424 protein-coding genes, 4 tRNA genes, 3 pseudogenes and 1 other annotated feature (1 of these 432 only partly in view) are annotated in these 451571 nt (G+C 61.7%); of the genes and pseudogenes, 211 read left to right on the top strand and 220 right to left on the bottom strand.

The window, feature by feature from the left end; all coding sequences use genetic code 11:
• Positions 1-49: 49 nt before the first annotated feature.
• The gene (locus CKW09_RS12355; RefSeq protein ID WP_061795310.1) at positions 50-829 is read right to left on the bottom strand and encodes a TIM barrel protein; all 780 of its coding nucleotides are present in this window, start codon (positions 827-829) and stop codon (positions 50-52) included.
• Positions 829-1848 (bottom strand): Gfo/Idh/MocA family oxidoreductase, encoded by a 1020-nt coding sequence (locus CKW09_RS12350; protein ID WP_061795311.1) that lies wholly within the window; start codon positions 1846-1848, stop codon positions 829-831. Before CKW09_RS12350 ends, CKW09_RS12355 begins: the two co-directional genes overlap by 1 nt.
• A gap of 190 nt (positions 1849-2038) precedes the next feature.
• On the opposite strand from CKW09_RS12350, the gene CKW09_RS12345 reads away from it, so the two are divergent.
• Positions 2039-3994: a sigma-54-dependent Fis family transcriptional regulator gene (locus CKW09_RS12345; protein WP_061795312.1), complete on the top strand. Its 1956-nt coding sequence runs from the start codon at positions 2039-2041 to the stop codon at positions 3992-3994.
• Positions 3995-4009: 15 nt separating this feature from the next.
• Here CKW09_RS12345 and rhaM read toward each other — a convergent pair whose 3' ends face one another.
• Genes rhaM through rhaB form a run of 4 tightly spaced genes read right to left on the bottom strand, consistent with a single transcriptional unit; the run spans position 4010 to position 7886 of the window.
• The gene (gene rhaM, locus CKW09_RS12340; RefSeq protein WP_061795313.1) at positions 4010-4324 is read right to left on the bottom strand and encodes an L-rhamnose mutarotase; all 315 of its coding nucleotides are present in this window, start codon (positions 4322-4324) and stop codon (positions 4010-4012) included.
• On the bottom strand, positions 4321-5157 hold the full coding sequence (gene rhaD, locus CKW09_RS12335; RefSeq protein WP_061795314.1) for a rhamnulose-1-phosphate aldolase: 837 nt from the start codon (positions 5155-5157) through the stop codon (positions 4321-4323). The genes rhaM and rhaD overlap by 4 nt, the downstream gene beginning before the upstream one ends.
• A gap of 9 nt (positions 5158-5166) precedes the next feature.
• Positions 5167-6417: an L-rhamnose isomerase gene (locus CKW09_RS12330; protein WP_095097517.1), complete on the bottom strand. Its 1251-nt coding sequence runs from the start codon at positions 6415-6417 to the stop codon at positions 5167-5169.
• Positions 6414-7886, bottom strand: coding sequence for a rhamnulokinase (rhaB, locus tag CKW09_RS12325; RefSeq protein WP_061795316.1), 1473 nt, complete (start codon positions 7884-7886; stop codon positions 6414-6416). The genes CKW09_RS12330 and rhaB overlap by 4 nt, the downstream gene beginning before the upstream one ends.
• Here rhaB and CKW09_RS12320 point away from each other — a divergent pair.
• The 3 genes from CKW09_RS12320 to rhaR all read left to right on the top strand — a co-directional run bounded on the left by CKW09_RS12320 (position 7885) and on the right by rhaR (position 9873).
• Complete coding sequence (locus CKW09_RS12320; RefSeq protein WP_061795317.1) at positions 7885-8082, top strand: hypothetical protein; 198 nt, start codon at positions 7885-7887, stop codon at positions 8080-8082. The genes rhaB and CKW09_RS12320 overlap by 2 nt on opposite strands.
• A 93-nt stretch (positions 8083-8175) precedes the next feature.
• Entirely contained in the window at positions 8176-8988 is an 813-nt protein-coding gene (gene rhaS, locus CKW09_RS12315; protein ID WP_061795318.1) for an HTH-type transcriptional activator RhaS, read from the top strand.
• A 66-nt stretch (positions 8989-9054) separates the two neighbouring features.
• Positions 9055-9873, top strand: a complete 819-nt coding sequence (rhaR, locus tag CKW09_RS12310) for an HTH-type transcriptional activator RhaR (RefSeq protein WP_231922162.1) — start codon at positions 9055-9057, stop codon at positions 9871-9873.
• Here rhaR and rhaT read toward each other — a convergent pair whose 3' ends face one another.
• Complete coding sequence (gene rhaT, locus CKW09_RS12305) at positions 9874-10908, bottom strand: L-rhamnose/proton symporter RhaT (RefSeq protein ID WP_095097512.1); 1035 nt, start codon at positions 10906-10908, stop codon at positions 9874-9876.
• A gap of 315 nt (positions 10909-11223) precedes the next feature.
• Between rhaT and aldA the strand changes: the two genes are divergently transcribed.
• Positions 11224-12663 carry an aldehyde dehydrogenase gene (gene aldA / locus CKW09_RS12300; RefSeq protein WP_095097509.1) on the top strand — a complete coding sequence of 480 codons (1440 nt, stop codon included), beginning with the start codon at positions 11224-11226 and terminating at the stop codon, positions 12661-12663.
• 34 nt (positions 12664-12697) lie between these two features.
• Here the strand turns inward: aldA and CKW09_RS12295 are convergent, their stop codons facing one another.
• The gene (locus tag CKW09_RS12295) at positions 12698-14488 is read right to left on the bottom strand and encodes a sigma-54-dependent Fis family transcriptional regulator (RefSeq protein ID WP_095097505.1); all 1791 of its coding nucleotides are present in this window, start codon (positions 14486-14488) and stop codon (positions 12698-12700) included.
• A 288-nt stretch (positions 14489-14776) separates the two neighbouring features.
• Between CKW09_RS12295 and exaC the strand changes: the two genes are divergently transcribed.
• Positions 14777-16297, top strand: coding sequence for an acetaldehyde dehydrogenase ExaC (exaC, locus tag CKW09_RS12290; protein WP_061795322.1), 1521 nt, complete (start codon positions 14777-14779; stop codon positions 16295-16297).
• Between the two features lie 50 nt (positions 16298-16347).
• Here the strand turns inward: exaC and adhP are convergent, their stop codons facing one another.
• A complete protein-coding gene (adhP, locus tag CKW09_RS12285) occupies positions 16348-17358 on the bottom strand; it encodes an alcohol dehydrogenase AdhP (RefSeq protein WP_061795323.1) in 1011 nt (336 codons plus the stop codon).
• A 211-nt stretch (positions 17359-17569) separates the two neighbouring features.
• Here adhP and CKW09_RS12280 point away from each other — a divergent pair, with 211 nt between their 5' ends.
• Positions 17570-17863: a SelT/SelW/SelH family protein gene (locus CKW09_RS12280; protein WP_061795324.1), complete on the top strand. Its 294-nt coding sequence runs from the start codon at positions 17570-17572 to the stop codon at positions 17861-17863.
• 56 nt (positions 17864-17919) lie between these two features.
• On the opposite strand, the gene oxlT is transcribed toward CKW09_RS12280, so the two are convergent.
• The gene (gene oxlT, locus CKW09_RS12275) at positions 17920-19182 is read right to left on the bottom strand and encodes an oxalate/formate MFS antiporter (RefSeq protein WP_095097502.1); all 1263 of its coding nucleotides are present in this window, start codon (positions 19180-19182) and stop codon (positions 17920-17922) included.
• 475 nt (positions 19183-19657) lie between these two features.
• Here oxlT and CKW09_RS12270 point away from each other — a divergent pair, with 475 nt between their 5' ends.
• The 4 genes from CKW09_RS12270 (at position 19658) to CKW09_RS12255 (ending at position 21855) form a co-directional block, all read left to right on the top strand.
• Complete coding sequence (locus tag CKW09_RS12270; RefSeq protein WP_061795326.1) at positions 19658-20152, top strand: TIGR00645 family protein; 495 nt, start codon at positions 19658-19660, stop codon at positions 20150-20152.
• A 171-nt stretch (positions 20153-20323) separates the two neighbouring features.
• On the top strand, positions 20324-20770 hold the full coding sequence (fabZ, locus tag CKW09_RS12265) for a 3-hydroxyacyl-ACP dehydratase FabZ (protein WP_095097499.1): 447 nt from the start codon (positions 20324-20326) through the stop codon (positions 20768-20770).
• Positions 20771-20794: 24 nt separating this feature from the next.
• Positions 20795-21583 (top strand): spermidine synthase, encoded by a 789-nt coding sequence (locus CKW09_RS12260; RefSeq protein ID WP_095097496.1) that lies wholly within the window; start codon positions 20795-20797, stop codon positions 21581-21583.
• A gap of 77 nt (positions 21584-21660) precedes the next feature.
• Positions 21661-21855, top strand: coding sequence for a ribbon-helix-helix protein, CopG family (locus tag CKW09_RS12255; RefSeq protein WP_061795329.1), 195 nt, complete (start codon positions 21661-21663; stop codon positions 21853-21855).
• Between the two features lie 4 nt (positions 21856-21859).
• Here the strand turns inward: CKW09_RS12255 and CKW09_RS12250 are convergent, their stop codons facing one another.
• Positions 21860-23077 (bottom strand): MFS transporter, encoded by a 1218-nt coding sequence (locus tag CKW09_RS12250; RefSeq protein WP_095097493.1) that lies wholly within the window; start codon positions 23075-23077, stop codon positions 21860-21862.
• A gap of 187 nt (positions 23078-23264) precedes the next feature.
• Here CKW09_RS12250 and CKW09_RS12245 point away from each other — a divergent pair, with 187 nt between their 5' ends.
• Together CKW09_RS12245 and CKW09_RS12240 are read left to right on the top strand one after the other, a co-directional pair.
• Complete coding sequence (locus CKW09_RS12245; protein ID WP_061795331.1) at positions 23265-23879, top strand: TetR/AcrR family transcriptional regulator; 615 nt, start codon at positions 23265-23267, stop codon at positions 23877-23879.
• A gap of 64 nt (positions 23880-23943) precedes the next feature.
• A complete protein-coding gene (locus CKW09_RS12240; protein WP_061795332.1) occupies positions 23944-24351 on the top strand; it encodes a VOC family protein in 408 nt (135 codons plus the stop codon).
• Here the strand turns inward: CKW09_RS12240 and CKW09_RS12235 are convergent.
• From CKW09_RS12235 to CKW09_RS12225, 3 genes are all read right to left on the bottom strand, one after another.
• Positions 24324-25739 (bottom strand): MFS transporter, encoded by a 1416-nt coding sequence (locus tag CKW09_RS12235; RefSeq protein ID WP_095097490.1) that lies wholly within the window; start codon positions 25737-25739, stop codon positions 24324-24326. The two genes, CKW09_RS12240 and CKW09_RS12235, sit on opposite strands and share 28 nt — an antisense overlap.
• A gap of 116 nt (positions 25740-25855) precedes the next feature.
• The gene (locus CKW09_RS12230) at positions 25856-26923 is read right to left on the bottom strand and encodes an oxidoreductase (protein WP_061795334.1); all 1068 of its coding nucleotides are present in this window, start codon (positions 26921-26923) and stop codon (positions 25856-25858) included.
• A gap of 12 nt (positions 26924-26935) precedes the next feature.
• On the bottom strand, positions 26936-27685 hold the full coding sequence (locus tag CKW09_RS12225) for a DeoR/GlpR family DNA-binding transcription regulator (protein WP_095097487.1): 750 nt from the start codon (positions 27683-27685) through the stop codon (positions 26936-26938).
• Positions 27686-27828: 143 nt separating this feature from the next.
• On the opposite strand from CKW09_RS12225, the gene CKW09_RS12220 reads away from it, so the two are divergent.
• A complete protein-coding gene (locus tag CKW09_RS12220) occupies positions 27829-28704 on the top strand; it encodes an alpha/beta hydrolase (protein WP_061795336.1) in 876 nt (291 codons plus the stop codon).
• On the opposite strand, the gene CKW09_RS12215 is transcribed toward CKW09_RS12220, so the two are convergent.
• Together CKW09_RS12215 and CKW09_RS12210 are read right to left on the bottom strand one after the other, a co-directional pair.
• Positions 28673-29845, bottom strand: a complete 1173-nt coding sequence (locus tag CKW09_RS12215; RefSeq protein WP_095097484.1) for an MFS transporter — start codon at positions 29843-29845, stop codon at positions 28673-28675. The genes CKW09_RS12220 and CKW09_RS12215 overlap by 32 nt on opposite strands.
• Positions 29842-31002, bottom strand: coding sequence for a serine hydrolase domain-containing protein (locus tag CKW09_RS12210; protein WP_095097481.1), 1161 nt, complete (start codon positions 31000-31002; stop codon positions 29842-29844). The genes CKW09_RS12215 and CKW09_RS12210 overlap by 4 nt, the downstream gene beginning before the upstream one ends.
• Positions 31003-31123: 121 nt before the next feature.
• Here CKW09_RS12210 and CKW09_RS12205 point away from each other — a divergent pair, with 121 nt between their 5' ends.
• The 6 genes and pseudogenes from CKW09_RS12205 to CKW09_RS12180 all read left to right on the top strand — a co-directional run bounded on the left by CKW09_RS12205 (position 31124) and on the right by CKW09_RS12180 (position 37479).
• A complete protein-coding gene (locus tag CKW09_RS12205; protein ID WP_095097478.1) occupies positions 31124-32020 on the top strand; it encodes a LysR family transcriptional regulator in 897 nt (298 codons plus the stop codon).
• A gap of 220 nt (positions 32021-32240) precedes the next feature.
• Positions 32241-33529: pseudogene (locus CKW09_RS12200) on the top strand (MmgE/PrpD family protein).
• A 19-nt stretch (positions 33530-33548) separates the two neighbouring features.
• The gene (locus CKW09_RS12195; RefSeq protein ID WP_061795341.1) at positions 33549-34886 is read left to right on the top strand and encodes an LLM class flavin-dependent oxidoreductase; all 1338 of its coding nucleotides are present in this window, start codon (positions 33549-33551) and stop codon (positions 34884-34886) included.
• Between the two features lie 18 nt (positions 34887-34904).
• A complete protein-coding gene (locus tag CKW09_RS12190; RefSeq protein WP_061795342.1) occupies positions 34905-35819 on the top strand; it encodes an ABC transporter substrate-binding protein in 915 nt (304 codons plus the stop codon).
• A complete protein-coding gene (locus tag CKW09_RS12185; protein ID WP_061795343.1) occupies positions 35816-36721 on the top strand; it encodes an amino acid ABC transporter permease in 906 nt (301 codons plus the stop codon). Before CKW09_RS12190 ends, CKW09_RS12185 begins: the two co-directional genes overlap by 4 nt.
• Complete coding sequence (locus CKW09_RS12180; protein WP_061795344.1) at positions 36718-37479, top strand: amino acid ABC transporter ATP-binding protein; 762 nt, start codon at positions 36718-36720, stop codon at positions 37477-37479. Before CKW09_RS12185 ends, CKW09_RS12180 begins: the two co-directional genes overlap by 4 nt.
• Positions 37480-37518: 39 nt before the next feature.
• On the opposite strand, the gene CKW09_RS12175 is transcribed toward CKW09_RS12180, so the two are convergent.
• On the bottom strand, positions 37519-37656 hold the full coding sequence (locus tag CKW09_RS12175) for an AcrZ family multidrug efflux pump-associated protein (protein WP_073970234.1): 138 nt from the start codon (positions 37654-37656) through the stop codon (positions 37519-37521).
• 312 nt (positions 37657-37968) lie between these two features.
• Complete coding sequence (locus tag CKW09_RS12170) at positions 37969-38364, bottom strand: DUF427 domain-containing protein (protein WP_061795345.1); 396 nt, start codon at positions 38362-38364, stop codon at positions 37969-37971.
• Positions 38365-38688: 324 nt separating this feature from the next.
• On the opposite strand from CKW09_RS12170, the gene osmB reads away from it, so the two are divergent.
• Positions 38689-38901 carry an osmotically-inducible lipoprotein OsmB gene (gene osmB, locus CKW09_RS12165; RefSeq protein WP_004940700.1) on the top strand — a complete coding sequence of 71 codons (213 nt, stop codon included), beginning with the start codon at positions 38689-38691 and terminating at the stop codon, positions 38899-38901.
• 637 nt (positions 38902-39538) lie between these two features.
• A complete protein-coding gene (locus CKW09_RS12160; protein ID WP_061795346.1) occupies positions 39539-40777 on the top strand; it encodes a hypothetical protein in 1239 nt (412 codons plus the stop codon).
• 40 nt (positions 40778-40817) lie between these two features.
• Here CKW09_RS12160 and CKW09_RS12155 read toward each other — a convergent pair whose 3' ends face one another.
• Both CKW09_RS12155 and mrdA read right to left on the bottom strand, forming a co-directional pair.
• Positions 40818-42536 (bottom strand): penicillin-binding transpeptidase domain-containing protein, encoded by a 1719-nt coding sequence (locus tag CKW09_RS12155; protein ID WP_095097475.1) that lies wholly within the window; start codon positions 42534-42536, stop codon positions 40818-40820.
• A 107-nt stretch (positions 42537-42643) separates the two neighbouring features.
• Positions 42644-44569 (bottom strand): penicillin-binding protein 2, encoded by a 1926-nt coding sequence (gene mrdA, locus CKW09_RS12150; RefSeq protein ID WP_095097472.1) that lies wholly within the window; start codon positions 44567-44569, stop codon positions 42644-42646.
• Positions 44570-44867: 298 nt separating this feature from the next.
• Here mrdA and CKW09_RS12145 point away from each other — a divergent pair, with 298 nt between their 5' ends.
• The gene (locus tag CKW09_RS12145; RefSeq protein ID WP_061795349.1) at positions 44868-45149 is read left to right on the top strand and encodes a YjcB family protein; all 282 of its coding nucleotides are present in this window, start codon (positions 44868-44870) and stop codon (positions 45147-45149) included.
• Positions 45150-45432: 283 nt separating this feature from the next.
• The gene (gene lpxA, locus CKW09_RS12140) at positions 45433-46224 is read left to right on the top strand and encodes an acyl-ACP--UDP-N-acetylglucosamine O-acyltransferase (protein WP_061795350.1); all 792 of its coding nucleotides are present in this window, start codon (positions 45433-45435) and stop codon (positions 46222-46224) included.
• Positions 46225-46234: 10 nt separating this feature from the next.
• Here lpxA and CKW09_RS12135 read toward each other — a convergent pair whose 3' ends face one another.
• The 8 genes from CKW09_RS12135 to CKW09_RS12100 all read right to left on the bottom strand — a co-directional run bounded on the left by CKW09_RS12135 (position 46235) and on the right by CKW09_RS12100 (position 54248).
• Positions 46235-47167, bottom strand: coding sequence for an oligopeptide/dipeptide ABC transporter ATP-binding protein (locus CKW09_RS12135; RefSeq protein ID WP_061795351.1), 933 nt, complete (start codon positions 47165-47167; stop codon positions 46235-46237).
• Positions 47157-48161 carry an ABC transporter ATP-binding protein gene (locus CKW09_RS12130; RefSeq protein WP_095097469.1) on the bottom strand — a complete coding sequence of 335 codons (1005 nt, stop codon included), beginning with the start codon at positions 48159-48161 and terminating at the stop codon, positions 47157-47159. The genes CKW09_RS12135 and CKW09_RS12130 overlap by 11 nt, the downstream gene beginning before the upstream one ends.
• Positions 48161-49048 (bottom strand): D,D-dipeptide ABC transporter permease, encoded by an 888-nt coding sequence (ddpC, locus tag CKW09_RS12125; protein ID WP_061795381.1) that lies wholly within the window; start codon positions 49046-49048, stop codon positions 48161-48163. Before ddpC ends, CKW09_RS12130 begins: the two co-directional genes overlap by 1 nt.
• Before the next feature lie 5 nt (positions 49049-49053).
• The gene (locus CKW09_RS12120) at positions 49054-50070 is read right to left on the bottom strand and encodes an ABC transporter permease (protein WP_061795353.1); all 1017 of its coding nucleotides are present in this window, start codon (positions 50068-50070) and stop codon (positions 49054-49056) included.
• A gap of 49 nt (positions 50071-50119) precedes the next feature.
• Complete coding sequence (locus tag CKW09_RS12115) at positions 50120-51670, bottom strand: ABC transporter substrate-binding protein (protein ID WP_095097463.1); 1551 nt, start codon at positions 51668-51670, stop codon at positions 50120-50122.
• A gap of 34 nt (positions 51671-51704) precedes the next feature.
• Positions 51705-52268 carry a D-alanyl-D-alanine dipeptidase gene (gene ddpX / locus CKW09_RS12110; RefSeq protein WP_061795355.1) on the bottom strand — a complete coding sequence of 188 codons (564 nt, stop codon included), beginning with the start codon at positions 52266-52268 and terminating at the stop codon, positions 51705-51707.
• Between the two features lie 18 nt (positions 52269-52286).
• A complete protein-coding gene (locus CKW09_RS12105; RefSeq protein WP_061795356.1) occupies positions 52287-53159 on the bottom strand; it encodes a MurR/RpiR family transcriptional regulator in 873 nt (290 codons plus the stop codon).
• 246 nt (positions 53160-53405) lie between these two features.
• On the bottom strand, positions 53406-54248 hold the full coding sequence (locus CKW09_RS12100) for a GNAT family N-acetyltransferase (protein WP_231922142.1): 843 nt from the start codon (positions 54246-54248) through the stop codon (positions 53406-53408).
• 227 nt (positions 54249-54475) lie between these two features.
• Here CKW09_RS12100 and CKW09_RS12095 point away from each other — a divergent pair, with 227 nt between their 5' ends.
• The 3 genes from CKW09_RS12095 to CKW09_RS12085 all read left to right on the top strand — a co-directional run bounded on the left by CKW09_RS12095 (position 54476) and on the right by CKW09_RS12085 (position 57838).
• Positions 54476-55294 carry a mannosyl-3-phosphoglycerate phosphatase-related protein gene (locus CKW09_RS12095; RefSeq protein ID WP_061795358.1) on the top strand — a complete coding sequence of 273 codons (819 nt, stop codon included), beginning with the start codon at positions 54476-54478 and terminating at the stop codon, positions 55292-55294.
• Positions 55287-56501 (top strand): glycosyltransferase family protein, encoded by a 1215-nt coding sequence (locus CKW09_RS12090; RefSeq protein WP_095097457.1) that lies wholly within the window; start codon positions 55287-55289, stop codon positions 56499-56501. The genes CKW09_RS12095 and CKW09_RS12090 overlap by 8 nt, the downstream gene beginning before the upstream one ends.
• A gap of 125 nt (positions 56502-56626) precedes the next feature.
• Positions 56627-57838 (top strand): multidrug efflux MFS transporter, encoded by a 1212-nt coding sequence (locus tag CKW09_RS12085; protein ID WP_095097450.1) that lies wholly within the window; start codon positions 56627-56629, stop codon positions 57836-57838.
• 248 nt (positions 57839-58086) lie between these two features.
• On the opposite strand, the gene CKW09_RS12080 is transcribed toward CKW09_RS12085, so the two are convergent.
• Positions 58087-58956, bottom strand: a complete 870-nt coding sequence (locus CKW09_RS12080) for a helix-turn-helix domain-containing protein (RefSeq protein WP_095097447.1) — start codon at positions 58954-58956, stop codon at positions 58087-58089.
• Between the two features lie 178 nt (positions 58957-59134).
• Here CKW09_RS12080 and CKW09_RS12075 point away from each other — a divergent pair, with 178 nt between their 5' ends.
• Both CKW09_RS12075 and CKW09_RS12070 read left to right on the top strand, forming a co-directional pair.
• Positions 59135-60031 carry a DMT family transporter gene (locus CKW09_RS12075; RefSeq protein WP_095097444.1) on the top strand — a complete coding sequence of 299 codons (897 nt, stop codon included), beginning with the start codon at positions 59135-59137 and terminating at the stop codon, positions 60029-60031.
• Between the two features lie 147 nt (positions 60032-60178).
• The gene (locus CKW09_RS12070) at positions 60179-61348 is read left to right on the top strand and encodes a pyridoxal phosphate-dependent aminotransferase (RefSeq protein ID WP_095097441.1); all 1170 of its coding nucleotides are present in this window, start codon (positions 60179-60181) and stop codon (positions 61346-61348) included.
• A gap of 111 nt (positions 61349-61459) precedes the next feature.
• Here the strand turns inward: CKW09_RS12070 and CKW09_RS12065 are convergent, their stop codons facing one another.
• The 11 genes and pseudogenes from CKW09_RS12065 to CKW09_RS12020 form a co-directional block, all read right to left on the bottom strand.
• Positions 61460-61840: a hypothetical protein gene (locus CKW09_RS12065; protein ID WP_061795382.1), complete on the bottom strand. Its 381-nt coding sequence runs from the start codon at positions 61838-61840 to the stop codon at positions 61460-61462.
• Positions 61841-61868: 28 nt separating this feature from the next.
• Positions 61869-61982: a hypothetical protein gene (locus tag CKW09_RS24945; RefSeq protein ID WP_261151421.1), complete on the bottom strand. Its 114-nt coding sequence runs from the start codon at positions 61980-61982 to the stop codon at positions 61869-61871.
• Between the two features lie 16 nt (positions 61983-61998).
• The gene (locus tag CKW09_RS12060; RefSeq protein WP_255211540.1) at positions 61999-62325 is read right to left on the bottom strand and encodes a hypothetical protein; all 327 of its coding nucleotides are present in this window, start codon (positions 62323-62325) and stop codon (positions 61999-62001) included.
• A gap of 205 nt (positions 62326-62530) precedes the next feature.
• Complete coding sequence (locus CKW09_RS12055; protein ID WP_061795364.1) at positions 62531-62848, bottom strand: hypothetical protein; 318 nt, start codon at positions 62846-62848, stop codon at positions 62531-62533.
• A 1-nt stretch (position 62849) separates the two neighbouring features.
• Positions 62850-63596: pseudogene (locus CKW09_RS12050) on the bottom strand (RHS repeat-associated core domain-containing protein); the annotation flags it as partial.
• A gap of 158 nt (positions 63597-63754) precedes the next feature.
• The gene (locus CKW09_RS12045; RefSeq protein ID WP_061800794.1) at positions 63755-64108 is read right to left on the bottom strand and encodes a hypothetical protein; all 354 of its coding nucleotides are present in this window, start codon (positions 64106-64108) and stop codon (positions 63755-63757) included.
• Between the two features lie 3 nt (positions 64109-64111).
• Positions 64112-65233: pseudogene (locus CKW09_RS12040) on the bottom strand (RHS repeat domain-containing protein); the annotation flags it as partial.
• An 81-nt stretch (positions 65234-65314) separates the two neighbouring features.
• Positions 65315-65863: an SMI1/KNR4 family protein gene (locus CKW09_RS12035; RefSeq protein WP_095097438.1), complete on the bottom strand. Its 549-nt coding sequence runs from the start codon at positions 65861-65863 to the stop codon at positions 65315-65317.
• Entirely contained in the window at positions 65857-70119 is a 4263-nt protein-coding gene (locus CKW09_RS12030) for an RHS repeat-associated core domain-containing protein (RefSeq protein ID WP_167387244.1), read from the bottom strand. Before CKW09_RS12030 ends, CKW09_RS12035 begins: the two co-directional genes overlap by 7 nt.
• 32 nt (positions 70120-70151) lie before the next feature.
• Positions 70152-70583, bottom strand: coding sequence for a DcrB-related protein (locus CKW09_RS12025; protein WP_095097435.1), 432 nt, complete (start codon positions 70581-70583; stop codon positions 70152-70154).
• 63 nt (positions 70584-70646) lie between these two features.
• Entirely contained in the window at positions 70647-71666 is a 1020-nt protein-coding gene (locus CKW09_RS12020) for a LacI family DNA-binding transcriptional regulator (RefSeq protein ID WP_095097432.1), read from the bottom strand.
• Between the two features lie 140 nt (positions 71667-71806).
• On the opposite strand from CKW09_RS12020, the gene CKW09_RS12015 reads away from it, so the two are divergent.
• From CKW09_RS12015 to CKW09_RS12000, 4 genes are all read left to right on the top strand, one after another.
• Positions 71807-72637, top strand: a complete 831-nt coding sequence (locus CKW09_RS12015) for an SDR family oxidoreductase (RefSeq protein ID WP_061795675.1) — start codon at positions 71807-71809, stop codon at positions 72635-72637.
• A 13-nt stretch (positions 72638-72650) separates the two neighbouring features.
• Positions 72651-73808: a phytanoyl-CoA dioxygenase family protein gene (locus tag CKW09_RS12010; RefSeq protein ID WP_095097429.1), complete on the top strand. Its 1158-nt coding sequence runs from the start codon at positions 72651-72653 to the stop codon at positions 73806-73808.
• A gap of 81 nt (positions 73809-73889) precedes the next feature.
• Positions 73890-74897 carry an alpha/beta fold hydrolase gene (locus CKW09_RS12005; protein ID WP_061795673.1) on the top strand — a complete coding sequence of 336 codons (1008 nt, stop codon included), beginning with the start codon at positions 73890-73892 and terminating at the stop codon, positions 74895-74897.
• Positions 74898-74966: 69 nt separating this feature from the next.
• Positions 74967-75629: a dihydrofolate reductase family protein gene (locus CKW09_RS12000; protein WP_095097426.1), complete on the top strand. Its 663-nt coding sequence runs from the start codon at positions 74967-74969 to the stop codon at positions 75627-75629.
• Positions 75630-75676: 47 nt separating this feature from the next.
• On the opposite strand, the gene CKW09_RS11995 is transcribed toward CKW09_RS12000, so the two are convergent.
• On the bottom strand, positions 75677-77293 hold the full coding sequence (locus CKW09_RS11995; protein WP_095097423.1) for a serralysin family metalloprotease: 1617 nt from the start codon (positions 77291-77293) through the stop codon (positions 75677-75679).
• Positions 77294-77698: 405 nt separating this feature from the next.
• Here CKW09_RS11995 and CKW09_RS11990 point away from each other — a divergent pair, with 405 nt between their 5' ends.
• The gene (locus CKW09_RS11990; RefSeq protein WP_061795671.1) at positions 77699-78052 is read left to right on the top strand and encodes a protease inhibitor Inh/omp19 family protein; all 354 of its coding nucleotides are present in this window, start codon (positions 77699-77701) and stop codon (positions 78050-78052) included.
• 6 nt (positions 78053-78058) lie between these two features.
• On the opposite strand, the gene CKW09_RS11985 is transcribed toward CKW09_RS11990, so the two are convergent.
• Positions 78059-78580, bottom strand: a complete 522-nt coding sequence (locus tag CKW09_RS11985; protein ID WP_095097420.1) for a chromate transporter — start codon at positions 78578-78580, stop codon at positions 78059-78061.
• Positions 78577-79143 (bottom strand): chromate transporter, encoded by a 567-nt coding sequence (locus CKW09_RS11980; protein WP_095097417.1) that lies wholly within the window; start codon positions 79141-79143, stop codon positions 78577-78579. The genes CKW09_RS11985 and CKW09_RS11980 overlap by 4 nt, the downstream gene beginning before the upstream one ends.
• Before the next feature lie 99 nt (positions 79144-79242).
• Between CKW09_RS11980 and CKW09_RS11975 the strand changes: the two genes are divergently transcribed.
• Positions 79243-80163: a LysR family transcriptional regulator gene (locus CKW09_RS11975; protein WP_095097414.1), complete on the top strand. Its 921-nt coding sequence runs from the start codon at positions 79243-79245 to the stop codon at positions 80161-80163.
• On the opposite strand, the gene licT is transcribed toward CKW09_RS11975, so the two are convergent.
• The 3 genes from licT to CKW09_RS11960 are packed head-to-tail and all read right to left on the bottom strand — an operon-like array spanning position 80151 to position 84282.
• The gene (gene licT / locus CKW09_RS11970) at positions 80151-80990 is read right to left on the bottom strand and encodes a BglG family transcription antiterminator LicT (protein WP_095097411.1); all 840 of its coding nucleotides are present in this window, start codon (positions 80988-80990) and stop codon (positions 80151-80153) included. The two genes, CKW09_RS11975 and licT, sit on opposite strands and share 13 nt — an antisense overlap.
• Positions 80991-81013: 23 nt before the next feature.
• Complete coding sequence (locus tag CKW09_RS11965) at positions 81014-82429, bottom strand: glycoside hydrolase family 1 protein (protein WP_061795666.1); 1416 nt, start codon at positions 82427-82429, stop codon at positions 81014-81016.
• On the bottom strand, positions 82426-84282 hold the full coding sequence (locus tag CKW09_RS11960; RefSeq protein ID WP_095097408.1) for a beta-glucoside-specific PTS transporter subunit IIABC: 1857 nt from the start codon (positions 84280-84282) through the stop codon (positions 82426-82428). The genes CKW09_RS11965 and CKW09_RS11960 overlap by 4 nt, the downstream gene beginning before the upstream one ends.
• 585 nt (positions 84283-84867) lie before the next feature.
• On the opposite strand from CKW09_RS11960, the gene CKW09_RS11955 reads away from it, so the two are divergent.
• Positions 84868-86037 carry a cupin domain-containing protein gene (locus tag CKW09_RS11955; protein WP_061795664.1) on the top strand — a complete coding sequence of 390 codons (1170 nt, stop codon included), beginning with the start codon at positions 84868-84870 and terminating at the stop codon, positions 86035-86037.
• 40 nt (positions 86038-86077) lie between these two features.
• Here CKW09_RS11955 and CKW09_RS11950 read toward each other — a convergent pair whose 3' ends face one another.
• The 4 genes from CKW09_RS11950 to CKW09_RS11935 all read right to left on the bottom strand — a co-directional run bounded on the left by CKW09_RS11950 (position 86078) and on the right by CKW09_RS11935 (position 91349).
• A complete protein-coding gene (locus tag CKW09_RS11950) occupies positions 86078-87382 on the bottom strand; it encodes a cytochrome c (RefSeq protein WP_095097405.1) in 1305 nt (434 codons plus the stop codon).
• 11 nt (positions 87383-87393) lie between these two features.
• Entirely contained in the window at positions 87394-87852 is a 459-nt protein-coding gene (locus CKW09_RS11945; protein WP_061795662.1) for a (2Fe-2S)-binding protein, read from the bottom strand.
• Between the two features lie 15 nt (positions 87853-87867).
• Positions 87868-90075, bottom strand: a complete 2208-nt coding sequence (locus CKW09_RS11940) for a xanthine dehydrogenase family protein molybdopterin-binding subunit (RefSeq protein ID WP_095097402.1) — start codon at positions 90073-90075, stop codon at positions 87868-87870.
• 209 nt (positions 90076-90284) lie between these two features.
• A complete protein-coding gene (locus CKW09_RS11935; protein ID WP_095097399.1) occupies positions 90285-91349 on the bottom strand; it encodes a P1 family peptidase in 1065 nt (354 codons plus the stop codon).
• 224 nt (positions 91350-91573) lie between these two features.
• Here CKW09_RS11935 and hpxO point away from each other — a divergent pair, with 224 nt between their 5' ends.
• On the top strand, positions 91574-92731 hold the full coding sequence (gene hpxO / locus CKW09_RS11930) for an FAD-dependent urate hydroxylase HpxO (protein WP_095097396.1): 1158 nt from the start codon (positions 91574-91576) through the stop codon (positions 92729-92731).
• Between the two features lie 13 nt (positions 92732-92744).
• Here hpxO and CKW09_RS11925 read toward each other — a convergent pair whose 3' ends face one another.
• The 4 genes from CKW09_RS11925 to CKW09_RS11910 all read right to left on the bottom strand — a co-directional run bounded on the left by CKW09_RS11925 (position 92745) and on the right by CKW09_RS11910 (position 97778).
• Positions 92745-94853: a peptidase domain-containing ABC transporter gene (locus CKW09_RS11925; RefSeq protein WP_095097393.1), complete on the bottom strand. Its 2109-nt coding sequence runs from the start codon at positions 94851-94853 to the stop codon at positions 92745-92747.
• On the bottom strand, positions 94853-96121 hold the full coding sequence (locus tag CKW09_RS11920) for an HlyD family secretion protein (RefSeq protein WP_095097390.1): 1269 nt from the start codon (positions 96119-96121) through the stop codon (positions 94853-94855). Before CKW09_RS11920 ends, CKW09_RS11925 begins: the two co-directional genes overlap by 1 nt.
• 349 nt (positions 96122-96470) lie before the next feature.
• Positions 96471-96737 carry a hypothetical protein gene (locus CKW09_RS11915; RefSeq protein WP_095100137.1) on the bottom strand — a complete coding sequence of 89 codons (267 nt, stop codon included), beginning with the start codon at positions 96735-96737 and terminating at the stop codon, positions 96471-96473.
• A gap of 297 nt (positions 96738-97034) precedes the next feature.
• A complete protein-coding gene (locus tag CKW09_RS11910) occupies positions 97035-97778 on the bottom strand; it encodes a sulfite exporter TauE/SafE family protein (RefSeq protein WP_095097387.1) in 744 nt (247 codons plus the stop codon).
• Positions 97779-97889: 111 nt separating this feature from the next.
• On the opposite strand from CKW09_RS11910, the gene CKW09_RS11905 reads away from it, so the two are divergent.
• Positions 97890-98771, top strand: coding sequence for a LysR family transcriptional regulator (locus CKW09_RS11905; protein WP_061795655.1), 882 nt, complete (start codon positions 97890-97892; stop codon positions 98769-98771).
• A 5-nt stretch (positions 98772-98776) separates the two neighbouring features.
• Here CKW09_RS11905 and CKW09_RS11900 read toward each other — a convergent pair whose 3' ends face one another.
• The 4 genes from CKW09_RS11900 to CKW09_RS11885 all read right to left on the bottom strand — a co-directional run bounded on the left by CKW09_RS11900 (position 98777) and on the right by CKW09_RS11885 (position 104571).
• On the bottom strand, positions 98777-102349 hold the full coding sequence (locus CKW09_RS11900) for a molybdopterin cofactor-binding domain-containing protein (protein ID WP_095097384.1): 3573 nt from the start codon (positions 102347-102349) through the stop codon (positions 98777-98779).
• Complete coding sequence (locus CKW09_RS11895; protein WP_061795653.1) at positions 102342-102884, bottom strand: (2Fe-2S)-binding protein; 543 nt, start codon at positions 102882-102884, stop codon at positions 102342-102344. Before CKW09_RS11895 ends, CKW09_RS11900 begins: the two co-directional genes overlap by 8 nt.
• An 87-nt stretch (positions 102885-102971) precedes the next feature.
• Positions 102972-103445, bottom strand: coding sequence for a MarR family winged helix-turn-helix transcriptional regulator (locus CKW09_RS11890; RefSeq protein ID WP_061795652.1), 474 nt, complete (start codon positions 103443-103445; stop codon positions 102972-102974).
• A gap of 67 nt (positions 103446-103512) precedes the next feature.
• On the bottom strand, positions 103513-104571 hold the full coding sequence (locus tag CKW09_RS11885) for a 2,5-dihydroxypyridine 5,6-dioxygenase (RefSeq protein ID WP_061795651.1): 1059 nt from the start codon (positions 104569-104571) through the stop codon (positions 103513-103515).
• 329 nt (positions 104572-104900) lie between these two features.
• Between CKW09_RS11885 and CKW09_RS11880 the strand changes: the two genes are divergently transcribed.
• The 5 genes from CKW09_RS11880 to CKW09_RS11860 all read left to right on the top strand — a co-directional run bounded on the left by CKW09_RS11880 (position 104901) and on the right by CKW09_RS11860 (position 109697).
• A complete protein-coding gene (locus CKW09_RS11880) occupies positions 104901-106052 on the top strand; it encodes an FAD-dependent monooxygenase (RefSeq protein WP_061795650.1) in 1152 nt (383 codons plus the stop codon).
• Positions 106049-106843: an alpha/beta fold hydrolase gene (locus tag CKW09_RS11875; protein WP_095097381.1), complete on the top strand. Its 795-nt coding sequence runs from the start codon at positions 106049-106051 to the stop codon at positions 106841-106843. The genes CKW09_RS11880 and CKW09_RS11875 overlap by 4 nt, the downstream gene beginning before the upstream one ends.
• A gap of 16 nt (positions 106844-106859) precedes the next feature.
• Complete coding sequence (locus CKW09_RS11870; RefSeq protein ID WP_061795648.1) at positions 106860-107612, top strand: maleate cis-trans isomerase family protein; 753 nt, start codon at positions 106860-106862, stop codon at positions 107610-107612.
• Between the two features lie 9 nt (positions 107613-107621).
• Positions 107622-108251 carry an N-carbamoylsarcosine amidohydrolase gene (locus CKW09_RS11865; protein WP_061795647.1) on the top strand — a complete coding sequence of 210 codons (630 nt, stop codon included), beginning with the start codon at positions 107622-107624 and terminating at the stop codon, positions 108249-108251.
• 135 nt (positions 108252-108386) lie between these two features.
• Positions 108387-109697 (top strand): MFS transporter, encoded by a 1311-nt coding sequence (locus tag CKW09_RS11860; protein WP_061795646.1) that lies wholly within the window; start codon positions 108387-108389, stop codon positions 109695-109697.
• Positions 109698-109873: 176 nt separating this feature from the next.
• On the opposite strand, the gene dcp is transcribed toward CKW09_RS11860, so the two are convergent.
• From dcp to CKW09_RS11830, 6 genes are all read right to left on the bottom strand, one after another.
• Complete coding sequence (gene dcp, locus CKW09_RS11855; RefSeq protein WP_095097378.1) at positions 109874-112075, bottom strand: peptidyl-dipeptidase Dcp; 2202 nt, start codon at positions 112073-112075, stop codon at positions 109874-109876.
• Positions 112076-112191: 116 nt separating this feature from the next.
• On the bottom strand, positions 112192-112980 hold the full coding sequence (gene xdhC, locus CKW09_RS11850; RefSeq protein WP_061795644.1) for a xanthine dehydrogenase accessory protein XdhC: 789 nt from the start codon (positions 112978-112980) through the stop codon (positions 112192-112194).
• On the bottom strand, positions 112973-115348 hold the full coding sequence (gene xdhB, locus CKW09_RS11845) for a xanthine dehydrogenase molybdopterin binding subunit (RefSeq protein ID WP_095097375.1): 2376 nt from the start codon (positions 115346-115348) through the stop codon (positions 112973-112975). Before xdhB ends, xdhC begins: the two co-directional genes overlap by 8 nt.
• Entirely contained in the window at positions 115335-116771 is a 1437-nt protein-coding gene (gene xdhA, locus CKW09_RS11840) for a xanthine dehydrogenase small subunit (protein ID WP_061795642.1), read from the bottom strand. The genes xdhB and xdhA overlap by 14 nt, the downstream gene beginning before the upstream one ends.
• Positions 116768-118099: a guanine deaminase gene (gene guaD, locus CKW09_RS11835; RefSeq protein WP_095097372.1), complete on the bottom strand. Its 1332-nt coding sequence runs from the start codon at positions 118097-118099 to the stop codon at positions 116768-116770. Before guaD ends, xdhA begins: the two co-directional genes overlap by 4 nt.
• 313 nt (positions 118100-118412) lie before the next feature.
• On the bottom strand, positions 118413-119585 hold the full coding sequence (locus CKW09_RS11830; RefSeq protein WP_061795640.1) for an ROK family transcriptional regulator: 1173 nt from the start codon (positions 119583-119585) through the stop codon (positions 118413-118415).
• 137 nt (positions 119586-119722) lie between these two features.
• On the opposite strand from CKW09_RS11830, the gene CKW09_RS11825 reads away from it, so the two are divergent.
• The 11 genes from CKW09_RS11825 (at position 119723) to ydfG (ending at position 131898) form a co-directional block, all read left to right on the top strand.
• The gene (locus CKW09_RS11825; RefSeq protein WP_095097369.1) at positions 119723-120973 is read left to right on the top strand and encodes an extracellular solute-binding protein; all 1251 of its coding nucleotides are present in this window, start codon (positions 119723-119725) and stop codon (positions 120971-120973) included.
• A gap of 9 nt (positions 120974-120982) precedes the next feature.
• Positions 120983-121891, top strand: a complete 909-nt coding sequence (locus tag CKW09_RS11820) for a carbohydrate ABC transporter permease (RefSeq protein ID WP_061795688.1) — start codon at positions 120983-120985, stop codon at positions 121889-121891.
• Entirely contained in the window at positions 121881-122720 is an 840-nt protein-coding gene (locus tag CKW09_RS11815; RefSeq protein WP_061795638.1) for a carbohydrate ABC transporter permease, read from the top strand. The genes CKW09_RS11820 and CKW09_RS11815 overlap by 11 nt, the downstream gene beginning before the upstream one ends.
• 21 nt (positions 122721-122741) lie before the next feature.
• Positions 122742-123695, top strand: a complete 954-nt coding sequence (locus tag CKW09_RS11810) for a carbohydrate kinase family protein (RefSeq protein ID WP_083950346.1) — start codon at positions 122742-122744, stop codon at positions 123693-123695.
• Positions 123695-124774 (top strand): ABC transporter ATP-binding protein, encoded by a 1080-nt coding sequence (locus CKW09_RS11805; RefSeq protein WP_061795637.1) that lies wholly within the window; start codon positions 123695-123697, stop codon positions 124772-124774. Before CKW09_RS11810 ends, CKW09_RS11805 begins: the two co-directional genes overlap by 1 nt.
• Positions 124775-124866: 92 nt before the next feature.
• Positions 124867-125388, top strand: a complete 522-nt coding sequence (fecI, locus tag CKW09_RS11800; protein WP_061795636.1) for a ferric citrate uptake sigma factor FecI — start codon at positions 124867-124869, stop codon at positions 125386-125388.
• Complete coding sequence (gene fecR, locus CKW09_RS11795; protein WP_095097366.1) at positions 125388-126344, top strand: ferric citrate uptake sigma factor regulator FecR; 957 nt, start codon at positions 125388-125390, stop codon at positions 126342-126344. The genes fecI and fecR overlap by 1 nt, the downstream gene beginning before the upstream one ends.
• 110 nt (positions 126345-126454) lie before the next feature.
• The gene (gene fecA, locus CKW09_RS11790) at positions 126455-128776 is read left to right on the top strand and encodes a TonB-dependent Fe(3+) dicitrate receptor FecA (protein ID WP_095097363.1); all 2322 of its coding nucleotides are present in this window, start codon (positions 126455-126457) and stop codon (positions 128774-128776) included.
• Positions 128777-128944: 168 nt separating this feature from the next.
• Complete coding sequence (locus tag CKW09_RS11785) at positions 128945-130393, top strand: MFS transporter (RefSeq protein WP_061795633.1); 1449 nt, start codon at positions 128945-128947, stop codon at positions 130391-130393.
• Positions 130394-130491: 98 nt separating this feature from the next.
• Complete coding sequence (locus CKW09_RS11780; protein ID WP_061795632.1) at positions 130492-131013, top strand: GNAT family N-acetyltransferase; 522 nt, start codon at positions 130492-130494, stop codon at positions 131011-131013.
• Positions 131014-131148: 135 nt separating this feature from the next.
• Positions 131149-131898 carry a bifunctional NADP-dependent 3-hydroxy acid dehydrogenase/3-hydroxypropionate dehydrogenase YdfG gene (gene ydfG / locus CKW09_RS11775; RefSeq protein ID WP_061795631.1) on the top strand — a complete coding sequence of 250 codons (750 nt, stop codon included), beginning with the start codon at positions 131149-131151 and terminating at the stop codon, positions 131896-131898.
• Positions 131899-131932: 34 nt separating this feature from the next.
• Here the strand turns inward: ydfG and CKW09_RS11770 are convergent, their stop codons facing one another.
• Positions 131933-132259, bottom strand: a complete 327-nt coding sequence (locus tag CKW09_RS11770; RefSeq protein WP_061795630.1) for a YnfA family protein — start codon at positions 132257-132259, stop codon at positions 131933-131935.
• Positions 132260-132408: 149 nt separating this feature from the next.
• Here CKW09_RS11770 and CKW09_RS11765 point away from each other — a divergent pair, with 149 nt between their 5' ends.
• A complete protein-coding gene (locus CKW09_RS11765; protein ID WP_061795629.1) occupies positions 132409-132774 on the top strand; it encodes a DUF1283 family protein in 366 nt (121 codons plus the stop codon).
• A gap of 89 nt (positions 132775-132863) precedes the next feature.
• On the top strand, positions 132864-133163 hold the full coding sequence (locus CKW09_RS11760) for a DUF1161 domain-containing protein (RefSeq protein WP_095100135.1): 300 nt from the start codon (positions 132864-132866) through the stop codon (positions 133161-133163).
• A gap of 40 nt (positions 133164-133203) precedes the next feature.
• Here the strand turns inward: CKW09_RS11760 and CKW09_RS11755 are convergent, their stop codons facing one another.
• Positions 133204-134694: an MDR family MFS transporter gene (locus tag CKW09_RS11755; protein WP_061795628.1), complete on the bottom strand. Its 1491-nt coding sequence runs from the start codon at positions 134692-134694 to the stop codon at positions 133204-133206.
• 509 nt (positions 134695-135203) lie between these two features.
• Between CKW09_RS11755 and CKW09_RS11750 the strand changes: the two genes are divergently transcribed.
• The 5 genes from CKW09_RS11750 to clcB all read left to right on the top strand — a co-directional run bounded on the left by CKW09_RS11750 (position 135204) and on the right by clcB (position 140066).
• Positions 135204-135920: an ABC transporter permease gene (locus tag CKW09_RS11750; RefSeq protein ID WP_095097361.1), complete on the top strand. Its 717-nt coding sequence runs from the start codon at positions 135204-135206 to the stop codon at positions 135918-135920.
• A gap of 14 nt (positions 135921-135934) precedes the next feature.
• Positions 135935-136843: a glycine betaine ABC transporter substrate-binding protein gene (locus CKW09_RS11745; protein WP_061795626.1), complete on the top strand. Its 909-nt coding sequence runs from the start codon at positions 135935-135937 to the stop codon at positions 136841-136843.
• An 8-nt stretch (positions 136844-136851) separates the two neighbouring features.
• Positions 136852-137499, top strand: a complete 648-nt coding sequence (osmW, locus tag CKW09_RS11740) for an osmoprotectant ABC transporter permease OsmW (protein ID WP_061795625.1) — start codon at positions 136852-136854, stop codon at positions 137497-137499.
• Positions 137499-138638 (top strand): osmoprotectant ABC transporter ATP-binding protein OsmV, encoded by a 1140-nt coding sequence (gene osmV, locus CKW09_RS11735; protein ID WP_061795624.1) that lies wholly within the window; start codon positions 137499-137501, stop codon positions 138636-138638. Before osmW ends, osmV begins: the two co-directional genes overlap by 1 nt.
• A 126-nt stretch (positions 138639-138764) precedes the next feature.
• On the top strand, positions 138765-140066 hold the full coding sequence (gene clcB, locus CKW09_RS11730; protein ID WP_095097358.1) for a voltage-gated ClC-type chloride channel ClcB: 1302 nt from the start codon (positions 138765-138767) through the stop codon (positions 140064-140066).
• On the opposite strand, the gene CKW09_RS11725 is transcribed toward clcB, so the two are convergent.
• The gene (locus CKW09_RS11725) at positions 140063-140455 is read right to left on the bottom strand and encodes a helix-turn-helix domain-containing protein (RefSeq protein WP_049241177.1); all 393 of its coding nucleotides are present in this window, start codon (positions 140453-140455) and stop codon (positions 140063-140065) included. The genes clcB and CKW09_RS11725 overlap by 4 nt on opposite strands.
• Before the next feature lie 70 nt (positions 140456-140525).
• Here CKW09_RS11725 and CKW09_RS11720 point away from each other — a divergent pair, with 70 nt between their 5' ends.
• On the top strand, positions 140526-141020 hold the full coding sequence (locus tag CKW09_RS11720; RefSeq protein WP_061795622.1) for a DUF2938 family protein: 495 nt from the start codon (positions 140526-140528) through the stop codon (positions 141018-141020).
• Positions 141021-141025: 5 nt separating this feature from the next.
• Here CKW09_RS11720 and bioD read toward each other — a convergent pair whose 3' ends face one another.
• The 3 genes from bioD to CKW09_RS11705 all read right to left on the bottom strand — a co-directional run bounded on the left by bioD (position 141026) and on the right by CKW09_RS11705 (position 144108).
• Positions 141026-141694 carry a dethiobiotin synthase gene (bioD, locus tag CKW09_RS11715; RefSeq protein WP_061795621.1) on the bottom strand — a complete coding sequence of 223 codons (669 nt, stop codon included), beginning with the start codon at positions 141692-141694 and terminating at the stop codon, positions 141026-141028.
• A 147-nt stretch (positions 141695-141841) separates the two neighbouring features.
• On the bottom strand, positions 141842-143059 hold the full coding sequence (mlc, locus tag CKW09_RS11710; protein ID WP_095097355.1) for a sugar metabolism global transcriptional regulator Mlc: 1218 nt from the start codon (positions 143057-143059) through the stop codon (positions 141842-141844).
• Between the two features lie 158 nt (positions 143060-143217).
• Positions 143218-144108 carry a LysR family transcriptional regulator gene (locus CKW09_RS11705; RefSeq protein ID WP_095097352.1) on the bottom strand — a complete coding sequence of 297 codons (891 nt, stop codon included), beginning with the start codon at positions 144106-144108 and terminating at the stop codon, positions 143218-143220.
• 147 nt (positions 144109-144255) lie between these two features.
• Between CKW09_RS11705 and CKW09_RS11700 the strand changes: the two genes are divergently transcribed.
• Together CKW09_RS11700 and tus are read left to right on the top strand one after the other, a co-directional pair.
• Positions 144256-145524 (top strand): MFS transporter, encoded by a 1269-nt coding sequence (locus CKW09_RS11700; RefSeq protein WP_174524338.1) that lies wholly within the window; start codon positions 144256-144258, stop codon positions 145522-145524.
• A gap of 154 nt (positions 145525-145678) precedes the next feature.
• Positions 145679-146617, top strand: coding sequence for a DNA replication terminus site-binding protein (gene tus / locus CKW09_RS11695; RefSeq protein ID WP_095097349.1), 939 nt, complete (start codon positions 145679-145681; stop codon positions 146615-146617).
• On the opposite strand, the gene CKW09_RS11690 is transcribed toward tus, so the two are convergent.
• The 3 genes from CKW09_RS11690 to fumC all read right to left on the bottom strand — a co-directional run bounded on the left by CKW09_RS11690 (position 146607) and on the right by fumC (position 149209).
• Positions 146607-146975, bottom strand: coding sequence for a VOC family protein (locus tag CKW09_RS11690; protein ID WP_061795616.1), 369 nt, complete (start codon positions 146973-146975; stop codon positions 146607-146609). The genes tus and CKW09_RS11690 overlap by 11 nt on opposite strands.
• A gap of 87 nt (positions 146976-147062) precedes the next feature.
• Positions 147063-147752: a helix-turn-helix transcriptional regulator gene (locus CKW09_RS11685; protein WP_061795615.1), complete on the bottom strand. Its 690-nt coding sequence runs from the start codon at positions 147750-147752 to the stop codon at positions 147063-147065.
• 59 nt (positions 147753-147811) lie between these two features.
• Complete coding sequence (gene fumC / locus CKW09_RS11680; protein WP_095097346.1) at positions 147812-149209, bottom strand: class II fumarate hydratase; 1398 nt, start codon at positions 149207-149209, stop codon at positions 147812-147814.
• 315 nt (positions 149210-149524) lie between these two features.
• On the opposite strand from fumC, the gene manA reads away from it, so the two are divergent.
• Positions 149525-150703, top strand: coding sequence for a mannose-6-phosphate isomerase (manA, locus tag CKW09_RS11675; protein WP_095100132.1), 1179 nt, complete (start codon positions 149525-149527; stop codon positions 150701-150703).
• A 142-nt stretch (positions 150704-150845) separates the two neighbouring features.
• Positions 150846-152369 carry a YdgA family protein gene (locus CKW09_RS11670; protein WP_061795613.1) on the top strand — a complete coding sequence of 508 codons (1524 nt, stop codon included), beginning with the start codon at positions 150846-150848 and terminating at the stop codon, positions 152367-152369.
• Between the two features lie 33 nt (positions 152370-152402).
• On the opposite strand, the gene CKW09_RS11665 is transcribed toward CKW09_RS11670, so the two are convergent.
• Entirely contained in the window at positions 152403-153557 is a 1155-nt protein-coding gene (locus tag CKW09_RS11665) for a serine hydrolase domain-containing protein (RefSeq protein WP_095097343.1), read from the bottom strand.
• Positions 153558-153659: 102 nt separating this feature from the next.
• On the opposite strand from CKW09_RS11665, the gene CKW09_RS11660 reads away from it, so the two are divergent.
• Positions 153660-154559 carry a LysR family transcriptional regulator gene (locus CKW09_RS11660; RefSeq protein WP_095097340.1) on the top strand — a complete coding sequence of 300 codons (900 nt, stop codon included), beginning with the start codon at positions 153660-153662 and terminating at the stop codon, positions 154557-154559.
• Between the two features lie 36 nt (positions 154560-154595).
• On the opposite strand, the gene ampC is transcribed toward CKW09_RS11660, so the two are convergent.
• Positions 154596-155732 carry a class C beta-lactamase gene (gene ampC, locus CKW09_RS11655; protein WP_061795610.1) on the bottom strand — a complete coding sequence of 379 codons (1137 nt, stop codon included), beginning with the start codon at positions 155730-155732 and terminating at the stop codon, positions 154596-154598.
• Between the two features lie 192 nt (positions 155733-155924).
• On the opposite strand from ampC, the gene CKW09_RS11650 reads away from it, so the two are divergent.
• Positions 155925-156818 (top strand): LysR family transcriptional regulator, encoded by an 894-nt coding sequence (locus tag CKW09_RS11650; RefSeq protein WP_181907835.1) that lies wholly within the window; start codon positions 155925-155927, stop codon positions 156816-156818.
• On the opposite strand, the gene CKW09_RS11645 is transcribed toward CKW09_RS11650, so the two are convergent.
• Positions 156815-157846, bottom strand: coding sequence for a Mal regulon transcriptional regulator MalI (locus CKW09_RS11645; protein WP_061795609.1), 1032 nt, complete (start codon positions 157844-157846; stop codon positions 156815-156817). The two genes, CKW09_RS11650 and CKW09_RS11645, sit on opposite strands and share 4 nt — an antisense overlap.
• Positions 157847-158071: 225 nt before the next feature.
• Between CKW09_RS11645 and malX the strand changes: the two genes are divergently transcribed.
• Together malX and CKW09_RS11635 are read left to right on the top strand one after the other, a co-directional pair.
• Positions 158072-159691 carry a maltose/glucose-specific PTS transporter subunit IIBC gene (malX, locus tag CKW09_RS11640; protein ID WP_061795608.1) on the top strand — a complete coding sequence of 540 codons (1620 nt, stop codon included), beginning with the start codon at positions 158072-158074 and terminating at the stop codon, positions 159689-159691.
• Positions 159684-160865: a MalY/PatB family protein gene (locus CKW09_RS11635; protein ID WP_061795607.1), complete on the top strand. Its 1182-nt coding sequence runs from the start codon at positions 159684-159686 to the stop codon at positions 160863-160865. The genes malX and CKW09_RS11635 overlap by 8 nt, the downstream gene beginning before the upstream one ends.
• Positions 160866-160876: 11 nt before the next feature.
• Here the strand turns inward: CKW09_RS11635 and CKW09_RS11630 are convergent, their stop codons facing one another.
• Both CKW09_RS11630 and CKW09_RS11625 read right to left on the bottom strand, forming a co-directional pair.
• On the bottom strand, positions 160877-161245 hold the full coding sequence (locus CKW09_RS11630) for an NUDIX hydrolase (RefSeq protein ID WP_095097337.1): 369 nt from the start codon (positions 161243-161245) through the stop codon (positions 160877-160879).
• On the bottom strand, positions 161242-161838 hold the full coding sequence (locus CKW09_RS11625) for an NUDIX domain-containing protein (protein WP_061795605.1): 597 nt from the start codon (positions 161836-161838) through the stop codon (positions 161242-161244). Before CKW09_RS11625 ends, CKW09_RS11630 begins: the two co-directional genes overlap by 4 nt.
• Positions 161839-161935: 97 nt before the next feature.
• On the opposite strand from CKW09_RS11625, the gene CKW09_RS11620 reads away from it, so the two are divergent.
• The 9 genes from CKW09_RS11620 to add all read left to right on the top strand — a co-directional run bounded on the left by CKW09_RS11620 (position 161936) and on the right by add (position 169072).
• Positions 161936-162691, top strand: a complete 756-nt coding sequence (locus CKW09_RS11620; RefSeq protein WP_061795604.1) for a DeoR/GlpR family DNA-binding transcription regulator — start codon at positions 161936-161938, stop codon at positions 162689-162691.
• A gap of 372 nt (positions 162692-163063) precedes the next feature.
• Entirely contained in the window at positions 163064-164044 is a 981-nt protein-coding gene (locus tag CKW09_RS11615) for a 6-phosphofructokinase (protein WP_061795603.1), read from the top strand.
• 11 nt (positions 164045-164055) lie between these two features.
• Entirely contained in the window at positions 164056-164370 is a 315-nt protein-coding gene (locus tag CKW09_RS11610; protein ID WP_061795602.1) for a PTS sugar transporter subunit IIB, read from the top strand.
• The gene (locus CKW09_RS11605) at positions 164363-165730 is read left to right on the top strand and encodes a PTS sugar transporter subunit IIC (RefSeq protein ID WP_061795601.1); all 1368 of its coding nucleotides are present in this window, start codon (positions 164363-164365) and stop codon (positions 165728-165730) included. Before CKW09_RS11610 ends, CKW09_RS11605 begins: the two co-directional genes overlap by 8 nt.
• Positions 165717-166559, top strand: a complete 843-nt coding sequence (locus tag CKW09_RS11600; protein WP_061795600.1) for a class II fructose-bisphosphate aldolase — start codon at positions 165717-165719, stop codon at positions 166557-166559. Before CKW09_RS11605 ends, CKW09_RS11600 begins: the two co-directional genes overlap by 14 nt.
• Positions 166560-166635: 76 nt before the next feature.
• Positions 166636-166905 carry a hypothetical protein gene (locus CKW09_RS11595; protein ID WP_061795599.1) on the top strand — a complete coding sequence of 90 codons (270 nt, stop codon included), beginning with the start codon at positions 166636-166638 and terminating at the stop codon, positions 166903-166905.
• A gap of 9 nt (positions 166906-166914) precedes the next feature.
• Positions 166915-167352, top strand: coding sequence for a PTS sugar transporter subunit IIA (locus CKW09_RS11590; protein WP_061795683.1), 438 nt, complete (start codon positions 166915-166917; stop codon positions 167350-167352).
• Entirely contained in the window at positions 167349-167939 is a 591-nt protein-coding gene (locus tag CKW09_RS11585; protein ID WP_061795598.1) for an AAA family ATPase, read from the top strand. Before CKW09_RS11590 ends, CKW09_RS11585 begins: the two co-directional genes overlap by 4 nt.
• 134 nt (positions 167940-168073) lie before the next feature.
• Positions 168074-169072, top strand: coding sequence for an adenosine deaminase (gene add, locus CKW09_RS11580; RefSeq protein WP_061795597.1), 999 nt, complete (start codon positions 168074-168076; stop codon positions 169070-169072).
• A gap of 31 nt (positions 169073-169103) precedes the next feature.
• Here the strand turns inward: add and CKW09_RS11575 are convergent, their stop codons facing one another.
• From CKW09_RS11575 to CKW09_RS11550, 6 genes are all read right to left on the bottom strand, one after another.
• Positions 169104-170108 carry a bile acid:sodium symporter family protein gene (locus CKW09_RS11575; RefSeq protein WP_061795596.1) on the bottom strand — a complete coding sequence of 335 codons (1005 nt, stop codon included), beginning with the start codon at positions 170106-170108 and terminating at the stop codon, positions 169104-169106.
• Between the two features lie 71 nt (positions 170109-170179).
• Positions 170180-171220 (bottom strand): oxidoreductase, encoded by a 1041-nt coding sequence (locus tag CKW09_RS11570; protein WP_095097334.1) that lies wholly within the window; start codon positions 171218-171220, stop codon positions 170180-170182.
• 87 nt (positions 171221-171307) lie between these two features.
• Positions 171308-172222, bottom strand: a complete 915-nt coding sequence (araC, locus tag CKW09_RS11565; RefSeq protein WP_061795594.1) for an arabinose operon transcriptional regulator AraC — start codon at positions 172220-172222, stop codon at positions 171308-171310.
• A gap of 156 nt (positions 172223-172378) precedes the next feature.
• Entirely contained in the window at positions 172379-173353 is a 975-nt protein-coding gene (gene araH, locus CKW09_RS11560) for an L-arabinose ABC transporter permease AraH (RefSeq protein WP_370671110.1), read from the bottom strand.
• A 20-nt stretch (positions 173354-173373) separates the two neighbouring features.
• Positions 173374-174915: an L-arabinose ABC transporter ATP-binding protein AraG gene (gene araG / locus CKW09_RS11555; protein WP_061795592.1), complete on the bottom strand. Its 1542-nt coding sequence runs from the start codon at positions 174913-174915 to the stop codon at positions 173374-173376.
• A gap of 58 nt (positions 174916-174973) precedes the next feature.
• Positions 174974-175957 (bottom strand): arabinose ABC transporter substrate-binding protein, encoded by a 984-nt coding sequence (locus CKW09_RS11550; protein WP_061795591.1) that lies wholly within the window; start codon positions 175955-175957, stop codon positions 174974-174976.
• A gap of 363 nt (positions 175958-176320) precedes the next feature.
• Here CKW09_RS11550 and CKW09_RS11545 point away from each other — a divergent pair, with 363 nt between their 5' ends.
• From CKW09_RS11545 to rsxC, 6 genes are all read left to right on the top strand, one after another.
• The gene (locus CKW09_RS11545; protein ID WP_061795590.1) at positions 176321-178000 is read left to right on the top strand and encodes a ribulokinase; all 1680 of its coding nucleotides are present in this window, start codon (positions 176321-176323) and stop codon (positions 177998-178000) included.
• A gap of 23 nt (positions 178001-178023) precedes the next feature.
• A complete protein-coding gene (gene araA, locus CKW09_RS11540; protein ID WP_061795589.1) occupies positions 178024-179529 on the top strand; it encodes an L-arabinose isomerase in 1506 nt (501 codons plus the stop codon).
• Positions 179530-179684: 155 nt separating this feature from the next.
• Positions 179685-180125: a DUF2569 domain-containing protein gene (locus tag CKW09_RS11535; RefSeq protein ID WP_095097331.1), complete on the top strand. Its 441-nt coding sequence runs from the start codon at positions 179685-179687 to the stop codon at positions 180123-180125.
• A 144-nt stretch (positions 180126-180269) separates the two neighbouring features.
• The gene (gene rsxA / locus CKW09_RS11530) at positions 180270-180851 is read left to right on the top strand and encodes an electron transport complex subunit RsxA (protein WP_061795587.1); all 582 of its coding nucleotides are present in this window, start codon (positions 180270-180272) and stop codon (positions 180849-180851) included.
• Positions 180851-181423 (top strand): electron transport complex subunit RsxB, encoded by a 573-nt coding sequence (gene rsxB, locus CKW09_RS11525; RefSeq protein ID WP_095097328.1) that lies wholly within the window; start codon positions 180851-180853, stop codon positions 181421-181423. Before rsxA ends, rsxB begins: the two co-directional genes overlap by 1 nt.
• Positions 181416-183605 carry an electron transport complex subunit RsxC gene (rsxC, locus tag CKW09_RS11520; protein WP_095097325.1) on the top strand — a complete coding sequence of 730 codons (2190 nt, stop codon included), beginning with the start codon at positions 181416-181418 and terminating at the stop codon, positions 183603-183605. The genes rsxB and rsxC overlap by 8 nt, the downstream gene beginning before the upstream one ends.
• A 33-nt stretch (positions 183606-183638) precedes the next feature.
• Here rsxC and CKW09_RS11515 read toward each other — a convergent pair whose 3' ends face one another.
• Positions 183639-184532, bottom strand: a complete 894-nt coding sequence (locus CKW09_RS11515; RefSeq protein WP_095097322.1) for a helix-turn-helix domain-containing protein — start codon at positions 184530-184532, stop codon at positions 183639-183641.
• A gap of 383 nt (positions 184533-184915) precedes the next feature.
• Here CKW09_RS11515 and rsxD point away from each other — a divergent pair, with 383 nt between their 5' ends.
• From rsxD to CKW09_RS11470, 9 genes are all read left to right on the top strand, one after another.
• On the top strand, positions 184916-186001 hold the full coding sequence (gene rsxD, locus CKW09_RS11510; protein WP_061795583.1) for an electron transport complex subunit RsxD: 1086 nt from the start codon (positions 184916-184918) through the stop codon (positions 185999-186001).
• A 9-nt stretch (positions 186002-186010) separates the two neighbouring features.
• Positions 186011-186640 carry an electron transport complex subunit RsxG gene (rsxG, locus tag CKW09_RS11505; RefSeq protein WP_061795682.1) on the top strand — a complete coding sequence of 210 codons (630 nt, stop codon included), beginning with the start codon at positions 186011-186013 and terminating at the stop codon, positions 186638-186640.
• Entirely contained in the window at positions 186637-187335 is a 699-nt protein-coding gene (locus tag CKW09_RS11500) for an electron transport complex subunit E (protein ID WP_061795582.1), read from the top strand. The genes rsxG and CKW09_RS11500 overlap by 4 nt, the downstream gene beginning before the upstream one ends.
• Positions 187335-187976: an endonuclease III gene (gene nth / locus CKW09_RS11495; RefSeq protein WP_061795581.1), complete on the top strand. Its 642-nt coding sequence runs from the start codon at positions 187335-187337 to the stop codon at positions 187974-187976. Before CKW09_RS11500 ends, nth begins: the two co-directional genes overlap by 1 nt.
• Before the next feature lie 601 nt (positions 187977-188577).
• A complete protein-coding gene (gene dtpA / locus CKW09_RS11490; RefSeq protein WP_061795580.1) occupies positions 188578-190098 on the top strand; it encodes a dipeptide/tripeptide permease DtpA in 1521 nt (506 codons plus the stop codon).
• A 398-nt stretch (positions 190099-190496) separates the two neighbouring features.
• On the top strand, positions 190497-191198 hold the full coding sequence (locus CKW09_RS11485; protein ID WP_095097319.1) for an RraA family protein: 702 nt from the start codon (positions 190497-190499) through the stop codon (positions 191196-191198).
• A 26-nt stretch (positions 191199-191224) separates the two neighbouring features.
• Entirely contained in the window at positions 191225-191755 is a 531-nt protein-coding gene (locus CKW09_RS11480) for a prephenate dehydratase domain-containing protein (protein WP_061795578.1), read from the top strand.
• 48 nt (positions 191756-191803) lie between these two features.
• The gene (locus CKW09_RS11475; RefSeq protein ID WP_095097316.1) at positions 191804-192202 is read left to right on the top strand and encodes a cupin domain-containing protein; all 399 of its coding nucleotides are present in this window, start codon (positions 191804-191806) and stop codon (positions 192200-192202) included.
• 73 nt (positions 192203-192275) lie between these two features.
• Positions 192276-193679: a 3-deoxy-7-phosphoheptulonate synthase class II gene (locus CKW09_RS11470; RefSeq protein WP_061795576.1), complete on the top strand. Its 1404-nt coding sequence runs from the start codon at positions 192276-192278 to the stop codon at positions 193677-193679.
• A gap of 35 nt (positions 193680-193714) precedes the next feature.
• On the opposite strand, the gene CKW09_RS11465 is transcribed toward CKW09_RS11470, so the two are convergent.
• Together CKW09_RS11465 and CKW09_RS11460 are read right to left on the bottom strand one after the other, a co-directional pair.
• Positions 193715-195802 (bottom strand): prolyl oligopeptidase family serine peptidase, encoded by a 2088-nt coding sequence (locus CKW09_RS11465; RefSeq protein WP_095097313.1) that lies wholly within the window; start codon positions 195800-195802, stop codon positions 193715-193717.
• A gap of 159 nt (positions 195803-195961) precedes the next feature.
• Entirely contained in the window at positions 195962-196525 is a 564-nt protein-coding gene (locus CKW09_RS11460) for a helix-turn-helix domain-containing protein (protein WP_061795574.1), read from the bottom strand.
• 116 nt (positions 196526-196641) lie between these two features.
• Between CKW09_RS11460 and CKW09_RS11455 the strand changes: the two genes are divergently transcribed.
• Positions 196642-197829 (top strand): benzoate/H(+) symporter BenE family transporter, encoded by a 1188-nt coding sequence (locus CKW09_RS11455; RefSeq protein WP_095097310.1) that lies wholly within the window; start codon positions 196642-196644, stop codon positions 197827-197829.
• 137 nt (positions 197830-197966) lie between these two features.
• Positions 197967-198470, top strand: a complete 504-nt coding sequence (locus CKW09_RS11450; protein WP_061795572.1) for a cupin domain-containing protein — start codon at positions 197967-197969, stop codon at positions 198468-198470.
• Here CKW09_RS11450 and CKW09_RS11445 read toward each other — a convergent pair.
• On the bottom strand, positions 198435-199289 hold the full coding sequence (locus tag CKW09_RS11445) for an aminoglycoside phosphotransferase family protein (RefSeq protein ID WP_095097307.1): 855 nt from the start codon (positions 199287-199289) through the stop codon (positions 198435-198437). The two genes, CKW09_RS11450 and CKW09_RS11445, sit on opposite strands and share 36 nt — an antisense overlap.
• Positions 199290-199461: 172 nt before the next feature.
• Here CKW09_RS11445 and CKW09_RS11440 point away from each other — a divergent pair, with 172 nt between their 5' ends.
• Positions 199462-199839 carry a RidA family protein gene (locus tag CKW09_RS11440; protein ID WP_061795570.1) on the top strand — a complete coding sequence of 126 codons (378 nt, stop codon included), beginning with the start codon at positions 199462-199464 and terminating at the stop codon, positions 199837-199839.
• A 95-nt stretch (positions 199840-199934) separates the two neighbouring features.
• Positions 199935-200204, top strand: coding sequence for a hypothetical protein (locus tag CKW09_RS11435; protein ID WP_061795569.1), 270 nt, complete (start codon positions 199935-199937; stop codon positions 200202-200204).
• On the opposite strand, the gene CKW09_RS11430 is transcribed toward CKW09_RS11435, so the two are convergent.
• On the bottom strand, positions 200201-200593 hold the full coding sequence (locus tag CKW09_RS11430; RefSeq protein ID WP_061795568.1) for a nuclear transport factor 2 family protein: 393 nt from the start codon (positions 200591-200593) through the stop codon (positions 200201-200203). The two genes, CKW09_RS11435 and CKW09_RS11430, sit on opposite strands and share 4 nt — an antisense overlap.
• Positions 200594-200829: 236 nt before the next feature.
• Between CKW09_RS11430 and CKW09_RS11425 the strand changes: the two genes are divergently transcribed.
• Together CKW09_RS11425 and CKW09_RS11420 are read left to right on the top strand one after the other, a co-directional pair.
• Positions 200830-201495, top strand: coding sequence for an HD domain-containing protein (locus CKW09_RS11425; protein WP_061795681.1), 666 nt, complete (start codon positions 200830-200832; stop codon positions 201493-201495).
• Between the two features lie 102 nt (positions 201496-201597).
• Complete coding sequence (locus CKW09_RS11420; protein ID WP_061795567.1) at positions 201598-201861, top strand: DUF3811 domain-containing protein; 264 nt, start codon at positions 201598-201600, stop codon at positions 201859-201861.
• 37 nt (positions 201862-201898) lie between these two features.
• On the opposite strand, the gene CKW09_RS24545 is transcribed toward CKW09_RS11420, so the two are convergent.
• On the bottom strand, positions 201899-202117 hold the full coding sequence (locus tag CKW09_RS24545) for a hypothetical protein (RefSeq protein ID WP_129544174.1): 219 nt from the start codon (positions 202115-202117) through the stop codon (positions 201899-201901).
• Between the two features lie 58 nt (positions 202118-202175).
• Between CKW09_RS24545 and dapA the strand changes: the two genes are divergently transcribed.
• Together dapA and gstA are read left to right on the top strand one after the other, a co-directional pair.
• Positions 202176-203060, top strand: coding sequence for a 4-hydroxy-tetrahydrodipicolinate synthase (gene dapA, locus CKW09_RS11415; protein WP_095097304.1), 885 nt, complete (start codon positions 202176-202178; stop codon positions 203058-203060).
• A gap of 92 nt (positions 203061-203152) precedes the next feature.
• A complete protein-coding gene (gene gstA, locus CKW09_RS11410; protein WP_095097301.1) occupies positions 203153-203758 on the top strand; it encodes a glutathione transferase GstA in 606 nt (201 codons plus the stop codon).
• A 40-nt stretch (positions 203759-203798) separates the two neighbouring features.
• Here the strand turns inward: gstA and pdxY are convergent, their stop codons facing one another.
• The 5 genes from pdxY to anmK form a co-directional block, all read right to left on the bottom strand.
• The gene (pdxY, locus tag CKW09_RS11405; RefSeq protein WP_061795680.1) at positions 203799-204659 is read right to left on the bottom strand and encodes a pyridoxal kinase PdxY; all 861 of its coding nucleotides are present in this window, start codon (positions 204657-204659) and stop codon (positions 203799-203801) included.
• 60 nt (positions 204660-204719) lie between these two features.
• The gene (gene tyrS, locus CKW09_RS11400) at positions 204720-205994 is read right to left on the bottom strand and encodes a tyrosine--tRNA ligase (RefSeq protein ID WP_061795564.1); all 1275 of its coding nucleotides are present in this window, start codon (positions 205992-205994) and stop codon (positions 204720-204722) included.
• A gap of 140 nt (positions 205995-206134) precedes the next feature.
• Positions 206135-206788 carry a pyridoxamine 5'-phosphate oxidase gene (pdxH, locus tag CKW09_RS11395; RefSeq protein WP_061795563.1) on the bottom strand — a complete coding sequence of 218 codons (654 nt, stop codon included), beginning with the start codon at positions 206786-206788 and terminating at the stop codon, positions 206135-206137.
• 88 nt (positions 206789-206876) lie between these two features.
• Positions 206877-207179, bottom strand: a complete 303-nt coding sequence (locus CKW09_RS11390) for an MliC family protein (protein ID WP_061795562.1) — start codon at positions 207177-207179, stop codon at positions 206877-206879.
• Positions 207180-207215: 36 nt separating this feature from the next.
• Positions 207216-208346, bottom strand: coding sequence for an anhydro-N-acetylmuramic acid kinase (anmK, locus tag CKW09_RS11385; protein ID WP_061795561.1), 1131 nt, complete (start codon positions 208344-208346; stop codon positions 207216-207218).
• Between the two features lie 374 nt (positions 208347-208720).
• On the opposite strand from anmK, the gene CKW09_RS11380 reads away from it, so the two are divergent.
• A complete protein-coding gene (locus CKW09_RS11380) occupies positions 208721-209185 on the top strand; it encodes an outer membrane lipoprotein (RefSeq protein ID WP_061795679.1) in 465 nt (154 codons plus the stop codon).
• 88 nt (positions 209186-209273) lie between these two features.
• Here the strand turns inward: CKW09_RS11380 and slyA are convergent, their stop codons facing one another.
• Positions 209274-209708 (bottom strand): transcriptional regulator SlyA, encoded by a 435-nt coding sequence (gene slyA / locus CKW09_RS11375; RefSeq protein ID WP_061795560.1) that lies wholly within the window; start codon positions 209706-209708, stop codon positions 209274-209276.
• Positions 209709-209888: 180 nt separating this feature from the next.
• On the opposite strand from slyA, the gene CKW09_RS11370 reads away from it, so the two are divergent.
• Genes CKW09_RS11370 through CKW09_RS11360 form a run of 3 tightly spaced genes read left to right on the top strand, consistent with a single transcriptional unit; the run spans position 209889 to position 213020 of the window.
• Positions 209889-210125: a DUF1656 domain-containing protein gene (locus CKW09_RS11370; RefSeq protein ID WP_174524336.1), complete on the top strand. Its 237-nt coding sequence runs from the start codon at positions 209889-209891 to the stop codon at positions 210123-210125.
• A gap of 3 nt (positions 210126-210128) precedes the next feature.
• The gene (locus CKW09_RS11365; RefSeq protein ID WP_061795559.1) at positions 210129-210992 is read left to right on the top strand and encodes an efflux RND transporter periplasmic adaptor subunit; all 864 of its coding nucleotides are present in this window, start codon (positions 210129-210131) and stop codon (positions 210990-210992) included.
• Between the two features lie 3 nt (positions 210993-210995).
• A complete protein-coding gene (locus CKW09_RS11360) occupies positions 210996-213020 on the top strand; it encodes an FUSC family protein (protein WP_095097298.1) in 2025 nt (674 codons plus the stop codon).
• Here the strand turns inward: CKW09_RS11360 and sodC are convergent, their stop codons facing one another.
• Complete coding sequence (sodC, locus tag CKW09_RS11355; RefSeq protein ID WP_061795557.1) at positions 213021-213542, bottom strand: superoxide dismutase family protein; 522 nt, start codon at positions 213540-213542, stop codon at positions 213021-213023.
• A gap of 239 nt (positions 213543-213781) precedes the next feature.
• On the opposite strand from sodC, the gene CKW09_RS11350 reads away from it, so the two are divergent.
• The gene (locus CKW09_RS11350; RefSeq protein WP_095097295.1) at positions 213782-215626 is read left to right on the top strand and encodes a polyurethane esterase; all 1845 of its coding nucleotides are present in this window, start codon (positions 213782-213784) and stop codon (positions 215624-215626) included.
• A gap of 56 nt (positions 215627-215682) precedes the next feature.
• Here the strand turns inward: CKW09_RS11350 and CKW09_RS11345 are convergent, their stop codons facing one another.
• The 3 genes from CKW09_RS11345 to CKW09_RS11335 form a co-directional block, all read right to left on the bottom strand.
• Positions 215683-216579 (bottom strand): aldo/keto reductase, encoded by an 897-nt coding sequence (locus CKW09_RS11345; protein ID WP_095097292.1) that lies wholly within the window; start codon positions 216577-216579, stop codon positions 215683-215685.
• 99 nt (positions 216580-216678) lie between these two features.
• Positions 216679-216918, bottom strand: a complete 240-nt coding sequence (locus tag CKW09_RS11340) for a DUF1289 domain-containing protein (protein ID WP_061795678.1) — start codon at positions 216916-216918, stop codon at positions 216679-216681.
• Between the two features lie 22 nt (positions 216919-216940).
• Positions 216941-217870: a LysR substrate-binding domain-containing protein gene (locus tag CKW09_RS11335; RefSeq protein ID WP_061795554.1), complete on the bottom strand. Its 930-nt coding sequence runs from the start codon at positions 217868-217870 to the stop codon at positions 216941-216943.
• Between the two features lie 137 nt (positions 217871-218007).
• Here CKW09_RS11335 and CKW09_RS11330 point away from each other — a divergent pair, with 137 nt between their 5' ends.
• The 6 genes from CKW09_RS11330 to rnt all read left to right on the top strand — a co-directional run bounded on the left by CKW09_RS11330 (position 218008) and on the right by rnt (position 223680).
• Positions 218008-218649, top strand: a complete 642-nt coding sequence (locus CKW09_RS11330) for an NAD(P)-dependent oxidoreductase (protein ID WP_061795553.1) — start codon at positions 218008-218010, stop codon at positions 218647-218649.
• Positions 218650-218777: 128 nt separating this feature from the next.
• A complete protein-coding gene (gene eptA / locus CKW09_RS11325; protein ID WP_095097289.1) occupies positions 218778-220415 on the top strand; it encodes a phosphoethanolamine transferase EptA in 1638 nt (545 codons plus the stop codon).
• Positions 220416-220517: 102 nt separating this feature from the next.
• Entirely contained in the window at positions 220518-221138 is a 621-nt protein-coding gene (locus tag CKW09_RS11320) for a TetR/AcrR family transcriptional regulator (RefSeq protein ID WP_061795551.1), read from the top strand.
• 91 nt (positions 221139-221229) lie between these two features.
• On the top strand, positions 221230-222333 hold the full coding sequence (nemA, locus tag CKW09_RS11315; protein WP_061795550.1) for an alkene reductase: 1104 nt from the start codon (positions 221230-221232) through the stop codon (positions 222331-222333).
• 177 nt (positions 222334-222510) lie between these two features.
• Entirely contained in the window at positions 222511-222918 is a 408-nt protein-coding gene (gene gloA, locus CKW09_RS11310; RefSeq protein WP_061795549.1) for a lactoylglutathione lyase, read from the top strand.
• Positions 222919-222996: 78 nt separating this feature from the next.
• Positions 222997-223680, top strand: coding sequence for a ribonuclease T (gene rnt, locus CKW09_RS11305; RefSeq protein WP_061795548.1), 684 nt, complete (start codon positions 222997-222999; stop codon positions 223678-223680).
• Positions 223681-223747: 67 nt separating this feature from the next.
• Here the strand turns inward: rnt and CKW09_RS11300 are convergent, their stop codons facing one another.
• The gene (locus tag CKW09_RS11300) at positions 223748-224095 is read right to left on the bottom strand and encodes a Grx4 family monothiol glutaredoxin (RefSeq protein WP_061795547.1); all 348 of its coding nucleotides are present in this window, start codon (positions 224093-224095) and stop codon (positions 223748-223750) included.
• Between the two features lie 416 nt (positions 224096-224511).
• On the opposite strand from CKW09_RS11300, the gene CKW09_RS11295 reads away from it, so the two are divergent.
• Positions 224512-225330, top strand: coding sequence for a C40 family peptidase (locus tag CKW09_RS11295; RefSeq protein ID WP_061795546.1), 819 nt, complete (start codon positions 224512-224514; stop codon positions 225328-225330).
• A 130-nt stretch (positions 225331-225460) separates the two neighbouring features.
• On the opposite strand, the gene cydH is transcribed toward CKW09_RS11295, so the two are convergent.
• The gene (gene cydH, locus CKW09_RS11290) at positions 225461-225550 is read right to left on the bottom strand and encodes a cytochrome bd-I oxidase subunit CydH (RefSeq protein ID WP_095097282.1); all 90 of its coding nucleotides are present in this window, start codon (positions 225548-225550) and stop codon (positions 225461-225463) included.
• A 323-nt stretch (positions 225551-225873) separates the two neighbouring features.
• On the opposite strand from cydH, the gene purR reads away from it, so the two are divergent.
• Positions 225874-226899, top strand: coding sequence for an HTH-type transcriptional repressor PurR (gene purR / locus CKW09_RS11285; RefSeq protein WP_061795545.1), 1026 nt, complete (start codon positions 225874-225876; stop codon positions 226897-226899).
• On the opposite strand, the gene punR is transcribed toward purR, so the two are convergent.
• Positions 226896-227840 (bottom strand): DNA-binding transcriptional activator PunR, encoded by a 945-nt coding sequence (punR, locus tag CKW09_RS11280; protein ID WP_095097279.1) that lies wholly within the window; start codon positions 227838-227840, stop codon positions 226896-226898. The two genes, purR and punR, sit on opposite strands and share 4 nt — an antisense overlap.
• Before the next feature lie 123 nt (positions 227841-227963).
• On the opposite strand from punR, the gene punC reads away from it, so the two are divergent.
• Together punC and cfa are read left to right on the top strand one after the other, a co-directional pair.
• Entirely contained in the window at positions 227964-229175 is a 1212-nt protein-coding gene (gene punC, locus CKW09_RS11275) for a purine nucleoside transporter PunC (RefSeq protein ID WP_095097276.1), read from the top strand.
• A gap of 341 nt (positions 229176-229516) precedes the next feature.
• Entirely contained in the window at positions 229517-230668 is a 1152-nt protein-coding gene (cfa, locus tag CKW09_RS11270) for a cyclopropane fatty acyl phospholipid synthase (RefSeq protein ID WP_061795542.1), read from the top strand.
• A gap of 76 nt (positions 230669-230744) precedes the next feature.
• On the opposite strand, the gene CKW09_RS11265 is transcribed toward cfa, so the two are convergent.
• Entirely contained in the window at positions 230745-231038 is a 294-nt protein-coding gene (locus CKW09_RS11265) for an I78 family peptidase inhibitor (RefSeq protein ID WP_174524335.1), read from the bottom strand.
• Positions 231039-231092: 54 nt separating this feature from the next.
• Positions 231093-231743 carry a riboflavin synthase gene (locus CKW09_RS11260; RefSeq protein ID WP_061795540.1) on the bottom strand — a complete coding sequence of 217 codons (651 nt, stop codon included), beginning with the start codon at positions 231741-231743 and terminating at the stop codon, positions 231093-231095.
• 240 nt (positions 231744-231983) lie between these two features.
• Here CKW09_RS11260 and CKW09_RS11255 point away from each other — a divergent pair, with 240 nt between their 5' ends.
• The 7 genes from CKW09_RS11255 (at position 231984) to CKW09_RS11225 (ending at position 236597) form a co-directional block, all read left to right on the top strand.
• Positions 231984-233360 (top strand): MATE family efflux transporter, encoded by a 1377-nt coding sequence (locus CKW09_RS11255; RefSeq protein WP_061795539.1) that lies wholly within the window; start codon positions 231984-231986, stop codon positions 233358-233360.
• Between the two features lie 190 nt (positions 233361-233550).
• Positions 233551-233627, top strand: a tRNA-Val gene (locus tag CKW09_RS11250).
• A 20-nt stretch (positions 233628-233647) separates the two neighbouring features.
• Positions 233648-233724, top strand: a tRNA-Val gene (locus tag CKW09_RS11245).
• 19 nt (positions 233725-233743) lie between these two features.
• Positions 233744-233820, top strand: a tRNA-Val gene (locus tag CKW09_RS11240).
• Positions 233821-233938: 118 nt separating this feature from the next.
• Positions 233939-234244 (top strand): cupin domain-containing protein, encoded by a 306-nt coding sequence (locus tag CKW09_RS11235; RefSeq protein ID WP_095097273.1) that lies wholly within the window; start codon positions 233939-233941, stop codon positions 234242-234244.
• Positions 234245-234639: 395 nt separating this feature from the next.
• Positions 234640-236052: a pyruvate kinase PykF gene (gene pykF, locus CKW09_RS11230; RefSeq protein WP_061795519.1), complete on the top strand. Its 1413-nt coding sequence runs from the start codon at positions 234640-234642 to the stop codon at positions 236050-236052.
• 308 nt (positions 236053-236360) lie between these two features.
• Positions 236361-236597 (top strand): major outer membrane lipoprotein, encoded by a 237-nt coding sequence (locus CKW09_RS11225; RefSeq protein WP_061795518.1) that lies wholly within the window; start codon positions 236361-236363, stop codon positions 236595-236597.
• 124 nt (positions 236598-236721) lie between these two features.
• On the opposite strand, the gene CKW09_RS11220 is transcribed toward CKW09_RS11225, so the two are convergent.
• The 7 genes from CKW09_RS11220 to sufA form a co-directional block, all read right to left on the bottom strand.
• Positions 236722-237738: a L,D-transpeptidase family protein gene (locus tag CKW09_RS11220; protein ID WP_061795517.1), complete on the bottom strand. Its 1017-nt coding sequence runs from the start codon at positions 237736-237738 to the stop codon at positions 236722-236724.
• A 297-nt stretch (positions 237739-238035) separates the two neighbouring features.
• On the bottom strand, positions 238036-238452 hold the full coding sequence (sufE, locus tag CKW09_RS11215) for a cysteine desulfuration protein SufE (RefSeq protein WP_061795516.1): 417 nt from the start codon (positions 238450-238452) through the stop codon (positions 238036-238038).
• 36 nt (positions 238453-238488) lie between these two features.
• Positions 238489-239715: a cysteine desulfurase SufS gene (gene sufS, locus CKW09_RS11210; protein WP_095097270.1), complete on the bottom strand. Its 1227-nt coding sequence runs from the start codon at positions 239713-239715 to the stop codon at positions 238489-238491.
• Positions 239712-240998, bottom strand: coding sequence for a Fe-S cluster assembly protein SufD (gene sufD / locus CKW09_RS11205; RefSeq protein WP_095097267.1), 1287 nt, complete (start codon positions 240996-240998; stop codon positions 239712-239714). The genes sufS and sufD overlap by 4 nt, the downstream gene beginning before the upstream one ends.
• Positions 240973-241719 carry a Fe-S cluster assembly ATPase SufC gene (gene sufC / locus CKW09_RS11200; RefSeq protein ID WP_061795513.1) on the bottom strand — a complete coding sequence of 249 codons (747 nt, stop codon included), beginning with the start codon at positions 241717-241719 and terminating at the stop codon, positions 240973-240975. The genes sufD and sufC overlap by 26 nt, the downstream gene beginning before the upstream one ends.
• Positions 241720-241761: 42 nt before the next feature.
• Positions 241762-243258 (bottom strand): Fe-S cluster assembly protein SufB, encoded by a 1497-nt coding sequence (gene sufB, locus CKW09_RS11195; RefSeq protein ID WP_061795538.1) that lies wholly within the window; start codon positions 243256-243258, stop codon positions 241762-241764.
• 14 nt (positions 243259-243272) lie between these two features.
• The gene (gene sufA / locus CKW09_RS11190) at positions 243273-243644 is read right to left on the bottom strand and encodes a Fe-S cluster assembly scaffold SufA (RefSeq protein ID WP_061795512.1); all 372 of its coding nucleotides are present in this window, start codon (positions 243642-243644) and stop codon (positions 243273-243275) included.
• 554 nt (positions 243645-244198) lie between these two features.
• On the opposite strand from sufA, the gene CKW09_RS11185 reads away from it, so the two are divergent.
• Positions 244199-244603, top strand: coding sequence for a hypothetical protein (locus CKW09_RS11185; protein WP_061795537.1), 405 nt, complete (start codon positions 244199-244201; stop codon positions 244601-244603).
• 70 nt (positions 244604-244673) lie between these two features.
• Here the strand turns inward: CKW09_RS11185 and CKW09_RS11180 are convergent, their stop codons facing one another.
• On the bottom strand, positions 244674-246170 hold the full coding sequence (locus CKW09_RS11180; protein ID WP_095097264.1) for an alanine/glycine:cation symporter family protein: 1497 nt from the start codon (positions 246168-246170) through the stop codon (positions 244674-244676).
• A gap of 543 nt (positions 246171-246713) precedes the next feature.
• On the opposite strand from CKW09_RS11180, the gene CKW09_RS11175 reads away from it, so the two are divergent.
• Positions 246714-248711, top strand: a complete 1998-nt coding sequence (locus tag CKW09_RS11175; RefSeq protein ID WP_095097261.1) for a BCCT family transporter — start codon at positions 246714-246716, stop codon at positions 248709-248711.
• A gap of 597 nt (positions 248712-249308) precedes the next feature.
• Here CKW09_RS11175 and arsC read toward each other — a convergent pair.
• The 5 genes from arsC to ydiJ form a co-directional block, all read right to left on the bottom strand.
• Entirely contained in the window at positions 249309-249737 is a 429-nt protein-coding gene (gene arsC, locus CKW09_RS11170; protein ID WP_095097258.1) for a glutaredoxin-dependent arsenate reductase, read from the bottom strand.
• A gap of 68 nt (positions 249738-249805) precedes the next feature.
• Positions 249806-251089 (bottom strand): arsenic transporter, encoded by a 1284-nt coding sequence (locus CKW09_RS11165; protein ID WP_061795509.1) that lies wholly within the window; start codon positions 251087-251089, stop codon positions 249806-249808.
• A gap of 108 nt (positions 251090-251197) precedes the next feature.
• A complete protein-coding gene (locus tag CKW09_RS11160; protein ID WP_061795536.1) occupies positions 251198-251548 on the bottom strand; it encodes a metalloregulator ArsR/SmtB family transcription factor in 351 nt (116 codons plus the stop codon).
• A gap of 159 nt (positions 251549-251707) precedes the next feature.
• Positions 251708-252124: a 1,4-dihydroxy-2-naphthoyl-CoA hydrolase gene (menI, locus tag CKW09_RS11155; protein ID WP_073970241.1), complete on the bottom strand. Its 417-nt coding sequence runs from the start codon at positions 252122-252124 to the stop codon at positions 251708-251710.
• A complete protein-coding gene (ydiJ, locus tag CKW09_RS11150; RefSeq protein WP_061795508.1) occupies positions 252121-255177 on the bottom strand; it encodes a D-2-hydroxyglutarate dehydrogenase YdiJ in 3057 nt (1018 codons plus the stop codon). Before ydiJ ends, menI begins: the two co-directional genes overlap by 4 nt.
• Positions 255178-255430: 253 nt before the next feature.
• Between ydiJ and ydiK the strand changes: the two genes are divergently transcribed.
• Positions 255431-256531, top strand: coding sequence for an AI-2E family transporter YdiK (gene ydiK / locus CKW09_RS11145; RefSeq protein WP_061795507.1), 1101 nt, complete (start codon positions 255431-255433; stop codon positions 256529-256531).
• A gap of 486 nt (positions 256532-257017) precedes the next feature.
• Here the strand turns inward: ydiK and ppsA are convergent, their stop codons facing one another.
• Positions 257018-259396 (bottom strand): phosphoenolpyruvate synthase, encoded by a 2379-nt coding sequence (gene ppsA, locus CKW09_RS11140; RefSeq protein WP_061795506.1) that lies wholly within the window; start codon positions 259394-259396, stop codon positions 257018-257020.
• 459 nt (positions 259397-259855) lie between these two features.
• Here ppsA and ppsR point away from each other — a divergent pair, with 459 nt between their 5' ends.
• The 9 genes from ppsR to CKW09_RS11090 all read left to right on the top strand — a co-directional run bounded on the left by ppsR (position 259856) and on the right by CKW09_RS11090 (position 268799).
• Positions 259856-260728, top strand: coding sequence for a posphoenolpyruvate synthetase regulatory kinase/phosphorylase PpsR (gene ppsR / locus CKW09_RS11130; protein ID WP_161990697.1), 873 nt, complete (start codon positions 259856-259858; stop codon positions 260726-260728).
• 190 nt (positions 260729-260918) lie between these two features.
• Positions 260919-261965 carry a 3-deoxy-7-phosphoheptulonate synthase gene (locus tag CKW09_RS11125; RefSeq protein WP_061795504.1) on the top strand — a complete coding sequence of 349 codons (1047 nt, stop codon included), beginning with the start codon at positions 260919-260921 and terminating at the stop codon, positions 261963-261965.
• A gap of 102 nt (positions 261966-262067) precedes the next feature.
• Positions 262068-262553 (top strand): glutathione peroxidase, encoded by a 486-nt coding sequence (locus tag CKW09_RS11120; RefSeq protein WP_061795503.1) that lies wholly within the window; start codon positions 262068-262070, stop codon positions 262551-262553.
• A 169-nt stretch (positions 262554-262722) separates the two neighbouring features.
• Positions 262723-262905: a hemin uptake protein HemP gene (gene hemP / locus CKW09_RS11115; RefSeq protein WP_371415233.1), complete on the top strand. Its 183-nt coding sequence runs from the start codon at positions 262723-262725 to the stop codon at positions 262903-262905.
• 93 nt (positions 262906-262998) lie between these two features.
• On the top strand, positions 262999-265086 hold the full coding sequence (locus CKW09_RS11110; RefSeq protein ID WP_095097253.1) for a TonB-dependent hemoglobin/transferrin/lactoferrin family receptor: 2088 nt from the start codon (positions 262999-263001) through the stop codon (positions 265084-265086).
• Between the two features lie 66 nt (positions 265087-265152).
• Entirely contained in the window at positions 265153-266190 is a 1038-nt protein-coding gene (locus CKW09_RS11105) for a hemin-degrading factor (protein WP_061795501.1), read from the top strand.
• Entirely contained in the window at positions 266187-267017 is an 831-nt protein-coding gene (locus tag CKW09_RS11100; RefSeq protein WP_095097250.1) for a heme/hemin ABC transporter substrate-binding protein, read from the top strand. The genes CKW09_RS11105 and CKW09_RS11100 overlap by 4 nt, the downstream gene beginning before the upstream one ends.
• Entirely contained in the window at positions 267017-268021 is a 1005-nt protein-coding gene (locus CKW09_RS11095) for a FecCD family ABC transporter permease (RefSeq protein ID WP_061795499.1), read from the top strand. The genes CKW09_RS11100 and CKW09_RS11095 overlap by 1 nt, the downstream gene beginning before the upstream one ends.
• Positions 268014-268799 carry a heme ABC transporter ATP-binding protein gene (locus CKW09_RS11090; RefSeq protein ID WP_061795498.1) on the top strand — a complete coding sequence of 262 codons (786 nt, stop codon included), beginning with the start codon at positions 268014-268016 and terminating at the stop codon, positions 268797-268799. Before CKW09_RS11095 ends, CKW09_RS11090 begins: the two co-directional genes overlap by 8 nt.
• Before the next feature lie 35 nt (positions 268800-268834).
• Here CKW09_RS11090 and CKW09_RS11085 read toward each other — a convergent pair whose 3' ends face one another.
• From CKW09_RS11085 to CKW09_RS11015, 15 genes are all read right to left on the bottom strand, one after another.
• Complete coding sequence (locus CKW09_RS11085; RefSeq protein WP_095097247.1) at positions 268835-270277, bottom strand: protein adenylyltransferase SelO; 1443 nt, start codon at positions 270275-270277, stop codon at positions 268835-268837.
• 241 nt (positions 270278-270518) lie between these two features.
• A complete protein-coding gene (locus tag CKW09_RS11080; RefSeq protein ID WP_061795496.1) occupies positions 270519-271259 on the bottom strand; it encodes an EAL domain-containing protein in 741 nt (246 codons plus the stop codon).
• Between the two features lie 537 nt (positions 271260-271796).
• The gene (locus CKW09_RS11075; RefSeq protein ID WP_095100129.1) at positions 271797-272810 is read right to left on the bottom strand and encodes a lipoate--protein ligase A; all 1014 of its coding nucleotides are present in this window, start codon (positions 272808-272810) and stop codon (positions 271797-271799) included.
• 57 nt (positions 272811-272867) lie between these two features.
• Positions 272868-273332, bottom strand: a complete 465-nt coding sequence (locus tag CKW09_RS11070) for a C40 family peptidase (protein ID WP_061795495.1) — start codon at positions 273330-273332, stop codon at positions 272868-272870.
• Positions 273333-273504: 172 nt separating this feature from the next.
• Complete coding sequence (arnF, locus tag CKW09_RS11065) at positions 273505-273897, bottom strand: 4-amino-4-deoxy-L-arabinose-phosphoundecaprenol flippase subunit ArnF (RefSeq protein ID WP_061795494.1); 393 nt, start codon at positions 273895-273897, stop codon at positions 273505-273507.
• Positions 273894-274238: a 4-amino-4-deoxy-L-arabinose-phosphoundecaprenol flippase subunit ArnE gene (arnE, locus tag CKW09_RS11060; protein WP_095097244.1), complete on the bottom strand. Its 345-nt coding sequence runs from the start codon at positions 274236-274238 to the stop codon at positions 273894-273896. The genes arnF and arnE overlap by 4 nt, the downstream gene beginning before the upstream one ends.
• Positions 274235-275899, bottom strand: a complete 1665-nt coding sequence (arnT, locus tag CKW09_RS11055) for a lipid IV(A) 4-amino-4-deoxy-L-arabinosyltransferase (RefSeq protein WP_095097241.1) — start codon at positions 275897-275899, stop codon at positions 274235-274237. The genes arnE and arnT overlap by 4 nt, the downstream gene beginning before the upstream one ends.
• Positions 275896-276801, bottom strand: coding sequence for a 4-deoxy-4-formamido-L-arabinose-phosphoundecaprenol deformylase (gene arnD / locus CKW09_RS11050; protein ID WP_061795491.1), 906 nt, complete (start codon positions 276799-276801; stop codon positions 275896-275898). Before arnD ends, arnT begins: the two co-directional genes overlap by 4 nt.
• Positions 276798-278780, bottom strand: a complete 1983-nt coding sequence (gene arnA, locus CKW09_RS11045; protein WP_061795532.1) for a bifunctional UDP-4-amino-4-deoxy-L-arabinose formyltransferase/UDP-glucuronic acid oxidase ArnA — start codon at positions 278778-278780, stop codon at positions 276798-276800. Before arnA ends, arnD begins: the two co-directional genes overlap by 4 nt.
• Complete coding sequence (gene arnC / locus CKW09_RS11040; RefSeq protein WP_370671108.1) at positions 278780-279790, bottom strand: undecaprenyl-phosphate 4-deoxy-4-formamido-L-arabinose transferase; 1011 nt, start codon at positions 279788-279790, stop codon at positions 278780-278782. Before arnC ends, arnA begins: the two co-directional genes overlap by 1 nt.
• On the bottom strand, positions 279747-280901 hold the full coding sequence (gene arnB, locus CKW09_RS11035; RefSeq protein ID WP_061795489.1) for a UDP-4-amino-4-deoxy-L-arabinose aminotransferase: 1155 nt from the start codon (positions 280899-280901) through the stop codon (positions 279747-279749). Before arnB ends, arnC begins: the two co-directional genes overlap by 44 nt.
• 399 nt (positions 280902-281300) lie before the next feature.
• The gene (gene btuD, locus CKW09_RS11030; RefSeq protein WP_061795488.1) at positions 281301-282056 is read right to left on the bottom strand and encodes a vitamin B12 ABC transporter ATP-binding protein BtuD; all 756 of its coding nucleotides are present in this window, start codon (positions 282054-282056) and stop codon (positions 281301-281303) included.
• A gap of 6 nt (positions 282057-282062) precedes the next feature.
• Positions 282063-282614 carry a glutathione peroxidase gene (locus CKW09_RS11025; RefSeq protein ID WP_061795487.1) on the bottom strand — a complete coding sequence of 184 codons (552 nt, stop codon included), beginning with the start codon at positions 282612-282614 and terminating at the stop codon, positions 282063-282065.
• A gap of 42 nt (positions 282615-282656) precedes the next feature.
• Complete coding sequence (gene btuC / locus CKW09_RS11020; protein ID WP_061795486.1) at positions 282657-283664, bottom strand: vitamin B12 ABC transporter permease BtuC; 1008 nt, start codon at positions 283662-283664, stop codon at positions 282657-282659.
• Positions 283665-283839: 175 nt separating this feature from the next.
• Entirely contained in the window at positions 283840-284283 is a 444-nt protein-coding gene (locus tag CKW09_RS11015) for a DUF2502 domain-containing protein (RefSeq protein WP_061795485.1), read from the bottom strand.
• 229 nt (positions 284284-284512) lie between these two features.
• On the opposite strand from CKW09_RS11015, the gene CKW09_RS24720 reads away from it, so the two are divergent.
• On the top strand, positions 284513-284662 hold the full coding sequence (locus CKW09_RS24720; protein WP_165283070.1) for a hypothetical protein: 150 nt from the start codon (positions 284513-284515) through the stop codon (positions 284660-284662).
• 165 nt (positions 284663-284827) lie between these two features.
• Here CKW09_RS24720 and ihfA read toward each other — a convergent pair whose 3' ends face one another.
• From ihfA to CKW09_RS10970, 9 genes are all read right to left on the bottom strand, one after another.
• Positions 284828-285124 (bottom strand): integration host factor subunit alpha, encoded by a 297-nt coding sequence (gene ihfA, locus CKW09_RS11010; protein WP_004943604.1) that lies wholly within the window; start codon positions 285122-285124, stop codon positions 284828-284830.
• A gap of 4 nt (positions 285125-285128) precedes the next feature.
• A complete protein-coding gene (gene pheT / locus CKW09_RS11005) occupies positions 285129-287516 on the bottom strand; it encodes a phenylalanine--tRNA ligase subunit beta (RefSeq protein ID WP_095097238.1) in 2388 nt (795 codons plus the stop codon).
• A 14-nt stretch (positions 287517-287530) separates the two neighbouring features.
• Positions 287531-288514, bottom strand: coding sequence for a phenylalanine--tRNA ligase subunit alpha (pheS, locus tag CKW09_RS11000; RefSeq protein ID WP_095097235.1), 984 nt, complete (start codon positions 288512-288514; stop codon positions 287531-287533).
• A gap of 202 nt (positions 288515-288716) precedes the next feature.
• Positions 288717-288841, bottom strand: a sequence feature (Phe leader region).
• The gene (gene pheM / locus CKW09_RS24790; RefSeq protein WP_152562850.1) at positions 288791-288835 is read right to left on the bottom strand and encodes a pheST operon leader peptide PheM; all 45 of its coding nucleotides are present in this window, start codon (positions 288833-288835) and stop codon (positions 288791-288793) included. It overlaps the preceding feature by 45 nt.
• Positions 288842-288952: 111 nt before the next feature.
• A complete protein-coding gene (rplT, locus tag CKW09_RS10990; protein WP_004931417.1) occupies positions 288953-289309 on the bottom strand; it encodes a 50S ribosomal protein L20 in 357 nt (118 codons plus the stop codon).
• A 43-nt stretch (positions 289310-289352) separates the two neighbouring features.
• Positions 289353-289550 (bottom strand): 50S ribosomal protein L35, encoded by a 198-nt coding sequence (rpmI, locus tag CKW09_RS10985; protein WP_004931418.1) that lies wholly within the window; start codon positions 289548-289550, stop codon positions 289353-289355.
• 98 nt (positions 289551-289648) lie between these two features.
• Positions 289649-290200 (bottom strand): translation initiation factor IF-3, encoded by a 552-nt coding sequence (infC, locus tag CKW09_RS10980; protein ID WP_071586675.1) that lies wholly within the window; start codon positions 290198-290200, stop codon positions 289649-289651.
• A gap of 3 nt (positions 290201-290203) precedes the next feature.
• The gene (thrS, locus tag CKW09_RS10975; RefSeq protein WP_061795482.1) at positions 290204-292132 is read right to left on the bottom strand and encodes a threonine--tRNA ligase; all 1929 of its coding nucleotides are present in this window, start codon (positions 292130-292132) and stop codon (positions 290204-290206) included.
• 224 nt (positions 292133-292356) lie between these two features.
• The gene (locus CKW09_RS10970; RefSeq protein ID WP_061795481.1) at positions 292357-292980 is read right to left on the bottom strand and encodes a hypothetical protein; all 624 of its coding nucleotides are present in this window, start codon (positions 292978-292980) and stop codon (positions 292357-292359) included.
• Between the two features lie 221 nt (positions 292981-293201).
• Between CKW09_RS10970 and CKW09_RS10965 the strand changes: the two genes are divergently transcribed.
• Entirely contained in the window at positions 293202-293891 is a 690-nt protein-coding gene (locus tag CKW09_RS10965) for a MarC family NAAT transporter (protein WP_095097232.1), read from the top strand.
• Between the two features lie 122 nt (positions 293892-294013).
• On the opposite strand, the gene CKW09_RS10960 is transcribed toward CKW09_RS10965, so the two are convergent.
• The 6 genes from CKW09_RS10960 to CKW09_RS10935 form a co-directional block, all read right to left on the bottom strand.
• Positions 294014-295621: a hypothetical protein gene (locus CKW09_RS10960; RefSeq protein WP_115939799.1), complete on the bottom strand. Its 1608-nt coding sequence runs from the start codon at positions 295619-295621 to the stop codon at positions 294014-294016.
• Positions 295622-295958: 337 nt separating this feature from the next.
• A complete protein-coding gene (locus CKW09_RS10955; RefSeq protein ID WP_061795531.1) occupies positions 295959-297245 on the bottom strand; it encodes an SLC5/6 family protein in 1287 nt (428 codons plus the stop codon).
• A 260-nt stretch (positions 297246-297505) separates the two neighbouring features.
• Positions 297506-298843 carry a c-type cytochrome gene (locus CKW09_RS10950; protein ID WP_095097227.1) on the bottom strand — a complete coding sequence of 446 codons (1338 nt, stop codon included), beginning with the start codon at positions 298841-298843 and terminating at the stop codon, positions 297506-297508.
• A gap of 12 nt (positions 298844-298855) precedes the next feature.
• Positions 298856-300637, bottom strand: a complete 1782-nt coding sequence (locus tag CKW09_RS10945; RefSeq protein WP_095097224.1) for a GMC family oxidoreductase — start codon at positions 300635-300637, stop codon at positions 298856-298858.
• Positions 300638-300639: 2 nt separating this feature from the next.
• Positions 300640-301365, bottom strand: coding sequence for a gluconate 2-dehydrogenase subunit 3 family protein (locus CKW09_RS10940; RefSeq protein ID WP_061795477.1), 726 nt, complete (start codon positions 301363-301365; stop codon positions 300640-300642).
• Between the two features lie 308 nt (positions 301366-301673).
• Complete coding sequence (locus CKW09_RS10935; protein WP_061795476.1) at positions 301674-302342, bottom strand: transglycosylase SLT domain-containing protein; 669 nt, start codon at positions 302340-302342, stop codon at positions 301674-301676.
• A gap of 109 nt (positions 302343-302451) precedes the next feature.
• On the opposite strand from CKW09_RS10935, the gene ghoS reads away from it, so the two are divergent.
• From ghoS to CKW09_RS10905, 6 genes are all read left to right on the top strand, one after another.
• Positions 302452-302751: a type V toxin-antitoxin system endoribonuclease antitoxin GhoS gene (ghoS, locus tag CKW09_RS10930; RefSeq protein ID WP_061795475.1), complete on the top strand. Its 300-nt coding sequence runs from the start codon at positions 302452-302454 to the stop codon at positions 302749-302751.
• A 132-nt stretch (positions 302752-302883) separates the two neighbouring features.
• Positions 302884-303828, top strand: a complete 945-nt coding sequence (locus tag CKW09_RS10925) for a metal ABC transporter substrate-binding protein (RefSeq protein ID WP_095097221.1) — start codon at positions 302884-302886, stop codon at positions 303826-303828.
• The gene (locus tag CKW09_RS10920; RefSeq protein ID WP_061795473.1) at positions 303825-304715 is read left to right on the top strand and encodes a manganese/iron ABC transporter ATP-binding protein; all 891 of its coding nucleotides are present in this window, start codon (positions 303825-303827) and stop codon (positions 304713-304715) included. The genes CKW09_RS10925 and CKW09_RS10920 overlap by 4 nt, the downstream gene beginning before the upstream one ends.
• Complete coding sequence (locus tag CKW09_RS10915; protein ID WP_095097218.1) at positions 304715-305575, top strand: metal ABC transporter permease; 861 nt, start codon at positions 304715-304717, stop codon at positions 305573-305575. The genes CKW09_RS10920 and CKW09_RS10915 overlap by 1 nt, the downstream gene beginning before the upstream one ends.
• Positions 305575-306435 (top strand): metal ABC transporter permease, encoded by an 861-nt coding sequence (locus CKW09_RS10910; protein ID WP_095097215.1) that lies wholly within the window; start codon positions 305575-305577, stop codon positions 306433-306435. The genes CKW09_RS10915 and CKW09_RS10910 overlap by 1 nt, the downstream gene beginning before the upstream one ends.
• 215 nt (positions 306436-306650) lie before the next feature.
• On the top strand, positions 306651-307520 hold the full coding sequence (locus CKW09_RS10905) for a fructosamine kinase family protein (RefSeq protein WP_061795470.1): 870 nt from the start codon (positions 306651-306653) through the stop codon (positions 307518-307520).
• A gap of 38 nt (positions 307521-307558) precedes the next feature.
• On the opposite strand, the gene CKW09_RS10900 is transcribed toward CKW09_RS10905, so the two are convergent.
• A complete protein-coding gene (locus CKW09_RS10900) occupies positions 307559-308119 on the bottom strand; it encodes a YniB family protein (protein WP_061795469.1) in 561 nt (186 codons plus the stop codon).
• Positions 308120-308353: 234 nt separating this feature from the next.
• Between CKW09_RS10900 and hxpB the strand changes: the two genes are divergently transcribed.
• The 5 genes from hxpB to CKW09_RS10875 all read left to right on the top strand — a co-directional run bounded on the left by hxpB (position 308354) and on the right by CKW09_RS10875 (position 313256).
• Positions 308354-309019 carry a hexitol phosphatase HxpB gene (gene hxpB, locus CKW09_RS10895; protein WP_061795468.1) on the top strand — a complete coding sequence of 222 codons (666 nt, stop codon included), beginning with the start codon at positions 308354-308356 and terminating at the stop codon, positions 309017-309019.
• Positions 309020-309260: 241 nt separating this feature from the next.
• A complete protein-coding gene (kduI, locus tag CKW09_RS10890; protein ID WP_061795467.1) occupies positions 309261-310097 on the top strand; it encodes a 5-dehydro-4-deoxy-D-glucuronate isomerase in 837 nt (278 codons plus the stop codon).
• 60 nt (positions 310098-310157) lie between these two features.
• On the top strand, positions 310158-310919 hold the full coding sequence (gene kduD / locus CKW09_RS10885; protein WP_061795530.1) for a 2-dehydro-3-deoxy-D-gluconate 5-dehydrogenase KduD: 762 nt from the start codon (positions 310158-310160) through the stop codon (positions 310917-310919).
• 214 nt (positions 310920-311133) lie between these two features.
• Positions 311134-311682 (top strand): metal-dependent hydrolase, encoded by a 549-nt coding sequence (locus CKW09_RS10880; RefSeq protein WP_061795466.1) that lies wholly within the window; start codon positions 311134-311136, stop codon positions 311680-311682.
• A gap of 182 nt (positions 311683-311864) precedes the next feature.
• Positions 311865-313256, top strand: a complete 1392-nt coding sequence (locus tag CKW09_RS10875; protein ID WP_061795465.1) for an L-cystine transporter — start codon at positions 311865-311867, stop codon at positions 313254-313256.
• 63 nt (positions 313257-313319) lie between these two features.
• Here the strand turns inward: CKW09_RS10875 and phnX are convergent, their stop codons facing one another.
• Positions 313320-314129: a phosphonoacetaldehyde hydrolase gene (phnX, locus tag CKW09_RS10870; RefSeq protein WP_095100126.1), complete on the bottom strand. Its 810-nt coding sequence runs from the start codon at positions 314127-314129 to the stop codon at positions 313320-313322.
• 8 nt (positions 314130-314137) lie between these two features.
• Positions 314138-315241, bottom strand: coding sequence for a 2-aminoethylphosphonate--pyruvate transaminase (gene phnW, locus CKW09_RS10865; protein WP_095100122.1), 1104 nt, complete (start codon positions 315239-315241; stop codon positions 314138-314140).
• Positions 315242-315384: 143 nt separating this feature from the next.
• On the opposite strand from phnW, the gene phnR reads away from it, so the two are divergent.
• Positions 315385-316104, top strand: coding sequence for a phosphonate utilization transcriptional regulator PhnR (gene phnR, locus CKW09_RS10860; protein WP_061795463.1), 720 nt, complete (start codon positions 315385-315387; stop codon positions 316102-316104).
• An 87-nt stretch (positions 316105-316191) separates the two neighbouring features.
• Here phnR and kdgR read toward each other — a convergent pair whose 3' ends face one another.
• Positions 316192-316983: a DNA-binding transcriptional regulator KdgR gene (kdgR, locus tag CKW09_RS10855; RefSeq protein WP_061795462.1), complete on the bottom strand. Its 792-nt coding sequence runs from the start codon at positions 316981-316983 to the stop codon at positions 316192-316194.
• Positions 316984-317215: 232 nt separating this feature from the next.
• Between kdgR and CKW09_RS10850 the strand changes: the two genes are divergently transcribed.
• Complete coding sequence (locus tag CKW09_RS10850) at positions 317216-318610, top strand: MFS transporter (protein WP_061795528.1); 1395 nt, start codon at positions 317216-317218, stop codon at positions 318608-318610.
• 49 nt (positions 318611-318659) lie between these two features.
• On the opposite strand, the gene htpX is transcribed toward CKW09_RS10850, so the two are convergent.
• The 4 genes from htpX to CKW09_RS10830 form a co-directional block, all read right to left on the bottom strand.
• Entirely contained in the window at positions 318660-319538 is an 879-nt protein-coding gene (gene htpX / locus CKW09_RS10845; RefSeq protein ID WP_033638291.1) for a protease HtpX, read from the bottom strand.
• A gap of 303 nt (positions 319539-319841) precedes the next feature.
• Entirely contained in the window at positions 319842-321890 is a 2049-nt protein-coding gene (prc, locus tag CKW09_RS10840; protein ID WP_061795461.1) for a carboxy terminal-processing peptidase, read from the bottom strand.
• Positions 321891-321909: 19 nt separating this feature from the next.
• Positions 321910-322620: an RNA chaperone ProQ gene (proQ, locus tag CKW09_RS10835; protein ID WP_061795460.1), complete on the bottom strand. Its 711-nt coding sequence runs from the start codon at positions 322618-322620 to the stop codon at positions 321910-321912.
• A gap of 95 nt (positions 322621-322715) precedes the next feature.
• On the bottom strand, positions 322716-323213 hold the full coding sequence (locus CKW09_RS10830; protein WP_095097209.1) for a GAF domain-containing protein: 498 nt from the start codon (positions 323211-323213) through the stop codon (positions 322716-322718).
• Positions 323214-323467: 254 nt separating this feature from the next.
• On the opposite strand from CKW09_RS10830, the gene yebS reads away from it, so the two are divergent.
• The 4 genes from yebS (at position 323468) to CKW09_RS10810 (ending at position 329426) form a co-directional block, all read left to right on the top strand.
• Positions 323468-324715 carry a membrane integrity lipid transport subunit YebS gene (yebS, locus tag CKW09_RS10825; protein ID WP_061795527.1) on the top strand — a complete coding sequence of 416 codons (1248 nt, stop codon included), beginning with the start codon at positions 323468-323470 and terminating at the stop codon, positions 324713-324715.
• Complete coding sequence (locus CKW09_RS10820; protein WP_095097206.1) at positions 324684-327314, top strand: PqiB family protein; 2631 nt, start codon at positions 324684-324686, stop codon at positions 327312-327314. Before yebS ends, CKW09_RS10820 begins: the two co-directional genes overlap by 32 nt.
• Before the next feature lie 100 nt (positions 327315-327414).
• Positions 327415-328851, top strand: a complete 1437-nt coding sequence (gene rsmF, locus CKW09_RS10815; protein WP_095097203.1) for a 16S rRNA (cytosine(1407)-C(5))-methyltransferase RsmF — start codon at positions 327415-327417, stop codon at positions 328849-328851.
• A gap of 335 nt (positions 328852-329186) precedes the next feature.
• Entirely contained in the window at positions 329187-329426 is a 240-nt protein-coding gene (locus CKW09_RS10810) for a DUF1480 family protein (protein WP_061795452.1), read from the top strand.
• Between the two features lie 56 nt (positions 329427-329482).
• Here the strand turns inward: CKW09_RS10810 and CKW09_RS10805 are convergent, their stop codons facing one another.
• Entirely contained in the window at positions 329483-330082 is a 600-nt protein-coding gene (locus CKW09_RS10805) for a hypothetical protein (protein WP_061795451.1), read from the bottom strand.
• A gap of 3 nt (positions 330083-330085) precedes the next feature.
• A complete protein-coding gene (locus tag CKW09_RS10800; protein WP_061795450.1) occupies positions 330086-330478 on the bottom strand; it encodes an ASCH domain-containing protein in 393 nt (130 codons plus the stop codon).
• A 321-nt stretch (positions 330479-330799) separates the two neighbouring features.
• Here CKW09_RS10800 and yniD point away from each other — a divergent pair, with 321 nt between their 5' ends.
• Positions 330800-330907: a small membrane protein YniD gene (gene yniD, locus CKW09_RS24870; protein ID WP_231922139.1), complete on the top strand. Its 108-nt coding sequence runs from the start codon at positions 330800-330802 to the stop codon at positions 330905-330907.
• Here yniD and CKW09_RS24715 read toward each other — a convergent pair.
• Positions 330904-331065 carry a hypothetical protein gene (locus CKW09_RS24715; RefSeq protein WP_157079209.1) on the bottom strand — a complete coding sequence of 54 codons (162 nt, stop codon included), beginning with the start codon at positions 331063-331065 and terminating at the stop codon, positions 330904-330906. The genes yniD and CKW09_RS24715 overlap by 4 nt on opposite strands.
• A 164-nt stretch (positions 331066-331229) precedes the next feature.
• Here CKW09_RS24715 and CKW09_RS10795 point away from each other — a divergent pair, with 164 nt between their 5' ends.
• Positions 331230-331439 carry a hypothetical protein gene (locus CKW09_RS10795; RefSeq protein WP_061795449.1) on the top strand — a complete coding sequence of 70 codons (210 nt, stop codon included), beginning with the start codon at positions 331230-331232 and terminating at the stop codon, positions 331437-331439.
• A 227-nt stretch (positions 331440-331666) separates the two neighbouring features.
• Here the strand turns inward: CKW09_RS10795 and CKW09_RS10790 are convergent, their stop codons facing one another.
• Positions 331667-333010: a 2-hydroxycarboxylate transporter family protein gene (locus tag CKW09_RS10790; protein ID WP_095097197.1), complete on the bottom strand. Its 1344-nt coding sequence runs from the start codon at positions 333008-333010 to the stop codon at positions 331667-331669.
• Between the two features lie 432 nt (positions 333011-333442).
• Here CKW09_RS10790 and pckA point away from each other — a divergent pair, with 432 nt between their 5' ends.
• From pckA to aroQ, 5 genes are all read left to right on the top strand, one after another.
• Entirely contained in the window at positions 333443-335062 is a 1620-nt protein-coding gene (gene pckA, locus CKW09_RS10780; protein WP_095097191.1) for a phosphoenolpyruvate carboxykinase (ATP), read from the top strand.
• A 292-nt stretch (positions 335063-335354) separates the two neighbouring features.
• Positions 335355-336734, top strand: coding sequence for an MFS transporter (locus CKW09_RS10775; RefSeq protein ID WP_061795446.1), 1380 nt, complete (start codon positions 335355-335357; stop codon positions 336732-336734).
• 23 nt (positions 336735-336757) lie between these two features.
• Entirely contained in the window at positions 336758-338020 is a 1263-nt protein-coding gene (locus CKW09_RS10770) for a gallate dioxygenase (protein ID WP_095097188.1), read from the top strand.
• Complete coding sequence (locus CKW09_RS10765) at positions 338017-338847, top strand: amidohydrolase family protein (RefSeq protein WP_095097185.1); 831 nt, start codon at positions 338017-338019, stop codon at positions 338845-338847. Before CKW09_RS10770 ends, CKW09_RS10765 begins: the two co-directional genes overlap by 4 nt.
• A gap of 14 nt (positions 338848-338861) precedes the next feature.
• Positions 338862-339290, top strand: a complete 429-nt coding sequence (aroQ, locus tag CKW09_RS10760; RefSeq protein WP_061795443.1) for a type II 3-dehydroquinate dehydratase — start codon at positions 338862-338864, stop codon at positions 339288-339290.
• Here the strand turns inward: aroQ and CKW09_RS10755 are convergent.
• Complete coding sequence (locus CKW09_RS10755; protein ID WP_061795442.1) at positions 339287-340504, bottom strand: LysR family transcriptional regulator; 1218 nt, start codon at positions 340502-340504, stop codon at positions 339287-339289. The two genes, aroQ and CKW09_RS10755, sit on opposite strands and share 4 nt — an antisense overlap.
• Positions 340505-340633: 129 nt before the next feature.
• Here CKW09_RS10755 and galB point away from each other — a divergent pair, with 129 nt between their 5' ends.
• From galB to CKW09_RS10700, 11 genes are all read left to right on the top strand, one after another.
• Positions 340634-341374, top strand: coding sequence for a 4-oxalmesaconate hydratase (gene galB / locus CKW09_RS10750; protein ID WP_061795441.1), 741 nt, complete (start codon positions 340634-340636; stop codon positions 341372-341374).
• Complete coding sequence (locus CKW09_RS10745; RefSeq protein ID WP_061795440.1) at positions 341371-342084, top strand: 4-carboxy-4-hydroxy-2-oxoadipate aldolase/oxaloacetate decarboxylase; 714 nt, start codon at positions 341371-341373, stop codon at positions 342082-342084. Before galB ends, CKW09_RS10745 begins: the two co-directional genes overlap by 4 nt.
• Position 342085: 1 nt before the next feature.
• Positions 342086-343177 carry a 4-oxalomesaconate tautomerase gene (locus tag CKW09_RS10740; protein WP_061795439.1) on the top strand — a complete coding sequence of 364 codons (1092 nt, stop codon included), beginning with the start codon at positions 342086-342088 and terminating at the stop codon, positions 343175-343177.
• A gap of 13 nt (positions 343178-343190) precedes the next feature.
• Positions 343191-344078: a DUF1932 domain-containing protein gene (locus tag CKW09_RS10735; protein ID WP_061795438.1), complete on the top strand. Its 888-nt coding sequence runs from the start codon at positions 343191-343193 to the stop codon at positions 344076-344078.
• A gap of 144 nt (positions 344079-344222) precedes the next feature.
• On the top strand, positions 344223-344687 hold the full coding sequence (locus tag CKW09_RS10730; RefSeq protein WP_095097182.1) for a GlcG/HbpS family heme-binding protein: 465 nt from the start codon (positions 344223-344225) through the stop codon (positions 344685-344687).
• 37 nt (positions 344688-344724) lie between these two features.
• A complete protein-coding gene (locus CKW09_RS10725; protein ID WP_061795436.1) occupies positions 344725-345246 on the top strand; it encodes a sugar dehydrogenase complex small subunit in 522 nt (173 codons plus the stop codon).
• Complete coding sequence (locus CKW09_RS10720) at positions 345239-346855, top strand: GMC family oxidoreductase (protein WP_061795435.1); 1617 nt, start codon at positions 345239-345241, stop codon at positions 346853-346855. Before CKW09_RS10725 ends, CKW09_RS10720 begins: the two co-directional genes overlap by 8 nt.
• Positions 346852-348147, top strand: a complete 1296-nt coding sequence (locus CKW09_RS10715) for a c-type cytochrome (RefSeq protein WP_083950342.1) — start codon at positions 346852-346854, stop codon at positions 348145-348147. The genes CKW09_RS10720 and CKW09_RS10715 overlap by 4 nt, the downstream gene beginning before the upstream one ends.
• Before the next feature lie 135 nt (positions 348148-348282).
• Entirely contained in the window at positions 348283-349590 is a 1308-nt protein-coding gene (locus CKW09_RS10710) for an MFS transporter (protein ID WP_061795434.1), read from the top strand.
• Between the two features lie 171 nt (positions 349591-349761).
• The gene (locus CKW09_RS10705) at positions 349762-351021 is read left to right on the top strand and encodes an MFS transporter (protein ID WP_095097179.1); all 1260 of its coding nucleotides are present in this window, start codon (positions 349762-349764) and stop codon (positions 351019-351021) included.
• The gene (locus CKW09_RS10700) at positions 351018-352460 is read left to right on the top strand and encodes a glycoside hydrolase family 32 protein (RefSeq protein ID WP_095097176.1); all 1443 of its coding nucleotides are present in this window, start codon (positions 351018-351020) and stop codon (positions 352458-352460) included. The genes CKW09_RS10705 and CKW09_RS10700 overlap by 4 nt, the downstream gene beginning before the upstream one ends.
• A 44-nt stretch (positions 352461-352504) precedes the next feature.
• Here the strand turns inward: CKW09_RS10700 and CKW09_RS10695 are convergent, their stop codons facing one another.
• From CKW09_RS10695 to CKW09_RS10685, 3 genes are all read right to left on the bottom strand, one after another.
• Entirely contained in the window at positions 352505-353506 is a 1002-nt protein-coding gene (locus CKW09_RS10695; protein WP_095097173.1) for a LacI family DNA-binding transcriptional regulator, read from the bottom strand.
• A 70-nt stretch (positions 353507-353576) separates the two neighbouring features.
• Positions 353577-354140, bottom strand: a complete 564-nt coding sequence (locus tag CKW09_RS10690) for a HutD/Ves family protein (protein WP_061795430.1) — start codon at positions 354138-354140, stop codon at positions 353577-353579.
• The gene (locus CKW09_RS10685) at positions 354140-355510 is read right to left on the bottom strand and encodes a formimidoylglutamate deiminase (protein ID WP_061795523.1); all 1371 of its coding nucleotides are present in this window, start codon (positions 355508-355510) and stop codon (positions 354140-354142) included. Before CKW09_RS10685 ends, CKW09_RS10690 begins: the two co-directional genes overlap by 1 nt.
• Before the next feature lie 218 nt (positions 355511-355728).
• On the opposite strand from CKW09_RS10685, the gene hutC reads away from it, so the two are divergent.
• The 4 genes from hutC (at position 355729) to CKW09_RS10665 (ending at position 360458) form a co-directional block, all read left to right on the top strand.
• Positions 355729-356445, top strand: coding sequence for a histidine utilization repressor (gene hutC, locus CKW09_RS10680; protein WP_374188962.1), 717 nt, complete (start codon positions 355729-355731; stop codon positions 356443-356445).
• A gap of 161 nt (positions 356446-356606) precedes the next feature.
• Positions 356607-357827 carry an imidazolonepropionase gene (hutI, locus tag CKW09_RS10675; protein WP_061795428.1) on the top strand — a complete coding sequence of 407 codons (1221 nt, stop codon included), beginning with the start codon at positions 356607-356609 and terminating at the stop codon, positions 357825-357827.
• The gene (hutG, locus tag CKW09_RS10670) at positions 357827-358630 is read left to right on the top strand and encodes an N-formylglutamate deformylase (RefSeq protein WP_095097167.1); all 804 of its coding nucleotides are present in this window, start codon (positions 357827-357829) and stop codon (positions 358628-358630) included. The genes hutI and hutG overlap by 1 nt, the downstream gene beginning before the upstream one ends.
• Before the next feature lie 292 nt (positions 358631-358922).
• Positions 358923-360458, top strand: a complete 1536-nt coding sequence (locus CKW09_RS10665; protein ID WP_095097164.1) for a serine hydrolase domain-containing protein — start codon at positions 358923-358925, stop codon at positions 360456-360458.
• Positions 360459-360460: 2 nt separating this feature from the next.
• Here CKW09_RS10665 and CKW09_RS10660 read toward each other — a convergent pair whose 3' ends face one another.
• Entirely contained in the window at positions 360461-360991 is a 531-nt protein-coding gene (locus CKW09_RS10660; RefSeq protein WP_061795425.1) for a chorismate mutase, read from the bottom strand.
• 116 nt (positions 360992-361107) lie between these two features.
• Positions 361108-361605, bottom strand: coding sequence for an anti-virulence regulator CigR family protein (locus CKW09_RS10655; protein ID WP_095097163.1), 498 nt, complete (start codon positions 361603-361605; stop codon positions 361108-361110).
• Between the two features lie 459 nt (positions 361606-362064).
• Between CKW09_RS10655 and CKW09_RS10645 the strand changes: the two genes are divergently transcribed.
• On the top strand, positions 362065-362244 hold the full coding sequence (locus CKW09_RS10645; protein WP_061795423.1) for a hypothetical protein: 180 nt from the start codon (positions 362065-362067) through the stop codon (positions 362242-362244).
• Between the two features lie 54 nt (positions 362245-362298).
• Here CKW09_RS10645 and CKW09_RS10640 read toward each other — a convergent pair whose 3' ends face one another.
• The 6 genes from CKW09_RS10640 to CKW09_RS10610 all read right to left on the bottom strand — a co-directional run bounded on the left by CKW09_RS10640 (position 362299) and on the right by CKW09_RS10610 (position 369113).
• A complete protein-coding gene (locus tag CKW09_RS10640; protein ID WP_061795422.1) occupies positions 362299-363180 on the bottom strand; it encodes a nucleoside-specific channel-forming protein Tsx in 882 nt (293 codons plus the stop codon).
• Positions 363181-363609: 429 nt separating this feature from the next.
• A complete protein-coding gene (locus CKW09_RS10635; RefSeq protein WP_061795421.1) occupies positions 363610-364482 on the bottom strand; it encodes a hypothetical protein in 873 nt (290 codons plus the stop codon).
• Between the two features lie 203 nt (positions 364483-364685).
• Complete coding sequence (locus CKW09_RS10630; RefSeq protein ID WP_061795420.1) at positions 364686-364958, bottom strand: hypothetical protein; 273 nt, start codon at positions 364956-364958, stop codon at positions 364686-364688.
• Positions 364959-365031: 73 nt separating this feature from the next.
• Positions 365032-365925 (bottom strand): aromatic amino acid DMT transporter YddG, encoded by an 894-nt coding sequence (gene yddG, locus CKW09_RS10625; protein WP_061795419.1) that lies wholly within the window; start codon positions 365923-365925, stop codon positions 365032-365034.
• 91 nt (positions 365926-366016) lie between these two features.
• Complete coding sequence (locus tag CKW09_RS10620) at positions 366017-367387, bottom strand: APC family permease (RefSeq protein WP_061795418.1); 1371 nt, start codon at positions 367385-367387, stop codon at positions 366017-366019.
• A gap of 307 nt (positions 367388-367694) precedes the next feature.
• Positions 367695-369113 (bottom strand): glutamine synthetase family protein, encoded by a 1419-nt coding sequence (locus tag CKW09_RS10610; protein ID WP_061795417.1) that lies wholly within the window; start codon positions 369111-369113, stop codon positions 367695-367697.
• A gap of 219 nt (positions 369114-369332) precedes the next feature.
• Here CKW09_RS10610 and puuD point away from each other — a divergent pair, with 219 nt between their 5' ends.
• Genes puuD through CKW09_RS10590 form a run of 4 tightly spaced genes read left to right on the top strand, consistent with a single transcriptional unit; the run spans position 369333 to position 373452 of the window.
• On the top strand, positions 369333-370094 hold the full coding sequence (gene puuD / locus CKW09_RS10605; protein WP_095097160.1) for a gamma-glutamyl-gamma-aminobutyrate hydrolase: 762 nt from the start codon (positions 369333-369335) through the stop codon (positions 370092-370094).
• Positions 370091-370648 (top strand): HTH-type transcriptional regulator PuuR, encoded by a 558-nt coding sequence (puuR, locus tag CKW09_RS10600; protein WP_061795415.1) that lies wholly within the window; start codon positions 370091-370093, stop codon positions 370646-370648. The genes puuD and puuR overlap by 4 nt, the downstream gene beginning before the upstream one ends.
• Positions 370649-370663: 15 nt before the next feature.
• Positions 370664-372160 (top strand): aldehyde dehydrogenase PuuC, encoded by a 1497-nt coding sequence (puuC, locus tag CKW09_RS10595; RefSeq protein ID WP_095097157.1) that lies wholly within the window; start codon positions 370664-370666, stop codon positions 372158-372160.
• 11 nt (positions 372161-372171) lie between these two features.
• Positions 372172-373452: an NAD(P)/FAD-dependent oxidoreductase gene (locus tag CKW09_RS10590; protein ID WP_061795413.1), complete on the top strand. Its 1281-nt coding sequence runs from the start codon at positions 372172-372174 to the stop codon at positions 373450-373452.
• 40 nt (positions 373453-373492) lie between these two features.
• On the opposite strand, the gene CKW09_RS10585 is transcribed toward CKW09_RS10590, so the two are convergent.
• Both CKW09_RS10585 and CKW09_RS10580 read right to left on the bottom strand, forming a co-directional pair.
• Positions 373493-374248 carry an SDR family NAD(P)-dependent oxidoreductase gene (locus tag CKW09_RS10585; RefSeq protein ID WP_095097154.1) on the bottom strand — a complete coding sequence of 252 codons (756 nt, stop codon included), beginning with the start codon at positions 374246-374248 and terminating at the stop codon, positions 373493-373495.
• 258 nt (positions 374249-374506) lie between these two features.
• Positions 374507-374935, bottom strand: a complete 429-nt coding sequence (locus CKW09_RS10580; protein ID WP_061795411.1) for a universal stress protein — start codon at positions 374933-374935, stop codon at positions 374507-374509.
• A gap of 264 nt (positions 374936-375199) precedes the next feature.
• Here CKW09_RS10580 and CKW09_RS10575 point away from each other — a divergent pair, with 264 nt between their 5' ends.
• The gene (locus CKW09_RS10575; RefSeq protein WP_095097152.1) at positions 375200-375877 is read left to right on the top strand and encodes a hydrolase; all 678 of its coding nucleotides are present in this window, start codon (positions 375200-375202) and stop codon (positions 375875-375877) included.
• 211 nt (positions 375878-376088) lie between these two features.
• On the opposite strand, the gene CKW09_RS10570 is transcribed toward CKW09_RS10575, so the two are convergent.
• From CKW09_RS10570 to CKW09_RS10535, 8 genes are all read right to left on the bottom strand, one after another.
• Positions 376089-376167, bottom strand: a tRNA-OTHER gene (locus CKW09_RS10570).
• A 114-nt stretch (positions 376168-376281) separates the two neighbouring features.
• Positions 376282-376494 (bottom strand): transcription antiterminator/RNA stability regulator CspE, encoded by a 213-nt coding sequence (gene cspE, locus CKW09_RS10565; protein ID WP_061795409.1) that lies wholly within the window; start codon positions 376492-376494, stop codon positions 376282-376284.
• Between the two features lie 351 nt (positions 376495-376845).
• Positions 376846-377490, bottom strand: a complete 645-nt coding sequence (locus CKW09_RS10560) for a Qnr family pentapeptide repeat protein (RefSeq protein WP_061795408.1) — start codon at positions 377488-377490, stop codon at positions 376846-376848.
• 110 nt (positions 377491-377600) lie between these two features.
• Positions 377601-378344, bottom strand: a complete 744-nt coding sequence (locus CKW09_RS10555; RefSeq protein WP_061795407.1) for a DUF3658 domain-containing protein — start codon at positions 378342-378344, stop codon at positions 377601-377603.
• Positions 378345-378489: 145 nt separating this feature from the next.
• Positions 378490-378699 (bottom strand): hypothetical protein, encoded by a 210-nt coding sequence (locus CKW09_RS10550; RefSeq protein ID WP_061795406.1) that lies wholly within the window; start codon positions 378697-378699, stop codon positions 378490-378492.
• A gap of 87 nt (positions 378700-378786) precedes the next feature.
• Positions 378787-379959 carry a Gfo/Idh/MocA family protein gene (locus CKW09_RS10545; protein ID WP_095097149.1) on the bottom strand — a complete coding sequence of 391 codons (1173 nt, stop codon included), beginning with the start codon at positions 379957-379959 and terminating at the stop codon, positions 378787-378789.
• A gap of 14 nt (positions 379960-379973) precedes the next feature.
• Positions 379974-380894: a TIM barrel protein gene (locus CKW09_RS10540; RefSeq protein WP_095097146.1), complete on the bottom strand. Its 921-nt coding sequence runs from the start codon at positions 380892-380894 to the stop codon at positions 379974-379976.
• Positions 380895-381071: 177 nt separating this feature from the next.
• The gene (locus tag CKW09_RS10535; protein WP_095097143.1) at positions 381072-382112 is read right to left on the bottom strand and encodes a LacI family DNA-binding transcriptional regulator; all 1041 of its coding nucleotides are present in this window, start codon (positions 382110-382112) and stop codon (positions 381072-381074) included.
• 293 nt (positions 382113-382405) lie between these two features.
• Here CKW09_RS10535 and CKW09_RS10530 point away from each other — a divergent pair, with 293 nt between their 5' ends.
• The gene (locus CKW09_RS10530) at positions 382406-383611 is read left to right on the top strand and encodes an MFS transporter (protein ID WP_095097139.1); all 1206 of its coding nucleotides are present in this window, start codon (positions 382406-382408) and stop codon (positions 383609-383611) included.
• 89 nt (positions 383612-383700) lie between these two features.
• On the opposite strand, the gene CKW09_RS24710 is transcribed toward CKW09_RS10530, so the two are convergent.
• Positions 383701-383844, bottom strand: a complete 144-nt coding sequence (locus tag CKW09_RS24710; RefSeq protein WP_157079208.1) for a hypothetical protein — start codon at positions 383842-383844, stop codon at positions 383701-383703.
• A gap of 310 nt (positions 383845-384154) precedes the next feature.
• Between CKW09_RS24710 and CKW09_RS10525 the strand changes: the two genes are divergently transcribed.
• Positions 384155-385267, top strand: coding sequence for an AI-2E family transporter (locus tag CKW09_RS10525; RefSeq protein ID WP_095100118.1), 1113 nt, complete (start codon positions 384155-384157; stop codon positions 385265-385267).
• Between the two features lie 55 nt (positions 385268-385322).
• Here the strand turns inward: CKW09_RS10525 and CKW09_RS10520 are convergent, their stop codons facing one another.
• The 4 genes from CKW09_RS10520 to icd all read right to left on the bottom strand — a co-directional run bounded on the left by CKW09_RS10520 (position 385323) and on the right by icd (position 388087).
• Positions 385323-385661: a TonB family protein gene (locus CKW09_RS10520; RefSeq protein ID WP_061795401.1), complete on the bottom strand. Its 339-nt coding sequence runs from the start codon at positions 385659-385661 to the stop codon at positions 385323-385325.
• Positions 385662-385797: 136 nt separating this feature from the next.
• Complete coding sequence (locus tag CKW09_RS10515) at positions 385798-386232, bottom strand: GNAT family N-acetyltransferase (protein ID WP_061795400.1); 435 nt, start codon at positions 386230-386232, stop codon at positions 385798-385800.
• 29 nt (positions 386233-386261) lie between these two features.
• The gene (tolA, locus tag CKW09_RS10510) at positions 386262-386714 is read right to left on the bottom strand and encodes a cell envelope integrity protein TolA (RefSeq protein ID WP_095097136.1); all 453 of its coding nucleotides are present in this window, start codon (positions 386712-386714) and stop codon (positions 386262-386264) included.
• Between the two features lie 119 nt (positions 386715-386833).
• The gene (icd, locus tag CKW09_RS10505) at positions 386834-388087 is read right to left on the bottom strand and encodes an NADP-dependent isocitrate dehydrogenase (RefSeq protein WP_061795398.1); all 1254 of its coding nucleotides are present in this window, start codon (positions 388085-388087) and stop codon (positions 386834-386836) included.
• Between the two features lie 132 nt (positions 388088-388219).
• Between icd and rluE the strand changes: the two genes are divergently transcribed.
• The 4 genes from rluE (at position 388220) to mnmA (ending at position 390859) form a co-directional block, all read left to right on the top strand.
• Positions 388220-388846 carry a 23S rRNA pseudouridine(2457) synthase RluE gene (gene rluE, locus CKW09_RS10500; protein WP_095097133.1) on the top strand — a complete coding sequence of 209 codons (627 nt, stop codon included), beginning with the start codon at positions 388220-388222 and terminating at the stop codon, positions 388844-388846.
• A 17-nt stretch (positions 388847-388863) separates the two neighbouring features.
• Positions 388864-389202, top strand: a complete 339-nt coding sequence (locus tag CKW09_RS10495) for a lysozyme inhibitor LprI family protein (protein WP_061795396.1) — start codon at positions 388864-388866, stop codon at positions 389200-389202.
• A gap of 9 nt (positions 389203-389211) precedes the next feature.
• A complete protein-coding gene (locus CKW09_RS10490; RefSeq protein WP_061795395.1) occupies positions 389212-389664 on the top strand; it encodes an NUDIX hydrolase in 453 nt (150 codons plus the stop codon).
• A 94-nt stretch (positions 389665-389758) separates the two neighbouring features.
• On the top strand, positions 389759-390859 hold the full coding sequence (mnmA, locus tag CKW09_RS10485) for a tRNA 2-thiouridine(34) synthase MnmA (RefSeq protein ID WP_061795394.1): 1101 nt from the start codon (positions 389759-389761) through the stop codon (positions 390857-390859).
• Between the two features lie 55 nt (positions 390860-390914).
• Here mnmA and kup read toward each other — a convergent pair whose 3' ends face one another.
• Positions 390915-392783 (bottom strand): low affinity potassium transporter Kup, encoded by a 1869-nt coding sequence (gene kup, locus CKW09_RS10480; protein WP_061795393.1) that lies wholly within the window; start codon positions 392781-392783, stop codon positions 390915-390917.
• Between the two features lie 330 nt (positions 392784-393113).
• Between kup and hflD the strand changes: the two genes are divergently transcribed.
• Together hflD and purB are read left to right on the top strand one after the other, a co-directional pair.
• Positions 393114-393740 carry a high frequency lysogenization protein HflD gene (gene hflD, locus CKW09_RS10475; protein WP_061795392.1) on the top strand — a complete coding sequence of 209 codons (627 nt, stop codon included), beginning with the start codon at positions 393114-393116 and terminating at the stop codon, positions 393738-393740.
• Between the two features lie 22 nt (positions 393741-393762).
• Positions 393763-395133, top strand: a complete 1371-nt coding sequence (gene purB / locus CKW09_RS10470) for an adenylosuccinate lyase (protein ID WP_061795391.1) — start codon at positions 393763-393765, stop codon at positions 395131-395133.
• Between the two features lie 46 nt (positions 395134-395179).
• Here purB and CKW09_RS10465 read toward each other — a convergent pair whose 3' ends face one another.
• The 3 genes from CKW09_RS10465 to pdxR form a co-directional block, all read right to left on the bottom strand.
• Positions 395180-395884, bottom strand: coding sequence for a GNAT family N-acetyltransferase (locus CKW09_RS10465; RefSeq protein ID WP_061795390.1), 705 nt, complete (start codon positions 395882-395884; stop codon positions 395180-395182).
• A gap of 21 nt (positions 395885-395905) precedes the next feature.
• Positions 395906-396358 carry a GNAT family N-acetyltransferase gene (locus CKW09_RS10460; RefSeq protein WP_061795389.1) on the bottom strand — a complete coding sequence of 151 codons (453 nt, stop codon included), beginning with the start codon at positions 396356-396358 and terminating at the stop codon, positions 395906-395908.
• A 117-nt stretch (positions 396359-396475) separates the two neighbouring features.
• Positions 396476-397993, bottom strand: a complete 1518-nt coding sequence (gene pdxR, locus CKW09_RS10455; RefSeq protein ID WP_095097131.1) for a MocR-like pyridoxine biosynthesis transcription factor PdxR — start codon at positions 397991-397993, stop codon at positions 396476-396478.
• 138 nt (positions 397994-398131) lie between these two features.
• Here pdxR and CKW09_RS10450 point away from each other — a divergent pair, with 138 nt between their 5' ends.
• Positions 398132-398896, top strand: a complete 765-nt coding sequence (locus CKW09_RS10450) for a GntR family transcriptional regulator (RefSeq protein WP_095097128.1) — start codon at positions 398132-398134, stop codon at positions 398894-398896.
• Here the strand turns inward: CKW09_RS10450 and CKW09_RS10445 are convergent.
• From CKW09_RS10445 to CKW09_RS10435, 3 genes are read right to left on the bottom strand one after another with little or no spacing between them, the layout of a single operon-like run.
• On the bottom strand, positions 398893-399858 hold the full coding sequence (locus tag CKW09_RS10445; RefSeq protein WP_061795386.1) for a PfkB family carbohydrate kinase: 966 nt from the start codon (positions 399856-399858) through the stop codon (positions 398893-398895). The genes CKW09_RS10450 and CKW09_RS10445 overlap by 4 nt on opposite strands.
• Positions 399855-400874: an ADP-ribosylglycohydrolase family protein gene (locus CKW09_RS10440; protein ID WP_095097124.1), complete on the bottom strand. Its 1020-nt coding sequence runs from the start codon at positions 400872-400874 to the stop codon at positions 399855-399857. The genes CKW09_RS10445 and CKW09_RS10440 overlap by 4 nt, the downstream gene beginning before the upstream one ends.
• Before the next feature lie 50 nt (positions 400875-400924).
• Entirely contained in the window at positions 400925-402175 is a 1251-nt protein-coding gene (locus CKW09_RS10435; RefSeq protein ID WP_061795384.1) for a nucleoside permease, read from the bottom strand.
• 422 nt (positions 402176-402597) lie between these two features.
• Between CKW09_RS10435 and phoP the strand changes: the two genes are divergently transcribed.
• From phoP to CKW09_RS10420, 3 genes are all read left to right on the top strand, one after another.
• A complete protein-coding gene (gene phoP, locus CKW09_RS10430) occupies positions 402598-403269 on the top strand; it encodes a two-component system response regulator PhoP (protein WP_020826469.1) in 672 nt (223 codons plus the stop codon).
• A 5-nt stretch (positions 403270-403274) separates the two neighbouring features.
• On the top strand, positions 403275-404732 hold the full coding sequence (gene phoQ / locus CKW09_RS10425) for a two-component system sensor histidine kinase PhoQ (protein ID WP_061795521.1): 1458 nt from the start codon (positions 403275-403277) through the stop codon (positions 404730-404732).
• Between the two features lie 207 nt (positions 404733-404939).
• The gene (locus CKW09_RS10420) at positions 404940-406061 is read left to right on the top strand and encodes a ribosomal protein uL16 3-hydroxylase (protein ID WP_095097121.1); all 1122 of its coding nucleotides are present in this window, start codon (positions 404940-404942) and stop codon (positions 406059-406061) included.
• 349 nt (positions 406062-406410) lie between these two features.
• Here CKW09_RS10420 and CKW09_RS10415 read toward each other — a convergent pair whose 3' ends face one another.
• A complete protein-coding gene (locus CKW09_RS10415; RefSeq protein ID WP_095097118.1) occupies positions 406411-407499 on the bottom strand; it encodes a malate/lactate/ureidoglycolate dehydrogenase in 1089 nt (362 codons plus the stop codon).
• Between the two features lie 89 nt (positions 407500-407588).
• A complete protein-coding gene (pepT, locus tag CKW09_RS10410; RefSeq protein WP_095100116.1) occupies positions 407589-408818 on the bottom strand; it encodes a peptidase T in 1230 nt (409 codons plus the stop codon).
• 356 nt (positions 408819-409174) lie between these two features.
• Between pepT and potA the strand changes: the two genes are divergently transcribed.
• The 5 genes from potA (at position 409175) to CKW09_RS10385 (ending at position 415098) form a co-directional block, all read left to right on the top strand.
• Positions 409175-410290 carry a spermidine/putrescine ABC transporter ATP-binding protein PotA gene (gene potA / locus CKW09_RS10405; protein ID WP_095097115.1) on the top strand — a complete coding sequence of 372 codons (1116 nt, stop codon included), beginning with the start codon at positions 409175-409177 and terminating at the stop codon, positions 410288-410290.
• Entirely contained in the window at positions 410274-411134 is an 861-nt protein-coding gene (gene potB / locus CKW09_RS10400; protein ID WP_095097112.1) for a spermidine/putrescine ABC transporter permease PotB, read from the top strand. The genes potA and potB overlap by 17 nt, the downstream gene beginning before the upstream one ends.
• On the top strand, positions 411131-411913 hold the full coding sequence (potC, locus tag CKW09_RS10395; RefSeq protein ID WP_095097108.1) for a spermidine/putrescine ABC transporter permease PotC: 783 nt from the start codon (positions 411131-411133) through the stop codon (positions 411911-411913). The genes potB and potC overlap by 4 nt, the downstream gene beginning before the upstream one ends.
• Before the next feature lie 217 nt (positions 411914-412130).
• Positions 412131-413690: a PTS transporter subunit EIIC gene (locus CKW09_RS10390; RefSeq protein WP_095097105.1), complete on the top strand. Its 1560-nt coding sequence runs from the start codon at positions 412131-412133 to the stop codon at positions 413688-413690.
• A gap of 22 nt (positions 413691-413712) precedes the next feature.
• Positions 413713-415098 (top strand): family 4 glycosyl hydrolase, encoded by a 1386-nt coding sequence (locus CKW09_RS10385; RefSeq protein WP_061800538.1) that lies wholly within the window; start codon positions 413713-413715, stop codon positions 415096-415098.
• A gap of 17 nt (positions 415099-415115) precedes the next feature.
• On the opposite strand, the gene CKW09_RS10380 is transcribed toward CKW09_RS10385, so the two are convergent.
• Positions 415116-415829 carry a MurR/RpiR family transcriptional regulator gene (locus CKW09_RS10380; protein ID WP_061800562.1) on the bottom strand — a complete coding sequence of 238 codons (714 nt, stop codon included), beginning with the start codon at positions 415827-415829 and terminating at the stop codon, positions 415116-415118.
• Between the two features lie 238 nt (positions 415830-416067).
• Here CKW09_RS10380 and potD point away from each other — a divergent pair, with 238 nt between their 5' ends.
• A complete protein-coding gene (gene potD, locus CKW09_RS10375; protein WP_061800540.1) occupies positions 416068-417111 on the top strand; it encodes a spermidine/putrescine ABC transporter substrate-binding protein PotD in 1044 nt (347 codons plus the stop codon).
• Positions 417112-417160: 49 nt separating this feature from the next.
• Here potD and cobB read toward each other — a convergent pair whose 3' ends face one another.
• The 6 genes from cobB to CKW09_RS10345 all read right to left on the bottom strand — a co-directional run bounded on the left by cobB (position 417161) and on the right by CKW09_RS10345 (position 422938).
• Entirely contained in the window at positions 417161-417997 is an 837-nt protein-coding gene (gene cobB / locus CKW09_RS10370; RefSeq protein ID WP_061800542.1) for a Sir2 family NAD+-dependent deacetylase, read from the bottom strand.
• A gap of 79 nt (positions 417998-418076) precedes the next feature.
• Positions 418077-418994 carry an N-acetylglucosamine kinase gene (gene nagK, locus CKW09_RS10365; RefSeq protein ID WP_061800544.1) on the bottom strand — a complete coding sequence of 306 codons (918 nt, stop codon included), beginning with the start codon at positions 418992-418994 and terminating at the stop codon, positions 418077-418079.
• A gap of 53 nt (positions 418995-419047) precedes the next feature.
• A complete protein-coding gene (lolE, locus tag CKW09_RS10360; protein ID WP_061800546.1) occupies positions 419048-420295 on the bottom strand; it encodes a lipoprotein-releasing ABC transporter permease subunit LolE in 1248 nt (415 codons plus the stop codon).
• Positions 420295-420999, bottom strand: coding sequence for a lipoprotein-releasing ABC transporter ATP-binding protein LolD (lolD, locus tag CKW09_RS10355; protein WP_095097102.1), 705 nt, complete (start codon positions 420997-420999; stop codon positions 420295-420297). Before lolD ends, lolE begins: the two co-directional genes overlap by 1 nt.
• Positions 420992-422194: a lipoprotein-releasing ABC transporter permease subunit LolC gene (gene lolC / locus CKW09_RS10350; RefSeq protein ID WP_095097099.1), complete on the bottom strand. Its 1203-nt coding sequence runs from the start codon at positions 422192-422194 to the stop codon at positions 420992-420994. Before lolC ends, lolD begins: the two co-directional genes overlap by 8 nt.
• A gap of 105 nt (positions 422195-422299) precedes the next feature.
• On the bottom strand, positions 422300-422938 hold the full coding sequence (locus CKW09_RS10345; protein WP_061800552.1) for a helix-turn-helix transcriptional regulator: 639 nt from the start codon (positions 422936-422938) through the stop codon (positions 422300-422302).
• A gap of 87 nt (positions 422939-423025) precedes the next feature.
• On the opposite strand from CKW09_RS10345, the gene CKW09_RS10340 reads away from it, so the two are divergent.
• From CKW09_RS10340 to dauA, 4 genes are all read left to right on the top strand, one after another.
• Entirely contained in the window at positions 423026-424009 is a 984-nt protein-coding gene (locus tag CKW09_RS10340) for a threo-3-hydroxy-L-aspartate ammonia-lyase (protein ID WP_095097096.1), read from the top strand.
• A gap of 142 nt (positions 424010-424151) precedes the next feature.
• Positions 424152-427625, top strand: a complete 3474-nt coding sequence (mfd, locus tag CKW09_RS10335; RefSeq protein WP_095097093.1) for a transcription-repair coupling factor — start codon at positions 424152-424154, stop codon at positions 427623-427625.
• 153 nt (positions 427626-427778) lie between these two features.
• Complete coding sequence (locus tag CKW09_RS10330) at positions 427779-428264, top strand: heme-degrading domain-containing protein (protein ID WP_095097091.1); 486 nt, start codon at positions 427779-427781, stop codon at positions 428262-428264.
• Between the two features lie 230 nt (positions 428265-428494).
• Positions 428495-430183, top strand: a complete 1689-nt coding sequence (dauA, locus tag CKW09_RS10325) for a C4-dicarboxylic acid transporter DauA (protein WP_095097087.1) — start codon at positions 428495-428497, stop codon at positions 430181-430183.
• A gap of 760 nt (positions 430184-430943) precedes the next feature.
• Here dauA and kdsA read toward each other — a convergent pair.
• The 6 genes from kdsA to hemA are packed head-to-tail and all read right to left on the bottom strand — an operon-like array spanning position 430944 to position 436296.
• The gene (kdsA, locus tag CKW09_RS10320) at positions 430944-431798 is read right to left on the bottom strand and encodes a 3-deoxy-8-phosphooctulonate synthase (RefSeq protein ID WP_061799135.1); all 855 of its coding nucleotides are present in this window, start codon (positions 431796-431798) and stop codon (positions 430944-430946) included.
• 33 nt (positions 431799-431831) lie between these two features.
• Positions 431832-432641: an invasion regulator SirB1 gene (gene sirB1, locus CKW09_RS10315; protein ID WP_061799134.1), complete on the bottom strand. Its 810-nt coding sequence runs from the start codon at positions 432639-432641 to the stop codon at positions 431832-431834.
• Complete coding sequence (locus CKW09_RS10310) at positions 432638-433036, bottom strand: SirB2 family protein (protein ID WP_061799133.1); 399 nt, start codon at positions 433034-433036, stop codon at positions 432638-432640. Before CKW09_RS10310 ends, sirB1 begins: the two co-directional genes overlap by 4 nt.
• Positions 433037-433082: 46 nt before the next feature.
• Positions 433083-433916 (bottom strand): peptide chain release factor N(5)-glutamine methyltransferase, encoded by an 834-nt coding sequence (gene prmC / locus CKW09_RS10305; RefSeq protein WP_061799132.1) that lies wholly within the window; start codon positions 433914-433916, stop codon positions 433083-433085.
• Positions 433916-435001: a peptide chain release factor 1 gene (gene prfA / locus CKW09_RS10300; protein WP_061799130.1), complete on the bottom strand. Its 1086-nt coding sequence runs from the start codon at positions 434999-435001 to the stop codon at positions 433916-433918. The genes prmC and prfA overlap by 1 nt, the downstream gene beginning before the upstream one ends.
• Positions 435002-435033: 32 nt before the next feature.
• The gene (gene hemA, locus CKW09_RS10295; protein WP_061799129.1) at positions 435034-436296 is read right to left on the bottom strand and encodes a glutamyl-tRNA reductase; all 1263 of its coding nucleotides are present in this window, start codon (positions 436294-436296) and stop codon (positions 435034-435036) included.
• Between the two features lie 456 nt (positions 436297-436752).
• On the opposite strand from hemA, the gene lolB reads away from it, so the two are divergent.
• The 3 genes from lolB to prs all read left to right on the top strand — a co-directional run bounded on the left by lolB (position 436753) and on the right by prs (position 439360).
• The gene (gene lolB, locus CKW09_RS10290) at positions 436753-437376 is read left to right on the top strand and encodes a lipoprotein insertase outer membrane protein LolB (protein ID WP_061799128.1); all 624 of its coding nucleotides are present in this window, start codon (positions 436753-436755) and stop codon (positions 437374-437376) included.
• Positions 437373-438239, top strand: a complete 867-nt coding sequence (gene ispE / locus CKW09_RS10285) for a 4-(cytidine 5'-diphospho)-2-C-methyl-D-erythritol kinase (RefSeq protein ID WP_095097084.1) — start codon at positions 437373-437375, stop codon at positions 438237-438239. The genes lolB and ispE overlap by 4 nt, the downstream gene beginning before the upstream one ends.
• Positions 438240-438412: 173 nt before the next feature.
• The gene (gene prs, locus CKW09_RS10280) at positions 438413-439360 is read left to right on the top strand and encodes a ribose-phosphate diphosphokinase (protein ID WP_039992027.1); all 948 of its coding nucleotides are present in this window, start codon (positions 438413-438415) and stop codon (positions 439358-439360) included.
• Between the two features lie 185 nt (positions 439361-439545).
• Here prs and ychH read toward each other — a convergent pair whose 3' ends face one another.
• Complete coding sequence (gene ychH / locus CKW09_RS10275; protein ID WP_061799125.1) at positions 439546-439824, bottom strand: stress-induced protein YchH; 279 nt, start codon at positions 439822-439824, stop codon at positions 439546-439548.
• A 300-nt stretch (positions 439825-440124) separates the two neighbouring features.
• Between ychH and pth the strand changes: the two genes are divergently transcribed.
• A complete protein-coding gene (gene pth / locus CKW09_RS10270; protein WP_061799124.1) occupies positions 440125-440715 on the top strand; it encodes an aminoacyl-tRNA hydrolase in 591 nt (196 codons plus the stop codon).
• Between the two features lie 37 nt (positions 440716-440752).
• Here pth and CKW09_RS10265 read toward each other — a convergent pair whose 3' ends face one another.
• Complete coding sequence (locus CKW09_RS10265; protein WP_061799123.1) at positions 440753-442282, bottom strand: SulP family inorganic anion transporter; 1530 nt, start codon at positions 442280-442282, stop codon at positions 440753-440755.
• A 377-nt stretch (positions 442283-442659) separates the two neighbouring features.
• On the opposite strand from CKW09_RS10265, the gene ychF reads away from it, so the two are divergent.
• On the top strand, positions 442660-443751 hold the full coding sequence (gene ychF, locus CKW09_RS10260; RefSeq protein WP_061799121.1) for a redox-regulated ATPase YchF: 1092 nt from the start codon (positions 442660-442662) through the stop codon (positions 443749-443751).
• A gap of 169 nt (positions 443752-443920) precedes the next feature.
• On the opposite strand, the gene CKW09_RS10255 is transcribed toward ychF, so the two are convergent.
• The 6 genes from CKW09_RS10255 to nac all read right to left on the bottom strand — a co-directional run bounded on the left by CKW09_RS10255 (position 443921) and on the right by nac (position 448500).
• The gene (locus tag CKW09_RS10255) at positions 443921-444658 is read right to left on the bottom strand and encodes an amino acid ABC transporter ATP-binding protein (RefSeq protein WP_061799120.1); all 738 of its coding nucleotides are present in this window, start codon (positions 444656-444658) and stop codon (positions 443921-443923) included.
• Positions 444659-444667: 9 nt separating this feature from the next.
• A complete protein-coding gene (locus tag CKW09_RS10250; protein ID WP_061799118.1) occupies positions 444668-445429 on the bottom strand; it encodes an amino acid ABC transporter permease in 762 nt (253 codons plus the stop codon).
• 5 nt (positions 445430-445434) lie between these two features.
• Positions 445435-446130: an amino acid ABC transporter permease gene (locus CKW09_RS10245; RefSeq protein WP_095097080.1), complete on the bottom strand. Its 696-nt coding sequence runs from the start codon at positions 446128-446130 to the stop codon at positions 445435-445437.
• Positions 446131-446153: 23 nt separating this feature from the next.
• Positions 446154-446906, bottom strand: coding sequence for an SDR family oxidoreductase (locus CKW09_RS10240; RefSeq protein WP_061799116.1), 753 nt, complete (start codon positions 446904-446906; stop codon positions 446154-446156).
• Between the two features lie 112 nt (positions 446907-447018).
• A complete protein-coding gene (locus CKW09_RS10235) occupies positions 447019-447459 on the bottom strand; it encodes an acetyl-CoA carboxylase biotin carboxyl carrier protein (RefSeq protein ID WP_231922138.1) in 441 nt (146 codons plus the stop codon).
• Positions 447460-447576: 117 nt separating this feature from the next.
• Positions 447577-448500 carry a nitrogen assimilation transcriptional regulator NAC gene (nac, locus tag CKW09_RS10230; RefSeq protein WP_061799113.1) on the bottom strand — a complete coding sequence of 308 codons (924 nt, stop codon included), beginning with the start codon at positions 448498-448500 and terminating at the stop codon, positions 447577-447579.
• A gap of 362 nt (positions 448501-448862) precedes the next feature.
• Here nac and CKW09_RS10225 point away from each other — a divergent pair, with 362 nt between their 5' ends.
• The gene (locus CKW09_RS10225; protein ID WP_095097077.1) at positions 448863-450065 is read left to right on the top strand and encodes a pyridoxal phosphate-dependent aminotransferase; all 1203 of its coding nucleotides are present in this window, start codon (positions 448863-448865) and stop codon (positions 450063-450065) included.
• 215 nt (positions 450066-450280) lie between these two features.
• Here CKW09_RS10225 and CKW09_RS10220 read toward each other — a convergent pair whose 3' ends face one another.
• Both CKW09_RS10220 and CKW09_RS10215 read right to left on the bottom strand, forming a co-directional pair.
• The gene (locus CKW09_RS10220; RefSeq protein WP_095097074.1) at positions 450281-451051 is read right to left on the bottom strand and encodes a 5-oxoprolinase subunit PxpA; all 771 of its coding nucleotides are present in this window, start codon (positions 451049-451051) and stop codon (positions 450281-450283) included.
• Between the two features lie 13 nt (positions 451052-451064).
• Positions 451065-451571, bottom strand: the 3' portion of a protein-coding gene (locus tag CKW09_RS10215; RefSeq protein ID WP_095097070.1) for a 5-oxoprolinase subunit C family protein. 477 nt of this gene lie beyond the right edge of the window; the window shows 507 of its 984 coding nt (coding positions 478-984); its start codon lies beyond the right edge, outside the window; the stop codon is at positions 451065-451067.

The following is a 451571-nucleotide window of genomic DNA, read 5'->3' as shown; positions in this document are numbered from 1 at the left end:
GTTGTTATTGTTATGCCGGGCACAGGCGCATGCCCGGCGTCACGCTGGCTTACAGGGTGAAATGCTCGCGGAACTGCCGCAGCGCTTCGGTGCTGTCGCCGGCGGCCCAGCCCTCCAGCGCCACCACGCCCCGGTAGTCCATCTCCGCCAGCGCGCGGGCGATGGCGCGGTAGTTGATTTCCCCGGTGCCGGGTTGGCGGCGCCCCGGCACGTCGGCCACCTGGATCTCGCCGATCGCCGGGCCGCAGCGCCGCATCAGCGCGATCAGGTTGCCTTCGCCAATTTGCGCATGGTACAGGTCGAGATTCATCTTCAGCCCCGGGCTGCCGACCGCTTCAACCAACGCCAGCGTATCGCTGGCCCGGGCGAACGGCGTGCCCGGATGGTCGACCTCGAGGTTGAGGTTTTCCAGCGTAAACACCCGCCCGCTGCGTTCACCCCACTGCGCCAGCCGCCGCAGGGTGTCTGCCGCCTGCAGCCACATTGCGCCGCTCACCCGTTCGACCGGCCGCACCGGCACCCCCTTCCCGTCCAGCCCGGTGCCGTGCAGGTTGAGGTTGGGGCAGTTCAGCCGCTGCGCCACCGCCAGCGAGGCTTCCGCGCTCTGCAGCAGTTCGGCGATCCGATCGTCATCGGTCAGGTTGCCGCCGAGATAGCCGGTCATCGAGGTGAAGCGCGCTCCGGTAGCCGCCAGGGCATCGATGTCCTTATCGGCCCAGCCCCAGATTTCAACGCCAAATCCCAATTCGGCGATGCGCTGTACCCGTTCGACGAACGGCAGCTCGAGAAACACCATCTCGGCGCACACCGAGAGCTGATAACCGGCCATCAGCGCCCCCCCAGCCGCACCGGGCTGCCCTGTTGAACCGACTCGATGCAGGCCAGCGCAATTTCCAGCGCGTTGCGCGCATCCTGCCCGGTGGCGCGCGGCCGCTCGCCCTGCCTAATGCAACGGGCGAACGCCGCCAGCTCGGCCGCGTAGGCCTCGCGCAACAGGTCGGTGTCCTGCCGCGAGGTGTCGATGGCGATGCCGCCGGCGTGATAGCGCACGCAGTTGTTGAGGTTGATGTTGCCGGCCTGCAGCATTCCCTTGCTGCCGAACACCTCGCCGCGCACGTCGTAACCGTATACCGCCTGGAAGCTGGCTTCGGCGGTGGCGATGGCGCCGTTATCGAAACGGATCGTCACCACCGCGGTATCGAGCAGCCCGCGCGCCTTGAAGTCCGGCCGCACCAGCGCATCCGCCAGCGCGTAGACCTCCACCGGGCGGCTGCCGGGGTTGAAATGCAGCAGCGTATCGAAATCGTGGATCAGCGTTTCGAGGAAAATGGTCCACGGCGGGATCGGCGTGGGGTCGCGCAGCTGCGGATCGCGCGTTACCGAGCGGGATAACTGCGTCACGCCGTTCTCGCCGCTCTCGATCGCGGCGATCGCGGCGGCGAAGCCGCCGACAAACCGACGGTTAAAACCGACCTGCAACACCACGCCCGCCCGTTCGGCGGCGGCGATGGCCCGATCGGCCTCCTCCAGCGTGATGGCCATCGGCTTTTCACAGAACACGTGTTTGCCGGCCTGCGCGGCGGCGATCACCCATTCCGCATGGGTGCGCGCCGGGGCGGCGATGACCACCGCGTCAATCTCAGGATCATCCAGCAGGTTCTGCAGGTCGCCGTAGGCTTTGGCCACGCCCAGCCGCGCCGCCAGATCCGGCGCGGCGCCGGGCATCGGGTCGGCCACCGCGGCCAGCACGGCGCCCGGTACCCGCCAGGCCAGCGACTCGGCGTGAAAACTGCCCATGCGGCCGGCGCCGATCAGCCCGACGCGTACATTGTTGCTTAGCTCACTCATAAGATCTCCCGTTGGTGGTTATGGCGTTGATAGGTGTTCGCCCTGGAGCTATTGCAAGGCGGATGCCAACGGCACTGGCCGGGATTCTGTGAGACGTTGCACAAATAGCGGCGACAAAATGGAAACAAAATGGACATGTCAACTTTGCATGTCCATAAAATGAACATTCCAATTCGTACCGGAGAACCAGATGGACGCCGCGGGACTCAAACCCATCAAAGACGAAAGCGACCCGATCTTCAGCCTGCCCGAGGGCGCGGAGGCCGCTGAGTGGGACAACCTGCTCTGGCAAGGCTGGCGCGCCTTTAACGCCGGGGAGCGGCCGGGTTGGATACGCGCCTCCATCCTGAGTTCCTGGCAGCGTTCGCGCCAACGGGGCATCGATCCCGACGACTTCGTCTATTGCGCCCCGCCCGCCGACGCGCTGGCGGCGATCCTGGCGGCCAACGCCGACCTGATCGCCGTGGCGCGCAGCGTGATGGAAAACCTGCTGGCCTATAACCCGGACGGCCACATCAACCTCACCGACGCCGACGGCGTCACCCTGCATTACTGCGGCGCCGACATCACGCCGGTCGGCAGCATCCTGCGCGAAGAGGTTCAGGGCACCAACTGCACCGCTCGCTGCCTGCTGGAACAACGGCTGGTCTACGTGTTGAGCGGCGAAAACTGGAAGATTGGCCTGCGTCAGCGCCACCGCCAGTGCGCCGCGGCGCCGGTGCGCAATACCGAGGGAGCGATGATCGGCGTGCTGACGTTGACCGCCACGCCGGACAACTTCAACGCCCATACGCTCGGCACCGTGCAGGCGGCGGCGGAGGCCATCGGCCAACAGCTGCAGCTGCGGCGGCTATTGGCCGAGCAACAGTCGATTTTGGAAACCCTGAATGAAGGGGTGATCGTCTGCGACGCCGCCGGGCGGCTGACCATCGTCAACCGCTATGCGCGCCAGATTTTCGGCGATCTGGAGCCCGGCGGCGGGCATATCGATGCGCTGTTGCGGCCGCAGTCCGCTTCGCTGCTGACCATGCCGTTCTGCAACGATCGCGAGATGACGTTCTGCCCCGACGGCAAACGCCCCCTTTCCTGCCTGATTTCGCTGATGCCGGCACCGGACAACGGCCGGGTGCTGTCGCTGCGCGAAGACCGACGCATCCGCGCCATCACCCGCCGCGTGATGGGCGTCAGCGCCAGCTACACCTTCGAAATGATCCGCGGCCATTCCCCCGCCATTCAGCAGGCGATCGCCCAGGCGCGCACCAGCAGCCGCAGCCACAGCACGGTGCTGCTGCGCGGCGAAAGCGGTACCGGCAAAGAGCTGTTCGCGCAGGCGATCCACAACGCCAGCGCGCGCAGCGGCGAGCCTTTTGTCGCGGTCAACTGCGGCGCGCTGCCGCGCGATTTGGTGCAGAGCGAGCTGTTCGGCTATGTCGACGGCGCCTTCACCGGCTCCCGTCGCGGCGGCTCGGCCGGCAAGTTCGAACTGGCGGACGGCGGCACGCTGCTGCTGGACGAGATCGGCGAAATGCCGCTGGAGGCGCAAACCAGCCTGCTGCGCGTGCTGCAGGAAAACGAAGTGCTGCGCATCGGCGCCGCGCAGCCGGTGAAGGTGGACGTGCGCATCGTGGCGGCCACCCACTGCGATCTGGCGCTGGCGGTGGAGAGCGGCGCGTTTCGCCGCGATCTGTATTACCGGCTGAACGTGATCTCCATCGCCATCCCGCCGCTGCGCGAGCGCCAGGACGACATCGCCGGGCTGATCACCGGCTTTATTCGGCAGCTGTGCGCGCGCATGAAGAAAATCCCGCCGCAGGTATCGCCGGCGGCGATGGCGCGCCTGCAGGCCTGGCGCTGGCCCGGCAACGTGCGCGAGCTGGAAAATCTGGTGGAGCGGATGGTCAATCTGTGCGAGGGACTGCTCATTGACGTCGAGGATTTGCCGGCCGAGATGATCGCCGCTACGCCGCCGCTGCCGGCCGCGCCCGCGCTGCGGTTGGAAGACAGCGAGCGGGCGCATATTCTGCAGGCCATCGAGGCGCACGCCGGCAATCTGCGCCGCGCCGCCGATCAGCTCGGGCTGTCGCGCACCACGCTGTACAACAAAATTAACCGCTGGCGCATCGATGTGCGCCAGTTCCGGCAGTAACCCCGCTCGGCGGGGTTATTCCAGATAAAACACCGGCTCCAGCGTTTCGCTCAGCGGGCTGTTGTCGGGGTTGCCGGGCATCAGCTCGCGCATCGAGAGCCACCAGCGCCGGCAAACGTCGGTGTCGGCCACCGCCTGCCAGCGCGCCTCGGACTCGATCTCCACCACCGCGAACAGCAAATGACGCCGCGCATCGAGAAAAATACTGTAGCGATGCGCGCCGTGCTGCTTCAGGGTTTGCGCCAGCTCCGGCCAGATGGCGGCGTGGCGCTGCCGATACGCCGCGTGCGCGTGCGGGTACACCGGCATCACGAAGGCCTTGCGGATCATAACGCTCGTTCCGCGTCCAGCGCCGCCTGCCACGGCGTCACTTCAAACCGTTTCCCCAGCGCAATCAGCTGCGGCGTGCTGATGGTCTGCCGCATGCCGCCCATCGACAGCACCTTGACCAGCACCTGCGCCGACTTCTCGGCGGTGTCGATCAGGCCGAAGGCGTCGTCCAGCGACGGGCCGCTGGCGAAAATGCCGTGGAACGGCCACAGCACCAGCGTGTGGCTGCGCATCTGTCGCGCGGTCTGCTCGCCGATGCCGTCGGTGCCGGGCACCATCCAGGGCACGATGCCGACGCCGTGCGGGAACACCACCAGGCATTCGGTGCTGCCCTCCCACAGCAGGCGGGTAAAGCTGGCGGCGTCCAACTCCAGCACGTAGCTGAGGGCGATCAAATGGGTGGCGTGGCAGTGCATGATCACCCGATCGGCGCCGTCGGTCAGCGTTTTGCGCACGCAGTGCGACTGGAAGTGCGACGCCAGCTCGGAGGTCGGCAAACCGCCGTGGCTCAAGCCCCAGTGAATGCTGTAGGCGTGGCCGTCTTCGCTGACCCGCAGCAGCGCCAGGCTGTCGGCGGGATCGAGCTGCACGTTGCGGAAAAACTTGCCCGAGCCGGTGACCAGAAACCAGCAGTTGGCCAGTTCGACGGCCGGCTGGCTCAGCTCGACCCGGCGCGGCTGCGGGGTGAAATCGCCCTGATACGGCCGCACTTCTTCGTCCAGCAAGCGCAGGCTGATATTGCCGCCGTTGCGTTCATCCCAGCCCTTCAGCCACATGTCGGCGGTGGCTTTCACCATGCCCTGCACAAACCATGAAGAAAGAATACCTTGCATGCTGCCCCCTTAGCGTTGATTGAGTTGTTCGTAACGGCGGACGTCTTCCAGCCAGCCGGCCCCGACGGGCACGTCGTGACGCAGGCAGTAACCTTCCCAGATAGCCTGCCACGGCAGCGACTTCTGCTCTTCCAGCAGCGCCAGCCGCGCGGTGTAATCCCCCGCCGCCTCCCGCTGCCGCAGCAGCTCGACCGGCTCCAGCAGCGCCCGCAGCAGCGCCTTGCGCACGTTGCGGGTGCCGATCACCCAGGCGGCGATGCGGTTGATCGACGCGTCGAAGAAGTCCAGGCCGATGTGAACCTTGTCGAACAGCTGATGGCGCACGATCTCCTGGGCGATCGCCTGGGTTTCGTCGTCCAGCAGCACCACATGGTCGCTGTCCCAGCGCACCGGGCGGCTGACGTGCAGCAACAGCCGCGGCACATACAGCATCGCGGTGGAAATCTTGTCGGAGATCACCTCGGTCGGATGGAAATGGCCGGCGTCGAGCGTCAGCGCGATCTGGCGGCTGGCGGCATAGCCCAGACAGAATTCGTTGGAGCCGACGGTGTAGCTCTCGGCGCCGATGCCGAACAGCTTGCTTTCCACCGCGTCGATGTGGTGGCGCGCATCCAGCGGCTCCGCGAGCACCTCATCCAGCGCGGTCATCAGCCGGCGCCGCGGCGCCAGGCGATCGACGGTCAGATCCTTCATGCCGTCCGGCACCCAGATGTTCATTACCGACGGCGTGCCGAGCTGCTCGCCAAAGTGGGCCGAGATGCGCCGGCTGGCCTGGCAATGCTCAATCCAGAAGCGGCGGATGGCCGGATCGGCGTGCGCCAGCGTGAAGCCGTCGCTGCTGAGCGGGTGCGAGAAGCAGCTCGGGTTGAAATCCAGTCCCAGGCCCTGGCTTTTGGCCCATTCCACCCAGTGGCTGAAGTGTCTGGGCTCAATGGCGTTGCGCTCGACCGGGCGCTCGCTTTCCAGATAGATCGCATGCAGGTTCAGCCGTTTCGGGCCGGGGATCAGTGAAAACGCCCGCTCCAGATCGGCGCGCAGCTGCGCGGCGTTGGTGGCGCGGCCGGGATAGCCGCCGGTGGCCTGGATGCCGCCGGTCAGCGCGCCCTGCGGGTTTTCGAAGCCGCGCACGTCGTCGCCCTGCCAGCAGTGGACGGAAATGGGCAGGCGATCGAGCAGGTCCAGCGCGCGCGCAACGTCGATGCCAAGATCGCTGAAGCGCTGTTTCGCCAGGTCAAACGCCTGTTCAATGGATCGGGTCATAAGCAAGGTTCCTTTGTCGACAGGCTGATAGCCTGGAATCGGTTGCGGTTGGCGACGAGTTCGCTGTCGGGATTGGGCGAAAACACCGCCGGCGTAAAGTTGCGGGCGACGATGCGGCGGAAAGCGGCGACGTCCGCCACCTCCCCCAGCGCGATCAGCTGGCAGCCCATATTGCCGAGGATCGAGGCTTCGACCGGGCCGGCATGCAGTTCGATGCCGCAGGCGTCGGCGCACAGCTGGTTGAGCAGCCGGTTCTGGCTGCCGCCGCCGACGATATGCAGGCGGCTGAAGGCGCCGCCGCGCAGCGTCTGCAGCTCCTCCAGCACCTGCCAATACAGCAGCGCCAGGCTGTCGAAGATGCAGCGCGCCAGCGCCGCGGCGCTTTGCGGCGCCGGCATGCCGTGGCTGAGGCAGGCGTCCTGGATCTCGCGCACCATGCTGGCCGGATTGATAAAACGCGGGTCGTTGGGGTCGATCAGCGCGCGGCAGCCCGGCAAGCGCGCCGCCTGGTCGATCAACGGCGGCAGTTCGGCTATCTCCAGCTCTTCGCACACCCGCTGCAGCAGCCACAGCCCCATGATGTTCTTCAGCACCCGAAAACGCCCCTCCGCGCCGCCTTCGTTGGTGACGTTGGCCGCCAGCGCCGCCGCGTCGGTATAGGGCCGGGCGCTTTCAAAGCCCATCAGCGACCAGGTGCCGGAGCTGAGGTAGGCGGCTTGCGCGTCCTGCAGCGGCGCGGCCAGCACCGCGCTGGCGGTGTCGTGGCTGGCGACGGCGATCACCGGGATCCGTCTGCCGGCGGCGCTGCGCCAATGCCCCAGCTGATTGCCCGGCGGCGTCGGTTTGCCGAACCACGCCGGCCGCGCGCCGGCCCATTCCAACAGCGCCGCATCCCACTCGCCGCTGCGGATGTTCAACAGCTGACTGGTGGTGGCGTTGGTGTATTCCCAGTTCAGCTGGCCGGTCAGCCGATAGTGCAAATAATCCGGCATCATCAGCAAGTGAGCGACGCGCGCCGCCTGCTGCGGATGGCGCTGCGTGAAAGCCCGCAGCTGATACAGGGTGTTGAACGGCAGAAACTGAATACCGGTGCGCCGGTAGATCTGCGCCGCGCCCAGCGCCCGGCTGGCCTGCTGCATCAGGCCGTGGGTGCGATCGTCGCGGTAGGCCACCGGCAGCCCGACCCGCTGCCCGTCGGCGTCCAGCAGCACATAGTCCACGCCCCAGGTGTCGACGCCGATGCTGTCCACGCCGATGTTCTCGGCGTCGAGCCGCTGCAGCCCCTGCAGGATCGCCCGCTCCAGCGCATCCACATCCCAGCAGTCATGGCCCTCGATGCGCCGCAGGCCGTTGCCGAAGCGCACCACTTCCCGCAGGGTGATTTCCTGTTGCTCCGGCCGGTAGCGGCAAAGCATCACCCGGCCGCTGGAGGCGCCGAGATCTATGGAGACAATATGGCGAAGTGTCATGGGCTTGCTCCTGATGAATCGATGGCGACAGTTTAAAACCCTGGGGAAACGGCACCTTATCGCCACTGCCAGTCTGGCGCCCGCGGCTGGCAATCAGGCAAAGATGAACGTGATGCGCTTCACGCTTTGCGCTTTTGGCCGCGGTGTGACCCGGCGCGCAATTTTGTCTTTTTCCGGCGCATTCTTGAAAAAATGACCGCCGGAGCGGCGCTGACGCGTCGTAATTTCAAGGCGGCCCGCCGACGCCTCCTCTAGTATTTGTTGCAAAATGGTTAACGGAGATGAAGAGATGGCAATGTTGCGCGGCAGTGACTTTTTCGCTTCAAGCCCTTACCCGGTGACGATCGAGCCGCGGGTCCCGCAGTCCGGCTTTCCCGAGCATCACCATGATTTTTACGAAATCGTGATCGTCGAGAGCGGCGCAGGCACCCACGTGCTCAACGGCCAGCCTCAGCCGCTGTACGGCGGCTGCATCTGTTTTGTCCGCGACAGCGATCGTCACCTCTATGAACAGACCGACAACCTGCATCTGACCAACGTGCTGTATCGCGGCCCCAACGCCTTTCGCTTTCTCTCCGGGCTGGATCAGCTGCTGCCGCAGGCGCAAAGCGCCCACTGGTGCATCAGCAGCAAGCTGCTGGAGCAGGTGCGCGCGGTGGTCACCCGGCTGGCGCAGACGCCCGCCGCCTTCGGCCTCGAACATCTGGCGCAGCAAGAGCTGTTGTTCATGCAGCTGCTGGTGTTGCTGCGTCAGGGATCCGTCGCCGCGGCCGCCGACGATCCCGAGGGCCGGCTGCGCCTGCTGCTGGACTGGTTGGCGGAGCACTACAGCGACGAAGTGGACTGGGATTGGCTGGCCGATCGCTTCTCGCTTTCGCTGCGCACCCTGCACCGCCAGCTCAAGAAGCACACCGGCAGCACGCCGCAGCGCTACCTTAATCGGCTGCGGCTGCTGCAGGCGCGCCAAATGCTGCGCCATGAGGATACGCGCATCACGGATATCGCCTACCGCTGCGGATTTGGTGACAGCAATCACTTTTCCACGCTTTTCAAGCGCGAGTTTGGCTGTTCACCCCGTACTATGCGACAAAACGACTTCTGACCCCGAGGTGTCCCGGTGAACTCCCCGCTGCTGCTGGCCAAAACAGATTATCTGCCCTCTGAGCTGATGCCGGTGGCGGTCGCCGATCGGGCGCCTCAGCCCTCGTTTCCGCCGCACACCCACGAATTCAGCGAGATAGTCATCGTCTGGCGCGGCAACGGCCTGCACGTGCTCAACGACCGGCCCTGGCGGGTCACCTGCGGCGACATCTTTTATATCCGCGATCGCGATTGCCACAGCTACGATTCGGTCCACGATCTGGTGTTGGACAATATTCTGTATTGTCCGGAGCGTTTCCGGTTGGCTATCGACTGGGCGGAGCTGCTGCCGCCCGACGTTCGGCAGCACCAGTCCCACTGGCGGCTGACCACCCGCGGCATGGCGCTGACGCGCGGCGTGATCCAGCAGCTGGCGCAGGAAAGCCGCAAGACCGACCAGCTGTCGATCCAGCTGACCGAAGCGCTGTTCCTGCAGCTGGCGCTGATCCTGCGTCGCCACCGTTACGCCCCCGAACAGCACGGCCAACTGCCCGAGGGGGAACAGCTGGATCTGCTGATGGCGGCGATCCAGGGCGATAACGGCGGGCGCTTCGAGCTGGGGGCGTTCTGCTTGCAGCATCGGCTGGCGGAGCGCGGGCTGAAGCAGCTGTTCCGCCAGCAGACCGGCATGACCATCGGCCACTATCAGCGCCAGCTGCAGCTGTGCCGGGCCAAATATTTGCTGCGCCGCAGCGACTGCCTGATCGGCGAGGTCGCCGCCCGCTGCGGCTTTGACGACAGCAACTACTTTTCGGTGGTGTTCACCCGGGAAACCGGCGTCACCCCCAGCGCCTGGCGCCAACGTTTTGAACGAGGCCGGCGCCCGACGGCGGAGGTGAAGCTGTGATCAGCCCGCCATGCCGAGGCCGACGATGTTGGCCGCCAGGATGATCACCAGGCAGCCGACGCTCAGCACCGCCACCGGACGTCGGCCGGCGTTGTTCCACTCCTTCAGCAGCAGGCCGACCAGGCCGCCGCACAGCACGTAGAAACTCATGTGCAGCATCCAGCTGATAAAATCATACTGCGCCGGAATGCGCGCGTGCCCCCAGGCGTAGAAGAAGAACTGCAGGTACCACATGGCGCCGCCCAGCAGCGAAAACAGCAGGTTGGCCAACAGCAGCGGTTTGGCGCGCGAGAAATCGACCCGCACCGACAGCTCCGGCTTGATAGCCAGACGTGCCAGGCAGTAACCCAGATTGATCAGCGCCCCGCCGCCCATGATCACCACGTAGCTGGGCAAGGCGACATACAGAGGATCGATGCCCAGCTGCGCCGCCGCCTGATGCATCGGCTTGGCCGCATCCATGGCGAACGACATGCCGGCGGAAAAAATCCCGCACAGCACCGCCAGCACCAGCCCCTTGCGCAGGTTGAACTCTTCGGCGCAGATGCCCATCGCCCGCTCCTTCAGCACCCCGGCCCAGCTGACGATCGCCACGCCGACCAGCGCCACCAGAACGCCCAGCAGCGTCATCAGCCCGCCGGCGGAGCCGAACAGCGCAACGAAGCGGCCCTGCAGCAGCGGCGTCATCAGCGTGCCGACCACCAGGGTGATGCCGATGGCGATGCCGATGCCCATCGACATGCCCAGATAGCGCATGGTCAGGCCGTAGTTCACGTTGCCGATGCCCCACATGGCGCCAAATAAAAACACCGGCAGCAGCGTGCTCGGGCTGAAAGAGCGGTAGTACTGCCAAAAATCCGGCAGCAGCAGCCAGCTGACGGCCCACGGCAGGATCAGCCAGGACATCAGCCCGCCGATCGACCACATGGTTTCCCATGACCATTGCCGCACCTGCTTGAACGGCGCATAAAAACAGGCGGCGCTGGCGGCGCCGACCAGATGCCACAGTATTCCCAACAGAATGACGTTATTCATTGTCATGCCTTCCTTCGTAGCGTGTAAGAGGACAAAAAAACGACACGAAGGAGTCTATCGGGCTTGCCTGCCCGCCAACCTTAGCCTGACTGCCAGCTCTGACGTAAGTTGGCAAAATACAAGGGGTGACGCCGGGCGGGATCACAGTTCCCCGCACTGACGCGCGGGCAATGCGAAAAATGGCGGCGGCGATCGGCGCGATCCGCGCAGGGCTGCCAGCCGCGCGCCTTCGGTGGCACTGGCGCAAAGGTTATTAACATCAGGAATTCATTAATCTGACAATTCGTTAATCACCATCCCCTGTGGAGCCCTGCCATGAATAATCCTCAAAAACGCATGTATATCGACGGCGAGTTCACCGTCGCCCGCAACGACCGCTGGATCGAGGTGATCAATCCCGCGACCGAACAGACCATCCTGCACATTCCGCAGGGCGACGCCGCCGACGTCGAGCGGGCGATCGACGCCGCCGCCCGCGCCCAGCCGGATTGGGAGGCGCTGCCGGCGGTGCGGCGCGGCCAGTGGCTGCGCGATATCGCCGCCGGCATTCGCCAGCGTGAGGCGGCGCTGAGCGCGATGATCGTCGCCGAAGGCGGCAAGACGGCGGCGCTGGCGAAAATCGAAGTGCTGTTCACCGCCGACTACCTGGACTACATGGCCGAGTGGGCGCGGCGCTATGAGGGCGAAATCATCCAGAGCGACCGCCCTGACGAAAACATCTTTATTTTCAAGAAGCCGATTGGCGTCACCGTCGGCATCTTGCCGTGGAACTTCCCGTTCTTCCTGATCGCCCGCAAGGCGGCGCCGGCGCTGCTGACCGGCAACACCATCGTCATCAAGCCCAGCGAGCTGACGCCGGGCAACGCGGTGATGTTTGCCGAGATCGTTCACCAAATCGGCCTGCCGAAAGGCGTGTTCAATCTGGTGACCGGCTACGGGCCGGAAGTGGGCCAGGCGCTGGCGGCCAGCCCGAAGGTCGGCATGGTCAGCCTGACCGGCAGCATCGGCGCCGGGGTCGCCACCCTGCGCGCCGCCGCCGACAACGTCACCAAGGTGTCGCTGGAGCTGGGCGGCAAAGCGCCGGCGATCGTGATGGCCGACGCCGATCTGGAGCTGGCGGTACGGGCCATCGTCAGTTCGCGGGTAATCAACAGCGGCCAGGTGTGCAACTGCGTGGAGCGCGTTTACGTGCAGCAGGCGATTTACCCGCAGTTTATCGCCCGGCTGACCGAGGCGCTGCGGCAGGTGACCTTCGGCGATCCGCAGCAGCGGAGCGGGCTGGACATGGGGCCGCTGATCAGCGCCGCCGCCTTGCAGCGGGTGGAGGACAAGGTGGCGCACGCCGTCAGCCAGGGCGCCGAGCTGGTGTTGGGCGGCAAGCGCGAGCCGGGAACCGGCTATTTCTTCCCGCCGACCCTGCTGACCCGGGTGCGGCAGGATATGGCGATCATGCATGAGGAAGTGTTCGGCCCGGTATTGCCGGTGGCCACCTTCGACACGCTGGACCAGGCGATCGCCATGGCCAACGACAGCGAGTACGGCCTGACGTCTTCGATCTTCACCCGTGACCTGAACGTGGCGATGACCGCGCTGAAGCGGCTTAAGTTCGGGGAGACCTATATCAACCGGGAGAACTTCGAGGCGATGCAGGGTTTCCACGCCGGCTGGCGCAAATCCGGCATCGGCGGCGCCGACGGCCGCCACGGGCTGGAGGAGTATCTGCAGACTCAGGTGGCCTACCTGCAATATCGATAGTCCCGCCCAGGCTAAAACCGCCCGGGCGGCGGTTTTAGCCGTTCGGGGCCGCCAGGCGTCGTTTATCCATCCTGCGGTACAGCGTGCTGCGCGAAATGCCGAGCGCCTTCGCCGCCAAACTCAGGTTGCCGTCGGCCTTCCTGATCGCCTCCTGCAGGTCCGGCGCGCCCGGCGCCGGTTTCGGCGGCGCGGTTATCGCCGGCGGCAGATCGTCGGGGGTGATGACGCCGCGGTCATCGGCCAGCGCCAGCAGCACCTTCAGGGTGCTCAGCAGCTGGCGCACGTTGCCCGGCCACGGGTAGCGCGCCATCAGGGCCAACGCCTCGGGCGACAAACGAATGCCGCGCCGCTCGCCGCCCAGCTCTCGCCACAGCTGCAGAATGAAGCGCTGCGGTTCCGCCCGCTCCCGGAGCGGCGCGACGTTCAGGCTGTATTCCTGAATGCGGTACAGCAGATCCTCACGAAACGCCCCCGCCTGCACCCGCTGGGCAAGATCGTGGTGGGTGGCGCAGATCAGCGAGAAATCGACGGCATAGGCGCTGCGGCTACCCAGCGGCGTCACCGTTTTTTCCTGCAGCACCCGCAGCAGCCGGGTTTGCAACGTCAACGGCATATCGCCAATTTCATCGAGGAACAGTACGCCGCCGTCGGCCTCCCTGATTTTGCCGAGATAGCCTTTGGGGTTGGCGCCGGTAAATGCGCCCGGCGCATAGCCGAACAGTTCGGATTCGATCAGCTGTTCCGGCAGCGCCGCGCAGTTGATCGCCACGAAGTTGCCGCGGCTCCAGCGGCTTTCCCGGTACAGCCGACGGCTAAAGTGCTCTTTGCCGCAGCCGGTCTCGCCGGTGATGCACAGCGCCAGCCCGGCGTTGAGGATGCGCAGCGCTTTCTGATGCTGTTGATCCTGTTTTTCCGCCGGCTGCGCGCGCGCGCCGACGGCGACTGAACCGCGCGGCGGCGCTTCCAGCAGCGAGTAGTAATGGCGGTCGTTGCAGGCCTGAGCCCGGCGCGGCGCACCGGACGGCTGCCGGGGCAGCAGCGGAAACAGGCTGGCGAAGCCGGTGGCGCCGAACGACGCCGGCGACAGGTTGAATTCCCGCATGGCGAGCCGGTTGGCGGCGATCAGCACCTCATCGCGGAACACCAGCAACAATTCCTGCGCGCTGCCGAGGCTGCGGGCGTCGGCATGCAGGCTGAGCGTCCAGTCGCGCGCGGAGACCAGGCTTTTCACCCAGCGGTGCTCGATATGCCTGACCGCCTGCAGGACCAGCGCTCGCGCATCGCGATAAGGATTTTGCGCCGGCGCCGAAATATCCAGCACGCCGGCAATCAGGCCGTCGGGGCGGTAAATCGGCGCCGCGGTGCAGTAAAGCCCGGCATTCTGCTTGAGAAAGTGCTGGTCGCCGTTCACCTCGCAAAACTCGCCGAGCGCCAGCGCGGTGCCGATGGCGTTGGTGCCCCGCGCCTGCTCGCCCCACAGGTTGCCGGGCGCCAGAGCGAAACGCGACGCCCGATGCAAAAAGTCCGTATTGCCGCAGGTTTCCAGCACCAGCCCGGCGGCGTCGGAGATCACGACGATCGACGGCTGGCGGTTGATTTCCGATCCCAGTTGCTCGATGAACGGCCGCGCCAGCTGCGGCACCCAGGCGTTTTCACCGCGCAGCTCGCTGAGCAAGGCCGGCTTGATAAAGGGGATGTGGTCGTCGGCGCGCGTCAGGCCGTAACGCCGGCTGCGCTGCCAGGATTCGTTCAGCGGGCTCGGGAGAAGCCGGTTATCACCGGCCGAAGCCTGGCCCGGGCGGGCCGCTCGCTCTTTCTGCAACATGCGCTTCTCCACCGAATAAGAATGTTGCAAGTTTGTATCACGACCGTGTATCAGGTGTTGCGACACGGGACACAAAAAATAACCGCCGGGCCTGGCGGATCGGAACGGCGAGGTAACGAAACTATTTTAACGACAAATCAATCGATTGATATTAAAGCATTTACTGAAATGAAGAGATAGGTGAAATCAATCTGGCATAGGGAATGCTTATGACTCACTGCGGCGACATGTCGCATTCGCAGGCGCAGCCCAATAGCGTCGGTTATCTTCTGCAGAGAGGTGCACAACATGAAATATGTCCATCCCGGTTTGCCTGGCTCGCTGGTTTCCTTCAAAAAGCGTTATGGCAATTACATTGGCGGCAAATTTGTCGAACCGGTTGCCGGCAACTACTTCACCAACACCTCCCCGGTGACCGGCCAACCGATCGCCGAGTTCCCGCGTTCGGACGCCAAAGATATCGAGCTGGCGCTGGATGCGGCGCATGCGGCGGCCGACGCCTGGGGCAAAACCAGCGTGCAGGAACGCGCCAACCTGCTGCTGGCCATCGCCGATCGCATCGAGTCGCGGCTGGAAATGCTGGCGCTGACGGAAACCTGGGACAACGGCAAACCGATCCGCGAAACCCTGAATGCCGATCTGCCGCTGGCGGTCGATCACTTCCGCTACTTCGCCGGCTGCCTGCGCGCGCAGGAAGGCAGCGCGGCCGAGATTGATCAGAACACCGTGGCCTACCATATCTATGAACCGCTGGGCGTGGTCGGCCAGATCATCCCCTGGAACTTCCCGCTGCTGATGGCCGCCTGGAAGCTGGCGCCGGCGCTGGCGGGCGGCAACTGCGTGGTGTTGAAACCGGCGGAGCAAACCCCGCTCGGCATCAGCGTGCTGATGGAGGAAATCGGCGATCTGCTGCCGCCGGGCGTGCTCAACGTGGTGCAGGGGTTCGGCGCCGAAGCCGGCGAGGCCCTGGCACGCAGCAAACGCATCGCGAAAATCGCCTTTACCGGTTCCACCCCGATAGGCCGGCGCATCCTCGCCTGTGCGGCGGAGAACATCATTCCCAGCACCGTCGAACTGGGCGGCAAATCGCCCAACATCTACTTTGAAGACATCATGCAGGCCGAACCGGAGTTTATCGACAAAGCGGTTGAAGGGCTGGTGCTGGGCTTCTTCAACCAGGGCGAAGTCTGCACCTGCCCTTCGCGCGCGCTGATCCAGGAATCCATTTACCCGCAGTTTATCGAGAAAGTGCTGGCGCGCATCGCCACCATTCGCCAGGGCGACCCCTTTGACACCGACACCATGATCGGCGCTCAGGCCTCGAAACAGCAGTACGACAAGATCCTGTCCTACATCGACATCGCCAAAAACGAAGGCGGCAAGATCGTCGCCGGCGGCGAACGCGTGACCCAGGGCGATGAACTGCAAAACGGTTTCTACCTGCAGCCGACGCTGATTACCGGCAACAACAGCATGCGTTTCTTCCGTGAAGAGATTTTCGGACCGGTGATCGGCGTGGCCAGCTTCAAGGACGAGGCCGAAGCGCTGGCGTTGGCCAACGACACCGAGTTTGGGCTGGGAGCCGGGCTGTGGACCCGCGACATCAACCGCGCCTATCGCATGGGCCGCGCCATCAAGGCCGGCCGCGTCTGGACCAACTGCTACCACCTGTACCCGGCGCACGCCGCGTTCGGCGGATACAAAAACTCCGGCATCGGGCGCGAGACCCACAAGGCGGCGCTGTCGCATTATCAACAGGTGAAAAACCTGCTGGTGAGTTACGACGCCAAGCCGCTGGGGCTGTTCTGATCGACGAAGGGCCACCGCTGGCGGTGGCCCTTCGTTGGCGGCGGCCGCAGTTACGCGGACAGGTCGATCACCATGCGGCCGCGGATTTTCCCCGACTTCATTTCTTCGAAGATGTCGTTGATGTCGCCCAACGGACGCTTGGTGACCTTCGGCGTCACCTTGCCTTCGGCGGCGAACTGGAACGCCTCTTTCAGATCTTCGCGGGTGCCCACCAGCGAGCCGACCACCTGAATGCCGTCCAGCACCAAACGCGGAATGCTCAGATCCATGTTCTCCGGCGGCAGCCCCACGGCCACCACTTTACCGCCGGCGCGCACCGCATTCACCGCCGAGTTGAAGGCCGATTTGGCCACCGCGGTAACGACCGCGGCATGGGCGCCGCCCACCTGCCGCTGGATAATTTCTTCGGCGTTTTGGTGCTGCGGATTGATGGTCAGGTCCGCGCCGATTTCTTTGGCGAAGTCCAACTGGCCGTCGTTGACGTCAATGGCGATCACCTTGGCGTTGAACACGTTCCTGGCGTACTGCAGCGCCAGGTTGCCCAAGCCGCCGAGGCCGTAGATGGCGATCCACTGGCCTGGCTGGATGCCGGAAATCTTCACCGCCTTGTAGGTGGTCACCCCGGCGCAGGTGATGCTGCTGGCGGCGAACGAGTCCAGGCCGTCCGGCACTTTTACCGCGTAGTCCGCCACCACGATGCACTCTTCCGCCATGCCGCCGTCTACGCTGTAGCCGGCGTTTTTGACCGCGCGGCACAGCGTCTCGTTGCCGCTGACGCAGTATTCGCAGTGGCCGCAGCCCTGATAGAACCAGGCGACGCTGGCTCTGTCGCCAACCTTCAACGAGGTGACGCCGTCACCGACCGCGCTGACCACCCCAATGCCTTCATGGCCGAGCGTAATGCCGGGAACTTCGCCAAAATCGCCATTTTTAACGTGCAGATCGGTATGGCACACCCCGCAGCACTCCATCCTCAGCGCCGCTTCGCCGTGCTTCAGCGGGCGAAGCTGTTTGTCCTGAATGTCCACGGTATGGTTTTTGGTCACTACGGCAGCTTTCATGGTGGTTTCCTCAGCTGAAATGAAAAGGTCACCTGTAACTGTAGTGACTGAGTCACCAGAGGGCAAATCGGGTATTTTTATGTAAAAACAAATAATTAAATATGAAAGATTTTGTCGTTTCCTTGAGGGGCAACCCACAGAGCGGCCAATTGACAAAGACGGGTGCGGCATCCGATGATAGCGGCAACGTTAATTTGCCGGCGACCCTACGATGAAAACCGCCCCTGCCGTTACCATTCATTACTGTTCACAATGCAACTGGCTGCTGCGCGCCGGCTGGATGGCGCAAGAGCTGCTCAGCACCTTCGGCGACGATCTCGCCTCCGTCACGCTGATGCCCGGCACCGGCGGGGTGTACCAAATCAGCGTCGGCGGCGTGATGATCTGGGATCGAAAAATAGACGGCGGCTTTCCCGATGCGGCGCAGCTGAAACAGCGCCTGCGCGACCACTGCTTTCCCGATCGCTCGCTCGGCCATAACGACGGCAAAAGCGCCAAGCATTGAGCCCGCTTAGCGGCCGGGGGCCTGAACCTCTCCCCGGCGCGGCGCCGGGGAGGATTTCAATTCGGCTGCTGAGCGCGCATGAAGCGGGAGCGCCAGGGTTTCAGCACCCACAGCGCCAATCCGGCGGTGATAAAGTCCAGCGCAATCGCGCAGCCGAAGACCACATGCCAACCCTGAGTGTGCTGATACAGCAGCGCCGCCAGAGGGCCGCCGAAAATCGAACCTATGCCCTGCGACATATACAGCCAGCCGTAGTTGGCGGTCGCATTTTGGCTGCCGAAGGTGTCGGTCAGCGTCGAGGGGAACAGCGAGAAGATTTCCCCCCAGCCGAAGAACACCACGCCGGACAACAGCACAAACAGCAGCGGATCCTCACGGCACATCAGCCACAGCGTCATTGCGCAGCCTTCCAGCGCGAAGGCGATGAACATGGTCTTTTCCCGCCCATAGCGGTCGGAGATAAAGCCAAACAGCGGCCGCGTCAGCCCGTTGGTAAATCTGTCGATGGTCAGCGCCAGCGGCAGCGCCGCCATGCCGAACACCACCGCGCCGCTGATGCCGAAGTCATGGGCGAACACCGCCATTTGCGAGGTCACCATCAGCCCGGACGTGGACATCATCGCCATCATCAGGAACATCAGCCAGAATAGCGGCTGCCGCAGCATTTCCCGCGAGGCGAACTGTCGCTTGCCCTGTTCGAGCCTGACGCTGCCGGGCAGCGAAGCGGCATTGGCCGGCACCCTCAGCCCCTGGCTCGCCAGCAACCCGACCAACGCAAACGCGCCGCCGAAGACCATCATCGTCTGCTCCACGCCGTAGCTGCCCAATGAGAGGGAAATGGGGAATGTGGTCAGGATCGCCCCCATGCCGTAGCCCGCCGCGACCGCCCCGGCGGCGAAACCGCGATTGTCGGGGAACCATTTCACCATCAGCCCGACGATGCCGACGTACACGATGCCGGTGCCCAGGCCGCCCAAACAGCCGTAGACCACATACAGCGCCAGCAAACCGTTGACCTGCGATGACAGCACCCAGCTGAGCCCGGCCAGCAGCGTGCCGAGGGAAATCAGCCGGCGCGGGCCGAAGCGATCGATCAGTTTGCCCTGGAACGGCGAAAAAAAGGTTTGCAGAATAATCAGCAACGAGAACGTCACCTGCAGTTCAGGCAACCCCACGCCCAATTTCGCCGTCAGCGGCCCGGTCAGCAGCGTCCAGACATATTGCGGGCTCGATATTGAAGCCATGCAAATCAACCCGAGCAACAGCTGGGTCCATTTGCCGTATTTGCTCGCCTGCAGCGATTCGGTCAGTACCGTCATTATTTATTTCTCCCCGAGTGCGAATGTCATTACCGCGCCGCAGCGGCGGAGCCGATGCGATTGGCGCTTTATCGTATTTTTGACGTCGTGCGGCGATAGCCGCAGAAACTCAGGAAGCAGCAATCATGCCACCCCGACGACAGGGAAAATAAACAAGCCAGATATCAATTGGTTATATTAATATTCAATTATAATTAAATGGCCATTAATAAATTCGTTAAATATTCCCAGCCATAATGCACCGCCGTAGTGCCGAAATAGTCAATTGACGCACCAGTATATTCGTTAATTCGGGCCATTAATGAATTAAATAAATAGCTTTATTATTCCGCTCGCTTTATTTAACCCTTAATTGCCGTATCCCTGTGCGCAACGCCGCCCTCCCTCGGCGCGCCCTTTCCCCTTCATGCCGGTTGATTTCTCCCGGCCCATCTGAGCTATACTGTGGGCCCTTTGGTAACAAACTCAGATAACTATGGAACGTTTGATAGAAAACGCGATGTACGCCTCACGCTGGCTGCTCGCCCCGGTCTATTTCGGCCTGTCGCTGGCGTTGATCGCCCTGTCGATCAAATTCTTTCAGGAAATTCTCCACGTCCTGCCCAATATCTTCGCGGTGGCCGAAGCGGATCTGATCCTGACCCTGCTGTCGCTGGTCGACATGGCGTTGGTTGGCGGCCTGCTGGTGATGGTGATGTTCTCGGGTTACGAGAACTTCGTCTCGCAACTGGATATCAACGAAGGGAAAGAGAAGCTGAGCTGGCTGGGGAAAATGGACGCCACCTCGCTGAAAAACAAAGTGGCGGCCTCCATCGTCGCCATCTCCTCCATTCACCTGCTGCGGGTGTTTATGGACGCCAAAAACGTGCCGGACAACAAGCTGATGTGGTACGTGATCATCCACCTCACCTTCGTGCTTTCCGCCTTCGTCATGGGCTACCTGGACAAGGTCACCCGTTCCAAACCCTGACCCCTTCCCGCACCCGGCCGTCGCCGGGTGACTTTCACCTCGCCTTCTCGCCGCATCGCTTTTTCATCTGGCACATTCAATGATAATTTTATTATAATGTTATTACACTCCACTTAGACTGATGCCGGCAGCCTGGCCGGCGTCGCTCCGCTGACAGGACCGGAATCACCCATGCCGCTGAATGGTAACCCACTGCAATTTCAGGATATTCAATCTATCCTGCCTCATCGGTACCCCTGTCTGTTGGTCGACCGCGTGCTGGCCGCAGGCACCTGCGTCGCAGAAGGACGCCTGAGCGCCATCAAAAACGTCACCGCCAACGATCCGGCGCTTTGGCCTGCCGGCGGCGCCTTTCCGGGGGTATTGATGGTCGAAGCGCTGGCGCAGAGCACCGGCCTGCTGGCGCATTATTTCCTCGGCGCGCTGCAGGAAGGAGAGCACTATTACTTTGCCGCCATTCAGCGGGCGCGGTTTTATCGGGCCGCGCACCCCGGCGATCGGGTCCATCTGGCGGTGACCTTCGTGCGCAAGCGCGGCGCGATCGCGCGCTTCCGCGGGCTGGCCACCGTTGATGGCCGCCGGATCTGCTGCGCAGATTTTATGTGCGCCCGCAAATAGACCCACAGGAGCCACAGCAAAACCATGTCTCTGGTTGACAGCTTACTCAGCACCCTCGATTTCTCGCCGCGCGGCCAGGTGATCGCCCGCCTGGAAGACGCCTGCGGCGAGATTATCGTCTCTGACCACAAAGACTACCGCACGCTGCGTTTCGACGGCATCTGCGAGCAGAGCAAAATGAGCCTCAGCAATCCGGCGCTGCCGATCCACAACTACATCAAGGCGATGCTGATGGCGGTCGCCTGGCAGCCGCCGGCGTCGGCGCTGATCCTCGGCCTGGGCGGCGGCAGCCTGGTGCGCGCGCTGCACGCCAGCGATGCGCATATGCGGCTGGAGGTGGTCGAGCTGCGCGCCGCGGTGGTGTCGGTCGCCGAACGTTACTTTACCCTGCCCGGCGCCGATGCCGTCGCGCTGCACACCGCCGATGCGGTGGAGTTTGTGCGCACCGCGCATGGGCGGCGCTATGACCTGATTTTTTCCGATCTCTACTCGGCCTTCGCCATGGATCCTCAGCAGGGCAGCCAGAGTTTTCTGGAGAACTGCGCCGCCCGACTGAACGACGGCGGCTGGCTGGTGTTGAACTATCATGAAGTGCCCCATGCCGATACCCTGCTGTATCACAGTCTGCATCGGGTTTTTGACAGCGTGCTGTTCTGCGTCGCACCGAGCGGCAACGTGATCATTTACGCGTCGCCGGCGCGCGTCACCTTGCCGCTGAGCCAACTGCGCGAGCTGGCGCGCGCCAGCGGGGAAATCTTCGGCTGCGATCTGGGCTACCTGTCGCGCAAAATAGAACGGCTGCATTTCAACTGAGCACCGGCAATGCAGCGCGGTTGGCCGATTCGGTCACGTGGTATTATCATTTAATTATCATTCTCTGGAGGACCCTGATGGAAAAGAAAACGGCGCGGCTGACCATACTGATCGACCCGGACAAGAAAAAAGCCCTGGAAGAACTGTGCCTGCAGCAGGATGTCACGCCCTCCCAGGTGGTCCGCCAGCTGATCCGCGATTACCTGCAAAAACATCAGGTGGATTACCCCAGCCAGCCGACGCGCGCCAATCCGCGCGTCGACAACGCCTGACTGTTTACCCGGCCGGCGAGCGCTTCCCCTGCGGGAAACCGTGGCGGCTGGCCGAATAAGCGATCCCCAACCCGATCAGCGCCATCGCCAGCGCCGCCCAGGGGAACGACAGCACGCCGAAATGCCCCAGCAGCAGGCCGCCCAGCATGCCACCCGCGGCTATCGCGCCATTCCAGATAACCACGTTCATCGACAGCGCCGCGTCTGCGCCTTCGCCGGCGCTGTCCGCCAGCGCGGTCTGCAACAGCGTGGCCGCGCCGCCGAAGCTCAGGCCCCAGAAGGCGACCGCTCCCCATACCAGCTGCGGCGAGCGCAGGGATAACCCCAGCAGCAGCGTGGCGGCGGCGAAAACGCCGAGGCTCAGCAACACCGACCGGCGCAGATGACCGTCGACGGTGCGCCCGGTCAGCCAGATGCCGCCCAGCGCCGCCAGGCCAAACACCAGCAGCACCGCGTCGACATCGGCGCTCAACCCGGCCGGGGCCACCAGGGGCGCGACATAGGTATACAGCAGGTTATGCGCCAGCATCCAGCACATCACCACCGCCAGCACCGGCCGCACGCCGGGCGTGCGCCAGACGCGGCGCAGCGGCAGGCGCCTGGCGCCGGCTTGCCCCGGGTAGTCCGGCACCTTCAGCACCACCCACGCCATTAATATCACCGACAGCAGCGACATGGCGCCGAACGCCGCGCGCCAGCCGATGGCCGCCCCCAACCAGGTGCCGAGCGGCACGCCAAGGGAAAGCGCTACCGGCGTGCCGACCATCGCCACCGCCATCGCTTTGCCCTGCTGCGGCGGCGCTACCATGCGGCGGGCGTAACCGGCCAACAGGCTCCAGGCCAGCCCCGCCGATGCGCCGGCCAAAAAACGCGCCAGCAGCGTCAGGGCAAAGCTGGAAGACCAGGCGGTAATCGAGTTGAAAATCAGAAAGCCGGCGATGGTCAGCAACAGCACGTTGCGGCGCCGCCAGCCCTGGGTGGCGAGCGTCAACGGGATCGCCGCCAGCAAGGATCCCAACGCATAGGCCGTCACCATCTGGCCGGCCAGCGCCGGCGATACCTGCAGACCCGGCGCAATTTGCGGCAGCAAGCCGGCGGGCAGCGTCTCGGTCGCGATGCAGATGAAACCGGTCATGGCCAACGCCAACAGCGCCGCCAGCGGGAAATGCGCGTCTTCACGCGGCGGCGATAACGGGTCACAACAAGGGGAAGTCTGGCTCATGGCGCCTCTTTATATACTGATCGGTATAAATATGGGTAAATTTAAGCCGCGTCGGATAAATCCACCCCCTGACGCGGCCGTTACGGGCCAATTGATTTATATATCGATTGGTATAATAATGCTAAGCAGACGGCATCAGGCTGTCAATCACATTTATAGCGATCGGTATAAATATTGGGAGGCCGCTATGGCACAAATGGGACGCCCACGCCGGTTCGACCGCGATGAAGCGGTACGACAGGCGCTGCACCTTTTCTGGCAGCATGGCTACGAATCCACCTCGCTGGCTCAGCTTAAGGCGCATATCGGCGGCGGCATCACCGCACCCAGTTTCTACGCGGCCTTTGGTTCCAAAGAAGCGCTGTTCCGCGAAGCGGTAGCCTGCTACCTCGACAGCCACGGCCGGGTCAACGACGCGCTGTGGGATGAATCGCTGCCGCCGCGCCGGGCGATTGAAATTTCGCTGCGGCGGTCGGTCAACATGCAGTGCGGAGCGGATCATCCCAAGGGCTGCATGGTGGCGCTGGGGGTGATGGCCGGCGGCGCAGAGGACGCCGCGGTGCTGCAGCCGCTGGCGGACTCGCGCCGGCGCACGCTGAACGGTTTTATATTCTGCGTCGAACGCGGCATCGCCGCCGGCGAACTGGCGGCCGACGTTCAGCCCGCCGTGCTGGCGACCGTTTTCGACAGTTTCCTGCTCGGCGTTTCCACCCTGGCCCGCGACGGCGTCAGCCACCAGGCGCTGGACGATGCGGTAACCCGCCTGCTGTCGGTATGGGATGCGCATCGCCCGAACGACTAGCCGGCGACATATCAGGAATGCTGCTAATGTTGTCATCACTACACCATGACCGAGAGGGATCAGGATGTTCAGCCACATTACCGTTGGCGTCAGCGATTTGGACGCTGCAGCCGCATTTTACGACGCCATCTTGCTGCCGCTGGGGCTGCGGCAGCGCGAAGTGACGCCGGATGACGGGCCCGCGGCCCGCTGCTGGATTATTCCCGGCCAGACCTTGCCCCGTTTCTATGCCTATCAGCCGTTTGATCGCCGGCCGGCCAGCGCGGGCAACGGCAGCATGGTGGCGTTTCTCGCGGCCGATGAGCAGCAGGTGCGGCAAGCCTACGCCGCCGGAATGCAGGCGGGCGGCGGCAGCGAAGGCGAGCCCGGCGAACGCCCGCACTACGGCAAAGGCTATTTTGGCGCCTACCTGCGCGATCCCGACGGCAACAAGGTTCACCTGGTTTATCGCGGCGATCTGGCCGCCGAATAACGCGTCATCAGCGCCCGGCCGCCGAGGGTAATGCCCAACGCGGCCAGCGCCAGCAGCGCCGCCGCGCCGTAGGTAACGCGCATGCCGCCGGCAACCGCCGCCGCTTCGGCGGCGTTGATGTCACTGCCGCCGCACGCCAGCACAAACAGCGCGCCCATCGCCGAGGCGCCGGTAATGCCCCCCAGATTGCGCGCCAGATTGAGCATCCCGGCGATCGCCCCGCGCCGCTGCGGAAACAGTTCTTTCATCAGCGCCGTATTGTTGGCCACCTGAAACAGCGCGTAGCCGGTGGTGAGCAGACACAGCGGCGCGATATAGCCCCAAATCCCCTGCCTGGCGGCGGTCATCGACAGCATGCCGACGCCGCAGGTCAGCGCCGCCAGACCGATAACCGCGATGCGCTGCGCGCCCCAGCGGTCCACCAGATAACCGGCGGGCACGCCGGTCAGAATGGCCATCGCCGGGCCCGCCGCCATCGCCAGCCCGACCTGCATCGCGCTCAACCCGATACCCCGCGACAGGTAGAAAGGACCGACAACCAGCGTGGTGGTCATCACCGTCATCACCAGCGCGCTGCTCGCCAGCCCCGCCGCCAGCGCCGGGTGGCGTAACATCGCCGGCGCGATCAGGGGAGACGCCGCCCGCCGCTCCACGCCGACCAACAATGCCCCCGCCAGCGCGGCGGCCGCCAACAGCGCCAGGTTGAGCGGGCCAAAATGACCGCGCCCGAGCGTCATCGCCAGCGAGTAACAGAGCAAGGCGACCCCCAGCAGCGCGGCGCCGGCGCCGTCGAAATCCGCCGGTTTTTCCGCCCGCCGCAGGTTGGGCAAAAAGCGCCGGCTTAACAGCCAGGCCAGCAACCCCAGCGGAACGTTGAGCAGGAATATCGCCCGCCAGCCGAAAACGCCGATTAACGCCCCGCCGAGCGACGGCCCCAGCGCGGTGCCCACCGCCGACATGGTGCCGAGCAGCCCCATCGCCCGGCCGGTTTTTTCCGTTCCCAGCGTCTCGCCCGCCAGTGTCATGGCGATCGACATCATCGCCGCCGCGCCCAACCCCTGCGCCACCCGCGCCGCCAGCAGCAGCCAAAGACTCGGCGCCAGCGCGCCCAGCAGCGAAGCGCAGGTGAACAAGGCGATGCCGGCCAGCAACAGCCGCCGGCGGTTCATCCGGTCCCCCAGATAACCGACGCCGATCACCGCGGTAGTGACGGTCAACAGGTAGCTGAGGATCACCCACTGCACCGCCTGAAACGAGGCGTCGAACGCCAGCGCCAGCGCGGGCAGCGCGACGTTGGCGATGCTGATGCCGAGCGAAGACAGCAGCATGCTGAGGGAAAGGCTGGCGAGAATGCCGCGGATCGCCCGCGGAGAAGAGTTTAACGACATGATGGTGCCTCCTGAAATACGCTGTCTGCAGCCTATGTCAGGAGGCGGTATGGCGGAAGACGCACGGGATGCAGTTAATCAATGCATGCGGCGCCATGCCAAACGCGCGCGGCGTATTACCAGGCGGCGATTTCCGCGGCGGTGAGCGGCAAGGTTTCGGTCGCGCCGGTGCGCGCCGCCGTTTCGGCCGCCTCCAGCACCGCCATGACCGCCAACGCCTGCAAAGCGGTGACCGGGTTGGCCCCGTCGCCGCGCAGCGCGTCGCGCAGCCGAATATAATATTGGCGCTGGTCGCCGTCCGGCGTCGGCAGCGTGCGTACCGGCTCGGTGCCGACGAACAGGCTCAGCGCGTCGTCGTCTTTGCCCCAGCCGGCCGATCCCGGGATCACCCCGGCCAGCAGCTGGCTTTCCTGGCCGTCGGCCCGTGCCTTGACCACGCTGCCCTGATCGCCATGCACCGTAAAGCGCGATACGCCGCCGGCGACCAGCATGCTGCCGTGCAGGATCACCTTATGCGACGGATAATTCAGGATCACGTGCGCCCAGTCGTTGACTTCGGCGTTGGCGCGCAGCGTGGCGATATTGGCCTGAACGCTGAGCGGCAACCCGAACAGCTGCAGCGCCTGATCGACCATGTGCGGGCCCAGATCGAACCACAGCCCGCTGCCCGGCAGATTCTGCTCGCGCCAGCGCACCCGCACTTGCGGGCGATAGCGGTCGATATGGGACTCGAAATGCGATACCTGGCCAATCAGCCCCTGCTCGATCACCTGCTTGACGCCGAGATAATCGCTGTCCCAGCGGCGGTTCTGGAATACCGACAACAGCCGGCCGTGTTTTTCCGCCAGGGCGATCAGCTCGCGCGCTTCGGCCAGATCCAGGGTAAACGGCTTATCCACCACCACGTCTTTGCCCGCCGCCAATGCCGCTTTGGCCAGCGGCGCATGGGTGGCGTTCGGCGAGGCGATAACCACCAGATCCACCTGCGGATGGCGGATCGCCTCCAGCGGATCGGCGATCACCTGCACCTGCGGCAGGTCGGCGTGCACCTTGTCGGCGTCGCGCGACGACACCACGCTCAGTTCCAGCCCCGGCACCGAGTTGATCAGCGGCGCATGAAAAGCCTTGCCGACAAAGCCGTAACCTATCAGCGCCACCTGCAGCGGCGCGGCGTTATCATTCATCATGGTTCTCCTCTAGCGGTCGTCGGCGACGACACAAAGTTCAATCGGCAATTGGTCGTCCAGGCTGTCCCATGGACGATCGGTAAAGATGCGTTGGATCTGCGACAGTTCGGCTACCCGGTGCGGCTCGCAGCGATCCAGCTTCATATGGTCGGTCACCAGCCAGTGCTGACCGCTGGCGGCCAGCATGGCGCGTTTTACCGCGGCATCGGCCTCTTCGCTGGCGCTGAGCCCCAGCTGAGCGTGCACCGCACAGACCCCCAGCAAGGCGATATCCGCGCGGTAGCGTTCCAACAGCGACAGCGTGGCGCTGCCGGCGAACAAACGCTGGCGCGCGTCCCACTGCCCGCCCAGCAGGATAAGCTGAATCTCTGGCCGGTCGCTCAGGCACTGGGCGATGTCCAGCGAAGCGGTGATCACCGTCGCCGGGCCGCGCAGTTCACGCGCCACCGCCAGCAGCGTACTGCCGGCGTCCAGCATCAGCGTGCTGCCCGGCGGGATCTGCGCCGCCACCGCGCGGCCAAGGCGGCGCTTGGTTTCCGGCAGCAGCGCCTCGCGCGCCTGCCGCTTCATCTCCGGCGGATCCAGCGCTATCGCCCCGCCGTGATTCTTTTGCGCCAGCCCCTGGCGCGCCAGATCGGCCAGGTCGCGGCGCACGGTATCGACGGAAACCCCGATGGCGCCGGCCAGATCGGCCACCGCCGCCTGCCCGCGCTCGCTGAGCAGATCCAACAAATAACGCTGTCGCGCCGCTTTGTGCATGCTTCGACTCCGCAATAACAGGCTTAAAAATGCAATATACAGCAGAAAACAGCAAAAAAGAAATCGCCGCCGCAGCGCATTTAACATCAAGCAGCGAAAAAACGCCGGGAAGATAATCGATTCGACACCAACAAGGAGATGTTATGAAAATCGATCTGATGTTCGATAACGCAGCCACCAGAGCTGTGCAGTACAACGCCCGCGCCTCGGTGGAAGACTTTGACGCCTGCATGACGGAATACGCGGCGCTGGCGCGACAGGCCAGGGAGCAAACGCCGGGGATTTACGACCTGCATTACGGCATGGGGGCCGCCGAGCGCCTCGATCTGTTCCCGGCCATCGGCCAACCGGCGCCGCTGCTGGTGTTTGTCCACGGCGGATATTGGCACTCGCAGCGCAAGGAAGAAGCCTGCTCGATGGCCGCCGCCTTCGCCCGCCGCGGCGTCGCGGTCGCCACCCTGGAATACACCCTGGCGCCGGAGGCCACGCTGGCCGAGATCGTGCGCGAAGTGCGCAGCGCCATCGCCTGGCTGTATCACCACGGCGGCCAGTACGGCATCGACCCCGAACGCATTTACGTCAGCGGCAGTTCGGCCGGCGGCCACCTGAGCGGCATGCTGATCGCCGACGACTGGCAGCAACGCTACCGGGTGCCGGTGAACGTGATTAAAGGCGCGCTGGCGCTGAGCGGCCTGTACGACCTGCGCCCGCTGTGCGATACCTATATCAACGGCTGGCTGCACCTGACGCCCGAACAGGCGCAGAGCCTCAGCCCGCTGTTCATGCTGCCGCAAAAGCAGCATGCGCCGCAGATCCTGCTCGACGTCGGCGCCAAAGAGACCCAGGGTTTCAAAAACCAGACCCAGGCCTATTACGCCGCCTGCGTCGAACAGGGGTTGAACGTGCAACTGTTGAACGACCGCCACAGCAACCATTTCAGCCTGGTGAACGAGCTGGCCAATCCGGACAGCGCGATGTTCCGGCAGGTTATGGCGATGATCCGCTCAACGCAGCGGTAACCTGGCGGTAAAACCGCAGCCTGGCGGTGACGGTCATCACCGCCAGCGCGGCGAACAGCGCGCCGCAGAGCAGACAGCCCCGCAGGCCGAGCGCATCGATAAACCAACCGCTGACCACCGCTCCCAACGCCACCCCCAAATTGATGAAGGCGATATACAGCCCGGTGACGAACTCCGGCGCCTGTGGCGCCTGCGACGTCAGCCAGACTTGCGTCACGATCAGCCCGCTGGTATGCGCGGCCCCCCAATACAGACAGATGACGATCATCGGACCCATCTGCGCATCGGCGTAGCGATACAGCAGCAGGTAGGCCGCGGCCAGCGCCAACGGATGCAGCAAGGCGGTCGCCGTTTTATGGCGCTGCAGCAGCCTGCCGGCCAGCAGATTGCCGGCGACGCCCCCCAGACCGAAAATCACCAGCAGCAGCCCGATAGCCGCCTCGCTGACGCCGGTTTCACGACTGAGATACTCGGCGGCATAGGCGTAGACGGCGAACATGGCGGCAAAAATCAGCACGCAGGTGCCGATGCTCAGCCACAATGCGCCGCTGCGCAGAATAGCCAGCTGCTTGCGGTAGCTGAGCCGCTGCGCGGCCACGTCCGGCAAACGCAGCAACAGCCCCGCCGCCGCCAGCAGGTTAATCAGCGCGCAAAAGCGAAATGAGGCTTCGTAGCTGATTTGCCCGGCGATCCAGTGGGTCAGCGGAATGCCGAGCACCATCCCCATGCTGGTGCCGACAAACGCGTAGGCGGTCGCCCGGGTTCGCTGTTCCGGCGGGTAGAGCGAAGCCGCCGCCACCATCGCCAGCGAAAAATAAATGGGGTGAAACAGCGCCGGCGCAATGCGCAGCAGCATCAGGGCGGCGAAACTGTCCACCTCGGCGGACCACGCGGCGGCGATCGCGAAAACGCACAGGGAAAGCAGCATTCGCTTGCGGTTATAGCCTGAGGCCAGCAGCACCAGCGCCGGCCCCAGCAATGCGATGGTCAGTGCGAACACCCCGACCAGCCAGCCGGCCTGGGCGGTTGAAATGCCATAGCGTTCGATAATCATCGGCAGAATGCCGACCACGCCGAACTCGATGCAGTAAACGCCGAACAGACCCAGCGCGAGGAAGAAAATCGGCGGCAACAGTTTCATCGCCGCCCCCCGATAGCCGTATAAACCGCTTGGCATAGCTCCCCGACGAAGGCGCCCGACATGCCCTCCAGAGCGGTATTGGTGAAGGCGACCACGCTCAATTGCCGCCGCGGATCGACGAACCAGGAGTGGCCGTAGGTTCCCCCCATGCGCCAACTGCCGGCCGACTCCGGCGTTTGCGCCGCCCGTGGATCCTTCAGGATGGTGATGCCCAGGCCAAAGCCGCGCCCCGGCCAGAACGGCATCGACAGGTCGCCGATCTGATTGCGGGTCATCGCCCTGACCCATTCGGCCGGCAGCACCGGAGCGCCGCCCTGGCGCAGGGCTTCCAGCAAACGCAGGAAATCTTCGGCCGACCCCACCATGCCGGCGCCGCCGGAGGCGTAGGCGTCAGCATCCAGCGCCCGCGCCGGAGACAGCCTGAAACCGGCCGTATGCTCGAGAAACGGCAGGCGATCGGGCTGTTGCAGCGGCCGGGGCGCGGGATGATGGTTAGCGTAAGCCACCGTCAGCCGCCGCGCATCCGTGGCGATAAACCCGGTGTCCCGCATCGCCAGCGGCCCGGTCACCAACTGCGCCACCGCCGCCGCCAACGGCACGCCGCTGGCCTGTTCCATCACCGCGCCCAGCACATCGGTGGCTATCGAATAACGCCACTCGGTTCCCGGCGCCGACAGCAGCGGCGCCGAGGCAATGCGCTGCAGATTCTCCGCCAGGCTGAGCCGATCGTCATCCATGCCGTCCGACACCCCGGCCTGCGCGTAGGCGCCCTGTTCCGGTTGGAAAAAACGGTAACTCAGCCCGGCGGTGTGGGTCATCAGGTGGCGCACCGTCATGGGCGGCTCGCGGCCGTCCGCCGTTCGCGGCCGGAAAGCCGGCAGCCAGCGCGTGACCGGATCGTCCAGCCCCAAACGCCCCTGCGCCATCAGCGCCAACGCGGCGGTGGAGACGATCGGTTTGGAAACCGACGCTAGCCGGAACAGCGCGTTGGCGCGCATCGGCAGGCCCGCTTCCCGATCCGCCATGCCCGCCGCGCGGCGGTAGAGTATCTCGCCGCCCCGGGCCACCAGGACCACCGCCCCGACCAGCCGCCGCTGCTCCAATGCCCGCTCCACCGCCCGGTCAATAATCTCGGCGTCCAATGGGTATTCACTCATGATTCACACTCCAGGTAGACAGTCATTCTGCCGCTACCGAGAATAGAGTTTGGCGATTAGCGGAAAAACAGGCTAGATTTCCCTTCATAACGGACTATGGTGTCCGCAATGAGGAAAACCGATGGATAATCTGGCCGGCGTCTCCGCCTTTGTGCAGGCCGCCGAGACGCTCAGTTTTGTGGAGGCCGGCCGCCTGCTGGGCGTTTCCGCTTCGGCTATCGGCAAAAGCATTGCCCGGCTGGAGACGCGTCTGGGCACACGGCTGCTTCACCGCAGCACCCGCAGCATGACGCTGACGGCGGAAGGCACGCTTTTCTTGCAGCGTTGCCAGCGCATTCTGGGAGAAATGGCGGCGGCGGAACAGGAGCTCAGCGATGTGCGCAGTGCGCCGCGCGGCAGGCTGCGCGTCAGTTTGCCGCTGGTCGGCGGTTTGCTGAACCCGGTGCTGGCGGAGTTCACCCGGCAGTATCCGCAGGTTGAGTTGGAGGCCGATTTTTCCGATCGGCGGGTCGAGGTGATCGAGGAAGGCTTCGACGCGGTGATCCGCGTCGGCGACACCGAGGATTCCCGCCTGATGAGCCGCCAACTGGGGGTTTTCCATCTGCAATTGGTGGCGTCGCCGGACTACCTGCGGCGGGCGGGGGTCCCACGGCGGCCAGCAGACCTGTGCGGCCACGCCTGCCTGCTGTACAAGTTCCCCACCACCGGCAAGGTCGAAAGCTGGCCGGTGGAAGGCTGGGATAAACTGCTCGGCGCAGGCCTGGGCTCGCGCATGGTATGCAACACCGTCGATACGCTGATTTATCTGGCGGAACAGGGCCAGGGCATCGCCTGCCTGCCCGATTTCGCGGTGCGGCGGGCGCTGGAGCGGCAGCGGCTGCAGCCGGTGCTGGGCGACCACTGCCGACACAGCAGCAGCTTCAAAATTCTTTGGCCCTCCAGCAAACACCTGACGCCGCGCCTGCGGGCGTTTATCGACATCATGAGCGCCCGCCTTTTCCCCGCCGGATCCGGCTGAACGCGCTAGAGCAATTTCAGCATTGCTTTGCACAAAATTAGCTAAAGCGCAGGCCGCCACGCCGGCGACCGGCTTTGGCGGCGACGCGGAGCGGTGGTGATATTCCATTTTGGAATATGAAAGTCCCGTTCGTTCTTTCGGGGCGACGAAAATCGCCACACAATGCCTTTCAACCCGCAACCCTCGTGCATAACCGCATATAAAATCAGGTTTTAAGCCCTTGTCATCGCCGATAACCGCCCGATTCGCTCATCAGATATTGTACAGCCGGCCGGATGAAGCCGCCCTGTCAGCCGCCCGCCGCGGCGTGAAAGACTATTTCGCCTGCGCACTGCCGATTGCCCGCTGCGCGTTGAGCGATGCCGGCCTGGCGGCGGTCGCAGCGGTGTTTCCGCCGAACGGCAGCGAGAACCGCGCGCTGCGCTATGGCTATGTCAGCCACTCGCTGGACTTCGATGATTATCATCCCGCGCTGCGCGGCCATCCGACCACCGTGGTGCTGTCCGCGCTGCTGGCGTTGAACGACAACAGTGACGATGTCACCGAATTGTTGTCCGCCTATGCCATCGGCGTGGAAGCCGCTGGCCGACTGGGGTTAGCCGCCGGCACCCAGCATTACACGCTGGGTTTTCACAGCACCGCCACGCTCGGCGCGGTAGCCGCCTGCGCCGCGGCGGCGCGTTATCTGCAGCTCGGCCAACGGCAAACGCAGATTGCGCTGGGCCTGGCGGCGACTCAGGCGGCGGGCCTGCGCAGCCAGTTCGGTTCGGCGGCCAAGCCGCGGCACGCAGCGCGGTCAACGCCGCCCTGCTGGCTCAGGCCGGTTTTATCGGCCAGCCGGAGGGGGTGCTGGACAGCTTGCTGAGTTCTCACGGCGACGGCCGGCAGCAGCCGGAGCTGCTGACCGCCGATTGGGGCGCGCCCTGGCGCATTCTGCAGCCGGGGCTGGAGTTCAAGCGTTATCCGACCTGCGGCGGCACCCACAGCGCGGCCGAGGCGGCGTTCGCCCTGCGCGCCCGCCTGCAGGACATGGGGCTGTCTGCCGCGGCTATCGCGCATATTCAGGTCAGCTTCCCGCCCGGCGCCGACACCGCGCCCTACATTCGCCGACCGGCCACCGGCGTGGAAGCGCGCTTCAGCCTGGAATACGTAATAGCCGACGCGCTATACCACGGCGAGGTCCCGCTGACGCACTACGGCGAACGGGCGGTTGATGAGGCCGTCGCCGCCCTGGCCGCTAACGTCGAGCGCCACGCCGATCCCGCAGCGCCGCCGGACGCGCTGGATCCGGAGCTGCGCTTCCATCGCCTGACCCTGACGCTGCAGGACGGGCGACAGTTAAGTGACGTCGTCACAAGAAAGCAAACCGCCGCCCGCCCGACGGACCTCGACGCTAAGCTGCGCGCCATTCTGCAGCTGCTGCCGGGCCTCGACGGCGAAAGCGTTATCCGCGACTGCGCCCTGGCGTCCCCCGGCGCGCTGCCGCGACTGATTGCCTTGTTAAATTAATAATAAAATAGGAATAATTATGAGTACTTCACCTTCAACACCATCGCGTCAACTTCGTCTCGGTCTGTTTGTACAGGCGCTGGGGCACCACGTCGGCGGCTGGCGCGCGGCAGGCGCCAACGGTTCGCCGACCGATATCGACTGGTTCACCTGGATCGCCCAAAAAGCCGAAGAAGGCACCTTCGACATGTTCTTCGTCGGCGACGCGCTGGCGACCAGCGTGCACCGCCTGCCCTCGACGATGTCGCGGCTGGAGCCGCTGACGCTGCTGGCGGCGCTGGCGGTCAACACCCGCCATATCGGGCTGGCGGCCACCGCCTCCACCACCTTCGATCAACCCTTCCACCTGGCGCGCGCCATGGCGTCCATCGACCATATCAGCCACGGTCGCGCCGCCTGGAACGTGGTGACCTCGTTCTCCAGCGATGCGGCGCGCAACTTCAGCCGCGACGATCTGCCTTCGCACGCCGAGCGCTACGAAGTGGCGCGGGAGTTCCTCGAAGCCAGCTGCAAGCTGTGGGACGGCTGGGAAAAAGACGCCATCGTGCGCGACAAGCAAAATGGCGTGTACGCCCTCGACGAGAAAATCCACGCCGCCAACCATAAGGGCAAGCATTTCTCGGTGCAGGGCCCGCTGAACATTTCCCGTTCGCCGCAGGGGCGCCCGGTGATCATCGAGGCCGGCTCTTCCCCGGCCGGGCAGCAGCTGGCGGCGGAAACCGCCGAGGTGGTGTTCACCGCCGCCGCCACGCTGGAAGAAGGACAGGCCTTCTACCGCAGCCAGAAACAATACGTCGCCGCCGCCGGCCGCAACCCGGATCACCTGCTGATCCTGCCGGGCGTGATGCCGATCATCGGCCGCACCAAAGCGGAAGCGCAAGAAACCTGGTATCAGCTGAATCAACTGGTGGATATCGATAACGGCATCGAGCAGCTGTCGGCGCGCTTTGGCTTCGATCTCGGCGATTACCCGCTGGACGGCCCGGTGCCGGACGTCGGCGCCACCGAAGGCGGCCAAAGCCGGGTGAAACTGCTGACCGATCTGGCGGCGCGGGAAAACCTGACGCTGCGCGAACTGGCGGCCGTCGCGGCCGGCTCTCGCGGCCACCGGGTGGTGGTGGGCACCGCCGAAGAGATCGCCGACGATTTCCAGCTGTGGCTGGAACAGCAAGGCGCGGACGGCTTCAACATCATGCCGGCGGTGTTGCCGAATCAGCTGGAGCTGTTCGTCGAGCTGGTGATCCCGGAGCTGCGCCGCCGCGGCCTGTTCCGTGAGGAATATCAGCATGCCACCCTGCGTGAAAACCTGGGCCTGCCGGAACCGGCAATCAACTTCGCCAACGTAAAATCGGCTTAAGCCGCAGGGGAAACCATGATGAAAAACACCTTCAAACGCACCGCATTGTCCCTGCTGTTGGCTTCCGCCACCCTGGCGCCGTTGGCCGCCGGCCATGCCGCCGAAGGCGATGTGCCCTTCAAGGCGGCGGTGAAAGCCAGCGCCGATCCGGCGCTGCACGACAGCCTGCCCGAGGCGATCAAAAAGGCCGGCTACATCGTCGCCGGCACCAACCCGAACACCCCGCCGACCACCTTTTACCAGGCGGACAACAAAACGCTGGCCGGGCGCGAGATCGACGTGATGAGCGCGATCGCCGATCGCCTGGGCGTGGCGATCCACTGGAAGGACACCGGCGGTTTCGACAACATCATCCCGGGCCTGAAGTCCGGCCGTTACGACGTCGCGCTGGCCAACATCGACGCCAACAAGAAGCGCTTCCAGCAGGTGGACTTCGTCGGCTATTACAACGCCTCCAAGCTGGCGCTGATCGCCCGCAAAGACGCCGCGCTCGGCCCTTACACCGAGCTGGCCCAGCTGTGCGGCCAGACCGTCGGCGCCGGCGCAGGCACCTCGCAGATCACCCGCCTGCAGCAGGCCAGCGATCAATGCGTCGCCGCCGGCAAGCCGGCGATCGCCATTCCGATCTTCCCGGACCGCCCGGCCGGGGTGCAGGCGGTGATCAGCGGCCGCGTGCCGATGTTCTTCGGCCCGTATGAAGGGCTGCGCTATCAGGCCACCCACGTCAAGCCGCTGGCGCTGGCCGGCGACATCAACATCGACGGCACCACGGTGGCCATCGCCCTGCCGAAAGGCTCCGAACTGGTGAAACCGGTGCAGGCGGCGCTGAACTCGCTGATCGCCGACGGCAGCTACCAGAAAATCCTCGACGGCTGGGATATCGGCTTCGGCGCGGTGAAAACCGCCGGCATCAATGAAGAGATCGCAAAATGAGTGGGCAACACCCTGACGACGACGCGGCGCTGAGCATCGTCGGCCAGCGGCATTACGGGCGCTGGTTCAGCGCCCTGATCGTGCTGTTGATCGTCGGCCTGATCGCCAATTCAATGCTGCACAATCCGCGCTTCGAATGGTCGGTAGTGGCGGAAAACCTCACCGAGGCGTCGATTCTCAACGGCGTGGTCATGACGCTGAAGCTGACGGCGATCTCGGTGGTGTTCGGCTTCGCCGGCGGCGTGCTGCTGGCGCTGATGCGCCTGTCGGCCAATCCGGTGCTGGTGGCGGTAAGCTGGTTCTACACCTGGTTCTTCCGCGCGGTGCCGATGCTGGTGCAGCTGTTCCTGTGGTACAACATCGCCGCGCTTTATCCGCGCATCAGCCTGTGGCTGCCGTTTCTGGGCGAAGTCGCCAGCGCGCCGACCAATACCATCATCAGCACCTTCAGCGCGGCGGTGATCGCGCTGGTGATGCATCAGTCGGCCTACGCCGCAGAGATCGTGCGCGCCGGCATCCAAAGCGTCGGCAGCGGCCAGCTGGAAGCCGCCAAAGCGCTGGGCTACCGCCGCGGGCAAATCCTGTGGCGCGTGGTCCTGCCGCAGGCGATGCGCACCATTTTGCCGCCGGCGGGCAACGAGGTGATCGGGCAGCTGAAAACCACCGCGGTGGTGTCGGTGATCGCCCTGCAGGACGTGTTGTATTCGGCGCAGATCATTTATCAGCGCACCTACGAGGTGATCCCGCTGCTGCTGGTCGCCACCCTGTGGTACCTGGTGATGACCTCGATTCTGTCGATTGGCCAGTACTACGTGGAGCGCTATTTTGGCCGCGGCACGCAGGCAACGCGCAGCGGCGGGTGGTTCCGCAGCCGCAAAGCCCCTCAGGGAGGTGAACAATGAGCGCATCGATCCACATCAATCAGGTGCGGAAATCCTTTTCCGGCACCGAGGTGTTGAAAAACATCAGCCTCTCCATCCCGGCCGGTTCGGTCACGGTGATCCTCGGCCCTTCCGGCTCGGGAAAATCCACCCTGCTGCGCTGCATCAACCATCTGGAGAAGCTGGACGCCGGCACCATTCGCGTCGGGGAGCAGCTGATCGGCTACCGGCAGAAAGGCCGGCATCTGTACGAGCTGAAAGAATCCGAGGTCGCCGAGCAGCGCAAAAGCATCGGCATGGTGTTTCAGCAGTTTAATTTGTTTCCGCATCGTACCGTGCTGCAAAACGTCAGCGACGCGCCGCAGCTGGTGAAGAAGGAAAAAAAGGCGGTGGTGCAGGAGCGCGCCAAACAGCTGCTGACGCGAGTCGGGCTGGCGCACCGCATCCACGCCTGGCCGCGCGAGCTGTCCGGTGGCCAACAGCAACGCGTCGCCATCGCCCGCGCGCTGGCGATGAATCCGCAGGTGCTGCTGTTCGATGAGCCGACTTCCGCGTTGGATCCCGAACTGGTGGGCGAAGTGCTGCAGGTGATGAAGGATCTGGCGCATTCCGGCATCACCATGGTGGTGGTCACGCATGAAATCGGCTTCGCCCGCGAAGTGGCCGACCAGATTATCTTTATGGATCAGGGAAAGGTGGTTGAAACGGGCAGCGTGCAACAGGTGCTGGATGCGCCGGAGCATGAAAGGACGCGCAACTTCCTGGCGACGGTATTGTAACGGGGCGCCGGGGGGGATAGCGCCCCCCGGCGTGCAAATTCAGCCGTTGTTCTTGCGGCCAATGGCGGAAAACAGGTTGAACAGTTCACCCAGGCCGTAAATCGTGCCGAGCAAAACGGCCACCATTACCGGCACCAGGATCACCACGGTCGCCAAACTCTCAATCATCTCTAACATCTTGTCTCCTGGTTTATAGGCAAAGCAAACCTGCGCCGGCAGAAAACCCGCCGACAGTCAGTGCAAATGTTGTGGGGAACACTACAGAAACGTGAGCTACATCACACTTGATGCGAGCTAATGTAACTTACACAATTACATTAAAGCAATGCAAAAAATGCTCTGCGCAACAGGCTGATTTGAGAGGGGATTTACGTCGTAACCGCCTGTGATGCTGCTGTACAGGGGGTAGCATCGCTCTACCCCGGCGGCCATATCGGCGATGCGGGTTTCCGCCAGGCCGAGCAGATTGTCAACCCGGACGGTGGCGCTTCAATTTTCGATGCGAATTTCGTCTACCCGGTCAGGATAAAACGCCAGACGGTCTTTGATCGCCACCACCGCGTTGTAGGGCATTTCATAGCTCCAGACCGCGTTTACCGAACGCTGCCCGCCCGCCGCAATGGAAAAATAGCTGCACTCTCCCTTATACGGGCAATAGGTGGCGTATTCGGTTTTTTGCAGCAACGCCATGTTCACGTCGCCGCGCGGAATATACAGCACCGGCGGGTAGTTGGCCTCCTGCAGCGCCAGCGCGTCGCGGCTGTCGGCCAGGGTCTGGCCGGCCACGCTGACGATCACCCGCCCGGGCTGCGGAGCTATGTCGATGGGATGGTCCGGGCCGGGAATTTTCACCGGTTTGCCGGATGCCGGGGTCAGTTCAGACATCGTCGCCTCCAGGTTGGCGCCCTGCGCCTGCAGGGCATCCCCCCAGTATAGTCAACGACGCTCAGCGCGTTCGTTCACCGCTGCGCCGGCGTTAAAACAGCAATTGGCTGGCTCCTCCCAATCTTTGTCCGCGGTTTAACGGTTCATCGGCGGCTGTGCTTTTTTTGCCCATTACGCCAATGGCTAAAAATAAGGCATCACAAAATTAAGAATTTTTACCTGTTCTATTTTCTTGCGGAGGAATACATTCATCTCAACTTCTACCGACAGATTAATTGAAAGGTTTTTTTAACCGTTAATCGGTCAATTTATCAGGAAAACTCTATGAACATTAAACGTGCCGCCGGCGTGTTGGTTGTCGTAATGGCAACGCTTTCCGTAACCGCATGTGGACATATGTCCAACCGCGATCGCAATACCGCCATCGGCGCCGGCGTGGGCGCAGTGGGCGGCGCCGTTCTGACCGACGGCAGCACCCTGGGTACCCTGGGTGGCGCGGCGTTGGGCGGCATCATCGGCCACCAGACCAGCCGTTAATTCCACCGTTAAAATAAAGCCGCAGGCCGGTTCTTCTTTGCTTGAAAAAGAATCGGCCTGCGGTTTATTTAGTCGACCGTACCCTATTCCCCACCCGCTATTAACGCGTATACCGCTTATTTTATTTTCACTTTTAATATACGCATAAAAAAGCATCAGGCGTTTTCGAAGCCTGAAGGTTGTCTCGTGCAAGGTCAGTCTTTTTTTAGCACCGCCGCCAGCAACGACGTGAAAACGGCCCCTGCCCGCGTGCTGCTCTTCCCGTTTAATGTCCTTAAAGCGCGCCAACGCGGCGGCTGCGCTACTGGCCTGTTCCCGATGCCCACTAGCTCAAATTCGGTTGCGGCACCTACTTTTTATCATTTTTAATCCGCCGCCGAGAGGCCGCGCAATGCCGTAATCTCGCCACGCATTTCTTATCTTTATTTCTTGACTTGCATTATGTCGGGATTATAGTTTTTATATTAAAAAGAAACAATGTTTCATATTTGAAACCGGCGGTGATTAAGATAATAAACACTTAAGACAAACTTGTCTCACAGATAAAACAAAGCTGACTTCGCCCCTATTATCATTAGGGTGGGATCGGTACGTCACAAAGAAACCATTAAATAGTCAAATTATTCAGGGGAAAGCCATGCGCAAAATAGCTCTCGCAATTTGTCTAGCTTCACCAATAAGTTACGCCGGCAGCGCCGTTTCGCCGCCGGAACGGGAAAATACCTCCGCTCCCGCCGTTAAAAACAAATCGCCCTTCCCCCATCTGCATTGGCAAAGCGCCGACAATAAGAAAAACCTGGATATCGGCGGCGCATTGCGCGCCAATTATCGTTATGAAGACTGGGGCAGCAGTAATTATCGCCACCCGCCGCATTTGCGCTTTGACGCCTTTCGCATCGATACCAGCGCCAATTATAACGACGCCTTTTTCGATTCCGGGTTCTGGTTCCAGGACCGGAGAAAATACGCCATCGACCGCGCCTATGTCGGCTATCGCCTGACCGGCAATTCGGCTATCCAGCTCGGCGCGCCGTTCAAGCCTTTCGGCCTGATGCCCTATCCGCAGTTCGGCTGGTCCTACGGCATTCCGTTTTATCTCGGCTTCGGCGTCAATACCGGGCTGGGTGCCAGCTATCAATATCACGACCGTAATTGGACGCTCGACGCGGCCTATTTTCCGCGCATGATGCCGGCGGACGTGCGCTATGCGCCGGAGGTGGGCAATTACGACGATCTTAAAAACACCCAATACGGCTCGCAGCATCTGCAAGCCAACGAGAAGCGCGATCAGGTCAACCTGCGCCTGACGCGCGCCTTCCAATCGGGCGACTGGCGCAACGAAGTCGGCGGTTCGCTGGCGGCTTCCCGTCTTTACAATCATGCCACCGATGATAACGGCAGCTTTTGGGCGGCGGGCCTGCACGCGCTGGTGAACAACGATCCCTGGCATCTGTCCAGCCAGCTCATTCGCTATTCCTACCGCGCCAAAGGCCCCGCCGGGGCAGACAACGCGACGATCCTGATGGGCGGCAACGGCCTGACCCCGGCCTATTTGATCCCGGCGCAGGCCACCACCGCGTCGATAAACCTGGCGCGCGACGTCGAGGTGCCCTGGGGAGCGGTTAAAAAGCTGCGCTTTTATAATGACTACAGCGTGCTGTGGAAAGATAAAGACGGCGGGTCGGACTCGAAAATGAACACCCTCGGGGTGCAGATATTCGCCATGCCGGTGATGATCTGGGTGGATTTGACCTGGGCGCAAAACGCCAACCCCTGGGGCGGCGCGGAAAACGCTACCGGCTGGACCCGCGCCCAATCGCCGGGCAGCGATAAATGGTATTTCCGTTCCAACGTGAATATCGGCTATTACTTCTGATGTGGCCGCCGGAAGCCCCTCCGCCGAGGGGCTTCCAGGGTTACCCCTTGACCTGCGACACCACGTTCAACGGTTGGGCGTCCGGCAGGATGTTCATGTGCTCCAGCACCTGCGCCATGATCTTGCCGAACACCGGGCCGGCCACCGAGCCGCCGAAGTGCTTGCCGGCTTTCGGGTTGTTGACCATCACCACCAGCGCCACCTGCGGATCGCTGGCCGGCGCCACGCCGGCGGTGTAGTTGATGTAGCCGCCGTCATATTTGCCGTTGGCGCCCATTTTCTCGGCGGTGCCGGTTTTGATCGCCAGCCGGTAACCCGGCACCGCCGCGCTCACCCCGCTGCCGCCCGGCAAGGCGTCGCTCTCCATCATGTGCACGACGGTTTTGACCGTGTCGGCCGGCAGAATGCGCTGCCCCATCACCGGCGGCGTCACCTTGGTGATCGACAGCGGGCGGTAAACGCCATAAGAACCGATGGCGGCGTATTCGCGCGCCATCTGCAGCGGCGTTACGCGCAGCCCGTAGCCGAAGGAAAAGGTCGCGCGTTCGATATCGGCCCAGCGTTCGCGGTGCTGCGGCAAATAGCCGCTGCTCTCGTTGCCGATGCCCAGTTCGGTCGGCCGGCCCAGGCCGAAGCTCTTGTACACCGTCGGCAGCACCGTGGCCGGCAGCGCCAGCGCGATATGCGACACCGCGATGTCACTGGATTTTTGCAGTACGCCGGTAATGGTCAGCTTCGACCAATGGCCCACGTCCTTGATCAGGTGGCCATTCACCCGGTACGGCGTGGTGTCCAGCACGGTGTCGGGCTTGATCAGCTTGTGCTCCAGGCCGACCATCACCACCACCGGTTTCACCGTTGAGCCGGGTTCAAAACTGTCGCTGCTGCAGACGTTGCGGATGTCCTTCGCCGGCGTATTGGCGTAGTTGTTGGGATTAAACGACGGATAGCTGGCCATGCCGAGGACCTCGCCGGTATTGACCTTCACCAGCACCGCACAGCCGGAGTCCGCCTGGTTGGCGATCACCCCGTCGCGGATCTGCGCAAACAGCACGTACTGAATAAACTTGTCGATGCTCAGCGTCACGTTCGGCGGCGGCACCGGATCCACGTTCTTCAGCACCCCGATCACCGCGCCGCTGCCGTCTTTCTGATAGACCCGCAGGCCGTTCTTGCCCTGCAGCAGATGGTTAAAGCCCAGCTCGATGCCTTCCAGCCCCTGGTTGTCCTGGCCGACGATGCCGATCAGCCCGGCGGCGTCCTGGCCCATCGGGTAAAAGCGGCTGAAGTCCTGTTCGGTGCTGACGCCGGTCAGATGCAGCTTGCTGATGTAGGCGGCGTTGTCGTCCTCCACCTTGCGCGCCAGATAGACGAAGCGTTTGCGGGCATTGTTCTGAATGATCTTCTGCACGTCCGCCAGCGGCATCTTCAGCACGTTGGCCAGGCTCTGCCAGCGTTCGTCGCCGGTGTCGGTGCGGGTGTCGATAATGTGCTTCGGATCCAGCACGATGTCGCGGGAAGAAACGCTGACCGCCAGCGCCTCATCGTTGCGATCGGTGATCATGCCGCGGTTGGTCGGCAGCACTTGGGTGCGGATCGAGCGCTGGTCCGCCTGGTCGGCCAGCTGTTGGTGCTCCAGCAGCTGCAAATAGCCGACCCTGAACGCCAGCAAAAAGAAGCAGACCAGCATGCCGGCGCAAATCCAGCCGAAACGTAATGTGGAGTAGTTTTTACCGCTCTTTTTAGTCGATGGCGCCACTGTTGTGTTAACCCTGCGTTTTTATTCGGTTTATGGTGTTATTTCAGTCTACCCTGACGGAAATATTCAGAAGATTGCAGTTTGTAAGAAAGTAAAACCAATGCCGTTTAGCCCTGCACGTCCGCACTGTCGTTTAACTGCGGTTTAACTTGCGCCGGGTCACCGGGCTGCGGCGCATTGGCCGGGTCGAAAATATGGTCGAGGATCGCCCGCGCGGTCGGCCCCGCCACCACGCCCTCGCCGCCGCCGTTTTCCAGAATCAGCGCCATCGCCACCCGCGGCTGGTCATACGGCGCGAACAGCGTATAGAAAATATGGTCGCGCAGGCGCACCGGGATCATTTTGGCGTTGTAGGTCTGGTTCTCCTTCAGACTGAAGACCTGCGAAGTGCCGGACTTGGCGGCGATGTGATACGGCGCGGTATGGAACAGCTTATAGCCGGTGCCGTTCGGCAGGTTGGCCATGCCGTACATGCCGTTGCGCACGATGCCCCAGTACGGCGATTTGGCGTCGCCGATCTGCGCCTCTCGCGCCGGCGGCTGATAGCGGCTGACCAGATTGCCCCGCTGCATGGAATACAGCAGGTGCGGCGTTTTGACCCGCCCGTCGTTGATCAGCGTGGTCAGCGCCTTGACCATCTGGATCGGCGTAGCGACCCAGTAGCCCTGCCCAATGCCCACCGACACGGTGTCGCCCTGATACCAGGGTTTTTTATGCACTTTCTGCTTCCAGTCGCGGCTGGGCAGCACGCCGCGGTACTCTTCATGCAGATCGATGCCGGTCAGTTGGCCGTAGCCGAACCGGCTCAGCCAGCTGTGGATGCGGTCGATGCCCATTTCGAACGCCACCTGGTAAAAGAAGGTGTCGGCCGATTCTTCGATGGCCTTGGTCACGTTCAACATGCCGTGGCCGGTCTTCAGCCAGTCGCGATAGCGCCGCTGGGTGCCGGGCAGCGTCCAGGTCGGCGCGCCGAAGAAGGTGGTGTTGGGGGTGATCACGCCGGCGAACAGCGCCGATGTGGCCATGTAAGGCTTCACCGTCGAAGCCGGCGGGTACAGCCCCTGGGTGACGCGGTTGATCAATGGCAGGTTCGGGTTGCTCAGCAGCGATTTGTAGGCCTTATAGCTGATGCCCTTAACGAAAGGATTGGGGTCATAGCTGGGGCTGGACACCATCGCCAGAATGCCGCCGTCGCGCGGGTCTTCCACCACTACCGCCGCGCGCTGGCCCTTCAGCACCGATTCGATGTACTGCTGCAAATGCAGATCCAGCGTCAGGTAAATGTTTTTGCCGGCCTGCGGCGGCTGCTCCTTCAGCAGGCGGATCACCCGCCCGTGGTTATCCACCTCCACCTCCTGATAACCGGTGGTGCCGTGCAGCTCGGACTCGTAATAACCTTCGATGCCCTGCTTGCCGATATTGTGATCGGCGGCGTAGTTTTCGCTCAGCCCCGCCTTATCCAGCCGCTTCAGGTCGCCGTCGTTGATTTTGGAAACATAGCCCACCACGTGCGCCAGCTGCGCGCCGTATGGATATTCGCGCTGCTGATAGGTATCGATGGCGACCCCGTCAAAACGGTACTGATTGACGGCGAAACGCGCCACTTCGGTGTCGTTCAGTCCGGCTTTCAGCGTCACCGGCTTATAGCGGCTGTTGTGGTGCATCTCGTCGCGAAAGGCGCTGATGTCCTCCGGCGTCAGATCGACGATCGGGGTTAATGCCTGCAGCAATGCGGCCATGTCGTCGATTTTGCTCGGGGTCACTTCGATCTGGTACAGGGTGATGTTGCGCACCAGCGGAATGCCGTTGCGATCGAAAATCAGCCCGCGGCTGGGGGCGATCGGCAGCATTTTGATGTCGTTCTGGTTAGAGCGCGTTTGGTAGAAGGCATGCTGCTTAACCTGAAGCCGATACAGGTTAACGATCAGCGCGCCGAAGCAGAAAATCACCAACGCCAGCGCGATGCCGGCCCGGCGGATAAACAGCATTTCTTCGGCGGAATGGTCGCGAATTTTTTCTTTTAATAGGGCCATGCGGTGCCGGATACCTTCTTGCGTCACATTTTCCCTGCTAAATCAGGGAAGTGAAAAGCCGGCAAGCATAGCGTTATTGGTTCGGCCCCCCCATTAAAAGGTTGCTAATGAAATGGCATAAATGTTTCAGCATGTTGGAATGTTACCGATGGCCGATTTTTAGCCGGTTCAGGCATTGAGCGGGCCTTTATTCCGGTGCTACAATGTGACGCAGATCACACCAAACCCACTTATTGCTCCGCATTCACCTACCGGCGCCCTGCCGGAATGCGGCTTTTGTTACCAAGGATCGAGTTCGATGAGTACCATTGCCACCGGTTTTATCATGATGCGCTGGGAGTTGCTGAGCGCCGTCATGATGTTCATTGCCAGCCAGTTAAACGTCGTTTGCCGCAAAGCCAGCCGCAACGGCATGGCGTTCATGTTCAGCAGCCTCGGGCTGTTCACCACCTTCTGGTTCGTGATGGGGCTGATGGGCATCAGCTTCAGCCTGGAAGCCTTTACCCAGTTCTGGTCCAACGCCTGGGACATGTACGTGGAAGTGGTCAGCAATACCCCGACCGACTGGCCGATGCCTTAACGAACGCTCAGACCGGCGGCCGGCTTTCATGCCTGGCCTGTCGCCGGACATTGTCTGTCGCTCATCACATCCCATTATTCCCGAATGGTTCAGTAAATAAATAAAATATAACCTGATGGTCTGAGCGCTGTCGGGGAGTATGCTGACGCCATGTAACGGCATAAGGCCAATCGGCCTGCTCCGCTCTTTCCGTTTTTATCCTCATTAATCCAGGATCCGGCTTAATAACCCACCGATGACAGTCTGGCTGATGGATACGCCCAGCGCCCCATCAGGAAATATCATGATTTCTCCTTCTGCCCGCATCGCCGCCAACAGCGTGATCGAACCGGGCGTGATTATCGGCCCCGGCGTCAGCATCGGCCCCTTTTGCGTGATTTCCGCCGGCGTGGAGATTGGCGCAGGTACGGCGATAGCCTCCCATGTGGTGATCAATGGGCGAACGCGCATCGGCCGCGACAACGTCATTGGGCAATTCTCCTCGATCGGTGAAATGAATCAGGATCTGAAACCGACCGATGACGATGTTTCGCTGATCCTCGGCGACCGCAATCGCATCGGCAGCCGCGCCACGCTGCATCGCGGCAGCCCGCAGGGCGCCCGATGCACCGCCCTCGGCAATGACAATTTGTTGCTGGATAATGTGCACATCGCCCATGATTGCCGGGTCGGCGACCGCACCCGCATCGGCAACAACAGCGGCCTGGCCGGGCACGTAACGCTGGGCGATGCGGCCTGGATCGGCGCACTGTGCGGGGTGCATCAGTTTTGCGTTATCGGCCCGCACGCGCGGTTGGCCGACGGCGCCTTTCTGGTGCAGGACCTGCCGCCGTTTATCGATGGAGGCGGCGGCGGCCACGCCAGGCCGCAGGGAGTACATCAGCTGGCGCCGGCATTTCAAACCGCCGACGCGCAACAGCAACGGGTGATCCTCAGCCTGTACGATATGCTCTACCAGCGCTCGATGGCGCTGGAAGACGTCAGGGAGCAGGTCGCCAGGCTCAGCGTGGAATACCCGTTGCTGCGCCTGTTCGCCGCGTTCTTTTCCCAATCGACTCGCGGCGTGATCCGTTGAAAACGGCGCATTACGCCTTATGGCAGCGCACCGCCGCCCCGCTCGGGCTGGCCCGCAGCGCCTGCGGCCGTTCGCAGCCTTCGCCGGCATAGGGGCAGCGCTCGCGGAAATAGCAGCCGGTCGGCAGTTGACGATTGCCCGGCAACTCTCCCTTGCGGTCTTCGATGGCGCTGTCGCTCAACGCCCGCCCGGCGCGCGGCACCGAATCCAGCAGCAGCCGGGTATAGGGATGCTGCGGCCGGCGCAGCACCTGCTCGCTGCGCCCCAACTCCACGATTTGCCCCAGGTACATCACCGCCACCCGGTCGCTCATGTGCCGCACCACCGCCACGTTGTGCGAGATCAGCACGTAGGTCAGGTTGCGCTGCCGCTGCAGCTCGACCAACAGGTTGAGGATCTGCGCCTGTACCGAGATATCCAGCGCCGAGGTCGGCTCATCCAGCACGATGATGTCCGGCGCCGAAGACAGCGCGCGGGCTATGGAGATACGCTGCCGTTGCCCGCCGGAAAACTCGTGCGGCAGCCGGTCGAGGGTTTCCGGCCGCAGCCCCACCTGCCGCGCCAGCTCAGCCGCCAACGCCTTGCGCTGCGCCGCGCCGCTGCGTTGCCGCACGTAGACCGGCTCGGTGATGATGCGCCACACCGGCAGGCGCGGATCGAGCGACGACTGCGGATCCTGAAACACCATCTGCATGCCGCCGCCGCTGGCGCGATCGTGCAGCAGTTCGCCGCTGCTCGGCTTCAACAGCCCGATCAACAGCTGCGCCAGCGTGCTTTTGCCGCAGCCGGACTCGCCGACGATGCCCAGCGTTTCGCCGCGCATAATGTTCAGATCCAGCCCGTTGAGCGCATGCACATACTCGGTCGGCTTGCCGCGCCAGTTGTAGCCGGCGGGAAAACGCAGCCGCACGTCGCGCAGTTCCAACAGCGGTTCAATATTCATTGCGCACCTCCAGACTGACCCGTTGCGGATGCCAGCAGGCCGCGCGCCGTTGCGCATCCTCAGCCAGCGGCGTTAACGCCGGGGTTTGCCGACAGCGTTCGTCGGCGTGGCGACAGCGGTTGCTGAAGGCGCAGCCCGGCGGCAGCGCGCTCAGGTTGGGCACCGTGCCCGGAATGGCCTGCAGCATGCCGCGCGGTTCGGCGCGCTCCGGCGCCGCCTGCAGCAGCCCGATCGAATACGGGTGGGCCGGATGGTTGATCACCGCCGCGGTCTCGCCGCTCTCGATCACGTGCCCGGCGTACATCACGTACAGCCGGTCGCACAGCTGCGACACCACCGCCATGTCGTGAGTGATGAACAACACCGCCGTGCCGCTGGCGCGCGCCTTCTGCTGCAACAGCCGCAGCACCTGACGCTGCACCGTGACGTCCAGCGCGGTGGTGGGCTCATCGGCGATGATCAGCTCCGGTTCGCAGGAAAACGCCATGGCGATCAACACCCGCTGGCGCATGCCGCCGGACAGTTCGAACGGATAACGCTCCATCACCCGTTCGGCGTCGGCGATCTGCATCTCGCGCAACAGCTGGATAGCCTTGTCGCGCGCCGCGCGCGCCGGCAGCCGCTGATGCAGGCGGATCACCTCGCACATCTGGCGGCCGATTTTGCGGGTGGGATTCAGCGCGCTCATCGGCTCCTGAAAAATCATCGACGCCCGCGCGCCGCGCAGTCGGCGCATCTGGCGTTCGCTGGCGTTGAGCACGTCGACGCCCAGCAGCTGCACCGCGCCGCCGGTCACCCGATACCCCTCTTCGGCCAGCAGCCGCAGGGTCATCATCGCCGTCACCGACTTGCCCGAACCGGATTCGCCCACCACGCCGACGATTTCACCGGCGTTGACCTGCAGCGAAACGCGATTCAGCGCCCGGACGCTGCCGCCGTAGACCGGAAACTCCAGCTGCAGTTCGTTGATTGACAGTATCGTTGCGTCGTTCATCAGCGCCCCCGGGTTTTAGGATCCAGCAGGTCGCGCAGACCGTCGCCGAACAGGTTGAAGCCGGTGGCGGTGATCAGGATCGCCGTGCCGGGAAAGGCCGAATACCACCACTGGTCCAGCACATAGTTGCGGCCGTTGGCCACCATGGCGCCCCACTCGGCGGTCGGCTGCTGAGCGCCGAGGCCGATGAAGCCCAGCGTGGCCGCCATCAGGATGGCGGTGCCGATATCCAGCGACGCCTGCACCACCAGCGGCGGCATGACGTTGCGCAGCACGTGCCAGGCGATCAGATGCCGGCGCGAAGCGCCAAAGGTGCGCGCCGCCTGCATATAGGCCTGATGCCGCAGCGTCAGCGTTTGCCCGCGCGCCAGCCGCACGTAAAAGGGGATGCGCACCACCGCGATCGCCAGCATGGCGTTGAACAGGCTGGGCCCGAGCGCCGCCGCCAGCGCCATGGTCAGCACCAGCGACGGCACCGACAGCATGATGTCCATGCAGCGCATGATCAGCGCATCCACCGCGCCGCCCATCACGCCGGAAAAACAGCCGAGCAGCGAGCCGATGCCGCCCGCCAGCACCACCACCGCCAGCCCGGCGGCCACCGATTGGCGGCTGCCGACCAGCACCCGGCTAAACAGATCGCGGCCCACTTCGTCGGTACCGAACCAGTGCTCGGCGGAAGGCGGCAGCAGCCGGGCGGCCAGGTCGATGGCGTCCGGGTTGTGCGGCGCCAGCCACGGAGAAAACAGCATCAGGAACAGCACCGCCGTCATGATCGCCGCGCCCAACAGCGTCAGCGGGCTGCGGCGCACCCGGTACCAGCCGCGGCGCATGCCGCCAAAGCGCGGCGCGGTTTCCGCCGCCAGCGGCCGTTCGATTTGAGACATGGTCATTACCTCTCGCGCCCCATTCTTGGGTCAATCCACAGATAGAGCAGATCGACGATCAAATTCACCACCACGTAGGCGAAGGACACCACCACCGCGAAGCCCATCACCGCCGGGAAATCCAGCGCCTGGATAGAGTCCACCACGTAGGCGCCCATGCCCGGCCAGGCGAACACCGTCTCGGTCAACACCGCGCCGTACAACAGATCGCCCAGCGCCAGCCCCAACACCGTCACCGAGGGGATCAGCGCGTTCGGCAGCGCATGGCCGAGGATCACCCGCCAGCGCGACAGCCCGTTGGCGCGCGCGGTGCGGATATAATCTTCGCCAAGCTGCTCGAGCATCGCCGAACGGATCTGCCGCGCCACCACGCCCAGGTGGACGAAGGCCAGCGTCATCGCCGGCAGGATCAGGTGCTGCAGGCTGTTCCAGAAAACCTCGCCGTTGCCGCTCAGCAGCGAATCCAACAGATAAAAGCCGGTGATGTGGCTGGGCGGGTCGAGCCAGTCGTCCAGCCGCCCGCCGCCGGGCAACAGGTCAAGCTGGCCGTAAAACAGAATGATCACCCCCAGCCCCAGCCAGAACGCCGGGGTGGAGATGCCGGTGACCGACAGCAAACGCACCAGATGATCGGGCCAGCGGTTGCGATATACCGCCGACAGCACGCCCAGCGGCACGCCCAACGCGATCGCCAGCAGCAAGGCGCAGAACGCCAGCTCCAGCGTCGCCGGGAAAAACGCCCGCAGGTCGTCAAGCACCGGCCGGCCGGTGCGGATCGAGGTGCCCAGGTCGCCGTGCAGCAGCGCCGTCAGATAACGGCCGAACTGCACGTACAGCGGCTGATCCAGCCCCAGCTGCCGGCGCATGTGCTGAACTATCTCCTCGCTGGCGCGGTCGCCGGCCAGCAGCCGCGCCGGGTCGCCGGGGATCAGGTGCGAGATGACGAAGGTGATCACGCACACCCCGAACATCACCAGCACCAGCCCCCAGCAGCGCTGGCGGATAAGTCTCCAAACGTTCATGACTGATTTCCCCTGGCGGAGGGGCGGCCAAACGGCCGCCCGAAATGCGTTACTTGCTCATCTGGCCGACGTTGAACACCTGCTCCAGCATCGGGTTATACACAAAGCCCTTCACCTGTTTGTTCATCGCCACCTGGTAGTTCTTTTGGAACAGATAAACGTAGGCCGCCTGATCGATAACGATTTTCTGCGCCGCCTGATAATCGGCGGTGCGTGCCTGCTGATCGGACACCGCTACCGCCTTTTTCAACAGCGCATCCACCTGCGGATTGCTGTAGAAGGCGCGGTTGCCCGGCAGCCCTTTTTTGTCCGACTCGAACCAGTAGTTCATGAACATGTAGGGGTCGGCGAAGTCCGGGCTCCAGTTGCCGATGGCGATGTCGTAATTGCCCTGGCCGATGCGATCGCGCAGGGTGGCGTTGGCCAGCTTCTCCAGCTTGACGTTGATGCCGACGCTCGCCAGGCTGGCCTGCACCGACAGCGCTATCGCCTCCCAGTTGGGATCGTTGACCGAATACAGGAAGCTCAGCGAGGCCGGCAGGTCTTTGACCTTCGCCAGCTCCGCCTTGGCCTTGGCCGGATCCAGGCCGTACTGCTGCGCGCCGGCATCAAAGCCCCACATGCCTTCAGGGATCGGGCCGCGCATCTGCTTGCCGTTGCCGCCGAGGATGCCCTTCACCATGCCCTGATAATCCACCGCATAGGAAATCGCGCGGCGCAGATCGACCTGGTTCAGCGGCGCCTTGCCGTTGTTCAGGTACAGGTAGGTCACGCGCAGCGACGGATACTCGTTCACCGCCACCTTGTCTTCGCTCTTCAGCGCCGCCAGTTGGTCGATCGGCAACGACTCGGCGATGTCCAAATCGCCGCGCGTCAGCTGCAAACGGCGGGTGGCGCTTTCCCCGATGATTTTCACCGTCACCCGTTTGAACGCCGGTTTGTCGCCGCCGTAGTGCGGGTTCGGCACCAGCACCAGTTGCTGGCCCTTCTGCCAGCGATCCAGCCGGTACGGGCCGGAGCCGGCGGTATGGTTGGCCAGCCAGGCTTTGCCTTCGTCGGCGGGATTGGCCTTGGCGATCGCCGGATTGACGATGCCGGCGCCGTCGTTGGCCAGCGTATAGAGGAACGGCGCGAACGGCGTTTTGAGGGTGAATTTCACCGTCAGCGGATCCACCGCCTCGACCTGCAGATCTTTCGGGAAGGCTTCCGACGGCCCCTGGCCAATCTTCATCAAGCGTTCGAACGACCATTTCACCGCGGCGGCGTTCACCTCGCTGCCGTCGTCGAATCGGTTGCCCGGCCGAAGCCTGAAGGTCCATTCCCGTTGGTCTTCCGAGGCGCTCCAGCTCTCCGCCAGCTGGCCCTCGACCTGGGTGGAGCCCTGGCCGCCCTCGGTTTTGTACTGCACCAGCCGCTGATAGGCCGGATAGGTCACCGTCCAGTCGTTGTTGTCGATGGTGACCGCCGGATCCAGCGTTTGCGGATCGGCCGCCTTGCCGATCGCCAGCATGTCTTTCGGCACCGCCGCCTGCGCCGCGCCCATCGCCGCCATGCCCAAGGTCACCGCAGCCGCCAGCGCGGCATATTTGATTCGGTTCATAACTCAGCTCCTGATGTGTGAAATGCCTGTTGTTTTAGTCGGGGGAAAAACAGCCGAAGCGATCGGCCAACAGCGGGTAATCGCCGGCGTTGGGCAGCTCAAAGTGCCACCATTCGCTGGCGATGCCGCGGAATCCGCCGGCGGCCATCACCGCGCTCAGCAATAGCCGATTGCGTTGCACCTCTGGCGAAAAGTCGGGGTAAAACGGGTGGGAACGCGCGCTCATCTCATCGAAGCCGGTGCCCATATCCAGCGCCATGCCCGCGGCGTCCTGCAGCGTGACGTCGACGGCCACGCCGCGGCTGTGATGAGAGCCGACCTCCGTCGCGGTGACATACTGCGAGTCCGGGCAGGCCAGCCACAGCAGCGCCTGCGCCTGCTGCGGGCGGTAGGCGTCGAACACCCGCAGGGAATAGCCGGCCAGCTGCGCCACCCGCAGGCAGCGCGCCAGCCCCTGCGCCGCATCGGGATGCAGCAGGCAGCGGCTCTCGCGGTAAATCGCCCGCCCGGTCAGGTTATCGGCGCTGGCGTATTTCAAATCGATGCACAGGCCGGGAAAGCGAACGGCCAGGTCCACTAGCGTTACATTGTCACTCATTGCGTTATCCCATGGCGGTTAAGATTCAAATTGCCCCAGCTCTTTCTGCAGGCTGCGGTTGTTGGCCAGCCGTTGCTCCACCGCTGCGCCGCCCTGTTCCAGCACCGAAGACAACAGCAGGTTGAACAAGCAGCTAAGCGGCGCCAGCGAATCCCAGAACTGCCCGGTGTCGGTTTTCACCTGCAGCAGATCCAGCGGATAATCGCGCGCCCACGGGCAGTAGATATCGGTGATCAGCGCCAGCCGCAGCCCGCGCGCGCAGGCCGCCCGGCAGTATTTTTGCGCGATGGTGGAATAGGCGCGGGTGTCGGTCAGCACCAGATAAGGCGCGCTGAATTCGGAGTTAAGCGACTCCACGTAGGTGCCGGACTGCCCGTCGGCGTAGTAAACCCTGGGCCGCAGGTATTCCAGGTGGCTGTAGAAGGCGTTGGCGATGCCGCGCGTCGACTGAATGCCGACCACAAACACCGCCTCCGCCTGCGCCAGCTGGCGGCCGACCTGGGCGAAAGCTTCGCTGCCCGCCAACTGATAGACGTGTTCGATCGCTTCCAGCTCCAGCGTCAACGCCTGGCGCAGCTTTTGCGGCTGCGGCTGTGCGCGCCGCTGCCGGTAGGCGCCCAGGCGATCGGTAACCCCCCACGGCTGGTACAGGGCGGCGCCCTGTTCACGCAGCGTGCGCTTCAGATGTTCGAGGTTTTGGTAGCCCAGGCTGCGCAGATAGCGACCGACCGAAATGCCGCTGGTGGCGGTGCTGCGCGCAATGCTGTCGGCGGTTTCAAACGGCACCTGCGCCAGGTTGGCCAGCAGATAACCGGCAATGCGCTTGCCGGTCGGGGTCTGCACCGCAAAAGACGCTTCTATCTGTGCGATCACATCAGGATGGTCTGCCATAGTTCGCCCGCTGTTGTTGAGTTGTCACCAAAGCCCCTTTGTTACCCGAATAACAAAGGGGGATGATGACAATGCATGGCCTGTGCCAAATGCGAAGCTGGGGGGAATGAATCACGCTCGGCGGCGTACGGCGGCGCAGAGAAGGCAGACTCTGCGTTCACAACACAGTCATCAGCTGATAACTATTGCACAACAATTGGGCGACACCCGGCGAAACGCACCACCGCGTGCCACAGATTTTCAATTTTATGACAGCGCCTGCGAAACCAATGCAAAAGTCTGCACGCCGTCGGCATCCGGGCTATGAGGCGTTCCGCGCACCATGAGCGTCGGCGTATCGATGCAAGGCAGGCCGCGCTGCGTCAGCCAGTCGCTCAGGCCGCCGTTCGGCGTATCCACCCGCACAAACTGCCCGGCGCAGGCCTGCAGCAAGGCATCAGTCAGCACGACCGCCGCCTGAAGCTGCGGCGCGATCACCGGGCCGATAAGCTGTCCATAGCCAAAACGGCGGCGTATGGCGAAGCCGAGCATTTCGCCCTGCCGCTCCAGCACCAGCGCCTGCTCGTTGCCACTCAGCAACGCCTCGAACAGCGGCCGGCGCTGCATGCCGCTGGCGGCGGCGTCCAGTGCCGCCAACGCCGCCAGATCCCGCGGCAGCGCCGGCCGCAGGCTCTGGCCGGCCGCTAAAGGCCGGGGCGCCCGCTGCGGCAGCTCGGCGCACTGGTGCTGCGCCAATGGCCCGAGCGCGGCGAACCCCAGCTTTTGATACAGCGGCCTGCCCTGTTCAGACGCCGCCAGATGCAGATGACAGGCGGGCACCGACGCCATCAAGCGGCTCATCATCGCCTTGGCGATCCCCTGGCCGCGCCAGGACGCGGCGACAATCACCAGCCCCAGCGTGGCGCGCGGGCCCCAACGCCAATGCAGCGCACAACCGATCGTTCGCCCATGGCCTACGGCAACCACACCGCCGCCCAAGGCCCAGGCCTGCCGCCAGTCTTCCAGCCGGTGCGGCCAGCGCACCTGTTGCGACAGTTCAAAGGCCGCGGCCAGGTCCGCCTGCGTCATCTCTCGCACACCGAACGTCATAAAAGTTTTCTCCTGCCCTACGCTGATTTTCGTTATAGCACCACGATCGCGCGGCCGCTGGCAACCGGCAAACTTGCGGCGAACGCCATTAGCCGTTAGGGTTAATCGTGACTTGCGTCACACTTTTGACGATGCCGCGACGGCCGCCGCCCGCGCGGCCGCCTAAGCCCGAGACAAAGTAATCCGTCTGTTTATCAACGAGCTGTATGCGATAAAACGGAGATGAAATGCTAACGCCAAATCAGCACCTGCTAATTTTCACCGATCTGGACGGCTCGCTGCTGGATCACGACAGCTACAGCTGGCGGGCCGCGCAGCCCTGGCTCGATCGCCTGGCCGCGGCGCAAACGCCGCTGATTATCGCCACCAGCAAGACCGCGGCGGAAGTCGCCCCGCTGCGCCAGCGCCTCGGCCTGCAACAGCAGCCGTTTATCGCCGAAAACGGCGCGCAGACGGTGTTCCCCGCCGGCTGGCGCGAGGCGCCGCTGCACGCCGGCGCAACCTACCCCGAAATTTGCGCCATCCTGGCCGCGCTGCGCGAACGGACCGGCTTCGCCTTTCAGGGCTTCGCCGACGCCGACGACGCCAGGGTCGCCGAATGGACCGGCCTATCGCCGGCCGAAGCGCATCTGGCGCGGCGGCGCGCCGGTTCCGAGCCGCTGCGGTGGTCCGGCACCGATGAACAGCTCGCCGCCTTTCGCACCCTGCTGGCGTTGCACGACCTGCGCCTGACGCAGGGCGGCCGCTTCCACCACGTCATGAGCCGGCAGGTCAGCAAAGGCGAGGCCGCGCGCCGATTGGTCAAACGCCTGCAGCACCGACGGCGCCGCCCCTTGACCACGCTGGCGCTCGGCGACGGCCCCAACGATATCTCGCTGCTGCAGGCCTGCGATCTGGCGGTGCTGATCCGCGGCCGCCAGGCCAAACCGCTCGCGCTGCCGGGCGAATTTCCCGGCCGGCTGTACCGCACGCGCCGGCAGGGGCCGCAGGGCTGGAGCGAAGGACTGGACCATTTTCTGTCAAACGGGGGATCTGACCATGAGTGAGTTCTATCAGGACGGCATCATCACCAACTTCCACAATCTGGCGCAGCGCGACCTGGCCGAGCTGGAGTATGAGCTGCAGGTATTTTCCGGCCGCAACAGCATGGGGCTGATACTGCCCTCGCTGTATTCCGAACTGCAGGGGCCGGCGCTGGACAAGATCGTCGACATTCTGGCGCAGGTGCCCTATCTGGAGGAGATCGTCATCGGCCTGGATCGCGCCAGCCCCGAGCAGTTTCAACACGCCCGCGAGTTTTTCTCGCGCCTGCCGCAGCGCCACCGCATCCTGTGGAACGACGGGCCGCGCCTGAGCGCGATCGCCGCGCAGCTCAGCGCCGAGGGCCTGGCGCCCAACGAGCCGGGCAAGGGCCGCAACGTGTGGTTCTGCGTCGGCTACACTCTGGCTTCGCGGCGCACCAGCTGCGTGGCGCTGCACGACTGTGACATCGTCACTTACGATCGCCGCATGCTGGCGCGGCTGCTGTACCCGCTGGCCAATCCGCAGTTCCACTACGATTTCTGCAAGGGCTATTACGCCCGGGTGGCCGGCGGCAAGCTGAACGGCCGCGTTGGGCGGCTGCTGGTGTTCCCGCTGTTGAAATCGTTGCAGAAGGTGTACGGCAACTCGGAGTTTCTCGACTACCTGCGCAGCTATCGCTACCCGCTTTCCGGCGAGTTCGCCATGCGCACGCACATTCTCAACAACCTGCGCATCCCCAGCGACTGGGGACTGGAGATTGGCGTGCTGTCGGAACTGCACCGCACCACCGCCACCAGCCGCATTTGCCAGGTGGATATCGCCGATAACTACGATCACAAGCACCAGCCGATGTCGGAAGACGACCCGCATAGCGGCCTGCAGCGCATGGCCGGCGATATCACCAAGGCGCTGTACCGCAAGCTGGCGATCCAGGGCGTGCCGATCACCAGCGATTCGTTCCGCGTGCTGCGCGCCACCTACTACCGCACCGCGCTGGACATGATCGACGCCTTTGAGCACGACGCGAAAATGAACGGCCTGGCGTTCGATCGCCACAGCGAAGAGTCGGCGGTCGAGCTGTTCTCGCGGGTGATTTCCCAGGCCGGACACGCGTTCAGCGAAAGCCCGGGCGACAAACCCTTCGTACCCAGCTGGAACCGGGTGCAGTCCGCCTTTCCGGATATTCTGCAGCGGCTGTACGACGCGGTGGAACAGGACAATCAGCAATAACCCCAGCCCGCCGCCCGGCGGGTTTTACGTTTTCTCACGCATTTCCCCCACGCCGGCTGATTAGCGGTGTTATTATTAACCTGCTCAATAATTCCCTTCTAAATTCAAAGTGGTACGACAAGTTGATGGAAGCGTGGAAAGTCAATCTGATCTCAGTCTGGCTCGGCTGTTTCTTCACCGGGCTGGCGATGAGCCAAATCCTCCCTTTTCTGCCGCTGTATGTCGAACAGCTCGGCGTTACCGGCCATCAATCGCTCAGCCTGTGGTCCGGCCTGGTGTTCAGCGGCACTTTTCTGGTTTCGGCGCTGGTTTCACCGCTGTGGGGCAGCCTGGCCGACCGCAAAGGCCGCAAGCTGATGCTGCTGCGCGCCTCGCTGGGGATGGCGGTGGTGATCGCGCTGCAGGGCCTGGCGACCAACGTCTGGCAGCTGTTTGCGCTGCGCGCGCTGATGGGGCTGACCTCCGGCTACATACCCAACGCCATGGCGCTGGTCGCCACCCAGGCGCCGCGCGATAAAAGCGGCTGGGCGCTGGGCATGCTGTCCACCGGCCAGATCACCGGGGTGATCGCCGGGCCGCTGCTGGGCGGGCTGATGGCCGACCATCTCGGCCTGCGGGTGGTGTTTTTCGTCACCGCCGGGATGATGTTCGTCAGCTTCCTGATCACCTTGTTCCTGATTAAAGAACGGCGCATCAGGGTGAAAAAGGCCGATCAGCTGAGCGGCAAGGCGGTGTTCCAGTCGTTGCCCTACCCGGCGCTGATCGTCACTCTGTTCGTTTGCACCCTGATGATCCAGCTGGCCAACTCGTCCATCAGCCCGATCCTGACGCTGTTCATTCGCGAGTTATCCGGTGATGTCAGCAATATCGCCTTTATCAGCGGCATGATCGCCGCCGTGCCCGGCATTGCCGCACTGATTTCCGCGCCGCGCCTCGGGCGGCTTGGCGACCGTATCGGCACCGCGCGCATTCTGATCGCCGCGCTGATGCTGACCACCCTGTTGTTCGCCGTCATGGCCTGGGTGGAAACCCCGCTGCAGCTGGGCATTCTGCGCTTCCTGCTGGGCTTTGCCGACGGCGCGCTGATGCCGGCGGTGCAGGCGCTGCTGCTGCGCTACTCTTCCGATCGGGTCACCGGCCGAATTTTTGGCTACAACCAATCGTTTATGTATCTGGGTAACGTCGTCGGCCCGCTGTTGGGCTCGGGCATCTCGGCGCTGATGGGATTTCGCTGGGTGTTCGCCGTTACGGCGCTGCTGGTGCTGATCAATGCGCTGCAGCTGCGCCGCCAGATAACGGCGGTGGAACGGGCGCGGGAGCGACAAGACGAGAAATAAGCGGGTTACCGTAGACAGTACTGGGACAATGACGCCCAATCAACCGTGCCAGTACTGCCTAAGGCGGGCCGTAGCCTACTAGAGGAAACGTCATTTGTGTATTTTAGTAATTAAATAAAGCGGTTTATTTATATCGGGCCGCCGGATAAGCCAGCGGCCAGAGGCGGGTTACTCACCGGGGCCAAACCCGGCGATAAACAACACGCCAAGCCCGGCGAACTGCTGTTCCATATGATCTCCTTGTGGCATCAACGCCCCTGCCGCATCTGCAGCGGAGCGAATCCGTAGGCCGCCTTGAAGCGGTTGCTGAAATGACTGGCGGAGCTGAAGCCGCAGTCCAGCGCAATCTGCGTGAGCGGCAGCCGGCTGTGGCGCAGCAGTTTTTCCGCCTGCCGCAGCCGGGCGCGCATCACGAACTGGTGCGGCGCCAGGCCGGTATCGTGCTTGAACATCCGCGCGAAGTGGAACTCGCTCAGCCCGGCCTGCGCCGCCAGATCCGCCAGCAGCAGCGGGTGGTCCAGATGGCCGTCGATATATTCTTTGACGCGTTTCGCCACCGCCGGCGCCAGGCCGCCGCGCACCCGCGGCAAGGTCCATTGCAGCTGGGTATAGCGCTGGATCATGTGCGACATCAGCAGGGTCGAGGCGCTGCTCAGCGCCAGCTGATTGGCGCGATCGCGCCAGTCGCGATTGAGCAAGAATTGGCGATACAGCAGCGTAATCTGCGGATCTTCGGCAAACGCGCGCTGTTCGACGTTGATTGACGCCGGGCTGCGATCCCAGGTTTGCTCTGCCAGCTGGCGCAGGTGGGCGTCGGTGCAGTAGAGATGCACGAAGGACAGATCGCTGCGCACGTCCCAGGTGGATTCATACTGCCGCGGCATGATGCAGAAGCGATCCGGCCCGCCGCCGTTTTTCCAGCCGCCCGGCACTTTTTGGTAGCACTCGTAGCCGTCGGCGACGTACAGGCTCAGGGTGTGGTGATCGGCGCTTTCCTGAGTGATGCGGTCGTTGCAGTTGGACCAGGCCGCCAGCTCTACGCCGGAGCCCAGCCGGATGCTGTCGTGCAGCTGCGCCTTGTGCTTGCTCAGCGTTTCAAACGCCTGATATCTGGACATTGCCGGCCCCGTTTTCCTCAATCCCTGCAGTGTAAAGAGTGGCGCCGCCGCGCACCAGTCGCCACCCCACGCTTTTGCCAAAAAAAGCGCAAGAATATGCAACTGGGCGCAAAGCGCTGAAAGCGACGGCGCAGGCAACGGCGGATACTGCGTTCATCTGTTTTTAGCGGAGTCGATTATGAACGCGCTGTTGTACCTTGCCGTGGTGTTGATTTGGGGCACCACCTGGATTGCGATTACCCTGCAGCAGGAAGCCCCGGTGGCCATTCCCGTCTCGATCGGTTACCGCTTTATGATCTCCGCCGCGGCCATGTTCGCCGTGCTGCTTCTGGCGCGCCGCCTGCGGCGCATCGCCGTGCGCGACCACCTGTTCTGCATGCTGCAGGGCTGCTGCGTATTCGGTTTCAACTTCTACTGTTTCTACCACGCGGCGGCCTATATCAGCAGCGGGCTGGAATCGGTGATTTTCTCGATGGCGGTGCTGTTCAACGCCGTTAACGGCATGCTGTTCTTCCGCCAGCGCCCCAGCGCCAACCTGCTGCCGGCGGCGGTCTTGGGCCTGACCGGCATCGTTGCGCTGTTCTGGCAGGATCTGGCGGCGAGCCGGATGGCGCCGGAGCTATTGAAAGGCATCGGCCTGAGCGCGCTCGGCACCTACGGCTTTTCGCTGGGCAACATGATCAGCGCACGCCACCAGCGGCGCGGGCTGGACATTCTCTCCACCAATACCTACGCCATGAGCTACGGGGCGATCCTGATGGCGCTGATAGCGCTGGCGCAGGGCGCCTCGTTCCAGATTGAATACAGCGGCCGCTATATCGGTTCGCTGCTGTATCTGGCGATTTTCGGTTCGGTGATCGCCTTCGCCGCTTATTTCAGCCTGCTGGGGCGCATCGGCGCCGGCGCGGCGGCCTACAGCACCCTGCTGTTCCCTCTGGTGGCGCTGACCATTTCGACGATTTACGAAGGTTACCAGTGGCACCTCAATGCGGTGATTGGCCTGTGCCTGATCCTGCTGGGCAACCTGGTGATGTTCGCCAAACCGGGCATGCTGTGGCGACGTCGTGCGGCATAAGCGGGACTGCGCGATGGTGCAGTTGCCCGCTTATGCTGGTGCACTATAGTGCACAGGGTTATTCAGTCCTTTAAAAATCAACAGGTTAAAAGTTGGCATGGTTTCTGCCTGTTCTCCCTGACGTTTTTCAACAAGGAGATCAGACAGATGCAAGAAAGCAGCACCCTAAACCTGAAACGCAGACAGCTGTTGAAACTCTCCGGGACCCTGGCCGGCGGCGTAGCGCTGGCGGGGCTGAGCCGCAGCTCGCTGGCGGACGCCATGCCCGGTTCGCCCGTCTTTACCGCCCCCACCGCCGCCAACCCCATTCGCATCAACTTCAACGAAAACCCGCTCGGCATGTCGCCCAAGGCGCAGGCGGCGGCGCGCGACGCGGTGGTAAAAGCCAACCGCTACGCCAAGGACGAGATTATCGCCCTGCGCAGCAAGCTGGCCAGCCAGTATCAGGTGCCGGAGAGCGCCATTTTGCTGACCGCCGGTTCCTCGGAGGGGATACGCGCCGCCGTGGAGGCCTACGCCACGCTGGACACCCAGCTGGTGATCCCGGCGCTGACCTACGGCGACGGCGAACACTTCGCCAAAATTGCCGGTATGAAAATCACCAAGGTGCCGATGCTCGACGGCTGGCAGTTCGACATCGAAGGGCTGAAACGGGCGGTGGCCGAGTACGGCGGCCCTTCGCTGGTGTATCTGGTCAACCCCAACAACCCGACCGCCACCATCACTCCCGCCGATCTGATTGAACCCTGGATCGCCAGCCAACCGGCCGACACGATGTTTATCGTCGATGAGGCCTATGCCGAATTCGTTAACGATGCGCGCTTCCGCTCGGTCGGGCCGATGATTAAGCAAGGCGCGGGCAACGTGATCCTGCTGAAGACCTTCTCCAAGATCTTCGCCATGGCCGGTATGCGCGTCGGTTATGCGGTGGCGCAGCCGGCGGTGATTGCCCGCCTGGCTAACCGCGTCGCCGGCGAGAAGATCAACTTCTGCGGCGTGGATGCGGCGCTGGCGTCGCTGGAGGACCAGGCTTTCATCACCTACAGCAAAAAGAGCAACGACACCTCGCGGCAAATCCTGCTGCAGGCGCTTAACGCGCTCAACCTGAGGTGCCTGCCTTCCGAAGGCAATTTCGCGTTCTTCCAGCTCGGCGTGCCGCTGGCGCAGTTTCAGCAGCAGATGAAACAGGCCGGGATCCTGGTGGGCCGCGCCTTCCCGCCGGCCGACGGCTGGTGCCGCATCTCGTTCGGCACGCCGCAGGAGATGACCTTTGTCGCTAAAACGCTGCACGAATTCCGCAGCAAGGGCTGGGTGTAAACGGGGAATATTTGCGGGCGGCTGGGAGCTTCACGCTTCTGGCGTTGCCCGCAGCATGGGGAGTAAGGCTGGGGTTTAATCCGCCAATCTTAAATGGCTCACCCCGATATATTATTCAGGTATGTGGCAACTATTACGTAACTCGTATAGATCTTGTGCTTCTTCATCCATATCTAAACTACCAAGCGAACCGAGGTCTAAGCTATATATTTTATCGCTGCCATCATTTAAATTTATGAAATATCCCAAATCACCATCCTGTCCTATCAATAGAAAGTCAGGCTCTGTTTCCTGGATGGCATATGTATTATTTCGCTCAATGATATCTTTGTAATTAAATATATAAACAGAATCTCCACGTTGGCTCGTAATTTCATATAAATCCGCATCCTGCACCTCTTCAGAGAGGAATTTTTCATATAGCGTGGGTAATTTACCTCCGGCATCACTCTCTATTTTCTTTAATTCCTTTAGAATCTCATCTTTATTCACAAAAACCTCCACACAGAAAATTAAAACCCTAAATATCAAAGAACGGATTGCCTATGTTCTTTTCTCTCAGCCCGCCAAAGTACTTATATGCGTCTCCAAGCGATTTCCTGACTTGTTCAACAGGAACACCAGAGTCAAGCATTTCTCTATAGCTAATATTAAACTCTTGTTTTAACGTTTGTATCCCAACCACCAGTTAGGGCTCGCCGAGTCCGCTGAACAGCACTAATTCCTGCATGAGGACTTCCAGAAGCTGACCTCAGTAGGGTTGCTGGTGCAGAGTTCCTTTGATATCCATCAATTCTGCGTTTAGCCCATGCATCTTGAATAGGGTGGTGACTCTGAACAAAACCATCAGTTTTGCTATTTGTGTGCCCTACAGCATGGTTCACCCCTGGTGATAAATTACCATGAGGATCCACATCACCTGTTTTATAACCTTTCGGCGAGTTACACGGACTCAACCCCAGCGGATCCACCCACATCAGCGGGTTCGGCGCATACTTGGCCCACTCTACCTGTAGTGCCGGCCAATATCATCGTACTGATATTACCAGGCGTCGCACAGCGACTGCTGGTATTATGCCTCCTACCGTTTCGATCTTTTTCTGCTCTAGAATGAAATTCTAAATTCGCTTATTTTAGCAATAGGCACCACACTATTCCTGTGGCGCCTAATTTTCTTTGAAGCTAGTCTCCCGGCTTCTCCCAATATGGGGTATCCTCTGTAGCTCTCTCTATATCATCCATATCATCATCACCAAGGCTATTATCAAACTTACTGGACAATACCCTTCTGATTTCTGCCAATCTATGTGTAACTTTATTCTTGTCTATGAATTTAGTTGTTTCGCTCTCATACTCCAACCGCTTATCGGCACTAATAACCGGCTCGTTATAATAAAAATGTGCTATATTGCCAAGTGAGATCAATAAATAATTAACTTCCTTGATTATATTAACAGCTTCCTCACCTGTTAGCTTTATTATTTCATTTTCTTTTAACATTTTACTTCCTTTTTGTGACTGTTGGGTTTCTTAGGACTACATCACCTTTCACAGTAAGCTCTTGGGTATGATAGCGAGGATTAGTAATCCACTCTAATTGTGAGTTAGGAACATCGGTCTCAACATAATCCCTTCCTCTCCCAGGTTTAATTTGATATTTATTTTCAGCCTGAACTTGACTCATTGGTTTTTTATTTGCAGGTTCTACATACACTCGACCATTATCCTGGGCTTTTATTACGCCACTTTCTTCAATTGCATTTGAGCCTTTACGATTGGTGTAATGGCGAACACGGGTTGTCTCTTCAGTCTTGCAAGGCTTACTACTCAACCCAAACGGATCCACCCACATCAGCGGATTCGGCGCATACTGATACAGGTTCAACCCGCCGCGCAGCCCGATCGGATCCTGGGTGGTGAAGCGCCCCACCTCCGGCTCGTAGTAACGGAACAGATTATAGTGCAGGCCGCTCTCGTCGTCCTGATACTGCCCGGCGTAGCGCAGCGGTTGATCGTATTGCGCGCCATTGCGCCTGGCCGCGCCCTCTACCGTTTGCCCCTGCAGCTTGCCGAAGGTGTCGTATTGCCCGGACCAGCGCAGTTTGCCCGCCGCATCGGTCACCTCCAGCGGCGCGCTGTTCAGATCCGTGTGGTACCAATATATCTCCGCCGAACGGCTGTCGCCCGCCTGCTCCAGCGCCGCCAACGGGCTCCACGGGCTGGCCGGATCGTAGCTCCAGCTGCGGCGGCCTTTGGTGCAACTAAAAATCTAATGCTTTTACTCTTCCTATGTTTTTCTTTTTAAAGAACCGAACATCTCCTTTTCAAGCTTTTATCTTACATCTCATATTTAATGCTTCTCACTAAAAAGATCCAAAAAAAAGGATCCTTGCGACAGCTTATAGATTACTCTTCTTCAATGCATTCATCGCATATGATAAATATTCCATCAAGCTTATTAAACGCATTTTTCAAGAACTTGTACCTACTTAGTTTTTCTGGATTCTTCCCATTAGTGAAAGATACTTTAATTATCGCACTAAACTCCTTGTTATCTTCTTCTAACCACTCATTCGAGTGAGAAATATAATTATCAGTAATGGTTAACTTGTCCGCATAAAGACCAGTATATGAAAAGTAAACACCAAAATAGGAGCTGTCATGCTCAGAACAAGTTATATCCCATTTATCGTCCAGTAATTTACTTACTTCTTTTTTTGATGTGGTACTGCCATATTTTAAGAAATATAATTTTTTCATAACTTATCCTCCACATTTACCTGGTATTCTAGTTCCCTTCCCTTTAGCCTTAACTTCAGCAGCAGATTCAAAGACCATTGCGTTCACAGGTCTACCTCCTGACATTTTGGATAATTTTTGCAATGTATCATCAATGCCTAATTTCTTCGCCATTTCACTTCCCATATCAATTGGCCCAGTTCGTCCTCCTTTTCCTATTCCCAGCTGTTCTGCTTTCTGATATAAATCAGGATGTGAAATAGCAACGTCAAAATCACTAACGCGGCCAACATCAAATGGTTGTCCTGTAGAGAAACTTACCCCCGATACGGAGCTTCCTTGCATATATGAAACTGTGCCGGGATATCCTAATTTACTCATTCCTGCCTGTAATGCTTCACCGAATTGTTTAAATTGACCGAAACTATTAAAGCCATGCGGAACTCCTTCTCCAGATAACCCAAACGGGTCAATCCATCCATATGGGTTCGGCGCATACTGATACAGGTTCAACCCGCCGTGCAGCCCGATCGGATCCTGGGTGGTAAAGCGCCCTACCTCCGGCTCGTAGTAACGGAACAGATTATAGTGCAGGCCGCTCTCGTCGTCCTGATACTGCCCGGCGTAGCGCAGCGGTTGATCGTATTGCGCGCCATTGCGCCTGGCCGCGCCCGCCACCGTTTGCCCCTGCAGCTTGCCGAAGGTGTCGTATTGCCCGGACCAACGCAGGTTGCCCGCCGCATCGCTCACCTCCAGCGGCGCGCTGTTCAGATCCGTGTGGTACCAGTATATCTCCGCCGAACGGCTGTCGCCCGCCTGCTCCAGCGCCGCCAACGGGCTCCACGGGCTGGCCGGATCGTAGCTCCAGCTGCGGCGGCTGCCGTCTGCCCGCTGCTCCTGCAGCAGCCGGTAACCCTGCCACACAAAGCGCGTAGTCTGCGCCGCTTTCCCCTTGTAGCTGACCGTCTTGCGCGTGCGGCGCCCCAGCGCGTCGTAGTGATACTGCGCGTCGAACTCGCCCTGCGGCCCGCGGCCGCGCGCCTGTATCAGCCGGTTATCGGCGTCGTAACGGTAGAACAATTTCTGCCAATGCATCAGGCGGTTGTCGGCGATCGGCGCCAACGGCAGGTGCGCGTCAATGTCGTTCTGCGGGCGCAGGTAAAAACACCCTGAAGGCCAACTCGATTATTGCTCTTGTGGTTTATTTTTTAAAGAGCGTAAATATATTCAAAAATCTAAAACGACTTTCTTTACTCCTGATATATCAGGTTCTTCCTTATCAATTTCAAGACGATAAATAAAATCTTTCAAATCGTAAGCAGCTAGTGACAATCCTGCAATTACGTGATTTTCATCATATAAAGGATCTGCTTCATGATCCCAGAACCAAATTTGCCCAACCATTTTCCCAGTTAGGCAAAGACATATTTGATTGCCGCCATCTGATGATGCTATAGGCAGCCATTGTTCTCTAAGATCATCCTTATACATTTCAATGAACTCAAAGATATCCCCTCCCCCCCCCTCTGAGTTACTTAATCCATAAAAGTATTCCAGTGAATCATATCCATCTTTACTTGCCCATGGAGACGCTTCAATTCCTTTATAAACGATTAAAGAGTCAAACTCAGCCCCTTGGCTAAAGTTAGCCAGAAAATCACAATATTCCTTCGGCAAAATACCTGAGTACCCTTCAAGTCTTTTTAATAAAGGATTGTCTACCCCATTCGGTAGCTTACTCAGAGCAACACCAAGTTTCTCTAGCTTTTTCAACATTTTTTTCCATTCCTCATATCTGATGCAGACCCTATATGTGGTACGTTCCCATGCAATCCACGAGGTACCAGTATTATCTCTGTATTACTAAGATGGTGTGGCGTTAGTTTATTTTTACGCAATAATTTTTGTGCAGCACTTTGCGTAATTCCCTTTTCTTTAGCTATTGCTTTGTATACCTTAGGAAAATCCTTTTCAGTGCCATCCAGAACATTATTTTCAAAAGTTATGCTTCCTTTTGACCATGGAGAAAAATCTGGCCGCCCATTAGAGAATGGTATTGGCTGATTATTTGTAACGGCATTTACCGCTGGCTTATAAGAATACCAATTACTTTCACCAGGGACGCCGTCCCAATGGCCATTTGTCCTCGGAATTCGAGTTCCAGATAACCCAAACGGGTCAATCCATCCATATGGATTCGGCGCATACTGATACAGGTTCAACCCGCCGCGCAGCCCGATCGGATCCTGGGTGGTAAAGCGCCCCACCTCCGGCTCGTAGTAACGGAACAGATTATAGTGCAGGCCGCTTTCGTCGTCCTGGTACTGCCCGGCGTAGCGCAGCGGTTGATCGTACTGCGCGCCATTGCGCCTGGCCGCGCCCTCTACCGTTTGCCCCTGCAGCTTGCCGAAGGTGTCGTATTGCCCGGACCAGCGCAGGTTGCCCGCCGCATCGCTCACCTCCAGCGGCGCGCTGTTCAGATCCGTGTGGTACCAATATATCTCCGCCGAACGGCTGTCGCCCGCCTGCTCCAGCGCCGCCAACGGGCTCCACGGGCTGGCCGGATCGTAGCTCCAGCTGCGGCGGCTGCCGTCTGCCCGCTGCTCCTGCAGCAGCCGGTAACCCTGCCACACAAAGCGCGTTGTCTGCGCCGCTTTCCCCTTGTAGCTGACCGTCTTGCGCGTGCGGCGCCCCAGCGCGTCGTAGTGATACTGCGCGTCGAACTCGCCCTGCGGCCCGCGGCCGCGCGCCTGTATCAGCCGGTTATCGGCGTCGTAGCGATAGTGCTGCTCATAAATGCCGTTGCGCCGGCTGATCAGGTTGCCCCAGGCGTCGTAACGGTAGAACAACTTCTGCCAATGCGTCAGGCGGTTGTCGGCGACAGGCGCCAGCGGCAGGTGCGTTTCCACGTCGCCGTTGGGGCCTTTTTCCCCCAGCAGGTTATCCGCCATGTCGTACACCAACCGGCTGCCCGGCTTGCCCTGCGCGGGTTCGCGATGCTGCAGCAGGCGGCCTTCGGCGTCGTAGCCGTAGTGCACCTCGCCGCGCAGCGCATCGCTAACGCCGGCCAGCTCGCCGCGCCCGGTATAGCGGAATGCCCGCCACAGCGCGCCGTCTTCCGGCCGGGTCAGCTTGTCGTGGCCGAAGGCGCTGCTTTGCCAGCTGCGGCGCCCCATTTCGTCATAGCGCCGCTGTTGCTGCAGCGCGCCCTGGCTGCGGCCGGTTTCCCGGTGCAGGCGATCGCGGGTGAACTCGCTCACCACCTGCTGGTTGAATTTGATGGCGCTGGCGTGGCCGGAACCGTAATACAGCCACTGCAGGCGATCGCCCTGCGGCAGGGTCAGCGCCTGCAGGTTGGCCAGCGCATCCCACTGGTACTGCAGCTCGCCGTTTACGCCCTGTTCGCTGAGCAGCCGCCCGGCCGCGTCGTAGCGCATGCTGACGCTGTCTTCCTCGATGCCCTGCGTCACCCCAAGCGCCGTCGGGGTGCGGCTCAGCCGGCTCAGCCGCCCCATGGCGTCAAAGCGATAATGCCATTCCGCGCTGGCGTTGCCGCGCCACGCCAGCTGCCCGGCTTCGTCGAAGCGGAAGCGCTGCACGCGCTGCGTCAGTTCGCCGGCGCCGTCAGGCAGGCCGACCTCGCGATGTTCTTCCAGCAATCCCGCCGCGCCGTAGCGATAATAATTGCTGACCTGGTCCGGCCGCTGTTCGGCCAGCACGCGGCCCACGGCGTCGTAGCTGAATCGATATTCGCCGCCGTTGCCGTTTTCCAACCGCGTCAGCCAGCCCTGCGGGCTGTAGTGGTAACGGCGGGTGCGGCCGATGCGGTCGGTCACGCTGCTCGGCAGGCCCAGCGCGTTGTATTGCCAGCGGGTCAGGCTGCCCAACGCATCCTGATGCTCGGCCAGCTGGCCGCGCTCATTCCAGTTGAAGCGCTCTTCGCTGCCGTCCGGCTGGATCAGGCTATGCAGCCGCCCGCCGTGGTCCCATTGGTAGCGGGTCACGTGGCCTTCGGCATCGGTCTGCGCGCTCAGCTGGCCCTGAGAGTCATAGGCGTAGGCGGTCACGCTGCCGGAACAGTCGGTATAGCGCGTCAGCAGCCCGCGCGCGTTCCACTCCAGCTTCACTTCGCCGCCCAGCGCATCGATCACCCGGCTCGGCAGGCTCTCTTCGTCATCCGGGTAGTGATAGAGCGTGGCGTTGTCCAGCGCGTCCACATAGCGGGTCGGCCGGCCCAGCGTATCCCAGTGCTGGCATTCGCGGCTGCCGTCGGGATAGGTGACGGAGAACAACCGGCCGCTGTTGCGGGAATACTGATAGGTCGTTTTGCGGCCGAGCGGGTCGGTTTCACTCAGCAGGCGGCCGTAGGCGTCCCATTCGCTCTGGCGCTGGGCGCCGCCGGGCAGCAGCACGCTGCACAGCTCGCCGTTTTGATAGATAAAACCGTAGCGCCGCTGGTCGAAGTCGGTGAACTGCGCCACGTTGTCGTCGTCATCCAGCTGCCAGTCCGCCCGCTTGCCGTCTTCGCGGGTGGCGCTGCGGCGGCCACCGGCGAAATCGTAGCTGAAGTCCAGCCGTTCGCCGGCGCTGTTGCGATACGCCACCACCCGCGGCACACCCTCAATCTCCTGCCACAGGTATTCGTTCAGCAGCCCGGCGGCGTCCTGGTGGCTGGCCATCAGGCCGTCGCGCCAGCTGAAACGCCGCGTCACCTCGCCGGCGCGGTTGCTCACCGTCACCAGTTGGCCATGCTCATCGTAGCCATAGTGCGCCAGCGGCAGCTCGCCTTCGGCGGTTTGCAGCGCCACCTCGCTCAGGCGACCGTTCAGGTAGCGGCACGCCAGGCGTTGCCCGCCGCTGTCCACCAGTTCGAGCAGCCGGCCGTCGTCGTCGTAAAACAACGAGCTGGCGTTGCCGATGGCGTCGGTGACCATGCTGAGGCGGCTGGGCTGGTCGCCCGCCAGCGGCGGGTAGTGATAAATCTGTTCGCCGACGTCAAACAGCTGCCAGCTGCCGTCGGCGTTGTGCATCAGCCAGCACTTTTCGGCTTCGCAGTAGGTTTTGTGCCCGCGCGCTACCATCGGGAAGGCAACATAGTCACCGGAAGGCGCGCGCCACACCAGGCCGTCCTGCCAGGTCTGCAGGCTGCTCTCCCAGAACAGGCTCCAGCCGCGCCCCAGCACGCTGTCGCCGGGGTTGCCGCTGCGCCAGTAACGTTGCCAGGCCACCGGCAGGCGCGACGGCAGCACGAAATCGAGTTCGTCCTCGCCGTCGAGGAATTTTTGGCCGCTGACGATATCCACCGGCCGGGCGATGATGCCGGCCGCGGCGGTGGCGGTCATCAAGGTGCCAAAACGGCAGGCGACGCGCCCCAGCTTGTTGATGCCGGGCAGCTTGCCGAGCATCTTGCCCAATGCGCCCAGCTTGCCGACGGCGCCGCCCACGCCGCCCACCAGGCCGGCGAACAGCAGCGTCAGGTCGGAAGCCTTGTACAGCCAGTCCGGCACTTCGGGTTTAATCGGCAGCGTGGTCACCGTGCCGCCGCCGATGAACACGTTGGGCGAGCCTTCCATCACCTGCGCGTCGCAGTTGGTTTTATCCCCCACTCGCGCGGCCGGCTGGCCGTTGATGCTGACCTTGTCGGAGCCCTGCGCCATCTGCATGCTCGGGCCGTCGTCGCTGCACGCCACCTGGCTGACGGTGGCGATGGCCGCCGGTTTGCCGTTGATGAAGACGTTGGGCGAACCGGTGACAATCTTGCCCTTCGGCGTCAGGCTGCCGGCCCCGGCGTCGGCAATGCCGTCACGCGCCGCGGTGGCCGCCTCGCCGGTGAGATAGCCCACCGCCAGGCTGGCGCCGATCAACAGCACGCCCACGCCCACGCAGGATGCCGCCAGGCCGGCGACGAACAGCGCGCCCGCCGCCACCGCGCCGGCGGCGGCGATCAGGCCGCCGACGAGGGTGCCGGCGATCATCCCGGCCAGGGCGTGCGAATGCCCGATGGTATCGCCGACGCGCGCCGCTTCGGTCATGGTAAGTTCCTTTTACGCAGGGTCATCATGATTCAGGCCGCCCGATAGCTGTTCAGCACGTGCTGCAGCAGCGCGTCGTCCTGCGGCGTCAGCTTGCGCGCCATCGCCAGGGTAAACACCAGCACCCGGCCATCCGCCTGCGCAAATACCGCCTGGCTTTGCCAGATGCGTTTGCCGTCGCGCAGGTAGCTGGCGCGCACCCATTCTCCGGCCAGCAGGTCACCGCCCAGCATCGCCGGTTCGCGGCTCTTGAACGCCCAGCCCTTCAGGCTTTGGCCCAGCGCTGCCAGCTGACGGCTGACGTAGCCGTCGAGGGCTTCCGCCGGTTGCAACGCATCGCGGGAAATATTGATCGAGGGGGAAACGTCATCGCCGGCCAATAGCACGTTGACGGTGCGGTCGGCATAGCCTTCCGGCAAGGCAACGCTGCCCTCGGTAAAAGCGCAGCGGGAGAGATCGGACATGCGAGGATCCTTTTGCATAAATAATGCTTAAGCATCGCATAACTTAGCCCTGAAATAAAACCGTCATGCCATGCCAATATTGAACGGCGTGACCACGTTCACCCTTGAGAATGCCGGTCCGGCGACTTCGCCCGAAATAAACCCGTGGTATTGCAGAATTATCTGAAAGGTACTGCGCGCATCTCGCTGTAAATCATGGTCGATTACCGCGTCGATTTTCTCCTGCGCCAGCAGCTGGCGATTCTCGCGATCCAGATCGTGGCCGATAAACACCTTTAACGGCCGCCGCAGCCGTTCGAACGCCGCCACGATGGCGGAATTGCCGCCGCCGACGCTGTAGACGGCGTGGATATCCGGGTAACGCCGCAGGGTATCCGTCACCCGCTCCAGCGTTGGCGCGTGCACTCCCAGTCCGCCGCTGATCTCCAGCACCCGCAGCTGCGGCGCTCGCTCCCGCAACCATTGCCGAAAGCCGCTCTCGCGCTCCTCTTCGCCGCGAAAACCCTGGCTGCTGAGCACCACCGCCACCCGCTGCGGCTCCGGCGGCAGCCAGCGCGCCAGCAGATAGGCCGCGGTGCGCCCGGCGGCGCGGTTGTCCATGCCGATATAGCTGATGCGCCGGCTTTGCGGCAGGTCGGTCACCAGCGTCACCACCGGAATGCCCTGCTGCCAAAGCCGGTCGACGGCGTCGTTCAGCCGCTGCTCATCGCTCACCTTGAGGATCACGCCGTAAGAGCCCAGCGTGCGGCAGCGCTCCAGCGTATTCGCCAGTTCTTCGGTGCTCGCCTGCTCGAAAATATGAAAGCGCAGCGTAACGCGAAACGGCGCAAAGCCGCCTAGCTGGCTGCAAAGCGCGTCGCTCACCAGCTGGCTGAAACGCTGCGGCGTATGCAGCACCACGTCGATCGTCAGGGTGCGGCCGCTGGCCAACAGGCTGCGCTGCTGGCTTTCCAAATCCTGCAGCGCCTGCTCGATGCGCCGCAGCGTTTGCGGGTGCACCTTGCCGCGCTGGTGCAGCGCGCGATCCACCGTCGCTTTGCTGACGCCGGCCTGCGCGGCGATCTGCTTGATAGAGAATTTCATTGCGCCTCCGCATGAGGTCTTTTTGAGGTTTTAGTGAGGTTTTGTTAACCAAATGTAGATGCTAGGGTTATCGATAGCAAGACCACACACAAAAACAACCAATTGATTTTTAAAATTAAAAATCAACGGAGGCTAATGCGATGAGTGAAGATGTAAATAAAATGTTTTCCGGTAACTATTACGTCGTGACCGGCGGCACCCAGGGGCTGGGCGCGGCGGTGGCGCAGCTGCTGGCGGAGCGCGGCGCCGCCGGGCTGATGCTGTGCGGGCGTAACCGGCAGGCCGGCGCGGCTCAGGTGGATAAGCTGCGCGCGCTCGGCTGCAACGCCCACTTTATTGCGGCGGACATCGCCGATCCGGCGGCCTGCCGCAAGGTGATCGCCGAGGCGGAGCGCAGCTTCGGCACCTTGCACGGCCTGGTGAACTGCGCCGGCATGTCCGACCGCGGCACCATCCTCGACACCACCCCGGAGCTGTTCGACGCCATCTTCGCCGTTAACATCCGCGCGCCCTTCTTCCTGATGCAGGAAGCGATCAAAGTGATGATCAAACATCGGGTGGCCGGAGCGATCGTTAACATCGTCACCATTACCGCGCACGGCGGCCAGTCGTTCCTCGCGCCGTACGCCGCCTCGAAGGGCGCGCTGATCACCCTGACCAAAAACGTCGCCTTCAGCGCGATGCGCAATCGCATCCGGGTCAACGGCCTCAATATCGGTTGGATGGATACGCCGCACGAAAATGAAATTCAGCGTCAATACCATGACGCCAATGACGACTGGCTGGCGCAGGCCGAGCGGGAACAACCGTTCGGCCGGTTGTTGAAACCGCGGGAGGTGGCGCGAGCGGTGGCGTTTATGCTGTCTGAAGAGTCCGGCATGATGACCGGCGCCGTCGTCGATTTTGACCAGGGGGTGATCGGCTGCGGCGACGGCGGCTCACCGAAACCAGAACGGCCGCTGAGCCTGTAACGGGGGGACCACCATGAATAACACGCTGTTTTTGCACCCGGATCGGCTGTCGGTCAGCGAGTTTGCGGCGTTATGTGAGCAACAGCTAACATTAAGCGATTATCCGCTGGCCGCCGATGCGCAGAAAAAGGTGCTGATTTACCGCGCTCAGACGCTGCTCGACAGCGCCCAAACCGACAAAGTCGCGGTATTCAGCGAACTGCACCGCGCATTGTCCAGCGGCCCCGGCGTGCTGGTGATTAAAAACGCCTACCCGGATCTGGCGGTGATTGCGCGCCATAACCGGGTGTTCGAGGCGATTTTTCAGGCGGAATCCGCCAACGGCGGCGGTGGCGATCACTTCGCCGCCGCCGGCAGCAACGGCCGCATCTGGAACTCGCTGCAGAAAGCGGCGGAACAGGATGCGGACGCCTTTATCGACTACTACGCCAACCCGACGCTGGCGCTGGTGAGCGAGGCCTGGCTTGGCCCCTGGTACCAGATGACGGCGCAGGTCAACGTCGTGCGCCCCGGCGGCAAAGCGCAGCAGCCGCACCGCGATTATCACCTGGGCTTTCAGGAAAACCGCGACGTGCAGCGTTTCCCGCTGCCGCTGCAGCAGCTGTCGCAATATCTGACGCTGCAGGGCGCGGTAGCGCATTCGGCGATGCCGCTGGAGTCCGGCCCAACCCAGCTGCTGCCGTTCTCGCAGCGCTATGCGGGCGGTTACCTGGCCTGGCGCCAACCGGCGTTTATCGACTATTTCCAGCGTCATGCGATCCAGCTGCCGCTGGAACAAGGCGACGCGCTGTTTTTCAACCCGGCGCTGTTCCACGCCGCCGGCGACAACCTCACCGCCGATCGGATGCGCATCGCCAACCTGCTGCAGATCTCGTCGGCATTCGGCAAACCAATGGAGACCGTTAACCGGCTGCGCCTGCTGCAGGCCATCTACCCGGCGCTGCGGCAGCGCCATCGGCAGGGAGGCCTGGGCGAAGCCGGGCTGGCGGCGCTGGTGGCCGCCGCCGCCGACGGGTATTCCTTCCCCACCAACCTCGACAGCGATCCGCCGATCGGCGGGCTGGCGCCGCAGACCCAGCAGCAGCTGTTGCTGCAGGCGCTGGACGAAGACTGGGACGCGCCGCAGTTCACGCAGCAGCTCGAGCGGCAACGGCAGCTGCGCAGCGCCTGACGCCGCGCCGTCGTCTGGCTTTCGGCGGCGGCGCTATTGCGGCTATACTCGGCTCTTGTCCGTTTTCATCAGGAGTTAAGGATGCTGAAATTGACCCGCTGCGCGCTGCTGTTCGGCGCGCTGGCCGCGTTCACCGCCGCGGCCGCCGACCAAACGCCGAAGTACGGCCCCGAGCTGCAGGGCTTCCACTACCCTTACCCGCTGCAGCAATTCAGCTTCAGCTCGCAGGGGCAGCAGTTGAAGATGGGTTACATGGACGTGCCGCCGGAGGGGGAAGCCAACGGCCGCACCGCGGTGCTGATGCACGGCAAAAACTTCTGCGCCGCCACCTGGCAGGACAGCATCAAGGCGCTGAGCAAGGCCGGTTACCGGGTCATTGCGCCGGATCAGATCGGCTTTTGCTCCTCCACCAAGCCGCAGCATTATCAGTACAGCTTCCAGCAGCTGGCGCAAAACACCCGCGACCTGTTGCAAAACCTCAAAATCGGCAAGGCGATAATCGTCGGCCATTCCACCGGCGGCATGCTGGCGACGCGCTACAGCCTGATGTACCCGCAGGCGGTCGAACGGCTGGTGATGGTCAACCCGATCGGGCTGGAAGACTGGAAGGCCAAAGGCGTGCCGTGGCGCAGCGTCGATCAATGGTTCGAGCGCGAGCTGAAAACCTCTGCCGAAGGCATTCGCAGCTATGAGCTGAAGACCTATTACGTCGGGCGCTGGAAACCGGAGTACGATCGCTGGGTGGACATGCTGGCCGGGTTGAACAACGGGCCGGGGCACCGGCTGGTGGCCTGGAATTCGGCGCTGATCTACGACATGATCTTCACCCAGCCGGTGTACTACGAATTCAAAGATCTGCAAACCCCGACCACCCTGATGATCGGCACCGCCGACACCACCGCCATCGGCAGCGACGTCGCCCCGCCGGCGGTCAAGGCGACGCTCGGCCACTACGAGGTGCTGGGCAAACAGGCGGCGAAGCTGATCCCGCACGCCACGCTGGTCGAGTTCCCGGGGCTGGGCCATGCGCCGCAGATGGAACAACCCGAGCGGTTTAACCAGGCGCTGCTCAAGGCGCTGCGGCCTTAGCCGACGGATTGGCGATGCCGGCCCGCCGCGGCTAAACTTTGAGCAGCGATTGCACTGCAGGAGACAGCCATGCGACACATTATCGTCGGCGCGTTCATCAGCCTTGACGGAGTTATGCAGGCGCCGGGCGGACCGGAAGAAGACCTCACCGGCGGTTTCCGCTTCGGCGGCTGGACGGTGCCCTATTGGGACGACGCCATCGCCGAAGCCATGGGCGAGACCTTTGCCCAGCCCTTCGATTTGCTGTTGGGCCGCCGCACCTACGACATTTTCGCCGCCTACTGGCCGCATATCGCCACCGAGCCCGACGCGGAAGGCTTCGAGCGGCTCACCGCCGATATCGCCAGGACCTTCAATCAGGCGACCAAATACGTCGCCACCCATCACGGCGAGACGCTGGGGTGGCAAAACAGCCAGTGGCTGGGGCGGGACATCGTCGCCCGCCTGCACGAGCTGAAAAACGGCCAGGGGCCGGCGTTGTTGGTTCAGGGCAGCAGCGAGCTGGTCCAGCTGTTGCTGGCGCACGATCTGGTGGACGAGCTGCGCCTGCTGACCTACCCGCTGATGCTCGGCGGCGGCAAGCGGCTGTTTGGCGACGACGCGGCGCCGGCGGCCTTCAGGCTGGCCCGCTCCATCGTCTCGCCCACCGGCGTGATCCTCGCGCACTATCGGCGCGACGGCGATGTCGCCACCGGCTCCTTTGCGCTGGAAACCGCAGAGGTTGAACAGTGAAGTGACAAAAGGGCCGAATGGCCCTTTTTCTGATTCTTATCAGCCGATCAGGCAAACAAAATATCGCTCTGCTCCACCTGCCCGACCACCTGGATCTTGAAGTCGGCGGCATAGCCGTGGTTTTGGGTGTTCAGCAGCAGATCGGTGGTGCCGCTGAAGGCGTCGAAGTTGAGCTGGATCTCCCCTGACCGGCCGCTGAATCCGCTGTCGGCGTCGATAAAGCGCAGCTCGCTCAGGCTATCGTTGAAGCGCAGACCGGAGAGATCGATCTTGTCGATGCCGTGTTCGAAATCCTCAATCACGTCGAACGCCGTCGGGGTGGACTCTTTGGCGCTGAGATAAACAAAATAATCGGTGAAGTTATTGGCGTCTTTGCCGCCCCACAAATGATCGGCGCCCAGCCCGCCGTACAGCACGTCGGAACCGGCGTTGCCCGCCAGCAGGTTGTCCTGATCGTTGCCGATAATCACGTCGCGGCCGCTGCCGCCAATGGCGTTCTCGACGATCGCGCCGCGGGCGATGGCCACGTTCTGCTCACCGCCGCCCACGCTGGAAAAGGCGCCGTCGTTCAGATTGATCGTCTGCTGTTGGCCGTAGCCGGAGAAATCCAGCGTGTCGTTGCCGCCGGCGTCCCACACCGCAAAGTTGACCGGCTGGCCGTTATCCGCCGTCGCCGTCAGAAAATCGCGCCCGGTGTTGGAATTGAAGCCATAGACGGTATCGCCGGTGCGGGTGCTCATATTGGCGCCGTACAGTTTCTGGATGGCGGCGATGTCATCGACCATCGGGCCGTAGCCGTAGACCCCTTTGGCGTCCGCGCCGGTGTAGGAGGCGTCGAAATAGCTCATGATCGAGTACTGCAGCGAGTCCTGGTAGTACTCGGCGTCATGTTGGTAACTCGGGTTGCCCCGCGCTGCGTCGTAGGCCCCCGGGTGCGACAACCCCAGCGCATGCCCCAGTTCGTGGGTAAACGTCTGGCTGCTGAAGTCGCCGGAAACCGGTGCCTGGTGGGTGGCGAAGTTCTTGTTGAACCACACCGTGCCGGCGTCGCTGTTATCCGCGCCGGGCCGTGAAGTGGGCGGATAGTAGGCATAGGCGTTGATGGCTTTCTCACCGCTGCCTGCCGCCACGCTGCCGTCGGCGCGCAGGGTAAAGTAGGCGAAGGTGATGTCCGCCCGGTGATTGAGATCGGTCGACGGCGCTTCGGTAAAGGTGACGTTCGCCACGTCGGCCCAGGCCTGCATCGATTTCAGCGCCTGCGCCTGCGCCGCCTGGGTCAACGGCTGTAGCCCCTTGTCGCCGTCGCCGGTCTGGCCGATGCGGTCTAGCGCGCTTTGCGTCAGAAACGAGTAGGTCAAATCCACCGACTGGTGATCAACCCGATCGCCGTTATGCGTCAGGCCGCTGCGCGTCAGCTGATCGGCGGCGCGGTCGAAACCGTAGTTGTCGCGGTTTTTGCCGAGGTTAGCGATCGGTTCGCCGCCGCGCTGGTTGCTGTAAAGGTTGGCGTTGCCCAGCGTCAGCACCGCGCCGTAGCCGAAGCCGTCGTAGATGCTGCCGGGCTGGTGATAGTAGAACCGATCGTTATGATCGTCGGGGGATGTGGCGGCCAGGCTGGTGAACTCATCATCATCTTGCAAAATGTCATGCTGGTTACGGCTCATTGCATTCTCCTTGTACACAACGGAACCCACGGGATCGGTAAGACTATTCATCAGTACCTCTAATGCAAGCTTGCGCTTACGGATGTCCAGTATAGTCAGCGGGCCAGGAAATGCGGCTGCAGCGCCGGGAGTACAAGGTTAAAATTCGCTGGCCGGCTCGAAATAAACTGCCGACACGACAATGAATTAATAAGAGTACATTAACAAAAATCTGATAATGGCTCGTTTTTCAGCCGCGTTTTCTCAATGTTCACTCAGAATAAACGAGGTTTAAAATGGCCTGCCCTTCGCTCACCGGCGCCCCGGTAACGTGCTAAGGTGTGTACGGATAGCCGAAAGGAGTGACCGATGCCGACCTTTTTCCCTGCGCGCGCGTTACGCCGCGCCACCCTGACAGGAGTCGTTATGAGCTTATTGTGCAGCAGTGCGCTGGGCAGTTCACTGCCGTTGCCGGAACCTTCCGCGCTGAAAGGCCATTGGCGGCTGAGCGCCATCGACGGCGGCGGCGTAGCCTGCGACGTCGAGCTGAGCGACGAAAAAGTGGCGGACACCAACGCCTATCGCTTCAGCGCTTCGCCGCAGTGCCTGCAGCCGCTGGCGCTGAAAGAAGCGCCGGTCGCCTGGCGGCCGACGCCGGACGGCATGACGCTGACCAACGCCGACGGCGGCATGGTGGCGTTTCTGGCGCTGACCGCGCCAAAACGCTATGAATTGGTCGACCGCAACGGCCCTTCACGCTTTATGCTGACCCCGCGCTAACGGCGCTCAGGCCATCAGCAGCCCGAGCGCGGCGCCGCCGGCCAACACCCACAGCGGGTGAATGCGCTTGCTCATGCTCAGCGCGGTGGCCAGCGCAACGATCGCCGCCAGCGGCCAGTTGGGCGCCGAGGCTTCGGCGATCAACACCCCGCTGGCCGCCACCAGCCCAACGGTCAGCGGCACCAGCCCGGCCTGTACGATGCGCCGCCACGGCCGATCCTTGAAGCGCCGCCAGGCGCCCATCACCAACAGCGTGACGATCGAAGACGGCCCGAATTTGGCGACTGAAGACACCAGCAGCCCCGCCCAACCGGCGACGTGCCAGCCGACCAGCGGCACGATCATCATGTTCGGCCCCGGCACGGCCTGCGCCATGGCGAACAGCGCGCTGAACTCCCGGGCGCTCATCCACTGATGCACCTCCACCACCTGCCGCTGCATCTCCGGCAGTATGGTCATGCCGCCGCCGAACGCCAGCAGCGAAAGCTCGGTGAAAATCATCGCCAGCGCGATCAGTACGCCGATCATGACGGCATCCGCCACATCAGCAGAATGCTCAGCGGCGCCAGCACCAGCATGGTCGGCAGCAGCGGCAAGCGCAGCCAGGCGATGGCGACCAATGCCAGCGCGACAACCGCCAACGCCGGCCATTTACCGCGCAGCGGCAGCAGCATTTTCAGCCCGGTGGACAGCAGCAGCCCGGCCGCCGCCGCCGCCAAGCCGGCAAAAACGTGCTGGACATGCGGGTCGTCCTGAAAGCGGGCGTACACCATGCCCAACCCCACCACGATCGCCGTCGGCGCGCTGATCAGCCCGAGCAAGGCGCACAGCGCGCCGCGCAGGCCGCGGAACTCCATGCCCACCGCCACCGACAGGTTGATCACATTGCCGCCGGGCAGAAACTGGCACAGCCCGAGCAGCTCGGTAAACTGTTCGCCGCTCAGCCAGCGCCGTTGCTCCACCAGCATGCTGCGCGCCAGCGGCAGCACGCCGCCAAAGCCAATCAGGCCCAGCCACAAAAAACCCAAAAACAGCTCGCCGTTGCCCGGCTTGCCCTGCGGGCGGTTGTTTAACGCATTCGCATCAGACATTGCAGTTCCACATCGCTTATTTTTGATGGCTGGTATCATGCGCGCCGCCATGCCATGATGTCTAATGCATTTCAGATAAACCAAGGATACCCTGAAGGTATGGCAGCCATTGAACTGCGGCGCCTGCGGGCGTTCGTTACCGTAGTGGAAGAAGGCAACATCACCCGCGCCGCCGAGCGGCTGTTTATTCAGCAGCCGCCGCTGACCCGCTTGCTGCAGGGGCTGGAAGACGAGCTGGAGGTCAAGCTGCTGCAGCGGCTGCCGCGCGGGGTGCGCGTTACCGAAGCGGGCAAGGTGCTGTTTGACGAAGCGCGCGCCCTGCTGGCCCGCGCGGAACATCTCACCGAGGCGGTGCGCCGCGCCGCGCGCGGTGAACAGGGGCATATCGCCATCGGCTTCACCAGCTCCGCCGCGCTGCATCCGTTCGTGCCCAACCTGCTGCGCCGCTACCGCGACATTTTGCCGGGCATCGCCACCCAGCTGGAAGAGGCCGGCAGCGGTGAATTGATGGACGCCCTGGTGGATCAGCGGCTCGACGTCGCCTTCGTGCGCTCGCCGGCCAGCGGCATTCCCGGATTGACCGTCGAGCCGGTGCTCAGCGAACCGATGATCGCCGCCCTGCCGGTGGGCCATCGGCTGGCGGTGGAAAGCCCGGCGCCGCTGCCGCTGGATGCGCTGGCCCACGAAGCCTTTATTCTCTACCGTCGCCCGGCCGGCCAGGGGCTGTACGACGCCATTCTGGCCGCCTGTCACCGCGCCGGTTTCAGCCCGCGCATCGTGCAGGAAGCGCCGCGCCTGCCGGCCACCCTCAGCCTGGTCGGCGCCGGTTTGGGCCTGTCGATCGTACCGGCCTCCATGCGCCGGTTAAGCGGCGACGGCATCGTTTACCGCGCCATTGCCGCAGATGCGCAGCTCAGCGCCCCGCTGTATCTGGCGCTGCGCAGCAACCAGACCTCGGCCATGGTTGAACGCTTTCGCCAATTGGTGGCCGAGACGGCGCTGGCCGATTACTCCGCCTGACTGGCGATGCGCGTCAGGTGGATCACCAGATACAGCAGTTCGTCGTTCGACATCTCCATCTGCAGCAAATTCTTCACGTAATCGCGGATCAATAACGCCCCGCGATAGGCATGCGGGTACTCCGCGGTCACCTGAGAGAAGATAAAGTCGTCTTTCGAGCGCACCTGCTGGCCTTCGATCATGCGTTGAATGAAAAACTGCATATGCAGCAAAAAGCGCGCGTAGTTCAGGGAATCCGTATCGATATCGATGCGAAAGTGATACTTGATGATGTTGAAAATGTCTTTCAGCATCTTCACCGCCAGCAGCGTATGCTCCATGTTTTGCACGTCGGTCTGGCCGTTAACCAGATGAAAGGCGATATTGCCCGCCTCTTCTTCCGGCAGGGTGATCTTCAGGCGCCGGTTGATGTGCGCCAGCGCCCGCAGCCCCACCGCAAACTCCTGCGGATAGAAGCGTTTAACCTCGAACAGCAGCCGATTTTGAATGGCGATGCCCTTGTGATAGCGCTCGATGGCGAAGCTGATATGGTCCGCCAGGGTGAAGAAAATCTGTTCGTTGATTCTGCCGTTAAGCTGCCGGTTGGCTTCATTGAGGATCATCTGCACGATCTCGATGTGCTCTTCCGGCGCGCTTTCAATCAGCCGCAGATAATCGCGGCCCTTTTGGCCGTCCTGCACCACATAAATTTTCTCAATAACGGCCGAATCGAGAACGTCACCCGCTTTGCTGTTAAAGCCGATACCCTTACCCATCACGATAGCTTCGCGGTTATCGTCGTCCGCCGTTAACACCAGACTGTTATTGAGCACCTTAATGACTTTCATCGTCTCCGCCGCAACCCTCTGTTTTATCGGTCAAGCCGGCCATTGGCGGCAATCAGCCGCTGATACCAGCCAAAACTGCGTTTCCTGATGCGCCGCAAATCCTTCAGATCCTGCTCTCCGCGGTTCACGTAGATGAACCCGTAACGCTTGGCGTACCCCTGATGCGTGCTGACCACGTCGATAGCCGCCCACGGGCAGTAACCGAGCAAGTCCACGCCGTCGTTGATCGCCAGCAGCATCTGTTCGACATGCCGGCGCATAAACTCGATGCGATAATCGTCGTCGATTGTACCATCGGCCTGCAACTCATCCGGCGCGCCGATGCCGTTTTCGGTGATTAATATCGGCAAATGATAGCGTTCATAGGTTTTGCGCAGCGTCAGCCGCAGCCCGACCGGGTCGATCACCCAGCCGTAGCGTGTTTTGCCGACAAACGGATTCTCCGCCGCGCGATACACGCCCGGTTCACCCAGCATGATTTGCTGATCGCCGGCGCGCGCGCTCACGTCCGAGCCGTCGCCGCGGCTGGCGGCGATGGTGGCGGTGGAATAGTAATTGATCGCCACATAATCCGGCTTTCCCGCCTGCAACAGCGCCGCATCTGCCGGCGCCATCTCCGGCGCCAGGCCGCGATCCTGCAGATAGCGCCAGGCCAGCGGGTTGTAACGGCCGTGCACCGCCACGTCGAGAAAGCTCCAACAGCGCAGCGTTTCCCAGTTGTGGGCGGCGATGGCGTCCAGCGGATGGCAGGTTTCCTGATACATCGAGGTGGTGTTGATCGCCGGGCCGATTTTCCCGCCGGGGCAGCGCTGATGGCACAGGGCCATCACCCGGGCCTGGGCCACCAGCATATGGTGACTCTGCTGATACAGCACCCGTTTGGCGGGCAGCGCGCCGCCCTTGGGCATGCCGATGGCCCCGGGGTGCAGGATCATGGTGTTCTGTTCATTGATGGTCAGCCAGTATTTCACCCGGTCGCCGAAGGCGTCGAACAGCACGCCGGCGTAGGCGACGAAAGCGTCGATGGTGGCGCGATTCGACCAGCCGCCCTGTTGCTCCAGCACGTAAGGCAGATCGAAATGGTACAGCGTCACCACCGGCTCTATGCCATGCGCCAGCAGCGCATCGATCAGCTGGCGGTAAAACGCCAGCCCGGCCGGGTTGACCTCGCCGGTGCCCGCCGGCAGCACGCGGGTCCAGGCGACCGAGAAGCGGTAGGCCTTCAGCCCCAGTTCGGCGAACAGCGCCACGTCTTCGCGAAAGCGGTGATAGTGATCGCTGGCGACCTGAAAATCCGCCGTCCCCTGCGGGTGATCGAGCATATCAACTATCGACGGACTTTTGCCGTCTTCATCCCAAGCCCCTTCCACCTGATAGGCGGAGGTCGAGGCGCCCCACAAAAAATCGGCGGGGAAATCGTTCAGCCGTTGATAAATCATGCCTGCTCCTTGTGCGTATTCAGGGTAATAATCAGGTCGCCCGCGCCGACCGCGCCCGGCTTATGTAGCTTCTGCCGCGGGAACTCGTCGCTGTTGACCACCAGCACCGGCGTCGTCAGGTCGTAACCCAATTTGGCGATCGCCGCGATATCGAAGCGCACCAGCTCATCGCCCACCTTGACCCGATCGCCGATCTGCAGCCCGGATTCGAAGTGCCGCCCGCCGAGGTTGACGGTGTCGATGCCGATATGCAGCAGCAGTTCGACGCCGTTGTCGCCCTTGATGCCCACCGCGTGTTTCGATGGCAGGAAGGTCACCACTTCGCCGTCCAACGGTGCGCGCAACACGCCTTCCCGCGGCACCACAGCCACGCCCTGACCTAATAATCCCTGAGAAAACACGTCGTCGTTGACCTGCTCCAGCGCCACCAGTTGGCCGGTCAGCGGGCTGAAGATCGCGGCTTCGCCTGCCCGCTCCGCCGCCTGCGGCATCGCGTCGCCCTCCTCCTGCGGATCCTCAAAGCCGAGGATCCAGGTCAGGGCGAAGGTCACGACGATAGCGATGGCGCAGGTAATCAACGCGTGGACGATGTTCATCGGGTTCTCGCCGATAAACGCCGGCAGCGCCGCCAACCCCGGAGAAACGAACGCGTAGCGCACCAGGCCGCTCAGCCCGGCATAAATGCCGGCGCAGCCGCCGCCGATCATCGCGGCGATCAACGGTTTGCGCAGTTTCAGCGTCACCCCGTACAGCGAGGGCTCGGTGATGCCCAACAGCGCGGTAAACCCGGCGGAAGACGCCAGCTGACGCAGATTTTTATTCCTGGTGCGCAACGCCACGCACAGCGTCGCCGCGCCCTGCGCGATGTTGGACGCCAGCATGCCCGGCCCGTTAATCATCTCGAAGCCGTTCCGGGTCAATTGCCCGGTGGCGATCGGCGTCATCGCCCAGGCGGTACCGGTGATCACCAGGAACGGTTGCAGCCCGCCCATCAGCATCGGGATCAGCCAGCTGGCCTTGCCGTCGATGATCGCCGCGCCGGCGGCCACCAAATCGTTGAGGAAAATGCCGAACGGCCCGACCACCACCAGCGCCAGCGGCGCGGTGACCAGCAGGATGATCATCGGCTTGGTGAAGAATTTTATCATCGTCGGCGAGACCTTCTCGGCGAATCGTTCGATATAGGACATCAGCCACACGGTGAAGATTATCGGCAGCACCGAGCCGGCATAGTCCGCCAGCCGCACCGGAATGCCGATAAAGTCAATCGCCGCGCCCGCCGCCAGCATCTGCGCCAAATTGGGGTGCAGCAAGGCGCCGGCGATGGTCATCGCCAAAATCGGATTGCATTCGAACTTGATCGAGGCGCCGTAGGCCAGCAGCACCGGCAGGAAGAAAAAGGCCGCGTCGGCGACGGTATCCAGCAGGCGGTAAGTCGGGCTGGCGGGATCTATCGCCCCGGTCAGCTTGAGGATCGCCAGCAGCGCCTTGATCATCCCCGCCCCGGTGATCGCCGGTATCACCGGGGTGAAGGTGGTGGAGATCACGCTGATAATCCGCGAAACAACCCCGCCTTTCGGCCGCGGTTGCCGGCGGCCCGCCGGTGGCTCGCCGAGCTCTTTTTGCAGCGCGCGGAAGGTTTGCTGCACATTGTTGCCGACCACTATCTGGAACTGGCCGCCGCGCTCCACCACGCTGATCACGCCCGGCAAGGCTTCGATCGCCTTCGCCTCTACCTTGCCGTCGTCGTTGAATTCCATGCGCAGTCGGGTCGCGCAGTGCGTCAGTTTGCTGACGTTGCCCTTGCCGCCGACACGCGCCAGTATTTCCAAGCCAAGTTGTTGGTAATCCATCGTTTTCCCCGGTAAAAAAACAAAAAAAAAGACCAAAATGGAAATGCGCCTCGTCACAAGGAGAAGTGCATTCCTATTTTGGTCTTGCCTGCCTGAGCAGTAACACGCCGCAATAAAAATGGTTGTGCGGCCTGGCTGGCCGCGGCAAAAGTATCGCCATACTCGCCAATATTCAGCAATAGCCTTAAGCCAGCTTTGTGAATGTCATCACGCTTTAACGAAAACGCACTGCAATGTGGCCGCGCGCCCCGTTTTGGCGCAATGCCCTATTGCCAACCGAAAAATATAACAATAAAAATAACCACCGCACCGCATAAAAATGAGCTGCGTTGATTGTTCATTTATTTTTAATGGCGATTATTTTAATTGATCGCCGTGATTAATTTAAATTCCAGCCAATAATTAAACCATCGTTAAACCAGCAACGAAAGCAAACAAATAAAATCTGCCGAGATAAAAATTAATCACTAGGATTTAATGGTCGCCGCCATGAGTGTCGGTAACGAAAATCATTTTAATTAAAATCAAACCGTCCCTGCCGTCTGCCTTTGGCGGACGTTCGGTATTATACTGGAGAAAAGAGATATGTTATCGCGTCGTGATATATTAAAGGTCTCCGCCGTGAGCGCGGCGGCCGCAGGCGTTATGGGCAGCATGATTAAATCCGCCGCCGCCGACGACCATCGCAATATCGTGCCCCCCAGCGGCTATCAGCCGCCTGCCGATGCGCAGCATCTCTATAAATACAAGTTCACCGACAGCAAAAAACGCAGCCTGCCCAGCGGCTGGGCGCGCGAGGCCACCGTCGAGCAATTTCCGATCTCCGAGGGCGTAGCCGGCGTAGACATGACGCTGGAGCCGGGCGGCGTGCGCGAGTTGCACTGGCACGCCATCGCCGCCGAATGGGCATTTATGCTGGAGGGGCACGCGCGCATCACCATTATCGATCCGCAGGGCAACTGCGAGGTGGCGGATTTCGGCCCCGGCGACGTCTGGTACTTCCCCAAGGGCTATGGCCACTCCATCCAGGCGTTGGCGGACGGCGCGCATTTCGTCCTGACCTTCGATAACGGCCACTTCTCTGAATTCGGCACCTTCAGCATTACCGATTGGGTGGCGCATATGCCGAAAGAGGTATTGGAAAAAAGCGTGAACATGCCGGCGGCGGTATTTTCCAAAGCCAAACAGGGCGAGGCCTATATTGTCGGCGGCGCGGTGCCGCCTGCATTGCCGCTGCCCGCCAACGACGGCGGCCTGAATAATTCCCCGCTGACTCACCGCTATGAATTAATGAAGAAAAAGCCCTTCTTTGAAAATGACGCCGGCAGCGTGCATTTGGTTTCTTCGAAGGAATTCCCGATTTCCACCACCATCACCGGCATTATCGAAATCGTTAAGCCCGGCGCGGTGCGTGAATTGCACTGGCACCCGAACGCCAACGAATGGCAATATTATATTTCCGGCAAGGGCCGCATGACGGTATTCAGTTCGCACGGCCATGTGCAGACCGAGGAATATGCGCCAACCGACGTCGGCTATGTGCCGCAGGGCTTCGGGCATTATATCGAGAATATCGGCGATGAGGATCTGAAAGTGCTGATCGTGTTGGATAACGGCATTTACCAGGACATCTCGTTATCCGACTGGCTGGCGAAAACCCCGGCCTATCTGCTGGCGGACAACTTCAACAATCGGCCTGACGACTGGCGGGATCGGCCGAAAGACAAGCTGGTGATGTCGCGACGTCGCAGCTGATCCCGCTGGCGAGGGGGCCTGCCGCCCCCTCGCCGTGCCGTTACTGTTTGCGCTGTTCAGCCACCTGCCCGGCGGTGACCGTCCCCTGCTTGTCGCCAAAGTGGCCGACCACAAAGTTGGCGACCGCCGCCACTTCCTCGTCAGAGTAAGCGTTGCCGAACTGCGGCATCACCTCATGCTGTTCGCCAATGCTGATGCGCGTGCCTTTGAGAATGGCCTGCACCACGCTGCGGCCCTGCGGATCGTTCACCGCGGTGCTGCCGACCAGCGACGCATATTTGCTCTGGCGGCCCGGGCCGTTCCACTGGTGGCAGCCGCTGCAGTCTCCGGCGAACAGCCGGCGGCCGAGAGACCGATCCTGCCCGCCCGGCAACACCGGGCTGGAGCCCAGGGCGCCCTTCGGCTGCAGGTTGACCGCGGCGGCGCTGTCGCCGGCGATCGGTTCGATATCGCGCAGGTATTTCACCAGCGCCAGGTTATCCTCCGGCGTCAGGAACTGCAGGCTGTTCTCCACCGCTTCCGCCATCGGCCCGGCGGCGCTGCTGCGCCCTTCGGCATGCCCGGTCGCCAGATACTGCGACAGCTGCTGTTCGCTCCAGCCGCCGATGCCGGTCTGTTTGTCCGGGGTGATGTTGGCGGCGAACCAGCCCTGGATCACCTCGCCGCTGAGGTGCTTGCTCTGGTTGATGCCAAACGCCAGGTTGCGCGGCGTGTGGCATTCGCTGCAGTGGCCCAGCGCCGTCGCCAGATAGGCGCCGCGATTCCACTGTTCATCCTTGTTGAGATCCGGTTCGAAGCGTTTTTCATCGAAGAACGCCAGGTTCCAGAACTTCATGCCCCAACGCTGGTTGAACGGGAACGGCAGATCGTTGTGCGGATTGGCCTGTTTCACCGGCGGCAGGCTGAACAGATAGGCCTTGATCGCCAGCACGTCGTCGCGGCTCAGGCCGGTATACGACGTGTAAGGCATCGCCGGGTACAGGTTGCCCTGCGGGCCAACCCCCTCGCGCACCGCACGCACGAACTGCTCGTCGCTCCAGTTGCCGATGCCGGTCTCCGGGTCGGCGGTGATGTTGGTGCCGTAGATCGTGCCGAACGGCAGCTTGAAGGCGAAGCCGCCGGCAAACGGCGTGCCGCCCGGTGCGGTGTGGCAGGCCACGCAGTCGGCGGCGCGCGCCAGGTATTCGCCGCGCGCCAGCTTATCGGTAATGCCGGCCGGCGCGCCGGCGATCGGCGCCGCAGGCTCCGGGCCGGTCGGCCGCAGCAGGGTGTAGAGCGCATAACCGCCCGCGATCACCACCACCGCGACAATCAGCCATAACAGCCCTTTCAAGGCGTTGCTCATCGCATCTCTCCCTAGTCCAGCGCCTTGGCGGCTTGATGGATGGCGGCGCGAATGCGCACGTAGGTCGCGCAGCGGCACACGTTGCCGCTCATCGCCGCGTCAATGTCCGCATCGCTCGGATTTTTGCTTTGCGCCAGCAGCGCGCTGGCGCTCATGATCTGTCCGGACTGACAGTAGCCGCACTGCACCACGTCCAGATCGACCCAGGCCTCCTGCACCGCCTTGCCCGCCGGCGTTGCGCCTATGGCTTCGATGGTGGTGATTTTCTTGCCGACCGCGGCGGAAACCGGCGTCATGCACGAGCGCACCGGCACCCCGTCCAGATGCACGGTGCAGGCGCCGCACATGGCGATGCCGCAGCCGAATTTGGTGCCGGTCAGCCCGGCTTCATCGCGCAAGAACCACAGCAGCGGCATATGGGGATCGCCGTCGAAGCTCAGCGGCTGGTCGTTTACGGTTAAGGTCATCATGCGGTTCTCTCCTTGTCAGACGCCGGCGTCGCGGTTGGGTTGATGTAACGGCAGGCTGAGCGAGGTGCGCGGCCGCCCGAGCAGCGCCAGCGCATTGCCGACCGCCGGCGCGATGGTCGGCACGCCCAGTTCGCCGACCCCGGTCGGCTTCTCGCTCGAGGGCACGATAATCACCTCGATCTCCGGCATTTCATCGATGCGCAGCGGGCGGAAATCGTTGAAGTTGGATTGCTCGATCACCCCGTCTTTCAGCGTGATGTTGCCGTACAGCGCCATGCTCAGGCCGTAGCCGATGCCGCCTTCAATCTGCGCGCGGATCACGTCGGGATTCACCGCCACGCCGCAGTCCACCGCGCACCACACCTTGTGCACCCGCGGAATGCCGCCTTCGCCGATAGACACTTCCGCTATCTGCGCCACCCGGGTGTCGAACGCCTTGGCGACGCCCACCCCGCGCGCGCGGCCGTCCACTACCCTGGCGCCCTGCCAGTTGGCGGCCTTGGCCACCGCCCGCAATACCCCGGCTTCGCGCGGCGCGTCGCCCATCAGCGCCAGCCGACCCTCGACCGGATCCTGCCCGGTCTCCTGCAGCAGCTGATCGATGAAGCTCTCCACCGCATGGCCGGTATGGGTGCTGGCGACGGAACGCAGCGAGGTGGTCGGCACCTTGCCCGGCACGATGTGCGCGTCGCAACGGAAGGCTTCGAAGGTATAAGGCAGCTCGCTGGCGCCCTCGACCATCATCAGATCGAGGCCGTTGACCACCAGCGCGGTCATCGCACTGTTGAGCGTCCAGGAATGCCCCACCACGGTATCGGTCCAGCCCACCACTTTGCCGCCGCGAATGGCGCCGCGCAGCCGGTGCAGGATCATCGGCCGGTACCAGCCGTTGCGGATGTCGTCCTCGCGCGTCCATACCACCTTCACCCCGTGCCCGGGGCCGATAGCCTTGGCCGCCGCCGCCATGTCCGCCGCCAGATCCGGCCCCAGCGTCGGGTTGCCCAGATCGATGCGTCGGCCGAAGCTGCCGCCGGCCAGAATGGTGTCGATTTGCACTTTTTCCGGCGGCAGCTGGAACAGATCGCACAGCTGCTTGTGGTCGAGAGTCTGGATCTGGCAGCCGTAGCGCGCCCTGACGCTTTCGCCGTCCCAGAACAGGTAACCGTCCAGCGGCTCCATCGGCGCATGCGCCACATACGGGAAGGTATATTCGGCTTCGATCACCCTGTCGGCCTTATCGAAGATCTCGTCCGGTTTGCCATGGCTCTTCGCCAGCACGCCGGTTTTTTGCGCCACCCGGCGGAACTCGGCGTAGATTTCCCCGGTGTTGCGCCGCTCGGCCTGCGCGTCATCCCACTCCACCCGCAGCCGATCGCGGCCCTGGATCGCCGCCCAGGTATTTTTGGCGTACACCGCCACCCCGGTGTCGGTCTGCTTCACCGCCACCACGCCCGGCACCGCCAGCGCGCGGCTGGCGTCAAACGACGCCACCCGGCCGCCAAAACGCGGCGATTTCTTGATGGTGACGGTCAGCATGCCCGGCTCGTGGATGTCCTGCGAGAACTGCGCGCTGCCGTTGGTTTTCGCCAGCGAGTCGACGCGGTGCAGCCCGCCGGCCTTGCCGATCAGGGTGAAATTGGCCGGGTCCTTCAGCGGCAGGCTGGCGGGATCGGGCGGCGGCAGCGTGGCGGCCAGCGCGGCGAATTCGCCGAAGCCCGCTTCCCGGCCGCTGGCGGCGTGGCGGATCCTGCCCGCCTGCACGGTGATTTCCTGCGCCGAGGTTTTCCAACTTTGCGCGGCGGCCTGCACCAGCAGCGCGCGCGCCATGGCGCCCATGCGGCGCATCTGCTCATAGGCGTTGGCCACCGAACTGGAGCCGCCGGTGCCCTGGAAGCCGAACGACAGGTTCTTGTAGACGCTGGTGTCCACCGGCGCGGCGACGACGCGCACCTGCGCCCAGTCGGCGTCGAGCTCTTCGGCGACCAGCGTCGCCATGCCGGTGTAGACCCCCTGGCCCACTTCGGTGTGTTTACTGATCACGGTGACGATGCCGTCGGCGCCGACCTGCACGAAGGCGTTGGCGTCCAGCGCCGGGGCGCCTGGCGCAGCTGCGGCGCTCGTTCTGGCCAGCGCGCCGGTGGACGGCAGATACGCGCCGATCACCAACGCTCCGGCGCCGACGATAAACCGCCGCCGCGAAAGCGGGACTTGCGATATTGTCATTGCTCATAGCTCCAAAATGCCGCACTGCGTCAATGCGTACGGCGAGAATCATTTTTTTATGGGAATCGTCGGCTGCGCTCGCGGGTGAACATTGAGCAACAGGTTAATAGTTAGCGTAGCCTATTATTCAGGCAGATTAATGTCAGGAGGGAATTTTCCGTTGTGGGATCGTGCTGTGCCGGATCGTCGTCGAAGCGATCCGGCGCCGGTTAATGCGGGCCGCGATCGGCCAAACGATCGAGCAGCGGCCACAACGCCGCGCGCGAATGCTGCTGGAAACCGCTGACGCTCTCGGCGCTCAGCAGCGCGTCCAGCACCGCGTATTCGGTGGCGTCCGCGGCGGCGGCGAACAGCGGCTCCAGCCGTTCATCCGGCAGCGCCGCGCCCTGCAGCCGGGTGGAAAACGCCAGCGCGATATCGCCGGAGCCGTGCCCCCAATGGCTGCCGACCCGGCCCAGCCCCGCGCCGGCGCGCTTGGCGATGCGGCCCAGTTGCCGGCTGTCCAGCACCCGATCGCAGGCGATAATGATGATGATCGACCCGGCGTCCACCTGCGGCGGCGGATCCGCCAACTCGGCGGCCAGCGCCGGCCCCACCCGCACGCCGCTCAGCGTGAGCGAGTCGAGGGTGCCGAAGTTGGCCAGCACCAGCACCCCCAGCGTCGCCCCCAGCCCCGGGCAGTAGCGCGAGGCGGTGCCGATGCCGCCCTTCAGGCCAAAACTGCTCATGCCGCGCCCGGCGCCGACGCTGCCGCGATCAAAACGGCTCGAGAGATTATCCAGCGCGCTGAACACGTGCTCTTCGCGCACCGCCATGGCCTGAATGTCGTTCAGATAACCGTCGTTGCACTCCAGCACCAGCGGATTGAGGGTGGCGCCGCCGCGGCCAATCTGCGGATAACGTTGGCAGCTGCGCCGCACCATGGCGTTGAACAGCGTGCCGACGGCGAAGGTATTGCTCAGCAGGATCGGCGTTTGCAGCACCCCCAGCTCATTGAGCTGCACCAGCCCCAGCGGCTTGGCGAAGCCGTTGAGCACGGCGCTGCCGCAGGGCAGCGGCTGGCCGAACAGCTCACCCGGCGGCATGATGGCGGTGACCCCGGTCTGGCAGTCGCCTTCGTTCAGGGTATGATGCCCCACGCTCACCCCGGCCACGTCGCTCAGGCTGTCGGTCGGGCCGGCCGGATAACGCGCGCCCGGCAGGCGGCGGTGTCGCCGCCAGTAGCCCAGCAGATTCTCCAGGCCCTGTCGTTCAAACGCATGGCTGTCTGTCATGGTTCCCTCCTCAGGCATGACCCAGTATGGCGCCAGAATATCGCGCAATGCCGCGCGCCGTAAATTGAAAGCCGCGGGCGGCGAGAAAAATAACCTTGCCCCGTCACGGCTCAGCGGTTGCACCAATTTGCGTCAGCCCGCCGCCTTCACCCCGCCCGCCGCCGCGCCGGCAGGTTGGTACGGAAATTGCTGCTTCCGGTAATAGCCATCAGGAGAACAACCAAATGAAAGCAATCGTCATTGGCGGCGGCATCGGCGGCCTGTGTGCCGCCATCGCCCTGCAGCGGGCCGGTATCGACAGCGAAGTGTATGAGGCGGTGAAGGACATTCGGCCGGTTGGCGCGGCCATTTCCATCTGGCCGAACGGCGTGAAGTGCCTGAACTACCTGGGCATGAAAGAGCCGCTGCGCCGGCTGGGCGGCCCGATGCGCTACATGGCTTATCAGGAATACCTGCACGGCCGGACCCTGACGCGTTTCAGCCTGGATCCGCTGATCGCCGGCGTCGGCGAACGCCCCTACCCGGTGGCCCGCGCCGAGCTGCAGGCCATGCTGCTGGATACCTACGGCCGTGATCGGGTACGTTTCGGCAAACGGGTGTGCGGCATAGAAGAAACGCCGGACGGCGTGACCGCCTGGTTTGAAGACGGCAGCCAGGCCAGCGGCGATTTCCTGATCGCCGCCGACGGCACCCACTCGGCGGTGCGCCCTTACGTGCTGGGCCACGCGGTGGAGCGCCGCTACGCCGGCTATGTCAACTGGAACGGGCTGGTGACCATCGACGAATCCATCGCGCCGGCCGACCAGTGGACCACCTTTGTCGGCGAAGGCAAGCGGGTATCGCTGATGCCGGTGGCCGACAACCGTTTTTATTTCTTCTTCGATGTGCCGTTGCCGACCGGGCTGGCGGAAGACCGCAGCACGGTGCGCGCCGACCTGCAGCGCTACTTCGCCGGCTGGGCCGACCCGGTGCAGAAGCTGATCGCGGCGCTCGATCCCGCCAGCGTCAACCGCATTGAGATCCACGATATCGAGCCCTTCGAACAGCTGGTGCGCGGCCGCGTGGCGCTGTTGGGCGACGCCGGTCACAGCACCACCCCGGATATCGGCCAGGGCGGCTGCGCGGCGATGGAAGATGCGGTAGTGCTGGCGATCGCGCTGCAGACCAACTCGCTGGGCATTGAAGACGCCCTGCTGCGCTACCAGGATAAACGCAGCTATCGGGTGAAGGATCTGGTGCTGAAAGCGCGCAAGCGCTGCGACGTGACGCACGGCAAAGAAATGGCGATCACCCGCAGCTGGTATGAAGAACTGAAAACCGAAACCGGCGAACGCATTCTCGCCGGCATGCAGGAAACCATTTTGGGCGGGCCGCTGGCCTGAGCCTGCCGTGCGGTTATGCAATCCGCCCCGCGCGCAGTTCGATAACCCGGTCGGCAGAGGCGATGGTTTCCGGCCGGTGGGCGATCAGTAAAATCGGCAGGCCAAGCTGGCGCAATGCGGCGCTGACCCGCATTTCATTGGTCACGTCCAGATGGCTGGTCGCTTCGTCCAGGAGCAGCAGCTTCGGCCGCTTGTAAAGCGCCCGCGCCAGCAACAGCCGCTGCTTTTGGCCGGCGGACAGGGTGCCGCCCATCTCGCCGACCAAGGTTTGATAGCCCATCGGCAGCCGCGCGATCTCATCGCTCAGCTGCGCCAGGCGTGCGCATTCGGCAAGCAGCGCCATGTCTGCCTGCGGCGCGAACAGGGTCAGGTTGTCGGCTATCGAACCGCGAAACAGCTGGTCTTCCTGCAGCACCACGCCGATCTCCCGCCGCAGCGCCGGATAGCCCGGCTGATGATGCGCCACCCCCAACAGGCTCAGCACGCCGGCGGTAGGCCGGTAGAGCCCCAGCACCAGCTTGGCCAGCGTGGTTTTTCCGCCGCCGGACGGCCCCACCAGCGCCACCACCTCGCCGGGCATGACCTGCAGCGAGACCTGCGACAGGATCTCCCGCTCCCCCGCGGCATAGCTGAAACTCACCCGATCCAGCCGCAAAACGGCGCGGTCGGCCGAGGGCGCGGGCGCGCGCTCATCCCCGCCCGCCGCCGCATCCTCGCGGGCGGTCAGCACGATATCGGCCAGCCGCTGGTTGTAGACGTCGAGCATCCGATAGGCGAACACGTTGTCTATCAGCCCGTTGATGCTGGCGGAAAATCGCCCCTGAAAAGACAGGTAGGCCACCAGCATGCCCACCGAAAACTGCCCGGCCAGCACCGCGCCGGCGCCCTGCCACAGCACCGCTGCGCCCACCAGGCTGCCGAACGAGGTATGCATGATGCCATACACCATCATCAGTTTGCTTTCGCGCAGGTGGGCGTTGCGCCGGGCGACGTTCAGGTTGCGCCACGCCGATTCCCGCCGCGCCAGCGCCCCGTTCACCCGCAGGCTCAGCACCCCGCGCAGGCTTTCCAGAAAGTGACTCGACTCCTGGGTATCGGCGCTCCAGCTGTCTTCCGCCGCCTTGCGCAGCGTGCTGAACCAGCATAGCCGCAGCAGACCGTAAATCAGGGCGGCCCCCAGCGCGATGGCGGTAAGCTTCGCGCTGTATAACAGCATCATGCTCAGCGTGCCGACCACCAGCAGCAGATCGAGAAAGGCCTCCAGCAGCGTGGTGGTGAGGGTTTCCTGGATGGTGTCGACGGCGTCGAACTTGGCGCTGATGTCGCCCATATTGCGCGCCTCGAACCAGCCGATCGGCAAACGCAGCAAGTGATGAAAAACGTTGGCCGTCCACTGCAGGTTGAAATTGACCGCCATGCTGAGGGTCGCCCACTGGCGCGCCAGCTCCAACAGCATCTGCATCACCGCCAGCAGCAGCATGGCGATGACGATCAGGCTCAGCAGATTGGCGTCGAGCGCTACCAGCACTTCGTCGATCACCAGTTGGTTGATCAACGGGCCAAGCAGCGCGAACGCCTCCAGCGCCAGCGCAAAACAGAAAATCCTCGCCAGCGCCGCCTTCAGCCCCTGAGTTTGGCCGATCAACGCCGTCAGGCGAACCTTTCGCCGGCGATCGCGGATGTCGAATTGGTGGGTGGGCGTCAGCTCCAGCGCCACGCCGGTAAAATGACGGTTCGCCTCCCGCAGGCTCATTTTCACCAGGCCGCGGGCCGGATCGTGCAGCTCGATGCGGGTGCCGCGCACCCGCTTCAGCACCACAAAATGGTTCATGTCCCAATACAGAATGCAGGGCGTCGCCAGCAGCCGCAGTTCCTCCAGCTCCAGCCGCACCGCGCGGCCGGCCAGGTTCAGCCGTTCGGCGCAGCCGGTCAGCTGCGTAAAGGTCATGCCGAGCTGCGAGGCGTTAAGCTGCTGGCGCAGCGTGGCTAAATCGACCCGGTGCCCATACCAGCCGGCAATCATCGCCAGGCAGGCCACGCCGCACTCCGCCGCTTCGGTCTGGCGGATCAGCGGCAGGCGCTTGCGCCATGCCCAGTTAAGACTTTCCTTGTCGTGGCGCATCACATTCTCCCCTTCAGGCTCCACAAGGGTTCCAATAGCCATTCATACAGGCGGCGGCTGTCCAGCTCGACGTCCGCCGCCACCGCCATACCGATGCGCAGCGGCTCCTGGCGGCCATAGGCGGTAATGGCGATTTTATCGAGCGCCACCGTTACCCGGTAGTGCCCTTCGTTTTCTTTCCAAACCATCGGGTTTTGCGGCATGGCGTCGGCCGCGCTCAGGCTGGCGCGAGTGATGGCCTGGATATGGCCGTACTGCACGCCAAACTTTTCGTAGGGAAACGCGGCGAATCGCAGGCCGACGCGCTGCTGCGGTTTGATAAATCCCGCCGCCTTGCTCGGCGCATAAAGCTCCACCTGCAGACGCGCACCTTCAGCGACCATCATCAATAAGGCATCGTGCTGTTTGACCGTTTGCCCGACGCGGGCCAGCACCGCAACTATCTGCCCGTCCACCGGCGCGGTCAGGGTATTTTCCGCCTGGGCGGCCAGTTCAATCTGCTGCTGGTGCAGGCCGTGCAGCTGGCGCGCCAGTTCGGCATCCCGCCCCTGCAGCTGTTCTCGCATTGCCTGCAGCTCCGAAGCCGCGGCGGAGAGATCGCGTCTTAGCCGCAGCTGTACCTGCCGCTGGATTTCCACCCGCTCCAGCGCGGCGGAGAGTTCGATCCGTTTTTGCTGCAGTTCGATCGCGGAAACGTACTTTTTGGCACTCAGCAGCCGGTAGCGGTCCATCACCGAACGCGACAGCTTCGCCTGTTGTTGCGACAGCGCCAAGGCGGAAGCGGCGCTGCCCAACTCGTCTTCCAGCTGCGACATACGGCGCCGAATGCCGGCCTGCTGCGAGGCGCCGGCGGAACGCTCCTGCGCCTGCTGCTGCTCCAGCATCCGGTATTGCTGGTTTAACGATGCCGAGACAGCGGCCAGCGCGCCCGCGCCGCGCCCGTTGAAATGCTCGCCGCTGAGACGATACAGCGGCTGGCCGGCCTTTACCGACTCGCCCTCCGCCGCCAGCCCGGCGCTAACCTGCCCGCCGCTGCGGGCCATCACCTTGATCAGCCCGGTAGAAGGCATCACCACCCCCTCCAGCCGCGCCTTGCGGGTGTACTGGCCCAGCAGCAGGAACGCCGCGATGGCCAGCAACAGCGCCACGCTGGCGCAGGCGTAGGCGGTTAAGCTGAGGCTGGGGGGAATAATCACCTCGCCTTCGGCATTGCTGGCCTGTGCAGCGAAATATCCCTCTCGGTAAAGCTGCGGCGGACGTCCTGTCATGGCAATGACACCTTAAGGCCGGTTTATAAACCGGCGGTTATTTTCCTTTCCCCGCACGGATACACCAACGTGGCGCAACATAAAGGCATGTTATTGTAGCGACTATGCCTGCCGACACGCGGAACATAATAATATAACCATACTTTCGTTTTTCAATGCGCCAGAAAAAACAGACAACCACGAAGACCAAGCCGCATTAAAAATGGCCACTTAGGGTTAAATCACCAAGCCATACGAAATCAACTATATTTCAAGCCAATGATCACCTGAAGTTTATAAATTAAACTCAAACATTCAACAACCACTTAAGCCATCATAAAATTATAATGACTTGCTTTTAGATTACGGCTTAGCCTAAAAAAAAGACTATTGCCATAACAATAACACAAATAGAACAGAGTAATGCGTCACCGGAAAAATCCTTTAACGAGCCCAAATAAGAATTGCTATTTTCATTCAGTATATCAACGGCTTGATTTTCATTTTCAGCCTCCACTTCCACATGGTGCTTTCTAAACCCCCGCAGCTTCAGCTCCTTGATTACCTCCCGTGTAACCCCTTCTTTTTTCACCACCCTGGAAGCGCCACTCTTTATAAAAACAACATATCTATTCATCGCATACTCCATAAAAGCACGAATTTTCTGGCCTATCCCGATCCTGCCAGCCACCCGACACCGCAGCCAATTGGTCGTTTAAAATTCACTCCATCAATATTATTCCATGGATTTATTGTGTTTTTTTGGAAATCACTGTGACGGCAAAAGTAAAACATACTGACAATAGTCCATCACTTTCTTGCACTCATTAATGCAATAAAACAATAAAAGCGTATTTTCAATATGGCAACCCATCATATTGGAATAAAACCCAGAATAATATACCTACTCTAATTACATGTAGATGCTATCGATTTAGCTAATTGAACGCCAGGCAAGCTCAACGCCCAGGATGAATAACCCGATAAAGAAAAGGCGGCGAAACAGCTGCGGGCGGCAATGGCGGCGCGCGATGCTCCCCAGCCACATGCCGGCCAACGCCGGTACCAGCGCCAGCAATGAGCTGCCCAGCGCCGCCCCCGGCAACGCCTGGTGCCACGCCAGCCCCGCCGCCAACGCCAGCGTGGAAACGGTAAACGACAGCCCCAGGGCCTGCACCAGATCGTCGCGCGCCAGTCCCAGCGCGTTCAAATAAGGCACCGCAGGAATAACGAATACCCCGGTGGCGCCAGTCACCAGCCCGGTCAGCAAGCCACACAGCGGCCCCAGCCAGCGCTCGGCCGCCGGTGCTGCGCGCCAGTCAAAACGGCTGGATCCCAGCAGCGCGTAAAGGATAAGGCAAATACCCAGCGCCAACGGCGCCCAATGGCCGCCGCCGGAAAGCGTTCCGGCGCTCACCAAGGTGCCTGCGGCGATCGACAGCATCATCAACCACAGCCTGCGGCACAGCGCCCGCCACTGCGGCCCGCACATCAGCTGCCACAGGTTGGTGATCAGCGAGGGAATCAGCAGCAAGGCCGCCGCCTGCCCCGGCGGCATCAGCAGGCTCAGCAACCCCATCGACACCGTGGGCAGACCGAGGCCAATCGCGCCTTTTACCGCGCCCGCAAGGACAAAGATACCCGCCAGGGCGAAAACTTCAGGTAACGTTGGCGTCATGCGTCTATCATTCCTTCATTGCGAATCAGTGGCCTGATTGTGCGCAGCCCTGGCCGGCCGCACAATGCGGCAATGGCTGAGCCGGCCTGTGGCAAAGACAGAGGGAAAAGGATGCATTTTGATTTTACCGATCTGCGGCTGCTGGTGGCGGTGATCGAAGCCGGCAGCATCACCGCCGGCGCCGAACGCACCGGTCTGTCGCTGCCTTCGGCCAGTGCGCGCATCCGCGGGCTGGAACAGCAGGCGGGCGTGCAACTGCTGGCGCGCGGTGCGCGCGGCGTGCGGCCGACGCCGGCCGGTGAACGGCTGCTGCCGCATGCGCGCCGGCTGCTGCGACAGCGCGAACGGCTGCGCGGCGAAATGGCCGAGTTTGCGCCCGGACAACGCAGCCGGCTGCGCATAATCGCCAACACCGTCGCCGCCGAGGCCTTCCTGCCGGAGCTGCTGGCGGACTTTCTGGTGCAACACCCCTATACCGACATTGCGCTGGAGGAGCTGCCCAGCACCGCCATCGCCCAGGCGCTGGTCGAACAAACGGCGGATATCGGCATCGTTGCCGATCACGCCGACCTGCGCGGGTTGGAAAGTTATCCGTTTCGGGCCGACCGCCTGGTGCTGGCGCTGCCGCCGGGCCATGACCTGTGCGGCCGCGCCAGCGTCGGCTTTGCGGAAAGCCTGCGTTATGAATTCATCGGTTTATCCGCGGACAGCGCGCTGCAGCGGCATCTGGAGCAGTTGGCCATGCGCAGCGGCGGCTCAATGCGGCTGCGGGCGCAGGCCGGCAGCTTTGAGGTGATTTGCCGCATGGTCATGCGCGGCGCCGGCATCGCCGTGGTGCCCGAAGAGCTGGCCCGGCAACTGCCGGGCATTCGGCAGCAGGTTATCGCGCTGGAAGACGACTGGGCCACGCGCCGGCTGTCGATCGCGGTGCGCAAGCTGGCGCAGTTGCCGCTGCCGGCGCAGCGGCTGGTGGCGTTCCTGCAGCGACCGTAACGCCGTTAATGGCTGCCCGGGTTGGCGCGCAGCCGCGCCACCTGCGCCTCCACATCACGCCAGGCCGGTTTGTCGCCGGCGTAGCGCTGGCGCAGATAGTTCACCAGATCGGTCACCTGCCGATCCGAGAAGCTGTCTTTAAAACCCGGCATAAAGCCCAGCTCGGCGGTGGCCGGCTTGGAGATCCCCTGCAGGATCACGTTGATCAGGTTATCCGGCCGCTCACTGAAGATATTGGTGTTGGCGGCCAGATCCGGGCTGACGCCGAACAGCTGCGGCCCGCCGGCGGCGGCGCTGTGGCAGGCCTGACAGGCGCCCTGAAACAGCCGCTCGCCGGCCTGCTGCGAAAACGCCGGCTTAACGCGGGCGGCCAGCTGCGCCTGCGGCTCCACATTCAACGGCGCCGGGTCGCTCAGTGAAATCAGATAGTTGGCCATCGCCCGCACGTCGGATTCGGGCAGCGTCGCCAGCTCGCCGACCACCGGCCCCATCGGCCCGGCCGCCACGCCGTGTTCGCTCGAGTGCCCGCTGCGCAGGTACTGGAACAGCTGTTCTTCGCTCCAGGGTTTATCCGCATTGGCCAACTGATTCAGCGCCGGCGCTTCCCAACCGTCGACCATCGCGCCCGCCAGAAAACCCGCGCCGCCCTTTTCAGCGCCCAGCAGATTGCGCGGCGAGTGGCAGGCTGCGCAGTGGCCGAGGCCGTTGACCAGATAGGAGCCCCGGTTCCACTGCGCGGTCTGGGCGGGGTCGGGCTGAAACTCGCCCTGCCGCAGAAACAGCGCGTTCCAACCGGCCATCAGCGGCCGCATGTTGAACGGAAAACGCATCTGATTGGCCGGGTTGCTTTGCGATACCGCGGGCTGCGACATCATATAGGCGTACAGCGCCTGCATGTCGCCGTCGGTCATTTTACTGAACGCGGTATAAGGAAACGCCGGGTACAGATGGCGGCCGTCGCGGCTGATGCCCTGCCGCATCGCCCGCTCAAAGGCGGTAAACGACCAGTTGCCGATGCCGGTTTCGACGTCCGGCGTGATATTGGTGCTGTACAGGGTGCCGAACGGCGTTTCCATCGCCAGCCCGCCGGCGTTGGTCGCCCCCTCGGCGGCGGTGTGGCACACCGCGCAATCCCCGGCGGCGGCCAGCTGACGGCCGCGCTCCAGCGTGGCGGCTGACCAGGTGCCCGCGCCCGGCGTGGCGACCGGCGCGATTTCGGCGCGCCAAGGCAGCGCGGCGCCGGCGATGCCCAACACCGCGCCGAACAGGCCGGCCGCGCCGCCGAACCACCATTTGCTGCGCCGGGATTTGGCCGGCGGCGGCGCCTGCCGGGCGCTGTCCGGGCCGTTCAGCGCCTCACGCAGGCGATCCGAGGTGATCGGCAGCTCGCGAAACCGGATGCCGGTGGCGTCGAACACCGCATTGGCGATGGCCGCCGCGCTCGGCACCGAGGCCGATTCACCGGCGCCCAGCGGCGGATCGTACGGGCGCGGCATCATCACCACGTCGACTTCCGGCACCTCGGGGAAAGTCAGGATCGGATAGGCGCCCCATTCCTTGCTGGACACCGTCGACTCTTCGAAGGTCACCCGCTCCTTCAGCACCCGGCTGGTGGACTGGAGCACGTTGCCGTGGATCTGGTGGCGCACGCCGTCGGGATTCACCATCATGCCGGCGTCATGCCCCACCACGATGCGCGTTACCGCCACTTCGCCGCTGGCTTTGTCGATCGCCACGTCGGCCACCCAGGCCGCCCAGGCGGCGCCGAAACCGGGGAACTTGCTGTGGATATAGCGCGCATAGGCAAAGCCGCGCCCGCGCAGCACCCCGTCTTCCGCCGGGGTCTGCATCGGTTCGGTGTGCGGCGTCCAGCCGGCGCGTTCGGCGGTGCTGCGCATCAGTTCGCTGGCGCGCTCGTCGCTGATATAGCGCAGCCGATACTCCAGCGGATCGACGCCGGCGGCATGCGCCAGTTCGTCGATGTAAGATTCGTGCGCGAAGGTGTTCGGCAGCGCGGAAACCCCGCGCATCCAGGAGGCACGCACGATCGGCGCCATGTCTTCGATGCTGACGCGCAGCGCCGGATAGTCGTACGGCGGCACCGAGGTGCGGTCGCCCATCTCATAGGCCACCGGCAGCGGCTCTACCCGGCCGGTCAGCAGCAGCGCCAGCGTCGGCGCGCCGTTGGAGGGGTAATAGGTGCGGAAATCGTAACCCACCGGATGGCCGGCGGCGTCCAGCCCGCCGTCCACCTCCATCAGCTGCGCGGTGCCCTTCGGCTCCCACAGGTGCTCCTGCTCGCGCGTGAGCTGCACCCGCACCGGCCGCCCCACCGCGCGCGACAGCAGCGCCGCGTCGGCGCAGACGTCATCGGCGCAGTTGCGGCCATAGCAGCCGGCGGCCTCCATGCGAATAATTTCTATCTGTTGCTCGGGGTACTCCAGCAGCCAGGCCAGATCGGCGCGCAGCAGATGCGGGTTCTGGCTGCCGGACCACACCTGCAGCCGCTCCGGTCGATAGTCCGCCAGTGCGCAGGAAGGCCCGATCGAGGCATGCAGCTGATACGGCCACAGGTAGCTGCGGGTCAAGCGCCGGTCGGCCGCCGCCAGCGCCGCATCGACGTCGCCGGTGTCGTGCACCACCCGGGTCGAGCGCGGATTGTCGCGCAGCGCCTGCGCCACGTCGGCCAGCTGCGGCAGATTGCGCCGCCAGTCCTTCCAGCTGACCTGCAACGCCTGCGCCGCCTTGATCGCCTGCTCTTCGCGCTCGGCGACGATGCCGATGAAATCGCCGATCGTCACCAGCTTGACGATGCCGGGAATATGGGCGATCGAAGCTTCATCCACCGCCAGCAGGCTGGTGCCGACGAATTCGCCGCTGTCGTAACCGGCGTACGGCGGGCGCACCACCCGGCCATGCAGCATGTTCGGCAGGCGCATGTCGTGCACGTAGGTGGATTCGCCGGTGGCCTTGGCCGGAATATCGACCCGCGCGGCGCTGGTGCCCACCAACCGGTATTCGGCCTGAGGTTTGAGCGGCGCATCGCCGGAAATCGCCAGCTCGACGTGCCCGCCCGCCACCAGCTCGGCGTAGCCGAGCGCCTGCCCCTGCGGGTTGCGGATCCGTCCCTCTTCCAGCGTCAGCTGCTCTGCCGGCAGGCCAAAGCGCTGCGCCGCCCGCTGCAACAGCCAGCGGCGCGCTTCGGCGGCGGCGTTGCGCAGCGGCACGGCGGAAATCTGCAGCGTGGCGCTGGCGATGGTGGCGCCCTGATTCGGCGCGCGCTCGGTATCGCCCAGCACCATGCGCACCTGATCCATGCGCAGATACAGCTCTTCGGCGACTATCTGCCCCAGCGCGGTGCGTACGCCGGTCCCGAGATCGACATGGCCGTTGAAGGCGTAGATTTCGCCGCTGTCGCACAGGGCGATGAACAGCCCCTGCTCTTTGGGTTTCAGCGTCGGCGTTTGGCCTTTCGGCACCAGGCCCGGCGGCGGTTGAATGCTGTCGATAATCAGCAGCACGCCGTCGCGCTGCAGCAGCTCGGCCTGGGTCGGCAATGGGGAATGGGCGTCAGTCATCGGGCTGGGTTTCCTCATCGCGGCAGAGAATGATGGCGCGCTGAACCGCACGCAGAATTTCGATATGGGTGCCGCAGCGGCACAGATTGCCGGACAGCGCCTGGCGGATCTCCGCGTCGCTCGGCGACGGGTTGCGATCCAGCAGGGCCTTGGTGGTCATGATCATGCCGTTCAGGCAGTAGCCGCACTGGGCCGCCTGTTCTTCGATAAAGGCGCGCTGCACCGGGTGCGGGTGTTCCCGGTCGCCCAGCCCTTCCAGCGTGACGACCGCGCGGCCGGCAATGCCCAGCGCCGGGATCACGCAGGCGCGCGCCGCCACGCCGTCAATCAGCACCGTACAGGCGCCACACTCGCCCAGGCCGCAGCCGTACTTGGGGCCGTTGAGCGCCAGATCGTTGCGCAGCACCAGCAACAGCGGCGTGTCCGCCATTACCCGGGTATGGATGTTTTCGCCGTTCACCGACAGCATCAGCGGATGCTCCGTCAGCGTTTTTATCGCGCCCTCCCTGGACGATTGCACTTCAGATATCGCCATGTCGCGTCTCCGCCTGCGCTCTGGTTGTCTTTTGTGGGCCGAGAACCGCGCCGCCGACCGCCAGACAACCGAAGTTGCGATGGCGAGTCAGCCGGGCTGCGGATCCTCCAGCATTTTATTGAGCAGGAATATCAGCGCTATACGTTCGGCCGGATTCAGGGTGCCAAAGGTCAGTTCTGTGATCTTCGCCGCATGCGGCAGCGTTTCAGCCAGCAATGCCGCGCCGGCGTCGGTCAGCCCGACCACCACCTTGCGCCGGTCGATCGGATCCGGCATGACGGTGATCAGCTCGCGCGCCTTCAACCGCTCGACGATGCCGCGAATGGTGGCCTGATCGACCGCCGTCACCTGCACCAGCTCGGTCAGCGAACTCGGCCCCATGTCGCGCACCGCGCACAGGGTGATGAACTGCACCGCGGTCAGCTGCGAATCGCCGACGTTGTGCTGAAAAATAGCCACGTGGCGCTGATAAACCTTGCGCAGCAGGTGCCCGACCTGTTCGGTAAAGTGATAGTTTTCAGGCTTGCCGCTCTCTGCAGCCGGGTATTCGGGGGGCGTCATTGCGTTACTCTCACCGTCTATGGAATTCACCGAGAATAGTACAAACCCCCGCGGTTAACAGCAACGGTTAACCCTGGCGCACCCGCGACGCCGCCGGCGCCACCACCTCGCCGTCCGCCACCACCGTCTGGCCGTCGAGCGCGATATCGCAGCGGCGCAGCGCAATGTCCATATGGCAAGGCGTTTTGCGCGTGCCGCCGACTTCGGTATTCGGCCCGGTGGAGAACAGGAAATTGCCGTAAAACGCGCGCGCATCCATACACATGCCGTCGTTTTTATCGTGCAGGCCCATCGCCGTCCACTGGGCGCGCGGCTGCAGCCCCCAGCCGATGTGCGAGATGCCGTACACCTCCGGATCGTTGAAATACTTCATGTATTCCCGCAGATACTCCGCCTCGAAGCCGCCGTGAATGCGGGTCACGAAGCCTTTTTCGATCTCCAGGGTGATGCGTTCGCGCGCATAGCTCTTGAACGGCAACAGAATGTCGCCCACCTCCAGCACCAGCACCCCTTCCGCCTGCTCTTCGTTAGGCCAGGTGAACAGGAAACCGCTCGGCCAGTGGTCCCAGCGCCCCGGTTCATCGGCATAGCCGTATTCGGTCACCGTCGGGTACTGCCCCAAAGGCGCGCGAAAATCGCTGCCGGCGGCGGATTTCACCTGCATCAGCTGCGCCTGCTCCAGCACCGCCGCGGCGGCCAGCACCCGCGCCTTGTCCTCAGCATCAGGCAACATCCGTGCCAATACCTCCGGCGGTTCGACTGCCAGCAAAATGCGCGTGCCGGTTTTCAGGATCTGTTCCTGCTCCGGCGAATGCAGCAGCATCATGGTGTCGACGATCAGATCGGCGGCCTCCAGCGCGCGCTGCGCCGCAGGGTTGCCGGTCAACGCGGTGTCGCCGCAGTAGGCGGTCATGTCGTTGCCCATCGCCCGCGGGTGGTTGAACGACGGCAGCTCCACCGCATACACCTTGGCGCCGAGCCGCAGCGCGGCATCGGTGGCGGCGCGCACCGTGCGCGCATCGGAATAGTGGCTTTTCAGGATCGCCACGCTCTGCGAAGCATCGACCTTCGACAGCGTTAGCACCTGTTCGAACAGTTGAACCAGCTGACTATCATTGACCGCCATGATGTATCTCCTGTTGCGTCAAGGGTGACCGACGGCCCACGGGCGGTCGGCGATATTTTGCACGAATTAAAGCGAACACACTCTTTTATCATATAAGACCAAAATTCAACGGGAAGCAAGACGTCGCTCGCATCCATAAGAAAGTCCTATTTCACGCCCCATCAATCCTGTGATTACCCTGAGATTAACAGAAGTTAACCGCCAATTAGCGTGAGCAAGATCTAATTTAACACTTGTGCAACTTTGCGTTATTTAGCGTATACACTATAAATCAGTCGTCCGACACCGCGTTGGGCGCAAGAGTGAAAAAGCCAACAGACAGGGGAAACATGATGAGCAAACAACAACGCATCGCCGTGGTCGGCGCAGGTTTGGGCGGGGCCGCCGCCGCCGGGCTGCTGCAAAAAGCCGGCTTTACCGTCGATCTGTATGAGCAGAGCCCGGCGTTTTCTCGGCTGGGCGCCGGCATCCACATGGGGCCGAACGTGCTGAAGATTTTCCGGCGCCTCGGCATCGAACAGCCGCTGGAGCAGATGGCTTCGCACCCTGATTTCTGGTTCAGCCGCGACGCGGAAAGCGGCGATTACCTGTCGCGCATCGAGCTGGGCGCCTTCGCCCGCAAGGAATACGGCGCCGCCTATGTGACGGTGCACCGCGGCGATCTGCAGGCGCTGCAGCTGTCGGCGCTGCAGCCCGGCACGCTGCACTTCGGCAAGTGCCTGAGCCAGATTGAAGACCGCGGCGACGGCGTGATGCTGAACTTCGCCGACGGCAGTTCGGCCCAGGCCGATATCGTGATCGGCGCCGACGGCATCAACTCGCGCATTCGCGAGCACCTGCTGGGTGCGGAAGCCCCCACCTACAGCGGCTGGGTCGCCCACCGCGCGCTGATCCGCGGCGAGACGCTGGCGAAGTACAACCTGAGTTTCGAAGACTGCGTGAAGTGGTGGTCGGCGGACCGCCACCTGATGGTTTACTACACCACTCAAAAACGTGACGAATATTATTACGTCAGCGGCGTGCCGCACCCGGCCTGGGATTTCCAGGGCAGCTTTATCGACAGCAGCCGCGAGGAGATGTTCGACACCTTCGCCGGCTACCACCCGATCGTACAGGCGCTGATCGAGTCCAGCGAACAGGTCACCAAATGGCCGCTGCTCAACCGCAAGCCGCTGCCGCTGTGGAGCGAAGGCCGGCTGGTGCTGCTGGGCGACGCTTGCCACCCGATGAAACCCCATATGGCGCAGGGCGCGGCGATGGCGATCGAAGACGCCGCCATGCTGACCCGCTGCCTGCAGGAAACCGGGCTGAGCGACTACCGCACCGCCTTCCAGCTGTATGAGGCCAACCGCAAGGAGCGCGCATCAAGGGTGCAGGCGGTATCCAACGCCAACACCTTCCTGCGCACCCAGGAAGATCCGGCCTGGGTCTACGGCTACGACCTGTATGCGCAATCGCTGAAATCGGAGAACGCCGCATGAGCACTTTCCTGTATGGCGCCAATGTGCAAGCCAACGGCATCCGCCAGCACTACCTGCGCTACGGCGGCCGCGGGCCGACGCTGATCCTGATCCCCGGCATCACCAGCCCGGCGATCACCTGGGGCTTCGTCGCCGAACGGCTGGGCGAAAAATACGACACCTACGTGCTCGACGTGCGCGGCCGCGGCCTCTCCTCCAGCGGCCCGGAGCTGGCCTACGATGCCGAAACCTGCGCGCAGGACGTCAACGCCTTCGCCGCCGCGCTGGGGCTGCAGAGCTACGCCCTGCTCGGCCATTCGATGGGCGCGCGCTTCGCCCTGCGCGCCGCGGCGCTGCAGCCGGCCGGCGTACGGCGGCTGGTGCTGGTCGATCCGCCGGTGTCCGGCCCCGGGCGGCGCGACTACCCGGGCAAGTGGCCGTGGTACGCCGATTCGATCCGCCAGTCGCGCCAGGGGATGGACGCCGAACAGATGCGCGCCTACTGCCCGACCTGGAGCGAAGAGCAGCGCCGGCTGCGCGCCGAGTGGCTGCATACCTGTTACGAGCCCGCCATCCGACGCGCCTATGACGATTTCCACCAGGTCGACAGCCACGGCGACTACCCGCGGCTGACCATGCCGACGCTGCTGATGATCGCCGGCAAAGGCGGGGTGATCCTGCCGGAAGATCGCGAGGAAATCCGCGCGCTGCAGCCGGAAATCGCCATCGTCGAGGTCGAGAACGCCGGGCATATGATCCCGTGGGACGACGTTGACGGTTTCTTCCGCGCCCTGGGCGACTTTCTGGATTAATTGAGGAATGCCAATCATGAGCAACAACTACCGTATCGGCCAGATAGTGCCCAGCTCCAACACCACCATGGAAACCGAGATCCCGGCGATGCTGACCGCGCGCCAGCTGATCCGCCCGGAACGTTTCACCTTCCACTCCAGCCGCATGCGCATGAAGCACGTCAACAAAGAGGAACTGGCGGCGATGGACGCCGAATCCGATCGCTGCGCGCTGGAGCTTTCCGACGCCCGGGTCGACGTGCTCGGTTACGCCTGCCTGGTGGCCATCATGTCGATGGGCCTGGGCTACCATCGCGAATCGCAGGCCAGGCTGGCGCAGGTGACGCAAAACAACAACGCCGCCGCGCCGGTTGTCAGCAGCGCCGGCGCGTTGGTCAACGGCCTGAAGGTGCTGGGCGCCAAACGCATCGCGCTGGTGGCGCCCTATATGAAGCCGCTCACCCAGATGGTGGTGGACTACATCCAGCACGAAGGCATCGAGGTCAAGGTGTGGCGCGCGCTGGAGATCGCCGACAACCTCGAGGTCGGCCGCCACGATCCGGCCAGGCTGCCGGGCATCGTCGCGGAGATGGACCTGAGCGACGTCGACGCCATCGTGCTTTCGGCCTGCGTGCAGATGCCTTCGCTGCCGGCGGTGCCGGCGGTTGAGGCGCAAACCGGCAAACCGGTGCTCACCGCCGCCATCGCCACCACCTACGCAATGCTGACCGCGCTGGAGCTGGAGCCGATCGTGCCAGGCGCGGGCGCCCTGCTTTCCGGCGCTTACTGAGGAGGCACCATGAGCGAATCGCTTGCCGATAACTACAGCGGCGTCTGGGGCCGGCGCATCGGTTTCGGCCAACGCCCGGCGCTGCTGGCGATCGACTTCATGCAGGGCTACACCACGCCGGGCGCGCCGCTGTTCGCGCCCGGCGTGGTCAGCGCGGTCGACGAAAGCGTGGCGCTGCTGGCCTGCGCGCGCCAGGCGGGAATTCCGGTGATCCACACCAATATCCGCTATCATGCAGGCCATTTTGCCGATGGCGGCATGTGGGTCAAAAAAGCGCCGGTAATGAAAGACATGGTCGAAGGCAATCCGTTGGCGGCGTTCTGTCCGCCGGTGGCGCCGCTGGCCGATGAAGTGGTGCTGAGCAAGCGGTACGCCAGCGCCTTTTTCGGCACCGCGCTGGCGCCGCTGCTGGTGGCGCAAGGGATCGACACCTTGCTGTTGATCGGCTGCTCCACCAGCGGCTGCATCCGCGCCAGCGCGGTGGATGCGGTACAGCACGGCTTTCGCACCATCGTGGTGCGCGAGTGCGTCGGCGATCGCCACCCCGGCCCGCATGAGGCCAACCTGTTCGACATCGACAGCAAGTACGGCGACGTGGTGAGCAAACGGGAGGCGATCGATTACCTGAAACGGCGCTGAACCGGGCTTCACCTGCAACAACAATAACGAAGGCGCGAAAAGCGCCTCACGCGACCGCCCGAAACAGGCCGGCGCAACGCAAACACAACAGGCACCTCCTCCGGAGGCCACAACGCACCACCTGGAGACATCATCATGGCCATTGTTGACACCCCGTCAGCGGGGAAAGCGGGCGCAGAATCGCTGCTGCTGTACCGCAAAATCACCTGGAAGCTGATCCCGTTCCTCTGCCTGTGTTATCTGGCGGCCTACCTTGACCGCATCAACGTCGGGCTGGCCAAGCTGCAGATGACCGACGCGCTGCAGCTGAGCGAAGCGGCCTTCGGCCTGGGCGCCGGGCTGTTTTTCGTCGGTTATATCCTGTTCGAGGTGCCGAGCAACCTGATCCTGCAGCGCGTCGGCGCCAAGGTGTGGATCGCCCGCATCATGATCACCTGGGGGCTGCTGTCCGCCGCCACCATGTTCGTCACCACCCCCAACCAGTTTTACGCCATCCGTTTCCTGCTCGGCGTGGCGGAGGCCGGCTTCCTGCCGGGGGTGCTGTATTACCTGACGCTGTGGTTCCCCACCTACCGCCGCGGCCGCATCATCGCGCTGTTCATGATTGGCCTGCCGCTGTCTAGCGTGCTGGGCGGGCCGATTTCCGGCTGGATCATGGGCCACTTCGACATGCGCCACGGGCTGCACGGCTGGCAGTGGCTGTTTCTGCTGGAGGGCATTCCCAGCGTGTTGCTGGGCGTGCTGACCTTCTGGGTGCTGCCGAACACCTACCAGCAGGCCAAATGGCTGACGCAGGAAGAAAAAGGCCGCATCGCCGAGGATCTGGCGCGCGACGACGCCGAAGCCAGCCACAGCAAGCACAGCTTCCGCGACGGTTTCTTTAACCTGAAGGTGTGGATGCTGGGCGGCATCGACTTCGCCATTTTGCTCAGCGCCTACGCCATGGGCTTTTGGATGCCGACCTTTATCAAAACCGCCGGCGTGACCGACATCACCACCATCGGCTACCTCACCGCCATACCGAGCGTGGCCGCCCTGTTGGGCATGCTGTTGATCGGCAGCAGTTCGGATCGGCTGCGCGAACGGCGCTGGCACATTATCGTGCCCTTTATCGTCGGCGCGATGGCGATGGCCGGCAGCACCTTCTTCACCCATAATCTGGTGGCCACGGTGCTGCTGTTTTCCGTCGCCCAGGCGGCGATCATCGGCGCGGTGCCGGTATTTTTCAGCCTGCCGGCCACCTTCCTGCGCGGCACCGCGGCGGCCACCGGCTTCGCGCTGGCCTGTTCGCTGGCCAACATCGCCGGGCTGGTGAGCAATTCGCTGATGGGGCTGGCGCTGGATCTGACCGGCAAAAGCGGCGGCGCGCTGTGGGCCTTCGCCGGCTGCCTGCTGCTCAGCTCGCTGCTGGTGGTCGCCCTGCCGGCCAAGGTGGTGAATCGCTGATCCCGGCCACTGACGGGCGAAGCCATCGCGGAAGTGGTGAATAGCCTGCATTGCGGCATTGCCGACGGGAGCCGGTGGAATTGCTGGTGTTTTGTCGGCATCCCGCTCAGCGTTGTCTGCGAGGCAAAAAAAAACCGGAGCCGCGGCGGCTCCGGTTTTGCGGCTATCGCAGGCGATTACTCGTCTTTCAGCCCGCGGTTGATCAGCATGGGTTCGATGCTCGGCTCTTTGCCGCGCCAGTCGACGTACAGCTTCTCCAGATCCTGGCTGTTGCCGCGCGACAGCACCATGTCGCGGAAGCGCTGGCCGTTTTCCGCCGTCAGGCCGCCGTGCTCGCTGAACCACTGGAAGGCGTCGTCCGCCAGCATTTCGGTCCACAGATAGGCGTAGTAACCGGCGGCGTAGCCGTTGCCCCAGATATGCTGGAAGTAGCTGGAACGGTAACGCGGCGGCACATAGCTGAGGTCGACCTTGTCTTTCTGCAGCGACTCGGCTTCGAACTTGTCGACGTCCTGCTGCGGCTGGTCGGCGGTCAGCATATGCCAGTGCATGTCCAGCAAGGCGGCGGACAGCAGTTCGGTCATGTCATAGCCCTTGTTGAACTTGTCGGCCTTCTTGATTTTGTCGACCAGTGCCTGCGGCATCGCTTCGCCGGTTTGGTAATGCCTGGCGAAGTGCGCGAACACTTTCGGATCGCTGGCCCAGTGCTCGTTGAACTGCGACGGGAACTCGACGAAGTCGCGCGCGGTGTTGGTGCCGGACAGGCTCGGGTATTCCTGATCGGCGAACATGCCGTGCAGCGCATGGCCGAACTCGTGGAACAGGGTGATCACGTCGTCATAAGACAGCAGCGCGGGCTGGCCCGGCGCCGGCTTGGTGAAATTGGCGACGTTGTAAATCACCGGCCGGGTGCCGTTGAGCTTCGACTGTTCGACGAAGTTGCTCATCCAGGCGCCGCCGCCCTTGTTGTCGCGCTTAAAGTAGTCGGTATAGAACAGCGCCAACGATTTGCCGTCTTTATCGAACACCTCATAAACCTTGACGTCCGGCTGATAAACCGGGATGTCCTTGCGCTGCTTGAAGCTGATGCCGTACAGCAGGTTGGCGGCGTAGAACACGCCGTTGTTCAGCACGTTATCCAGCTCGAAGTAAGGCTTGATCTGCGACTCATCCAGATCGTACCTGGCCTTGCGCACCTGCTCGGCGTAGAACTGCCAATCCCAGGCCTCGACCTTGAAGCCGCCTTTCTGCCGGTCGATCACCGCCTGAATGTCTTTGGCCTCGCGCCCGGCGCGCGCGGTGGCCGCCGGCACGATGTTGCGCATAAAGCTCAGCGCCGCATCCGGCGTTTTGGCCATCTGGTTTTGCAGTTTCCAGGCGGCGTAGTTCGGGAAACCCAGCAGCCTGGCCTGCTCGGCGCGCACCTTGGCCAGGCGAGAGATCGTCTGGCGAGTATCGTTGCCGTCGCCCTTTTCCGCCCGCGTCCAGGAGGCGTCGAACAGCGCCTTGCGCGTCTCGCGATCTTTCAGGCTCTGCAGGTCCGGCTGCTGGGTGGTGTTCTGCAATACCAGCAGCCACTGCTTGTCCAGCTTGCGTTCGCCGGCGGCCTGCGCCGCCGCGGCCAGTTCGCCCTCGGACAGCCCGGCGAGCTTAGCCTGGTCGGTGACCGCCAGCGCGCCGTTTTTGCTCGCCGCCAGCAGTTTGTTGGTGAATTGGGTGCTCAGCGTCGCCGCTTCCTGATTCAGCGCCTTCAGCTTGACCTTATCGGCATCGGACAGATTGGCGCCGGCCAGTTCGAAGTTCTTGTAAGTCACCTCCACCAGGCGGCGCGACTCCGCATCCAGCTTCAGCGCGTCGCGCTGCTGATAGATGGCCTTGATGCGCGCGAACAGTTTGCCGTTCAGCATGATATCGTCGTTCAGCGCCGCCAGCTTCGGCGAGCTTTCCTCATCCAGCTTTTGCAGCGCGTCGCTGGTGTTGGCCGAGGTCATGGCGCCGAACACGTTCATCACCCGCGTCAGCAGCGCGCCGGACTGCTCCAGCGCGATAAAGGTATTCTTGAAGTTGGGCCTGGCCGGGTTATTGGCGATTTTTTCCACCTCTTCCCGCTTTTGCCTGATGCCCGCGTCGATGGCCGGCGCATAGTCGCTTTCTTTGATCAGGTTGAACGGCGGCGCCTGGAACGGCAGGCGGCTCTGATAGAAGAACGGATTGGCGTTCTTTTTATTCTCGTGCTGATTGGCTTCACCGGTCACGTTAGCCTCCTTCGCCTGGCCGCTGGGCAGTGCGCTGTGGTCGGCGTGCGGGTGGGTTTCTGCCGCCTGAGCCTGCGTGCCCAGCGCCATGCCGATCGCCAGCACCAATGTCGATAAACGCATCAAATCGAAACTCCTCCATGTTCACAGAATAAGTTCGCGGGGAGCGGACGCCCCCGCCGAGTCACATCCTAGCTTAGGCGCAGTTATCAGTTTGAGCAAAAACAAGTGATTAGAAGTCAAACATCCGAGCCAGACCTTGATTTATGCCCATAGCAGGCCACAATCTCTCCGGCCACCGCCACCGCGATTTCCGCCGGCAGCTTGCCTTTTACGTCCGGCAGGCCGAGCGGGCAGCGCATGGCGGCGATCGCCGTTTCGCCGAGACCGCGCTGGGCAAGCTTATATTCGAAGCGTTTGCGCTTGGTCAACGAGCCGATCAGGCCGAAATAGCCGGCGTCGCCGCGCCGCAGGATGCGTTCCGCCAGCGCCAGATCCAGCGCGTGGTCGTGGGTCATCACGATGAAATAACCGCCCGCCGGCATGGCGTCGACCTCCTCGAGCGGATCTTCGCTGACGATGCGGCTGACCCCGGCGGGAATTTGCGCCGGGAATTGCTCCGCGCGGGCGTCTATCCAGCGCACCCGGCACGGCAGCGTGGCGAGAATGTTCACCAGCGCGCGCCCGACATGGCCGGCGCCGAACAGCGCAATCTGCGGGCGCGGCGGGATCAGCGGTTCGAACAGCACGCGGGTGGCGCCGCCGCAGCACTGGCCGAGCCGGGCCGCCAGCGGGAAACGCTCCAGCCGCAGGCGGCTGACGCCCTGCCGCAGCATGTCGCGCGCGATCGCCAGCGCCTGAAACTCCAGGTGGCCGCCGCCGATGGTATCGACCGCCCCTTCGGCGGTCACCAGCATTTTGGTGCCGCGGTTGCGCGGCGTGGAGCCAAGCTCATCCACCAGCGTGACCAGCACGCAGGGTTCGCCGCGTTGCCGCAGCGCGGCCAGCGCCTCAATCCATTCATCCATCTCCGTTCTCCCGCACCGCGGTCAGCATCTGCTGTACGCCCCACAGCACCCGTTCCGGCGTGGCCGGCGCGTCGATGGCGGGCTGCCGGCGATAGTCCGCCAGGCTGGCCACCGCGTCCTTGATGGCGCACCACACCGAGATGCCCAGCATAAACGGCGGTTCGCCCACCGCCTTGGAATGAAATACCGTGTCTTCCGGGTTTTGGCGGTTTTCCAGCAGCCGAACGCGCAAATCGGCCGGCACGTCGCCAATCGCCGGGATTTTGTAGCTGGCCGGGCCGTTGGTCAGCAGCTTGCCCTGCTCATCCCACACCAGCTCTTCGCTGGTCAGCCACCCCATGCCCTGCACAAAACCGCCCTCCACCTGGCCGATGTCGATCGCCGGGTTCAGCGAATCGCCGACGTCGTGCAGGATGTCGGCGCGCAGCAGCCGGTATTCGCCGGTCAGCGTGTCGATCACCACCTCCGCGCAGGCCGCGCCATAGGCGAAGTAGTAAAACGGATGGCCGCTGGCTTGGTCGCGATCGTAGAAAATTTTCGGCGTGCGGTAGTAACCGGTGCTGGCCAGCGAAACCTGATTGAAATAGGCCTGCTCGACCACCTGCTCAAAGCTGAAGTAGCGCTCGCCGACCCGCACCTGGCCATTGCTGAACGCCACCTGGTCGGCGCTGACGGCATGCTGTTTGACCAGCATGTCCACCAACCGCCGTTTGATGATCTGCGCGGCGTTTTCCGCCGCCTTGCCGTTCAGATCGGTGCCGGACGAGGCGGCGGTCGGCGAGGTATTGGGCACTTTGCCGGTGTCGGTGGCGGTGATCTGAATGCGCGCGATATCCACCTGAAACACCGCGGCGACAATCTGCGCCACCTTGGTGTTCAGCCCCTGGCCCATTTCGGTGCCGCCGTGGTTGAGCTGGATGCTGCCGTCGGTATACACCAGCACCAGCGCGCCGGCCTGGTTCAGGAAGCTGGCGGTAAAGGAAATGCCGAATTTGACCGGCGTCAGCGCCAGCCCTTTCTTCAGGATCGGGTTCTGCGCGTTGAAATCGCGGATCGCGGCGCGGCGCGCCCGATAGTCGGCGCTCTGCTCCAGCTCGGCGGTGATCTCCTGCAGCAGGTTTTGCTCCACCGGCTGATGGTAATGGGTGACGTTGCGCCGGTCTTTGCCGTAGTAATTGATTTTACGCACCGCCAGCGGATCGCGCGCCAGATAGCGGGCGATGCAATCCATGATTTCTTCGATGGCCATCATGCCCTGCGGCCCGCCGAAGCCGCGGTAGGCGGTGTTGGAGGCGATGTGGGTCTTGCAGCGGTGGCCGACGATCAGCACGTCCTGCAGAAAATAGGCGTTGTCGGCATGGAACATCGCGCGGTCGACGATCGAGCCCGAGAGATCGAGCGAGTAACCGCAGTTGCCCGCCAGATCGATTTTCACCCCGTTCAGCAGGCCCTCGTCGTTGAAACCGACGTCGTAGCGAATATAAAACGGGTGACGTTTGCCGGTGATCAGCATGTCGTCGCGGCGGTTGAGGCGCATTTTGACCGGCCGGCCGGTAAGATGCGCGACGACGGCACACAGGCAGGCCGCGCCGCCCGCCTGGGTCTCCTTGCCGCCAAAGCCGCCGCCCATGCGGCGCATGTCGACGGTCACCCGGTGCATCGGCAGATTGAGCACCGAGGCTACCAGCTTCTGGATTTCGGTCGGGTTTTGGGTCGATGAATAGACCAGCATGCCGCCGTCCTCGGTCGGCAGCACCGAGGCGATTTGGGTTTCCAGATAAAAGTGTTCCTGGCCCCCGACGTGCAGCTCGCCCTGCAGGCGGTGCTGCGCCTGCGCCAGCGCGGCATCGGCGTCGCCGCGCTGATGGCGGTGCGCTTCCTGTACCAGATAGCCTTCGCGCAATGACCGGGTGACGTCCAGCTGCGCCGGCAGATCCTGATACTCCACCCGGATCGCCTGTGCGGCGCGCCAGGCGATTTCCGGATCCTCGGCCGCCACCACCGCAATCACCTGGCCGAGGTACTCCACCTCATCTTTCGCCAGCAGCGGGTCGCCCTGGGTCAGCGGCGCGATATCCAGCTCGCCCGGTACGTCTCGCCAGGTAATGACCCGCACCACGCCGGGGAAAGCCGCACAGGCGGAAACGTCCAGTTTTTCGATCCGCGCATGCGCCCGCTCGCTCAGCTTCGCCGCCAGGTGCAGCTGATTGGGGAACTCCAGCCGATCGTCAATGTAGTGCGCCTCGCCGCTGACGTGTTTGTCGGCGCTTTCATGCTTGCGGCTGCGGCCTGCGCCGCTGCTCAAGCCCTGGTGGAAAAGCGCGGCCAGCTGTTGCTGGCTGTACTCGATGCGTTTAGCGTGGCTCATGGGCGGTCACCTCGATTGCCGTTTGCGGCGCCGTCAGCGCGATAAAATAACGGCGCAGCAGGTTTTGCGCCACCAACAGCCGGTAAGCGCTGCTGGCGCGGAAATCGCTCAGCGGGGTGAAGTCCTGCGCCAAGGCCTGCGCCGCCAGCTCCACCGTGGCCCTGCGCCAGGGTTGGCCCACCAGCCGTTGTTCGCAGCGCAGCGCGCGCTGCGGCGTGGCCGCCATGCCGCCGAACGCCACCCGCGCCTCGCGCACCACCCCCTGTTCGATGGTCAGATTGAATGCGCCGCACACCGCGGAGATGTCATCCTCCCGTCGTTTGGACACTTTCCAGGCGCGGAAGTCCGCCGGCGCGTCGGCCGGCAGCGAGATGCTTTCGATAAATTCGCCGGGCTGCAGCGCGGTTTGCCGATAGCCGAGGAAGAACTGGCGCAGCGGCAGCGCGCGCCGCCGTTCGCCGCAGCGCAGCATCAGCTGCGCATCCAGCGCCAGCAGCAGCGGCGCGCCGTCGCCGATCGGCGAAGCGTTGGCGATATTGCCGCCCAGCGTGCCCTGATTGCGGATCTGCTGCGAGGCGAAGCGCGCCAGCAGCTCGCCAAAGGCCGGATGGTAACCCTCCAGCAGCGGGTACAGGTCGCTCAGCGTCGCCCCGGCGCCGATCGTCAGCCTGCCGTCCGCGCGCTGCGTCCGCTTCAGCTCGGCCACCTGGCCCAGCGCGATCAACAGCGGCAGATCCTGATGGCGCTGGGTGATTTCCAGCGCCAAATCGGTGCCGCCCGCCAGCAGTTTGGCCTGGGGGTGTTGCCGATACAGCGCCGCCAGCTCGTCGAGGGTCTGCGGCATCAGGCAGCGCTTGCCGGCCGCCTCCTGCGATTTGGCGGGCTCGATAGCCTGCAGCTGCCGCAGCGTCCGTTGCCGTTCCAGGTCGAAGCCGTCGGGGGTTTGCCGTTCACAGGCCTGCTGCGCCGCCGCCAAAATGGGGCGATAGCCGGTGCAGCGGCACAGGTTGCCGGCCAGCGCCTGCTGCGCCGCTTCGCGCCGATAATCGGCGCTATTTTTTTGCAGGCAGAACATCGACATTACGAAGCCCGGCGTACAAAACCCGCACTGCGAGCCGTGGCAGTCCACCATCGCCTGCTGCACGCCGTGCAGCCGGCCGTTTTGTTTCAAATCTTCCACGGTAATCAGCTGCCTGCCGTGCAGCGCGCTGACCAGCGTCAGGCAGGCGTTGACGCTGCGGTAGCGCAACTCGCCGTCATGCGGCTCCGCCAACACCACGGTGCAGGCGCCGCAGTCGCCCGAAGCGCAGCCTTCTTTGGTGCCGCAACGCCCCAGATCGCGGCGCAGGTAGTTGAGCAGCGTGGTGTTCGGGTCGAGCGCCGCCTCGCTTTTCAACCTGTTATTGAGCAGAAACCGGATCATGCCGCCTCCTCGCGCGCAGGCGCCTGATACACCACCTTGCCGTCGACGTAGGTGCGGTAAATGTTGCGGTCGTCCCCCAGCGTCATCAGCACGAACAGCTGGTCCGCCAGCGCGGGGCTGTTTTCATGCCGCAGCTTCTGCAACGCCGATACCGCCGGATCCAGCACCACGAAATCCGCCTCTTTACCGGGGGTGAAATTGCCGATCTTGTCGTCCAGCGCCAGCGCCCGCGCACCGCCCAGGGTAGCGTGGTAAAACGCCTCGCAGGCGGAGAGCTTGTAACGCTGCAGCTGCCCCACTTTATAGGCCTCGCCCAGCGTCTGCAGCATGTTGAAGGTGGTGCCGGCGCCCACGTCGGTACCGATACCCAGCTTCACCCGCTTCTGCCAGGCCTTTTGCAGGTTGAACAGCCCGCTGCCGAGGAACAGGTTGGAGGTGGGGCAAAAGGCGATGGACGAGCGGGTTCGGCACAGGCAGTCCCACTCCTGTTCCTCCAGATGCAGGCAGTGGGCGAACACGCTTTTGCCGCCGGTCAGCCCGTAGCGGTGGTAAACGTCCAGGTAGCTGCGGCTTTCCGGAAACAGTGCTTTCACCCAGGCGATTTCATCGGGGTTCTCGCTCAGGTGGGTGTGCAGATACGCGTCCGGAAACTCTTCGCGCAGCCGCTGCACCTGCGCCAGCAAGGCCGGCGTGCTGGTCGGCGCGAAGCGCGGCGTAATGGCGTAGCTCAGGCGTTGCCTGCCGTGCCAGCGTTCGATCAGCGCCCGCGTTTGGCGGTAGCTCTGTTCCGGGGTCTCCAGCAGCGCCGGCGGCGCATGGCGATCCATCATCACCTTGCCGGCGATCAGGCGCATGTTCAGCGCCGCCGCCTGGCTGAACAGCGCATCCACCGACTGCGGATGCACGGTGCCGAACACCAGCGCGGTGGTGGTGCCGTTGCTCAACAGCTGCCGCAGAAAGAAGGCGCTCATTTCACCGGCGTGTTTTTCGCAGGCAAAGCGGCTTTCCGTCGGGAAGGTGTAGTTTTTCAGCCACCCCAGCAGTTGGTCGCCATAAGCGCCTATCATTTCGGTTTGCGGATAATGAATGTGGCTGTCGACAAACCCCGGCACGATCAGCTTGTCGCGATAATCGGTCACCGCAAAACCCGGCGGCAACAGCGCCTCGCCCTGCCGCCAGCTGCCGTGCCAGACGATCGTCCCCTCGTTCAGCAACAGCAGGCCGTCGGGAATATGCCGCAGCTGCGCGTCCAGCCGCTGCGGTTCATCCACGCAGGCGGCGATATCGAAAAAATTGCCACGGATAGCCGTGGTGAATTGCATGCTCATTTGCCGTTCCTTTTCTGGCGACCAGCGCACAGCATCCGGCTGAGTGAGCTCAGCCCGACGAAATATGGCGGTCTTTTAACGATCGCAGGTGTTGATTCAAGAATAGCAAGCGGCGTGCCAGTTGGTTTTTTATTGTAATTTTTTTATTTAAAACAATGAGATATTAATTATTCGAAAAATATTGTCCGGCGAAAGAAATAAGCGAAATATAAGCAAACGGTTGCCTTGAAATAGCAACCGTTTGCTTATATTGGCTTAATCCGCGGGTTGCACCAATAATGGGCAGGAATAGCCCAACCGGAACAGAAAGCGGTTATTTCAATAACACTTCATAGCGCGGGTTGAATTCATCGAACAGCGGCAACGCCGCCGCCCCCAGCGCCGCCGTATCGGCGCCGGTGGTGCCCAGCCGCACCCGCAGGCCGTCGAGGTATTTGCTGCGCACCGAACGGTGCAGCGGCGTCAGCCGTTTAATCAGCTGCCCGACCAGGCTTTCCGGCATCAGGCCGCCGATAATCACCGCTTCGGCGTCGAACATGCATTCGATGATGTTGATCGCCTGCCGCAGCGGCGGCGCCGCCAGATCCAGCCAGGTATCGAGCTTTTCCTGCGGCAGCGCCAGCAGATCCTGCGGCATGGCGCGCATCGGATCCAGCCCGCAGCTCTCGTAGGCCGCCTGCAGCGAAACGTAACGCTCCAGGCAGCCCCGGTTGCCGCAGTAGCAGTCTTTGCCGCCCGGTTGCACAATCATGTGGCCGACCTCACCAGCATTGTGCGCATGGCCGGTGTAAATTCGCCCGTCGGTGAAGATCCCCGCCCCCAACCCGGTGCCGAGATACAAATAAATAAAGGAATTGAGCCGCTTGGCCACCCCGTGCAAACGCTCGCCGATGGCGGCGACGGTAGCGTCGTTTTCCAGCGTTACCGGCAGCCCGCTCTGCGCCGCCAGATCGGCCACCACGTCGGTATTCTCCCAGCCGTTGAGCGTGGTCGGCCCCACCGAGGAAATCCCCTCCACGCCAAACGGCCCCGGCATCACCACGCCGATGCCGAGCATTTTGCCCCACGCCAGATCCGGCTGCTGGCGCATTTCTTGCAGTACATCACAAATCAGTTTCAAGGTGGCGGCAGGCTGGGGCTTTTGCACCATAATCAGCCGGTGGAAGCGAACGCTGCCTGATAAATCGACGACGATGATCAACAGCGTCTGGTGATCCAGATGGATGCCGATGGAGTACGCGCTGTTCGGGTTCAGGGTCAGCGGCGTCGCCGGTTGGCCCCTTCCGCCGGCGCGGCGCGGCAGGTGCGAGGAGAGAATGCCGGCCCGTTCCAGCTCCGTCGCGATATTCGAAACGGTTTGCGGCGTCAGTGACGTCAGCCGGGCAATTTCGGCGCGGGTCAGCTCGCCGTGCAAACGAATAGCCTCTATCACTACGCGCCGGTTATGTGCGCGAGCATGTTCAAGGTTAGTGCCGGATGTCGTCATAACTGCCTATGCAGAAAGGGAAATCGTCTTAGCAGTATGGTGCCCTCCATTAAAGCAATCAAATTGATTTAAGTAACCGGCGCCTGGTTTGCCCAAGGGTTCCGGTTCAACGCTTGTTAACACCGGAGAACGCACGAATGAAAAGCCAACCCCTTGCCGCCACGGCGGTCTGTACCCTGTCCGCCCTGGCGTTCGGCGCTTCCTGCGCCAACGCCGCCCCGACGCGCATCAACGCGCTGTTCATGACCCAGGCGGCCTACAGCGAAAACGACATCCGCGCCATGACCGCGGACTTCAGCAAACAGCACCCGGATATCGCCGTTAATCTGGAGTTCGTGCCCTACGAAGCGCTGCACGATAAAATCGTCGCGGCGCGCGGCGCCGGCAGCAACGGCTACGACGTGGTGCTGTTCGACGCCATCTGGCCGGCCGAATTCACCAAATTCGGCCTGCTGCAGGACGTCACCTCGCGCATCAGCGCCGCCGACAGCGGCAAGATCTTCGACGGCGCCATGACCACCGTCACCTATAAGGACAAGCGCTGGGGCATGCCGTGGATCCTCGACACCAAATACCTGTATTACAACAAAGCGATGTTGGCCAAGGCCGGCATCAGCGCCCCGCCGAAAACCTGGCAGGAGCTGGCGCGGCAGGCGGAAATCCTCAAGCAGAAAAATCTGGTCAAGTACCCGCTGGTATGGAGCTGGTCGCAGGCCGAAGCGCTGATCTGCGACTACACCACGCTGGTGTCGGCCTTCAAGGGGCAGTTCGTTCAGCAGGGGAAAATCAGCTTCTCCTCCCCCGGCTCGCTGCAGGCGGTCAACTACATGAAAGACTCGCTGGACAAGGGACTGACCAACCCGAACTCGCGCGAATATCTGGAAGAGGACGTGCGCAAGGCCTTCTCCAACGGCGACGCCGCCTTCGCCCTCAACTGGACCTATATGTACAACATGGCCAACGATCCGAAACAGAGCAAAGTGGCCGGCGACATCGGCATCGTTCCGGCGCCGGGATCGGTCGACGGCCAGGTCGCGGCGGTGAACGGATCGATGGGCCTCGGCATCGCCAAGGCCAGCGCCCATCCCGATCAGGCCTGGCAGTACATCAGCTACATGACCTCGCAGCCGGTGCAGGACAAATACGCCAGGCTGAGCCTGCCGATCTGGAAGTCTTCCTATGATGATCCGGCGGTGCAAAAAGGCCAGGAGCCGCTGATCGCCGCCGCCAAACAGGCGTTAAACGTGATGTTGTCACGCCCGGAAACCGCCGATTATTCAAGGATGTCCAACGGACTGCAGCAGAATCTGCAGCAGATCCTGCAGGGCAAGGTCACGCCGCAGGAAGGGCTGGACGCGGCGAGCGAAAGCGCCGCGCGGCTGCGTTGAGGAATGAGCATGCTCACACTGCCTCAACGTGAGCGGCGTCAGGCATGGGTGCTGCTGGCGCCCATGCTGCTGACGATGCTGCTGCTGACCGCCTGGCCGCTGTGCCGCACCCTGTGGCTGAGCTTTACCGACGCCGCGCTGGTCGGCGACGGCGTGGCGCCCGCCTGGGTCGGCGCGGACAACTTTCTGTATGCCCTGACCGACCCGGACTTTCGCGCCGCGCTGTGGCGCACGCTGTATTTCACCCTGGTGTCGGTGGCGTTCGAAGGCGTCATCGGCGTGCTGGTGGCGCTGCTGCTCAACCAACAGTTTCACGGCCGCAACCTGCTGCGGGCGCTGGTGATTTTGCCCTGGGCGCTGCCGACCATCGTCAACGCCACGATGTGGCGGCTGAACTTCAATCCGGACTACGGCAGCATCAACGCCCTGCTGACCCAGCTGGGGCTGATCGGCCAGTATCGCAGCTGGCTCGGCGATCCGGCCTCGGCGCTGAACGCGGTCATGCTGGCGGACATCTGGAAGAACTACCCGCTGATCACCCTGCTGACGCTGGCGGCGCTGCAGTCGATCCCGGACGATCTGCATGAAGCGGCGCGGCTGGACGGCGCCTCGGCCTGGCGGCGATTCCGCGCCATCACCCTGCCCGCCATCCTGGCGCCGCTGGCGGTGGCGCTGGTGTTGCGCACCATCGACGCCTTCAAGGTGTTCGACATCGTTTACGTGATGACGCGCGGCGGCCCGATGGACAGCACCAAAACCCTCGGCTTCTTCGTCTATCAGGAGTCGTTCAGCTACCTGCGCGCCGGCAGCGGCGCCGCCTACGCGGTGCTGATGACCTTGCTGTGCGGCCTGCTGATCGCCCTGTACCTGCTGATGCTGTTCCGCCAGCGCGGAAGGAGCCTGAACGATGAAGCGTAATATTCGGCGGCTGTTGCGTTACGGCGCCGCGCTGCTGCTGGCGGCGTCGATTCTGGCGCCGATGCTGTGGCTGTTTCTGATGAGCGTCAGTTCATCCGCCGATTTGGCCCGGGTGCCGCTGGAATGGCTGCCGCGCCGCTGGGATTTCTCGCGCTATCTCAGCCTGCTGTCGCTGCAGCCCGGCCAACCCGGCGCGCTGTTTCTGCATGCGCTGTTCAACAGCCTGCTGGTGGCCTGCGGCGCCACGCTGATCTCGCTGCTGCTGGCGATCCCGGCGGCGTTCGGCTTTTCGCGTTACCCGGGGCGCGACGCTTGGCTGTTCGCCAGCCTGGCGATTTACATGGTGCCGCAGGTGGCCTTCGTGCTGCCGCTGTACTTTATCCTGCAGCAGCTGGCGCTGCTCAATACCCATCTCGGGTTGGTGCTGGTCTACTGTTCGCTGATCCTGCCGTTTCTCACCTGGATGCTGAAGAACCAGTTCGACGCCCTGCCGATCGATATCGAACAGGCGGCGCGGCTGGATGGCTTGCGCCAGTGGCAGGTGCTGCTGCGCATTACCCTGCCGCTGGCCAAGCCGGCGCTGGGCGCTTCGGCGCTGTTCGGCTGGCTGCTGGCCTGGGACGAATTTTTCTACGCGCTGCTGTTTACCAGCAATATTCAGGCGCAGACGCTGCCGGTGACCATCGCCGGTTTTACCGCCGGGCGCGCCACCGACGACGGGCTGATCGCCGCGGTCGGCATTTTGGCCGCCGTTCCGCCGCTGTTTATCGCCCTGTGGCTGCAAAAGACGCTGGTCAGCGGGTTGACCAGCGGCGGCAGCAAAGGCTGATTTCAAAGGGAGAATTTTCGCATGATGAATACCAATACCAGACCCACGCTGTACGTGGTCGGCAATATCAACGTCGACGTGATCATGAGCACCCTGCAGCAGTGGCCGCAGAAAGGCACCGAAGCGATGCTCGACCGCAGCGAGCTGCGCCCGGGCGGTTCGGCCGGCAACTGCGCGCTGGCGCTGGCGGCGCTGGAAACGCCCTTTCGGCTGGTGGCCAATCAGGGCAACGATTACTTCAGCCCCTGGCTGGCGCAGCTTTTTCCGGACAGCTCGCCGTACTGGCCGACCTACAGCTGCGAAACCTCGCTGACCTTCGGCGTGACCCACCCGGACAACGAACGCACCTTCTTCAGCAATCAGGGGCATATCACCCGCCTGAGCCAGGACGACGTGCTGCACCAAATCCCGCTGTTCGCCGGCGGCGGCGACACCGTGCTGCTGTGCGGCACCTTCCTGTGCACCGCCTTGCTGGCGGACTACCCGGCGCTGCTGCACACCCTGCGCCAGCGCGGCTATCGCATTGCGGTCGACACCGGCTGGCCGCCGCAGGGTTGGAGCGAACCGCTGCGCGCGCAGATCGCCGACTGGCTGCCGTTTTGCGATATTTTGCTGCTCAATGAGGTGGAAACCTGCGGCATGGCGGGCAGCGAAGACCTGTACACCGCCGCCCGCACGCTCAACCGCCGACAGCCGGCCGACGCCGCCTGCGTGGTGAAATGCGGCGCGGACGGCGCCCGCCTGTGGTGCGGTGAGCGGCAGCTGCAGGCCGCGGCGCACCCGATCGCCGTGGTGGACACCATCGGCGCCGGCGACAGCTTCAACGCCGGCTTCCTGACCGCCTGCCTGCACGGCCACTCCGCCGCCGTGGCGCTGCGCTGGGGCATCCGCGCCGCCAGCCACGCCATCAGCAGCTCGCCGCGCCAGTATCTGGACTGGCAGACCCTGAAAACCTGCGCCGGGGAGATGATCTGATGGCAAGCGTAGAACTGGTGCAAGTGGCCAAACGCTATGGCCGGCAGCGGGTGCTGAACCCGATCGACCTGACCATTCCGGACGGCAGCTTTACCGTGTTGGTCGGCCCCTCCGGCTGCGGTAAATCGACCCTGCTGCGGCTGCTGGCCGGGCTGGACAGCCTGTCCGGCGGCGCTATCCTGCTGGATAATCAGAAGATCAACGACCTGGATCCGGCCGATCGCGATATCGCCATGGTGTTCCAGAGCTATGCGCTGTACCCGCACCTGACGGTGGCGGAAAACCTGGCGTTTCACATGCGGGTGATGAAGGTCGCCAGGGCCGAACAGCAGAGCAAGGTGCTGCAGGCGGCGCGCATTCTGGCGATCGAGCCGCTGCTGCAGCGCTACCCGCGCGAGTTGTCCGGCGGCCAGCGCCAGCGGGTGGCGATGGGCCGCGCCATGGTGCGCAACCCGAAGGTGTTTCTGTTCGACGAACCGCTGTCCAACCTCGACGCCCAGCTGCGCATGGAGCTGCGCGCCGAAATCAAGGCGCTGCACCAGCAGTTCCATACCACCACGGTGTACGTCACGCACGATCAAATCGAAGCGATGACGCTGGCTGACCAGATCGTGGTGATGAAGGACGGCGACATCGTGCAGCAAGGCAAACCGCTGGCGATCTACGATGCCCCCGCCGACACCTTCGTGGCGCGCTTTATCGGTTCGCCGCCGATGAACCTGCTGGAGGGCGTGGTCGCCGCGCGCGATGGCCGGCACGGCGTGAGCTGCGGCGAGCTGTGGCTGCCGCTGCCGGACAAATGGCGACGGGCGGCGCCGGGCAGCCGGGTGATCCTCGGGCTGCGCCCGCATGACTTTCGTCTGGCGGACGGCGGCGAAGCGCCGGCGGCCGAGCTGCGCCTGATGGAGGTGACGGGCGACGTCAGCCTGCTGCACCTCGACTGGGGCGGTTTCCGGCTGCACGTGCAGCTGGCCGGGCGAATCGAGGCGGCGGCCGGCCAGCCGCTGTGGCTGGCGCCCCGGATTGACGCCGTCCACCTGTTCGACGCCGCCAGCGGCAAGCGGCTGAGCGAAAGCTGAAGGTCTGCGCGCCAGGGACGGCACTCGACTTGAAACGATAACCATTCTCAATTATTATCCGCGCATCTTTCCTGACCAGCAACGCGAAAATCATGTCTGCCACCGCCTCAGCCCCCCATGACGCCCTGTCGCGTCTTTACGCCACCCATCACGCCTGGCTGCAGGGATGGTTGCGCCGCCGGCTGGGGTGTGCCTTCGACGCCGACGATCTGGCGCAGGACACCTTCCTGCGCATTCTGAAGAGCGATGCGGCCGCCGCGATCCGCGAGCCAAAAGATTTTCTGGTCACCGTCGCCAAGCGGGTGATGGTCGATTTCTTCCGCCGCAAGACGCTGGAACGCGCCTACCTGGAGATGCTGGCGCTGATCCCGGCAGCCTATGCCCCGTCGCCGGAGCAGCGGCAATGCCTGCTGGAAAGCCTGCAGCAGATCGACAGCATGCTCGACGGCCTGGGGCCAAAGGTGAAACAGGCTTTTTTGCTGTCGCAGCTGGAAGGCCTGGGCTACGCCGAGATCGCCCTGCGGCTCGGCGTTTCCGTCAGCTCGGTCAAAAAATACATGGCCAGGGCCACTGAACACTGCCTGCTGTTCAGCCTCGAAAACGCCGCACCTTGATGAGCCCCCCGATCACCCCCGAACAGCGCCAGGCGCTGAAAACGGCCGCCCAGTGGTTCGCCCTGCTGTGCGACGAAAACGTCACCGCGCGCCAGCGGCGGCAGTGGCAGGCCTGGCACCAGCAGCACGAGGTTCACCGCTGGGCCTGGCAGCGCGTCGAGGCGTTGCAAAGCCAGCTGCGGGGCGTACCGGGCAAATTCGGCTATCGCACGCTCGATCAGGCCGGCAAACAGGCGGCTCTGGATCGCCGCACCCTGCTGAAAAGCCTGCTGCTGTTGCTCGGCGTGGGCGGCGGCTGGCTGGGTTACCAGTCGCCGCTGGGCCGCGAGCTGCGGGCCGACTACCGCACCGCCACCGGCGAGATCAAACCGGTGGTGCTCAGCGACGGCACGCGGATGGTGCTGAACACCGCCAGCGCGGTCGACGTGCATTACGATGCGCAGCAACGGCTGATCCGTCTGCACGCCGGCGAAATCAGCCTGATTACCGGCCGCGACGCCCGGCCGCTGTGGGTAGCAAGCCCGCAGGGCGCAATGCGCGCGCTCGGCACCCATTTTCTGGTGCGCGAAAGCGGCGGCGAAACGCGGCTGACGGTGCTGGAGCATGCGGTCGAAGCCCAGCTGGCGCAGCGGCCGCAGGAGAAACGCCTGATTGACGCCGGTGAACAGGTTAGCTTCAGCGCCGGGGCCTTCGCTGCGAAACAGCCCGCGGCGGCAAGCGACGATTGGACCCGCGGGGTGCTCAGCGTCAGCCAGTGGCGGCTGGATCGGGTGGTTGCCGAACTGGCACGCTACCGCCGCGGCCGCCTGAGCTGCGATCCGGCGGTCGCCGGCCTGCGCGTCAGCGGCAGCTTCCCGCTCAACGACACCGATCGCGCCCTGGCCCTGCTCGGCCAGACGCTGCCGGTGCGCCTGCAAAGCTTCACCCGCTACTGGCTGCAAATCGTCCCCGCCTGAATTTTTCAAATGAAAATGATAAAAAATCGCATTCTTGATTGTCCCTTGCCGTTTTTCATCCGACTCCAGATAAAACACCGCAGCAATAATTAAAATGATGAGGAGAAGGTATGCACCACTTTTGGGGAAAACGGGTTACACCTTTGGCGATCGCCGTCGGGCTGGCGTTCGCCTCGCCGTCGATGGCCGCCAGCGCCGCCGCGGCTTATCGCATCCCGGCCGGTGAGCTGGATGGCGCGCTGAACGCCTTCGCCGCCCAGGCCGGCATTGCGCTGTCGGTCGACGGCGCGCTGACCGCCGGCAAACGCTCGCCGGGGCTGAGCGGCAACTACGGCGTCGACGACGGCCTGAATGCGCTGTTGGCCGGCAGCGGCCTGCAGGCCAGGGCGCTCGGCAATCGGGGTTACACGCTGGTCACGCTGCCCGCGCCGCAGAAAAAAGAAGAAGAGGTTACCGTGGTCGGCGACTGGCTGGCGGAGGGCCGCCAGATTGACGTGTTCGAACACCCCGGCGCCCGCGACGTAGTGCGCCGCGAAACCTTCGCCAAAACCGGCGCCACCACCCTGCGCGAAACCCTGAACCGCGTGCCGGGCGTGGTGGCGCCGGAAAATAACGGCACCGGCAGCCACGACATGGCGCTGAACTTCGGCATTCGCGGCCTCAACCCGCGGCTGGCCAGCCGCTCGACGGTGCTGATGGACGGCATCCCGGTGCCCTTCGCGCCCTACGGCCAGCCGCAGCTGTCGCTGGCGCCGGTCTCGCTCGGCAATATGGACGCGATCGACGTGGTGCGCGGCGGCGGCGCGGTGCGCTATGGGCCGCAAAGCGTCGGCGGCGTGGTTAACTTCGTCACCCGCGCCATTCCGCAAACCTTCGGCATCGAGGCCGGCATGCAGGGCCAGCTCAGCCCGACCTCCCGCCAGGATCACCCGAAAGGCACCGGCAACCTGATGATCGGCGGCACCGCCGACAACGGCCTCGGCGCCGCGCTGCTCTACTCCGGCACCCGCGGCAGCGACTGGCGCGAGCACAGCGCCACCAAGATCGACGACGTGATGCTGAAAAGCCGCTACGCGCCCAACCAGGTGCACAGCTTCAACAGCCTGCTGCAATACTACCAGGGCGAAGCGGAGATGCCGGGCGGCCTGAGCCGGGCAGACTACGACGCCAACCCGTTCCAGTCGACCCGCCCGTACGACAAGTTCTGGGGCCGCCGCCAGCTGGCGAACTTCGGCTATCAGTATCAGCCTGACCAGCAGCATAAATTCGACGTGCAGAGCTTCTATACCTATACCCTGCGCAGCGGCTATCTGGATCAGGGCAAGAACCTGACGCTGTCGCCGCGCGAATACTGGGTGCGCGGCGTGGAACCGCGCTACAGCCAAAGCTTCCGCTGGGGATCCTCCGCGCATGAGGTCGGCGTAGGCTACCGCTACGTCAGCGAATCCACCCACGAGCTGCGTTACTACAGCAAGGCCAGCGGCGGCAAACTGCCCACCGGCAGCAGCCCGTACGACCGCGATACCCAGTCCGGCACCGAGGCGCACGCGTTCTATATCGATGACCGCATCGATATCGGCGACTGGACCATTACGCCGGGCATGCGCTACGAGCACATCCGGTCGTATCAGAACAACTACATCAAAAACAATCGGCTGGACGTCAGCTATAACGCCCCCCTGCCGGCGCTTAACGTGATGTATCACCTGAACGAATACTGGAACCTGTACGCCAACACCGAAGGCTCGTTCGGCACGGTGCAATACAGCCAGATCGGCAAGGCGGTGGACAGCGGCAACATCGAACCGGAAAAAGCGCGCACCTGGGAACTGGGCACCCGCTACGCCGGCGACGCGCTGACCGGCGAGATCGGGCTGTTCCTGATCAACTTCAACAACCAGTACGACGCCAACCAGGTCACCGACAGCGTCACCGCGCGCGGCAAGACCCGCCACGCCGGGCTGGAGGGCAGCCTGCGCTATGACCTGTCGCCGCTGACGCCGCGGCTGGCAGACATGACGATTTACGCCAGCTACGCCTACGTGAACGCCACCATCCGCGAGGACGGCGCCTACAAGGGCAACCAGGTGCCGTTCTCGCCGAAGCACAAAGGCACCCTGGGGCTGGACTATACCCCGGGCAACTGGGCGTTTAACCTCAACGGCGAGTTCCAGTCCAGCCAGTTCGCCGACAACGCCAACACCGTGGCGGAAAGCGCCGACGGCAGCACCGGCCGCATTCCGGGCTATATGCTGTGGGGCCTGCGCGCCGCCTATGACTTCGGCCCGGAAATGGCCGGCCTCAATCTGGGCGTTGGCGTGAAAAACCTGTTTGACCAGCGCTACTTCACCCGCGCCTACGACGACAACAACAAAGGCCTGTACGTCGGCCAGCCGCGCACTGTCTATCTGCAGGGCTCGGTGAAGTTCTAACCCCGCCGGCGGGCGCAGGCCCTGCGCCCGCCAATTATCACTTGATTAACATCTTTTTAACCCGTCGCCGATGCGCTATGCTCGAAAACTCCTCCGGCGTCAGCTTTTTTGAAACGGGATTTCTTTTATGCCTGCAATTTGCCTGCGTTCCGCCACGAGCGTGCCGTTATGAGCGTGTTTTCCCGCGCCAGCGCGCTGCCGCTGCTGGTGGCCGGCGCCATGTTTATGGAAAACCTCGACGGCACGGTGATCGTCACCGCCATGCCGCAGATGGCGGCTTCGTTCGGCGTGCAGCCGGTAGACATGAATATCGGCATCACCGCCTATATTTTGGCGCTGACGGTGTTCATTCCGGCCAGCGGCTGGATCGCCAACCGCTTCGGCGCCCGCACGGTGTTTTCCGTCGCGGTGGCCATCTTCACCCTCGCCTCGGTCCTGTGCGCCCTCAGCCCCAGCCTGCCGCTGTTCACCGCCGCGCGCATCCTGCAGGGGATCGCCGGGGCGCTGATGGTGCCGGTCGGGCGACTGATCGTGCTGCGCAACGCCGCCAAGCAGGATCTGATCAAGGCCATCGCCACCATCACCTGGCCGGCGCTGGTGGCGCCGATCCTCGGCCCGCCGGTCGGCGGCTTCATTACCACCTACGCCTCCTGGCATTGGATCTTCATCCTCAACGTGCCGCTCGGGGTGGTCGCGCTGATCCTGGCAGGAAGGCTGATCCCGCGCGAAACCGCGCAGCAGAGCGCGCCGTTCGATATCCCCGGCTTTGTGTTGACCGGCGTCGCCTGTTTCGGCCTGATGTTCGGGCTGGATCTGATCAGCCATCCGCAGCTTTCCTGGCTGGTGCCGGTGCTGTGCGTCGGCGGCAGCCTGGCGCTGGGCCTGTTGGCGGTGCGTCACGCCAAACGCAGCCCGCACCCGCTGGTCGAGCTGTGGGCGATGCGCATAAAAAGTTACGCCGTCACCATATGGGGCGGCACGCTGTTCCGCATCGCCATCGGCGCGGTGCCCTTCCTGCTGCCGCTGATGTTCCAGCTGGCGTTCGGCCTCAACGCCTTCGATGCCGGGCTGCTGGTACTGGCGGTGTTTGCCGGCAATCTGGCGATGAAACCCTTTACCTCCGCGGTGCTGTTCCGCTTCCCGTTCCGCACCATCCTGGTGGGCAACGGGCTGCTGAATGCCGCCACCATTTTCGCCTGCGCCTTGCTGACGCCGCAGACCCCGACCTGGCTGATTCTGGCGCTGTTGTTCGTCAGCGGCCTGACGCGTTCGATGCAGTTTACCGCCCTCAATACCCTGGCATTTTCCGAAGTGCCGCAGCCGCGGATGAACGGCGCCAACACGCTGTTCAATATGGCGCAGCAGCTGGGCGGCGGCCTGAGCATCGCCATCGGCGCGCTGGCGCTGCGGCTGGCGGAGATGCTGTTTCCCGGCCGCAGCGCCGCCGTGCCGCTGGCCGATTTCCAGCTGGCGTTCGTGGCGATCGGCGTCGTCGCCCTGCTGGCGGTGGTGGACAGCTTTACGCTCAACCGCGACGCCGGCAGTGAAATCCGCCGGAAAAAAACCGCTACGCCGGCGCAGCGCGGCAATGCGTCGCCGCCCCTGCAGCAAAAATAAGTCGCATCTGCCGCCAATCCACGTAGTATCGACGATCCGCCTCATTTTTCCGGGGGCGGATTTTTGCCGTTTCAGGCCTGAAAAGCGAGGTAATAATAATGAATCACAGTGACCTTTCTCAGTGCCGCGTTGACACCGACCGTTTGTTGATTGCCCCTTTCACCGCAGCAGACGCCGACGATGTTTACCAGGCGATTACCCCTACGTTGACGCGCTTTATGAATTTTGAGCCGGAAGAGTCGCCGGAAGCGTTCGCCAACGTCTGGCAAGGTTGGCTGCCGCTGATCCGCGAAGGCGAGGAAGCGATGTTTATCGCCCGCCTGCGCGACGGCAAAGGGTTCGTCGGCATGGGCGGCGTGCACAATCTGCACAGCGCTACGCCGGAGCTGGGCATCTGGGTGAAAGAAAGCCTGCATGGCCAGGGCTATGGCCGGGAAATCGTGCAGGCGATGGCCCTGTGGGCCAGCGAACGCTACCGGCCGCAGCATTTCCTCTATCCGGTGGCCGAGCAGAATGCCCCCAGCCGGCGCATCGCGGAGTCTTTGGGCGGCGTCGTCGCCGGCCGCCGCGAAAACATCAAGTACGACTGCGTGGTGTACCACCTGCCCCCACAGCTGTAACCCCCCGCTAACGGGCCGCTTCGCCGGCCCGGTTTTCGCCTTTTTCTCTTTCCGCCGCGATAACCGCTGCCACTGCGTGTGGGTTTATGCTAATGATATGCGGATGTAGGGTAAAAACAGTTGAGGAACAGCAACATGATCATTTTTGTCACCGGCGCCACCTCCGGTTTCGGCGAAGCTATCGCGCGCCGTTTCATTCATGAAGGCCACCAGGTCATTGCCGCCGGCCGCCGTATCGAACGTTTGGAGGCGTTGCAGGATGAGCTGGGCGAAGCGCTGCATATCGTGCGGCTGGACGTGCGCAACCGCGCCGCCATTCAGCAAGCGATTGAGGCGCTGCCGGCCGCGCTGCGCCAGATCGACGTGCTGGTCAACAACGCCGGGTTGGCGCTGGGGCTGGAACCGGCGCACAAGGCCAACGCCGACGACTGGGAAACCATGATAGACACCAACACCAAAGGGCTGGTGAACATGACCCGCGCCCTGCTGCCCGCCATGGTGGAACGCAATCTCGGCCACGTGATCAACATCGGCTCCACCGCCGCCAACTGGCCGTACGCCGGCGGCAACGTTTACGGCGCCACCAAGGCGTTCGTCAAGCAGTTCAGCCTCGGCCTGCGCGCCGACCTGCACGGCACGCGCATCCGCGTGACCGACATCGAGCCGGGCCTGGTGGGCGGCACCGAGTTCTCCAACGTGCGCTTCAAGGGCGACGGCGGCAAGGTCGGCAAGACCTACGAAGGCGCGGACGCGCTGACGCCGGAGGATATCGCCGAGTCGGTATTCTGGGTGGCGACCCTGCCGGCGCGCGTCAACATCAACACGCTGGAAATGATGCCGGTCAGCCAGTCGTTCGCCGGCTTGAGCATTCACCGCGAGTCCTGATCCCGTGCGGCGGGGGCGACCCCGCCGCCTTGGCTCAGGCGGCGCGCCAGCCGGCAACGATAATCAGCATCCCCGCCAGCGCCACCCCGGCGCCGAGCCAGTCCAGCGCCGACAGCTTCACCCCGTCCACCACCCGCAGCCACAGCAACGCCGTCGCCACGTACACGCCGCCATAGGCCGCATAGACGCGCCCGCTGGCCGCCGGATGCAGGGTCAACAGCCAGACGAACAGCATCAGGCTGGCCGCCGCCGGCAGCAGCAGCCAGGCGCCGGCGCCCTTCTTCAACCACAGGTAGGGCAAGAAACAGCCGACTATTTCGGCCAGAGCGGTAGCGAAAAACAGCAGCGTGGTTTTTAACATCGGGAACGGTTTTCTCTCGGTAAATTAAACGAAACGGCGCTTAACTGGTGCAGCCCAAAGGCACGGTGGTATATTGTCCAGTACGCCTGCGGGCGAGGTAACGCCGGTGTCGCCATCATCAGGCCACACTAACTTATAAGGATGAAACGATGAAAACACTTTCGACCCAACGACTGCTGCGCGGCATGCTGCCGATCGCCCTGCTGGCGCTGATCGGCGCCTGGCAGGCCCCGGCGCTGGCCGCCACCTGCACCCAGGGCAGCACCTGCGTCACCGTCGACGGCAAAAACGGCGCGATGAGCACGGAAGAAGCGCGGCAGAGCAAAGAGCAGTGGAATGATACCAAATCCCTGCGCCACAAGGTTAACACCCGCGTGGAGAAAGAGTTCGACAAGGTCGACCGCGCGGCCGACGACGAAGATCGCTGCAACGACAGTTCCAACGTCAATGCCTATTGGGAGCCGGGTACCCGCAAATGTCTGGATCGCCAAACCGGGCGTCGGATTAATCCTTAATCCGCCGGCGGCCGGCCGCGAGCGTTAAACTCGGCGGCCGTTGCTGCTATGCTGATAGAGGAAGTTCATTGTCAAATAAGGACGACATGATGAAAAAAACGCTTGTATTAGCTGCACTGCTGCTGGCCGGTGCGCCGCTGGCGGCCCTGGCGTCTTGCGAAAGCGTGAAGGCGGAAATTTCGCAAAAAATCGTCAATAACGGCGTACCCGAATCCGGCTTCAAGCTGGACATCGTGCCTAACGATCAGGCCGATCAGGCCGGCGGCCAGGTGGTTGGCCATTGCGAAAACGACACTCAGAAGATCGTCTACACCCGTTTGAACAACGGGGATGACAGCGGTGACGCGGCGCAGACCGGCACCAGCCAGGACACCCCAAACCCGCAGTAACAGCGACCTCAGGGCGCACCAGCGTTGCGCCCTCTCTCCCTCAGGCCTGTTGTTCCGCCTCTTCGCCTTCGCCCTGCGGCCTGCAGCGCGCCGGGATCAGCATCGCCGCCGCCAGCGCCAACAGCGAAACCAACGCCGACGCCAGAAATACCCAGTGCAGCGAAGCCGCCACCTGCTGCGTCAGGTGGGCCAGCATGTCCGGCGCCATGGCGCGACGCGTCGCCGGCTCCATCAGCTGCTGCACCGGATCGGCGATTTGCGGCAGCCGCAGCTGCAGATTGACGTTCAGCGTGGCGCCTAAAATGGCGGTGCCGATGGCCGACCCCATCATGCGGGTAAACACCGTGCAGGCGGTGGCGATGCCGCGGATGCTGTAATGCGCCGCGTTTTGCACCGAAACCAAAAAGGTGGTGTTGCATAACCCCATGCCGGCGCCGACCATAAAGGCCGCCACCCGCCCCCACAGCAGCCCGCCGTGCGGCTGCAGCATCAGCAGGATCAGCCCGCCGGCCAACAGCAGCAGCGCGCCCAGCAAGGCGGTGGTGCGATAAGAGGTCAACAGCATCAGGCGGCCGCTCAGCGTGCTGGCCAGCGGCCAGCCTATCGACATCAGCGCCAGCGTGGTGCCCGCTTCCAGCGGCGTGCCGCCCATCACGCCCTGAATAAAGGTCGGCAGAAAGGCGCTGATGCCCATCATCGCCGCGCCGATGACCAGACCGCCGATGTTGCCGGCGACGATCACCCGGCTTTGCCACAGCGCCAGCGGGAACAGCGGCTCCGGGGTGCGGCGTTCCTGACGGATCAGCAACGCCAGGGCGGCGGCCGACAGCGCCAGCAGCGGCACCACCCACCAGCCGAAGGTTTCCACCTGCAGCAGCGCCAGCAGCAACGTCGAGACGAACAGGGTCAGCCAGGCGGTGCCCGCCATATCCAGCGCGTGTTTGCGCAGCTGCTGATGCGAGGGCAGAAAACGCCACAGGAAAAACATCGCCAGCAGGCCGATCGGCAGATTGACCCAGAACACCAGCGCCCAGGGCAGATGTTGCACGATAAACGCGCCCAGCAGCGGCCCGGCGATCGCCGATACGCCCCATACGCTGGACAGGTAGCCCATCACCTTCGGCCGCTCGGTGGCGCTGTAGATATCGCCGATAATGGTGGAGGCGATCGGCATGATGGCGCCGGCGCCCAGCCCCTGCAGCAAGCGGAAGCCGATCAGCCAATACATGTCAGGCGCGAAGCCGCACAGCACCGATCCCAGCAGAAACAGCGATGCGCCGAAGAAAAACACCCGCTTGCGGCCATAGAGATCGGCCAGCCGCCCATAGATGGGAATGGTGATCGCCTGCGACAGCAAATAAACCGCAAACACCCACCCCAGCAGCGAGAAGCCGCCGAGATCGCCGATGATGGTCGGCATGGCGGTGGCGACGATGGTGGCCTCGATAGCGGACATGAACATCGCCAGCATGCAGGCGATGAGGATCAGCGGACGGTGGGCGATGGCTGCAGATGAAGCGTGAGTTGTCATGGCGTTGCGATTCGATTCCGGCTTTTGTTTTCACCAGTTTATACCAGCGCGGCGCAAGCGCGCCGTTACCGACGTCCACTTCTCTGTTTTTATTGACGAAAAACGCACCATTTGAACCGATAGTTACGGCGTAACGCACAGGAGGCGAAATTTTTTCAATTCGCCCTCGCCCCAGCGCTGATGCGGCCTGAGACGAAAATAAACGCCCGCTCAATCACCTGATTTTGCTCATGAAACTTGTCATGCAAAACCGCAGGATGCTATACCTTTTCCTAGCCGCGGCCATTGCGCTTCGTGCTTTCCGAAATTTAATTGTCAGCATCTTATGCTGATAAATTCACGTATTGAGCCACCGTTCAGCATGCCATGCCGAACGCCCCTTCGCTCGATATCGCAACCTCATGCGAAACGCCCGTTTTGTACCGCCACGCCGTCCGCGGCAGTGGGTAACAATCAGAGTGGAACCGCGCCGCGCCGTCGGCCTTCCGCATAACGGAGGACGCAACATCATGCAAAAGTCAGCGCAATACCAGCGCCTGGCCCTCGGCGGCCTGCTGTTTATCGCCGTCATCGCCCTGCTGGTGTACGGCATTGGCTGGGACACCATCAAGGGGCGCCAGGAAGATTTGGCGTATCTCGGCAAGCAGCATATGTTTTTGGTCGGCTGTTCGATGCTGCTGTCGCTGCTGGTCGGCATCCCCAGCGGCATTCTGCTGAGCCGCCCGTTCGCCCGCCGCTGGGCCGAATACGTGATGCAGGTTTTCAACGTCGGCAACACCCTGCCGCCGCTGGCGGTGCTGGCGTTGGCGATGGTGATCATCGGCATCGGCGACAAGCCGGCGATCGTGGCGCTGTTCCTGGCCTCGCTGCTGCCGATCGTGCGCAACACCTACTCCGGGCTGTGCTCGGTGCCGCCGGCGCTGATCGAGGCGGCCAACGGCATCGGCATGACCGCCGGCCAACGCCTGCGTCAGGTAGAGCTGCCCAACGCGCTGCCGGTGATTTTATCCGGGGTGCGCATCGCGATGGCGATCAACGTCGGCACCGCGCCGCTGGCCTTCCTGATCGGCGCCAGCAGCTACGGCGAGCTGATCTTCCCGGGCATCTACCTGAACGATTTCCCCACCCTGATCCTCGGGGCCGCCGCCACCGCGCTGATCGCGCTGCTGCTCGATCTGGCGCTCGCCGGCCTGGGCCGCTGGCTCAGCCCGCACACCGCATCCTGACAGGAGAAAACGCTATGGCGACATGGTTGCTACGAACCCGGAACGCGCTGCTGCTCTCCCTGCTGCTCGTCAGCGCCGGCGGCTGGGCCGCCCCGCTGACCCTGGCCAGCAAGAACTTTACCGAGCAGCGCATTCTGTCGGCCATTACCGTGCAATATCTGCAGGCCAAGGGCTTCCAGGTACAGCCCAAAACCAACCTGGCGACGGTAATCACCCGCAATGCAATGATCAACAAACAGATCGACATGACGTGGGAATACACCGGCACCTCGTTGATCATCTTCAACCACATCAATAAGCGCATGTCGGCACAGGAAACCTACGACACGGTGAAAAAGCTCGACGCCAAACTCGGCCTGGTGTGGCTGCAGCCGGCGGACATGAACAATACCTACGCCTTCGCCATGCAGCGCAAACGCGCCGAGAAAGAGCAGATCCGCACCCTGTCCCAGCTGGTCGCCAAGGTGGAGCAGGTGCGGCGCACCGATCCGAAACATAACTGGATGCTGGGTCTGGACCTGGAGTTCGCCGGCCGTTCCGACGGCCTGAAACCGATGCAGCAGCTGTACAACATGCCGCTGGACCGCCCGCAGATCCGCCAAATGGATCCGGGGCTGGTGTACAACGCCATCCGCGACGGCTTCGTCGACGCCGGGTTGGTGTACACCACCGACGGCCGGGTCAAGGGCTTCGATCTGCAGGTGCTGGAAGACGACAAGGGCTATTTCCCCAGCTACGCCGTCACCCCGGTGGTGCGCGCCGAGGTGCTGAAAAACACCCCGGGGCTTGAGCAGGCGCTGAACACCTTGTCCAAACAGTTCAATAATCAGGTTATTACCGAGCTCAACGCCAAAGTCGATATTGAATATCAGACGCCGCAACAGGTCGCCGACGCGTTCCTGAAGCAGCGCGGCCTAATCTAGGAGGCACGATGGATACCTTAATCTACGCCTGGCAAAACTGGGCCTACGTCGGCGGTCTGACGCTTGAACACCTGCTGCTGGTCGGCGTCGCCGTCGGCATGGCGATCCTGATCGGCGTGCCGCTCGGCATCCTGATCGTGCGCCACAAGTGGCTGGCCACGCCGGTGCTCAGCCTGGCCACCATCGTACTGACCATTCCGTCCATCGCCCTGTTCGGGTTGATGATCCCGCTGTTCTCGCTGGTCGGCCACGGTATCGGTTACGTACCGGCGATCACCGCGGTGTTCCTGTATTCGCTGCTGCCGATCGTGCGCAATACCCACACCGCGCTCGACAACCTGCCCGGCGGGCTGCGCGAAGCCGGCCGCGGCATCGGCATGACCTTCTGGCAGCGCCTGCGCTGGGTGGAAATTCCGGTGGCGCTGCCGGTGATTTTCGGCGGCATTCGCACCGCGGTGGTGATGAACATCGGGGTGATGGCGATAGCCGCGGTGATCGGCGCCGGCGGCCTCGGCCTGCTGCTGCTCAACGGCATCAGCAGCAGCGATATCCGCCAATTGATTACCGGCGCGGTGATGATCAGCCTGTTGGCTATCGTCCTCGACTGGTTGTTGCACCGCTTGCAAATTGCGCTTACGCCCAAGGGGATTCGATAATGATTAAATTAGAAAATCTGACCAAACAGTTTATGCAGAAGAACGGCAAAACCTTCAACGCCGTCGACAACGTCAGCCTGGAAGTGCCGGAAGGCGAAATGTGCGTGCTGCTCGGCCCTTCCGGCTGCGGCAAAACCACCACGTTGAAAATGATCAACCGACTGATCGCCCCCACCAGCGGCACCATCCTGATCAACGGCGAAGACACCAGCGGGCTGGATACCGTCAGCCTGCGCCGCAAAATCGGCTACGTGATCCAGCAGATTGGCCTGTTCCCCAACATGACCATCGAAGAAAACATCACCGTGGTGCCGCGCATGCTCGGCTGGGACAAAAAACGCTGTCGCGCCCGCGCCGAAGAGCTGATGAGCATGGTGGCGCTGGATCCGAAACGCTTTCTGCACCGCTACCCGAAAGAGATGTCCGGCGGGCAGCAACAGCGCATCGGGGTGATCCGCGCGCTGGCGGCCGATCCGCCGGTGCTGCTGATGGACGAACCCTTTGGCGCCGTGGACCCGATCAACCGCGAGACCATTCAGAACGAGTTCCTCGACATGCAGCGCCAGCTGAAGAAAACCGTAATGCTGGTCAGCCACGACATCGACGAGGCGCTGAAGCTGGGCGACCGCATCGCGGTATTCCGCCAGGGCAAGATCGTGCAGAACGCCAGCGCCGATGAGCTGCTGGCGCGGCCGGCGGACGAGTTTGTCGCCTCTTTCGTCGGCCAGGACCGTACGCTGAAACGCCTGCTGCTGGTGCAGGCCGGCGATGTGACCGACCAACAGGAAACGGTGACGGTGCGCAAGGATACGCCGCTGGCCCAGGCATTCGGGCTGATGGACGATATCGATGCCCGCTCGGTGACGGTGGTCGACGAGGACGGCAAACCGCTGGGCTTCGTCAAGCGCCGCGAGGCGCGCGGCGCTCAGGGGGTGTGCGCCGACAGCCTGCACCGCTTCCGCGTGACCGCCCGAGCCGAGGAAAACCTGCGCGTGGTGCTGTCGAAGCTGTATGAACACAACACCTCGTGGATGCCGATCGTCGATGAAGAAGGCCGCTACAGCGGCGAAATCTCACAGGATTACATCGCCGACTACCTCAGCTCCGGCCGCACCCGCCGGGCGCTGAACCCGCAATAACGCCGCCGGGGGCGTTCCTCGCCCCCGCAATCCCCTGCGCCGCATAAAGATTCGCTGGCCTTCGGCCGGGCCGCCAAGCACAATGTTCGGCCGACCCTTTCATTTTTCACCAAATTTTGCCGACGCATGAAAAGACTGGTCCACCTGCACCACTACCGCGCCCTGCTGCGCAGCCTGCTCATCGCCGTGTTTCTCGGCATCGCCGCCGCATTCGCCGTTTGGCTGTTCCACCGTTCGATGATCGGCCTGGAATGGCTGCTGCTCGGTAATGGCGACGGCAGCCTGGTGGCCGCCGCCGCCGCGCTGCCCGGCTGGCGGCGCGCGCTCACGCCGGCGCTGGGCGGGCTGGCGGCCGGTTTGCTGCTGTTCGTCTATCAGCGCTATCGTCACCAGCGGCCGGCGGCGCCGACCGACTATATGGAAGCGATCGAAACCGGCAACGGCAAGCTGGACGTCAACGCCAGCCTGGTCAAGTGCCTGGCGTCGCTGCTGGTGGTGTCGAGCGGCAGCGCCATCGGCCGCGAAGGCGCGATGATCCTGCTGGCGGCGCTGGTCGGCTCGGTGTTCGCCCAGCGGTTTACCCAGGAGAAAGAGTGGAAGCTGTGGGTGGCCTGCGCCGCCGCCGCCGGGATGGCCAGCGCTTATCACGCCCCGCTGGCGGGCAGCCTGTTTATCGCCGAGATCCTGTTCGGCACCCTGATGCTGGCGTCGCTCGGCCCGGTGGTGATCGCCGCCGTGAGCGCGCTGTTGATGACCAACCTGCTCAACGGCGGCCAGGCGCCGCTGTATCTGGTGGAGCCGCTGGCCGCGCCGCTGCCGGTGCAGTATCTGCTGATGGCGCTGGTGGGCGTTGCGGCCGGCGCCTGCGGCCCGCTGTTTCTGTGGGCGATGTCGGCCAGCGGCCAGGCGTTTCGCTCGCTGCGGCTGAAGCCGCCGCTGCAGCTGGCGCTGGGCGGGTTGATCGTCGGATTGCTCTCTTTGCTGTTCCCTGAGGTCTGGGGCAATGGCTACAGCGTGGTGCAGTCGTTGCTCGTCGCGCCGCCCGGCGTGCTGTTGCTGGGCGCTATCCTGGTGTGCAAGCTGTTGGCGATCCTCGCCAGCAGCGGCTCAGGGGCGCCCGGCGGGGTATTCACCCCGACGCTGTTCGTCGGCGCCGCGCTCGGTTCGGTGATCGGCCAGCTGTGCGGCTTCTGGCCGGAACTGGGCGCTGCCGTGCCGCTGTTGCTGGCGCTGACCGGCATGGCCACCCTGCTGGCCGCCACCACCCATGCGCCGATCATGGCGGCGCTGATGGTGTTCGAAATGACCGGTGAATACGCCCTGCTGCCGGGCATTCTGCTCGCCTGCGTGATCGCCACCACCGTGTCGCGCGGCCTGCGGCCGGTATCGGTATACCACACCGCACCACCGCCCAAACGCGAGGCTTAAAACTCGCCCTGCTGCAGCAACTTCCTGAACTGCGGGCACTGTAGGTGTTCCGGTTCAGGGCAATCGACCATGTGCTGCAAACCGGCGCGCACCTGCCCCAGACGGCGCAGGGTGCGATCCAGTTCTTCAATCCGTGCCGCCAGCAGCCGGCGATCGAGTGCGATGCGCCCCCGCTCGTCAAACAGTGAGGCGATCTCATCCAGCGTAAATCCCGCCAGCCGCCCGAGGGCGATCAGCTTCAGTTGATCCAGCACTCCGGCGGCGTATTGGCGACGTAAACCGTTGCGGCCTATCGACGCGATCAGCCCTTTTTTCTCGTAATGCCGCAGCGCCGAGGGCGCGATGCCGCTCAAACGCGCCACCTCGCCAATATCCAGTTCTTTTTCCATTGACTTGAAGTCGACTTTAAGTTGCACACTGTGCGCACATTACACCATGAGGGACTTTAAGGACACGAAAATGACGACAGAAATTTTACTGATGATTGTGCTGACCGGGGTGGGCGCCACGCTGTGCACCGACCTGTGGGCCATCGTGCAAAAGCGCGTGCTGGGCATCCCGCCCCTTAACTACGCGCTGGTCGGCCGCTGGTTTATCGGCCTGTTCGACGGCCGGTTTTATCACGCTCCGATCATGGCGGCGCCGGTGCGGCGGGGAGAAAAAGCGATGGGATGGCTGCTGCACTACGCGATCGGCGTCGCCTTCGCCTTTATCCCGCTCGGCTTGGCGGGCATCGCGTGGTACGCAGCGCCGACGCCGCTCGTCGCGCTGTTGAGCGGCTGGCTGAGCCTGGCGGCGCCCTTCTTCGTGATGCAGCCGGCGTTGGGCTTTGGCGTGGCGGCGGCGAACACCCCCAATCCGACGCGTAGCCGCATTATCAGCCTGCTGGTGCATACGGTGTACGGCCTGGGGCTGCTTGTCTCCGCCCATTTGTTGGCCCCTTTCCTGGCCTGAGCGCGCTAGCGCAGCAGCGCGGAAATGTCGAGGTAGTGCGCCAGTTCGCGCTGCTCCGCGCGCGGCAGGTACGGAATTTCACCCAACAACGGCGCCGGCAGGCGCTGCTGCAGCGCCGCGATGGTTTCGGCATAGTGCGCCAGACCCGGGTTGATGCGGTTGGCCACCCAGCCCAGCAGCGGCAAGCCGTCGTTGAGGATCGACTGCGCGGTCAGCAGCGCATGGCTGACGCAGCCCAGCTTGATGCCCACCACCAGCACCACCGGCAGCTGTTCCTGCACCACCCATTCGGCGTAAGGGCGCAGATCGTTCATCAGCACCCGCCAGCCGCCGCTGCCCTCCACCACCACCGTGTCCGCCCGGGCCGACAGCGCCTGCAGCCCGCGGCTCATCAGGCCGTAGTTGATGTCGTCGGTGGCGTGCGCGTGGAACACCTCATCCAGGCAGGTAATGGGGTTGATCTCGTCGTAGGTCAGCGGCAAGGTCGAGGAGGCCTGCAGAACCAAAGCGTCTTTATTGCGAATGCCTGCGCTGGTTTCCTGACAGCGCGCCGCAATCGGCTTATAGCCGGCCACCGAGCGGCCGTCCGCCGCCAGCGCCTGCATCAACGCACGGGAAACGACGGTTTTACCGACGTCGGTATCCGTTCCTGTAACAAATAAACGCTTTAACATGAAAGAAATGCCCCGGAATGCTCCGTTAACTAAAGTATCGCCGGCCGTGCGGCGAGGAAGTCGAACGGGAAAATTCTAGGGGATACGGAAAGCGCGGGGCTTGAGATAGCTCAATCTTTTGTCGTTAATTAATAAGAAGTTCTGATGTCAGCCCTGTAACAGCTGCACCAGCAGTGAACCGTTGTACAAGGCTTCCTTCACCAGCGCCGCGCCGGGCATGGTGCCCTGATTGAAGAACTGGGTGGACTCCACCTGCACCTGTTCGCTGTAGGCCGGCAGCGACTGCTGGCGAATGCAGGAGGCGATGGCCGGGTGCAGAATTTCCGCCGCGCGATTCAACGGCGAACCCACCAGAATTTTTTCCGGATTGAACAGATTGACCATGATCGCCAGAATGCGCCCCACGCTATGGCCGACGCCAAGAATGATGTCCCTGGCCAATTGATCGCCCGCCAGCGCGGCGTCGCACAGCGATTCGACGGTCAGCGGCGCGCCGTGCAGGCTGGAGCTCATCGAGGTGCCGAGGCGCTGCTGGGCGATCTCCAGCATATTCTCGATGCTGGCGACGGTTTCCAGGCAGCCGTGGTTGCCGCAGTAGCAGCGCTTGCCATAGGGATCGACCTGAGTATGGCCGATCTCCACCACGCTGTGGCTGCCGGCGTGCAGCACGCGGCCGCCGGTGATCACGCCGGCGCCGACGTTATGGTCGATCACCACCTGGATGACGTTTTGGCTGCCGCGCGACGCGCCGTACAGCGCTTCCGCCATGGTCCAGGCGCTGATGTCGTGCTGCAAATAGACCGGCAGGCCGGTGCGGGTTTCCAGCGCCGGGCCGAGCGGCATCTCCAGCGCGTCGTAGAACGGCATGCGGTGCACCACGCCGGACGCCACGTCGATAATGCCGGGCAAGGTGATGGCGATCGCCGTCAATCGTTCGAGCTTGCTTTGGTGGCGGATAAAGAATTGATCGACTTCGGAGAGAATGCGCTTCAGCAGCGGATCGCGGTGTTCGGCGGCCAGCGGCAGCTGCTCCTCCACCACCAGCTTGCTGCTGATGTCGCGCAGCGCCAGCGTGATGCTGCCGCGGCTGATGCGGGCGGAAAGGTAGTGCCAGGCTTCGGTGTCCAGAACCAGGCCAACCGCCGGCCGGCCGCGGCTGCCGACTTCCTGATACTCGGTTTCCTTGACCAGATGCGCTTCCAGCAGCTCGCGCACGATCTTGGTGATGCTGGCCGGCGCCAGCTGCGCGCGCTTTGACAGTTCAATGCGCGAAATCGGGCCCAGCTGATCGATAAGCCGATAAACCGCCCCCGCATTGGTCTGCTTGATTTGATCGATATGCCCAGGTTGCCCAACCGCAATCACAAACCTGCTCCTACTATTTTTCGCGCTTCTAAATAAAGACTAAAGGCTATGGTGGGGCTTTTGTAATACAGCGTCAACTATTTGATTCGTTATGTGATTTGCAGCACAAATTCGCTGCGTTTCGCCGCCGGATCGCGTTTTATTTGCTCAGCCACGGCTCAGGGCAACATCAGCGCCATCAGCGATTTGGCCGCCGCCGTCAGCGGCCGTTGGCGATGATGCACCAGCCAAACTTCGGTCATCGCATCCGGTTCCGCCAGCGGCAGATACTTCACCCCGTCGATCCGCACCCGGCTGAAAGACGCCGGCAGAATAGAGACGCCCAGCCCGGCAGCCACCAGGCCGATGATGGTCATCGCCTCGCCCACTTCCTGCGTGATGTAGGGGGTGATGCCCGCCTTGTCCAACAGCAGCAGGATCTCGTCATACAGCGCGGTGCCCACCTCGCGCGAGAAAAACACGAAGGGCTCTTCGGCCAGCTGCTGAAAACGCAGCGCGCCGGGCGCCACCCGGGTTAACGGGTGCCCTTCCGGCACCACCGCCACCAGCGGCTCGCACAGCAGCAGTTGGTGCTTGAGCGCGTCCGGCAGGCGGGTGTTGCGCATGACGCCCAGATCCAGTTCGCCATTCAACAGCGGTTCAATCTGCTGCTTGGTGTTGATCTCGCGCATCTTGATATGCACCTGCAGATGCTGCTGGCGAAAAGTCCGCAGGCTGCGCGACACCCAGCTGATAAAGGGCGCGGAAGAGGTGAAGCCGATGGTCAGCTCGCCCAGTTCGCCGCGCTCCAGCCGCGCCGCCTTCTCGGCCGCGCGCGCGACCTGATCGACCACCTGGTAAGCCTCCCTGAGGAACATATCCCCGGCCTGGGTCAGGCTGACGTTGCGGTTATTGCGCGCCAGCAGCCGCGCCCCGACCATTTCCTCCAGCGCCTGGATCTGTTGGCTGAGCGGCGGCTGCGAGATGCGCAACCGCTCGGCGGCGCGACCAAAGTGCAGCTCTTCCGCCACGGCGATAAAGTAACGCAGGTGTCGCAATTCGATATTCATATGCAAAACGTCTTAATTTGAATTATTAATATATTAGACAAAAAAATCCCCGCTCCCTATCATTTTGTCAATTCAAACCCGTCTGTTATCTCTCCCGAAGTTCGGTAAGGAAACGCTGTGACAACCCCCGTGCGTTCTGCGGCCGTGATGCCGTCGACGCTGGCCGCCAATGATGAGGCGGCCGCTGCGCCAAAAGCGAAACGTTCCACCCTCAACAATAAACTTCCCTACATTGAACGCGGCACGCCGCAGTTTATGCGCGTGACGCTGGCGCTGTTCTCCGCCGGGCTGGCGACCTTCGCACTGCTGTACTGCGTGCAGCCGATATTGCCGGTGCTGTCGCAGGACTTTGGCGTTTCGCCGGCGGAAAGCAGCCTGTCGCTCTCGGTGTCCACCGGCCTGTTGGCGCTCGGGCTGATGTTTACCGGCCCGTTGTCCGACGCCATCGGCCGCAAATCGGTGATGGTGGTGGCGCTGCTGCTGGCGGCGGTCTGCACGCTGATCTGCGCGTTTATGACCAGCTGGCACGGCATCTTGCTGATGCGCGCGCTGATCGGCCTTTCGCTGAGCGGCGTGGCGGCGGTCGGCATGACCTACCTGAGCGAAGAGATCCACCCGAGCTTCGTCGCCTTTTCGATGGGGCTGTATATCAGCGGCAACTCGATCGGCGGCATGAGCGGCCGCCTGGTCACCGGGGTGCTGACCGACTTCTTTTCCTGGCGCGTATCGCTGGGGGTGATCGGCCTGTTCGCCCTGGCCGCCGCCTGCATGTTCTGGCGCATCCTGCCGGCCTCGCGGCATTTTCGCGCCAGCTCTCTGCGGCCGCGCACCCTGTTGATCAATTTCAAGCTGCACTGGCACGATAAGGGGCTGCCGCTGCTGTTCGCCGAAGGTTTTCTGCTGATGGGCAGCTTCGTCACCCTGTTCAACTATATCGGCTATCGCCTGCTGGCGGACCCCTACCATCTGAGCCAGGCCATCGTCGGCCTGCTGTCGGTGGTGTATCTCACCGGCTCCTACAGCTCGCCAAAAGCCGGTGCGTTGACCTCGCGCTTCGGCCGCGGCCCGGTGCTGCTGGCTTCCATCATCATTATGCTGATCGGCATCCTGATCACCGCGCTGGCGCCGGTGCCGGTGATATTTATCGGCATGATGCTGTTCACCGCCGGCTTCTTCGCCGCCCACTCGGTGGCCAGCAGTTGGATCGGCCGACGTGCGCGCCGCGCCAAGGGCCAGGCTTCGTCGCTGTATTTGTTCTGCTATTACGTCGGCTCCAGCGTGGCCGGCACGCTCGGCGGCGTGTTCTGGCACAGCTTCGGCTGGAACGGCGTGGTGGCGTTCATCAGCCTGATGCTGCTGCTGGCCCTGTTGGTGGTGCACTACCTGAAACGCCTGCCGGAAGCGGCGCGCGTTTGACGCCATCTCCGCCCCCTCCCGCGCGAGGGGGCCTTCGCCAATGTTCCCCTGCCGAGCCTGGACCGCACCGGGGCCGCCGCCGCCCCGTTTGCCGATGTTGCCCTTCCGTTTGCCATTCCCATAGAGTATGTTGTAACTAAAATGGAGGTGAGAAATGGGTAAGCACGACTTAATTGGCCGAATGAACGCCTGCTTCAATGAGTTGGAACAGGCGCTGGGCGCGCTGCAGCAGCAGATCGCGCCGCTGCGCCTGCTGGCGGCGCGGGTGTTCAGCCTGCCGGAAATCGAGAAAGGCCAGGAGCACCAGGCCATCGAGCGCATCGCCGTCGAGCAACACCTCGGCCAGGCGGCGCGGGCATTGGCGCTGGAGCACTACCAGCGGCTGTTTATCCATCACCATCGGCAGAATCTCAGCAGCAAGGCCGCGGTGCGCCTGCCCGGGGTGATGTGCCTGGCGGTGGAGCCGCCGGAATACCGGGCGCTGCAGGCGCAAATCGCGCTGATTAACCGACTGAAGGGCGAGCTGGAACAGATTATCACCCTGGAGTCGGGCCTGGCGCCCGAGCAGCGTTTCGAGTTTGTGCATACGCATCTGCACGGTCTGATCACGCTCAGCGCTTACCGCACCCTCACCCTGCTCACCAACCCGGACTCGGTGCGCTTCGGCTGGGCCAACAAGCACGTCATCAAGAACGTCAAACGCGACGATGTCCTGGCGCAGCTGGAGAAAAGCCTGAAGGCCGGCCGGGCGGTGCCGCCGCATACTCGCGAACAGTGGGCCGCGCTGGTCAGCCGGGAAATCGACGACGTCGGCCGCCTGCCGCAACACGCGACGCTGAAGATCAAGCGGCCGGTGAAGGTGCAGCCGATCGCCCGGGTGTGGTACCAGCAACAGCAAAAGCAGGTGCAACACCCTTGCCCGCTGCCGCTGATCGCCCTGTGCCAGGTGGAAAACGGCGCGGCGGTGCCGAAGATTGGCGAGCTGCTCGACTACGACGCCGCGGCGGTAAAGCACCGCTACAAGCCGGACGCCCGGCCGCTGCGGCTGCTGGTGCCGCGCCTGCACCTGTATACCGACGCCCCTACTCGCTGAGGGTATAGACCCGCAGGCGGTGGCCGTCCGGATCCTGCGCCACAAAGCTGTAGCCGAAATCCAGCTCTCGCGGCGCCTGGGCGATGGTCAGCCCCATTTCACGCCACCGGTTATAAAGCGCATCCACCTGCTGCGGCTGCTCGCACATAAAGCAGATTTCCCCGCCGCCGCCGCCGGCCGTCGCCGCCGGTTCTACCCCCTGTCTCGACCACATCCCCAGCTTGAAGCCGTTGTTCAGCACGAACAGGGCAAAGGTGGCGGACTGCTCCACCGGGGCCTGGCCCAGCAGCCGCTGGTAGAAGGCGACGCTGTTTTGCGGGTGGTCGACGTACAGAATAATCATGCCGGGAGTGGTCATCAGAAAGTCCTTCTGGCTGAGGGGAACCGGCCGGTTCCCGATAACCGCAGGCTACGCCGCCCCGCTGACAGTTTTTGGCAGCAGCGATTACTGCGCGCCGATGCCTTCGCTCTCTCGCCACTCCTTGAGCAACCGGCGGCGCCCGCGCGGATAACGCTGCGCCAACGGCGTGGCCTGGCCGATGCGATCGAGACGAAAATGGCGAAACGCCTGGCGCAGTTCACACCAGGCGATCAGCACCTGAACCTGTTCGAAATAGCCGAGCGCGAACGGCCACAGCGTGCGCTCGCTGGCGGTGCCCGCCAAATCGAGATAGCGCACGGCCAGCTTGCGCTCCTGGCGGATAACCTCGCGGATCAGCACCCGGATATCGTCCGCCACTTCCGGCGCCGGCACCGGGCCAATCAGCAGCGTGCTGGCGTCCAGCTCCTCGCGCAGCGCCGCCGGCAGCACGCCGGCGATTTTAGCCAGCGCGTTGTCGGCCGCCGCGGCCTGCTGGCTGTCGCCGCGCCGGCTGACCCAGCGCATGCCGAGCACCAGCGCTTCGATTTCCTGCTGCGAGAACATCAGCGGCGGCAGCGTGAACCCCGGGCGCAGCACGTAACCGACGCCCGCCTCGCCGGCGATCTCCGCCCCCTGCTGCTGCAGCGTGGCGATATCGCGGTACAGGGTGCGCATGCTGATCCCCAGCTCCTGCGCCAGCGCATGGCCGGCCACCGGGTAACGGCGGCGGCGCAGCAGCTGCATCAGATCGAGCAAGCGCTGAGTGCGTGACATCCGATTTCTCCATAAAAAAGGGCTTACCTCAGTAAGCCCTTCTCCGCGCCGGCAAGCAATTATTTCTTCATGCTGCCGACCATATCCTCTGGCCGCACCCACAGCGCGAACTGCTCTTCGGTGAGATAGCCCAGCTTCAGCGCGGCGGCCTTCAGCGTCAGCCCTTCCTTATGCGCCTTCTTGGCGATTTCCGCCGCCTTGTCGTAGCCGATGTGGGTGTTGAGCGCGGTCACCAGCATCAGCGATTCGTTCAACAGCTGCGTGATGCGGTCGCGGTTCGGCTCGATCCCCACCGCGCAGTGCTCGTTGAAGCCCTGCATGCCGTCGGCCAGCAGGCGAATCGACTGCAGGTAGTTGTGGATCACCATCGGACGGAACACGTTCAGCTCGAAGTTGCCGGAGGCGCCGCCGATATTGACCGCAACGTCGTTGCCCAGCACCTGGGCGCACAGCATGGTCATGGCTTCGCACTGGGTGGGGTTTACCTTGCCCGGCATGATGGAGCTGCCCGGCTCGTTTTCCGGGATCGAGATCTCGCCGATGCCGCAGCGCGGGCCGGAGGACAGCCAGCGTACGTCGTTGGCGATCTTCATCAGCGAGGCCGCCAGCCCTTTCAGCGCGCCGTGGCCTTGCACCAGCGCGTCGCAGGTCGCCAACGCTTCAAATTTGTTGGGGGCGGTAACGAACGGCTGCCGGGTCAGATCCGCCAACGCTTTGGCGACGCGCACCGCGTATTCCGGGTGGGTGTTCAGGCCGGTGCCGACCGCGGTGCCACCCAGCGCCAGCTCGCAGATATGCGGGATGCCGGCTTCGATATGCTTCAGGTTATGCTCCAGCATCGCCGCCCAGCCGGAAATTTCCTGGCCCAGCGTCAGCGGCGTGGCGTCCTGCAGGTGGGTGCGGCCAATTTTAACGATATCGCGGAAGGCTTCGGCCTTGTCGCTCAGCGTTTTGTGCAGCACCTTCAGCTCGGGGATCAGGTGTTCGCGCAGCGCGATCACCGCCGCCACGTGCATGGCGGTCGGGAATACGTCGTTGGAGCTTTGGCTCTTGTTGACGTCGTCGTTCGGGTGCACCTTGCGCTCTTCGCCGCGTACGCCGCCCAGCAGTTCGCTGGCGCGGTTGGCCAACACCTCGTTCATGTTCATGTTGGTCTGGGTGCCGGAGCCGGTTTGCCAGATCGACAGCGGGAATTCGTCCGCGTGCCGGTCCGCCAGCACCTCATCGGCGGCCTTGACGATGGCGTCGCCGCGTTCGGTCGGCAGCAGGCCCAAATCCATATTCACGGCGGCGGCGGCGCGCTTGGTCAACGCCAGCGCGTGGATCAGCGCGGTCGGCATTTTCTCGCTGGAAATGCGGAAATGCGCCAGAGAGCGCTGGGTCTGCGCCCCCCATAGCCGGTCGGCCGGCACTTCGATGGGTCCCATGGAGTCTTTTTCAATACGAACGGCGGCCATCACTGTCTCCTTAGCATAAGGTCTCGGAATGCAGGGTTACGCCAACGCGCTCACGCCCGTCGGCACGCTCAACCAGTATAGTGACATAATAATTATTCGCATTAAGAGAGTTTTACGTCGGACCAGGCACATAATGATCATCCGCCGCCTGACTTTTGAGAGGCTCGCTATCAGGCTATACTGCGCTGAACCCATTATTTGATCGCGCCCCGCTTCACCGCCGCGGAAACGGGGTATGATGGCTGCTTGCAGGTTATGTTTTTAACCGTATAAAATCAGCCAGTTACTCGGCGAATGCAAAGGATGTTGACCAAGATGCAAAAAATGACCAATTCGGTGCAAAACTACGCCTGGGGCAGCCACGACGCGCTGACACGGCTCTACGGCATCGCCAATCCCAACCGCCAGCCGATGGCCGAATTGTGGATGGGCGCTCACCCGAAAAGCCCTTCCCGCGTGCCGGGCGCCGACGGCGGCTTGCAATCGTTGCGCGATCTGATCGATGCGGACCAGCCGAAACTGCTGGGCGCCGAGGTCGCCGGCCGCTTTGGCGAGCTGCCGTTCCTGTTCAAAGTCCTGTGCGCCGATCAGCCGTTGTCGATTCAGGTGCACCCCAGCAAAAGCGCCGCCGTCGCCGGCTTCGCCAAAGAAAACGCCGCCGGCGTGCCGCTGGATGCGGCGGAGCGCAACTATAAAGACCCCAACCATAAGCCGGAGCTGGTGTTCGCCCTGACGCCGTTTCTGGCGATGAACGGCTTCCGCGAGCTGGCCGATATCGTCGCCCTGCTGCAACCGATCGCCGGCGCGCACCATGATATCGCCGCCTTCCTGCAGCAACCGGACACCGCCCACCTGGCCAGCCTGTTCGCCAGCCTGTTGGCGATGAGCGGCGAGCGAAAATCGCTGGCGCTCGGGGTGCTGAAAGCCGCGTTGAACAACCAGCAGGGCGAACCCTGGGACACCCTGCGCTTTATCGCCGGTTTCTATCCGGACGACAGCGGGCTGTTCGCGCCGCTGCTGCTGAACGTGGTGCGGCTTGAGCCGGGCGAAGCGATGTTCCTGTATGCCGAAACCCCGCACGCCTACCTGAAAGGCGTGGCGCTGGAAGTGATGGCCAATTCGGATAACGTGCTGCGCGCCGGTCTGACGCCGAAATTCATCGATATTCCGGAGCTGTTGGCCAACCTGCAGTTCCGCCCGCAGCCGGCGTCCGGCCTGCTGACCCAGCCGGAACGGCGCGGCGACGAGCTGTTCTTCCCGATCCCGGTAGAGGATTTCGCCTTCTCGCTGCACGATCTTTCCGCAGTGCCGCAGACCCTGGCGCAGAACAGCGCGGCGATCGTTTTCTGCGTTGACGGCGAGGCGACGCTGGAGAAACCGGGGCAGCAGCTGGTGCTGAAGCCGGGCGAGTCCTGCTTTATCGGCGCATTTGAGTCGCCCGTCAGCTGCAGCGGCAGCGGCCGTCTCGCGCGGGTTTACAACCAGCTGTCGTGATCTCTCGGTAAATTTCTGAAAATTGGTTGCTGAAAGAGAGGGTTACCTTCACAATTGAACGCCTGCGGGCGTTTTTTTGTTGGCCCTACTTTGCCCAGCCCTCGGCAACAGACCGAGGGGTTAATAAAGGATGAACAGAACTATGAAAAAATCGTTAGTCGCTGTCAGCGTCATTGTGGTTCTTGGCGCAGCATGGACCGGGGCTTCCTGGTACACCGGCAAACTGATCGAACAACGGATGGGCGAAGTGGTTGACAACGCCAACAGCCAGTTGAAGGTCTACCTGCCGAAGGCCGGGGTCAAGCTGGGTTACGAGAACTACCAGCGCGGCGTCTTCAGCAGTCAAATCCGCTATGTGCTGCGCGCCGACGGCAGCGTGACCACCGACGACGCGGCGCTGAAGCCGGGCGACGAAGTGGCCTTCCTGGAAACCATCGATCACGGCCCGTTCCCCTTCGCACAGCTGAAAAAATTCAACCTGCTGCCGAGCATGGCGTCGGTGCATACCGAGATGGAAAACACCCCGGCGGTGAAAAAGCTGTTTGACATCACCAAAGGCAAATCGCTGTTTACCGCCGATTCGCGCATCTCTTACAGCGGCGATACCTCGTCGGCGATCGACGTGATCCCGCTCGAATACCAGCAAGACAAGTCCGCGCTGAAATTCAGCGGCGCCACCATCAACGCCGACGTTTCGAGCGACATGAAAGCCATCGCCCTGGACGCCAGCAGCGACAGCGCGGTATTCAGCGGCCCGAACGAATTCGGCCAGACCGAGCAGATCAGCTTCCAGGGCGTAAACCTGAAAGGCACCAGCCACGCCAGCCAGTTCGACGTCAACCTCGGCGACCAGACCCTGACCATGAAGCAATTCAAGGTGGCGGTCGACGGTAAAGACACCGTCGCGCTGGACGGCTTCAACCTGGTGAGCAAGTTCGGTGAAACCGGCAGCAACATCGGTGGCCAGGTCGATTACACCATGGATGCGCTGAAGGTGCAGGGCAACGATTTCGGCGCCGGCAAACTGACGCTGAAAATCGACCGGCTGGACGGTAAATCGCTGAAAGAATTCGCCGATCGTTACAACCAGCAGACCATGGCGATGCTGCAACAGGGCCAAAGCCTGGATCCGGCCGCCTACGAGCAGCAGACCACCGACATTCTGCTGCAGAATCTGCCGCTGCTGCTGAAAGGCAACCCAACCGTCAGCATCGCCCCGCTGAGCTGGAAAAACAGCAAGGGCGAGAGCAGCTTCACCCTCGATCTGGCGTTGACCGATCCGGCGCAGGCCGGCTCCCCGGCCGAATCGCCGGACCAGCTGCTTGCCCGGTCGGTTAAAAAGCTGGACGCCAATCTGACCATTCCGGTGGCGATGGCGACCGAAACCACGGCGCAGACCGCGCTGCTGCAGGGTTACAATGCGCAAGACGCGCAGAAGCTGGCGCAACAGCAGGTGCAAGGGCTGGCGGCAATGGGCCAGATGTTCAAACTGACCACCCAGAAAGACGGCGTGATCGGCAGCAGCTTCCACTACGCCGACAATCAGGTCGATCTGAACGGCAACAAGATGTCGCTGCAGGAGTTCATCGGCATGTTCGGCCTGTTGGGCGCGCCGGCGGAAGAAGGCGCACCGGCGCAGGACGCCGTTCCGGCTCCGGCACAGTAATCTCTCTTCAGGGGCCCCTTCGGGCCCCTGCTTCTATCTGGTCCGATACACCGCGTCGCGGATCTGCTGCGGATACAAACCGCACATCCCCTCGAAGGCGGTGTTGGTTAAGACCACCACGCTCAGTTCTTCTTGCGGATCGCAAAACCAATTGTGCCCGTAGACGCCGCCCCAGGTCATGGTCCCCGCACGCTGCGGCGTGGTCGCCAGCCGCTCATCCACCAGCAGCGCGCCGCCAAAGCCGAAGCCCCAGCCCGGCCCCTGCGTTTGCGCCTCTGGCCCGACGTGCGGGCTGCGCATCAATGCCAGGGTTTCCGGCTGCAGGATCCCCTCTCCGCCGTTGCGCAGCGTTTCAACCAGCCGCAGCACGTCATCGGCGTCTCCCACCATGCCGGCGCCGCCGGATGGATAGGCGTTTGGGTTGAGGGCGCGCGAGGGTTGAAACTCCACGTCGGCGCCGAACCCTTCCGGCAACGCCACCCGCTGGCCGTCGCGCAGACGTTGCGGCCCCCCGGCGGTGTTGTAATACGCCGTCGCCAGGTTATCCGCATCCCGGGTATAAAACCCGGTATTGCCCAATCCCAGCGGCTGCGCCACCCAGCGTTCGAACAGCTGCGGCAACGTTTCGTCCGCCGCCTGCTCCAGCACCGCCCCAAGCACGTCGATCGCCAGCGAATAGTTGAATGCGCTGCCCGGCGCCGCCAGCAGCGGCGCCTGCGCCAACAGCCGCAGGTTCTGCTCCAGCGACAGCGCGGACAGCTCCAGGCCGTCTTTGATCCCCAATCGGTGGTAGTCGCCGCCGGCCGGCTGATTCAGGCGATAATCCAATCCGGCGGTATGGCTCAGCAGGTGGCGGATTTTAATTTCCGGCCGCCGGCCATCGGCCAGCGCCGGGGTGAACCACGGCAGCCAATCGCTGACCGCATCGTCCAGGCCGAGCCGGCCTTGTTCAATCATGCGCATCGCCGCCAGCGTGGCGTAAGGTTTGGACACCGACGACAGCCGGAACTGCGTTTCGCGCCGCATCGGCCGCCGTTGCTCGCGATCGGCATAGCCGCAGGCGGAAGCGAAAACCGTTTCGCCGCGCCGGGCGACCAATACCACGCTGCCCACGATGCGGCCCTCAGCGATGGCCCGTTGGCTGGCCGTCGTTATCCGTTGTGCCAATGACTGCTGTTCTGCCGACATGATTTTTACTCTCTGAAGGGGAAGTTAAATCAGTCTAAAGGGGTGACCGTAAAATAAAATAGTCCATAATTTAATGCATCATTAAGCACGGGTTATCAATCCATGAGTTCACTGTTGCAGCTGCTGCCGTTCTTTGAAGCGGTGGCGCGCCTGGGCAGCTTCACCCAGGCGGCCAATCAGTTGGGAGTAACGCCGCCGGCGGTGTCGCAAAATATTCAGGCGCTGGAAAGCCGGCTGGGCGTGCGGCTGTTTCATCGCACCAGCCGTTCGGTGCGGCTCAGCGACGAGGGGCGCATCTTTTACCAACGGGTTTCTCCGGCCATGAGCCAGATAGACGTGGCGGCGGACGACGTGCGCGCCCTGCGCGCTCAGCCGGCCGGCCTGCTGCGCATTACCCTGCCGCAGCTGGCCGCCTCGCTGTTGGTGATGCCGCATCTGGCGGAGTTTCAGCGTCGCTACCCCGAGGTGCAGCTGGAACTGTTTACCGACGATCACTTTTCCGATCTGGTGTTGGGCAGCTTCGATGCCGGTATTCGCATGCACGCCATGCTGCAAAAAGACATGGTGGCGGTGCCGATCGACAACGGCCAGCGGCGGGTGCTGGTCGCCTCGCCGGCTTATCTGGCGCAGCGCGGCGCACCGCAAACACTGGAAGCGCTGGCCGAACACCCGTGCCTGCGCTATCGCTTCCCGGGCAGCGGCAAGCTCGAGCCCTGGTACTTCAACCTGGGCGGCGCACAGCGGGCTTTGGAGGTCAGCGGCAAACTGATTTTCAACGAGGATCGCCTGCTCAAGGACGCGGCGCTGGCGGGTATGGGCATCACCCAGCGCTTTCACGGCACGGTGCTGCGCGAGCTGGCACAGGGGCAACTGGTGGAGCTGCTGGCAGAGTGCGCCAGCGAGGCGCCGGGATTTTACCTCTATTTCCCCGCCGGCCGCCATCTGCCGCTCAAGCTGCGGGTGTTTATCGACTTTATGCGCGAAATGCGCGAACGGCAGTGAACGGCCCAGGGGCTGGCGCCCCTGGGCGTGCAACAATCAGCGCTTATCCAGCGCCTGAACGATGCGGTAGGTCGCCGCAACGCGATCGTCGTTGGGGAACCATTTATTGGCCAGCATCACCACGCCGATCTTCCTGGCCGGGATAAACGCTGCGTAGGTCGAGAAGCCGCCGGTCGAGCCGGTCTTGTTATACCAGCCGGCGGTTTGTTCCGGCTGCGGCGGCGTGATGGCGGTCGCCGGGGTGCCGTTCATGATCATGCCGGCGTTGTTGCCCTCGGTCAGCCGCGCCAGCTCCACCGGATACGGGTAGTTCTCCCACATCAGATCCTGAGTGAACGCCCCGGCCTTGTAATAGCCGATGTGGGTGGCGGCCAGCGCGCTGCGCCATTTATCCGCCACCTTGACCTGCTGCATATTGGCGTCCAGATAGCGGATCAGATCCTGCGCGTTGGATTTGATGCCGTAAGACTCGGCGTCCAGCGGGCCGGGATTGACCCGCACCGGTTTGTCTTCCTTGTCGTAGCCTTGGGCGTAATTGGCCATCTGATCGGCCGGCACGTGGATATAGGTGTGGCTCATGCCCAGCGCCGGCAGCAGCCCCTGCTCCATTGCCTGAGCAAACGGCTGGTCGAGGCTTTTGGCGGTGATCATCCCCAGCATGCCGATGCCGAGGTTGGAATACACCCGGACGCTGCCCGCCGGCTGCTGCGGCCGCCAGTTTTTGTAATAGGCCATCAGCTGCGCGTCGTTGGTGACGTCATCCGGCACGAACAGCGGCAGGCCGGAGGTGTGGGTCGCCAGGTTCAGCAGCGTGACGCCGTCGAACGCGCTGCCGCGCAGCTGCGGCAGATAGCGGCTGGCCGGTTCGCTGAACGACAGCTTCCCCTGCTGCTGCGCATAGGACGCCAACGTGGCGGTGAAGGTTTTGCTCAGCGAGCCGATTTCGAACAGCGTTTGGTTGGTGATTGGCTGGCCGGTCTGCTTCGACGCCACGCCATAGTGATAGAACTGCTGCCGGCCGTCGACCGTCACGGCGATCGCCATGCCCGCTACGCCGTACTTTTTCATCAGCGGCCGGACGATGGCGTCGATATCCTGTTTTTCGGCGGCGTGGCCGGCCGGCAGGATCAGTGCGGCGAGCAACGCGGCCGCCAGGCGGTTCATTTTCGTCATGATAGAAGCTCTTTGGTTGCAGGATACCGGCCGATGACAAAAGATTTTATTGTCATTCTACAGCGGCGCGTCCCTGGATGATGGTGTAGTTCCCTCGCCGATTGCGCTATTACGCAAACGATGCGCAAAATATCGGGGTTTGACGCCGGGTTGACAAGCGATAATAATTTCAGCCAGCATAAAGAAAAACTTATGGCCAATCCGATGCGCAACCGACTTCCCCTCAACGCCCTGCGGGCATTCGAATCCTCCGCCCGCCACCTGAACTTTACCCGCGCCGGGCTGGAACTGAGCGTTACCCAGGCCGCCGTCAGCCAACAGGTGCGCGCGCTGGAGGAACAGCTGGGCATTCAGCTGTTTCGTCGCCTGCCGCGCGGCCTGGATCTGACCGAAGAAGGCCAGGCGCTGCTGCCGGTATTGAGCGACGCCTTCGACCGCATCGAGTCGGTGCTGCAGCAATTTGAGGGGGGGCATTTCCACGAGGTGTTGACGGTGGCGGTGGTCGGCACCTTTGCCGTCGGCTGGCTGATGCCGCGGCTGGCGGCGTTCAGAGAGGCGCATCCGTTTATCGACCTGCGGGTATTGACCAACAACAACCTGGTCAACCTGTCCGCCGACGGCATGGACTTCGCCATTCGCTTCGGCGAGGGGCTGTGGCCCGCCACCCATAACCTGAAGCTGTTCGACGCGCCCCTGACCGTGCTGTGCCCGCCGGCGGTCGCCGCGCGGCTGCAGCGCCCGCAGGATCTGCAACGCGAGCTGCTGATGCGCACCTACCGCAAAGATGAATGGGAGCGCTGGTTCGCCGCCGCCCAGGTGGCGCCCTGGCGCATCAACGGGCCGGTGTTCGACTCGTCCCGGTTGATGGTGGAAGGGGCGATGCAGTGCGGCGGCGTGGCCCTGGCCCCCGCCCGCATGTTTGCCCGCGAGCTGCGGGAAGGCTTGCTGCAGCGGCCGTTCGCCGCCGAAGCCGGCCTCGGCGCCTATTGGCTGACCTACCTGAAATCGCGCGATCTGACCCCGGCGATGAAGACGTTCGTCGGTTGGCTGCGTCGGCAGGCCGAAGAGGAGCTGGAGGGGGGCTAAGCGGAGCCGCGCCGGATCAGCGTCGGCGGCAAAATGACGTTTTGCGGCGGCAAATCGGCGTCGGCGATGCGCTGCAGCAACCGGGTGGCGGCGCTGCGCCCCACTTCGCGCGCCGAGCTGGAAACGAAGGTCAGCGGCGGTTCGGTCAGTTCGGCCTCCGGCACGTCGCCAAAGCCAATCAGCGCCACCTGCTGGCCGTAATAGGCGTCGACCCCCTCCGAGCCGATGCTGCGGCCGCTGCGCACGATGCCGAAATAAGCGCCGAGCGCCACCGAGGCTTTATGGCACACGATGGCGCTGACGTTCGGGTGCTGACGCAGCAGATTTTCCGCCGCTTCCGCCGCATGGCGCTGATGGCAGTCGCATTCGACGATCCAGTCGCTGCGAAACGGCAAACCATACTGCAACAGCGTGGCGCAAAATCCCCCGAGCCGTTCGGCGCGGGTCAATGAATCGCTCTGGCCGCCGAGGTAGGCAATCTGGCTGTGGCCGCGCTTGATCAGGAATTCGGTGGCCATTTTGGCCGCCTGCATGTTGTCCGGGCGCACGACGTCCACTTCGTCCAGGCCGTTGGAGCGCGCCACGCACACCAACGGCACCCCCTGCTCGGCGGCTTTCTCCTTCAGCCCGCCGGCCGAGCGGATGCCGCCCGCCAGCACCATGCCGTCGACGCCGTGCGCCAACAGGCTGTCGAAACAGCGCATCAGCCCCTGGCCGTCGCGCCCGCTCTGGGTCAGGAACAGCACCTTGTCGTGCGCCTCCAGCGCCTCGCTCAGCCCGGCGGTCATTTCCGCGTAAAAGGGCTCGCAAATGTCGCGCAGGATCAGGCCGATCACCCCCGATTCGCCGCCGCGCAGCGTCGCCGCCTGGCGATTGCGCACGTAACCCAGCCTTTCGATCGCCTGATTCACCCGTTCCACCGTGGTCGGTGAAATGCGTCCCTTGCCGCTCAGCACCAGCGAAACCGTGGTGACCGAGACGCCGGCCTGTTGCGCGACATCGGTGATAGTGATCTTTTTGATGGTCATAGCCTCTGCGAACCCGATCCTGGGCAAACTGCGCCTTGATAACCCATGGTATACCGAACCTGTTTGGCCAGTAAAACGATTTACTGGCGCCGACATTGTCGCCGCAAATCCTGCGCCGGAATTGTGATTCGCGGCGCATTTTTGCTAGGTAAAACGTTTTATCTTATTTTTACCTAACAGGGTATCCCTCACTTTTGCACGACTTTTCGCCAGGAGCCGTCGGTTATGCCAGCGTCTAAAAAACAAAAAATCACCCTCTGGGAGTTTTTCCAGAGCCTGGGCAAGACATTCATGCTGCCCGTGGCCCTGCTGTCGTTCTGCGGCATCATGCTGGGGATCGGCAGCTCGCTGAGCAGCCGCGACGTCATCAGCCTGCTGCCGTTTATCGGCCACCCGATCTTCCAACTGATCTTCACCTGGATGAGCAAAATCGGCTCCTTCGCTTTCAGCTTCCTGCCGGTGATGTTCGCCATCGCCATCCCGCTGGGCATGGCGCGCGAGAACAAGGGCGTCGCCGCCTTCTCCGGCTTCGTCGGTTTTGCGGTGCTGAACCTGGCCACCAACTTTTATCTGACCACCGCCGGCATTCTGCCGACCACCGACCCGTTGGTGCTGAAGGCCAACAACGTGCAAAATATCCTGGGCATCCAGTCGATCGACACCGGCATCCTCGGCGCGGTGATCGTCGGCATCATCGTTTATCAGCTGCATGAGCGTTTCCACACCATTCGCCTGCCGGACGCGCTGGCGTTCTTCGGCGGCACCCGCTTCGTGCCGATCGTCACCACCCTGGTGCTGGGCCTGTGCGGCCTGGCTATCCCGCTGATCTGGCCGTGGTTCGCCGCCGGCATCACCGGCCTGGGCTGGGTGATCAACAGCGCCGGCGCCTTTGGCCCGATGCTGTTCGGCACCGGCGAGCGCCTGCTGCTGCCGTTTGGCCTGCAGCACATCCTGGTGGCGCTGATCCGCTTTACCGAAGCGGGCGGCACGCTGGACGTTTGCGGCCACAGCGTCAGCGGCGCGCTGACCATTTTCCAGGCGCAGCTTTCCTGCCCGACCACCGCCGGCTTCGCCGAAAGCGCCACCCGCTTCCTGTCGCAGGGCAAAATGCCGGCGTTCCTCGGCGGCCTGCCGGGGGCGGCGCTGGCGATGTACCACTGCGCCAGGCCGGAAAACCGCCACAAGATTAAGGGCCTGCTGATCTCCGGCGTGGTGGCCTGCGTGGTCGGCGGCACCACCGAACCGATCGAGTTCCTGTTCCTGTTCGTCGCGCCCTTCCTCTACCTGATCCACGCGCTGCTCACCGGTCTGGGCTTTACCCTGATGGCGCTGCTGGGCGTCACCATCGGCAATACCGACGGCAACATCATCGACTTCGTGGTGTTCGGCGTTCTGCACGGCACCGCCACCAAGTGGTATCTGGTGCCGGTGGTGGCCGCCATCTGGTTCGCCGGCTACTACACGCTGTTCCGCTTCGCCATCCGGCGTTTCAACATCAAAACCCCGGGCCGCGAAAGCGACACCGCCGCCGGCCAAAGCGCGCCGCCGGGCGCCGTCGGCAAATCCGGCTACAACGCGCCGGCGATCCTGGCGGCGCTGGGCGGCGGCGGCAATATCGTGACGCTGGACAACTGCATCACCCGCCTGCGGCTGTCGGTCCACGACATGAGCAAGGTGGACGACGCCGCGCTGAAGGCCAACCGCGCCATCGGCGTGGTGCACCTCAACGAACATAATCTGCAGGTGGTGATCGGCCCGCAGGTGCAATCGGTGAAGGATGAATTAGACTCACTGATAGCCGCGGCGCAACCTGCCGCGGAACTGCAGGGAGCGACACATGTTTGATTTTTCCACCCCGGTCGATCGGCACGGCACCTGGTGCACCCAATGGGATTACATCGCCGACCGCTTCGGCAGCGCCGATCTGCTGCCGTTCACCATCTCCGACATGGACTTCGCCACCGCACCCTGCATTCTCGAGGCGCTGCAACAGCGCCTGCGGCACGGGGTGTTGGGTTACAGCCGCTGGCAGCACGAGGATTTCCTCGGCGCGCTGCGCCACTGGTACCAGCAGCGCTTCACGGCGGCTGTCGATACCGCGAGCGCGGTGTACGGCCCCTCGGTGATTTACATGGCGGCGCAGCTGATCCGCCAATGGTCGGCGCCGGGTGAATTCGTGGTCACCCACACCCCGGCCTACGATGCCTTCTACAAGGCGATCCTCGGCAACCAGCGCCAGCTGCTGTCCTGCCCGCTGCACCAGGACGGCGACGACTGGCGCTGCGATATGGCGCATCTGGAGGCGCTGCTGGCGCGGCCGCAGACCAAAATTCTGTTGCTGTGCAGCCCGCACAACCCGACCGGCAAAGTGTGGCGCCGCGAGGAGCTGCAGCAGATGGCCGAGCTGTGCGAACGCCATGAGGTGCGGGTGATCAGCGACGAGATCCATATGGACATGGTCTGGGGCGAGCATCGCCACACGCCGTGGAGCCAGGTGGCGGCCGCGCCCTGGGCGCTGCTGACCTCCGGTTCCAAAAGCTTCAATATTCCGGCGCTGACCGGCGCCTACGGTTTTATCAGCGACGACGCCAGCCGCGAGGCCTATTTCCAGCAGTTGAAGGCGCGCGACGGGCTGTCTTCGCCGGCGGTGCTGGCGGTGGCGGCGCATGTCGCCGCCTATCGTCACGGCGCCCCCTGGCTGGACGCGCTGCGCGACTATCTGCAGGACAACCTGCGCTACGTCGCTGAGCGGCTGAGCCGGGCCTTCCCGACGCTCGGCTGGCGGCCGCCGCAGGCCACCTACCTGGCCTGGATCGATCTGCGGCCGCTGGCGATTGACGATCGGGCGCTGCAGCAGGTGCTGATCGAGCGCGAAAAGGTGGCCATCATGCCGGGCTTTACCTACGGCGAAGAGGGGCGCGGTTTTTTGCGGCTCAACGTCGGCTGCCCGCGCAGCAAGCTGGAGGCCGGCATGGACAAGCTGATTGCCGGCCTGCAGTTTGTTCGGGATGGCGCCTAAGCCCGCCGTTTTTACCGCACCGCCTGCGGGATCTCCTCCAGGCGGCGATACACCGCCAACCCCCACTCGTCGGCCACCTGCAGGTCCTTGTCCGCGCCGGCGGAAGCGCCCTCGATGCGGTACACCGCCTGGCACTGGGCGATCAGCCGGTGGGCCACCGGATAAAGGTACTCTTGGCAGATAGCGTCGCCATGCTCGGTCGAACCGGCCGCGACCGCCAGCGGCAGCGCCAGCCATTCGCCGATCACCGGCACATGGCCGCGCTGATACACCTGCAGCGCCGCCTGCTCCAGCCGCCGCAGATTGGCGGCGATGCGTTGCGGATCGCCGTCGGTGCCGCTGCGATAAGGGCCGGCGATCAGGATCAGTTGCGCTTTCATGGCGTCTCCTCCAGGGTGCGGTTAAGGGCGACATACTGCAGCAGCATGATGGTCTTGGCGTCGACGATGGTCCCCCGCCGAATCGCCTGCAGCGCTTGCTCCAGCGGCAATTCCAGCACCTCCAGATCTTCCCCCTCGGCCTCCACCCCGCCGCCGCCGTCAATCCGATCGGCGGCCCGGTATTCGCCGAGGAAAAAGTGCAGCTTTTCGGTCACCGAACCGGGGCTCATGTAAGCCTCGAACACCTTCTGCACGTTTTGCACGCGATAGCCGGTTTCCTCTTCCACTTCGGCGCGGATGCGTTCTTCCGGCGAGGCGTTGTCCAGCAGCCCGGCGGCGGCTTCGATCAGCATGCCGTCGTGGCCGTTGACGAACGCCGGGAAGCGGAACTGACGGGTCAGCACCACCGTCTGCGCCTGGCGATTGAACAGCAAAATAGCGGCGCCATCGCCGCGGTCGTAGGTCTCGCGGCTTTGCCGCTGCCAGACCCCGTCGCGCCGCAGATAATCGAAGGTGGTTTTTTTCAGCAGGTACCAGTCGTCGGACAACACCCGGGTTTCGACAATGCGAACCCGATCTTTGGTGGCTATCATTGATGCAACTCCGTCATACAGGAAAGGAAATTGATACTATCGTGCAATTTCGTGTATGATCAAGATATTTCGTGCAAACAAGATTTAAGGACGTCGCATGCTCACCAGCCAGCGCAAAAAAATCATTCTGGAGAAACTCGCTCAGGACGGCCAGGTGCTGGCCAAGCAGCTCAGCGAAATGTTCGGCTTATCGGAAGACACCCTGCGGCGCGATCTGCGCGAGCTGGACGCCGAAGGCCTGTTGCAAAGGGTGCACGGCGGCGCGCTGCCGGTGTCTTCCGCCATCGCCAGCTTCGCCGAACGCAATAAGCTCGAGTCCGGCGCCAAGCGTGCGATAGCCAAGGCCGCCGCGGCGATGATCCTGCCCGGTCAGGTGGTGATTATCGACGGCGGCACCACTTCCGCCGAGTTGGTGAAACAGCTGCCGCCCAATCTGAACGCCACCATCGTCACCCACAGCCCCAGCGTGGCGGTCGGGTTGGTTGAGCATCCCTCGGTGGAGGTGATCCTGATCGGCGGCCGGTTGTACAAACATTCGATCGTCAGCGTCGGCGCCGCCGCGGTGGAGGCGATGTCGCATATCCGCGCGGATATCTACTTTATGGGCGTTACCGGGGTGCATCCCACCGCCGGACTGAGCACCGGCGATCTGGAAGAGGCCTATATCAAACGCGCGTTGGCGGCCCGGGCGGCGGAAACCGTGGTGCTGGCCTCGGCCGCCAAGCTCAACGCCGCCTCGCAGTATGCGATTGGCGATATCAGCCTGGCGCAAACCATCATCGTCGAACGCGCCACCGACGACGCGCTGACGGCGCCGCTGCTGCAGGCCGGCGTTAGCGTGCTGAAAGCCTGATGCGCCGCCTGCCGGGCCGCCCGCGTGCGGGCCGCAGGCGCAATCCGGCGCTGCATAGCGGCTAAGCCGCGATAAAATGCGAGTAATATCACAATTCTTTCACCCGACCGGTCGCCGCCGGATTATTTTTCCCTTCCCGTGCGCCATTCAGCCAATGATTGGCTCAACCCAATGATTTAAATAAAAATTCCGTTTCCATTCATTTACCCGACCGCGGATTAAAATGTGACTGACATCACTTAAATGCGGCTGACGCAGAGGCTGTCAAGCCAGCGCGGAACTATTTTTGTGATTGTTTTGTGATGTCGCCTGCAAATTTTGCCCATGCCAAAAATAACAATGGCGTCAACGGAAATTGCGGGAGAAATCAGAATGAAGCTCGGCATGATAATAAGCGGTGGCGACGTCACCGGCATTAACAACTTTATTTTCCAGCTCGCCAAGCTGACCCAGGCTGAGATGGTTTTATTCGATGGTGGAATATCCGGACTTTTAGCCAATCGGCACCATTCCATTTCGTTTCGCGATCTGGCTGACTTTTCCATTTCGCCGATGCCGGTTATTTCTTCGGGGCGCACCGAGCGAAAATTGCAGGCCGCTGAATATGAAACCATCGCCAAACAGCTTAAAACCTTGCATGTCGACGTGCTTATTATGGCCGGCGGCGACGGCTCGCTGCAGTTCCTGAATACGCTCAGCGAATTCGGCGTCAATTGCTTCGGCGTGGGCATGACCATCGACAACGACGTTTACGGCAGTTGCTACACCATCGGCTTTTCCACCGCCTGCGAGCAGATCGTCAAAGAGGTCTCCAGGCTGCGGAACACCGGGCGCGCCCTGCCGGGCCGGGTGTTTATGGTCGAGCTGCTGGGCGGCTACTGCGGTGAGCTGACGCTGCAGTCGGCCATCAAATCCAACGCCGACTTCGCGCTGATCCCCGAATGCCAACAGCCGCTGCAGGCGCTGGCGGACAAGGTGAAGCGCCGGCTGGAACAGCAAAACAGCGTCGTCATCCTCTGTTCCGAGGGCTACACCAAAGAATACTCGCCCGGCTTTCAGGGCGCTATCGACACCATGATAGCCAGGCTGGAACCGAAGATCGGCGTGCGCATCCGCAAAACCATCGTCGGCTACGGCCTGCGTAACGGCGATCCCACTGGAGAAGAAATTTATCAGGGCACAATCATGGCCAGCGAAGTCGTGCGCTGCATTAATTCCGGAATGAAGAACAAGGCGGTGATTATCAACGCCAGCAATCAACCTATTCCGATCGATTTAATCAGCATGCAAAAACGCCTGGTTAATACCGAAGGACACCATTACAAACTCGCCAGGCAATTAAATATAATCTGAGGAGATGTCCCATGCTTAAAATATTGTGTGTTTGCGGCTGCGGCTTAGGCTCCAGCTTCGCTATCGAAATGAGCGCAAAAGCGGTGCTGAAAAAGCTTGAGATAGATGCCGATATCGATCACACCACGATCTCGGAGGCCGGCGCCTTTAAGTCAGATATTATTCTCACCCAAAAAACCTTCGCGGATATTTTAAACGCCGACGCCAGCGAGGAAGAAAAGAAACGCGTCATTATTCTGAACCGGCTGACGGACAAAACGGAAATAGAACAAAAGATCGTGGCATTTCTAAAAGAACGGGACAGCAAGGAAACGCCTAATGAATAGCCTGATTGATTTTATCGTCCGCGATCTGCTCGGCCAGGCGTCGATCCTGATCGCTTTCATCGCCATGCTGGGGCTGCTGCTGCAGAAAAAATCCCCCGGCAAAGTGGCCGAAGGCACCTTCAAAACGCTGCTCGGCTTTCTGATCATGATGGCCGGCATCAATATCATCGTCAGCGCGCTGAGCTATCTGAACAGCATTTTCACCCAGGGTTTCGGCATGACCGGCTACATCACCGACGTCGCCGCCATCGCCGGCCTGGCCAACCGCGAGCTGGGCTCCGAGGTCGCTCTCACGCTGATGACCATCTTCGCGGTCAATATCATCGTCGCTCGTCTGACGCCGTTCAAATACATCTTCCTGACCGGCCAGGCGCTGCTGTGGATGGCTACCATCGGCGCGGTGATCGGCTATAAAGCCGGGCTGACCGGCATGCCGTTGATCCTCACCGGCGGCGTTTTCGGCGGCGTGATGGCGGTGTTGATGCCGGCATTGGCGCAGCCGGTGGTGCGCAAGATCACCGGTTCCGACGAGGTGGCGCTGGGGCATTTTTGCACGCTCGGTTATCTGGTGCAGGCCGCCGTCGCCAAGGTGGTGGGCAAAGGCTCCCGCTCGACGGAAGATCTGGAGCTGCCCGATAATTTCAAATTCCTGCAGGACACTTACCTGTCGATGGCGGTGGTGATGATCCCGATGTATCTGATCCCCGCGCTGGCCGCAGGCCCGCAGTATATCGCCCAGTTCGCCGGCGGCATGAATTACCTGATGTACAGCTTTATGCAGGCCATTCAGTTCGTCGCCGGGGTATTCATTCTCTACAGCGGCGTGCGCCTGCTGTTGAACGAGCTGGTGCCGGCCTTCCGCGGCATCGCCATGCGCATCGTCCCGGACGCGCGGCCGGCGCTGGATTGCCCGGTGCTGTTCCCCTACGCGCCCAACGCGGTGATCGTCGGTTTCCTGGCCACCACGCTCGGCTCCATCATCGGCATGTTGGTCTTCCCGATGTTCGGCCTGGCGATGATCCTGCCGGGGCTGCTGACCAACTTCTTCGCCGGCGGCACCGCAGGCATCTTCGGCAACGCGCTCGGCGGGCGACGCGGCGCGATGATTGGCGGCGTGGTGCACGGTCTGTTCATCACCTTCCTGCCGGCCATCCTGGTGCCGATGCTGGAGAGCTACGGCTTTGTCGGCGTGACCTTCAGCGATTCCGACGTCATCGGCAGCGGCCTGGTGCTGGGACACGCCTTCCAGGGCAACTGGGGCCTCATCGCCCTGTTCATCGTCTTCATCACGCTGCTCGCGTGGTTCGTCAACGGCAAGTCAACCCAACACCATGAGGAAAAAATCCATGACACTCTATAACTTCAATGAGCTGCTGCCGGTCGCCAGACAGCGCCACTTCAAGGCCATCGGCTCGTTTAACCTGCACTGCCTGGAAATGCTGCCGGCCTTTTTCAAGGCGGCGCGCCTGACCGACAGCCCGTTGATGATCCAAATCTCCACCGGCACCGCCGAGTATCTGGGTTACCGGCTGCTGGTTGACGCGGTGCGCTCGCTGGCGCAAAGCGAGGGGGTGCCTACCTGCCTGCACCTTGACCACTGCTCGGACATCGCCGCCATCCAAACGGCGATCGAGGCCGGCTTCAGCTCGGTGATGTACGACGGCTCGCACCTGGAAATGGCGGAAAATATCGCCAACACCCGCCGGGTGATCGACCTCGCCCGCCAGCACAATGTGTCCGTAGAGGCCGAACTGGGGGCCATCGGCGGCGCCGAGGACGGCAAGGCGGTGGCGGAAGAGGATATTTGCTTCACCACGGTGGAAGACGCCAGGCGCTTTGTCGATGAAACCGGCGTAGACATGCTGGCGGTCTCGGTCGGCACCGTACACGGACTGTATACCGGCAAGGCGCATATCCAGCACCAGCGGCTGGCCGAAATCACCGCCGCCACCCGCACGCCGTTGGTGCTGCATGGCGGTACCGGCGTCAGCGATGAAGATATGCGCCGGGCGGTGGCCGGCGGCATCGAGAAGGTCAACGTCGGAACGGAAATGAACGTTCAGTGGGTCGACAGATGCAAACGCACCTTCGAACAGGGAAAGGTGAACGACAGCGTGCGCAAATTTCTGATCCCGGCCAATGACGCGGTCACCCAGGTGCTGACGGAAAAAATCAACCTGTTCAAATAACACATCATCAACGCAAATACGTTCAATCATTCAATAAACCCTGGTGCCCCGGCACCCGTCGGGGCTGGAGACGATCATGTTTGAATTTATCAAACGTCGGCGGGAACGGCATGCAACGTCCGCCGCAGAATATGATGCCGAAGCCAGTAAAATAGCGGACGAGATCAAACGGTTGGAATTGACATTGGCGCAAAACCCGCGAGACGGGGAATGCCAAAAACGATTAATGCTGGCATATAACCGCGCGCTGAAAATTTACGCCAAGAGCCTTGCGCATCGCCAGGGTATCGATGAGCTGTTCGTCAAAATGGATGAGCTGCGCAATATCATCAGGAAATCACTCTGAGGGAACATGATGACGATAAAACAATTATTGGTCGAGGCCGGCGCCATTCAGGTCGGGGTGCGCGAAAGCGACTGGCGGGCGGTGATTGCCCTGGCGGCGCGCCCGCTGGTCGAACAAGGCTATATCCGCCCTTCTTATTATCAGGCGGTGATCGGCAATACCCTCGACCATGGCGCTTATTATGTCTTTGACGAAGGGATCGCTATTCCCCATGCTCGCCCCGAATGCGGCGTCATCAAAAACTGCTTCAGCCTGGTATTGCTGGAACAGCCGATTGCCTTTCAGGACAGCGAGAAAGCCGACATCGTGATCCTGTTTGGCGCGACCGACGGCAACCGGCATATTCAGGACGGGATACGCGCCATCGTCGAGCTGCTGGATAATCAGGAACGTCTGGCAAGACTGCGGGCGGCGACGCACTGGCGGCAGGTGGTGGAGATATTATGAGCCGATTCGTTTCCCCCGCCGCCGGCAAGAGCGTCATTTTGGTCAACGGCGTGCCCGCCTCGGGCAAGAGCACCGTCGCCCGCGCCCTGTCGCAGCGCTTTGCTCTGCCCTATTTGACGCTGGACGGCATCAAGGAGCCGTTTATGTCCTGTCTCGGTGACATTGACCGCGCGCAGAACCGGGCGCTGGGCTGCGCCGCCTATCAGGCTATCTGGTCGGTGGTGGCGCAGGGGCCGCAGGGCTGCGCCTGGGTAATCGACGCCTGGTTCGGCTTCCAGCCCCGCGAAGCGCTGAGCCGCTACCTGCGGGAAGCGGGCGTCACCCAGGTGCTGGAGGTGTGGAATCAGGTCTCCGGCGCCCTGGCCGCCGAACGCTACGCCAGCCGGCTGGGGCAGCGCGTCAAGGGGCACCCCGGCGAAGAATATCTGCCGGAGCTGCGTGCGCTGGCCGAGCGGGCAACGCCGATGGCGCTGGGGCCGGTGTTCCTGGTCGAACAGGGGCCATCGCCGGATATCGACGGCCTCGCCGATTGGCTCGCCGCCCATGCGACGCAACGCGACCGGCGGCCAGGATGCCGATGCGAATGAACGGCCGAAAATGCGGCAAACGCCGCATTATTTGTGATTGTCATCACTTTTTTATGTAACGAAATGGCAATTTTCATCCATTTGTTTTTATACTGATATGCACTTTACCTACAACAAAATAACGAGTGCCTATCATGATCGACTCCCGCCTACCGCTTACCGATATCCACCGCCATCTCGACGGCAACATCCGCGCGCAAACCATTCTCGACCTTGGCCGCCGGTTCAACCTCGCGCTGCCCGCGGACGAACTGGAGGCGCTGCGCCCGCACGTGCAGATCACCCATGCCGAACCGGATCTGGTCAGCTTCCTGCAGAAGCTGGACTGGGGCGTGGCGGTGCTGGGCGACCTGGAGGCCTGCCGCCGCGTCGCCTACGAAAACGTCGAAGATGCCGCCAACGCCGGCCTGCACTACGCCGAGCTGCGTTTCTCGCCGTACTACATGGCGATGAAACACCGGCTGCCGGTGGCCGGCGTGGTAGAAGCGGTGATCGACGGCGTTCGTTCCGGCAGCCGCGACCGCGGCATCGATATTCGTCTGATTGGCATCATGAGCCGCACCTTCGGCGAGGCCGCCTGCCTGCAGGAGCTGGAGGGCCTGCTGGCGCACCGCGACGGCATTACCGCGCTGGATCTGGCGGGCGATGAGCTCGGCTTTCCCGGCAGCCTGTTCCTCAGCCACTTCAACCGCGCGCGCGACGCCGGCCTGCGCATCACGGTGCATGCCGGCGAAGCCGCCGGCCCGGAGAGCATCTGGCAGGCGATCCGCGAGCTGGGCGCCGAGCGTATCGGCCACGGAGTGAAGGCCATCGAAGATCCGGCGTTGATGGATTTCCTGGCGGAGCACGCGATCGGCATCGAATCCTGCCTGACGTCCAACATTCAAACCAGCACCGTGCCGTCGCTGGCGCAGCACCCGTTGGCCCAGTTCCTGCGCCATGGCGTGCTGGCGTCGATCAACACCGACGATCCGGCGGTTCAGGGCATCGAGATCGAACACGAATACCTCGTCGCCGCGCCGCAGGCCGGGCTGACGCCGGCGGAGATCCGCACCGCGCAGGAAAACGGCCTGAAAATGGCGTTCCTCAGCGAGCGGGAAAAGCAGGCCCTGCGCGACAAAGTGCAAGCCTGATGGCAATGGGCGCGAAAATCGCGCCCATGTTTCATTTCGCCGTCAGCGCTTCCGCTTCCGCCCGCTGTTTGGCGGTTTTACGCGCATAGCGCTGCGCCAGCACCGCGCACACCATCAGCTGCACCTGATGGAAAATCATCAGCGGCAGCACCATCGCCCCCACCGCCGCGGCCGGGAACAGCACGTTGGCCATCGGAATGCCGTTCGCCAGGCTCTTTTTGGAGCCGCAAAACACGATGGTGATCTCGTCGGCGGTATCGAAGCCCAGCCAGCGCGCGGTGTAGGTGTTGATGATCAATACCACCGTCAGCAGCACCAGCGACATCACCAGAATGGTCAGCAGCGACCAGCCGTCGATCCGCTGCCAAATGCCTTCCACCACCGCCGCGCTGAAGGCGGTATACACCACCAGCAGTATCGATGACCGGTCAGTGAGATTGATCAGCTTGCGGTGGCGATCGACCCATTTGCCGATCAGCGGCCGCGCCAGATGGCCGATGACGAACGGCACCATCAGCTGCAGAACTATCGAACCGATGGCGTGCAGCACGTCGGTGTTGCCGCCCTGGGTATGCATCAGCGCGCCCACCAGCAACGGCGACAGGAACACGCCGAGAATGCTGGAGGCCGAGGCGCTGCAGATCGCCGCCGCCACGTTGCCGCCCGCCGCCGAGGTAAAGGCGATGGCCGACTGCACCGTCGCCGGCAGCGCGCACAGGTAGAGGAAGCCGAGGTAAACCGTCGGCGTCATCAGGCCCGGCACCATCAGGTTCATCGCCAGCCCCAGCAGCGGGAACAGCGCAAAGGTGCTGAGAAACACCACCAGGTGCAGCTTCCAGTGGCTCATGCCGGCGATGATCGCCTCGCGCGACAGCTTGGCGCCGTGCATAAAGAACAGCAACGCAATGGCGGCGGTGGTCAGACGCTCAAAAAAGGTTTTCCATATCCCTTCGCAGGGGAATACCGACGCGACCGCCACCACCAGAATCAAAACCAGCAAAAATTTATCAATACGCAGACGCTGCAACCAGGACATTAAGCGGATTTCCTTGCATTAAACGATAAAAAGGCCCGGCGCAGCGCCGGGCCGACAACGGAGGGCCATGCTCAGGCCACCGGCAGCGCCTGCTGCCGGCGGGCCGATTCGATGCCCAGTTCGATCAGTTCCATCACCGCGATGGCCTCGGCGGCCGGCACCGGATTATCTCCCGCGCCGGTGATGGCGTCGCGGATGGCGGCGTAATAGGCCGGGTAATTGCCGGGAACGTTCAGCAGCGGCTGCTCGGCCAGCAGGTCACCACGTGACAGCGTCACCACGCCGTCGCGCATATCGTACCCCCAGTCGGCCTGCGGCAAGCGTTCGCCGGCCTTCAGCCGGTCCTCCTGCGGATCCAGCCCGAATTTGATATAGCTGCCGCGGGTGCCGTGCACAATATAGCGGGCGCTTTCCGCCGCCGCCAACATCGTGGCGTGCAGCACCACCCGACGCTGGCCGTAGTTGAGCAGCGCATGGAAGTAATCCGCCGCCCGGGCGTCGGGCCGCAGCTCGCCCAGATCGACCAGCAGCCGGTCGGGCTTGCCGAACAGCTGCAGCGCCTGATCGAGCAGGTGCGGCCCCAGATCGTACCAGATGCCGCTGCCGGCGCCGCCCTGTTCGCGCCAGCGCTGGCGCACTTCTGGCCGGAAACGGTCAAAGTGGGATTCGAAGTAAACCACTTCGCCCAGGGAACCGTCCTTCAGCAGCGCCTTGAGGGTCAGAAAATCGCTGTCCCAGCGGCGGTTGTGAAACACCGAAAGCAGCAGACCGCTCTGTTGCGCCTGCTGCCGCAGGGCCTGCGCCTGTGACAGGGTCAGGGTAAAGGGTTTGTCCACCACCACGTGCTTGCCGGCGGCCAGCGCCTGTTGCGCCAGCGGATAGTGGGTGTCGTTGGGGGTGGGAATGACGATCAAATCGATCGAGGGGTCGTCGAACAGCGCCTGCGCCTCGCCGACCACCGGCATCGACGGCCAGTCGGCGTGCACTTTTCCGGCATCGCTGCTGGCAACCGCCGCCAACGCCAGGCCCGGGGTGCCGGCGATCAACGGCGCATGAAAGGTTTTGCCGGCGTAGCCGTAGCCGACCAGCCCGACGCGAATGTTCTCAGCCATGGTGTTTCCTCTACAGGTTACTGACTCCAGACAGACCCTGTCGATTTGACACCATGACGCCGGACGGAACAAGAAGTAAATTAAATGTTAATTCGAGGCGGCGCGCGCCGGTTCGCGCTGATTTTTCGCCGGGTAGTTGATCTCCAGGCTGCGGCGCCGGAAATCGCTTGGGCTGACGCCCACCCGTTTGCGGAACACCCGCGAGAAATAGAGCTGGTCGTCATACCCCACCACCCGGCCGATGGTGGCGATCGATTCCTGAGTGGTCTGCAGCAGCAGCTTGGCGCGGATCACCCGCTGGTCCTCGCGCCAGCGCAGGATATTGATGCCCACCTGTTCGCGGAATAAATGCGCCAGCCGCGACGGCGACAGGCAGACGTGGCGCGCGACTTCGTCGATGCGCAGCTCGCCGGCCAGGTTGCCGGTAATGAACTGGCAGGCTTCAATCACGCGCGGATCCATGATCTTCTGCGGGCTGAGCGGATCCTCCTCCATCGCCCGCAGCAGCAGCCGCTCCAGCAGGTTCATTCCCAGCTCTTCGGCGAAGCGGCGGCCGGAACGCTGGGTGTGTTCGATATTGGCGAACAGCCGGTCGAATTCCAGCAGCAGGTTGCTGTTCGGCAGCGTCAGCCGCCCCACCTGATGCGCCTTGCTGTGCCACTCCAGCCAATCGGCCCAGTAGGCGCGCGGGCGGAAATAGACCCAGCGGTGATACCAACAGTCGCTGTCCGGCGAACGGCCGTAATAATGCGCCGCCTTGGGCGGGAACAGCAGCAGATCGCCCGGGTTGCAGTACAGGGTGTCTTCGCCGTCGAACACCTTGCCCTGGCCCTTGATGGTCAAATTGAGGATATAGCCCTTCATGCCGCCGGGACGGTCGATAAAGAAATCCAGCGGGCCGTCGGCCACGATCGGCGTCAGTCCGGCCACCAGATAGGCGTTGAAGGTGTATCCCGGCAGCAGCGGGTTGGGCTGCGGTTCCTGAGCCATGCGATGGTACATCGGTCCTCCTCAAGTGGCTTGCGTAACGACCCTATGGCCGGTGGATGTCACGTTGCGGCCCCGGCGCCGGCAAGGCGGCGGGTATCAACCAGTGTATCGGCCCGGCGGATTACTGCGCGGGCCGATGGCGGAACTGTGAGCCGCCAGACGCTTTGCCTAGGCCGCTCGCTTGGCTTTCTGTTTGTAGCGGTCGAAGATCACCGCCGCCAGCAGGATCACCCCGCGCACCACGTACTGCGAGAACGGCGAGATATTCAGCAGGTTCATGGCGTTTTCCACCGTGCCGAGGATCAGGATGCCGGCGATCACATACGAGATCTTGCCGATGCCGCCTTTCAGCGACACCCCACCCAGCACGCAGGCGGAGATGACGATCAGCTCATAGCCGATCGAGGTCATCGGCTGGCCGCTGGTCATGCGCGAAGCCAAAATGATGCCGGCGGCGGCCGATACCAGCCCGGACAGCACGAAGATCACAATCTTGGTGCGCACCACCGGCACGCCGGCCAGCCGCGCCGCCTCTTCGTTGCCGCCGATCGCCAGCGTATTGCGGCCGAAGGTGGTCTTGTTCAGCAGAAAACCGAACAGGATCAGGCAGGCGACGGTGATCCAGATCGGCGCCGGCAGGCCCAGCCAGTTGGCGTAGCCGAGGGTGAAGAAACGCTCATCTTCGATGCCGACCGCCTTGCCGTCGGAGATGATATAAGCCAGCCCGCGGAAAATTTGCATGGTGGCCAGGGTGGTGATCAGCGCGTTGATCTTCAGGCGCGCGATGACGAAGCCGTTGATCAGTCCGGACGCCACGCCGAGCAGCAAACCGGCGGCGACGCCGATCCACAGGCTTTCGGTCAGGTTGATCACCACCGCGGTGGTGACCCCGGCGCAGGCGATCACCGAAGCGACCGACAGGTCGAAGTCGCCGGAGGCCAGGCAGAACAGCATGCCGCAGGCCACCATGCCGGACATCGAGATCGCCAGCCCCAGCCCTTTCATGTTGATGAAGCTGCCGAAATTGGGCACCAGCAGCACGCAGGCGATAAACAGCACCGCGAACACCACCAGCATGCCGTAGCTGTCCCAGATGCGCGCCAGCCCCAGGCCGCCGCGGTTCTTCACGGAATTGGTCGTCATGGTCGACATCTCTTTCTCCTTCACAGTCGGGCCACCGTCGCCGTGGCGTCCGGGGCGATATCGGGGGTGCGCAGCATCGCCAGGCTGAGCGCCTGTTCCTCGCTGGCGCCGTGGTGCGGCAGTTCACCGGCGATGGCGCCTTCGCGCATCACGATGACGCGGTCCGCCAGCCCCAGCACCTCCGGCAGGTCGCTGGAGGCGAACAGCACCGCGATGCCCTGCTGCGCCAGCTGGTAAATCACGTGGTAGATCTCGTGCTTGGCGCCGACGTCGATGCCGCGCGTCGGCTCGTCCAGCAGGATCACCTTCATTTCCTCCGACAGCCAGCGGCCCAGAATGGCCTTCTGCTGGTTGCCGCCGGAGAGGTTCATGATCAGCTGTTCGGCGCTGGGCGTTTTGATGTTCAGCGCGCGGATATGATGCTGCGCGTTGCTGACTTCCCAACCGTTGTTGATCAGGCAGCCGGCGCGAATGCTTTTGCGCCGCGCGCTGATGTTGATGTTGTCGCGCACCGAATGCACCGGGATGATGCCGTCCGCCTTGCGATCCTCCGGGCACAGCATGATGCCGGCGCGGATGGCGTCGATCGGCGAACGCACCGCCAGCGCCTGGCCGTCGAGCGTCAGGCGGCCGCCGCGCACCCGGGTGGCGCCGAAAATGCCCTTCATCAATTCGCTGCGCCCGGCGCCCACCAGCCCGAACAGCCCGACAATCTCGCCGGCGCGCACGCTGAGGCTGATGGGCGTTTTCACCCCTTGCGCCTGCAGCCGGTCCAGCTGCAGGCGCACCGCGCCCAGCTCTCGCGGCTGGTAGCCATAGACGTCGCCGAGATCGCGCCCGACCATCGCCTGCACCAGCTGAGCGTGATCGACCTGGTTCATGTCGGCGAAGGTGCGCACGTAGCGGCCGTCCTTGAATACCGTAATCGCATCGCTGAGGGCGAAGATTTCCTCCATGCGGTGCGACACGTACAGGATCACCCGCCCTTCGGCGCGCAGCTCGCGGATCACCCGGAACAGCTGTTCTATCTCCCTGGCGGACAACGAACTGGTCGGCTCGTCGAAAGCGATCACCTTGGCGTTGCGCGCCAGCGCCTTGGCGATCTCCACCATCTGCCACTGGCCGATCGACAGGTATTTGAGCGGCGTATCGGGATCGATATCCAGCCCGAGATGTTCCAGCTGCAGCCGCGCCTCGTAGCGCAGCAGTTTGCGATCCACCATGCCGCGCCGGGTCGGCAGTTGGCCCAGGTAGATGTTCTCCGCCACGGTCATTTCCGGCACCAGGTGCAGCTCCTGGTAGATGATCGCCACCCCGGCGTTCAGTGCGTCGGTGGCGTGGGCGAACTGCACCGGCCGCCCGCGAAGATGGATTTCGCCCTGGCTCGGGGCATAGTTGCCGCTGAGAATTTTCAACAGCGTCGACTTGCCGGCGCCGTTCTCGCCCATCAGGGCGTGGACCTGCCCGGCCTGACAGTCGAAGCTGATATCATCCAGCGCCTTAACGCCGGGGAAACTCTTGCCTATGCCTTTGAAAGCCAGATACGGCGTCGTGGCTGTCATCGCGCTGTCCTCATGCTTGCGTTGAAAACGCCGCCCGCGCCAGCAGGCGGCGCACCGGTTACATCAGGCCTTTTTTCTGCAGCTCGGCCTTGAAGTTGTCGCGGGTGATCAGCACCACGTCGGTCACTTCGGTGAACTTCTGCGGTTCGACGCCCTTTTCCACCCAGTCGTGCAGCATCTGGATGCTCTTGTAGCCGTGGATGTCCGGGCTGGGCAGCAGCGAGCCGTAGAAACCGGTGGCCTGCGCCTTGGAGAGTTCGCTCACCGCGTCCACGCCGTTGATGCCGATGCCGATCACGTTCGGCGCCTTGAAGCCCTGGCCTTCGGTGGCGCGCACGCCGCCCAGCACGGTGTTGTCGTTCATGCCGACGATCAGCCAGTTTTTCACTTCCGGATGTTGCACCAGCATCGAGTTGGCGGCGTCGAAGGCGCCGGGAATGTCATTGGACTTGGTCGGCACCCGGTAGATTTGCTTTTCCGGGAAGCCGGCGGCCTTCAGCGCATCCATCGAACCGCCGGTGCGGCGCCGGGCGGTATCCAGCTCATCGGCGGTGATCGCCATCACCGCGGTGTCCGCCACTTTCCAACCGCGCTGGTTCATCTCTTTCCACAGCTCCTGCCCCTGACGCTCGCCGATTTTGGTCGCCGCCATCATCACCAACGGCACGCTGTCCATCGGTTTGCCCTTGGCGGTGACGAACTGATCGTCGACGGCGATCACCTTCAGGTCATAGCTGCGCGCCTTGGCGACGATCGCCGAGCCGAGCTTCGGATCCGGGGTGCAGATGACGAACCCCTTGGCGCCGCTGGCCGCCAGGCTGTCGATGGCGTTCAGGGTCTTCTCGCCGTCCGGCACGGCGATTTTGATCACTTCGAAGCCGAGATCCTTGCCGGCCTTGTCGGCAAACTTCCACTCGGTCTGGAACCAGGGTTCTTCCGGTTGTTTGACCAAAAAGCCCAGCTTCATGGTTTCGGCGGCAGCCGAATGTGACATAACGGCCGCCAGTCCCAGCGCCGCCAGCGCCTTAGTGAATTTATGCATGATGCTCTCCGCGGTGTCGTTCTCGTTGGCGGGGAAAATGCCGCCACTGTGAAAACGTTATCATTAGGGTATCTGTGGTCGGATAAGCGCTTATGCTGCGCTATTGACCGACGTAAAGAGTAAGACGGAATAAGTTTTAGCGGGAATTTGTTGCCGAAATGTAGAGCGCTATCACATCCAGGGATTACAGCAGATATGTGCATATATTTAGCCGATTCGGCCAAGCGGCGACATTTGACAGCCATCACAAAACCGCTGGCCGAAGCAGAAAAGTGCATACTTCCAGCCAATGGATCCTCACGCCGGCGGCCCGCACGCTCCTATCGTTAACCCCTGTGTAACAACCGATAAGGAGTCAGCATCATGACCGCAGGCGCTATCGCCCTGGGATTGGACTTCGGCAGTGATTCGGTACGGGCGCTGGCGGTGGATTGCCACAGCGGCCGCGAACTGGATACCGAAGTGGTGTATTACCCGCGCTGGCAGCGCGGCGAATTCTGCGACGCCGCGGAAAACCGCTTCCGCCACCACCCGCTCGACTATATCGACGCCATGGAGCAGGCGATCGTCGCGGTGGTGCAGCGCATGCCGCCGGCCAGGCGACTGCAGGTGGCGGGCATCGGCGTCGACTCCACCGGCTCCACCCCGGCGCCGATCGACCAACAGGGCCGGGTGCTGGCGCTGCGGCCCGAGTTCGCCGCCAACCCGAACGCCATGTTCGTGTTGTGGAAGGACCACACCGCCGTCGACGAGGCCGACGCCATCAACCGCCTGTGCCGCAGCGGCGAGTTCCCTGACTATTCGCGCTATATCGGCGGCGTTTATTCGTCGGAATGGTTCTGGGCCAAGATACTGCACGTTTCGCGCCAGGACGCCGAGGTGCGGCGCGCCGCCGCCTCCTGGGTGGAGCTGTGCGACTGGGTGCCGGCGCTGCTGTCCGGCACCACCGCGCCCGACCGGCTGAAGCGCGGCCGCTGCAGCGTCGGCCACAAAACCCTGTGGCATCCCGACTGGGGCGGCCTGCCGCCGAAGGCGTTTTTCGCCGCGCTGGATCCGCTGCTGGTAGAGGACTTGCCCTGGCCGCTGTTTACCGAGGCGCAGACCGCCGATCTGCCGGTCGGCACGCTGACCGCCGAGTGGGCCGCACGGCTGGGGCTGCCGCAGAGCGTGGTGCTGTCCGGCGGCGCCTTCGACTGCCATATGGGCGCGGTGGGCGCCGGCGCTCAGCCCTATACGCTGGTCAAGGTGATCGGCACCTCCACCTGCGACATCCTGATCGCCGACCCTCAGCGGGTTGACGGCCGCGCCATCGAGGGCATCTGCGGCCAGGTCGACGGCAGCGTGGTGCCTGGCATGATCGGGCTGGAAGCCGGGCAATCGGCCTTCGGCGACATGTATGCCTGGTTCAGCCGCCTGCTGAGCTGGCCGCTGCGCGAAGCGGCGAAAAACCAGCCGGCGCTGGCGCCGCAGCTGCGGCAGATAGAAGCCGACCTGCTGACCGACCTCACCGACGCCTGGGCCCGCGCCCCTTCCCTCGATCACCTGCCGGTGGTGCTGGACTGGTTCAACGGCCGTCGCACCCCTTACGCCAATCAGCGCCTGAAAGGCGTGATTGCCGAGCTGAATCTCGGCACCGAGGCGCCGGCGCTGTTCGGCGGTTTTATCGCCGCCACCGCCTTCGGCGCCCGCGCCATCATGGAGTGCTTCGAACGGCAGCGGATCCCGGTCGACAACGTGCTGGCGATGGGCGGCATCGCCCGTAAATCGCCGGCGATCATGCAGGCCTGCGCCGACGTGATGAATCGCCCGCTGCAGATTGTCGCCTCCGACCAATGCTGCGCGCTGGGCGCGGCGATCTTCGCCGCCGTCGCCGCCGGCTGCTTCGCCGACGTGCCCGCCGCGCAGCGGCGAATGGCCTGCGGCATCGAACGCACGCTGCAACCGGACGCCCGGCGCGCGGCGCGCTATCAGCAGCTTTATCAAAACTACCAGCGCTGGTGCCGGGCGGCCGAGCCGCGCTACGCCGCCGCTGACCACGCCTAACCACCGATACTCAGGAGTCTTTGATGGACGCATTCAAGCAGCTCGAAGTCTGGTTCGCCGTCGGCAGCCAGCATCTGTATGGCCCGGCGACCTTGCAACAGGTCAGGGCCCACGCCGAACAGGTGGTGGCCAGCCTCAATAGCGAGGCCGGATTGCCGGTGAAGCTGGTGCTGAAGCCGCTGGTCACCACGCCGGATGAAATCACCGCCCTGTGCCGGGAAGCCAACTACGCGCAGAACTGCATCGGCATTGTCACCTGGCTGCACACCTTCTCGCCGGCCAAGATGTGGATAGCCGGGCTGACGCAGCTCGACAAACCGCTGTTGCAATTCCATACCCAGTTCAACGCCGAAGTGCCGTGGGACAGCATGGACATGGACTTCATGAACCTCAATCAAACCGCCCACGGCGGCCGGGAGTTCGGCTTCATCGGCGCGCGCATGCGCCAGCAGCACAGCGTGATCGCCGGCCACTGGCGCGACGGCGAAGCGCAACGGCGCATCGGCCAGTGGATGCGCGTCGCCGCCGCCAGGCAGGAAAGCCGGCAACTGAAGGTGGCGCGCTTTGGCGACAATATGCGCGAAGTGGCGGTAACCGAAGGCGATAAGGTCGGCGCGCAAATCCAGTTCGGTTATTCGGTCAGCGCCTACGGCATCGGCGATCTGGTCGGCGCGATCGATGAAATTGGCCGCGGCGAGGTGGATGCGCTGATAGAAGAGTATGAGGCCAGCTATATTCTGAGCGCGGCGGCGCAGCACGGCGGCGCCAAACGCGAGGATCTGCTGGACGCGGCGCGCATCGAACTGGGCATGAAGCGCTTCCTCGAGCGGGGCGGTTTCCACGCTTTCACCACCAACTTTGAAGATCTGCACGGCATGAAGCAGCTACCGGGGCTGGCGGTGCAGCGCCTGATGCAGCAGGGCTACGGCTTCGGCGGCGAAGGCGACTGGAAGACCGCCGCGCTGCTGCGCATTCTCAAGGTGATGGCCGGCGGGCTGCAGGGCGGCACTTCCTTTATGGAGGATTACACTTATCACTTCCAGCCGGGCAACGATCTGGTGGTCGGTTCGCACATGCTGGAGGTGTGTCCGTCGATCGCCAAAGAGGCGAAGCCGCTGCTGGACATCCAGCCGCTGGGCATCGGCGGCAAGGCCGATCCGGCGCGCCTGATCTTCTCCACCCCGGCCGGCCCGGCAGTCAACGCCAGCCTGATCGACATGGGCGACCGTTTCCGCCTGCTGGTCAATCAGGTTGATACCGTCGAACAGCCGCAGCCGTTGCCCAAACTGCCGGTGGCGCGCGCCATCTGGCGGGCCCAGCCCAGCCTGGCCACCGCCGCCGAGGCGTGGATCCTGGCGGGCGGCGCGCACCACACCGTGTTCTCTCAGGCGCTGGACGCCGATATGCTGCGGCTGTACGCCGACATGCACAACGTCGAATTCCTGCTGATCGACAACGCCACCACGCTGCCGGCGTTCAAAAATGAAATCCGCTGGAACGAAGCCTACTATCAGCTCAACCGCCGTTAATCCGCCGGCGGCCGGTGTGAAAACCGGCCGCCGGTAGCCAAACGTGCTGCCCGCCCCGCTTTGCCGCCCGCCATCCGCTTGATACTGATGACGAAGCCCGCATTAACCGCTAAGCTATGCCGCCTGTTACCTCTGTTTCATTCAGGAAGCCGTTTATGTCTCAAGCTGAATACACCCGTATCGGCGGTTGGTTGCTGGCCCCGATGGCCTATCTGATCGTCACCCTGCTCAGCGCCAGCCTGATGCTGCTCCTGTACGCCATGGCGATCTTCATGCCGGAATCGCGTGAATATCTGCTGACCAACGCCCAGGCGTTCACCCTGCAATGGTATTTTTCGGTGCTGACCACCCTGGCGATGTGGTGTTTCACCCTGTGGCTGCTGTGGCTGTTCTGCCAGCGCTCGCGGCGTTTCCCGAAACTGTTCCTGCTGTGGCTGCTGGTGACCGTGGTGCTGGCGATCAAGGCCTTCGCCTTTGCGCCGGTGCCGGATGAAGTGGCGGTGCGCAGCCTGGGTTGGCCGCTGCTGATGGCGGCGCTGCTGGTGCCCTACATCAAACGCTCCCAGCGGGTAAAAGGCACCTTTACCGAGGGTTGAGCGCGCTGTAGCACGTTTTATGCGAATAATTGTGTAAATTTTCGCCAAAAATAGCCAAAAAGGGCAATACCCCTGCTATTCATATGTTGTCGTCCGGCCGCCGATTCCCGATAATAGGCGGCTTTTATTTTTTTAGGCATCGCAATGACCGAATACCTGCTCCTGTTTGTCGGCACCGTACTGGTGAACAACTTCGTCCTGGTGAAGTTTCTTGGCCTGTGCCCGTTCCTCGGCGTATCCAAGAAGCTGGAAAGCGCCATCGGCATGGGGATGGCCACCACCTTCGTGATGACGCTGGCCTCCGTCAGCGCCTGGGTGATCAACACCTTTATTCTGGTTCCGCTGGATCTGGTGTACCTGCGTACGCTGTCGTTCATTCTGGTGATCGCCGTGGTGGTGCAATTCACCGAGATGGTGGTGCGTAAAACCAGCCCGGCGCTGTACCGCCTGCTGGGCATCTTCCTGCCGCTGATCACCACCAACTGCGCGGTGCTCGGCGTGGCGCTGCTCAACATCAACCTCGGCTACAACTTCCTGCAGTCTGCGGTGTATGGCTTCAGCGCCGCCGCCGGCTTCTCGCTGGTGATGGTGCTGTTCGCCGCCATTCGCGAACGTCTGGCGGTGGCCGACGTTCCCGCTCCGTTCCGCGGTTCGTCGATCGCGTTGATCACCGCCGGGCTGATGTCGCTGGCCTTTATGGGCTTTACCGGGCTGGTGAAATTCTAATGAGTGCGTTGTGGATCGCTATCGCGGCACTGAGCGCGCTCGGTTTGCTGTTCGGTCTGGTGCTGGGCTACGCCGCGCGCCGCTTCGAGGTGGAAGAGGATCCGGTCGCCGAGCAGGTCGACGAGATCCTGCCGCAGAGCCAGTGCGGCCAGTGCGGCTACCCCGGCTGCCGCCCCTATGCCGAAGCGGTGGCCAACGGCGAGATGATCAACAAATGCGCGCCGGGCGGCGAACAGGTGATGCTGAAGCTGGCTGAGCTGCTCAACGTCGAACCGCAGCCATTGGGCAGCGAAGTCGCCGCCGAACCGGTGCGTAAAGTGGCCTATATCGACGAAGCCAACTGCATCGGCTGCACCAAGTGCATTCAGGCCTGCCCGGTGGACGCCATCGTCGGCGCCACCCGCGCCATGCACACCGTGATTACCGACCTCTGTACCGGCTGCGATCTGTGCGTCGCGCCGTGCCCTACCGACTGTATTGAAATGAAACCGGTCGCCGCCACCACCGCCAACTGGAAGTGGGATATGAAGACGATCCCGGTGCAAGTGATCCACGTGGAGCAACATGCTTAATCTGTTCGCCGCCTTTAAAAAAGACCGGATTTGGGATTTCGACGGCGGGATCCATCCGCCGGAGATGAAGACCCAGTCCAGCGGCGTGCCGCTGCGTGTCGCTCCGTTGCCCGATACCTTCATCATTCCGCTGCAGCAGCACCTGGGGCCGGAAGGCGAACTGTGCGTCAGCCCCGGCGATCGGGTGCTGAAAGGCCAGCCGCTGACCCTGGGCCGCGGCCGCACGGTGCCGGTGCACGCGCCGACTTCCGGCACCGTCAGCGCCATTAAGCCGCATATCACCGCCCACCCCTCCGGGCTGGCCGAGCTGTGCGTGATCATCGAAGCCGACGGTGAAGACCGCTGGTGCGAACGCGAGCCGCTCGCCGATTACCGTCAGCACGGCGCCGCCGAGCTGATTCAGCGCATCCATCAGGCGGGCATCGCCGGGCTGGGCGGCGCGGGCTTCCCGACCGCCAGCAAGCTGCAGGGCGGCATGAGCGGCGTGGAAACGCTGATCCTCAACGCCGCCGAGTGCGAGCCTTATATCACCGCCGACGATCGCCTGATGCGGGAACACGCCGATCAGATCATCGAGGGCACGCAGATCCTGCGCCACCTGCTGCAGCCGAAAATCACCCTGATCGGCATCGAAGACAACAAGCCGGAAGCCATCGCGGCGCTGAAACAGGCGCTGCGCGGCCAAACCGACATCGCGCTGCGGGTGATCCCGACCAAATACCCGTCCGGCGGCGCCAAACAGCTGACCAGGATCCTGACCGGCAAGGAAGTGCCGCACGGCAAACACTCCTCCGCCATCGGCGTGCTGATGCAAAACGTCGGCACCGCTTTCGCCATCAAACGGGCGATCGTCGACGGCGAACCGCTGATTGAACGCGTGGTGACCCTGACCGGCGAGGCGCTGAGCCAACCGGGCAACCTGTGGGCGCGCATCGGCACCCCGGTGCAACACCTGCTGAACTTTGCCGGCTTCCGGCCGCAGGCCCAGCAGATGGTGGTGATGGGCGGCCCGCTGATGGGCTTTACCCTGCCCGCCCTCAACGTGCCGATCGTTAAAATCAGCAACTGCATCCTGGCGCCGACGGTCGACGAAATGGCGCCGCAGGAACAGGAGCAGTCGTGCATCCGCTGCGGCCTGTGCGTGGACGCCTGCCCGGCGGGCCTGTTGCCGCAGCAGCTTTACTGGTTCAGCCGCGGCCAGGAGCACGACAAGGCGCGCAATCACAACCTGTTCGACTGCATCGAGTGCGGCGCCTGCGCCTTCGTGTGCCCCAGCAATATCCCGCTGGTGCAGTATTACCGCCAGGAAAAGGCCGAGATCAAGGCCATCGATCAGGAAGCGGCGCGCACCGCCGAAGCCAAGGCGCGTTACGAAGCCAAACTGGCCCGCCTGGAGCGCGAGAAGCTGGCGCGTGAAGAGCGCCATAAAAAGGCCGCCGTCAAGCTGACCGACAACGATCAGAATGCGGTGCAGGCCGCGCTGGCGCGGGTACGCAGCAAGAATAACGAAGCGGCGGTCGTTACCGTCGACGGCCAGCAGCCGGACAACAGCGAGATGATCGCCGCCCGCGAGGCGCGCAAGGCACAGGCGCGCGAACGCCGCGCTCGGCAGGAAACCCAGGCCGCGCCGGCCGCCGCCGCGCCGGCCGAAGACGAGGATCCGCGCAAGGCTGCGGTTGCGGCGGCCATCGCCCGCGCCAAGGCCAGGAAAGCCGCCGCGCCGGCCGACCCAGCGCCGACGGCGGAAGAAGATCCGCGCAAGGCGGCGGTTGCCGCCGCTCTGGCCCGGGTGAAAACCAAGAAAGCCGCCGCCCAGGCGGACGGCGCCGCGCCGGCCGACCCAGCGCCGACGGCGGAAGAAGATCCGCGCAAGGCGGCGGTTGCCGCCGCTCTGGCCCGGGTGAAAGCCAAGAAAGCCGCCGCCCAGGCGGACGGCGCCGCGCCGGCCGACCCTGCGCCGGCGGCGGAAGAGGATCCGCGCAAGGCCGCAGTTGCCGCCGCTCTGGCCCGGGTGAAGGCCAAAAAAGCCGCCGCCCAGGCGGACGGCGCCGCGCCGGCCGACCCTGCGCCGGCGGCGGAAGAAGAGGATCCGCGCAAGGCCGCGGTTGCGGCGGCCATCGCCCGCGCCAAAGCCAAAAAAGCCGCCCGGGAAACGGCGGCCTCAGACGCGGACAATAAGTGACGGGGTAACGCCTTGCAGGCCGCAAGGCGTTATTCAGTCGATGGAGATCAGATAGGTGTAATCAACTTCAATCTGGCGCATTTTCGATTCCGGCGTCCACTCCTTGAGTTGAATGATCTCCATTTCCATGCTGCCCTTCACCTCATGCCGCAGCCCCGGCATCACATGAGAAATCAGGTAACCGAAAAACTGCAGGCACTCTTTGGCCGAGCCCTGATGGGTGATCGAAATGTACTCGCGCCCCGGAATGTGGATATTGTCGATTTGATGCCCGGAAACGATATCCTTTTTGTTTTCCGGATCGACCGCCATCACGTGGGTCGATGAAAACCCCGCTTCCGCGCCGCTCAGCACCGAATGAATGCTGTAAACCCGGTGGCAGTCCACGTTCAGGCCTTTGAAGAAATCGTTGAAAATCTCATCCTTCATCGCCATGCAGGACGCATGTTCGATTTCCTGCTCGGCGCTGAAGTCCAGCTGGCGCGAGAAACCCACCAGCTGCATGTCCGGCAGCATCAAACGCTTCACTTCCGGGTAGTAGCCCGCGCCGTAGCTGGCTTCGAAATTGAAGCGCGGCATCAGGTTTTTCACGTCCCACTGTTCCATGGAGCGGTAGCGGTTAGGCGTGGTGCCGAAACGCTGCTTGAACATGCGGGTAAAGGTCTGCTGCGAGTCAAATCCCAGCTCGTCGGAAATGTCGATAATGGAACGGCGGGTAATGCGCAACGCCACCGCCGCGCGCGTCAGGATGCGCGAACGGATATAGGTGGCGAGCTGAATGCCGGTAATGCGTTTGAATTTGCGCTGCAGATGCCACTTGGAGTACCCCGAAATGCGGGCGACTTCGTCCAGGTTTGGCCTCTTCTCCAGATGTATCTCAACCCACTCTATTAGCTCTTCAATAAAAAATATGTCTTCATTTGTCATTATTATGCTTTCACTAACTCAGTTATAGTCGGGATAGTAACCTACATGGATTATGCAAAAGTTGTTATTTTGTGCGAAAAAACGTACCAAAAATCACATTCCATTCATGTGGTTATGCCCGTTATCCCGCCGCGACGATTTTGCGCAAATCGTCGCCTCAGGCAGCCAAACTAGCGCATTTTTATGACGGAAAAAAATCCGATCGCGCCATGCCGCGGCATTAGCCCTTACAAAGCGTGCTAAAAACCCAATACCCTTATTATTAAGGCGTACTCCCCCAAGCGCGAATCAGGTAGAATGCCCGGCTATCATTTTTTAACAGCGCCCTGTCGTGCGGCGCGATGAAACTGCCGCAGGCGCGGCAAAGAAGGTGTCGTTACTCTATGAAGTTCAGGCCGGTATCACCCACAGCCGCCAAAGGCTTACACATCGCCAGCTCACCTTTCACCCATAATCAGCAAAGCACCAGCCGTATCATGCTGTGGGTGATGCTGGCCTGTATTCCCGGCATCGCCGCGCAGCTGTGGTTTTTTGGCTACGGCACGCTGATCCAGACCGCATTGGCCATGATCGTCGCGCTGCTGGCGGAAGGCGCCATTCTGGCGCTGCGCAAGCTGCCGGTACGCAGCCGGCTGGCGGACAACTCCGCGCTGCTGACCGCCCTGCTGCTCGGCATCAGCCTGCCGCCGCTGGCGCCCTGGTGGATGATCGTCATCGGCACTTTCTTCGCCATCGTGATCGCCAAGCAGCTGTACGGCGGTTTGGGGCAGAACCCGTTCAACCCGGCGATGGTCGGCTACGTGGTGCTGTTGATCTCATTCCCGGTGCAGATGACCAGTTGGCTGCCGCCGGAGGCGCTGCGCGCCACCGCGCTGTCGTTCCAGGATACGCTGCTGGCCATTTTCAGCGGCCATACCGGCCAGGGCGCCACCATTCATCAGCTGCAGATGGGCTTTGACGGCATCAGCCAGGCGACGCCGCTCGACGGTTTCAAAACCGGCCTGCGCAGCGGCCACAGCGTCGATCAGGTGTTGCAGCAACCGCTGTTCGGCGGCGTGCTGGCGGGGATCGGCTGGCAGTGGGTCAACCTCGGTTTCCTGGCCGGCGGCCTGTTCATGCTGGGGCGCAAGCTGATCCATTGGCAAATTCCGTTCAGCATGCTGGCGGCCATCGCCTTTTGTTCCGGACTGGCCTGGTGGATCGATCCTGCGCAGCAGGCGTCGCCGTTGATCCATCTGTTCTCCGGCGCCAGCATGCTCGGCGCGTTCTTTATCGCCACCGACCCGGTCAGCGCCTCCACCACGCCCAAGGGCCGGCTGATTTACGGCGCGCTGATCGGCGTGCTGGTCTGGCTGATCCGCGTTTATGGCGGCTACCCGGACGGCGTCGCCTTCGCCGTGCTGTTGGCCAACATTACCGTCCCGTTAATCGACCACTACACGCAGCCGCGCGTGTACGGCCATCGCTGAGGAGCCATGATGCTGAAGTCAATGAGAAAGCATGGCACCACGCTGGCGGTGTTTGCCGCGGTGACCACCGGCCTGACCGCGGTGGTCAACGGCCTGACGCAAAAAACCATCGCCCATCAGGCGACGCTGCAGCAAAAAGCGCTGTTCGATCAGGTGGTGCCGCCGGAATACTACGACAACGACATGCAGGCCGAGTGTTTCCTGGTTAGCGATCCGGCGCTGGGCAACGGCGCGCCGCATCGCCTGTATCTGGCGCGCAAGAGCGGCCAACCGAGCGCCGCGGCGCTGGAAACCACCGCGCCGGACGGCTACTCGGGCGCCATTCAGCTGCTGGTCGGCGCCGATTTCAGCGGCACCGTGCTCGGCACCCGGGTGATCGAACACCATGAGACCCCCGGCCTCGGCGACAAGATTGAGCTGCGCATTTCGAACTGGATCGCCTTCTTCAGCGGCCAGAAAATCGAAGGCCCGGACGACAAACGCTGGGCGGTGAAGAAGGACGGCGGCATGTTCGATCAATTCACCGGCGCCACCATCACCCCGCGTGCGGTAGTGAACGCGGTGCGCCGTACGGCGTTGTATATGGAAACGCTGCCGCCTAAACTTGAGAGCTTACCTGCCTGTGGAGCCAGCGAATGAGTGAAGCAAAAGATCTGATTGTCCAGGGGTTGTGGAAAAACAACTCCGCCCTGGTGCAGCTATTGGGGATGTGTCCGCTGCTGGCCGTGACCTCCACCGTGACCAACGCCCTCGGCCTGGGCCTGGCCACCACGCTGGTGCTGGTGCTGACCAACAGCTCCATCTCCGCGGTGCGCCGCTGGGTGCCGAGCGAAGTGCGCATCCCGATCTACGTGATGATCATCGCCGCGGTGGTGAGCATCGTGCAGATGCTGATCAACGCCTACGCCTTCGGCCTGTACCAGTCGCTGGGGATCTTTATTCCGTTGATCGTCACCAACTGCATCGTGGTGGGCCGCGCCGAAGCGGTGGCCGCCAGGAAACCGGTCGGCCTGTCGGCGCTGGATGGCCTGGCCATCGGCCTGGGCGCCACCGGCGTTATGGTGACGCTGGGTTCGATGCGCGAACTGCTGAGCAACGGCACCCTGTTCGACGGCGCCGACATGCTGCTGGGCAGTTGGGCCAAGGTGCTGCGTATCGAAGTGGTGCACTTCGACAGCCCGTTCCTGCTGGCGATGCTGCCGCCGGGCGCCTTTATCGGCCTGGGGCTGCTGCTGGCGGTGAAATACCTGATCGACGAAAAAATGAAGGCGCGCAAGGCTCAGGCCACCGTGAACCCACCCGCGCTGCAGCCGGGACGCGCGGAGAAGGCCTGATGAACAAGCAAAAACGACTGGAAATTCTCACCCGCCTGCGGGACAACAACCCGCACCCGACTACCGAACTGGTGTACACCACGCCGTTTGAGTTGCTGATCGCGGTGCTGCTCTCCGCGCAGGCCACCGACGTCAGCGTCAACAAGGCCACCGCGAAGCTCTATCCGGTCGCCAACACCCCCGCCGCCATGCTGGCGCTGGGCGTCGACGGCGTGAAGGAATACATCAAGACTATCGGCCTGTTCAACAGCAAGGCCGAGAACGTCATTAAAACCTGCCGCATGCTGCTGGAGCTGCACGGCGGTGAAGTGCCGGAAGACCGCGCCGCGCTGGAAGCGCTGCCGGGGGTGGGCCGCAAAACCGCCAACGTGGTGCTCAACACCGCCTTTGGCTGGGCGACCATCGCCGTGGATACCCATATCTTTCGGGTGTGCAACCGCACGCGCTTCGCGCCGGGCAAGAACGTCGATCTGGTGGAGGAGAAGCTGCTGAAAGTGGTGCCCGCCGAGTTCAAGGTCGACTGCCACCACTGGCTGATCCTGCACGGCCGCTATACCTGCATCGCGAGAAAACCGCGTTGCGGCTCCTGCATTATCGAAGACCTGTGCGAGTTTAACGAGAAGGTTTACCCCGACGCCTGATCCTGCGGGCGCCATGTGCGCCCCGTCCCGCCTCTGGCGCTCAGCGCCTTATTTTTTATCAAAAATGTGATATCACGCAGCAGTAACCCCGGCGTTATCGCGGATTTCAGCGAAAATCCCATCTCAGAGTTATTTTCAAGCGGAAAATTAGTTAAAAATTGCGGTCGGCATCACGCTTTAACGATCACAATGCGTTCACAAATGCCAGCCCACCGCGTCTTGTTTTTCATAATTTTGCCAAATCCACTATATGCACAACAATTCAATGGATTATTCACCACCACCACTTCGATGAACCAAAAAAACGCAGCTCAGCAGAATATATCCCTGTTTAAATTTCGTATAGCTTTTAATCGAAATAAAAAATCGGCAAAGCAGACAAACTCAAACGTTAATACTGCATAACATTTGCAACATCGCTGCATAATCCCGCCGCCGTTATATGTAACCGAATATGACAAACTGCTTGCCTCGTTGACAAAGATAGTGAACATTAACCGCCGTCATTCCATCCTATAACAACGCAGAAGGATGCAGTTCCGCATCACCTTTTGCACTTTCCCGTCTGCTTGAGTCGGGCTGCGAAAAAACAGAGGTACCAGTGTCAACAGCAAACAACAACAGCAAACAACCGGAGAGCGTGAGTCTCAACGCCTTCAAACAGCCTAAGGCGTTCTACCTGATCTTCTCGATCGAACTCTGGGAACGCTTCGGTTATTACGGCCTGCAGGGCATCATGGCGGTTTATCTGGTCAAGATGCTTGGCCTGAGCGAAGCCGACTCCATCACCCTGTTCTCTTCTTTCAGCGCGCTGGTGTACGGCTTCGTCGCCATCGGCGGCTGGCTGGGCGACAAGGTGCTGGGCTCCAAGCGCGTGATCGTGCTGGGCGCGCTGGTGCTGGCCGCCGGTTACGCCATGGTGGCCTACTCCGGCCACGAGATCTTCTGGGTTTATCTGGGCATGGCGACCATCGCCGTGGGCAGCGGCCTGTTCAAGGCCAACCCGTCGTCCCTGTTGTCTACCTGCTATGAGAAAGACGACCCGCGTCTCGATGGCGCGTTCACCATGTACTATATGTCGGTGAACATCGGTTCCTTCTTCTCGATGCTGGCCACCCCGTGGCTGGCGGCGAAATACGGCTGGAGCGTCGCCTTCTCCCTCAGCGTGGTGGGCATGCTGATCACTCTGGTCAACTTTATGTTCTGCCACAAGTGGGTGAAACAGCACGGTTCCAAGCCGGACTTCAAGCCGCTGCACCTGCCAAAACTGCTGATGGTGCTGGTCGGCGTGGTCGCGCTGATCCTGGTGTCCAGCTGGCTGCTGCACAACCAGACGATAGCCCGCTGGGCGCTGGCGATCATCTCTGTCGGCATCGTCATCGTGTTCGCCAAAGAGACCTTCGCGCTGCACGGCGCCGCACGCCGCAAGATGATCGTCGCCTTCCTGCTGATGCTGGAAGCGGTGGTATTCTTTGTGCTGTATAGCCAGATGCCGACCTCGCTGAACTTCTTCGCCATCCACAACGTGGAGCACAGCATCCTCGGCATCGCCTTTGAACCCGAGCAGTATCAGGCGCTGAACCCGTTCTGGATCATGCTGGCCAGCCCCATTCTGGCCGCGCTGTACAACAAGATGGGCGACCGCCTGCCGATGCCGCACAAGTTCGCCTTCGGCATGATCCTGTGCTCCTGCGCCTTCCTGGTGCTGCCATGGGGCGCCAGCTTCGCCAACGAACAGGGCATCGTCTCGGTTAACTGGCTGATCCTCAGCTACGCGCTGCAGAGCATCGGCGAGCTGATGATCTCCGGCCTGGGCCTGGCGATGGTGGCGCAGCTGGTGCCGCAACGCCTGATGGGCTTCATCATGGGCTCCTGGTTCCTGACCACCGCCGCCGCCGCGCTGATCGCCGGCAAGGTGGCCGGCCTGACCGCGGTGCCAGGCGACATCAACGATGCGCATGCTTCGCTGGCCATCTACAGCCACGTGTTTATGCAAATCGGCATCGCCACCGCGGCGATCGCCATCCTGATGATGCTGACCGCGCCGAAGCTGTACCGCATGACGCTGGATACCGCCGAAGACGCTAACCAGAAGGCGCAGGAAGCCGCTGCCGCCAACTGATCGCCTCTGGGCGCTAATCATGACCAACGGGGCTTGCCGCCCCGTTTTTTTTTTGCCGTTGCGCCTGGCTCCCCCGGCCTTTCATCGCCGAATTATATAAAAAACAATAAATCATTAATTAATCGTTATTCCAATAATAATGTTCCCATCTGGAATTGTCGTTAAAAATTAATCGGCCATAGCTGATTGACTTTATTACCATTACCCCATCCGCCCTGCAATTAAAAAAATAAATAACATAAACGCATTGACTAAATTTATAATTAATCCTATTCCTTAATCCATTGAAAACTTCATGGCTATTCGCCATGGCAGCAGCCCGCCTGTTTAGCGGTGATGCCGCGCGGCCGTAATATCCCGGCCGCGTCGGCGCTCTTTTAAAGAGAGGATCGTCAATTATGTCATTTGAATTAATATCGCCTCAGCTGTTGGCGGAATTTAGATCAAGAAAAATAAGCAGTTCTACGGTTATTGATATTCTTGACGGTCTGCAGGCCGGTGATGCGCTGACGCCAAAAATACGGGCCATCAATGCGCCCGACCATTATTTTGCCGCCCAGGCTTATACCGTCAGCTGGAGAATGGTGCGCAAAGGCAGCGACATCCTGCAAGCGCAGCCCGCCACCTGGTCGCAGGTCAGTCGCTTTTTGGTGCCCGAGCTGCACAGCGGCGCAGGCCTGGTCTACGTCGCCGGCGCCGGGCCGCTGCTGACCCATGCCGCGCTGGCCGGCGGCATGAGCTGCACCTACTTCGAACAGCTGGGCTTCGCCGGCGTGGTGCTGGGCGGCGCGGTGCGCGACCTGCGCGAACTTGAGCGGCTGGCGATGCCGGTGCTCGCCAGCAACCCCATTCCCACCGATACCCAGGGCGCTTACTGGGTGGCGGAAACCGGCACCCAGTGCCAGATAGAACAGGTTACGGTGCAAAGCGGCGATTTGATGGTCTCGGACGTCAACGGCACGGTGGTGGTGCCGCTGGCGCTGACGGCGCAACTGCTGCAGCAGGCGCTGGCCATCGACAGCACGGAAAACGCCATGCTGGAGAAAATCAGACAGGGCGCACGCCTGCCCGAGCTGATTAATATCACCGGCAGAATTTAACCCTTACATTATTGACGAGATAAATCATGATAACTGTCCATACGCTGGGACCGGCGGGCACCAATTGCGAAAAAGCGGCGCACCTGTGGCTGAAAAATAACGGCCATCGCGGCGAGGTTAAATTACACCAGACGCTGGAGGATGCGGCCAAATACATGAATGATACCGACGGCGCCGATATTTTGCTGGGCTGCATCGTTTATCCTCAGCTTCATCACCTGGTGTTTAAAAACCTCAGTCATTTAAAGCTGATAGATTGTTTTGTCATGGACACCCACAATATGGTTTTCGCCGGCAAGGGCCAAAAGCCGGGTGAAATCAGAACCGTGGGTTCTCATCCGGCGCCGCAGGATTTAATTCGCCAGGTGCCGGGCATCAATACCCAGCTGTCCATCAGGCTGTTTAATTCCAACAGCGAAGCGGCGCGTCAATGCGCGGCGAATGCGGTCGACGCCTGCATTTCCACCGATATCTCCGCCAACCGCTGCGGCCTGACCGTTTTGGCCGATTTTGGCCCGGTGCCGATGGGTTTCTCCATCCACGCAAAAATCGCCTGATTCAGGCTATTACCCTAAACCTTAAACACATGAGAGGCAGATATTATTATGAGCTTACATTTAGGCAGTGAAATGGTGCCCTACGATATGGATCTGCAGCGCCCGGAAGGCACCGAAAGCAAGATTACCGCCCGCTTTGTGCACGGCACCGGCTTTACCCTGGCGTTTTGGCAATTCAAGCCCGGCGCCAGGATCCCCGAACACCAGCACCTGCACGAAACCGCCACCACCATCCTGCAAGGCGCGCTGCGCCTGACCGTCGATGGCCGCACCCTGTATCTGCACGCGGGCGACACCTTCGTTATCCCCTCCTGGGCGGTGCACCACGCCGAAGCGCTGGAGGATTCTGAGGTGCTGGATGTCTATACGCCGGTGCGCGAGGATTACGTGGCCAGGCAAAACGGCGTCACCGAAACCTACCTGACCCAATCGCAGCGCGCCGACTGACGCTGAGCAGCAAACGCTGCCCACGTCGGCCTGCCGTGGCCCTGTTCCGCTGTTCTTTCAGTGAGTGAGCATCATGATATTCAACCATGATATTGACGTGCTGACCGGTGAATTTCACCGGGAGCGAGAATTATCCTGTCGTAATCCCCCTGCGCCGCCGGCGCAGCATGAGGACTGGTCGCCCGCGTCATGGCGGCGTTTCCCGGCGAAACAGCAGCCGGTTTATCCGGACGCCTGCGCGTTGCAATACTGCGAGCGGCAGCTGCAGCAGAGCCCGCCGTTGGTGTTGGCCGGCGAAATACGCCACTGTCAGCAGCAGCTGGCCCAGATCGCCGAAGGGCGCGCCTTCCTGCTGCAGGGCGGCGACTGCGCCGAATCGTTCGCCGATTGTCAGACCACCTCGGTGCGCGATCACGTTCTGACCATGGAGCAGATGGCGGCGTTGATTCATCAGGCTACCGGGCTGCCGGTGCTGAAAATCGGCCGCATCGCCGGACAGTTCGCCAAACCGCGCAGCCAGCCGGAAGAAACCGTCGGTGAGCTCACCCTGCCCAGCTTCCGCGGCGAGATTATCAACGGCCGCGAGTTCAGCGCCCACGGCCGCACGCCGGATCCGCTGCGCATGCTGCGCGCCTATCACCACTCGGCCTCGACCCTGAATCTGTTGCGGGCGCTGGATAACTCGGTCTTTTCGTTGTACGCCGCGCAGCGGCAGGAGAGCCTTCACCCCGGCGTGACCGAGCAATACTACCGCACGCTGCGCGCGCAGCTGCAGGACTGCTACCGCCGCGTCAAGCGCCAGCCGCCGCGCCAGCCGCTGCTGACCAGCCACGAAGCGCTGCTGCTCAATTATGAGGAAGCGTTAACCCGCCGGGATCTCGCCCACGGCGGCTGGTATAACTGTTCTGCGCACATGCTGTGGCTGGGGGAACGCACCGGCGATGTCGATTTTGCCCATGTCGAATACCTGCGCGGCATCGCCAACCCCGTCGGCATCAAATGCGGCCCGGCGATGACCCAGGCCAGGCTGCTCGGCCTGCTGAAGCGGCTAGATCCGCAGGGCACGCCGGGGAAAATCCTGCTGATCGCCCGCATGGGCCTGACGCAGATCGACGCCAGGCTCCCTGCGCTGATCCAGGCCGTTAAGGCCTCCGGCCACCCGGTGATTTGGCTGATCGATCCGATGCACGGCAATACCCGCACCGCGGGCTCCGGCCACAAAACCCGCGCCTTCGCCACCATAGTGGCGGAAACCCAGGCGTTTACCGCCATGATGCATCGGCACGGCGTCCATCCCGGGGGCCTGCACGTTGAAATGACCGGCCTGGAAGTGACCGAGTGTACCGGCGGGATGCAGCAAATCAGCGACCGGGATTTATCCCACCGCTATTACACCGCCTGCGATCCGCGCCTCAACCGGACCCAGGCGCTGGAGCTGGCTTTCCTGTTGGGCAAGTCCTGGCAAAACACCGCCTGAGGCGACGCGGCCCGAGCGGCGGCGATTGCCGCGGCTCAGGCCGGTTTGCCGCTCAGGCTGGCCCACATAAATTCGCTGACCAGCGCGCTGTGGAACGCCGCCTGCTTCTTATCGGCCGCCGCGCTGTGCCCGCCCTCGGTATTCTCATAGAAATACACCTGCTGGTAGCCCATCTGCTGCATGCGCGCCGCCATCTTGCGCGCGTGCGCCGGGTTAACCCGGTCGTCGCTGGTGGCGGTGTAGAACAGCACCGGCGGGTAGGCCACCTGCGTCTTGATGTTATGGTACGGCGAGAAGCTCTTGATATAGGCCCACTGCTCCGGCCTGGACGGATCGCCGTACTCGGCAATCCACGAGGCGCCGGCGGAAAGTTGGGTGTAGCGCTGCATGTCGAGCAGCGGCACTTCGCAAACGATGCAGCCGAACAGCTGCGGATACTGCGTCAGCATGTTGCCGACCAGCAGCCCGCCGTTGCTGCCGCCGCGCGCCCCCAGATGCTGTGACGACGTCACCTTTCGCGCAATCAGATCTTCCGCCACCGCGGCGAAGTCCTCATAGGCGCGGTGGCGATGCTGCTTGAGCGCCGCCTGGTGCCAGGCCGGCCCATATTCGCCGCCGCCGCGGATATTGGCCACCACGTACACCCCGCCGCGCTCCAGCCAGGTTGGCGCCTTGCTGCCCATGTAGCCCGGCAGCAGCGGCACTTCAAAACCGCCGTAGCCATACAGCAGCGTCGGATTGCTGCCGTCCAGCCTGAGCGCTTTGGCGGCGATCTGGAAGTACGGCACCCGGGTGCCGTCTTTCGAACGGGCGAAGTGCTGGCTGACCTGATAGCCGCCGGCGTCGAAGTCCTGCGGCCCCTGCTTCAGCAGCTCCGCCTCACCGCCGTCGAGGTTGCCCATGTACAGCGAGGTCGGCTGCAGGAAGCCGCCGATGGTCAGGAAATAATCGTTGGTTTCCTCATCGATGCCGCCGGCGGAAATGGTGCTGATGGCGCCCGGGTTGCCCAGTGGCCGCCGCTGCCAGCCGTCGCCGTGCGGCGTCAGCACCTCCAGGCGGTTCACCACGTTATCCATAATGCTGAGGATCAGACTCCCGCGCGTGCCGCTGTAGCCGCTCAGCGCCATCTGCTCATTGGGGGTGAACAGCACCTGCAGCTCACGCTTGCCGGCCAGATAGTCGTCGAAGTTGGCCGCCAGCAGCGCGCCGGACGGATAGCGCTTGCCGCCCACCAGCCAGTCGCTGCTCGGCTTGATCAGCAGCCATTCGCGGTGGGTATCGAATTCGGCGTCTTCCGGGATCTCAATCTTGATCTGCCGGCCCTGCGCGGTCAGCAAGAAGCTTTCGCGACGGTAAAAATCCAGGCTGCGGCCAACGTAGTCGCGCTCGAAGCCCGGCGTGCGATCGTGATAGGCGAATACCGCCATATCCTCCGGCTGCGCCTGGTACAGGGTTTCGGCGGCGCTCAGCGGCGTGCCGCGGCGCCAGCGCTTGGCGATGCGCGCGTAGCCGGACTGGGTCATGGATCCGGGGCCGAAATCGGTGGCGATAAACAGCGTGTCTTTATCGATCCACGACGCCTGGCTTTTGGCCACCGGCAGCCGGAATCCGTCCTTCACGAAGGCCTTCGCGATCAGGTCGAACTCGCGAATTTCGGTGGCGTCGCCGCCGTCCGGCGACAGTTCCATCAGGCAATAGCGGTATTCCGGCGCCAGCGGCTGCGAACCGTGATACACCCAGTCCTTGCCCTCAGCCTTGCCCAGCGCGTCGATGTCCAGCACGGTTTCCCACGCCGGCCTGGCCTTGCGGTATTCCGCCAGCGTCGTGCGGCGCAGCAGGCCGCGCGGGTTGGCCTGATCCTGCCAGAAGTTGTAGTAGTAGTCGCCGCGTTTGCTGATCCAGGGGATCTGGGTGTCCTTATTGAGGATATCCAGCACCTGCCGCTCCAGCTGGTGGAAGCCCTCTCCCTGCGCAAAACGCGCGGCGGTGCGCTGGTTTTCCCGCTGCACCCATTGCTGCGCGGCCTTGCCCTGCAGCTCTTCCAGCCACAGGAATTCATCGCCGGCGGCGCTGCCGCCTTCCGCCGCCATCGCCAGGCGGATACTGTTGGGTAATGAAGTCATCGCGAATACGGCTCCTGCGGTTTGTGCGCTGAGTTTAATAAACTGACGTCGATTGCTGACCGGCAAAATCAAGCTCCTTTTGGCCGAGAAATAAGAGTCATTTTCAACAAGGTAGGCGTTTGGCGGCGCAGAGTCAAAGGCTGCGCCCAGGGCGTTGAGTCAGGATTTAGGATAGTGGATCAGATCGTGAATGCGCACCGATTGCTGGCCGGCATTGCGGTAGGCGTGCGGCCGATCGGCCTGAAAACGCATCGCCTCGCCGGCGGCCAGACGGTGCCATTGGCCGTCGATCGCCAGCTCCAGCCGGCCGCTGATGACGATCACGTGCTCGATGACGCCCGGCTCATGGGGCGAAGATTCGCTGAGCGCCCCGGGCGCCAGATCGATGACAAACATGTCGAAACCCAGCTGCCTGTCGAACGGGAACAGCGGCACCACGCGCATATCGGCATTGTGCTGGTCGAACACCGGCAAATCGCCGTAGCGGTGCAGCGCGGCCTGCTGCTGCAGCGGCGCAGCCTCGAGAAAGGCCGAAAACGCCACGTTGAAACCGGTGGCGATCTTCCACAACGTCGCCACCGTCGGGCTGGACTCGCCGCGTTCAATCTGCCCGAGCATCGCCTTGCTGACGCCGGTATGCGCGGCCGCCTGCGTCAGGCTCCAGCCGCGCTGAGCGCGCAGCGTGCGAAGGGTGTGCGCCAAATGGCCGGTCAGTTCCTGCATAATGTCTCCCGCTGCTTTTGGCGGCGATTATAGCCACTTGTGCGCTATAACGCACGATGCTATGCTGATTTTCGCTGTGCGTTATAACGCACGAATCATCATTCCCGGAGCCCGCCATGCGCCCAGCCCTTTCCCTGCGTCATCTGACGCTGCCCGCCGTCATGGCCGGTTTTGTCGCCGTGCTGGTCGGTTACACCAGCTCCGCCGCGATCATCTTCCAGGCCGCCGCCGCCGCGGGCGCCACGCCGCTGCAGATCGGCGGCTGGCTGAGCGCGCTGGGGCTGGGGATGGGCGTCACTTCGCTTGGCCTTTCGCTGTATTACCGCACGCCGATCCTGACCGCCTGGTCGACGCCCGGCGCGGCGCTGCTGGTAACCAGCCTGCCCGGCACCCCGCTAAATGAGGCGATCGGCGTCTTCATCTTCGCCTCCGGGCTGATCCTGCTGTGCGGCGTGACCGGCCTGTTCGCCCGGCTGATGGACTTTATTCCGCAGGCGATCTCCGCCGCGATGCTGGCGGGCATTTTGCTGCGCTTCGGCCTGGACGCTTTCGCCTCGCTGCAGGTTAACTTCGCCCTCAGCGCCGGCATGGGGTTGGCGTACCTGCTCAGCCGCCGCTATCTGGCGCGCTATGCCATCGTCTTGACCTTGCTGAGCGGGTTGGCCATCGCCGCGCTGCAGGGCAATATTCACCTGGCCCAACAGCCGTGGGCCCTCGCCATGCCGGAATTTATCACCCCGCACTTCAGCGCGTCGACGCTGCTGGGCATCGGCGTGCCGTTCTTCGTGGTGACCATGGCGTCGCAAAACGCCCCCGGCATCGCCACGCTGAAGGCGGCCGGCTACAGCGTGCCGACGTCGCCCCTGATCGGCTGGACCGCGCTGACCGCCCTGCTGCTGGCGCCGTTCGGCGGATTCTCGGTGTGCATCGCCGCCATCACCGCCGCTATCTGCATGGGGCCGGACGTGCACCCCGACCCGCAGCGCCGCTATATGGGCGCGGTCGCCGCCGGCGCCTTCTACCTGCTGGCCGGGCTGTTCGGCGGCGCCATCGGCATGCTGTTCAGCGCGCTGCCGGCGGCGCTGATCCAGACCATCGCCGGGCTGGCGCTGCTGGGCACCATCGGCGGCAGCCTGCAACGCGCCCTGCACGACGAGAGGCAACGCGACGCGGCCTTGATCGCCTTTTTGATCACCGCCTCCGGCGTGACGCTGCTGGGGGTCGGTTCCGCTTTTTGGGGCATTATCGGCGGCGCCATCGCCCACCTGCTGCTCTCGCTGCCGCGGCGCACGCCCGCGCCGTGAAAAACGTGCACATGACGTTGACAAGACACGCGGCGGCGCCTTCACTTGAGGTGCTCAGCAGCGATTTACCTGAAGACGGGGGACGGATTTGCCCTCGCCATCGTCAACCGGCAGGTGACAGCGTCACGAGAGAGCCTATGAATGAGAAAGCCGCGCAGTTAGCCCAGCGCCTGATCCGCAATTTCGATCGGGCAGAGACACGCCGCGAGCAACGGGCGCCGCTGTATGACAGCGTCGGCGCCCGTCTCGGCACCGGCACCGCAGCAGAGAAGCTGGGCGCCTCCATCGATTGGGTGGCGCCGGGCATGCGTTCCTGCCCCTACCACTTTCACTACGCGCAGGAGGAGATGTTCATCATTCTGCAAGGCAGCGGCACCTTGCGGGTTGCCGGAGAGCGGCTGCCGATCGTCAGCGGCGATATCATTTTTATCCCGCCGGGCCCGGAATATCCGCATCAAATCATCAACACCTCGGATGCGCCGCTGAAATACCTGTCGGTCAGCACCCGGGAGCAGCCCGAACTGGTGGAATATCCGGACTCAGGCAAATATCAGGCTAGCGGGCGCGGCGGCGACGGCGAACCGGTGCGGTATCTGCAGCGCCCCTCAGCCTCGCTCGATTACTGGCAGGATGAACCCTGAATCACCGTCCGGCAGCGCCAGGCCCAGCGCGCGCGCCGCCAGCTCGGCCACGCGGAAGTCGATGTCGGCCGCTTCGCCGTCCTCCATAAACCAGGCGGCGGAGAGCCCCGACCAGGCCAGGATCCACTGCAGCTGACGGCGGCGATCCAACCCCGCCAGCCGACAAATCTGCTCCACCCGGCGCTGAAAAACCGCCGGGTCGGTGGCGATGCCGTAATTGGGATTGCAGAAAATATTGGCGTAATCGAAACCGCGCTCGCCGTACAGTCGTTTGGGATCGATCGCCAACCAGCCGCGTTCGCCGAAGTCCAGCACGTTGTCATGATGAATATCGCCGTGCAGCACCCCTTCCTCCCGCGGGCTGGTCAGCAACTCGGCCGCCGCGGTGGCGCTGAGGCGCAGCATGCCGCCGTGCGCCTGCGCCGCAGGCCACAGCGAGTTGAACCACTGGTGCAGCGGGATCAGTTCCGGCAAGGGTTGCGGACGGGGAGCATGCAGGCCGGCGATGACCCGGCACAGGATCGCCGTCGCCTGGGCGTCATCGCCGTCGCGTACCAGCTGCGCCAGCGAACCGCTGCCCTGGGCGCGCTCCAGCAAGATGCCGTCTTCATGCCATGCCAGCACCCGCGCCGCGCCTTCGCCCCGCCACCAGCACATCAGCCGGCCGCCAAATTTCTCTTCCTGTTCGCGGGCGATTTTCAGCATGGCGGCGTCCCCGCGATAGCGCACCGGCATCAGCAGGCTGCTGTGGGTTTCGAAGGCCTGGCCGTCCGGCTCCAGCCGCCAGCGTTGCATATAGGGTATAAATGCCCGGTTCATTGGCCCCTGACCTTGTTGCGGTGATCCCCGCCGATTGCTCATTGCGTGAAGCGGACGGCACAGGAAAACAGATGTGAGTGATACGATAGATCGCCGCGATTTACCGGCGTTGCGCCAGTTATCCTAACCAAGTTTGCCGCTTTTTTTAATAAATCTCGCGAGGGGTTTTACCATGACGTCATTAAAACGCATTAATTATCCGCAGTTGCCCACGCCGGGCGGGCCTTATGTGCACGCGGTGCGCCACGGCGATCTGCTGTATGTCTCCGGCTTGACGGCGTTCGCCACCGAGGCGCAGGGCCAGGCTGCGGCGCAGCAGACCCAGGCGATTCTGGAACAGCTGGCGACCATCGCCGCGGAAGAAGGCACTAATTTGAAGGCGCTGATCAAGATCGGCGTCTTTTTGACCGACATCGCCGCGCTGCCTGCGGTGCGCCCGGTGCTGTTCGATTATTTTGACGGCGCGCTGCCGGCCTGTTCCCTGATGGCGGTCAGCGCCCTGTTTTCGCCGCAGGTCAGCGTGGAGATAGAGGCGATCATGGCGTTGTGATGCCGGCGCTATCGTGCGGCGGCCTGCGTTAACCTTTGCGGCGCTCGGGCGGATTCTGCTAATTTATCGCCAAGACAATTATTAGACGAGACGTTATGCAACCGAAGCCGGTGCTGCACGAGGCCAGACAGTTAAAGCGACTTAACGCCGCCACGCGGCGTCAATCCCATATGTACAAATGGATTGCCTTTATCGCTGCGCTGGATGCGCTGCTGGTGTTTTGGTATGACCGGGATATGCGCAACGTCACCTTTTCGGGGGCGGTCGCGCTGGTGTGCGGCTATTTATGGATCCGCGATCGCAACCGCGCCCGCGGCTACCGGCGCGAATACGACCGCAAATTCGGCAAGCGCAGCGGCCTTTAGGGCCGCATGGCTTCCAGCACTTTGGCGCTGTCGACCACCTGCACGAACTTGACTATCTTGCCGTCGCGCAGCGTATAAATATGCGCGAACGACGCGCTGAAGGACTTGCCGGTAGCCCGATAGGTGCCATGATAGAAACCCTGGGCAATCACGTTGTCGCCGGCGTCATAGAAGTGGTCGACGTCGGCGCGGTAACCCTGCCACTCGGTGCCCAAACGCTGATGCACATTTTTGACGATCGCCTCCGGGCCCACGTAGGTGCCGGCGTAGGGGAATCCGGCGGCTTCGGTCCACTCGGCGTCGGGCGCCAGCGCCGCCAGCAGGTTGCGGCCATTCTCTTCGGAACTGCCTTCATAGGTGGCGCGGACGATCTCAAGATGGGTTGGCATGTCTTTTCTCCTGTGGCTTTGCGGGATATTCCGGCCAGCCGCCGCAGACACAGTGCTAACACCAAGCGGCACCGACCGGAATCACGCCATTGTAGGTTGCTTATTCCATGATAAAAACCGTGGATATGGCAATAGTCCGTTGCAATAGGGTAAACAATACGCCGCCCTCAGCGTCATTTTTATGGCATCTGCGGCTGCCATGATTATTGACGATTTCCGCCAACCAGGAGCAAAACGTGCATTTATCCCCTCTTTCGCCAGCGCTGCTGCAGCCGTTCTCGCCCTATGAGACGCTGGCGCAGGCCCTGCTGCCGCTGACCCTCGACTCTGACGACGGCTCGCACGACGTGGCTCATCTGCACCGGGTATGGAAGAACTGTCGCCATATCAGCGAGCGGGAAGGCGGCGATCGTCGCCGGCTCTGCGCCGCGGTGCTGCTGCACGACTGCGTGGCGGTCGAAAAGAACTCGCCCCAGCGGCACCTGGCCTCGCGCATGGCGGCGGAAAAGGCGTCGCTGACCCTGGCGCAGCTGAGCTGGGAGCCGCAGGATATCGCCGCTGTGGCCCACGCCATCGAGGCGCACAGCTTCTCCGCCGCCATTGCCCCGGAAACGCTGGAGGCGAAAATCTTGCAGGACGCCGACCGCCTCGACGCCATCGGCATGATTGGCGTGGCGCGCTGCTTTTATATCGGCGGCCGCATGCGCAGCGCGCTGTACGACGCCGGCGACCCGCTGGCGCAGCAGCGTCAGTACGACGATAAGCGCTTCACCCTCGACCATTTCGAAACCAAGCTGTTCAAGCTGCAGGAAGGGTTCCAGACCGCCGCCGGGCGGCGGCTGGCGCAGCAGCGCACCGAGCGCATGCGGCGTTTTCTCGGCGAGCTGCTGGACGAGATATAACGCCGCGTTTCGCCCTGCCCGGCATTTCCGTTACGTCGACAACATCTTCCGTCAAATAAATCCTGTACACTGACGGTCAACTTCACCGAACGGGCTGCATAGATGAAAAAACTGACGCTGAAAGAAATGACCGAAAGCGAGCAACGTGAAGTAAAAACCGAACTGGACAAGGCGCGCAAGCAGCAGGGCCGCCCGCTGACCAACGCCGAGCAGAACAAGATCAAGGACGAGGTGGTGGCGCGCATCATGGCCGCCAGAGAAAAAATCGCCAAGGCGGCGCGCGCCGAGCGCAAAGCCAATCGGGTCAAGCCCAGCGGCGAAACCTACAGCTGGTCCGCCTCGATCAGCACGCGCCCTCCGCGTTAATCGCTGCGCCGAAAATCCCCGCCGCCGCGGGGATTTTTCATTTATTAGCTAAACTCATCTGCCCAAGCGCATCATGAATAACAATGTTATCAAGCTGTTGTAAATTGACAGCATAATGAAGAATATTCATTATCAGCCGACATCCACTTTTCATGAGACCGCCATGACTGACTTGCGCCATTCCGATGCATCCCGTACCCCGGCGTTGGCCATCGGCGCGCTGTCCCGTCAGATGCGCTGACAGGCCGGTACGCAACGCTGCCCCCTGGTATTCTCATCCGGCTTCTCTCTCGGTCACACAAAAGGAACATTATATGGCCTCATTTTCCGGTATTTGGGTTGCGCTGGTGACTCCCTTCAATAACGACGCCGTCGACCTGCCGGCGGCCAAACGGCTGGCGCAGCACCTGCTGGCCTCCGGCGTCTCCGGGCTGGTGGTCTGCGGCTCTACCGGCGAGGCCGCCGCGTTAAGCAAGGAAGAGCAGCTGGCGGTGCTCGATGCGGTGCTGGAGGTGGCGCCTGCGCACCAGGTGGTGATGGGGCTGTCCGGCAACAACATGGCCGCCACCCTGCAGATGCAGCAGGCCATTCAGCTGCGCGACATCGCCGGGGTGCTGATCCCGGCCCCCTATTACATTCGCCCGTCGCAGTGCGGCCTGGTGGACTATTTCACCCAGTTGGCCGACGCCGCCAGCGTGCCGGTGATCCTGTACAACATTCCGCAGCGCACCGGCATCGCGCTGGAGCTGGCGACCCTGCGCCAGCTGGCCCGTCACCCGCGCATCGTCGCCGTTAAAGACTGCGGCGGCAACCCGGACGCCACCATGGCCTTGATCGCCGACGGCGAAATCGACGTGCTGACCGGTGAAGACAACCTGATCCTCACCACCCTGTGCCTGGGCGGCACCGGTGCCATCTCCGCCTCTGCGCACCTGCACCCCGAGCGTTTCGTCCAGCTGGTGCAGCAGGTGGCCAGTGGCGATCTGGCGGCGGCGCGCAGCAACTTTTATGCGCTGCTGCCGATGATCCACCAGATGTTCAGCTTCCCTAACCCGGCGCCGGTCAAGGCGGCGTTGGCGCAGCAGGGGCTGATCCGCAACGAGCTGCGCTCGCCGATGCAGGTCGCCCCGCAGGCGCTGCAACAGCAGATCGCCGCCACCCTGGCGCAGTTGCAGCCGGAAGAGGCGCTGATCGGCTAAATTTGTTAGCTAATCCGCTGTAATTTTAACGTTATGGAACTAGGATGAGAGGTTAAGCATGCCTGTCAATCATCACTATCAAGGAGCTTCCGATGAAACTGTTCTATAAAGCCGGCGCCTGTTCGCTCTCCCCGCACATCGTGCTGCGCGAGGCCGGCCTGGATTTTACGGCGGAAAAGGTCGATTTGGCGCAAAAGAAAACCGAAAGCGGTGCGGATTACCTGAGCATCAACCCCAAAGGACAGGTGCCTGCGCTGGTGCTTGATGACGGCAGCCTGCTGACCGAAGGCGTGGCTATTGTGCAATACCTGGCCGACCGCGTGCCGGATCGCAACCTGATCCCGGCGGCCGGCACCCTGTCGCGCTACCATGCGATCGAATGGCTGAACTACATCGCCACCGAGTTGCACAAGGGATTCAGCCCGCTGTTCAACCCCAAAACGCCGGATGAGTACAAGGCCATCGCGCGCGCCAGGCTTGAGCAGCAGTTCAGCTACCTGGATTCGGTGTTGGCCAGGCAGCACTTTCTGTTGGGGAGCCGTTTCAGCGTAGCGGACGCCTATCTGTTTACCGTGCTGCGCTGGGCGATCGCCCTGCAGTTTGATATCCGACAGCATGCCCATCTGGCGGCCTGGTTCGACAGCGTCGCGGCGCGCCCGGCGGTGGAAGCGGCGCTGAGCGCCGAAGGACTGAAATAATCGCGCGCCCCGGCGTTTTGCGCCGGGGCGGCATACGGCGTTACAGTTTTACCGCGCTGAATGCGCTGCGGGGATGCACGATGCGATCCTGCGCCGCCACCACCTGCAGTTCATATTCGCCCATTTCCTGGGTAGTCAGCATCACTTCATAGACCGCGGCGGTGACGTGTTCCAGCGCTTTATCCAGCGCCTCGCCTTGCAGCAGGTTAACCAACAGCAGGCCGCTGGTCAGGTCACCCACGCCCACCGGCTGGCGTGCGCCGAAGTCCACCAGCGGGCGGCTGATGTGCCAGGCCTCGTCCGCGGTCACCAGCAGCATTTCGAAGCAATCCGGATGATAACCGGCGCGGCTCAGATGTTTGACCAACACCACTTTCGGCCCTTTGGCGATCAGCTCGCGCGCCGCACTCACCGCCTGAGCGACATCGGCGACGTCGCGCCCGCTCAGCAATTCCAGCTCCAGCAGGTTTGGCGCAATCATGTCGCTGCACGGCAACGCCTGCCGGCAATGAAATTCAGCCACGCCCGGCGCCACGATGCAGCCCTTTTCCGGATGGCCCATCACCGGATCGCAGAAATACCAGGCGTTCGGATTGGCCAGCTTGACCTGCCGCACGATCTCCAAAATATGGCCGCCCTGCTCCGGCGAGCCGATATAGCCGCTCAGCACCGCGTCGCAGCGTTTCAATTGATCAATATCCGCGATCCCCTGCGCGATCTCGCTCAGGTGGCTGGCCGGCATCACGCAGCCGGTCCATTTGCCGTACTGGGTATGATTGGAAAACTGCACGGTGTTCAACGGCCAGACGTTAACGCCCATGCGGCGCATTGGGAACTCCGCCGCGCTGTTGCCGGCATGCCCAAACACCACATGCGACTGAATAGAAAGAATATTTTTCATATTACCCTGCATACCCAAAAAATAAAGGGGCCACCGGGGCCCCTTCTCGTCGTTAGCGTATTATTTCCAGTCCACCAGGCAGTAATGCTTCTTGCCGCGGCGCAGCAGCGTGTAGCGGCCGAACAGGCGATCCGCTTCGCTGAAAGCGTATTCCGCGTTGGATTGCTTCTCGCCGTTGACGGTGACCGCGTTGGAGCCGATCATGGTGCGCGCCTGGCCGCGCGACGGCACCAGCTCGGCGTTCACCAGCGCCTGCTGCAGGTCGGCGTCGCCATCCAGCCTGATGGTCGGCATGCCGTCCTGCGCCAGCTGGGCGAAGTCGGCCTCGGTCATCTCGTGCAGCGCGCCGGAGAACAGGCTCTGGGTGATGCGCTTGGCCGCAGCCAGGCCTTCCGCGCCATGCACCATGCCGGTCACTTCTTCCGCCAGCACGTACTGGGCGCGCGGCGCCTTGCCGCTGTTCTTGTCTTCTTCTTCCAGCGCGTTGATGTCTTCCAGGCTCATGAAGGTGAAGAACTTCAGGAAACGGTAAACGTCGGCGTCGGCGGTGTTGATCCAGAACTGGTAGAACTTGTACGGGCTGGTTTTTTCCGGCGCCAGCCAGACTGCGCCGCCTTCGGTCTTGCCGAACTTGGTGCCGTCCGCTTTGGTGATCAGCGGCACGGTCAGGCCGAACACCTGCTTCTGGTGCATGCGGCGGGTCAGGTCGATGCCGGAGGTGATGTTGCCCCACTGATCGGAACCGCCGATCTGCAGCTCAACCTGATGGCGGTTGTACAGCTCGGAGAAGTCGAAGCCCTGCAGCAGGTTGTAGGAGAACTCGGTGAAAGAGATGCCGGAGTCGTCGCGGTTCAGACGCTGCTTGACCGCTTCCTTGTTGATCATCTGGTTGACGGAGAAGTGCTTGCCGATATCGCGCAGGAAGGTCAGCACGTTCATGCCGCCGAACCAGTCATAGTTGTTGGCGGCGATGGCGCTGTTGCTGCCGCAGTCGAAATCGAGGAACGGAGAAACCTGCTTGCGGATTTTCTCCACCCACTCATTCACCGTATCGGCGGTGTTCAGCTTGCGCTCGGCCGCCTTGAAGCTCGGATCGCCGATCAGACCGGTGGCGCCGCCCACCAGCGCGACCGGCTGATGGCCGGCCAGCTGGAAGCGCTTCAGGCACAACAGAGGAACCAGATGGCCCAAATGCAAGCTGTCGGCGGTCGGATCGAAACCGCAATACAGTGCAATTGGCCCTTGCGCCAGTCGCTCTGCTAACGCTTCCTCATCCGTAACCTGGGCAACGAGGCCCCGCTCTTGCAGTTGTTTAATCAAGTTGCTGCTTGCCATCAAAGACTCCATGTATAAACGAATGCACCTTTGCCGGTACACGGCCTTTCGCCCAGTGGCGAAATACAAAAATTCAGGGTAGCGCATAGAATAAAGCGCCGGCGACGTCAGTGCCAGCGCTTAGAGGGGATTTTCCGATTTCAGGGTGCCAGTCGGTCAATTTTCCAGTCATTCCCGTCCCGCTGATACAGGAAACGGTCATGCAGGCGGTTGGCGCCGCCCTGCCAGAACTCGACGGAGTCGAAATCAACGCGGAATCCGCCCCAGAAACTCGGCAGCGGTACCTCGCCCTGTTGGAATTTTTGCTTCAGCTCGAGAAATTTGCTCTCCAGCACGCCGCGCGCGGAAATGCGCGAGGACTGCTGGGAAACCCAGGCGCCGATCTGGCTGTCCTTCGGCCGGCTGTGGAAGTACTTCAGCACCTCCAGCGTCGACAGGCGCTCGGCCTTGCCCAGGAAGATAACCTGACGGTCAAGCATGTGCCAGGGGAACAGCAGGCTGATATGCGGGTTCTGCGCCAGCTGCTGCGCCTTGCGGCTGCCGAGGTTGGTGTAGAACACCAGCCCTTTGTCATCGACGTGCTTCAGCAGCACGATGCGCTGATAAGGCTGGCCGTTTTCGTCGACCGTCGCCACGCACATCGCGGTAGGATCGGCCAGGCGAGCAGCGCAGGCCTGTTTCAGCCAGCGTTCAAACAGCTCGAGCGGATTGGCGGTCAGATCGTTGCGGCGCAGGCCGCCCCGGGTGTATTCACGGCGCAGGTCCGCAACATCAAACTCGTTCTTTTCAATCATCTGGTTTATCAACCAACCGAAAAATCTGTCGTTACATTCTGCGCCTGCGGCATCAGGATCTCAATCGTCCTGACGCCGCCCCGGCCGATCAGTTGGCCTGCACGCAGTCGCTCATAATCACCCTGTCGTTACGCTCGACGTAGGCATTTTGACCCTTGGACCAGAAAGTGTACTTGCCGTCGCTGTACTTGGCGCCGGTCATCGCCAGCACCTGCTTCAAATGCAGCTGCTCGCCGTCCATCAAGAAGCTGACCTCGCTCGCCTTGCCGTCCAGCGACACCGTCAGCGGCGTGGTGCCGCACTGATAATGCAACGTCTGGCTGCTTTGCGGCAGGAAGTAGCTGCAGCCGGACAGCGCCAGCGCGCCTGCGGCAAGAATGACCTTTTTCATCTTGTTGCTCCTTAGGGAAATCAATCCATTTCTATCCTAACAGAGCTGACGAGGGGCCAAAGGCAAAACCGGATAAATCCCACCCAGCAGGGTTTCGCGGCTGGCGCCGGTCACCGACGGCAGGTTGCCGGGCTGGCCGGACAGCGTGCGGAACGCCAGCCAGGCGAAGGCCAGCGCCTCCATGTCGTCGCCGCTGACGCCGAAATCGTCGGTCAGCCCCACCTCGGTGCCCGGCAGCATCGCCGCCATGCGCGCCATCAGCAGGCCGTTGCGCGCCCCGCCGCCGCACACCAGCAGCCGCTCGCAGCCGCCGGCCAACTGCACCTGTTCGCAAATGGTGACGGCCGTCAGCTCCGTCAGGGTCGTCTGCACGTCGAGCGGGCTGACCGCCGGCAAGCCGGCCAGCTGTCGTTCCAGCCAGGCGGCGTTGAAATACTCGCGGCCGGTGCTCTTCGGCGCCGGCAGCGCAAAATACGGATCCGCCAGCATCTGCTGCAACAGCGGCAGGCAAACGCGCCCCTGCATCGCCCAGGCACCGTCCTTGTCGTAAGGCTGGGAAAGATGACGCCAAACCCAGGCGTCCATCAGCATATTGCCCGGGCCGGTGTCGAAGCCGCGCACCGGCGTGCCGGGCAGCAGCAGGGAAAGGTTGGCGATGCCGCCGATGTTCAGCACCATGCGGCGCTCGGTCGGATGCGCCAGCAGCGCCTGATGGAACGCCGGCACCAGGGGGGCGCCCTGGCCGCCGTAGGCCATATCGCGCCGGCGGAAATCGCCGACGGTGGTGATGTCCGTCAGCGCGGCGATGCGGTTGTTATCGCCCAGCTGCATCGAGAAGCGCGCATCGCCCTCGGGTTCGTGCCATACCGTCTGGCCGTGGCAGCCGATGGCGGTAACGTGCTGCGGCGGAATGCCGGTCTGCTTCAGCAGGCCGAGCACCGCTTCGCCAAACAGCGTGCCCAGCTGCGCATCCAGCCGGCCAACCGCGGCCAGCGTGGTTTGCTGCCCCTGGCACATGGCCAAAATATCCTTCTTCAGCTGGATCGGCATCGGGTGGCTGTAGCTGGCCTGTTGCGCCACCATACGTTCGTCGATCGCGGCCAACACCACGTCGACGCCATCCAGACTGGTGCCAGACATAACACCTATATAGCGGCCTGACTTCATAGCAACATCCTTTAACCCGCACGGGGAAGCAAACATTTAACCTGACAAATAAACCAGAATTAAAAGATTAACGCCATGAATTATGATGCCTTTTTTCAGCGTTGTGAGCGCGGCGCCCGTTTGCCGGGGTTCGGCGACGGGGATAATCGGCGTTAAACCGCGCCTCAACCCGAAACGGAAAGCGCGGCGATACTGTCATAAAGCTAAACAGCGGTTTATTATTGGTTGAACAGAGGAAAGTTAAGCTGCATGCAGCGATAGGTATGGAAAATGGTGATATTCGTGGCTTTAAACCATACTTTGTCTATTATTTTCACTGAATCTGGCCTGGAAAGGTTCCCCAGGTTATGGACTACCACAATCAGGAGTTTTATATGATCAAGCGTCTTCTCGTCGTTGCCATCGCCGCCGTTACCCTGGCGGGGTGTTCCAATGATTCCATGTCCGGCGACGTTTACAGCGCCTCACAGGCCAAACAGGTGCAGACCGTACGTTACGGCACGCTGGTTTCTGTGCGTCCGGTCAAGATCCAGGGCGAAGGCGGCTCCAACATGATTGGCACCATCGGCGGTGCCGTACTCGGCGGCTTCCTCGGCAATACCATCGGCGGCGGCACCGGCCGCAGCCTGGCGACCGCCGCAGGCGCAGTGGCCGGCGGCGTAGCGGGCGACCAGATTGGCGCGGCCGCCGGCCGTACCGACGGCGTTGAGCTGGAGATCAAAACCGATCAGAAAGACAACGTCGTGGTGGTTCAGAAGGCCGGGGCGACCAAGTTCAGCCCGGGGCAGCGCGTGCGTATGGCGCAGATGGGCGATACCATCACCGTTTCGCCGCTGTAAGCCGGCCGAACGAAGTAAAACCGGAGGCGATGGCCTCCGGTTTTTTTATTTCTGATGCTGTGAAATGTAATCGTAAAAGAAAAGAATATTATTGTTTGTTCTGCAGTTCGGTGATGTTCTGTTCCAGCTTGCCAATCAGACCTACCAACAGTTGCACTTCATCGGCGGTAATGCCGCTCAAGATTTCGCTGCGCGTCGAGGTGATGACGCTGTCCACTTCCCTGATGATCGGATCGGCCGCTTCGGTCAGCTTGATGCGCTTCGCTCGGCGGTCATTGGCACAGGTGTGGCGAGTAATCAGCCCCTTCTCCTCCAGTTGGTCCAGCGTGCGGACCAGTGACGGCTGCTCAATGCCGATCGCTTTCGCCAGCTGGATCTGCGACTGCTCCGGCGGTAAGCGATTGATATTGTGCAAGGTGACCCAATGCGTTTGGGTCAGCGCCAGCGGCTTGAGCCGATGATCGATGAGCGCGCGCCAAACACGAACCAATCGTGCTAAATCTGAACCTAATGTTGACTCCACTTACCCCTCCTTATAATTAGCATGCTAACATTACCTCCCAGAGTTTAGTCTATTTTGGGTAACTCACATTAAAAACACAAATGTATATAATGTATATTGTGGAAATAACCACTATTTTTGTCAGTTATTGTTTAATCGTTATGCAAATATTCAACATATTCACCCTTAGGGATTGTTAATGTGAATACATCATGGCTACAGGCTTCGTCTCCCCTGCCCGATTTGGTGTTGGGCGCATCGCTTTATTTTCCACCGATATTTAAAGCTTTTTTGCTGGGGCTGGTTTTATGGTTGCTGATACATCACCTGTTACGAGACTGGATTTATTCCGGCGAGATCTGGCATCCGATGCTGATGGATTTGTCTATTTTTGTTCTGACCCTCAGCGGTTCCTTATGGATTTTAGCGAGTTGGTAACCCATGAAGCGTAAAACATTGAAATATTTTTCGACGGTGATCGTTTGCGCCGCGGCCGTTTGCGCCGGTTGGTGGCTGTGGAATTATTATATGCAATCCCCCTGGACCCGCGACGGAAAGGTGCGCGCCGAACTGGTCAATATCACGCCCGAAGTTTCTGGAAGATTAGAGAAAATAGGCGTTCATGACAATCAATTCGTACCTGCGGGAAGTCTGATTTTTACCCTCGACCCGGTGCCTTATCAAATCGCGCTCGACAATGCCGAGGCGGCGTTGGCAAAAGCGCGCTCCGACATGGCCAAGGCGGACCACGAAGCCGCGCGCCGCCGCGGGCTGCCGCGCAGCGTTATTTCCGCGGAGGATATGGACGAGGCGAATTTAACCGCGCAGGCAATGAAAGCCGCCTATAAAGCCGCGCAGGCGACGCTGGAACAGGCTAAATGGAATTTAAGCAAAACCCGAATTTACGCCCCGACGGACGGCTACATCACCAATTTACAGGCGCGGGCAGGAAACTATGCCACCGCGGGCACCCCGCTGGTGGCGCTGGTGGACGTTCATTCTTTTTATGTGCTCGGCTATTTTGAAGAGACCAAGCTGAAGCATATAAAAGAGGGCAATAAGGCGGACATCGTTTTATATAACGGCAACATTCCGCTGCAGGGTCAGGTGGAGAGCATTGGCCGCGCCATTTACGATCAGAGCGCCGAAAGCAATGGCGATCTATTAATGGACGTCAAACCCAACGTGCCCTGGGTCCGTCTGGCCCAGCGAGTGCCGGTGAGGATAAAATTGCTCAACGTCCCCGCCGACTTGCCGCTGGTGGCGGGCACCACCTGCACCATTTCGATTCATCAGCAAGGCTAAAGTGTGAACCTGCCTTTTCTTGAGTGGAGCCGAACCCCCTGGGGCAAAGCGACCGGCGGCCAATGGCGTTATGCGCTGCGCAATTCGCTGGCGATGTGCCTGGCGCTGTGGATTGCCTTCGTGCTCAACCTCGACGAACCTTACTGGGCGCTGACCTCGGCGGCGGTGGTCAGCTTCCCCACCGTCGGCGGGGTGATCAGCAAAAGCATCGGCCGCATCATCGGCAGCCTGCTGGGCGCCGCCGCGTCGGTGGCGATCGCCGGCCATTGCCTGAACGATCCCTGGCTGTTCACGCTGTTTATCGCCGCCTGGATCGGGCTGTGCACCTACGTCTCCAACCATTATCAGAACAACGTCTCCTACGCCTTCGCGCTGGCGGGCTATACCGCCGCCATCATCGCCTTCGCCACGGTCAACGTCACCGATACCCAACAGATTTTCGATATCGCGCAGGCGCGGGTATGCGAGGTCATCACCGGCATTTTGTGCGGCGGCCTGATGATGATGATCCTGCCCAGCACCTCCGACGGCGAAACCCTGCTGACCTCGCTGCGCCGCATGCAGCTGCGGCTGCTGGAGCACGCCGCCATGCTGTGGCAGCCGGAGGTGACGGCGCAGATACGCATCTCTCACGAAGGGGTCATCGGCCAGATCCTGACCCTGAACCTGCTGCGCATCCAGGCCTTCTGGAGCCACTATCGGCTGCGCCGCCAAAACAACCTGCTCAACTACCTGCTGCACCAGCAGCTGCGCATCACCAGCGTTATCTCCAGCCTGCGCCGCATGCTGCTGAACTGGCCGGACCGCCCCGCCAATCTGATGCCGGCGCTGGAACGGCTGCTGGCCGAACTGCGCGATCCCGCCACCGACAAATACCGGCTGGCGCGCATTCTGCAGCAGATTGCGCCGCAGGATGCCGCCGATTACCGCCACCGCGCCTTCTGGCTGCGGCTGCGCCATTTCTGTTGGCTCTATTTGCGCAGCAGCCGCTGGCTGCTGCGGCTGGAAAGCGCCACGCCGATCAGCGATATTCAACCGCCGCGCGTCACCTCGCTGGCGCGCCATACCGACAGCTACGAAGCCGCCTATAACGGTCTGCGCACCTTTTTGTGCATCATCATCGGCTGCGCTTACTGGATCAACACCCAGTGGGACGCCGGCAGCTCGGCCCTGACGCTGACCGCCATCAGCTGCGTGCTTTATTCTTCCACCCCTTCGCCGATCAACAGCGTCGCCACGCTGCTGAAGGCCATACTGCTGCTGTCCGTCGGCTGTTTTGTGGTCAAGTTTGGCCTGATGATCCAGATTGACGACTTTTGGGTATTCTGCGCCTTCCTGCTGCCGATCCTGGTCACCATGCAGATGCTCAAGCTGCAGAACCCGCCCTACGCCGCGCTGTGGGGGCAGCTGATCGTGTTCATGGGCTCGTTCCTTACCGTCACCAATCCGCCCAGCTACGATTACCAGTCGTTCATCAACGACAACATCGGCAAGATAGTCGGCGTGCTGTTGGCCGGCCTGGCGTTTCAAATCCTGCGCCCCAGTTCGGACAAACGCAAAAGCCGGCGCATCATCCGCGCGCTGCGGCGCGATTTTATCGACCAGTTGAGCGATCGCCCGCAGCAGAGCGAAAGCCAGTTCGAATCGCTGATCTACCACCGCATCAGCCAGCTCAACCAGAGCAAGGATCAGGAAGCGCGCGGTTGGCTGCTGCGCTGGGGCGTGGTGCTGCTCAACTGCAGCCATATCGTCTGGCAACTGCGCGACTGGCAGACCCGTTCGGATCCGCTGTCGGCGGTGCGGGACCTGTGCATACACTGCCTGCGCGGCATCATGACGGAGAAAGGCGTGCAGCACGGCTCGCTGAACGCCACGCTGCAGGAGCTGCTGCGCATGAGCAACTCGCTGGCGCACCACCCGGAACAGGCGGCGCGCGATTTGGCCGGTTTGATTTGGCGGCTCTATTGTTCGCTGCAACAGCTGCAGCAGGCGTTCGGCCAGCCCGCGCCGGCCGCCGCGGGGCGGTGATTACTTGATCACGCCGCAGGCGAAACGCTCGCCCCCGCCGCCCAGCGGCATCGGACTATCCGAGTGATTGTCGCCGCCGGCGTGCACCATCAGCGCCTTGCCTTCGATTTCGCTGATTTTTTTCAGCCGCGGCGCCAGCACCGGGTAGCTGGCCGTGCCGTCGTCGGTCACGTAGATAGCCGGCAGGTCGCCCAGATGGCCATCCGCATAGGGGCCGAGATGTTTGCCGGTTTTTTGCGGATCGAAGTGACCGCCGGCCGCCAAAGCCGCCACCGCCTTGCCGTCTTTCATGCCCGGCTCGCAGCTGCCTTTCTCGTGCACGTGAAAACCGTGCACCCCGGCCGGCAATGCCTTGAGCTGCGGCGTGAACAGCAAGCCGTACGGCGTTTCGCTGATGCTGACCTTGCCGATATCCTGACCGATGCCCTGCCCGGTGACCAGGTTCAACTCGACATCGACCGGGGCCGCCTGAGCCGCGCCGCAGGCCATCAGGCCGAGCGCCGCATACCAATAACGTTTCATCAATCAATCTCCTTATGGGCGTGTGAACCTTCAGTATAGGAGAATGTGCGCCGTCGCCGCCCTGAACCCGCCCCATCCCCCCTTTTAATTCGCATTATTAATATTTCACGCTAATAATAATTTTACCGATGTTGGTCCTCCGACCAGCTGTCGTTCGGCTCACTCTGTACCTCCTGCACTCGCCGCCGGCGCCATTCCAAAACAATACCGGCCAGGCGGCATACTCATAAGGAACTGATATGGGCATCTTTAACTACCAAGATCGCGATGAGGCCGAATCAAAAGCGCTGTTTTCCGACGCCATGGCGATCGCCACCTACGCCTACCACAATATCGACAATGGCTTTGACCAAGGCTACCACCAGACCGGTTTCGGCCTGGGCCTGCCGCTGACGCTGGTTACCGCGCTGATCGGCAGCACCCAGTCACAGGGCGGCCTGCCCGGCATTCCCTGGAATCCGGACTCGGAACAGGCGGCGCTGGCGGCGGTGAATAAAGCCGGCTGGTCGGTGATCGGCGCCGAACAACTGGGCTATGGGGGCAAAACCGACGCCCGCGGCACCTACTACGGCGAAACCCTGGGATATACCACCGCCCAGGCCGAAGTGCTGGGCAAATATGACGGCGACGGCAATCTCACCGCCATTGGCATCTCTTTCCGCGGCACCAGCGGCCCGCGGGAATCCCTGATCGCCGATACCATTGGCGATGTGATTAATGACCTGCTGGCGGGCTTCGGCCCAGACGGCTATGCCGACAATTACACCCTGAAAGCCTTCGGCAACCTGCTGGGCGACGTGGCGACGTTCGCCCGGGCCAACGGCCTGGGCGGCGACGACGTCCTGATCAGCGGCCATAGCCTGGGCGGGTTGGCGGTCAACAGCATGGCGGCGCTCAGCGACGCCAACTGGGGCGGCTTCTACTCCCAATCCAGCTATGTGGCCTTCGCCTCGCCGACCCAGTATGAAACCGGCGGCAAGGTGATCAATATCGGCTATGAAAACGATCCGGTGTTTCGCGCGCTGGACGGCACCACGCTGACGCCGGCCTCGCTGGGGGTGCATGATGCGCCGCAAGACTCCGCCACCAACAACATCGTCAACTTCAACGACCACTACGCCTCGGCCGCCTGGAACCTGCTGCCGTTCTCGATCCTGAACGTCCCCACCTGGCTGTCTCACCTGCCGTTTTTTTATCAGGACGGTTTGATGCGGGTGCTGAACTCGGAATTTTATTCGCTGACCGAGAAAGACTCGACCATCGTCGTTTCCAACCTGTCCGACGTCACCCGCGGCAATACCTGGGTGGAAGACCTGAATCGCAATGCCGAAACGCACAGCGGCCCGACCTTTATCATCGGCAGCGACGGCAACGATCGGATCAAGGGCGGAACCGGCAACGACTATCTCGAGGGCCGCGACGGCAATGATATTTTCCGCGACGGCGGCGGCTACAACATCGTTTCCGGCGGCAAGGGCGACAACGTGCTGGACACCCGGCAGGCGTTGAAAAACACCGAAGTGGCCTACGACGGCGACCGGCTCTATCTGCGCGACGCCAAGGGCGGCATCACCCTGGCGGACGATATCGGCACCTTGCGCAGCAAGGAAACTTCCTGGCTGGTGCTCAGCAAAGAGGTGGACCACCGGGTGACCGACGCCGGGCTGAAATCGGACGCCGGCCTGAAGGCCTACGCCGCCTCCACCAACGGCGGCGCGGGCGATGACCTGCTGCGGGCCAAAGACGGCGACGCCTGGCTGTTCGGCAAGGACGGCAATGACCAGCTCATCGGCCACGCCGGCGGCAATCTGACCTTCGTCGGCGGCAGCGGCGACGACGTGCTGAGCAGCGCCGGCGGCAACAACACCTTCCTGTTCAGCGGCGATTTTGGCAGCGATCGGCTGGTTAACTTCGGCGCCAGCGACAAACTGGTGTTTATCGGCACCGAAGGCGCCAGCAGCGACATCGGCGACTACGTTTCCCAACGGGATAACGATCTGGTGTTGGCCTTCGGCGCCAGTCAGGTGACGCTGGTCGGGGTTGCGTTGGATCACTTCAATGCCGATCAGGTGGTGCTGGCCTGATCCACCGGCAAAAAAAAGCCGGGCGGCCCGCGCTGCCCGGCTTTCCCTTTCCCGATTTAAGGCACGTCGTAGCCCAGCGCGGCCTTGCGGATGCGGAACCACTGCTGGCGGCTCAGCGCAAGGCGCTGCGCTTTCAGCGCCGAACGTACGCGCGCTATCTTGCCGGAGCCGATAATCGGCAGCGGCGCGGACGGCAGACGCATCACCCAGGCATACACCACCTGCTCGATGGTCTCGGCGCCGATTTCCTGCGCCACCGCCTGCAGCTCGTCGCGCAGGGGCTGGAATTCGGCGTCGTTGAACAGGCGCCCGCCGCCCAGGCAGGACCAGGCCATCGGTCTGATGCGCAGCTGCTGGCACTGATCGAGGGTGCCGTCGAGGATCGCCGGCTGGTGGATCGGCGAAATCTCCACCTGATTGGTCACCAGCGAGAACGGCAGGCGCGACTGCAACAGCTGGAACTGCGCCGGAGTGAAGTTGGAAACGCCGAAGTGGCGCACCTTGCCGCTCTTGTGCAGCGCCACGAAGGCTTCCGCCACCTCATCCGCGTCCATCAGCGGGTCCGGGCGGTGGATCAGCAGCAGGTCGAGATAATCGGTATGCAGGCGCTGCAGCGAGCGTTCGGCGCTGTGCACGATATGGTCGCGATCGGTGATGTAATGGCCGATCGGGTTGCCCGGCCTGGCGGTAGTGGCGATGCCGCATTTGGACACCAGCTCGAGCGACTGGCGCAGCGCCGGCTTCAGCCGCAGCGCCTCGCCGAACGCCTGTTCGCAGGCATAGCCGCCGTAAATGTCCGCATGATCCGCGGTGGTCACGCCCAGTTCGATATGCTGTTCAATAAACCCCAGCAGTTGCTGAGGGGTCATGCCCCACTCCATCAAACGCCAGTAACCGCAAATCATGCGGGAAAATTCAGGCCCCTGCGGCGCGAGTCGAATACGATCTACCATTGCGAAAACCTCATGACATAAGTTAACGCCAGCATACACAAGCGGATAAGGCGCTGGGAAGCGGAAAGCCGCCCGAACGTGCGGCAGATCGGGAAAGGGTTAAAACAGCGACGGCTGTTCCGGCTGCGGTTCATCGGGCGGTTTATTGGCCCGCTGCAGGCGCAGCAGGCGTTGGCGACACAGGCGCAGCACGTCGCGCTTTTGCGCGTCGCTCATTTGCATCCAGCCAAAGCGCTCCTCGCGGCTGCGCAGGCAGCCGCGGCAGAAACCGCGCTCATCGGCCTGGCATATGCCGCGGCACGGGCTGGGGATGTCGAAAAACTCAAGCTGCTGCGCCACGGGGCCCTCCTGCATTCTCTTGCTAATTGAAGACGCCATCGGCGCCGCTGGCAAGTGACTTTTCGCCGTTGCGGCGAAAATAGTCGCGCAAATAGCGCAGCGCCTGGCGATTTTTCTCCGGCATCGCCCGCTCCAGCGTCAGAGCGTGCAGCCGCAGCGGCGCAGGGCGCCATTCCGGCATCAGCGGGATCAACTCGCCGCGCTGCAGCTCGTCGCCGATTTCATACAGCGGCTGAACTGAAATGCCCAATCCGGCGCGGGTAAAGGCGCGCATGACGTTCATGCTGTCGCTGACAATCTGGCCTTCCGCCAGGCGCAGCTTCACCTGCTCGCCGGACTGGTGATGCAAATCCAGATGCGCGCCGCCGTAGCCGCTGGAGATCCAGCGATGCTGAGCCAAATCCTGCGGTTTTTCCGGCACCCCGTGCTGGCTGAGGTAGCGCGGCGCGGCGCACAGCACCATCGGCCATTCCGCCAGCGGGTGGGCTATCATGCTGGCGTCCGCCAGCTGGCGATTGACCCGCAGCGCAATGTCGACGCGGTGTTCAATCATATCGACGACGCGGTCATCCGCCAGCACCCGCAGCCTCAGCTTGGGATGCGCCTGCAGCAGCGGCGCCAGCGCTTCGGCCAGCGGCCGGCCGCCAATGCCGACGGCGGCGGCGATGCGCAGCTCGCCCACCAGCGTATCCCGCAGCGCCGCCAGGCGCTGTTCGGCCTGCTGCGCCTGAAACAGCATCGCCTCGCAGCCCGGATAAAAAGCCTCGCCCGCTTCGGTCAGCGCCAGCCGCCGGGTGGAACGGTGCAGCAGCGGCACGCCGAGCGCCTTTTCCAGCGAGCGCATATGCTGGCTGACCGCCGACGGCGTCATGCCCAGTCGCCGGGCCGCCCCGGCCAAGGTCCCCTCCGCCACCACGGTGGCGAATACCGCCATTCGATTGAGTTTATCCATGATTATGAAGTTTTACTTAATCAAGAAAGCATGAATATGGCACTAATCAGGACTATTGTTAAGTACTAGAGTAGTTCCCAGCAGCAGGCCACAGGGTCTGCCCATCATACCGACCCATTTCAGACAGGAGCACGCAGATGAAAGTAGCCATTATTGGAGCAACGGGGTTTGTCGGCCGCCGCGCAGTGGACGAAGCCCTGGCCCGCGGCCTGCAGGTCACGGCCATCGCCCGGCAAAAAAAGGACCTGCCGGACCACGCCAACCTGACCGTCGCGCTGGGCGACGTGGCCGACACCCCGTGGCTGACGGCGCAGCTGAGCGGCCAGGATGCGGTGATCAGCGCCTATAACCCGGGCTGGGCGGAAGACCATCTGTATGAAAAGACCCGGCGCGGCGCGCAGCAGATCCTCGACGCGGTGGCGAAGGCCGGCGTGAAGCGCCTGCTGGTGGTCGGCGGCGCCGGCAGTCTGGAAGTGGCGCCCGGCGTCGAGCTGGTCGATACCCCGCAGTTCCCGGAAAACATCCGTCCGGGCGCGCAGGCGGTGCGCGATCTGCGCAACAAACTGCGCGACGAATCATCGCTCGATTGGACCTACCTGTCCCCCGCGGCGCTGCTGGAGCCGGGCAAGCGCACCGGTCAGTTCCGCCTCGGCACCACTCAGCTGCTGATGAACGGCCAGGCGCCGGCCAGCATTTCGGTGGAAGATCTGGCGGTGGCGATCGTCGATGAAATCGAAAAACCGCAGTTTATCCGCGCGCAGTTCACCGCCGCCTATTGAGGATGTGGGCCGGGCCCCGGCCTGGCCCACATCAAGCGCCCCGCCAGTAATCTGATTCTCTAAGGTTTTCTTAAGTTTCATCCTGTAGATTTCAGCGCATTACCTCCTCTCAGGATCCAGATTTGGCAATGTGGTTACGTCAACGCTTACAGTGCAACAGCCTCGGGTTTGTCCTCGCCAGCGCCCTGTTTTTCACCCTGTTCCAGAACGCCTTGTTTCTGCATAAGGCCTGGTCGTACATCAGCTTCGATAGCATCCGCAGCCTGATGTTCGCCGCCACCCTGCCGCTGGTGATTTTCTGCGCGCTAAACATCATATTTAGCGTGCTGACCGTGCCCTTCCTGCGCAAACCGCTGATGATTTTCTTCCTGCTCGGCAGCGCGGCGGCCAACTACTTCATGTACAGCTACGGCGTGGTGATCGACGGCAACATGATGCAAAACGCCTTCGAAACCAACCCGCAGGAAGCCACCGCGCTGCTGACGCCGCGCATGGGGCTGTGGCTGGCGCTGCTCGGCATCGTGCCGGCGGTGGCGGTCTGCTTTACCCGCATCCGCAAAACCCGGCCCTGGTGGTACATGCTCGGGCTGCGCGCCGCCAACGTGATGCTGTCGCTGGTGGTGATCCTGATTATCGCCGCGCTGTTCTACAAAGATTACGCTTCGCTGATCCGCAACAACAAAAGCGTGGTGAAAATGCTGACGCCGTCCAACTTCGTGTCCGGCACCCTCAAATTCACCCAGCAGCGCTATTTCACCCGCCACCTGCCGCTGGTAAAAATCGGCGAAGACGCGCATAAAGGCCCGTTGATCGCCGGGCAGCAAAAGAAAACGCTGGTGATCCTGGTGGTGGGCGAAACCGCCCGCGCCGAGAACTTCTCGCTGGGCGGCTATGCGCGCGACACCAACCCGCGCCTGAAACAAGACAACGTGGTGTATTTCAAGAACGCCAGTTCCTGCGGCACCGAGACGGCGATTTCAGTCCCCTGCATGTTCTCCAATATGCCGCGCAAAGATTACGACGCCACGTTGGCGACCCACCAGGAAGGGATGCTCGACGTGCTGGCGCACGCCGGCGTCAACGTGCTGTGGCGCGAGAACGACGGCGGCTGCAAGGGCGCCTGCGACCGCGTGCCGCATGTGGACATGACCAAGATGAAACTGCCGCAGGATTGCGACGGCGACGTCTGCCTGGACAATGCGCTGCTGTACCGGCTGAACGACTACATCGACGGCCTGAAGGGCGACGGCGTGATCGTGCTGCACCAGATGGGCAGCCACGGGCCGGCTTACTTCCGCCGCAGCACGCCGGCATTGCGGAAATTTTCACCGACCTGCGACAGCAATCAGATCCAGGACTGCACTCACGAGCAGCTGGTGAACACCTACGACAACTCGCTGCTGTATACCGATGCGATGCTGGACGACACCATCAAGCTGCTGCAGCGATACAGCGACAAATTCAATACCGCGCTGGTTTACCTGTCCGATCACGGGGAATCGCTGGGGGAAAACGGCATGTACCTGCACGGCACGCCTTATCTGTTCGCGCCGAGCCAGCAAACCCACGTGCCGTTTCTGATGTGGATGTCGGCCGACTACCAGCGCAATTTCGGCATCGATCGCCAATGCCTGACTGCCCTGGCGGAAAAGGACGACGTTTCGCAGGACGATCTGTTCCACACCCTGCTGGGCATGCTGAACGTGCAAACCCGCGAATATCAGTCGCAGTTGGATATCCTGCAGCGCTGCCGCAGCGGCGCATAGGGGCTTAACTTCGCGGCGCCGTTGAGGCAAAATACCCTTCTGACCACCGGCGCCGCGACGCCGGTTTTTTTATTGCCCTTGACCTAGACCGATCGGTCTATTATGCTCAACCCCATTATGACCAAATCAACGCATTGCACCGTGGACACACGTGAACATCTGCTCGCGACCGGCGAGACCCTCAGCCTGCGCCTGGGCTTTACCGGCATGGGGCTGAGCGAACTGCTGGCCACCGCGGGCGTGCCCAAGGGCTCGTTCTACCACTATTTTCGCTCGAAGGAAGCCTTCGGCGAGGCGATGCTGCAGCGCTATTTCATGCATTACGACGCCGAGATGCAAAAGCTGTTTACCGACGGCCACAGCGATGCGCGCCACCAGCTGCTGAGCTATTACGCCCAGGCGATCAGCTACCATTGCCGCAGCGAATGCCACAACGCCTGCCTGGCGGTGAAGCTTTCCGCCGAGGTGAGCGACCTGTCGGAGCCGATGCGCCACGCGCTGGAAACCGGTACCGCGCGGGTGATTGGCCATCTGCAGGACGCGATCGAACGCGGCATGCGCGAAGGCTCGCTGACGATCGCCATGAGCCCGGCGGCCACCGCGGAAACGCTGTATTCACTGTGGCTCGGCGCCTCGCTGCGCGCCAAGATCCGCCGCTCGGTCGCCCCGCTGACCAGCGCGTTGGAGAGCATTGAGTTGCTGTTGCGCCCGCCGCAGCCGTAACCGAAATACCCTGATTTACCCAGAAAACCATGGCGATGGGGTTTTGTCGCCGCGTAACTAGTCGACCGGTCTATTCAAAATAGGATGCACCATGAAGATTGAAAAATTATTCTCCCCGCTGAAGGTTGGCGCCGCTACCCTGCCCAACCGCGTATTTATGGCCCCGCTGACGCGCCTGCGCAGCATCGAGCCGGGTGATATTCCCACCCCGCTGATGGGCGAGTACTATGCGCAGCGCGCCAGCGCCGGGTTGCTGATTACCGAAGCCACGCAGATTTCTTTCCAGGCGAAGGGCTATGCCGGCGCGCCGGGGCTGCACACCCCGGAGCAGATCGCCGCGTGGAAAAAAATCACCCAGGCGGTGCATGACAAAAACGGCCATATCGCCGTACAGCTGTGGCACGTGGGGCGCATCTCCCACGACAGCCTGCAACCGGGCCAGCAGGCGCCGGTAGCGCCATCCGCGATCAATGCCGACACCCGCACCACGGTGCGCGACGAAACCGGCGCCTGGGTGCGGGTGCCAACCTCGACGCCGCGCGCGCTGGAGACCGCGGAGATCCCGGGCATCGTTAACGATTTCCGCCAGGCGACCGCCAATGCGCGCGAAGCCGGCTTCGACTACATCGAGCTGCACGCCGCGCACGGCTACCTGCTGCACCAGTTCATGTCGCCGGCCTCCAACCAGCGTACCGACCAGTACGGCGGCAGCATCGAAAACCGCACCCGCCTGACGCTGGAAGTGGTCGACGCCGCCGTGGCCGAATGGGGTTCAGAGCATGTCGGCATCCGCATTTCACCGCTGGGTCCGTTCAACGGCCTGGACAACGGCGAAGATCAGGAAGAAGCCGCGCTGTACCTGGTGGAAGAGCTGAACAAACGCAATATCGCCTTCCTGCACATCTCCGAACCGGACTGGGCCGGCGGCAAACCTTACTCCGAGGCTTTCCGCGACTCGGTGCGCGCCCACTTTAAAGGGGTGATCGTCGGCGCCGGCGCCTATACCGCCGAAAAAGCCGAAGAGTTGATCAACAAAGGCTATATCGACGCCGTGGCCTTTGGCCGCAGCTACATCGCCAACCCGGATCTGGTGGAGCGCCTGCAGCAGAACGCCGCGCTGAACGAGCCGCAGCCGGAAACCTTCTACGGCGGCGGCGCCGCGGGTTATACCGATTATCCGTTTCTGGCCGACTAGTTAACCTTACCCCGCCCGGCGGCCATGATGTTGCGATGGCCGCTTTTTTATCGGCCGGCAAATGTGACGGCGTCACCCATTCGCCGCGTTGAAATCCCTTGCGTGACAAGGCTATACTGAATTCAGCTTCATTCTTTTCCATCGCCGTACGCCACGGCACAGCCAATCAGAGGAATTATGCGCTTACTCCATACCATGATCCGCGTCGGTGATCTGCAACGCTCCATCGACTTCTACACCAAGGTATTAGGCATGCGCCTGCTGCGCACCAGCGAAAACCCGGAATACAAGTACTCGCTGGCGTTTGTCGGCTACAGCGACGAAAGCGAAGGCGCGGTGATTGAACTGACCTACAACTGGGGCACCGACAGCTACGAAATGGGCACCGCGTTTGGCCACCTGGCGCTGGGCGTCGACGACGTGGCGGCCACCTGCGACAGCATTCGCGGCGCCGGCGGCAAGGTGACCCGCGAAGCCGGCCCGGTAAAAGGCGGCACCACGGTGATCGCCTTCGTCGAAGATCCGGACGGTTACAAGATCGAACTGATCGAGAACAAGCACGCCGGCCAGGGCCTCGGCAAATAAAGCTTATCCAGGGCGCAGCGGCGCCCTTCTTTTTATCCGCGTGATAAGCGCCTGCAACCGGGCGTAAAATTTGCCATAATGCGCGCTGCATTCGATGAAGATAAGAAACTGATGGCCGAAAAAAGTGATCTTAACGCCCTGAGTGGTCGTTTTCGTGGGTTTTATCCCGTAGTTATAGATATTGAAACCGCCGGTTTTAATGCCAAAACCGACGCGTTGCTGGAGATTGCCGCGGTCACGCTGAAGATGGATGAGGACGGCTGGCTGCAGCAGGACGAGACCCTGCACTTCCACGTCGAGCCTTTTGAAGGCGCCAACCTGCAGCCGGAAGCGCTGGCGTTCAACGGCATTGACCCGCACAACCCGCTGCGCGGCGCGGTCAGCGAATACGATGCGCTGCACGCCATTTTCAAAGCGGTGCGCAAAGGCATCAAGGATCGCGGCTGCAACCGGGCGATCATCGTGGCGCACAACGCCAACTTCGATCACAGCTTCCTGATGGCCGCCGCCGAACGCGCCGGCCTGAAGCGCAATCCGTTCCATCCGTTCGCCACCTTCGACACCGCCGCGCTCAGCGGGCTGGTGCTGGGCCAGACGGTATTGGCCAAAGCCTGCATCGCCGCCGGCATGCCTTTCGACAGCAGCCAGGCGCACTCGGCGCTGTACGACACCGAGCAAACCGCCCTGCTGTTCTGTGAGCTGGTCAACCGCTGGAAGCGCCTCGGCGGCTGGCCGCTGGCGCTGCCCGAGTCCGACGCGTGACAAAAAAATCGGGCGGCCCAGTTCGCACTGGCGCCGCCCGATATTCTATGGCAACAAGCCCCGCCGATTAAGGCTGCTGGTCTTCCTGCTCTTTGTATTTCTCTGCGGTTTCTTTGATCAGCTGCTGCAGCTCGCCGCGCTGATACATTTCGATGATGATATCGCAACCGCCGACCAATTCACCGTCAACCCACAGCTGCGGGAAGGTCGGCCAGTTGGCGTACTTGGGCAGCTCGGCGCGGATGTCCGGGTTCTGCAGAATATCAACGTAGGCGAAGCGTTCGCCGCAGGCGGACAGCGCCTGCACGGCCTGTGCGGAAAAACCGCAGTTCGGCAGTTTTGGCGAGCCTTTCATGTACAGCAAAATAGGGTTTTCAGCGATCTGGTGCTGAATTTTTTCAATCGTCGTCGTCATTTATTGCTTCCTCAAGCCACATCTCATGGCTACAACATGCATCACACGGGCTATTGTAGCGGCTGGAACAGTCGCAAGAAAACGCCATCTTTTGCAAGGACATTCGCCCTGTGCCGATCGCGCCTCACCGGCAACGCCATTCCGGTTAAAACTTAGGCTCAGAATAACATTTTTAATCCGACCATTTCACTAATATATTTCGTCGCCCCCCGCCCGGCGTTTAATTAAAACCGCAACGCGAGACTGATGATTTTTTATACATCAACGGGCTGATTTTAAACCAAAAAAAAGGCTATTAACGTTTTCTCACAATATGGATTATTATTTATGAGTTCTCCGCTGTTTTATATGGCGAAATTCGGGAATACTGTGACTCTTTCGATATCCGTTTCGGGGCCAAGGCTGGTGACGTCGACATGCGTTTAATTCTTACGCTTTTTGTGCTGTTGTTTACGCAGCTATTCTTCAATCTGGCGCACGCTGCGCCGCAGGCGCGTATTGCCGCCGAGCAGCGCAAGAGCCATGTCAATGAAGCGCGGCCGGACGATCGCAAGAAAAAGAAAGCGGTCAAGGCCAGCAAAAAAGTGAAAGTGGCGGCCCCAGAGAAAAAAACCAAGGTCGCCAAGACCAAATCAGAGAAAACGGCCAAAAAGATCGTCAGCGCCAAATCGAAAACCAAATCCCAAAAAATCGCCAAAATTAAGGTGACCCCACCGAAGAAGGGTTACAAAAAAGGCTACGGCCGCCACCGCAGTGCCGGGATGGCTACCGCCAAACTGGTGCACGACGATAAGCCGCTGAAGCTCAGCCCGGCGCATAAAAAACGCTATCAACACGCCAAGCAAACCGCCATGGCCAAGCTGATGGATCAAATGGGCAAGCCTTATCGCTGGGGCGGCAGCTCGCCGCGTACCGGCTTTGACTGCAGCGGCCTGATTTATTACGCCTATAAGGACGTGGTGAAAATCAAGATGCCGCGCACCGCCAATGAGATGTATCACCTGCGCGACGCCGCGCCCATCAAGAAAAGCGAGCTGGAAAGCGGCGATCTGGTGTTCTTCCGCATCAACAACCGCGGCGTGGCCGATCACGTTGGGGTTTATCTGGGCAACGGCAAATTCATCCAGTCGCCGCGCACCGGTGAAGAGATCCGCATCAGCCAGCTCGACAACGACTACTGGCAGAACCACTATATCGGCGCGCGCCGGGTCGTCACGCCGAAAACCATTCGTTAATACTTAGCGCGGCCGAAGTGGCCGGAGAACCTCCAGGCGTTGGCGAACGGGACGTTTGTTGCAGAAGAACGGGGATAACCGCGGGGAAAGCGACGAGGCGCAGCAAGCTGCGCCTGTTAATGCCGGGAATTCAGTTCAGCGCAGCGGTGAAGCTGAAGGCAATGATCACGGCCAGCGCACACAGGGTGGTGAACAGCGACATCTTCAGATCGGTATCCATTACTACTCCTTCTCAGATAGGCTTTCCCAAGGATAAAAGGCGTACAATTAGTACGTCAAATCATTTTCCCACAGTTCGCCAATAAAATCTTGTTATCATTTCCCGGTTTATAATGCCGATTACCTCTTCCCCTTTTGCTCAATATGCGACAAAATTCGCAGTTCACAACTGCGTACCGGCAACAATGCCCCTCCTGACCAGCGCTGAAGACTTCAACACATTAAAAACTCGGTTTTCGCTTCTCTGGAGAAGGATCTACGCAGGCAAACGATTAACATCACACTTACATGCTGCAACATGTGAGTTCAGGAGTCATTTCTTACATGGCAACGATTAAAGATGTGGCCAAACGCGCTGGCGTTTCCACCACCACCGTTTCGCACGTCATCAATAAGACTCGTTTCGTCGCCGAAGAAACCAAAGCGGCCGTATGGGCCGCGATCAAAGAATTGCATTACTCGCCGAGCGCCGTGGCGCGCAGCCTGAAGGTCAATCACACCAAGTCGATCGGCCTGCTGGCCACCTCGAGCGAGGCGCCCTATTTTGCCGAAGTGATCGAAGCGGTGGAGAACAGCTGCTACAGCAAAGGCTACACGCTGATCCTGTGCAACTCGCATAACAACCTGGACAAGCAGCGCGCCTATCTGGCGATGCTGGCGCAAAAGCGCGTCGACGGCCTGCTGGTGATGTGCTCGGAATACCCGGACCAGCTGTTGGGCATGCTGGAAGACTACCGCAATATCCCGATGGTGGTGATGGACTGGGGCGCGGCGCGCGGCGATTTTACCGACACCATCATCGACAACGCCTTCGAGGGCGGTTATCTGGCCGGCCGTTATCTCATTGAGCGCGGCCACCGCGACATCGGCGCCATTCCTGGGCAGCTGGCGCGCAACACCGGCGGCGGGCGACATCAGGGCTTTCTGAAGGCGATGCAGGAAGCCAATATCGAGGTGCGCGACGAATGGATCGTACAGGGCGACTTTGAGCCGGAGTCCGGTTACAAGGCCATGCATCAGATCCTGTCGCAGAAACAGCGTCCGACCGCGGTGTTCTGCGGCGGCGACATCATGGCGATGGGCGCCATCTGCGCCGCCGACGAACTGGGGCTGCGGGTGCCGCAGGACATTTCGGTGATCGGTTACGATAACGTGCGCAACGCCCGCTACTTCACGCCGGCGCTGACCACCATCCACCAGCCGAAGGAACGCCTGGGCGAAATGGCCTTCACCATGCTGCTGGATCGCATCATCAGCAAGCGCGAGGAATCGCAGGTGATCGAGGTGCATCCGAAACTGATCGAGCGCCGTTCGGTCGCCGACGGCCCGTTCGTCGACTACCGCCGTTAATCCCCGCCGCCGGAAGCCCGCCCGGCCTCCGGCGCCGCTTCGCTCAGCCATTCCTGATTCAGGGTTTCGCTGTCCCCCAGATAGTCCAGCAGCCAGGCCATCGCCGGCGACGGCTTATCCTGCTGCCAGGTCAGGCAGCACGGGCTGGCGGGAAAAGGCTGCTGCAGCTGCAGCGCCGCCAGCTCCCCGCGCCGCACCAGCGGCAACGCCCGATGGGCCGGCATCATGCCGACGCACAGCCCGGCGCACAGGCAGTCCAGCGCCGAGGTCCAGTCCGGCGCCACCAGCCGCCGTTGGTTGTCCAGCGTCCAGGTCACGCGCTTCGGCAGGCTGCGCGAGGTATCTTCCAGGCACAGCGAAGGATAAGGCCGCAGCTGGTCGTCATTCAGCGGGCCGCTCAGCAGCGCCAGCGGATGCTGCGGGCTGACCACGCACAGCCAGTTCATGTCGCCCATGTCGCGGAAGGCGAAGCCGCCGCCGACCGGCACCGCGCGCGTTGCGCCGATCGCCATCTCCGCCCGCCCGTCGACCAGCGCATCCCACACGCCGTTAAACACCTCCGGCTGCATCAGTAATTCGACATCGGGAAAGTGACGATAGAAATCCAGCACCAGCTGGCGACTGCGCTGCGGTTTGACGATGATGTCCACCGCGATTTTCAGCTGGCCGCGCCAACCGTTGGCCACCTGCTGGCACTGGCGGCGGGTGTCGAGCATTTTTTTGATGACAACCCGCGCATCCTTGATGAACAGCGCGCCGGCCGGCGTCAGTTCCACATCGCGATGGCGCCGTTCAAACAGCGGCACCGCCAGCCATTGCTCCAGCTGACGCACGGTATAGCTGACCGCCGAGGGCACCCGGTGCAGCTCCTGCGCCGCCGCGCTGAAACTGCCGGTGCGGGCCACCGCGTCCACGACTTCCAGAGAATATTCAGACCACATCGTCTTGCCTTCAATTTTTTTAACAGCAGTTTGCAAATATTACCGTTTCACAAGCAGAGATCCAGCCGGATACACTTGCCGGCGCTAAAAACCTGCGACAACAAAATACCAACGAGAAATACCATGCGAAATTCCTTTGGCTTTATGTTCTATCTCGCCGGCCTGAGCATGCTGGGTTATCTGGCGACCGACATGTACCTGCCGGCCTTCGGCGCCATGCGGGAAGAGCTGCAAATTTCCGCCGGCGCCATCAGCGCCAGCCTCAGCATCTTTCTGGCCGGCTTCGCCTTTGCGCAGCTGCTGTGGGGGCCGCTCTCCGACCACCTGGGCCGCAAGCCGGTGCTGCTGATCGGCCTGGCGCTGTTCGCCCTCGGCTGCCTCGGCATGCTGTGGGTGCAAAATGCCGTGCAGCTGTGGTCGTTACGCTTTATTCAGGCGATCGGCGTCTGCTCCGCCGCCGTTACCTGGCAGGCGCTGGTGGTCGATCGCTACCGCGACGGCAAGGCCAACCGCGTGTTCGCCACCATCATGCCGCTGGTCGCGCTGTCGCCGGCGCTGGCGCCGCTGCTGGGCGCCTGGCTGTTGAACCACGCCGGCTGGCGGATGATCTTCGCCGTGCTGCTGGGCATCGCCCTGCTGCTGCTGCTGCCGACCCTGCTGCTGAAAGAAAGCGCCAGGCCGCAGCCCATCGCGGCCGAAAAGAACCGCGGCGTCAGCTTCTGGCAGCTGTTGAAATCCCCGGTGTTCAGCGGCAACGTCGCCATGTTCGCCGCCTGCTCGGCCGGATTTTTCGCCTGGCTGACCGGTTCGCCGTTTATCCTCGGCGACATGGGCTACGGCCCGAACGATATTGGCCTGAGCTATGTGCCGCAAACCCTGGCCTTCCTGTTGGGGGGCTATGGCTGCCGCACCGCGTTAAAGCGCATCAACGGTACAACCTTGCTGCCGTGGCTGTTGGTAACCTATGGCGCTAGCATGGTGGCGTTGTATCTGGTGGCCACCCTGACCGAACCGACCCTGACCAGCCTGCTGATCCCGTTCTGCATCATGGCCCTGGTCAACGGCGCCGGTTACCCGATTATGGTGGCGAATGCGCTGACGCCGTTCCCGGAAAGCAGCGGCAAGGCCGCGGCGCTGCAGAATACCCTGCAGCTGGGCCTGTGCTTCGTCGCCAGCATGCTGGTCTCGGCGTTTATCGCGCAGCCGCTGCCGGCGACGGTAACGGTGATGGTGTCAACGGTGGTATTGGCCGCGTTGGGCTATTGGCTGCAGCGCGGGAAAGCGGCCGATGCGGGGCAGCGCGCGCCGCGGGAACATGCTAACCCTGCGTCATAATTGCCAGAGCTAATAGTCACTTAAAGAATATTTTTGCCGAGTGCGATTTACGGTTGAGTAAGCGCCTCGGCACGCCTATACTCAAAAACAACCTTTTAAAGTAACACTTTATAATCTCTATATCTCAAGTCGCTATTGTGTTCGCGTATTGCGTCACACTTTTTTAAGGATGAGTTTTTCCCGCGCCCCTTGCGCTGGAGCCTTCTTAAAATTTTCCTCTGTTCATAGTCGGATATCAGACGCCGCGGGTAATTTTACCGTCGGGAAACGTATGCACCCGCAGAAATTGTCTAAGCTTTTTCCTAGCGGGTCATCAGTCAGAAGAAGGTGATGGAGAAGCTATGAGTTCATCGTGTATAGAAGATCTGAGCATCCAGGACAACCAATGGTACCGTATCGCACATGAAATGCTCGGCATGGCCGGTATTGAAATAAACGGATCGCGGCCCTTCGATATTCAGGTCAAAAACCCCAACTTTTTTAAACGCGTGCTGCAGGAAGGATCTCTGGGGCTGGGCGAAAGTTATATGGACGGCTGGTGGGAATGCGAACGGCTGGATATATTCTTTCAACGCGTGGTCAATGCCGGGCTGGAAAGGAAACTCCCCCACCATCTTAAAGACACGCTGCGCATCGCCGCCGCGCGATTAACCAACCTGCAGTCGAAAAAACGCGCCTGGATAGTCGGCAAAGAGCATTACGATTTAGGCAACGATCTGTTTACCCTGATGCTCGATCCTTATATGCAATACTCCTGCGCTTACTGGAAGGACGCCGCCACGCTGGAACAGGCGCAGGAAGCCAAGTTGCGCATGATCTGCGAGAAACTGCAGCTGCAGCCGGGAATGAGGCTGTTGGATATCGGCTGCGGCTGGGGCGGCCTCTCCGCCTTTGCGGCGAAAAACTACGGCGTCTCGGTGGTCGGCGTGACCATTTCCGCCGAGCAGCAGAAGCTGGCGCAGGAACGCTGCGCCGGGCTGGAGGTGGAAATCCTGCTGCAGGATTATCGCGACCTGCATCAGCAGTTTGACCGTATCGTTTCCGTCGGCATGTTCGAACACGTCGGGCCAAAAAACTACCGCACCTATTTCAACGTGGTGGAGCGCAATTTAAAACCGGACGGTTTGTTCCTGCTGCATACCATCGGTTCCAACCGGACAGATATGAATGTTGATCCCTGGATCAACAAATATATCTTCCCGAACGGCTGCCTGCCGTCGGTCACCCATATTGCCCAGGCCAGCGAGGGACATTTCGTGATGGAAGACTGGCACAATATCGGCGCCGATTACGATCGCACGCTGATGGCCTGGTACGAACGTTTTAAACAGGCCTGGCCGCAGCTGGCTCAACGTTATTCCGAACGTTTCGAACGCATGTTCAGCTATTATCTGAACGCCTGCGCCGGCGCCTTCCGGGCGCGTGATATTCAACTGTGGCAGGTGGTATTCAGCCCTAAAGGGGTCGAAGGCGGTATTCGCGTCTCGCGCTGAGCGGCTGCGCGCGATAAAAAAACGGCCCCGGTTAATCGCCGGGGCCGTTTTTATTTACCAGGCGCCGAACCGCGCATCAGCCGCAATAGACGCGGATGATTTTATCGTCGCTGTCGCCGAGGAAATTCAGGCGGCGCAGGTTGAAGTCCATGGTCACCGCCGAGTTGTACGGAATTGCCCGCACCTGGGACTCAATCCGCAGGCCCTCGAGCGAGGACATCGGTTTGCCGACATAGCTCTGATACTGCGCAGCGCCGCAGGTATCGTCCGCGTCGGTCGCCTGAGCGGTTGCGCCCTTCTCCGGTGAACTGCTGCAGGCGCTCAGCGCCAACAGCGCGGTTAACATCAACGTTTTCCCATAAAACTTCACGCGTTTCTCCTCTCTGGTTAGGATGCGATCCCGGCGTCAACGCCCGAACCGCGGTCAGTCTTTATGCGCCGGCGCCATCGCCGCCGCCAGGGTCGCCTCGCGGCTGGCCAGCACCCGCTCGACGGTGTCAACCACCGCCTGCGTCTGCGGGTCGATTTCGATATTCACTTTATCGCCCAGACGCTTTTTGGCCAGCGTGGTGCGCTCCAGCGTTTCCGGGATCAAATGCACGCAGAAACGGTTATTCACCACTTCGCCGATGGTCAGGCTAATACCGTCGATGCCAATAAACCCTTTATGCAGGACATATTTCATCAATTCGGCATTCGGCATGCGTAGCCACACCTGGCGATTATTTTCCGAGGTGTAAATCTTGGCGACTTCCGCCGTGCAGATAATATGGCCGGACATCAGATGGCCGCCAATTTCATCGTTGAATTTCGCCGCGCGCTCAATGTTGACCACGTCGCCCAACGCCAGTTCGCCAAGGTTGGTCAGGCGCAGCGTTTCCTTGATCAAATCGAAACTGACGCGGTTGCCTTCGACCGCCGTCACGGTAAGGCAGCAGCCGTTGTGGGCCACCGAGGCGCCCAGCTCCAGCCCCGGCAGCAGCTCGGTCGGCATTTCAATCACGTGGGTGCGGAAGTTGGGTTTTTCATCAATGGCGACCAGCGGCGCTGTGCCCTGTACGATACCGGTGAACATGTAAGCCTCTTCTTGCTGAATGTGTTAAAAGCGCTTCCGGCAGTTTGCCCCAGTTGGCGCGGAAAACCAAATCCGCCGCGGCAAAAAATCTGCGTCTGCGCATTTAATAACTATTCGATCACAACGTTGGCTTAACCACGCCGAGCAGGTACACTCTTTTTGACAAAATTCCGCTATTTTTAATTGTTGTCCTCTCGCGACGACCCTCCCTCCATCATAAATAATAGAAAAGGTGTATGCGTGCAGAAGTACTTAATTGAAGCGCGTAGTTTATTGGCTCTCGCCATTCCGGTAATCATCGCGCAAATATCGCAAACCGCCATGGGCGTGGTGGATACCATTATGGCCGGGGCCTACAGCGCCACGGATATGGCGGCGGTGGCGGTTGGCACCTCTATCTGGCTGCCGGCGATCCTGTTCGGCCACGGCCTGCTGCTGGCGCTGACCCCGGTGATCGCCCAGCTCAACGGCGCCGGCCGCCGCGATCGCATCGCCCACCAGGTGCGCCAGGGATTCTGGCTGGCTTCCGGCGTCTCGGTGCTGCTGATTGCGGTGCTGTACAACTGCAAGTTCGTCATCGACATGATGCACAACATCGATCCGCAATTGGCGGACAAGGCGGTTGGCTATCTGCACGCCATCATGTGGGGCGCGCCGGGCTATCTGTTCTTCCAGGTGATGCGCAACCAGTGCGAAGGGCTGTCCAAAACCAAACCGGGCATGGTGATCGGCTTTATCGGCCTGCTGGTGAACATTCCGATCAACTATATCTTCATCTACGGCAAGTTCGGCATGCCGGAGCTGGGCGGCGTCGGCTGCGGCGTGGCCACCGGCAGCGTCTACTGGCTGATGTTCCTGATGATGCGCTGGTACGTCAAACGCGCGCCGTCGCAGCGCGACATCAAACGGCTGGAAGGCGATCGCGGCGGCCCGGACTGGGCGGCGCTGAAACGCCTGATCGGCATCGGCATGCCGGTGGCGCTGGCGCTGTTTTTCGAGGTGACGCTGTTCGCCGTGGTGGCGCTGCTGGTGTCGCCGTTGGGGATAGTGTCGGTCGCCGGCCACCAGATTGCGCTCAACTTCAGCGCGCTGATGTTCGTGCTGCCGCTGTCGCTCGGGGTTGGCGCCACCATTCGCGTCGGCTACCGGCTGGGTGAAGGCTCGGTCGAGGGCGCGCGGGTGGCCGCCTACTCCGCCATCGGCGTCGGCATCGTCATGGCCACCTGCACCGCGCTGTTCACCGCCGCCTTCCGCGAGCCGATCGCCCTGCTGTACAACGACAGCCCGGCGGTGGTGGCGATGGCGTCGCAGCTGATGCTGTTGGCGGCGATTTACCAGATCTCCGACTCGGTCCAGGTGATCGGCAGCGGCGTGCTGCGCGGCTATAAAGATACCCGCGCGATCTTCTTCATCACCTTTATCGCCTACTGGGTGCTGGGGCTGCCGAGCGGCTATCTGCTGGCGCTGACCGACATGCTGGTGCCGGCGATGGGGCCGAGCGGCTTCTGGATCGGCTTTATCATCGGGCTGACCTTCGCCGCCATCATGATGGCGCTGCGCATGCGCTGGCTGCAAAAGCAGCCGACCGCGCTGATCCTGCAGCGCTCCACCCGCTAAGCATGCCACCGGCCGGCGCCTGCCCGGCCGGTGGCTTCCTCATCAGAGTTTGCGGAAAAAACCGCCTTACTGCACACAAGCGCAGCAATCGCGTGAAATACCGAATGAAATTGCGTTTTTCCCCTTGCCAGCGCGCAGGTAGCTCGTTAATATTCGTCCCCGCTGTCAGCCATGACAGACAGGAAAATATGCGTCCGTAGCTCAGTTGGTTAGAGCACCACCTTGACATGGTGGGGGTCGGTGGTTCGAGTCCACTCGGACGCACCAAATTCCTGAAGCAGTTCAGTGCGTCCGTAGCTCAGTTGGTTAGAGCACCACCTTGACATGGTGGGGGTCGGTGGTTCGAGTCCACTCGGACGCACCAAATTCTGAAGCAGTGCAGTGCGTCCGTAGCTCAGTTGGTTAGAGCACCACCTTGACATGGTGGGGGTCGGTGGTTCGAGTCCACTCGGACGCACCAAAAATTGCTTTCTCCGGTTCTCTCCCGCGTTTGCAAGATTTCCGTTAATCTGTCCCGACTCGACCCCGTCATCCGGCACGTCGTTACCCTTCCGACCTTCGCCTATCAGGAGCGCACCATGACCACATTTATCGCCAAGACCGCGTTTCAGCCGCTGGACAATGGCCTGGCCCGGCGCGAAGGCACCATGAGCGACGGCCTGGCGGCGGTGGAAGTGCGCTTCGACGCCGGCGCTTTCGGCCAGCTGCAAAAACGCGACTGCGCGCTGCAAACCCGGGTGCTGTCAGGCGAGTTCGAATTCACCGTCGGCGGCGATCAGCACCTTCTGACAGCCGGTGAAAGCATCGAGATTGCGGCCCGCGTCGCCAGCGGCTGCTTCTGCCTGGCCGCCGGCTCGCTGCTGGAAATAACCCGGCCGCGGTAAAGACTTCATTCACAGCAAGGTTATTTGCGCAACAACTGCCCCCTGCCGATTTGCATTTGCGCCACATTTGCTGCCGATTTGACGGATCCGGCCCCGCCGCTCGGTTTTTTATTTTGTTTCCCGCCGCTTAGCCTTTATAATGCGCAACGTCTTTCAGTTGAATGGTTTCAGCCCTTGATCTGCGAAAACGCAATAACAACACATTTTCATCTCATCCCGTTGCGCAGCATCCCCGCACCCCGGCGCGGGCCGAATTTTTCCGCACCACTTCGACTGTCGTCACCTATCCTTAACTATGTTTTGCACCACCAGGCACGACTCAAATTCCATACCCGTGGTTCCACCACTGGTTTTATTCGTTTTTTTATCCATCACAACTTGTAGAAAACTCCGTCATGAAAAAGACCAAAATTGTTTGTACCATCGGTCCAAAAACCGAATCGGAAGAAATGCTGACCAATCTGTTGAACGCGGGCATGAACGTCATGCGTCTCAACTTCTCCCACGGCGACTATGAAGAGCACGGCAACCGCATCAAGAACATGCGCGCCGTGATGGCCAAAACCGGTATGAACGCCGGCATCCTGCTGGATACCAAAGGCCCGGAAATCCGCACCATGAAGCTGGAAGGCGGCAAAGACGCCTCTCTGGTCGCCGGCCAGACCTTCACCTTCACCACCGACCAGAGCGTGATCGGCAACAACGAACGCGTTGCGGTGACCTACGCCGGCTTCTCCGCTGACCTGAAAATCGGCAACACCGTGCTGGTGGACGATGGCCTGATCGGCATGGAAGTCACCCACGTGACCGAAAACGAAGTGGTCTGCAAGGTGCTGAACAACGGCGACCTGGGCGAAAACAAAGGCGTTAACCTGCCGGGCGTGTCCATCCAGCTGCCCGCGCTGGCTGAAAAAGACAAGCGCGACCTGATCTTCGGCTGCGAACAAGGCGTCGACTTCGTTGCCGCTTCGTTTATCCGCAAGCGTTCCGACGTGCTGGAAATTCGTGAACACCTGAAGGCCCACGGCGGCGAGCAGATCCAGATCATCTCCAAGATTGAAAACCAGGAAGGCCTGAACAACTTCGACGAAATCCTCGAAGCCTCCGACGGCATCATGGTCGCCCGCGGCGACCTGGGCGTGGAGATCCCGGTAGAAGAAGTGATCTTCGCTCAGAAGATGATGATCGAGAAATGCAACCGCGCGCGCAAAGTGGTGATCACCGCCACCCAGATGCTGGATTCGATGATCAAGAACCCGCGCCCTACCCGCGCGGAAGCCGGCGACGTCGCCAACGCCATTCTGGACGGCACCGACGCCGTCATGCTGTCCGGCGAGAGCGCCAAGGGCAAATATCCGCTGGAAGCGGTCGGCATCATGGCGACCATCTGTGAGCGCACCGATCGCGTCATGCCGAGCCGCATCGACAGCCTGAACGACAACCGCAAGCTGCGCATCACCGAAGCCGTCTGCCGCGGCGCGGTCGAAACCGCGGAAAAACTGGACGCGCCGCTGATCGTGGTCGCCACCAGCGGCGGCAAGTCTGCCAAATCGGTGCGCAAATACTTCCCGAACGCGGTGATCCTGGCGCTGACCACCAACGAAGTCACCGCCCACCAGCTGATCCTGAGCAAAGGCGTGATCCCGCAGATGGTAAAGGAAATCGCCTCTACCGACGACTTCTACCGCATCGGCAAAGAAGCCGCGCTGGCCAGCGGCCTGGCGCAGAAAGGCGACGTGGTGGTGATGGTTTCCGGCGCTCTGGTGCCGAGCGGCACCACCAATACGGCCTCGGTTCACGTGCTATAATATAAAACGTGACATAATTTCCTTGATCAAAACGCCGCTTTGCGGCGTTTTTTTTAGCAGTAGTAAACTATTTTCTCAAAAACGCAACCGCACGCTGCTCATTATTTGGCTAATTGCAAATAGGAGTTGTCCCATGGAATCCGGCTGTTTTCCCTCGTTTTTTTAACCATTTTGTAAAAGCAGATGTAAGTTTGAGCGAACGATCAAAATAAAGCACTCCAATACAAAAAAATTATTCTCTTTCGAAAAAAGTTTGTGTAATACTTGTAACGCTACATGGAGATTAACTCAATCTAGAGGGTGTTATAATGAATCGTACTAAACTGGTACTGGGCGCGGTAATCCTGGCTTCCACTATGCTGGCAGGCTGCTCTAGCAACGCTAAAATCGATCAACTGTCTTCTGACGTTCAGACTCTGAACGCTAAAGTTGACCAGCTGAGCAACGACGTGAACGCAATGCGTTCTGACGTTCAAGCTGCTAAAGACGACGCAGCACGCGCTAACCAGCGTCTGGACAACCAAGCACACGCTTACAAAAAGTAAGTTAGCTTCGGTTATTGAAAACGGCGCACACTGTGCGCCGTTTTTTTTCGTTTGCGCCATGCTCCCCTCTCCAGCGCAAAAAAAAAGGGTTCAGCAAGCTGAACCCCGAGTCAGTCAATCCGGCTTAATTCACCGAGCTGATCGGCGCGCCGCCTTTGAATGGGCTCTTATTCGCCGCAGGCGCCGCTTCAGGCGTCAAACTCACCTCAGAGGGGTTCTGCCCCACGTTAACCAGTACCGGCATGCCAGAGCGGCGTACAACCGCGCTGTCGAATACGCCCCGATCGGTCTGCCCGTCGGCGGCGAAGGCTTTCTCGTCCTTCGACAGGGCGATCGGCATGGTCTGCGGATCGTCGTTCTCGACGCGCGACAGCGGCTGGTGCACTTCCACATAGCGTTTGCCGTCCGGCTCCATCGAGATTTTCACCGGATCGTTGATCACCTGCACGCGGGTGCCGCGCGGCACCATGTTGAACAGCGCTTCGATATCATCCGGACGCAAGCGAATGCAGCCGGAGCTGACGCGCATGCCGATGCCGAAGTTGGCGTTGGTGCCGTGGATCAGATATTCGCCGTGCCCCATCGCCAGACGCATGGCGAACAGCCCCATCGGGTTTTCAGGGCCGGCCGGCACCACCGCCGGCAGGGTTACGCCCTTGGCCTGATAGCGCTTGCGGATGTTGGCGGTTGGCGTCCAGGTCGGGTTGGGGATTTTCTGGCTGACCGAGGTCACCTGCAGCGGCGTATGCATGCCGGTCTGGCCGATGCCGATCGGATAGACAATCACCTTGTTCTCGCCTTTCGGATAATAGTAAAGACGCAGCTCGGCCAGGTTGACCACGATGCCTTCGCGCTTGGTGTCCGGCAACAGCATCTGGGTCGGGATGGTCAATACCGTGCCCGGCTTGGGCAGGAACGGATCGGTGCCCGGGTTGGCCTCCAGCATGCCCAGCAGGCCAATCTTGTAATCGGCGGCAATCGCTTCCAGCGGCCGGCCGTCGTTCGGCACGGTATAGGTGGTGTTTTCGCCGATCAGGCGGCTGTCCGGCGGCGGCAGCGGATATTCGGTCGCGCTGGCGGCTTGCGTGCCGGTCAGAACGGTGGCGAACAGCATGCCCATTAAACTCAACGCACGTTTCATTATCATCCCTATATTTTTATTACGGTTCGGCCTCAAGGCTAACGAGCACTTGGCTGTGGGTAAATCAGACAATACCTGATTAATACTAGCAACGCTGGCAACAAAGGCAATAACTCCTCTAAAAATCAACACGTTATAACGTAATCACCCTGCGTGATTGTCAGCGGTTCGTCAATGGGTAAGCTGCTGAAATGTCAATGGTTTAGCCCGCACTGCGGGACAGCGGAGAGGGATTGTAAAGACTCATTGACAAAGAAAATGCATCAACGAGTCTTGGTAGCTTCGATGGGAAGCGGCTCAGAGCAGCTGAGCGGCCTTGTTGCGGATAGCGCGGATCATCGCTTCCAGCCCCTGGGAGCGCGACGGCGTCAAATGCTGGCTGAGCGCCAGTTCGGCGAAGAACGGCCGCACGTCGAGTTCGACAATTTGCTGCGGGGTCAGCTGACGATAAAGAACAAACACCACCGCCAACAGCCCTTTGACGATCGCCGCATCGCTGTCGCCGTGAAATTCAACCTGCCCCTGTTCATCGGTGCTCATCACAATCCACACCTGGCTCTGGCAGCCGGAAATCAGGTTGCCGGGCTGCCGCTCGGCGTCATCCAGCGCCGGCAGCTTGGCGCCCAGTTCGATCACGTACAGGTATTTCTCCTCCCAATTCAGGCAACGGGAGAAATTACGTACCAATTTATCTTTGTCCGGCAAATTCGCCATGAGGATCCTTTCAGTCATGCCGGGGCTAACCCCGGCCTAGCCCAACAGCTGATGAATACGCTGCAGACCGGCCACCAGCCGATCCACCTCTTCCCGCGTATTATATAACGCCAGCGAGGCGCGGCACATGCTCGGCACCTGATAAAACGCCATCAGCGGCATAGCGCAGTGATGGCCGGTGCGGATGGCGATGCCGTACTGATCGAGGAAGCTGCCGACGTCGTAGGCATGGTGTTCGCCCAGATTGAAGGCTATCACCCCGGCGCGAGCCGTCGGGCCGTAGATTTTCAGCGTCGGCACCTGCCGCAGCGCCTCGAGCGCATAGTGCATCAGCGATTGCTCGTAGTCGTGGATCGCCTCCAGCCCCAGCGCATTGACGTAGTCGATCGCCGCCCCCAGCCCCATGATGCCGGCGGTATTGGGCGAACCGGCCTCAAAGCGCCACGGCGGTTCGGCGAAGGTGGTGCCGTTGGTCAGGCTGACCTGTTGGATCATCGCCCCGCCGCCTTCCCACGGCGGCATCTGCTGCAGCAGCGCCTGGCGGCCGTACAGAATGCCGATGCCGGAAGGCCCGTACAGCTTGTGGCCGGAGAACGCGTAAAAATCGCAGTCCAGCGCCTGTACGTCGACCCGTTGGTGCATCACCGCCTGCGCGCCGTCCACCAGCACCTTCAAGGCCGGCGCCAGCGCCTTGGCCCGGGCGATGATCTCGCGCACCGGGTTGACGCTGCCCAATACGTTGGACACCTGAGTGAGCGCCAGCAGCCTGGTCGACGGATCGATCAGGCCCGGCAGCTGCGCCAGATCCAGCGTGCCGTCCGGCTGCAGCGGCCAGACCCGCAGATCCAGCCCGCGCTCCTGCGCCAGCATCTGCCAGGGCACGATGTTGGCGTGGTGTTCCATCTCGGTGATGACGACGCTGTCGCCCGGCTGCAGCAAATGGCGGCCGAAGCTGTTGGCCACCAGGTTGATGCCCTCGGTGGTGCCCTTGACGAACACGATCTCTTCCGCCGAGCCGGCGTTGATAAAGCGCGCCGCCTTTTCACGCACCGCCTCCATCTCCTGCGTCGCCTCGGCGCTCAGGGTATGAATGCCGCGGTGCACCGCGGCGTAGCCGTGGCGATAGAAGTCCAGCTCGCGATCGATCACCGCCTGCGGCTTCTGCGCGCTGGCGGCGCTGTCGAGGTAGGCCAACGGTTTGCCGTTGACCTCGCGCGCCAGCAGCGGAAAATCGCTGCGCACGCGCTCAATCGGATAACTCATGCGGCCTCCCCCGGCAGGCGCTGCGCAATGCGCGCCAGCACCCATTCGCGGATGGTTTCATTGGCGATGCCTTCGGTCAGTTCGGCGGCGAAGGCGAAGATGATCATCTGCTGCGCCGCGTGCTTGCCGATGCCGCGCGACTGCAGATAGAACAGCTGTTCCTCATCGATGCGCCCGACGGTGGCGCCGTGGCTGCACTTGACGTCGTCGGCGTAGATCTCGAGCTGCGGCTTGGTGTCCACCTCCGCCACCTTGCCCAACAGCAGGTTGTGGTTGTTCATCTGGCCGTCGGTCTTGATCGCGTGTTTGGCCACTTTGATCATGCCGTTGAACACCGCCCTGGCGCGGTCGCTGACCACGGTTTTATGCAGCTGGCGGCTTTCGCAGTAGCCCTTGTTGTGCTCCAGGTAGGTGCGGGTATCGCATATCTCTTTGCCGACCGGCAGCACCAGGCTGTTGATCGCCAGCTCGCTGCCTTCGCCGTTCAGCTGCGCGCTGGTGTTGTGGCGGGTCAAGCCGGCGCCCAGCAGGAAGCTGTCGCTTTTCACCCGCGCGTCGCGGCCGATCACCAGATCGTTATGCGCGAAGTGATAGCTCGGCCGGCTTTCGAACGCCAGCTTGCAGTGACGCAGCCCGGCGTTGTCCGCCACGTTGGCGGTCAGGCGCGCGCCGGTGAAATGCGCGGCGCCGTCCAGGCTGACATAATGTTCGATCACCTCGGCCTCGGCGCCGCGCGCAATCTCCAGATGATGGCGATGATGCACGGTATTCACCTCACCCTCGCCGCCGCGCCCGCTGCTGATATGCAGCAGGTACAGCGGGCGTTCGGCGACCTTGCCGGCAGCCAGGCGGATGATGCTGGTTTCCTGCGCCAGGCTCTCGGTCAGGTGCAGGAAAATCTCCGGCTGAATCGGCTCCGGCAGCGCCTGCGGAATGCCGTAGGCGGCCAGATCGAACTGGTAATCGCCCAGTTGGCTGTCGCTGAGCGCTTCGCTGTAGCGGCCGTCGACAAACACCAGTCGGTAAGCGTCGATATCCAGCGCCAATGCGTCGCGCTGCGCCGTGCTGACCGCCTCGGCCTGCGGTTCGAGGAACTGCTGCTCCAGCAATCCTTCCAGCGGCGTGTATTTCCAGTTCTCATGCTTGCGCGTCGGCCAGCCCAGGCGCAGCGCCTGCTGCCAGTGCGCCAGCGCATGGGCGGAGTGTTCGCCGCCGCGGGCTTCAAACAGGCTGTACAACTGCTGCAGCGCGCGTGAATTATTGTTCGTCGGCAAGCCAGCCATAACCCTGCTCCTCCAGCTGTTTCACCAGCGAGAAATCGCCGGATTTAACGATGCGTCCCTGGGACAACACGTGTACGTAGTCCGGCTTGATGTAATCCAGAATGCGCTGATAGTGGGTGACGATAATGAACGCGCGTTTGCCGTCGCGCAGCGAGTTGACGCCGTTGGCGACGATCTTGAGCGCGTCGATGTCCAGGCCGGAATCGGTTTCATCCAGGATGCACAAATCCGGCTCCAGCGCCGCCATTTGCAGGATGTCGTTGCGTTTTTTCTCACCGCCGGAAAAGCCGACGTTGACCGAGCGGGTCAGCAGATCGGGCGGCATATCCAGCAGCGCGATTTTCTCTTCGATAAAATCGGCGAAGTCGAAGCGGTCCAGCGGCTCCTGCTGGCGATATTTGCGCACCGCGTTGACCGAGGTCTGCAGGAAGAAGTGGTTGCTGACGCCGGGAATTTCCACCGGATACTGGAACGCCAGAAACACCCCTTCACCGGCGCGATCTTCCGGATCCAGCTCCAGCAGATCCTTGCCCTTGAAGCTGACGTCGCCTTCGGTCACTTCATACTCTTCGCGCCCGGCCAGCGTAGCGGACAGCGTGCTCTTGCCCGAGCCGTTCGGCCCCATGATGGCGTGCACTTCACCCGGTTTGATCTCCAGGTCCAATCCCTTGAGGATCTCGTTGCCTTCCACGCTGACTTTCAAATTCTTGATACTTAACATGCTGTGTCCTCAGGTAGCGCTGTTGCGCTAAAATTTCGGCGGTTAGCCCACGCTGTGTTCCAGGCTGATGGCCAGAAGTTTCTGCGCCTCGACGGCGAACTCCAGCGGCAGCTCGGAGAAAACGTCCTTACAGAAGCCGTTGACGATCATCGAGATGGCGTCGTCTTCGCTGATGCCGCGCTGCAGGCAGTAAAACAGCTGATCGTCGCCGATCTTCGAGGTGGTGGCCTCATGCTCCAGCTGGGCGCTGTTATTGCGCGCCTCGACGTACGGGAAGGTATGGGCGCCGCTGTCCGGCCCGATCAGCATCGAGTCGCACTGGGTGAAATTGCGGGCGTTTTCCGCCCCCGGCAGGATTTTCACCAGGCCGCGGTAGGTATTCTCGCTGTGTCCGGCGGAGATGCCTTTGGCGATGATGGTCGACTTGGTGTTTTTGCCGATGTGGATCATCTTGGTGCCGGTATCCGCCTGCTGATGGCCGCTGGTCAGCGCCACCGAGAAGAATTCGCCGATCGAGTTGTCGCCCTGCAGGATCACGCTCGGGTATTTCCAGGTGATCGCCGAGCCGGTTTCCGACTGGGTCCAGGACATTTTGGAGCCGGCGCCTTCACACAGCGCACGCTTGGTGACGAAGTTCAGAATGCCGCCCTTGCTCTCGCCGCCGGAGAACCAGTTCTGCACCGTCGAATATTTCACCTCGGCGTCCTTGTGCAGGATCACCTCCACCACCGCCGCGTGCAGCTGGTAGCTGTCGCGCACCGGCGCGGAACAGCCCTCGATATAGCTGACGTAGCTGCCCTCGTCGGCGATCAGAATGGTGCGTTCGAACTGGCCGGTTTTGGCGGCGTTGATGCGGAAGTAGGTCGACAGCTCCATCGGGCAGCGCACGCCCTTCGGCACGTAGACGAAGGTGCCGTCCGAGGCCACGGCGGCGTTCAGCGCGGCGAAGAAGTTATCGTTGGACGGCACCACGCGGCCCAGGTACCGGCGCACCAGATCCGGGTATTCCTGAATGGCTTCGCCGAACGAGCAGAAGATCACCCCGCTCTCCGCCAGCTTTTCGCGGTAGGTGGTGGCGACGGAAACCGAGTCGAAGATGGCGTCGACCGCCACTTCGCTGCCCTCGCGCACCGGCACGCCCAGCTGGTTGAACGCCAGTTCCACTTCGCTGGTCAAATAACCGCTGTCGGTGGCGGCACCCGGCTGCTGCTCCGCGCCGGGCTGCGAGCCGCAGGCGTCGTCGCAGCTGCCGCAGGACGGCGCCGAGTAATAGCTGTAATCCTGATAGTTCAGGCGATCGTAGTTGGCCTTCAGCCAGTGCGGCTCTTCCATCTGCAGCCAGGCGCGATAGGCTTCGAGGCGGAATTCGAGCATCCACTCCGGCTCATTGCGCTTGGCCGAGATCGCCCGCACCACGTCTTCGTTGATGCCTTTGGCTAACTCATCGGTGGCCAGCTGGGTGAAAAAACCTTCTTTATAGCGACCTTCGCTGACCCAAGCCTGTACTTCATTAGGCATTTCTACATTGCTTCGTGTCATGTTGATTGCATCGCTCAAACGCCAAAACTCTCGCCGCACCCGCAGGCATGCTGAGCTTTAGGGTTATTGAATTTAAATATCTGATTCAGCCCTTCGCGGACAAAATCCACCGTGGTGCCGTCGATAAACGGCATGGCTTTCAACGGCACGTAGAGTTTGGCGCCGTCGCGCTCGAACAGCAGGTCGTCTTCGGCGGGTTCGCGCGTCAGATCCAGCACGTAAGCGAACCCGGCGCAGCCGGATTGCTTCACCCCCAGCTGCAGCCCTTGCACCTGCGGATCCTGCTGCATCAGTTTTGTAATTTGTTGTACGGCGCTGTCGCTGAGCGCAATGCCTTGCCAGACATTTTCATCCAGAGAAAAAGTGCCGACATTTTCCGTTTGCATAGGGTCTACCTCACACTCGTGTTTGACCACAGCCAATCTGGGTTGCTTATATGTTAGTGATAACGATTATCACTTCAACCGTTTGTTTTGCGGGGGTATCCGCCGCGGGCGCGGTTTTTCGCTGCGGCGTGCGGCAAGCGCGCGGGACAGTCGCGGCGCGCTGCGCGGTCCGGCGGCCAGGAGCTCATTTTATCCCTATGAATTTACTGCATATCCTGCATCACCGTACCGCTTTCCCCGGTGGCCCGCAGGCTTTACAGCGCTGCGGAACTTTGCCGATTTAAACATTCATAGAAAATACCTATTTCTGCATTTTGTCTGTCGTAAAAATGCGTTTATCGGCCATAACCGGCATTTTCGGCCATTGGGCCGCGCCGGCGGGCGGACCGACAGGCCGCCCATTGATTAAAGTTTAGTCGCTACTGAGTATATTGGGCCGCCGCGCGGCAATTGCACCCCGCCGGCCAATAAAAAACTCAACAGAACGATTGATCGCGAACGCAGCAGCAAATATGATAATGATTATCATTCAATTGGTATTTGAGCGCGGGCAAATGACTATTTCGATCAATGCATGGCTGCTGGGCAAGATTGATGACTACAAATTCAGCGTGCGTGACGCCACGGTAGACTTCTACATGGCCGAGGCCGCCCTCAAGCGGCCGGAATGCAACGTCAACCACCTGAAGCGCTACAACAACGTCAGCCTGGCGATGGCGAACCTGTGTCTGGAAAACGGCGACGACGAGAGCTACCTGCATGCGCTCAGCAAACTGCACAACCGGCTGATCGTCGAGATCAACAACCCGCAGCGTTGCCAGCTGTTCCGGGTGCAGAGCTACCATTTCGCGCGCCACACGCTGACGCTGATCTGTCAAAAATATGCGATGGAAGGCACCTGGGAAAAAGCCAACGCCTTCCAAAAGGACTTCGTCAAGCGGGTGCCGTTTCAGCTGTAAAAAACCGGCCTAAGCCGGTTTGAATGCGATGCGTGATGAAACATCGAGAGTGGGCTATCGCCATGAGGCGTTATCTGCCGGGGAGCTTTGCATTCTCATCAATATTTCCCGCTGACTCGCGCATCAGGTTCACCTCGGCCCGATTGTCTACCCAATAGTCGGCCTGCTTGATCCCGAGCTTCTCTGGGTGAAATACCGGGTCGACACCTTCAGCCAGCTGCTTTTCATAATCCTTCAGGCAGACGAAAGCCGTATTCCGCAGCAGCAAAATGGCGACGATATTAAGCCAGGCCATCAGCCCCACCCCAATATCCCCCATTCCCCATGCCAGGTCAGCCGTCTTGACCGTGCCGTATACGGCGGATGCCATCAAGCCGATCTTCAGCACAAAGGTAAGCCACGGGCGATGTATCTTCCGGTTGAGATAGGCAATATTGGTCTCGGCAATATAGTAATAGGCAACGATGGTGGTGAAGGCAAAAAAGAAAAGCGCAATGGCGACAAAATAGCTGCCGAAGCCGGGCATCATGCTCTCCATCGCCGTTTGCACATAGCCGGGACCGGCGGCAACGCCGGCTATCCCGGTATAGAGCGCGCCGCCATCCGGCCCTTGAACGTTATACAACCCGGTAATAAGCAACATGAAACCGGTGGCAGAACAAACGAACAACGTGTCGATATAAACCGAAAAGGCCTGCACCAGCCCTTGCTTCGCCGGGTGACTGACCGCCGCCGCGGAAGACGCGTGCGGGCCGGTCCCTTGAGCCGCCTCGTTGGAATACACCCCGCGTTTTACTCCCCACATGATAGCCAGCCCCAAAATGGCGCCAAACCCGGCATCGAGACCAAACGCGCTCTTCCAGACCAGCAGAATGACACCCGGCAGTTGATCGATGTTGAGCGCGACGATCACGCAGGCCACGATGATATAACCCAGCGCCATGAACGGCACGACGGTGCCGGCAAAACTCGCAATCCGTTTCACGCCGCCGAAGATGATGAATCCCAACAGCATCGCCAACAGCGCGGCCGTTACATTAGGGCTTATCCCAAACGCGATATCCAGGCTGGCCCCGATAGAGTTGGCCTGCACTCCCGGCAACAGCACACCGCAGGAAAAAATGGTAACGATGGCAAAAATCCAGGCATACCATTTCATGCCAAGCCCTTTCTCTATGTAGAACGCCGGGCCGCCGCGATACTCGCCATCAAGCTTTTCTTTATAAACCTGGCCCAGTGTCGACTCCACGAACGCGGAACTTGCGCCAAGGAAGGCAACCATCCACATCCAGAACAACGCGCCCGGTCCCCCAAAGGTAATGGCGGTTGCCACCCCCGCGATGTTGCCGGTCCCTACTCGCCCCGCCAGGGTCATGGAAAGAGCCTGGAATGAAGAAACACCGGCGGCGTTGGCCTTGCCCTGGAATATCAAACGCACCATGCCCTTCAGGTGGCGCAGTTGCAGAAAGCGGCTGCGCAAAGAAAAATAGAGGCCGGTCCCCAAACACAGATAGATGAGCGCTTGGCTCCAGATCACGCCATTGACGGCATTGACAAATTCATTCATGCAATCCAACTCCTTCGTTGATGCCCGGGCAATGCGTGCAGTTGAGCTGCCTGACACCGGGCTGCTGCCTATATGCGCCGTCGAACGTGAGATTTATCCTGTGCAAACGGGTATAGTTACATTTCGCAACTAATCCACACATGGCTAAACTGTCGTAAAGTCTCGCCGTTTGCAAGCGTAACCGTGTGGAATACCTCGCATATTTAAACTATTTCTTTGCATGCACAAGCTCGCAACACGCGTGAATCAGCGCGATTTTCTCGTGTGATTGATTGATTAATTAACAGGCGAGTAACCATCAAGAACGCTGCGATATCCCTATAAACCGTCGATGAGAACAGCCTGGATATAGCCGCAAAAAAACCGGCCGAAGCCGGTTTGGATGAAGGACGGTGTCGGGGTGACGTCGCCGTTGCCTGTCATCATATCACGAGCATCCACACCCGGCGCTCCCCTGCAAGGATGGAGGAAATTTTGCTACAGTAGAATCGGCATCCCCCTCATCCAGGGCAGTTTTTACATCAAATGGAATGAATACAATATATGAGTGAGACTGATACAATCCCAAAGAAGTCAAAGAGCCAGATTAACAAAGCAGTATTTTTCACTTCTGCTTTGTTAATTTTTCTTCTGGTCGCCTTTGCGGCGATTTTTCCTGACCTCGCAGACAGGAATTTCAAACTTCTCCAGCAGCAAATCTTCACCAACGCCAGTTGGTTCTACATTCTGGCCGTCGCATTGATACTCCTCAGCGTCACATTTCTCGGCCTTTCCCGCTACGGTGACATTAAGCTTGGGCCAGATCATGCTCAACCCGACTTCAGCTATCATTCTTGGTTCGCCATGCTGTTTTCAGCGGGGATGGGAATAGGATTGATGTTCTTCGGGGTCGCCGAGCCAGTGATGCACTACCTTTCACCGCCGGTAGGCACGCCAGAGACCGTTGAAGCGGCCAAGCAAGCTATGCGCCTGACGTTCTTCCACTGGGGGCTTCACGCCTGGGCCATCTATGCGATTGTGGCGTTGATTCTGGCATTTTTCAGCTATCGTCACGGTCTGCCTCTGACGCTCCGTTCCGCACTCTACCCCATCATTGGCGATCGTATATACGGCCCCATTGGCCACGCCGTGGATATTTTTGCCGTTATTGGCACCGTATTTGGGGTGGCAACCTCTCTGGGATACGGTGTGCTGCAGGTGAATGCCGGACTCAATCACCTCTTCGGCATTCCCATTAATGAGACTGTTCAGGTCATACTGATCGTGGTGATTACCGGACTGGCGACAATATCCGTGGTTTCCGGTCTGGATAAAGGAATACGCATTCTCTCAGAGCTGAACCTTGGATTAGCCTTGCTGCTGCTGACGCTTGTGCTGCTGTTGGGGCCCACGGTTCTGCTGCTGAAATCTTTTGTAGAAAACACGGGGGGCTATCTGTCGGAACTGGTCAGTAAAACGTTCAACCTGTACGCCTATGAACCCAAATCAAGCAACTGGCTGGGCGGATGGACATTGTTGTACTGGGGATGGTGGCTTTCCTGGTCTCCGTTTGTCGGTATGTTTATCGCTCGCGTTTCCCGTGGCAGAACAATTCGCGAGTTTGTCACTGGCGTGCTGTTCGTTCCGGCAGGTTTCACGCTCATGTGGATGACGGTGTTTGGCAACAGCGCCATTTATCTCATCATGACCCAAGGTGCGACCGATCTGGCAACGACGGTCCAGCAGGATGTCGCACTGGCCCTGTTTAATTTTCTTGAACACTTCCCGTTCTCCAGCATCCTTTCGTTTATCGCTATGGCGATGGTGATCGTTTTCTTTGTTACCTCGGCGGACTCCGGTGCGATGGTGGTGGATACCCTGGCCTCTGGCGGAGCCAGCAATACGCCGGTCTGGCAGCGGATTTTCTGGGCAGCGCTGATGGGCGTTGTGGCGATTGCACTGCTGCTTGCCGGTGGACTGAGCGCTCTGCAAACGGTCACTATCGCCAGTGCGCTTCCTTTTTCGGTGATCCTCCTTATTTCCATATATGGGTTGCTCAAGGCGCTGCGCCGGGATCTTACCAAACGGGAAAGCCAGAGCATGGCCACAATTGCGCCCACGGCGGCGCGCAATCCCATCCCCTGGCAGCGCAGATTGCGCAATATCGCCCACCTGCCGAAACGCTCACTCGTCAAACGTTTCATGGATGAGGTTATACGGTCCGCTATGACGTTGGTACAGGAGGAGCTGAATAAGCAAGGCACGCTCAGTCATATCAGCGACGCTTCCGAGGATCGCATCCGCCTGGAGGTGGACTTGGGGAATGAGCTCAATTTTATCTACGAAGTCAGGCTACGTGGCTACAACTCGCCAACGTTTGCACTTGCCGCAATGGACAACGACGAGCAGCAGGCCGAACAGCATAAATACTATCGTGCCGAAATCTATCTGAAAGAAGGCGGGCAAAATTATGACGTTATGGGCTGGAATCAGGAGCAGTTAATTAACGATATTCTTGACCAGTATGAAAAACATCTTCATTTCCTGCATCTGGTGCGATAGTACGATAATGCCGTCCTTCAGGGCGGCATTCATTTGGCTGCAAGGGAAAGGCCATGCGCAGCCAATCGCGGCGACGGCAAAGAACAAGAGATAAAAAAAACCCGCACATGGCGGGATGAAAGATGTTACATGAATCCATTCATTGTTGACGTTCGAGGCTGTTATTGTCGTCAATTGACGACAGTACTGTAATGGTTTGGCATCGGCAAGCGAGTTGACGGTAAAAGTAAGAATATTCTGTCTTGCCGCCCTATCCCGAGTAAAAAAACTGTTTTAACCTGCTGACTGGCCAATATTATGAGGGTGTACATACTGCCGCAGCATCAGAGACGTATCCCTTCTTCACCGCGGCGTATGCTGCGTTCCATGGCGACCCAATCCCCTCGGGTAAACGCCCCTCACATCGGTCGGGATCTCTTCCAGGAAAGGAAATACCGGTAGCGATCGCCCTTAAAACCAGACGTTCAACATCCCCCCAGCCAAACCGCCGAAAACCAGCGAGCCAGCGCGATAGAAAACGTCAACCATAGACAGCGGGCCCCCTGGAAAATAGGGTGGCAACGACCGGACCGACGCTTTTTGGCGGCTGCGAGGGAATTATCTGGCCACACGCCGCCCTTGCGCGTCTATTACCTTTTCGCCGTCTTCTTTGGTGAACTCGCCTTTTTGCGCATCCGGCAAGATATCCAGCACCGCTTCCGAAGGTCGGCACAGTTTGGTGCCTAACGGCGTCACGACGATGGGCCGATTAATCAGAATCGGCTGCTGAAGCATGAAATCAATCAATTGCTCATCGTTCCATTTCTCTTCGGCTAGCCCTAACCGTTCATAAGGCTCCACATTTTTGCGCAACAGGGCGCGCACGCCGATATGCATATCGGCGATGAGCTTCACCAGTTCATCACGGCTTGGCGGCGTCTCCAGATACAAAATGACCCTTGGCTCCGCGCCGCTGTTGCGGATCAGCGCCAGAGTATTGCGTGAAGTGCCGCAAGCCGGGTTGTGATAAATCGTAATGGCGCTCATAAATCACTCTCTTTAGAATGGGTCAGCGCCGTACGGTGCCGACAGTTGACCGAGTAAAAGGGGTATTTCTACGCCGACAAACGCAATGCCAGCGCCGCCAGCGTGACCAACAGCACCGGCAACGTCATGACGATGCCCACCCGGAAGTAATATCCCCAGGTGATTTTGATGTCCTTTTGCGCCAACACGTGTAACCACAGCAGGGTGGCCAGGCTGCCGATAGGGGTGATTTTAGGGCCCAAATCGCTGCCAATGACATTGGCGTAGATCATCGCCTCCTTGATCACACCGGTGGCTGCGCTGCCGTCGATGGACAACGCCCCTACCAATACCGTGGGCATATTGTTCATGATGGAAGACAGAAGCGCCGTGAGAAAGCCGGTGCCCAGGGTGGCGGCCCAAAGCCCATGCTCGGCGAAGCCGTCGAGTATCGCTGACAGGTAGCCGGTAAGCCCGGCATTACGCAGCCCGTAAACCACCAGGTACATGCCCAGCGAGAAAATAACGATCTGCCAGGGCGCGCCGCGCAGCACTTTGCCGGTATTGATGACATGCCCTTTCTTGGCCACGACAAACAGCAGCAAGGCGCCGGCCGCCGCCACTGAACTGACGGGCACGCCCAGCGGCTCCAGCCCAAAGAAGCCAACCAGCAACAGCGCCAAAACGCCCCAGCCGGTTTTGAAGGTTTGCGCATCGCGGATCGCCTGCCGTGGGGCTTTTAATTTGGCTGGTTCATAGGTCGCCGGGATATCTTTGCGGAAAAACAGATGCAGCATCACCAGCGTGGCGATAATCGCCGCGATATCGACCGGCACCATCACCGCAGCGTACTCGTTGAATCCCAGCTGAAAGAAATCGGCCGAGACGATGTTGACCAGGTTCGACACGATAAGCGGCAAACTGGCGGTATCCGCGATAAACCCCGCCGCCATCACAAACGCCAGCGTAGTCCCCTTGCTGAAGCCCAGCGCCAACAGCATGGCGATCACGATAGGTGTCAGTATCAATGCGGCGCCGTCATTGGCGAACAGCGAGGAAACCGCCGCCCCCAACAACACAATATAAGTAAACAACCAGCGCCCTCGCCCATTGCCCCATCGCGCAACGTGCAGTGCCGCCCATTCAAAGAAGCCGGACTCGTCCAGCAACAGGCTGATGATAATCACGGCGATAAAGGTCGCGGTGGCGTTCCAGACGATATGCCACACCGTGGGAATATCACCGAAGTGCACCACGCCGGACAGCAAGGCGAGCACCGCGCCCAGCATCGCGCTCCAACCGATCCCCAACCCCTTCGGCTGCCAGATCACCAGAACAATAGTCAGGACAAAAATCGCCGCAGCCAACCCCATACAACCTCCGTAGAACGATGGGCGATAGCCTCGGCCTCCCCCATCAAAATGGCATAGCGCCGATACGAATTCGAATAACCAAATATGAAAAGATAAAATTTTTATTCGTTAGAGACAGACCGCCTTGCCGCCGCTTGTGGCGTTGCTGCGAGAAACGCGGCGCGCCAATTGGGTGACTTCGTCTTTCTGACTCAGATAGGCCTGTTCAATCACGGCCGCAGCCCAGGCCGGCATATGCGGCGAAAGCCGATAATGGATCCACTTGCCATCACGTCGATCAATCAACAAGCCACTTTCACGCAGCATCGAAAGATGCCGCGATATCTTGGGTTGCAGCTCTTCGAGCGAACCGGTCAGTTCGCAAACGCAGAGCTCGCCCAATTCTCTCAGGAGCAAGACTATTTTCAACCGTGTTTCGTCGGACAGATTCTTGAACAGTCGCAGGGCGGTTAACGCCATATTCATTTCCTCAGGCTACTTCTATCCATAGTATTGTTTTTTCCCTTAATGTCAATTTCACATTCGGAAAATCGAATTTGTAAAAGTGGAGCGGCGGGCGGTCATGTCCGTGGCGCCAAAGGCTTTCCCGCAGGCGAACCGCCTGCGGGAAAGGCAGGCTCAGTCGATCACCGCGGTGGTCAGGCGCGACGTGCAGCACAGGCGATCGCGCGGATCGAAAATCTCGATCTGCCATACCTGATGGCGCCGGCCGACGTGCAGCGCGCGGCACACGCCGCGCACCTGGCCGTCAAACACCGCCCGCAGGTGGTTGGCGTTGATTTCCAGCCCCACCACCTTTTGCTCGCCTTCGCTGCACAGATAGCCGGCCATCGAGCCCATCGACTCCGCCAGCACCACCGAAGCGCCGCCGTGCAGCAGCCCGAACGGTTGCCGGGTGCGGCTGTCCACCGGCATGGTGGCTTCGAGAAAGTCTTCCCCCAGTTGGGTAAACTCGATGCCCACGTGGCTGACCATGCAGCCGTCACCGGCGCGGTTCAGCTGCTCCAGCGATGTTTCACGTTTCCACAATTTCACACAATCATCTCCAGAAGTGCCTGTAATGGGTGGCGCACGCCGTTGCCCTCGATGCGCTTCACCTGGCTGCGGCACGAATAGCCGGTCGCCAGGCAGCGTTGCCGCGGCAGACGCTGCAGCGCCGGATGCCATGATAGCTCATAAATGCCGAGCGAGTTTTGCAGGTTCTTCACCTCGTGCCCGTAGGTACCGGCCATGCCGCAGCAGCCGACGCTGACGTTTTCCAGCCTGGCGCCGAAGCGGGAAAAGATCGCCGCCCACTGTTGGCCGCTGGCCGGCAGCGCGGTGGTTTCGGTGCAGTGCCCCAGCAGATACCAGGGCTCGCCGGTCGCCGGCTGCTCGGCGCGCTCCGCCACCAACTGCTGCAACCATTCGTGCACCAGCTGCACCTGGAACGCGCCGCGATGTTCACCGAGGATCTCGTTGTATTCATCGCGGTAACACAGCACCAGCGCCGGGTCGACGCCCACCAGCGGCATGCCGAGCTGCGCCACCCGGTTGAGGAAATCGGCGGTCTTGCGCGCGGTGCGGGCAAAACGCGTCAGGAAACCTTTAATGTGCTGCGCCTTGCCGTTCGGCGAAAATGGCAGCAGCACCGGCTGGTAGCCGAGTTTTTCCACCAGCCGGACAAAGTCCGCCACCACTTTGGCGTCATAATAACTGGTGAACGGATCCTGCACGATCAGCACGTGATTTTCGCGCTGCGCGGCGCTCAGCCCTTCCAACTGCTCCAGCGTCAGGGTAACGGCGGCGTGCCCGGAGAGCTGCTGGCGCAGCGTCGGGCTCGACAGCATCGGCAGATCGACCATGCCGATGGCGTTGCGGCTCAATTCCCGCACCCAGGGCTGCCGGAAGAAGAAGTTGAACACCTTCGGCGCCTTGGCCATCAGCGGCGTGTAGCTTTCCACTCCGGCCACCATATAATCGCGCGCCGGGCGCAGATAGCGGGTGTGATACAGCTGCAGGAAGCGCGAGCGGAAACCCGGCACGTCTATTTTGATCGGGCACTGGGTGGAACAGGCTTTACAGGCCAGGCAGCCGGACATCGCCTCTTTCACCTCGTGCGAGAAGTCGTATTCGCCCTTGCCGGCGTACCAGCTATTGCGGGTTTTCTCGATCAGCGTACGGAAGCTGAGGCGCTGCTGCGGCAGCTGTTTTTCCAGCGCCAGCGGATCGACGCCCTGCTCGGACAGCAGCCGCAGCCATTCGCGCACCAGCGCCGCACGCCCCTTCGGCGAGTGAATGCGGCTGCCGGTGATCTTCATCGACGGGCACATCGGGCTGCGCACGTCAAAGTTGAAGCACAGGCCGTTGCCGTTGCACTCCATCGCGCCGCGGAACGAGGTGCGGATCGCGATCGGGATCTGGCGATCAAAGGTGCCGCGCTTGACCGCGTCCACCTGCATCATCGGCGCATCCAGGTTCAGCGGCGAACAAATCTTGCCCGGGTTCAGCCGATTGTCGGGATCGAACGCCGCCTTGATGCGGCGCAGCTCTTCGTACAGCGTTTCGCCGAAGAATTCCGGGCTGTATTCTGCGCGGAACCCTTTACCGTGTTCGCCCCACAGCAGGCCGCCGTACTTGGCGGTCAGCGCCACCACCTGGTCGGAAATCTGCTTCATCAGCACTTCCTGCTGCGGATCGCACATGTCGAGCGCCGGCCGCACGTGCAGCACCCCTGCATCGACGTGGCCGAACATGCCGTAGCTGAGGTTATGGCTGTCCAGCAGCTGGCGGAACTCGACGATATAGTCCGCCAGATGCTGCGGCGGCACGCAGGTGTCTTCGGCGAACGGGATCGGCTTGGCCTGCCCTTTGGCGTTGCCCAGCAGCCCGACCGCCTTCTTGCGCATATTGTAAATGCGTTCGATGCCCGCCAGATCGCCGCAGACCTGATAACCGATCACGCCGCCCTGCCGCCCGGCGATCAGCTCATCCAGCCGCCGGCACAGGCTTTCCATCTGCCCGTCGATCAGTTCCTGGTCGTCGCCGGCGAATTCCACGATGTTCAGACCGAGCATTTCCTTATCCGGCACGTTGGTGATCAGTTCGCTGACCGAATGCCAGACGATGTCTTCGCGCGCCAGGTTCAGCACCTTGGAGTCGATGGTTTCCACCGACAGCGCCTTGGCCGCCACCATAAAGGGCGCATTGCGCAGCGCGGAATCGAAGGAGTCGTATTTGACGTTCACCAACCGGCGCACCTTCGGCAGCGGCGTAATGTCCAGGCGCGCCTCGGTGATGAACGCCAGCGTTCCTTCGGCGCCGGTCAGAATGCGCGTCAGATCGAAGGTTTGCAGGTCGTCGCTCAGCACGTGGCGCAGGTCGTAACCGGTCAGGAAGCGGTTGAGCTTGGGGAATTTTTCCAGGATCAGCGCGCGCCGGTCGCGGCAGCTGTTCAGCACCCGATGGTAGATGCGCCCTTCGGCGCTGTCTTCCTGGGCAATCGTTTCCGCCAGCGGCGTCGGCATGGCGCGGGTGTCGATCATTTCACCGCCCAGCAGCACCGCCCGCAGGCCGAGCACGTGATCGGAGGTTTTGCCGTACACCAGCGAGCCCTGGCCGGAGGCGTCGGTGTTGATCATGCCGCCCAGCGTGGCGCGGTTGCTGGTGGAGAGCTCCGGCGAGAAGAAATAACCGAACGGCCGCAGATACTGGTTGAGCTGGTCCTTGATGACCCCGGCCTCCACCCGCACCCAGCCCTGTTCGACGTTAATTTCCAGAATGCGGTTCATGTGGCGCGACATGTCGACCACGATGCCGGTATTGAGCGACTGCCCGTTGGTGCCGGTACCGCCGCCGCGCGGGCTGAAGGTCAGCGCCTTGAAGCGCTCTTCCGCCGCCAGACGGGCGATCAGCGCCACATCGCTGGTGGAGCGAGGAAACACCACCGCATCGGGCAACAGCTGGTAAACGCTGTTGTCGGTGGCCATCGTCAGCCGGTCGGCATAGCTGGTGGCGGTATCGCCGTTGAATCCGTTGTGCTTCAGTGCTTCCAAAAAGTCGAGCACCCGTTGAACGAGGCCGGGCGCCTGAGAAATCTGTGGGATCATTCGCTTTTTTGACCCTGTCTGTCTAATTTTTATGCGCTGAAAACGCTGAATCAGGTCTTTATTCAGACCCACCCTATTTTTTATTGATGGTAAAAACTAACATACTCGTTTAGTGAAGGCATTCACATTATTGCCCTTATCGCCGCACCGCCGGCTGCGCGGAAAAACGCGCCGGCGGGCTGTGAAAATCGGCCGGTATGCACCATGATTAAAAGGTGCCAAGGATTTAACTGACCAGGATGAGAACCCACTGATGCCACTTCCGCACTCGCGTTACGACTTACCGCGAATTATTTTCGGCGTGCTGTTTATCGCCATCATGATCGTCGCCTGTTTTTGGGTCATTCAACCCTTCATTCTCGGCTTTGCCTGGGCGGGCATGGTGGTCATCGCCACCTGGCCGTTGTTGATCAAGCTGCAAAAACTGCTGTGGGGCCGGCGTTCGCTGGCGGTGGTGGTCATGACGCTGCTGCTGATCCTGCTGTTCATCCTGCCGATTTCGCTGATGATCAGCAGCCTGGTGGACAACAGCGCGCCGGTGATCGCCTGGGCCAGCACGCCCGGCAAGCTGCATATCCCCGATCTGGCCTGGCTGCAGTCGATCCCGATGATCGGCAATAAGGTCTACAACAGCTATCACACGCTGGTTAACGCCGGCGGCGCGGCGCTGCTGGCGAAAGTGCAGCCGTATTTCGGCCAAACCGCCACCTGGTTCGTCGCGCAGGCGGCGCATATCGGCCGCCTGCTGCTGCACTGTACCCTGATGCTGCTGTTCAGCGTGCTGCTGTACGCGCGCGGCGAACAGGTCGCGTTGGGCATCCGTCACTTTGCGGTGCGCCTGGGCGCCGAACGCGGCGACGCGGCGGTGCTGCTGGGCGGCCAGGCGATCCGCGCGGTGGCGCTGGGCGTGGTGGTGACGGCGCTGGTGCAATCGGTGCTGGGCGGCATCGGTCTGGCGGTGACCGGCATTCCGGCCGCCACCCTGCTGACGGTGCTGATCTTCATCTGCTGCGTGGCGCAGCTGGGGCCATTGTTCGTGTTGGTGCCGGCCATCATTTGGCTCTATTGGAGCGGCGACACCACCTGGGGCACCGTGTTGCTGGTGTGGAGCTGCGTGGTCGCCACGCTGGATAACGTGCTGCGGCCGGTGTTGATCCGCATGGGCGCCGATTTGCCGATGCTGTTGATCCTGTCGGGCGTGATCGGCGGCCTGCTGGCCTTCGGACTGATCGGCCTGTTCATCGGTCCGGTGGTGTTGGCGGTGTCTTATCGCCTGCTCACCGCCTGGATGGACGAAGCGCCGGAGCCGAGCGCCGACCTGAAAGAGGTGGAGAAAAATCTGGAAGAGATGTAACCCTTCCGCCTGCCGCCCGGTTCGTCGGGCGGCATATCACGCCCCCTCCCTGCATTATTGATTGCCGACGCCTTTAAGGCATATTCGCCGAATAGCCTTCGGGTTAAATCAATTCCCGTCGGCGGCCAATTAAACATGCCGATTAAAGACATCTTTTCCGATCAAACAAAAATCCAACGCAGCGCAAAATAAAAAGATAACGCCGCTATCGATTAGGATGATTCTTAATGACTAATGGCGCCGGAATACCTAGTATTATGGCCATCTATTGCTTCAAATCACTGATTTTAAAGCAAGCTTTCCAAACAATGTAATGCCATACATGTGAATTGCTGTGTGTAGTCTTTGCCCATCTTTTGATGGGCTTTTTTTTATTCTTTTTCCGCCGACATGCTTATTTTACCGCCGGCTTTTTACATGCGGAAATAAAAAAGCCGCGACCTGAGCCGCGGCTTTTAGCGAAAACGTCAAATAGCCCCGAGGGCGTTACTTTTTCTTCGACAGATTAATCCATGTTTGCACCACGGTATCCGGGTTGAGCGACAGGCTGTCGATGCCCTGCTCCATCAACCACTCGGCGAAGTCTTCATGGTCGGATGGCCCCTGGCCGCAAATACCGACGTATTTGCCGTGGCGCTTGGCCGCCTGGATCGCCATCGACAGCAGCGCCTTCACCGCCTCGTTGCGTTCGTCGAACAGCTCGGAAACCACGCCGGAGTCGCGGTCCAACCCCAGCGCCAGCTGGGTCATGTCGTTGGAGCCGATGGAGAAGCCGTCGAAGTGCTCGAGGAACTGGTCCGCCAGCAGGGCGTTGGAAGGGATCTCGCACATCATGATCACTTTCAGCCCGTTTTCGCCGCGTTTCAGCCCCTGGCGCGCCAGCTCGGCCACGACCGCCTCCGCCTGCGCCACGGTGCGCACGAACGGCACCATGATTTCGACGTTGGTCAGGCCCATCTCGTTGCGCACGCGTTTTACCGCCTCGCACTCCAGCGCGAAACAGTCGCGGAAGCTGTCCGCCACGTAGCGGCCGGCGCCGCGGAAGCCCAGCATCGGGTTCTCTTCATGCGGCTCATACTTCTCGCCGCCCACCAGGTTGGCGTACTCGTTGGACTTGAAGTCGGACAGGCGCACGATCACCCGCTTAGGCCAGAAGGCCGCGCCCAGCGTGGCGATGCCTTCGGTCAGGCGACCGACATAGAATTCGACCGGGTGGTCGTAGCCCTGCATCAGCGCGCGAATTTCGTTCTGCAGCGCCGGGGTTTGCCGATCGAACTCCAGCAGCGCCCGCGGGTGCACGCCAATCATGCGGTTGATAATGAACTCCAGCCGCGCCAGGCCTACGCCTTCGTTCGGCAGGCGCGCAAAGTCAAAGGCGCGATCCGGGTTGCCGACGTTCATCATGATCTTCAGCGGCAGATCCGGCAGTTCGGTCACTTCCGAGCTCTGCACGGTGAAGTCGAGCATATCGCTGTACACGAAGCCGGTGTCGCCTTCCGCGCAGGACACGGTGACCTTCTGGCCGTCTTTCAGCACGTCGGTGGCGTGGCCGCAGCCCACTACCGCCGGGATGCCCAGCTCACGGGCGATGATCGCCGCGTGGCAGGTGCGGCCGCCGCGGTTGGTGACGATGGCGGCGGCCTTCTTCATGATCGGTTCCCAGTCCGGGTCGGTCATGTCGGTCACCAGCACGTCGCCGGCCTGGATGCGGTCCATTTCGCTGATGTCGTGGATCACCTTCACCGGGCCCGCGCCGATACGGTGGCCGATAGCGCGCCCTTCCACCAGCACCTTGCCGGAACCGTTAAGCTGGTAACGCTCCATGGTCTGTTCGTTGGAACGCACGGTTTCCGGACGGGCCTGCACGATCAGCAACTTGCCGGTGTGGCCGTCTTTCGCCCACTCGATGTCCATCGGGCGGCCGTAGTGTTTTTCGATCAGGATCGCCTGCCGCGCCAGCGCCTGCACTTCGTCATCGGTCAGAGAGAAACGGGTGCGCTGCTGTTCCGGCACGTCTTCGATGCGCACCTGCTTGCCGTGATCCTGCGATGGCGCGTACACCATGCGGATCTTCTTCGAGCCCATGTTGCGGCGCACGATCGCCGGATTGCCCTTCAGCAAGGTCGGTTTGTGGACGTAAAACTCATCCGGGTTCACCGCCCCCTGCACCACCATTTCGCCCAGGCCGAAGGCGGAGGTGATGAAGACCACCTGGTCGAAACCGGATTCGGTATCGATGGTGAACATCACGCCGGAAGAGGCCAGGTCGGAACGCACCATGCGTTGCACCCCGGCCGACAGCGCCACGCCGCGGTGATCGTAGCCCTGATGCACGCGGTAGGAGATCGCGCGGTCATTGAACAGCGAGGCGAAAACGTGCTTGATCGCCACCATCACGGCGTCGATGCCCTGCACGTTGAGGAAGGTTTCTTGCTGGCCGGCGAAGGAGGCGTCCGGCATGTCTTCGGCGGTGGCGGAGGAGCGCACGGCGAAGGAGGCTTCCGGTTCGCCGTCGGCCAGCTGTTGGTACGCCAGATTGATTTCGCGCTCGAATTCCGCATGGAACGGCGTGTCGATCACCCATTGGCGGATTTGCGCGCCGGCCTTGGCCAGCTGAGCAACGTCGTCAACGTCAGTTTGATCCAGTAACTGATAGATGCGCTGGTTAACACCGCTTTGTTCGAGGAAATCGTTAAACGCCTGCGCGGTGGTGGCAAAACCGTTTGGCACGGCCACGCCCAAATCGGAAAGATTGGTGATCATTTCACCGAGGGAGGCGTTTTTGCCGCCGACACGGTCAACGTCGTGCATGCCAAGCTGGTTGTACCAAAGCACATTACGCAAGTCTGGGCCATTGTTGGACATCGAGACAATCCTTATTGCTATCAGTAGGGTATAGACGGATTTAATTCGCTTGCTTTAAAAGCGCCGCTAAAAACGGAGCCGAACCAGACTAGCACAATGATCCATAGGAAATGGAAAGGTGAATCGATCAACCCGCCGCAGAAAGTGGATTTTAAGAGAATTACCTAAGCGGCTGATTTTCATGGGAACCGTTCCCAATGGCACTAAAAGCTTAATTCTCAACAAATTAAGTAGTTTTTAAACTGCAAATTTAAAGGCCATGCAAACGATACCCTTTTTGGCGAAAATAGCGCCAAAACCTCAGACCGACGGCGCCGGATACCATGAAACGCCCCTTGATAAAAAATGAAATATTATTTCAATATCGTCCAGGGCGCGCTGCGGCCGCCGCGCGCAATCCCCGCTGTCGTCACAATTTTTTTACCCGCCCCTTTACCGACCGATCGTCCGCAGCACATGATGGGGCCAGCGATTACAGCAGGAACACCGTTTTCAGGTAAGGAGCCTCGGGTGGAAAGAAGCGTTTTTTATATTTCGGATGGTACGGCGATCACCGCTGAAGTGCTGGGGCATGCGGTATTGTCACAGTTTCCGGTTACGGCCACGACCTTCACGCTGCCGTTCGTGGAAACCGAGGCGCGCGCGCGCGCGGTTTGTCAGCAAATCAACGATATTTATCGGGCCACCGGCGTCAGGCCGCTGGTGTTTTATTCGATCATCTCGCTGGAGGTGCGCGACGTCATCGTGCAAAGCGAAGGCTTCTGCCAGGATATCGTGCAGGCGCTGGTCGGCCCGCTGCAGGACGAACTGGAGGTGGAGCCGACGCCGGTGCCGAACCGCACCCACGGCCTGACGGCCAGCAATCTCGGCAAATACGATGCGCGCATCGCCGCCATCGATTACACGCTGGCGCACGATGACGGCATCTCGCTGCGCAATCTCGATCAGGCGCAGGTGATCCTGCTGGGCGTCTCGCGCTGCGGCAAAACGCCCACCAGCCTGTACCTGGCGATGCAGTTCGGCATTCGCGCCGCCAACTATCCGTTTATCGCCGACGATATGGACAATTTGCACCTCCCCGCGTCGCTGAAGCCGTTTCAGCACAAGCTCTTCGGCCTGACCATAGATCCGGAGCGCCTGGCCGCCATCCGCGAAGAACGGCGTGAAAACAGCCGCTATGCCTCGCTGCGCCAATGCCGCATGGAAATCGCCGAGGTCGAGGCGCTGTTTCGCCAAAACCAGATCCGCTACCTGAACACCACCAACTATTCCGTCGAGGAAATTTCGACCAAGATCCTCGATATCCTCGGCATGAGCCGCCGCATGTTCTGAGCTACGGCGGCAGGAAGCCCCTGCCGCACGCCGTTGATTTCACCGCCGCCGGCGTTTTTCGTGCTTTTTTTAGCGGCTTTGATCAACAGAACATCATCTCTACGGTTGAATTCAGCGATTTTTGCGTTATTGTGATCGCCATCACTTCCCGGCACTCCGCCGCAGAGAAGAACAGTTTCCAGAGATAATCATGCACAAAACAGATGAACTGCGGACCGCGCGCATCGACAGCCTCGTCACGCCGCAAGCGCTGGCCGATAAGCTGCCGATCTCGGCGGATATCGCCGATAACGTGACCGCGTCACGAAAACGCATTGAAAAAATCCTGACCGGTGAAGACCGCCGCCTGCTGGTGGTGATTGGCCCCTGCTCCATCCACGATCTCGACGCCGCCATCGACTACGCCGGCCGGCTGAACGCCCTGCGCGCTCGCTACCAGGATCGGCTGGAAATCGTGATGCGCACCTACTTTGAGAAACCGCGCACCGTGGTGGGCTGGAAAGGCCTGATTTCCGATCCGGCGCTGGACGGCACCTTCCAGGTTAACCGCGGCATCGAAATGGCGCGCCGCCTGCTGCTGGAGGTGAACCAGCTCGGCCTGCCGACCGCCACCGAGTTCCTGGATATGGTGGTCGGGCAATACATCGCCGATCTGATCAGCTGGGGCGCCATCGGCGCACGCACCACCGAAAGCCAGATCCACCGTGAAATGGCTTCCGCGCTGTCCTGCCCGGTCGGTTTCAAAAACGGCACCGACGGCAACACGCGCATCGCCATCGACGCCATTCGCGCGGCGCGCGCCGGGCATATGTTCCTCTCGCCGGACAAAAACGGCCAGATGACCATCTACCAGACCAGCGGCAACCCTTATGGCCACATCATCATGCGCGGCGGCAAAACGCCGAACTACCACGCCACCGACATCGTGGCCGCCTGCGACAACCTGCGCGAATTCGACCTGCCCGAACAGTTGGTGATCGACTTCAGCCACGGCAACTGCCAGAAGCTGCATCGCCGCCAGCTGGAAGTCGCCGAAAACGTCTGCCAGCAGATCCGCGCCGGCTCCGCCGCCATCGCCGGCGTGATGGCGGAAAGTTTCCTGGTGGAAGGCACGCAGAAAATCGTTGCCGGCCAGCCGCTGACCTATGGCCAGTCGATCACCGATCCCTGCCTGAGCTGGTCCGACAGCGAACAGCTGCTGGCGATGCTGGCGGACGCGGTCGATACGCGTTTCTGACTTCGCAGCCGGGGCGCCCTCGCCCCGGCTTTTCCGCCTTCCCCCGCTCATCTATACTGATAACCACCACCGCAGCCCCCAGGCAAGGATCGGAGCCCCGGCATGATTCATTCACTGTTATCCATCCCCTGCGTCACGCTGCAGGGCGAACATAAAACGCTGGGCGACTTCCCCGCCCGCGCCTATCTGGTGGTCAATACCGCCAGCAAGTGCGGTTTCACGCCGCAGTACCGCGGGCTGGAGAACCTGTGGCAATACTACCGCGAGCGCGGCCTGATGGTGTTGGGCTTCCCCTGCAATCAGTTCGGCGCCCAGGAGCCGGGCGACCCGCTGGAGATAGCCGACTTCTGCACCCTGAATTACGGCGTCAGTTTCCCGCTGTTCGGTAAAATCGAGGTCAATGGCCCCGGCGCCCACCCGCTGTTCAATGAGTTGAAACGCCTGGCGCCCGGGGTGCTCGGCAGTCGGCGCATCAAGTGGAATTTCACCAAGTTCCTGCTCACCGCCGACGGCCAGCGGGCCACGCGCTTCGCCCCGATCACCAAGCCCGAACGCCTGTTCGACCGCATCGAAACCCTGCTGAAATAACCCGATGCCTCGCGGGCCGACGCCCCCCGGCCCGTCGCCAGACGCATTTCCTGCAAAAAGGTTCAATCGGTAAGAAAATTTCCCTTGATGTAACCTTTCGTTCACATGATAATGATTATCACTTTGATATTAATTACCATTTAATGGTCTGTTTTATAAACGAATGACGATGGATAATCCCAACAACAACCTGCCCGCCGCCGGCGTTCCCGCCGGACGCAGCGCAGAACCGCACCCTTGTTATGACAGCGCCCAGCTGCTCGGCGCCGACGGCGTGGCGGTTATTACCCATCAGGGCCAGCGCTATCAGCTGCGGCAGACCAAAGCCGGAAAATTGATCCTGACCAAATAATAAAGATCCCCCAAACGCCAGCCACCCCGATCCTTTTGATCCAGGCAGCCAGCAAATCTATTGATATGTTAAAAACATACGGAGAGTTGCCCCATGCCTCTGACAATTTCCACCCGGCTGCGTTTTTCCGCATTGAGTCTGGCGATTGCCTGCGCTCTGCCTACGGTGGCTCTGGCACAAACCACCAGCACCACTTCTTCTACTTCTGCCGCCGCGGAAACCGACAAAAAAAAACCGTCCGCCGACGAAACCCTGACCGTGGTCGCCACCGGCAATCAGCGCAGCAGTTTTGAAGCGCCAATGATGGTGACGGTGATCGAGGGCGATACGCCCGAAAGCCAAACCGCCGCCACCGCCGCCGATATGCTGCGCCGCGTACCGGGCATTAGCGTTACCGGCACCGGCCGCAGCAACGGCCAGGACCTGATGATGCGCGGTTACGACCGCCGCGGCGTGCTGACGCTGGTAGACGGTATCCGTCAGGGCACCGATACCGGCCATATCAACGGCACCTTCCTGGATCCCGGTTTGGTGAAGCGTATCGAAGTGGTGCGCGGCCCTTCCGCCCTGCTGTACGGCAGCGGCGCGCTGGGCGGCGTTGTTTCCTATGAAACCGTCGACGCCGCCGACCTGCTGTTGCCGGGCCATGATAGCGGCTACCGGGTTTACGGCACCGCCGGCAGCGGCGATCACAGCCTGGGCATGGGCGCCAGCGCCTATGGCAGGACCGACAGCCTCGACGGGCTGCTGTCGTTCGGCACCCGCGACGTCGGCGACCTGCGGCAGGGCAACGGTTTCGATGCGCCAAACGACGAAACCATCAGCAATGTGTTGGCCAAGGGCACCTGGAAAATCGACGATAACCAATCGCTGACCGGCAACCTGCGCTATTACAACAACAGCGCCCAGGAACCGAAGAACCCGCAGGAATCCGCCAGTTCAAGCGGTAACCTGATGACCGACCGTTCAACAATTCAACGCGATGCCGCACTGAGCTATAAGTTGAAACCCGTGGGTCAGGAGTGGCTGGACGCCGAAGCCAAAATCTATTACTCCGACGTGGAAATCAACGCGCATGCCGCCGGCAGCGAAGACGAAAACCGCAAACAAACCACCCGCGGCGCCAAGTTGGAAAACCGCACCCGCCTGTTTGCCGATACCTTCGCCTCTCACCTGTTTACTTACGGCACCGAAGCGTACAAGCAGGAACAAACCCCGGGCGGCGCGACCGAAAGCTTCCCCCAGGCGAAAATCAATTTCGCTTCCGGCTGGCTGCAGGATGAGATTACGCTGCGCGACCTGCCGGTCACCCTGCTCGCCGGCACCCGTTATGATAATTACAAAGGCTCCAGCGACGGTTACGCCGATGTCGATGCCGATAAATGGTCGTCTCGCGGCGCCATCAGCGTTACCCCGACCGATTGGCTGATGCTGTTCGGCTCCTATTCCCAGGCATTCCGGGCGCCCACCATGGGTGAGATGTACAACGACTCCAAGCATTTCTCGATTCCTATGGGGCCAACCACCATAACCAACTATTGGGTACCCAATCCGAATCTGAAACCGGAAACCAATGAAACGCAGGAATACGGTTTTGGGTTGCGTTTTGACGATGTGCTGTTAGCCAGCGACAGCCTGCAGTTCAAAGCCAGCTATTTCGACACCAAGGCCAAAGACTACATCACCACCGACGTCACCATGGAGCTGGGGCGTGGCCCGCGCGGCCCGTATTGCATCAGCTGCACCACCTTCTCAACCAACATCGACCGCGCAAAAATCTGGGGCTGGGATGCTACGCTCAGCTACAAGACGCCGCTGTTTGGCTGGGATCTGGCCTATAACCGCACCCGGGGGAAAGATGAGGCGACCGGCGACTGGCTGAGCACCATTAACCCGGACACCGTCACCAGCTCGCTGGACGTGCCGCTGGGCGAAACCGGCCTGTCCACCGGCTGGGTGGCCACCTTCGCCCAACGTTCCACCCATGTTGCCACCGGCGTCGCCGAACAGGCGGGCTATGGCGTCAATGATTTCTATCTGAGCTACAAAGGGCGCGATCGCCTGCAGGGCGTCACCACCACCCTGGTGCTGGGCAACGCCTTCGATAAGGAATACTACTCGCCGCAGGGCATACCGCAGGATGGCCGCAACGCCAAGCTGCTGGTCAGCTACCAGTGGTAACTTTTTGACTACCGGGCGGACAAGCGGCTTGTCCGCCGTTTGCATCACAGCGCAGGAGAACAACGCATGAGCAATACCCTGTATGAACGCTACCAGCAGGCCAAAATCGACAATCCGGGCAAATACGCCCGCGACCTGGCGGAGATCCTCGGCGTCAGCGAAGCGGCGCTGACCCACGCCCGCGTCGGCCATGACAGTCGCCGCCTGCAGGCCGACGCCCGCACCCTGTTGACCGAGCTCGAACAGGTCGGCGTCACCAAATCCATTACCCGCAACAGCTATGCGGTGCATGAACAGATGGGTCGCTACCGCAACCAGCACCTCAACGGCCATGCCGGGCTGATCCTCAACCCGCGCGAGCTGGATCTGCGCCTGTTCCTCAACCAGTGGGCCAGCGTTTTCGCCATGAGCGAAACCAACAAGCGCGGCGTGCGCCACAGCATTCAGTTCTTCGATCATCAGGGCGATGCGCTGCATAAGGTGTACACCACCGACGAAACCGATCTGGCGGCCTGGATGTCGCTGATCGAGCGCCACCAGAGCGCCGAAAATCCGCCGCTGCAGCTGCAGCCCGCCGCGGCGGCCGCCGCCGACGATGCCGCGACCGACGCGGACCGGATCGACCGCGAATGGCGCGAGATGACCGACGTGCATCAGTTCTTCCAACTGCTGAGCCGCAATAAGCTGACGCGCCAACAGGCGTTCCGCGCCGTCGGCGACGATCTGGCCTACCGGGTAGACAACGGCGCGCTGTCGCAGCTGTTAAACGCCGCGCAGCAGTTGCAGAACGAAATCATGATCTTCGTCGGCAACCGCGGCTGCGTGCAGATTTTCACCGGCCAGATCGAGCGTCTGATGCCGCAGGAAGGCTGGATTAACGTGTTTAATCGCCGCTTCACCCTGCACCTGATCGAAGGGGCGATCGCCGAAAGCTGGATCACCCGCAAACCGACCAAAGACGGCATCGTGACCAGCCTGGAGCTGTTCGCCGCCGACGGCACGCAGATAGCCCAGCTGTACGGTCAGCGCACCGAAGGACAGCCGGAGCAAACCCAATGGCGTGAGCAGGTTGCCGCGCTGGAAGCCAAGGACATCGCCGCATGAAACCTTCATTGACCCGTTGCCTGGCGCTGGCCATCGCGCTGGCGCTGCCATTAAGCGCCGCCGCCGCGCAGCGTATCGTCTCGATAGGCGGTGACGTCACCGAAATTGCCTTCGCACTTGGCGCGGGCGATGAAGTGATAGCCCGCGACAGCACCAGCCTGCATCCGGAAGCGGTGAAAAAGCTGCCGGACGTCGGCTATATGCGCCAGCTGAACGCCGAGGGCATTCTGGCGCTGAAGCCCACGCTGGTGCTGACCACCGAACTGGCGCAGCCGGCGCTGGTGCTCAGGCAGCTCGAAGAGAGCGGCGTCAAGGTGGTCAGCGTGCCGGGCGACACCACCCTGCAGGCGGTGCCGAAAAAAATCGCCGCGATCGCCGAAGCGCTGCAGCGCGCGGAACAGGGCAAGCGGCTCAGCGCCCGCTATCAGCAGCAGCTGGCGGCGGTCAACACCAGCCCGCTGCCGGTCAAGGTGCTGTTTGTCATGAGCCACGGCGGCATTACGCCGATGGCCGCCGGGCAGCATACCGCCGCAGACGCCGTGATCGTCGCCGCCGGATTGAAAAACGCCATGCAGGGTTTCGACCGTTATCGCCCGCTGTCGCAAGAGGGGGTGATCGCCAGCGCGCCGGATCTGCTGCTGGTCACCACCGACGGGGTACGCACGCTCGGCGGGCTGCGGCAGCTGTGGTCCCTGCCCGGGCTGGCGCTGACGCCGGCCGGCCGGAATCACCGCGTGCTGATCGTCGACGATATGGCGCTGCTGGGCTTTGGCCTGGAAACGCCGGCGGCGCTGGCTAAACTGCGCCAAGCGGCGGAGCAAAAGTAATGCGCTGCCGCACTTCCCCGCAGTGGGCCATTGCCGGCCTGCTGGTGCTGCTGGCCCTGCTGGCGCTGGCCGCCGCCAATATGGGCGCATTGACGCTGTCGTTTCGCACCCTGTGGCGCGAACCCTTTAGCGACACCTCCTGGCATATCTGGCTGAACATCCGCCTGCCGCGCGTCCTGCTGGCGGTGGTGATCGGCTGCGCGCTGGCGGTGTCCGGCGCGGTGATGCAGGGGCTGTTTCGCAATCCGCTGGCCGATCCCAGCCTGTTGGGCATCAGCAGCGGCGGCGCGCTGTTTGTCGCGCTGATTATCGTCATGCCGCTGGCGCTGCCGCCGATGGTCGCCCTGTATGGCCATATGCTGGCGGCCTTCTTCGGCAGCCTGCTGGTGTCATTGCTCATCTACGCCATCAGCCGCAGCGGGCACGGCAGCCTGTCGCGCCTGCTGCTGGCCGGCATCGCCATCAACGCGCTGTGCATGGCGGCGATCGGCGTGCTGTCCTATCTCAGCAGCGATCAACAGCTGCGCCAGTTTTCGCTGTGGATGATGGGCAGCCTCAGCCAGTCGCAATGGCCGACGCTGATGGTCGCCGCTTCGCTGATCCTGCCGGCCGCGCTGATGACGCTGCTGCAGGCGCGCCGCCTGAACCTGCTGCAGTTGGGCGACGAAGAGGCCCACTACCTGGGGGTCAACGTCCAGCGCGCCAAGCTGCAGCTGCTGTTGCTGAGCGCGCTGCTGATCGGCGCCGCAGTGGCGATGAGCGGCGTGATCGGTTTTGTCGGGCTGGTGGTGCCGCATCTGGTGCGCATGCGCCTGGGCGGCGATCACCGCTGGCTGCTGCCCTGCTCCGCGCTGGGCGGCGCCTGCCTGCTGCTGGTCAGCGATACGCTGGCGCGCACGCTGGTGGCGCCGGCCGAAATGCCGGTCGGTCTGATGACCAGCCTGATCGGCGGCCCTTACTTCTTGTGGCTGGTGATGCGCCAGCGGGAGCGTCCGGGTGGATAATACCGCAAGCCTGACTGCTGAACAGCTGCGTTACAGCCTGGGTTCACGCCGTTTGATCAGCGACGTTTCGCTCCGCATCGCCAGCGGTGAAATGGTGGCGATTATCGGCCCGAACGGCGCGGGAAAGTCGACGCTGCTGCGCCTGCTGACCGGCTACCTGCTCCCGGGCTGCGGCGAGTGCCGGCTGCTCGATCGGCCGTTGGAACAATGGCAGCCGCAACAGCTGGCCAAGGTCCGGGCGGTGATGCGTCAGCACAGCGATTTGGCCTTCCCTTTCACCGTGGAAGAGGTGGTCGGCATGGGCCGTTCGCCGCACGGCAAACGGGACCGGCAACGGGCGATAAAACAGGTGATGGCGCAGACGGATTGCCTGGCGCTGGCGCAGCGCGACTATCGCCAACTGTCCGGCGGCGAGCAGCAGCGGGTTCAGTTGGCTCGCGTGTTGGCGCAGCTGTGGCAGCCGCAGCCGTCCCCTTCCTGGCTGTTCCTCGACGAGCCCACTTCGGCGCTGGACCTGTACCACCAGCAGCACACCCTGCGCCTGCTGCGCTCGCTGACGCGCCAACAACCGCTGGGCGTCTGCTGCGTGCTGCACGATCTCAACCTGGCCGCACTGTACGCCGATCGGATTCTGCTGTTGCATCAGGGCCGCCTGGTGGCGAGCGGTACGCCGCAGGAGGTGCTGCAGGCGGATATCCTCACCCGCTGGTATCAGGCCGATCTCGGCGTGGTACATCATCCCGAAGTGCCGCTGCCGCAGGTCTATCTGCGGCAATAAAAATTCAAGGGCGCCATTAGGCGCCCTTTTTCATCTCAGCTGGAGCAGGAAATCTCCAGATGCTTGCCCCAGTCCGGCGGCAGCGCGGCGAGATCGTCATATTCAGGCGCGTCGGCGAACGGCGTCAACAGCGCCCGATGCAAACGCGCCAGCCGGCCGACCTCATCCTTTTCAGCGTCTTCAATCGCCTGCTGCGCCAGATAGTTGCGCAGGATCAGGCGCGGGTTCACCGCCTTCATCGATCGTTGCCGATCCGCATCGCTCACCTGCTCCTGTTGCAAACGCTGACGATACTGCCGATACCAGTCGTCGAAGGCCGCGCGATCGATAAAATCATCCCGCAGCGGCGACTGCGCCTGCTGCTGTTCGGTTTCGCTCAGCAGGCGGAAGGTGCGGGTATAATCCCGCCCTTCCTGCGCCATCAGGCTCAGCAATCCGGTAAGCAGGTCGTTATCCTGCGTCGATTGAGTGAAGAAACCGAGCTTGGCGCGCATTTGTTCGCCATAGGCGCGCATCAGCGCCGGTTCGTAGGCCGACAGCGCCTGCTGCAGCTGTTCGGCGGTCATTAGCCCGGACAGCGTTTGCGCCAAACGATGGAGGTTCCACAACGCCACCGCCGGCTGATTGTCAAAGGCATAACGCCCCTGATGGTCGGAATGGTTGCAGATGTAACCCGGCTGGTAGTCATCGAGGAAACCGTAGGGACCGTAATCGAGGGTGATGCCCAGGATCGACATGTTATCGGTATTCATTACGCCATGCGCAAAGCCCACCGTCTGCCACTGCGCCATCAGGCGCGCCGTGCGTTCCACCACCTCGGTGAACCACAACAGGTAGCGTTCGCCCTGATCCTGCAGCTGCGGCCAGTGGCGCGCGATAACGAAATCCGCCAGCTGCCGCACCTGTTCGGGCTGTTGGCGATAATAGAAATGCTCGAAGTGGCCGAAGCGCACGTGGCTTTCCGCCACGCGCATGAGCATCGCGCCGCGTTCAGGCCGCTCGCGGAACACCGGTTGTTCGCTGGTCACCACGGTCAGCGCGCGGGTGGTGGGAATGCCCAGATGGTGCAGCGCCTCAGAGGCCAGGAATTCGCGGATCACCGAACGCAACACCGCGCGGCCATCGCCCATGCGGGAATACGGCGTCAGCCCGGCGCCTTTCAGGTGCCAATCTCTGTGGCTGCCGTCCGCCAACACCTGCTCGCCGAGCAAAATGCCGCGGCCGTCGCCCAATTGCCCCGCCCAAACGCCGAACTGGTGGCCGCTGTAGACCTGCGCCAACGGCTGCATGCCCGGCAGCAGCGTTTCCCCGGCCCAAATGGCGGTTTTATCCTGGGTAAACCAGCTTTCATCCAAACCCAGCTCCCGCGCCAGCGGTTCGCTGTGATACAGCAGGCGCGCGCCCTTCAGCGGCGTTGGGTTTAATGCGGTATAAAAACCGGCTAACTGTTGATGGTAAGCGTTTTCGAACTGCGGCATAGGCCCTCCGTTTCAGCCTAGTGTAGAGCCTGAGCGGCGGGATTAACACAGAGGAAATGCAAGGAGAACGCACCCGCCCGATGCCAGGGCCGATGCGGGAAGATCGGGGGGCACGCCGCGGCTTGCTTGGATGCCTTGCTGCGCCGATTAAAACAATATTTACCCGCGAGAAAGCGAGAATGAATAACAGCGCCGGACCGGCCACCGCCCGGTTCGTTATTTCCCCTGAATGCGGCGTATTTTATCCGTCATGGCGATTGAACTCGCCGGGCGTCGCCCGCAGAGCCGACAGGTTGTCCACGCCCACGCTGGGCCATAAAAAGCCTTGCAGACCAAAAACGCCGGCGTGTCTGAGCTTATTAAAATACTCTTTTTTCTCTATTCCCCCGACGATCACGCCCTTGCACAGCAGGTTGATATTTTTTAACAGCGAGTCGATCACCACGTCATATCCTTGGTGGGTAAACAGCTGCCAGTAAAAACGCTTGTCGATCTTTACATAGTCAAACAGACCGTCGTACAGTGCGGTCAGCGTCGCCTTGCCCGAACCGAAATCGTCCAACCACAGCGTAAACATTTCGCTTAATCGGCTGACGCTCTCATTTTTTTTCCCGGCGGAAAGATTCGGAAAACCCTCACTGATTTCAAACGCAATAAAGGGGCATTGCCAGATGCGCTGGCGCAACCGGGAGTCGGAAAGAATCAATTCAACCACGGTTTCTTCAATATTGATGGTCAGCAACACCTGATGCTGGTTAAACCAGGCGGCGTTCTGCTGCGCCAGTATCAATTGCTCATTAAATAACTCAATCCTTTGCTCGGGGCTCAATAAATTAATCCCAATGTCGGCAGGCATGGCCAGGTCGCCGTCCAGGCTATTGAAACGGCTTAACATTTCCACCGCCAGCAGCCTACCCTCCATTGAGTAAACAGGTTGAAAAACATAGCTACTAATAAAGTCAGCGTCGAATTGAATTTTCATTTTAATGCCACAGGCTGAATGGCTAGCTTCTCATCGTATATCAATATATTTTATCGATCAATCCTTCTGGGATTAATCGGAAATATCAATGTAAATACCAATAAGTTATCATTTAATTGATAGTTTAAAGCTATATGAGCTTACTGAAATGCAGTCGGAAAAACAGGCTGGCTTATGGCGATTGACTCACTGCGCGCCAGAGATTAAAAGATATTTAACTTAAGAGATATAGCTTCGCTGAAAATTTGACTTATCGCTGTTGTTTTTGTTAAGAAAAATCCTATTTTGTAAAAACCTCCCTGCCGCCGCGCCGCGCCTTTCGCTGACGGCCCAACGAAAACCGATTAAATTTAATAACGCATCAATTGAGCGTCTTATTCAGCGCATTGAAAAGGCAAAAAAATGCCGCCTTGATTTTTCAGAAATCTGTGCCAAGCCGAATGATGGTTTTTTTCGCCGCCGGCGGCGACATGGCGCCAAATGACAGGCATAAAAAAGGGATGAGAATGCTCTCATCCCGCCACGGCAGATAGGAGATTATTTGACGGTCTCGACCAACCATTGCCGCAGTTCGGTCAGCTCAGCCGCCCGCTGCGGGAACGCGGCAATCAGACGATCGCAACAGGCGGCCAGAGCGTCACTGCGATAGGCGCACCCCACCAGCATGTCAGCCAACGCTTGCAGCGGCGCCGGATCCAGACTGTCGGTAAAGATCTGCGCTCGAACCAGCGCGCCTTTCTCGACGTCAAAGAAAATGTCTACGCCGCCCCACACGAAACGCTCATTCAACAAGTGGCTGAAGGCCGGCGCTTTGCCGAAGTTCCATTCCCAGCTGCTCTGCCGGGCAAACTGTGCGGCAAAATCCGGCAGGTCGGGAAACACGTCCGGCGAAATGATCTCGGGTTCGGCGCTGGCGCCATAATGGCTGAAGAAGGCCTGTATGATGGCGTCGCACACCTGCTGATGGCTGATGTCGGGCAGCAAGTCCGCCAGGTTGGCCACCCGCGATCGCACCGAGGTGATGCCCTTGGCCTGCAGCTTTTTCGGATCCGGATTGAGATAATCCGCCAAACGGTCAAGATTGGCGTTCAGCAACAACGTGCCATGATGAAAGCCGCGATCCTGGGTTTCGCGGTAGGCCGAACCCGAGATCTTGCGCGGCCCCTCCGGGGTTGCCATCACCAGATCGTTACGCCCCGAGGCGCTGGCCGTAACCCCCAGCTGCGACAGGGCCTGCAAGATAATCCCGGTCGACACAGACTTGTCGTAGCCCGGTTTGCCGGCCATGAAGGTAAAGCAGGTATTGCCCAGGTCGTGAAATACCGCCCCGCCGCCGCTGCTGCGGCGCGCCAGGCGAACGCCATCCTGCTCCATGCGCCGGGTATTGCATTCTTTCCATGGGTTTTGCGACTGACCGATCACCACCGTTTCGGCATTGCGCCATAAGAACAGGATTTTCTGGCTGGTCATTTCGCGGAAGATGCACTCCTCCACCGCCAGGTTGAACCAGGGGTCGTAAGAGTCGGAAATCAGTAAGCGTAAGGCGGTCATGGCGGTCACCGTTAAAGACGTGATGCAGCCATGATACACCAAATCAACGGGTTAAGGCTAAATGCGCCGCGCCTGCCAGTAAACCCGTTTCCAATAGACGTTATCGAGCGAGGAGCGAATCACCCCGCGGCTGGTCGACGCGTGGATAAACTGATCGTTGGTGTCGTAGATGCCGACGTGCAGGCCGTTTTCGCCGCCGCCGGTTTTGAAGAATACCAGATCGCCCGGCATCAGTTCGTCGCGGGAAACCTTGGTGCCGAGCGAGGTCTGCTCTTCGGTCGAACGCGGCAGCCGCATATCGAAACGATCGCGGAAGGTGCGGTAGACAAAGCCGGAGCAATCGACGCCGCCGCGATCCATGCCGCCGTAACGATAAGGCGTGCCGTACCATTGGCGCAGCTGTTCATTCAGCTGGGCCACCACCACGATAGAATCGGCCAGCTGCCCGCTTGGCGGCGGCGCATGGCTGCTGCAACCGGCAAGGATCAAACTGGCTAATAAAAACCACACTCGCATCCGCATAATATCCCTTCATCGAACCCGTTGCGCATCATGCCGTCCGGTACACCGCACCGACTGCGAGGCAAAGCCGACACCAGGTAAGGAGAACGCTGTTTGGCGTTAATTTATCTCCCGCGCGGGGAAAAAGGCAAGCGCCATGCAGGAGATAATAGCATTAACGCCGGTTTTGCCCCTATTTTGGCGTTTTTACTGCGGCTTTGCCGTTAATCAGCCACACGCCAAACAAAATGCACAGCGTACCCAATGATTTCAGCAGGGTGGCGGATTCGTTAAACCAGGGCAAGATCACCGCCGCCAGATACACCAGCGCGTAACTGACGCTCAGCAGCGGGTAAGCGCGGTTAAGCGGCAGATAGCGCAGCGCGCAAAACCAGCACAGCATCGACAGCGCGTAGCCGAAGATGCCGCCGCCGACCGCCAGGAGCGGCAGCCAGTAATCCCCCAGCAACGCGGGGGTGACGTCGGCGAACGACATCAGCGGAATTTGCACCATGCCCCACTTCATCAACAGCTGCGCCAGCGTGACCAGCAGCACGCTGGCCGCGCCCCAGGCATAGCCCCTCACGATTGCACGCTCATCAGCAGGATCCCCAGCATGATTGAGGCGACGCCACACCAATGGCGCGCGGTGGTCGGCTCATTAAACAGCCAGCGCGCCGCCAGCGTCACCAGCACGAAGTTGAGGCTGAGCATCGGATAAGCCAGGCTGAGCGGCAGGCGCTGCAGCACGTTAAGCCATACCGCCATGCCGAGCGCCAGCAGCAGCACCGCCAGCGCCAGCCAACGCAGGGTTACCTTCAACCGCACCGCCGCCGGCAGCCGCCAGCAGCGCGCCGCCTGTTTCTGGCACAGCTGCCCCCCGCAGGTGAGCAGGCTGACCAGGATGATCAGCAGGAAGCCCATCATGGCTGTTGCTGGTACCACACCAGCGCCAGGCGGTTCATCTCAACCACCTTGTCCGCTGCAGGCAGATTTTGCGGCACCCGATCTCCTCGCGACAGCTGCAATACCAATGAAACGTCACCCTGCTTGCGCGCCTGCGCCAGCCACTGCGGGAAGTCGGCGTCGCTGACGAAGCTGCTGCGGGCGTCGACGTAGTCCAGCCCGTAGGCCACTTCGCCCTTCTCGCTGAACATGATCACATCGCTGCGCTTCAGCTCCCAGGCCAATCCGGCCGCCACTCCGGCGCTGTCGGTCAACACAAAGCGGCTGTGCCCCAGTTCGGCCATGTTAACGCGAATAAAGTTCTGCGGCAGCTTGGAATCGATCACCCGCTGCGGAATAGCGTAGCCGATCAGCAAACACAACAGCAGCGGGCAGGCCGCCGCCCAGCGCCAACGTTGCGCCCTGTCGCCCGCGGAGAAAATCGCCAACGCCAACCAGCCGCCGAAAGCGACGAGGCCAATCGCGACTTTCGGCCATTCTGCCGCGGTAAACACCTCCGCCTTCGGCAGCAGGCCGGAACCCAACGCCAGCAGCGCCAGCACGCAGATCAGTCCGAACAGCCCATTCAGCAACGCGTTGACCTTGAAGACCTTGCTGCGCAGCGAAGCGGCGTAGTCTTCCGCATAGGCCGCCATCAGCAACGCCAGCGGCGCCATGCACGGCAAGATATAGGTCGGCAGCTTGCCCTTGGCGACGCTGAAGAAAATCAACGGCATCGCGACCCAGCTGAGCAGGAAAAACAGCTCCGGGCGCTGCGCGCGTTCGCGCCACCCCTTCAGCAGCGCGCCAGGCAGCAGCGCCAGCCAGGGCAATACCGCCGCCATCAGAACCGGAATGTAATACCAGAACGGCGCCTTGTGCTGCGCGTTATCTTCGGCGAAGCGCTGAATATGCTCCACCCAGAAGAAGTAGTTCCAGAAGTCCGGCTCGCGCTGGGCGATGGCTATCGCCCACGGCAGGCTGAGCAACACCGCCACCAGGACAGCCAGCGGGCCGAACAGCAACAGCTCCTTGATGCGCCGCTGCTGGATAACGATCGGGATCACCGAGATCACCGGCACCGCCAGCGCCAGAAACCCCTTGGTCATGAAGCCCATGCCGCAGGCCAGCCCCAGCAACACGTAACCGCCCAGCTTGCCCTTGAGCGTGGTGGCCTGCAGCGTCAGGTAATAGCTGGCCATCGCCGCCGTCAGCCACAGCGCGATCATCGGATCCAGCACGCTGTAGGTGCCGATGCTGAACACCAACACCATCGACAGGAAAATCAGCGCCGACAGGCTGGCGCGCCGCGCATTGCGCCACATCAGCATCGCCAGCGCAAATACCAGCAGCGCGCTGACGCCGGTGCTGAATACCGAACCGAAGCGCACCGCAAAGTTGCCTTCGCCGAACAGCCACTGGCTGATGTTATTGAACCAGTAACCGGCGACCGGCTTTTCAAAATAGCGCAGCCCCAGCAGGTGCGGCACCACCCAGTCGCCGCGCTGCAGCATTTCACGGCTGATCTCGGCATAACGGGTTTCATCCGGCTGCCACAGCAGGCGGCCGTTGAGCGGAATCAAATAAACCAGAGCAAAAAAAACGGCCAGCACAATGGCCCATGATCCTTTTAGCGCCTTCATGAATCGTCCTTCACATCGGTTTGACAACCCAGCCAACCCTCGCGGCCGGGGAAAGGAGCGCGCTCGATGCGGCCCAACGGCAATGACGCCAAATCCTGCGGCAGCAATTCACTCAGCGGGCAGAATTCGATGCCCTGCCGCTGCGCCCGCTGCAATAGCCGTTCAAACATCGCCGCCTGCGACATCCCCTCCACCTCGGTATGAATGGTGTAGACCGGCACGCCGCGATCGTTTTCGATCGCGCGCAGGATGTAGTCGTTGAAATCGGCCATGCTGACCTCGCTGCCGATCACTTCGTCAAAAGTGGGCAGCGTGACGGGAATTTGCACCGTGCCCAGCCGATTGTCGCTCAGCAGCGGCCTGAACGGGTGGGTGCCGCGGCAATCGCTGTTGTAATGAAAGCCGAAGCGCTGCTTCACCTCCAGTACCCGCGTATCGGCCCGCCATCCCGCCGCCGCGGAGCATTTGACCGGCTGGCCGATGCAGGCGCTCAGGGCATCGACGCCCAGTTGAACCTGCCGCGTCAGCTGCGCCTCGGACCAACGGCCGACCTTGGCCTGCCAGCCCTGGTGGTCCCAGGCGTGCAGCCCCACTTCGTGGCCGGCTTCGGCGGTGCGCTTCATCAAAGGCCCCAGCGCGCGCGCAATATTGCGGCCCGGCCAGGCGGTGCCGGCCAACAGGATGTCCCAGCCATACAGCGAAGCGGCGTTCGAGCGCAGCATTTTCCACAGAAATTTCGGACGCAAAAGGCGCCAAAGATGGCGCCCCATATTGTCCGGTCCCACGCTGAAGAAGAAGCTGGCCTGAATGTCGTACTTCTCAAACAGATCCAGCAACTGCGGCACCCCTGCCCGGGTGCCGCTGAAGGTATCTACATCAACCCGCAGACCGACCTTCTTCATGCACCCTTACCTTCCTGAACGGTAGTGCGCAGGAAATAATCCAGCGTATCGGCGACGGTTTGCTTCATCTCGATCGTCGGCTGCCAGCCCAGCAGGCGGCGGGCGTTTTTGATGCTCGGCGTGCGGTGCTCAACGTCCTGATAGCCTTTGCCGTAGTAGCTGCTGCTTTCCACATCCTTGAAGCCGGCGAACGGCGGGAAGCGATCGCGCAGCGGGTGGTCGTTGAAGCTGGCCAGCAGCATTTCGGCCAGTTCGCGGATGCTCGCTTCGTTGGTCGGGTTGCCGATATTGACTATCTGGCCGTCGCACAGGCCGTCGCGGTTTTCGATAATGCGGAACAGCGCCTCAATGCCGTCGTTGATGTCGGTGAAGCAGCGTTTTTGCGCCCCGCCGTCCATCAGCTTGATCGGCGAGCCTTCCACCAGATTGAGGATCAACTGGGTGATGGCGCGCGAGGAGCCGATGCGCGCGGCGTCCAGGTTGTCCAGGCGCGGGCCCATCCAATTGAACGGCCGGAACAGCGTGAACTTCAGCCCCTCTTTGGCGCCGTAGGCCCAGATCACCCGATCCAGCAGCTGCTTGGAAACCGAATAGATCCAACGCTGCTTGTTGATTGGCCCGACGATCAGGCGCGAGTGGTCCTCGTCGAACTCTTTGTCGTCGCACATGCCGTACACTTCGGAGGTGGACGGGAAGATGATGCGCTTGTTGTACTTCACGCAGTCGCGGACGATTTTCAGGTTCTCTTCGAAGTCCAGTTCGAACACCCGCAGCGGGTTGCGGGTGTATTCGATCGGCGTGGCGATCGCCACCAGCGGCAGCACCACGTCGCACTTCTTGATGTGATACTCGATCCACTCGGAGTGGATGCTGATATCCCCTTCCACAAAGTGGAAGCGCGGGTTATCGAGGAAGCGGCTGATGGCGTCGGAACCGATGTCCAGACCGTAAATATCGTAACGGTCGTCCCGCAGCAGGCGCTCGGTCAGGTGGTTGCCGATAAAGCCGTTAACCCCCAGGATCAGCACGCGGGTGCGGCGCTGCAGCACCGCGTTCGGCTTGGCCGCCAGCCGCACGTCGGTGACGATGCCCATTTCCTGCGCCAACCGGCTACCCTGAACGTACAGGCCGCTTTCGTTCTGGCCGGAGACGATTTCCAGCGCCCCTTCGCCGCAGGCGATGACCAACGGAGAGGTGCTCAGCACGGTGCCCGGCAGTTTGTCGTGCCGGACATCCAGCGCGCGGGAACGCCAGACGATCAGCTTGCGCTGGCCAAGGTAGCTGAACGCGCCCGGATAAGGTTCGGTGACCGCGCGCACCAGATTGTTGATCTCGCGGGCGGATTTATGCCACAGGATCTCGCCGTCGGCCGGAGTGCGACGGCCGAAATAGCTGGCCTCGGCTTCGTTTTGCGCGGTGAAGGTCGCCGTGCCGTTTTTCAGCTTCGGCAACGCGTTTTTCAGCAGGCCCTGGGCGGCCTCCAGCACTTTCTTGTGCAGCGTCAGCGCGGTGTCATCCTCGGCGATCGCCACCTTGCGCTGCTCGACAATATCGCCGGCGTCAGGGCGCCTGACCATTTTATGCAGCGTGGCGCCGGTTTCGGTTTCGCCGTTGACCAACGCCCAGTTTATCGGCGCGCGCCCGCGATAATGCGGCAACAGGGAGCCGTGCAGGTTGAATCCGCCCTGCGGCGCCAGCGACAAAATTTCATCGCTCAGCATATTGCGGTAGTAGAAAGAGAAAATGACGTCCGGCTGCAGTTGGCGAATGCGCTCGGCCCACAGCGGGTGATTCACGTCTTCGGGAGCGTAGACCGGCAGATCCAGCTCTGCGCCCAGCCGCGCCACGGAGGAGAAGAAGTTGTTTTCACCAGGATCGTCGGTATGCGTGAACACCGCCTGCACGTCATAACCCGCTTCAGTCAGCGCTTTCAGACCTGCGCAGCCAATATCATGGTAAGCAAATACAATAGCTTTCATCATTCTTCTTCCTGAGTATTGTGGGTCTGCTGTTCGCCGACCACTTTCTGAACAAAATAACGGGGACGAGCGCGCACGTCGGTGTAGATACGGCCGATGTATTCCCCCAGCAGGCCCAGGCCGACAAACTGGGCGCCGATGAAGGTGAACAGCACCGCGAACAGGGTGAACACCCCGCCCGCCGCCCATTCAGGCCCGAGGATCAGACGCAGCGCAATCAGCACCAGCGCCAGTACGAACCCGGAAAGCGCCACCACGCTGCCGACGACGCTGAGCAAGCGCAGCGGCGTGGTGGTCAGGCAGGTAATCAGGTCGTACATCAGGTTGATCAGTTTCATCAGGCTGTATTTGGAATCGCCAAACTCGCGTTCGGCGTGGCGCACATCAATTTCTGTGGTACGTCTGGCGAAGGTGTTCGCCAGGATCGGAATAAAGGTGCTGCGTTCATGACAGTGCAGCATCGCCTCGACGATGTGGCGGCGATAAGCGCGCAGCATGCAGCCGTAGTCCCCCATCGACTTGCCGGTGGCGCGCTGGATCATCATGTTGATCACCCGGGAAGCGCTTTTGCGGAACCAGGAATCCTGGCGGTTGGCGCGTACGGTACCGACCACGTCATAGCCTTCCTCCGCCACGCTGACCAGCCGCGGGATCTCTTCCGGCGGGTTTTGCAGGTCGGCATCCAGCGTGATGACCAGATCGCCGCTCACCTGGTTGAAACCGGCCATGATCGCCGAGTGCTGCCCATAGTTGCGGTTCAACAGCACGGCGATCACGTGGCTGCCCGGCCGTTCCGCGGCGGCGGTCAGCATCTCGGCGGAATCGTCGCTGCTGCCGTCGTCGACCAGGATGATTTCATAGGGTTGAGCCAGCTGTTTGCAAGCGGCGGTGGTGCGTTCAAGCAAGGCAGGCAAACTTTCCTGCTCGTTGTAGACCGGGATCACCACCGACACTTTTTTTATCGGTTCAATGCGAGGCACGTAACGACTCCACGACAGAAGACAAGGCATTGACCACGCGATCGACATCGGCGTCGGTCATATCAGGGAATAAGGGCAAGGTGCACAGACGCGCCGAGTTCCATTCGGTGTTGGGCAGCGACAGTTGCGGATAACGCTCGCGGTAGAATTTCTGGGTATGCGCGGCACGGAAATGCAGACCGGTGCCGATGCCCAGCGCTTTCAGGCGCTCCATCAGCTGGTCGCGGTCGATGCCGCAGCGCTCTGCGTCGACGCGCACCATAAACAGGTGCCAGGCGTGATCGTGCGGATAATCCGGCAGCCCCAGCGGCTGGAACGGCGAGCCTGCGAGCGCGTTCAAATAACGCTGCGCCAGCGCCTGCCGGCGGGCATTCAGCTGCGGCAACCGCGCCAGCTGCACCACGGCTATCGCCGCATGAATATCTGAGAGGTTGTATTTGTAGCCCGGCTCCACCACCTCAGCCTGCGGCCTGCGCCCCAGCTGCTGGCGATCGAAAGCGTCCACCGCCAGGCCGTGAAACTTCAGACAGCGCACGCGCTCCGCCAACGCGTCGTCGTCGGTGGCGATCAGGCCGCCTTCGGCGCAGGTCAGGTTCTTGATCGCGTGAAAAGAGAAAATCGCCGTGCCGCGCGCCCCTACCCATTCGCCGTTGAAACGGGCACCCACCGCATGGGCGGCGTCCTCGATCAGCGGCAGTTGGTGCCGGGCGGCCACCTCGCGCAGCGCATCCATCTGCAGCGGCGCGCCGGCATAGTGCACGGGAACAATGGCTTTGGTTTTTGGCGTAATCGCAGCTTCCACCTCGGCGGCGCTGACCATCAAGGTTTCACGGTCGACGTCGATCATTACCGGCGTGGCACCGAGCAGCACGATCATGTTGAGGGTGGAGACCCAGGTTTGCGAGGGGGTGATGACCTCATCGCCAGGCCCGATGCCCAGCGCCATCAGGGTGATGTGCATGCCGGCGGTAGCGGAACAGACGGCGATGGCGTGCTTGCAGCCGAAGGTAGAACAAAATTCGCTTTCCAGCCGCTGATTCTGCGGCCCGGTGGTGATCCAGCCGGAGCGCAGCACCTTTTCAACCGCCGCGATTTCTTCATCGCCGATCGCCGGGCGAGAGAAAGGTAAAAATTGATCCATAGTTAACCCCAAACGTATCGAACTTCTTTTAACGACACTGTAGAACTCTTTCATTTAACGAATATTAAACGCCAGAGAGAATCGTTCCCGATGGATTAACTGCCAATGTACGGCCGCAAGCTTAACTAAACCTTAAGACGATAGTTATTATCCGTTGGATAATCGGATAGGAGGGAGCCAGCATAATTAATTATAAATTATCAACAAAATCAAATAACTATAAATATTAAAAATTATTTTCTTATTTTGTTTACAGTAAGAAAAGCCTAGCACGCCAGCGACGGTTTTCAAGAAAAAGCGGGAGGAAAGGGATAAAACGGAATAATAGCCGGTCATTATCCGGCTATTTATATCAACTACGTTTAATTTTCGTTTAGGCTGCATTGCGCTGACGCGGCCTTATGCCGTTCGGGTCATGATCCAGCGCTGGTCCCCTACCGCCTGCAGGTGGAAATCCACGTCATAAATCCGTGAAAGCAGCGTCGGCTCCATCACTTCGCCGGTGGGGCCTTCCGCCACCAGCCGGCCGGCATGCAGCAGCCACACGCGATCGGCCTGCTGCAGGGTATGGTTCAGATCGTGGGCGCACACCAGCGCGCTGCGCCCGCTTTGGCAAAACTCCCGCAGCAGGCGATCCAGCGCCACCTTTTGCGCCACGTCCAGGCTGTTGGTCGGCTCGTCCAGCAGCAGCAGTTTGCTGTGCGGATTAACGCTCGGCCACACCTGCAGCAGCACCGCAGCCAGCCGCACCCGCTGCCATTCGCCGCCGGACAGCTGGGTCAGCATGCGCGGCAGTTTGTCCAGCAGCTTGAAGCGCCGGCAAAGATAAAGGATCGCGTGCTCCAGCGCCGCCTCCGCCGCGCCTGCGGGCTGATGCAGCGCCAAATACTGAAACACCGGCATCAGCGCCACCGGCGGCTGCTGTTGGCTCAGGTAGGCCCGATGCAGCGCCAGATCCTTCCCCTGATAGCCGGGCAGCGCTTGCCCGGCCAAGGTTATTTCGCCCACCCCCGGCAGCATGCCCGCCAGGCGCGCCAACAGCGTGCTCTTGCCGGCGCCGTTCGGGCCGATCAGATGCACCTGCACCCCGGCGCCCACCTGCGCCGAAAAAGGCGCCAAACGCCCCGTTACCCCAACCTGAACCAGCTGCAGCATGTCAGATTACCCGGCCAGCGCCTGTTTTACCGCCGCCACCAGCGCCGGATCTTCCGGCGTCGTATCCGGTGAGAAACGCTGGATCACCGTGCCGTCGCGGGCGATCAGGAATTTTTCGAAGTTCCACAGGATATCGCCGGTTTGCTTCGGCGCGCGCCCTTTGCTGGTCATGCGCGCCAGGAACTCGCTGCCCTCCGGCGCCTGCGCATGCGGCTGCGCGGCAACCAACGCCTGATACAGCGGGTGGCGGTTTTCGCCGTTCACCTCAATCTTGGCGAACATCGGGAACTGCACGCCGAAGGTGCCGCGGCAAAACGCCAGGATCTCTTCATTGCTGCCTGGCTCTTGCCCCAGAAACTCGTTGGAAGGGAAACCCAACACTTCAAATCCCTGCGAGCGGTAGGTTTCGTACAGCGCTTCCAGCCCCTCGTACTGTTTGGTCAGGCCGCATTCAGAGGCGACGTTGACCACCAGCAGCACCGAGCCACGGTAGGCTTCCAGCGTGGCGTTTTGATTCTCGATGGTTTGCAACGGCAGGCTATAAATTGACTGGCTCATCAGATCTCATCCTATGGTTTTATTGGCAGGTGAAACGAAAAACTACCTTACGCTTTTTACCCGGATCAGTAACCAGATAAATAGCGGCGCCCCCAGCGTGGCGGTCACCACGCCGATCGGCAACTCGGCCGACAGCAACGTAATGCGCGCGATCACGTCCGCCGCCAGCAGCACCCCGGCGCCGGCCAACGCGCAGCCCGGCAGCAGATAACGTTGGTCGGTCAGCCCGCTGAGGCGCAGCATATGCGGGATCACCAGCCCGACAAAGCCGATCACCCCGGCCAGCGCCACGCTGACGCCGACCAGCCAGCCGATCGCCAGCACCAGCAGGTTGCGCCACAGGTGCAGCGAAAGCCCGAGCTGACGCGCCTGGGTCTCGCCCAGCGCCATAAAATTCAGCGCGCGCCCCTGGCAACACAGCCACAGCAGCACCGGCAGCAGCGCCAGCACCAGCCATTTCTGCCGCCAGTCGACGCCGCCAAAACCGCCCATCATCCAGTACATCAGCTGGCGCAGATCCAGGCTGGAGCTGAAATACACCGCCCAGGTCATCACCGCGCTGCACACGATGCCCAGCGCCACGCCGACCAACAGCAGGCGGGCATTGGTCAAACGCCGCCGGCGGGCAAAGCCGAGCAGCGTAAAGGTCATCAGCAAGGCCCCGGCGATCGCGCTCAGGCTCATCAGCGCCGCCGGCAACAGGCCATTGCCCAACAGCACCGTCAGCACCAGCGCCACCCCCGCGCCGTTCGCCACGCCCAACAGGCCGGGCTCCGCCAACGGGTTCTCAAACAGCGCCTGCATCACCGCTCCGGCCACCGCCAGGCTGGCCCCCACCAGCATCACCGCCAGCGCGCGCGGAAAACGCAGTTGCCAGACAAACAGCTGCGCCCGATCGCTGAACCATTGCGACGGCCAGATCCAATGGTCGCCGGCGCTGAGGCTGAAAACGAAGGCCACGGCCACGCCCAGCGTCAACAGCGACAGATGGCGTTTATCGCGATGGCGCTGACGATGCAGCAATAAGGTAAAGGTCTGGCTGGTAGGCATAGGCGCGGCGATCCCCTGCAGGCCGTGGCAGCGGCCGGATAATTAACGTCTGGGTCGAATATTAGGGGGTTAACGCCGGAAGGGAAAGTATTGCGTACGCAACAGCGCAGGAAAACGGCGGCCGGCCCTGCCCGTCACCGCCAAGTGATGGCAAAACCCGCCGCCGTGCGGTCAATTAACGGCGCGGGCCGTCGTTGTTTTGCGGATAAGGCTGGCCTTTGCCATGGCCGTTGTCGTTCCCCCGGCCGCCATTGCCGCGATCGTTGTCGTTGCCGCGATCGTCACGGCGATGATCATTGTCGCGACGATCGCCATCGCCGTGGAACGGGTTGCCGCCGCGATCCGGCGCCCGATGCTCATAACCGCGCGGTGCGGAGTGCTGCCAGCGGCCGCCGTCCCAATACATGCCGCGCTCGTTGCGCTCCCCGAGGCCGCGCCCCTGGTGAGCGTGCCACCACTGCGGCGGCCGCCAGTCGTAGCCGTCCCAGTAATAGCCGCGCCGGTCTTGGTCGCCCAGATGCAGCGAAACGCCCGGTACGTTGATATCGATAGAGACATCGGCCTGTGCCGCCATCGGCAGCAGCAGCGGTAAACACACCAGCAACAGGATTTTTTTCATTTTGCGCTCTCACTTTATTTTCTCGCTGGAGTGGTTATATCAGCGCGATTATTTGTCGCCTATCTCACCGATGCCTATTTTCAGATCGTTTTCGGCGTCCTTACGCAATCCATACACTCTTTTTTTGCCTGTTAATTATTATGAGCGCTACCACGCTTAATCCATATCTGACGTACCGCAACCGCGCGGCTATTTATCATTAAGCTGACGCCACCAAAGAGGCATTATTATGATTAAACGCATTGGGCCGTTGCTGACCCTGGTGGTGCCGAGCTCAGCGCCTGCTGCTTTGGCCCTCACGGGGGCGGTGGGCACCGCGGCTGCGGACCGGGGCATTATTACCATCATGGCTGAAGCGGAAAATAATCACCTCAATTGAAAAACCATTTAATATAAGAACATTCCGTAATCATCATTCGTTTTATTTCCTTAACGCGAGATCGGCTTCCGCATTTAATCCCGCAGCGGCTAATTAGGAATAAACTGAATTTTTAGCCACCAAAGAAAAAGGCCGCAAAAGCGGCCTTTTTGGGTTTCACGTTGCTTACTCTTTCGGACTGGCGTTCTCCACCCGACTTTTCAGCTTTTGACCTGGACGGAAGGTGACCACGCGGCGCGCCGTAATCGGAATGTCTTCGCCGGTCTTCGGGTTACGCCCCGGACGTTGGTTCTTGTCACGCAGATCAAAGTTGCCAAAACCTGACAGTTTTACCTGTTCGCCGTTCTCAAGAGCCCGACGGACCTCTTCGAAAAACAGTTCCACCAGGTCTTTGGCATCCCGTTTGCTAAGCCCAAGCTTTTCAAACAGGTGTTCTGACATTTCAGCTTTAGTAAGCGCCATAGGTTCAATCCCTCAAGGATGCTTGGAATCGCTGTTTTAAAGCCTCTACGCATTTTGCAACGGTAGCGGCTATCTCCTCTTCTTCCAGTGTACGAGCGGTATCCTGCAATACCAGACTGATAGCCAGGCTCTTATAACCCTCTGCCACGCCCTTGCCACGGTACACATCAAACAAGTTTACGCCAACTACCTGATTTGCGCCAACTTTCTTACACTCTGCCAAAATATCTGCTGCGGCGACGTTTTCAGCCACTACCACAGCGATATCGCGGCGGTTTGCCGGGAAGCGAGAAATCTCCCGCGCCTGAGGCACGGCGCGGCTTGCGACCTTGTTCCACTCCAGTTCGAACACCAGGGTGCGGCCGTTAAGATCCAGTTTACGCTCAAGTTCCGGATGAACCACACCGATGAAACCTACGCGTTCGCCGTGCAAATAAATCGCCGCACTTTGCCCCGGGTGCAATGCCGGATTGGCTTCCGCCCGGAACTGAATTTCGGATAATTTACCGGTCAGTTCGAGAACGGATTCCAGATCCCCTTTTAAATCATAGAAGTCGACCGGCTTGCGCGCCAGATCCCAGTGTTCATCATGCGTATGGCCGGCGATGACGCCCGCCAGCATGACATCCTGACGGATCCCCAGATTCGCCGCAGTATCAGGCACAAAGCGCAGGCCGCTTTCGAACAGGCGCAGGCGGGTTTGCTGGCGGTTCTGGTTATACACCACCGCAGACAGCAGACCGGTCCACAGCGACAGGCGCATGGCCGACATTTCCACCGAAATAGGGCTTGGCAAAATCAGCGCTTCTTCGCCCGGGTGCAGCAACGCCTGCACTTTAGGATCGACAAAGCTGTAGGTGATGGCTTCCTGGAAGCCGTGATCGACCAGCAGGGTTTTCACGCGCTTCAGCGTCAGGTCGGCCTCGCGGTGCTTGGTCATCACCAGATCGGCGCGTACCGGCACGTCGGGAATATTGTTGTAGCCGTAAACGCGCGCCACCTCTTCCACCAGGTCTTCTTCGATTTCCATATCGAAACGCCAGCTCGGCGCGACCGCCAGCCAGTTGTCGCCCTGTACGGTGACCTGGCAACCCAGGCGGCGCAAAATGTCGCTGACCTGCTCGCTCGGCACCACGTGGCCAATCAGGCGATCCAGCTTCTCGCGGCGCAGCTGGATGGTGGCGCGCTTCGGCAGCTCATTTTCATGAGTCACGTCGATCACCGGGCCGGCCTGGCCGCCGCAGATGTCGATCAGCAGGCGCGTCGCGCGTTCCATCGCCTGGTACTGCAGCGCCGGATCCACGCCGCGCTCGTAGCGGTGAGAGGCGTCGGTGTGCAGACCCTGGCGGCGCGCGCGGCCGGTGATCGACAGCGGGCTGAAGAAGGCGCATTCCAGCAATACGTCCTGCGTCTCGTCGTTCACCCCGGAGTGCTCGCCACCGAAGATGCCGCCCATCGCCAACGCTTTTCGATGATCGGCGATCACTAGGGTATCGGCGCTCAGCTTGGCTTCGTTGCCGTCCAGCAGCGTCAGGGTTTCCCCTTCTTCCGCCATGCGCACCACGATGCCGCCTTCGATGCGGTTCAGGTCAAAGGCGTGCATCGGCTGGCCAAGTTCCAGCAGCACGTAGTTGGTGACGTCAACCACCGCATCGATGGAGCGAATGCCGCAGCGACGCAGTTTTTCGCGCATCCACAGCGGGCTGGCGGCTTTGACGTTAATGCCTTTCACCACGCGGCCGAGGTAACGCGGGCACGCCTGCGGCGCGTCGACGCGGATCGGCAGCGTGGCGTCGGTGGTGGCAGCAACCGGGCTCATGTCCGGCGCGGTCAGCGCCACCTGGTTCAGTACGCCCACGTCGCGCGCGACGCCGATAATGCCCAGGCAGTCTGCGCGGTTCGGCGTTACGCTGATTTCGATGGTGTTGTCGTTCAGCTGCAGATAGTCGCGAATATCGCTACCGATAGGCGCATCCTGCGGCAGCTCGATAATGCCGTCGTGATCGTCGGAAATACCCAGCTCGGAGAACGAGCACAGCATGCCTTCGGAAGGCTCGCCGCGCAGCTTGGCCGCCTTGATTTTAAAGTCGCCCGGCAGTACCGCGCCCACGGTCGCCACCGCCACTTTCAGGCCGGCGCGGCAGTTAGGCGCGCCGCAGACGATGTCCAGCAGGCGGTCGCCGCCGACGTTGACCTTGGTCACGCGCAGTTTGTCGGCGTTCGGGTGCTGGCCGCACTCGACCACTTCGCCCACCACCACGCCGTTAAAGGCGCCGGCGACCGGCTCCACGCCGTCCACTTCCAGGCCGGCCATGGTGATTTGATCGGATAATGCTTCGCTGCCGATGGCCGGGTTTACCCACTCGCGCAACCAGAGTTCACTGAATTTCATGTGATATTCCCGCCTTACTTAAACTGTTTGAGGAAACGCAGATCGTTTTCGAAGAACGCGCGCAGGTCAGTGACGCCGTAACGCAGCATCGTCAGGCGCTCCATGCCCATGCCGAAAGCAAAGCCGGAGTAGATTTCCGGGTCGATGCCAACGTTGCGCAGAACGTTCGGGTGAACCATGCCGCAGCCCAGAACTTCCAGCCACTTGCCGTTTTTACCCATGACGTCCACTTCTGCCGAAGGCTCGGTAAACGGGAAGTAAGACGGGCGGAAGCGAACCTGCAAATCTTCTTCAAAGAAGTTGTTCAGGAAATCGTGCAGCGTGCCCTTCAGGTTGGTGAAGCTGATGTCTTTATCGACGATCAGGCCTTCCATCTGGTGGAACATCGGGGTGTGAGTCTGATCGTAGTCGTTGCGATAGACGCGGCCCGGCGCAATGATGCGGATCGGCGGCTGCTGGTTCTTCATGGTGCGGATCTGCACGCCTGAGGTCTGGGTGCGCAGCAGGCGCGTGGCGTCGAACCAGAAGGTATCGTGATCGGCGCGCGCCGGGTGGTGCCCGGGGATATTCAGCGCGTCGAAGTTATGATAATCGTCTTCGATTTCCGGGCCGGTCGCCACGGAGAAGCCCAGCTCGCCGAAGAAGGTTTCGATGCGATCGATGGTGCGGGTCACCGGATGCAGCCCACCGTTTTCCATACGGCGGCCCGGCAGAGACACGTCGATGGTCTCGGCAGCCAGGCGTTCGTTCAGCGCTGCGGTTTCCAGCGCGTTTTTACGCGCGTTCAGCGCATCCTGCACCGCCTGCTTCGCCTGGTTGATCACCGCGCCGGCCGCCGGGCGATCTTCCGCCGGCACGTCACGCAGAGACTGCATCTGCAAGGTGAAATGACCTTTCTTGCCTAAATATTCGACGCGTACCAAATCCAACGCGGCAACATCCTGGGCATCTTCTACGGCTGCCTTGGCATTGGCAACCAGCTCTGCGAGATGTGGCATTGCTTTCCTCTTCCTTTGGCCGATATGGCCCTAAGTAATGACTGATAATTTATGTTATCTGGCCTAAATCATACCCACAGGATTTCAAGCTACAGCCAGGCGGCAAGTGGGCGAATCCCCGGGAGCTTAGATAGCTAAGTGACCGGGGTGAACACACGCGGCCAACGCCGCTGTAGTTTGAAAGACAAAGGGTATGACCAAAAACAAAAAAGCCTCCACAGGGGAGGCTTAGGCGCTACTTTTCGTTTCTTTTCTTACGCGCAAAGCCTCCTGAAATCAGGCGCTAAAGTAAAAAAAGAAACGAAAAATAGCAGCGTACATGGTTGCGTTACCTTGTCGATGATTGTCTACCAGTGATATAGCGGCAGGCAATAAAAGTCAATATTGGTGGCTGAAAACAAAGATTAAAAGAGGGAGCAAGCTCCCTCTTCCACTGACTTACGCCAGAGCTGCTTTCGCTTTCTCGACCAGTGCGCCGAAGGCCACTTTGTCGAAGACTGCGATGTCAGCCAGGATCTTACGGTCAATTTCAATAGAGGCTTTTTTCAGGCCGTTAATGAATTTGCTGTAAGACAGACCGTTCTGACGAGCAGCTGCGTTGATACGTGCAATCCACAGCTGACGGAACTGACGCTTACGTTGACGACGGTCACGGTAAGCATACTGGCCTGCTTTGATTACTGCCTGGAAGGCAACACGATATACGCGCGAACGGGCACCGTAGTAGCCTTTCGCCTGCTTCATAATTTTCTTGTGACGTGCGCGTGCAATTACACCACGTTTTACGCGAGCCATATGCTCTCTCCTAAAGTCTTATTCTAGATTCAAAAAAAATGGCTTATGCGTACGGCAGGCACGCGGTAACCAGGACCAGATCGTTTTTAGACACCATGCCTTTCGGACGCAGGTGACGTTTACGCTTGGTTGCTTTTTTGGTCAGAATATGACGCAGGTTAGCATGTTTACGCTTAAAACCACCGCTGCCGGTTTTTTTGAAGCGTTTGGCTGCACCACGTACAGTTTTAATCTTTGGCATTTTAATTAAATCCACTTCGCATTGTTAAACAACGAATCAGTTGGGCGAATAAAACCCACACAACGCAGGCGCTGCGCGGGTTCGATTACTTGGAAGCCTTACTGTTTCTTCTTCGGTGCGAGCACCATGATCATCTGACGGCCTTCGATCTTCGTAGGGAAGGATTCGACAACGGCCAGATCAGAATCTTCGCACAGGTCTTTACGGACGCGGTTAAGCACTTCCATACCGATCTGTTGGTGCGCCATTTCACGCCCGCGGAAACGCAGGGTGATTTTGGCTTTATCGCCATCTTCCAGAAAGCGAATCAGGTTGCGTAGTTTGACCTGATAGTCGCCATCATCGGTGCCAGGACGGAATTTGATTTCCTTGACCTGAATAACCTTTTGCTTCTTCTTCTGTTCTTTGGTCGACTTGCTCTTCTCGTAGAGGAATTTGCCGTAATCCATGATTCGGCAAACTGGCGGTTCGGCATTTGGGCTGATTTCTACTAAATCAACACCCGCTTCCTCAGCTTTTTCAAGAGCTTCATTCAGACTGACAATACCAATCTGCTCGCCATCGACGCCGGTTAGGCGAACTTCTTGCGCGCGAATTTCTCTGTTAATGCGATTAGGACGCGCCGGTTGAACTCGTTTTCCGCCTTTAATACTTTATTCCTCCAGTTGATGAAGACTACGGCTGCGGATCTCTTTCAGCAGCTTGTCTACGACTTCGTTTACGTCCAGGCTTCCCAGGTCTTTGCCACGGCGGGTACGAACGGCAACTTTGCCTGCTTCGACCTCTTTATCACCGCACACCAACATGTAAGGGACTCGACGTAAAGTATGTTCGCGAATTTTAAAGCCAATCTTCTCATTTCTCAAGTCCGCTTTGACGCGAATACCTGCATCCTGCAATTTTTTGGTCAATTGCTGGACGTAATCAGACTGGCTGTCGGTGATATTCATCACCACCACCTGCACCGGAGCAATCCAGGTCGGGTAGAACCCGGCGTATTCTTCGGTAAGGATACCGATGAAACGTTCCATGGAGCCCAAAATGGCGCGGTGAATCATTACCGGCACTACGCGATCGTTGTTTTCGCCAACATACGACGCGCCTAAACGGCCCGGCAAGAAGAAATCGAGCTGCACGGTACCACATTGCCATGCGCGATCCAAACAATCATGCAGGGTAAATTCAATTTTTGGTCCGTAGAAGGCGCCCTCACCCGGCTGATATTCAAACGGAATACCGTTTTCAGTCAGCGCGGCGGCCAGGTCCTCTTCCGCACGAGTCCACATATCGTCAGTGCCGATGCGCTTCTCAGGGCGGGTAGACAGCTTCACCGCAATCTTGTCGAAGCCGAAGGTGCCATACACATCATAGACCATGCGGATGCATTCGTTCACTTCGGCGCGCACCTGCTCTTCGGTACAGAAGATGTGGGCGTCGTCCTGAGTGAAGCCGCGCACGCGCATCAAACCGTGCAGGGAACCCGATGGCTCGTTGCGGTGGCAGCTGCCGAATTCGCCCATGCGCAGCGGCAAATCACGGTACGACTTCAGGCCCTGATTGAAGATCTGCACGTGGCCCGGGCAGTTCATCGGCTTGATGCAGTACTCGCGGTTTTCCGACGAGGTGGTGAACATGGCGTCTTTGTAGTTTTCCCAGTGGCCGGTTTTTTCCCACAGCACCCGGTCCATCATGAACGGCCCTTTCACTTCCTGGTACTGGTACTCTTTGAGCTTCATGCGCACAAAGGCTTCCAGCTCGCGGAAAATGGTCCAGCCGTCGTTGTGCCAGAACACCATGCCCGGCGCTTCTTCCTGCATATGGTACAGGTCGAGCTGCTTGCCGATCTTGCGGTGGTCGCGCTTGGCCGCTTCTTCCAGACGCTGCAGATAGGCGTTCAGCTGCTTCTTGTCTGCCCAGGCGGTGCCGTAGATGCGCTGCAGCATTTTATTTTTGCTGTCGCCGCGCCAGTAAGCGCCGGAGGTTTTCTGCAGCTTGAAATGATGGCAGAAACGCATGTTCGGCACGTGCGGGCCGCGGCACATGTCGACGTATTCTTCGTGGTGATACAGGCCAGGACGGTCGTCATGGCTGATGTTCTCATCCAGGATCGCCACCTTGTAGCTTTCGCCACGCGCGGCGAAGGTGTCGCGGGCTTCTTGCCAGCTGACCTTCTTCTTGATGACGTCGTAATCCTTGTCGGCCAACTCATGCATCCGCTTTTCCAGCAGATCCAGGTCTTCCTGCGTCAGGGTGCGGTCGATGTCGACGTCGTAGTAGAAACCGTTGTCGATCACCGGGCCGATGGCCATTTTGGTGTCCGGCCACAGCTGTTTGATGGCGTGCCCCAACAGGTGCGCGCAAGAGTGGCGCATGATTTCCAGGCCTTCGGCGTCTTTGATGGTCACGATCGCCAACTGCGCATCGGATTCAATCAGATCGCCGGCGTCGACCAGCTCGCCGTTGACGCGCCCGGCAATGCAGGCTTTCGCCAGGCCAGGGCCGATGTCGCGGGCAACGTCCAGAGGGGATACGGGGCTTTCGAAATGACGCTGACTTCCGTCAGGAAGAGTAATAACGGGCATTAATAATTCCTTATCTACAGTGGTGACCCACACGACAGATCACATGCAGTACGAAAATTGATTTTGGATTTAGTCAGTTAGGTTTCGGATCTCGCCCACAATTGCCAGATTGATACCTAACTTGGTACACAGAATGGAAAGCATACCTTCGCGGCCGTATTCGGCTAAGTGAATAGTATCACTAAAATTGTTCCGGATAAATAAACCGCCGCCTCGCCCGCGCTTCAGGGTTTGGCCGCATCGGCGCCGGCCGGGCTCTTCATATAGTCCAGCGTCGCCACCAGGCAGAAAGCATATCCCATCAGCTCGCAGCCCTCCTCCACCATGTTTTTCACCACCCGGTTGTAGCCCTCCAGCATCAGTTCCTGCCACAGCGCGTTCATGCCGAACAGCCGCGAGAACACCAGAATGCACAGCAGGCCGGCGCACATCATGCCGTAGCCGGGATGGGTCGTAAAATACACCAGGCCGCGCAGCGTGGCGGCCCGATGGCGCACGCCATACGCCAGGCAGGCCAGGGTCACCGCCAGGGCGAACCACACCCAGGCGCCATGCCACAGCAGGTCGAAGGCGAAATCCATCTCGCGGATCAGCATGCAGAGAAAAAAGCCGCCGACCAGCACCCATGCCGGCCGGTAAGCGACGTCTCGGCAGGCGGCGATAAAGAAGCTGGCCGAGATGGTAGCCAGCATCAGCTCCTGCGCAATCTCGGTCAGCGAGGTTTCATAGACGAAGTTATGCAGCCAGTGAACGTCGATAAAGATCAGGCCCGCCAGCGCCGCCAGAAACGCGCTGCAGAGCAGAAAACGACGAACTTTCCCCAGTAAAATAGACAGATCATGTTTCATGGCAAGACTCATTATTATTTAAAGCGCGCCCATGGTAGCGTCCCGGTCACGGCGGTCGTGGCAATTGGTGCGCAATAGCCGCGCTTCACCCTGCCCCCCGGTGAAAACGCCATAAATAACAAAAGCCCCGCCACCGCGGCGTTGCCGACGCCGGCGAGGCAGGCTACTCTTTGCTTTGCCGTCGCACGGCGGCTCACACTTTGCACAGGGAATCTGATGACATGACGAGTATTCTGCAGTTATTCCAGGCCATCGGACTGGGTTTGGTGCTGCTGCTGCCGCTGGCCAACCCGCTCACGACGGTGGCGTTGCTGCTCGGGCTGTCGGGCAACATGACGCGCGAAGAACGCAATCAGCAGTCGTTGATGGCGTCGGTCTACGTGTTCTTCATCATGACGGTGGCGTTCTACGCCGGTCAGGTGGTCATGAACACCTTCGGCATTTCCATTCCCGGCCTGCGCATCGCCGGCGGGCTGATCGTCGCCTTTATCGGCTTCCGCATGCTGTTCCCGCAGCAGAGCGCGGACGAGGCGCCGGAGGTGGAAAGCAAAACCCATGAGCTGCGCCAAAAAACCTCGACCAATATCGCCTTCGTGCCCTTGGCGATGCCCAGCACCGCCGGGCCGGGGACCATTGCGATGATCATCAGCTCCGCGTCGAGCGTCAAAGAAAACACGCTGGGATTCGCCCACTGGGTGCTGCTGGTGGCGCCGGTGGCGATCTTTCTGGCGGTGGCGGTGATCCTGTGGGTCTGCCTGCGCAGTTCCGGCGCCATCATGCGCCTGGTGGGCAAAAGCGGCATCGAGGCTATCTCGCGGCTGATGGGCTTCCTGCTGGTCTGCATGGGGGTGCAGTTCATTATCAACGGCGTGCTGGAGATTATCTCCACCTACGCGCCGGGCGCCGCCTGAGCAGAAAAAGGCCGATTGTGCCTCAATCCGGCACCTTCTCTTGCTCCATGCAGGGGAAAATCATCTTACCCTTCGCTAGCCACTGCCGGGTCACTCCCGGCAGTGGCGTCGGGTTGAAAAATTTACTTGCGATTAAACACCAGGCCGAGCTTCATGCTCGGCTGGGCATTTTGCTGCGCTCGCAGAGTAAAACCGCTCGCGTAAAACGTGGGGAAATCAGGTAAAGTACCGACCAGTTCTATCCCGGTGTTGCTGACATGCACCGAAAAACTTCCGCCGATGCCATTCAGGCCATTTGGCCCGGAACACACGACCTCCCACACTTCTTTTACGCCGCTGCTCACACCATCACCTGCATAGCTGAAGGTTTTGATTGTTGTCATGGTGCCCGAAGCCAGCGTAGGGGACAGTTGATCACCGTAGATGCGACGCCCGCCATTGGTTAACCCCCCCGGCAGCGTCAAGGTCTGGTTAACCGTGTTAAATCTCAGCAAATTCACATTGCGATACTTATCGCTGAAGGTCATTTCACTGCCGGTGTTATTCACGAACAGACCGTTCAACATATTGGAGTTAATGTCAAATGAGTTATGCCATTTGAAAAACGACGTGTGTTGCATCCCGCCAACGATACGCGAGCAATAGCCAAACTGCGCTTCTCCCTTGCCGAAGCTGGCGCCCTGGAAACCATGGATAACATCAAAATAGGCCTGCTTCGCCGTAGGGGTGGTAATTGAAACAATGGTGTAAGTTACGCCGTCAATCACCAGGCTGCTGCCCTGGGTATATGCCGATTTTCCGCCGGTGGTTTCCTGCGCTTCGGCGACCAGCACATAGAATTTACCTGCCGGCTGGCTGTAATAATCTACCACCTCGCAAGACACCGCTCCGCTGACGGCCTGCATACCGCGCACATCAGTGCCCGGCAACGCATTCACTTCCAGCTGAGTCAGGTATTTACCGCAAAAATCAATGTCGGTGCCATAAATCTGGAAATACTGTGCCCCATCGAATAATTGAATTCCCCCGTATTTGAAGTTGGTTATAAAGCCAACGCTAATCTTGGCGCCTTCACAAATATAGGCGCCCGCCCGCTTGATTCGAATGCCAAATACCCCCACATCCCAGTAATTCCCGGTGATGCGGTTCGACGCCGAGGTTGATGCATCGGAATCGGTACACTGGAATACGCCAACGGCATTTTTCACACTGCCGGCGTGGAAATGCGACCCTCCGGCGCCAACACGCTGCAGCTTAAATAGCGTGGCTTTATCCGCGCCGTGAAAATAACCGACGCGAATGCTCAAGCCCACCTGACTGCCGCCGTTGGTCCCCAATAAAATGGCCGCAGTGGCTTTTTTCCAGTCCGTGTAATCAGGGAACCCCGTCAAAGCCACTAGCCCCGCCAGGTTAAGTTCAAGGCCTTTAGCAAAATTATCGATCTTGATGGAGCCGGAAATGCCGTAAATACCCTTGCCGTAAACACGGGGAGTATCGTGCTGCCGCGCCGCTTCAATGGCCTGATAAATAGCTGCGGTATCATCCGCGACACCGTCACCGACAGCGCCAAACATTTCCGGGGTAATAAACCCCATCGCTTCGGTCAGCGTGCCGCCTTGCGGCGTTGCCACCAAATCGGCACCTTTTCCTGTCGCTACCGTGGCCAAGTCCGTACGCAAAGTGGCGTCATCCGCCAGCGTAGAAACAGCATTCTGTTGAGATAGTGTCATGTTGTCCTCCAAGGGTGATCACCGGGTTTCAAGATGAGGCTGTCCTCAGCTCAATATCCACGTTACACACTGCGCTTACGGACTTACAGCGAACACGGCGCGCTGATACGCCACACAACGCGCCGTTGCCGCCGCCAGAGCGACACTGGTCGCCAGGAAAAATCAGGACAGCGATATTGAAAATAATGACGCTGTCGCCGCAAGGAGGTTGATGATTTCAGCAAAAGGCACGGCAAGTTTTCCGCCGGATCGGTTTGCTTAAACCGACCCGGCCCAGCCATTCAAGACGGCCGTTAAACGCGGGGGAAGGCACCTCAGGACAATGTGCCGAAAAGTTTCACACCAGGCCGTAAATCAGCGCCGACAGCGCAATCAGCCCCATCACCAGCACGAACGCGTTGCTCAGCGCCCGATAGCGGCGCATCGCCGGCACCGCGCGCACCGCATACATCGGCAGGATAAACAGGATCGCCGCAATCAACGGCCCGCTGATGGTCTCGATGATATGCAAGGCGCTGGGGTTCCACACCGTCGCCGCCCAGGTCAGCAGGAACAGCGCCACCGCAGAGATGCGGTGAGTCACCCGCGAGCTCAGCGGCTTGCCGACCGCGCGCGTCAGTCCGTCGATCAGGCTGGTCGCCCCTTCGGTCACGCCCAGCGAGGTGCCGAGGAAGGATTTGGCCATCGCCAGCATCGCCATCACCGGCCCGAGATAGGCAATCAGCGGATTGGAAAACTTGTTGGCCAGCGTCGTCAGCACGGTGATGTTTTGATCTTTCGCCTGCTGCATTTCCTCATGCGACAGGCTCAGTACGCAGCTGAAGACGAAAAACAGCACGGTGACGCAGATCAGCAGATAGCTGTAGCGCATGATGCGCGCGCAGCGGCGCTCTGCCAGCTCGCCATACAGGCTTTTTTGCGTGGAGGCGAAAGACGAGATGATCGGCGCATGGCTGAAGGAAAACACCATCACCGGCACCGCCAACCACAGCGAATGCCACAGCGCCGGGCTGTCGAACCGGGTATTGGCCAGGCCGCTGGCGAAGTTGGCGGTATTCCAGGTCGGCATCAGGTACAGCGAGATGCCCATCAGGAACACCAGCAGCGGGAACACCAGCATGCCCATCGCCGCCACGATGCTGTCCTTGCCGCGCAGCAGCACCAGATTTAACACCGTCACCACCGCCAGGCTCAGCCAGATGCGCGGCAACGGCGTCAGGTGGAACTGATGGATCAGGAAGCTGTCCAGCGCGTTAGTGATCGAAATGCTGTACACCAGCACGATCGGGAAAAACGCCATCAGGTACAGCACCATGATGATCTTGCCGGCCAGCACGCCGAAGTGTTCGACCACCACGTCGTGGATGTTGCCGTCGCGGCTCGAACCGGAAAGCACGAAGCGGCTCAGCGCCCGGTGCGGCAAATAGGTCAGCGGGAAAGCGAACAGCGCCATCAGCAACAGCACCAGCGGGCCGTTCAGGCCGGCGTTGATCGGCAGGAACAAGGTGCCTGCACCCACCGCGGTGGCGTAGAGGCCGAACATCCAGACGGTGTCGGTCTTGTTCCATTTATTGGCCTGCTGAGCGGTCGCCAGCCGGCCTGAATCGGGAGAAATCGTACTCATGAGACAGTCTACCTTAATCTGCAGCGACAACGATTGCGCTTAACGGGATATCCTTCTCCGCGAGTTTTTTAATATTAATCAGATGATTAAAGCAATATTTCATACTTTTGCCTGACGAAAGGACGGCAAAGAATAATGAAAAATGCCGCCCGGGTCTATGTTTTGTCGGCTGACTGGGTGATTTGCGAGCAGAAAATGCTGTCAAAACCGGCTGAAGGCCGCAAAAACGGAGGGCCTCTTGCGAGGCCCTCAACAGGAGGTTACTTGTTGGCGTCCGGGTGATCCGGCACCGCGGCGCTGCCCATTTCGCGCTCGTCGCGGATCATCGAGCGGTCTTTACGCACGTCGGCCACGTCGGAGGCGCTCACCGGTTTGGCACTGTTGCCCCAGCTGGAGCGGATGAAGTTCACCACATCCGCCACCTGCTGATCGTTCAGCCGCCAGCCGAACGGCGGCATGGTGATGTTGGATACCGCCCCTTTCACCGCCGGCGTGGTGTTGCCGGTCAGCACGATGTGGATCAGCGAAGTGGCGTCTTCGGTTTGCACCACCGGATTGCCCTTCAGCGCCGGGAAGGCGCGTTTGTAGCCCACGCCGTCGGTGCGGTGGCAGGCCGCGCAGTTATCGACGTACAGCGCCGCGCCCGGCTTGCTGTCGTTGCCGCGCCACAGGTCTTTGGCGACGCTGTCTTCCACCGGCGCCGCCTGCGGCTGGCCGCCTTTTGGCGGCAGCGATTTCAGGTAGCGCGAGATCGCCGTCAGATCTTCATCGCTCAGGTACTGCAGGCTGTGCTCCACCACGTCGCTCATGCCGCCGAACACGATCGACTTGTCGTTGCGGCCGGTTTTCAGGAACTCGGTCAGTTCGGCTTCGCTCCAGCTTCCCAACCCGTCTTGGCGATCGCTGCGCAGGCTCGACGCCACCCAGCCGTCGATCGGCGCATTGCTGCCGGACAGATAGTCGTCGCCGTCGTTATTGCTCAGCGCCTTCTCCTGCATGGTGATGCTGCGCGGCGTGTGGCAAGCGCCGCAGTGGCCCAGGCCTTCGACCAGATAACGGCCGCGTTCGATTACCGGGTCGGCCGTGGCGTCAGCCACAAAATCCGCCGGCGTCGGGGCAAAAATGCCGCGCCAGATGCTCAGCGGCCAGCGCATCGACAGCGGCCAGGGGATATCGGAGTCCTGGTTGGCCTGCTCCACCGGCGGCACGCCGTGCATGAAATAGGCGTACATGGCGCGCATGTCGTCCTCTTTCACCAGCGCGAACGACGGATACGGCATCGCCGGGTACAGGGTACTGCCGTTTTTGGCCACCCCTTTGCGCACCGCGTTGTCGAAATCTTCGAAGCTGTAATCGCCGATGCCGGTTTTCTTGTCCGGCGTGATGTTGGTGGAGTAAATGGTGCCGATCGGCGTTTCCATCGCCAGACCGCCGGCGAAGGTCTTACCGCTCTTGCCGTTGGTGTGGCAGGCCACGCAGTCGCCGGCGCGCGCCAGATACTCGCCGCGCTTGATCAGCTCGCTGCTGACCGTCGCGTCCTGCGCCCACGCGGAAAAACTCAGTGCACTGAGAACCAGTGCCGGTACAAATGCTTTCATCGCTCGCCGTCCTTATGCCTGCACCAATGGGCCCGGGTTCTTCAGATACTGCTCGCGAATGGCGCGCGCAGACCAGTAAGCCAACGCGGCCACGGTGCCGGTCGGGTTGTAGCCCAGCCCCTGCGGGAAGGCCGATGCGCCGATCGAGAACACGTTGTGCACGTCCCAGCTCTGCAGATAGCGGTTCACCGCGCTGGTCTTCGGATCTTCCCCCATCACCGCGCCGCCGTTCATATGGGTGGTCTGGTAGCTGGTGGTGTCGAAGTGGCTGTTGGCGTTTTTCGGGCTGCCGGCGATCAGTTTCGGGTTCATCGCCTTGGCGATCGGCGCCATCTTGTCGTACATGAACTGCGCCATCTTGACGTCGTTTTCCTGCCAGTCGAAGGTCATGCGCAGCAGCGGCTGGCCAAACACGTTCTTGTAGTTGGGATCGAGGTCCAGATAGTTGTTGCGGTACGACTGATGCGCGCCATGGGCGTCCATCGAGATGTGGTGGGTATAGGCATCCGCCACCGCCGCCTTCCACTTGCTGCCCCAGGCCGGGGTGCCCGGCGGGGTCGGCAGGCCGGAGATCGGCTTGGTGCCCGCCTGGTTGACCCAGAACGGCGAACCGCCGACGAAGCCTTCTTTGGCGTGGTCGAAGTTGTCGGCGTTGAAGTCGTCCACGCCCACGCCGTTGCCGCCGGCGCCGATGAACGGGTTGGTGAACACGTCCTTATCGAAGAACGCCTTGATGGTGGTCATGTTCTGGTAGGCGAAATTGCGCCCGACCACCCCTTCGCCGGTCACCGGATCGTAAGGCTTGCCGATGCCCGACAGCAGCATCAGGTGCACGTTGTGGAACTGGAACGCGCCCAGGATCACCAGCTCGGCCGGCTGTTCGATTTCACGGCCCTGCGCGTCGATATAGTTAACCCCGGTGGCGCGGGACTTGTCGTCGGTCAGGTTGACCTTCAGCACGTTGGCGTTGGTGCGCAGCTCGAAGCGTTTCTCCATGCGCAGCGCCGGCAGAATGTTGACGTTCGGCGAAGCCTTGGAATACATGTAGCAGGCATAGCCGCTGCAGAAACCGCAGAAGTTGCATGGCCCCATCTGCGCGCCGTACGGGTTGGTGTACGAATCGGAGGTGTTGGCGGAAGGCAGGTTATAGGGATGATAGCCCACTTCCAGCGCCGCCTTCTCGAACAGCTGGGCGGAGAAGGTATTCTTCTGCGCCGGCAGCGGGAAATCGCTGGAACGGTCGGCCGCGAAGCGGTTGCCGCCCTTCTGCGCTACCTTCTGCCCCTTGATGGTCCAGGCGGTGCCGGAGGTGCCGAACACTTTTTCCGCCTTGTCGAAGAAGGGTTCCAGCTCGTCGTAGGTGACGCCGAAGTCCTGAATGGTCATGTCCTTCGGAATAAAGCCTTTGCCGTAGCGTTCTTCGTAGTGGCTGCGCATGCGCAGCTCGATCGGATCGACGCGGAAATGCACGCCGGACCAATGCAGCCCCGCGCCGCCCACGCCGGTGCCCGGCAGGAACGCCGCCAGCTGGCGGTAAGGCACCGCGGTCTGGCTGCCGTTGTGGCGAATGGTCACCGTGCTTTTCGACAGATCCTGGAACAGCTTGCGGCGGATGTTATAGGTCAGTTCGTCGATCACCTGCGGATACGAGCCGTCCGGGTAGGTGTCGCGCATCGGGCCGCGCTCCAGCGCCACTACGTTGAGACCGGCCTCGGTCAGCTCTTTGGCCATGATCGCGCCGACCCAGCCGAAGCCGACGATCACCGCGTCTACTTTTTTCATTACCGTTGCCATGGTTAGCCTCTCTCCCCACGAATTGATACCGGTGGGAAGGGATATCGCTCCCCTCGCTCAACCCAGTCCATAAAGTCGGCGCGCGCGCCGGGAAAATTAATCAGCTTCCAGCCGACCATGTCTTTATTGCCGCCATGGATCGGATCGCTGAAGAAACCTTCGCGGGCGTTTTGCAGCAGGTAAGAGAAAAACAGCTTGGCGGGCAGCTGGTCGAATTGCGCATCGCCGGACTCAAACTTCTGCAGCATGGCGTCTTGCTGCGCGGCGTCCAGCTCGGCAAACGGCTTGCCGGCGGTTTTTTTGCTGTAGGCGTCGGCGTCGGCGATGCCGAGGTTGTAAATCTGCTTCGGCACCAGCGGCAGCTGGTAGCCCATTTCCTTCGGCGCGTCCGGGTTGAACGGCCCCTGCATATACCAGATCGATCCGGTGGCGTACGGGGTGTTCATCTGGCGATCGATAAACTCCGGCACGCCGGCTTCCAGCGCGCCGGGGCCGCGCTCGTCGGCCGGGATCAGCCGCGCCACGGCCGCCTTGACGAACGCCCACTCTTCAGGGGTGAAGAAGGTCGGTTGGTAATCGGGGTGTTTTTCGGTGTCTGTTGCGGCAACCGCGGGGGCCGAGGCCGTCAGGGCGCTAACGCCGCTGCCGCCGATCACCGCCGCGGGAATTAAGGTCATCGATTTCAGCAGGAAATCGCGCCGTGAATTGTTAGTTTTATCGTCCGACATGTCACATTCCATCCAAAGATAATCACAACTATTTAACCTCAACCTTGCGGTCGATACGGGTTTTTAAAATAATTTGTTACTTATTTGTATATTTATTGAAGACCAGAATGTGAGCGACGGCAAAAATGTTACCGGTAACTTGCTGAATAAACGTAAAGATTTTGTCGTTAATGTAAATTTAACTTTTCGTGCGGTTTTTCAGGTAACAGGATGGGAAATAACAAGAAATGAGAGATGGGTCGCTATTTTGCCGGTGATTGAACCTAAAAACGGCCGCTTGAAGCGGCCGTTTCTTGCACTGGATGGGGTTACTGCGACATCGCCTGATAGGCGGTGGTCACCTTCCACAAATAGCGCGGCGCCTGCGGGGCCGGGTGCTTTTTCTGGATGTGCTGATAAAACTCATCCGGGCTCATCTGGTTGATGCGGTTCACCGCCACCCGCTTGTCGGACGAAAAGGTGCGCAGCATGGCGCCCGCGCCGTTGACATAAGAAACGATGGTCGCGTAACGCAGGGTCTGTGGGTTGTTGATCCCGGCTAGCTGCTGGCTTTGAAGAATATTGATATAGGCCGTTCCCAGATCAATATTGACCGCCGGATCCTTCAACTCGCGCGAGCTTGGCTGCCCGTTCCTTCCCTTCATCCGATAGGCGTCGCGCCCGGCGGTAGACGCCTTGAGCTGCATTAATCCCACCGCGTTCGAGGTGCTGACCACATTCGGGTTAAACCCCGACTCCACCTGAATAATCGCCTTAATCAAGGTTTCATCAACGCCATAGTTGCTGGCGGCCTGACGAATATAATCGTTATAGGCTACCGGCGTGCCCGTACGGTTTACCGGTGCCTGCGGCGGGGGCTGCTTTAGCCAACCGCCGCGCGGGGTGCCACTGCCTGAAATGGTACTTGCCGTTTGCGGGTCTTTGGCGCACCCCGACAAAAGCAGAATTGCCGTCAGACAACCTATTTTTGTTTTCACAGAATCCCTCACTCCTTTCAATGAGTTGCGTAGCATATACAACTTGTAAGGACGCCTGCATTAATTTTTTGGACTAATATCAAGCTATCCATATACCAAGAGGTGATTTATGAGTCAATCCGCAACAACGTGCTTTGTGGTGACTTTTCACTACCAGGAAGCAGGATTAACCGATTTGGCCAAACTGACCGGGCAATTGACCCGCGAAGGATTTGTCACGTCGGTGACAGACGAAAGTGGCGTTCACCACGAACTGGGCAGCAACAGTTTTGGTTTTATAACCGTGTTGAATCAAGAAGATGTGCAACAGCTGGCCCAGGGCCTCGGGCAGGTTGCCCTGGGAAAAACGCCGGAGGTGGAGATCTTCACCTATGATGACTACGTTAAGCGGTTACATACGGATACATAAAATGCTATAACTCACCTGACGGTATCATTTTTTTCAGTTGGGGAAATAACCTGCCGTCAACCTGCAGGTGACGCTTGACTTTGCTCTAATTGATATTGATAATCATTTTCATTTGAGCCAGGAGATGTCACCATGCTATTGAAAAGTTGTGCCTTTCCCCCTAGTCGCCCGCCGCGCACCGCGGCTGTTTTTCGCCCTTTCGCCCTGCTGTGCCTGTTGCTGAGCGCCGCGCTGGTCAGCCAAACCGCGTTGGCGGAGAAAAAGCTGCGGGTGGTGACCACCTTCACCATTATTCAGGACATCGCGCAGAACGTCGCGGGCGACGCCGCAGTGGTCGAATCCATCACCAAACCGGGCGCCGAGATCCACGATTACCAGCCGACGCCGCGCGATATCGTCAAGGCGCAGCACGCCGACCTGATCCTGTGGAACGGCATGAACCTGGAACGCTGGTTCCAGCGTTTCTTCGAAAACATCAAACAGGTGCCGGCGGCGGTGGTGACCGACGGCATTACCCCGCTGCCGATCCGCGAAGGCCCGTACAACGGCAATCCGAACCCGCACGCCTGGATGTCGCCGAGCAACGCGCTGGTGTATATCGAAAACATCCGTAAAGCGCTGGTGCAGCACGATCCGGCCAATGCGGAAATCTACAACCGCAACGCCAAGGCCTACGCCGCCAGGATAGGCGCGCTGGACGCACCGCTGCGCGAACGCCTGTCGCGTATTCCGGCGGCCCAGCGCTGGCTGGTCACCAGCGAAGGCGCCTTCAGCTATCTGGCGAAGGATTATGCGCTGAAAGAAGTGTATCTGTGGCCGATCAACGCCGATGAGCAGGGGTCGCCACAGCAGGTGCGCCGGGTGATCGACGCGGTGCGCGCCCACAGTATTCCGGTGGTGTTCAGCGAGAGCACCATTTCCGACAAGCCGGCCAGGCAGGTGGCCAAAGAAACCGGCGCCAAATACGGCGGCGTGCTGTATGTCGACTCGCTGTCGGCCCAGGGCGGCCCGGTACCGACCTATATCGATCTGCTCAAGGTCACCGTAGAAACCATCGCTAAAGGATTCAATCAATGAGCACCGAGGTTTTTGTTCGCCCTGAGCTGAGCGTGGACGACGTGACCGTGACCTACAACAATGGCCATACCGCGATCCACAACGCCAGCTTCAGCCTCAGCGGCGGCTCGATCTGCGCGCTGGTCGGCGTCAACGGCAGCGGCAAGTCGACGCTGTTCAAAAGCATCATGGGGCTGGTCCGCCCCACCGCCGGGCGGGTGCTGCTAAGCGAAAGGCCGGTGGCGGACGCGCTGAAGAAAAACCTGATCGCCTACGTGCCGCAAACCGAGGACGTCGACTGGAACTTTCCGGTGCTGGTGGAAGACGTGGTGATGATGGGCCGCTACGGCAAGATGAACTTTCTGCGCATTCCCTCGAGGGAAGATCGGCTGCGGGTCGACAAGGCGCTGGAGCGCGTCGGCCTGAGCGATCTGCGCACCCGGCAGATCGGCGAGCTGTCCGGCGGCCAGAAGAAGCGCGTGTTTCTGGCGCGGGCGCTGGCGCAGCAGGGCACGGTGCTGCTGCTCGACGAGCCCTTCACCGGGGTTGACGTCAAGACCGAAAACGCCATTATCGACCTGCTGCGGGCGCTGCGCGACGAAGGCCACCTGATCCTGGTCTCTACCCACAACCTCGGCAGCGTACCGGAATTCTGCGACCGGGTGATCCTGATCAACCGCACGGTGCTGGCCGCCGGCCCGACCGAAACCACCTTCACCCAGAGCAACCTGGAGCAGGCGTTCGGCGGCGTGCTGCGCCATATCAACCTGTCCGGGCCGGACCTGCATGACGACAACGATCCGCGCACCGTCACGGTGCTGACCGATGACGAGCGGCCGGCGGTGTTCTATGGCCACACCAAGAGCGATCCGCCGACGCAAAGCCAGCAAAAGGAGAAACAACCCTGATGCTGGAACTTCTGCTGCAACCCTTCAGCTACAACTACATGGTGAAAGCCATCTGGGTCAGCGCCATCGTCGGCGCCGCCAGCGCGTTCCTGTCGGCCTACCTGATGCTGAAAGGCTGGTCGCTGATGGGCGATGCGCTGTCGCATTCGGTGGTGCCCGGCGTGGCCGGCGCCTATGCCCTCGGCCTGCCCTACGCCGCCGGCGCCTTCTTCACCGGCATGCTGGCGGCGCTGGCGATGACGCTGGTGCGCCACGTCACCCGACTGCGGGAAGATGCGATCATCGGCTTCATCTTCTCCACCTTCTTCGCCGTCGGCCTGCTGATCGTCTCGCTCAACCCGACCTCGGTCAACGTGCAGTCGATCATTTTCGGCAATATCCTCGGCATCGCCGACGAAGACGTGCTGCAGGTCGAGATCATCATCGGCGTTTCTCTGCTGATCCTCTGCCTGGTGTGGAAAGACCTGCTGGCGGTGTTCTTTGACGAAAGCCACGCGGTGTCGATCGGCCTGTCGCCGCTGCGGCTGAAGATCCTGTTCTTCACCCTGCTCAGCGCCTGCACCGTGGCGGCGCTGCAAACCGTCGGCGCCATCCTGGTGATCGCCATGGTGATCACCCCGGGGGCGACCGCCTACCTGCTGACCGACCGTTTCAGCCGCTTGGTGATCATCGCCATCGTTATCGGCTCGCTGACCAGCGGCATCGGCGCCTACCTGAGCTTCTTCCTCGACGGCGCCACCGGCGGCGTGATTGTCACCCTGCAGACCCTGGTATTCCTGGCGGCGTTCTTCTTTGCGCCCAAGCACGGCCTGCTGGCGTCCAAACGCCGCGTAGCGCGCGAACACACCGGAGGCCACTGATGGAAAACCTGTATCAACTGCTCAGCGAGCCTTTCGCCTACCCGTTTATGCAGCGGGCGATTATCGCCGCCATCGTGACCGGCGTGGTATGCGCGGTGCTGTCTTGCTATCTGGTGCTCAAGGGCTGGTCGCTGATGGGCGACGCCATCTCGCACGCGGTGTTGCCCGGCATCGTGGTGGCGTTCGTGGTCGGCATTCCCTTGGCCATCGGCGCGTTTCTCTCCGGCATTTTCTGCGCGGTGGCCACCGGCTACCTGAAAGAAAACAGCCGGGTGAAGGAAGATACGGTGATGGGCATCGTCTTCTCCGGCATGTTCGCCTTCGGGCTGGTGCTGTTTTCGCGTATCGATACCGATCAACACCTGAGCCATATCCTGTTCGGCAACATGCTGGGCATCACCGACGGCGAGCTGAAGCAAACGTTGGCGATCGCCGGCATCACCCTGGCGGTGGTGCTGCTGAAGCGCAAAGACTTTATGCTTTACTGCTTCGATCCCCATCATGCGCGGGTGATTGGCCTGCCGGTGAAAGCGCTGCATTACGGGCTGCTGTGCCTGCTGGCGATGACCATCGTCGCCTCGCTGCAGGCGGTGGGGGTGATTCTGGTGATCGCCATGCTGATAGCCCCGGGAATTATCGCCTTTATGCTGTGCCGCAGCTTCGACCGCATGCTGATCGCCGCGACGGTCGTTTCGGTTATCTCCTGCGTGCTCGGCACGTTGATCAGTTTCCACATCGACGGCGCCACCGGCCCCTGCATCGTTATCGTTCAGGCGATTTTCTTTGTTATCGCTCTGTTTTACAGCAAGTTACGCACGTTACAGCGTCACCAAAATCCGCTGGTTAGCCGCAAGTCCTGATGGCGCCGCAGCGGCGGGTTCCCGCCTCAGCCGCTGCGCGCCCCGCCAACCGCGACCAGAGTTGCGCGTAAAACAATCAATAAGGTATATACTTTGTGCAGGCGCGCTGATGAAAAAATCGCCGCCCGTTGGCGCCAGCTGTGCGCCACGTCGAGTTTTCACCCAGGGAAAGACGCTAACCTAATGAATTCACAGGCAGCACAGAGGGGGATACCATGTGGCAAGCCGTTAGCCGTCTGTTAAGTGAACATCTTGGCAGCGCAGAGATCCGCGAAAGGACTGAACTGCCCGGGGGAGACATTCACCCGGCGTGGCGCGTGAGTTACGGTGATAGCGAGGTGTTTGTGAAATGCGACGCCCGCGAACAACTGCCGATTTTTACCGCCGAGGCCGACCAGCTGGCGCTGCTGGCGCGCAGCAAGACCGTGCGGGTGCCGGAGGTGTACGGCGTCGGCAGCGACCGCGACTACAGCTTCCTGCTGCTGGAGTATCAGCAGCTCAAACCCCTCGACGCCCATGGCGCCTATTGTCTCGGCCAGCAGTTGGCGCACCTGCATCAGTGGAGCGAACAGCCGCAGTTCGGCCTCGATTTCGACAACGACCTGACCACGACCCCGCAGCCCAATGCCTGGCAGCGCCGCTGGTCGGAGTTTTTCGCCGAACAGCGCATCGGTTGGCAGCTGCAGCTGGCGGCGGAAAAAGGCATGACCTTCGGTGATATCGAGGAGATAGTCGATTTGGTGTACCTGCGGCTGCAGCACCACCAGCCGCAGCCCTCCCTGCTGCACGGCAATCTGTGGCCGGCCAACTGCGGCATGACGGCCGACGGCCCGATCCTGTTCGATCCGGCCAGCTACTGGGGCGATCGGGAGTGCGATCTGGCGATGCTGCCGCTGTACCCGGAACTGCCGCCGCAGATATACGACGGCTATCAAAGCGTTTGGCCGCTGGAAAGCGGGTTTATCGATCGCCAGCCGCTGTATCAGCTGTATTACCTGCTCAACCGCAGCAACCTGTTTGGCGGCCAGCATCTGGTCATCGCGCAGCGCGCGGTCGATGCGCTGCGGCAGCAGGAAACGCAGTAAAGCGCGACGGGGCGCCGTTGGCGCCCCGTCGCGGGTGATCAGGCCGCGCCGGCCAGTTGCCCGAGCAAGCGGATCACGAACCAGGCGACCACCGCAATGACCACCGGCAAGATATACAGCGGGAAATACTGCAGGAAAATGCTGTGGTGCGGCAGCGTGATGCGCGCTTCAAGCTGCTCGCGGGTATGCCCTTCGCTGCCCTTGGCCTGCTCCAGAATCATCTGGTCCTCCAGCCCTTCGCGGATGAACTTCACCTGGCGCGACATGCGCGCGCCGGAGGCACGCAGCGCCAGCCCAACGAAGATCAGAAAATAAATGATGATGAACATCAGATTGGCGCCGCTGAACAGGCTTTTATCCACGTCGGGCACCGGCGAGTTGTACCAGAAGAGGTTAAGGAATGGCGTATTGAAGCGCACCATGTCCACCATCACGTGCACGAAATCCAGCATCACCGCGTTGATGCCCTTGGTTTTTTCACTGTGCTGATAAACAAACCCCAGCAGCGAAATCAGCGTCGACAGCAACGCCGGGATAAAAACCACCCACCCGAGAATGCGTTTCACAATGGCGATGCGCCCGGCCTGTTGATACGTCATGTGTTCCCCTTGTTAGCGACGTAACCTAATCGGCTAAGTCTACCTGTAGTTGGCAAGACTCGCCCACCGTTTTCTTTACTTCGGCTGTGCCACCCGCCTGGCCAGAGAATTCGAAATCAACCGCTTACCCGCAACCGCAACCGCACCGCCAAAAGCGTTATGCCATTTGAACCCACCGGTGTCGATGCTAAAGTAACGGGCACATTCACCGGCATCGGCAGGAGTTCACCGTTAATGGCCTATTCGCAACGCATTGAAACCGCAATTTTTGATATGGACGGCTTGTTGATCGACTCGGAGCCGCTGTGGCTGCAGGCCGAATTGGACATATTCGGCGCGCTGGGGCTGGATCTTTCCGATCGCCACAAGCTGCCGGACACCCTGGGCCTGCGCATCGATTTGGTGGTGAAGATGTGGTACCAGGCGATGCCGTGGCAAGGCCCGTCGCTGGAACAGGTTTCCGCGCGCATCATCGAGCGTGCCATCGAGCTGGTGCATGAAACGCGTCCGCTGCTGCCCGGCGTGCGCCAGGCGCTGGAGCTGTGCCGCAGCCAGGGTCTGAATATCGGCCTGGCCTCCGCCTCGCCGCTGCATATGCAGCAGCAGGTGTTGAAGATGTTTGATTTGGCAGGCTACTTCGATCAGCTGGTGTCCGCCGAATATCTGCCCTACAGCAAGCCGCATCCGGAAGTGTACCTGATCGCCGCCGAACGCCTGGGCAGCGATCCGCTGCGCTGCGTCACGCTGGAGGACTCGTTCAACGGCATGATCGCCACCAAGGCGGCGCGCATGCGCTCCATCGTCATTCCGGCCGCCGAATACCGGCAGGACCCGCGCTGGGCGCTGGCGGACCACCGGCTGGACAGCCTGGAGCAGTTGACCCCCGAGTACTTCGCCTGATCCCGCGGCGCCGGCCGGCGCCGCCTCCCTCTCCCTGCTCGCCCCTTCATTTTCAGAAAAAAGACTTACGTCAAAAAATAAATAAAACATTATTTCATTTTTATTGAATTAGCATGCCGAGGCCTCTATGCTGAAGGCAACAGGAAAGCGCCGGGCGGCGGGAGGCCGTTGTCACTGCCACGCAGCGCCGCCGGTTGCCCGGTTGCTTTCCCTACACACCTTCACTCTGAGAGGCATTGCGATGGACGTCCGTCAAAGCATTCACAGCGATCACGCCAAACAACTCGACACCGCCGGCCTGCGCCGTGAGTTTCTGATTGAAAAAATATTCGAAGCCGATACCTACACCATGACCTACAGCCATATCGACCGCATCATCGTCGGCGGCATCATGCCGATCGGCAAAGCGGTCAGCATCGGCGGTGAAGTGGGCAAACAGCTGGGCGTCAGCTATTTTCTGGAGCGGCGCGAACTGGGCGCGATCAACATCGGCGGCGCCGGCAAGATTGTCGTCGACGGCGAAAGCTACGAAATCGGCCCGGAAGAGGCGCTGTATGTCGGCCAGGGCGCCAAAGAGGTCGAATTCAGCAGCCTGGATCCGGCCAGGCCGGCCAAGTTCTATTACAACAGCGCACCGGCCCACACTCACTACCCCAACAAAAAAATCACCCTGGCCGAGGCTTCGCCGCAGACGCTGGGCGATGACGCCACCAGCAATCGCCGCACCATCAACAAGTTTATCGTGCCGGACGTGCTGCCGACCTGCCAGCTCACCATGGGCCTGACCAAGCTGGCGGAGGGCAACCTGTGGAACACCATGCCGTGCCACACCCATGAACGCCGCATGGAGGTCTATTTCTACTTCGATATGGACGACGAAACCGCGGTATTCCACATGATGGGCCAGCCGCAGGAAACCCGGCATCTGCTGGTGCACAACGAGCAGGCGGTGATCTCGCCGAGCTGGTCGATCCACGCCGGCGTCGGCACCAAGCGATACACCTTTATCTGGGGCATGGTGGGCGAAAACCAGGTATTTGGCGACATGGACCACCTCGCCGTCAGCGAACTGCGCTGATCTCCTTTTCCCCGATAACCGGCCGCACGGCGCCTTGCCGTGCGGTGAGAGAGCATGGCTATGATCCTTGATTCCTTCGACTTAAGCGGCAAAGTGGCGCTGGTGACCGGCTGCGATACCGGGCTCGGCCAGGGCATGGCGGTGGGCCTGGCGCAGGCCGGCTGCGACATTATCGGCGTCAACCGCAGCAACCCGCAGCAGACCCGAGAGCAGGTGCGCGCGCTAGGCCGCCGTTTCCTCAGCCTGAATGCCGATCTGAGCAGCATCGCGGTGATCCCGCCGCTGATCGAGCAGGCGGTGGCCGAATTCGGCCGCATCGATATTCTGGTGAACAACGCCGGCATTATTCGCCGCGAAAACGCCATCGATTTCAGCGAAAAGGACTGGGACGATGTGATGAACCTGAATATCAAGACGCTGTTCTTTATGGCGCAGGCGGTGGCGCGGCAGTTTATCCGCCAGGGCGGCGGCGGCAAGATCATTAATATCGCCTCGATGCTGTCCTACCAGGGCGGCATCCGCGTGCCCTCTTATACCGCCTCCAAGAGCGCGGTGATGGGCGTGACGCGCCTGCTGGCCAACGAATGGGCGCAGCACGGCATCAACGTCAACGCCATAGCGCCGGGCTATATGGCCACCAACAACACGCAGCAGCTGCGCGCCGATGAAGAACGCAATCAGGAGATCCTCGAGCGCATTCCCGCCGGGCGCTGGGGTCTGCCGCAGGATATGGGGGGGCCGGCGGTGTTTTTGGCGTCGGCGGCCTCGGACTATGTCAACGGCTACACGCTGGCGGTCGACGGCGGCTGGCTGGCACGCTGAAAATACGCCGTCTGGCGACGCCGCTTCGAGCCCTGCATGCAGGGCTTTTTTATTTGCGCGACGCCAAAAACGGCCACGCGTTAGTCAACGGAGTAACAACCTGTTGTAAATCCGGGGAAAATAAACAATTGGTTACAGGGTAACTGCTTCCACTACTGGGAATTTTCCCATATACTGGATAAATTAACAGTTTACCAGCCGGAATAGCAACAGCATGACCGCGGAAGGACACCTTATATTCTCTGTCGCTTGCGCGATCTTCGCCAAGAAGGCCGAGGTCACCCCGGAACTGGCCACCGGCGACTGGTGGCACATCATCCCGGCCGCGCTGCTGACTTCGCTGCTGCCCGATATCGATCACCCCAAATCGGTGCTGGGCCAGCGCCTGCGCTGGATAGCCATTCCCATCGCCCGCGCCTTCGGCCACCGCGGCTTCACCCACAGCCTGCTGGCGATCGCCGGCGGCATGGCGCTGTTCCAACTGGACGTGCCGCGCAGCTGGCCCATCCCACCCGACGTGTTGCACGCCATGATCATCGGTTATTTCAGCCACCTGCTGGCCGATATGCTCACCCCCGCCGGCGTGCCGCTGCTGTGGCCCTGCCGCTGGCGTTTTCGCCTGCCGCTGCTGAATTCGCAAAAAGGCAATCAGCTGGAGCGCGCCCTGTGCCTTTGCCTGGTCGCCTTCGCCATCTATTGGCAAGGCGGATGCACCATCCCGGTGCAATCGTATTTCGAGCAGATAAAAAATATCAAACTGTGATCGCGATCGCCGACTAATTAATCATCAGAAAGAATATTAATTAAACAAATATAAACAAAAAGCTATATCAAATTCCATTTGGATATAAGTAGGCCATTCACCAAACTGTTAGGATATTGGCATCGCTACAGGCTGGTGCGTAGCCATTTTTATATAAGAAAAGATTATTGGAGACATTGGGGATGAATCTTCCGCTCGTAATTAACGTGGTGGTCTTTGTCGCCCTCCTTTTGCTGTTGGCGCAAACTCGCCACAAGCAATGGAGCCTGGCGAAAAAAGTATTGGTCGGTCTGGCGATCGGCGTGGTGTTCGGTCTGGCGCTGCAGCTGGTATACGGCTCCGACAACCCGGTACTGAAAGAGTCCATCAGCTGGTTCAACATCGTCGGCAACGGCTATGTGCAACTGCTGCAAATGATCGTGATGCCTTTGGTGTTCGCCTCGATCCTGAGCGCGGTCGCCAAGCTGCATAACGCGTCGTCGTTGGGCAAAATCAGCTTCCTGACCATCGGTACCCTGCTGTTCACCACGCTGATTTCAGCGCTGGTCGGCGTGCTGGTGACCAACCTGTTCGGCCTGACCGCCGAAGGCCTGGTGCAGGGCGCGCAGGAAAGCGCGCGTCTGTCGGCGATCCAGAGCAACTACGTGGGCAAACTGGCCGACCTGACCGTACCGCAGATGGTGCTGTCCTTTATTCCCAAAAACCCGTTCGCCGACCTGACCGGCGCCAGCCCGACCTCGATCATCAGCGTAGTGATCTTCGCCACCTTCCTCGGCGTGGCCTCGCTGCAGCTGCTGAAAGACGACAAGCCGAAAGGCGAGCGCGTGCTGGTGGCTATCGATACCCTGCAGGCCTGGGTAATGAAGCTGGTTCGCCTGGTGATGAAGCTGACCCCGTACGGCGTGCTGGCGCTGATGACCAAAGTGGTCGCCGGCTCCAACATCCACGACATCGTCAAGCTCGGCAGCTTCGTGATCGCGTCCTACCTCGGTCTGGCGATCATGTTTGCGGTACACGCCGCGCTGCTGGCCTTTACCGGCGTCAACCCGATGAAGTTCTTCCGCAAGGTATGGCCGGTCATCACCTTCGCCTTCACCAGCCGCTCCAGCGCCGCCAGCATTCCGCTGAACGTTGAGGCGCAGACTCGCCGTCTGGGCGTGCCGGAATCCATCGCCAGCTTCTCGGCTTCGTTCGGCGCCACTATCGGCCAAAACGGTTGCGCGGGCCTGTACCCGGCGATGCTGGCGGTGATGGTTGCGCCGACCGTCGGCATCAACCCGCTGGATCCGGTGTGGATCGCCACCCTGGTCGGCATCGTCACCATCAGCTCCGCCGGCGTGGCCGGCGTTGGCGGCGGCGCCACCTTCGCCGCGCTGATCGTGCTGCCGGCGATGGGCCTGCCGGTCACGCTGGTCGCCCTGCTGATTTCGGTCGAACCGCTGATCGACATGGGCCGCACCGCGCTGAACGTCAACGGCTCCATGGCTGCCGGCACCATCACCAGCCAGCTGATGAAGCAGACCGACAAAGCCATTATGGACAGCGAAGACGAAGTGGAACTGGCGCACCGCTAAGCCCGCGTCTGCCGAAATAAAAAACCGGGGCCATCCCCGGTTTTTTATTGCCTGCAAATAACGCTATGGCCGCTCGCCCGCCGCCAACCGCCGGTTGATATCGGCGATCACCCCCGGCAGCTGCACCAGCGTATCGATCACGTAGTGCGCACCCGCCGCGTACAGTTTGTCCGCCGCCGCCGCACGCCGCCGTTCCACCTCCGCCGCCGCCATCCGCCGGTACTCCCGCAGGCTGGCGCCAAATTCGTTGCCGGACACCGCCAGGCCAACGCTCCACATGCCGGCGTTCAGCCCCTCGGCGATGCCGGGCAGCGCATCGTCCACCTTCACGCAGTGCGCCACCGCATCGACGCCCAGGGCTATCATGTTTTGCAGCGCCATCCAGGGGCCAGGGCGGCCGCCGGCGGCCAGATCGTCGGTCGCCACCCAATAATCCGGCGCGTAGCCGCGCGCCGCCGCCGCCGGCGCCAGCACCTCCATCACCGCCCGCGGGTAGCCGGAACAGGAACCGATCTTGACGCCCTGTTCGCGCAGCCCGGCAATCACCTGCGGCACGCCGTCGATCGGATCGGCGAAATCGGCCACTTTGGCTTGCTGCAGCGGCATAAAGGCCTGATACAGCGCGTCGATGTCCTGCCGGCTCATCGAACGCCCCAGCCGTCGCCGCCAGCGTTCATCCACCGCCGCCAGCTTGCCCAGCGCCTCAATGTGCTGCCACTTCCCCAGCCCCATCGGAATGCGCGCTTCCGCCAGGCTGATGTCGATATCGAAGGTCTGTTTGAACGCCTCGACAAAAATCTGCGTCGGCGCGAAGGAGCCGAAATCCACCGTAGTGCCGGCCCAGTCGAGAACCACTGCGTTAATCTTGTTCATGCTCATCCTTACCGCTCCCAGTACATCGCCTGCCCGACCGCGGCCAGCAAACGTTCGATATCCTGCAGGTAAATCTCGCCGATGTTGCCGATGCGGAAGCAGTCGCTTTGCGACACCTTGCCGGGGTAAATCACGAACCCCTGCTGCTTCAGCCGCCGATAGAACTCGGCGAAGCGGTAGGTTGGCGCCTGCGGGGAATGAAACGCGGTGATGATCGGCGAATGCAGCGCATCATCCAGCAGAGGGGCAAAGCCCAGGCCGCGCATGCCCGCCACCAGCCGCCGCTGATTGGCCTGATAACGCCGGTGGCGCGCCGCGACGCCGCCCTCCTGCTCCAGCTCGCGCAGCGCCTGCGCAAAGGCCAGCACCGTGTGGGTCGGCGAGGTGAAACGCCATTTGCCGCCATGGTCCTCCATGCAGCGCCACTGCGCATACAGGTCCAGCGACAGCGAGCGCGAGCGACCGGCGCACTTCTCCAGCTCGCGGCGGCGCGCGATGACGAAGGCGAAGCCCGGCACGCCTTGAATGCATTTGTTGGCGGAGCTGATCAGGAAGTCGATGCCGAGCGCGTCCACGTCCAGCGGGATGCCGCCAAAGCTGCTCATGGCGTCGACGATAAAGGTTTTGCCGTTGCGCGCCGCCAGCCCGGCCACCTTCTGCAGCGGGTTAAGCATGCCGGTGGTGGTCTCACAGTGCACCATGGCGATATGGCTGATGCGCGCGTCGCTTTTCAGCACCGCCTCCAGCGCCGCGACGTCGGGTTCGTTCACCTCGCCGCAGTCAAAGACCCGATGCCCGATATCCATCAGCCGCGCCATTTCGGCCATGCGCGCGCCGTAGGCGCCGTTATTGACGATCAGCAGCTTGTCCTGCGGGCCGATGACCGTGCCCAACACGCCCTCCACCGCGAAGCTGCCGCTGCCCTGCAGCAGCACCGCGGTGTAACCGGCGGATTGCGTCGCCAGCGCCACCAGCTGCCGGCGAATGCTCTGCACCACGCCGAGGTTATAGTCTTCATCCCAGGTGCAGCTGTCGAACAGCATCGCCTGTTTCACCCCGTCGGAGGTGGTCAGCGGACCGGGAGTTAACAGCAGGTAGTTACGATCGGACATGTTTTTCACCAATTGGTCTATACCAGATGGCGATGATTGTGGCGGTAAATTCGCCCCCGGGTCAAACGGCAAAGCGCGGTGAAACAAAAAATTCATCAGCGGATGTATAATAGGCGCGTGCCGGAATGCCATAGCGAGATGAAATGAAACAACATCAGGGCGAGATGCCCCACTACCTGCAGATCAAGGATCAGCTCCAGGCGCGCATCAGCCGCGGCGCACTGCAGGCCGGCGACAAGCTGCCTTCGGAGCGCGAACTGTGCGCCCTCTTCTCCACCACCCGCGTCACCATCCGCGAGAGCCTGGCGCAGCTGGAGGCCACCGGCGTCATTTATCGCGCCGATCGCCGCGGCTGGTTTGTCACGCCGGCGCGGCTATGGCTGGATCCCACCCAGAACACCAACTTCCACAGGCTGTGCCAGGAACAGGGGCGCACGCCGCGCACCGCGCTGTTGTCCGCCGAGCGAACCAGGGTGCCGCCCGAGGTGATGCCGCCGCTGGCGCTAGAGCCATTCGATCACATCTACCTGCTGCGTCGGGTGCGTTACGCCGATGAGCGCGCCATCTGCTATTGCGAAAACCACTGCCTGCCGCAGCGGGTACCGGAACTGCTCGGCCGGGATCTCAACGGCAGCCTGACCGAGATCTATCAGCAGCACTACGGTCTGATCTACAGCAGTATGCACCTGTCGTTCTATCCGACCGCCTTGCCTTACGGCGCCGCCCGCGCGCTGGGAGCCATGGTCGGGCTGCCGGCACTGCTGCTGCGCCGGCTGAACTACGACCAGCACGGCCGCATTCTCGACTTCGATATCGAATACTGGCGCCACGACAGCCTGCGCATCGAGGTCGATACGCTGTAGCGCTTGCGCGCGCCATTGGCCGGGGCAAAAAAAACCGACGCGCCGTGGGTTACGGGGCGTCGGCGGTATCTTGAACGGCTCTGCCGGTCAGAACGGGTAGTCGTGGTAACCCTGCTGCTCGGAAATGTTGCGCGCGGCGGTATGCAGCCGCTTCACGTAATCGGCCTTGGCGTCTTCGGAGAAACGCAGCGTCGGGAACGAGATGCTCAGCCCGGCGGTCACCACGCCAAAGCGGTCGAACACCGGCACCGCGATGCAGCGCAGCCCTTCCTCCTGCTCTTCCACATCCTCGCCAAAGCCCTGCGCGCGCACCTGTTCCAGCACCGGCAACAGTTCGGCGGCGCTGCCCAGGGTATGCGCGGTGCTGCGGGTGAACTCGACCTGCGACAGGATCTCGTCCACCTCCGCGCGATCGCGCCAGGCCAGCAGCACCTTGCCGATCGCGGTGCTGTGCAGCGGGTTGCGGCGGCCGATGCGCGAATACATGCGCAAATTGTACATCGAGTCGATTTTATGGATATAGACGATGCTGTCTTCATCCAGCGCCCCGAGGTGAATGGTTTCGCGGGTATGGTTTGACAGCTCGCGCATCTGGACGTCGGCGCTGCGGATCAGATCGACGTTTTGCAGCGACTTGGCGCCCAGTTCAAACAGCTTCAGCGTCAGCGCATACTTTTCCGACTCGCCTTCCTGCGACACATAGCCCAGCGATTTCATGGTCTGCAGAAAACGGTAGACGGTGCTCTTGGACATCATCACCCGCTGGGAAAGCTCGGTAATGCCAATCTCGCGCTCGTCGCCGAGCGCCTGCAGGATACCGAACACCTTCATTACTGATGAAACAGAATCCGGCTGTTTGTCTGTATCGGTGATAGCCATGGTAAATATCCTACGCTGCTGTTTCTGTTTTAAGAAATTTGAACACGGGTTTCAGTATAAGCGGAACGCCCAACGCCGCGCAATGCGCGGGCCGGATAAATGCCTGAGGTTAAATGGATAAACCGCCATCGGCTAACCGGCGCTTACAATTATCCGCATAATGGGCATGCAATCGCAGACCAAGATGATTAGCATGGTAATACTCCCCCGGATTAACACCTTCGAGACCAACATGCGTTCTTGTACCGACGGCCTCCCCGTCCCGCAGCGCTATGGCGCCATTCTCGCCATCGCCCTGGGCATCACCGTTTCCGTACTCGACGGCGCCATCGCCAACGTGGCGCTGCCGACCATCGCCCGCGACCTTAACGCCAGCCCGGCCAGCTCCATCTGGGTGGTCAACGCCTATCAGTTGGCGATCACCATCTCGCTGCTGTCGCTGGCCTCGCTCGGCGACCTGGTCGGCTACCGCCGCATCTACCAGGCCGGCCTGCTGGTATTCAGCATCACCTCGCTGTTCTGCGCCCTGTCCGATTCGCTGGTCACCCTGACCATCGCCCGGGTGCTGCAGGGCTTTGGCGCCGCGGCCATCATGAGCGTCAACACCGCGCTGATCCGCATTATTTATCCGCAGCGCTTCCTCGGCCGCGGCATGGGCATCAATTCGCTGATCGTGGCCTTTTCCTCGGCGGCCGGGCCGACGGTGGCGGCGGCTATCCTGTCGGTGGCCTCCTGGCAATGGCTGTTCGCCATCAACCTGCCGATCGGCATCGTCGCGCTGCTGCTGGGCATGAAGTTCCTGCCGGCCAATAGCCAGAAAAGCAGCAATCAACGCTTCGATCCCACCAGCGCGTTGCTGAACGCCCTGACCTTTGGCCTGCTGATCACCGCCATCAGCGGTTTTGCCCAGGGCCAAAGCCTGGCGCTGATCTTCGGCGAGATCGCCGCGCTGCTGGCGATTGGCGGGGTCTTCGTCCGCCGTCAACTGCGTCAACCGTTCCCGCTGCTGCCGGTCGATCTGCTGCGCATTCCGATCTTCGCCCTGTCGATGGGCACCTCAGTCTGTTCATTCGCCGCGCAGATGCTGGCGATGGTGTCGCTGCCGTTCTTTTTGCAGAGCACGCTGGGGCGCGACGAGGTGGCCACCGGGCTGCTGCTGACGCCGTGGCCGCTGGCGATTATCGTGATGGCCCCCATCGCCGGCCGGCTGGTAGAACGCGTGCACGCCGGGCTGCTGGGCTGTATCGGGCTGGCGGCGTTCGCGCTGGGGCTGTTCCTGCTGGCGCTGCTGCCGGACCGCCCGTCCGATCTGGACATCATCTGGCGCATGGCGCTGTGCGGCGCCGGCTTTGGGCTGTTCCAGTCGCCCAATAACCACACCATTATCTCCGCCGCGCCGCGCAACCGCAGCGGCGGCGCCAGCGGCATGCTCGGCACCGCCCGCCTGCTGGGGCAAACCTCAGGCGCGGCGCTGGTGGCGCTGATGTTCAATCTGTTCCCCAGCGCCGGCACCCACGCTTCGTTGATCCTGGCGGGCGTATTCGCCAGCCTGGCGGCGGCGGTAAGCAGCCTGCGCATCACTCAGCCGCGGGCGCAGCCGGCCGAAGCCCCTCAGCAAAGCAAATAGCGGCGATAAAAAAACCCCGGCAAGCCGGGGTTTTTTCACGTTTGGGCGATTATTTCAGGTACTGGCCGGAACGCAGCGCTTCGATGCGCTTGTCGAGCGGCGGGTGCGACATGAACAGCTCGCTGAACGACTTGGATTTGCCGTTGATGCAGAACGCCATCATGCTGCCCGCTTCCTGCGGCTCATAGCTGGTTTTCAGACGCTGCAGCGCGGCGATCATTTTCTCGCGGCCCACCAGCTTGGCGGAGCCGGCGTCGGCGTAGAACTCGCGGTGGCGCGAGAACCACATGGTGATAATGCTGGCCAGGATACCGAACACCAGTTCCAGCACCATCGACACCGCAAAATAGATCATCGGGTTGCCGTTGCCTTCCCCTTCGCCGTCGCGGTTGCCCAGGAAGCCGGCGGCCACCTGCGCGATCAACCGCGAAATGAAGATAACGAAGGTGTTCACGATGCCCTGGATCAGCGTCATGGTCACCATATCGCCGTTGGCGACGTGGCTGATCTCATGCGCAATGACCGCCTCCGCTTCGTCGCGGCTCATGCTCTGCAGCAGGCCGGTGCTGACGGCGACCAACGAGGCGTCGCGGCGCGCGCCGGTGGCGAAGGCGTTAATGTCCGGTGCGTGATAGATGGCCACCTGCGGCATGGCGATGCCCGCCTGCTGCGACTGACGGCGCACCGTTTCCAGCAGCCAGTTTTCGGTTTCATTACGCGGCTGTTCAATCACCTCTCCGCCAACGGAGCGCAGCGCCATCCATTTGGACATCAGCAGCGACACGAAAGCGCCGCCGAAGCCGAACAGACCGGCCATGATCATCAGGCCCTGAACGCTACTGGATTGGATTCCTGTCAGGCTGAGCACCAGCCCGAAAACCAACATCACCGCCAGGTTGGTGAGCAGGAACAGAGCTATACGCATCATAAAATGGTTACTTCCTCATAAATGTTAACAAAACGCGGTTGCCGATACCCTAGATCGTATGGGCATTCGTCACAGTTTCAAGAGTTGCGCGCCATTAACCTACTAAAAATACGAAACTTTACAAAAACGGCGCGCCATCGGGGTTCGGCAAATTGTAAACGATTGTTGCGCCTTGCGGCGGGTTTTTTAGCAAAAAATCCGCCGCGCGCTTCAGCCGGGTCGGCGACAGCGTCGGGCAGTTCAATCCCGCCGCCATAAAAAAACGCACCCGAAGGTGCGTTTTTAGCGGTAAATCCCGCGGCCTTACTTGACGGCCGCCGGTTGCTGGGCCGGCTGGGCCTTTTCTATATGGGCCAGATCCAGCGCTATGTGCACGGTTTCATCCAGGTAAGGATCCGGTTCCTGGTAATCCTTCGGCAGATCGTCCAGCGACTTCAGCGGTTTTTTGCCGGCGCGCTGCAGGCGATCGTTGATGCGCTGCAGGCGGGTCGCGTCGTCATCGTGGTTCTCTTTCTCGCGAACCGCCAGATTGAGCGACACGATGTTGCGTTTGTCCTTCAGCGCCTTGTAATGCGCGATGTCCTGCGCAATGTACTGGAACTCGGGATCTTTGGCGATGCGCTGCTGGTGATCCTTCAGCAGTTCAGGTTCGAACGCCGCCGTATCGCCGGTTTTGGTATAGGTGGCCGCGTTGATGCTGTCCCACGGCATGGCGTTGTCTTCAAACGCCTCGCCGGTTTCCGCCGGATCGACGCCGGTCGGCATCAGAATGTCCGGGGTCACCCCTTTACGCTGGGTGCTGCCGCCGTTGACGCGGTAGAACTTCTGGATGGTGTACTGCACCGAACCCAGCGCCGGCCATTCGGGACGCAGCATCTGATCGTAAATGCGGTTGAGCGAACGGTACTGCTGTACGGTGCCCTTGCCGAAGGTCGGCTCGCCGACGATCAGCGCGCGGCCGTAATCCTGCATCGCCGCCGCGAAAATCTCGGAGGCGGAGGCGCTGAAGCGGTCAACCAGCACCACCAGCGGGCCTTTATAGTAGGTCACGCCGTCGGTGTCGGCGTCTTCACGCACTTTACCGTTGTTGTCGCGCACCTGCACCACCGGGCCGCTCGGAATGAACAGGCCGGACAGCGAAACCGCTTCGGTCAGCGCGCCGCCGCCGTTGGTGCGCAGATCGATGATCACGCTCTTGACGTTTTGCTTGGCCATCTTCTGCAGCTGAACTTTCACATCATCGGTCAGCCCCACGTAGAAGCCCGGGATGTCGAGCACCGCCACCTTCTCTTTGCCGACGCTCTTGATGGTCATTTTCACCGCGCGGTCTTCCAGGCGGATGCGCTCGCGCGTCAGGGTGACCACGCGGGTTTTGGTGCCTTTGCCGGCCGGCAGGATCTCCAGACGCACCTTGCTGCCCTTCGGCCCCTTGATCAGGGACACCACGTCGTCCAGACGCCAGCCGATAACGTCCACCATGCCTTTGCCCGCCTGGCCGACGCCGACAATGCGGTCACCCACGGTGATCGCCTTGCTCTTCGCCGCCGGGCCGCCCGGCACCATGGAGTTGATCAGGGTGTAGTCGTCGTCCATCTGCAGCACCGCGCCGATGCCTTCCAGCGACAGGCTCATCTCGGTATTGAACTGCTCGGTATTGCGCGGGGACAGATAGTTGGTGTGCGGGTCGATTTCATGCGCGAAGGCATTCATCGCCAGCTGGAACACGTCTTCGCTGTTGCCCTGCGTCAGGCGCTTGATGGCGAACTGATAGCGCTTGGTCAGGGTGTCGCGGATTTCTTTTTCGGTCTTGCCGGTCAGCTTGAGGTTCAGCTCGTCATAGGTGACTTTCGCGTCCCACAGGCTGTCCAGCTCCGCCTTGTCTTTCGGCCACGGCGCTTTGCTGCGGTCGAGATCGATAGTGCCGTTGCCGGTGAAATTCATAGGCTTCGCCAGCAGCGACAACGCATAGGTATAACGCTCAAAACGGCGTTTCTGTGCCAGATTGTACAGCGCGTAAAACGTATCCAGCTTGCCGTTTTTCAGCTCTTCGCCCACCTGGGTTCTTCTGTCGGCGAACTGCGCCACGTCGGAGGCCAACAGCACGTTATGGCTGTAATCCAGCATATTCAGGTAACGATCGAAGATCTTGCCCGAAAAGTCGGCGTCCAGGGCAAACTGGCGATAATGAGAGCGAGTGAAGCGCGAGGTAACGCGCTCACTCACGGTAGCGTGCTGAGGTTCCTGATGCAGCTGAGGCAGTTGATCGAGGCGGATGTTGGCTGTTTCCGCTCCGTAACTGACACCCGCCCACAACAGGCTCGCGACCGCCGTTAATCTGACAAATTTGTTCATGCCTTGGTTGGCCTCCGTATCAGAACTGCAAGTGTTCTGCGCGCACAATCATCGCCAGACCGGAAGAGAGCTGCACACGTACGCCATCTTTAGCGATTTCGAGTACGGTTGCATCCATCGCGCTCTTGCCTGCTCTGACTTTGATTTCCTGGCCAATTTGCAGTTTAGAGATATCCGTGACTGGCGCATAACGCGGCTGGCTTTCCTCTTTTGCTGCACGAGGTTGACGAGCTTGCTGTGGGCGAGTTTGTGGGCGCGGTTTGCGGTTCTCCGGCGCGGCTCCGCCTTCGCGACGCGCCGCGGGCTTTTTGCCGGCTGGGCGCGGACGACGCGGCTCGGCGTCGGCGGATCCACCGGCGGCTTCGCGTTTTTTGGCGTTTTGTTCGGCACGCTGTGCCTGAACGCGCGCTTTGGCTTCTTCAAGCTGCTGGCGAGCATGGTCTACATGCTGCTGTTCCAGTTCACCGCACGGGTTGCCGTCCAGGTCGACGCGCTGGGCGCCCACCTTGACGCCGTACAGGTAACGCCAGCTTGAGGTGTACAGGCGCAGGGCAGAACGCAATTGCGTCTTGCTGAGGTTTTCTTCCCCCTGCACGCGCTCTACCAAATCCTGAAAAATACCGATTTTCAGCGGGCGAGCTTCGCCTTCGGCGCTAAAGCAGAGCGGAAAACGCTCGGCAAGAAAAGCAATGACTTCTTTACTAGAGTTCAACTTAGGTTGATTTTCCATGAAATTTCCTGATTACAACGGGTTTGCCAACCAGCGCAGGCATGAACAGGCGTCATTATAATGACGCCATCGGTAAATGCCACGTTAACCGTAGATCAACTTGCCGTTACAGTGACATATTTCGCACTATCACACTGTTCGAGCTGCGCGCAAAGCCCCGCCACCACTGCTTTCAGGCCCAATTCGTCCTCTTCGTCGAAGCGTTGATAAACCGTGCTGTCGATATCGAGAACGCCGATGACCCGGCCGCCGACGAACAGCGGCAGTACGATTTCTGCGTTACTGGCCGCATCGCAGGCGATATGGCCCGGAAACGCATGGACGTCGCCGACCCGCTGCACGCGGTTTTCCGCCACCGCGGTGCCGCACACGCCCTTGCCGACCGGAATGCGCACGCAGGCGATTTTGCCCTGGAACGGCCCCAGCACCAGCTGGTTGCCGTCCATCAGGTAAAAACCGGCCCAGTTCACGTCATCCAACCGCTCGTTGATCAACGCGCTGGCGTTGGACAGCGCGGCGATAAAGTGGGTTTCCCCATCAAGCAGCGCACTCAAATCACGTTTTAATTCCGCGTAGAATTGTTCTTTTGTCATGTGTTAACCATTAAAACAGTGAAGATGGCCAGAAGCCCAAGGCTTAGGCCCTATAAAATAAGCATTAAATGCGTATAGCCACAAGGTTAATCATCTGTTGCTTCACAAAACCCCGCCCGGCAGGGTATGTTTGCCGCTCAGAAACCCTGTTTACCCTGTTTTGCCGCCCGTTGCTTAACCTTATAAGGCACTGGCTGGTTTATTTTTCAGCTACGCTAACAGTTCCGGCGGGCTCAAGGGCAGCTTTTGTCATGATGAAGATACACGCGATCACCGGCCCCCTTTCCAAAGCGCGCCATCAGCGCTGTTGCGAATGCGACCTGCTGTTTGTGCTGCCGCCGCTGAGCGGCAATCAGGCCGCCTACTGCCCGCGCTGCAACGCCAGGGTGGTGCACGGCCGCGACTGGTCGATGACCCGCCTGACCGCCATGGCGATCGCCATGCTGCTGCTGATGCCGTTCGCCTTTGCCGAACCCCTGATCAGCATCCGCCTGCTCGGCACGCGCATCGACGCCAGCCTGCTGGAAGGCATCTGGCAAATGAGCCGCCAGGGCGACCCGCTCACCGCCAGCATGGTGGCGTTCTGCACCATCGGCGCGCCGCTGACCCTGTCGCTGTCGCTGCTGTATCTGCGCGTCGGCCACGCGCTCGGCATGAACCTGCGCCCGGTGCTGCTGATGCTGGAGCGGTTGAAAGAGTGGGTGATGCTCGACATCTATCTGATCGGCATGGCGGTGGCGGCGATCAAAGTGCAGGACTATGCCGACATTCAGCCCGGCAACGCGCTGATCGCCTATCTTTCGCTGACCGTATTGAGCATCCTGACGCTGATCCACGCCAACCTGGAGCAGCTGTGGGAGCGTTACTACCCGCAGGAGCAAGCGGAAGGCCCGCCGGCGGCGCTGCACGTTTGCCTGTCGTGCCACTATACCGGCTACCCGGATGAGCGCGGGCGCTGCCCGCGCTGCCATATTCCGATGTGCCACCGCCAGCCCTACAGCCTACAGAAGGCCTGGGCGGCGCTGATCGCGGCGATGATCCTGCTGATCCCGGCCAACCTGCTGCCGATCTCGATCATCTACGCCAACGGCGCGCGCATGGAGGACACCATCTTCTCAGGCGTGGTATCGTTGGCCACCTCCGGCAACGTGCCGATCGCCGCCATCGTGTTTATCGCCAGCGTGCTGGTGCCTTTCACCAAGGTCATCGTGCTGCTCACCCTGCTGCTGAGCATCCATTTCAAGACCTCGCACAGCCTGAAAACGCGCATTCGCCTGCTGCGGCTGGTGACCTGGATCGGCCGCTGGTCAATGCTCGATCTGTTCGTCATTGCGTTGATGATGTCGCTGGTCAATCGCGACCAGCTGTTGTCTTTTACTATGGGGCCGGCCGCCTTTTATTTTGGTTCGGCGGTCATTTTAACTATTCTTGCCGTCGAGTGGCTGGATAGCCGATTGATTTGGGATGCACATGCAACAGGAAACGCCGACTACACCGACTGAAGCGCGGGTCAAAAACAAGCGCCGCATTTCGCCATTCTGGTTACTGCCGTTTATCGCCCTGCTGATCGCGGGGTGGCTGGTCTATAACAACGTCCAGGAGCGCGGCACCACCGTCACCATCGACTTCCAGTCGGCGGCGGGCATCGTCGCCGGCCGCACCCCGGTGCGTTATCAGGGGGTTGAAGTCGGCACGGTGCAGAAGATCAGCCTGAGCAAAGATCTGCGCAGCATCGTGGTCGAAGCCAGCATCAAGAGCGATCTGGAGGATTCGCTGCGCGACGGCACCCAGTTCTGGCTGGTGACGCCCAAGGCTTCGCTGGCCGGGGTTTCCGGGCTGGATGCGCTGGTCGGCGGCAACTACATCGGCATGATGCCCGGCAGCGGCGAGCCGCAAACCCATTTCACCGCGCTCGATACCCAGCCGAAATACCGGCTGAACACCGGCGAGCTGATGATTCACCTGCACGCCGACGATCTCGGTTCGCTCAACACCGGCTCGTTGGTCTATTACCGCAAGATCCCGGTCGGCAAGGTGTATGACTACACCATCGCCGAAGACAACAAGGGCGTCACCATCGACGTGCTGATCGACCGCCGCTTCGCCAAGCTGGTGAAGGGCAGCAGCCGATTCTGGAACGTTTCCGGCTTCAAGGGCGACTTCAGCCTGTCCGGCGCCTCGGTGCAGATGGAAAGCCTGGCGGCGCTGGTGAACGGCGCCATCGCCTTCGATTCGCCGCCCGACGGCCCACAGGCCAAGGCCGACCAGAGCTACACCCTGTACCCGGATCTGGCCCACAGCCAGCGCGGCGTCAACATCCAGCTGGATCTGCCGAGCGGCAACAACCTGAGCGAAAACCGCACGCCGCTGATGTATCAGGGGCTGCAGGTCGGCACCCTGACCAGGTTGACCCTGCAGCAGGACAGCAAGGTCACCGGCGAGCTGACCATCGATCCGTCGGTGGTCGATCTGATGCGCAGCGGCACCCGCATCGTGATGCGCAGCCCGCGCATCAGCCTCAGCGACGCCAAGCTGAGCCAGCTGCTGACCGGCACCACGCTGGAGCTGGTGCCGGGCGACGGCGAACCGCAGCAGCACTTCAACGTGCTGGACAGCAACGAGACCCTGCTGCAGCAGCCGGGCGTGCTGACGGTAACGCTGAACGCGCCGCAAAGCTACGGCATCGACGTCGGCCAGCCGCTGATCGTGCACGGCGTCAAGGTCGGGCAAATCATGAGCCGCACCCTGACCGGCAGCGGCGTGGTGTTCACCGCGGCGGTAGACGCCCAGTATCGCGGCCTGCTGCACAAGGACAGCAAGTTCGTGGTCAACAGCCGCGTCGACGTCAAGCTGGGGCTGGACGGCATGGAAGTGCTCGGCGCCAGCGCCCAGGAGTGGATCGACGGCGGCGTGCGCATCATACCCGGCGGCAAAGGGGAACCGGGCGGCCAATACCCGCTGTACGCCAACGCCGAGAAGGCCGAAGCCGGCATCGTCGGCAATAATCCGACTCCTACCCTGACGCTGAGCGCCGTCAGCCTGCCGGATGTGCAGGCCGGCTCGGTGGTGCTGTACCGCAAATTCCAGGTGGGTGAAATCGTCAACGTTCGCCCGAAGGCCAACGAATTTGAGGTGGACGTTTACATCAGCCCGGAATACCGCAAGCTGCTGACCCGCGAAAGCATCTTCTGGGCCGAAGGCGGCGCCAAGGTGCAGCTGAACGGCAGCGGCCTGACGGTGCAGGCTTCGCCGCTCAACCGCGCGCTGAAGGGCGCCATCAGCTTCGATAACCTGCAGGGCGTGACGCTGAACAAGGGCGCCAACCGGGTGCTGTACGCCAATGAAACCGCCGCCCGCGCGGTGGGCAGCCAGATCACCCTGAAAACCTACGACGCCAGCAAGCTGTCGGCGGGCATGCCGCTGCGCTACCTCGGCATCGACATCGGCCAGGTGGAATCGCTGCAGCTGGCGCCGGAGCGCAACGAAGTGTTGGCCAAGGCGGTGCTGTATCCGGAGTACGTGCAGACCTTTGCGCGCTACGGCGCCCGTTTCTCGATCGTCTCGCCGGAGATCTCCGCCGCCGGGGTCAGCAACCTCGACACCCTGCTGCAGCCTTATATTAACGTGGAGCCGGGCCGCGGCCGCGAACTGCGCACCTTCGAGCTGCAGGAAGCCAGCATTACCGATTCGCGCTACCTCGACGGCCTGAGCGTGATCCTCGACGCCGCCGAAACCGGTTCGCTGCAGATCGGTACGCCGGTGCTGTTCCGCGGCGTGGAAGTCGGCACCATCACCGGTTTCTACCTGGGCGCCATGTCCGACCGGGTGCACGTCGCGCTGCGCATCAGCAAGAAATACCAGCACCTGGTGCGCAACAACAGCGTGTTCTGGCTGGCTTCCGGCTATAACCTGCAGTTCGGCCTGACCGGCGGCGTGATCAAGAGCGGCACCTTCCAGCAGTTCATTCGCGGCGGCATCGCCTTCGCTACGCCGCCGACCATGCCGCTGGCGCCGAAGGCCGCGCCGAACAAGCATTTCCTGCTGAATCCGGAGGAGCCGAAAGACTGGAAAGAATGGGGCACCGCCATTCCGCGCGATTAATCCTCACTCCGCCTCGGGGGCCCGGCATGCAGGGCCCCCGTCGTTTCCGCTTTGTGGTAAACTCCCGCCCTTGTCATTATTGCTGCCTGAGAATTCACCCGTGGCCAAATCCACCGCCGTTTTTTTGCCCCCCGCGTTCCTCGACGCGACCCGCGCCATCATGCCCGCCGCGCTGTCGATGGACGACTTTATCGCCGCCTGCCAGCGCCCGCTGCGCCGCAGCCTGCGGGTCAACACCCTGAAAATCAGCGTCGCCGACTTTTTGACGCTGGTGCGGGATTATGACTGGCGGCTGGAGCCCATCCCCTGGTGCGCGGAAGGTTTCTGGATCGAACGCGAGGATGAAGAACTGCGGCTGGGCAGCGCCGCCGAGCACCTGAGCGGCCTGTTTTACATTCAGGAAGCCAGCTCGATGCTGCCGGTCAGCGCGCTGTTCGCCGATCGCCAAACGCCGCGGCGGGTGCTGGACGTAGCGGCGGCGCCGGGATCCAAAACCACCCAGATCGCCGCGCTGATGAACAACCAGGGCGGCATCGTCGCCAACGAATACTCCGCCAGCCGGGTGAAGGTGCTGCACGCCAACGTCAGCCGCTGCGGGGTGAAAAACGTCGCGCTGACCCATTTTGACGGCCGGGTGTTCGGCGCCGCGCTGCCGGAAAGCTTCGACGCCATTCTGCTGGACGCCCCCTGCTCCGGCGAAGGCGTGGTGCGCAAGGATCCGGACGCCATGAGCAACTGGTCGCCGGAAAGCGTCGCCGCCATCGCCGAAACCCAGCGCGAGCTGATCGACAGCGCTTTCCATGCGCTGGCGCCGGGCGGCGTGATGGTCTACTCCACCTGCACCCTCAACGCGCAGGAAAATCAGCAGGTGGTCGCCTGGCTGCTGGCGACCTACGGCGATGCGGTGAGCGTCGAACCCCTGGGCGAGCTGTTCCCCGGCGCGCAGCAGGCGCTGACCGCCGAAGGGTTCCTGCACGTGTTCCCGCAGATCTACGACAGCGAAGGCTTCTTTGTGGCGCGCTTGCGCAAGAATCATGGCGTCGCGCCGCTGCCCAAGCCGAGCTACAAGCTGGGTAAATTCCCGTTCCGCCCGCTTTCCGGCCAAGACGCGGCCGAGGTTGCCAGGGCCGCGGCGGCCTCGGGATTGGCCTGGGACGAGAGCGGCCGGCTGTGGGCGCGCGACAAAGAAATCTGGCTGTTTCCGGCAGAGCTGGAGCCGCTGGTCAGCAAAGTGCGTTTTTCACGTATCGGCCTGAAGCTGGCCGAACGCTTCCCGAAGGGCTTCCGCTGGCAGCATGAGGCGGCGATCGCGCTGGCGGTCGCCGACGGCAAGCCGCGGTTTGAGCTGGACGCCGCGCTGGCGCAAGAGTGGTATCACGGCCGCGATCTGTACCCGGAGCAGCCGCCGGAGAGCGATGAATGCATCGTCACCTATCAGCAGCAGCCGTTGGGCATCGCCAAGCGCATCGGCAGGCGGATTAAAAACAACCTGCCGCGTGAGCTGGTGCGCGACGGCGCGCTGGATTTTCATCTGTAACGACGCCGAGGCATAAAGGGAGCTGGCTTCGGCGATGCTCCCGCACCCCATGCCCCCTTTAATATCATTGATGTAAACTCGAACCTCTGCATCCTGTTATCGCGATATCAGGATGCATCTCGGCCGAATAGCCAACGCTGTCGCAGTGAAAACATGCCGCACAAGGTAGTCCTCACCATTTTATAGCGGAATACTGAGCGCCGCCGCGAGTCGCGGCCTGCAATTGTTGCCGGACTGTATTTTTTATGTGGCATTTTTTGCTCGTTTGGTTATGCTCATACGGACGACCGCTAACTGGTCTTACCTCCTACCACCTAGCAGAGCAAGGAGTTCCCATGGGCAAAACCGTCGTAAAAATAGGCAGTTTCGAGGTCGATGACGCACATCTGAGCGCGTCTTCCGAGCGGGCCAGCACCCTGACCATTCCGTGCAAATCGGATCCCGACCTGTGCATGCAGCTGGACGGTTGGGATGAGCACACCAGCATTCCGGCCACGCTCGACGGCAAGCAGTCGCTGCTGTACAAACAGCATTATGACCGGCAGGCGGACGCCTGGGTGATGCGGCTGGAATGATCCTCTATCGATATCCAGCATGACGCGCCGTTTTTTTGCCGAAAACAGCGCGTTTTTTATGCGATGGCGATGCCGCGGCCGGCGAAAAAGCGGCCAAAGCGTTCCAACGACAGCTTCACCTGCTGACGCGTCGCCGGGCTGTCGCCCGAGGGGTTGTGAAACGTGACGCCGTGCGGCTCTGCGGCGGTAACCAGCACCAGATGCCCGCCGCGCTGCGGCGGCGGCGTCTCCGGCCGGCGAATGGCCGGATGCACCGAGGCGATGAAATAGCGGCAACGATCCAACAGCGCCGGTAGCTCCCCGCTCTCCAGGCCGACCTTCACCTCGGCCTGCAGCGCAAACTGTTCGCGCACGTAGTCGACGAACGGGGCGTAGATCAATCCCTTGATCCGTTCCCCTTCGCGCAGGTAAGCGCCATACGGCAGGCTGCGGCGCGCCAGCTCCAACAGCGGCGGCGCTTCGCCGTCGCGGTGGCTCAGCACCATTTTCAAACAGGCCATGCCGCACACGTGATTAGCCCATTCGATGTATTCCGCCCTGTCGCGGGCGCCGCTGCGCGCCCAGTTGGCATCGTCCGCCAGGGTCGCGCGGCCGGCGATCAGATCGGCGGCCAGCTCGGGCGTCGCCCACTGGCAGACATAGGGAACGGCGCGCATGATTTAAAAGGTGTCGACCACTTTGAAATTCATCAGCACCAGCGTCATGTCCGGCGAGAACAGATCGTATTCCTCAAAGAAGCGCTGCAGCTCTTTGCGCCAGTGCGCCAGCGAGCGGTCGCCTTCGCCTTCGGCATAGGCGTGCGCTTCATCCACCTGATCGTAGGTTTTCATCTCCACGGCGGTCAGCTCTACCGCGCAGACCGGATCGCCCTTGCCATTGACCACCAGGAACACGTCGCCGGCCAGCGGGATGCCTTCCCCGTCGAGGTTGGAACAGGTCGCCGTTTTGGTGCCGTTGAGGATCAGCTGCACCACGTCGTCGGCCTGCTGTTCGGTGTCGCCGAATGCCCAACGCTCGGTGTGTTCGTATTTCTGCGGAATTGCCGTCGCCATTGCTTTACCTTATTGAGAGAGTCATCACTGCAAACAGAATAGTACAACGTATCCATGGCCGTCTGCACCTGTCGCCGCAACGCCCGCGCACTCTATTCCCACAGCCTTTACGGGTTTTTACGGTAAAGCGCTGGGCCTCGCTCGGCGCAGCAGGCATACTGGAGCTAATATTCACTCCATGACGCAAAGTCAGGCGGTAAAATGAAGCAAGACGACAAAGACCCCGATGACACCTTCAGCGATTTATTGAAAGTCATTGCGCTGGTAGCGGTGGTGGCCATCGTGGCGATTGGCGGCTGGTATTTCAGCTAAGAGGTAGGCATGGCAACCAAAAGAATGCGCACCAAACATTGGAAAATGTTCCTGATCCTGCTGCTGATCTGCCTGGCCTTGCTGCTGCTGCGCTGGGCGGCGATGGCGTTCGGTTAACGCTGATTCGGCCGCCGGCTTTCCGGCTCCAGCAGTTCGCGCAGATAGGCGATGCGCGCCTCCCCCTGCGGCAGCCACAGCCGGCACAGCCGATTCTGCACTTCGGCCTTGCGGCTCAGACGGTAATAGTCCGCCAGTTGATCGACCAGTTTCATCATTCGCCCTCCTGATATTTGACACCACAAGTATTGAGCGTAAAAACCAGAAGAAATACTGATGGCTTGTTTTTTATTCTTCCGGTTTTAGCGACGGCGGCCGCTGCGGTGGCGAAGCATCGGCTCAGCTGCTACATTGACCAAAAATCACCCAGCCGAGGTAAACGATGATGTTCTCGGAGCAGGAGATAAAGCCCGTATGGGATGAAGTCGCCCGGCTGATTGGCGACGGCGTGATGCAGCTGCGTCACCGCGGCGAGGTTTTATCGGTAGAAACGCTGGCCAAACATCTGGCGCAGCAGCTGGCGGACAGCAACGATATCGAACGCCGCATACTGATCGGCGCGGCCATCAATATGCTGAAAGATGGAAAGTGAATCGCCAACCGAAATGGTTGGCGATCCGGCAGAAGCCCGAGGTATGCAAGCCCGGCCTTCTGCGCGCTACTATGTCAGGCTAATATGACGGAATTAATAGGAATTGTCGGGTTTTAGCCCAAAAAGCACGATTTCCATTGCCTGCGGCCGTCATATACCGCGGATCCGCCGACAAAAATAAAAAAACCGGGGCAATCCCCCCCGGTGAGCCGTAACAAGAATCGGACTCAGACTAACCAACCGAGCAGCAGCGTGGCGCCGATCACCGTGGATGCGCCGCCGATGCGCGTGGCGATTTGCGCGAAGGGCATCAACCCCATGCGGTTGGACGCCGACAGGATCGCCACGTCGCCGGTGCCGCCCAGGCCGCTGTGGCAGCAGGTGACGATCGCCGCCTCGACCGGGAACATTTTGAGATAGGGCGCGATCAGGAAGCTCACCAGCCCCATCGACAGCACCACGGAACCGCACACCACCACATAGCCCACCGAGAAGACCGCCACCACGCTTTCCAGCGGCACGTACAGCATGCCCAGGCCAATCATCAACGGCCATACCAGCGCGGTGGAAACGAACTTGTAGAAGCTGTGCGCGCCGGTCTCCATCGAGGCCGGGATCACCCGGCAGTACTTGCACAGCACCGCAAACAGGATCATCAGCACCGGGCCGGGAATATGCAGGATATGCTCGAACAGGCCACCGACGATAAAGAAGGCGCAAATCACCAGCAGCCCGCCGCCCATCAGCTGGAAGTCGACGTGGCCGCCGCTTTCCTTGATGGCGAACACCGCGTTTTCCTGGGCGGAGCGAATCAGCATGCCGTCGCCGCTCAGCGCCTTGCGCTGCATGCCGATGCGTGCCAGCACGCCGGCGGTGACGATGGCGAAGATATTGCCCAGCACCGCCGCCGGCGCCAGCTGCGCGACATACACATCCGGCGCGGAGCCCAGAATGGCGGAGTAAGCCAGCGACAGCGGCAAAATGCCCTCGCCGATGCCGCCGCCGATGATCGGCACGATGATGAAGAAGAAGGTGTGATAGAAGCTGAAACCAAACAGTTTGCCCACCAGCAGGCCAGTGGCCACCGCCGTCACCGTGCCCACCACCAGCGGCACGAACATGCGCACCATGCCCTGGATCAGGATCACCCGGTTCATGCCGAGGATGCTGCCGACCACCAGGCTGGCGATGACGAAATACAGCAGGTTGGCGTCTTTCATCAGCAGATGGACGGTGCTCATCACGTTCGGCTGAAAGACGTTGAAATACACCAGCACCGACGGCACCATCAGGCAAAGGATCGCCGGGCCGCCGATATCGCGCAGCAGCGGAATACTTTTACCCAGCTGCGCCAGCGCAAAGCCCAGCGTCATTATCACCGCCAGTCCGCCGATCATATTCTTCGGCAGGAAGTTGGCGTAAGCCGAAACGGAGACAATCGCGCAAATAGTGACAAACAGCGCTATCGGCACTGCGCCGATATCTATATGACGAATTTGGTTAATTATTCCTGATGTATCAGGCGCCGCGGTATTTTTCTCGCAGGCCATTTCTGCATTTATCTGTTTCATTATTCACCCTGCTGACAAGTGTTCGGTGCGGGACGGCTCGCCTAACGGCATATGAATGACGTTACCAAGCAAAAACAATCGATTACGAAAAATCCTATTGTGGAAGCCGTTTTTTCTAATTGGGAATAAAACGCTAGACAGCACTGACGATATGATAAAAAATAAAAATGACGAACTAAATTACGCCGCCGGCATTCAATATTGTGAGCCTAAGCTAATGTTAGTTTTAATTAATTATCGTCAGCATTTTGTAATTAAAGTAAGCAGGTTTAAATTCGCTGCTATGCTATAGGGGGACGTCAGAGCCTCCCGTTTTATTAATGAGAACCGGAAACGCAATTAGCTGAATCCGGTCAGCTGTACCCGAACCTTAATCCTGCGCGCGGCACCGCTCAGCTTTAAGGCATAATATGACTAATAAGGAAGTAGAATATGTCTTCACGCGCTGTTACCCCACAAACCCTTGCCCGCTACGGCATTTCCCAGGCCGCCGAAATCGTCCATAACCCCAGCTACGAGCAGCTGTTCGCCGAAGAAACCCGCGCCGATCTGCCGCCGCTGGAACGCGGTACGCTGACCGCGCTCGGTGCGGTCAACGTCGACACCGGCGAATTTACCGGCCGCTCGCCGAAGGACAAGTACATCGTCCGCGACGACACCACCCGCGACACCGTGTGGTGGTCCGATAACGGCACCGGCAAAAACGACAACCAGCCGCTGTCGCCGGAAGTCTGGCAACATCTCAAGACGCTGGTGGGCAATCAGCTTTCCGGCAAACGCCTGTTCGTGGTCGATGCCTTCTGCGGCGCCAACGCCGACACCCGCCTGAAGGTGCGCTTCATCACCGAGGTGGCCTGGCAGGCGCACTTCGTGAAAAACATGTTTATCCGCCCGACCGACGCCGAACTGGCCGATTTCGAGCCGGATTTCGTGGTGATGAACGGCGCCAAGTGCACCAACCCGGACTGGCAGCGGCAGGGCCTGCACTCCGAGAACTTCGTCGCCTTCAACCTGACCGAGCGCATCCAGCTGATCGGCGGCACCTGGTACGGCGGCGAAATGAAGAAAGGCCTGTTCTCCATCATGAACTACCTGCTGCCGCTGCAGGGCATCGCTTCGATGCACTGCTCGGCCAACGTCGGCGAGCAGGGTGACGTGGCGGTGTTCTTCGGCCTGTCCGGCACCGGCAAAACCACCCTGTCCACCGATCCGAAACGCCAGCTGATCGGCGACGACGAACACGGCTGGGACGACGACGGCGTATTCAACTTCGAAGGCGGCTGCTACGCCAAAACCATCAAGCTGTCGCCGCAGGCGGAACCGGAGATCTACCAGGCCATCCGTCGCGACGCATTGCTGGAAAACGTCACCGTGCTCGCCGACGGCAGCATCGACTTCGACGACGCCAGCAAAACCGAAAACACCCGCGTGTCCTATCCGATCAACCATATCGACAACATCGTCAAACCGGTGTCGAAAGCCGGCCATGCGCGCAAGATAATCTTCCTCACCGCCGACGCCTTCGGCGTGCTGCCGCCGGTATCGCGCCTGACGCCGGAACAGACCCAATACCACTTCCTGTCCGGCTTCACCGCCAAACTGGCGGGCACCGAACGCGGCATCACCGCGCCGACGCCAACCTTCTCCGCCTGCTTCGGCGCGGCGTTCCTCACGCTGCACCCGACGCAGTACGCCGAAGTGCTGGTGAAACGCATGGAAGCCGCCGGCGCGCAGGCTTACCTGGTGAACACCGGCTGGAACGGCAGCGGCAAACGCATCTCGATCAAGGATACCCGCGGCATCATCGACGCCATCCTGAGCGGGGAAATCGAAAACGCCGATACCTTTGCCCTGCCGATCTTCGGCCTGGAAGTGCCGACCGCGCTGCCGGGCGTCGATCCGTCGATTCTCGACCCGCGCAAGACCTACGCCGACGAGTCGCTGTGGCAGGAAAAGGCGCAGGATCTGGCGCAGCGCTTTATCGACAACTTCGCCAAATACACCGTCACCCCGGCGGGCGAAAAGCTGGTCGGCGCCGGCCCCACGCGGTAAAACCTTCCCCCGTTTCATCCGGGCGCCTGATGGCGCCCTTTTTTATTTCCGCCTACCGTAAATAAACAAAACTCATACCTCGTTAATCATTTTCCGGCAGACACTCGCCGCCACAGTCCCTAAGTTGGTAGCTGAGCCGTCGGTAATTATTTTTATAATTCCATGTTTTAAATAAATAAAATGATATAAATATTCTAACGACACACGCTGGCGCTCATTTCTTACGTTTCCGGCCTGCGGCCAAAGTTTTAATCCGATCACAGATTAATAAAAAAAACAGAGAGCGTACCCGATGAGCAACCACAACATTGTCGACGTCAAAGCGTGGATCGACTCCCGCCCCATTTCCGGTTACCAGTGGCTGGTGCTGCTGCTGTGCTTCGCGATCATCATGTTCGATGGTTATGACGCCGCGGTGATGGGCTTTATTGCGCCTGCGCTGATCGAAGACTGGGGCATTTCGCGCGCCGAAATGGGCCCGATCCTCGGCGCCGCCATGTTCGGCGTGGCGTTGGGCGCACTGATCGCCGGCCCCTATTCCGACCGGTTCGGCCGCAAAAAAGTGCTGCTGCTGTCGATCCTGTGCTTCGCGCTGTTCAGCCTGCTCAGCACCTTCGCCCGCACCCCGCTGGAAATGGCGCTGTTGCGCTTTCTTACCGGCCTGGGGCTGGGCGCGGTGATGCCCAACTGCGTGACGCTGGTGTCGGAATACATGCCGGAGCGCCGCCGCGGATTGATGATCACCCTGATGTACAGCGGCTTCAACATCGGCTCCGGCGCCGGCGGGTTTATCGCCGCCGGCATGCTGCCGCACTACGGCTGGAAGGCGGTGCTGTTCTTCGGCGGCGTCATGCCGCTGCTGATGCTGCCGCTGCTGATCTGGATCCTGCCGGAATCGACGCTGTACATGGTGGTGCGCAACCACCACAAGGACAAAATCGCCCAGATCCTGCGCCGCGCCGGCGGGGTATTCAGCGCCGGCACCACCTTCGTGCTGAAAACGCCGGTGATCCCGAAAAAAGCCCGGGTGCTGCAGCTGTTCAGCAACGGCTACGCCAAGGGCACGCTGGTGCTGTGGCTGACCTACTTTATGGGGTTATTCGTTATCTACCTGCTGAACGGCTGGCTGCCGACCATCGTGCGCGGCGCCGGCTTCTCGCTGGAGCGCGCCGCCATCATCGCCGGTCTGTTCCAACTGGGCGGCACCCTGGGCGGGCTGATGGTCGGCGGGCTGATGGACCGCTTCGTCGCCAAACGGGTGATCGGCCTGTTCTACCTGATGGGCATGTGCTGCCTGCTGTCGCAGGGCATCTGGGGCTTTGGCCCGACGGTGCTGGCGGTGCTGGTGTTCGTCAGCGGCGTGTGCATCAACGGCGCGCAAACCGGCCTGCAGGCGTTCTCCCCGGCGTTTTATCCGACCGAAATGCGCGCCACCGGCGTCAGCTGGATGCACGGCATCGGCCGCAGCGGCGCAATCATCAGCTCGTCGATGGGCGGCGTGCTGCTGGGAGTCTTCCCCGGCGCCACCAGCATTTTCATTATTCTGGCGATCCCGGCGTTGCTGGCGGCGATCACTATCATTAATCATCAGAAAGCGCACCCGGCGGAAATGGTCAAAGGCATCGGGCTCAACGATTTGCCCGCGCTGTCGCGCACCATGAACAACCGGTAATTCTTTGCAAACAGAGGTACAGGATGGCTAAGATCATTGGCGGACTGGCGGTGTCTCACACCCCGACCATCGGCTTCGCGGTGGACCACAACAAGCAGCACGAGAGCGCCTGGGCGCCGATTTTTGACGGTTTCGCGCCGATGCGGCAGTGGCTGGAAGAGAAAAAGCCCGACGTGCTGCTGTACGTGTTCAACGACCACGTCACCTCGTTTTTCTTCGATCACTATTCGGCGTTCGTGCTGGGCATCGACGACAGCTATGCGGTGGCCGATGAGGGCGGCGGCCCGCGCGACCTGCCGCCCATTCAGGGCCATGCGGCGCTGTCCCAGCACATCGGCGCCAGCCTGATGGCGGACGAATTCGACATGTCGTTTTTCCAGGACAAGCCGCTCGACCACGGCCTGTTTTCGCCGCTTTCCGCCCTGCTGCCGTGGCAGGACGGCTGGCCGATGCAGGTGGTGCCGCTGCAGGTCGGCGTGCTGCAGTTCCCCATTCCCTCCGCCCGCCGCTGTTTTAAACTCGGCCAGGCGCTGCGCCGGGCGATCGAAAGCTTCCCCGAGGAGCTGAGCGTGGCGGTGGTGGCCACCGGCGGCGTTTCGCACCAGGTGCACGGCGAACGCTGCGGCTTCAACAACCCGGAATGGGACGCGCAGTTTATCGACATGCTGGTCAACGACCCGGAACGTCTGACCGAAATTACCCTGGCGGAATACGCCACCCTGGGCGGGCTGGAGGGCGCCGAGGTGATCATGTGGCTGATTATGCGCGGCGCGCTGTCGGCCAACGTCGAAAAACTCCATCAGGCCTATTACCTGCCGTCGATGACCGGCATCGCCACGTTGATCCTCGAGAACCAGGCGCGCGAAGCGCCGGTTGACGTACACCAGCGCCAGCGCGACAAAATCAACCTGCAGCTGGCGGGCGTGGAGCAGCTGCCGGGCACCTATCCGTTCACCCACGCCCGCAGCCTGAAGGCGATCCGCATCAATCGCTTCCTGCACCGGCTGATCCAGCCGGCCTGGCGCCAGCGCTTCAACACCGCGCAACAGGCGCTGTTCGACGAGGCGCAACTCAGCGCCGAAGAGCAGCGGCTGCTGCGCGAGCTCGACTGGCGCGGCCTGATCCAGTACGGCGTCAGCTTCTTCCTGCTGGAAAAACTCGGCGCGGTGGTCGGCGTCTCCAACCTGCACATCTATTCGGCGATGCGCGGCCAGACGCTGGAGGAGTTCCAGCAAACGCGCAATCAGCAGGTGCTGTATTCGGTAGCGGGGAAAGCGGCGAAATGAACATTTTCGAGCAGCCTAAAATCGACTGCCACCATCACATCTTCGACCCGCAGCGTTTCCCCTACGCGGCGGACAGCGGCTATCGCCCGGCGGGCCACGAGCTGGCCACGCTCGAGCATTACCGCGCGGTGATGCAGGCCTACGGCATCCGCCATTCGCTGATCGTCGGCCCCACCTCGGCCTACAACACCGACAACCGCTATCTGTTGGCGGCGCTGGCCGAAGGCGCAGGCCGCCACAAGGGCATCGCGGTGGTGCCGCGCGACGCCGACAGCCCAACGCTGGCCTGTCTGCAAGCCCAGGGGGTGGTGGGCATCGCGCTCAACGTGGCGATGCTCGGCGTCGAGCCTTTTCTGCAGCTGGACGCGCTGATGGGCCGCCTGGCGGAGCTGGGCATGTACGCGCAAATTCAGGTGCAGGACGACCAACTGCCGGCGCTGATGCCGCTGCTGACGCGCAGCCGCACCCGGCTGCTGTTCGATCACTCGGGGCGGCCGGACGTGCGCGCCGGCCTGCGGCAGCCGGCGTTTCAGGCGCTGCTGTCGCTCGCTCAGCGGGAGCACACCTACGTCAAGCTGTCGGGCCTGGCGAAATTTTCGCGCCAGCGCTATCCGTTCAGCGACGGCCACCCTTACCTGCAGGCGCTGTTGAGCGCCTACGGCGGTGAAAAATGCATGTGGGGGTCGGACTGGCCATTCCTGCGCGCCACCGAGCGGATGGATATGGGCACGCTGCTGATGCTGGCGGAGCAGCTGCTCCCTGACACCGCCACCCGTCGACAGATTTTGTGGCAAACGCCGCAGCGGCTGTTTGGCTTTGGCGACTAACCCGGAGAAAAACCATGAAAACCATTTACGTGCTCAACGGCCCCAACCTCAATCTGCTGGGTAGCCGCGAACCGGAAACCTATGGCCGCGACCGGCTTTCGACCATCGAACAACTGTGCCGCGACACCGCCGCCGAACTGGAGGTCAACCTCGAATTTCGCCAGACCAACCACGAGGGGGAAATGATTGACTGGATCCAGCAAACCCGCGGCCAGGCGCAGGCGTTGGTGATCAACCCGGCGGCCTGGACCCACACCTCGGTGGCGATACGTGACGCCGTCACGGCAGTGGCGCTGCCGCTGTTCGAGGTGCACATCACCAACGTGCACAAGCGGGAGCCGTTTCGCCACCATTCCTATCTGTCCGACGTGGCCCACGGCGTGATCTGCGGTTTCGGCATTCAGGGCTACCGCTACGCGCTGATGCAGGCCGCGCGGCTCTAAGCGGCGCAGACCCGGCGCAGGCAGTCGATCAGCGCCTGCGCCGCCGGTGAATGCAGGCTGCCGGTGCGGCAGGTCAGCCCGATGGCGCGTTCGGTATCGGGCAACGCCAGCGGCAACCGCACCAGTTCGCCGGAGGCCAACTCATGCTCCAGCTGGTGCGCGGAAACCGCCGCCAGCATGTCGGAATTCAGCAACAGCCCGCGCACCAGCGCCAGATCGCCGGTTTCCACCACCGGGTTGGCCGCCGGGATATCCATCGCCAGAAAGCAATCATCCAGCAAACGCCGCGCCGGCGTGGCCGAGCGCGGCAATACCCAGCGCGCCTCCTTCAGCTGTCCTGGCTGCAGGCCCGGCTGCGCCAGCGGATGACCGCGCCGCGCCAACAGCACCATCGCCTCGGTAAACAGCGTTTCGTTGTAAACGTCGGCGGCGTAATCGCTGGCGCGCAGCGCGCCGAAGATGAAGTCGATATCGCCGGAACGCAGCTCGCTGGCCAGCGAATCAAACGCGCTTTCGTTGGTGACCACGCTGACGCCGGGGTAACGCGACGTCAGTTGCACAATGGCCTGCGGCAGCAGCCGGGTACGGCCCAGCGGCAGCGCGCCGACCCGCACCCGCCCTTCCAGCACCCCGCGACGCGCGGCGATGTCGGCGGGAATGTGCTGCAGCTCATTCAGCGCGCGGCGCACGTTGGGCTCGATCTCGCGCCCGGCCAGCGACGGCACCATGCCGTGCGGCGTGCGTTCCAGCAGCGCCACCCCGGCGCCGTTTTCCAGCACCTTCAGCGCGGCGCTGATCGCCGGCTGGCTCAGGCCGAGCAGCGTGGCGACGGTTTGCATATGGCGGGTTTCGCACAGGCAGACAAAAATCTGCAGCCGCCGCACGTTGAACAGGTACAGCGGCTCGGCGTCGCCGCGCGCCGCCCCTTTGCCCTGCAGGCGCTGCAGCAGCGCCGGGATCTGATGCAGCTCGGCTATCGCCCGCCGGGCGCGCGGCAGCACGCACTTGCCGAAGTCGGTCAACAGCATGCCGCTGGCGTGGCGCTCGAACAGCGGCACCGCCAGCCGCAGCTCCAAATCGCGGATCGAACGGGTGATGGCCGACTGAGTTCTGAATAGCTCGTCGGCGGCGCGCGATACGCTGCCCTGCGTCACCACCTGGCTGAATGCCCTGATCTGCATCAGGTTTGTCAGCTCACTTTCATCATATTCCATTCTGTCCCCTCCGCTTCGGCCTGCTGGCAATATAAATAAAACGCATACCTGCTGCAATCAAATGAATTATCCGCCGCCGGCCGGAACTGCCAGCATGGAGTAAACCCCCGAGACCGAAGGAATCCGAAAATGAGTGATGCAACCCCGAAAAAAACCGCCCTGGTGGTCAGCGCCCATTCCGCCGACTTTGTCTGGCGCGCCGGCGGCGCTATCGCGCTGCACAGCCGGCTCGGCTATCAGGTGCACGTGGTCTGTCTGTCGTTTGGCGAACGCGGCGAATCCGCCAAGCTGTGGCGCAAGGGCGAGATGACCGAGCAACGGGTGAAGGCTTCGCGCCGCGAAGAGGCGCAGGCCGCCGCCGAGATCCTCGGCGCCAGCATCGAATTCTTCGACCTGGGCGACTACCCGCTGCGCGCCGACAAAGAGGCGCTGTTCCGCCTGGCAGACGTGTTCCGCCAGGTGCAGCCGCACTTCGTGCTGACGCATTCGCTGAAAGATCCCTATAACTACGACCATCCGCTGGCCACCCACCTGACGCAGGAAGCGCGCATCATCGCCCAGGCCGAAGGCTACCGGCCGGGTGAGCCGATCGTCGGCGCGCCGCCGGTCTACCTGTTCGAGCCGCACCAGCCGGAACAGTGCGAGTGGAAACCGGACGTGCTGCTGGACATCACCGAGGTGTGGGACAAAAAATACCGGGCCATCCAATGCATGGCCGGCCAGGAACACCTGTGGGAGTACTACACCCGCGTCGCCCAACAGCGCGGCGTGCAGGCCAAGCGCAACGTCGGCATCACCAGCAGCAAAAACATCATCTACGGCGAAGGCTATCAAAGCATCTTCCCACGGGTTACGGGGGAGCTGGCATGAGCATCATCGGCAAAAAAGGCGTGGTTATCCGCAACATTCCGCGCGCCGGCGGCAACACCCTCGACGGGTTGGCGGCGTTCGGCGTGGCGACGGTGCATGAGGCGCAGGGCCGCAAAGGGCTGCTGGATCCGGCCATCCGCCCGATCCAGCAAGATCTGGCCATCGCCGGCAGCGCGGTGACGGTGCTGGTGGCGCCGGGCGATAACTGGATGTTCCACGTGGCGGTGGAACAGTGCCGGCCGGGCGACATTCTGGTGGTCGCGCCGACCTCCCCCTGCGGCGACGGCTACTTCGGCGACCTGCTGGCCACCTCGCTCAAAGCGCGCGGCGTGCGCGGCCTGGTGGCCGACCTCGGCGTGCGCGACACCCGCACGCTGCGCGAAATGGGCTTCCCGGTATGGTCACGGGCGGTTTACGCCCAGGGCACGGTGAAGGAGACGCTCGGCTCGGTCAACGTGCCGCTGGTGTGCGCCGGGCAGCTTATCTACCCCGGCGACGCGATCGTCGCCGATGACGACGGCGTGGTGGTGGTGCGCCAGCCGGAAGCCGAGAACGTGCTGGCGGCCAGCCGCCAACGCGCGGAATTGGAAGAGAGCAAACGGCTGCGCATGGCCAACGGCGAACTGGGGCTGGATATCTACCGGATGCGGCCGCGGCTGGCGGAAAAAGGCCTGAAATATTACGACTCTGCCGATCTGCTGGAGGATTGATATGCGCCAACGCCGGATCCCTTGCCTGCTGATGCGCGGCGGCACCTCAAAAGGCGCCTTCTTCCTCGCCGACGATTTGCCCGCCGACCCCGCGCAGCGTGACGCCGTGCTGCTGGCGGTGATGGGTTCGCCGGATCTGCGGCAAATCGACGGCCTCGGCGGCGCCGATCCTTTGACCAGCAAGGTGGCGATCGTTCGGCGTTCGGCGCGCCCGGACGCCGACGTCGACTACCTGTTCGCTCAGGTCGGCGTCGATCGGCCGCAGGTCGACTACGGCCAGAACTGCGGCAACATTCTGGCGGCGGTCGGCCCCTTCGCCATTGAACGCGGGCTGGTCAGCGCCGGCGGCGCAGTGACCGAAGTGCGCATCTTTATGCAGAACACCGGCCAGACCGCGCTGGCGCGCATCGCCACGCCCGCCGGTGAGGTGCGCTACGACGGCGAGCTGGCGATCGACGGCGTTCCCGGCCGCGCGGCGGAAATCGCGCTGACCTTCAACGACATCGCCGGCTCCAGCTGCGGCGCCCTGCTGCCGACCGGCCGCCCGCAGGACAACTTTGACGGCGTCGCCGCGACCTGTATCGACAACGGCATGCCGGTGGTGCTGGTGCGCGCGGCGGATCTGGGCCGCAGCGGCTACGAAAACCGCGAGCAGCTGGATGCCGATGCGGAACTGAAGGCGCGGCTGGAAAGCATTCGCCTGCAGGCCGGGCCGGCGATGAACCTGGGCGACGTCAGCCAACGCACGGTACCGAAAATGACCCTGATCGCCGAGGCGCGCCACGGCGGCGCCATCAGCAGCCGAACCTTCATCCCGCACCGCTGCCATGCCTCGATCGGCGTGCTCGGCGCGGTCAGCGTCGCCACCGCCTGCCTGATCCCCGGCAGCGTGGCGCAGGGGCTGGCCCGCGTTGGCGACGCCGCCGAACTGCGCCTGAGCGTCGAGCACCCCAGCGGCGAATTCGGCGTGCTCCTGCGGCGCGATCCGGCGCGCGAAGGCGCCGATTCGCTGCAGGGGGCCGGGCTGCTGCGCAGCGCGCGGCTGATTTTTGCCGGCCAGGTCTGCATCCCCGGCGCGGTATGGCCAGAATAATCCAGGAGACCTTATGAACTCGACTCTACCTTCAGTGACGCTGATCGGCTTCGGCGAAGTGGGCGGCATTCTGGCGCAGGAGCTGCGGGCGCAACACCTTGCCGTCTGCGCTTATGACAGCCAGCCTTCGATCGCCATGGCGCAGAAAGCGGCGGCCTGCGGCACCCGGCTGGCCTCTTCGCTCCCGCAGGCGCTGGAAGGCGCCGAGCTGGTGTTTTCCGCCGTCACCGCCGCCAACGCGCTGGCGGTGGCGCAACGGTGCGCGCCGCTGCTGCGGGCGGGCCAAACCTGGCTGGATCTCAACTCCGTCGCGCCCAATACCAAACGCGCCGCCGCGGAGGCGGTGACCGCCGGCGGCGCCGGTTATATCGACGTGGCGGTGATGGCGCCGGTGCCGCCGCAACGCCTTAAAACCCCGCTGCTGCTGGGCGGTGCCGATGCGGCGGAAATCGGCGCGCGGCTGAATGCGCTAGGGTTCAACAGCCAGGTCTACAGCACCGGCGTCGGTGAAGCCTCGGCGATCAAAATGTGCCGCAGCGTAATGATCAAAGGGTTGGAGGCGCTGACCACCGAATGTCTGCGCGCCGCCCAGCGCTACGGCGTGGAGCAGCCGGTGCTGGCGTCGCTGCACGCCAGCTTCCCGTCGCTCGGCTGGGACGAAAAGCTCCCCCACTACCTGATCAGCCGGGTGGCGGAACACGGCAAGCGGCGGGCCGAAGAGATGCGCGAGGTGGTGCAGACCCTGCGCGACGTCGGGGTAGAACCCCACCAGAGCCTGGCCAGCGTCGAAACGCAGCAGGGGCTGGTTGACGCCATGCGGGCGCAAAATATCGCCTATTCGCAACTGACGCCTTTCGTTTGGCAGACGGCGCTGAACAAAATTTACCCGCCCGGTGATTAACATCAAAAAAACCATAATTTTTCATACGCAAACCGTTGTTAACAACTCTGCAACTGCGTATTTTGTACCAAACGATTCATAGCAAGCTAATTATAATATCACTCCGGGGAAGCCTGGCTTCCCTTTGCACTGGAAAAACAACGCATGAAACATCTCATCCCTCTGAGCGCCGCAGCCTTGCTGGCGCTGGCCAGCGGCCATGCCGCAGCCGCCCTGCACCCGCAGTTGGACAACGCCCAGGCCAACCAGGCGATCGCCAGCGTGCAATCCAGCCTGAAAGCGCAAAACAGCACCGGCTGTGCGGCGGTGGTCGATAGCGCCGGCCGCCTGCTGGCCTTTCAGCGCTTCGATGGCGCGCCCCCCGGCTGCGTCGACGCCTCGATCGGCAAAGCGCGCACCTCGGCGCTGTATCGCACCCCTTCGCTGAAATTTATGCAGCGCCTGCAGGGCGGCGAAACCACCGTGCTGAGCATTCCGCACGCGGTCGCGCTGGGCGGCGGTTACCCGCTGACGCTGAACGGTGAAGTGGTCGGCGCGATCGGCGTCAGCACGCCGAAGCAGGAGATCGACAACCAGGCGTCCGCCACCGCAGCCGGAGCGCTGAAATAACCACGGACTGACTACTCAGCTCAAGGAACCCTCCCTTATGATCACGCTTTCTCGCCGCCGGCTGGTGCTCGGCTCGGCGGGCCTGTTGGCGGCTGGCGCCGTCGGCCAGAGCCTGCTGGGCCGCATCGCTTTCGCCCTGCCGCAACCGGCCGCCATGCCGGAAAATTTTTTGGCCATTTCCCGTCTGCTGACCGGCATTCCGCTGCCGGACCCGCGGCTGGCGCAGCGGCTGCACGCCGCGTTGCAGCCGCTGTTTCCACGGCTTGAACATCAGATAACCCTGCTTGGCGAGCTGCTGGCTCGGCATGCCGATCTGCGCGGCGAAGCCTTGCATGCGCTGATTGAACAACAGCCGGAACGCCTCGCCGACCTGTACGAGGCGCTGATGAGCGGCTGGTATCTCGGCGTGGTCGGCGATCCGGCCAAACCGACCTGCATCGCCTTTGAAAACATCGTCAGCTATCAGCTGGTGCGCGACTCCCTGACGCCGCCGAGCTACTGCCCCGGCGAGCCCAATTTCTGGACGCAACCGCCCCGCAAGGAGAACGCGCATGTCTGATTCATTAAGTGCCGATATCGTGGTGATCGGCGCCGGCATCGCCGGTTCCCTGGCGGCGTTGAAAATGGCGCAGGCCGGCGCCTCGGTGCTGATGCTGGAATCCGGGCCGGAGATCAAGCGCGATGAGGCGGTCGAGCGGTTCCGCAATTCGCCGTTCAAAGGGGATTTCACCGAACCCTTCCCGCCCGAGCCCTGGGCGCCGCAGCCGAAGTTTGTGCCGAGCGATAACGACTATCTGATCCAAAAGGGGCCGGATCCCTACCGCGCCCAGTATCTGCGCGGCGTGGGCGGCACCACCTGGCACTGGGCCGGGCAGGCGTTCCGTCTGCTGCCGAACGACATGCGGATGAAAACCCTGTACGGCGTCGGGCGCGACTGGCCGATCGGCTATGAGCAGCTGGAACCTTACTACTGCGAGGCGGAATACCAGATGGGCGTTTCCGGCGACAGCAGCCTGGATTCGCCGCGTTCGCGCCCGTATCCGCTGCCGGGCATTCCGTTGCCTTACGGCTTCGAACGGCTGAAACAGCGCGTCGCCGGCCTGGGCTATGAAGTGGGCATCGGCCCGCAGGCGCGCAACAGCGTGCCCTACGACGGCCGCCCGGCCTGCTGCGGCAATAACAACTGCATGCCGGTGTGCCCGATAGACGCCCAGTATCACGGCGGCATTTCGGCCCGCAAGGCGCTGGCGGCCGGGGTGCGCATCCTGGCCAATGCGGTGGTGCACCGCATCGAGGCCGACGGCCGGGGCAATATCGTGGCGGTGCACTATCTCGACCGCAACAAGGCCAGCCACCGGGTCACCGGCAAACGCTTCGTGCTGACCGCCAACGGCATCGAAAGCCCGAAAATCCTGCTGCTGTCCAGCAGCGAACGTTACCCGAACGGCATCGCCAACGGCTCCGGCATGGTGGGCCGCAACCTGATGGACCATCCCGGCAGCTCGGTGGAGTTCTACGCCGACGAACCGGTCTGGTTCGGCCGCGGGCCGATGCGCCCCGGCAGCATCAACAACCTGCGCGACGGCGCCTTCCGCGCCGAACGCTCGGCGCTGCGGGTCGACGTGGCCAATACCTCGCCGGTGCGTTACCTCACCGAACGGCTGATCCGCCAGGGCTATTACGGCAAGGCGCTGAACGACAAGCTGGCGTTTCAGGCCGAACGTTACGTGCTGCTGAAGTGCCTGCTGGAAATGCTGCCGGAGCCGGAAAACCGCGTGCAGCTGAGCAAGACCGAAAAAGACGCCTGGGGCATTCCCAAGCTGGAGGTGTATTACAAATTCCCCGAATACGTGCACCGCGGCTATGACCAGTCGATGATCGATTTCCAGCGCATCGTCAAACAGATGGGCGGCACCGAAGCGGCCTACAGCAAACGCGGCGTCTACGACAACAACCAGCATATCACCGGCACCATGATCATGGGCGCCGATGGCCGCGACTCGGTAGTGGACGGCGACTGCCGCAGCCACGACCACCCTAACCTGTTCATCGCCGGCACCGGCGTCATGCCTTCCGCCTCCACCGTCAACTCCACCCTGACCGGAGTGGCGCTGGCGTTGCACATGGCCGATCGGGTACTGGACAGCCTGAAAGGAGGCATGGCGTGAAAAAGACCTTACTGGCGCTGTTGCCGCTGCTGGTCAGCGGCCAACTGTGGGCGCAAAGCGGCGCCGAGCTGATCAAACGCGGCGAATACCTGGCGCGCGCCGCCGACTGCACCGCCTGCCATACCGCCCCCGGCGGCCCGGCGTTCGGCGGCGGCTACCCGGTCAGCACGCCGTTCGGCGTGATTTACGGCACCAACATCTCCGCCGATAAACAGTACGGCATCGGCGGCTGGAGCGACGACGAATTTGTCGCCGCGGTGCGCGACGGCGTTGGCAAAGACGGCCAACAGCTGTATCCGGCGATGCCGTATGACGCCTTCACCAAAATGAGCCGTGCAGACGTGCTGGCGATCAAGGCCTACCTGCTGGCGCAGCCGGCGGTGGCCCAGGCCACGCCGCAAACCGATCTCGCCTTCCCGTTCAACCAGCGCTGGGGCATGCGCTTCTGGAAATGGTTCAACTTCACGCCTGGCGAACTGCGGCCGGATGCGACGCAGAGCGCCCAGTGGAACCAGGGCCGCTACCTGGTGGAGGCGCTGGCGCACTGCGGCACCTGCCATACGCCGCGCACGCTGACCATGGGCATGGACCAGGACAAGGCGTTCGCCGGCGGCGATCTCGGCGGCTGGGTAGCCTATAACATCACGCCGGACCGCAACGCCGGCATCGGCAGCTGGTCGCAGCAGGACCTGGTCGATTACCTCAAGTCGGGCCAGGTGCCGGGGCGCGCTTCGGCCTCGGGCCCGATGGCGGAAGCCGTCGAGCACAGCCTGCAGTACCTGCCGGACGCCGATCTGCAGGCGATGGCGGTGTATCTGCGCAGCGTGCCGGCCATCGCCGATGAACGGCAAACCCGGCCGCGCGATCGCTGGGGCGCCCCGTCGCAAGACGTGTTTGCGCTGCGCGGCAGCGACGAGCATCCGCAAACCGGCGCCACGCTGTTCAGCGGCAACTGCGCGACCTGCCACGGCATGGACGGCGCCGGCAAGGGCAGCGGCTTCCATGCTTACCCGTCGCTGTTCAACCACGGCAGCACCGGCGCCGCCGACGGCAAAAATCTGGTGTCGGTGATCCTCAACGGCGTGCATCGCGACATGCGGCAGGGCGAGATCCTGATGCCGTCGTTCGCCGAAGAGCTGAACGACGCGCAGATCGCCGAACTGAGCAACTACGTCAGCCGCCAGTTCGGCAACCCGGCCGCCGCCGACGTCAGCGCCGACCAGGTGCGGAAACTGCGCGCCGACGCCAACCTGCCCGCGCCGCCGGCGGTGCCGCAGGGTGATACCCCCTGATCATCCCCCCGGCCCCGATCCCGGCGCGCAACGCGCCGATGATTGGGGCCTCACAGTTCCCGCTGAAAATAATTGATTGTTTTGTCATAAGAATTTAGAACTGACTGACAATAATTCGAATGTACGGGAACGGGGATGAACCAACACACTATCGACGCGCGCCAGTCGCGGCAGGCATTGCTGGCCGGCTCGGTCGGCAATTTCATCGAGTGGTACGAATTCGGCGTCTATGGCTTCCTGGCCACCGTCATCGCCGCCAACTTTTTCAGCCTGCAGGGTGAAAGCGAAATCACCAGCCTGATCCTGACCTACGCCGCCTTTGCGTTGGCGTTTTTCTGCCGACCGATAGGCGCGGTGATCTTCGGCCGCATCGGCGACCGCATCGGTCGCCGGCCCACGCTGATCGCCGTGCTGCTGCTGATGACCCTGGCCACCGCGCTGATCGGCGTGATGCCGACCTATGCCGCGATCGGCGTCGCCGCCCCGCTGCTGCTGACCCTGCTGCGCATGTTTCAGGGGCTGTTCGCCGGCGGTGAGTTCGGCGGCGCGGTCTCGCTGATGACCGAATTTGCGCCCAAGGGCAAACGCGGGCTGTTCGGCGCCTGGCAATCGCTGACCGTGGCGCTGGGGCTGTTGGCCGGCGCCGGTCTGGTGGCGCTGCTGGCCGCGTTGCTGACCCGGGAACAGCTGCATGACTGGGGCTGGCGCATTCCCTTCCTGCTGGCGCTGCCGATGGGCGCCGTGGCGCTGTGGCTGCGGCTGAAGCTGCAGGAGACGCCCACCTTCAGGCAGGCTCAGCAGAAGGATGCGCCGGGCGCCCCTGCGGCGGCGGAAGTGACGCTGGGCAGCGTGTTGAAGACCATCGTGCTCGGCATCGGCCGCATGATGGGCTGGTCCGCCGCCGGTTACACCTTCCTGGTGGTGATGCCTTCTTATCTGCAAACGTCGCTGCACGCCAGCTTCCAGCAGGCGCTGGTGGCCACGGTGCTGGCCAACGTCGGCTTCGCCCTGACCATTCTGCCGGCCGGCATCCTCAGCGATAAGCTGGGGCGCAAGACGGTGATGCTGACGGCGGTGATCGCGGTGATCCTGTTCACCTTCCCGCTGCTGCACCTGCTGCAGGACCCGCAGGGTTCACTGTTCGCCAAAGGCGCCGCGGTACTGACCGCCGGTGCGGTGGTCGGGCTGCTGGCCGGTCCCGGCCCGGCGATGCTGGCGGAGATGTTCCCGACCCGGGTGCGCTACACCGGTCTGGGGCTGGCCTATTCGCTGTCCAACGCGGTGTTCTCCGGCTCGGCGGGCCTGATCATCACCGGCCTGATCAAGCAAACCGGCAATATCGATATTCCCGCCTATTACGTGGTCGCCACCTCGCTGGTCAGCCTGTTTGCGCTGATGACCCTGCGGCGCGACGATCATTTGCGCTCGCTGAGCGAGCGTTGATTTCCCGGGGCGCCGGCCGCCCCGCCCGCAGCAACCCGTGACGCCGCTCACAAAGCACGGATGTTAACGTTAACTTTTGTGATTAACATCGCAATCGCCACATAAGGGTGCTTTCTCAGGCCGGAGGTTAACGTTAACAATGAGGAACTCTACTTCATCAGGGCCTTCCACATGAACCGCGAAACCAAAAAATATTATGTGCTGCTCAGCGGCCTGCTGTTCTTCTTCTTTTTTACCTGGTCGTCCAGTTTTTCTCTGATCTCGCTGTGGCTCAACCAAAAGATCGGCCTGAAAGGCGCGGAAACCGGGTTGATTTTCTCCGCCATCTCGCTGGTGGCGCTGTGCGCGCAGCCGCTGTACGGGTTTATTCAGGATAAACTCGGGCTGCGCAAGCACCTGCTGCAGTTTCTCGGGGTGATGCTGCTGCTGACCGGCCCGTTCTTCATCTACCTCTACGCCCCGCTGCTGGCGCACAGCCTGCCGCTTGGCGCGCTGGTCGGCGGGCTGTTTATCGGCGCCACCTTCTTTGCCGGCATCGGCGCGCTGGAATCCTATACCGAGCGCGTCAGCCGCATCAGCGGCTTCGAATTCGGCCGCGCCCGCATGTGGGGCTCGCTGGGCTGGGCCTGCGCCACCTTTCTGGCCGGCTTTATCTTCAATATCGATCCCAACATCAACTTCTGGCTGGCTTCCGCTTCGGCGGTGGTGTTCCTGCTGCTGCTCAGCCAGGTGCGCGAGCTGAAACCCAACGCCATGGCCGGCCTGGCGTTCGGCAAACCGGAGAACCTGAAGCTGCAGGACGCGCTGGCGCTGCTGCGCATGCCGGGCTTCTGGGCGCTGGTGGTGTTCGTGCTCGGCATCAGCGTCTATAACGTGTTCGACCAGCAGTTCTCGGTCTACTTCGCCTCGCAGTTCAGCTCCCGCGCGCAGGGCAACGAAATGTACGGCTTCCTTAATTCGCTGCAGGTGTTCCTCGAGGCCGGCGGCATGTTCCTGGCGCCGCTGTTGGTCAACCGCATCGGCGCCAAGCGGGGGCTGCTGCTGGCGGGCGGCGTGATGGCGCTGCGCATGTTCGGCTCCGGGCTGGTCAGCGGCGCGCTGATGATCTCGGCCATGAAGCTGCTGCACGCGGTGGAGCTGCCGATCCTGCTGATCGCCATCTTCAAGTACATCGCCACCCGCTTCGACAGCCGCCTGTCGTCCACGCTGTACCTGGTGGGCTTCCAGTTCATCACCCAGGTGATGGCCAGCTTCCTGTCGCCGCTGGCGGGTTACGGCTATGACCGCATCGGCTTCGCCGACACCTATCTGCTGATGGGCTGCGCGGTCGCCGCCACCACGCTGATCTCCTGTTTGCTGCTGCGCGGCGAGAACGCCACCGCTACGCCCCACTTTCAATCCGTAATAAAATCAAGCGAGTCTGTTCAATGAAAAATGCCTTAGCTCAAGCCGACCATGCGGTCGAAGCCCTGCGCGCCGAGCGCCGGGACGATTACTACCCGCAGTTTCATCTGGCGCCATCCGCCGGCTGGATCAACGATCCCAACGGCCTGATCTGCATTAACGGCGTTTACCACGCGTTCTACCAGCATCATCCCTACGACGAAAACTGGGGGCCGATGCACTGGGGTCACGCCACCAGCCGCGATTTGGCGCACTGGCAGCACCAGCCGATCGCCCTCGCGCCCGGCGAAGACGACGACAAGGGCGGCTGCTTCTCCGGCTGCGCGGTGGACGACGGCGGCGTGCTGACGCTGATCTACACCGGCCACGTCTGGCTGGGCAAGGCCGGCGACGATGACCAGGTGCGCGAAGTGCAGTGCCTGGCCACCAGCGAAGACGGCGTGCATTTCGTCAAGCACGGGCCGGTGCTGACGCCGCCGGACGGCATCCAGCATTTCCGCGATCCGAAAGTCTGGCGCGAAGACGGCGAATGGTGGATGGTGGTCGGCGCCAGGGAAAACGGCCTGGGGCAGGCGCGGCTGTATCGCTCGGCCGATCTGCGCGACTGGCGCTTCGACCGCCTGCTGGGCGGCGCGCAGGCGCCGCATCAGGGCTATATGTGGGAGTGCCCGGACTTCTTCCCGCTGGGCGAGCAACACCTGCTGCTGTTCTCGCCGCAGGGCCTGACGGCGCAGGGCTACCGCAACCGCAACCGCTTCCAGAGCGGTTACCTGCTCGGCCACTGGCGGCCGGGACATGACTTCACCCCGACCCAGCCTTTCTGCGAACTGGATGCCGGCCACGACTTCTATGCGCCGCAAACCTTCACCGCCGCCGACGGCCGCCGCCTGCTGTTCGCCTGGATGGACATGTGGGAATCGCCGATGCCGAGCAAGGCGCACCGTTGGGCGGGCGCCCTCACCCTGCCGCGCGAGCTGACGCTGGGCGCAGACGGCGCCGTGCGGATGAACCCGGCGCGCGAGCTGACGGCGCTGCGGCGCGAACACCGAACGCTGATCCCGCTCAAGCTGCGCAATCAGCGGCGGCCGCTGGCGGAAGCGCTGCAGGAGCTGCAGTTGACGCTGGATCTGGCCGGCAGCGACGCCGAACGCTATGGCGTGGCGATCGGCGGCGCGGCGCGGCTGTACGTCGACAATCAGGCGCACCGGTTGGTATTGGAGCGATTCAGCGAAGATCCGGGGCTGTGCGGCTGTCGCAGCGTAGCGCTGCCGGCGGGAGAGCGGTTATCGCTGCGCTTGTTCATCGACCGTTCATCGCTGGAGGTGTTCGTCAATCAGGGCGAGGCCTGCCTGACCAGCCGCATCTACCCGGCCGACGGCCGACGCGACCTCAGCCTGTTTGCCGAAGGCGGCCAGGCGCAGTTTGGCGATATGGAGGGATGGCAACTGGAGAGCATCTGGGCCTAAGCCCGACGAACGCAGACAGGGCGCGCCGCCGTGCGCCCTGCCGGCTAAAGTGAGCCGCGCTCCAGCAGCGGACACGCCACCTTCACCTGGTTGCGGTGTTCCCGTTGTTCAATCAGATGCAGCGCCGCCTGGCGACCCAGTTCGTAATGCGGCAGCTGCACCGTGGTCAACGGCGGCAGGAACAGCTCGCCGATGCCGACCATGTTGTCGTACCCCAATACCGCCACCTGCTGCGGTATTTTCCACCCCTGCGCCAGCAGCACCTGATACACCAGGAACGCCACCCGGTCATTGCCGCACATCACCACGTCGCAGTCGCGCCGGCCGGCGGAGAAATGCCGCTCCAACAGGGCCACGCAGTCGCGGTAACGCTCGTCGCCGTCGCTCAGATCGAGATGATACTGCCGCAGCTGGGCCAATTCGCCGCCCGCCTCGCGCCAGGCCCGCTCCAGCCCGCGGCGGCGCAGCCCGGCCGCCAGCGTGCTTTCGGGCAGGTGAATGCACAGCGGCGCGCGATAGCCCTTGGCGAGCAGCGCGCGCGTGGCCTCGTACTGCCCCTGTTCGTCGTCGGGAATATAGCTGGCAATCTGATAATCCGGGCTGACGCAGTTGACCAGCACCAGCTTTTTATCCAACAGCCTGGCCGGCAGCTTGACGTGGCGCAGCCCCATGGCGGTGAAGATCACCCCGTCCGGGCGGTGCGCCAGCAGCAGATCGACGGTCTGTTCGGCGCTGTCGTCGGCGAACAGGTTGACCACAAAGCTGTTCCAGCCGTGTTCGCGCGCGGTCTTTTCGATCGACAGGATCATTTCAACCGAGAACGGCGTGGTGGCAGTGTCCAGCGCCAGCACCCCCAGCGTTTGCACCCTGTTGCTGTCGCCGCGGATGCGACGCGCCGACAGATCCGGCACGTAATCCAGCTGATCGATCGCCTGTTTGACGCGCTGGTAGGTCTCCGGCCGCAGCTTGCCGGGTTCGTTGATGGCGCGGGAAACCGTCATCAGCGATACTCCGGCGAGTTTTGCGACGTCTTTCAGCGAGGCCATGCGCCCTTCTCTCGTTATCGAATGGGAAAGGCGAATAATCCCACAACCGGGCCTCGGACTCTACTCCGGTTTAGCAGGCTGTGATGTCGGCCCACAGGATTGCGCACTCTTTCGCCAACGGCGCCAGCGTGCCGCCGAAGCCGCCCGCCGGCCACCAGGCGCCCTGGCGGGCGCGCAATGTGACCTCGCCCGGCAAGGACCATTCGCCGCTCAGCGCGTAGAGCACCCCGGCGTGCCCGGCCGGCAAGGCGACCGCGGCGTTAATCCGCCGCACCCCGGCGGCATGGCGCCCGCGCCGGGTCATGATATTGAAATCCCGGCTGCCGCCGCCCAACAGCCTGGCGTCCAGCGCCACATCGCCGGAGAAAGCGAAAGGTTCGCCGACCTGCGCCAGCGCATGGTCGATGCGCCCGGCGCTGAACAGATGCACGCCGTCGCCTTCCAGCAGGGTGATGGAGCGGTCAATGCCGGCAAAGGCCGAAAACGGCCCGTCCTGCGCGATGGTGGCGATGCTGGCGCGCCAGTCGAAATCCTGCGCGCCCGGCGGCCAGCAGGCGATCTCGCGGGTTTCCCCGCCGCCGTTGCGCCACGGGCTGACCGGCAGTTCGGCGAAGTCAAAAAGGTGCAGGCTCATCACGCCTCCCGCTGGAAGGTTTTCAGCACCTGCAGGAACTCGGCGGCGCTCTGCTGCTGCAGCGCATGCCGCCCCTGCTCAATGACCTGACGTCCGCCGACGTACACGTCGCGGATCTGTTCCTTGCCGCCGGCGAACAGCCAACGGTTGAGGATCGAGGCGTCCGGCGCGGCGGCCAGGTACGGGTCATCGCCGTCCAGCACCAGCCAGTCGGCGCGGAAGCCGCGCTGCAGCCGGCCGATCGGCGCGCCGCAGGCCTGAGCGCCGCCCTGCAGCGCCTGTTGATACAGCACGTCGGCCACCGCCGGCTGCTCCGGCGTGGTCAGGCGGTTGCGGCGCTGATCGCGCAGCCGCTGGCCGTATTCGAACCAGCGCAGCTCCTCCACCACGTTGAGCGATACGTGGCTGTCGGAGCCGATGCCCCAGCGCCCCCGCTGATGCAGGTACGCGTCGCCGGGGAAAATGCCGTCGCCGAGGTTGGCTTCGGTGGTCGGGCACAGACCGGCCACCGCCTGGCTGCGCGCCAGTGCCTCCAGCTCTGCGCGATCCAGATGGGTGGCGTGCACCAGGCACCAGCGCGCGTCCACCGGCAGATGCTCATACAGCCAGGCCACCGGGCGCTGGCCGCTCCAGGCCAGGCAGTCGTTCACCTCTTTTTGCTGTTCGGCGATATGAATATGCACCGGCAACGCGCTGTCCGAAGCGGCCAGGACGTGCCGCATCTGGCTCAGATCCACCGCCCGCAGCGAGTGGAAGCACAGCCCCTGGTTTTGCAGCGGCTGCTCGGCCAGCTGACGCGCAATCACCTGCTGCTGCTGCAGATAGCCGTCCGCATCCTGAATAAAGCGTTTCTGCCCCGGCTGCGCCGGCTGCGCGCCAAACCCGGCGTAGCTGTACAGCACCGGCAGCAGGGTCATGCCGATCCCCGCCTGCTGCGCCGCCTGGCTGAGCCGGCCGGTCATTTCGCCGCGATCGGCGTAGGGATTTCCGTCGGCGTTGTGATGCAGATAATGGAACTCGGCGACCTGGGTGTATCCGCCCTTGAGCATTTCGATATACAGTTGACGGGCGACCACCTCCACCTGCTCCGGCGTCAGCCGCTGCACCAGGCGGTACATCAGATCGCGCCAGGTCCAGAAGCTGTCCTGCGGGTTGCCGGCCACTTCCGCCAGCCCGGCCATCGCGCGCTGGAATGCGTGGGAATGCAGGTTCGGCATGCCCGGCACCGCATCGCCGTGCAGCCGGATGCAGCCTTCCGGCTCGGCATTGGCGGTGACGCCGGTCAGGTAACCGCGCGCATCGACGTCCATCCGGACGTTATGCGCCCAGCCCTCAGGGAGCAAAGCGCGTGGGGCAAAATAAGCAGGCATGGCAGGATTCCACTGTTGGTGTAACGGCAAATGACGCGCGGTGATGGCGCGCATCCAGGAAATTTTGCGGCCGTCGGCTAAAATCTGGCGCGCCGGCCCCTAGTTGTATATACATATACATACGCCGACATCAACAGTAAACTGGTGTTATTATTTTTTTATTTGACGAGGTTAACGTCGTGGTTGATCAACAGACCCTGTTACAGCTGGCTGCTGCAATGAGCGATACCCCCGCCCCGATCTACCAACGGGTCAAACAAGCGATCGTAAACCAGATCCGTGCGGGGCATTGGCAGCCGCACCAGCGCGTGCCTTCCGAGAGTGAACTGGTGGCGGAGCTCGGCGTCAGCCGCATGACCATCAACCGCGCGCTGCGCGAGCTGACCAGCGAAGGTTTCCTGATCCGCATGCAGGGGGTCGGCACCTTCGTCGCCGAGGCCAAAGCGCACACCGCGCTGCTGGAAGTGCACAACATCGCCGATGAAATCGCCGCGCGCGGCCATCGCCACAGCAGCAAGATCCTCGAGCTGAAGGCGCGCCCGGCCAGCGAAGAAGAAGCCGCCGCGCTGGGCATCCCGCCCGGCCAGCAGCTGTTCTACTCGCAGATAGTGCATTACGAAAACGACGTGCCGGTGCAGGTGGAGGACCGCTGCGTCAATCCGCTGGTGGCGCCGGCCTACCTGAAGCAGGACTTTGACCGCGTCACGCCCTACACCTACCTGACGCAGGCCGCCCCGCTGACCGCCGGCGAGCACATCGTCGAGGCGGTTATCCCGACGCAGCGCGAGAGCGAACTGCTGCAGCTGGAGGCTCACGAGCCCGGCCTGCTGATCCATCGCCGCACCTGGTCCGGCAAAACCGTGGTCACGTCGGCGCGTTTGCTGTATCCCGGCAGCCGCTATCAGCTGTTCGGCCGCTTCACCACCGAGGTTTAAACGCCGGGCGGGCGCAGCCCCTGCGCCCGCGTCCTCCGCTGTCGATCACATCCCGATAACAAATTTTCTCCCGCCTCTTGTGACATCCCGATGAATGCGCTAGGTTGTTTTTAATTGTATATACAACCATGTGGGAGCTGCGGCTCCGGCGGAGGAACACGATGACGTCTGAGATTCACTGCGACAGCCTGTGGCACGGGGCCGACATTGTCACCATGCGCGACGGCAAGTATCACACCCTCAGCGACGGCGCGATCGCCGTGCGCGCCGGCAGGATTGTCTGGATCGGCGAATACGCGGCGCTGCCGCCCGGGCTGCTGGCGGATGAAACGGTGAAATTCGACGGCGGCATCATCACTCCGGGCTTCGTCGACTGCCATACCCACCTGGTGTTCGGCGGCAACCGCAGCGGCGAGTTCGAGCAGCGCCTGAACGGCGCAAGCTACGCCGAGATCGCCGCACAGGGCGGCGGCATCATCTCCACCGTAAAAGCCACCCGCGACGCCGACGAAGCGCTGCTGCTGGAACAGGCGCTGTTCCGCCTGCGGCCGCTGCTGGCGGAAGGCGTCACCTGCGTGGAAATCAAGTCCGGCTACGGCCTGAGCCCGGAAAGCGAGCTGAAAATGCTGCGGGTGGCGCGCGCGCTGGGTGAACGGCTGCCGGTCGAGGTGAAAACCACCTGCCTGGCCGCCCACGCGCTGCCGCCGGAGTACGCCAACCGCGCCGACGACTATATCGAACTGGTGTGCAACGCCATCATTCCTCAGGCCGCGGCCGCCGGGTTGGCGGATGCGGTGGACGCCTTCTGCGAACATCTGGCGTTCTCTCCGGCGCAGGTCGAGCGGGTATTCGCCGCCGCCGAAGCCGCCGGCTTGCCGGTCAAGCTGCACGCCGAACAGCTCTCCGCCCTGGGCGGCAGCGCGCTGGCGGCCAGGCACCACGCGCTGTCCGCCGATCACCTCGAATACGCCACCGAGCAGGACGCCCGCGCCATGGGCGACGCCGGCACCGTGGCGGTGCTGCTGCCCGGCGCTTACTACCTGCTGCGCGAAACCCAATGCCCGCCGGTCGATCTGTTCCGCAAGCACGGCGTGGCGATGGCGATCGCCAGCGACGCCAATCCGGGCACCTCGCCGGCGCTGTCGCTGCGCCTGATGATCAACATGGCCTGCACGCTGTTCCGCCTGACGCCGGAAGAAGCGCTGGCGGGCGTCACCACCCACGCCGCCAAGGCGCTGGGGCTGCAGCACAGTCACGGCACGCTGGAAACCGGCAAGGTCGCGGATTTTGTTCACTGGCCGCTGTCGCGCCCGGCCGAGCTGGCTTATTGGTTGGGCGGTCAACTGCCCTGTACGGTAATTTTCCGAGGAGAAGTACGTTAATGACCCTGCGCGATCCCTTGAGTTTCCGGGTCGGCAGCCTGCCGCTGCTGATCAGCATCCCGCACGCCGGCACCCGGCTCACGCCGACGGTGGAGGCCGGCCTGACCGACGACGCACGCCAGTTGCCGGATACCGACTGGCACATTCCGCAGCTGTATGACTTTGCCCGGGCGATGGGGGCCAGCGTGCTGGTCGGCAACTATTCGCGCTTTGTCATCGATCTGAACCGCCCGGCGGACGACAAACCGCTCTACAGCACCGCCACCACCGGCCTGTATCCCGACGTGCTGTTCGACGGCCGCCCCAGCTTCCTGCCGGGCAAGGCGCCGTCGGAGCAGGAACGCGCCGGCTATCTGCAACAGGTTTGGCAGCCCTATCACCGGCAGCTGCAGGACGAGCTGGCGCGCATCAAGGCCAGGCACGGCTATGCGCTGCTGTTCGATGCGCACTCCATCGCTTCGGTGATCCCGCGGCTGTTCGACGGCAAGCTGCCGGATCTCAACCTCGGCACCAACGGCGGCGAAAGCTGCGCGCCGGCGCTCAGCGATCGCCTGGTGAGCTGCTGCGAACGGCAGCGGCAGTATACGCACGTGCTGAACGGCCGCTTCAAGGGCGGTTACATCACCCGCGCTTACGGCCGGCCGCAGGAGCGGCAGCATGCGATCCAGCTGGAGCTGGCGCAGGTGAACTACATGTCCGAACAGTATCCGTTCGCCTTTGAGCCGCAGCGCGCGGCCTCGCTGCAGCGCCTGCTGAAGCAGATGATCGAAAACCTGCTGGAAGGCGCAGCCCAGCTGCGTTGACCCCGGCGCAGGCGTCGCTGATGGCGCCTGCTCCCCTCTCCCTCACGCGGCCAACGGCACAATGTGCGCTCTGCATCAAATTTTCAGTGAAATTCCCCGCCGCGGGTCCGAACAGCGCACAAAACAGCGGCCCGCGAATGTCGCGCTGCGCCACAATCGGCCGAAAAGCCCGGCGCGCTGCGTCGGCCATAATCCCGTATCCCCTTCTTGCGTCAGCCCGGCGCCCGTCGTGAAAGGCCAGGCGAAAAGAGGCCGATAGGGCCCATGTTGAACGCCATCTCTGGAGGTCACTATGTCTGAAACCCCGCTAAACTGGCGCGCCGCAGGCGCGGCTGCCGAACGATTGCTGGCCGGCTGGCGGCAGGAAGGTGAACCCGGCGGCGCGATAACCCTGTTCGACGCCGGGAAAATCCGCGCCACCGCCTGCGCCGGCCTGGCCGATCTGGCGCAAAACACGCCGTTCAGCGCCGACAGCGTGGTGCGCTACGCGTCGGTCACCAAGCATATCTTCGCCGCGCTGGCGCTGAACGCCACCGGCGACGCCGTCAGGCTGGATCAACCGCTGGGCGAGCTGCTGCCCGGCCTGCAGCCGGCGCTGGCGGCGGTGACCGTCGGGCAAGCGCTGGATATGACCAGCGGGTTGCCCGACGTGCGCGAAACGCTGGGATTATTGGGCATTTCGCTGCACGCCGTCAGCGATGCGCAGCCGGTCTTGCAGTTCGTCGAAGGTCTGGAGCGGCTTAATTACGCCGCCGGCAGCGAGGTCGCCTACACCAATACCGGCTACCGGCTGGTCGAGGCGGCGCTGAAGGCCAAGGGCCATGATTTCGACCAGCTGGTGCAGCAGCATATCGCCCGCCCGCTGCAGGTGCAGCTGAAGGCGCCGGAGAGCTGGTTCGACGTGGTGCCCGGGCTGGCGCCGGGGTATTGGCGGGCGCCGCGGGGATGGCAGCTGGCCAGCGCCGGGCTGCATCTGTCGGCCTCCGGCAGCCTGACCGGCAGCGCCAACGCCCTCACCCGTTGGCTGCAGACGCTGCTGGCCGACCAGGGGCCGGGCCGCGGCGTGCTGGCGCAGCTCAGCGCCCCGCGGCACCTCAGCCAGGGGCAGCTCAGCGACTACGGCCTGGGCCTAGCGCATACCCGGCTCGGCCAGCATCGGTTGCTGGGCCACGGCGGCTCACACGCCGGGTACAAGACCTACTTCCTGCTGACGGCCGATCGGCGAGCCGGGGTGGCGCTGGTAGCCAACCGCGAAGACTGCGACAGCTTCGACATGGCGCTGCGGGTGATGGCCGCCCTGCTGGGCGCAACGCTGCCGCAACGCAGCGACGCCATCCCGGATGGCGTGTACGCCACCGTAGCGGAACCCTACTGGCTGGAGGTGAAAGAGGGCAACCTGGCCTACCTGGGGATCGGTGAGCCGCTGTATCGGGCCGATGACGGCTATGCGGTGTCGCTGTCCGCCCATATGCCGATCCGCTTGAAATGGACCGGCGCAGCGGTCGAAGGCGAAGTGGGCCACGTCAGCCGCAGCTTTCTGCCGGTAAGCGCCAATCACGACTGCCTGCGGCACGTTCAGGGGCTGTGGTACCACCCGCAGTACCGCACCGCCTTTGAGATCTGCGGCGATCGGGTACATATCGGCGTCGGCCCGGCGGCGCAAACCGGCAGGCTCACGCCGCTGGGCCAGGGCCGCATGCTGGTGGAAAGCAGCGACGGCCCCTGGCTGAAGCGCTTTTGCCTGTATTTCAGGGGGTACAGCGTGGATTTGATCGCCAATCGCAGCCGGGTGCTGACCTTCCGGCGCAGCGGCGTCGGCCGCGACTAGCCTCAGCCCGCCTTGCCGGCCTTGACCGCCAGCAGGGCGTCAAACAGGCGCTGTTTATCCGCCTCGCCGAGATTGACCTGGTTCATCGCCTGCACGAAAGCGCCGCGCTCCGCCTCGGTCAGCGGCCCGCTCTGCAGGCGCCGGGCCAGGCGTTGCAGAATACGGCTGCTCAATTCGGCTATCTGCGGCCGCACGCCGTCCAGCGGACGCGGCTGCCAACCGCTCTCCGGCGTCGCCAGCCAGTCGGCGCGATAGCGATACTGAATGGCCTTGGCCGCGTCCATCTGGGCGACAATAAACGGCCGCACCGACGTCGGTTCCAGGCCCAGACGCCCGGCCTCAGCCTGGCTGCTGGCCAATACCCTGGCCTCCTGCGTCAAGTCCTCGATCGGCAAATGCCGTTGCGCCTTATACCCGGCGACGTCCTTCATCAAAGACAGCCGCTGGTTCAGCAAATCGCCGATGGCGGCGGCGCTGTCCGCCAGCGCCGGGCAGCTGGTCAAACAGCAGGCTATCAGTAGCGCCCTGAACATAACGATTCCCTTACTGGCTTTAAAAAAGTGAGGAAACAGAGTTCACCACGATCGCCCCGCATCAGGCAAATAAAAAAGCCCCGCCGAAGCGGGGCTGATATCGGTACGGTGCGGCGTTAGTCGAACACGCCGTTGATCACCGAGGCCACAATGGCGGTGCTGAGCGCCACCAGCACCAGATCGTCGCCGGCGATGCGCCATTCGTAACCCGGATAATGCGGCAGGTCGCGCAGCATCGAGGACGGCACCATTTTCTTGGCGATGCCCGGCGGCAGCGGTTTGCCGCGCGCCAGATTTTTGGCGATGCCCGGCGGCAGTGAACCATAGCCGGTCAGGCCGTAGTTCAGCGCCAGCGAACGCGCGCGCTCACGGGAGATGCTGACGGAAACCAGGTCCCGATCGCCGCCTTTGTTTTTGCCTTTGTTGCCCTTGTTGCCTTTGTCATGATCGCCGCTGTTGCCATGGTTGCCATTATTGCCATGGTTGCCGCTGTTGCCGTGACCGTTACCGCCGCCGTTGCCATTGCCGCCCTTGTCGGCCAACGCCGGAGCGGATGACAGCCCCAGCGATGCAATCAGCGCCAGAACCGTAAGAGTAGTACGACGTTTGCTCATGTTGTGACTTCCTGCGTGGGATATTGCTTTTACTATAGCCTCATTTCTCCCCACAAAGCTTGCGGAAAACTCTGAGATCGTCGGCGCTGGACGCCCGGTTCTTTTCCCGCCGGACCAAAGGATGTCGCAGCGCAAAACTATTCGAAAATCCCGAATTTCCAATCAGATTTTTCTTGCAGCGAAATAAGCGATCCGGTAGCTTGGCTGTGTAATAAAAAAGAGTTAGCGTGCTCTTTTTCGTTGCACCTCAAATCATATTCTTATCATCCAGAATGATAATACTGAATGCTTCCCGCCTCTCCGTGCGGGATTCTTTTTTCTGCTTCACCGGCGCTAATGCACCAAGCTGGTGCTTTATGTTGAGATTTGGTTGCCAATACTTTAAATTCGCTGTCTGAGAAACCTTAACCTCCCACGGTGGCCAGTCTGGCAACGGGTGGGCGTTCAGGAGCAAAAGACATGCAAATGACCCTCATGGAATACATCAAGCAGTACTTTAACGGCGATCTTCACCGCTTTGCCCAGTCCGAAGGCGTGAGCAGCGAACAGATCATCAGTTGGATTGATAATGAATGCCACGTGATCAAAGGCAGGCTCTTTATGCCGGTGAAGCATTTACCCGTTGAACAAGCGCAATAATGATGAAAAAAACCCCGCCGATGCGGGGTTTTCTGTCTCTGATACCACGGAAAATCAGAAGTTATAACCGGCGACGATGTAGTAACCCCAGCCGGTGGATTTGATCGCGCCGTCCGGGTTGCCGATATCGGCCCCGTCCTGCCATTGGCCGCCGTTATGGAAGTAACGCGCCACGAAGGAATAGTGCCAGTGATCGTAGTTCAGCGCCAAAATGTGGCTGGAGGCGATCGAGTTGCTGCTGCGCACCTGCTTGCCGGTGCCGTCGGTCCAGTGGCTGTCTTTGCCCAGATCGGAACCGAAGTCGAAGTTGGTGAAACCGATGTAGCTCAGATTGCCGCCCCACAGCTGGGTCAGGGGCACAAAGTATTTCACCTTGAAGCGATAGCCATCCCAGCTGTTCTCGTTAGCGGCCTGGTAGTTCTCCCACTGGTATTTGGCATAGATATTCAACGACAGGCTCATCGGCAGGCCGGTATCGATGTCGGTGCCCAGACCCATGTACCAGGTGTTCTGGCGGCCGTCCGCGTTGTGGCCCAGATCGTAGATGTAGTTATTGGCGAAGTACCACTCTTTGAACGGACCGAAGCTCAGATCGGTGCCGGTCAGCTTATCGATGGAGAAACGCGGTTCGATCTCCATAAACAGCGGCGAACCTTTGTCCCAGATGCCGCGATCCGGGGTATTGCCCACGCCGAAGAACTTCGGCACGTCGACGTAACCGTAGAAATCCAACCAGTCTTTCTTGGCGAAGGCTTCGTATTCCAGATACAGGTCGTTGTTGCGCTGCGGCCCGAAGCGGGTGTGGTAGCTGCCCACCACGTTGACGCTCTGGTGCCACCAGTCGGAGACGTATTGACTGTCTTTGCTATCAGCCATTGATGATGCACTGTATGACGCGGCGAGCAGTACACCTGCTGCGAGAGCTATTTTTTTCATTTTATTACCACATGCTTAAAGGGCCATTTCCTGCCCGTTAGAAAAGATGACAATGAGTCTGACGACACCTGGCGTTGCCTTGGCGAACAAATTCGGGCGACGCGCGCATTATAGAAATCACTGACTGTAAGAATCTGTGATCCAGTTAGGCATTTCGCGAATAGGTAATCGATTGCGTTCACATTTGTCAAATTATGTTTCATGCAAATTCACGTTAGCTGTGATTTTTGTCATGCACGATGATTTTTAAAGCAGTTTTTGTGCCAATTGTGACCAGCGGAGAAAATTAACGCGGGAGGAGACTGAACACCGGATGCGCCCTCAGAGCGGGCATTTTCCGTTCGCTGACGCGCCTGACAGGGAGACGCCGGGGAATGGGCGCAGCGAAACGGCTACAGGCCGCACGCAGCCTGTTTTGCCGGGGCCGCCTCAGCCGAGCAGGCCACCAAACACGCGCTGCAGGAAAGGCTTCTTCTTGCGCGTGATCGGGTTGCCGTCGTACTTCCGCTGGGATTGCTTATTGAAGCTGCCGAACGGCGGCACGTTGCGGTACCGCTCCAGGGTATAGCCGGCTTGCAGCGCTTCCTGATAGTACTGCTCGAACAGCTCGCGCAGATCGTCGCGATAATGGCGATAGATCTTGCCGTCGAACCAGTGGCTGCGGTTCTCGGCCTTAAGTCGCGGCATCGCATAACGATGGGAAAACTGACTGCCCATGTCGGAATAATGCAGCGCTTTCAGCGATCCCAGCGGCAAATCATCACCGTCGAGATTGCTGTACTCCGGCTTCAGCGGTTCGACCAATTCGGGATGCTGTTCAAAGAACTGCTGCATCTTTTTATGGCCCAGACGATCGCCGCGCAACGCCTCCAGCGGCGGCAAAAAGCGCGCGGCGGCCTCGCAGTCCCACAACATCTCGCCCAGACGCAGATCCTGGCCGGAACCGGCGGCCAATATGGCTTTCCCCTCCCCCATCGGATGACGCCAAATCTCGGCGATATCGCTGAGGTAAAGCACGTCCGCATCGGAATAGAAAGCGCGCCCCTGGAAATTGCAAAAGGCGGGAATGCCCCAACGGAAAGCCGAAAACGGCGTTGCCCAGCATTCGGTTGTCCAGCCTTCGCCTGCGGCGTTCGAATACCAAAAGTCGGCGGGATCGCGTGAAAGGCGCATCCATTCGATCTGAACGGGTATCGATGCATGTTTGCGCAGGCTGTACTCCAGAACCATCATCTGTTCCAGATCGCAGTCATTCGGGTCGCAGCCGACAAAAACGCGAGCAATATCCGTAGGTTGAGTCATAACTATAATATCCCTATCTGAAGCCACATCATTTCCGCAATGTTACCAATAACTATCAGAGTATTCTAATAGCAAATACAATTCCTTCTTATTTGGCAGAATAAAAATCGTGGGAATAATAATTAATCAATTGATTATAGTGAAACTAGCGGGGTTTGCAGCAAAGGCCCGGCGTTGGGCAACGCCGGGTCGAGTCACGCGGCTCAGCGTACCCCCGGCACCGCCCGGGCGATGTTTTCCTGGCGGAATTCCACCTCTTCGCCATTCCTCACCTCCCAGCTGGCGACCGGAATGTCCGTCTTGGGCGCCGCCGCCACCACCGAGCCGTAAATTTGCTTGTCGTCGCGGCGTAAAATATAGACGTCCAGCTGATATTCATGCCGCAAATTCGCCGTGGTCAGGCGCACGGTATCGCCGCGCTCGTAGCGGTGTCCGTCGATCTCGGGCTGCTGGATAAATTGGATATCGTTTCTCATCGCTTACGTTCCTTCAGGCAGAATCGCTAGTTAAATTCTAGTTCAACATTGCGCCCGCAACTGAGAATTTCCGTTAATTTCCGCGAGTTGCCCGCCAGCAGATCAGCGAGCCCAGCGTCACCATCAGCACCCCTTGCCAAAAATTGAGGGTCAGTGAGGTATGCAGCACCGCGGCGGCGAACACCGCCGACAACACCGGCGTAAAGTAGGAGACGGTGGCCAGCAGCGTCATGTTGCCGTGCAGAATGCCGACGTTCCAGGCGGCATAGCCGGCGCCCATCGCCACGCCGGCGCACAGCAGCGTCAGGGTAACGCCGGGCGTGAACTGCATGCCGCTTTCCGCGCTGAAGGCGTATTTCAACCACAGCGCCAGCGCGGTCAGCGTGATGAACAGCACCACGCCGTTGCTGCCCTGGGCGATTTTCTTGGTCAGGTTGCAATACAGCGCCCAAATCACCGCGCCGCTGAAGGCCAGCCCATAGCTGAGCGGATTGCCCTGCACATTAGCCAGCATCTGCGCCGGCGACCAACCGCCCTCGCCGCTCATGATCCAACCAATGCCGAACAGCGACAGCAGCAGGCCGGGGAGCAGCCACCATTTGGCCTTCTGCCCGTTGAGCCCCAGCGCCATCAGCACGGTGAAACAGGGCCACAGGTAGTTGATCATCCCCACTTCGATCGCCTGCAGGCGGGTGCTGGCGTAGCCCAACGACAGCGACAGGCAAATTTCATAGCTGACGAACAGCAGGCTGCCGACGATCAGATAAGGGCGCGGAAAACGGCGCAGCGGCGGCATGCCCAGCGTCAGCAGCAAAAACGCCGCGCTGACGCTGTAGATCATCGCCGCGCCGCCGATCGGCCCCAGCCCCTCGCTGACGCTGCGGATCAGCCCCACGACGCTGCTCCACAGCAGGATCGCCAGCAGGCCGCACAGCGTCGCCCTGCTTCGGTTGGGCGCAGAAGACATAAAACACATCCAATGGGTTATTTTTTATCGGATTTTCACTCTACTGCCGGGAAGGATAAAAAGAAAGGCGGGAAGATCCCGCCCGGTTGACTTACTGCTGCGGCTGGCGCTCCAGCTGCGGCGGCGGTTGGCGGAAGCGGCGGGTGAGATAGGCCAGGTAGCCGAAGCCCAGCATCGCCCAAATCAGGCCCATGGTGAGCGAGCTTTTCTCCAGGTTCAGCCACAGCACGCCCACGGTCAGCGCGCCGACCAGCGGCAGGAACAGGAAGTTGAAGCGGTCCTTCCAGCTCTTGTTGCGCCCTTCGCGGATAAAGAAGTGGCTGATCACCGACAGGTTGACGAAGGTAAAGGCCACCAGCGCGCCGAAGTTGATCAAGGCGGTGGCGGTCACCAGATCGAAGGACAGCGCCGACAGCGCCACCAGCCCGACCATCAGCACGTTCAACGCCGGGGTGCGCCACTTCGGATGAATATAGCCGAAGAACCGTTCCGGGAACACGTTATCGCGCCCCATCACGTACAGCAGGCGTGAAACGCTGGCGTGCGAAGCCAGGCCCGACGCCAGCGTATTGATAAAGGTTACGCACAGGAATATCGACTGGAACAGCTTGCCGCCGACGTACAGCGCAATCTCCGGCAGCGCCGCATCGGGCTGGTGAAAACGCTGAATGGTGGGGAAAAACAGCTGAATGAAGAAGGAGACGCTGATGAAGATCACCCCGCCGTACAGTGCGGTGAGGAAGATGGCGCGCGGGATCACCCTGGCGGCGTCGGGCGTCTCTTCGCACAGCGTGGTGACCGCATCGAAGCCGAGGAACGAGAAACACAGGATAGTGGCGCCGGTGATGATCGGCAGCAAGTGCGCGTTTTCGGCGATAAACGGCTGCAGGCTCCACACCGTGCCCAGCCCTTCGCCATTGTGCAGGCCGCGTACCACCAGATAGATGAACACCAGGATGATCGCCACCTGGGCCAGCACGAACAGCGTATTGAAGTTGGCCACCAGGTTGACGCTTTTCAGGTTGATGGCGGTAATGATGATCACGAAGCCCACCACCCAGATCCACGGGGGCACTTCGGGGAACAGCGCGGTCAGATAAATCTTCGCCAGCAGGGTATTGATCATCGGCAGGAACAAATAGTCGAGCAGCGAAGACCAGCCCACCAGAAAGCCGACGTGCGGGTTGATGGCCTTCTGGGCATAGGTATAGGCGGAGCCGGCGGTCGGAAACTGGCGCACCAGCTTGCCGTAACTGATGGCGGTAAACAGCACCCCGGCCAGCGCCAGCAGGTAAGAGGCCGGCACGTGGCCGTCGGTGATGCCGGAGACGATGCCGAAGGTGTCGAATACCGTCATCGGCGTCAGATAGGCCAGCCCCATCATCACCACCTGCCACAGCTTCAGGGATTTGCGCAGCTGCGGTTTGCCCGCCTGATCGCACTCGATGGCTTTAATCGTCATGGCATTTCCCCTCTTGGTCCTCTGCTGTTAACCGTTTAACGTCATTCAGAGAGGCCGCGGGGAAACTGCTGCTCGGGCGGCGGGACAAGCGATGCGAAATCAAGGCAATGCGGCCGCGGGCCGGCCCGTATTCACTGCGGCGCAGGCCAACGCCTGCGCGTACTGATTGAACGGTCATGGTTATTTCCTCGCCGGCGTCCTGTACGCCAAGATGGAAGAAATTCTGTACCGCTGCGCGCAGCCTCGCAGGCCACAGGATAGCCGGCGAAATGCGCTGAACGCGCGCGGTCGTCACGGGATAGAGCGGTCAGGCGTTTTTCAGCATCCACTCGATTTCGGTTTCGGTGATCAGGCGCTCAAACTGCACCAGCTCATCGGTTTTGCAGGCCAGATAAACGTGGCTGAACCTTTCGCCCAGCAGCGCATTCAGCACCGGTTGATGTTCGAACTCGTACAGCGCGTCGCTTTGGCGGATCGGGAACGGCAGCCCGTCCTGCTCCAGCCCGTTGCCGGTGACCGGCTCCTGCAGCGGCAGCGTGGTTTCCAGGCCGTAAATGATGCCTGCCAGAATAGTGGCCATCACCAGATACGGGTTGGCGTCCGCACCGGCCACCCGATACTCCACCCGGTGGCTGTCGCGATCGCCGCAGGGTATGCGCAGGGCGACGGTGCGGTTGTTGTGGCCCCAGGAGGCCTGAGTCGGCACGTACATGCCCGGCTGGAAGCGGCGATAGGCGTTGACGTTCGGCGCCAGCAGCGCCATCGAGGCCGGCATCAGGGCGATCATGCCCGCCAGCGCCCGTTTCAACAGCGTGGAATCTTCTCCGTCGTCGTCGGCGAACACGTTGCCGCCCTGCGCGTCCAGCATGCTGATGTGCACGTGCATGCCGCTGCCGGCGTGTTCCTCGTAGGGTTTGGCCATAAAGGTGGCGTGCATGTTGTGATTTTCCGCCACCATGCGAATCAAACGCTTCAGCGCCAGCGCATGGTCACAGGCTTGCAGCACGTTGTCGGTATGATGCAGGTTGACCTCGAACTGGCCGGGCGAGGCTTCGGCCACGGCGCCGTCGGCCGGGATGCCCTGCAGCCGGGCCAGTTCGTCGATCTCGCTCAGCACGTCGGCGAAGTGATTCAGGTTATCGACGGAATACACCTGGCTTTGGGTGTTGCGCTCCTGGGTGCCCGGCGCGCACGGCGGCTGCAGGTAACCTTCCGGATCGCGCTGACGATCGATGAGATAGAACTCCAACTCTACCGCTACTACGGGGGATAGCCCGCGCTGGCGCAAGCGCTGCCACACTCGGTTCAGCACATTGCGCGGTTCAACGTCAAAGGGAGTGCCATCTTCATCCAGCATGGTGAGCAGCACCTGCGCGATATACTGCGGATCCGCCGCCGACGGCGTCAGCGTGCCCAGTACGGGAACGCAGACATGATCCGGCTCGCCCAGCTCCTGCCCCAGCCCGGCTTCTTCCACCACGTTGCCGAGAATATCCATCGCAAATACCGACGCCGGGAAGTAGCAGCCTTTTTCCAGCTTGCTCAAGCCGCCGACCGGGATGCGTTTGCCGCGGAAGCTGCCGTTAAGATCGGTCAGCAGCACGTCGACGTGCTGGGTCAACGGATAACGCTCCAGGTACTTCTTCACTTCGCGCTGGAACGCGCTACTTCGTCTCTCGTCATTGTGCTGAACAAAGTTTTCCACTGCTACGATGTTGGTCTGCATGATTCACCCGCCGTTTGTGTTTTGTCTGTCGTGATGTTTATTGACCATCTTGCTCAATATAATGTCCACAAATGAAACGTAGATGAAACAATTTTGTTTTGCAAGTGTTACTTTTGGTTTGAATATTGCCCATTCCACTGCTAGATTTATAGAATATTGAACGAAAACGGCAGTGGAGAAGCTTATCGTTCATAATTTCGAACATACCAAGGGGACAGCATGGGCAATATATTTAACAGACCAGTCATCGGCGTGGTGATGTGCAGGTATAGGTTAAACGGACACCTCACACAGACCTTGCAAGAAAAGTACCTGAATGCGGTGATCACCGCCGGCGGGCTGCCAATCGCCCTGCCGCACGCGCTGGCGGAGCCGGAATTGCTGGCGGAGCTGCTGGAACGGCTCGACGGCATTCTGCTGCCGGGCAGCCCCAGCAATGTGCAGCCGCACCTTTATGGTGAAAACGGCGATGAGCCTGACGCCGATCCCGGGCGAGATGAATTGAGCCTGGCGCTAATCCGCCATGCGCTCGACAGGCGCATTCCCCTTTTCGCCATCTGCCGCGGCATGCAGGAACTGGTGGTCGCCAGCCAGGGCACCCTGCACCGCCGGCTGTACGAACTGCCCGAGCTGCTCGAACACCGTGAAGATCACGACCTGCCGCTGGAACAGCAATACGCCCCCGCCCACGAAGTCATCGTTCAGGAAGGGGGACTACTTTCGCAACTGATACCGGATTGCAACAGATTCTGGGTGAATTCACTGCACGGCCAGGGCGCCAAAAGCCTCGGCCCGGAAATCCGCATCGAGGCCCACGCCGCCGACGGGCTGGTGGAGGCGATCAGCGTGCGCGATCGGCCTTTCGCGCTCGGCGTGCAGTGGCACCCGGAGTGGAACAGCGAAGAGTACGCCCTGTCGCGCCTGTTGTTTGATGGTTTCATCGCCGCTTGCCGGAACTATCAAAAGGAAAAACGCCCATGAGCAACGTCAGCTTGGCACCGGGAAAACGTCTGTCGCAGATCCGTCAGCAATTAGGGTTGTCGCAGCGCCGGGTCGCCGAACTGTCTGGATTAACCCATAGCGCCATCAGCACTATCGAGCAGGATAAGGTCAGCCCGGCCATCAGCACGCTGCAGAAGCTGCTGACGGTGTATGGGCTGTCGCTGTCGGCGTTTTTTGCCGAGCCGGAGAAGCCGGATGAGCCGCAAATCGTGATCGATCACGAAGATCTGATCGAGATCGGCAGCCAGGGGGTGTCGATGAAGCTGATCCACAATGGCGACCCCAACCGCACCCTGGCGATGATGATCGAAACCTATGAGCCGGGCACCACCACCGGCGAGCGCATCAAGCACCAGGGGGAAGAGATCGGCACGCTGCTGGAGGGCGAAGTGATGCTGCAGGTCAACGGGCAGGCCTATCACCTGCTGGCCGGGCAGAGCTACGCCATCAACACCGGCATTCCCCACAGTTTCAGCAACACGTCGGCGCGGATTTGCCGGATTATCAGCGCCCATACGCCGACGACATTCTGATCAACGGAGCAAGGTATGGATTTCCACCACCTGCAGTACTGGCAACACCGGGCGCAAGCCCTGCATATTGAGAACCGACTGTTTATTAATGGCCGTTATCAATCGGCCGCCGAAGGGGAAAGCTTCGCCGTCGAAGATCCCGCCGGCCGGCGCGAGCTGACGCAGGTGGCGCGCGGCGGCGGCGCCGATATCGATCTGGCGGTCAGCGCGGCGCGCGGCGCATTCGAGCGCGGCGACTGGTCGCAGGCGGCCCCGGCGCAGCGTAAAGCCACCCTGCTGCGCTTCGCCGAACTGATGGAACAGCACCATGAAGAGCTGGCGCTGCTGGAGACGCTGGACACCGGCAAACCTATCCGCCACAGCCTGCGCGACGACGTGCCGGGGGCCATCCGCTGCATTCGCTGGTACGCCGAAGCCATCGATAAGGTGTACGGCGAAATCGCCCCCACCGGCCGCGACGCGCTGGCGTTGATCGAACGCGAGCCGATTGGCGTGGTCGGCGCCATCGTGCCCTGGAACTTCCCGCTGCTGCTGGCCTGCTGGAAACTCGGTCCGGCGCTGGCCGCCGGCAACAGCGTGATCCTCAAGCCGTCCGAGAAATCGCCGCTGTCGGCCATCCTGCTCGGCGCGTTGGCGCAGCAGGCCGGTTTGCCGGACGGGGTATTGAACGTGGTTCCCGGCTACGGCCATGACGCCGGCAAGGCGCTGGCGCTGCATAACGACGTCGACGCCCTCGCCTTCACCGGCTCCACGCTGGTGGCGAAACAGCTGATGATCTACGCCGGCGAATCCAACATGAAGCGCGTCTGGCTGGAGGCCGGCGGCAAAAGCGCCAACATCGTCTTCGCCGATTGCCCGGACCTGGACAAAGCCGCGCAGGGCGCCGCGGCGGGCATCTTCTACAATCAGGGGCAGGTGTGCATCGCCGGCACCCGGCTGCTGGTGGAAGAAAGCATCCAGCAAGATTTTCTGCAGGCGCTGCGCAAGCATGCGGCGGCCTTTGCGCCGGGCGACCCGCTCGATCCCGCCACGGCGATGGGCACGCTGATCGACAGCGGCCACTGCGCGAAAGTGGCGGGCTATATCGAACAAGGGCTCAGCCAGGGCGCCGCGCTGTTCCTCGACGGCCGCCAACATCCGCAGGGCAATCACGCCGGTTACCTAGGCCCGACCATCCTGACCCAGGTGGACAACGGCATGAACGTGGCGCGCGACGAGATCTTCGGCCCGGTGCTGGCGGTAACCGCCTTCAACGGCGAGCAGCAGGCGCTGGCGTTGGCCAACGACAGCGAGTACGGCCTGGGCGCCGCGGTCTGGACCCGCGATCTGGCCCGCGCCCACCGGCTGGCGCGCCAACTGAAGGCCGGCACGGTATTCGTCAACAACTACAACGACGGCGACATGACCGTGCCGTTCGGCGGCTACAAGCAAAGCGGCAACGGCCGCGACAAATCGCTGCACGCGCTGGACAAATTCACCGAACTGAAAACCACCTGGATTTCGCTGGAATAAGGGCCAACATCATGACTGAACATGTAAAAAGCTACTATGCGGCCTCGGCCAACGACCATCGGCCTTATCCGCAGCTGAATGAATCGATCGAATGCGACGTCTGCGTGGTCGGCGGCGGCTATACCGGCCTGTCTTCGGCGCTGTTCCTGGTGGAGGCCGGGTACGACGTGGTGGTGCTGGAATCCGCGCGCATCGGCTTCGGCGCCAGCGGCCGCAACGGCGGCCAGTTGGTCAACTCCTACAGCCGCGACATCGACGTGATTGAGCAGCGTTACGGGCCGGAAAGCGCCCGGCTGCTCGGCAGCATGATGTTTGAGGGCGCAGAGATCATTCGCAGTCGCATCAAGCGATACGCCATCGAATGCGACTACCGCCCCGGCGGCATCTTCGCCGCGCTGAACAATAAGCAGTACCACGCGCTGATCGAGCAGAAGCAAAACTGGGAGCGCTATGGCAATACCCAGCTCGAACTGCTGGACGCCGATCGGGTGCGGCAGGAAATCGCCAGCGATCGCTACGTCGGCGCGCTGCTGGACCACAGCGGCGGCCACATTCACCCGCTCAACCTGGCGCTCGGCGAAGCCGAGGCGATCCGCCTGCAGGGCGGCCGCATCTTCGAGCAGTCGGCGGTGACCGGCATCCGCCACGGCGAACCGGCGGTCGTCAGCACCGCCGCGGGCCAGGTGAAGGCTCGCCACGTGATCGTCGCCGGCAACGCCTACCTGGGCGACAAGCTGGAGCCGCGCCTGGCGAAGCGCAGCATGCCGTGCGGCACCCAGGTGGTCGCCACCGAGCCGCTGGCGCCAGAGGTGGCGCAGGCGCTGATCCCGCAAAACTACTGCGTCGAAGACTGCAACTACCTGCTGGATTATTACCGCATCACCGGCGATAACCGGCTGCTGTACGGCGGCGGCGTGGTCTATGGCGCGCGCGATCCGGACGACATCGACAACCTGATCCGGCCGAAGCTGCTGAAAACCTTCCCGCAGTTGAAGGGGGTGCGTATCGATTACCGCTGGACCGGCAACTTCCTGCTGACGCTGTCGCGCATGCCGCAGTTCGGCCGATTGGAGAATAACGTCTATTACATGCAGGGCTACAGCGGCCACGGCGTCACCTGCACCCATCTGGCGGGCAAGCTGATCGCCGAACTGCTGCGCGGCGACGCGGAGCGCTTCGACGCCTTCGCCAAACTGCCGCATTTGCCGTTTTTCGGCGGGCGCAACCTGCAGATCCCGTTTACCGCCATCGGCGCCGCATATTACACGCTGCGCGATCGCATTGGGGTGTGATCAAACAAGGCCCGGCGACGCCGGGCCAGATGGTCAACGCTTAAACGATTTTCGGCTGACCGTCCGAGGCGGTCGCCCCGCCGTCGACCGGAATGTTGGCGCCGTTGATAAAGCTGGCGTCATCGCTGGCCAGAAACGCCATCACCGCCGCCACTTCTTCCGGCTCCGCCGCACGGCCCAACGCAATGCGCTCGTTGAACTTGTCGCGGATCTCCTGCGGCCAACCGTTGGTCATGTTGGTTTTCACCAGGCTCGGGCACACCGAGTTGACGCGCACGCCGTCGCCGCCGTGATCCAGCGCCATGGCGCGCGTCAGGTTGACCACCGCGCCCTTCGCCGCGCAATAATATGCCGCGCCCCAGTCGCCGCCCAGGCCGGACACCGATGCGGTGTTGACGATGCATCCCTTGGTTTTCAGCAGGTACGGCAAGGCGAACTTGGAGCAGAACACCACGCCGTCGATGTCGACCCCGGCGATGCGCCGCCAGTCGGCGACGCTGGTTTCCAGCACGCTGCCCGCCACGTGTACGCCGGCGTTGTTCAGCAACACGTCGATGCGGCCCAGCTTCTCCGCCACCTCATTCATCATCTTCTCGACCGCAGCCGGGTCGGAAACGTCGATATGCACCGCCAGCGCCCGGCCCTGCGGCAGCGAAGCGGCCACCCGATCTACCGCGTCCTTGGCCCAGTCGGCCAGCACCACGATGGCGCCCTCGGCGGAAAAACGGCGCGCCGCCGCCTCCCCCATCCCGTTGCCCGCACCGGTGATGACCACCACTTTGTTGTCGAAACGCATGAGACCTCCTCCATGTAAATGTATTCAGATAAGTCATACAAATTCTCATTACCTCGAGGATAAAACTCATGGGCGAACGGGGCCAGTCAAAACGTGCGGTTTGTTAACCAAAAAGAGGTATCAAGAGCAATTTCAATGCGCTGGGACATGCATTCTCGGAATTAAGCCAAACTATTGATGGATATAATAAAATTTACCCTGGTGACTATTTCGATGGGGGGGTTGCGATGGAGACCCCTCGCCGGGCGAGGGGCTGCGCTATTTTTTGTCGATGGGGATCACCAGCAGATCGACGTTCAGATCGTTGATCGCCTGACGGGCCGAAGACACCAGCCGGCTCCAGACATCGTGGTGATGGCCGAAGATAACCAGATCAAACCCCTTTTCCTTGGCCGCCCGGTTCAGCTCTTGCGTCAATTCGCCGCGGCTGACGATCACCTCTTCCACCGGGTAAGACGATTGGCCGCGGATCGCATTGAGCATGTTCTTGACCCGCTCCGAGAAAGTGCGGTCGGTGTAGTTGTATTCGCCCACCCCAAGCTCGGCATAATAACCGGTGCGGTGGATATCGATATAGATCAGGGACAGTTTGGCGTTGAGCGCGGCGGCCAGCCTGGCGCCCTTGCCCAGCAGGAACTCGGCGTCTTCGCTGAGATCCGTGGCGACAACGATATGTTGATAAGCCATGATGGCGGCCCTCCGCATAGAGCTGGTAAACAGAATGGCGCTCCCTGCCCGGCTTTCCGCATGGTTCTCATGCAGTTTAAGTTTAGTCCAGCGTCGAAATGATCGCCTGTCGCACCATCGTTCCATTTATGGAACGATGCATCCCGCCTTTACCCTCTACTGCAATTCAGCCGTGCGCCTAAACTAAGGGCAAGTGATGAGGTTCATCCTTGGTTATTCACCATTGATTGTTATCTCGCGATCCGACTACAGAGGGAAAAAACCATGAGCGCCCCAGCAAACTTCAACGGTCAGCGTCCTGTTATTGATGCCAATGATGCCGTAATGCTGTTGATTGACCACCAGAGCGGCCTGTTCCAGACCGTCGCCGATATGCCAATGACCGAGCTGCGCGCCCGCGCCGGCGCATTGGCCAGCATCGCCACGCTGAGCAAACTGCCGGTGATCACCACCGCCTCGGTGCCGCAAGGCCCCAACGGCCCGCTGATCCCGGAAATCCACCAGAATGCGCCGCATGCGCAGTACGTCGCCCGCAGAGGGGAGATCAACGCCTGGGACAACCCGGAATTCGTGGCGGCGGTGAAGGCCACCGGCCGCAAAACCCTGATCGTCGCCGGCACCATCACCAGCGTGTGCATGGCCTTCCCGTCCATCAGCGCGGTAGCCGAAGGCTATAAGGTGTTCGCGGTGATCGACGCCTCCGGCACCTATTCGAAAATGGCGCAGGAAATCACCCTGGCGCGCGTCGTGCAGGCCGGCGTCGTGCCGATCGACACCGCCGGCGTGGCCTCCGAGCTGCAGGGCAGCTGGAACCGCGAAGACGCGCAGCAATGGGCGGAGGTCTACACCAAAATCTTCCCGGCCTATCAGCTGCTGATCGAAAGCTATCTCAAAGCCCGGGACGTGGTGACCCACCACGAACCGCTGGACTCCCAGCGCTGATCCGCAGGCATAAAAAAGCCCCGGCGCAGAGCCGGGGCTATCAAATATGTGCCGGTTACTTTCCCGGCCGTCATGTTATGGCGCAAGCGTCCATCCAACACTCCAACGTTACGCAGCTTAAGCACAACTTTTTCACAACAGAAAAATAGACTGAGACGCCGCTTTATTATTTATGCGCCAATCCGTTTTGCTGTTGCCAATAATAAATTATTGGAACGTCATCGAGGAATCGAACCCCAGTCCGCCAGTAAATAAATTCACCGCCGCTCTTCCTGCTGAGCTAATGACGTATTCATTAATACTCCGGGCGAACCCGGAGTTTATTCAGGCAGAGGTTTTTATTTCTTATCCGCTCCGGCTTAAACCATCATCGCTATCGTAAGAAACCGCACCTCAGCTGAAAATTACAACGCGACCACGTTGCCGGCAGAAGGACCCTTCATGCCATTTTCGATAGTGAACTCAACCTGTTGGCCTTCGTCCAGCGTTTTGAAATCGTTGCTCTGGATCGCAGAGAAGTGCACGAACACGTCTTTGCTGCCGTCTGCCGGGGAGATAAAGCCAAAGCCTTTACCTGCATCAAACCATTTTACCAAACCAGTCATTTTAGTAGACATCGATATTTCCTTTCTATTTTTGAGACGCCATAAGGCGATAGAGGTCTGTTTTTATTGGAAACTTATGGGGCACTAGAGAAGGAAATTCGCGGGAGAAGAGGTATCTGAGGATATCGCTAATACTGAGAACTGCTTTACTAAAACTGCTTTCATAAGGTCTGTACTACAAACCGATGACGCTATTTACACATAGCTGGATTATTTAAGCAAGGGATATTTTAAATTATATTCATAGCGCGGATAAATTTATTACGCCGCACCGCCGCGGCGGGCGGTAAAAAAAGCGCGATGCGGTGGAGACCGATCGCGCCTGCGGCGCGTTGATTATCGGCCTGGGCATCAGGCAACGGCTCAGCCGATAATCGCGATCCCCAGCCTCTCCATCAGTTGGGCGGCCTGATAGCTGTCCAGCTTCACGCCCTGCAGATCGGTATGGCGCAGATCCAGCTCCCCCAGCTCGGCATTGCTCAGGTCGCAGTGGGTGACGTTGGCCGCACGCCAGTCGAAGCCGGAGAACTCACCGCCGGACATATCGGAGCCGCTGAAGCTGGCGCCGAGGATCTGCGCCCCATTCCAACGGTTTTCCCACAGCTCGCACTTCTCCAGCACCACCTTGGAGAAATTGGCGTAGCTCAGATTGCTTTTGGTGATATAGGCGCTGCAAAACCAGGTGCGGCTGGTGATCATATTCATAAAGCTGGCGCCGCGAAAATCAGCGCCCTGCGCCCGGCACTCGCGGATTTCGAGGCCCAGCGCGCTGGCGTTTCTGAAATCGGCCATCGACAGATCGCAGCTTTTAAAGCTGGCGTCCTTCAGCAACGCGCGGCTGAAATTGGCGCCCAGCCCGCTTTCGCGATCGTAAAACCGGCAGCCGATAAACTCGCTGCCGGTCAGATCGGCGCCCGAAAAATCGCAGTTAATAAAGTTGCCGTTTTCGACCTTCTCGCCGGTAAAACGGTTACGGTCGATTTTCTCACCCTTCAACGACAGGCTCATTACGCACCCCTGTTTATTTATACAGTCGATGCGGCATTATAGACATAATCGGCTTTTTTAGGGAACCCACCGGCGGGCGGCAAACGAAAAAAAACGCGGCGGGTTGGGCGCTAGCGCAGTTTAACCTGTATCCGGTTCATGTTAAGACCGGCGCTCTGCGCCTGCAGCGTCCCTTGCGCGATCAGCGCATACAGACGGAAATTGAGCAAGGTATCGCCGACCGGATAGGGGGAATTGACCATCGCGGCGCCGATCACCCGCGAACCCTGGGTATAATCGGCCGGGCAATGCGCCAGCAGCAGCGAGTCGTGAAAATCCTGCGCTTTGCCCTGCAGCTTTTCCTGGGCAAAAATGCGCACCGGCGCATTTTCCGCCAGCAAACGCCGCCAGTCGGCGATCAGCGCGCTCTTTTCCGCCGCGGACAGCTCGCGGCGGCGGATCCACAGCGGCTCCAGCATTTCCACCGAGCACCAGCCGGTGGCGTCCCGGCCGGCCAATTCGCTGACGTTCACCACGAACACCCGGCGCTCGGCCAGCAGCGGCATCAGCGCGCGCAGCATCAGCTGCTCGTCGGCGTTGTCGCCGAGCCACAGGGTCACCTGCCCGGTCAGCCTGGCCAGCTGCTGCCGAAGCTGAACGATGCGCGCCGACATCTGTTCGCCGTCGTGCCATTCCGGCGCGTGGACAGATTGGTACATCTGCTGCAGCCAGCGGAGGCGCTGCGCCAACGCCCGATCGTCGTCCAGCGCATACAGCGGGCCAAACGACAGGGTATCGGGAAACTCCAGCACCACTTCGCCCGGGTACGCCAGCCGCACGCAGCCGTTTAACGGTGCGATATGCACATCCCTCATCGACAGTCTCCTCACGCCATTCCCTAAGATAATCCTGGGGATTCTGCCAACTTTTCTTCGGCGTCACTATACAAACAATCCGAATCTTGCCGACGCGAAGACACAAAAAAACCGCCCGCGGGCGGTTTTTCACCAGGATAAAGGGTTACTTCAATGCTTCCTGAATGGCGTCGGCCATCGGGCCAATGTGTTTCTCCGCCGCCTTCAGCTGGAAATCCACCCCGTTGCCGTCGTTGGTGTCGGACAAGGTGGCCTTGATCAACTCCAGCGCCGCCTGCACCGCCACCAGCCTCTTATGCTGCTCGTCCGTGACCGGTTTGGAGCCCATATTGCTCGGGTAATATTGCTCTAACATCCTGCTCTCCTTTTTGATGACGTCAGCGGTTAACTTAACAGAAACCCTCTGACTTATTAAGGAGACAAAGCCGGGCTCCGGCGCCGCTCAGCCGAACGTCACCCAGCCGGCGCCGGCATCGGCTGAGCGCACGCAGTTTTCCACCCAGCGCACGCCCAGGGTGCCGGCGTGCACGTCGGGGTACCAGAAGTCCGCCAGGAAAGCCGCATCCCGCCTGTCGGTGGCGTCCATCGCCAGCGCAAAGCGCCGATACAGATTCGACCAGGCCTCGAACAGCCCCTCCGGATGTCCGCCGCCGATGCGGTCGTCGGCCAATGCCGCCGGATCGAGGTAAAACATGCCGCGCTCCAGGATCCTCACCGGTTCACCCTGCACTTCAAAGCGCAGCTGGTTGGGCTGTTCGTCCCACCATTCCAGGCTGGCCTTCGAGCCGACGATCCGTATTTTCTGCCCGTGCATCGAGCCGCAGTTGACCGCGGAACACCACAGCGACCCCACGGCGCCGTTGTCGTACTCCATCAGCACGTAAGCGTTGTCTTCCAGCGGCGCGCGCGATTTCACAAAGCTCTGCCGGGCGCACATCAGCCGCCGGATGTTGAGCTGCGGCGCCATGGTCTCCGCCAGAAACAGCGTATGGGTAGCCAGATCGCCCAGCACGTAGCTGGGGCCGACAAAATGCGGATCCACCCGCCAGCGGGTGCTGGGGTTCTCCAGCTCCACCGGCTCGGCGTGAAAACCGTGGGAAAACTGCATATTGACGATGCGGATATCCCCCAACCGACCTTCGGCGATCATCTGCCGGGCCTGCAGGATCAGCTGATGCCCGGCATAGCCGTAAGTCACGCCCAGGATTTTGTTGTGCTGCCGGCAGAGCGCTTCCAGGGTTTGCGCCTGTTCCACGGTGAAACACAGCGGCTTTTCGCACACCACGTGCAGGCCGGCCTCGAGCGCCGCCCGGCAGATGGCGTAATGGGTATTGTTGGGCGTGGCGATCGACACCGCCTCAATGCCGTCCGGCCTGGCGGCCTCTTCGCGAAACAGCGCGGCGTAATCCGCATAGCAGCGGTCCGCCGCCACGCCCAGGCTTTGCCCGAAGCGGCGGCCGCGCTGCGCGTCGATATCGAACGCCCCCGCCGCCAGGGTGAAGGTGCCGTCGCGCAGTGCGGCCGAGCGATGAATATAGCCAATCTGGCTGGTGCCGCCGCCGCCGACCATGCCCCAGCGCAGGGATCTTGCCAGAGGTTTGCTGCCGTTGATCATGCTGTGTCTCCCGATTAAAAACCGACGCTGCGCAGGTAGCCCAGGCTCTCGGTCACGTCACGCAGGCTGCCCTGCACATTGCGCGGATCGCGCTCCTGTTCGATGGTGATCCAGCCCCGATAACCGCGCCGCGCCAGCAACGCCCGCAGCTGCGGGTAGTCGATCGCCCCTGTGCCCAGCGGGCACATTACGCCTTCGGCGCAGGCGGTGAAGAAATCCACCCCGCGCTTCAGCACCTCTGGGTAGACCTGCGGATCGACATCCTTGAAATGCAGGTAATCGAGGCGCGCGAAATGCTTCTCCAGCCAGGTGGCCGGATCCATGCCGGAGTAATACAGGTGCCCGGTATCCAGGCAAAGCCCGGCGGTCCGATGCGGAATATCCGCCGCCAGCCGGTCGATTTCATCGGCGAACTCGATGCAGCCGCCGGCGTGCGGATGCACGACCGCCCGCACGCCGTATTCGCGCCGGGCAATGTCGCTGATGCGCTTGATATGCCCGATCATCCTTTGCCAATCCGCGGCCGACAGGCGCGGCGCCAGGGCGGGCTGCCCGGCGAACCTGGCGCGCTGCGGGTCGCCGAAATCGATAATCACCAGATAGGGCGGCGTATTTTCACCGGCCGCGCCCCGCGCCTGGGGCGCCTGCGACAGGTTGCGGCAAATGTTGTGGGTCAGGGCGAGGATAGAGGCGAAATTCTCTTCGCTGACCAGATCGTCAAAAATGGTGCCGGCCACCAGCGACAGCCCCTGCCGCCGCAACGCGGCGCTCAACGCCGCGGTTTCGGTGGGCAAATAGCCCCAGGGACCCAGCTCAATGCTGCGGTAGCCGGCGGCGGCCGCCTCCTGCAGCACCTTGGCGTAAGGCGGCAAATAGGGATTTTTCGGGTCGTCCACGCCCCAACTGCAGGGCGCATTGGCGATTGGCAGGTTCATCTCGGCGGTTCCTTATGGGGAAAACATGGCGGCAGTATCAAACAAATATTTCGAAACCGACAACGATGAAACTTTCATTTTTTGATGTAGATCGCGTTAATTTTGATAGTTTAAATGATAGTTTTTAATCAAACCGAGACGCCAAGCGGCCTGGACGCCAGGCCGACTATCTGCGGTTCAGAGGTTTTCTTTAGTGATGAGATCGAAACGGTTGAGTACCTGCAGCTGCCCGCCCTGCTCGCCGTTGGCGGCCGCGGCGACGAAGGTATCGATGATGGCGGCGGCGAACTCGGCGATGCGGTGAGACAGCATCAGATCCAGGGTGCCGTCGATCAACGCCATTTCCGCGCCGGCCACCGGGCCGTGGCAAACCAGCATCACATCCTGCTGCCGGCCGCTCTCGCGCAGCGCCCGGAAGATACCCTCAACGCCGCCGCTCGGCGCATACAGCGCCACCAGTTCGGGGTGCCGCTGCAGCATCTCATGCGTCACCCGGTGCGCGGTTTCCGCATCCTCATGGCTGCGCACCGGTTCCAGCACGCGCTGGCCGCTCATCTGCTCGCGCAGATAGGAGCGAAAGCTGCTTTCGCAGGCCTCCTGACACAGAAAGCGATTATCGCCGATGATCACCCCCACCTCACCCTGGCGGCGACACAGGCGATCCACCGCCCAGGCGGCGGTGCGGCCGGCCTGCTGATTGTCCAGGCCGATAAAGCCGGCGCGGCCGTGCACCGAGAGATCCGACAGCAGCGCGAAAACTTTCGTCCCCGCCCGGCAGGCCTCTTCCACCGCATAACGGATCAGCGCGTTATCCAGCGCCAGCACCCCGATGATCTCCACCTCACGGCTGAGCCGCGTAATGGCGGCGGCGGTTTCGCCGACGGCGTTGATATCCTGAAAAACGAACTGCGGCGGCTGCCCCGGCTCATGATAAGGACTTGCCTGCGCCAACAGGGCGTCGGCCAATTGGGCATAAAACGAGTGTTCCCGGCGCAACAGGATAAATCCCATCTTCAGCCGCCGTTCAGGCGGCCCCGCCAGCGCCGACAGGTAATGGGACTTTTCCAACGCAAACCCCAGCTTTTTCGCCGCTTCAATCACCCGCCGCTCCGTCGCCGGACGTACCGGCGAGCGCCGGTTCATGACCCGATCGACGGTGGCGATGCCGACCCGCGCTTCTCTGGCGATAGCCGCCATCGTGGTTTTTTTACCTGACATCATCGTCTCCATGATGGATTTGATGAAAAATTATCATAACTGGCCGCCGGCAAGAAACCCGCCGTGGCCGGTTATGTGAGTTGGCGCGTACCTGGCCGGCTGTACATGCTCTTCTCCTTGATATAGGCAGCCCGTCTTATCTTATCCGACGCTACTCGCAATGGTCTGAATCGGCGGATCAAACGCCAATAAAGCTCGAAATGTAAGGTTGTGCCGGCCGGCAGAGCAATAATTGAACTGCCGCAGCCGCGTTCCCGGCGCATAGTCTGCATTTCACCGCCCCGGAGATTGCCATGACCGCCATAAAACCTGAAGCGCTGGACTCTGTTCGCCTGACGCCCGCCACCCAATGGGCCGCCGTGGCGAACGTGCTGTTCGCCGGCATTGCCGCCGCCCTGCACGTGGGCAAGGCAACCATCGCCCTGCCGGAACTGCAGCGGGAGTTCGGCCGTTCGCTGGAGTCGCTGAGTTGGGTCATCTCGGCCTTTCCGTTCGTCGGCGTATTCGGCGGCATCGTTGCCGGCCTGCTGGTGCGGCGCTGGGGCGACCGACGCCTGCTGATACTCGGGCTGCTGATCGTCAGCGCCGCCAGCTTCGCCGGCGCCGCGCTGCACGGCTTTAACGGGCTGATCGCCACGCGCTTTATCGAAGGGATTGGCTTCGTGATCGTGGTTGTCGCTTCACCGGCGGTGCTCACCCGGGTGGTTGATCCGCAGCGGCGCAACCTGGTGTTCGGCATCTGGAGCACCTTTATGCCGGCCGGCATCGCCATTTCGCTGTTTTTCGGCCCGCACTTCACCGGCTGGCAGCAGAGTTGGCTGGCCGGCGGCGCCCTGACGCTGCTGACGGCGTTGCTGCTGCCGCTGACCACCCGCCGCAGCCCGAGCATCGCGCCATCCGCCGCCCCGTTCCTGCTGCGCCAGGCGCTGGGCCGCATCCTGCGTGCGCGGCAGCCCGCGCTGCTGGCGCTGATGTTCACCGCTTATAACCTGCAGTTTTTCTCGGTGATGACCTTTCTGCCAATCTTCCTGATGCAACGCGTCGGCCTGACGCTCACCGCCGCCGGCGGCGTCAGCGCGGCGATCGTCGCGGTGAATATCATCGGCAATCTCAGCGCCGGGTTGCTGCTGTCGCGCGGCCTGCGCGCCAGAACCCTGCTGGCCGCCACCAGCCTGTTGATGGGGATAACCGGAGCCGGCATTTTTCTTAGCGCCACGCCGGCCACTGTGCTGATCCCGCTGTGTTTCGTGTTTTGCGCCATCGCCGGCATGCTGCCCGCCACCCTTCTGGCGGCGACGCCGGCGGCGTCACCGGATCCGACGTTGATTCCGCTGAGTTTGGGGCTGGTGATGCAGGGCAACTACCTCGGCCAGGTGATCGGGCCGCTGGCGCTGAGCGCCATCGTCGCCTATGCCGGTTGGTCCGCTCCCGCCGCGCTGGTGTTGGCGGCCGCCGTGGCGGGCGCTGCGCTGGCGTTCGCGTCACAGGCCAAAGCCTGAGTGAAAAGAAGAGGAAGCAACATCGAGTGCGGGGCCTGCGGTTATTTTTATAAGAAAGCTTAATTATTCCCTGGCGAATGATGCATCTGCTATCTGGAAGGATACGGCCAGTGGTGATCCAAACCGGATAATGACAGCGCGCCGGTCGCCGCCAGATAGATCAGCAGGCCGGCAAAGACGATCAATACCGCCTTCTCGATGATCTTCAGTCGCTTGTGTTCAGTCACTTGCATACCCTCTTGGTTGTTTCAAAGAAATGTGATCCAGTTAAAACTTAGGTAACACCGGCCGCATCATCAAGCGCGCTTCACAAAATGAAACAAAAACCATAAAATTTGTTAATGGTTAATCCCGGAAGCCCATCAACGGCTCCCGCCGCCAATCGGGTAAACTTCGCTGTTTCACTGCAATAATTCCGGCTATCCACTAGAATTCTCCGGGGCTCCGGCGAAAAAAAATCCGCTACCGGTTAAGCGTTGGTGATGATAGGGTTGCTGGCAGTTAGCGCCGATGATTGGCGGATTTATCATTTGAGGGATGAATATGATGTCTAAAGGTATTTCAAAGGGATTTTTTATTCTGATCCTTTTTATCGTGACGGCCGCATTTCTGGACGTACTGGGCCCCTACTACTCCTCCGTGCTGTGGGCCATTATCCTGGCGGTGATTTTCCACCCGCTGAAGAAAAAGCTTAAACAATATCTGGGTGAGAGAAACGGGCTGGTATCGCTGTTGACGGTCGCGGTGATCTGCCTGATCGTATTTACGCCGTTGGCGATCATCGCCTCTTCGCTGGCGATGGAATTCAACGTCATCTACACCAAGTTGCAAAATAACGATACCCAGCTGCCGGTTATTCTGGCCGAGGTCCTGCAGCATCTTCCGGGCTGGGCGCGCCATTTCCTGGCAGAACACAACCTCGACAATGCGGCGGATATCCAGAAACAGCTTTCCGAAGTGGCGCTCAAAGGCGGGCAATACCTGGCCGGCAGCGTATTCCTGATCGGCAAGGGCACCTTCAATTTCTTCGTCGGCTTCGGCGTGATGCTGTATCTGCTGTTCTTCCTGCTGAAGGACGGCCCGTATCTGGTCAACCTGGCGCTCGAAGCCCTGCCGCTGTCCGAGCATGTTAAACACCACCTGTTCGTCAAGTTCGCCGCCGTTTCGCGCGCTACCGTTAAAGGCACGGTGGTGGTGGCGATAGTGCAAGGCGCGCTCGGCGGCCTGGCGTTTTACTTTACCGGCATCGACGGCAGCCTGCTGTGGGGCGCGCTGATGGCTTTCCTGTCGATCATCCCTGCGGTGGGCTCGGCGATTATCTGGGTGCCGGCGGCAATCTATTTCTTCGCCAGCGGCATGCTGTGGAAAGGCCTGTTCCTGGTCGGCTTCTTCGTGGTGATTATCGGGCTGGTGGATAATATTCTGCGCCCGCTGCTGGTCGGCAAGGACACCAAAATGCCGGACTACCTGATCCTGATTTCTACACTGGGCGGCATGGAGATTTACGGCATTAACGGCTTCGTCATCGGCCCGTTGATCGCCGCGCTGTTCATCGCCTGCTGGAATATCCTTTCCGGGCGCGACAGCAAAGAAACCACCGATGAAATCGACGAAGAGTTTATCGAGGAAGGCAAAAACCACCCCGACGCCAGCTAAGCGCGTCGAAAATGGTCGGTAGCAAAGAAAAGCCGGGAGGATCTCCCGGCGTTATTCACAGCATCTCGGCCGACGCCATCTTGAATCGCACGGTCATATCAACGTCCTTATAAGGCTGGTTCTTCTCAAAGCGCCACTGGGCCATGGCGGCGATGACTTTGTCTTCAAACAATCCCCGCGGCTGTGCATCCAATATCCTGACTTCGCTGACTTTGCCATCAGCGCCTACGTCGTACCGCAGTTTGACATAGCCCTCGATCTTATTGTCAACGGCATAGACGGGATAATTCGGATTCAGCCGGGATATGGGTTTCGGCTTAGGCCCCTGGGGGGCGTTGGAAGCCGTACAGGCGCAAAGCGCCAGAGCGATTGAAAGCATCAGTGGCTTGAACATGGCAACGTCCTGTTGAAAGTACTGCCGAATTTTAGCTTATCCCGGGGAAAATGAAAATGATTCTCAATTGAAATCAAGGTGCGGAGCGGATGAGGCAAGATAAAAATGTGGCGGGAAGATAGCGGCCATGGCGAGGTCAGTTTTCCGCGCCTCTGCGCGGGTAAAAAAACACCAGTTCGGGATCGTTTTCATCGAGGTTTTCAATATAGCCGCTTTCGATAAATCCGGCCTTCAGGAGCAGCGCCCGCATAGGCAAATTCGAACGGTTGGTTGAGGTGAACAGCTTGGGCTGGGGGCAACGGGAGATCAATGCGGCTATCATCCTGGCCCCCGTGCCATGGCGCCTGCCGCCTGCGGCGACCATCAGCATTTCGATAAAGCCGCAGCCGAAGAAGTGGCCGTTCAGCACGCCATAGGCCATCAACTGCCCTTCTTCGCCTTCAGCCAGGTAGCAGTTGCCTGCCATGCACCATTGGCGGATCTGAACGCGACGATGCGCATCCTGGGGTGCGACGCTATCAATGGCGATCAATGCCGCAACATCTGCCTCGGTGGCAGGGCGAATCCTCATTGCAGACTCCGGTATTGCTGTTAATGCTGTTATTGAGCCCCTGACGGGCGGAACTCCAATACGCTAGTTTTAAAGGTATCATAAACTGCGGGTGTCGGGGGCTTGGGAAGTCGAGCATGGGTAAGCGCCTTGACCGCGGCGCGGCAAAGCGCCGGATCCCCTCCTTCAGACTGTACGTTTAACAACAGCCCGTCAGGAGCCAGCATAATCTTCAGGGCGCAACGTTTACCGGCATAAGAGTCGGCATCGTTCAAATGACGTGCAATAGCGGATCGCAACTGAGCGGCGTAATCATTCGCCTCAGAGCCAGGAGCGGGGGCCGCTTTGTTTTCGAGGGAAGCAAAAAGGTCATCGACCTCTTGGTTAATCGGATCGGCTTGGTGCGCGGAGGCGGCTTTGGCCCCTGCGGTTAACGTCAATGCGCCAATGATCAACAGCAATGAAGAAACGCCGGTTTTACATCCTAAATAGGTTACTTTCATATCCCTTTCCTTATGGATAATTCCCAGTAGGCCAGTCAAATAACGCCCACGCCAATATTTTATATTGAATAAAAAAGGGAGCCCTGAGGCTCCCGTTATCATTTAACGCTAAAACACCCTTACATGTGCTTAACGATAGCGTCGCCAAACTCTGAACATTTCAGCAGTTTAGCACCGTCCATCAGGCGTTCGAAGTCATAGGTCACGGTCTTGGCGGCGATGGCGCCTTCCATGCCCTTAACGATCAGGTCGGCCGCTTCGAACCAGCCCAGGTGACGCAGCATCATTTCTGCGGACAGGATGATGGAGCCTGGGTTCACTTTGTCCTGGCCGGCGTACTTAGGCGCGGTGCCGTGGGTCGCTTCGAACAGCGCGCAGTCGGAGCCGATGTTGGCGCCCGGCGCGATGCCGATGCCGCCAACCTGGGCAGCCAGGGCGTCGGAGATGTAGTCGCCGTTCAGGTTCATACAGGCAATCACGTCGTATTCCGCCGGGCGCAGCAGGATTTGCTGCAGGAAGGCGTCGGCGATCACGTCTTTAACCACGATCTCTTTGCCGGTGTTCGGGTTCTTGATCTTCAGCCATGGGCCGCCGTCGATCAGCTCGCCGCCGAATTCTTCGCGCGCCAGCTCGTAGCCCCAATCCTTGAAGGCACCTTCGGTGAACTTCATGATGTTGCCCTTGTGAACCAGGGTCACGGAATCGCGGTCGTTGGTGATGGCGTATTCGATCGCCGCACGCACCAGACGCTTGGTCCCTTCTTCAGAACATGGCTTAACGCCGATGCCGCACTGCTCTGGGAAGCGGATTTTCTTCACGCCCATTTCGTCGCGCAGGAATTTGATCACTTTGTCCGCTTCGGCGGAACCGGCTTTCCACTCGATGCCGGCGTAGATGTCTTCGGCGTTTTCGCGGAAGATCACCATGTCGGTCAGCTCAGGCTGTTTAACCGGGCTTGGGGTGCCCTGGTAGTAACGCACCGGACGCAGACACACATACAGGTCCAGCTGCTGGCGCAGCGCCACGTTCAGGGAGCGGATACCGCCACCGACCGGGGTAGTCAGCGGGCCTTTGATGGCGACGCGGTAGTCACGGATCAGATCCAGGGTTTCGTCCGGCAGCCACACGTCTTTCCCGTAAACGTGAGTGGATTTTTCGCCGGTGTAGATTTCCATCCAGGAGATTTTACGTTCGCCGTGGTAGGCCTTTTTCACGGCCGCATCAACCACGTGAATCATAGCAGGGGTAACGTCAACGCCAATGCCGTCGCCTTCGATAAACGGAATGATCGGGTTATTCGGAACAACCAGTTTACCCTGGGCATCGACCGTAATCTTTTTACCTTCTGCCGGAACAACTACTTTGCTTTCCATCAACCTCTCCTTCAAGCGCAATTTTTGTTAATGCTTTGTAAGATGCGTGTAGATACTACTTGAATATTCGCTCCGCGCCAATCCGAAACGGATTCGGTTATAATGCGCCTATCATCCGTAATCTCAACCGTTATGAAAAAATTCCCTGTTAGAAATCACAGCGTTAAACGATTCAGCAAACCCAATGCCGCCAAACCCGCGGTGGCGCACGGCCCGCGCCGGGTGGTGTTATTCAACAAACCCTTCGACGTGCTGCCGCAGTTCACCGACGAAGCCGGCCGCGCCACGCTGAAAGAATTCATTCCCTTCCCCGACGTTTACGCCGCCGGGCGTCTGGATCGCGACAGCGAAGGCCTGCTGGTGCTCACCAACGACGGCAAGCTGCAGGCGCAGCTGACCCAGCCGGGCAAGCGCACCGGCAAGGTGTATTTCGTGCAGGTGGAGGGCGCGCCGCAGGACAGCGATTTGGCGCCGCTGCGCAGCGGCGTCACGCTGAAAGACGGCCCCACCCTGCCCGCCGGCGTGGAGCGGGTGGACGAGCCGCACTGGCTGTGGCCGCGCAACCCGCCAATTCGCGAGCGCAAATCCATCCCCACCGCCTGGCTGAAAATCACCCTGTTCGAAGGGCGAAATCGCCAGGTGCGTCGCATGACTGCGCATATCGGGTTCCCTACCCTGCGCCTGATTCGCTACAGTATGGGTAATCTTTCATTGGGTGAACTGCAACCCGGTGAATGGAAAAGCCTTGATTCCCTGTAGTTCGCCAAGGAGCCGCCATGAAAAAAGCATTAACCGCGCTACTGTTCACCGGCCTGCTGTCGGCCTCTGCGGCGCAGGCCGCCAGCTTCGACTGCGCCAAAGCCGTCAATGCCGACGAGAAAGCGATTTGCGCCAGCCGCACGCTGAGCGATAAGGACGTGGAAATGGCCACCAAATACCAATTCCTGCGCGGCCTGTTCGCCATGGGCGCCCGCGGCGCGATGCAGGACCGCCAGCAGGGCTGGCTGGAACAACGCAGGCTGTGCGGCAGCGACGCCGGCTGCCTGGCGCAGAGCTATAAAGTCCGCATCGCCGAGCTGGATGACATTTACCAACGCATCGACAAACCGCTGTAAGGGGCCGCCATGTTCAAACCGCACGTCACCGTCGCCTGCGTAGTGCACGCCGCCGGCAAATTCCTGATCGTCGAAGAAACCATCAACCGCAAAGCCCTGTGGAACCAGCCGGCCGGTCACCTCGAGGCCGACGAAACCCTGGTGCAGGCCGCCGAGCGCGAGCTGTGGGAAGAGACCGGCATCCGCGCCACGCCGCAGTCGTTCCTGCGGTTGCACCAGTGGATCGCGCCGGACCGCACGCCTTTCCTGCGCTTCTGTTTCGTCATCGAACTGGAGCGGCAGCTGCCGACCGAGCCGCACGACAGCGACATCGACCGCTGCCTGTGGCTGAGCGCCGAGGAAATTCTACAGGCGCCCAACCTGCGTTCCGCGCTGGTGGCGGAGAGCATTCGCAGCTACCAACAGCCGGAGCGTTACCCGCTGTCGCTGGTCGGCAGCCATGACTGGCCGTTCTCGGCCTAAGCACAATAAGAGCAGTGCGCAGGCCCGCCCGACGTGATAAAATCCTGCGCTTGTTTTTATCAGCACGGTTCGTGTTCAAGTTCGTGAGAATCCCATGTCAGACAACAGCCAGAAAAAAGTAATCGTCGGAATGTCCGGCGGCGTCGACTCTTCCGTTACTGCCTATCTGTTACAGCAACAGGGCTATCAGGTCGCTGGGCTGTTTATGAAAAACTGGGAAGAGGACGATGACGAAGAATACTGCTCCGCCGCGACCGATCTGGCCGACGCGCAAGCGGTATGCGACAAGCTGGGCATCGAACTGCATACGGTAAACTTCGCGGCGGAGTACTGGGACAACGTATTCGAACTGTTCCTGGAAGAGTACAAGGCCGGCCGCACGCCGAACCCGGACATCCTGTGCAATAAAGAAATCAAATTCAAAGCTTTCCTGGAGTTCGCCGCGGAAGATCTGGGGGCCGATTTTATCGCCACCGGCCACTACGTGCGCCGCCAGGACGTGGACGGCAAAAGCCGCCTGCTGCGCGGCGTCGACGGCAACAAGGATCAGAGCTACTTCCTGTACACGCTGGGCCACGAGCAGGTGGCGCAAAGCCTGTTCCCGGTCGGCGAGCTGGAAAAACCGGAGGTGCGCCGCATCGCCGAGCAGCTGGAGTTGGTCACCGCCAAGAAGAAAGACTCCACCGGCATCTGCTTTATCGGCGAGCGCAAGTTCCGCGACTTCCTCGGCCGCTACCTGCCGGCGCAGCCGGGGCCGATCGTCAGCGTCGACGGCCAGGCCGTCGGCGAGCACCAGGGGTTGATGTATCACACCCTCGGCCAGCGCAAGGGGCTGGGCATCGGCGGCATGAAAGACAGCAGCGAAGATCCCTGGTACGTGGTGGACAAAGACGTGGCCAACAATGTGCTGGTGGTGGCGCAGGGGCACGACCATCCGCGCCTGATGTCGGTCGGCCTGATCGCGCAACAGCTGCACTGGGTCGATCGCCTGCCGCTCGGCGGCCCGTTCCGCTGCACGGTGAAAACCCGCTATCGCCAGCAGGACATCCCCTGCACCGTTACGCCGCTCGACGATCAACGCATCGAAGTGCGCTTCGACGAGCCGGTGGCCGCCGTCACGCCAGGCCAGTCTGCGGTGTTCTATCAGGGTGAAGTCTGCCTTGGCGGCGGCATCATCGAACAACGCCTGCAGTAACGGCTCGCCCCCCGCTATGCGAAAGGCGCTGCGGTGATTGCAGCGCCTTTTTCATTCAGAACTCCACCTGCGCGCCCAGCTCTATCACCCGATTGGGCGGGATCTCAAACAGATCCGGCGCCCGCAGCGCGTTGCGTTGCAGCAGCTGGAACACCCGGCCGCGTATCCGCAGATACCAGGGCCGTTTACCCAACACCAGCGTATCGCGCGACATAAAGAACGAGGTTTCATTCATGGTGAAACTCATCCCCTCCAGCCCGCAGCGGTAGAGAATGTCGGTGACGTTGGGCGTCTCGCGCCAGCCGTAGCTGGCCACCACGCGCCAGAAACTCGACGACAGCTGCTCGATGGTCACCCGCTGCACGTTGTGCACATAGGGCATGTCGGTGGTGGTGATGGTCAGCAGCACCACCCGTTCGTGCATCACCTTGTTGTGCTTCAGGTTATGCAGCAACACCAGCGGCACCGCATGGGGCGTGCGCTCCATGAACACCGCGGTACCCGGCACCCGCTGCGGCGGCGCTTTCTCCAGCGATTCGATCAATGCGGTCAGGCCCTCCTGATTGTCGCGCAGCCGGCGGATCAAGCGCGAGCGTTCGGTTTTCCAGGTCAGCATGATCAGCAAAATGACCAACCCCAACGCCACCGGCAACCAGCCGCCGGACACCAGCTTGATCAGGTTGGCACCGAACAGCGGAATGTCGACCGCCATCATCGCCAGCAGCATCGCCACGCCCCAGTAGCGCGGCCAGCCCCAGTTTTTCACCGCCACGATGCTCAGCAAGACAGAAGACAACAGCATGGTGCCGGTCACCACGATGCCATACGCGGAAGCCAGGTTGCCGGAATGCTTGAAGCTGACGATCACCACCAGCACCGCGGCGAACAGCAGCCAGTTAACCACCGGGATGTAGATCTGGCCAGACTCCTGATCGGAGGTGTAGATGATGCGCATCGGCGGCAGATAGCCCAGGCGCACCGCCTGACGCGTTAGCGAGAACACGCCGGAGATCACCGCCTGCGAGGCGATCACCGTCGCCAGCGTGGCGATCACCAATAACGGGATCAGCGCCCAGTTCGGCGCCAGCAGGAAAAACGGGTTATCGATCGCCGCCGGATTAACCAGCAGCAGCGCGCCCTGGCCGAAATAGTTCAGCACCAGCGACGGCGCCACCAGGGTAAACCAGGCGAGGCGTATCGGCTTTTTGCCGAAGTGGCCCATATCGGCGTACAGCGCCTCGGCGCCGGTTACCGCCAGCACCACCATCCCCAGCGCAAAAAACGATACCGCCCGGTATTCCAGAAAGAAATTAACCGCCCAATAAGGATTCAACGCCCGCAGCACCTCGGGGTGACGCAGGATGCCGCCAATGCCCAACAGCGCCAGCGTCAGAAACCAGACGACCATCGCCGGCGCGAACAGCTTGCCGACGCTGCCGGTGCCGCGCTTCTGGATCACGAACAGCAGGGTCAGAACCAGGATCGCCAGCGGGATGATAAAGCGGTCCAGCTCCGGCGCGATAATCTGCAGCCCCTCAATGGCCGAAAGCACCGAAATGGCCGGGGTGATCACCCCGTCGCCATAGAAAAAGCTGCCGCCCACCAGGCCGATGAGCACCGCCGCCGGCACCCAGCGCGAGTCCAGCCGACGCACCGCCAGCGACATCAGCGTCAGCACGCCGCCTTCGCCGTCGTTATCGGCGCGCATCACGAAGCAGACGTATTTGATGGACACCACCAGCGTCAACAGCCAGAAAATCAGCGACAAAAAACCGTAGATCGACGCCGGCGTCATGGCGATGCCTTCTTCGGCGGTCAGACACTCGCGCAGGGTATACAGCGGGCTGGTACCGATATCGCCGTACACCACGCCGATGGCCGCCAGCGTTACCGCCGGCAGCGGCTGCTTGTTTTTTACATGCATAAAGGGGTCTTTTTTAAGGGGTCACGTTGGCAGTATAGATGCCGCCGTTCAACTTTATTCATTGCCGCAACAATAAGTTCGCCCCCCGTTCCGAGGATTTCCGCTGCATGTTTGCGCAGTTCCGCGCCGCGCGGCCAATCTGCCCCCGCGTCGGCGTATTAGACGCTGGGTTTAGCCCCGATTTTGTGGCATGATCTGTAACATTCGTTGTCATCGTTGTCACAGCCACGCCCGATCGTCGCCGATCCGCGGCCGCCGCCGTCACCCTTTCGATACGCGCAACCTTATGCAGTAAGCCATGTACCGTTAACAGCGTTTACAGGAGTAATCGTGGCGAAGAATTATTATGACATCACGCTGGCGATGGCTGGAATCAGCCAGTCGGCGCGACTGGTGCAGCAGTTGGCGCATGAAGGCCAATGCGACCGCGAGGCCTTCCATACCTCGCTGAGCAGCCTGCTGCAGATGGACCCGCCTTCGACGCTGGCGGTATTCGGCGGCGAAGAGCGCAAGCTGAAGGTTGGCCTCGAAACGCTGATGGGCGTGCTCAACGCCAACAACAAAGGGCCGGGCGCCGAACTGACCCGCTACACCATCAGCCTGATGGTGCTGGAGCGCAAGCTCAACGCCAACAAGCAGGCGATGAATACGCTCGGCGAACGCCTCGGCCAGCTTGAGCGCCAGCTGGCGCATTTTGACCTCGAGTCAGACACCATCATCAGCGCGCTGGCCGGCATTTATGTCGACGTGGTCAGCCCGCTCGGGCCGCGCATCCAGGTCACCGGTTCACCGGCGATCCTGCAGAATCCGCAGGTGCAGGCCAAGGTGCGCGCCACCCTGCTGGCGGGCATCCGCGCCGCGGTGCTGTGGCAACAGGTTGGCGGCAGCCGCCTGCAGTTAATGTTTTCCCGTAATCGTCTGTTCAAACAGGCGCAAAATATCGTTGCTCATTGTTAATAGATCCCAGGAGTTGCTACCGATGGAATTATCCTCACTGACCGCCGTTTCACCCGTTGATGGACGCTACGGTGATAAAGTCAGCGCACTGCGCACCATTTTCAGCGAATACGGTCTGCTGAAATTCCGCGTGCAGGTTGAAGTACGTTGGCTGCAAAAACTGGCCGCCTGCGCAGAAATCAAGGAAGTTCCCGCTTTTGACGCCGACGCAAACGCTTTCCTCGACAAAATCGTCGCCGAGTTCAGCGAAGAAGACGCGCAGCGCATCAAGACCATCGAGCGCACCACCAACCACGACGTGAAAGCGGTGGAGTATTTCCTGAAGGAAAAAGTGGCGGCGATCCCCGCCCTGCACGCGGTGTCCGAGTTCATCCACTTCGCCTGCACCTCGGAAGACATCAACAACCTGTCGCACGCGCTGATGCTGCAAACCGCGCGCCAGGACGTGGTGCTGCCGCACTGGCGCAGCATCATCGACGCCATCAAGGGCCTGGCGCTGGAATACCGCGACATCCCGCTGCTGTCGCGCACCCACGGGCAGCCGGCTACCCCGTCTACCGTCGGCAAAGAGTTCGCCAACGTGGCCTACCGCATGGAGCGCCAGTTCCGTCAGCTGGAGCGCGTGGAGATCATGGGTAAAATCAACGGCGCGGTCGGCAACTACAACGCCCACATCGTCGCTTACCCGGAAGTGGACTGGCACCGGTTCAGCGAAGGCTTCGTCAGCTCGCTGGGCATTACCTGGAACCCGTACACCACCCAAATCGAGCCGCACGACTACATCGCCGAGCTGTTCGACTGCGTGGCGCGTTTCAATACCATCCTGATCGACTTCGACCGCGATATCTGGGGCTACATCGCCCTGAACCACTTCAAGCAGAAGACCATCGCCGGTGAAATCGGTTCGTCCACCATGCCGCACAAGGTCAACCCGATCGACTTCGAAAACTCCGAAGGCAACCTGGGCCTGGCCAACGCGGTGCTGGGCCACCTGGCCAGCAAACTGCCGGTTTCCCGCTGGCAGCGCGACCTGACCGACTCCACCGTGCTGCGCAACCTGGGCGTCGGCCTGGGCTACGCGCTGATCGCCTATCAGGCGACCATGAAAGGCATCAGCAAGCTGGAAGTGAACCAGGCGCACCTGCTGGACGAGCTGGATCACAACTGGGAAGTGCTGGCCGAGCCGATCCAGACCGTGATGCGCCGCTACGGCATAGAGAAGCCGTACGAGAAGCTGAAAGAGCTGACCCGCGGCAAGCGCGTGGACGCCGCCGGCATGCAGGCGTTTATCGACGGCCTGGCGCTGCCGGAAGACGAGAAAACCCGTCTGAAGGCAATGACCCCGGCCAACTATATCGGCCGCGCCGCCGCCATGGTTGACGAGCTGAAGTAAGCTTTCCCTGCCCGATAAAAAAGGCGGCCCGCAGGCCGCCTTTTTGTTAGTTTCTCAACGCCTGCAGGCGCTGCTTCTGCCGCCCCTGCGCATCGAAGTTATCCGCGCTCAGCCAACGTTCGAACGCAGCGCCGATCGCCGGCCAGCGATCGCCGGTGATGGCGAACCAGTCGGTATCCCGGCTGCGGCCCTTGACGATCACCGCATACCGGAAGCAGCCCTCGTAGCTGAAGCCGAAGCGCAGCGCGGCCTGTTTGGACGGCGCATTATGGCTGTCGCATTTCCATTCACAGCGGCGATAACCCAGTTCGTCGAAGGCATGGCGCAGCATCAGCGCAATGGCTTCGGTGGCGCTCGAACGCCGCTTCATCGCCGGCGACCAGCTGACGTGGCCGATCTCCAGCACGCCGTTGGCCTCATCGATGCGCATAAACGCCACCGTGCCCACCGGCGCACCGCTGGCGGCGTCGAACACCGTAAAGTTGACCAGCGCGTCGTTGGCCTGCAGGTTGTTCAGGTGCTGCCGCATCGCCGCAGGGCTTTCCGGCCGCTCCACCGGCAGATAGGTCCAGTCGCGGCCGTCCGGCGCCTGCTGAAAGGCGGCGAACAGTGCGGCGCTGTCCCGCTGCGGATCGAGCGGCGCCAGCCGGCAAAAACGCCCGCCGAGCGTAGTAACGCCTTGCGGGCGGCGCGCCGGGCGCCAGTCCGCCAGCGGCTCCCCCACCGGCTGACCATGCTGATTGGTTCTCATAGGCTTGCTCCCTGAATGCGGTTAACGGGTATAAACGATGAACGAGCTTCGCTTGCCGATCTTGTCGTACAGCGAACGCGCCGGCGCGTTGTATTCCTGCGTCATCCAGTAAACCCGATCGCTGCCGCGCTGTTCGGCCAGCCGATAGGCCTGCTCAAACAGCTTTTCAGAGACCTTTTGGCCGCGGGCCTGCGGCGACACGTACAGATCTTCGATATAGCAATAGCCGGCGGCGCTCCAGGTCGACGGATGGAACACCAGATTCATCAGCCCCGAAAGCTGACCGTCCGGCCCTTCCGCCACCAGGCCGTGGACCTGCGCATCGTTGCACAGCCGCTCAAAGGTGACATCGCTCACCTGCGGAGCCAGGTCGGCGCGGTAAAAATGCAGATAGCCCTGCCACAACGCCAGCCATTGGCGTTTATCGTCACCGCTCACTCTGCGGATCAGCACTTGATTGTTTGATGGGTTCATGGTGCCTCACGGATAGTAAGATATTATTTCCATTGGGGAAATAATCGAATACCCAGAGGATACACCGGCCGTTGGCGATGGAATACGGACCAATTTACAACGGCGAGCAGACCAATTTCAGCCCGCCGATTCCGTCGGCATTGCGCCGAAGATCTGCGCCAGCCGGCTGATGAACTGCGTGATTTCGTCCGGCGCGTAGGCCGAAAACCCCAGCACCAGCGCGCCGTGCCGCGGCCGTTCGGTGTAAAAATCCGCCAGTCCGTACAGCTGCATGCCCTGCGCCGCGGCCGCCGCGATCAACCGCCGCTCCGTCGCCGCATCGGCCAGCGGGCACACCAGCTGCAGCCCGCCCTGCGGCAGCGTCGGCTGCGTCCAGTCGCCAAGCTGGCGGTGCACTGCGGCGTGCAGTATATCCAGCCGCGCCTTATACAGCCGGCGCATATTCCGCAGGTGCTCGGCATAGAAACCGTCATGCAGGAACCTGAGCAGCGTGGTTTGCGTCAGCGCCGAGGTATAGCCGTCCTGGAACTGCTTGGCGGCCACCATCGGCGCGATCAGCGGCGGCGGCACGATCATAAAACCGATGCGCAACCCCGGAAACAGCGTCTTGCTGAAGGTGCCGATATACAAGGTGCGCCCGTCGCGGTCCAATCCCTGCAGCGCCGCCTTGGGCTGCCGGTCATAGTTGAATTCGCTGTCATAGTCGTCTTCGATGACCCAGGCGCGTTCGCGCCGCGCCCATTCCAGCAGCCTCAGGCGCCGCTCGAGGCTCAGCGAATGCCCCAGAGGATAATGATGCGAGGGGGTGATATAAACGCCCCGCCCGCCGCCGGGCGTCTGAATCAGGCGCTCGACGTCCAGACCGCACGCGTCGACGCCAATCGGCCGGGCTACCAGCCCCGCCGACTGCACCAGCTTTTTGGCGCCCTGATAGCCCGGCTCTTCAACGAACACCGCATCGCCGGGGTCAAACAGCACCTGAGTGCACAAAGACAGCGCCTGCTGCGAGCTGGTGACCACGATCACCTGCTCCGCGCTCGCTTTAACCCCGCGTTCGCGCTGCAGGTACTGCGCGATCGCCGTTCGCAGCTCCGCCACCCCCTGCGGATCGGCGTAGCCGAGCATGCGCTCGCCGTACCGCCTGATCGCCTGCTTTTCCAGCTGTAGCCAGCTGTCGATGGGAAACGCCCGCAGATCGGGCAGCGACGGGGTCAGCGAGGCGCTGCGCCGGGTATGCGGCGCATGGCGGGCGCTCAACAGCGCCCGACCGTGCGCGCTCAGCTCAGGCTCCGCCAATCGCTCGTCTTTGGCCTGCCCGGCCGCCAGCAGCTCGCGGCCGAGCAGCCTGTCGGGCTGATGGCAGACCACGCTGCCGCGCCCGACGGCGCGGGCGATATAGCCCTCCGCCTCCAGCCGCGCATAGGTCTGTTCGACGGTATCGCGCGACACCGCCAGCCGCGCCGCCAGTCCCCGGCTGGGCGGCAGCCTGGCCAGATAGGGCAGCTCTCCGCCGGTCACCAGCAGCGTTAACGCCTGATGCAATGCCGATCTCAGCGTGATCCCGCGCTGCAACTGCTGGGTAAAGGCCGCCTGTATCGCATCGTCCGCGGCGTAGCGCTTGCTGTTGTGCTTCATGGTATTCCGAGTGGGAGGATGGCCATACCCGCTACTTTACCTCATTTCGCCGCCGCGTCGCTGCGGCGGCAGTTGCGCCGCCGAATGAAATCCCCTTAAATAGGCTATCGCATTGAGGCTACGGGATTTCTGTCGGCTATGAGCATGGACACCAACCAGCGCCTGCTGGACAAACTGCAGCGGGATCTGGCCAGCGCGGGCGCGATGCCGCTGTACCTGCGCTTTAACGAATCGGTGCGCCAGGCCATCGACCAGGGGGTGTTGAGCCAGGGGGATTTTCTGCCCAGCGAGCGCCACTTCACCGATCGGCTCGGCATCTCGCGCATCACGGTGCGCAAGGCATTGGCCTGCCTGGAACAGGACGGCATCATCGGCCGCTCGCGCGGCTACGGCACCTTTATCCAGCCACAGCAGCCGGAGCCCAAGCTGGCCTACTCGCTGGCGGACGTCAAAGGCTTCTCGCGTGAGGTGATGCTGCAGGGGCGCAAACCGGACACGGTGTGGATCAGTCGCGAACAGATCCCCGCCGACCCGGCGCTGGCGGCCAAGCTGGCGCTGGCGGAAAACACCCCGGTATACAAGCTGAAGCGCATCCACTTTATCGATAAACGCCCGATGTCGGTGGCGGTGTCTTACGTGGTGGCGGAAGCGATCGCCAACGTCGAGGACATCGGCGTTTCGCTGTATGACTATTTCCGCCTGAACAACGTCGAGCTGGGCTCGCTGCGCAGCCAGGTGAGCGCGGCGATGAGCGACGACGAGACCCTGCAGGCGCTGCAGCTGAAAGAGCCGATGCCGCTGCTGATCGTGCGGCAGACGCTGTTCGACAGCGGCAAAAAACCGATCGAATACAGCGAAAGCTTCTGCCGCAGCGACATGTACGAGTTTATCAGCGAGGACTAGGCTTCTTCGCTGGCCAGCAGCTGGGCCAGCGTCGGCGCACAGTCGCCGCCGGGCTGCGAAACCACGTAGCCGGCGATGCTGTTGGCCAGCATCATGGTCTGGCGCGGCGTCAGGCCCAGCGCCAATCCGGCCAACAGGCCGGCGCTGTGGCTGTCGCCCGCGCCGATGCTGTCCGCCACCCGCACCCGGCGCGCCGCGATCCAGCCGCAGTCCGCCTCCCCGGCATGGTAATACGCCCCCTCCGCGCCGCAACGCACCACCACCGGCTGGCGGGTGCGCCGCCACAGCCCGCGGCAGAAATGGCCGATATCGCCCCGCATGCCGAGATGCTGCGCCTCACGCTGGTTGAGGGTCAGGATCACCCCCGGGCGGATCAGCCGCTGCAGCAAGGCGGCGTCGATTACGTCGATGCGCGGGCCGATGTCCAGCACGACCCGCACCGTCGGCGGCAGGCGCAGCATCCAGTCGATCAACACCCCGCCTTTGGCGGCGCTCAGCTGATAACCGGAAAGATACGCCAGCCCGGCGACGGGCGCGGCCCGCTCCAGCCAGGCCGCCTGCCACTGGTTTTCCACCCCGTCGATGGAAATGAAGGTGCGCTCGCCGTCCGGCTCCACCAGCGCCATGCACCAACCGTTGTCTTCGCCGCTCACCGGCAGATCGGATCGCAGGCCGCGGCGCGCCATGCCATCGCGCAGGCGGTCGGCCCACGGGCCTTCGCCGACCGGCAGCAGGTTGCGGCTCTCGATGCCCAGCTGTTTCAGCGCCACGGCGATGTTCAGCGCGCAGCCGCCGAGGTGGAACCCCTGCATTTTAGCGGCGACGTCGCCGCCGCGCGGCGGCAGCGCATCGGCGCTGACCACCATATCCATCACCGCCGCGCCGATCACCGTCACCGGGCACTGCTGATGCCATCCACCCTGCGTCAGGCTGCGCAGCAGCTCGCGTCGTTCGTGGCTCATTCCGCCTCCTGCCAGCGCCGGCGGAAACGCAGAAACGCCGGCGCATAGGCGCTGACGTCCAGCGGGTTAACCCTTTTCAACTCCGCCAGCAGCGACGGCTCGAAAGCATCGATGCCGTTCAGCGCGCCGCAGACTGCCGTAGCCATCGCGCCGATGGTGTCGGTATCCCCGCCCAGATTGGCGCACAGCACCGCACAGCGGGTGGGATCGGTCTGCGCCAGCTGCACCATCGCCAACGCCGCCGGCACCGACTCGATGGTGCTGACGCCGGCGCCGACCAGCTGATAAACCCGCTCGGAGGCCTGCTCGGTGCCGATGGACTCGTCCACCACCCGGAACGCCAGCTCGATGCGCGCCGACAGCGAGGCGCTGAAGGTGGTCTCCTGGCGGCGCTGGGCGTACTCCGCCACCCCCGGCAGCGCCAGACGGATCTCTTCCCAGCTGGCGCCCTCCACCGCTCGCGACACCGCCCAGGCGATAACGACCGCGCCGGCGACGGCGATGTCGGATTTATGCGTCGGGCTGGAGGCCAGCCAGGTTTGCCGGCAAAAACGCGCCAGCGGCGCTGACGGCAGTACGCAGCCCAGCGGCGACACGCGCATCGCCGCGCCGTTGGTGACGCCGTTGTTCTCCAGCTCGGCGATCGGCGTGCCCTGCTTCTGCGCCCCCAGCGCCAGCTTGGAGCTGGGGCCAAGGATGTTCTTGTTGAAGGCGTCGAAACTGTCCACCCAGCGGATCACGTTGCGGGCGATCAGTTCCGGCACCACCTGCCCTTCCGCCTCCACCAGGGCGTCGGCCAGCGCCAGCGCCATCGAGGTGTCGTCGGTATACTGGCCGGCCTTGAAATAGCAGGCGGCGCTATTTTCCGCCGGGCCGTCGAGAAAACGATCTATCCAGCCGAAGTGGCGTTTAACCCGCTCACGCGGCCACAGTTCGGAAGGCATGCCGAGCGCATCGCCCAGCATTTGCCCATAAAGTGCGCCCACTACGCGTTGTTCCTGGGTTAACTGCTTCATCTGTTGCTCCTGAGTATTGTGCCGCGCCAGGCGTCAGGCCCGGCGCCGAATCATGATTGGGTGAGGCTGACCGGCGTAATGTCGTGGCTGCGCTCGCGGAAAAACAGCAGGAACAGCAGCATCACCGCCACCACCATCGCCGCGCCGACGCCCCACACGGCGAACCAGTCAAAGGTCATGCCGTCGCGCGGCTGCGCCAGCGCGAAGGTGGTCATCGCCCGGCCGCCCAGCCAGTTGCCGATAAAGCTGCCCAGCCCCTGGCAGATCAGGGTGATCAGGCCCTGCGCCGCGGTGCGCATGTGCGGCGGCGCTTTTTTGTCGACGTAGATGTAGCCGGTGACGAAGTAGAAGTCATAGCTGACGCCGTGCAGCAGTATGCCGAGGAACAGCATGCTGTAGGCCCAGACGTCGGCGGTGCCGCCGTAGATAAAGAACAGGTAACGGATGGCGGCGGTGACAAAGCCGAGCATCAGCACTTTCTTGATGCCGAAGCGTTTGAGCAGCAGCGGCAGCGCCAGCATGGCGAAGATTTCCGACACCTGGCCGAGGGTCATCCAACCGGTGGCGTCCGGCAGGCCGACCTGGGTCAGATAGCCGTTGGCGAACTGGTAATAGAACGCCAGCGGCATGCAAAACAGGAAGGAACACAGCGCGAAGGTGGCGAACGAACGATCCTTCAGCAGGCCGAGCGCATTCAGGCCAAGCAGCGCCTTGACGTCCACCGGGCCGCTGCCCTTGGCCGGGGTGTTGGGCAAACCGAAGCTGTACAGGCCGAGCAGCAGCGACGCGATGCCGGTGATGATCAGCGGCAGATTGCCGTCGGAGATATTGGCGCTGCCCAACAGCGGCGGCAGCATAAAACCGATCACCAGACCGGAGGCGATCCAGCCCAGCGTGCCCAGCACGCGGATGCGCGGAAACTCTTTTTCGGCGTCGGCGATGTTGGCGAAGGCGATGCTGTTGGTCAGCGCCACGGTCGGCATGTAAGTGATGGCGTACAGCACCAGCAGCGGGAAGAAGCTGGAGAACTGGGTCTGCCAGGCGATGATGAACATCAGCCCGCCCCCCGCCAGGTGCAGCCAACCCAGCACTTTCTGCGCGGCGAAGTAGCGATCGGCGATCACCCCCACCAGCACCGGCGACAAAATGGCGGCGATGGCGGTGCTGCTGTAGGACCAGGCGATTTCCGCCGGGGTAAAGCCAAGCTTGTTCAGGTACTGCCACAGGGGGACAAACCACGCCCCCCAGATAAACCATTCTGCAAACATCATGACGGACAGCTTCAGATGAGGACGTTTCATTATTATATCCTTGCTGACTCAGGGCCGGCCGGGTTAACCGGGGCGGCGGTGTAAGGGCCTGGTGTTGGCATCAATTTGATACCTTGATAATACCTTAATAATACCTTTGAGTTTTTTCAACGATCTTGCTCACACTTTGTACCGCGGGTCGAGCCGCCTCGCGTTTAAGTTTCGTTTAATTTTGTGCCGCCGTTGTTTATTCAGCGTTTATCAGCCGTTGCCGATAATGATTCGGCACAAAAATTGATAGCGCATATTTCCCGGCTCGCTTGCGGCCTGAGCAGGTTATACCTACCATAACGTCAGCGTTTTCTTCGAATGGACAAGGTGGCCGCGCGTTATCCCTAGGCACGCCGTAAAGCGTGTTACCTTATAGAGCGTGGGTGACAGGATGTTCACCCGCATAGTCACAGGAGTCCCCCATGCGAGTATTGGTTGTTGAAGATAATGGTTTGCTGCGCCACCACCTTTCCGTTCAGATGCGTGAAATGGGCCATCAGGTCGATGCCGCTGAAGACGCCAAAGAGGCCGACTACTTCCTGCAGGAGCATGCGCCGGATATCGCGATCGTCGATCTCGGCCTGCCGGGCGAAGACGGCCTGAGCCTGATCCGCCGCTGGCGCGCTCACCAGATGAAGCTGCCGATCCTGGTGCTGACGGCGCGTGAAAGCTGGCAGGACAAAGTGGCGGTGCTGGAAGCCGGCGCCGACGACTATGTCACCAAGCCGTTTCATCTGGAAGAGGTGATCGCCCGCATGCAGGCGCTGATGCGCCGCAACAGCGGCCTGGCCTCTCAGGTTATCGTGCTGCCGCCGTTCCAGATCGACCTGTCGCGCCGCGAGCTGAGCGTGAACGAACAGCAGATCAAGCTGACCGCCTTTGAATACACCATCATCGAGACGCTGATCCGCAACGCCGGCAAAGTGGTCAGCAAAGATTCGCTGATGCTGCAGCTGTACCCGGACGCCGAACTGCGCGAGAGCCACACCATCGACGTGCTGATGGGCCGCCTGCGCAAAAAACTTCAGGCGGAGTATCCGCAGGAAGTGATCACCACGGTGCGTGGCCAAGGCTATCGATTTGACGCGAAATGAACATCATGTTCAACAAGGATAAAAAACCGTTTTCGCTGCGCGCCCGTTTTCTGATGGCGACCGCCGGGGTGATCCTGGCGCTGTCGCTGTCCTACGGCCTGGTGGCGGTTGTGGGTTATATCGTCAGCTTCGACAAGACCGCCTTCCGCCTGCTGCGCGGCGAAAGCAACCTGTTCTTCAGCCTGGCGCAGTGGAAAGACAACAAGCTCACCATCGCCATTCCCCCCGATCTCGATCTCAACTTCCCTACCCTGGTGTTCATCTACGACGACAAGGGCAAGCTGCTGTGGAGCCAGCGCAAGGTGCCGGAGCTGGAGAAGCTGATCAACAAGGAGTGGCTTGAGGAATCCGGTTTCTACGAAATCGATACCGACACCCGCATCAGTAGCGAAGTGCTGGGCAACAACCCCAAGGCGCAGGATCAGCTGAAAGATTATGACGACACCGACCGGAATGCGCTGACCCACTCGGTGGCGGTCAACACCTACGCCGCCACCGCGCGGCTGCCGGCGCTGACCATCGTGGTGGTCGACAGCATTCCGCAGGAGCTGCAGCGTTCCGACGTGGTGTGGGAATGGTTCAGCTACGTGCTGCTGGCCAACCTGCTGCTGGTGGTGCCGCTGCTGTGGCTGGCGGCCTACTGGAGCCTGCGGCCGATCAAGGCGTTGGTCAATCAGGTCGGCGAACTGGAAAACGGCGAGCGGGAACAGCTGGACGAAAATCCCCCCAGCGAGCTGCGCGGGCTGGTGCGCAACCTGAACATTCTGGTGCGCAACGAACGCCAGCGCTACACCAAATACCGCACCACGCTGTCCGATTTGACCCACAGCCTGAAAACCCCGCTGGCGGTGCTGCAGACCACCCTGCGTTCGCTGCGCTCCGGCAAGCAGACCACCATCGAGGAGGCCGAGCCGATCATGCTGGATCAGATCGGCCGCATCTCGCAGCAGATCGGCTACTACCTGCACCGGGCCAGCATCAACTCGGGCCAAACGGTGCTGACGCGCGAGATCCATTCGGTGCCGGCGCTGCTCGACAGCCTGACGGTGGCGCTGAACAAGGTGTACCAGCGCAAAGGCGTGGTGATCACGCTGGACATTTCGCCGGAGGTGACCTTTGTGGGCGAGAAGAACGACTTTATGGAGGTGATGGGCAACGTGTTGGAAAACGCCTGCAAATACTGCCTGGAGTTTGTCGAGATCACCTCGCTGCATTCCGAGAAAAACCTGACCATCGTCATCGACGACGACGGCCCCGGCATTCCGGAAAGCAAACGCGAACTGATCTTCCAGCGCGGCCAGCGCGTCGATACCCTGCGCCCGGGCCAGGGCCTTGGCCTGTCGGTGGCGGCGGAGATTATCGAGCAGTACGACGGCCAAATCGCCATCAGCGACAGCCCGCTCGGCGGCGCGCGCATGCAGGTGACCTTCGCCCGCCAGCACGACACCCACCACAACGAATGAATTCTGGCGCTCGGGCCCCGATCCACGGGGCCAAACCTCGCTATATACTCTAAATAATTCGAATTGCATTGCGGCGGCCAGTGAGCAAGCCCGATGAGCTTACCGAAGTAAGCGATTCAGGTGAGCAAACGTAGCCAACAAAGATGCAGTTTGAAGCATGACGCGTATAATCGCACTCAGGCTCACTCCTCTCTCCTGGAATAGAACATGGATTATCAATTAGATCTGGACTGGAACGATTTTTTGCAACGCTATTGGCAAAAACGTCCGGTGATTCTGAAGCGCGGCTTCAAAAACTTTATCGATCCGATCTCCCCGGATGAGCTGGCCGGCCTGGCGATGGAAAACGAAGTGGACAGCCGCCTGGTCAGCCATCAGGACGGCCGCTGGCAGGTTGCGCACGGCCCCTTCGAGAGCTTTGATCACCTCGGCGAGAATAACTGGTCGCTGCTGGTGCAGGCGGTGGATCACTGGCATGAGCCTTCCAGCGCGCTGATGCGCCCGTTCCGCCAACTGCCGGACTGGCGAATGGATGACCTGATGATCTCCTTCTCGGTGCCGGGCGGCGGCGTCGGCCCGCACCTCGATCAGTACGACGTGTTTATCATCCAGGGTACCGGCCGCCGCCGTTGGCGGGTGGGCGAGAAGCTGCCGATGAAACAGCACAGCCCGCATCCGGACCTGCTGCAGGTAGAACCTTTCGACGCCATCATCGACGAAGAAATGGAACCGGGCGACATTCTGTATATCCCGCCGGGCTTCCCGCACGAGGGCTACGCGCTGGAAAACGCGCTGAACTACTCGGTGGGCTTCCGCGCGCCGAACGGCCGCGAACTGGTCAGCGGCTTCGCCGACTACGTGCTGGCGCGTGAGCTGGGCAGCAAGCGCTACAGCGATCCGGACATCAAGCTGCGCGAGCAGCCGGCCGAGGTGCTGCCGCAGGAGGTCGACGCGCTGCGGCAGATGATGCTGGAACTGGTGCAGCAGCCGGAACACTTCCAGCACTGGTTCGGCGAGTTTACCTCGCAGTCGCGCCACGAGCTGGACATCTCCCCGCCGGAGCCGCCGTATCAGGCCGGTGAAATTTACGAGCTGCTGCAGCAAGGCGAGCTGCTGCAACGCCTGGGCGGCCTGCGCGTGCTGCGCGTCGGCGACCAGTGCTTCGTCAACGGCGAACTGATCGACACCGAACACCTGCAGGCCGCAAACGCCCTGTGCCAGCACTTCAGCGTCGACGCCGCCCTGCTCGGCGAGGCGCTGGACGATCCGTCGTTCCTGGCGCTGCTCACCGCGCTGGTCAACAGCGGGTACTGGTACTTTAACGACTGAGCTGACGATTGAAACAATAAAGCCACCCATTCGGGTAATGCCGGTCAGTTAAGCCTGACTGGCATTTTTTTATCCAATCTCTGTTCGCTCCGTGCAGGAAGAATTGCCGTAAATACCCTGCATTTCTCTGCTACCGCAATGAACGGCACTTGGAGGGGCCGAGTAACGTTGGCGTAGCCAACCGTCTGATTGGGCAAAGGCGCGGGTTGCAAGGGGCCGCGCCCACGGTCCCTTGCTCGGTCGAGGCGCGTGAGCTTCATGGTACATCTCATATTCATCGACCGAAAACTTCTCCAACGCCCGCAGAAAAACGCTAACTGACAAGCATTAACCCATTCGGGTGGCTTTTTTATGCCTGCCGCGCCTGGGCGCGGTAGCCGTCCAGCTCGGAATCCGCCATGCCGGCCTGCTGCGCGGCGGCGCAAATCTGCCGCCAGGTGTTGGCGTCCACCGGGATGCCCTGCTGCAGCCGCGCCGCGCGGTTGGCCTCTTCCCACTCGCCCGGCACCGCGATCGGCTGGCCGTCGCTCGGCGGCGAAGCCTTGACCCAGTCGATGAAGGCTTCGGCCTCTTCCTGCATCGCCGGCGCCTCGAAGGCCTGCGGGTTGAGGATCAGGGTGGTCATGCAGTTGAAGATGGCGTCGCTGTCGGCCTTCAGGGTCGCGTCATGGGTAGTGCGGCCGCCGGACAGCGCGCCGCCGAGGATCTCGCACAGCGCCGCCAGCGCATAGCCCTTGTGGGCGCCGAACGGCAGCAGCGAGCCGAACGGCTGTTGGTGCATCACCTTAGGTTCCCGGGTCGGTTGGCCATGCTGGTCAATCAGGTAGCCCGGCGCCACCTGCAAGCCTTTGTTGTAGGCCACGCGGGTTTTACCGAAGGCGATGCCGCTGGTGGCGAAGTCCAGCAGCAGCGGGGTTTTCCCCGGCCGCGGGAAGATGACGCAGAACGGATTGGTGCCGAAGCGGCGATCGCTGCCGCCGAATGGCGCCACCATAGGATCGCCCACCACGTTGACGAAGTGAATCGAGATAAAGCCGGCGCGGGCGCACTGTTCCGCCCAGTGGCCGATGCGGCCGATATGGTGCGCATTGTGCAACGCCACCGCCGCCAGCCCCAGTTGCCCGGCGCGTTCGATGCCCTTGGCCATCGCCTCGTTGGCCACCACCTGGCCAAAGCCCCGGCCGCCGTTGACGGTCAGCACCGCGCCGGCGTCGCGCACCACCTCGGCGTGTTGATTAAGCTGCAACTGCCCCTGCGCCAGCGAGGCCATGTAGCTGGGGATCATGCCGACGCCGTGCGAATCGTGCCCGGCCAAATTGGCCTGCACCAGGTGCTCGGCCACCAGTTCGGCCTCGCGCGCCGTGCTACCGGCCTGGCGCCAGATGGCCTGAACGAACTGCCCCAGGCTCTGGCTGTCGATGCGGTACTCAGTGCTCATACTGCAAGTCCTTGCGCTTAAAAAGTGTTCCCTCACACTAAGAGCAAATCATTGTTGCGGCAAGCAATTATGACAAAGGCAAGCGTCGTTTATCGCGCCCGCTCGGCGGTCAGCGCGGCGATGCGCACGATCACCGCCACCGCCTGCTCCATCCCCTCCAGCGACACGAATTCGTGCTTGCCGTGGTAGTTATAACCGCCGGTAAACAGATTTGGGCACGGCAGGCCGCGGAACGACAGCTGAGCGCCGTCGGTGCCGCCGCGGATCGGCTTCATCACCGGTTCGATGCCGCAGTCGCGCATCGCCTGCTGCGCCAGCGCAATCACCTGCGGATGCTCCGCAACCTGTTCGCGCATATTGTAATAGCTGTCTTCGATGGTCACTTCGATATAGCAATCGCGCGGCAAGCCTTTGCCCACCTGCCGGGCCACCTCCACCATCTTGCGTTTGCGCGCCTCGAAGCCTTCGCGCTCGAAGTCGCGCAGGAGGTAGTGCATCTCGGCGCGCTCCACGTGCCCCTTGATGCTGCTGAGGTGGTAAAAGCCCTGATAGCCGTCGGTGGTTTCGGGGGTTTCATCGGCGGGCAGCGCCTGGTGTATGCGGGTAGCCAGCGACAGCGCATTGACCATCACGCCCTTGGCGCTGCCGGGATGGACGCCGTTGCCGACGATTTTCACCGTCACCGCCGCGGCGTTGAAGTTTTCGCACTCCAGCTCGCCGACGCCGCCGCCGTCCACGGTATAGGCCCATTGGGCGTCGAACGCCGCCACGTCGAACAGCTGCGCGCCCTTGCCCACCTCTTCATCCGGGGTGAAGGCCACGCGGATATCGCCATGCGGGATCTTGCGCCGGCGCAGGCGCACCATGGCGGTAAGGATTTCGGCGATGCCGGCCTTGTCGTCGGCGCCCAGCAGCGTTTTGCCGTCGGTGGTGATCAGCGTCTGGCCCAGCATCTGGTGCAGGATCGGAAACATCACCGGCGAAAGCACCTCATCGCCGATGCCCAACGCGATGTCGCCGCCGCGGTAATTTTCGACGATCTGCGGATTGACGTGCTTGCCGCTGAAATCCGGCGAGGTGTCCAGATGGGCGATAAAACCGATCGCCGGCACCGGCCAGGCGACGTTGCCCGGCCAGGTGCCCATCACGCAGCCGTGCTCGCTGAGCGACACCCGTTCAAATCCCAGTTCGATCATTTCCTGTTGCAGCGCGCGCGCCAGCTTCAGCTGCCCGTCGGTGCTCGGCACATGCTTGACGTTCGCTTTGGATTGGGTGTCGAAAGAGACGTAGTTGAAAAAGCGATCAAGTAGTTTATCCATGGTAGCGGCCCTCAGAATATCGCGTTTCATTATGCGGAACCGATCCGGATCAAATATTGAGTCAGGTCATTTTTAACCAGATTTAACGAATGTCATTAAAGTCTGTGATGATTTCAGCGGGGGATTAGCTGTCATATTAGGGTCATCTGCCGCTATCATGATGAAAAACGACGCATCTGGGCCGGAACGGCTTTCAATTCCGCGAGTCAACGTCTATCATGCGCGCTCTAAAAATTTCCATTGGCGCAGCTGGTTTTGAGCTTCATTTGATCAACGGGTTAGCCCCGCGAGCTCCGGCAGTCTTTTCCAGTTGCGGTTCTATCTGCATTAGCCCACGGGATAGAGTGACACTATAAATGACTGAGAAATCCTCTCTGACACCCCTCGTTGAACTGCATGCCCTGAGCAAGGGGTTCGACGGCAAAACGATCATTGCCGATCTCGATCTGACGATTAACGACGGCGAATTCCTCACCATTCTCGGCCCTTCCGGCTGTGGCAAGACCACCGTGCTGCGCCTGATCGCCGGTCTGGAAGACGTCGATCGGGGGCGCATCCTGCTCGACGGCCAGGACGTCACCGCCATCCCCGCCGAGCATCGCCACGTCAACACCGTATTCCAGAGCTACGCCCTGTTTCCGCACATGACGGTGTTTGAAAACGTCGCCTTCGGCCTGCGCATGCAAAAAGTTCCGAGCGCCGAACTGACGCCGCGCGTCGAAGAGGCGCTGCGCATGGTGCAGTTGGATCAGTTCGCCCTGCGTCGGCCGGGCCAGCTTTCCGGCGGGCAGCAACAGCGGGTGGCCATCGCCCGCGCGGTGGTCAACAAGCCGAAGGTGCTGCTGCTGGACGAATCGCTGTCGGCGCTGGACTACAAGCTGCGCAAGCAGATGCAGAACGAGCTGAAAGCGTTGCAACGCAAGCTGGGCATCACCTTCGTGTTCGTCACCCACGATCAGGAAGAGGCGCTGACCATGTCGGATCGCATTGTGGTGATGCGCGAAGGCCGCATCGAGCAGGACGGCACGCCGCGTGAAATCTACGAAGAACCGAAGAACCTGTTCGTCGCCAGCTTTATCGGCGAGATCAACATCTTCGACGCCGTGGTGCTGCAGCGCCTCGATCCGCAGCGGGTGCGCGCCGACGTCGAAGGGCGCCAGTGCGATATCTACGCCGAGCTGCCGGTCGAAGCGGGCCAGCGGCTGAAGGTGCTGCTGCGGCCGGAAGACCTGCGGGTAGAGGAAGTCAACGACGGCGAACAGCCGGACGGCCTGATCGGCTACGTGCGCGAGCGCAACTACAAAGGCATGACGCTGGAGTCGGTGGTCGAGTTGGAAAACGGCAAGACGGTGATGGTCAGCGAGTTTTTCAACGAGGACGATCCGGACGTCGACCACTCGCTGGATCAGAAGATGGCGGTGACCTGGGTCGAAAGTTGGGAGGTGGTGCTGGCCGATGAAGAAATCGCGTAAGGTCTTCCAGAATACGGTGATCGTCAGCGTGGTGGCCTGGCTGCTGCTGTTCGTGTTTATGCCGAACCTGATGATCATCGGCACCAGCTTCCTGACGCGCGACGACGCCAACCTGGTGCGGCTGGTGTTCACGCTGGACAACTACAGCCGGCTGTTCGACCCGCTGTACGCCCAGGTGCTGCTGCATTCGCTGAACATGGCGTTGATCGCCACCCTGTGCTGCCTGGCGATCGGTTATCCGTTCGCCTTCATCCTGGCGCGCCTGCCGCAGAAGCTGCGGCCGCTGCTGCTGTTTCTGCTGATTGTGCCCTTCTGGACCAACTCGCTGATCCGCATCTACGGCCTGAAGCTGTTCCTCAGCACCCGCGGCTATCTGAACGACGCGCTGCTGTGGATTGGGCTGATCGATAAACCGCTGCGCATCATGTACACCTCAGAGGCGGTGACCCTCGGGCTGGTGTACATTCTGCTGCCGTTTATGGTGATGCCGCTTTATTCCAGCATCGAAAAGCTCGACAAGTCCTGCCTGGAAGCGGCGCGCGATCTGGGCGCCGGCAAGCTGCAGACCTTTATCCGCATCATCGTGCCGCTGACCATGCCGGGCATTATCGCCGGCTGCCTGCTGGTGGTGCTGCCGGCCATGGGGCTGTTCTTCGTCGCCGATCTGATGGGCGGCGCCAAGAACCTGCTGATCGGCAACGTGATCAAAAGCCAGTTCCTCAATATTCGCGACTGGCCGTTCGGCGCGGCCACCAGCATCTGTCTGACGCTGGTCATGGGCCTGCTGCTGCTGGTCTACTACCGTGCCGCCCGGCTGCTGAACAAGAAGGAGGATCTGGCATGATCGGCCGTCTGCTGCGCGGCGGCTTTATGACGCTGGTATACGCTTACCTGTATATCCCGATCGTCATTCTGATCGTCAACTCCTTCAACGCCTCGCGCTTTGGCATCAGCTGGCGGGGCTTCACCGCTCACTGGTACGGTATGCTGTTCAACAACGACAGCCTGCTGCAGGCGGCGGGCCATTCGCTGACCATGGCGGTGCTGTCCGCCACCTTCGCCACGCTGATTGGCTCGCTGACCGCGGTGGCGCTGTATCGCTACCGCTTCCGCGGCAAGCCGTTCGTCAGCGGCATGCTGTTCGTGGTGATGATGTCGCCGGATATCGTGATGGCCATTTCCCTGCTGGTGCTGTTTATGTTGCTGGGGATCTCGCTCGGCTTTTGGTCGCTGCTGTTCTCGCACATCACCTTCTGCCTGCCGTTCGTGGTGGTCACCGTCTATTCGCGGCTGAAAGGCTTCGACGTGAAAATGCTGGAGGCGGCGCGCGATCTCGGCGCCGGCGAAGTCACCATCCTGCGCAAGATAGTCCTGCCGCTGGCGATGCCGGCGGTGGCGGCCGGCTGGCTGCTGAGCTTCACGCTGTCGATGGACGACGTAGTGGTGTCTTCGTTCGTCACCGGCCCCAGCTACGAGATCCTGCCGCTGAAGATCTATTCGATGGTGAAGGTCGGCGTATCGCCGGAGGTCAACGCCCTGGCCACCATACTGTTGTTGCTGTCGCTGGTGCTGGTGATCGCCAGCCAGTGGGTCATGCGCGATCGCGGTCCCAAAGCCGGCTGACGCCGCAGGGCGCTGCGGCGCCCTTTTGCTCCCGCCTTCACGACCGGCACCGGTTGTCATTCGCTGACCACCGGTGCCTATTTCCTCCCGCCAATTGCTTCGCCGGATCTTTCCCCCTATAACTGAACCCAGGCAGGGCTCGCCATTATCACTTTCATCTTTTCAGGGAGCATGATCAGCAACGTCGTATCCACTAAAATATAAAAAAGGAACTGCCATGAAAGGTATTATTGATAATATCTTGAACAAGCTGCAGCTTTTTTCCAAAGCCATGATGGGACCGATATTTTTTCTGCCGGTTATCGGCCTGATACTGGCATTAAGTTCTATTCTCACCAATCCCACGCTGGTTAATGAAAGTTCCGGCATTTTTCATGTCGGAAAAATGATCGGCGATACCTTCTGGCCATTATTCGGCAACCTCGGCCTGATTTTCTGCATCGGCATTACCTACGGATTAGCCAGGGATAAAAAAAGCGAAGCGGCGCTGGTGGCGGTAATGTGCTTTATCATGTTTCTCGGCGCCAACGCCTCTTATCTGCAGCTCAGCGGCCAGGTGGCGCAAAAAATCAACGGCGAACACTACGGCACCGGGCAGACCGAGCTGCTGGGCTTCACCGTGGTGGACATGGGCATCTTCCTCGGCCTGATCCTCGGCGTCACCATCGCCTGGGTGCATAACCGCCTGTGCAACGTCGAGCTGGGCGGCGTGTTCTCGGTGTACGGCGGCGCCAAGCTGGTGCTGATCGCCATGACGCCGGTGATCCTGGTATACGCCATCGCCTTCAGCTACCTGTGGCCGGCCATTTCGCACGGCCTGATCTCGCTGACCGGCTTTATGAAAAGCTCCGGCTCGCTCGGCGTGTTCGTTTACGGCTTCTTCGAGAAATTCCTCATTCCCACCGGGCTGCACCACTTTATCTGGTCGCCGTTCCAGCTCACCAGCATCGGCGGCTCTATCGTGCAGGATGGCCATACCGTCTCCGGCTCGCAGGCGATCTTCCTGGCCTATATGCGCGACCCGGGCATCTCGCCGTTGATGAACGAGGCGCTGCGCTTCTCGCAACAGGGCATGGTGACCATTTTCGGCCTGTCGGGCGCGGCGCTGGCGTTTTACCGCACCGCCAAACCGGAGAAAAAAACGCTGGCCAAGGCGATCCTGATCCCCGCCATCACCACGTCAATTCTGGTGGGCATCACCGAACCTATCGAATTCACCTTCCTGTTTATCTCACCGCTGCTGTGGGTGATCCACGCGGTGCTGACCGCGCTGTCGCAGGTGGCCTGCAACCTGTTCGAGGTGCGCCCCTGGGGCGCCAGCGGCCTGATCGAGTTTTTGGTGTACAACCTGCCGCTGCCGGCCACCCTTACCCGCTGGCCGCTATACGTGGTGATTGGCCTGGTGCAATTCGCGGTCTATTACCTGGTGTTCAAAACCCTGGTGCTGAAACTCAATTTGAAAACGCCGGGCCGTGAAGACCGGGACGACGTCAAACTGTATTCCAAACAGGATTATCAGAACAGCAAGAACCAACCGAATGAACTGAGCGGCATTATTATTCGCGCCCTCGGCGGCAAGGACAATATCATTTCCGTCGATAACTGCTTTACCCGGCTGCGGGTGGAATTAAAAGACCTGCAACAGGTAGACGAAGCGGCATTAAAAAGCACCGGCGCCAAAGGGGTGGTGAAAAATCGGCGTGAAGTGCAGGTTATTTATGGCGTCACCGTCGGCAAGGTGAAAAATCAGGTTGAGAAGTATTTAGCCACTCTGTGAAATGATTAATGGGAGATATCGAATGAAACTTACCGTATTGGGCGGCGGCGGCGTGCGCTCGCCGTTCCTGGCGAAGTCCATCGCCTATAACGCTCACCGCATCGGCGTTACCGAGGTGGTGTTTATGGACACCGACCAGCACAAGCTGGCGATTTACGGCGCCATCGCCCAGGGGGTGTTCCAGCGCATCCGCGGCGATATCGCCTTCAGCCTGACCAGCGACGCGCGCCAGGCGCTGAGCGGCGCGGATTATATCATCACCACCCTGCGCATCGGCGGCGAGGAAGGCCGCATCCATGACGAACGCATTGCGCTCAACCACCAGGTGCTGGGGCAGGAAACCACCGGCGCCGGCGGCTTCGCCATGGCGCTGCGCTCGATCCCGGCAATCGTCGACTACTGCCGCCTGATCGAGCAGCTGTCGTCGCCTGACGCGGTGCTGTTCAACTTCACCAATCCCTCCGGCATGGTCACCGAGGCTATCATCAAATCCGGCTTCACCCGCCGGGTGTACGGCATCTGCGATGCGCCCAGCGAGTTTATCCGCGAACTGGCCGAGCTGCTGGGCTGCCGCGAAGCGGAGTTGAGCATCGACTGCTTCGGCCTGAATCACCTGTCCTGGTTCCGCAATGCGCGGGTGAATGGCGAACCGGTGACCGACAGGCTGCTGGCGGATCCGCGCCTGTACCGCGACACCTGCATGAAATATTTCTCGCCGGAGCTGGTGACGCTGTCGGATAACCTGATGCTCAACGAGTATCTGTACTACTACTACTACCGCGAGCAGGCGATCGCCGCCATCGTCAGCGCCGGAGAAACCCGCGGCGAGCAGATTGCGGCCATCAACCGACAGATGCTGGCGAGCCTGGCGCAGCTGGACATTCCCCGCCAACTGGAACAGGCCTTCAGCGTCTATTTCAGCCATTACCTGACGCGCGAGAACTCGTATATGCAGCGCGAATCCAGCCAGGGCAAGGTGAAAGAGCGCGAAATGCTGACGCTGCAGCAGTTTATCGAACAGCCGGACAGCGGCGGCTACGCCGGCGTGGCGATCGACATCCTGGAAGCGGTGAACAGCGGCCAGCAAAAACGCGTCGTCGTCTCGATGCAGAACAACGACACGCTGGATTTCCTGCATCCGGAGGACGTGATTGAAATCAGCTGCGAACTGAGCAGCGCCGGGATCCATCCGGTGAAAATGCGCGACATCCCCGATACCCAGAAAAACCTGATCGCCCGGGTGAAGGAGTATGAACGGCTGGCGGTGGCGGCGATTTTAACCGGCGATCGGCAAAAGGCCATCAAGGCGCTGATGGTGCACCCGCTGGTGAACTCCTATTCGCTGGCGAAAACGCTGGTGGAAGAGTACCTGCAGGCCCACCGGCAATATGCCGAACACTGGCGGTAGCGGCGACGGCGCGGCTTTCAGCGGCTGCGCCGTTCAAACCAGGCCTTGATCAGGTTTTCGAATCCCAGCAGGCAGTGGCCGAAGAACGGATTGGGATAATAAATATCGTGGTCATATTTTTGCCGGTCTTCATAAATAAAGCGCATGTCGGCCTGCTGCGCCAGCGGGCTGTCGCCATCGCCGCAGAACGCCGCCAGGCGAATGTCGTTGCGCTTCACCGCCTCCCCCCAGCTCAGCGCCGAGCCGCTGTTGCCCGACTTTGAAATCACGATCACCATATTGAAGCGAAAGCGCGTTTCCCGATCGAGAATGTCGAAATCCGGCCACAGCGACAGGTAGCTGTCGATGCCCAACGTCATAAACTTGTTGTACATGTATTGCGCCACCAGCTGCGAGAAGCCGCTGCCGTGGATCAGAATCTTGCCGTGGTCGAGCAGGTCGAGAAACTGCGCCTGCTGCTGCGCGCTGACCGCCGCAGGCCCCTGCCGCTCCGCCAAATAGGCCGGCGCCATCGCCAGGTTGAACTTGATGAAATACACCAGCTCCAGATAACCGCGGAAACCCAGCTTCTTGGCCAAACGCACCAGCGTGGACGGCGAGCTGTAGCAGCGGGCGGACACCGCTCGGATGCCGTCATCGATGCAGGCGTCCGGATTGTCGAGAATGCAGTTGAGAATGGCCAGGTCCGTCTTGCTGAGATCCGCCTGGCTGAAAACCTGTTTGAAATTCACCGCCACCCCCTGCTTATTCACTAAGATTATGTTTCTCATGCGCGTGCACGGCTGTCCAGCGGGCAGCGATAAAACTGTGACACGCTGTCGGTCGGTAAAATCGCTGATTTGCCAACGGGATAACCGCCTTTACCCGCTGGACCCCGGCACCTATAATGACCTTTTTCTGGGGTATGACGCACCGCGGCAGGCGGCGGCGCATACGGGAACGGCTAAATACTGCTGAAGGATACGCTGCATGAAAAAGTGGTCACATCTGCTCGCAGCCGGGATGGTGGCGCTGAGCATGTGCTCTGCAAACGCCTCTGACGGCAAAACCCTGTACTTCTATAACTGGACTGAATATGTCCCGCCGGGGCTGCTGGAGCAGTTCACCAAGGAAACCGGCATCAAGGTGATTTACTCCACCTACGAATCCAACGAATCCATGTACGCCAAGCTGAAGACCTACAAGGACGGCGCGTACGATCTGGTGGTGCCTTCAACCTACTTTATCGCCAAAATGCGCAAAGAAGGCATGCTGCAAAAGATCGACAAAAGCAAGCTCAGCCATTTCAAAGACCTGGATCCCAACCTGCTGAACAAGCCTTTCGATCCCAACAATGACTATTCGATCCCTTACATCTGGGGCGCGACGGCGATCGGCGTCAACAGCGACGAACTCGACCCGACCACGATCACCTCCTGGGCCAATTTCTGGCAGCCGCAGTACAAGAGCCGCCTGCTGCTGACCGACGACGCGCGCGAAGTGTTCCAGATGGCGCTGCGCAAGCTGGGCTACTCCGGCAACACCACCGATCCCAAACAGATCGAGGCCGCTTACCACGAGCTGCAGAAGCTGATGCCGAACGTGCTGGCCTTCAACTCCGATAACCCGGGCAACCCGTTTATGGAGGGGGAAGTCAATCTGGGGATGGTGTGGAACGGTTCGGCCTTCGTGGCGCGCCAGGCGGGCACCCCGCTGGAGATCGTCTGGCCGAAAGAAGGCGGCATCTTCTGGATGGACAGCCTGGCCATTCCGGCCAATGCGCAGAACGTCGAGGGCGCGCTGAAGCTGATCGACTTCCTGCTGCGGCCCGAAATTGCGGTGCAGGTGGCGGAAACTATCGGTTACCCAACGCCTAACCTGGCGGCGAAAAAGCTGCTGTCGCCGGAGATCGCCAACGACAAATCGCTGTATCCGGACGAGTCGGTGATCAACAACGGGGAATGGCAAAACGACGTCGGCGACGCCAGCACGCTGTATGAAAGCTACTTCCAGAAGCTGAAAGCCGGCCGCTAGGCCCGCTCAGCCGCCGGGGCGCAATCCGCATTGCGCCCCGCCTCACGCCTTATGGCCGATCCGCTCGCGCCACCTTGCCCACCAGGAATTTGTGCACGAAGCGCGGCACCACCTCGCTGGCCGGGCCGTAATGCTTCTCGTCGAACTGACTCTCCACCTGGCTCGGCTCCAGGTTCAGCTCCATGGCGTACGCCCCGCCCAGCCGCGCCTCATGCACGAAACCGGCCGCCGGATAGACGTGGCCGGAGGTGCCGATAGCGACGAAAAAGTCGGCCTTGGCCAACGCCTGATAGATGTCGTCCATGCCCAGCGGCATTTCGCCGAACCACACCACGTGCGGGCGCAGCGGCGCCGGAAACTGACAGCAGTGGCAGCGGTCGTCGACGCCGAGATCTTCCGGCCAGTCGAACACCTGGCCCGAGCTGGTGCAGCGCACCTTGAGCAACTCGCCATGCATGTGCAACACCCGCTTGCTGCCGGCGCGTTCATGCAGGTTATCGATATTCTGCGTGACCAGCAGGAAGTTGTCCCCCAGCCACTCTTCCAGATCCGCCAGCGCGCGGTGAGCGGCGTTGGGCGCGATCTCCGCCGTTTGCAGCTGGCGGCGGCGCGCGTTGTAAAACGCCTGCACCAGCGCCGGGTCGCGCTGATAGCCTTCCGGCGTGGCGACGTCTTCGACCTGGTGCTCTTCCCACAGCCCGTCCGCGGCGCGGAAGGTGCGAATGCCCGATTCGGCCGAAATGCCGGCCCCGGTCAACACCACGACAAACGGCTTTTTCAGCTCGGCCGCCGCCATGGTGTCACGGTGAAAAATGCGTGAACGAAAGCGCTGATGCAGCACATGCTTACTCTTGCGAAACTGGCACAGCCGATGGCGAGTGTGCATTAACTCTCTCCTTACTTGTCCTTGACTGCCCTTCTTGCCTGGCGTTGCCGCGTTGTTGGTCACCCGCCGGCAACGCCAATTAGCTCGGGCGTACCAAATTGAGGAACGCCGCCCCGCGTACGCCGCCGGCATCGCCGTAGCGCGCCTTTTCAATCCGCGGCGGCCTGGCCACCCGCAACAGGTGCGCCGGCAGGCGCTGCGGCAGCTCGCGGTAGATGGCGTCAAAATTCGACAGCCCGCCGCCGATCACCACCAAATGCGGATCCAGAATGGTCAGCAAATTGCCCAGGCAAATCGCCAACACGGCCATAAAGCGTTCGACGTGAGCCGCCGCCTGCGGCTCACCCGCCTGATAATGCGCAATAATCTGCGTGGCGGGCAAGTGCCGCCCGTAAAAGTGGGCGTACATCCACTCAAAACCGCGGCCCGAAATGTAGTTTTCTATGCAACCCTGGTGGCCGCAACCGCAGGCAACGCGAGGTATGTCACGTCCCAGCACCTCCAGAGCGTCCACCGGCAGGCGGAAATGGCCAAACTCGCCGGCGATATAGTTGCGCCCGGTCAGCGTCTTGCCGTTGACGATCAGCCCGCCGCCCACGCCGGTGCCGAGGATAATGCCCAGCACCGTCGGATAACGGCGAAACTCGTCGTCCCAGGCTTCCGACAGCGCAAAACAGTTGGCGTCGTTGTCTACCCGCACTTCTCTGCCGATCAGTTCGGCCAGGTCGCGCGGCAGCGGCTGCCCCATCGCCGCCGGCACGTTGGCGGTAAACAGCGTGCCGTCATCGTCGTTGGGCAAGCCGGGAATGCCGATGCCCACGCTGCCGCGCCGGCCGCAAAAGGCATCCGCTTCATGGGTCAGATCGCGCAGCGTCGCCAGCAGCTGCGAATAATCCTCGCGCGGCGTCGGCACCCGCTTCTGCCAGATGCGCTGCAGATTTTCGTCAAACACGCCCAGTTCAATCTTGGTGCCGCCCATATCGAAACCGTAGTACATAACCCACCCTCAGGCTAAAAAAAGGGGGCGGCATCTCTGCCTCCCCATTTTGTCTATTGTCCGCTCAACACCCGCGCCGGATCGATGCGGCTGGCGCGCCTGGCGGGATACCAGCTGGCCAACAGGCTGAGCACGATGGCGGTCGCCAGCACGATCGCCACGTCCAGCCAGTGCAGCTCGGAAGGCAGGAAATCGATAAAATAGATGTCGCCCGACAGGAATGAATGCCCAAGCAGCTTTTCGATGCCCTTGATGATGTTGGTCAGCTGCAGCGAGGCGATCACCCCGACCACCACGCCGCTGAGGCTGCCCACCAGCCCGGCCAGCAGGCCATACCAAATGAAGATGGCGCGGATAAAGCCGTCTTTGGCCCCCAGGGTGCGCAGCACCGCGATATCGCCGCTCTTGTCCTTCACCGCCATCACCAGGGTGGAAACGATGTTGAAACAGGCCACGCCGATCACCAGCACCATCGCCAGGTACATGATGGCGCGGATCATCTGGATGTCGCGGTACATGTAGCCGTAGGTGCCGATCCAGCTCTTGATGTAAACGTAGGAATCGGTCACCTCGCCGGCGTCGCGCACCAGCTTGTTGGCGGCGAACACGTCGTTGACCTTGATGGCGATGCCCGTGACACTGTCACCCATATCGAGATACTGCTGCGCGTCGGCCAGCGGCACCAACGCCAGGCTGTGATCCAGCTGGCCGCTGAGCTGCAGAATGCCGGTCACCTGCAGACGAATGCGCTTCGGCTGCAGCAGCTTCATTTCCGGGTCGCTGTTGGGGATCATCACCGTGACATAGGCGCCCTGCTTGACGCCCAGCGCGTCGGCCACGCCCTTGCCGAGGATCACCTGCTGTTCGCCGGCCTTGAAGTTGGCCCAGGCGTCGCCCTGCACGTACTGCGGCAGCGCGCTGAGCCGGCTTTCCTGCTGCGGGTTAACCCCTTTGACCTGCACCGCACGCAGCTGCGCGCCGTTTTCCATCAGCCCGGTAAAGTTGATGTAAGGCGCTGCGGCCATAATGCCCGGCACCTTTTCCACCCGCTGCAGAATCGACGGCCAACCGTTGAACGGCGGCTTCACCGGTTCGATCTCGCCGTGCGGCACCACCGCCAGAATGCGGTTTTTCAACTCGCGCTCAAAACCGTTCATCGCGCTCAGGCCGACGATCAAGACCGCCACCCCCAGCGCGATGCCGATGGTGGAGATCACCGAAATCAACGACACCATGCCGCCGCGTTTGCGGCCGCGGCTGAAACGCAGGGCCGTCAGGAAGGAAAGTGAGGCTCCCGCCATTACTCGGCCCCCATCAGGGTCAGCTGCGCCTGCAGGTGGCCGTCGGCCATTTCCAACTGGCGGCTCAAACGCTTGGCCAGCTGCAGATCGTGGGTCACCACCAGGAAGGTGGTGCCCTGGCGCACGTTGAGTTCGCCCAGCAGATCGAAGATGCTGTCTGCGGTGCGTTTGTCCAGGTTGCCGGTCGGTTCATCCGCCAGCACCAGCGCCGGGCTGTTGACCAGCGCGCGGGCGATCGCCACGCGCTGGCGCTCGCCGCCGGACAGCTCGGAGGGGCGGTGCTTGCTGCGCTTTTCCAGCCCGACCGCCGCCAACATTTCCATGGCTTTTTCCTGCGCCAGCGCCGGCTTGGTGCCGCCGATCAGCAGCGGCATGGCGGCGTTTTCCAGCGCGGTAAAGTCCGGCAGCAGGTGGTGGAACTGGTAGATGAAGCCCAGCTGGCGGTTGCGCAGCTCGGCCTTGGCCGCCGACGACATGCCGTTCAGCGACTGGCCCTTGAAGATAACCTCGCCGGAGGTCGGCGAATCCAGCCCGCCCAGCAGGTGCAACAGGGTGCTTTTGCCGGAGCCCGAGCTGCCGACGATCGCCATCATCTCGCCCGGCTGCATGGCAAAGCTGACATTGCACAGCACGTCGGTATGCAGATGGCCTTCCTGATAGGTCTTGCACAGGTTGTCGCACTGCAGCAAAAGATGGTTACTCATAACGTAAAGCCTCAGCGGGTTGTACGGCGGCAGCGCGCCATGAAGGGTAAAGCGTGGACAACAGGGACACCGCCATCGCCACCACGGCGATGATCGTCACTTGAAGCGGGTCGACCGCCACCGGCAGCGAAGCGCCGTCGATCAACGCGCCGAGGATCGGCATCAGGTTATTCAGATTGGTGGCCAGCAGCACGCCGAGCAGCGTGCCGAGCAGTGAACCTATGATGCCGGCGCTGGCGCCCTGCACCATGAATACCGACATGATCTGCCGGCGGGTCAGGCCCTGGGTCTGCAGAATGGCGACCTCGCCCTGCTTCTCCATCACCAGCAGGCCGAGCGAGGTGATGATGTTGAACGCGGCCACCGCCACGATCAGGCTGAGCAACAGCCCCATCATGTTTTTCTCCATGCGCACCGCCTGGAACAGCTCGCCCTTGCGTTCACGCCAGTCTTTCCACTCGGTGCCCTGCGGCAGCGTCTGCTGGCTGAGGGTGTCGACCGTCAGCGGTTGCTGCAGGAACAGGCGCCAACCGGTGATGTTGCCGGCCGGATAGCGCATCAGGCGCGAGGCGTCCTGCTGATTGACCAGCAGCTGATAGCCGTCCACCTCGCTGTTGGCGTGGAAGGTGCCGACGATGGTGAACAGACGCTGGCTGGGAATGCGGCCCATCGGCGTGAACTGGCTGGCGCTGGGCACCATCAGGCGCAGCGAGTCGCCGCGCTTGACGCCGAGCTGGCCCGCCAGCTGCTCGCCGATGATGAGGTTGTACCGGCCCGGCTGCAGCTGCTGCTGTTTGACGTTGACCAGGTAAGGGGTCAGCGGATCGGCTTCGTCCGGGTTGACGCCGAGCATCACGCCGACCGCCACGCTGCGGGCGCTTTGCAGCACCACGTCGCCGGTGGTCAGCGGCGCGACGCGGCTGACGCCCTTCAGCCCCTGCGCGGCCGAGGCCGGCAGCTGCTGCGGATTGATCGACCCCTGCCTGGCGGTGATCAACGCCTGCGGCATCAGGCCGAGAATGTTGTTCTCCAGATCCTTTTCAAAACCGTTCATCACCGAAAGCACGGTGACCAACGCCATCACCCCCAGCGTGATGCCGATGGTGGAAAGCCAGGAAACAAACCGCCCGAAGCGGTCTGAGGCCCGCCCGCGCATGTAGCGCAGGCCAATGAATAACGCGACAGGTTGATACATGAAATCCGTTTTGTTGCCGTAGCTTAAGCAAAGTAGTCTTGGATAATAAAGGCTCTCCCCCGTTTAGGGAACACCCGGCGGCCTTTTATTGCGCCGGGCGCCGCCTCACCCGGCGTCGCGTTTGAGCAGGTTATAGACCGACACCCGCGAAATGCCCAGCGCTTCGGCCGCCATGGTGGCCGCGCCGCGCAGCTGCAGATACCCCTGCCGCTTCAGCTGTTGGATCACCAGCAAGCGCTGTTCCGAAGACAGCGCGCGCGGTTGGGTGGCGTGCGAAGCGGCGAAGGCGTTGATCACCGCCGCGATGTCCGACAGCGAACGAGCGCCCTCAACCGCCTGCGGCGCGCTTTGCACCACCGCCGTCAGCTGCTGCAGGATGGCGGTGACGCTGTTGAAGATAGACACGTCCAGATTGAGGCAAATCGCCGCCACAAAGGCCCCCTGGCTGTTGCGCAGGCCGATGGACGTGCTTTTGGCCGGGCGGCCGTCCGGGAAGGCGCTGGCGTAGTTCTGCACCACGTCGGGGAATTCCGGCGAAGCGATGCGTTCCAGCCCCATTTCCGTCGCGGCGTCGCCGATGCGGCGGTTGGACAGATTATTGGCGATGGCGACGATGGCGTGATCCGGCTGGGTCAGGTCGTGCAGCACCACCTCGCACCCCGGGGCGAACATCGCGCCCAGCGCCTGGACAATTTTTTCCGCTTCGCGCAGCAACAGCGCGTTTTCCTGCCTGAGATCGCTCATTAAGTTAACCATTTGACAATAACTTTACAAAGAGTAAATTAAAACTTCGTGACAATCAATTCCCCTTTTCCCCCGCGCGAGGTCGTTATGAGTTCAAGGCTCCATTGCATCACCGCCGCAGATATTTCCACCGCCGCCGAGGTTATTGCCGGGCATGCCGTTCGCACCCCGGTGATGACCTCGCGTCAGGCCGATCATCTCACCGGCGCACGGCTGTTCTTCAAATGCGAGAATTTTCAGCGCGTCGGCGCCTTCAAATTTCGTGGCGCCTATAACGCCATCGCTCAACTGAGCGAGGCGCAGCGGCGCGCCGGAGTGATCGCCTTTTCTTCCGGCAACCATGCGCAGGCGATGGCGCTGGCGGCGCGCGAGCTGGGCGTCAGCGCCACCATCGTGATGCCCGACGACGCCCCGGCCGCCAAGCTGGCGGCGACGCGCGGCTATGGGGCTAACGTGGTTATCTACCGGCGCCACAGTGAAGACCGCGAGGAAATAACCCAACGGCTGGCCGCCGAACGGGGCCTGACGCTGGTGCCGCCCTACGATTACCCGCAGGTGATCGCCGGCCAGGGCACCGCGGCGAAGGAGCTGTTCGAAGAGGTCGGGCCGTTGGACGTGCTGCTGGTGTGTACCGGCGGCGGTGGGCTGCTGGCCGGCAGCGCGGTGGCGGCCCGGCACTGGTCGCCGGGGTGCCGCGTGTATGGCGTAGAACCCGCAGCGGGCAACGACGTGCAGCAAGCCTTTTTGCGCGGCGAACCGGTACGCATTCCGGTGCCGAACACCCTCGCCGACGGCGCGCAAACCCAGCAGGTCGGGCGGCTGACCTTCCCGATTATTCAAGATTGCGTCGAGGGCATTCTGACGGTCAGCGACGCGCAGCTGTGCCGGCAAATGCGCTTCTTCATGGAGCGGATGAAAATGGTAGTCGAACCGACCGGCTGCCTGGCGGCCGCGGCGGCGATGAACGCCCTGCTCGATTTGCGCGGTAAAAAGGTCGGCGTCATCGTCAGCGGCGGCAATGTCGACGTAGACAAGATCGGGCAGTACCTGGCTCTGGCCGGCGAAAATTAACGTCGTTAATATCAGGCGAAAAATCAAGGCGTAGCGCTTTTATCTGTGTCAGTTTGGCGGCCGCTGGGCTACTATAACCAGGATAAAGGCGCTTGTTATTTGTGCCGGGGCGAACTCTAACACATTGATTAAAGATACCTGAATGAGCACTTCCGATAGCCGTAACCGTTCCTCATCCCCCCGTTATTCCCTGCCCGAACGCGCGGGCGACCTGCGCCAGCTCGGCCAGTTGACCGGCTCGGCCTGCGCCGTGGAGTGCGCCGAGATAGTCGAACGCCATAACGGGCCGGTAATGCTGATTGCCCCGGACATGCAGAATGCCCTGCGGCTGCGCGACGAGATCCAGCAGTTCACCGACCAGATGGTGACCACGCTGTCGGACTGGGAAACCCTGCCGTACGACAGCTTCTCGCCGCATCAGGAAATCATCTCCGCCCGGTTGTCGAGCCTGTATCACCTGCCGACCATGGTGCGCGGCGTGATAATCCTGCCGGTCAATACCCTGATGCAACGCGTCTGCCCGCACGAGTTCCTGCATGGCCACGCGCTGGTGATGAAAAAGGGCCAGCGCCTGTCGCGCGACAAACTGCGCGCCCAGCTGGAACAGGCCGGCTACCGCAGCGTCGATCAGGTGATGGAGCACGGCGAGTTCGCCACCCGCGGCGCGCTGCTCGATCTGTACCCGATGGGCAGCGAAGAGCCCTACCGCATCGACTTCTTCGACGACGAGATCGACAGCCTGCGCACCTTCGACGTCGACACCCAGCGTACGCTGAACGAAGTGGACGCCATCAACCTGCTGCCGGCCCACGAGTTCCCGACCGACAAAAACGCCATCGAGCTGTTCCGCAGCCAGTGGCGCGAGCAGTTCGAGGTGCGGCGCGACGCCGAACACATCTACCAGCAGGTCAGCAAAGGCACCTGGCCGGCCGGCATCGAATACTGGCAGCCGCTGTTCTTCAGCCAGCCGCTGCCGTCGCTGTTCAGCTACCTGCCGGCCAACACCCTGATCGTCAACACCGGCAATCTGGAGAGCGCCGCCGAGCGTTTCTGGCTGGACGTCAACCAGCGTTACGAAAACCGCCGCGTCGATCCGATGCGCCCGCTGCTGGCGCCGGACACCCTGTGGCTGCGCGTCGATGCGCTGTTCGGCGAGCTGAAAGCCTGGCCGCGCATGGCGTTGAAAACCGAAGACCTGCCGACCAGGGCCGGCAACACCAATCTGGACTACCGCACTCTGCCGGATCTGGCGGTGCAGGCGCAGAACAAGGCGCCGCTGGACCACCTGCGCCGTTTTATCGAGGGCTTCGACGGCAGCGTGATTTTCTCGGTCGAAAGCGAGGGCCGGCGCGAAACGCTGCAGGACCTGCTCGGCCGCATCAAGCTCGGCACCTCGCTGATCCAGCATCTGGATCAGGCGCAGCCGGCCGGCCGCTACATGATGGTCGGCGCTGCCGAGCGCGGTTTCCTCGACGGCATGCGCAACCGGGCGTTGATCTGCGAAAGCGATCTGCTGGGCGAGCGCGTCAGCCGCCGCCGGCAGGACAACCGCCGCACCATCAACACCGATACCCTGATCCGCAACCTGGCGGAGCTGCATCCCGGCCAGCCGGTGGTGCACCTGGAGCACGGCGTCGGGCGCTATGTCGGCCTGACCACGCTGGAAGCCGGCGGCATCAAGGCCGAATACCTGATCCTGTCCTACGCCGGTGAAGACAAGCTGTACGTGCCGGTGTCTTCGCTGCACCTGATCAGCCGCTACGCCGGCGGCGCGGATGAAAACGCCCCGCTGCACAAGCTGGGCGGCGACGCCTGGACCCGCGCGCGGCAAAAAGCCGCCGAACGGGTGCGCGACGTGGCGGCCGAATTGCTGGACATCTACGCCCAGCGCGCCGCCAAGACCGGCTTCGCCTTTAAACACGACCGCGAACAGTATCAGCTGTTCTGCCAGACCTTCCCGTTCGAGACCACCCCCGATCAGGAGCAGGCGATCAACGCCGTGCTGAGCGACATGTGCCAACCGCTGGCCATGGATCGCCTGGTGTGCGGCGACGTCGGCTTCGGCAAAACCGAAGTGGCGATGCGCGCCGCCTTCCTGGCGGTGGAAAACGGCAAGCAGGTGGCGGTGCTGGTGCCGACCACCCTGCTGGCCCAGCAGCACTTCGACAACTTCCGCGATCGCTTCGCCACCTGGCCGGTGCGCATCGAGATGATGTCGCGCTTCCGCAGCGCCAAAGAGCAGCAGCAGGTGCTGGACGACGCGGTCGACGGCAAGGTCGACATCATCATCGGCACCCACAAGCTGCTGCAGAACGATCTGCGCTGGAAAGACCTGGGGCTGCTGATCGTCGATGAAGAACACCGCTTCGGCGTGCGCCACAAGGAACGCATCAAGGCGATGCGCGCCGACGTGGACATCCTGACGCTGACCGCCACGCCGATCCCGCGCACGCTGAACATGGCGATGAGCGGCATGCGCGATCTGTCGATTATCGCCACCCCGCCGGCGCGTCGTTTGGCGGTGAAGACCTTCGTGCGCGAATACGACAGCCTGGTGGTGCGCGAAGCGATCCTGCGCGAGGTGTTGCGCGGCGGGCAGGTCTACTACCTGTACAACGACGTGGAAAACATCGAAAAGGCGGCGCAGAAGCTGGCGGAGCTGGTGCCCGAAGCGCGCATCGCCATCGGCCACGGCCAGATGCGCGAGCGCGATCTGGAACGGGTGATGAACGACTTCCATCACCAGCGTTTCAACGTGCTGGTCTGCACCACCATTATCGAAACCGGCATCGACATTCCCAGCGCCAACACCATCATCATCGAACGCGCCGACCGCTTCGGGCTGGCGCAGCTGCACCAGCTGCGCGGCCGCGTCGGCCGTTCGCACCATCAGGCCTACGCCTATCTGCTGACGCCGAATCCCAAGGCCATGAGCACCGACGCCCACAAGCGGCTGGAGGCCATCGCTTCGCTGGAAGACCTGGGCGCCGGCTTCGCGCTGGCCACCCATGACCTGGAAATCCGCGGCGCCGGCGAACTGCTGGGGGAAGACCAGAGCGGCCAGATGACCACCGTCGGTTTCTCGCTGTATATGGAGCTGCTGGAAAGCGCGGTCGACGCGCTGAAAAATGGCCGCGAGCCATCGCTGGAAGATCTCACCAGCAGCCAGACCGAAGTGGAGCTGCGCATGCCGGCCCTGCTGCCGGACGACTTCATTCCAGACGTCAACACTCGGCTGTCGTTCTATAAGCGCATCGCCAGCGCCAAACGCGACGGCGAGCTGGAAGAGCTGAAGGTGGAGCTGATTGACCGCTTCGGCCTGCTGCCGGATCCGGCGCGCAACCTGCTGCAAAGCGCGGCGCTGCGCCAGCACGCGCAGACGCTGGGCATCAAGCGCATCGAAGGCAACGAACGCGGCGGGTTTATCGAGTTCGGCGACAAGAACCGCGTCGATCCGGGCTATCTGATCGGCCTGCTGCAGAGCAATCCGCAGGTTTATCGCCTGGACGGGCCGAGCAAGCTGAAATTCATGCTCGATCTGACCGATCGGCAGAAACGCCTGAAGTTTGTCGAAGATCTGCTGAGCGCCTTCCGCGAGCATACCCTGGCAATCTGATCCGCCCCCCGGCGGCAACGCCGGGGCACTCCCCGCAGCATATCTGGCCGCGTCGGCCCCCGACGTTGCGGTTCTATCTTATCGCCAAGGCGTCTATCTCCACGCCTGGCGTTCGGGATACTCTGTCGATCGCCAAGATTAACGGGGACCGCCATGACTTTAGACGATGATTTGCGCGCGCTCAGCGAACAGGAAGCGGCGCTGACCTTCAGCCATTTCGACCATACCACCGCCTGGGCGTTGGGCGCGGCGCTCAAAGCCGCCGCGGAGCAGCGCCGCCTGGCGATCGCCATCGAAATCCAACTGGCCGGGCAAACGCTGTTTTATTACGCCATGCCCGGCGCCACGCCGGATATCGCCGACTGGGTGCGGCGCAAACGCAACGTGGTGAAGCATTTCCACAAAAGCTCCTACGCCATCGGCCTGCGGCTGCAGCAGCGGCAATCGACGCTGGAAGAGCGATACGGTCTGAGCGTGCGCGACTATTCGGTGCACGGCGGCGCTTTCCCGCTCAACCTGAGCGGCGTCGGCTGCATCGGCAGCGTCAGCATTTCCGGCGCGCCGCAGCTGGAGGACCACCACCTGCTGGTCAGCACTCTGGCCCAGTTTCTCGGATTATCCTTACCCGCCGTCCACTAAGCGCCAAAAACCACTTTAAATCCCCCGCCACGGCCGCCGGATACGCGGCCTGGCTGGGTAAAATCAAATGCCCGCCATGACAAAACCCGCGCATTTCTTTTCCCGCGCCAATTTGATGCAGGTCTGGTAATCCTTCGGCCAATGGGCGTATGGTATGACCTGACGCGACGCGACGGACCTCATCTGGCCCGCCATTCCTTTCTCTTTTAAAGATTTGGTTTGCACCTTAGATGAAAACGCATGAAATCAACAGAATTCGCCCCTTCAGCGCACTGATCGACGCCTGCTGGCGGGAACCTTATACCCTGCAACGCCTGCTGAAAGACGCCATCGCCGGCGTCACGGTCGGCATCATCGCCATCCCGCTGGCCATGGCGCTGGCGATCGCCAGCGGCGTGCCGCCGCAGTACGGGCTGTACACCGCCGCCGTCGCCGGTATCGTCATCGCCGTCAGCGGCGGCTCGCGCTACAGCGTCTCCGGCCCTACCGCCGCCTTTGTGGTGATCCTCTACCCGGTATCGCAGCAGTTCGGCCTGGCCGGGCTGCTGATCGCCACCCTGCTCTCCGGGCTGTTCCTGGTGATTATGGGGCTGGCGCGCTTTGGCCGGCTGATCGAGTATATTCCGCTGTCGGTCACCCTCGGCTTTACCTCCGGCATCGCCATTACCATCGGCACCATGCAGATCAAGGACTTCTTCGGCCTGCAGCTGGAGCAGGTGCCGGAAAACTACGTCGGCAAGCTGCTGGCCCTGCTGCAGGCATTGCCGACGCTGGACGTCGGCGACACGCTGATCGGCGCCGTCACGCTGCTGATCCTGATTTTCTGGCCGAAACTCGGCCTGCGGGTGCCGGGTCACCTGCCGGCGCTGCTGGCGGGCACCGCGCTGATGGGCGCGCTGGCGCTGTTCGACCACCCGGTGGCGACCATCGGCTCCCGCTTCAGCTACCTGCTGGCCGACGGCGGCCGCGGCCAGGGCATTCCGCCGATCCTGCCGCAGCTGGTCTTGCCCTGGGAACTGCCGGGCGGCGACGGCAAACCCTTTTCGCTGAGCTGGCACACCCTCTCCGCCCTGCTGCCGGCGGCATTCTCGATGGCGATGCTGGGGGCGATTGAATCCCTGCTGTGCGCGGTGGTGCTCGACGGCATGACCGGCAAGAAACACCACTCCAACACCGAGCTTATCGGCCAGGGCGCCGGCAATATCATTGCGCCGTTCTTCGGCGGCATCACCGCCACCGCCGCCATCGCCCGCTCCGCCGCCAACGTGCGCGCCGGCGCCACCTCGCCGGTGTCCGCCGTCATCCATGCGTTGCTGGTGCTGTTGGCGCTGCTGGTGCTGGCGCCCTGGCTGTCTTACCTGCCGCTGGCGGCGATGGCTTCGCTGCTGCTGATGGTGGCCTGGAACATGAGCGAGGCGCATAAGGTGGTGTATCTGCTGCGCCGGGCGCCCAAGGACGACATTCTGGTGATGCTGCTGTGCATGTCGCTGACGGTACTGTTCGATATGGTGATCGCCATTACCGTCGGCATAGTGCTGGCTTCGCTGCTGTTCATGCGGCGCATCGCCCGCATGACCCGGTTGAGCGAGCTGAGCGCCGACCGCGGCCGCCTGGTGCTGCGGGTCAACGGACCGCTGTTCTTCGCCGCCGCCGAACGCATCTTTACCGAGCTGCTGGCGCGCAGCGAAGGGTATCAGGTGATCGTGCTGCAGTGGGATGCGGTGCCGGTGCTGGACGCCGGCGGGCTGAGCGCCCTGCAGCGCTTTATCGACGAGCTGCCGGCCGGCAAGCGGCTGGCGATCACGGATATTCCGTTCCAGCCGCTGAAAACGCTGGCGCGGGCGCGGGTACAGCCGATCGAAGGGAAACTGCACTTTTATCCGACGCTGCCGGAAGCGCTGGCGGCGCTGGACGGTTAAAAAAAAAGCCCGACGAGAGTCGTAATGCCAGTCAGTTAAGCCTGACTGGCATTTTTTTATCCAACCTCTGTACGCTCTGCGCAGGAGGAATTGCCGTAAATACCCTGTATTTCTCTGCTACCGCAATGTACGGCAATTGGAGGGGCCGAAGGCGCGGCCCCTCCACCCGCGCCTCCGCTTAACACCGTCTGCCCTACGGGTTCCCTCGCTGCACCAGCGTTGTCGGGCGGGTCGGCTACGACAAACGTCCCTGTTAGTCTCGCCTCAACCGGCCTTCCCTGGCCGGTTGCCCCTGACAACGCCGTCTTGCTCGGCAGCCGGCGATGCGCGCCCAAGGTCAACACCCGAATCTGCAGCCACCGGGCAACTTGTCCCCTCCGTTTGATATTACGTTATGGAAGACAGTGAAAATGATGGGATGAGCACGATGTTAGGCGCCCTTGAAGACGCCGAACGCAGGAGCGGCGCATAGGCGAAACCGCCAAGGACGGCGGTTTCAGGCGAGACAGGCAGGGACGCCTGTCGTAGCCGGCCGTGATGCGACGGGACGGAGGGAGGGGAGTTGGCACAGCCAACCGTCTGATAGGGCAAAGGCGCGGGTTGCAAGGGACCGCGCCCACGGTCCCTTGCTCGGTCGAGGCGCGGGATCCTCATGGCGCATCTCACCTTTATCGACCGAAAATTTCACGGACGCCTGCAGAAAACGCTAACTGACAAGCATTACGACGAGAGTCGGGCTTTTTTATGACGCCGTTGGCGCTTAGTTGCTGGTATCCAGCTCCGGGAAGCTTTTCACCAGGTCGTCGATGGCTTTCATCTGCACCAGGAACGGCTCCAGCTTGTCCAGCGGCAGCGCGGACGGGCCGTCGCACTTGGCGCTGTTCGGCTCCGGGTGCGCTTCGATGAACAAACCGGCCAGGCCGACCGCCATGCCGGCGCGCGCCAGCTCAGCCACCTGCGCGCGACGGCCGCCGGAAGCGGCGCCGAACGGATCGCGGGTCTGCAGCGCGTGGGTCACGTCGAAAATCACCGGATGGCCACCGGTCACGTTTTTCATCACGTTGATGCCCAGCATGTCGACCACCAGGTTGTCATAGCCAAAGTTGCTGCCGCGATCGCACAGGATCACCTGGTCGTTGCCGCCTTCCTTGAACTTGTCGACGATGTTGCCCATCTGGCCCGGGCTGACGAACTGCGGCTTCTTCACGTTGATCACCGCGCCGGTTTTCGCCATCGCTTCCACCAAATCGGTTTGGCGCGCCAGAAACGCCGGCAGCTGGATCACGTCGACCACTTCGGACACCGGCTGCGCCTGCGCCGCTTCGTGCACGTCGGTAATGATCTTCACGCCGAAGGTTTTTTTGATTTCTTCGAAAATCTTCATCCCTTCTTCCAGGCCCGGACCGCGGTACGAGTGGATGGAAGAACGGTTGGCTTTATCAAAAGAGGCTTTGAAAACGTAAGGGATGCCCAGTTTTTGCGTCACGGTGACGTAGTGTTCGCAGATGCTCATCGCCAGATCGCGCGATTCCAGCACGTTCATACCGCCAAACAGCACAAACGGCAGGTCGTTCGCTACGTTGATGTCGCCAATGCTAACCACTTTCTGTTTCATGCTTTCGCCTTTGTTGAAGGTAAATCGAATAAATTAATGCAGCGTAACCTGTTTCGGCTCAATCGAATGGATCTGTACCTTGATCACTTCGCTGACCGGATCTTCAGGACACTGCTCGACAAAATAGTTGAGATCGGAAATGGCGATATGGTTGCACTCCAGCTGGGCGTAAATCAGCCCGCGATCGCGGATCTCGTACGGGTCGTCCGGATCGAAGCACAGCACCGTTTCGCTGGCGCGCAGCGCCATTTCCATCTGCTTTTCTTCCATCAGGGCCGCCTTCAGGGTGTCGAGCATCTTGCGCACCACCATGACGTTTTCCGATTCGTCGAGGTCGTCGTCTTCCAGCTCGGCCCCCAGCCCCAGGTTGCCCTTGATCCACACTTCCAGCTGATGTTCGTTCAGCGTTTCGCCGTTCAACGGGTTGATCAACCACATTTCGTCGTCCAGCCAGTCGGCGCGCAGAATAAGCTGGGTGGGGAAGATCACCGGCATCAGCGGCAGATCCAACTGGTGGGCGATGTGCAGGAAAATGGTGCCCAGCGACACCGGCGTGCCCTGGCGCCCTTCCAGCACCTTGTCCAACCAGATGGCGTCGGACAGGCGGTAAACGCCGCCGGCGCCGCCGAAGCCCCAGGTTTTGTAGAACAGCTCGATGAGTGCGTCCAGTTGCTGTTCCTGAGTCAGATCGTGCGGCATCGCCGCGCGCGCTTCATCGACCAGCTGCTGCAGCTTGCGCTCGACCTCGGCAACCGGGAAATCGCGCCGCACCGACTGCGACACCAGGATCACCCCTTCGCTCAGCGGCGAGGTGTTAAATTCAAAATCAGCAATGCTACTCATAGGTATCCCATCAGAAACGGTATTTTCGTCGTGGCAAGTTTAATTATCAGGTACAGACAGCCCAACGCCAGAACGAACGCCAACGCGCGCAGCTTCTGGCTTTTGGTCTTCTTGCCCAATGCGACGTAGCCAAGCAGGATATAGATAATAACGCCAAACAGCTTCTCGGTCAGCCATGAGTCCATACCCAGCAACGGATAAAACCCGAATGTCGCCACCAGCGCAATGCCGCTGACGAACAGCAGCGTGTCATTAAGGTGCGGCGCGATCTTGACCCAGCGCCGGCTCATCATCGCCGACTGGCGCCATTGCCAAAAGAAACGCAGCACAAACAAGGTAATACTGATGGCGACCGTCAGCAAATGGAAATGTTTCAATGCGGTGTATGCAGTCATGGGGCTTCCTTAAATTGCTTTGCGCGTCGTTATTATTGGTTTTCTGTTAGTGCGGCCATTGGCCGAGGGTTACGCGGTCGTTATCGCCATAGTCGCGGTGGGTGGCGACCGCGGTAAACCCGGCGGCCTGCAGCAGCTCGCGCACGCTGCGGCCCTGCTGCCAGCCATGTTCCAGCAGCAGCCAACCCTGCGGCTGCAGATGCTGCGGCGCCTGGCGCACGATGGCGGCCAAATCCGCCAGCCCCCGATCCGCCGCCACCAATGCGCTGCCCGGTTCGAAGCGCACGTCGCCCTGCGCCAGATGCGGATCGGCGGCGTCGATGTACGGCGGGTTGCTGGCGATCAAGGTGAAGGTGCGGCCGGCCAGCGGCGCAAACCAGCTGCCCGGCAAAAATTGCGCGTTGCCGATGTTCAGCTTCCGCGCGTTGTGCTGCGCCAACGCCACGGCGTCGGGCTGCAGGTCGACGCCGGTAACCGCGCAGTCCGGCCGCTCGCTGGCCAACGCCAGCGCGATGGCGCCGGTGCCGGTGCCGAGATCGAGAATACGGCAGGGTTCCGCCGGCAAACGCTCCAACGCCAATTCCACCAGGCATTCGGTATCCGGCCGCGGGATCAGCGTGGCGGGCGACACCGACAGCGGCAGCGACCAGAATTCGCGCTCGCCGACCAGATAGGCGACCGGCTCACCGCGTTCGCGGCGCGCCAGCAGCGTCTCCAGCTGCCGCTGCTGTTCTGGCGGCAGCGGCGTTTCGCCGAACGCCATCAGAAAGGTTCTGGCCCGGCCGGTGACGAAACCCAGCAGGATTTCCGCATCGCGCCGGGCGCTGTCGCTGTGCGTCAGCCTGGCGGCGGCGGCCTGCAGCCAGCGTTGATAGTCCATTACTCAAGCTCGGCGGACAGCGCGGCGAGCTGGTCGGCCTGATATTCCTGCACGATAGGCTGGATCAGCATGTCCAGCTTGCCTTCCATCACTTCGTCCAGACGGTACAGCGTCAGGTTAATGCGGTGGTCGGTCACCCGCCCCTGCGGGAAATTGTAGGTGCGATTGCGGTCGGAACGGTCGCCGCTGCCCAACAGGTTGCGGCGGGTGGAAGCCTCGGCCTGTTGGCGCTTGGCCATCTCGGCGGCGCGGATGCGCGCGCCCAGCACCGACATCGCCTTGGCTTTGTTTTTGTGCTGCGAACGCTCGTCCTGGCACTCCACCACGATGCCGGTCGGCAAGTGGGTGATGCGGATCGCCGAGTCGGTGGTGTTGACGTGCTGGCCGCCCGCGCCCGAGGAGCGGAAGGTATCGATTTTCAGATCGCCGGCGTTGATTTCGGGCATTTCGGCCTCCGGCACTTCCGGCATCACCGCCACGGTGCAGGCGGAGGTATGGATGCGCCCCTGCGATTCGGTTTCCGGCACCCGTTGCACGCGGTGGCCGCCGGATTCGAACTTCAGCTGGCCGTAAACGCCGTCGCCGGACACTTTGGCGATCACTTCCTTGTAGCCGCCGTGCTCGCCTTCGTTGGCGCTCATCACTTCCACGCGCCAGCGGCGGGTTTCGGCATAGCGGCTGTACATGCGGAACAGGTCGCCGGCGAAGATCGCCGCCTCATCGCCGCCGGTGCCGGCGCGCACTTCCAGGAAGCAGCCGCGCTCATCGTCCGGGTCTTTCGGCAGCAGCAGCACCTGCAGCTGTTGCTCCAGCGCTTCCGCCGCCGCCTTGGCCTGCTTCAGCTCTTCCTGCGCCATTTCACGCATTTCCGGATCGTCCAGCATCGTTTCCGCCGTCGCCAGGTCTTCCTGCACCCGGCGCCACTCCAGGAAGCAGCGGCTGACGTCGGTCAGCTGCGCATACTCGCGCGACAGCGCGCGGAACCGGTCCTGCTCGGCAATAACGCCGGCGTCGCCGAGCAGCGCCTGCACTTCTTCATGGCGCTCTTGTAACGCTTCCAGTTTGGCAACAATAGAAGGCTTCATGCGTGGTATTAAACCCTGTTAATAAGAGAAAACTAATGCTGATCCAGCCCGAGGCTGTCGCGTAATAAGTGCAACCGCTCCACGTCGCCGTCGCCGGCTGCCTGCTGGAGGGATTTGGTGGGGGCATGAATAAGACGGTTGGTCAGTTTGTGGGCCAGTTCGTGGATAACCTGCTCCACGTTGGCGCCCTGCGCAATGGCGGCCAGCGCTTTGGCTTCCATTTCGGCGCGAATTTGATCGGCCTGCGAACGGTAGTCGCGAATGGTTTCCACCGCGCCCTGTGAGCGCAGCCAGGCCATAAAGTTGGTGCTTTCCTGCTGCACGATGGATTCAGCCTGCACCGCCGCCGCCTTGCGCTGCGCCAGGTTGTTCTGAATGATGGCGTGCAGATCGTCCACGCTGTACAGGTAGGCGTTGGCCAGTTTGCCGACTTCCGGCTCGATATCGCGCGGAACGGCGATATCCACCAGCAGCATCGGCTGATTGCGGCGCGCTTTCAGCGCTCGCTCCACCATCCCCTTGCCGATGATCGGCAGCGGGCTGGCGGTGGAACTGATGATGATGTCGGCGTCCGCCAGGCGTTCGTCGATTTCCGGCAGGGTGATCACTTCCGCGCCGACTTCGTCCGCCAGCAGCTGAGCGCGTTCGCGGGTGCGGTTGGCGATGATCATATGCCGCACTTTGTGCTCGCGCAGATGGCGCGCGACCAGCTCGATGGTTTCACCGGCGCCGACCAGCAGCACGTTCAGATCGGCCAGCGATTCGAAGATTTGCCGCGCCAGGGTGCAGGCGGCGAAGGCCACTGACACCGCGCTGGCGCCGATGTCGGTTTCGGTGCGCACGCGCTTGGCGACGGAGAAGGATTTCTGGAACAGGCGCTCGAGCTCGCCGGAAAGCGACTGGCCGCGCTGCGATTCGGCAAAGGCCTTTTTCACCTGGCCGAGGATCTGCGGCTCGCCCAGCACCAATGAATCCAGCCCGCTGGCCACCCGCATCAGGTGGCTGACCGCGTCGTTATCATGGTGCCAGTACAGACTTTTCTTCACGTCTTCCGGGCGCAGATGATGGTATTCACACAGCCAGGCAACCAGCTGTTCGTGAATATGTTCCTGTTGCTCCACGCTGAGATACAGTTCGGTGCGGTTGCAGGTAGACAACACGACGCCGCCCTGCACCAACGGCTGTTGGAGCAAGCTGGAGAGCGCCTGATCGATAGACTCTGGCGAGAAGGTCACCTTTTCACGCAGAGAAACCGGAGCGGTTTTGTGATTAATACCTAACGCCAGCAGGGTCATTGCTTCGAGTAATACTTATGTTGGTACGGGTTCTCGTTGAACGGCATTCTACTTGATGCGCGGGATCAATAAAAGCAACAACCGCATCTTCCGTTCAATCGCTGATATAGGCAGCATCAATTGATAAATCCGTAATAAATACAGCAAGATGAATAATTGTTCGACGACATGACTTACTGAATTTTAACGCAGTCTGTGATATTCCGCACGCTATTCGCGCAAACGCCGCGCGTTGGGCCGAGGGAGCGGGCCGGCAATCTGACGCAAACGGCGGCGCGGCCGAACGATTGTGTTAATCTTATGGCAAACCCCGCGCCTGGCGCTGCGCTGGCAAAGCCGGCAAGATTCAACGCGATGCAGCAAAAAATTGACGCGCCGGCGCCGCGCCGCTAGCGTGAATGCTGAAAACGGGTTTCGCTGAGCATGCCCGCAAGGACAAAAGGACAAGAGAAAGTTATGCCAATCCGCAAAGTTAGTTTGCTTCGTCTGATCCCGCTGGCCAGCCTGGTGCTGGCCGCCTGTACCACCACCAGGCCGACCGGTCCGGCCACCAGCCCGACCTCGCCGCAGTGGCGCGCCCACGAGCAGGCGGTGCAGCAGCTCAGCCAATACCAGACCCGCGGCTCCTTCGCCTATTTGTCTGACCAGAAAAAGGTGTACGCGCGCTTCTTCTGGCAGCAGTTCTCCCCGGAGCGCTATCGCCTGCTGCTGACCAACCCGCTGGGCAGCACCGAGCTTGATCTGAACGTGCAGCAAAACGTGGTGCAGCTGACCGATAATCAGGGCAAGCGCTACGTCAGCGACAACGCCGAAGAGATGATCCGCAAGCTGACCGGCATGGCGATCCCGCTGGACAACCTGCGCCAGTGGATGCTCGGCCTGCCGGGCGAAGCCGATGACTTCGCGCTGGATGACCAATATCGCCTGAACAAGCTGACCTACCGGCAGGGCGGCCAGACCTGGACGGTGGATTACCAGGATTACCACGGCGACATCAAACCGCAGCTGCCGAGCCGCCTGGAGCTGAAACAGGGCGACCAGCGCATCAAGCTGAAAATGGATAACTGGACGCTCAAATGATTCGCCAATGGCCCTCTCCCGCCAAGCTCAACCTGTTTTTGTACATCACCGGCCAACGTGAGGACGGGTATCATCTGCTGCAGACGCTGTTCCAGTTTCTGGACTACGGCGATACCCTGACCCTGGACCCGCGGCGGGACGACAGCATTCGCCTGCTGACCCCGGTGGACGGCGTGCCTGACGAGCAGAACCTGATCGTGCGCGCCGCGCGTCTGCTGCAGCAGCATTGCGATCGCCATGGTTTGGCCACCGCGCCGCGCGGCGCCGACATCAGCATCGAGAAACGCCTGCCGATGGGCGGCGGATTGGGCGGCGGGTCGTCCAACGCCGCCACCGTGCTGGTGGCGCTCAACACCCTGTGGGGCTGCGGGCTAAGCGACGACCAGCTGGCGGAGCTGGGGCTGAGCCTCGGCGCCGACGTGCCGGTGTTCGTGCGCGGCCACGCCGCCTTTGCCGAAGGCATCGGCGAACGGCTGCAGCCGGCCAACCCGCAGGAAAAATGGTACCTGGTGGCGCATCCCGGCGTCGGCATCCCTACGCCGGTGATTTTCGGCGACGCGGAATTAAAAAGAGATACCCCGGTTCGCTCCTTAAGTGAGCTGTTGCAGGCTCCGTACGCAAATGATTGCGAACCTATCGCAAGAAAACGTTTTCGCGAGGTTGAACAGCTTCTTTCATGGCTGTTAGAATACGCCCCGTCACGCCTGACTGGCACGGGTGCCTGTGTGTTTGCTGAATTCGACACAGAAACCGCCGCTCGTCAGGTGTTAAATCAAGCCCCGGTGTGGTTGCGTGGTTTTGTAGCGCGTGGCGTTAACGTCTCTCCACTACATCGCATCCGTTCCGGGCAGTTTGAGTCGTAGCTCAACGTTTCGCTGCGCAGGGTCATGCACACCTGGCCCTGTTATCCCTGCGCTGCCTGCGTCTCAACTTAGTTTTACATACCCGTATGTATATTGCGCCGGCGTCGCCAACTGCCCTTTGGCGAAGGCCGTATGACAATATCTTCTCTGGACGCAAGCCTGAGGTTCTTCTCGTGCCTGATATGAAGCTTTTTGCTGGTAACGCCACCCCGGAACTAGCACAACGTATTGCCAACCGTTTGTACACCAGCCTTGGTGACGCCGCTGTAGGTCGTTTTAGCGACGGCGAAGTGAGCGTGCAAATCAACGAAAATGTACGCGGCGGTGATATTTTCATCATCCAGTCCACCTGTGCCCCGACCAACGACAACCTGATGGAACTGGTTGTTATGGTTGATGCCCTGCGTCGCGCCTCCGCGGGCCGTATTACCGCAGTTATCCCTTACTTCGGCTATGCCCGCCAGGATCGCCGCGTGCGCTCCGCACGCGTGCCAATCACGGCCAAGGTCGTCGCCGATTTCCTCTCCAGCGTAGGGGTTGACCGCGTATTGACGGTGGATCTGCATGCTGAGCAGATTCAAGGCTTCTTCGATGTTCCGGTAGATAACGTGTTCGGTAGCCCGATCCTGCTGGAAGACATGCTGCAACAGAATCTGGTGAACCCGATCGTGGTTTCTCCAGACATCGGCGGCGTAGTGCGCGCCCGCGCTATCGCCAAACTGCTGAACGATACCGATATGGCCATCATCGATAAACGCCGCCCGCGCGCGAACGTTTCTCAGGTGATGCACATCATCGGCGACGTGGCAGGCCGTGACTGCGTGCTGGTCGACGATATGATCGACACCGGCGGTACCTTGTGTAAAGCGGCTGAAGCGTTGAAAGAACGCGGTGCCAAGCGCGTATTTGCCTACGCGACGCACCCGATCTTCTCCGGTAACGCCGTGGACAACATCAAGAACTCGGTGATTGATGAAGTGATCGTCTGCGACACCATTCCGTTGTCGCCTGAAATCAAGGCACTGAAAAACGTACGCACTCTGACGCTGTCCGGCATGCTGGCCGAAGCCATCCGCCGTATCAGCAACGAAGAGTCGATCTCTGCGATGTTCGAGCATTAATCCGCGTCCTTTCCGGTACGGCGCCCTGCCGTACCGGAAGGGGCGTTTGCTCGACGGCAGATAAAGAAAAACCCGTTGGCGCGTGAGCAACAACGGGTTTTCTACTCGTAGTCAAACATGACCTTAAACCTGAATACGCGGCAGTTCTCCTTTGCCGTACCGCCGGGTCCCTTCCGATTTTTTAATCAATGCGACGAACGATGTTGATCGTTTCGGCAGCGTTTATCAAAGTGTTTTACCCACCAGTAGCGATCCGCCACCTGTTCGCGCCCGCCGATACGTGCGCCAACCAGCCACAGCAGCGCGCCGACGAAGATGCTCATGATCGCGCCATGCGCGAAAAACTGGGGTAAATTGAACTGAGATACTTCAGCGATAATGGAGTATCCGACCCCGCCGACCATCACGACCAGCCCCAGCCCCATAAAAAAGTTGCCCATTCTGTCCGCGTTTCTACGTTTCATATGCCACCTCCATAGTGCCATGTGCCAACCGGGATAACGCTGCAAACTGTTAACCCACTTTGATAAGTCAAGTATAGTCCTTGCCCTGGCAAGGGGATTGCGGAGGCGATCACAAATGGTAAAGAAAGATTGACACTTCTTAACCCTATCCTGACAGTTAGCCGACAAATTGAATTATTCAGCTAATGAATTATTCATCTTTTCCCGCAGAGGCCGATCCGGCATCAGGGTTTTGTCATTCCGGGCCCCGGCAGGTAGACTATTGCCCTTTCCCTTATCTCGATCATAGCGAATCTCCCAGTGAGCAGTATTAAATTGATAGTCGGCCTGGCGAATCCGGGCGCGGAATACGCCCAGACGCGGCACAACGCCGGCGCCTGGTACGTCGATCTACTGGCCCGGCGCCACAACCAGCAGTTGAAGGAAGAGAGCAAATTCTTCGGCTATACCGCGCGGCTGAACCTGGCGGGCAACGACGTGCGCCTGCTGGTGCCGACCACCTTTATGAACCTGAGCGGCAAGGCGGTGCTGGCGATGGCCAATTTCTACCGCATCGAACCGCACGAAATCCTGGTGGCGCATGACGAGCTGGACCTGCCGCCGGGCGTGGCCAAGATCAAGCTCGGCGGCGGCAACGGCGGCCACAACGGCCTGAAAGACATTCAGAACAAGTTTGGCAACAACCCGAACTTTTACCGGCTGCGCATCGGCATCGGCCATCCGGGCGATAAGAACAAGGTGGTGGGCTTCGTGCTCGGCAAACCGCCGGCCAGCGAACAGAAGATGATTGATGAAGCGATAGACGAATCGCTGCGCTGCACCGAAATGCTGATGAAGGACGGGCTGGAAAAAACCGTTCAGCGCCTGCACAGCTTCAAGGCGCAGGCCTGAGTCTTGCCGCAGCGGGCCTGACGCCCGCTGCTTGCCGCTAGGTGCGGGTATTGAAGGTCTCTTCTCCCACCCGCCGATCGTCGGTATCGTAGCCCTCTTCCGCCACGTAGTAGTCAGGATCGTCCAGCTCATGGCTGCAGAACGGCCCGGCCCGCTTTAACAAACGCACGCAGTCGCCGCTCAGGTGACGCAGACGAATGCTTTTCCCCGCCGCCAGATAACGCGCCGTCAGCTTGTCGACAGCCTCCACGCCGCTGGAGTCCATCACCCGGGTGCCGGCGAAATCCAGCACCACGTGGTGCGGATCGTTGTTCGGATCGAACAGCTCGGCGAACGCCGCGGCGGAGCCGAAGAACAGCGGGCCTTCGAGCTGATACACCGCCACATCGCCCGCCAGCTGCCGCTGGCGCACCCGAATGCGCGCCTGTTGCCAGGCGAACACCAGCGCCGAGATGATCACCCCGCTGATCACCGCCACCGCCAGATCGGTAAAGATGGTGATCAGGGTGACGATCACCATTACCAGCGCATCGGCCTTCGGCATGCGGCGCAGACGGCGCAGCGAGCTCCACTCGAAGGTGTTGTAGCACACCACCAGCATCACCCCGGCCAGCGCCGCCACCGGCAGCAGGCCGATATAACGCGACAGGCTGACCACGAACAGGATCAGCAGAATGGCGCCGACGACGCCGGAAATGCGCCCGCGACCGCCCGAGGTAAAGTTAATGATCGACTGGCCGATCATCGCGCAGCCGGCAAAGCAGCCGAACAGGCCGCAAATCGCATTGCCGGCGCCCTGAGCGATGCTTTCGCGGTTGCCGTTGCCCTTTTTTCCGCCCATTTCATCGAGCACCGTCATGGTCAACAGCGATTCAATCAGGCCGACCAGGGCGATCACCACCGCATACGGCAGCACCACCTTCAGCATCTCCAGATTGAACGGCGCCACCGGCAGGCTGAAGTGCGGCAGCGAGCCGGAGATATCCGCCAGATCACCGACCCGCAGCGTGTGCAGGTTGAACCCGATCGCCAACGCCGACACCAGCAACAGCGCCGCCAGCGAAGAAGGGATGACCCTGGTCAGGCGCGGGAACAGCACCACCACCAGGACAGCCAACGCCACCAGGCCGTACATTAACGGCCCCTGCCCGGCAATCATATGCAGCTGCGCCAGCATGATGACGATCGCCAAGCCGTTGACGAAGCCGTGGATCGCCGGCAGCGGCACCAGCCGGATAAACTTGCCCAGCCGGAATACGCCGATCAGAATTTGGATCGCGCCGGCAAAAATGGTCGCCCACAGCACGTAACCCATGCCGTACTGCGCCGCCAGGCTCATCAACACCACCACGATCGAGCCGGCCGCGCCCGACACCATGCCCGGCTTGCCGCCGAACAGCGCGGTCACCAGGCCGATGATGAACGCGGTATGCAAACCGACGATCGGCGAAAGTCCGGCGACCAGCGAAAAGCCGACCGCCTCGGGGATCATCGATACCGCCACCACAAAGCCCGCCAGGACTTCATTCTTAACGTCCGCGATCCTGAAATTGCTCAGGTTAAACATGAATTATTCACTTCTGACAGATGAAAACGCCTCCCCGCGGAGCGGGAACGGGAGCCGCACGCTGCGGCGAACGAGCAGGCGGGCACAACTCAGGGTGGCGTAGGCAAGAAATACATCCGGCGCGTTTCCTGTCGGTTAATCGGAAGTGTCAGTATGTGTAAATGTGATCCAAATCTCAATCAAAAACCGGCCACCCTATCCGTCTTCCCTGCGTACCCTAAATAATTGGAGCTGCATCAAGGCGGGCAAATATGACGGGCGCACAGTCAGATCGAGATAAACGCCCATTACGTGTATAATGGCGGCATTATTTTGCCCTTTATGCAGCCAGTTAAACCTAACAGGCTGATAGTTAAGATATTTAAGGTGATAACAACATGGGATTCAAATGCGGTATCGTCGGCCTGCCTAACGTGGGCAAATCCACCCTGTTCAACGCGTTGACCAAAGCGGGCATCGAAGCAGCCAACTTCCCGTTCTGCACCATTGAACCGAACACCGGTGTGGTGCCGATGCCCGATCCGCGTCTGGACAAGCTGGCCGAGATCGTCAAGCCGCAGCGCATTCTGCCGACCACCATGGAATTCGTCGACATCGCCGGCCTGGTGAAAGGCGCCTCCAAGGGCGAAGGCCTGGGCAACCAGTTCCTGACCAACATTCGCGAAACCGAAGCCATCGGCCACGTGGTGCGCTGCTTCGAAAACGACAACATCATCCACGTTAACAACAAGGTCGATCCGGCCGAAGACATCGACGTGATCAACACCGAGCTGGCGCTGTCCGACCTCGACACCTGCGAGCGCGCTATCCACCGCGTGCAGAAGAAAGCCAAAGGCGGCGACAAGGACGCGAAAGCCGAGCTGGCGGCGCTGGAGAAATGCCTGCCGCATCTGGAAAACGCCGGCATGCTGCGCGCGCTGGATCTGACCGAAGAAGACAAGGCGGCGATCAAATACCTGAGCTTCCTGACGCTGAAACCGACCATGTACATCGCCAACGTCAACGAGGACGGTTTCGAAAACAACCCGTACCTGGACACCGTACGCAACATCGCCGCCGGAGAAGGTTCGGTGGTGGTTGCCGTGTGCGCGGCGGTTGAATCCGACATTGCCGAGCTGGAAGACGAAGACCGCGACGAGTTTATGGCCGAGCTGGGCCTGGAAGAGCCGGGCCTGAACCGGGTGATCCGCGCCGGTTACGAGCTGCTGAACCTGCAGACCTACTTCACCGCCGGCGTCAAAGAAGTGCGCGCCTGGACCATCCCGGTCGGCGCTACCGCGCCGCAGGCGGCCGGCAAAATCCACACCGACTTCGAGAAAGGCTTTATCCGCGCGCAAACCATCGCGTTCGACGACTTCATCACTTACAAAGGTGAGCAAGGCGCCAAAGAAGCCGGCAAGATGCGTTCAGAAGGCAAAGACTACATCGTCAAAGACGGCGACGTGATGAACTTCTTGTTCAACGTCTAACGACTTCTTGAACTCGGGAGCGCTTGGTGGCACTCAGTGGACTCAGTAGGTTTTTCAATCCATAACTTACAAAGCAATACGTTCTACTGAGCGCTCCTATTGTTTATCGAAGTCTGAAAAATCGGCTCGAGTTCACTTTCCCTGGCCGCCTCTCTGGCTACTTTAGTGTCTAGTGAACCAGTAAATCATTGAGGAAACGCCGCGCGCGCGGGTGCTGCGGCGCGGTGAAGAACTTATCCGCCGCTGCCTTTTCCAGTATTTGCCCCTGATCCATAAACCAGATCGTATCGGCAACGTCGCGGGCAAAGTTCATTTCATGAGTGACGCACATCATGGTCATTCCTTCCTGCGCCAGCCCGCGCATCACGCTCAACACCTCACCGACCATCTCCGGGTCGAGCGCAGATGTTGGTTCATCGAACAGCATCACCGGCGGTTTCATCGCCAATGCCCGGGCGATGGCCACCCGCTGCTGCTGGCCACCGGAAAGCTGAGCCGGGTAAACGTCGGCTTTGTGCGACAGCCCCACGCGCTCCAACAGCTCCCCGGCATGGCGCCGGGCCTCGGCGCGCTTCTCACCGAGAACTTTCACCGGCGACATCATAATATTCTCCAACACCGAAACGTGCGGAAACAAGTTGAAGCTCTGAAATACGAAGCCGATTCGCGTCCGCAGCGGGTTCAGCCGGGTGCTGGAACCATGGATATCGACGCCGTCAAACAGAATCTGCCCCTGTTCGATAGGCTCAAGACGGTTAACCGTCCGGATTAACGTCGACTTCCCGGACCCGGAAGGGCCGCACACCACAACCACTTCACCGCTTTTGATTTCGGCGCTCACATCGGTCAGGGCCTGATATTCCCCGTACCATTTATTCACCTGATTGAACAGAATCATCGGTCGCATGGTTGCTCCTTATTGAGTTTGTGATGGCGATTGGTCGAGCGCCAACGGCGTGACCGGCTTTCCCGTGGCGGGCGGCACCCGTTGCCTCCTGCCGGCGATACGTAGTTCGAGGCGATTGGCCAGCCACGTCAGGCTAAAGTTAATGATGTAGTAGCTCAGCGCTACGATGGCGAAGACCTGGAACGGTTTCGTCAGCAACTGGTTGCTGACCTGGTTAGCCGCATAGGTCAGCTCCGGAACGTTAATCACGTAGCCGAGGGTACTGTCTTTGATAATCGACACCAGCTGGCTTACCAGACTCGGTAGCGTGTTGTACAGCGCCTGCGGCAGGATCACCAGACGCAGCGCCCGGATATGCCCCATTCCCAGCGCTCGGGAGGCTTCGTACTGCCCCGAGGGCAGCGCCTGGATCCCGCCGCGTACGATTTCAGCAATATAGGCGCTCTCGTAGATGATTAGCGTACACAGCATGGTGCTGAAGCCGCTGATGTTGTGGCCGATCAGCAACGGCACACAAAAATAGGTCCAGAACACTACCATCATCAGCGGGATACCGCGCAACAGATAGATCCAGCCGGTTACCGGCCAGCTCAGCCAGCGCCACGGCGAGAGGCGAGCGAGGCATAGCAACACACCGACCGGGAAGGCGAACAGCACTGCCAGTAGCGACACCAGCAAGGTACACAGCACCCCGCCCAGCGGGCCATCAGGATACTGCCCCATCAGCAGCAACAGGCCGTTATCGTGCAGGATCGTGAAAAAATCAAACATACTTGTTACCTCGCGTACGCGCGCTGAAAGCGGCGGGCCAGCAGAGCCCCTCCCCCCATCAGCAGCAAAGAGAAGGCCAGGTAACCTACCGTCGCCACTATGTACGCTTCAAAAGTGCGGAAAGTCTGGTTTTCAATATCGCGCGTGACGTACGTCAGCTCGACGACGCCAATGACCATGGCAAGGCTGGTATTTTTAAACAGCAACACCGTGTGGTTAATCACCGATGGCAGCGCGTTACGGAGTCCTTGGGGCAGAATGACCAGTCGCATGGCGCGCAGATACCCCATTCCCAGCGCCCTCGCCGCTTCATTCTGCCCCTCGTGTATGGCGCGCAGGCCGCTGCGGATGTCTTCAGAGAAGTAAGCCGCCTGGCACAGACCCAGCGCGACCAGCGAGAACAGAAACTCCGCATTCATCTCGTTAACCCACATCTGCAGCGACTCGGGCAGCAGCGTCGGGATCGCGAAATACCACATCATCAGCTGGATCAGCGTCGGGACGTTGCGGTGATAGGACACATACGCCGCCACCAACAGCTGCGCGAAGCGCTTGTTGCTCAGGCGGAGCATCACCAGCAACAGCGCAATAAACATTGCCAGCAGCCATGCACCCAACGCCAGTTCCAAAGTGACGGCGGTGCCATCGATAATCATCTGCCCGTAGTGACCAGTCATCACGTTACTGAAGTCGAGTGCCATATATCCTCCTCGTTTGCCGTCATTCAGGATTCGCGGTCACCGGGGCGCATCGTAGATAGCCCGCCGGGAACCTGCAGCGTCGGGGTGATCTCGATGTTGCCGATGTTAACCGCTACCGGCGTGGCGAGCGCAAAAGCCACGCAGTCGGCGATATCTTTTGCCTGCGGCAGCTCGAAACCATCGATAAAACGGCGGCGCGCCTCTTCGTGATCGCCGGAAACGTTACCGAAGATCTCCGTCGCCACTCGCCCCGGGCAAATTTCGGTGATCCGCACCCGCTTGCCGTAACAATCGACGCGCAGCTGGCGCGACAGCGCATGCACACCCGCTTTGGTGGAGTGGTAGATGGAATTGCCGTTGAAGTTATAAATCGCGGCGATGGAGGTGATGTTAATCACGTGGCCGCAGTCGCGCGCCACCATCCCCGGGACCAGCAGGCGGCACAGGTGCAGCACGGCGCGCAGGTTGACATCCACCTGGGTATCGATCCAGTCGGCATCGGCATCAAGAATGGAGCCAGGATGGGAAACGCCAGCGTTGTTCACCAGAATATCAACCTGCAAATCCCGGCACAGCGCGGTCAGCGCCTGAAGGTCGCCGACGTCGACGACGTGGGGAATGCAGCCGGTTCTGTCCGCCAGAGCGGCTAACTGTTCATGACGACGCGCTACCGCATGGACCAAAATCCCTTCCTGACAAAGGCGTTCGACAATCGCTTCACCCATCCCGGCGGAAGCGCCGGTCACCAGGGCCACTTTATAATCTGAAAATGGCATATATGCTCTCCTGTTATGGCAGACCGATCTGCCTTTGACGTCGTTTTTCTGACTGTATGCAGTTATGTCCAATGGGGATAAGACATAAATAGTTTGGCCCGATAAGGGGGGCTTATAACTTCGCCAAGACGGTGTCCGTGGGCAGCAGCAACGCGATCTCGCTGCCGTATTCCAGCCGGCTCCCCGCCGTCGCGACAAGGCTTTTGAGCGTCCCGGCCACCGGGCTGCACACCGGTAAATAGAGCGGCCCGACCTGCACCAGCGCGAGAATATCGTGCGGCTCAATGTGCTGCCCTTCGCTAACGAACGCCTCTCCATGGCTGGGGTGGCTCAGCAGTAGGCGTCCCGGCATCGGGGAACACACCGGCAGCAGGCTGGTTTCGGCCACGGTCGGCGGCAGAGGCAGCGGTTCGGCCATCGTGTCGCCGCCGGGATAGTGCAGGCGAACCGACCAGTTCGCGCCGCGCCACTCCAGCTCCCGTAATCCGGCGTGGTACATTTTCTGCGCCAGCTGGCGCACATCCTCAAGGGCTATCAGTTCTTTTTCCATCATGGTTCCATCACGCAAGGGTCAGATCACGGCAGCGCCGCGCGCCAGAGTAGCGACTCTAGCGCGGATATCGGGCGGGTCGATAAGAGGGTTTAGCTTTGAAGCAATAAGAGGGACTTATTATCCCACCAGGGTTAGTGGCCGATTGTCCTCGGTCCGCTGCGCCATCAGGGAGAGCAAAATCCCCTTCACCGCTTCCGCGGGCTGCGAAAGCGGCAGATGGTCGGACATACAGAAAGAGAGCGAGGTGAGCACATTGGGTTCGACAATTCTCGCCATCCAGGCATTGGCGGGCTGGAGCATAGCGCGCGCAGCGGACTCCGGCATGATGGTGCCGCCGAGCTCCGCCGCTAATGCCGCGTTAAGCGAGGTCTGCGATTCAATCTCGCACTTCACCCGATAGCTCAGCCCGACCTGGGTAAAGGCATCGTCCGCGGCTTTACGCATAATGTTATAAATTCGTGGCAGGAACAGGTCGTAGCGGGCGACCTCCGCGAGGGGAATTTCGCGCCGCGGCTCCCCCAACGCATGCGGACAGACGAAAAAGAGCGCCTCTTTCATCAGCGGTAGAAAACGCAGGCCATGAATATCGCGATCGCCGTAAATCACCGCCATGTCCATTCGACCGCTCATGATTAATTCGCTGAGGGTCGTGCCAAAGTTCTCATTGAAATAGAGCACAATTCCGGGATGCTGGCGTTGCACTTCGGTCAACAGCGGGATCGCCAGCTGCTGGGCGGCGGTGCCCGGCGCCAGGCCGACGGAGACCTGGCCGCTCAGAGTCCGCCCCGCGCCGTCGATGGCGCTCTGCGCCTGCGCGCACTGACGCAAAATAGCCTGGGCGTGGGTATAGAGAATTTTCCCAGCGTCGGTTGGCGTTACGCCGCGCTTGGTGCGAATCAATAGCTGCTGATCGACCTCGCCTTCCAGGGTCGCCAGTTGCTGGCTGAGCGCCGGCTGGGCAATGTGCAGAATGTCTGCGGCCTGCGTCAGGCTCCCCACGTCGACAATTTTGATGAAATATTTCAGGCGGCGAAGATTCATAGTAGCGGTCCCACATCAATACGTATCCCTGATGACAAGCAAGATAGGTGCCAGAAGCAAAAAACCCCGCTGGCCGCCGCTCACGCCGAAATTTCGGGCACTCCGCTCTTCAACGCTCCCACGTTTGCACCGTCAGAGAGCACCGGCGCATAAGTGCGGCCCTGTCCATCCGCCGGTTGCCAGGAAAGCGAACCTCGTCAGCCATCGCATTGCGTTATGTCCCCACAACAAAGCGCTATTAGCTCGCCGCCTTTACCTGCCTCTATGCTGGTTGGCGTGCATTGACCCCCTCTCGCCGCCCGTGGCGGATCGTTCTGCGCCGCGGGCGGGTTTGCTGACCTTGTAACCAGGAACCGCTGCTGATGCCTGATATCGCCGATCGTCTCAACAATGTTACCGTCTCCGCCTCCGTCGCCATGACGCAAAAGGCTCGCGATCTCGCCGCGCGGGGAATCGACGTCGTCGGTCTCTCGACCGGCGAACCGGACTTTCCCACACCGCCGCACGTGATCGATGCCGCCTACGCCGCAGCGCGCGCCGGGGATACCCGCTACCCGCCGACGGACGGCACGCCCACGCTGCGCGCCGCTATTCAGCGCAAGTTCCTGCGCGACAATGAACTGCGCTATGACGTCAGCCAGATCCTGACCGCCGGCGGCGCCCGACAGATCATCTTCAACGCCATGATGGCGACGATTAACCCCGGCGACGAAGTGATCATCCCCGTGCCGTCGTGGATCAGCTACGCCGATATCGTTAAATTCGCCGGCGGAACGCCGGTTGCGGTGACCTGCCATGAAGAGTATGGCTTTAAACCGCTGCCGCAGGACATCGAAGCGGCGATCACGCCGAAAACCAAATGGCTGCTGTTGAACTATCCCGGCAATCCGACCGGCTCCGTCGCCACGCATGCCGAGCTGCAGGCGCTGGGCGAAACGCTGCTGCGTCATCCACAGATCTGGATCATGACCGACGATATCTATGAGCATCTGCTGTACGACGGCGTGAAATTCTGGACCCTGGCTCAGGTGGAGCCCCGGCTGTACGATCGCGTTTTGACGGTGAACGGCGTCTCGAAAGCCTACTCGATGACCGGCTGGCGGCTGGGTTTTTGCGGCGGCCCGCAGGCGCTGATCAAAGCCATGAGCAACGTCAATACGCAAAATAGCGGCGGCGTGGCGACGCTGTCGCAGGCAGGCTCCGTCGCCGCACTCGACGGCCCGCAGGATCTGCTGGCCGAGCGGGCGGAAATCTACCGCCAGCGCCGCGATTACGTACTTGCGCGCCTTGCCGGTATTCCCGGCCTGCGCTGCCATAGGCCGCAGGGGGCCTTCTATCTGTTCGTGAACATCGCTGAATTTATCGGCAAAACCAGCGCCGGCGGGCATCGCATCGACAGCGACGCCGATTTCGTGATGGCGCTTATCGAAGAGCAACATGTGGTGACGGTACAGGGGGCGGCCTACGGCATAAGCCCCTACTTCCGCCTCTCTTACGCCACCAGTATGGAACGCTTGCAAACCGGTTGCGATCGTCTCGCGGCCTTCTGCACGGGTTGCCGTTAAGCTTCGGCGTGCAGATTCTGCGCGCTGGGCAGAGTGAAATGCCTGCTTGGCGTCTGACCGGCAGGCATTTTTTATCCCGTCTGCGGGGCTGCGGGATGGGCTCGTGCCTGACGGGATGGAAAATGGGCTTTAGCAGAATGGAAGTCCAGGTGTGCATAGGCAGAGCAGAGTGTGGTCAGGGGCGCGGTTTGCCCCCCTGACCACGGGAAAAGGCTTTACTGCGCCAGCACCTCCGCCGCCGGCGCTACCATCGCGCCGCAGGATTCAATCTCACTGCGAACCAGCGTCGCCAGCGTCAGCGAGCCCGGGGTATCGCTATGAACCAGGATAGAACGCGCACGTACCGGCAGCGTATTGCCGCTAAAGGTGGTCACCGTACCCTGTTGCAGAAACTGCCGTACTCTGGCGCGCACCGCCGTCTCCTCTTTGATCAGGGAACCGGCGATACCGCGCGGGACCAGCTGCCCGCGATCGTCGTAGGCCCGGTCAGCGAGAAACAGCGTCAGCGTCGGCAACCCTCTGGCCTGCGCCGCCCGTTCAATGGTAGTGTCCGGCTGGCAGAAGATAATCAGTTGCGAATCGATCCGGGAGACGGCCTGCATGACTCGCAGCGCCAGGGCATCGTCGCGGTTAATCATATTCCCCATCGCCGCGTGAAAGCTCAGATGGGCGACGCGGGTGCCCTCGGCACGGGCAATGGCGGAGAGCGCGCCAAGCTGATAAACCACCTGTTGGCAGATTTCATCGGCGGAGAACGACATCTCTTTGCGCCCAAATCCCTGGCGGTCCGGCAGGCCGGGGTGAGCACCGATACCTACGCCGCGCGCCTGCGCCAGACGCACCATTCGGGTCATAATCGCCGGATCCCCCGCGTGAAAACCGCAGGCAATGTTGGCGGAGGAAACAATATTCATTAGCGCCGAGTCATCACATAACTGATAGACGCCAAAACCTTCTCCCATATCGGAGTTCACATCAATTTTCATACGGAGTTCCTTATCAACCGACAACCCTGGTCAGCGGCGCTACGCTGGCGCGCAGGCGCAGCAGCCAGCCTTCAATCTCCTGACGCACCGCGATGGCGGTACGCGTATCGCCCTGTACCAGTTGAATTGACTGACCCGCCTGCAGTTGGCCCAGGCGCCAGAGGTCTTCTTCAATCACGCAGGCAATTTTGGGATAACCTCCCGCAGTGTTGGCATCGCTCAGTTGAATAATCGGTTCGCCGGCCGGCGGAACCTGCACGATACCCGGGATCAGGCCGTAGGAGCGCATTTCAACCGTTTCGGCGGGCAGGAGCGGCTCCCCCGCCAGGCGATAGCCGGTACGGTTGCTGTGCTGCGAAATTTTCCACGCCTGGCTCCAGAAGCGCGGTGCATCGGCGGCAAACAGCGGATACTCGCCGGCGGGGATGGCGCGGATCTGAACGTCGCCCTGAGCGTTGAGCGGAAAAACGGCGCTCAAGGCCACTTCCGGCGGCTCAAGGCCGATCCCCGAGGCCGGGAG

Source organism: Serratia ficaria, assembly GCF_900187015.1.
GTDB classification, from domain to species: Bacteria; Pseudomonadota; Gammaproteobacteria; order Enterobacterales; family Enterobacteriaceae; genus Serratia; species Serratia ficaria.
This window is presented reverse-complemented; position numbering and strand designations above follow the sequence as displayed.

Excerpts from the sequence above, each read along its gene's own strand:
- CKW09_RS12355 (WP_061795310.1), bottom strand. The coding sequence starts at position 829 with ATGGCCGGTTATCAGCTCTCGGTGTGCGCCGAGATGGTGTTTCTCGAG.
- CKW09_RS12350 (WP_061795311.1), bottom strand. The coding sequence starts at position 1,848 with ATGAGTGAGCTAAGCAACAATGTACGCGTCGGGCTGATCGGCGCCGGC.
- CKW09_RS12345 (WP_061795312.1), top strand. The coding sequence starts at position 2,039 with ATGGACGCCGCGGGACTCAAACCCATCAAAGACGAAAGCGACCCGATC.
- rhaM (WP_061795313.1), bottom strand. The coding sequence starts at position 4,324 with ATGATCCGCAAGGCCTTCGTGATGCCGGTGTACCCGCACGCGCACGCG.
- rhaD (WP_061795314.1), bottom strand. The coding sequence starts at position 5,157 with ATGCAAGGTATTCTTTCTTCATGGTTTGTGCAGGGCATGGTGAAAGCC.
- CKW09_RS12330 (WP_095097517.1), bottom strand. The coding sequence starts at position 6,417 with ATGACCCGATCCATTGAACAGGCGTTTGACCTGGCGAAACAGCGCTTC.
- CKW09_RS12320 (WP_061795317.1), top strand. The coding sequence starts at position 7,885 with ATGGGCTTGCTCCTGATGAATCGATGGCGACAGTTTAAAACCCTGGGG.
- rhaB (WP_061795316.1), bottom strand. The coding sequence starts at position 7,886 with ATGACACTTCGCCATATTGTCTCCATAGATCTCGGCGCCTCCAGCGGC.
- rhaS (WP_061795318.1), top strand. The coding sequence starts at position 8,176 with ATGGCAATGTTGCGCGGCAGTGACTTTTTCGCTTCAAGCCCTTACCCG.
- rhaR (WP_231922162.1), top strand. The coding sequence starts at position 9,055 with ATGCCGGTGGCGGTCGCCGATCGGGCGCCTCAGCCCTCGTTTCCGCCG.
- rhaT (WP_095097512.1), bottom strand. The coding sequence starts at position 10,908 with ATGAATAACGTCATTCTGTTGGGAATACTGTGGCATCTGGTCGGCGCC.
- aldA (WP_095097509.1), top strand. The coding sequence starts at position 11,224 with ATGAATAATCCTCAAAAACGCATGTATATCGACGGCGAGTTCACCGTC.
- CKW09_RS12295 (WP_095097505.1), bottom strand. The coding sequence starts at position 14,488 with ATGTTGCAGAAAGAGCGAGCGGCCCGCCCGGGCCAGGCTTCGGCCGGT.
- exaC (WP_061795322.1), top strand. The coding sequence starts at position 14,777 with ATGAAATATGTCCATCCCGGTTTGCCTGGCTCGCTGGTTTCCTTCAAA.
- adhP (WP_061795323.1), bottom strand. The coding sequence starts at position 17,358 with ATGAAAGCTGCCGTAGTGACCAAAAACCATACCGTGGACATTCAGGAC.
- CKW09_RS12280 (WP_061795324.1), top strand. The coding sequence starts at position 17,570 with ATGAAAACCGCCCCTGCCGTTACCATTCATTACTGTTCACAATGCAAC.
- oxlT (WP_095097502.1), bottom strand. The coding sequence starts at position 19,182 with ATGACGGTACTGACCGAATCGCTGCAGGCGAGCAAATACGGCAAATGG.
- CKW09_RS12270 (WP_061795326.1), top strand. The coding sequence starts at position 19,658 with ATGGAACGTTTGATAGAAAACGCGATGTACGCCTCACGCTGGCTGCTC.
- fabZ (WP_095097499.1), top strand. The coding sequence starts at position 20,324 with ATGCCGCTGAATGGTAACCCACTGCAATTTCAGGATATTCAATCTATC.
- CKW09_RS12260 (WP_095097496.1), top strand. The coding sequence starts at position 20,795 with ATGTCTCTGGTTGACAGCTTACTCAGCACCCTCGATTTCTCGCCGCGC.
- CKW09_RS12255 (WP_061795329.1), top strand. The coding sequence starts at position 21,661 with ATGGAAAAGAAAACGGCGCGGCTGACCATACTGATCGACCCGGACAAG.
- CKW09_RS12250 (WP_095097493.1), bottom strand. The coding sequence starts at position 23,077 with ATGAGCCAGACTTCCCCTTGTTGTGACCCGTTATCGCCGCCGCGTGAA.
- CKW09_RS12245 (WP_061795331.1), top strand. The coding sequence starts at position 23,265 with ATGGCACAAATGGGACGCCCACGCCGGTTCGACCGCGATGAAGCGGTA.
- CKW09_RS12240 (WP_061795332.1), top strand. The coding sequence starts at position 23,944 with ATGTTCAGCCACATTACCGTTGGCGTCAGCGATTTGGACGCTGCAGCC.
- CKW09_RS12235 (WP_095097490.1), bottom strand. The coding sequence starts at position 25,739 with ATGTCGTTAAACTCTTCTCCGCGGGCGATCCGCGGCATTCTCGCCAGC.
- CKW09_RS12230 (WP_061795334.1), bottom strand. The coding sequence starts at position 26,923 with ATGAATGATAACGCCGCGCCGCTGCAGGTGGCGCTGATAGGTTACGGC.
- CKW09_RS12225 (WP_095097487.1), bottom strand. The coding sequence starts at position 27,685 with ATGCACAAAGCGGCGCGACAGCGTTATTTGTTGGATCTGCTCAGCGAG.
- CKW09_RS12220 (WP_061795336.1), top strand. The coding sequence starts at position 27,829 with ATGAAAATCGATCTGATGTTCGATAACGCAGCCACCAGAGCTGTGCAG.
- CKW09_RS12215 (WP_095097484.1), bottom strand. The coding sequence starts at position 29,845 with ATGAAACTGTTGCCGCCGATTTTCTTCCTCGCGCTGGGTCTGTTCGGC.
- CKW09_RS12210 (WP_095097481.1), bottom strand. The coding sequence starts at position 31,002 with ATGAGTGAATACCCATTGGACGCCGAGATTATTGACCGGGCGGTGGAG.
- CKW09_RS12205 (WP_095097478.1), top strand. The coding sequence starts at position 31,124 with ATGGATAATCTGGCCGGCGTCTCCGCCTTTGTGCAGGCCGCCGAGACG.
- CKW09_RS12195 (WP_061795341.1), top strand. The coding sequence starts at position 33,549 with ATGAGTACTTCACCTTCAACACCATCGCGTCAACTTCGTCTCGGTCTG.
- CKW09_RS12190 (WP_061795342.1), top strand. The coding sequence starts at position 34,905 with ATGAAAAACACCTTCAAACGCACCGCATTGTCCCTGCTGTTGGCTTCC.
- CKW09_RS12185 (WP_061795343.1), top strand. The coding sequence starts at position 35,816 with ATGAGTGGGCAACACCCTGACGACGACGCGGCGCTGAGCATCGTCGGC.
- CKW09_RS12180 (WP_061795344.1), top strand. The coding sequence starts at position 36,718 with ATGAGCGCATCGATCCACATCAATCAGGTGCGGAAATCCTTTTCCGGC.
- CKW09_RS12175 (WP_073970234.1), bottom strand. The coding sequence starts at position 37,656 with ATGTTAGAGATGATTGAGAGTTTGGCGACCGTGGTGATCCTGGTGCCG.
- CKW09_RS12170 (WP_061795345.1), bottom strand. The coding sequence starts at position 38,364 with ATGTCTGAACTGACCCCGGCATCCGGCAAACCGGTGAAAATTCCCGGC.
- osmB (WP_004940700.1), top strand. The coding sequence starts at position 38,689 with ATGAACATTAAACGTGCCGCCGGCGTGTTGGTTGTCGTAATGGCAACG.
- CKW09_RS12160 (WP_061795346.1), top strand. The coding sequence starts at position 39,539 with ATGCGCAAAATAGCTCTCGCAATTTGTCTAGCTTCACCAATAAGTTAC.
- mrdA (WP_095097472.1), bottom strand. The coding sequence starts at position 44,569 with ATGGCCCTATTAAAAGAAAAAATTCGCGACCATTCCGCCGAAGAAATG.
- CKW09_RS12145 (WP_061795349.1), top strand. The coding sequence starts at position 44,868 with ATGAGTACCATTGCCACCGGTTTTATCATGATGCGCTGGGAGTTGCTG.
- lpxA (WP_061795350.1), top strand. The coding sequence starts at position 45,433 with ATGATTTCTCCTTCTGCCCGCATCGCCGCCAACAGCGTGATCGAACCG.
- CKW09_RS12135 (WP_061795351.1), bottom strand. The coding sequence starts at position 47,167 with ATGAATATTGAACCGCTGTTGGAACTGCGCGACGTGCGGCTGCGTTTT.
- CKW09_RS12130 (WP_095097469.1), bottom strand. The coding sequence starts at position 48,161 with ATGAACGACGCAACGATACTGTCAATCAACGAACTGCAGCTGGAGTTT.
- ddpC (WP_061795381.1), bottom strand. The coding sequence starts at position 49,048 with ATGTCTCAAATCGAACGGCCGCTGGCGGCGGAAACCGCGCCGCGCTTT.
- CKW09_RS12120 (WP_061795353.1), bottom strand. The coding sequence starts at position 50,070 with ATGAACGTTTGGAGACTTATCCGCCAGCGCTGCTGGGGGCTGGTGCTG.
- CKW09_RS12115 (WP_095097463.1), bottom strand. The coding sequence starts at position 51,670 with ATGAACCGAATCAAATATGCCGCGCTGGCGGCTGCGGTGACCTTGGGC.
- ddpX (WP_061795355.1), bottom strand. The coding sequence starts at position 52,268 with ATGAGTGACAATGTAACGCTAGTGGACCTGGCCGTTCGCTTTCCCGGC.
- CKW09_RS12105 (WP_061795356.1), bottom strand. The coding sequence starts at position 53,159 with ATGGCAGACCATCCTGATGTGATCGCACAGATAGAAGCGTCTTTTGCG.
- CKW09_RS12100 (WP_231922142.1), bottom strand. The coding sequence starts at position 54,248 with ATGACGTTCGGTGTGCGAGAGATGACGCAGGCGGACCTGGCCGCGGCC.
- CKW09_RS12095 (WP_061795358.1), top strand. The coding sequence starts at position 54,476 with ATGCTAACGCCAAATCAGCACCTGCTAATTTTCACCGATCTGGACGGC.
- CKW09_RS12090 (WP_095097457.1), top strand. The coding sequence starts at position 55,287 with ATGAGTGAGTTCTATCAGGACGGCATCATCACCAACTTCCACAATCTG.
- CKW09_RS12085 (WP_095097450.1), top strand. The coding sequence starts at position 56,627 with ATGGAAGCGTGGAAAGTCAATCTGATCTCAGTCTGGCTCGGCTGTTTC.
- CKW09_RS12080 (WP_095097447.1), bottom strand. The coding sequence starts at position 58,956 with ATGTCCAGATATCAGGCGTTTGAAACGCTGAGCAAGCACAAGGCGCAG.
- CKW09_RS12075 (WP_095097444.1), top strand. The coding sequence starts at position 59,135 with ATGAACGCGCTGTTGTACCTTGCCGTGGTGTTGATTTGGGGCACCACC.
- CKW09_RS12070 (WP_095097441.1), top strand. The coding sequence starts at position 60,179 with ATGCAAGAAAGCAGCACCCTAAACCTGAAACGCAGACAGCTGTTGAAA.
- CKW09_RS24945 (WP_261151421.1), bottom strand. The coding sequence starts at position 61,982 with ATGCTTGACTCTGGTGTTCCTGTTGAACAAGTCAGGAAATCGCTTGGA.
- CKW09_RS12060 (WP_255211540.1), bottom strand. The coding sequence starts at position 62,325 with ATGTGGGTGGATCCGCTGGGGTTGAGTCCGTGTAACTCGCCGAAAGGT.
- CKW09_RS12055 (WP_061795364.1), bottom strand. The coding sequence starts at position 62,848 with ATGTTAAAAGAAAATGAAATAATAAAGCTAACAGGTGAGGAAGCTGTT.
- CKW09_RS12045 (WP_061800794.1), bottom strand. The coding sequence starts at position 64,108 with ATGAAAAAATTATATTTCTTAAAATATGGCAGTACCACATCAAAAAAA.
- CKW09_RS12035 (WP_095097438.1), bottom strand. The coding sequence starts at position 65,863 with ATGTTGAAAAAGCTAGAGAAACTTGGTGTTGCTCTGAGTAAGCTACCG.
- CKW09_RS12030 (WP_167387244.1), bottom strand. The coding sequence starts at position 70,119 with ATGACCGAAGCGGCGCGCGTCGGCGATACCATCGGGCATTCGCACGCC.
- CKW09_RS12025 (WP_095097435.1), bottom strand. The coding sequence starts at position 70,583 with ATGTCCGATCTCTCCCGCTGCGCTTTTACCGAGGGCAGCGTTGCCTTG.
- CKW09_RS12020 (WP_095097432.1), bottom strand. The coding sequence starts at position 71,666 with ATGAAATTCTCTATCAAGCAGATCGCCGCGCAGGCCGGCGTCAGCAAA.
- CKW09_RS12015 (WP_061795675.1), top strand. The coding sequence starts at position 71,807 with ATGAGTGAAGATGTAAATAAAATGTTTTCCGGTAACTATTACGTCGTG.
- CKW09_RS12010 (WP_095097429.1), top strand. The coding sequence starts at position 72,651 with ATGAATAACACGCTGTTTTTGCACCCGGATCGGCTGTCGGTCAGCGAG.
- CKW09_RS12005 (WP_061795673.1), top strand. The coding sequence starts at position 73,890 with ATGCTGAAATTGACCCGCTGCGCGCTGCTGTTCGGCGCGCTGGCCGCG.
- CKW09_RS12000 (WP_095097426.1), top strand. The coding sequence starts at position 74,967 with ATGCGACACATTATCGTCGGCGCGTTCATCAGCCTTGACGGAGTTATG.
- CKW09_RS11995 (WP_095097423.1), bottom strand. The coding sequence starts at position 77,293 with ATGAGCCGTAACCAGCATGACATTTTGCAAGATGATGATGAGTTCACC.
- CKW09_RS11990 (WP_061795671.1), top strand. The coding sequence starts at position 77,699 with ATGAGCTTATTGTGCAGCAGTGCGCTGGGCAGTTCACTGCCGTTGCCG.
- CKW09_RS11985 (WP_095097420.1), bottom strand. The coding sequence starts at position 78,580 with ATGATCGGCGTACTGATCGCGCTGGCGATGATTTTCACCGAGCTTTCG.
- CKW09_RS11980 (WP_095097417.1), bottom strand. The coding sequence starts at position 79,143 with ATGTCTGATGCGAATGCGTTAAACAACCGCCCGCAGGGCAAGCCGGGC.
- CKW09_RS11975 (WP_095097414.1), top strand. The coding sequence starts at position 79,243 with ATGGCAGCCATTGAACTGCGGCGCCTGCGGGCGTTCGTTACCGTAGTG.
- licT (WP_095097411.1), bottom strand. The coding sequence starts at position 80,990 with ATGAAAGTCATTAAGGTGCTCAATAACAGTCTGGTGTTAACGGCGGAC.
- CKW09_RS11965 (WP_061795666.1), bottom strand. The coding sequence starts at position 82,429 with ATGATTTATCAACGGCTGAACGATTTCCCCGCCGATTTTTTGTGGGGC.
- CKW09_RS11960 (WP_095097408.1), bottom strand. The coding sequence starts at position 84,282 with ATGGATTACCAACAACTTGGCTTGGAAATACTGGCGCGTGTCGGCGGC.
- CKW09_RS11955 (WP_061795664.1), top strand. The coding sequence starts at position 84,868 with ATGTTATCGCGTCGTGATATATTAAAGGTCTCCGCCGTGAGCGCGGCG.
- CKW09_RS11950 (WP_095097405.1), bottom strand. The coding sequence starts at position 87,382 with ATGAGCAACGCCTTGAAAGGGCTGTTATGGCTGATTGTCGCGGTGGTG.
- CKW09_RS11945 (WP_061795662.1), bottom strand. The coding sequence starts at position 87,852 with ATGATGACCTTAACCGTAAACGACCAGCCGCTGAGCTTCGACGGCGAT.
- CKW09_RS11940 (WP_095097402.1), bottom strand. The coding sequence starts at position 90,075 with ATGACAATATCGCAAGTCCCGCTTTCGCGGCGGCGGTTTATCGTCGGC.
- CKW09_RS11935 (WP_095097399.1), bottom strand. The coding sequence starts at position 91,349 with ATGACAGACAGCCATGCGTTTGAACGACAGGGCCTGGAGAATCTGCTG.
- hpxO (WP_095097396.1), top strand. The coding sequence starts at position 91,574 with ATGAAAGCAATCGTCATTGGCGGCGGCATCGGCGGCCTGTGTGCCGCC.
- CKW09_RS11925 (WP_095097393.1), bottom strand. The coding sequence starts at position 94,853 with ATGCGCCACGACAAGGAAAGTCTTAACTGGGCATGGCGCAAGCGCCTG.
- CKW09_RS11920 (WP_095097390.1), bottom strand. The coding sequence starts at position 96,121 with ATGACAGGACGTCCGCCGCAGCTTTACCGAGAGGGATATTTCGCTGCA.
- CKW09_RS11915 (WP_095100137.1), bottom strand. The coding sequence starts at position 96,737 with ATGAATAGATATGTTGTTTTTATAAAGAGTGGCGCTTCCAGGGTGGTG.
- CKW09_RS11910 (WP_095097387.1), bottom strand. The coding sequence starts at position 97,778 with ATGACGCCAACGTTACCTGAAGTTTTCGCCCTGGCGGGTATCTTTGTC.
- CKW09_RS11905 (WP_061795655.1), top strand. The coding sequence starts at position 97,890 with ATGCATTTTGATTTTACCGATCTGCGGCTGCTGGTGGCGGTGATCGAA.
- CKW09_RS11900 (WP_095097384.1), bottom strand. The coding sequence starts at position 102,349 with ATGACTGACGCCCATTCCCCATTGCCGACCCAGGCCGAGCTGCTGCAG.
- CKW09_RS11895 (WP_061795653.1), bottom strand. The coding sequence starts at position 102,884 with ATGGCGATATCTGAAGTGCAATCGTCCAGGGAGGGCGCGATAAAAACG.
- CKW09_RS11890 (WP_061795652.1), bottom strand. The coding sequence starts at position 103,445 with ATGACGCCCCCCGAATACCCGGCTGCAGAGAGCGGCAAGCCTGAAAAC.
- CKW09_RS11885 (WP_061795651.1), bottom strand. The coding sequence starts at position 104,571 with ATGGCGGTCAATGATAGTCAGCTGGTTCAACTGTTCGAACAGGTGCTA.
- CKW09_RS11880 (WP_061795650.1), top strand. The coding sequence starts at position 104,901 with ATGATGAGCAAACAACAACGCATCGCCGTGGTCGGCGCAGGTTTGGGC.
- CKW09_RS11875 (WP_095097381.1), top strand. The coding sequence starts at position 106,049 with ATGAGCACTTTCCTGTATGGCGCCAATGTGCAAGCCAACGGCATCCGC.
- CKW09_RS11870 (WP_061795648.1), top strand. The coding sequence starts at position 106,860 with ATGAGCAACAACTACCGTATCGGCCAGATAGTGCCCAGCTCCAACACC.
- CKW09_RS11865 (WP_061795647.1), top strand. The coding sequence starts at position 107,622 with ATGAGCGAATCGCTTGCCGATAACTACAGCGGCGTCTGGGGCCGGCGC.
- CKW09_RS11860 (WP_061795646.1), top strand. The coding sequence starts at position 108,387 with ATGGCCATTGTTGACACCCCGTCAGCGGGGAAAGCGGGCGCAGAATCG.
- dcp (WP_095097378.1), bottom strand. The coding sequence starts at position 112,075 with ATGCGTTTATCGACATTGGTGCTGGCGATCGGCATGGCGCTGGGCACG.
- xdhC (WP_061795644.1), bottom strand. The coding sequence starts at position 112,980 with ATGGATGAATGGATTGAGGCGCTGGCCGCGCTGCGGCAACGCGGCGAA.
- xdhB (WP_095097375.1), bottom strand. The coding sequence starts at position 115,348 with ATGAGCCACGCTAAACGCATCGAGTACAGCCAGCAACAGCTGGCCGCG.
- xdhA (WP_061795642.1), bottom strand. The coding sequence starts at position 116,771 with ATGATCCGGTTTCTGCTCAATAACAGGTTGAAAAGCGAGGCGGCGCTC.
- guaD (WP_095097372.1), bottom strand. The coding sequence starts at position 118,099 with ATGAGCATGCAATTCACCACGGCTATCCGTGGCAATTTTTTCGATATC.
- CKW09_RS11830 (WP_061795640.1), bottom strand. The coding sequence starts at position 119,585 with ATGACGACATCCGGCACTAACCTTGAACATGCTCGCGCACATAACCGG.
- CKW09_RS11825 (WP_095097369.1), top strand. The coding sequence starts at position 119,723 with ATGAAAAGCCAACCCCTTGCCGCCACGGCGGTCTGTACCCTGTCCGCC.
- CKW09_RS11820 (WP_061795688.1), top strand. The coding sequence starts at position 120,983 with ATGCTCACACTGCCTCAACGTGAGCGGCGTCAGGCATGGGTGCTGCTG.
- CKW09_RS11815 (WP_061795638.1), top strand. The coding sequence starts at position 121,881 with ATGAAGCGTAATATTCGGCGGCTGTTGCGTTACGGCGCCGCGCTGCTG.
- CKW09_RS11810 (WP_083950346.1), top strand. The coding sequence starts at position 122,742 with ATGATGAATACCAATACCAGACCCACGCTGTACGTGGTCGGCAATATC.
- CKW09_RS11805 (WP_061795637.1), top strand. The coding sequence starts at position 123,695 with ATGGCAAGCGTAGAACTGGTGCAAGTGGCCAAACGCTATGGCCGGCAG.
- fecI (WP_061795636.1), top strand. The coding sequence starts at position 124,867 with ATGTCTGCCACCGCCTCAGCCCCCCATGACGCCCTGTCGCGTCTTTAC.
- fecR (WP_095097366.1), top strand. The coding sequence starts at position 125,388 with ATGAGCCCCCCGATCACCCCCGAACAGCGCCAGGCGCTGAAAACGGCC.
- fecA (WP_095097363.1), top strand. The coding sequence starts at position 126,455 with ATGCACCACTTTTGGGGAAAACGGGTTACACCTTTGGCGATCGCCGTC.
- CKW09_RS11785 (WP_061795633.1), top strand. The coding sequence starts at position 128,945 with ATGAGCGTGTTTTCCCGCGCCAGCGCGCTGCCGCTGCTGGTGGCCGGC.
- CKW09_RS11780 (WP_061795632.1), top strand. The coding sequence starts at position 130,492 with ATGAATCACAGTGACCTTTCTCAGTGCCGCGTTGACACCGACCGTTTG.
- ydfG (WP_061795631.1), top strand. The coding sequence starts at position 131,149 with ATGATCATTTTTGTCACCGGCGCCACCTCCGGTTTCGGCGAAGCTATC.
- CKW09_RS11770 (WP_061795630.1), bottom strand. The coding sequence starts at position 132,259 with ATGTTAAAAACCACGCTGCTGTTTTTCGCTACCGCTCTGGCCGAAATA.
- CKW09_RS11765 (WP_061795629.1), top strand. The coding sequence starts at position 132,409 with ATGAAAACACTTTCGACCCAACGACTGCTGCGCGGCATGCTGCCGATC.
- CKW09_RS11760 (WP_095100135.1), top strand. The coding sequence starts at position 132,864 with ATGAAAAAAACGCTTGTATTAGCTGCACTGCTGCTGGCCGGTGCGCCG.
- CKW09_RS11755 (WP_061795628.1), bottom strand. The coding sequence starts at position 134,694 with ATGACAACTCACGCTTCATCTGCAGCCATCGCCCACCGTCCGCTGATC.
- CKW09_RS11750 (WP_095097361.1), top strand. The coding sequence starts at position 135,204 with ATGCAAAAGTCAGCGCAATACCAGCGCCTGGCCCTCGGCGGCCTGCTG.
- CKW09_RS11745 (WP_061795626.1), top strand. The coding sequence starts at position 135,935 with ATGGCGACATGGTTGCTACGAACCCGGAACGCGCTGCTGCTCTCCCTG.
- osmW (WP_061795625.1), top strand. The coding sequence starts at position 136,852 with ATGGATACCTTAATCTACGCCTGGCAAAACTGGGCCTACGTCGGCGGT.
- osmV (WP_061795624.1), top strand. The coding sequence starts at position 137,499 with ATGATTAAATTAGAAAATCTGACCAAACAGTTTATGCAGAAGAACGGC.
- clcB (WP_095097358.1), top strand. The coding sequence starts at position 138,765 with ATGAAAAGACTGGTCCACCTGCACCACTACCGCGCCCTGCTGCGCAGC.
- CKW09_RS11725 (WP_049241177.1), bottom strand. The coding sequence starts at position 140,455 with ATGGAAAAAGAACTGGATATTGGCGAGGTGGCGCGTTTGAGCGGCATC.
- CKW09_RS11720 (WP_061795622.1), top strand. The coding sequence starts at position 140,526 with ATGACGACAGAAATTTTACTGATGATTGTGCTGACCGGGGTGGGCGCC.
- bioD (WP_061795621.1), bottom strand. The coding sequence starts at position 141,694 with ATGTTAAAGCGTTTATTTGTTACAGGAACGGATACCGACGTCGGTAAA.
- CKW09_RS11705 (WP_095097352.1), bottom strand. The coding sequence starts at position 144,108 with ATGAATATCGAATTGCGACACCTGCGTTACTTTATCGCCGTGGCGGAA.
- CKW09_RS11700 (WP_174524338.1), top strand. The coding sequence starts at position 144,256 with ATGCCGTCGACGCTGGCCGCCAATGATGAGGCGGCCGCTGCGCCAAAA.
- tus (WP_095097349.1), top strand. The coding sequence starts at position 145,679 with ATGGGTAAGCACGACTTAATTGGCCGAATGAACGCCTGCTTCAATGAG.
- CKW09_RS11690 (WP_061795616.1), bottom strand. The coding sequence starts at position 146,975 with ATGACCACTCCCGGCATGATTATTCTGTACGTCGACCACCCGCAAAAC.
- CKW09_RS11685 (WP_061795615.1), bottom strand. The coding sequence starts at position 147,752 with ATGTCACGCACTCAGCGCTTGCTCGATCTGATGCAGCTGCTGCGCCGC.
- fumC (WP_095097346.1), bottom strand. The coding sequence starts at position 149,209 with ATGGCCGCCGTTCGTATTGAAAAAGACTCCATGGGACCCATCGAAGTG.
- manA (WP_095100132.1), top strand. The coding sequence starts at position 149,525 with ATGCAAAAAATGACCAATTCGGTGCAAAACTACGCCTGGGGCAGCCAC.
- CKW09_RS11670 (WP_061795613.1), top strand. The coding sequence starts at position 150,846 with ATGAAAAAATCGTTAGTCGCTGTCAGCGTCATTGTGGTTCTTGGCGCA.
- CKW09_RS11665 (WP_095097343.1), bottom strand. The coding sequence starts at position 153,557 with ATGTCGGCAGAACAGCAGTCATTGGCACAACGGATAACGACGGCCAGC.
- CKW09_RS11660 (WP_095097340.1), top strand. The coding sequence starts at position 153,660 with ATGAGTTCACTGTTGCAGCTGCTGCCGTTCTTTGAAGCGGTGGCGCGC.
- ampC (WP_061795610.1), bottom strand. The coding sequence starts at position 155,732 with ATGACGAAAATGAACCGCCTGGCGGCCGCGTTGCTCGCCGCACTGATC.
- CKW09_RS11650 (WP_181907835.1), top strand. The coding sequence starts at position 155,925 with ATGGCCAATCCGATGCGCAACCGACTTCCCCTCAACGCCCTGCGGGCA.
- CKW09_RS11645 (WP_061795609.1), bottom strand. The coding sequence starts at position 157,846 with ATGACCATCAAAAAGATCACTATCACCGATGTCGCGCAACAGGCCGGC.
- malX (WP_061795608.1), top strand. The coding sequence starts at position 158,072 with ATGCCAGCGTCTAAAAAACAAAAAATCACCCTCTGGGAGTTTTTCCAG.
- CKW09_RS11635 (WP_061795607.1), top strand. The coding sequence starts at position 159,684 with ATGTTTGATTTTTCCACCCCGGTCGATCGGCACGGCACCTGGTGCACC.
- CKW09_RS11630 (WP_095097337.1), bottom strand. The coding sequence starts at position 161,245 with ATGAAAGCGCAACTGATCCTGATCGCCGGCCCTTATCGCAGCGGCACC.
- CKW09_RS11625 (WP_061795605.1), bottom strand. The coding sequence starts at position 161,838 with ATGATAGCCACCAAAGATCGGGTTCGCATTGTCGAAACCCGGGTGTTG.
- CKW09_RS11620 (WP_061795604.1), top strand. The coding sequence starts at position 161,936 with ATGCTCACCAGCCAGCGCAAAAAAATCATTCTGGAGAAACTCGCTCAG.
- CKW09_RS11615 (WP_061795603.1), top strand. The coding sequence starts at position 163,064 with ATGAAGCTCGGCATGATAATAAGCGGTGGCGACGTCACCGGCATTAAC.
- CKW09_RS11610 (WP_061795602.1), top strand. The coding sequence starts at position 164,056 with ATGCTTAAAATATTGTGTGTTTGCGGCTGCGGCTTAGGCTCCAGCTTC.
- CKW09_RS11605 (WP_061795601.1), top strand. The coding sequence starts at position 164,363 with ATGAATAGCCTGATTGATTTTATCGTCCGCGATCTGCTCGGCCAGGCG.
- CKW09_RS11600 (WP_061795600.1), top strand. The coding sequence starts at position 165,717 with ATGACACTCTATAACTTCAATGAGCTGCTGCCGGTCGCCAGACAGCGC.
- CKW09_RS11595 (WP_061795599.1), top strand. The coding sequence starts at position 166,636 with ATGTTTGAATTTATCAAACGTCGGCGGGAACGGCATGCAACGTCCGCC.
- CKW09_RS11590 (WP_061795683.1), top strand. The coding sequence starts at position 166,915 with ATGACGATAAAACAATTATTGGTCGAGGCCGGCGCCATTCAGGTCGGG.
- CKW09_RS11585 (WP_061795598.1), top strand. The coding sequence starts at position 167,349 with ATGAGCCGATTCGTTTCCCCCGCCGCCGGCAAGAGCGTCATTTTGGTC.
- add (WP_061795597.1), top strand. The coding sequence starts at position 168,074 with ATGATCGACTCCCGCCTACCGCTTACCGATATCCACCGCCATCTCGAC.
- CKW09_RS11575 (WP_061795596.1), bottom strand. The coding sequence starts at position 170,108 with ATGTCCTGGTTGCAGCGTCTGCGTATTGATAAATTTTTGCTGGTTTTG.
- CKW09_RS11570 (WP_095097334.1), bottom strand. The coding sequence starts at position 171,220 with ATGGCTGAGAACATTCGCGTCGGGCTGGTCGGCTACGGCTACGCCGGC.
- araC (WP_061795594.1), bottom strand. The coding sequence starts at position 172,222 with ATGTACCATCGCATGGCTCAGGAACCGCAGCCCAACCCGCTGCTGCCG.
- araH (WP_370671110.1), bottom strand. The coding sequence starts at position 173,353 with ATGACGACCAATTCCGTGAAGAACCGCGGCGGCCTGGGGCTGGCGCGC.
- araG (WP_061795592.1), bottom strand. The coding sequence starts at position 174,915 with ATGACAGCCACGACGCCGTATCTGGCTTTCAAAGGCATAGGCAAGAGT.
- CKW09_RS11550 (WP_061795591.1), bottom strand. The coding sequence starts at position 175,957 with ATGCATAAATTCACTAAGGCGCTGGCGGCGCTGGGACTGGCGGCCGTT.
- CKW09_RS11545 (WP_061795590.1), top strand. The coding sequence starts at position 176,321 with ATGACCGCAGGCGCTATCGCCCTGGGATTGGACTTCGGCAGTGATTCG.
- araA (WP_061795589.1), top strand. The coding sequence starts at position 178,024 with ATGGACGCATTCAAGCAGCTCGAAGTCTGGTTCGCCGTCGGCAGCCAG.
- CKW09_RS11535 (WP_095097331.1), top strand. The coding sequence starts at position 179,685 with ATGTCTCAAGCTGAATACACCCGTATCGGCGGTTGGTTGCTGGCCCCG.
- rsxA (WP_061795587.1), top strand. The coding sequence starts at position 180,270 with ATGACCGAATACCTGCTCCTGTTTGTCGGCACCGTACTGGTGAACAAC.
- rsxB (WP_095097328.1), top strand. The coding sequence starts at position 180,851 with ATGAGTGCGTTGTGGATCGCTATCGCGGCACTGAGCGCGCTCGGTTTG.
- rsxC (WP_095097325.1), top strand. The coding sequence starts at position 181,416 with ATGCTTAATCTGTTCGCCGCCTTTAAAAAAGACCGGATTTGGGATTTC.
- CKW09_RS11515 (WP_095097322.1), bottom strand. The coding sequence starts at position 184,532 with ATGACAAATGAAGACATATTTTTTATTGAAGAGCTAATAGAGTGGGTT.
- rsxD (WP_061795583.1), top strand. The coding sequence starts at position 184,916 with ATGAAGTTCAGGCCGGTATCACCCACAGCCGCCAAAGGCTTACACATC.
- rsxG (WP_061795682.1), top strand. The coding sequence starts at position 186,011 with ATGCTGAAGTCAATGAGAAAGCATGGCACCACGCTGGCGGTGTTTGCC.
- CKW09_RS11500 (WP_061795582.1), top strand. The coding sequence starts at position 186,637 with ATGAGTGAAGCAAAAGATCTGATTGTCCAGGGGTTGTGGAAAAACAAC.
- nth (WP_061795581.1), top strand. The coding sequence starts at position 187,335 with ATGAACAAGCAAAAACGACTGGAAATTCTCACCCGCCTGCGGGACAAC.
- CKW09_RS11485 (WP_095097319.1), top strand. The coding sequence starts at position 190,497 with ATGTCATTTGAATTAATATCGCCTCAGCTGTTGGCGGAATTTAGATCA.
- CKW09_RS11480 (WP_061795578.1), top strand. The coding sequence starts at position 191,225 with ATGATAACTGTCCATACGCTGGGACCGGCGGGCACCAATTGCGAAAAA.
- CKW09_RS11475 (WP_095097316.1), top strand. The coding sequence starts at position 191,804 with ATGAGCTTACATTTAGGCAGTGAAATGGTGCCCTACGATATGGATCTG.
- CKW09_RS11470 (WP_061795576.1), top strand. The coding sequence starts at position 192,276 with ATGATATTCAACCATGATATTGACGTGCTGACCGGTGAATTTCACCGG.
- CKW09_RS11465 (WP_095097313.1), bottom strand. The coding sequence starts at position 195,802 with ATGACTTCATTACCCAACAGTATCCGCCTGGCGATGGCGGCGGAAGGC.
- CKW09_RS11460 (WP_061795574.1), bottom strand. The coding sequence starts at position 196,525 with ATGCAGGAACTGACCGGCCATTTGGCGCACACCCTTCGCACGCTGCGC.
- CKW09_RS11455 (WP_095097310.1), top strand. The coding sequence starts at position 196,642 with ATGCGCCCAGCCCTTTCCCTGCGTCATCTGACGCTGCCCGCCGTCATG.
- CKW09_RS11450 (WP_061795572.1), top strand. The coding sequence starts at position 197,967 with ATGAATGAGAAAGCCGCGCAGTTAGCCCAGCGCCTGATCCGCAATTTC.
- CKW09_RS11445 (WP_095097307.1), bottom strand. The coding sequence starts at position 199,289 with ATGAACCGGGCATTTATACCCTATATGCAACGCTGGCGGCTGGAGCCG.
- CKW09_RS11440 (WP_061795570.1), top strand. The coding sequence starts at position 199,462 with ATGACGTCATTAAAACGCATTAATTATCCGCAGTTGCCCACGCCGGGC.
- CKW09_RS11435 (WP_061795569.1), top strand. The coding sequence starts at position 199,935 with ATGCAACCGAAGCCGGTGCTGCACGAGGCCAGACAGTTAAAGCGACTT.
- CKW09_RS11430 (WP_061795568.1), bottom strand. The coding sequence starts at position 200,593 with ATGCCAACCCATCTTGAGATCGTCCGCGCCACCTATGAAGGCAGTTCC.
- CKW09_RS11420 (WP_061795567.1), top strand. The coding sequence starts at position 201,598 with ATGAAAAAACTGACGCTGAAAGAAATGACCGAAAGCGAGCAACGTGAA.
- dapA (WP_095097304.1), top strand. The coding sequence starts at position 202,176 with ATGGCCTCATTTTCCGGTATTTGGGTTGCGCTGGTGACTCCCTTCAAT.
- gstA (WP_095097301.1), top strand. The coding sequence starts at position 203,153 with ATGAAACTGTTCTATAAAGCCGGCGCCTGTTCGCTCTCCCCGCACATC.
- pdxY (WP_061795680.1), bottom strand. The coding sequence starts at position 204,659 with ATGAAAAATATTCTTTCTATTCAGTCGCATGTGGTGTTTGGGCATGCC.
- tyrS (WP_061795564.1), bottom strand. The coding sequence starts at position 205,994 with ATGGCAAGCAGCAACTTGATTAAACAACTGCAAGAGCGGGGCCTCGTT.
- pdxH (WP_061795563.1), bottom strand. The coding sequence starts at position 206,788 with ATGATTGAAAAGAACGAGTTTGATGTTGCGGACCTGCGCCGTGAATAC.
- CKW09_RS11390 (WP_061795562.1), bottom strand. The coding sequence starts at position 207,179 with ATGAAAAAGGTCATTCTTGCCGCAGGCGCGCTGGCGCTGTCCGGCTGC.
- anmK (WP_061795561.1), bottom strand. The coding sequence starts at position 208,346 with ATGAAGTCAGGCCGCTATATAGGTGTTATGTCTGGCACCAGTCTGGAT.
- CKW09_RS11380 (WP_061795679.1), top strand. The coding sequence starts at position 208,721 with ATGATCAAGCGTCTTCTCGTCGTTGCCATCGCCGCCGTTACCCTGGCG.
- CKW09_RS11365 (WP_061795559.1), top strand. The coding sequence starts at position 210,129 with ATGAAGCGTAAAACATTGAAATATTTTTCGACGGTGATCGTTTGCGCC.
- sodC (WP_061795557.1), bottom strand. The coding sequence starts at position 213,542 with ATGAAACGTTATTGGTATGCGGCGCTCGGCCTGATGGCCTGCGGCGCG.
- CKW09_RS11350 (WP_095097295.1), top strand. The coding sequence starts at position 213,782 with ATGGGCATCTTTAACTACCAAGATCGCGATGAGGCCGAATCAAAAGCG.
- CKW09_RS11345 (WP_095097292.1), bottom strand. The coding sequence starts at position 216,579 with ATGGTAGATCGTATTCGACTCGCGCCGCAGGGGCCTGAATTTTCCCGC.
- CKW09_RS11335 (WP_061795554.1), bottom strand. The coding sequence starts at position 217,870 with ATGGATAAACTCAATCGAATGGCGGTATTCGCCACCGTGGTGGCGGAG.
- CKW09_RS11330 (WP_061795553.1), top strand. The coding sequence starts at position 218,008 with ATGAAAGTAGCCATTATTGGAGCAACGGGGTTTGTCGGCCGCCGCGCA.
- eptA (WP_095097289.1), top strand. The coding sequence starts at position 218,778 with ATGTGGTTACGTCAACGCTTACAGTGCAACAGCCTCGGGTTTGTCCTC.
- CKW09_RS11320 (WP_061795551.1), top strand. The coding sequence starts at position 220,518 with ATGCTCAACCCCATTATGACCAAATCAACGCATTGCACCGTGGACACA.
- nemA (WP_061795550.1), top strand. The coding sequence starts at position 221,230 with ATGAAGATTGAAAAATTATTCTCCCCGCTGAAGGTTGGCGCCGCTACC.
- gloA (WP_061795549.1), top strand. The coding sequence starts at position 222,511 with ATGCGCTTACTCCATACCATGATCCGCGTCGGTGATCTGCAACGCTCC.
- rnt (WP_061795548.1), top strand. The coding sequence starts at position 222,997 with ATGCGCGCTGCATTCGATGAAGATAAGAAACTGATGGCCGAAAAAAGT.
- CKW09_RS11300 (WP_061795547.1), bottom strand. The coding sequence starts at position 224,095 with ATGACGACGACGATTGAAAAAATTCAGCACCAGATCGCTGAAAACCCT.
- CKW09_RS11295 (WP_061795546.1), top strand. The coding sequence starts at position 224,512 with ATGCGTTTAATTCTTACGCTTTTTGTGCTGTTGTTTACGCAGCTATTC.
- cydH (WP_095097282.1), bottom strand. The coding sequence starts at position 225,550 with ATGGATACCGATCTGAAGATGTCGCTGTTCACCACCCTGTGTGCGCTG.
- purR (WP_061795545.1), top strand. The coding sequence starts at position 225,874 with ATGGCAACGATTAAAGATGTGGCCAAACGCGCTGGCGTTTCCACCACC.
- punR (WP_095097279.1), bottom strand. The coding sequence starts at position 227,840 with ATGTGGTCTGAATATTCTCTGGAAGTCGTGGACGCGGTGGCCCGCACC.
- punC (WP_095097276.1), top strand. The coding sequence starts at position 227,964 with ATGCGAAATTCCTTTGGCTTTATGTTCTATCTCGCCGGCCTGAGCATG.
- cfa (WP_061795542.1), top strand. The coding sequence starts at position 229,517 with ATGAGTTCATCGTGTATAGAAGATCTGAGCATCCAGGACAACCAATGG.
- CKW09_RS11260 (WP_061795540.1), bottom strand. The coding sequence starts at position 231,743 with ATGTTCACCGGTATCGTACAGGGCACAGCGCCGCTGGTCGCCATTGAT.
- CKW09_RS11235 (WP_095097273.1), top strand. The coding sequence starts at position 233,939 with ATGACCACATTTATCGCCAAGACCGCGTTTCAGCCGCTGGACAATGGC.
- pykF (WP_061795519.1), top strand. The coding sequence starts at position 234,640 with ATGAAAAAGACCAAAATTGTTTGTACCATCGGTCCAAAAACCGAATCG.
- CKW09_RS11225 (WP_061795518.1), top strand. The coding sequence starts at position 236,361 with ATGAATCGTACTAAACTGGTACTGGGCGCGGTAATCCTGGCTTCCACT.
- CKW09_RS11220 (WP_061795517.1), bottom strand. The coding sequence starts at position 237,738 with ATGAAACGTGCGTTGAGTTTAATGGGCATGCTGTTCGCCACCGTTCTG.
- sufE (WP_061795516.1), bottom strand. The coding sequence starts at position 238,452 with ATGGCGAATTTGCCGGACAAAGATAAATTGGTACGTAATTTCTCCCGT.
- sufS (WP_095097270.1), bottom strand. The coding sequence starts at position 239,715 with ATGAGTTATCCGATTGAGCGCGTGCGCAGCGATTTTCCGCTGCTGGCG.
- sufD (WP_095097267.1), bottom strand. The coding sequence starts at position 240,998 with ATGGCTGGCTTGCCGACGAACAATAATTCACGCGCGCTGCAGCAGTTG.
- sufC (WP_061795513.1), bottom strand. The coding sequence starts at position 241,719 with ATGTTAAGTATCAAGAATTTGAAAGTCAGCGTGGAAGGCAACGAGATC.
- sufB (WP_061795538.1), bottom strand. The coding sequence starts at position 243,258 with ATGACACGAAGCAATGTAGAAATGCCTAATGAAGTACAGGCTTGGGTC.
- sufA (WP_061795512.1), bottom strand. The coding sequence starts at position 243,644 with ATGCAAACGGAAAATGTCGGCACTTTTTCTCTGGATGAAAATGTCTGG.
- CKW09_RS11185 (WP_061795537.1), top strand. The coding sequence starts at position 244,199 with ATGACTATTTCGATCAATGCATGGCTGCTGGGCAAGATTGATGACTAC.
- CKW09_RS11180 (WP_095097264.1), bottom strand. The coding sequence starts at position 246,170 with ATGAATGAATTTGTCAATGCCGTCAATGGCGTGATCTGGAGCCAAGCG.
- CKW09_RS11175 (WP_095097261.1), top strand. The coding sequence starts at position 246,714 with ATGAGTGAGACTGATACAATCCCAAAGAAGTCAAAGAGCCAGATTAAC.
- arsC (WP_095097258.1), bottom strand. The coding sequence starts at position 249,737 with ATGAGCGCCATTACGATTTATCACAACCCGGCTTGCGGCACTTCACGC.
- CKW09_RS11165 (WP_061795509.1), bottom strand. The coding sequence starts at position 251,089 with ATGGGGTTGGCTGCGGCGATTTTTGTCCTGACTATTGTTCTGGTGATC.
- CKW09_RS11160 (WP_061795536.1), bottom strand. The coding sequence starts at position 251,548 with ATGGCGTTAACCGCCCTGCGACTGTTCAAGAATCTGTCCGACGAAACA.
- ydiJ (WP_061795508.1), bottom strand. The coding sequence starts at position 255,177 with ATGATCCCACAGATTTCTCAGGCGCCCGGCCTCGTTCAACGGGTGCTC.
- ydiK (WP_061795507.1), top strand. The coding sequence starts at position 255,431 with ATGCCACTTCCGCACTCGCGTTACGACTTACCGCGAATTATTTTCGGC.
- ppsA (WP_061795506.1), bottom strand. The coding sequence starts at position 259,396 with ATGTCCAACAATGGCCCAGACTTGCGTAATGTGCTTTGGTACAACCAG.
- ppsR (WP_161990697.1), top strand. The coding sequence starts at position 259,856 with ATGGGGCCAGCGATTACAGCAGGAACACCGTTTTCAGGTAAGGAGCCT.
- CKW09_RS11125 (WP_061795504.1), top strand. The coding sequence starts at position 260,919 with ATGCACAAAACAGATGAACTGCGGACCGCGCGCATCGACAGCCTCGTC.
- CKW09_RS11120 (WP_061795503.1), top strand. The coding sequence starts at position 262,068 with ATGATTCATTCACTGTTATCCATCCCCTGCGTCACGCTGCAGGGCGAA.
- hemP (WP_371415233.1), top strand. The coding sequence starts at position 262,723 with ATGGATAATCCCAACAACAACCTGCCCGCCGCCGGCGTTCCCGCCGGA.
- CKW09_RS11110 (WP_095097253.1), top strand. The coding sequence starts at position 262,999 with ATGCCTCTGACAATTTCCACCCGGCTGCGTTTTTCCGCATTGAGTCTG.
- CKW09_RS11105 (WP_061795501.1), top strand. The coding sequence starts at position 265,153 with ATGAGCAATACCCTGTATGAACGCTACCAGCAGGCCAAAATCGACAAT.
- CKW09_RS11100 (WP_095097250.1), top strand. The coding sequence starts at position 266,187 with ATGAAACCTTCATTGACCCGTTGCCTGGCGCTGGCCATCGCGCTGGCG.
- CKW09_RS11095 (WP_061795499.1), top strand. The coding sequence starts at position 267,017 with ATGCGCTGCCGCACTTCCCCGCAGTGGGCCATTGCCGGCCTGCTGGTG.
- CKW09_RS11085 (WP_095097247.1), bottom strand. The coding sequence starts at position 270,277 with ATGCCGCAGTTCGAAAACGCTTACCATCAACAGTTAGCCGGTTTTTAT.
- CKW09_RS11080 (WP_061795496.1), bottom strand. The coding sequence starts at position 271,259 with ATGAAAATTCAATTCGACGCTGACTTTATTAGTAGCTATGTTTTTCAA.
- CKW09_RS11075 (WP_095100129.1), bottom strand. The coding sequence starts at position 272,810 with ATGACCGCCTTACGCTTACTGATTTCCGACTCTTACGACCCCTGGTTC.
- CKW09_RS11070 (WP_061795495.1), bottom strand. The coding sequence starts at position 273,332 with ATGCGGATGCGAGTGTGGTTTTTATTAGCCAGTTTGATCCTTGCCGGT.
- arnE (WP_095097244.1), bottom strand. The coding sequence starts at position 274,238 with ATGATGGGCTTCCTGCTGATCATCCTGGTCAGCCTGCTCACCTGCGGG.
- arnT (WP_095097241.1), bottom strand. The coding sequence starts at position 275,899 with ATGAAGGCGCTAAAAGGATCATGGGCCATTGTGCTGGCCGTTTTTTTT.
- arnD (WP_061795491.1), bottom strand. The coding sequence starts at position 276,801 with ATGAAGAAGGTCGGTCTGCGGGTTGATGTAGATACCTTCAGCGGCACC.
- arnA (WP_061795532.1), bottom strand. The coding sequence starts at position 278,780 with ATGAAAGCTATTGTATTTGCTTACCATGATATTGGCTGCGCAGGTCTG.
- arnC (WP_370671108.1), bottom strand. The coding sequence starts at position 279,790 with ATGCCTTGTCTTCTGTCGTGGAGTCGTTACGTGCCTCGCATTGAACCG.
- arnB (WP_061795489.1), bottom strand. The coding sequence starts at position 280,901 with ATGGATCAATTTTTACCTTTCTCTCGCCCGGCGATCGGCGATGAAGAA.
- btuD (WP_061795488.1), bottom strand. The coding sequence starts at position 282,056 with ATGCTGCAGCTGGTTCAGGTTGGGGTAACGGGGCGTTTGGCGCCTTTT.
- CKW09_RS11025 (WP_061795487.1), bottom strand. The coding sequence starts at position 282,614 with ATGAGCCAGTCAATTTATAGCCTGCCGTTGCAAACCATCGAGAATCAA.
- btuC (WP_061795486.1), bottom strand. The coding sequence starts at position 283,664 with ATGCCTACCAGCCAGACCTTTACCTTATTGCTGCATCGTCAGCGCCAT.
- CKW09_RS11015 (WP_061795485.1), bottom strand. The coding sequence starts at position 284,283 with ATGAAAAAAATCCTGTTGCTGGTGTGTTTACCGCTGCTGCTGCCGATG.
- CKW09_RS24720 (WP_165283070.1), top strand. The coding sequence starts at position 284,513 with ATGATTAAACGCATTGGGCCGTTGCTGACCCTGGTGGTGCCGAGCTCA.
- ihfA (WP_004943604.1), bottom strand. The coding sequence starts at position 285,124 with ATGGCGCTTACTAAAGCTGAAATGTCAGAACACCTGTTTGAAAAGCTT.
- pheT (WP_095097238.1), bottom strand. The coding sequence starts at position 287,516 with ATGAAATTCAGTGAACTCTGGTTGCGCGAGTGGGTAAACCCGGCCATC.
- pheS (WP_095097235.1), bottom strand. The coding sequence starts at position 288,514 with ATGCCACATCTCGCAGAGCTGGTTGCCAATGCCAAGGCAGCCGTAGAA.
- rplT (WP_004931417.1), bottom strand. The coding sequence starts at position 289,309 with ATGGCTCGCGTAAAACGTGGTGTAATTGCACGCGCACGTCACAAGAAA.
- rpmI (WP_004931418.1), bottom strand. The coding sequence starts at position 289,550 with ATGCCAAAGATTAAAACTGTACGTGGTGCAGCCAAACGCTTCAAAAAA.
- thrS (WP_061795482.1), bottom strand. The coding sequence starts at position 292,132 with ATGCCCGTTATTACTCTTCCTGACGGAAGTCAGCGTCATTTCGAAAGC.
- CKW09_RS10970 (WP_061795481.1), bottom strand. The coding sequence starts at position 292,980 with ATGAAACATGATCTGTCTATTTTACTGGGGAAAGTTCGTCGTTTTCTG.
- CKW09_RS10965 (WP_095097232.1), top strand. The coding sequence starts at position 293,202 with ATGACGAGTATTCTGCAGTTATTCCAGGCCATCGGACTGGGTTTGGTG.
- CKW09_RS10960 (WP_115939799.1), bottom strand. The coding sequence starts at position 295,621 with ATGACACTATCTCAACAGAATGCTGTTTCTACGCTGGCGGATGACGCC.
- CKW09_RS10955 (WP_061795531.1), bottom strand. The coding sequence starts at position 297,245 with ATGAGTACGATTTCTCCCGATTCAGGCCGGCTGGCGACCGCTCAGCAG.
- CKW09_RS10950 (WP_095097227.1), bottom strand. The coding sequence starts at position 298,843 with ATGAAAGCATTTGTACCGGCACTGGTTCTCAGTGCACTGAGTTTTTCC.
- CKW09_RS10945 (WP_095097224.1), bottom strand. The coding sequence starts at position 300,637 with ATGGCAACGGTAATGAAAAAAGTAGACGCGGTGATCGTCGGCTTCGGC.
- CKW09_RS10940 (WP_061795477.1), bottom strand. The coding sequence starts at position 301,365 with ATGTCGGACGATAAAACTAACAATTCACGGCGCGATTTCCTGCTGAAA.
- ghoS (WP_061795475.1), top strand. The coding sequence starts at position 302,452 with ATGAGTCAATCCGCAACAACGTGCTTTGTGGTGACTTTTCACTACCAG.
- CKW09_RS10925 (WP_095097221.1), top strand. The coding sequence starts at position 302,884 with ATGCTATTGAAAAGTTGTGCCTTTCCCCCTAGTCGCCCGCCGCGCACC.
- CKW09_RS10920 (WP_061795473.1), top strand. The coding sequence starts at position 303,825 with ATGAGCACCGAGGTTTTTGTTCGCCCTGAGCTGAGCGTGGACGACGTG.
- CKW09_RS10915 (WP_095097218.1), top strand. The coding sequence starts at position 304,715 with ATGCTGGAACTTCTGCTGCAACCCTTCAGCTACAACTACATGGTGAAA.
- CKW09_RS10910 (WP_095097215.1), top strand. The coding sequence starts at position 305,575 with ATGGAAAACCTGTATCAACTGCTCAGCGAGCCTTTCGCCTACCCGTTT.
- CKW09_RS10905 (WP_061795470.1), top strand. The coding sequence starts at position 306,651 with ATGTGGCAAGCCGTTAGCCGTCTGTTAAGTGAACATCTTGGCAGCGCA.
- CKW09_RS10900 (WP_061795469.1), bottom strand. The coding sequence starts at position 308,119 with ATGACGTATCAACAGGCCGGGCGCATCGCCATTGTGAAACGCATTCTC.
- hxpB (WP_061795468.1), top strand. The coding sequence starts at position 308,354 with ATGGCCTATTCGCAACGCATTGAAACCGCAATTTTTGATATGGACGGC.
- kduI (WP_061795467.1), top strand. The coding sequence starts at position 309,261 with ATGGACGTCCGTCAAAGCATTCACAGCGATCACGCCAAACAACTCGAC.
- kduD (WP_061795530.1), top strand. The coding sequence starts at position 310,158 with ATGATCCTTGATTCCTTCGACTTAAGCGGCAAAGTGGCGCTGGTGACC.
- CKW09_RS10880 (WP_061795466.1), top strand. The coding sequence starts at position 311,134 with ATGACCGCGGAAGGACACCTTATATTCTCTGTCGCTTGCGCGATCTTC.
- CKW09_RS10875 (WP_061795465.1), top strand. The coding sequence starts at position 311,865 with ATGAATCTTCCGCTCGTAATTAACGTGGTGGTCTTTGTCGCCCTCCTT.
- phnX (WP_095100126.1), bottom strand. The coding sequence starts at position 314,129 with ATGAACAAGATTAACGCAGTGGTTCTCGACTGGGCCGGCACTACGGTG.
- phnW (WP_095100122.1), bottom strand. The coding sequence starts at position 315,241 with ATGTCCGATCGTAACTACCTGCTGTTAACTCCCGGTCCGCTGACCACC.
- phnR (WP_061795463.1), top strand. The coding sequence starts at position 315,385 with ATGAAACAACATCAGGGCGAGATGCCCCACTACCTGCAGATCAAGGAT.
- kdgR (WP_061795462.1), bottom strand. The coding sequence starts at position 316,983 with ATGGCTATCACCGATACAGACAAACAGCCGGATTCTGTTTCATCAGTA.
- CKW09_RS10850 (WP_061795528.1), top strand. The coding sequence starts at position 317,216 with ATGCGTTCTTGTACCGACGGCCTCCCCGTCCCGCAGCGCTATGGCGCC.
- htpX (WP_033638291.1), bottom strand. The coding sequence starts at position 319,538 with ATGATGCGTATAGCTCTGTTCCTGCTCACCAACCTGGCGGTGATGTTG.
- prc (WP_061795461.1), bottom strand. The coding sequence starts at position 321,890 with ATGAACAAATTTGTCAGATTAACGGCGGTCGCGAGCCTGTTGTGGGCG.
- proQ (WP_061795460.1), bottom strand. The coding sequence starts at position 322,620 with ATGGAAAATCAACCTAAGTTGAACTCTAGTAAAGAAGTCATTGCTTTT.
- CKW09_RS10830 (WP_095097209.1), bottom strand. The coding sequence starts at position 323,213 with ATGACAAAAGAACAATTCTACGCGGAATTAAAACGTGATTTGAGTGCG.
- yebS (WP_061795527.1), top strand. The coding sequence starts at position 323,468 with ATGAAGATACACGCGATCACCGGCCCCCTTTCCAAAGCGCGCCATCAG.
- CKW09_RS10820 (WP_095097206.1), top strand. The coding sequence starts at position 324,684 with ATGCAACAGGAAACGCCGACTACACCGACTGAAGCGCGGGTCAAAAAC.
- CKW09_RS10810 (WP_061795452.1), top strand. The coding sequence starts at position 329,187 with ATGGGCAAAACCGTCGTAAAAATAGGCAGTTTCGAGGTCGATGACGCA.
- CKW09_RS10805 (WP_061795451.1), bottom strand. The coding sequence starts at position 330,082 with ATGCGCGCCGTTCCCTATGTCTGCCAGTGGGCGACGCCCGAGCTGGCC.
- CKW09_RS10800 (WP_061795450.1), bottom strand. The coding sequence starts at position 330,478 with ATGGCGACGGCAATTCCGCAGAAATACGAACACACCGAGCGTTGGGCA.
- yniD (WP_231922139.1), top strand. The coding sequence starts at position 330,800 with ATGGCAACCAAAAGAATGCGCACCAAACATTGGAAAATGTTCCTGATC.
- CKW09_RS24715 (WP_157079209.1), bottom strand. The coding sequence starts at position 331,065 with ATGATGAAACTGGTCGATCAACTGGCGGACTATTACCGTCTGAGCCGC.
- CKW09_RS10795 (WP_061795449.1), top strand. The coding sequence starts at position 331,230 with ATGATGTTCTCGGAGCAGGAGATAAAGCCCGTATGGGATGAAGTCGCC.
- CKW09_RS10790 (WP_095097197.1), bottom strand. The coding sequence starts at position 333,010 with ATGAAACAGATAAATGCAGAAATGGCCTGCGAGAAAAATACCGCGGCG.
- pckA (WP_095097191.1), top strand. The coding sequence starts at position 333,443 with ATGTCTTCACGCGCTGTTACCCCACAAACCCTTGCCCGCTACGGCATT.
- CKW09_RS10775 (WP_061795446.1), top strand. The coding sequence starts at position 335,355 with ATGAGCAACCACAACATTGTCGACGTCAAAGCGTGGATCGACTCCCGC.
- CKW09_RS10770 (WP_095097188.1), top strand. The coding sequence starts at position 336,758 with ATGGCTAAGATCATTGGCGGACTGGCGGTGTCTCACACCCCGACCATC.
- CKW09_RS10765 (WP_095097185.1), top strand. The coding sequence starts at position 338,017 with ATGAACATTTTCGAGCAGCCTAAAATCGACTGCCACCATCACATCTTC.
- aroQ (WP_061795443.1), top strand. The coding sequence starts at position 338,862 with ATGAAAACCATTTACGTGCTCAACGGCCCCAACCTCAATCTGCTGGGT.
- CKW09_RS10755 (WP_061795442.1), bottom strand. The coding sequence starts at position 340,504 with ATGGAATATGATGAAAGTGAGCTGACAAACCTGATGCAGATCAGGGCA.
- galB (WP_061795441.1), top strand. The coding sequence starts at position 340,634 with ATGAGTGATGCAACCCCGAAAAAAACCGCCCTGGTGGTCAGCGCCCAT.
- CKW09_RS10745 (WP_061795440.1), top strand. The coding sequence starts at position 341,371 with ATGAGCATCATCGGCAAAAAAGGCGTGGTTATCCGCAACATTCCGCGC.
- CKW09_RS10740 (WP_061795439.1), top strand. The coding sequence starts at position 342,086 with ATGCGCCAACGCCGGATCCCTTGCCTGCTGATGCGCGGCGGCACCTCA.
- CKW09_RS10735 (WP_061795438.1), top strand. The coding sequence starts at position 343,191 with ATGAACTCGACTCTACCTTCAGTGACGCTGATCGGCTTCGGCGAAGTG.
- CKW09_RS10730 (WP_095097182.1), top strand. The coding sequence starts at position 344,223 with ATGAAACATCTCATCCCTCTGAGCGCCGCAGCCTTGCTGGCGCTGGCC.
- CKW09_RS10725 (WP_061795436.1), top strand. The coding sequence starts at position 344,725 with ATGATCACGCTTTCTCGCCGCCGGCTGGTGCTCGGCTCGGCGGGCCTG.
- CKW09_RS10720 (WP_061795435.1), top strand. The coding sequence starts at position 345,239 with ATGTCTGATTCATTAAGTGCCGATATCGTGGTGATCGGCGCCGGCATC.
- CKW09_RS10710 (WP_061795434.1), top strand. The coding sequence starts at position 348,283 with ATGAACCAACACACTATCGACGCGCGCCAGTCGCGGCAGGCATTGCTG.
- CKW09_RS10705 (WP_095097179.1), top strand. The coding sequence starts at position 349,762 with ATGAACCGCGAAACCAAAAAATATTATGTGCTGCTCAGCGGCCTGCTG.
- CKW09_RS10700 (WP_095097176.1), top strand. The coding sequence starts at position 351,018 with ATGAAAAATGCCTTAGCTCAAGCCGACCATGCGGTCGAAGCCCTGCGC.
- CKW09_RS10695 (WP_095097173.1), bottom strand. The coding sequence starts at position 353,506 with ATGGCCTCGCTGAAAGACGTCGCAAAACTCGCCGGAGTATCGCTGATG.
- CKW09_RS10690 (WP_061795430.1), bottom strand. The coding sequence starts at position 354,140 with ATGAGCCTGCACCTTTTTGACTTCGCCGAACTGCCGGTCAGCCCGTGG.
- CKW09_RS10685 (WP_061795523.1), bottom strand. The coding sequence starts at position 355,510 with ATGCCTGCTTATTTTGCCCCACGCGCTTTGCTCCCTGAGGGCTGGGCG.
- hutC (WP_374188962.1), top strand. The coding sequence starts at position 355,729 with ATGAGCGATACCCCCGCCCCGATCTACCAACGGGTCAAACAAGCGATC.
- hutI (WP_061795428.1), top strand. The coding sequence starts at position 356,607 with ATGACGTCTGAGATTCACTGCGACAGCCTGTGGCACGGGGCCGACATT.
- hutG (WP_095097167.1), top strand. The coding sequence starts at position 357,827 with ATGACCCTGCGCGATCCCTTGAGTTTCCGGGTCGGCAGCCTGCCGCTG.
- CKW09_RS10665 (WP_095097164.1), top strand. The coding sequence starts at position 358,923 with ATGTCTGAAACCCCGCTAAACTGGCGCGCCGCAGGCGCGGCTGCCGAA.
- CKW09_RS10660 (WP_061795425.1), bottom strand. The coding sequence starts at position 360,991 with ATGTTCAGGGCGCTACTGATAGCCTGCTGTTTGACCAGCTGCCCGGCG.
- CKW09_RS10655 (WP_095097163.1), bottom strand. The coding sequence starts at position 361,605 with ATGAGCAAACGTCGTACTACTCTTACGGTTCTGGCGCTGATTGCATCG.
- CKW09_RS10645 (WP_061795423.1), top strand. The coding sequence starts at position 362,065 with ATGCAAATGACCCTCATGGAATACATCAAGCAGTACTTTAACGGCGAT.
- CKW09_RS10640 (WP_061795422.1), bottom strand. The coding sequence starts at position 363,180 with ATGAAAAAAATAGCTCTCGCAGCAGGTGTACTGCTCGCCGCGTCATAC.
- CKW09_RS10635 (WP_061795421.1), bottom strand. The coding sequence starts at position 364,482 with ATGACTCAACCTACGGATATTGCTCGCGTTTTTGTCGGCTGCGACCCG.
- CKW09_RS10630 (WP_061795420.1), bottom strand. The coding sequence starts at position 364,958 with ATGAGAAACGATATCCAATTTATCCAGCAGCCCGAGATCGACGGACAC.
- yddG (WP_061795419.1), bottom strand. The coding sequence starts at position 365,925 with ATGTCTTCTGCGCCCAACCGAAGCAGGGCGACGCTGTGCGGCCTGCTG.
- CKW09_RS10620 (WP_061795418.1), bottom strand. The coding sequence starts at position 367,387 with ATGACGATTAAAGCCATCGAGTGCGATCAGGCGGGCAAACCGCAGCTG.
- CKW09_RS10610 (WP_061795417.1), bottom strand. The coding sequence starts at position 369,113 with ATGCAGACCAACATCGTAGCAGTGGAAAACTTTGTTCAGCACAATGAC.
- puuD (WP_095097160.1), top strand. The coding sequence starts at position 369,333 with ATGGGCAATATATTTAACAGACCAGTCATCGGCGTGGTGATGTGCAGG.
- puuR (WP_061795415.1), top strand. The coding sequence starts at position 370,091 with ATGAGCAACGTCAGCTTGGCACCGGGAAAACGTCTGTCGCAGATCCGT.
- puuC (WP_095097157.1), top strand. The coding sequence starts at position 370,664 with ATGGATTTCCACCACCTGCAGTACTGGCAACACCGGGCGCAAGCCCTG.
- CKW09_RS10590 (WP_061795413.1), top strand. The coding sequence starts at position 372,172 with ATGACTGAACATGTAAAAAGCTACTATGCGGCCTCGGCCAACGACCAT.
- CKW09_RS10585 (WP_095097154.1), bottom strand. The coding sequence starts at position 374,248 with ATGCGTTTCGACAACAAAGTGGTGGTCATCACCGGTGCGGGCAACGGG.
- CKW09_RS10580 (WP_061795411.1), bottom strand. The coding sequence starts at position 374,935 with ATGGCTTATCAACATATCGTTGTCGCCACGGATCTCAGCGAAGACGCC.
- CKW09_RS10575 (WP_095097152.1), top strand. The coding sequence starts at position 375,200 with ATGAGCGCCCCAGCAAACTTCAACGGTCAGCGTCCTGTTATTGATGCC.
- cspE (WP_061795409.1), bottom strand. The coding sequence starts at position 376,494 with ATGTCTACTAAAATGACTGGTTTGGTAAAATGGTTTGATGCAGGTAAA.
- CKW09_RS10560 (WP_061795408.1), bottom strand. The coding sequence starts at position 377,490 with ATGAGCCTGTCGTTGAAGGGTGAGAAAATCGACCGTAACCGTTTTACC.
- CKW09_RS10555 (WP_061795407.1), bottom strand. The coding sequence starts at position 378,344 with ATGAGGGATGTGCATATCGCACCGTTAAACGGCTGCGTGCGGCTGGCG.
- CKW09_RS10550 (WP_061795406.1), bottom strand. The coding sequence starts at position 378,699 with ATGTTAGAGCAATATTACCCGAGCAATATGGGCTCCAAACCGGTCACG.
- CKW09_RS10545 (WP_095097149.1), bottom strand. The coding sequence starts at position 379,959 with ATGATCAACGGCAGCAAACCTCTGGCAAGATCCCTGCGCTGGGGCATG.
- CKW09_RS10540 (WP_095097146.1), bottom strand. The coding sequence starts at position 380,894 with ATGAACCTGCCAATCGCCAATGCGCCCTGCAGTTGGGGCGTGGACGAC.
- CKW09_RS10535 (WP_095097143.1), bottom strand. The coding sequence starts at position 382,112 with ATGTCAGGTAAAAAAACCACGATGGCGGCTATCGCCAGAGAAGCGCGG.
- CKW09_RS10530 (WP_095097139.1), top strand. The coding sequence starts at position 382,406 with ATGACCGCCATAAAACCTGAAGCGCTGGACTCTGTTCGCCTGACGCCC.
- CKW09_RS24710 (WP_157079208.1), bottom strand. The coding sequence starts at position 383,844 with ATGCAAGTGACTGAACACAAGCGACTGAAGATCATCGAGAAGGCGGTA.
- CKW09_RS10525 (WP_095100118.1), top strand. The coding sequence starts at position 384,155 with ATGATGTCTAAAGGTATTTCAAAGGGATTTTTTATTCTGATCCTTTTT.
- CKW09_RS10520 (WP_061795401.1), bottom strand. The coding sequence starts at position 385,661 with ATGTTCAAGCCACTGATGCTTTCAATCGCTCTGGCGCTTTGCGCCTGT.
- CKW09_RS10515 (WP_061795400.1), bottom strand. The coding sequence starts at position 386,232 with ATGAGGATTCGCCCTGCCACCGAGGCAGATGTTGCGGCATTGATCGCC.
- tolA (WP_095097136.1), bottom strand. The coding sequence starts at position 386,714 with ATGAAAGTAACCTATTTAGGATGTAAAACCGGCGTTTCTTCATTGCTG.
- icd (WP_061795398.1), bottom strand. The coding sequence starts at position 388,087 with ATGGAAAGCAAAGTAGTTGTTCCGGCAGAAGGTAAAAAGATTACGGTC.
- rluE (WP_095097133.1), top strand. The coding sequence starts at position 388,220 with ATGAAAAAATTCCCTGTTAGAAATCACAGCGTTAAACGATTCAGCAAA.
- CKW09_RS10495 (WP_061795396.1), top strand. The coding sequence starts at position 388,864 with ATGAAAAAAGCATTAACCGCGCTACTGTTCACCGGCCTGCTGTCGGCC.
- CKW09_RS10490 (WP_061795395.1), top strand. The coding sequence starts at position 389,212 with ATGTTCAAACCGCACGTCACCGTCGCCTGCGTAGTGCACGCCGCCGGC.
- mnmA (WP_061795394.1), top strand. The coding sequence starts at position 389,759 with ATGTCAGACAACAGCCAGAAAAAAGTAATCGTCGGAATGTCCGGCGGC.
- kup (WP_061795393.1), bottom strand. The coding sequence starts at position 392,783 with ATGCATGTAAAAAACAAGCAGCCGCTGCCGGCGGTAACGCTGGCGGCC.
- purB (WP_061795391.1), top strand. The coding sequence starts at position 393,763 with ATGGAATTATCCTCACTGACCGCCGTTTCACCCGTTGATGGACGCTAC.
- CKW09_RS10465 (WP_061795390.1), bottom strand. The coding sequence starts at position 395,884 with ATGAGAACCAATCAGCATGGTCAGCCGGTGGGGGAGCCGCTGGCGGAC.
- CKW09_RS10460 (WP_061795389.1), bottom strand. The coding sequence starts at position 396,358 with ATGAACCCATCAAACAATCAAGTGCTGATCCGCAGAGTGAGCGGTGAC.
- pdxR (WP_095097131.1), bottom strand. The coding sequence starts at position 397,993 with ATGAAGCACAACAGCAAGCGCTACGCCGCGGACGATGCGATACAGGCG.
- CKW09_RS10450 (WP_095097128.1), top strand. The coding sequence starts at position 398,132 with ATGAGCATGGACACCAACCAGCGCCTGCTGGACAAACTGCAGCGGGAT.
- CKW09_RS10445 (WP_061795386.1), bottom strand. The coding sequence starts at position 399,858 with ATGAGCCACGAACGACGCGAGCTGCTGCGCAGCCTGACGCAGGGTGGA.
- CKW09_RS10440 (WP_095097124.1), bottom strand. The coding sequence starts at position 400,874 with ATGAAGCAGTTAACCCAGGAACAACGCGTAGTGGGCGCACTTTATGGG.
- CKW09_RS10435 (WP_061795384.1), bottom strand. The coding sequence starts at position 402,175 with ATGAAACGTCCTCATCTGAAGCTGTCCGTCATGATGTTTGCAGAATGG.
- phoP (WP_020826469.1), top strand. The coding sequence starts at position 402,598 with ATGCGAGTATTGGTTGTTGAAGATAATGGTTTGCTGCGCCACCACCTT.
- phoQ (WP_061795521.1), top strand. The coding sequence starts at position 403,275 with ATGTTCAACAAGGATAAAAAACCGTTTTCGCTGCGCGCCCGTTTTCTG.
- CKW09_RS10420 (WP_095097121.1), top strand. The coding sequence starts at position 404,940 with ATGGATTATCAATTAGATCTGGACTGGAACGATTTTTTGCAACGCTAT.
- CKW09_RS10415 (WP_095097118.1), bottom strand. The coding sequence starts at position 407,499 with ATGAGCACTGAGTACCGCATCGACAGCCAGAGCCTGGGGCAGTTCGTT.
- pepT (WP_095100116.1), bottom strand. The coding sequence starts at position 408,818 with ATGGATAAACTACTTGATCGCTTTTTCAACTACGTCTCTTTCGACACC.
- potA (WP_095097115.1), top strand. The coding sequence starts at position 409,175 with ATGACTGAGAAATCCTCTCTGACACCCCTCGTTGAACTGCATGCCCTG.
- potB (WP_095097112.1), top strand. The coding sequence starts at position 410,274 with ATGAAGAAATCGCGTAAGGTCTTCCAGAATACGGTGATCGTCAGCGTG.
- potC (WP_095097108.1), top strand. The coding sequence starts at position 411,131 with ATGATCGGCCGTCTGCTGCGCGGCGGCTTTATGACGCTGGTATACGCT.
- CKW09_RS10390 (WP_095097105.1), top strand. The coding sequence starts at position 412,131 with ATGAAAGGTATTATTGATAATATCTTGAACAAGCTGCAGCTTTTTTCC.
- CKW09_RS10385 (WP_061800538.1), top strand. The coding sequence starts at position 413,713 with ATGAAACTTACCGTATTGGGCGGCGGCGGCGTGCGCTCGCCGTTCCTG.
- potD (WP_061800540.1), top strand. The coding sequence starts at position 416,068 with ATGAAAAAGTGGTCACATCTGCTCGCAGCCGGGATGGTGGCGCTGAGC.
- cobB (WP_061800542.1), bottom strand. The coding sequence starts at position 417,997 with ATGCACACTCGCCATCGGCTGTGCCAGTTTCGCAAGAGTAAGCATGTG.
- nagK (WP_061800544.1), bottom strand. The coding sequence starts at position 418,994 with ATGTACTACGGTTTCGATATGGGCGGCACCAAGATTGAACTGGGCGTG.
- lolE (WP_061800546.1), bottom strand. The coding sequence starts at position 420,295 with ATGGCGGGAGCCTCACTTTCCTTCCTGACGGCCCTGCGTTTCAGCCGC.
- lolD (WP_095097102.1), bottom strand. The coding sequence starts at position 420,999 with ATGAGTAACCATCTTTTGCTGCAGTGCGACAACCTGTGCAAGACCTAT.
- lolC (WP_095097099.1), bottom strand. The coding sequence starts at position 422,194 with ATGTATCAACCTGTCGCGTTATTCATTGGCCTGCGCTACATGCGCGGG.
- CKW09_RS10345 (WP_061800552.1), bottom strand. The coding sequence starts at position 422,938 with ATGAGCGATCTCAGGCAGGAAAACGCGCTGTTGCTGCGCGAAGCGGAA.
- CKW09_RS10340 (WP_095097096.1), top strand. The coding sequence starts at position 423,026 with ATGAGTTCAAGGCTCCATTGCATCACCGCCGCAGATATTTCCACCGCC.
- mfd (WP_095097093.1), top strand. The coding sequence starts at position 424,152 with ATGAGCACTTCCGATAGCCGTAACCGTTCCTCATCCCCCCGTTATTCC.
- CKW09_RS10330 (WP_095097091.1), top strand. The coding sequence starts at position 427,779 with ATGACTTTAGACGATGATTTGCGCGCGCTCAGCGAACAGGAAGCGGCG.
- dauA (WP_095097087.1), top strand. The coding sequence starts at position 428,495 with ATGAAAACGCATGAAATCAACAGAATTCGCCCCTTCAGCGCACTGATC.
- kdsA (WP_061799135.1), bottom strand. The coding sequence starts at position 431,798 with ATGAAACAGAAAGTGGTTAGCATTGGCGACATCAACGTAGCGAACGAC.
- sirB1 (WP_061799134.1), bottom strand. The coding sequence starts at position 432,641 with ATGAGTAGCATTGCTGATTTTGAATTTAACACCTCGCCGCTGAGCGAA.
- CKW09_RS10310 (WP_061799133.1), bottom strand. The coding sequence starts at position 433,036 with ATGACTGCATACACCGCATTGAAACATTTCCATTTGCTGACGGTCGCC.
- prmC (WP_061799132.1), bottom strand. The coding sequence starts at position 433,916 with ATGGACTATCAACGCTGGCTGCAGGCCGCCGCCGCCAGGCTGACGCAC.
- prfA (WP_061799130.1), bottom strand. The coding sequence starts at position 435,001 with ATGAAGCCTTCTATTGTTGCCAAACTGGAAGCGTTACAAGAGCGCCAT.
- hemA (WP_061799129.1), bottom strand. The coding sequence starts at position 436,296 with ATGACCCTGCTGGCGTTAGGTATTAATCACAAAACCGCTCCGGTTTCT.
- lolB (WP_061799128.1), top strand. The coding sequence starts at position 436,753 with ATGCCAATCCGCAAAGTTAGTTTGCTTCGTCTGATCCCGCTGGCCAGC.
- ispE (WP_095097084.1), top strand. The coding sequence starts at position 437,373 with ATGATTCGCCAATGGCCCTCTCCCGCCAAGCTCAACCTGTTTTTGTAC.
- ychH (WP_061799125.1), bottom strand. The coding sequence starts at position 439,824 with ATGAAACGTAGAAACGCGGACAGAATGGGCAACTTTTTTATGGGGCTG.
- CKW09_RS10265 (WP_061799123.1), bottom strand. The coding sequence starts at position 442,282 with ATGTTTAACCTGAGCAATTTCAGGATCGCGGACGTTAAGAATGAAGTC.
- ychF (WP_061799121.1), top strand. The coding sequence starts at position 442,660 with ATGGGATTCAAATGCGGTATCGTCGGCCTGCCTAACGTGGGCAAATCC.
- CKW09_RS10255 (WP_061799120.1), bottom strand. The coding sequence starts at position 444,658 with ATGCGACCGATGATTCTGTTCAATCAGGTGAATAAATGGTACGGGGAA.
- CKW09_RS10250 (WP_061799118.1), bottom strand. The coding sequence starts at position 445,429 with ATGTTTGATTTTTTCACGATCCTGCACGATAACGGCCTGTTGCTGCTG.
- CKW09_RS10245 (WP_095097080.1), bottom strand. The coding sequence starts at position 446,130 with ATGGCACTCGACTTCAGTAACGTGATGACTGGTCACTACGGGCAGATG.
- CKW09_RS10240 (WP_061799116.1), bottom strand. The coding sequence starts at position 446,906 with ATGCCATTTTCAGATTATAAAGTGGCCCTGGTGACCGGCGCTTCCGCC.
- CKW09_RS10235 (WP_231922138.1), bottom strand. The coding sequence starts at position 447,459 with ATGATGGAAAAAGAACTGATAGCCCTTGAGGATGTGCGCCAGCTGGCG.
- nac (WP_061799113.1), bottom strand. The coding sequence starts at position 448,500 with ATGAATCTTCGCCGCCTGAAATATTTCATCAAAATTGTCGACGTGGGG.
- CKW09_RS10225 (WP_095097077.1), top strand. The coding sequence starts at position 448,863 with ATGCCTGATATCGCCGATCGTCTCAACAATGTTACCGTCTCCGCCTCC.
- CKW09_RS10220 (WP_095097074.1), bottom strand. The coding sequence starts at position 451,051 with ATGAAAATTGATGTGAACTCCGATATGGGAGAAGGTTTTGGCGTCTAT.